This window comes from Halosolutus sp. YCN4 (assembly GCF_059736495.1).
Genome location: NZ_JCASSM010000002.1, coordinates 112,347 through 560,853 on the forward strand (window position 1 = coordinate 112,347; position 448,507 = coordinate 560,853).

Here is a 448,507-nt window from a genome sequence, read left to right on the forward strand (position 1 = left end):
GCCGGTTCGAACGACCCTGACAAGCAGTGACGTGATCGAGATTCGAACCGGCCCGGGCGCGAGCAGCGGCCTCGACGGACTCGAGACGATCGACTGCGTCGTCGGCCACGCCGCGCCCGGATCGACGACCGGCGCCTCGCTCTACGAGACGGTCCGCGAGCGCGATCGCGAGTTGCCGGTCGTCCTCGTCACCGGCGCACAGCCAGACGACGTCGTCCCGGGACTCCGCTCGGATCCGTGGGTAGAAGTCGTCCGGCGAGACGCTGACGACGACCCCGTGCCGGCGCTGGAACGGCGGGTTCGCCGCCTCGTCGAGCATCGACAGCTCGTGCGGTTGTTGCGCCGGGGGATCGCCGCCGTCGAAACCGTCCACGACGGGACCGCGATCGTCGGCCCCGACGGAACCTTCGACTACGTCAACCAGTCGTTCGCGACGCAGTTCGGGTACAGTCCCGAGTCGCTGGTCGGGACCGACTGGCAGACGGTGTACGCCGAGGACGAGGTCGATCGGCTCGAACGGGAGGTCCTGCCGACGATCGACGACGGCTGGCGGTGGACCGGCGGCTGTGTCGGCGAGCGAGCGAACGGAACGACGTTCACCGCGAGAACCGGCGTGACCGGCCTCGAAGACAGCAGTTTCGTGATTGCCGTCCACGAGACGAGTCACGGCTCCGGATCGAATCCGGCCGTTCCGGTCCCCAGACGGCGGGAGCCCGACGGCGCCGGAGACTCTCGCGGTGCCGGCGGTTCCAGTACTTCCGGCGATTCGATCTGACGACCCGACCGCCAGGATCGGCGAGGCAAGAAGGAGAGCCGCCGATCACGTCGATCGGGCGGACAGACGGCTTCGGATCGAGCGGCGCTACGTCCCGTGGTCCCAGCTATCCATGTAGTCGCGCTGGGTGTCCGTCAGCGAATCGAAGTCGACGCCTTCGGCCTCGAGTTTGATCTCGGCGATCTCCCGATCGAGTTCGTCCGGGACGTCGTGGACGCCAGCCGCGTACGCGTCGCCGTTCTCGACGAGTTCGCGGACGCAGGCGGCCTGCACGCCGAAGCTCTGGTCCATGACCTCGACGGGGTGGCCCAGCGAGATCGGGGCGGCGAGGTTCACGAGGCGGCCCTCGGCGATCACGTTCAGCCGGCGGCCGTCTGCCATCTCGTAGGCCTCGACGCCGTCGCGGGCCTCGTAGCGATCGACCGCCAGATCGTCGAGCGCGTCGAGGTCGATCTCAATGTCGAAGTGGCCGGCGTTGGCGAGCAGGACGCCGTCGTCCATCTTCTCGAAGTGCTCCTCGACGATGACGTCCCGGTTGCCCGTCGTCGTCAGGAAGACGTCGCCGACTTCGGCTGCTTCCGACATGGGCATCACGTCGTAGCCCTCCATGTGGGCCTCGAGCGCGCGACGGGGCTCGACTTCGGTGACGATGACGTTCGCGTTCTGGCCCGCGGCCTTCTTCGCGACGCCCTTGCCGCAGTAGCCGTAGCCCGCGACGACGACGTTCTTGCCGGCCCACGAGAGGTTCGTGGTCATCGCGATCGAGGCCAGCGAGGACTCGCCGGTACCGTGGACGTTGTCGAACAGCCGCTTCATTGGCGTGTCGTTGACCGCGAAGACGGGGTAGTCAAGCGCCCCGTCCGCGTCCATCGCACGCAGTCGGTGGACGCCGGTGGTGGTCTCCTCGGCCCCGCCGACGATGCCGTCGATCAGTTCGGGGTAGTCCTCGTGGATCGCGGCGACGAGATCCATTCCGTCGTCGACCGTGATCGTCGGCTCGTGGGCGATGACGGCCTCGATCGCGGCGTAGTACTCCTCGTCGTCGACGCCGCGTTTCGCGTAGCTGGTAATCGACTCGTGGGCGTCCAGCGCCGCGCTCACGTCGTCGTGGGTCGAGAGCGGATTACAGCCCGTGACTGCCACCTCGGCGCCACCTTCCGCGAGCGTCTCGACGAGGATCGCGGTCTTGGCCTCGACGTGCATCGCCATCGCGATGCGCTCGCCCTCGAAGGGCTGGTTCGCGACGAACTCCTCGCGAACGGACTCGAGAATCGGCATGTGCTGGGCGGCCCAGTCCATCTTTCGGCGTCCCGTTTCTCGAGCGGACTCGGAATCGTCGAGTTGCTCGCTGATCGGGGGATACTCGCTCATGGGTCGACTGAGAGCGAGCGGGGCCAAAACGCTACCGAAGCGGACCCGCACGACCCGCGTTCACGGGCGATCGACAGCAGTCGCTCGACGTCGATCGGGTCTCGCAGAAAAATCGATTCGACCGGGACGCGGCACCCGCGTTCGATTGCCGATCGATCGCGAGTGCCGCGATACTGCTCGAAAACGGCGACGGCGGTTCGAATGGGGTGCCTCGGTGGTGGGTGGTGGATACGTGCCGTCGACCGCTATCGATCGTCTGGCTGCGTGGGTGGTGGATTGCAGTCGGTTACTGCCCGTCCGCATGGGCTGGCGGGCCGCCGGCGTCGCCGTCAGACCCGGACTCGTCGTCATCGTCCGAGTCGTCGTCATCGTCCGAGTCGTCAGCGTGCTCCGGCGGGTCGCCGGCGTCGTCGTCCGCGTCGTCAGGCCCGCCCGCGTGGTCCGGCTGACCCTGCGTGTCGTCACTTGGCGGACCCGCGTGTCCCGGTGGACCCGCGTGGTCGGGCGCGTTACCGGGGTTGTGTTCGACGACGAAGCCGGCGACTGCGAGTCCGAACGGTTCGTCGGTCTCGCCCTCGTTCTCCTCGACGAACTGTGAGACGAGCGCGCCGAAGTTATCCGGTTCCGCGTCGTCGGTCGGTTCGAGCTCCTCCGTCGTCTCGACCGTCTCGCCGTTGACGGTCGCCTTGAACGAGACGTTGACGCTCTCGTTACCCGACGGTGCGTCGAGGGTGAGCGTGCCGTTCTCGTCCGTCGCGTTCGTGTGCGTGCCCGCGTCTTCGTACGTCGCGTTCTCGTCGACCGTCGTCACGTTGACGGTCGCGTTCTCGACACCGCTGTCGTTCTCAGCGACCGTGACGACGACGTCGTCGCCGTCCTGTTCGACGTCGATCGAAGCCGTCGTCTCTCCGCTCGCGCTCATGGCTGCTCCCGGTAGCGCAAACACCGACAGCAGCATGACCGTGGCCAATGCCGTCGCGAATACTTTGTGTCTACTCATTACGATCGGGACATTCAGGGAGCCGTGAATAAACCCCGCCGGCAGTTCGGGAAGTTTGCGGATCGGCGAAACGGCCCGAGAATAGTTTATAACGTTTATCCAGCCCCGAGAGCGTTCAGATTTCGTTCACCGAGGTCGGCCGATCTGCCGACTCAGGACTCGGCCCGGGTCACCAGCGCCTCGGCTTCCTCGCGGGCCCGATCGCGAACCGCCGCCTCGTCGAGGGTCAGTACCTCGCGATCGCGCATGAGCACCTGGCCGTCACAGACGGTGTGGCGGACGTCCGCGGCCGCGGCCGCGTAGGCGAGGTGACTCACGAGGTCGTGGGCGGGCGTCAGGTGCGGTTTCTCGAGGTCGATCACCGCGAGGTCGGCGGGCGCGCCCGCCTCGAGACGGCCGGACTCGAGGCCGATCGCGTCGGCCGATGCGCCGGTGAGCATGTCGACGACGGCCTCCGCGGGGACGGCGCTGGCGTCGTCGGCGGCGAGTTTGCCGAGCATGGCCGCGTCGCGGGCCTCGTCTAACATCGAGAGGTCGTTGTTCGAGGCCGCGCCGTCCGTTCCGAGGCCGACGGTCACGCCGGCTTCGCGCATGCGCTCGACCGGTGCCATCCCGCTGGCCAGTTTCATGTTCGAGGCGGGACAGTGGATCACGCCCGTTCCCGCCTCGGCGAGCAGACCGATCTCGCTCTCGTCGAGGTGGACGCCGTGGGCGATGAAGTCCTCCGGTTCGAGCATCCCCTTCTCGGCGGCGTAGGCCAGCGGCCGTACCCCGTGTTCCTCGACGATCGGCGACACCTCGTCCTCGGTCTCGTTGGCGTGGTAGTGGAGCGGGACGCCGAGTTCGCGGGCCTCCGAGACGAACTCCGAGAGGTACTGGCCGTCGACCGTCGTCAGCGAGTGGGGCATGAATGCCGACGAGATCCGGCCGTCGGCCATCCCGTCGATCTCCTCGGCGACGGCGAGGCCCTCGCGAGCGTCCTCGCGCGCCTCGTCCTCGTCCTTGGCGACGGAGATCACGCCGTGCCCCAGGCGGGCGCGCAGACCCGCCTCGTCGACGACGTCGGCGATCGTCGGGACGAAGAAGTACATGTCCGCGAACGCGGTCGTCCCCGATTTGATCATCTCGAGGACGCCGAGTTCGGTCCCGGCCCGGACCGAGTCGGCCGTCAACTCGGCCTCGACGGGCCAGATGTCCTCCCGGAGCCAGGCGTCGAGCGCCTTGTCGTCCGCGTAGCCACGCAGGAGCGTCATCGCGACGTGACAGTGGCCGTTGACGAACCCGGGCGTCACGAGCGACTCCGTCGCGTCGAGCGTCTCGTCGGCGTCGGCCCCGAGGTCGTCGCCGATCTCTACGATCTCGCCGGCCGACCGATCGACCAGCACGTCCGCACGCGTCACCGTCGCGTCGGGTAGCAGTACCGTTCCGCCAGTGATTGCCAGCGTCGTCATTACCCGTGCGTTCTCACCCCAGATTCTTATAGTATCGATTGCGGGACCGGCCCGACTCTCGATCGCGCGCCGGACGGCCGCCCGTCGGGAGCGTCGTTCCGGGCCACGGACTTATCTCCGCATGCCAACAATACGGACCATGACCGATCGCGAACGCACGGACGACAACGGGCCCCGACGGTCGTCCGACTCCGGGTCCAAGACGCGAACGAAACAACCCGGGGCTCCCGGCGATCGATCGCCCGCCGAGTCCGGGGACGGGACCGAGTCGATTCCGATCGACACGCCCGCAGAACCGGATCCGGGAGCGGGGTCGGACGGGATCGGTCCGGGACCGGATCGCGGCCCGAACGCGATCCGCAACTGGACGGTCATCACCGCCGTCCTCGCGCTCGTCTCGGCGCTGACGGCCGTCGCCGTCGTCGCGATTCACGACGCCGCGATGCCCGCGTTCGGAGCGGTCGCCCTCGGAGTCGGCTTCGCGGCGATCGTCGCGGCCTCCCGGACGACTGCCACCGACGCGGTCGGGGTACTCGCCGACGGGTGGGCCGAACACCGGCTGTACGTCTGGTTCGCGGCAGGCCTGTTCGGGTTCGGGGCACTTCTCGGCGCTCTCCTCGTCGCGGCCGGGGTCGATCTGACGGACCTGCTGCTCGAGATGCTGATGGAGGAGTTCGACGAGGAGGAACTCGCCGGCGGGATCGAACTCTCGGCGACGTTCTTCATCACCAACAACACGCCGCCATTCCTGGCCGCGATCGTCGGCGCGCTCACGCTCGGGTTCGTGACCGCGGTCATCATGCTGTTCAACGGCGTCCTCATCGGAAACCTGGTGGTCGCGATCGGGCTGGAGATCGGCGTCGGCCCCATCGTCGCGCTGATCGTCCCCCACGGGATCTTCGAGTTGCCGGCGCTGTTCGTCGCCGCTGGCGTGGGCTTTCGGTTCCTCCACCGCGCCGGCCAGCGGATCGCCGGCACGCGTGACGCGCTGTTCACGCGACCCTACTTCGTCCGGACCGGGGCGCTCGTCGCCTTCGGCTGGCTCCTGCTCGTGCTCGCGGCGTTCGTCGAGGCCTACCTGACGGTCCCGATCGCGGAACTGTTCTTCCCCGAGCGGGCCGGGTAGCGCTCCAACGAGCCGAAAACGGATGACGAAGGGAGTTACCGGCGGAATCGATCGAACGGTCGCAGGACCGCGGGCCGGTACTCCTCGTGGGGATCGTACTTCGCGAACGCGAGACTGTTCGTCATCACGCTCACGCTCGAAGTGGCCATCGCCAGCCCCGCGAGCGCGGGGTTCAGGAGTCCGAGCGAGGCGATCGGGAGCAACGTCGTGTTGTAGACGAAGGCCCAGAACAGGTTCTGGCGCACCTTCGAGAGCGTCGCCTCGGAGATGCGGATCGCCTTCAGCACGTCCGCAGGGTCGTCGCGCATCAGGGTCACGTCGGCGCTCTCGATCGCGACGTCGGTCCCGGAGCCGATCGCGACGCCGACCTGGGCGGCCGTGAGCGCGGGCGCGTCGTTGACGCCGTCGCCGACCATCATGACCTTGGACCCGCCCTCCTGCAGGTCCTCGACGTGATCGGCCTTGTCCTCCGGCAGCACCTCCGCGCGGACGTTGTCGGGGTCGATCCCGACCCGCTCCGCGACCGCACGGGCCGTGCGCTCGTTGTCGCCGGTGAGCATCACGACCTCGGTGCCGCGCTTCCGGAGCGCGGCGACGGTCTTCGTCGCGCTCTCGCGAACCTCGTCCGCCACCGCGAGCGCGCCCAGCAGGTCGCCGTCAACGGCGACCGGCATCGCCGTCTTCCCTTCGCTCTCGAGTCGCGTCAGGACCTCCTCGGCCGGTCCGGTGTCGATCCCCTCGTCCTCGAGGAGTTTCCGGCGGCCGATCAGGACGGTCCCGCGATCGGTCTCCGCGCGGATGCCGTGCCCGGGGACGTTCTCGAACTCGCCGACGTCGCCGATCTCGATACCGCGTTCGACGGCCCCGTCGACGATCGCCTGCGCGATCGGGTGTTCGGACCCGGACTCGGCCGTCGCCGCCGCGCCGAGGAGGAACGACTCGACCGGCTCTTCGCGTCCGGCGAGGAGGCCACCGTCCGGTGCCGGCTCGCCGTCGCCACCGTCGGACCGCTCTCCCCCGTCGGAAACTGCCCGGGATTCGACCGGTACGACGTCCGTCAGCGTCATCTCGCCGTGGGTCAGCGTCCCCGTCTTGTCGAAGACGATCGTGTCGATGCCGCGGACCTGCTCCAGCACGTCGCCGCCCTTGAACAGGACGCCGTTGGTCGCGGCGAGCGTCGAACCGACCATCGTCGCGGCCGGCGTCGCCAGCCCGAGCGCACAGGGACAGGCGATCAGCAGGGCGGAGGCGAGCACGATCACCGAGAACTCCAGCAGCGGGACGCCAGTACCGCCGACCGTGGCGACCGCGGGGCCGCCCTGGACGGGATCGAGCAGCGGGATCCAGCCCCCGAGCGCCGAGGAGACGCCGTACAGCGTCTCGGGGAAGAGGAACCACAGGATCGACCAGAAGACGGCGTTGACGATCACCGCGGGGACGAAGTACGCGCTCACCGTGTCGACCAGCCGCTGGATCTCGGGCTGGCGCGACTGAGCCTCCTTGACCCGATCGACGATCTGCTGGATCGCGGTCTCGGAGCCGACCTTCGTCGCCTCCACGAGGAGGACGCCGTTCTCGTTGATCGTCGAGCCGACGACCTCGTCGCCCTCGCCCTTCTCGACGGGGACGGACTCGCCGGTGAGCATGGACTCGTCGACCGCGCTCTGGCCGTCGACGACTACGCCGTCGGTCGGGATCTTCTCTCCCGGCCGGACCTTCATCACGTCGCCCGGTTCGACGTCTTCGAGGGGGACCTGCTTCTCCTCGCCGTCTTCGATTACGGTGGCCTCGTCGGCCTCCATCTGCAGGAGTTCGCGCAGGGCGCTACCGGCGCGAGCCTTCGATCGGACCTCGAGCCAGTTCCCCAGCGTGATGAACCAGAGGATGAAGGCGACGGCCTCGAAGTAGAGACCGGCGCTACCGACGAGGCCGACGAGGGCGGCCGTACTGTAGACGTAGCCCGCCGACGACCCCATGGCGACCAGCGTATCCATGTTCGCCCGCCGGTTGTGGGAAAACGCGCGGTAGGCACCGACGAGGAACTCTCTGCCGAGCGTCGCCATCAGGACCGTCGCGATGGCGAACTCGATCCAGCCCAGACCGACGCCAGCGATGGTCTCGGGGAGGGTCACGAGGCCGAACATCGCGAGCATGATCGGCACGAACGGGAGCGTCAGCAGACCGCCACCGACCACCAGTCGGCGCTGTCGGCGCAGTTCCTTCTCGACGGCGCGCTCGCGTCCGCTCTCCCCGTCCTCGCCCCCGTCGCCCTCGTCGCGAACCGGTTCGTAGCCGGCGGACTCGATCGCGTCGTGGATCTCGGACAGCGAGACGTCGGCGGGGTTGTACTCGACCCGGGCCTCGTCCGACGCGAAGTTCACGTCCGCCCGGACGACCCCGTGCAGGGCCTCGACGGCCTCGCCCACCGACTCCGAACAGGTCGCACACGACATCCCCATCACGGTGATCGTCTCCGTCGCCGCCGCGGCCTCGTAGCCGGCCGACTCGATCGCGTCGTAGATCTCGGCCAGCGAGACCGCGTCGGGGTCGTACTCGACGGTCCCTTCGTCGGTCGCGTAGTTCGCGTTTACCGACTCCACGCCCTCGAGAGCCGCCACGGCGTCCTCGACGCTTCCCGAACACGTCGAACAGGACATCCCCGTGATCTCGAGGTGTGCTCGTCTGGTGGTCATGTCTGTGCGATCGTAGGGGCTACACGTTCAAGCGGGTTGTGACTTGCATACGGAGACTATTTCCCCGCTGGACTTTCGAATAGAAAGCGAAATCCGTGGTCGAGTTTCGTGGCGAAAGCTACACTCGCGAGATCGGCAATAGCGTACGACTCGGACAGTAACTGAAGGAATTATAGATACCGATACAATTTAGACGACGCTCTGTGAACGGCCCTGGCAGAGCAACAAGATGGATCTCGACAAATTTGTACAGGCGAACGCGCCAGAAGAGGGAGGAAAACGATTCGAACTGGAAAACGAGAAGCTACTCGACATCGATCTGGACGGAACGGCGATACTGAAGGCGGGATCGATGATCGCCTACACCGGGAACGTCTCGTTCACCGGCAAGAGTTCGGCCGAGGGCGGGATCTCCGGATTCCTGAAGGAGAAAGTGACGAACGAGGGAACGCCTGTAATGGAGGCCGAAGGGACGGGACACGTCTACGTCGCGGACCAGGGGAAGAAAATCCAGCTTCTCCATCTCGACGCGGGAGAGAAAATTTCGGTCAACGGAAACGACATCCTCGCCTTCGAATCGCAGGTCGACTACAGTATCGGAACGGTCAGTAGCATCTCGGCAGCGTCGTCCGGCGGGCTCACGAACGTCTTCCTCGAAGGCCCCGGAAGCGTGGCGATCACGACCCACGGCGACCCGCTCGTCCTGGCCCCACCGGTCAAAACCGATCCCGACGCGACCGTCGCGTGGAGTGGCTCGCTCTCGCCCGGCGCGAGCCGGAATACGAATCTCGGAGATCTGATCGGACAGTCCTCCGACGAGCGGTACCAGCTCGACTTCTCGGGAGACGAAGGGTTCGTCATCGTGCAACCGTACGAGGAATCCCAGCCCCAGCAGTGACGGATTCTGCGGCGCGAACGGGGGCGAGCGTCGCGCTCTCGAGCGGCGGCGAGATTCGAACGGGACACCAACCCGCGGACCGACGCTGACGGGAGCAGCGGTCCCGTTCGGATGGAAAGACAAATCCCGGCCGGCCCCGAACACCCGGCAAATGCGAATCGCCGTTCCTAACAAGGGCCGCCTGCACGAGCCGACGATCGACCTGCTAGAGCGGGCGGGACTCCACCTCGAGAACGGTGCCGATCGGAAACTCTACGCCGACACCGTCGATCCGGACGTCTCGGTGCTGTTCGCCCGCGCGGCGGACATCCCCGAGTACGTCGCCGACGGCGCGGCCGACATGGGCATCACCGGCTACGACCAGGTCCGGGAGGCCCGCGTCGACAACGTCGCGGAACTGCTGGACCTCGAGTTCGGCCGCTGTCGACTCGTCCTCGCGGCGCCCGAGGACGGCGACATCGGCGCCGTCGAGGACCTGGCGGGCAAGACCGTCGCCACCGAATTTCCGAACATCACCCGCGACTTCTTCGCGGATACCGGCGTCGAGCCGGACATCGTCGAGGTCTCCGGCGCGACGGAGCTGACGCCCCACGTCGAGATGGCCGACGCGATCGTCGACATCACGAGCACGGGGACGACGCTGAAGATGAACCGGCTGGCCGTCGTCGAGGAGGTCCTCTCGAGTTCGGTTCGCCTCTTCGCCCGCGAGGACGTTCGCGAGGACCCGAAAGTTCGGGAGGTCCGGACCGCACTTTCGTCGGTCAAACACGCCGAGGGCAAGCGGTACCTGATGATGAACGTTCCCGAGGACCGGCTCGACGACGTGCGCGAGGTCATCCCGGGGCTCGGCGGGCCGACGATCATGGACATCGCCAACGGGGGCGAGGAGAAACTGGCGGTCCACGCCGTCGTCGACGAACGCGACGTCTTCGAGACGATCACCGAGGTCAAGAAGGCGGGAGCGAGCGGGATCCTCGTGACCGAGATCGAACGCCTGGTCGAGTGAGACGCGGTCTCCGCGTTCGAGACGCGACCGAATCGACGCTCGCCCCGATCGCACCGACGAACGGGGACGACTACTCGGACCGGACGGCGGGGCGTTCGAGGAAGGGCTCCCCGCCGAGAGTCGATTCGACCGCGGCGAAGTTCGCGCCCGACGAGACGACGCCCTCGGCCCGATCGTACGTCACGATCCCGCAGGACTCGAGCGTCGGCAGGTGCGTCCGGTGAAGCGAGACGTGGACGCGCTGGCGAAGTTCGTGGAGCGTCGTCACGGCCGTCGCGTCGTACTCGGCGTCGGCGAGGCACGCGACCAGCCGCTGGACCGTAATCGGCGCGTCCGCAGTGTGCACGCACCGGACGATCGCGCGCCGCCGGTCGTTGTCCAGGACGTGCCGGAGGTCGTCCTGCGAAAGCGATCGGCGGCGAACCGGGCCGGTACTGCGGGAAATCGGCCGGTTCGAACCGGGATGCGTTCCGTCGGAGTGGATCGTCATGGGCAGGTGAGACTCATCGTTTTCGACCCGATAAACGGGGTTGCTCGTTTCGACGATCACGACCAGTTTCGACGAGTATCACCGGATTAAACGGATCTAAACGCACCATAATCCGGGGGAAGCGACGAGAAGTCGACTACAGGGAACGCGGCTGCGACCGGCGTCGGGACCTGCGTTGCGGCTCGAGGCGAGCCGCTGGCGTCAGGCGGACGCGAGAACACACGCCGAAAACCGTTTCTACCGATCAGCCGGGCTTCACAGTCGGATCCAGGCCGATCGAGTCGCCGACCGGCGAACGGAACCGGACCCACCGCGAGTGCGGGCGACAGCGCTGGTGGCGTCGGTTCGGGCCCGTCGCGACCGAACGGAGCGGCGCGTCGTTACTCGAGCAGGCCGAGGTCCTCGAGTCGCGAGACGATCTTGTCGACGGCGTGTTCGGCGTCTTCGGGCTTCTTCCCGCCGGTAATGACGAGTTTCCCGGAGCCAAAGAGCAGGGCCACCACTTCGGGTTCGTCGAGGCGATAGACCAGACCCGGGAACTGCTCGGGTTCGTACTCGATGTTCTCCAGACCGAGGCCGATCGCGATCGCGTTCAGGTTGAGGTTCCGTCCCAGGTCGGCCGAGGTGACGATGTTCTGGACGACGATCTCGGGGTCCTCGTTGACCTGAATCTGGAGTTCGCGGAGCTTGTCGAAAACGATCCGCAGGCTCTCGTGCACGTCGTCGGTGCTCTTGGCACCGGTACAGACGATCTTCCCCGATCGGAAGATCAGCGCGGCGGATTTGGGGTTCTGGGTGCGGTAGACCAGCCCGGGGAACTGCTCGGGATCGTAGTCGGCCCCCTCGAGGTCCATCGCGACGCTCTGGAGGTCCAGTTCCTGTCCGATACCGGTCGACGCCACCACGTTTTCGATGTTTATGGTGTCCTTCGGGTCCGTCATAAGTCGCTTAAAAAGACGTATTTAAGGTTTATAAAGGTTAGTACCGCCACCTGATATATCCGGTTTATACGTCCGGTCGGCCTGTACGGGTACAGCGAAATTACCCCGGCACACCGACTGAGACGGCCAGTCCACGGTGGCGGTGACGGGAAAACTTCGGGAAAGCGGTAGGCTCATACTCGATCCGCGGCGACGAACTGACGTGTACCTCCTCGAACTCGGCGGCGAGGACGACGCCTTCGCGGCCCACGAGGCCCGCAGTGCCGCGGCCGACGTCCGCCGGATCGCCCCCGGACTGGCCGTCGCGAACGCGATCGATCCGGCTCGCGTCCGCGGACTCGCCTACACGCACCGCGCGAGCGACCTCCTCGGGCGGACCGACGCCAGCCTCGAGAGCGCCCGGGCGCTCCTCGAGACGGCGCCGATCGATCGCGAGGGGACGGTCGCGGTGCGCGCGACGGACGTCCACGGCTCGACCGGCGTCAGCACCGAACGCGCGGAGCGCGAACTCGGTCAGGTGCTGGTCGATCGCGGCTTCGGCGTCGACCTCGACGACCCCGACCACCTGCTGCGGGCGACGTTCTCCGCGGGTCGTCTCGCCGATCCCGGAGCGAACGCGGCCGACGAGACGGGCGACCTCCTGACGCCCGCCGACGGCGACGAACCGATCGGCGAGCGCGTCTCGGTCTGTGCGCTGGGGTGGCTCGCGGCCGAGAGCGTCCGCGACTTCGGAACCCGCGCGCCCACCGACAAACCGTTTTTCCAGCCCGGCAGCATGAACCCGCTTCTCGCGCGGGCGGTCACGAACGTCGCGGGTGCCCGCCCGGGCGCGACGATCCTCGATCCGATGTGTGGCACGGGCGGCGTACTCGTGGAGGCCGGCCTCGTCGGCGCGGACGTGATCGGCACCGACGCGCAGTCGAAGATGGTCGACGGGGCCAGCGAGAACCTCCGGCACTACCTCGATCGCGACGAGCCATCGCCGATCGACGTCGACCGGGGATCGTGGCACGTCGCCCGCGGCGACGCGACCCGCCTCCCGCTCGCGGACGACGCGGTCGACGGCGTCGTCTTCGACGCCCCATACGGCCGCCAGTCGAAGATCGAGACCCACCGCCTCGAGGACCTCGTGGCGGGAGCGCTGTCCGAGACCCGCCGCGTCGCCGATCGCGCGGTCGTCGTCGCCGATCGATCGTGGGCCGGGGAAGCGAGAGCGGCCGGGTGGGAACTCGAGGCGGCGTTCGAACGACGGGTGCATCGATCGCTGACCCGGTACGTGCTGGTGCTGTCGGCGGGGACAGAATCGCGAAGCGCCGGCCGATCCTAGGATTCGTTCTCGAGCGCTCGCTCCCGTAACCGCCTCCCCTCTTCGCTCTCGACGGTGAGTTCGGGCACCGGAACCGGCTTCCCGTCTCCGTCGATCGCGACGAACGTGAACGAGGACGCGGTCGTCTTCTCGGTCTCACCCGTCCGAGGCTCCTCGCGCCAGGCCTGCAGGGCAACGTCGACACTCGATCGCCCCGCATCGTAGACGTACGCCTCGACGAGCGCCGTGTCGCCGATCCCGATCGGACGTTCGAAGTCGAGTTCGTTCACCCGCGCGGTAACGCAGGTCTCGCCCGCGAAGCGCATCGCCGACATGGCGCTCACCTCGTCGAGCCACTTCATGAGGTTCCCGCCGTGGAGCGTGTCGTTGTTGTTCGCGTGGTTCGGCTGGACGCGGAATCGATTTCGGATGTGCGTCTCCAGGACTGTCGGCATACAGCCACGTGGCCCTGCAGGAAGGAGTAGCTAGCGTCGGTCCGGATCAGACCCGAGACCGGCGGCGGTCGACCGATGGCCGTCACTGGTCGGGTGAGTGGCGGCGGGACGTGGCCCGACCGGCGATTCCCGCACCGGCCAGACTCGCACCGATTCCGGCGAGACAAACGAAACCGTCACTGGCAGCGCCGGTGGTTCGAAGGCCGACAATCGTGACCACGCCGATCACCAGTGCGGCGACCGGGCCGCGCCAGAGCTGATCGATCACGGCCGGGCCGAGTCGACGGAGCACGTATTCACTCGCCAGGAACGCGATCGCTAGCGAGCCGATCTCGAGCGGGGAGTAGCCGACCAGGTCGAGCGCGGGCGGGCCGCCGATCGCGATCACGAGAAGCACCTGGATCGGGAGCGCCGCCCAGATCCGATCGCTCCGGCCGAGAGCGCCATCACGCCGTTCGGCGACGGCCGTGTTCACTGCGGATCACCCGGCTCCCGCGTCCCGGCCCAGCTCCGCCAGCAGGTGCGAGACGTGGACCCGATCGCTCGTCCCCTCGTGCATCTCGAACTCGACGTCGGCGGCGAGGCGATGCACGCGAGCCAGTTTCTCGCCCTGGTACCGCTTGCGAGCGACCGCGAGGATCAGGTCGAGGACTTCCTCGCCGTCGAGGCCCTCGTCGACGAGCAGGTCGTCGAGGGTGCTTCGGGCGTCCGTGAAGTCGCCCACCTCGGCGTCGTCGAGCATTTCCTCGACCTCGTCGTCGAGGCCGACGTCGCCGATCGTCTCGTAGGCCGCGCTCATCGTCAGTTCGCCCGCGTCCTCGACGGTCGTCTGGGCGGCCAGGATGGCCTGCCGGAGGTTGCCGTTCGCGTAGCCCGCGACGAACTCGAGACCGTCGGCGTCGTAGTCGACGCCCTCGGCCTCGACGATCCGCTCGAGGACGGCAACTGTCTCGCCGCTCGAGGGCGCGCGCAGGGAGACGGGGAAACAGCGCGATCGGATCGGCGGAATGAGCTTCGTCGGCTGCCGGGTCGCGATGATAAACTGCGTCGTCCGGTGGTGTTGCTCCATGATCCGGCGCAGGGCCTGCTGGAAGTCCTCGCGGACGTCCTCGGCGTTGTCCAGCAGGATCGTCTTGTAGTCGCCCGAGACGGGTGCGTAGCTGGCGGACTCCTTGAGGACGTGGTTGATCATGTCCCGCTTGGACATCGACGATCGGCCGACGAGGAACGAGGCGAACCGGGGATCGTTCTTGATCTCGGTTTTGGTCCGGCCGAAGAAGTCGGCGACGTTGATCTCGATCAGGTCGTTGTCAGGGTCCTCGTGGGCCTCGCGAGCCAGTGCGCGCGCCGCCGCCGTCTTGCCGCTCCCGGGCGGCCCCTGCAGCACCAGGTTGATCGGCTCCTCGACGGCTCGCTCCAGGTACTCGCGAGCGTCGTCCTGTGGCAACTCGGCCAGCTCCGGGGCGTGGGTGTCGGTCCACAGCGGCGCGTCCATCGCCAGCGGATACGAACGGGACGGGTAAGAATCGGTCGGTTAGTCGTCGCTCGTCTCGTTGTCCGCGTCCGTCTCCGCTCTCGCGTCCGCGATCGTAAACGTCGTCTCGAGGGTTTCGTTCTCGTACTCGATCGGACTCGCCGCGTCGACCTCGCCCGGATCGCCCGCGTAGAGAGTAGCCGTCAGTTCGGCGTCCTCGTCGACGGTGGCGTTCTCGTCGAACTCGACCGTCACGTTCGTGTATTCGCCGGGATCGAGCTCCTCGCTGGTCCCGACCACCGTGTCGCCGTCCTCGATCGCGACGAAGCCCTCCTCGGGAATCGCGGCGTCGACGGTGACGCCGTCGTCGTCCGCGTCGACGACCGCCACGCTCGGGTCGGTGTGGAACTCGAGGACGATATCCGCGAGGGCGCCGTCGCCCTCGGTGTAGATGCCGACCGTCCCCTCGCCGGGAGACAGTCCGGTCGTGTCGATCGAGAATGTCACCTCGCGGCTCTCCCCGGCGTCGAGGTCCACCACCTGTCGTTCGATAACCCGGCCGTCGATCCGGATGTCGACGTTCTGCTGGGTGGCGAACTCGGTCGGGTTGCGGACCTCGGCGACGACGTCGATCGTCTCGTTCGTCGTCGCCTGGGCCGGCGCGTCGAGCGATTCGACGCGGAACGAGTCGCTGAACGGCCCCTCGTCGTCGGCCGGCGTCACCGTCGCGGTGTCGCTCACCGGGAAGCCGTCCGCGAGATAGGGGCGGTCCTCCTCGCCGTCGGTTTCCCCGTAGGTGTACGTCTCGTCGTCGTCGGTATCCCGGTGGACCGTCGCGGTCAACTGCCCGACCAGTTCGGGACCGCCCTCCTCCCGTTCGATCGTGACGTTCTCGTGCGTGCCGCTCTCGAGATAGTCCGAGACGACGAGGGGTTCCTCGCCGCCGTCCGTGATGACGACGAACCCGCCATCCGAGAGCGAGACGTCGGCGATCTCGACGCTCGTTCCGTTGCCCTGCTGGTCCTCGAAGGTGATCGACGCCTCCGGATCCTCGTCGACGCCGAAGAGCGCGGGTGCCTGTCCGACCACGATGCCCGCGGCGACGACGACCAGGATCGCGATCAGGATCGCGACGATCCGCTTGAGCGTGCCGAACTGCAGTCTCGAACTCATTGTGAGGGGATGGCAACGCGTCGTTGCACCACCATTGGGCTGCCACTGTGATAAAGGACGCTTTCCGTTCTGGCTGGTGAGAACGCACCCGACGGTACCGGCCGACGCCGAGTGGACCGCGATCGAGCGCCGTCGGACCCTGGCGACCCCGTTCACGAGGAGTCAATCCGAAGGCGGTTTAGCCACCGCACGACGACACCCCAACGATGCCACTGCGCGTGACGTTCCTGGGGACGGCCGGAGCGGTTCCGACGACCGAGCGGAACCCGAGCGGAATCTTCGTCAGTCGCGAGGGTGAGGGGTTGCTGTTCGACGCCGGCGAGGGAACGCAGCGCCAGATGATGCGCTTTGGAACCGGGTTCTCGATCTCGCAGCTCTTCGTCACGCACCTCCACGGCGATCACGTCCTGGGGATTCCGGGGCTGCTCCAGACGATGGCCTTCAACGACCGCGAGGAGCCGCTGGCGATCCACACGCCCCACGGGACGCGCCGACAGCTGAAGTCGTTCGTGAACGCCCTCGGTAACCGACCCTCGTTCCCCGTGCGGATCTCCGAGGTCGGCGACGGCGACGTCGCCTACCGCGCCGAGGAGTACGAGGTCCGGGCGTTCGAGACCGACCACGACACCCGATCGGTCGGCTACGCCCTCGTCGAGGACGATCGCAAGGGCCGATTCGATCGCGAACGGGCCGAAGAACTCGGCGTCCCGGTGGGCCCAAAGTTCTCCAGGCTCCACGAGGGCGAGTCCGTCGAACTCGAGGACGGTACCGTCGTCGACCCCGAACAGGTCGTCGGCGACCCCCGCCCCGGCCGATCGATCGTCTACACGGGCGACACCCGGCCGACCGCGGCGACGATCGAGGTCGCGGACGACCCCGACCTGCTGATTCACGACGCGACGTTCGCGGCCGACCGGGCCGATCGGGCCGTCGAGACGGCGCACTCGACCGCTCGGCAGGCCGCCGAGATCGCGAACCGGGCGAACGCGAAGCGACTGGCCCTGATGCACGTCTCCTCGCGCTACGCCGGACACACCGCGGACCACGAGGAACAGGCCCGGGATGTCTTCGACGGCGAGGTGTGCGTGCCCGACGACGGGGACGAGGTCGAGATTCCGTACCCTGACCACGGTGATTGACGAGACGCCTCAGACGTCGTAGCGGAGTCGACGGTGTGAGCGCGCCTTACTCGTGCCCGTACACCGGCACTGGCTCGTACGGCTCCTCGAGGTACTCCACGTCCGAACTCGACAGCGAGATGTCGAGCGCTTCGACGGCCTCTTCGAGGTGGTCGACGCTCGAGGTACCGACGATCGGCGCGGTGACGTTGTCGTTCTGGAAGTGCCACGCGAGCGCGATCTGGGCCATCGTCGCGTCGTACTCGTCGGCCAGTTCCTGGACCCGTTCGTTGATGGCCTCGCTCGCGGGGAACTCGTGGTACGGAACGCCCGCGTTGTCGATCTCGTGGTCGGCCCGGGTCGTGGTCCGGAACTCATCGTGGGGGCGCGCGAGATAGCCCGCGCCCAGCGGACTCCACGGGAGCGTCCCCACGTCGTAGTTTCGACAGACCGGGTACATCTCGCGCTCCTCCTCCCGATACGCGAGGTGGTAGAGGTTCTGCATCGTCTCGAAGGGGACGAGGCCCTCCCGCTCGCTCACGCGGCGGGCCTCGAGGAACTGGTGGGCCCACATCGAGGAGGCGCCGACGTGGCGGACCTGCCCGCGGCGGACCGCGTCGTCGAGCGCGCGCATCGTCGTCTCGATCGGCGTGTCGGGGTCCCAGCGGTGGATCTGGTAGAGGTCGAGGGTGTCCATCCCGAGCCGATCGAGCGAGGCCGACAGTTCCTGCTCGATCGTCTTCCGGGAGAGACCGCTCGCGTTCCGGTGGTCTTCGGCGCCGGGGAAGCGAACCTTCGAGGCGACGACAAGCCGATCGCGATCGTAATCAGCGAGGACGTCGCCGAGGATTTCCTCGCTCTCGCCCGCCGAGTAGACGTTGGCGGTGTCGAAGAAATTGATGCCGAGATCGATCGCGCGTTCGATCAACTCGCGGCTCTCGTCCGCGTCCAGCATCCAGTCCCGGCCGCTCCCGAAGCTCATACAGCCGAGACAGATCTTGCTGACCTCCATCCCGGTCGAACCGAGGGACGTGTACTCCATGGATCAGCCACGGCGACGGCGGCCCTAATACTCGGGGGCAACGGCAATCTGTCCGGCCGGTGGGGACCCGGAGAGATCCTGTGAACCCGCGCCGGATTTATACCTGCTTCGCCCCTATGCCTGCCCGTGAGTACGCGAACGAGTGCGCTCGACGCAGTCGTCTTCGGTGTCGACGTCCAGAGCGGTGACGTGCGCGGCGACGCACCCTCCTACGCGCTAGTCGTCTACGACGGCGAGGACGTCAGCCGCGACGTCGTCACGCACCGGAAACTCAGGCGACTGATCGACGACGAGGAGCCGGCGATCGTCGCGACGGACAACATGTACGAGCTGGCGGCCGACAAGGATCAGCTGATCCACTTCCTGGGATCGCTCCCGTCCGGGACGAAGCTCGTCCAGGTCACGGGTGCCGAACAGCCCGAGCCACTCTCGCGCGTCGCGAAACGGCACGGCATCCCCTACGGGAAAGAGCCGATGCGGGAGGCCGAGGCCGCGGCGCGTCTGGCCGCCCACAGCGTCGGCCAGGAGGTCTCCGCCTTCACGAACACGACCGAGGTCAAGGTCTCCCGAGGCCGCTCTACGGGAAAGGGTGGCTGGAGCGAGGACCGGTACACCCGGCGCATCCACGGGTCGGTCAAGAAACGCGCCCGCGAGGTCGAGTCCGAACTCGACGCGGCGAACCTCGCCTACGAGAGGGACGTCCGCGAAGCCTACGGCGGCTACGCCAACGCCGTCTTCACCGTCGAGGCGAAACCGAGCGACATCCCCGTCTCCCGGAGCCGATCGGGCGACGTCCGCGTCGAGATCGAACGCGAACGACGGGACGGCATCGAGTTCCGCCCGCTGGCGAAGCGCCGCGACCACGTCGTCGTCGGGATCGATCCGGGGACGACGACCGCAGTCGCGATCGTCTCGCTCGAAGGGGAGGTGCTCGACGTCTGGAGTTCCCGCACGAGCGACACCGCCGACGTGATCGAGTGGATCGTCGAGCGGGGTCGCCCGATCATCGTCGCCGCCGACGTGACGCCGATCCCCGAGACGGTCGAGAAGTTCCGCCGAAGCTTCGACGCCGCGGGCTGGACGCCCGCGTCGGACCTTCCGATCGACGAGAAACAGCACCGCACGCGCCGACATCCCTACGACGACGACCACCAGCGGGACGCGATGGCCGCCGCGCTGTTCGCCGTCGACGCCCACGAGGACCAGTTCGAGCGGATCGCGCGGAAACTCCCGCAGGGCGTCGATCGGGGCGAAGTCACCGCCCGGGTCGTCGCCGGCGAGGAGAGCGTCGAGGCCGTCCTCACCGATCTCGAGGACGACGAGACGGACGACGAGGACGCGACCGAACACGAACCCCGCGAACTCAGCGCGGAGGAAAAGCGGATCAAGGACCTGAAACGGCAGGTCGATCGGCTCCAGTCCCACGTCGAGACACTCGAGGATCGACTCGAGGAGCGAGACGACCGGATCGACGAACTCGAGCGAGAGCTCGACGCCGCCCGCCGGGAAGAGCGCAAGGAAGTCCGCCGGGACCGCGAGGTGAACCGCCTCGAGCGGAAGGCAAACCGGCTGGAGCGCGAGCGCGACGAGGCCCGCGAGGACGCCGCGGCGCTCGAGAAGAAGGTCGATCGGATGAAAGCCCTCTGGAAGCTCGACCACTCGAACTTCAGCGACGTCTCCGCCGAGAAGGAGGGGCTCGTCCCCGTCAAGGTCGTCGAGAAGTTCACGAAGGGCGCGATCCGCGAGGCCGACGAGCAGTACGGTATCGCGCCCGGCGACGTCGTCCACCTGCGCGACGCCAGCGGCGCCGGCCGATCGACGGCCGAACTGCTCGCGGACTTCGAGCCGCGCGTCATCCTGAAAGACGGCGGGCTCTCCGAGATCGCCGACGAGATCCTCTTCGACGAGGAGATCCCGGTCGGCCCCGCAGGCGACGTCGCCATGCAGGAGGTCGACGAACTCGCCGTCGCCCGCGAGGACGACGTCGAGGCCGTCATCGACGACTGGCACGACCGTGCAGAGGCCCGCAAGCGCGATCGGAAACTGGAGATGGTCGATCGACTCATCAGCGAGCACCGGGCGGGCGACAACGAGGCGTAGCTGGCCCGTTCGAACCTGTACGGTCCTATTCCGAGGTGTCCAGCGGCGATAGGACCTGCGGGACCTCCTCGACCGCGACTTCCTCGGTCAGATCCGTCGGCTCGTCGACCGGGCCGTTGACGAACAGCGCGTGTGCGATGAAGCCGATCGCGACGAGGCCGAGAGCGACCAGCGACCGTTCGATCGCGATCGGCGTCGCGTAGCCGATCAGCGCACCGGAGCCGAGGCTCGCGGCGATACAGACCAGTACGAGGTCGTAGTAGTGTAGCGAGTAGCTCATACGAACACGAGGAGACCGAGGCGGAAAATGATTGGTTCCTCGGGGCGGTCGGCCACGTCACAGCGTCAGCACCGATCGCGTCACAGCATCCCCCAGGCACCGAGCACGTTCGAGATCAGCGCCTTCACGACGAGGCCGAGGCCGGCGAGGACGAGCGCCATCCCGGCCGCGACGACCGGATCCGCCCAGGCGATCAGGCCGATGCCGGCAATGACGATCAGCAGTCCGACGATTCCGAGCGGGCCGAGATTCCGTATCATGGTCAGGTCTGGAAACCCGACAGAAATAAACGACGTGGTTTCGCCGTTCGGCTTCGGTCGCGCCGACGGGTGGCGATTGCGAGAAGCGATCGGTAAAGGGTTAAACCGATCGAACGACAACGTGGGGCCATGAGCGACGACGAGGGCGGTCGCAAGAACCTCCGAATGCCGGAGGACGACGAGGTCTTCGCGACCGTCACGGACATGCTCGGGGCGAATCGCGTCAAAGTACGGTGTGCAGACGGGAAAGAGCGCACCGCCCGCATTCCCGGCAAGATGCAAAAACGCATCTGGATCCGCGAGGACGACGTCGTCCTCGTCGAGCCGTGGGACTGGCAGGACGAGAAGGCGGACATCAGCTGGCGCTACGAGAAGAGCGAGGCCGACCAGCTCCGCCGCGAAGGCCACATCCAATAAATCGAACTTTTGCGTTGCGCTCACAGCGGCGCACAGCGGCGCTGTTCACTCGGCAACACTGGTTCCGCAAGCGAATCCGAATGCCCGCCCTTTCCCGGTTCGAGCGCCTCGTGTCACTCGGGGCGTACTCACGGCTACCGGCTGTCTATTCGACCGTCCGTTCTCGAGAGAGAAGCCGGAGCCAGCGGGCGAAGGACTCGCGAGCGACCGACCTACAGCCCGGCGACGTCCTCGATCGCGTCGGTCAGCGCCTCGATCGACTCGAGGTCGTGTTCGCCCATGTGGCCGATGCGGAACGTCTTCTCGCCGAGTTGCGAGCCGTATCCGTTCGAGAAGACCATGTCGTACTCCTCGGAGACGGTCTCGATGGTCTCGGCGACGTCGATGCCCTGGGTGTTCTCGATGCAGGCCACCGTCTGGGACTCGTAGCCCTCCTCGGGGAACGTGTCGAAGTGGTCGCGAGCCCACTCGCGCGTGTACTCGGCCATCTCGCGGTGGCGCTCGTCGCGCGCCTCGTGGCCTTCCTCGAGCATGTACTTCATCTGCTTTCGATACGCGAGCATGATCGGAATCGCGGGCGTGGAGTGGGTCTGGCCCTTTCGATCGTAGTAATCGATCGTCCGCTGGAAGCCGCCGTACCACGACGCCGAACCTTTCTCGAGTTCGCGCTCGTAGGCGTCGTCGCTGACGACGCACACCGCGAGCCCCGGCGGCATGGCGAAGGCCTTCTGCGTGGACGCGAAGATGACGTCGATGCTGTGGTCGTCGATATCGACGTAGTCGCCACCCAGCGCCGAGACGGCGTCGACGACGAAGTACGTGTCCGGGTACTCCGCGACGACGTCACCGATCTCCTCGACGGGATTGCGGACGCCGGTCGAACTCTCGTTCATCACGGTCGCGACGACGTCGTAGTGCTTGTCGCTCGATTCGAGGGCTTCGCGGATGTCTTCGGGCTTGATCGCCTGTCCCCAGTCGTACTCCAGCCGATCGACGTCCTTGCCCAGTCGCTCGGCCACGTTGGCGTGGCGCTCGCTGAAGCTCCCGCAGGTCGGGACGAGGATGTTCTCGTCGACGAGGTTGAGCGTCGAGGCCTCCCAGAACTCGGTGCCCGACGCCGTGAGGATGACGACCTCGTTCTCGGTGCCGAGGAACTCCTTCGTGTCCTCGACGATCGTCGTGTAGAGGTCGGTCATCCGGTCCATCCGGTGGCCGAACATCGGCTGGCTCATCTCCGCGATGACGTCCTCGCGCACTTCGGTCGGACCCGGAATGTACAGCGTCTTCTCGGGATAGTCGTCTCTGTATTCGCGTTTCTCGGTCACGGAATCCACCTGAGTACGGCTTACTGGGTCGCGAGACGGTATGGTACTTGTGAATGCCGCAGGTGAGCGACCGCCGTCGGACCGCGTCAGTCCGCAGCGGGTGCGACGGGCGGCGATCGGCCGGTCTCGCGCCCGGTCTCGTAGACGTTACCCCTGACGACGACGCCGTTCGCCGCGGTCGATCGCCGCCGCGGGCCGTAGCCGGCGATCGGGGTCGCGAGTCGCCAGAGCGTCGTGAGCTGACAGAGCGCGAAGCCGAGGACGATCAGCCCGAACCCGCCGACCGTCGCGAGCGTGATCGACTCGCCCAGCAGGGCCCACCCGACGAGCGACGCGACGACGGGCGTGGCGTAGTTGACGAGGCTCAACTGGCTCGCGCCGACCCGCTCGAGCAGGACGAAGTACGCGAGGAAGCCGCCGGCCGTGGCGACGACCGCCAGGTACGCGAGCGCGGCGATCGTCGCGGGCGTCCACGCCGTCGCCGTGGTCGGCACGGTTTCGCCGGGGTGGACGTAACTCAGTCCGTGCAGGAGGCCCCCGCCGACGGCCATCGCCCACGTCTGGAGCGAGATCACCGGCAGGGTCCCCTGGATCCGCTCGGTCATGACCGAGCCGAGCGCGAAGACGAACGCGGCCACGAACAGCAACGCGACGCCGACAACCTGGCCGTCGAGCGAGCCGCCGGAGACCGCGATGACGACGACCCCGACGAGGCCGACGAGCAGGCCGACGACGGCCGGTGCGCGGAGCCGTTCCTGCGGGAGCAGGGCGATCGCGAGCGGCGGCGTCACGATCGGTGTCAGGCTGAGAATGATCGCCGAGACCGCACTCGAGACGTGCGACTGGCCGAGAAACAGCAGTCCGTAGTGGGCCCCGACCATCAGCCCGCCCGTGACGACGATCGCGGTCACGTCACCGCGGGTCCGGGGCCGCCACTCGAGGCCGAGGACAGCGATGGCCCCCACGAACAGCAGGGTCGCGACGTCGAGTCGCAGCGCGGCAAAGAGGATCGGGGGCAACGTCGCTAGACCGACCTCGATCGCGCCGAAGGCGGTCCCCCAGGCGATCGCGAGCGCGACGAACAGCAGTAGATCTCGCTTCGCAGTCATTTCAATACGAAACGTGACTCGCGCACTTGTATGTTGTTATTCGGGGAGAAGAGTGGCTCAGAGTACCAAATTCGAAGATACACGGTAACAAATAACATGAGTTATTTCCCCCATGCTAGTAAGTGACCAGACACGAGGAACCGGTCTCGCAGACGGGACGGACGGGTCGGTCCCGCAGACAGTACGGACGACCCCGCGATCGGATCGATCCACAGCGACGAAGAGTGGACGACGCACGGCGACGAGGACGGCGTCGGAGCGGGTCAGTCGGAACGGACGACGATCTCGCCACGCATGGTCGACTCGTGGGGCCAGCAGACGTACCGCCGCATGTCGTCGCTGGCCGTGAACGCGAGAAATGCCTCGTCACCGTCGGGTTCGGTGACGACGTCGGTCTGCAGGTCGTCGACCACCTCGCCGTTTTCGTCGCGGATTTCGACGTTGTGGGCGGTACCGTCGCCGTCCACCCACCCGATCTCGTACGATTCGCCCGCCCGCAGGACGAGCGTCGGATTGACCTGGCCCTCGATCGCGCCGGGTGCGTGGCCCTTCCAGCCCGGGATCTCGCCGACGAGTTCGACGCGCGTTCCCGATTCGATCTCGAACTCGGGGTCGTCGCCGTCCTCGGTCCCGTCGTCTTCGGTGGTGTTCTCGTCGCCGAACGAATCCGCACCGACCTCGATCGGCCCTCGCATGGTGTTCGCGTGTGGGTCGCAGTGGTACCTTGCCAGTTCGTCCGTGGCGGTGAACTCGAGCGGATCCGATTCGGCCTCGGGATCGTCGGTCAGCGGCGTGCGGAGGTCGTCGACGACCCGCCCGTCTGCGTCGACGAGCTGGAGGTTGTGGGTCTGTCCGTCGCCGTTCACCCACCCGAGTCTGTAGGTGTCCCCCGCCGCGAGGTCGAGCGTCGGGTTTCCCACGCCAGCGATCGGGGCGGGTTCGACCCCGATCCAGCCGCTGATTCGGGCCTCGAGTAGAATCTCCGTCACGTCGTCGGCGTCGGCCGCGTCCGTACCGTCGCTTTCGTCGTCGTCCTCGGTCCCGGTCTCATCCTCGGCCTCGGTCGCGTCCTCGGAGCCGTCCGCCTCGTCCTCCCCCGTGCTGTCGGGATCGGTGTCGCCCGCGGTCGCACCCCCGTCGTACGAATCCAGACAGCCTGCGACCAGCGTCGCCGACACGGACGCGCCGGCCAGTCGAATCGTGGCCCGTCGTGACAATTTACTGTTCAGTCTCATACGACAACTGTTCCTCGGCAGATGATAAACGATCGGGTGGCGACAGCGCTATGCTAACGGTACCGTCGCTGGCGGGCGGCGAAGAAAATGAAAGAAGAACCGCGGAAACCCGTTATTCGACCTGGATCTCGCCTTCCATCGCCGAGTGAGGCTGGCACCGGTACTTGACGATTTCCTCGGTGGCCGTGAACGAGATGAACTGGTCGTCGCCGCCTTCCGAGGACAGTTCCGTCTCGTAGTCCTCGACGACGTCGTCGCTTTCGTTACGAAGCTGGATGTTGTGTTCGGATCCGTCGCCTTCGTTCCAGCCGATTTCGTAGTCCGCGTCCGCCTCGAGGACGAGCGTCGGGTTCTGGACGCCCTCGATTGAAGACGGCGAAACGCCCTCCCAGCCGCCGACGTTGGCCTTGAGTTCGATCGTTGTGTCCGGATCGATCTCGTAGGGACCCTCGCCACCGCCGCCGTCGCCGCCGTCGCCGCCGTCGCCGCCGTTGCCGTCGTCGCTGGAACAGCCTGCGACGAGTGCGGTTGCCGCCGTCGCTCCCGCAAGTTTCATCGTCTTGCGCCGCGAGATAGTGCTGTCTCGTGTCATCAACAGTGGGTTGGGACTGAGTACATAAAAATTAACACGCTCTATCGCCGCCTAGTGATGTATTCTCATGCCACAGAATCGCGGCAGAATTGACCACGAACCCGTCATATTAGCGGTTCGTCGTGTCCGACAATGAACCATTACTCCCAGTTAGGCGTCATTTCTGCCGCCGGTCCCCAGTCCCCCGGGCCGGTTCAGAGAGAGGCGCACGAACGCCGGCACCGCGACGACGGCGATCGCGATCTCCAGTCCGCCGACGACGAGGAAGGCGAGTTCGTACGAGTAGGTGCCGGCGACGGTGCCGCCGACGAGAAACCCGCCGAGGAAGCCGAGGCTGCCGGCGAGGTTGAATCCGGCCATCGCCACGCCGCGCTCGCTCTCGTCGGCGAGATCGGTGACGAGCGCCATCGTCGCCGGGGCGACCAGCGCGCCGAGGACGCCCACGACGATCATCGCGACGGCCGCGGCCGGGACCGACGGCGCGGCACCGACCGCCAGGATGCCGCCCCCGTAACACAGCGACCCGACGACGATCGGGAGCGTCCGGCCGATCCGATCGGAGAGCGCGCCCATCGGGTACTGCAGGAGGGCGAAGGGGGCGAAAAAGCACGCGAGCAACAGGCCGGTCGCCGCCGCGTCGACGCCGAACGCCTCCTGAAAGTAGAGGGTACCGACGAGCGCGAAGAAACCGGCCGTCAGCCGGTCGACGAACCCGAACGCGTAGGGAATCGACAGGGTCGGCCGCCGTCGAACGCCCTCGACGAGCGCGCGAGCGGTCCGGCGCTCGCTCGGCGCGCGATCGTCGACGAGCGAGACCAGCCCGCCGACGCAGACGAGCAGGCCGCCAGCGACGACCAGCGGCGCGATCGGGTCGAATTGGGTCAACCGGCCGCCGACGGGCGCGCCGAGGGCCGCCCCCAGCCCGATCGCGATCCCGGCAGCACCCATGTTGCGGCCGTGGCCCCCGTCTAAGTCCATCAGCATCGTCATCGTCAGCGAGAACGCGCCGATCGTCATCGCACCCTGCACGACTCGCAGGACGAGCACGCCCTCGAAGGGGATCGACCCGAGTGCGGGGGCGACGGCGAGCGCCGCGTAGCCGATCGCACCGGCAAGCGCCCCGGCGACGATGAACGGCAGTCGCCGACCCGTCGCGTCGCTGGCGACCCCCCAGACGCCGACGAACGCCACGTAGGCGGCGAACTCCGCGACCAGGAACCACATGCTCGCGTCGAGGGCCGTCTCGGCGAACGGCGACGTCGTCGCGTCCGCTCCCAGGGTCTCGACGAGCGTCGCCACGCCCGGATAGAGCAACACCTGCGAGAACAGCACCGCGAAGACGACGGCGGCGAGCACGACCCGATCGCGATCACTCGACTGCACGCGCTTGCGTTGGCGCCACGAGCCTATCAAACCGTTCGTCTTGAACCGCCGGCGCGTTTCGGTCGACCGATCGATCGAGGAACGATCACGGGTGTGAATAGCAGGCACGACCAGCGGTTTTTGCCGTTACTGAGACGCATATGAACGTGGAGAAGTATGCACACTAAACATGAGCGACGACGAGAGCGACGGGCCCGACACCGGATCGCCGGAGCCGGGAATCGGCACACGGAGCGTCCACGCCGGACAGACCCCCGATCCGGAGACGGGCGCGATGGCACCGCCGATCCACCAGACCACCTCCTACGTGTTCGAGGACGCCGACACTGCCGCGGCCCGCTACGCGCTCGAGGACGACGGCTACATCTACTCCCGGATCGCCAACCCGACAGTCACCACGCTCGAGGATCGACTCGCCGCCCTCGAAGGCGGTGCGGGCGCGGTCGCGACGGGGAGCGGGATGGCCGCGCTCGATTCTGCAGTCCTGCTCCTCGCCGAGGCCGGCGACAACGTGGTCTGTTCGACCGACACCTACGGCGGAACCACGGCCTACTTCTCGAAGACGGCGAGTCGGCGAGACATCGAGTCCCGGTTCGTCCCCACGCTCGAGTACGACGCCTACGAGGACGCGATCGACGCGGACACCGCCTTCGTCCACGTCGAGACGATCGGCAACCCGTCGCTCGTGACGCCGGACTTCGAGCGCGTCGCCGAGATCGCTCACGACAACGGCGTCCCCCTCGTCGTCGACAACACCTTCGCGACGCCCGCGCTGTGTCGCCCGCTGGACCACGGCGCCGACGTCGTCTGGGAGTCGACGACCAAGTGGCTCCACGGATCCGGCACGACGGTCGGCGGCGTGCTCGTCGACGGCGGATCGTTTCCCTGGGGCGAGCACGGCTACGACGAGATCGCCGGCCAGAACCACGCCTACCACGACGTCGACTTCTCCCGGGACTTCCCCGAGGCACCCTTCGCCGCGGCCGCCCGGTACCGATCGCTCCGAAGCCTCGGCAACCAGCAGTCGCCGTTCGACGCCTGGCAGACCCTCCAGGGCGTCGAGTCGCTTCCCCTGCGAGTCGAGAAACACTGCGAGAACGCGGCGATCGTCGCCGACTACCTCGCCGAGCACGAAGACGTCGCGTGGGTCACCTACCCGGGGCTGGAGAGCCACGAGACTCACGACAACGCCTCGCGCTACCTCTCGGATTACGGCGGCATGATCGCCTTCGGGTTGGAGGGGGGCTACGAGGCGGGCAAGGTCTTCTGCGAGAACGTCGAGGTCGCCCAGTTCCTCGCGAACATCGGCGACGCGAAGACGCTGGTGATCCACCCCGCGAGCACCACGCACGGCCAGCTTACCCCGGACGAGCGCGAAGAGGCGGGCGTCACCGACGACCTCATCCGCATGTCCGTCGGGATCGAAAACCCCGAGGACGTCCTGGCGGATCTGGAGCAGGCGATCGAGACCGCGACGCAGATCAGCGACGGGCCCGGAGGGGACGCATGACGACGAAGAACGTGACCGATCTCGGGGAGTTCCAGTTTCTCTCCGGCGAGTCGATCCCGACACTCGAGGTAGCCTACGAGACCTACGGCGAGTTCACCGGCGATAATGCAGTCCTCGTCTGTCACGCGCTGACCGGGAGCGCCCACGTCGCCCGGCGGCCGGACGCGGGCGGGGAGACGGCGGGCCAGGCCCGCGCCTGGTGGGGCGACGTCGTCGGCCCCGGGAAGGCGATCGACACGACCGAGTACTTCGTCGTCTGTGCGAACAGCCCCGGTTCCTGCTACGGGACGACGGGTCCCGCCAGCGAGAACCCCGAGACGGGCGAACCGTACGGCACCGACTTCCCTCCCGTGACCGTCGGTGACTGGACCCGCGCCCAGCGACGGCTGCTCGACGAACTCGGCATCGGTCGACTCCACGCCGTCGTCGGCGGTAGCGTCGGCGGGATGAACGTGCTGGACTGGCTGCGACGGTATCCCGACGACGTCGAACGCGCGGCCGCCGTCGCCACCGCCCCCCGCCTCGACCCCCAGTGTCTCGCGCTCGATACCGTCGCCAGGCGCGCCATCACGAGCGATCCGAACTGGAACGGCGGCCACTACTACGGCGGCCCGGAACCCGAAGACGGCCTCGCACGAGCGCGCCAGATCGGTCACATCATGTACCTCTCGAAGGAATCGATGGGGCGCAAGTTCGGCCGCCGCTCCGCGGGTCGCGAGGCGGTTCGCGAGGAACCGCCGGATCCCGCCGCCGCCTTCTTCCCCTACCGCGAGGTGGAGTCGTACCTGGACTACCAGGCCGAGAAGTTCACCGATCGGTTCGACGCGAACAGCTACCTCTACATGACCCGGGCGATGGACGACTTCGACCTCTCGGCCGGCTACGAGTCGGACGCCGACGCGCTGGCGGCCTTCGAGGGCGAACTGCTCGTCATGTCGTTCACCGGCGACTGGCACTTCACCGTCGAGCAGGCCGAGGCGCTGGCAGAGGCCTGCCGGGAGACCGGCGTCGACGTCGCCCACCACGTCGTCGAGTCGGACCACGGCCACGACGCCTTCCTCGTCGAACCCGAGAAAGTCGGACCGCCGGTCTCCGACCTGCTCGAGACCGGCCTGGCCGGTCGCACGATTTCCGACACCGACTCCGGGACCGACGACGAGTCGGAGTCGTTCGCACCGGTCCACACGAGTCTCTTTTCGGAGTGACAACGCCGCACCCCGGCGGTGCTCTACCTCGGTATCCTCTGTCCGGCGCCGTTCGGACTCCTCGGTGGATCGCTCGCCGGCCGGCCGGCCCCGTCGATCGGGTCGTGGCACGGATCGAAGAGTACACGTACGGAATCGAAGCGATTTCCGGGCAGTGTTCCGTCGCCGCGGTCGATCGCGAGACCCCGTTCGAAACCGACTCAGAATCCCGTATCGCGACCGATGGGACGATCGACGGCCACGTACTGTTCGACGGCCAGACCGCCGGAACGACGGCGAGCGAGCCAGCGCTGGAGGTCGCGGGCGAACAGGGCGGGACTCTCGACGCGAGCGAGTCGGCCGGAGAGACCCTGCGGTGAGCGGACGAGCGCGATCAGGGCCCACATCGACCCGGCGGCGATCGCACCGGCGGCGGAGAAGGCCATCCCGAGCGAGAGGAAGGTCAGCCCGTAGACGAACCCGATCCCCATCGACGGCAGGCTCGTCCCGAGCGGGACGTTCGCCGTCGCGTCACGGAGCGTCGGTGCGAGGAAGACGATCGAGAGCCCGCTTCCGAGCATGAAGACGAAGTCTTGCCACATCATCAAAACCACTTACTCGGTCTCGAGTTAATAACTCCCTCGGTCCGGAAAGAGGGGGATCAACCGGATAGACCGCCGAGAAAGACAGTCCAGCGGAATGAGGACTAGTCGAGGATATCCCGTTCGAGGAGCGTCTCGCGGACCTCGGCCATCGACGTCGCGACGACTTCGCAGTATGGTTCGACGGCCGGTTTCGGCTGGAACCCGATCGAGAGGCCGGCGACCTGCAGCATCGGCAAATCGTTGGCCCCGTCGCCGATCGCGACGGTCTCGGCCATGACGGCACCCACCTCGTCGGCCAGATTCGCGAGGGCGTCGTCCTTGGTCCCCTCGATCAGCGGCCCCTCGACGGCACCCGTGAGTTCCGTTCCGTCTTCGGTCATCGGCAGCCGGTTCGAGACGATGTGATCGACGGTGACCCCCTCGCGCTCCAGGGCGGCCGCGACGCCGCGTTCGAACCCACCCGTCAGGATGGCCGTGGTGACGCCGGCCTCGTTCAACTCGGCGATCAGATCGGCGGCACCCGGCCGGAGTTCGACCTCGTCGAACGCGGCCGCGGCGTCGTCCGCGGGGAGGCCCTCGAGCAAGGCCGCGCGCTCGCGGAGGCTCTCGGCGTAGCCGATCTCGTCGTTCATCGCGCGCTCGGTGATGGCGGCCATGTCGTCGGCAACGTCGCAGCGATCGCCGAGCAACACGGTCATCTCGGAGTCGGAAAGCGTCCCGTCGAAGTCGAAAGCGACGACTGTCATCGCTCGGCGCTTGTCGCGCCCCGGATAAACCAGTTCAGGTTTCGGCCAGTGTGGCGCGCGATCGGACGCGGCCCGAACCGACGGGGCGCCACGGGAGAGGCGGTTGGCCGAAACACCTGACCGAAATGATTATTTCCCAGGACTCGGTGACCGCGTATATGTCATCTGGACCCCACCTCGAGTACGACAAGGGCCCGCCCCTCGACGACGAGTCGGATACCGAAGGCGACAGCGATCGAACCGGAACGACCGACGAACCGGAACCGCCGGACGACGGCGAGACGCCACAGTCGACTACGACCGTCCCGCCCTGGATCGCGGGGTTCTGTGCGGGTACAAGCGCGTTCGCGGTCGTCTTCGCGGTGATCTACCACCTCGTCGGGTCGATGTTCGCCACTGGCGCGTTCGCTCGCATGGAAGCGGAGCCCAGCCGGGTGGCGATCGCCGCACTCTCGACGCTCGGCAGTCACGGCGCGTCGATCGAACAGGGCGGCGAGCAACTACAGGCCGGGTACGCAACGTACGCCGGGCTTACCTCCCACGTTACTTCGCTGGTCCCGATCGTCGTGCTGGCGCTTTCCGGCTACCTCCTCGTCAGGTACGCCCGACTCGAAACCCGCGCCGAGGCGTGGCAGGCGATCGGGTCGATGGGAGTGGCGTACGTCGTACTGGCGATCGGACTCGCCCAGGTTGCCACGTGGACGCCCGAAGACGAACCGGTCGGCGCAAACGGCGAACCCGGGCAGATCGCCGTCTCGGTCGACGCCGGAACGGTCCTCACGGTCGCCGTCACCGTCGTCGTCTTCGCGGGGATCGGAGCCGCCATCGCCGTCCTTCCGCGGTGGCTCGAGCGCGATCGGGCACCCACCGACGAATCCAACCCCGCTTGACGGAGCCGCGTCGCAAGCGAACTCCGGCCCCGACGAATTACTCCTCGATCGGCGTCTTGACGATCGTCACCGGCCGCGAGGCCAGCCGCGCGACGCGATCGGTAACGCTACCGAGCAGTCGCCTGTACTCGCCCGATCGTTCCTTCGAGCCCATGATCAACAGGTCGACGTCCTCGTCGGCGGCGTAATCGAGGATCTCCTCGTGGGGCCGGCCGTGCCTGACGGCCACCGTGGGTTCGAGTCCCGCCTCCCGCGCGGCCTCCGCGGCGGCCTCGAGCGCGTCCTCGCCGACCTGTTCGAGCGCGGCCTCCAGCCCCTCGAACTCGTGAACGTATTCGTCGCCGGTGTAGGAACTGTAGACGTCGCTGTCGACGACGTACAGCAGGTGCAACGCGGCCCCGGTGTGCTCTGCGAGCGCGATCGCGTGGTCGGTCGCCAGTTCCGTCCCTTTCTCCGCGTCCGTCGGCAGGAGGATCCGATCGTACATGCGAATATGTTCGTCGAGTAACCGAATAAATCCACGTCCCGCTCCCGTGACCTGGGAACGGGACCGCCGATGGCGGCCGGGAGTCGCCGTCATCGCAACGTCTTTGGCTCGAGCGTCACCAGTGGCGACAATGACAGTCCTGTCGCGGGAACGCCCGCCGATCGCGTTCCCGGTGGTGGCGTGACGAGCGCGACGGTCGAGGTCGTCGCGCTCGCGCTCCTCCCCGCGCTTCTCTGGGGGATCGCGCCGATTTTCGACAAGCGCGGGATGGCGGCGGGCGGCGGGTCCGTCCAGGCGTCGCTGGTCGTCGTGATCGTCGACTCGGCGATCTACTGGCTCGTCATCGCCGTCCTCCACGGCCGATCGGCGTTTTCCGGGCTGACGACGGAAGCGATCGCGATTTTCGGGTTCGCCGGCGTCGTCGGGACCGCGCTCGGGCGGATCACGATCTTCGTCGGGGTCGATCGGGTCGGCGCGAGCCTCAACAGCGCGATTCTCAGCACGCGCCCGCTGTTCGCGACGCTGATCGCGCTCGTCTTCCTCGGCGAACCGCTGGGGCCGGTCACGGGAGTCGGCATCGTCGTCCTCGTCGCCGGCCTGTCCCTGCTGACCGTCTCGAAGGGCGGCGACCTCGGCGGCTGGCAGCCACGCGACCTGCTGTGGCCGATCGCCGCTGCGGCCACCTTCGCCGTGGCGAACGTCAGCCGACGGTACGGGATGACCGAGACGCCCCTCTCGGCGCTCGAGGCCGTCGCGATCAACGAAACGGTAGGACTGGTCGCGCTCGTCGCACTCGTGGTCGCCACCGACGGCCGCGACGTGCTCGAACGACCGCGAGCGTCCTACCGGTACTTCGCCGGCAGCGGACTCCTGACGACGGTCGCGATGCTCTCGCTGATGGCCGCGCTGGGCCTGGAGGCGGGTCGGATCGCGATCGTCGATCCGCTGGTCGCGACCGCGCCGCTGTTCACGTTGCTCTTCGCCGCCGTCCTGTTACGCGACCTCGAACGGGTGACCCGCGGGGTCGTGGCGGGTGCCGCATTGGTCGTCGTCGGCGTCGTCTTGATTACACTCTGAACTGAAAAGCGGCGTACTGCCTGCCGGCTACCGTCCCGTCCCGGACTCGCCACCGATCGCCAGATCGAGTACGCCGAGCGCGACCAGCGTCGGGTACAGGACGACCGCCGAGTGGAAGCCGATCGAGGCGTCGAACGGCGCGCCGAAGTAATACCCCCCGACGAGGGCCGTCGCATACAGGGCGAACCGGCCCCTGCGCGCCCGCCGGTCCGTTCCGGAGATGGCAGGGAAGACGGCGACGCAGCCGGCGACGAGACCGGCGGCGACGACGGCAGGGAGAATCGGGCCGTCCGCGACCATGCCCGCGACGCCGGCACCGTAGGTCCCGAGACCGACGACGGCGGAGAGGAACACGGCACGACCGAGCAGCAGCCGGTATCCGCCACCGATCCCGAGCGTCACCGCCTCGATCCGCGGCCACTCGCGATCGCCGCCGATCAGGTCGCGCCGTCGGAGTCCGATCAACGTGGGTAAGAGCGCCAGGACGACGATGCTGCCGATCACGTGAGAGTCGCGGTGAACAGCCGACTGGAAGACGAACCAGAGCATCAGCACCGTCAGTATCAGTACCTGTGCGAGTCCGTAGTAGATGATCGCGTCGATCAACCGCTCGTCCGGGCCGGCGGGTTCCCGAAGACGACGGCGCTCGCTCCCCAAGGGATCGTGGGGCGACATGGACGATCGATACGGCAACTTGCGACTAAAGCGTTCGGAGAAATTGATTTCATCTCCGGACGCCGGTCTCGAGGGACTCGTCGACGACGACGGTCAGTTCGTCCTCCCCGGCCCGGACGGTCACCGCCACCCGCGTCGGATCGCGCTCGATGACTGCCGTTCGATCGCCGTCTACGGCGAACGGGAACTCCCAAGGGGGGCGATCGGACGGGTCGATGCCGTGTCGGTGGAGAAACGAGACGACGGACGGTGCAACCACCAGCGTCTCCCCGACGGTTGGGAAGTATACGCCGGCACAGTCCCGACACCGGACGGCGACGATCGGTTGATCCCGGTACCGCGAGAGAAACGAGTCGTCGCCCTCCGGAAGCGTAATCGTCGTTTCGAGTTCGCCGGCACACCAGGGACAGAGCCGGTTGCTGATCGAGAACAGGACGGCGCGAAACCGCTGGGCCGCCGCGTCGAGCAGCGCCGTTCTCGATCGTTCCCCGTTCGTTCGGCCCGGAACGTGGGTCATCGCGAGACGGCAGTCGCAGTCAGGACAGTCGATGAAGAAGAGTTGTTCCTCGGTGTATCGCGCTCGCACCACCGACCGGCAGCGCGGACACGCCGCGTCCGTCTCGAACTCGCGACGGGTCGGAGTCGACGAGAATGCGCCCGCGACGAGAAACCGATAGGCGAACTGGCCGAGCCAGTTCAACTGGTACCGGCCGTTGCAGTGGTCGACGAAGGTGCCGGTCAACTGCGTGAGATGGTAGGTGAACCGACCCTTGTCGTCGACGCCGACGCGCTCTCTGAGTGTCGAATACTGCAGTCCGTATGCGTCTCGGCGATCGATCGGGACGTATTCGAGGTCCTCGATCGACGTCGGCGCCGAGCCGAGCGTTCGGAGGATCTCGACGCGAACCTCGTTGGCGAGTGCGGAAAACGCCGACTGGGGCGTCAGATCGGCGTCCGTTCCGTCGGCCATGGGGCGCTTTCGGACGGGACCCGTATTACTGTCCCGGCGTCGGCGATTCGTTCGTCACGACGCGAGCGACCAGTCGACACGATCGAGTCGGGCCGATCCCGGGCACGTACGGAAACGACTCCGCCGGAGGTAGTTTTTGCCGGACGCGGCGACAACGGAAGGGTTTACCCCTTCCGCCCGATTGTCTCGCGCATGAAAGTGCTCGTCACGGACCCCATCGCCGACGCGGGTCTGGACGTACTGAGAGACGCCGGCCACGAGGTCGAAACGGGCTACGAACTCGAGGGCGAGGACCTCCTCGAGGCGGTTTCCGACGCGAGCGGGCTGATCGTCCGTTCCGGAACCGAGGTCACCGCGGAGGTACTCGAGGCGGCCGAAGACCTCGTCATCGTCGGCCGCGCGGGGATCGGCGTCGACAACATCGACATCGACGCGGCGACGGACGAGGGCGTCATCGTCGCCAACGCCCCCGAGGGTAACGTGCGCGCGGCCGCCGAACACACCGTCGCGATGACGTTCGCGACCGCCCGATCGATCCCGCAGGCCCACATCCGCCTGAAGAACGGCGAGTGGGCGAAAAGCGAGTACCTCGGCGCGGAACTCGACGGGAAGACCCTGGGCGTCGTCGGCCTCGGCCGCGTCGGCCAGGAGGTCGCCAAGAAACTCGACTCGCTCGGGATGGACATCGTCGCGTTCGACCCCTACATCTCCGAGGAACGCGCCGATCGCCTCGGCGCCGAACTCGTCGATTTCGAGCCGTGCCTCGAGCGCGCGGATTTCCTGACGATCCACACGCCGCTGACCCCCGAGACGGAGGGGATGATCGGCGCGGCGGAACTCGACCTGCTCGAGGGCGGGCACCTCGTCAACGTCGGCCGCGGCGGCATAGTCCAGGAGGACGCGCTCGCGGCGAAAGTCGAGGACGGCACCCTCGCCGGCGCGGCGCTTGACGTCTTCGCCGAGGAACCGCTCCCGGCCGACTCGCCGCTGCTGGAGCACGACGACGTCATCGTCACGCCCCACCTCGGGGCCTCGACCGAAGCGGCCCAGGAGAACGTCGCCACCTCCACCGCAGACCAGGTCATCGCCGCGCTCGCCGGGGAACCCGTCGCGAACGCGCTCAACGCGCCTTCGATCGACGAGAGCGCCTTCCCCCGTCTCGAACCGTACATCGAGATTTCCGAGACCGCGGGCAAGGTCGCCGCCCAGTTGCTCGAGGGCCGCATCGAGGACGTCGAGGTCACCTACGAGGGCGACATCGCCGACGAGGACGTCGAGTTCGTCACCGCGTCGGCACTGAAAGGCGTCTTCGAACCGCTCGAGTGGCAGGTCAACGCCGTCAACGCGCCCCAGATCGCCGAGGATCGCGGCGTCGACGTCACCGAGTCGAAGACCCGGCAGGCCGAGGACTTCCAGAGCCTCGTCTCGGTGACCGTCGGCAACGGCGACAACGAGGTCACCGTCGACGGTACCCTCTTCGCCGGCGACGACCCGCGAATCGTCCGCGTGGACGGCTACCGCGTCGACGCCATCCCCCACGGAAAGATGGTCGTCACGCGAAACACCGACGAACCCGGCGTCATCGGACTCATCGGGAGCGTCATGGGCAAACACGACGTCAACATCGCCGGCATGTTCAACGCCCGCGAGACGATCGGCGGCGAGGCGCTGACCGTCTACAACGTCGACAGTCAGGTCCCCGACGAAGCGAAAGAAGAACTCGAAAGCGACGAGCGGATCATCGGCGTCGACTACATCACGCTGAACGGACAGTAGATCGGTCGCCGTCTTCGTCCCGTTTCCGGCACCGCTCCCCGATCGCGTCCGCGTAACTCGATCGAATCCGTGCACCGGTACGGGAACCAGAACGGTTCGTCTCCGCCACCGTCGAACGGACGATCGTCCCGCTCACGACGATCGTGTCAAACCGACGCATCCTGAGCAGCTTTTATTCGTGTAGTCACAACGACTAGCCGAATGACTGGAACCGGATTCGACTACGACGTCGCGGTCGTTGGCGGCGGCCCGGCGGGACTCACGAGCGCACTGTACACGACGCGAACGGGCCTCGACACCATCGTCATCGATCGGGGCGGCGGGCGAGCGGCGATGATGACCGACACGCACAACGTCATCGGCGTCACCGAGGACGTCTCGGGCAACGAGTTCCTCGAGACCGCGCGCGAACAGATCCAGGGGTATGGAGCAACCTACCAGCGCGGGCTGGTCGAGGAAATCGAGGCGCTCGGATCGGCTGACGACGGTTTTCGCGTCACGAGCGGCGACGACGAGTACCGGGTCCGGCGGGTCGTCCTCGCGACCGGCTTCGCCGACGAGCGCCCCGACCCACCCCTCCCCCGGACGGGGCGCGGCCTGCACTGGTGTCTCCACTGTGACGCGTTCATGTTCGTCGACGAACCCGTCTTCGTGATGGGCACCGGCGACGCCGCGGCGTACGTCTCGATGATCATGCTCAACTTCACCGACTCCGTCTCCCTGCTTACCCGCGGCGAGGACCCCGAGTGGAGCGACGAGACCGACGAACTGCTCGCGAACCATCCCGTCGAGATCGTCACCGAGGACGTGACCGGAATGAACAAAGGCGAGGACGGCTGGCTCGAGTCCTTCGAGTTCGAGGACGGAACGGTACGAGAGTTCCGCGGTGGCTTCCCGATGTACGGGTCGGACTATCACGCAGAACTCGCCGACGGCCTCGGCCTCGATCGCAACGGCGACGGCACCGTGGCCGTCGACGATGCCGGGCGGACGTCCGTCGAGGGCGTCTACGCCGTCGGCGACCTCACCCCCGGCCACAACCAGATTCCGGTCGCGATGGGCGAGGGCGCAAACGCCGGCCTCGCGATCCACAAGGAGCTCCGCGCGTTCCCCCGCTCGATCGAGGAGATTCGAGCCGACGGGCCGGTCACCGAGGACGCGGTACCCGCGATCTCCGACGACCTGTTCGCGACGGGTGTCGCTCACGAGGGCCACGCTGGCGGCCCGCGCGAACAGGAATACGTGGGGTCGAAAGCGGTGGACGACTGAGACGGATTGCTGTACCGATTTCCCGGCGCAACCGCGATCCGGGCGGCGGTTGCGCCGGAAATGGCATACAGTAAACCGTATGAGATGGACCGCTGGAGTCCGGTCCGGAGCGACGGCGACCCGTCCTGCGGTCTCCGGGACCCAGTTACAACAGTTCGTACGGACCACAGCGGCTGCGACACGCCACGTCGCGACGACTTTCGAACGCAAACGTGACGCAACAGGCAATCAGGACCGCAACTCGGCCAGTGTGAACAGTGCCGAACTCCCGAGCGGATCGTCGACGACCCGCTCCCAGACGATATCGAAGCCGGCTGCCTCGAGTTCGTCGCGGGTCCGGCGACGGCCGGGCGTGCTGAAGAACATCGATCGGCCGCTCCCGAGCCAGTCGCGCCGGACCGTCTCGTACCTCCCCGAACCGACCGTCGCGAGGAGCCGACCGCCCGGTCGAAGGACGCGCGCGAACTCAGCGTAGACGGCCGGATGCTCCGCCCGGGGAACGTGGAAGACGGCGTGGTACGCCGTGATCCCGTCGATCGAGTCCGCCGCGATCGGGAGGGACGTCATCTCCCCCTGGACGAGGTGCGCGTCGGGGACGTTCGCCGCCGCCAACTCGAGTTGGCGACCCGAGATGTCGAGACCGATTCGCTCGATCCCGGCGAGATTCGCGAGCGTTCGCATCCCGTCGCCACAGCCGACGTCGAGGACGGTCGTGTCCGCGGGAAGCGCCGCGAGCAGGTCGTCGATCAGCGCGGCGTCTTCCCCGTCGGCCCGGCGGTTCCTGGCGTAGTCGTCGGCGACGGCGTCCCACGCCCGCCGGAGTTCCTGTCGGTCCATAGGAGGGAGACGGCTCCGGAAGGGATGGCGCTGGTGCCAAACGAGCGGGGCCGATCGGGTCGATCCGATCGATCGGGGTGGGCGTACGCTCTTGTCGCTCGGCGCCGTAGGGAACTCGATGAACGCACCCGAAACCACGCGGCTCGCGGCCGTCATCGCGGACCTCCGTGACCGCGGCTACAGCTGCCCGGACCCGATCGACGTCGACGCGCCGGTCGTGGCGACCGGTGGCGACCACCCGGCGGACGGGCCGGACGCGCCGCTGTCGATCGAGCGCGTCCGGGAGGTCACGCCGCTGACGATCGCCAGCGGACTTGCAGATGCCGCCCACGCCGGTCGCGCGCCGGTTCTCGTCGTCGACGAGTGGGGTCTCGAGGACGCCCGGGCCGTCCTCGGCGAACCGTTCTTGCTCCGCGGCCGGACGGATGGGTACCGCGAGTTCTACTCGATCCCGGACCGGATCCCGCTGGCCGACGGGCGATACGCCTGCGTTCGGGCCGACGAGGAGCCCCAGTGGCGGGAGGACCCGTCGAGTGCGGTGGCCCCGGTCGGCGACGGCCGCGAGGAGCCGTCGATCGAGGACGACCGCGATCGGACGGGGACGGACGAACCCCGGCTGCTGCTCGAGGCCGACGGGACGATCCAGGCCGTCCTGGATTCGCCCGAGGCGCTGACCTGCCCCCGGCCAGCGCCGGACGCGTTCCCCTACCGGTACGGGCGCGGCGCGGACAAGCGCATCCACGTCTTCGATCGGGACGGCGAGATCGGTCAGTACGCGGGCATCGCCGCGATGCGCGCCAACGCCTACCGGCCGGTCCCGCGGCCGCTGGTGCCGGAACGGCACGTCGAGGCGGGTGGCCGGCTGGCTCGCAGCGTGACGCTCGCGGTCGCGACGGAGGACGGCGTCGCGTACGAACGACTCTGAGGCGGCCCCTCCCGGGTGTTTCGAGAGGCGAGAAACCGGATCGACGGGCTAGGGCGCGCCCATCAGCACGAACCGGCTCTCGGTGTCGCCGTTGTGGATCTGGTGGGTCGCGTCCGGCGGGATCCGGATCGCGTCGCCCTCGCGCATCTCGACCGATTCGTCCTCGACGGTGACGGTCGCCTCACCCTCTATCAACAGGTAGACTTCTTCGTGGGCTTCCGCCTCGTGGTCGTGTTCTTTGCCTTCCCAGCCGGGTTCACACTCGACGACGGTCACGCCCATGTTCTCGCAGTTCAGTTCGTCGCGGAGGAAGTGCATGCCGTGCCGGTCGTCGACGTCCCGGTAGTTCGTCTTCGTGTAGTCGGCCATCACGGATCCCCGCCCACCCAATATCGTATAAACCTTGACCCGAACGACAGCGGGATCGATCGGGCGGGGGGCCCGCGGGCGGCAAAAGACCTATCGCCCGGACGGTCATGCGTTCGAACATGGACGACATCGCCGTCGAGTTCGGCGAGGACGGCCTGGTCCCCGCCATCGCACAGGACGCCGAGACGGGCGAGGTGCTGATGCTCGCGTACGTCTCCCCCGAGGCCCTCGAGCGGACCCGCGAGACCGGCCGCGCACACTACTACTCCCGGAGCCGCGACGAGATGTGGGAGAAGGGCGCGACGAGCGGCCACACGCAGGAAATCGAGGAGGTCAGGGTCGACTGCGACGCCGACACCCTGCTCTACCTGGTCGACCAGGAGGGCGGCGCGTGTCACACGGGCCACCGATCGTGTTTCTACCGGACGATCGAGGATGAGCACGTCGGCGAGCGGGTGTTCGACCCGGACGCCGTCTACGAGGAGTAGGATGAGCGAGCGCGTCCACCGCGGATCGGCCGAGGAGGTCGATTCCACCGCGCTCGAGCGACTCGAATCGGCTCGCGAGCGGTTCGCCCGGGCCGAGGGCGCGATCGAAGACGAGGGCGGCGACGCCGTCGCGGACGCCGCCGACGCCTACCGGGACGCGACGGACCTGCTCGAGGACTACGTCGATCGGGCGACCGGCACCGGCCGGGAGAACTTCAAGGCCTACATCGAACTCGAGGGGCAGTTCGCCACGCTCGTCGAGAATCTACCGGAGGACCTCGCGAGTCGGGCGGCGTTCGAGGACGCCCTCGAGGCGATCGACAAACGGCGGTTGAGCGAGTCCGACTTCGAGCGGGCCCACGACGCGCTCGAACCCGCGAGGCGGTACGCCGACCTCCTCGAGGAACGCGAGGCCGCCCGCGAGGCCCTCGCGGAGGCGCGCAAGGCGGCCGGCAGGCGGATCCGCGCGATCGGCGACGAGATCACCGATCGCGAACGCCTGCTGGAACTCGCCGACGCCGACCTCGACGCGCCGGTCGAGGACCTCCGCGATCCGATCGAGACCTACAACGACGCGATCCGCGAGGCGTTCGCCGACTACCGCCAGTCCGCGTCGGCCAGGGAGGTGTTCGCGATGGTCGATCGGAGTCGGTGGTACCCCTTCGTCGAGTACGAACAGCCCCCCGAGGACCTGCGCGCGTTCGTCGCCGACGCTCCCGCCGGCGAGGAGACGATCCCGACGCTCCTCGAGTACGCCGACTACTCCCGGTCGAAGCTCTCCCACTACGTCGAGGACGCCGATCGGCTCAAGCGGCGGGTGGCGACCCAGCAGACCTACCTCGAGGGGATCGACGCCGACCCGCTCGCGATCGAGTGGCCGCCGGATCCGGCCGGCAAACTCCGGCGACGCACCCGGGAGGTACGGCCGTTCGTCGCCCGCGTCGCCGGCGAGGAGACCGTCGCGGCCCTGCGTGCGGTCCGACAGCGGACGCGCGACCCCGACTACGATCGGCTCCAGACCGCCGCGCAGGCGGTCGAACAGCTGTCACCGGCGGAACGCGATCGGCTGGCCGACGGCCGGGTCGCGGACGAACTCGAAGCGTTGCGGGCCGAGCGCGAACGGCTGGAAGCAGCGCTGGACGAGGAGGACCCGGTCTGAGCCGGCGCGGCATCTCGTCGCTCCGACCTGCGAGCCGACACTGAAGGCGACGGCGGTCGTACACCCGGTATGACCAGCCACCTGCTCGTCCCGATGGACGACTCCGGGCCCGCGCGATCGGCACTGGAGTACGCTCTCGATCGGTTCCCCGACGACGAGATCACGGTCGTCCACGCCGTCGACGACCTCGAAGCGGGCTACGGCGGCCGCCCGCCCGCGGTCGGCGGCGAGGGGGCCGATCGCGACCCCGACTTCTTCGACGAGGTCGAACGCATCGCGGCCGAGCGCGACAGGACGATCGAGACCCGGGTGATCGAGGGGCAGGCGGCCGACGCGATCCTCGCATGCGTCGACGAGGAAGCCGTCGACGGAATCGTCATGGGGAGCGAGGGCCGATCGGGCGTCTCGCGGGTGCTGCTCGGGAGCGTCGCCGAACAGGTCGCGCGGCGGGCGGACGTGCCGGTGACGATCGTTCCCCGCGAACTCGGCGCGAACCGCTCCCGGAACGCCGAAGAGAACCGGTAGGAAGAACCAGCGGGGTTTTCACGACCGCGGGACGACCGGCCAGCATGGACGATCGGACGGGGACCACGCTCCACACCGCCCTGTTGATCTCGACGACGGCCAGCCTCGCGTGGCTGTCCGGCCTGCCGATGCTGTTCCCGAGTCTCGGCCCCTCCGCGTTCGTCCTCGCGCTGTTCCAGGACGGCGACGCGACGTCCCCAAAGCGGGTGATCGGCGGCCACGCGATCGGCGTCGCCGCCGGCCTGCTGTCCTATCACCTGCTCGCCGGTGGGGTGACGATGACGGCGACGGCGCCAGCGGGATCGATCGAGGGATTACGACTCGCCGCGAGCGGCGTGGTCGCGACGACGCTCACCGCCGGCGGGATGCTCGCGACGGACACCCGACACCCACCCGCGTGCGCGACGACGCTGATCGTCTCGCTCGGCCTGCTGTCGACGGTCGTGGAGGGCGCGTTGATCCTGCTCGCGGTCGTCGTGCTCGTCGTCGCCCACCGGCTCCTGCTCGCGACCGAGCGCCTGGGGGCGCGGTACGGCGAGTCGCTGCGATCGTGATCGAAAATCGTCAGGCGTCGTCCTTCGCGTCCGTCAGCGTCCCGTGCATGTCCGCCGCGAGATCGATCGCCCGCTCCTCGTCGCGGGCCTCGGCGTAGACCCGGACGAGCGGTTCGGTGCCCGAGGGCCGCGCGAGGACCCACGCGTCGCCGAAGTCGAGTCGGTAGCCGTCCCGGGTGTTGAGTTCGGCATCGGCCGCCTGCGCGTGGTTCGCGGCAGCGTCTAACATCGCGTCGCGTTCGGCCGTCGACTCGTAGGCGACGTTGCGCCGGACGTTCGCGTAGCCGTCGTAGGGGGCGACGATCTCGCTGACCGGCCGCTCGGCGACCAGGCGGAGGAACCGGGCCGCCGTGAACGCGCCGTCCCGGGCGAGGCGGTAGCCGGGGAAGAAGATCCCGCCGTTGCCCTCGCCCGCGATCGGCACGCGCTTGCCCTTCGTCTCGAGTTCCTCGATCCGGGTGATGATGTTCGTCGACCCGATCGGGGTGAGTTCGAGGTCGGCACCGATCTCGTTCACGACGTCGACGAGGCGCTGGGAGACGTTGACCGCCGAGACCGTGGTGTCGCCGGGTTCGAGTTCGGCCGCCGCGAGCGCCGCGAGGGTGGCGTCGCCCTCGACGTACTCCCCGTCCTCGTCGAAGAAGATGGCTCGATCGGCGTCGCCGTCGTGGGCGATGCCGACGTCGGCGTCCGTGGCCCGGACGAGGCGGCCCAGATCCTCGAGGTTGTCCGGCACCGGTTCGGGGTTCCGCCCGGGGAAGTGGCCGTCGGGCTGGCCATTGACGGTGACGACGCGACAGCCCAGTTCCCGGAAGAACTGCGGGCTGGTCAGCGCGCCCGCGCCGTGGCCGGGGTCCAGCGCGACCGTCAGGTCGGCGTCGACGATCGGTTCGCGATCGACGGCCGCGAGCAGGTCGTCGACGTACTCGCGCGCGACGCCGTCGACCTCGCGGACCTGGCCCGTCTCGTTCCACGGCGCGACCGCGAACGATTCGGCGAGCAGCGTCTCCTCGATCGACTCCAGATCGGAGACCGCGAGTTCGACCCCGTCGCTCCCGACCAGTTTGACCCCGTTGTACTGCGGCGGGTTGTGCGAGGCCGTAATCACCATCACGGGCACCCCCTCGCGCTCGGCGTAGGCCTGTGCACCCGGCGTCGGGACGATCCCGAGGCGATCGATCGCCGTCCCCGTACTCGCCAACCCGCTCGCGGCCGCGTCGGCCAGCATCCGTCCCGTGTGTCGCGTATCGCGTGCGACGGCGACCCGATCGACCCCCCAGGCCGTTCCCGCCGCCTTCGCGACGCGCAGGACGAACCCGGGCGTCAGCTCCTCGTTGGCGACGCCCCGCGTCCCGCTCGATCCGAAGACTTGCATCGGGTACTAGTCCGGACGGACTCCTCAAAGGGATTCCGACATCGACAGCACGTCAGTCGGGTGTCCTGCGGTGTAGCGTCCGGAATCGATCGACCGATTCCGCTCGGGCGACGAGAGGGCGGCAGACAGAACGCTTTCGGGCCGCGATCCCCACGGTTCGGATATGCACTCCATCGAGGAAAAGCGCGTCTACGGCGATCGATCGGGCGCGGTCGAGGCCTACGTCGCGAGTTCGGTCGGCGTCGTTCGCGTGCGCGTCGCCGGCGACACCGTCGGCGAGTTCGGCCTCTGCGATCGCTGTGACGCACGCGACGTCGCCGCCACCCGGACGGGAACCGCAGCCGGGGTTGCGATCGCAACGGAGGAGGACGTCCGGGTGCTGGACGCGACGCCGGCCGAATCCGACGACGAACGAGCCGACGATCCGACGTTCGTCGATACCGGCTTCGGACCGGCGGTCGCCGTCGGTTACGACGGGGAGACGCTCCTGGCGGCCGACGCTGACGGGCGGATCGCTCGCCGGGCCGGCGACGAGTGGACGACGCTCGCGGACGACGCCATCGAGACGGTCACGGCGATCGACGGCGACCTCGTCGGCACCGGATCGGGCGTCTACCGCGTCCGGGGCGACGGGCTCGATCACGCCGGTCTGACGGACGTCCGCGACGTCTCCGCGGCGAGCGTCCCCCTCGCGGCGACCGCCGACGGCCTCTACAAACTCGGCAACGGCTGGATGGCGATCCGCGAGGAGCCGATCGACGTCGTGACGGCCGACCCGCGGTCCGGTCGGGGCCAGCTCGGCCGGGCCCACGCCGTCGCCGGGCGGACCGTCTACGCGCACGATCCGGACGACGACGACGAGTGGCGGGCGATGGACGGGCCGGACGAGACCGTCGTCGGGATCGACTACGGCGAGACGGTCTACGCCGTCTCCGAACGAGGGACCTTCTACGCCGCGATCGGCGGCGATGGCCCCGGAACGTGGCGATCGCAGACGATCGGCGTCGGTGACGTGACGGGAATCGCCGTCCCGGGGACGGAGTAAGTCGCCGGAACGCCGAGCGGAGACGATCGATGACCTGTCGACGCGGCGGACAGCGCGGATCCGCCGCCGCTGCGGCGGTCCGAGCAAGAGCAGTTAACTTCCCTGAATACATGGGTCGCGTACATGAGCGAGCTTCCGCGACGCCGACTGCTCGCCCTCGCGGGGACCGCGACCACCACAGCGATCGCCGGCTGTATGGGTGGCGACGACGGTGACGACGGTGACGAGGGTGACGAGGGGAACGAGAGCGACGGAGACGAGGAGAGCCCGACCGACACCGAAGAGAACAGCGACGTTCGGGTCGAGGGGACCGTCCTCGGCGAAATCGATATCGCCAACTTCCAGGACGAGCCCCACACGGTCGACATCATCGTCGAGTTCGACGGGTCGTTCGAGGAGTGGAAGACGACCGACCTCGAGGGGCGAACCGACACGAGGCTCGAACCCAATTGGCCGACCAACCCGGGCTCGTTCCGCGTGATCGCACGGCTCGACGAGGGGGAGCCGGTCCAGGTCACGCCGGCGAAGTGGAACGACCCGGACTGTCTCAACCTCGTCATAATGGTCCGGAACGGCGAGCTGTCGATCACGAGCGATCCCAACGGCGGCCCGTGTGGGTCGGGTAACGCTGAACTCGACAACGAGAGCGACGACTGAGACGAATTACTGTACCGAGCTCCCGCACAGCCGCGCCCCGTCTACGGATGCGCCGGAACTGGCGGACAGCAATCCGTACGAGACGGCAGCTATCGCCCCAGCCGCGCGACCACGAGAACGAAAACTGGTTTACCCCGCGGGCTGTGGCCACGAGTATGATCGTCAGCGGATCCGCGTCGCAGGCTCTCGCCGCGGCGCTCGCACGCGAACTCGAGGAACCGCTCGCCGCCGTCGAGTACGACCGATTTCCCGACGGCGAACTGCTCGCGTCGGTTCCCGGCGCTGGGGCCAGGGACGCGACTGACGCCGATCGGGCGGTGATCGTCGCCGCGACAGTCTCGAGCGACGCCCACGTCGAACTGCTGCAGTTGCAGGACGCCGTCCGGGAAGCGGGCGTCGACGAGGTCGTCACGGTTCTGCCGTACATGGGGTACGGTCGACAGGACAAGTCCTTCGAGGCGGGTCACCCCATCTCCGCGCGTGCGGTCGCGCGAGCCATCTCGACCGGCGCGGATCGCGTGCTCACCGTCACCCCCCACGAGGAGGCCGTCTGCGAGTTCTTCGAGCCGACGGCGACCGCGATCGACGCGGCGGGCCGGCTGGCCGAGCCGCTGCCCGACGACCTCGCCGATCCCGTCTTCCTCTCGCCGGACGCGGGCGCGATCGATCTCGCCGAGACGGTCCGTGACGCCTACGGGACCGGCGAGACGGACTACTTCGAGAAGACCCGCCACTCCGGCACCGAGGTCGAGATCACCCCCAGCGACGTCGCCGTCGCCGGCCGAGACGTCGTCGTCACCGACGACATCATCGCGACGGGGTCGACGATGAGCGAGGCCGTCGGCGTCCTGGGCGAGCGCGACGTCGGCCGCGTCTTCGTGACCTGCGTCCACCCGCTGCTCGCCAGCAACGCCCTGGCGAAGCTCTCGCGGGCCGGCGTCGAAGCGATCTACGGCACCGACACGATCGAGCGGGCGGTCAGCACCGTCTCGGTCGCCCCGGAGATCGCCGCCCGCCTGTAATCGTCCGGCCGGGTAACGTCTTCGCCCAACGACAGGTATCTCAATTCTTAAGTGTTCACCCGTCCCTCGCCTAGTTGTTAGCGATTCGAATAGATCGCAGTTCGGGGCCCGCCGTGGACCGGCCCCGATACCCCGATCCAGATGCACGGGATCGTCCACAAGACGCTCAAGGAGTACGTCGTCGCGAAAACCGACGACGAGACCTGGGCCACCATCGTCGATCGCGCCGACGTCGAGTCGACGCTCTACCTTCCCATCTCGCACTACGACGACGACGAGGCCGAGGCGATCCTCGCGACGGTCTCGGAGATGGCGGTCCAGGGCCGACGAGCGATCGAACGCGACTTCGGCCGAATGCTCGCGCCGAACCTGGTACGGACGTTCGACGCCTACATCGACGCCGATGGGGGACTGAAAGGGGTACTCACGTCGCTCGAGACGATCGTCGACGACGTCGCGGCGGCGAGCGAGGAGACGTCGCCCCCGGACGTCACCTCCCGGTCGGAACCGGCTGCGGACGCCGTCGTCGTCACCTACCGAACCCACCGGGACCGCGACTACTGTGCGCTGGCCCACGGGATTCTCGAGGGGATCGTGACGACGTTCGACGCTGACGCGACCGTCACGAAGACGGCCTGCATCGACGATGCCGACAGCGATGCCTGCCGGTTCCGCGTCCAGTTCGCGTGATCAGGCGCGACGACCGAGCACCGCGACCAGCGAGAGGACGAGCGCCGCGAGCGACGCGATCGTCGCCGGCACACCGAATCCGGGCACGTCCTCGACCCTGTCGATCGGACTCGACCCGATCGTGACGGTCGTCGTCCGGTCGCCGACGGCGACCTCGTACCGGCCGGCGTCAGCGAACGTCACCGTCGTCGCGACCGTCTCGCGCTCGCCCGGAGCGACGACGACGGGAACCTCGGCGGCGACTCCCGACGGGGTCCGGAACGCGAGGACGGCCGCTCCCGGCCGGTCGTCGGCGGCTTCGACCGTCGCGGTGGCCGTCACGGCCTCGCCGGGGTCGGCGGTTCCGGGGTCGACCTCCAGCCCGGTCACGGAGACGCTCGCGGGCGATCGGACGTACGCCGTCAGCCGATCCGCGCCGACCCGCAGGTCGTACACGCCGGGTTCCGGCGGCGTCCAGGTGAGGGCGTCCGTCGTTCGATCGCCGGCCGCGAGTTCGACCTGCCGATGATCGACGACGTTCCCGTCGACGTCGAGCGTCGCGTCCGCGGTGCCGTCCCGATCGCCGACGTTGCTGATCGCGACCGGGATCGTGACGGTCTCGCCGGCCGGGATCGTGATCTCGTCCACCGCGTCCGCCTCGACTGGTTCGTCGGGGCCCCACGGTTCGTCCCCGACCTCGATCGGGGCCGCGTCGAGGTCGTACTCGAACTGCGCGACCGGTCCCTCGAAAGCGGCCTCGTGGGCCGTTCGGGTCCACATCTCGGGCGTCCGATCGGTCCGGGTGTACCGCTCGGCGACCGATCGCACGTCCGCGCCGCCCTCGGCCTCGACCGCCGCGAGGAAGTCGTCCTCGGTCACCGCCCCGTCGTCCCGGTTCAGCGTGCGGACGACGTCCGCGAGCGTTCGATCGCCGTCCGTCGCGAGCCGAAGTCGGCGATCGATCTCGCCGTAGACGAGCGCGCCCTTCACGTAGTCGGTTCGATCGTCCGTCCAGGTCGCCGGATCCGCCAGCGTGGCGTCCGCGTAGGGCTCGCGTTCGCCCGTCCCGAGGACGTCGGCGAACTCGTCGAAGCCGACCAGCCCCGCTTCGAGTGCGAACAGCCCCGCGTAGTACTCCGCCTGCGCCTCGACGAGCCACGCCGTCTCGCTCGTGGTGCCGACGTCGGGATTGGCAAACGACTGTCTCGCGTGGACGTACTCGTGGAACCAGACGGTGTTCGCCTCGTCGAGGGGGGCGTCGGCGACGACCCACGCGTCCGACTCACCGTACTGGATCCCCCGAACCGCCCACTCGACGTCGTCGGCCGGCACCGCGACGAGGAACACTTCCTCGCGGCTCGCACCGACGTCGAACCGATCGCTCGCGGCGACGACGGCGTCGAGAATCGCCGCAGGCGACTCGCGGAGTTCCGCGTCGTCGGCGACGGCGAGCCTGATGCGCTCCCTGTCGCCCGTGCGTTCGTACTCGGTCACCGGTCCGAAGTACGCGATATCGCCGCCGGTCGCGCCGGGACCGTCGACGGTAACCGTCTCCTCGATGTCGACGGACGCGGTCTGCCGGAGCGAGAGGCCGACCCCGGGGACCTGGACGACGGCCCAGTCACCCGTATCGACGAACGTGTAGCCGTCACCGTCCTGCGACTGGGCCAGGCCAGCGTCGTCGCGTGACGGCGTCACGTCCCGATCGACCGACCCGTCCGCGTGATCGTCGGAGCCCGTCCGATCGGCCGGCATCGTGAACCGGACCGTCGGCTCGTCGGTCGTCTCGGTCCAGCGGTAGGTCCCGTCCCCGGTCGGTTCGAAGCCGTCGGTCGAGTCGACCGACGCCGCGGGCTCGAGTTCGATCTCGAGTGCCGTCACCGGATCGGGCACGCGAAACGTCATTTCCGCCTCGAACTCGCCCGGCCGATCGGGGCGGTGTCGGAGGACGGTGGTCCGGTGGAGGACGTCGTCCGTCTGCGATGCCGTAGCGGTCGAACCGCCCACAGCAGCGGCGGACGAGTCGGTGTTCGCGGTCGCGTCCGGTCCTGCCGTCGGTCCAGCCGATCCGGTCGCAGCGACCACGCCGACGGTCGCGGGACCCGCGGCGACGAGCAAACAGACGACGAACGCGAGCGAGAGTCGGGTGTTCACAGAGATACACTGGAAACTGATAGTCAAGACTTTTGGGGAGATTCCGTGCAGGCGTCGGCCGGACTGCGGACGCTATCGTGGCACGAGTCTGATAGCAACGGCTACGATCCGGCCCCAGTCGGGGGCCAGCGGACCGTTCGACCGGATTGTCTGTCCGTTAAAAACGATCGTAAACGGTCCTGAAACGACGAACGGCCGTCGTCCCTTAAGCCCCGACCGTTCGACGAGTCGACTATGCCAGAAAACCAGTCGAGTCGCGATCAGTCCGAATCCGACGATCGAATCGACGCCGTCGACCGACGGACGTTCATCGCCGCCGGAAGTGGCGTCAGTGCCGCGATACTCGCCGGGTGTACGTCGGACGTATCGCCGTCGGACGGCGATGCCGATTCGACGGACGACGGTGGCGAGACGGCCACGAACGACGCGGACGCGTCGGGCGGGAACTTCCGACTGCTCATCAGCGACATGCCGGCCGACATCGGGGACTTCGAGCGACTGGACGTCTCGTTCGATCGCGCCCGGATCTTCGACGGCGGGAGCGAGGAGTCCGACGAAGAGGAATCCGACGAGGAACAGGCGAACGGCGACGAGGAGGAAGAGACCGACGACGAAGAACAGGCGGACGACGGAGACGGTGCCGACGATACGGACGGGAAGGACGACGAGACCGAAGACGGAGACGGAGACGAAGAAGACGAGAAGGACGACGAGACCGAAGACGGCGTCGAACGAAAACGCGGCTTCTACGTCGTCGACCTCGAGGGCGCGACGGTGGATCTGACGCAGGTGATCGGCGACAAGGCAAAACCGATCTGCGACGTCGGGCTATCCGAAGGAACCTACCAGAAGATCGAACTCCACGTCTCGGACGTCGAAGGGATCGTCGACGGCGAGGAAGTGGAGGTGAAAGTTCCGAGCGAGAAACTACAGCTCACCAGCCCCTTCGAGGTCGGCGACGACGGCTCCGTCGACTTCGTGTTCGACATCAACGTCGTCAAGCGCGGCCCGGACAACGGTTACAACCTGAAACCCGTGATCTCGAAGAGCGGTGTCAACGGCGAAGACGTCGAGGTCGAAGAGGTGGGTGACGAGGGCGACGACTCGGAAGACGAGACGGACGACTCCAACGATGACGAGGGCGACGACTCGGAAGACGAGACGGACGACTCCAACGATGACGACGGGGACGGCGAAGCAGACGCGGACGACGGCGAAGACGACGAAACGACGACCGAAGACGAAACCGGCGACAACGGTGACGACAGCGAAGACGAAACTGGCGAGAACGATGACGCCAACGAAGACGGAACCGGAGAAAACGGTGACGACAGCGAAGACGACACATAGGACACTACGGTGAGCCGTTCGGCCACCGCCGGCTCGACGCCGATCTGAAAGGCCGCCGAACCGATCGGCGGCGCCCAAATTCGATATCTTCTCGCGGCGGTTCGACTAGTCCGAGGCTTCGGCCGTCGCGATCGGCTCGATCGCCAGTTCCATCGTCACGCCGTCGACGTCCCACTCCTCGCGGTAGCCGTCCTCGACCGTCCCGATCTCGTCGGCGCGGACCTCCTCGCGGACCAGGTCCGTCCGCTCCTCGACGAGGGCGGCGACGCGATCGTCCTCGATCTCGAGATCCAGCGCGATCCGCTCTTCCACGTCGAGGTCGAGATCCTTGCGCATCTCCTGGACCCGGCGGATGACCTCGCGGGCGTAGCCCTCGCTCTCGATGTCGTCGGTCAGCGAGGCGTCGACGTAGACGACGCCGCGATCGTCGCCGTTCAGGCCGAACGCGCTTCCGGCGACGCCCTCGGGCGTCTGGGTGACGAAGGAGACCATCTCTTCGGTGATGGACTCGTCGTCCTCGAGGACGTCCGCGACGGCGTCCGCGATCGCCTCGAGGCTCGGTTCCTCGATCCGGGCCTCGTTGAGCGCGTTCATGACCCGTCCGGCGCGATCGCCGAAGGCCGGGCCGAGTTCACTCATGTCGGCCTCGGCGCTGTAGTTCAGTTCGCCCCAGCGATCGTCCGGCGAGACGAGTTCGATCTCGCGGGCGTTGAGCCGATCGGCCAGCAGGTCGGTGTGCCGGTCGACGGCCTCGACGACCCGCTCGTCGTTCGGGGCGACGACGACCCGCGGGACTGGCCAGCGGAGTTTGCGCCCGGCCTGCTGTCGGGCGTTCGCGCCGGCCTCCTCGATCGCCCGCAGGAGTGCGACGTCCTCCTCAAGCTGTTCGTCCTGCCAGTACTCCTCGACTTCGGGCCAGTCGCACATGTGGACGGTGGCGTGCCCGGCGTCGCCGGTCAGGGTGCCGTAGATCTCCTCGCTGATGAACGGCGCGTACGGCGCGAGCAGGGCGACGGTCTCCCGGAGCACCCGGTAGATCGTCGCGTAGGCGGCCCGTTTGGAGGCGCTGTCGTCTTCCTCCCACATGCGTTCCCGGACCGCCTGCACGTAGAACCGGGAGACGTCCTCGACGACGAACTCGAGGAGGGCGTCGACCGCCTTGTCCTGGCGAAAGTCCTCGAAGTGAGCGGTCATCTCGGCCTTCGTGGACTGCAGCCGGGCGAGAACCCACTCGTCGACGAGTTCGAGGTCCTCGTCGACGTCGTCCAGGGTGGTCTGCTGCGGATCGAACTGGTCGAGCCGCATGTACGGCAGTGGGAACCGGAAGACGTTCCACAGCGTCCGGAGGAGGTTCTCCATCGTCTGCATCCCGTCCCAGGAGAAGCGCATGTCGTCGCCCTGGGGGTTGTTCGACAGCAGGAACAGCCGCATCACGTCCCGGCCGTGGCGATCGATCGCCTCGTGGGGGTCGATCAGGATGTCCTTGGACTTGCTCATCGCGCGTCCGTCGGGCATGAGCGCGTGGCCGTGCATCAGCACCTCCTGGTAGGGAATCTCGCCGAGTGCGGCGGTCCCCATGCCGAGCTGGGACCAGAACCAGCCGCGGGTCTGGTCGTGGGCCTCGAGGATGAAGTCCGCGGGCCAGAGTTCGTCGAACCGGCTGTCGTCCGCGGGGAAGTCGAGCGTGCCCCACGAGGCGACCGAGGAGTCGAGCCAGACGTCGAAGACGTCGGGCACGCGGGTGTAGGTCGTGCCGTCCTCGGTGATCGTGAGGTCGTCGACCGTGTCCTTGTGGAGGTCGACCTCGTCCGGGTCGATATCCTGGTCGACCCGGTCGGCGAGTTCCTCGCGATCGCTGATGACGATCCGGTCCTGATCGTCGTCACGGTCCTCAGGGGTCCAGACCGGCAGCGGGATACCCCAGTAGCGCTGGCGGGAGACGTTCCAATCGGGCGCCTCCTCGACGAAGTCGCGGAAGCGGTTGTCCCGCGCCCACTCGGGGTGCCACTCGCTGTCCTCGATGTTGTCCAGCAGTTCGTCCTTGACGTCCGTGATCGTGATGAACCACTGGTCGGTGACGATCTGGATGATGCCCGTATCACAGCGCCAGCAGTGGCCGTAGCTGTGCTGGGTCGTGCTCGAGGCGAGCACCGCATCGTTGTCCTCGAGATCGGAGATGATGCCGTCGTCGGCGTCCTTGACGAACTGGCCCGCGTACGTGCCGGCCTCCTCGGTGTAGACGCCGTCGCCGCCGACGGGGCAGAAGATCGGGAACCCGAGTTCCCGCCCGCGCTCGAAGTCCTCCTCACCGTGGCCCGGCGCGGAGTGAACGAGGCCGGTACCCTCGCCGTGCGTGTCGACGTAGTCGGCGGCGTAGACCTCGAACGCCCCCTCGGCGTCGACGTGGTCGGGTACCTCCTCGGCGAGCGGGTGCTCGTAGGACCAGCCGATCAGGTCCTCGCCGGATAGCTCCTCGACGACCTCGTAGTCCTCGTAGCGGCCTTCCTTGAGGACGTCCTCGTGTTTGGCTTCGGCGACGTACAGCAGCTCTTCCTCGCCGTCTTTCTCCGCCCGAACGCCGACGTAATCGCCAGCCTCGTCGACGGCGACGAAGGTGTTCGCGGGAATCGTCCACGGCGTGGTCGTCCAGATGACGATCGAGCCCTCCCGATCCTCGAGGTCGAACTTCACGTAGATCGAGGGGTCCTCGACGTCCTCGTACTCGACCTCGTTGTTCGCGATAGCGGTCTCACACCGGGGACACTGCGAGATCGATCGGTGGCCCTTCTCGACCAGACCGCGCTCTGCGGCCTTCGAGAAGCCCCACCAGGCCGCCTCCATGTACTCCGGGCTGACCGTCCGGTAGGGGTTCTCCCAGTCCATCCAGACGCCGAAATCCTGGAAGTCGGACTGCAGGCCCTCGAGTTGCTCGTTGGCGTAGTCCTTGCACGCCTGGATGAAGTTCTCCTCGCCGTACTCCTCGATGTCCTGCTTGTTCTCGAACCCGAGGCGTTCCTCGACCCGGGTCTCGATCGGCAGCCCGTGCATGTCGTAGCCCGGCCGATCGGTGACGTCGTACCCCTGCATCCGGAAGAACCGGAGGTAGACGTCCTTGAGGGACTTGTTCCAGGTGGTCCCCATGTGGGCCGAACCGGACGTGTACGGCGGGCCGTCCACGAAGAAGAAGGAGTCACCGTCCGAGCGATGCTCGACCGTCCGTTCGTAGGCGTCGACCGCGTCCCAGTACTCGAACACCTGCTGTTCGAGTTCGTGGGGATCGTACTGGTCGTCGACCTCGCCGAACCTGCTCATACCAGAGGTAACTGGCTGGTGCAGTAAAGAGGAATCGATATTGTGAACCCCGCGACCGGATCGTCGGCGGCCGCGGGTTCGACGCGAGAAACCGATCGACGGCGACGAAAACCGCGGTTTGGGGGCCGATCAGACGACCTTCGAGAGGATCTTCTGGTAGCCGAGGCCGTAGGCACCGGCGTAGAGCATGACACAGCCGATCGCGGCGAGCCACATGGCGACCATCGCGTCGCCCGCCCCGAGGTGCTGGAAACTCGCGTACTCCGCGGCGATACCGCCGACCGTGAGGAGCCCCGCGATGGCGGTGTAGACGACCAACGAGAGCGATTCCACGATGAGTTCCGATGTCATTATCGAGTCAGAGTTCCCGGGAGAACGTAAATCTGTCCCCACGTTCGGAACGCGATGAGGAGTGACGCAGCGCCCGCCGTTCGACCGCCACGAGAACTGTTAACTGACAGTCCCGGGAACGTCCAGCCACCATGCCCGCGTACGAGAACCTCACCGTGGATCGCGACGACGGCGTCGCGACGGTAAGCCTCCAGAGCACGGCCGGCCGGAACGCCTTGCACCTGGAGATGGCGAACGAACTGGTGGCCGTGGCCACCGAACTCGGCGAAGATCCGGATGCGAGATGCATCGTGCTGACTCACGACGGGGACTTCTTCGGGAGCGGGGCCGATCTCACCGCGTTTTCGGGCGACGAATCCGACGCCCCGCTGCTTCGACGGCTGGCCGGCCGCCTCCACGAGGCGATCGTCCAGTTCCACCAGGCCGAAACGCCGGTCGTCGGCGGTATCGACGGCATCGCCGCCGGGGCCGGGTTCAGCCTCGCGCTCGTGCCCGATCTGGTCGTCCTCGGCGACGAGGCCACGCTGAAGTTCGCGTACCCGGGGATCGGACTGACCGGCGACGGCGGGGCGACGTTCTACCTGCCGCGACTCGTCGGCCTCCGGACCGCGAAGGAGATCGTCCTGCGTGACGAGCCGATCGACCCCGAGGAGGCCGTCGAAATGGGGCTCGCGACCGAGGTCGTCCCGACCGACGCGTTCGACGATCGGCTCGCGGAACTCGCGAGCGAGGTGGCGTCGGGGCCGACGGCGGCGTTCGGCACGACGACCCGCCTGCTGACCGAGAGCTTCGATCGGGACCTCGAGGCCCAACTCGCGGCCGAGACGGACGCCATCGCGAACGCGACCCACACCGAGGATTACGCCCGGGGACTCGACGCGTTCTTCGGCGACGACGATCCCGAGTTCGTCGGCCGATAGCGATCGACGGCCGTCGGACCGGCCCGCATATATCCCTGCGGACGTATCCTCGCGTGTGCCCGCGTCCGACTCCGACTCCGACTCCGACTTCGACTCCGGATCCCGAGACGACCCTCCAGCCCCGACCGCTCGCCACGTCCTCGAAGCCGACTGCCGACGCTGTCCGGCGCTCGTCGAGCACCGCGAGTGCATCTCGTGGGGCACCGGCGATCCCGACGCGAGCGTGGTTGTCGTCGGCGAAGCGCCCGGCTACGGCAACCCCGAGGCCGATCGGTGGCGGGGCGGCAACTGGACCGGCAAAGCCTACACCTCGCGTCACTCCGGTCGCCGGATTCGGCGCCTGCTCGCGCAGGTCGGCTACGCCGAGGACGCGTACTACACGAACGCGGTGAAGTGTTTTCCCGCCGATCCCGAGACACCGACGAGCAACCGCGAACCCACCGCCGAGGAGCGCGCGAACTGTCGGACCCACCTGCTGACCGAACTCGATCTCGTCGATCCCGACGTCGTCCTCGCGACCGGGAAACACGCGACGAAGACGGTGCTTGCGGCCGAGAATCGGGACCTCGACGGCTTCGTCGACGGCGTGCTCGAGCCGATCGACTGCGATCGGCTCGGGGTGTGGCTCGTCCCGGTCCTGCATCCCTCCTACCAGGACGTCTGGATCGGCCGACTGGGATACGACCCCGACGAGTACCTCGCGGCGATCGAGGAGACGCTCGACGACCTGTGCGCGACGAGGGTCGACTCGAAGCGGGAATAGCGCCGCGTTCGATCCCGCGGTGGGCGAGTAAGCTTCTTACAGGCGGGCGACACACACTCGCCTATGAGTACGATCTTCAGCCAGATCGTTGAGGGAGAGATTCCGGCGCGTATCGTGTACGAAGACGAGACGACGGTCGCCTTTCTCGACGCCAACCCGCTGGCGCCGGGTCACACGCTGGTGATCCCGAAAGACGAGTACGAACGGCTGAACGACGTCCCCGACGACGTCGCCGACGACCTCTACGCGACCGTCCACCGGCTGGTCCCCGTCGTCGAGGAGGCAGTCGACGCCGACGCGACCACCGTGGCGTTCAACAACGGCGAGGAAGCCGGCCAGGAGGTCCCCCACGTTCACTGCCACATCGTCCCCCGGTTCGAGGGCGACGGCGGCGGCCCCATCCACGCCATCGCCGGCGAGCGACCCGACCTGGACGACGACGAACTCGACGAGATCGCCGGGGAGATCCAGTCGAACGCCTGATACGGAGTGCTGTACCGATGTACCGGCGCAACCGTAGACGGATCGCGGTCGCGCCGGAACTGACGGACAGTAGTTCGTATGATTCGATCGACTCACGATCGGCCCAGCGTCTGGCCGACCGGCCCCGAACCGGTGCCGTGAGGGTTTTGCCGATCGCGCGCGAGCGTCGCGTATGAGTCTCGTCGCCCGGTTTCGCGCCCACCCGATCGCCACGACCCTCGAACTCGGGAGCGTCCTGGTCTGTTGTCTGCTGTTTTTCGGGACGTTCGTCGCGCTCGCGACCGTCCCGCCGTCGCAGTCGGCGACGCCGTGGCTCGCGCTCGTCGGCGTCGGTGCGGCGTTCGTCCTGTTCTGGACCGCGATCGTGCCGCTGTACGAACGGACGCGCTAGACGATCGTCCCGACGAGCAGATCGCCGTACAGCAGGCCGATCACCAGCCCGACGAACACCGGGACGAGGAACGGCGCACCCGGCGAGATCCAGACCGTCTCGTTCGCTGCGAGCACCTCAAGCCCCGCCCGCAGGTCGTCCGGCGTGGTGCCGTAGGCCGTCCCCTCGATGTCGTCCAGGAAGGCCGCGGCACCCCACGGGTCGTCAGCGGCGGCCGGCGTTCGATCGGCACGCGAGCCGTCGACGGCGGCCGTCTCGACCCCGGTCCCGGCCGATCCCCCGTCGCTTCGAACGTCCGGGCCGGCCGCGACCGCCCCGTCGGTCGGCGGATTCGGCTCGTCGGGGAGCGTCGCCGGGTCCCGGTACCGATCGGGCGCGTCGCGCAGGTCGGCGAGCGTCAGGCCGCGCCAGCGGAGGTACATCCGCAGGGCGTCGAGATCGAGTCCGTTCCGGGAGAGTCCCTCCGGCGTCGAGAGCAACGTCCCGTGGCGCTCGGCGACCGCCTCCCAGGAGATCGGCCAGCCGACGAACATGACGGGCGCGATGCGCCCGGCGACGGCGTTGCGGGCCGCGAGGACGAGCGGGAGCACGAGTCCGACGAGGACGGCGTTCGAGAGGATCGTGAACGAGAATGCCTCGATCGGCGTGCCCGAGAGGGGGACCGTCCACGGACCGACGGTGTACTGCGGAAAGGTCGGGAACAGCAGGGCGAGGACGAGCAACGCCTTCGCGTCCGCGCCGCCGAAGCCGCCGAGCCACCAGAACAGGTACGCGATCGGGACGACCAGCCCGAGGCTGATCGCCGCCGGAACGAGGAAGTCGTGGGTCCAGGTCAGGCCGCCGGCCTGTCGGGCGGTCCAGCCGTCCCAGACGAGCGTCACGGTGCCGATCGCCGCGAGGGGAATCCAGACGGTACTCGAGACGCGTCTGGTCCGAACGTCGCGGATCGCGGCCCACGCGAAGACGGGGAGGGCGACGAGTCGCAGGAGATCCGGCACCGTCGCCGACGCGAAGGCGAGTGTCACAGGTTCCCCTGCGGAGCGGGGTCTCCTTACGTTTTCGGCTCGATCGAACGAGACGAAGACCCGGTACGGTTCAGGACGCACCGACGGTGGGGTTGTTGATGCCACCCTCACCGCACGCCGGGCGTCACGAGCGCGCCCGTCGAGCCGAGCGCGCTCAATCGGGCACGGGAGCGCAATCCCGTCCGGCGGACCCGACGGTCCCGTGGCGACTGGTAGGAGAACGTCGACGGGAGCGGAGCGCCGGATCGAAGCGATCGGCTTCGTATCGACGCTCGGACGATATCCGCGGCTATAGCAGCCACTGAAAGTCAATGCACACCTGATCGCGGGACGGCTTTGCGATCAGTGTGTAGATCGTTTCAGTGGCTGCTATAGACGGTGCTACCCGATAAATCGGTTCCAGTCGGAGACTGGACCTTAGATGACGCGGTTCTGCAGGTAGTCGAGGTGTTTCGCGTTGTAGACGATCTTGACCTCGTCAGTCTCGGCGGACCCGATGCAGGTCAGCCGGACGTTCTTGTCCTCGACCTCCTCGTCGCTGAGGATCTGCTGCATGTCCATCTGGATCTCGCCCTCCTTGACGATCGCCGCGCAGTTCGCACAGGCGCCTGCGCGACAGGAGAAGGGCCAGTCGTAGCCCTGTGCCTCGGCGGCCTCGAGGATGTATTCGCCCTCGGCGACGTCGAGGGAACCGTAATCCTCATCGTCCAGACCGGCGTCGGCGGCCTGCTCGAAGAGATCGTCGTCGTCCATGTCCCAGCCCTGGTCGTCCAGCACTTCGTAGTTGAGGTATTCTACCGTGGGCATCACTCTGCGATTCGAGTCCCGTACTGGTATAGCTTGCTGTTCGGTCCTCAATTGTCTTTCAGTCAGAATCGAGCAATCAGACCGAAAGATCGTCACGACGTGACGAAGTTCGTGGCGATACGGAGAATCGAAATGGGAATGGGCGGGCAGATCGCGGCGAGTAGCCCGGCGGAGAGAATCGGGGCGAATACCGCGTTAGCCGTCGGAAATCGGCGGACGGTCGCGGACGTTCCGAAATCGATCCGGGTTCAGAACCCGAAGATGGGGACGAACCGGAACGTGAGAAACGCGCCGACCGTCGCGATGATCGGCACGACGTTCTGCATGATGATGACCCGCGCCGTCGTCGACGGATCGAACAGGTCAGACGCCTGGGGGATGTCCTCGGGTTCCTCTTCGCCGATTTTGGGCGGCGTCTCACCCTCCTCTTCCGCGGTGAGCGCGCCGACGGAGACGCGGGTCTCCTCGCCCCGCCGGGCGTCGGAGAGCGTCGTCGTCCGCGTGGCCCTGCCCCAGCCGAGACCGATGATACACATCGTCGCGACCACGACGAAACTCGCGGGGACCCCGATCGCCGAGAGGAGGATGACGATCGTCGATGCGATGACGGCGACGACGATGGCCGCCGTCAGCGGGAGGTTGGTGATGTCGTTGCCGAGTGTGTCGAGCGTCCGGCGGGCGATCGTGAAACAGCCCACCGCGACGGCCGCCGACCCGAGCAGGATGAGCGGGATCATGTCGACGTCCCCGGTGCCGTAGATCGGGGCGATCGCGTTCGCGATGTTGCTCGTACCCGAGGAGAACGCCATCAGACAGCCGATCGCGACGACGACGAACGCCCCGGTGATCTCCCGCCGATCCGCGCCGACCCCGAATCGGAGTCGGGGAACCGTCCCCGATCGATCGACGGTGATCATCTCGCGGCCCTCCTGATTCGCCTCGATGGCGACCCACGCGTTGATCTGCGGGTAGAAGTACCGGCCGACGACGCCGGCCACCCAGAAGCCGATGATCGGGGCGACGATCCACCAGACGACGATCTCGCCCATCACCGCCCAGTTGAGTTCGCCGGTCGCGAGGCCGAGCGCGGCGATCGCGCCGACCGCGGTCATCGACGTCGAGGCAGGGACGCCCGCGTAGTTGCCGACGAACAGCGCGCCGCCGATAAAAAAGAGGACGGCGACGTTCGATCGCATGGTGAAGACGTCGGTCGTGTGCACGAGTTCGTCCCCGAGCGTCGTGACGACGTTCGGGCCGATCGTGATCGCGCCGACGAAGAAGAACACGGACATCAGCGCCGCTGCCATGAGTTTCGTGATCACGTTCGCGCCGACGGCGGGGCCGAACGCCGGCCCCGTCGTCGCACCGCCGATGTTGTAGCCGACGAAAACCGCAACGAGAAGCCCCACGAGCAACAGTACTTCCGTCACGTTCGAGAGTCACGAGATCCAACCTCAAAAGCACGCCTGTTTGCGATCGGCCACCTCATCGAGCGTGAACGGCGTCGCGTTCGACGGTCCGGCCGACGCGTCGACCCGTTTCGAGTCACTGTCTCGAGGGTCGGCGTCCGGGAGCCGTCGAATCCCGGTTTCGTCGCCGCTGTACTCGGATTCGTTGCCAAAGGATTTCAACTGGGTGGACCATACGTACCGATAGCATGTACTTCGACCGGGAACTGGTGCGGCAGACGGGAGGACGGCGAACCGAGTCGACCCGACGAGCAGATCGAACCGAACGCGTCGAGGTTCGCCGAGGGTCCACCCGCCCGAAACAGTCGGGTGACGATCGACGATGTTGAACCCGGTCCGCGTCGACGCGGCCGTCGACCTCGCTTACGGTGCGTTGATCGCGCTCTCGGTCGTCCTTATCGCGAGGCTGGATACGAGCATCGGTCTCTCGTTCGGGATCGGCGTGTTCGCGTCGTACGTCGTCCACGTCGTCTGGAAGATGGCCCGGTTCGATCCCGACTGGATGACGCAGGCCGTCGAGGAAACGGTCGGCGAGACCGTCGAGAAACAGGTCGAAGACGTTCAGGAACAGGTCGAGGAAACGGTCGAGCAACAGGTCGAAGAGGTTCAAGCACAGGTCAAGGAGACGGTCGGCGACACCGTGGAAGAGACGGTCGGTGAAACGGTCGAGAAACAGGTCGAAGAGGTCCAGGCACAGGTCGAAGCCGTCGACGAACGAGTCGATCGGCGTCCTCGGGAGGAGGAGGTCGAGGAAATCATCGAGGGGTCGGTCGAAGACGACTCGGAAACGTAGCGGATCGCGCGGTCGTTTTTATCGAACGATCGTCACTGGCACCGGTGCACGTTTGGACACCGTCTCCGCGACGTTACCGACGAGAAACTGGCGCGTCGCGCGGTCCCAGTCCGAACCGTGGCTACCGAGGACGATCGCGTCGTAGTTCTCGGCACGATCGATGACGTTCCGGGCCGGATGGCCGATCCCGACGACCGTGTCGATCTCGCGGTCCCGTTCTGCCGCGACCTGCCGGGCGCGTTCGAAGACGGGTTCGGCGCGTTCGGCGGCCGCGTCCTCGAGGTCGTCTTCGAGCGAGAGCCCCACCGCGTCGCCCATCATCATCGACGGAACGCCGACGACGTGCAGGACGGTCACGTCGGCGTCGGGGTAGTTCTCGAGTGCGTACTCGAGGGCGTGCTCGGCGTAGTCGGAATCGTCCATCGGGACGAGAATACGGGAGATCATACGACGGGATATGTCGGCCGGTGACGTAAATCCACAGTCAGGCGACTCCCGGCAGGATCGTGAAGAACCCGTAGGCCAGGATCGTCGACATCGAGGGGCCGATGATCCACATCGAGACGTACTTGACGATCGCTCGAGGGTTGAAGAGGTTGTCACCATGGAGCACCTCCTCGGACTCCGGTTCGCCGATCTTGGGTGCCGTCTGGCCGACCTTGTCTTCAGCGACGATGGCGCCCAGTGTGATCTCGGTACTCTCCGCGTCGCGGGTGACCGCTTCGCGGACCGTAACCGGACGGGTCGCCCGACCCCAGCCGATGCCGACGATCGTCATCACCGTCGCCATCACGAGGCTGATCGGGATGCCGGCCCAGGAGAGGAGCGTCGTGATCGTGGACGCGGTTACCATGACGAAAAGCGCCGCGAGCAACGGGATGTCGCTCAGTTCGCCGCCGACTGACTCCATCGTCCGCCGAGCGATGGTGAAGCCGCCGAGGCCGATTGCGAGGGTGGCAACGACGATCGCGGTGTTCGCTTCCAGCCCGGCGACGGTACCGACCAGCGGTGCGGCGGCGTTCGGGACGTTGCTCGCGCCGGCGCTGAACGCCATGTAACAGCCGATGACGAGCACGGCGACCGTCGTGACGAGTTCTTGCCAGGTCGTGTTCGGGCCGAACACCGGCGTCGGAATCGCGCCGCGACGCTCGAATCGAAGCAACGGCCCGTCCGACTTCTCGATGTTCACCCGCCGATTGACCCACGGATAGATGTAGCGGCCGATTAGCACGCCGATCCAGAGCCCGATGATCGGCGTCACGATCCACCAGGAGATTATCTCCGCGATCGTTGCGTAGTTGAGCGTGTCGGTCGCCAGTCCCAGTCCGGCGATCGCGCCGACTGTCGTCATCGACGTCGGAACGGGGACGCCAAAGATGTTGGCGACGAGCATTCCCAGCCCGATGAAAAAGAGGACGGCGACGCCGGCCGGCAGCGTGAGTTCGATCGTAGTGATCCCTTCACTGAGCGTCTCCATCACGTTCCGGCCGACAGTCCAGCCGCCGAAGAAGACGAAAAACGTCATGACTGCCGCGGCGGTCGTTTTCGTGACGATCCCGGCGCCGACGGAGGGCCCCCACGTGATCCCGGTCGACGAACCGCCGATATTGAAGCCGACGAAAATCGAGGCGACAACTCCGACCATCAACACCGTTTCGACCATCGGCGGATAGTATAGCGGTGTTTGTAAAATAAGTACTGAAACCCATACATGTTGTATAGTTTGTATGATCGCGTTTCCGATTCGACCGCCGCTTTCGACGACGGCGGTCCGCAACCCCGTATTACACCTCGCCGTATCGCTTACCTGTCCGGTTCCTGAAACTGCACACTGCGGTCGGCGATCGAGCGACGGGCGCTTCACGAACGGATCCACCGTTTGCGTTCGCTCTCGAGTCGTCTCGAGACGCGACGATCAAGATCGCGGCGGGCCGCGACTCCGGGATCACCGGACGACGACCGGCACCGCGGCCCGCCGGAATACCTTCTCCGCGACGTCACCGACGAAGATCCGGTGGGCGACGCTCCCGCCGTGGCCGGCGATCACGACCGTCTCGTAGTCGACGGCGCGACCGACGATGGCGCGAACCGGATTCCGAGTTCGACACCGGTGTCGCCAGCCACGACTTACAGCAGTCCGTCAGAGCCCGAAGATCGGTACGAACCGGAACGTCAGGTACGCGCCGGCCGTCGCGACGACCGGGACGACGTTCTGCATGAGGACGACGCGGGCCGTCGTCGCCGGATCGAAAAGGTCGGCCGCGCTGGGGATCCGCTCGGGTTCCTCTTCGCCGATCGGCGGCAGTTCCTCGCCCTCCTCGTCGGCGGTCAGCGCGCCGACCGAAACGGGGGGAGACTCCTCGCCGCGGACCGCTTCCGAAACCGTGATCGGCCGCGTCGCCCGTCCCCAGCCGAGGCCGATGATACACATCGTCGCGATGATGACGAAACTCGCCGGGATGCCGATCGCGGAGAGGAAGATGACCAGCGAGGCGCTGACCGTCGCAGTGATGATCGCCGCCGTCAGCGGGAGTTCCGTGAGTTCGTTGCCCATCGTCTCGAGGGTCCGGCGGGCGATGGTGAACGTCCCGATGCCGACCGCGAAACAGCCGATGACGATAGCCGGGTTCATCTCGAGTTCGCCGCTGCCGACCAGCGGGGCAACCGCGTTGGCGATGTTCGAGGTACCGGAGCTGTAGGCCATCAGACAGCCGATGACGATCACCATCACCACGCCGCCGGCTTCGCGCACGTTCGTAGTGTCGCTCAGGGACGGCACCGGAACGATCCCGGAGCGATCGATCTCGAAGAGCGGCCCCTCGCTTCGCTCCATCGCGATCCGCCGATTGAGCGAGGCGTAGAAGTAGCGACCGATCACCAGCGAGACCCAGAAGCCGATGAACGGGGAGACGATCCACCAGATCGCGATTTCGCCCATCACTGCCAGGTTGAGTTCGCCGGCTGCGAACCCGAGGCCCGCGATCGACCCGACGGCCGTCATCGACGTCGAGGCAGGGACGCCCGCGTAGTTCCCGATGAACAGCGCGACGCCGATGAAAAAGAGGACGCCGACGCTCGCCTCGAGCGTGAAGACGGCGGGATCGTACACGAGTTCCCGTCCGAGCGTGTCGACGACCCGCCGACCGATCGTCCACGCGCCGACGAAGAAAAAGACCGTCATCAACGCACCGGCCAGGGTCTTCGAGATTGCGTCGGCTCCGACGGCCGGCCCGAATGCGGGGCCGGTCGTCGCGCCGCCGATGTTGTACCCGACGAAGATAGCGACGAGGATCCCGACGAGGAGCAGCGTCGAAGTCATGCGTGGAGACGAGATGTATGCGGGTGTTCGTACTGTCGAGCAGAACGATCGTGAGGATTCGCCGCTCTCGCCCGGCGAATTCTCTTCGTCGACTTCTGCCCGGCAGTATCGCGAGGGGCGCGTCGCACTGTCCGGAGCCTTCGAGCCGGTGCCGTTCGGTAGCCCGCGGGACACCGATCGAGAGCCGAGCGTCTTCGCCCGGTCGATCGCGGGTCGAACGACAACCGTCGAACGCCGCCGATTTCAACCGTCGGACGTATCTTCTGTCTCATCTGTCACCGTTTCCTCGAGCAGTTGCTCGATCTCGTCCTCGCGCGGCCGGCGATCGATCCGCTGATCGACCGTATCGATCTGTTCCCGGACCGCATCGACCTGTTCGCCCACCGCCTCTTCGACCTGGTCGCCGACCGTCTGCTCGACGGTCTGTTCGACCGTCTCCTCGACGGCCTGCGTCATCCACTCCGGATCGAATCGAGCCATTTTCCAAGCGACGTGTAACCCGTAAGACACCAGCACGCCCAGCCCGAACGCTAACCCGACCAGCGTTCCGACCGAGACGATCAGGATGACCGAGACGAAAATCATGACGCCGTAGCCGAAATCGATGAGCGCATCGACGCGACGCGGATTCATCGCTCGGGGCGCCCCTCCAGTACGATCGCGGATCCGTTTCGGACTCGATCGATACCCGCACTCATAACGTAGTATCAGTTCACCGTACCGTGTGAAATCAGTTTGGGACGCTGCAGTCACTGTTTTCCCGCGGTGAACTCTCCCGTTCGTGATACGTTTTTCACTATTTGACACTTTGGACGTTCCAGTGATCCGGCCGATCTCCCGTCAGGCGAGCGTGACGTCGCAACGGGCGGACCGACTCGCTCGTGCGAACGCCGTTCAGACCCCCCAGATGAGAGCGATGCCGACCACGGTGACGACCGAGAGGATCAACTGCAACGGTGCGCCGACCCGGAAGTAGTCGGTAAAGCGGTAGCCGCCGGGACCGTAGACGAACAGGTTCGTCTGGTAGCCGATCGGCCCCAGGAAGGCCGTGCTCGCGGCGAACGTGACCGCCATCACGAACGCGAACGGGTTCGACCCGATCCCGGCGGCCGCGGCCGCCGCCACCGGAATCAGGAGGACGACGCTGGCGTTGTTGCTGATCACCTCCGTGATCAACCCGGTCACGATGTAAAACAGCCAGAGGACGACGAGCGTCGGCAGGAAGCCGGCGGTCTGGACGACCAGGAACGCGAGGTACGCGGCCGCGCCCGTTCCCTCCAGGGCGATTCCCAGCGGAATGACGCCCGCCAGCAGGAAGATGATGTCCCACTCGACGGCGTCGTACAGTTCGTTCGGTTCGAGGACGCCGGTGACGACCATCGCGACCACGCCCGCGAGCGCGGTGAGCAGGATCGGATAGATCTCGAGGGCGGCGATCGCGACGACGCCGATCATGATGGCGACGGCGATCGGGGCCTTGTCGGCCCGGTACTCGGGTCGGGGCGGTTCGCGGGCGACGATCACGTCGTCGCGCCGCGAGAGGCGATCGAGCGTGTCGGGCGGGGCCTGTACGAGGAGCGTGTCGCCGACGGCGAGTCGCCGGCCGACGAGGCGCTCGCCGACGACGGTCCCGCGGTGGCGAAGTCCGAGCACTGCGGCGTTGAACTCCTCGCGGAAGCGTTCGGGGTCCAGTCGTTCGCCGACGAGTCGCGAGTCGAGCGAGACCACCAGTTCCGTGAGGATCCCCTCCGAGTCGGGCGTCGAAATCTCCGCCGCCGACTGCGGATCGCCGACGAGTTCGATCGCCTCGACGTCCTCGAGGGTAGCGATGGCGTCCCGGTCCGTCCGGACCACGAGCACGTCGCCCTCGCTGAGACGGGTCGCCTGTCGCGGGGCGACCGATCGACCCTCGTCGTGGACGACCTGCACGACGTCGACCTCCGGCCCCAGCACGGCGGTCGCCTCGCGGATCGTCCCGCCGGCGAGGGGCGACCCGGGGACGACGGCCACGTCCGCGATGTAGTCGCCGACCGCGTACTCCGCGACGTAGTCGGCCCGCGGCGGCACGCGTTCCGGCAGGAGGTAGTGGCTGACGAAGACGAGGTAGAGCCCCCCGACGAGGACGACGATCACACCCAGCCCCGTGAACTCGAACATCGAGAACCGGTGGAGTTCGGGGTAGTCCGCTCCGAGACGGGCGCTGATGTCGCTGGCGAGGATGTTCGTCGAGGTGCCGATCAGCGTGAGCATCCCGCCGACCTGGGAGGCGTAGGACAGCGGGATGAGCAGTTTCGACGGCGAGGTGTTCCCCCGATTGGCGACGTCGGTGACGACGGGAACCAGCAGGGCGACGACGGGCGTGTTGTTCAGAAAGCCCGAGACGGGACTCGTCGCGAGGACGGTCGCGAACAGCTGCTTGCGGAGGCTCGTGCCGGCGAAGGCGGCCATCCGCCGGCCCAGTTCCTGCACCAGCCCCGTCCGGCTGATCCCGCCGCTCAGGATGAGCATCGCGAGCACGGTGATCGTCGCCTCGTTCGCGAACCCGGAGATGCCGGTGTTCGGATCGATCCCCGTCCACGGCTCCAGGACGACCAGCAGGACGATCAGCAAGAGGGCGGTCACGTCGATCGGCAGTCGCTCGGTGAGAAAGAGGACGAGCGCGAGCACGACGACGCCGAACACGACGAGAACGTCCGTCGTCAGTGCCGGCTGTGCCGCTGGCTCCTGAGCGAGGGTCACGCCGGCCGCAACGGACATACGACGAGCAACGCCGACCGGTCACGTAATAATTCCGAACGGATAGCGGACAGTGTACGACCGATGACGGTCGTGAAATCGTCGCCTTTACTCGCGTTCGTACCGCGAGGTCGGATATGAACGCCGACGACACTGCGGCGGAGTTCGAAGTGATTCCGGCGGTCGACGTCCAGGACGGGGAGGTCGTCCAGCTCGTCCAGGGCGAGCGCGGCACGGAGAAGACCTACGGCGACCCCGTCGAGGCCGCCCGGCGGTGGATCGACGCCGGGGCCGAGACGCTACACCTCGTCGACCTGGACGGCGCGTTCGAGGGCGAACGGGCCAACGCCGACGCGATCGACGCCGTGATCGACGCGGTCGACGTTCCGACACAGCTCGGGGGCGGGATCCGGACCGCCGACGAGGCGATCGGCCTGCTCGATCGGGGCGTCGATCGGGTCATCCTCGGGACGGCGGCGGTCGAAAATCCCGAGATCGTCGCGGAGATCAGCGACACGCACCCAGACAGCGTAGTCGTCGGTCTCGACGCCAAAGACGGCGAGGTGGTCGTCGAGGGCTGGACCGAGGGGGCCGGCGTCTCGCCCGACGAAGCCGCCGAGCGGTACGCGGATCTGGGCGCGGCTGCGATCCTCTTTACGAACGTCAACGTCGAGGGCCAGCTCGAGGGCGTCGCGACTGATCCCGTCCGGGACCTGGTCGAAGCGACTGAGATCCCGGTGATCGCGAGCGGCGGCGTCGCGACGATCGACGACGTGCTGGCGCTCGCGGACGCCGGCGCGGCCGCCGTGGTCGTCGGCAGCGCGCTGTACGAGGGACGGTTCACGCTCGCCGAGGCACAGGCCGCGACCGAAGCGTGAGCGCGGCTACGATCGCCAGAACGCGGCCGTAAACAGGACGAGCACCGGAATGATCTCGATGCGCCCGACCCACATCATGACGATCATCGCGGACCGGGTCGTGGTCGGGAACCCGGCGTAGTTTTCGAACGGCCCCGCGCGCTCGAACGCCGGGCCGATGTTGAGAAAGATCGACGCGGAGGCCCCCATCGCCTCGAACTCGCCGACGCCGTCGCCGACCCGCGCCGAGTCGACGACGACGAACACCGTCAGGAGGAAGAAGATCACGAGCGCCAGAAGGACGTACGCGTAGACGTCACGGATCGTCTCCTCGTCGACGACCTCGTCGCCGAGCCGCAGCGGCCGGACCGCCTCCGGGTGGATCGAGGTGAAGAGATTTCGACGGAAGGCCTTGATCGTCACCAGCCAGCGAAGCGACTTGATCGAGCAGGTCGTCGACCCGGCCATCCCGCCGAGGAACATCCCGAGAAAGAGCATGTGCTTCGCGCCCGGCGACCAGAGGTCGAAGTCGGTCGAGGCGTAGCCCGTCGTCGTCACCATCGAGACCACGTTGAACAGCCCGTGGCGGATCGTCGGTTCGAGCGCCGAACCCGTTTCCGGGTCCAGCCAGACCATGGCCGACACGATCGCCCCCAGGACTGCGAGGATGCCAACGTAGAACCGGAACTCCTCGGACGCGACCGGGCGCGTCCAGTCGCCCTGGGTCACGTAGTACAGCAGGACGAAGTTCGTCGCACCGACGATCATGAACGGGATGATCGCCCACTGAACGATCGGCGTGAACGCGCCGACGCTGTCGGGCTCCGGCGAGAACCCGGCGGTCGAGACGCTCGTCAGCGCGTGGGAGACGGCGTTGAAGAGATCCATGTTGGGCGCCAGCCCGAGCAGGTGCAACGCGTAGAACGTTCCCGCCGCCAGTGCCGTCAGCCCGACGTACAGCCCCCAGATGAGTCGTGCCGTCTCGTCGAGGTGCGGGTGGAGCTTCCGGACGTTTCGCGTCTGGGTCTCCGTCTCCATCAGCTGGGCACCGGCGACGAGCAGGTTCGAGAGGAGCCCGATCGCGACGATCAGGATCCCGAGCCCGCCGAGCCACTGGAGGAGCTGTCGCCAGAGCAGGACGGCCCGCGACTGGTTCTCGAAGTCCCAGCCGCTCATCACGGTCGCACCCGTCGTCGTGATCCCGCTCATCCCCTCGAAGAAGGCGTTGACGGGGCCGTCGACCGGGCCGGCGAACGCGGACGCGGACGGCGCGGCGAGGCCCGCGACGAAGAAGGGGATCGAGCCGACGGCGGCGACGCCGAACCAGGTCAGCGCGACCATCAGGAACGCTTCCCGCTGTTCTAGCGTCCGCTCCTCGCGGAGCCGTTCGAGGGCGACACCGAGGACGACTGCGACGGCGATCGCGACGAGGAACGGCAGCGGATCGTCGCCGTCGACGACGGCGAGCACGAGCGGGGCCGCGAGCGGGACGGAGAGCCACTTCAGGACCGTCCCGGTGAGACTACAACTCGATCGCCAGTCGACTCGGATCTCCATCTACTGCGAATTACTGGCGGTGCGCCGAAATAATTAGTTCGGATTCGGGCAACGTGAAACGGATCGAAACGACGAAACCCAGTGGAAGGTGGTGAGGGAAACACGGCCGAAACGCCGTGGGAGGGCACGCCGGACGGTGGGAGCGTGCGATCGCGACCCGCTGCCGCTCACCGCCCCTCGTTGTAGCCGTGGCCGACGTAGAGGGCCATCACGTTGAGCACGAGGAGGGCGAGGAACGTCAGCGTGGCGGCGGCGGTGTCGAGCCCCTGCGCGAGCAAGGGCACGTGGACGAACGGGAGGGCGATGGCGATCCAGAACGAGAGGAACTGGGCCGGGCCCTTGACCGATCGGGCGAGCCGGCTGCGGTGTCCCTCGCGCTGTCGCTCCGCCTCAGGGTTCGACGGTGCGATCGAGTCGTTCGAGAGCGGGGAGTGGTTAGACATAGGTCGACGATTCACCTCATCGTATTCACGACATTCACTGCAGACATCATATAACGGGCCGAATATTGCTCTTGTTTCGGCCCGTTTCACCCCGGTAACCGGTCCAAACCGACGTTTCGAAACCGTCTGAAAAACAGTTAGATGTTTCACCCGCCGTTCTAACGCCGTATTCGTATTTGACCACTAAACGAAGGTCAGAATACGGAGCGACGCGCTGTCGAGACGCCGACCGATCGAGGCGAGCGGAATCGCCTTGTACCGTCGGCCGCATCGATACGGCATGAGCGATCGAACGGCGACCGTGATGCGCGAGACCGCCGAGACGGCGATCGACTGTACCGTGACGATCGACGGGCGCGGCGAGGCGACGGTCGAGACGGGAATCGGCTTCTTCGATCACATGCTGACGTCACTGGCCAAACACGGCCTGTTCGACCTCGAACTCGACTGCGACGGCGACCTCGAGATCGACGACCACCACACCGTCGAGGACTGCGCCATCGTCATCGGGGAGGCGTTCGACGAGGCGCTCGGCGATCGATCGGGCATCGTCCGCTACGCCGATCGGCGGGTCCCCCTCGACGAGGCGGTGGCGAGCGCGGTAGTCGACGTCAGCGGTCGTCCGCGCTATTACTTCGACGGGGAGTTCTCGCAGGACCGGATCGGCGAGTTCACCAGCGACATGGCGCGTCACTTCGCCGAATCGCTCGCGATGAACGCCGGACTGACCCTGCACCTCGCGGTCGAGGGCGAGAACGCCCACCACGAGGTCGAGGCGCTGTTCAAGGCGCTGGCCCGGACCCTCGACGACGCGACGCGGATCGACGAGCGCCGGGAGGGGACGCCGAGTACGAAAGGCGCCCTCTGAGGATCAGGCACGCCGGAGGAGTCGCCCGTCCTCCGCGAACTCCCCGTTCTCGATCGCCCGATCGAGTATCGCCTCCACCTCGTGGTTCTCGAGGTCGTACGCGCCGGCGGCGAGCGACTCGACGGCGTCGCGTTCCATCGGGAACTCGCGGTTGCGAAGCAGGCGAACGACCTTGGCGTAGGCCTTCGGGGCCTGGTTCCGCGTCGAGGCCGTCGCCGGCGCGCCGGAGTCCCCGTCCCGATCGGCACCCGTCTCGGCGCCGTCCTCACCCGGTGTCTCGACACTGGTCCCCTCCGATTCGCCCGCGGCGGAGTCGGGAGCCGTCCCGTCCGGGTCGTCGCTGGTGTCGGGACTCGTCTCCTCGTGATCCAGTTCCGCGGCGGTAGCCGACGGTGTCTCGTCGTTCGTTTCGGGGCGAATGGCGTCGGCCCCGGACTCGCTCGCCGACGTCTCGCTCGTCTCGGAGTCCGGCTCGCCGGTCGCGTCGTGTTCGACGGTGATTCCCTCGATCGATCGGCGCTCGTCGGGGTCCGCCACCGCGGCGGCGTCGGCGGTCGCCCTGGTGGACCGATCGCTGCCCTCGGTATCGGCGTCGACCGCGTCCGACACGGTCGCGTTCGGACTGCTCGAGCGCCCGCGGGTCGCGGTCGATCCGTCGGCGGTCGCGACGGCGGTTCCCGAACCGGCTGCGTCGGTCCCGTCGGCACCGAGCCGATCGAGAAGCGGTTCCAGCAGCGTCTCGAGTCGGTTCGAGCAGTCCGTACAGAGGACCACGCGTCGTTGCTCGGCGTCGGTCGGATCGAGTTCCGACGGCACGACCTCGAACGTGCCGACGGCCTCGGCGTCACAGAAGTCACAGTTCCGGAGTGCGCGCATAGACGAGGGGTATCAGTGGGGAGGCTAAAAAGCTCCGTCAGACGGTCACACCCTGCCGGCGGTCGGCAGTGTCGTCGCGGTCCGGATCACCGGACATTATATTCCGGCCCGCGTACATCCGCCAGCGAATGTTCGACGAGATCATGGAGAAGTTCGAAGGGTCGCCGAGCCAGCAGGCGGTCATCCGCCTGCTCCTCGAGCGGGGCTTCTCCGTCAACGACGACGGGCGCGTGGTATCCGGCGGCATCGAGATTCCGAACACGGGAATCGCCCGGGAGATCGACGTCGATCGGCGGGTCGTCGACTCGACGACCGACGCCATCCTCGAGGACCCCGAACTGCGGCGGATCTTCCAGAACATCTCCCAGGTGCCGAGCCTGATGGACCTCGCGCCGGTGCTCGACCTGACCGTGCTGTCGATCGCGGTCGACGACGCGGAACAGGAGGGGATCGTCTCCCAGGTCACCGGCACGCTCGCCGACAACGGCATCTCGATCCGCCAGACGATCAGCGAGGATCCCGAGTTCACCGACGAGCCGCGGCTCTACCTCGTCACCGACGAGGACCTGCCCGGCGAGGTGATCACCCAGCTTCGGGACCTGGAGTTCGTCCGCAAGATCGAACTGCAGTGACGACTGGGGTGATGCACACTGCGAGAGTCGATCGACGCTTTCGGTCGTCTCAGGCGTCGATCGCCACGTCGTGCTCCACGAGGACGGTCTCGAGCGCGCTCGTCAGCTCCTCGAACCGATCGATCGACATCGGATCCGTCGTCACCCAGACGCCGTGCTCGTCGCGGATGACCCGCGTCAGGTAGCCGTTCTCGAATAGCCGAATCGTCGCCCGGTAGTCGCCGAGTTGCGTGTTGCGGTAAGCCGACTGGGACCGAAAGCCGAGCCGTTCGTGATCGGCGAAGCCGACGAGGTCCGCCGTCCGCTCTAGGTCCGAGCGGAGATACAGCTGTTCGATCGCGTCTTCGGTGAAGTACGTGATGCTTCGAAGTTCGTCGCCGACCGTCGTCCGACAGGTACTGCGGAGTTCGTCCGCGAACGCCGGATCGATCGCGTTCCCGTCCATGCCGACAGCCACCACATCCTCGCTAATAGCATCGGGGGTTCCGGGAGAACTCGCGACGGACGATCGGCGGGACCGATGGGCTCTTTTCGCCGGCTGGAGTAGCGCCGCCATGGAGGATCCACGGGACGACGGGGGGAGACCGTGAGCGAGACCTACCGGACCGTCGCGAAGTCGGCGACGGCGCAGTTTGTCGTGCAGGGCTCGGAGTTCATCGGCCACGTTCGTCCCGTCGACTCGGTCGCGGACGCGGAGGCGTTCGTCGACGCGATCGAGACGGAGTACGACGACGCCACGCACAACGTGCCCGCCTACCGGGTCCGGGTCGACGGCGACATGCTCCGGGAGTACTCGAGCGACGCGGGCGAGCCGTCAGGCTCCGCCGGGAAGCCGGCGCTGAACGTGCTCACCCAGCAGGAGATCGAGAACTGCGCGGTCGTCGTCACGCGCTACTACGGCGGGACGAACCTCGGCGTCGGCGGCCTCGTCAGGGCCTACTCCCGGGCCGTGAAGGAGGCCGTCGAGGTGGCCGGCGTCGTCGAAGAGCGCCCGCACGAGCGCGTCTCGATCACCGTCGCGTACGACGACTCGGGAACGGTGCGGGGAATCCTGGAGAGCGAGGGCTACGAGTTCGAGGCCGACTACGAGGCCGAGGTGTCCTTCGACGTGCGCGTCCCCGTCGCGGCGGCCGACGACCTCCGCGATCGGCTTCGGAGCGCGACGAGCGGCCGGGTCGACCTCGAGTGAGCGTCAGGCTGACCCGAGTCCACCGATGAACACGCCGCCGTAGAGAGCCGCAACGAGTCGACACACCCGACCGGATCGTCGGGTCCGTCGGGATCGGCGACCGAGGACACGCCGTTTTGCGTCGGCACAGATGATGGGACGGTGACGAGTAAGAAACGGATATCGGGGTGGCCGCAACCGAGGTCAGGCGTCTCCCGGAACCGCCGTCCCGACGTCGGCACCGTCGGCCACGCGTCGGTTACGGGTGGAGAGGCCGACGAGGATCGCCAGGCCGGCGGCGCGAAGCGGGACCGTGATCACGGTGATCGTCAGGGCCGAGGGGATGCCAGCCAGCGCGAGGACGGCCTCGACGACGAGCAGGGGGATCTCCGGCACCATCAGCAGGATCGAGGCGATCGAGTACGCGACCCGCTCGCCCCCCGAGACGGACGCGTACTGATAACCGATGATCGTCACGCCCAGCGCGTAGACGCCGAGGAACATCCCGATCACCGGGATCACGACCTCCGGGAGGAAGAATCCGACGTCGGCGATGTCGCCCGGATTGATGACCTCGCCGTCACGGAGCAGGAGGATGCCCGGCGAGAAGACGAACGCGAACGGCACCAGGATCTTGTTCAGCGAGAGCAGGAACGCGATCAACGCGGTCTTGAGTTCATCGGCCTTGGCGACGCCCGCACCGGCGAAGGCGGCGACGGCAACCGGCGGCGTGACGTCCGCCATCAGTCCGAAGTAGAGCACGAAGAGGTGCGCGGCGAGGGCCGCGATACCGGCGTCACGAAGCGGCGTCTCGAGCATCGCGATCAGGATGATGTACATGGCGGTCGTCGGCATCCCCATCCCGAAGATGATCGAGGCGACGCCCGTCAACGAGAGCAGGATCAGCATCGAACCGCCGCTGACGGTGTCGATGAGCGCCGCGAGGTTCGGTCCGAGTCCGGTGACGCTGATGACCCCCGGCACGACGCCGGCGGCGGCGACGGCGACGACGACCGTCGTCGCGGTTCGCGCGCCGGAGTCCATGGACTGCAGAATGAACGAGAGGAACCGGTATGCCGTGTTGTCCGCCGCCTGCGGCCGGCCGATCGCCGACGCGGTCCGCTGGGCGCTCTCGTCGACGTCGTCGTCGAACTCGAGCAGGGACGCGTCCGAATCGGGACGGACCAGCAGGAACGCGACGCTGACGAGGATCACGATCGTCCCGAGGTCCGCGGCCGCGGCGGACGCGGCGGCCCCGATCGAGTACGCCTCGGTCGCCACGTCGGCGCCGACCGCCGATCGGATCGCGCCCGCGAGGCCGGTGCCGGCGACCGCGTAGGCCCCGATCTGGGCGAGGAAGACGGCGCCGATCGTCCCGAACAGCGGAACGCGGGTGCGCTCGTCGTAGGCCGCGACGAACGCGATCAGCGCGATGATGGCGACGATCGTGTACCAGCCCGACCGGCCGATCGAGAGGCGAGCGACGATGAGGTAGTACAGCAGGAGGACGATCGGGACAAGGTAGAACCAGCCCTCGCGGAAGCGACCGCGAAGGTCGGGAAGTTGGTCCCGCGGAAGGCCGCCGATGCCGCCCCGGACAGCCTCGAAGTGGACCATGATCCACATTCCGAAGAAGAACGCGATCGCGGGCAGGGTGGCGGCGATGATGACGTCGCCGTAGGGAATCCCGAGGTACTCGACGATCAGGAACGCGGCGGCACCCATCACCGGCGGGAGCATCTGGCCGCCCGAGGAGGCCGACGACTCGACCGCACCGGAGAACTCGGGCGTGTAGCCCGAGCGCTTCATCAGCGGAATCGTGAACGCGCCGGTCGTGACGGTGTTGGCGATCGACGACCCCGAGAGCATCCCCATGAAGCCGCTCGAGACGACGCTCGCCTTGGCGGGACCGCCCTTCTTCGTCCCCGTCAGCGAGTACGCGAGGTCGATGAACCACTTCCCCGCGCCGCTCATCTCGAGGAACGCCCCGAAGAGGATGAAGATGTAAATGAAACGGACGCTGACGGTGACGGGCGTGCTCATGACCCCCGCCTCGACCGTGTACCAGAGGTTGAACACGATGCTCCCCCAGGTGGTCTCCTGGATCGCCAGCGCGCCGATCACCGAATCGCGGGGAACGAAGTAGCCCCACCGCGCGTAGACGATGAAGAACGCGACCAGCGACATGAGCAGCGGCCCGAGCGTTCGACGGGTCGCTTCGAGCACCAGCAGAATGCCGAGGACGCCGAGCAGGAAGGCGTAGGATATCTCGTCGAGCGGAATGCCGATCGCGGCGAGCGCCGTCACGATCGGCTCCAAGAATGGATAGACCTCCTGGATCGGTCGCGCCGCCTGGATCCCGAAGAGGGGAATGCTCTGGATTTCCGCCCTGAATTCGGTCAGGATGTAGAGCGGCGGCAAGAGCGAGAGGGCGATCAGGACGGCGTCGACCGGCGTGACGCGGCCGAGTTCGCGATCGACGAACGCCCAGCGGACGCCGTCGCCGAGCCGTTCGACGACCCGCGTCGCGGCGCTGTCCGATCCGAACCGCCGGCGGACGGCGGGTTCGATCGCGCCGAGTCGGCGGGCGACGAACCCGTCGCCCCGGGTTCCCGGGAACAGCAGGAACGCGAGAACCAGCGCGAACGTCACGTGGATCGCGTTGACCTGCAGTTGCTGGAGCTGGACGGGTTCGATCTCCCCGACGATCGGCAACGGCAGCCCGAGCGAGGGACCGACTTCGCCGACGATCGGGAGCGTCACCCCGAACGTCCGGCCGCGGGCGGCGAGCCACAACTGGAACGCCGAGAAGGCGATCGCGACCAGGGCGACGAGAACGGCCGTCAGCCCGCCGTGCGTCCGGCGACGTTCGACCTCCTGTAGAATTTCTTCCTGTTCTTCGTCCGAGAGTGTGTCCGTATCGGGCGTGTCTACGCTCATGGCTGTCAGGAGTGAATAGCAGTCGAGTTCGCGTGTATCGGCTCGGATCGATGGTCGATCGAGAGCAGGTCCGAGAGCCGATCGGTCGGGCCCCGCTCGGTCACCGAGATGGTCACCGACCCGTCGGAGAGCGCGACCAGATCGTAGCGGTCGTCGCCGACGACGAGTTCGTGACCGGGGATCGGTCTCGGCGCGACGATGAATTGGTCGTACGATTCGTCGAGCGGGAGGACGAACCCCTCGTCGGTCCGCTCGATCGGTGCGTCGGACGGCAGCCCGGCTCCATGGGAGTGGAAGATCATCCGGTCCATTCGAAGCTCCGTCCCGTCGACGACGTAGACGTCCTCGACCGTCGTCTTCTCCACGCTGTGGGTATAGCGGAGCGTCACTTCGGTGCCGTTCTCGATCGGCCGTTCCAGCAGTCGGTCCCCCGACTCGGAGTCAGTGACGACGAGGGTCCGATCCGCCGACGCGGTCGCGACCGCAGCCGCCGTGGCTGCCGTTGCTACCAGAAGGGCCAACACGGCGACGACGAGCTGCCGGCGAGATGGTCGGAACACGATCCAGAAGGTGGATTGGTCCGGGAGTTAGTTGAAGTACGCGTCCGCACCCGGGTGCAGGTCGATCGGCATGCCGTCCTGTGCCGAGTCGACGTCGATGAAGTCCGCCTTCTGGGTGATGTCGCCGGTGTTCTCGAAGATGGCTTCGGTCACCGCTTCGACGACGCCCTCGTCGACGCCCTCGTGCGTGGCGATCATCGCCTGGACGGAGACGGTCTCGACGTCCTCGTCGACGCCGTCGTAGGTGCCGGACGGGACAGCGTCGTCCGCGAACCACTCGGCGTCGGACTTGACGCTCTCGCGAACGTCACCGGAGACTTCGACCAGGGAAATGTCCGACGTCGTCGCGAGTTCCTCGATGGAACCGACCGGCCAACCGCCGACGACGAAGGCCGCGTCGACGTCGCCGTCGCGGATCTGGTCGGCCGCCGTGTCGAAGTCGGCGTTCTGTTCGTTGAAGTCACCCTCTCCAATACCCGCGGACTCGAGGATCTGCAGGGCGTTGACCTGCGTCCCGCTCCCGAGGTCGCCGGTGTTGATCGTCGCGTCCTCGAGGTCCTCGACGCTCTCGATGCCCGAGTCGGCCTGGGTGATGACGTGAATCGTCTCGGGGTACAGCGTCGCGACGCCCCGGATGTTCTCCATCGCGTTCCCTTCGAAGTCCTCGAGGCCGGTTCCGTTGACCGCGAAGTACGCGATGTCGTTCTGGATCAGCGCGAAGTCGGCCTGCTCTTGGGTGAGACTGCCGACGTTCGCGACGCTCGCGCCCGTCGACTGCACCTGCAGGCTGTACTCCGTGTTGTCCTCGACGATCGTTTTGAAGTTGTTCGATAGCGGGTAGTACGTGCCGCCGGTTCCGCCGGCGTGCCACGTGAGAGTCTCGCCGCTCCCGCCGGACCCCCCGTCGTCGGTGTCGTTATCGTCTTCTTCCTCGTCGACGGCATCCTCACCGATACAACCTGCCAGACCGGCGAGTCCAGCAGCCCCACTCAGCGCAACGAACTGGCGCCTCTTGATATGGCGAACCATACCTGCACTATACAGGCCAACTTATTAATAGTCCTTCGATATTCAATCGTGTCGGGAAATTTCCTGACAAGTGTGTAAAAAATACGGATTATAAACATCAATAACATGTTACTACGAGCGGAGAGCGCTCGCCGGCGGGCAGATACGATCGTCGGACGGGCCGGCACGTTCCAGCGCCCGGACGGTAGAGTAATTCGTCGTGCGACACAGAGTGGGGAACATGGACCGAATCCAGGCAGCCGACTACCACGACATCGCCCGCGTCGCGGATCCGCGACTCTCCCCCGACGACGATCGGGTCGCGTACGTACGACGACGTCCAGCGGACGACACCACCGACGAGGCCACGGTCTACGTCGTCCCGATCGGCGGCGACGAACCCAGACAGTTCACCGCGAGCGAGGGGGTCGACAGCCACCCGCGCTGGCACCCCGACGGCGACTGGCTCGCCTTCGCCAGCACCCGCGGCGAGGAGAACGATCGCCAGCAACTCTACTTGCTTCCCACCGACGGCGGCGAGGCGCGCCGAGTCACGGCCGTCGTCGGGGGCATCGGCGACCTCGCGTGGAGTCCGGACGGCTCCCGGCTGCTGTTCACCCAGGCGGTAACGGCCGACGACCGGGAGGCCGGTCGCGACCGCGCCGTCGACCCCGACTTCGAACGCGAGGAGCCCGATCCGCGCGTGATCGATCGAATGGTCTACCGCGCCGACGCGGAGTACTTCGACGGCCGCCGCAGTCACGTCTACACCATAGACGTCGAATCGGCGCTCGACGGCGACGTCCCGACCGATCCCGCAGCCGACGCCGTGACGCGGCTCACGGACGGCGACGCCGACCACGTCGCGCCCGCCTGGGGGGACGGCGAGACCGTCTACTACGCGAGTAAGACCGGCGATCGACCCGACGACTCGATCACGTACGAGCTGTACGCGCACGACATAGAGAGCGGGACGGCCGAACCGGTCACGCAGACGACGGGGATGCTGGGCCCCGGATCGATCGACGCGACCGCGGACGGCCGCGTGGCCTACCTGTACACCCCCGAAGAGAAGTTCACCCTCCGCGGGACCGAGATCGCCGTCTACGACCGCGAGCGCGGCGAGGAAGTGATACCCACCGAACCGCTGGACAGGACGTTCGGCTACAAGGGCAGCTTCGAGTGGGGGCCCGACGAGGAACTGCTGTACTTCAGCACGCCGGACGAGGGATCGACGGTGGTCCACTCGGTTCCCGGCGACGCGAGCGCCGACCCGACGACCGTATACGGCGACGGCGTCACCGTCGCGGACTTCTCGGTCGGCCGGAACGCGATCGCGTACGTCCAGAGCGAGTGGGACCACCCCGGCGACGTCTTCGTGACGACCCGCGGGGGCAACGAGGCGACCCGGCTGAGCCGCGTCAACGACGACTACCTCACCGATCGGGCGGTCGCCCAGCCGGAGGAGGTACGGTTCGAGAACGACGGGACGGAGATCCAGGGCTGGCTCCTCAGACCGCCCGAGTTCGATCCCGACGAGACGTACCCGCTCGTCGTCGAGATCCACGGCGGGCCACACGCCCAGTGGACGACCGCGGGGACGATGTGGCACGAGTTCCAGACCCTCGCCGCGCGGGGCTACGTCGTCTTTTGGTGCAATCCGCGCGGCTCGACGGGCTACGGCGAGGACCACGCGATGGCGATCGAACGCGACTGGGGCGCGGTGACGCTCTCGGACGTCCTCGCGGGCGCCGACGCCGTCTGCGAACGGGACTACGTCGACGCCGACGAGCAGTTCGTCACCGGCGGGAGCTTCGGCGGCTTCATGACCGCGTGGGCGGTCACGCAGACCGATCGGTTCCGGGCGGCCGTCGCCCAGCGCGGCGTCTACGATCTCACGGGCTTTTACGGCTCGACGGACGCGTTCAAGCTCGTCGAGGGGGATTTCGGCACGACACCGTGGGACGAGCCCCAGTTCCTCTGGGAGCGCTCGCCCGTCGCACACGTCCCCGAGGTCGACACCCCGACGCTCGTCGTCCACTCGGATCGGGACTACCGGACGCCGGCGAACACCGCCGAACTGTTCTACCTCGGGCTGCAGAAACACGGCGTCGAGACCCGCATGGTGCGCTACCCCCGCGAGGGTCACGAACTCTCGCGGTCCGGCGAACCGGGCCACGTCGTCGATCGCATCGAACGCATCGCCCGGTGGTTCGACGGCTACTCCGACCACCACGACGCGCCGCCCGCCCTCGAACGCGATCGGAACGCCGGCCTCTCGAGCGGTGACGACGACGCGGACCGGGGCGAGGACGGGACGTAAGCGATCCACCTACCCGATCGGCCGAGAGTCGCGAACGCGCGCTCAGGTCGTCCGGAACGCCCGATCGCCGGCGTCGCCCAGGCCGGGCACGATGAAGCCGTCGTCGTCGAGGTGATCGTCGATCGAGACCGTCAGGAGGTCGGCCTGTGGGACGGCATCGCCGACCCGGAGCAGTCCCTCTGGGGCCGAGACGGCCGAGAGCACGATCAGGTTCTCCGGTTCGGCCGCGGCGCTCTCGACGACGTGGTCGAGCACGGTACACATCGTACTCCCCGTCGCGAGCATCGGATCCGCGACGATCACCGTATCCTCCTCGTGGATCTCGGGCAGTTTCACGTAGTCGACCGTGATCGGGAACGACCCGTCCTCGTCGCGCCCGGCCTCCTCGTTGCGACTCGCGCTGATGACGCCCTGCCTGGCGCGCGGGAACGCCTTCAACAGCCCCTCGACGAACGGCGTCGCGGCGCGCAGGACGTTGATGATGACCACGTCGTCCAGCCCGCGGACGCGCTCGCCCATCGTCGCTTCCAGGGGCGTCTCGATCTCGACGTACTCGGTCTCCATCCGGCCGTCGATGATCTCGTAGCCGCAGATCCGCCCGAGTTTGACCAGTCCTTTCCGGAAGCTGACCTGCTCGGTTTCGACGTCTCGGAGCCGCGAGAGCGTATCTTTCGCCAGTGCGTGCGTGACGAGATAGGCGTTGTCCCGATCTTCGATCGTCATACTCGAATACGGATTCGCCGGGTAGTTCATGGTATCGGTCCGACGCGAACGGCGATACCGTGCTGACAGAACGATCGGGGTCGCGATCCCCGTTATGGGCCGGACCGCGGATTCCCCCGCACCGATCGCGCTCAACGCGAGGTTACCCGCTCGGTGCGGTCCGATCACCTGACGGCGCGGCCCGGGCCGTCCCTCGAAAGGCCTGATTAGGGGACGAGAGCGGTCGTAACAGTGTGGTCGCTTTACTCGGCGATCGATCGACCGTCACGGTAGCGGACAGGTGACGCTATGACACAGGACCAGCACCGGCCACGGCAGGAACGGTACCAGCAACAGGGTCAACACCGGCGAGAGGAACAGCGGTCGGCCAGCCCGCACATAGCCGATGCGATGGGCGGGAGCAGTCACCACACGGGCGGGCAGCAGATGGAAGGCCAACGACGGTCCGAGCGGACGAGCGAGCGGCGGACGGGAAGACAGCGGACCGGCGCACAGCAACTGACCGAGCAGATGGGGCGCCGAGAGACCGGGAGTCGGGATCGATCGTTCGAGGACCACATGACCGACGAGCTGCGCATCGTTCTCGAGGATTTCAGCGACCTCTCACACGTCGCCGCCTGGTGTGCCACGGAGTGTGCATCCGGTCGGCCGGAACTCGGGACCTGCGCCCGAATCTGCCAGGACCTCGCCGAGATCGCCGCCCTCAACGAGATGCTGATCGCCCGCGACTCGATGTTCGGCCCCGACGTCGCGGACATGTTCATCGACGTCGCGAGCGAAGGCCTGCCGGAACTCCGCCGGTACCAGCACCATCCACACGTCGCCGAGACGATCGCGACGATCGAGCGAACGATGACGTCGTGCGAGACCGTCCTCCGGCAGGTCGGACGGGGCGCCCAGATGGGCGGCGAGGGAATGCAGGGACTGCCCGAGCAGGGACGGCACGGCCGGGGAATGAGCGGCCAGCCGACGGGCCGATCGGAGATGACGGGACAGCAATACTGACCGCACGTTGCAGGGGTAGCAACGAAGTTTATGCCGATCCATCTCCTACCACCCGCCCAACCGAATGGAAGAGAGCATCTCGGGATTCAAAGTTCGCGGTGACTGGGGCGACGTCGTCGAGCACGGCGAACGCATCACGCAGGCGCTCCGGGACGCCGGGGTCCACGACCCCGACCGGACAAACGGCACCGACTTCTCACCCGCCTTCGAGGAGTGGGAGGAGTGGCGACCGCGCGCCCACGAGACCCTCGATTCGGACGTCAGCGAGAAGACCGCCGACCAGGCGAGCGTCGAAGAAGGGAAAGGCGAGAAAGCCGGGAAAAAGCCCGACGAGGACATCAAGACCGCCGGCGAGAAGCTGTCGGAGTCGTACGAACGGCTCGAGGATGACGATCCGGAAGCCGCGGTCGGCACCTGGAAGGAGTCGGTCAACTACGTCGCGCGGGCGGCCGACTCCGCCAGCCGCAAGGCGATCCGCCGGGTCGAGGACACGGTCTACCAGAACGTGATGACCCAGCTCGCGCCGTACTACTTCGACAACGAACTCGTCAGCGCCAACATCCAGCAGTCGACCCGCGGCGGCAACGGCGACGAGCAGTTCGTCTTCGAGGTCAACGTCAACGACGACGCCCTGAAAGAGGACGTCTCCGATCGACTCGCCGAACTCGACGAGGAGATCGATCGGTGGCACGTCGAGGTCGAAAAGGACACGGACGCCGCCGAAGCGATCGAGGGCGCCGAACCGCCGCCCGAACCGGAGCCGGAGGAGCAGTCAAAATCGACGACGAACTGACGGCGCGGCCGATCGCTACCGGGCCTCGCTCGCCGCCTCCTCGGCGGTCCCTTGCTGGCGGCCGTCAACCCGGCCCAGACCGGGGACCGCGACGCGGCGTTCGACGCGGTCCATCAGGTTCGTCGCCGTCAGCACCAGTCCCAGGTAGACCAGCGCGAGCAGGCCGAAAATCGTCGTGTACTCGAGGTTCGAGGACGCGATGCGGCTGGCGCGGTAGTAGAGTTCCGGGACCGTGATGAACCCCGCCAGCGAGGAGTACTTGATCAGGTAGACGAGTTCGTTCGTCCACGCCGGGATCGCGTACCGCAGCGTCTGCGGGAGGACGACGTACCGGATCCCGTCGAATTTCGAGAGCCCGATCGCGCGAGCCGCGGTCAGCTGTCCCTCGTCGACGCTCTCTAGGGCGCCGCGGATGTACTCGGCCTGGTAGGCCGAGCCGTTGATCGTGAAGCCGACGATGGCGATCCAGAACGCGTACGCGGGAACGAAGCCCCGACCGACAACGTCGACGTCGTTGAGCGGGACCGCCAGATAGGGCGTGTAGTAGAGGACGAACAGCTGGGCCAAAAGCGGCGTCCCCCGGATCAGTTCGGTGTACGCGATCGCGAGCCAGCGGAACGGGCCGCCGTACACCCGAAGCACGGCGACCGGGACCGCGATACAGAACCCGAGGACGACGCTTGCCGCCGTCAGGACGATCGTATACCAGGCGCCGGTCGCCAGCGCGGGGGCGATCTCGATCGCGAGGGCGATCCCGTCGAACGCGCTCGCGAGCCACTCGGTCGAGACGCCGACCGGTCCGACCACTGCCCTGGTGTTCGCGAACGTCTCGGCCGCGCGTTCGAACGGGACCGGCGAGAGGAAGTTCTCCCCCCCACCGGGACCGATGCCCCACCGACCGAGCGTCCAGTCGTAGAGCCAGCGCGTGACGAGCCAGCCCCAGAAGGCGACGCCCGCGACGAGCGCGAGCAGTCCCTGGACGTCCCAGGACCGCCCCGGCAGACGCGTCCCGATCGATCGCGTCTCGCCGATCGATTCGGCGCCCTCCGTCCGCTCAGTCATGGCGAATGCTCTCGAAGAATCGGGCGGTTCGCTCGTGTTCGGGATCGTCGAACAGTTGCGCCGGCGGGCCGCGTTCGACGATCCGGCCCTCGTCGAGGAACGTGATGCCGCTCGCCGCGCCGCGGGCGAACCGCATCTCGTGGGTGACGACGACCATCGTCATCCCCTCGGCGACGAGTTCGTCCATCACGGCCAGCACCTCGTTGCTCAGTTCCGGATCGAGCGCGCTCGTCGGCTCGTCGAACAGCATGACCTCGGGATCCATCGCGAGCGCGCGGGCGATCCCGACGCGCTGTTTCTGCCCGCCCGACAGCTGTGCCGGGTAGGACTCGGCCTGGTCGGCGAGGCCGACGCGGGCCAGTTCGGCGTCGGCGCGCTCTCGGGCCTCCTCCTTGCTCATGCCGCGGACCTTGCGGAGCCCGAGGGTAACGTTCTTCCGCGCTGTCAGGTGAGCGAACAGGTTGATGTCCTGGAACACCATCCCGATCTGCTGGCGGATCTCGTTCGGATCGGTCTCCGGGCTCGTCACCTCGGTGTCGCCGAGGTAGATGTGTCCGCTGTCGATTTCCGTCAGTCGGTTGAGACACCGCAGCAGCGTCGACTTGCCGCTCCCGCTGGGGCCGACGAGCACCTCGACGTCGCCGCGATCGATCTCGAGGGAGATCCCCCGAAGCACCTCCTCGTCGCCGTAGGACTTCCGGAGGTCGTCGATCCGTAACAGCGGTTCGCCCGCGATCGACTCGCGCCCGCTGGATTCGGTTCGATCCTGTGCTGTACGTCCGCTCGCGCCGTCCGTTCGAGATTCTGTCACGACGACTCACCTGGAATTTCGAAGTGGTTACTCACGTAATCGAGGGTGCGGTTGGTACTGAAGGTCAACACGAAGTAGATCAGGCTGATGAAGAGGATAATCTCCAGAATTGCGGTGGTCTGCTCGGTGAACAGGTCGTAACTGCGCTTGAGCAGTTCCCCCAGCCCGATCGCGAACGCGATCGACGTGTCCTTCAGCACGATCGTGAACTCGTTCTGGAACCCGGGGACGCTCCGGCGCAGCGCCTGCGGGACCATCACGTTGCGGATCGACTCGAGGCGACTCATCCCGATCGATCGTGCGGCTTCCATCTGACCCTCGTCGACGCTCTGGAGTGCCCCCCGGAAGATCTGGGACTGGTAGGCGGCGCTCCGAAAGCCGAGCGCGATCGTCGCGGCCATGAACGCCTCGGGAACGGCCGTCGGGACGGTAAACGGCGTCGGCCCGAGCACCCAGTCGATCCCCTCGAGGACCGCGCCCGTCGGTTCGAGGACGATCTCGATCGGCAGCACGTAGTAGGTGAAGATGATGATGACGAGGATCGGCGTGCCGCGCAACACGACGCCGGCCTTGCGGACGATCGAGCGGAGATAGCCGTCGCCATACACCTCGATCGCCCCCGCCGGAAAGCCCGCGACGAAGCCGAGCAGGAGACTGGTGATCGTCAGGACGATCGTGATGACCGTCCCTGCAAGCAGGTAGTCGGCGTTCTCGGCGACGAACGCCCAGTCCTCGCCGAGCGCGTCGCTCACGACGCCCTGGAGTACCGGTGAGTGGTCGAGCGCGGCGATCGTCTCTGCCACCGGGAGCGTCGTCAGGGGGCCGCCGATCGGTGCGACGAAATCCATTCTGTATCAGGTTACTCGCCGAACCACTCGCGCGTGATCTCCTCGTACTGGCTCGACTCCTCGACGGCCGCGATCCCGTCGCTGAGTGCGGACTGGAGGTCGTCCTCACCCTGCCGGAGACCGAATCCGTACTCCTCGCCGGTCTCGAAGGTGAACGCCACCTCGACGTCGCGGTCCGCCGCGAACGTCGCGCCGACCGGTTCGTCGAGGACGACCGCGTCGATTCTCCCCTGTTCCAACTCCTCGACGGCGAACACGTAATTATCATAAGACGTGTAGTTGACGTCGTCGAGTTCGTCTTCGACGACGCCCTCGCCGGTCGTCCCGGACTGGGCGCCGACGGCCGACCCCTCGAGGTCATCCAGCGAGGACGGCTGGAAATCCCCGCCAGACTGGACGAGCACCGACTGGTCGGCGCTGTAGTACGGATCGGAGAACGCGATGGACTCCTGGCGCTCCTCGGTGATCGTCATCGCAGCCGCGATCACGTCGATGTTCCCGCTGTCGAGGGCGGGAATCAGCGAGTCGAACTCCAGTTCCTCCCACCCGGTCAGTTCGTACTCGGTCTCCGCGACGACGGCCTCGAGGAGGTCGATGTCGAACCCAACGAGTTCGCCCCCCTCGTTCATCTCGAACGGCGGGAAGCCGGGCGCCGTTCCCGCGACGATCTGGTTGTCCCCACCGTCACCACCATCGTCACCGTCTCCGTCGTCGCCGCCGTCACCATCGTCCCCGTCGCCGGTATCTTCGAGACAGCCGGCCAGTCCGACCGTGCCGAGTCCCGCGACCCCGCTCAGCTTCAGGTAACGCCGCCTGTCGATCGAGTTCGAGCGTTCGCTCATGGTTGCTACTGCCACGGATAGCCCTTAGTCCTTAAGATCTCTTCGTTCCGTGCGTGCACGCGCCGGACGCACAGATCGTCGATCCGACCCGAACTCGCGATCCACCGCGCCGTCGCCGGCACCCGCAGGTCGGCACACACTTGTAGGGCCACCGGTAAGAACCCAGTAGATGGTCGAGATCGCGACGGTTGGGACGTTTCTGGTCGCCGCGATCGCCAGCCTCTTTATGGCCTGGGCGATCGGTGCCGGATCGAGCGGATCGACGCCGTTCGCCCCTGCGGTCGGCGCAAACGCGATCTCCGTGATGCGGGCCGGCTTCCTCGTCGGACTGCTGGGCTTTGCCGGCGCGGTACTCCAGGGCGCGAACGTCTCCGAAGCCGTCGGCGCCGAGTTGATCGGCGGTGTCACGCTCTCGCCGATGGCCGCGACGATCGCGCTTTCCATCGCGGCCGTCCTGGTCGCGATCGGCGTCTTCGCGGGGTATCCGATAGCGACGGCGTTCACCGTCACCGGCGCGGTCATCGGCGTCGGACTGGCCATGGGCGGCGATCCCGCGTGGCCGAAGTACACCGAAATCGCCACCCTGTGGATCCTGACCCCGTTCGTCGGAGGGGGTCTCGCCTACGCGATCGCCCGGACGCTCCGTGCCGAACCGATCGACGAGGAGACGCTCATCGTCGTGCTCGCGGCCTTCGTCGGCGCGCTCGTCGCCAACCTCGAGTTCGCGATCCTCGGCCCGGAGGAGGCCGGCGGCGCGTCGATCGCCCAGACCGCCGGCGGCTGGCTCCCCGGCCCGACGGTCGCCGGCATCGCCGCCGCGACAGTCGTGATCGCGGCCGCCTGGGCGCTCGCGATCGGCGTCGATCTCCGGCAGGGTACCGAACGCGGGGAGCGACACTTCCTGCTCGTCCTCGGCGGCCTGGTCGCGTTCTCCGCCGGCGGGAGCCAGGTCGGACTGGCGGTCGGTCCGCTGATCCCGCTGTCGGGCGACCTCGGGCTGCCGCTCCCCGCCCTGTTGCTCGGCGGCGGGTTCGGTCTCCTGCTCGGTTCCTGGACCGGCGCCCCGCGGATGATCAAGGCGATCTCGCAGGACTACTCCTCGCTCGGCCCCCGGCGATCGATCGCCGCGCTCATCCCGTCGTTCATCATCGCTCAGACCGCCGTCCTCTACGGCATCCCCGTCTCGTTCAACGAGATCATCGTCAGCGCGATCATCGGGAGCGGCTACGCCGCGGCCGGGGCCGGCGGCGGGGTCAGCGGCCGCAAGATGGGCTACACGGTGCTCGCGTGGATCGGCTCGCTCGCCGGTTCGATCGTCGTCTCCTACGTCGGCTTCCGCGTCGTCTTCTCGGTGCTGGGTTGAGTCGGCTGGATTGGACCACCAGTACGACCCGCCGCCGACACCAGGTCGCCGCCGTCGACGGCAGTTACCGATCCGCGTTCGATCTATCGGCGTCCGATCCCGCTCGGCATATCGAACCGCCTTTACAGCAACGCTACCCAGATCGGGTATGGACGACTCCGAACCGATCAGTTGGCGACGGGACGCCACGACCTCCCGGACGGTCCGCGTCCTGTGGTCGCTCGGCGTCGGCACCTTCCTCGCGGCCATCTCGATCATCGCATTCTGGCGCATCTTCGACCTGACCGGCCAGATCGGCGGCCAATCGATCGTCGCCGCCGTCGCCGCCGGCATCGTGGCGACGATCCTCGTGCTCGCCGTCTCCAACCGGACCGAACAGCACGTCGAGGCGATCGGCCGGCGACTGCCGATCACGCCGCCCACGGGCAAGAGTCTCGACCGCGCGATGGACGCCGCGATCGGTGCGATCGTCATGGTGGCGGTCATGGGTACGCTGATCGTGGCCGGCAGAATCGTCTCCCAGCGGGACCTCCTCGCGGTCGGAGCCGGCCCGTTCACGGGGCTGGCCGCGCTGATGATCCCGCTCGCGTTCGTCGCGATCGCGCTGGCGGTGTTCCTCAAATCCGTCGGCACCTTCGATCCCGAGGACGAAGCGATCTACCTCTACGATCCCGACCAGGCGATCGATCTCGACGTGATCCAGGACGCGTCGATCCGGCAGGTCGGCGACACCGCGATCGTGAAATTCGACTACGCCCAGCCCGACGGCCAGTACGTCCAGGGACCGCGCCGTCTGACGATGCCGCCGGCCGTCGCTCGCGAGGTACAGGCACTGGTTCGATCGAAGTCCTCGCCCGCGCGGTAACGACGCGATCGCGCGTTACTGCTCGCCTTCCGCTTCGAGGTCGTCCACGTCGTCGGGTTCCTGCTCGAGTTTTCGCAAGCGAGCCTTCATGATGCGGGTGTTTTCGACGTCCTCGACGGTGATCCGGACGCCGTCGAAATCGATCTCCTCGCCCTCCTCGACGAGGCGGCCCGCGCGGTTGAAGATGAAGCCGGCGATCGTCTCGAACTCCTCACCCTCGGGCAGGTCGATGTCGAGCGCCTCGTTGACGTCCTCGATGTTGACCTCGCCCCGGACGAGGACGGTGTCGGCGTCGATGTCCTCGATCGGCTGTTCCTCGCCGCCCTCTAAGATCTCGCCGATGATCTCCTCGACCATGTCCTCCATCGTCACCAGCCCCTCGGTGGTGCCGAACTCGTCGATGACGATCGCCATGTGCATCCGGTTTTCCCGCATCTCGGTCAGCAGTTCGTCGACGTTCTTCGACTCGGGGACGTGGAGCGTCGGTTGGATGAGATCCGCGAGTTCGAGGGTCTCGACCTCGGTTTCGCCGTAGTTGAGGTCGCGCACGAGGTCGCGAATGTGGACGACCCCGAGGACGTTGTCGAGACTCCCCTCGTAGACCGGGATGCGGGCGTGGCCGCTCTGGATACAGGTCTCGATCGCCTCGTCGATCTCGGCGTCTTTCGGCACCGCGGTCATATCCAGCCGGGGAGTCATCACCTCCTTGACGATCGTATTGTTGAACCGGAAGATACGGGTGAGCATCTCGTGTTCCTCCTCCTCGAGGACGCCCTCGCGCTCCCCGGACTCGATCATCTCCTGGATCTCGTCGCGGGTGACGTACGGCGACTCGATCGCCCCCGTCGAGCCCGTAAGCCGGTTGACCTGCCGGGTGAGGTAGTCGAAGAGAACGATCAGCGGGAACAGCAGGTACTCCGTGGCTTTCAGCGGCTTCGAGATGCGAACGGCCCAGGACTCGGTGTTCTCGACGGCGTAGGACTTGGGGACGCTCTCGCCGAACAGGAGGACGAGGGTGGTAATCCCGAACGTCGCCAGCAACACGCCGACGAGACCGCCGAAATAGATCGACAGGATCGCCGTCGCGATGGAGGACGTCGCGATGTTGACGATGTTGTTGCCGACGAGGATCGTCACGAGCAGTCGGTGCGGGTCGTCCTTGAGCGTTTTCACCAGTTCCGCACCGTCGATACCCTCCTCGATCATTCCCTCCAGCCGGTGTTTGGGTAGGTTGAACATCGCGATTTCGGACGAGGAGAAGAACGCGGAGAGGCCGATGAGGACCACGACGGCCAGCACGCCGAGGATCGTCACCGTCGATTGATCGAACTCGAGACCCACGACTGGAAGGTCGTACGCGGCGAGCACGGCTTCGAACAGCGAAGACATCGGCATTGATGTGGAGACTTGTTACCGGATCGGTTAACCGTTTACTGTTTTGCGGTCGGAACCACCGCCGACGACACGTTTACCCGCGCCTTTCCCGAACGAAAGTCTATGACCGCGTCAGGAAGCGCAGCGGCGGCCGCACCGATCACGCTCTACCGACTGCAGGGGTGTCCCTACTGCGAGCGCGTGGTTCGGCTACTCGACGAGTACGACCTCGATTACACGTCGCGGTTCGTCGACCCGATGCACTCCCGCCGGGACGTCGTCAGGCGCGTCGCGGGCGTCCGGACCGTCCCCGTCGTCGTCGACGAAACCACCGGCGTCACGATGGCCGAAAGCGCGAACATCGTCGACTACCTCGAGTCGACCTACGGCGATCGGACCGCCGCCGACGCCGCTCCGGAGGCGGCCGCCGCCGACGCCGGAGGTGACGAGTAATGCCCGAGTTCGACGTCGTCGACCTCGGCCCCGCCGACGGTCCAGAACCCGGCGACGACGCCCCCGACTTCACCCGGCCGCTGGTCTCCGACGAGTTCTGGCAGGATCGGACGCTCTCGGACCTGACGAACGAGGGTCAGACGATCCTCGTCTTCACCCCCATGATCGGCTCCTTCGTGGGCAAGTACGTCTACGACGAACTCGCCGATCGCGGCTGGGACGAGCGCGACGAACGCGTCGTCGGCGTCACCGCCTCGACGCCGTACGGGATCTCGAGGTTCCTCGACGAGAACGACTCCCCGTTCGAGATTTTCGCCGATCCCGCCAACGCGGTCGCGGAGTCGTACGGGATCGCACACGACCTCGACGGGATGACCGGGATCGGCGAACCGCGTCCCGCGTTCGTCGCGATCGACACGGACGGCACCGTCGAGGCGGCGTGGGTCGCGACCGAGTGGCCCGAGTTTCCCGACTACGACGACCTCGAGTCGCAACTCGGACTCGCGTAGCGACGCGGTACGCTTTTGCCGGTTACGGCCCGATAGTCGATCGAATGAGTGAGCTCGATCGTGCGGCAGCCGCGATCACGAACGGGGAACTCGTCGTCTACCCTACGGAGACCGTCTACGGCCTCGGTGCGGACGCGCTCGATCCCGACGCCGTCGACCGCGTCTTCGACGCCAAGGGCCGGGACCGATCGAAGCCGGTCTCGCTCGCCGTGCCCTCCGTCCCGGCCGCGTTCCAGTACGTGCGGGCGACCGATCGCGAGCGCCACTTCATGGCGCAGTTTTTGCCCGGCCCCGTGACGGTGCTCTGTCGACGACGCGAGGCCGTTCCGGACGAACTGACGGCCGGGCGCGATCGGGTCGGCGTCCGGATCCCGGACCACGACCTCGCGCTGGCGCTCTGTGAACGGGCCGAGACGCCGATCACCGCGACGAGCGCGAACGTCAGCGGGCAGGGAAGCGTTCGACGGCTCGACGACCTGGATCCGGCGATCCGCGAGGCGGCCGCGGTGACCCTCGACAGCGGGGAGACCGCGGGCACCGAGAGTACCGTCGTCGACGTCTCGAGCGGAACCATCCACCGGCGGGGGGCACTGGCCGACGAGATCGAAGCCTGGCTCGATCGGCACTAACCGAACCCGAGCAGCGATCGTAGCGTCCGCGTCCGGACGCCACACTCCTCAGCGAACTCGCAGGCCGCGCACTTCGATCGGTTGTCGATCCGTGGCGGCGGCCCGTCGAGTTCCCGGACCGTCCGCAGGGCCGCCCGGTACTCGGCTTTCCGGCGGGTCGTGAGGTCGAGTCGCCGGATCACGCCGGCGGCCGGGTACTCCAACCACGCCCCCTCGACGGGGGTCTCGTGCTCCCACGAGAGTGCCTTGGCCGCCGCGACCGCGTGGACCGATTGCGGGTGCCAGACCCCCCGTTCGGGCGGTTTTCCGGCCGAGACGATCGCGGGTTCGATCGGCGCTTCCAGCACCTTGTGGACGATCCCGCGACAGTCGCGCCCGGTGACGAGGACGTTCCGATCGGCCGGGTCGCACAGTCTGGCCCAGTGATCCGTGTCGTCCCCGCCCTCCGTGCCCGCGCCGCCATCGAGGCGGTCCCGTGCGCTCGCCAGGCGCTCGCGATACGTCGCCGGCGGGACGGCGATCGGTTCGGCCGCGAGTTCCGCGGCGGATGCGTCGAGCAACTCGCCGTACCGTGTCGCGAGGTCCCTGATCGCATCGATCTCGGGCGGCGGTTCCCGATCGTGATCGTCTCGCGTTCGCTGGTAGTAACACTTGCGCGGGCAGTACGCGACCGTCCGGAGATCGCTGAACGCGACGTGTCGAGTCACGGGACGTCTGGCCGCCCGTTCATATAAAAAGGTGTGGTCAAGATCGGTTACGAAAGCTGCTGATATTCCAACACACCGGCAGTTGTACCGAGCGAAGCGAGCGCTCGGCCTTTTTTCATCGAAGTTTTTTACCGGGGTTCGACCGAGCGAAGCGAGGGAGGACCCCGGTAAAAAAGTTCGGTTCTAGAACTCCACGTCCGTCTCCATCCCCTCGGTAGCGTCCTCGAGGCCGTCCTCGCGGACGTCGCTCGCCATTCGATCGGTCAGGTCGGCGTCGGCGAGGACGCTGTCGAACTCGTCGCGGTAGCGATCGTTGGCCGCGCGCGACTCGTCCTCGGCGGCGGCGATCTTCCGGTAGCGGCGGATCTGGGCTTCGCTGACGTCGTACTCGTTGGCGAGCGTGGCGTCGTCCTCGTCCCGGTTGCGGATCGCGACGAGGTCGACCTCGTCGGCGTCGTCGTCGGCCACGAGGTGGAGGGAGAGACGCGCCTCGAAGACGTCGTCCTCGGAGACGCTCAGTTCGTCGGCGATCGCCGCGTCGCTCTGGTCGTCGTAGAACGCCTTGGCGAGGTCGACGAGCTGGTCGTCGGAGAGCGGCGTCGTGAACTCGTATCGCTCGCGCATCTGCGTGATGACGTTTTCGAGCCGTTCCCCGACGCTCCGTTCGTCTTTCTCGAGCGAGCCGCGAGTGTCCTCCTGCGATTCGGTGACGGTCGCCTCACCATCGGTGACGTCGGTGAAGATGTCCCGGAGCTCCTCGGTTTTGTCGTTCATGGGTGGACACTCCCGACGGGCGGCTATTTAAGCCTGTTGCCAGATAACGTCGGTCGGGAACCGACCACGGACAACGTTTATAAACTCACAACCGCGAATTTATTTCCGCAAGAGGGCGCCGGGGTGACGGATCGGTTGGTGTGACAAGAGTTAAGTCACATCCCTCCGGGTCATAGAACATGAACATCGTAGCCCAGTCGGAGGTGAGCAGGGAAACGTACTGGGGAATCAGCAGTACGGAGTACGCACTGTTCTATCTCCTCGCGACCATCACGATCGTCGTCCTGCTCTACGGCGTCTACCAGCGCTTCAGTCGCTACGCCGAGGGCGACGACGATCCGTTCGCTCGGATCGACGACCTCCCGGGTCGGATCACGAGCGCCGCGAAGATCGTCCTCTCGAACGAGAAGAACTTCAATCGGGACCTCTACGGCGGTCTGATGCACTCCTTTATCCTCTGGGGGTTCCTGACCCTGTTCATCGCGACGTCGATCATCGCGTTCAACCAGTACGGGACCGACCTGTTGCTGGATATCGACTTCTGGCAGGGAGACTTCTACCTCGGCTACCAGTTCATGGTCGACGCGATGGGCCTGCTGTTCGTCGTCGGGATCGGGATGGCGATGTACCGCCGGTACTGGGTTCGTAACGAACGGCTTTGGGATCGCCACACCTCCAACGAAGACGACGTCTTCATCTGGACGCTGTTCGGTCTCGGCGTCGGCGGCTTCCTGCTCGAGGGCTTTCGCATCTACGCGACCGGCATGCCCGAACACGAGATCGTCAGCTTCGTCGGGTACGGCCTCGCGATGGTCCTCGACGCGATCGGACTTCCGACGATCGAGGGGACGGCGACGGACCCGACCTACACCGCGGTGAGCGTGCTCGGGGTAAACGCCGAGACGCTCCACTGGCTGACCTGGTGGTCGCACTCGCTGCTCGCGTTCTTCTTCATCGCGTGGATCCCCTACGCCAAGCCGTTCCACATGATCTCCTCGTTCGCGAACGTCGTCGTCCGCGACGAGAAGGCCGGCAAGCGCCTCCCGAACGTCCCGTCGGACCTCGACGCGACCAACGCCGAGTCGATCGACGACTTCACCTGGAAGGAAATCCTCGACCAGGACGCCTGTACCAAGTGCGGTCGCTGTTCTTCGGTCTGTCCCGCGAAGGCGTCCGATCGGCCGCTGGACCCGCGCAACGTCATCCTCGACCTGAAGACGTATCGCGAGGAACTCGACGCTGGCGGCGACGAGCAGCCGATCATCGCCGACGGCGGCACCTCGGTGATCGACGCGGAGACGATGGAGTCCTGCATGGCCTGTATGGCCTGCATGGACGCCTGCCCGGTCGAGATCGAACACCTCCAGTCGTTCACCCGGCTCAACCGTCAGTTGACCGACCAGGGAGACGTCTCCTCGTCCATGCAGGACGTCTTCCAGAACGTCATGCAGAACGGCAACACCTTCGGGGACAGTCCCCGGAACCGCGGCGACTGGAGCGACGAGCTCGAATTCGACGTCGCCGACGCCCGCGAGGAGGAAGTCGACTACCTCTGGTACGTCGGCGACTTCCCGAGCTACGACGAGCGCAACAAGAAGGTGGCTCGATCGCTGGCCGCAATCTTGGAGGAGGCCGACGTCAGCTTCGGGATCCTCTTCGACGACGAGAAGTACGACGGCAACGACATCCGCCGCGTCGGTGAAGAGTTCCTCTACGTGGAACTCGCCGGCCACCACGTCGAGACCTGGGAGGACTGCGAGTTCGACAAGATCGTCTGTACGGACCCCCACTCCTACAACACGTTCAAGAACGAGTATCCCGAGGTCGACTTCGAGGAGTTCTCGGACGACCCGATGATGCCGTTCGACTACGAGGACCAGTGGAACGCCGACGGCGAGATCGAGGTGCTCCACTGGACGCAGGCCGTGGAGGAACTCGTCTCCGAGGGCCACCTCGACCTGAACGGAACCGAACTCGACTACACGGTCACCTACCACGATCCGTGTCACCTCGGCCGGTATAACGACGAGTACGAGGCCCCGCGCGAACTCATCGAGGCCACGGGCTGTACGCTCGACGAGATGCCCCGCAACCGCGACAACTCCTTCTGCTGTGGCGGCGGCGGTGGCGGCCTCTGGATGGACTTCGAGGAGGAGCCGAAACCGAGCGAGGAGCGCATCCGCGAGGCCCTGGAGGACACCGACGCCGGCGCCGGCGTCGAGAAGTTCGTCGTCGCCTGTCCGATGTGCATGACGATGTACGAGGACGGCCGCAAGACCGGCGGCTACGAGGACGAGATCGAGGTCGTCGACGTCGCCGAACTCATCGTCGAGGCGATCGGCGCCGAGGAGAAGGCGAAGGTCGCGGCGGCCGCCGACTGATCTGCCACTCACCGGTTCGTTTTACGTTCGAGACCGATTCGACGTCGCTTACCCCCGTTTGCTGACAAACTGGAGATCGGTTCAGTTGGGACGATCGTTAGAACTGCCGACGGTCGCAGCGCAGTCCGCGGTGTCCGCTTCGACGGCCGGCCCGGTCGCGGTCACCTCGCGGACGAACTCGACGAAGTTGTCGAAGACCAGTTTCGCCTCGCAGGCGTCCCGGTAGTTCGCCGCGGTGATCTCGTCGAGGACGGACTCGCGACGTTCGTCGGAGAGGTCCTTCCGGTGGACGAGTTCGCGGGCCGTCTTCGTGTCGTACTCCGGGTGGAACTGAACGCCGAAGACCCGGTCCTTGCGGAAGCCGTGGTTCGAGTACTCGTTCTCGGCCAGCGGCTCGGCTCCCGGCGGCAGCGCCGTCACCGCGTCGGAGTGGCTCGTGAAGGCCGTGAACTCCCGCGAGACGCCGTCGAACAGTCGCGAGTCGGAAACCTGCTCGATCGGACTGTAGCCGACCTCGTAAGCCCCCATGTCCGCGACCGTACCGCCGAGGACGTCCGCCAGCAACTGGTGGCCCCAGCAGATCCCGAGGGCCGGGATCCCGCGATCGATCGCCGAGCCGACCCACTCCTTCGTGGCGTCGATCCAGTCCTCGTCCCAGTAGACCGACGAGCGCGAACCGGTGACGACGATCCCGTCGAACGCGACGTGTCGGGGAACGGTCCCGTCGGTGACGTCGAACTCGGCCAGCGAGGCGTCGAGTTCGCGCCGGAAGTTTCGCGTCGTGTTCGCGTCCTCGTGGGCCGCGTTGAGGACGGCGAGACGGAGCTGACTCATTGGCCGCTAGTGGCGACTCGACGGAAATAGGCCTTCCGTCGCGCGCCGGCGTTGCCGCGAGCGGAGACGGGAATTGCGGGCCGTGCGACGTTCACCGCGGGAGAGAAGGGGCGACCGATAGTCGCAACCGAACGTCACTGCACACCCGATCGCAGGACGGCTTCGCGAGCAGTGTGTAACTCGTTTCAGTTGCTACTATACTGCAGGTGATAGCGTCCGTCCTCGTCGCGCCGGACGGACTCGCCGGTGTCGAACCAGCCGTCGGTGAACCGACCGCGATCGGGGTCGGACTCGGCCGTCGATTCGGCGGTCTCCTCGGCCGCCGGGTCGTACCACTCGTCGTCGGTTCCGGCATCGGTTGCGTAGCCGTCGGCGAGCACCGGCCCCGATAGCTGGAGTCGTCCCTCGATTGCGCCCTCCAGAACGGTTCCCTCGGCGTCGACGAGGCGGGCCCGACAGTCCAGTACGGGGCGGCCGACGCCGGTTTCGTGGACGGATTCGGCCTCGTCTCGATCGGGATCGATCGCTCCGCTCAGGGCGACGGGGCACTCGAGCCGACCGTACGCCCGGGCAATCGGGACGCCGCGGTCGACGAGCGGCGCGAACATCTCCGCCGGCGTTGCGGCATCACAGAGCACGCGATCGAGCCCGTCGACCGCCGCGACCCCGTCGTTGGCCGCCAGGTCGCGGATCGCGGTCGATCGACAGGCCAGCGTCGTCACCCCGTGATCCGCGATCGCCGTCAGCGCGTCGCCGGGATCGAAGGCCCGATCGAGCAGGACGGTTCCCCCGGCGTAGAGCAGGGGAAGCGCCACCCGGAACAGCCCGTCGGCCGTCGAGAGCGGCGTACAGACGATCGTCGAGTCGGCGCCGGAGAGCCCCCACGTCACGGCGGCCGTGATGCAGTTCCACTCGACGGCGCGCGCCGAGAAACCGGCGACCGGGCGTCCGGACTCGCCGTGGAGCGCGAGGAGCGGGGCGTTCCGATCGCCGTCCGCGCGCTCGGATTCGGGATCCCCGTCGTCCGCGTCGGACGGCTCGATCGACGCGCCCTCTTCGGCCGCCAGTTCCTCGAGCGTCACCGATCGATCGAACGGGATCGATCGGACGAGGTCCCGCTGGGCGGCCTCGGAGACGACGAGGTCCGGGTCGAGCACCCCGAACGGGCGCCTCACCGTCGCCGGCGTCAGCCAGTGACAGATCGGGGCGTACGTCGCCCCCAGCCGTCGGCAAGCGAAGAGGACGGCGAGCGAGGCCACCCGGTTGCGCGAGACGAAACAGACGGTGTCGCCGGCCCCGATTCCGAGCGACGCCAGACGCCCGGCGGTGCGACCGGTGATCGCGGAGAGTTCTCCGTACGAGACGCGGTCTTCGTGGACGGTCTCGGCGGGCGCGTACAGCCGTTCCTCGGAGATGTCGACGACTGCGGTCCGGTCCGGAAACCGATCGGCGCGGCGGGCCAGCGAGAGCGTCACAGACGCGACTGCGACACCCGCAACCGTAGTAGGAAGGGGGTCATTCGCAAGCATCGAAACAACGGACGTCACCGGACGAAGTGTTCAAAAGCACCACACCAAAGACGACACCCTCCGTTCTGAGAACTACGTTCATGTGGTCGAACACGCCGCTGGTAGTCGCAGTCGCGATTCCCGAGCTCCCGCTCGAGGAGCCGGTCCTGGTATTCACCATCGCGCTGGCGGTCTTCCTTGTCGGACCGTTGCTCGTGCGACGGCTCGGACAGCCGGGAATCATCGGCATCGTCCTGTTCGGGGCGATCCTCGGCCCCGGCGGGACGGGGCTGGTCGCACACAGCGACGCGATCGTCCTGCTCGGCGAGGTCGGGCTGATCTATCTCCTCTTTACCGTCGGTCTCGAACTCGATCTTCGGCAGTTCTCGGAGGACCCGGGTAGCGCGGCCCTGTTCGGACTCGTGAGCTTCGGGCTTCCGTTCGTCGTCGGAACGATCGTCGCGATGGCCCTGCTCGGCCTGGATCGGCTCCCCGCGCTGCTCCTCGCTGCCGTGTTCGCGTCCCACACGCTGCTGGCGTATCCGATCGTCAACCGGTACGACGTCACCAGGAACCGGGCCGTAACCGCCGTCTTCGGCGGTATTCTGTTTACTGATACGCTCGCCCTGTTCGTCCTCGCGCTGGTCCGGAGCGCGGCCGAAGCGGGACTGACCGCCAGCGTCGTCGTCGAGAAGGTCGTCGCGCTGGGTGTCCTGCTGGCCGGGACCTGGTTCGTCGTCCCGCCGATCGCGCGCCGGTTCTTCCAGAATTTCAGCGAGGAGAGCTACTTCGAGTTCCTGTTCGTCACCGTCGTCTTCTTCGGTGCGGCCAGCGCCGCGACGCTGCTGGACGTCGCGCCGATCCTCGGGGCCTTCGTCGGCGGCCTCGCGCTCAATCGGTTGATCCCCGAGGGTGGGACGTTGCTCTCCCGGATCGAATTCGCGGGCAACGCCTTCTTCATTCCCTTCTTCCTGCTGCACGTCGGCATGTTCGTCGACGCGACGGTCATCTTCCAGGGCCGGCGGACCCTCGAAGTCGCGGCCGTCATCGTCGGCGTCATGATCGCGCTGAAGTGGCTGGCGGCGTGGCTCGTCGCCCGCGTCAAGGGGTACACCGCCGACGAGCGGGACGTCATGTTCGGCCTCTCGATCGGGCAGGCCGCGGCGGCGCTGGCGATCACGCTGATCGGCTTCGAGGTGGGGCTGTTCGACGCCGCGATCCTCAACGCAGTCGTTCTCATGCTGATCGTGTCCGCCGTTCTCAGCCCCTGGGTCACGAAACGCGCCGGACAGCGGCTCGCGCTCGCAGAGGACGTCGAACACGACGACGGCGCCCTCGGCGACCCGAGAATCCTGCTTCCGATCTCCTACGCCGCCGATCGCCAGCGGCAACTGCTCGAGTTGGCCCTGTTACTCAAGGACGACGAACGCGAGCGACCGATCCACACGCTCACCGTCGTCCAGCCCGCCCGTCGTGGGCCCCCGGACCGGACAGTTGACGAGGCGTACGAGGACCTCGAGGAACTCACCGCCGTCGGAAGCGAGGCCGAAGTCCCCGTCGATCCGGAGATTCGGGTCAATCACAACCCCGCCTCGGGGATCGTCCGCGGCGCGGTCGAAGTACAGGCCGATCTGCTCCTGCTCGGCTGGGACGCTCAGCGATCGATCGGCCAGCGGCTGTTCGGGAGCGTCATCGACCAGGTCCTCGATCGGACGACCGATCCCGTGATGGTCGCTCGACTCGGCCACCCGGTCAACACGACCGACCGGCTCTTCGTCGTCCTCCCGGACGGGATCGACCATCACGAGGGTTTCTTCGAGAGCGTTGCCCTGCTCAAGCGGATCGCGGACCGACTCGGTGCGCCGGTTACCGTCCTCGCGGTCGGGGGGTCGGCCCACCAGTACGAACGGCTCTTCGACCTCGTCGAGCCGGAACTGGACGCCGAGTTCCGAGAGCTGTCCTCGTGGCGGGCGCTGCACTCGCAACTCGAGGACGACGCGACGGCGGACGACCTGATCAGCGTGATCTCCTCGCGACCGGGGAGCGTCGGCTGGCACGACGAACTCCGTGAGCTGCCCTCCCGTCTCGCGGAGCTCCCGCCGGCGTCGTTCGTCCTGTTACACCCACGGGAGGACGATCCGGAGTACGATCGGCAGTTCCTGCGGTTCAAGTAGCTCGAGCGACGGTTCGCTCTCGATACCGTTCACTCGTCGCCGTGGGCCTCGAGAAAGCCCAGCAGCCGGTCGTTGACCGTCCGCGATCGCTCGACGAACGCCAGGTGGCCGGCCCCGTCAAGGACGACGAACTCGCCGCGCGGGAGTCCCTGCGCGAGGTCACGGCCGGCGTCGTGAGGGACGAGGTCGTCGCCGGTCCCGTGACACACGAGCGTCGGCTGGGTCACCTCGACGAGCCAGTCGGTCGCGTCGAAGCCCTCGAGCGCGGCGACCTGCGCGTCCCAGCCCTCGCGGGTCGCGTCGCCGTCGGCCCGCCAGTCGACGATGCCGTCGCAGACGTCCGGCTGCGCGGTTCGAAAATCCTCGGAGAGGCCCGCCGCGAGCGAGTCACGAAGCGCCTGCCGATCGTCCGGCGGGGCGAACAGCGGGTCGAGGTCGTACGCGTCGCCGCGGGCGGCGGTCCCGAACAGGGTCAGCGTCTCGACGCGATTCGACCTCCGGGCCGCTTCGAGCGCGACGGCCCCGCCGAGTCCACAGCCGACGAGGTGAGCGTTCCGGATCTCGCACTCCGACAGGACCGCCTCGAGATCGCCCGCCAGCGTCTCCATCGCGTAGGGGCCGGGTGGTGCGTCCGATCGACCGGTACCGCGGAGGTCCCAGACGACGGCCTCGTAGGGGCCGGCGACGGCGGCGTGTTGCCACCCCCACAGCCAGCCGCCGAGACCCGCTTCGGGGACGAAGACGACGGACTCGCCCTCGCCCGCGCGGTCGTAGTACAGGGAGACGGATCCGTTCGAGGCAGTCGGCATACGGGAACCGTGCGGGCCCAGCAAGGCGACGGTTTCGGTTCCGTGCGGCGTCGGCGGCCAGCGATCGCCGCGACGAATGATACGCCGGTATCGGCATTGGATTCGATTCGGCGAATATGATCCTATACAATAAAGTATAGATAAATTATAAATATGGTGGTTAATCTATCCCGAGTATGGGTTTCAGCAAGGAGCGATTATGGGCAGTACTCTTCGCCGTGCTGATGGCGACCTCGCTGGTCGCCATGCCCGCACTCGCCAGCGGGTCGAGTGCAAGCGCGGCGGACGGTCGAACGACCGCATTCGCGGCCCAGACCGGTGCCTCGCCCGGGGCGGACGACGGGCCGCCGGGAGGGAGCGGCGGTGAACCGCCCGGACGAGACGGCGACCCGCCCGGACACGATCGCGGCGACGCGAACGTCACGATTCCCGACCTCGAGGCGAACACGACCCTCGAGGCGATCGTGAGCGCGACCGAACGCCTCGGTGAACTCGAGATCGACGGCGACGACGCCGCGACGACGCCGGCGAACGACACCGTCGAGGCGGTCAACGCCTCGCTGCAGGAGTACCGGCGGGTCCGGTACGCCGATTCGCGAGCGGCGTTCGAACACCTGGCCGAGGCCCAGCGAGCGCTCGCGACGCTGCGAGGCGAAGTCGACGGCGAGGACGAGGCGATCGTCGACGCGATCAGCGCCGACCTGTACGCGGCGGGCAACGCGACCGCGCGGCTCGCCGTGTCCGACGCGAACGTCGTCGTCGCGGCGAACGAGGGCGGGTTCCGCGACCCCGGTCAGCGACAGAAGGCCGAGAGCGCGCTCGGAAACGCCGTCGACGCGCTCGATCGGGCCGACGAAACCGTCTCTCGGGACGCCCCCGGCGGGGGGAAGGGGAAGAACGGCAAGGCCACGGGACCGGACCGAACGATCAGTCCCGACGACCGCGCGAACGCACTGACCCACCTCGGGAACGCCTGGAAACACGCCGAGCGTGCGCTGGACACGGTCGAGGCCAACAGCAAACCGTCGCTCTCGCTCTCGCAGGGGCGGGCGTTCGAGCGCAACGACACGGTCTTCGTTCAACTGGGTGCGACCCTCACCGACGTCCGCCCGTACGCCTACGACGAGGCCAGCGTGACCGTCGACGGTGACGCCGACGCCGAACCGCTGTCGCTCGTGGCCGGCGAGTCGGCCGGGTCGATCGCGAGCGGAACGACCCTCGTCGACGTCGGGCCGGACCTCGAGAACGTGACCGTGACGGTGACGGCGACGGCGGCATACGACGCCGATCGAACGGTCGAGGCGACCCACGAGATTCACGTCGACGAAGACGACGTGATTCCGGATCGACCCGCTCCCGACGAATACCGGGAGGTAGAGGTATCGGACGAGTCGTCGGGCGTCTCCGTCGCGGTGGGCGGCGACGGCCTCCACGAGACCGATATCTCGATCACCGACGAGACGCCGGCGACCGACGACCCCTACCGCGCGGGGCCGATGGTTCGCATCGAGAGCCAGCGCGACGTCGAGGACGCGACCGTCGAGATTCCCCTCGACGAGGAAGCCCTCGATCGGGAGGGTAACCTCTCGGTGATGACGTGGGATCCCGACAGCGACGAGCCGTGGACGCCGGTCGAGACCGAGATCGACCACGATAACGGCACGGCGATCGCCGAAGTCGACCACTTCTCGTTCTTCTCGGTGTTCTGGATCGAGGAGTGGGAGGACGAGTACAGCGACACGATCACGCTCGACGACAACGCGACCGATGGCGGCAACGGTGGTGCCGAGTTCGAACTGATCGACGTCATGTTCGTCGTCGACGAGAGCGGCAGCATGGGTGGCTCCCGGATTCGCAACGCCCGGGAGGCGTCCAAGCGGTTCGCCGGCGCACTGACCGACGAGGAACAGGCCGGCCTCGTCGGCTACGCCTACGGCGGCAGTCTGAAACACCACCTCACGCGAGACCACGACTCGCTCAACCAGAGCATCGACGACCTGAACGCCGGCGGCTCGACCAACACCGGCGCCGGGCTCCAGGAGGCACTCGGCGAATTCGAACGCAACGGCTGGGAGAACCGCTCCCAGACGATCATCCTGCTGTCCGACGGCTACACGAACAGGGGGCCGAATCCGGTCAGCGTCGCCGAAACGGCCGCCGAACGCGACATCCAGATCAACACGATCGGCGTCGGCGGCGGCATCGACGAGAACGAACTCCGCGAGGTCGCGGGCGTCACCGGCGGCGACTTCTACCACGTCGAAAACGCCGACGACCTGCCCGAAACCTTCGAACGCGTCGCCGAAAATGAAACCCAGGTCCAGCTGCAGGACACCAACCGCGACGGCATTCCGGACCTGGTCGCCGAGATGAACCTCTCGATGCCGACCGGCGGGCCCGGCGTCGTCGGCGAACCGCTGAACCTCGATCCGATCGCGCTCGACACCAGCGGCGACGGCCTTCTCGACAACGAAACGGTCGACATCAGCTACCGGGTCTTCGAAGAGGACAACGAGACGAAACTCCACGCGTCGGTCACGTACGCCGACCACCACCCGGCGCGGATCGATACGACCGGCGACGGGGTGACAGACGCCGAACAACTCGAGGGCCGCGAGATCGCGTACACGACCTCGCGCGAGGATTCGCTGGACCTGCTCGCGGAACTCGAAGACGCCGACGACGTCGACGACCTGGAGGGGGTCGAAGGCGACGTCCTCGAAACCGAGACCGTTCACTCCGATCCGCTCGTCAACGACACGGACGGGGACGGGGTAACGGACCGCGAGGAAATCCGGTTCGGAACGAATCCCGAATCGAGGGATACGACTGGTGACGGGATTACCGACGGCGAGGCGATCGATCGCGGTGACGATCCGACCCTGTTCGACATCGATCCGCCCGAGATCACCGTCACGTACGCGACGTTCAACGATCCGAACGCGGACCTCTCCGGCTGGGATCCCCGCGACTGGTCGGTTCGCGTCTCCGGCAGCTACGAGGTCGAGTTCTTCGTGTCCGATCCGGCCGGCCTCGACGAGGCGCGGGTCGTTCGCGACGGCGACGTCGAAGAGACCGTCTCGCTGTCCGGGACGAGCGACGACGCCGACGTCGAATTCGAGATCGGAACCGTCGATACCTTTACCGACGCCTTCGCGGGCTCGCGGGTGACGGTCCAGGCCGAGGACCGCCACGGGACCGTCGACGGATACGGCACCGCCGAGGTCGCCGCCGTCGAAGTCGGCGGCGTCTGGGCAGCAGCGTCGGACGCAATCCGGGCCCAGGGCATCTCGAGCACCGGAATCGAACGCGACCTCGGCTTCCTCCAGGGGATGACGACCGGGGCTGGCGAATCGATCGACGGCCTGCGCGCGCTGTACAACGAGCCCGTCGAGACCATCGCCGCGCTGCGGGAGATTCCCGACGCCATCCTCAACCTCGACGAGATCATCGCGTCGATGCCCGACGCGATCGACGCCCAGCAGGAGCGCAACAACCCCCACGATCCGGAGGAAGACGAGGACCTCTACGAGGCGTACCGCCAGGGCTGGTACGGCGGCTACCTCTCCTGGTTCGTCGTCGAGGCCGTGATCCCCGCCGGCGAGGCCGGGAAGGCCCTCTCGAGTTCCAAGCGGGTCCAGTCGGCCGTCGACACCATCAGCACGCCACAGATGCGCCGGGCGGCCCAGATGGCGGGTCGAGCGAGTCACACCGCGAAAGCGCCGGTCCGGTACAGCCGGTATCAACTCGCGCGCGGGCTCTCGGCCAGCGTCGGTGCGACCCGGGAAGCCGGTGAACGTCTCTTGGGCGGCGTCCGAACGAACGGCCAGCAGCTCAAGGTGGCGAAATCGATCGATCGAACCGACGTCGACGGGACCGCGATTAATCGACTCGAGAGTGATCGAGCGGAAGCCGCCGGGAGATTAACCGCCCGTCACGGCGATAGCGGCGCGAGACTGCTCAGAGCCGATATCTGCAACAGTCCGTGCAAGAGTACCTTCGAATCGGTCAACGAGTACAGAGGAGACGGGTTGAGCAACTCCGAGACCAAACAACTACTCCAAGCGTACACCAAGGCCGACGACGCTGATATCGGTCCCGGTGGTCGTAAATCCGCTGATCAAGTGCAGAGTACGATCGAAGACCTAGACGATGCCGACATCCAGAACGTACGCGGTGCAATGGGTTCCGTCTCGGGGTCGAAGAGCGGCTTCAGACAAATTGCCGGTGAGGTCGACGTTGCAGACAGGGTTCGGCGAAGCGAGAATATCGACGGGAAGAACGTTCAGATGCAGCAGAAATCCAGCGGTATCGATGACGCTCCGAATTCGAAAACCGAGATCGACGTGAAGGTTGAGGGAGAGGTCTCGATCGAAGGAGAGACGTACCAGTCACCAGCGATCGAATCGAAACACTGGAATCCCGAGAAGTGGCCGCCGGAAAACATCGATGTTGACCCGTCGTGGGACAGTCAACTGTCCGATCTGAGGGACAAGCTAGTGACTCAGGCGGTCGACGGCGAAGATACCCTGATCGTAGTGTTGCCGGAGGAAACGATCGTCAAACACGAGAGCAAATTCGACGACGTAATCGAGAACACGAAACGGGACCTGGAAGCCAACAGTGAAGTTACTGCAGACGAGGTCCAGATAACGTACACCAGCTACAAAGAGATTGGAGAATAATATGATCAGTCTCCCGTATTACACCTCGTCCGCGGGTGAAGCCACCAATGAGGTAATCAGGGATACCTGTGCGGCAGTCGATCTCGAAGCCGAAAGAGTCCCCGCCGAGCAGACCAACGCGAACCCGGACTCGTCCGTATTTCTCGTCTCGGAGGACGAGTGGGACTTCGAAATTAGATTCGATTCCGACTCCGACGGCCAGGCACCGGTACCGGAAATCGTTATCGCGGGGACCTCCTGGTTCTCCGATCCGTGGGAAAACGACGTCGGAGACGACGAGTACCAGCGACGCGTCGATCGGCTATTCGAACTCATCTGTCGGCTCGCGATGGGACTCGAGGTCGAGTACGCGCCGATGCTGGGCTTCGTCGATCCGCTCCAGTGCTGGCCCACAGACTACCCGATCACTGACAACATCGAGGAACTCCCGATATTCGGGATTTACTCGCAGTCGGCACTCGAGGACCTCGGCGGCCTCTCAGAGATGTTCGATCGATCGCCGTGGTACGTCGCACGGCTTCCGACCGGACACACGATCGTTATCCAGGAGGATTTCCCGTGGAACAAGCGCGACTGGACGCCACCGACGGACGCGGAGTTCCTCGAGACCACCTCGCTCTCCGATCCCGACGAGTTCGTCCAGCAGGTCCACTACGGCTTCGCCGACCCATTCGCCAGTCTCGAGACCGGCGAAATCGGAACCGACCTCTGCGTCCCTCGCGAGAAGATCGGACCCGAGTTCCGCAACGAGGACCTCGAATTGGTTCGCGTCCGGGTCGATGAACAGCGGGACCTCCGACGGGTCGACGATGGGGCGTTCGTCCGCAACGTCGTCGACGACGATCCCGGTGATCCCGCCGCGTTCATGCAGGCGATGCTCGAGGAGATCCCCGCCGACGCCGCTGCCGACGAGCTGATGGTCTCGACGTTGCTCAAGGAGGCCGTTCCGCCGGGGTTCGTCCGCCTCGACGACCCGGACGACGAAACCATCGTTTCGAAGGTCGCAGCCCTCGACGTCGACGTCGCCAAGGTGGATCTGCTCATCAGCCTCGGCCGCGTCGCGCAGGAGGGCGGCGTCACCGACAACAATCTCCGCGAGATCGAATCGTTCCTCGAGAATCTCGAGGGACTCGAGGACGTCGAGGGAATCGAGCAGCGGATTCGGGACCACCTGCGCTGATCGAGACCGACCGGATGTCTCCGGTGCGAGAGCGCCGTCCGATCGGTTCCGTCACCGATTTCTCGTACTCGTTGGTGAAGCCGACAGCGACCGAAATCGAAAAAACGTTCCTACGCGTCCTGGACCTGCCGCAACACGTCGGGCGCGTCCTCGAGCGCGTCGTCGAGGTCCTCGACGGTGGGGCCGCCACCCTGTGCGAAGTCCGGCGGACCGCCGCCGCCGCCGCCGACCCTGGCGGCGAGTTCGCCGACGACCTCGCCGGCGTTGACCCCGACGTCGTCGGGGACGGCGACGACGAACTGGGCACCGTTCTCGCCGCTGCCGATGACGGCGATCTTGCCCTCCTCGACGATCGCGTTCGCGGTCGCGCGCAGCTCGTCCATGTCCGCGTCGATCCGCTGGACGACGGCCGTGGCGTCGCCTACCTCGATTTCCTCGCCGCTGCCACCGCCGCCGGCGCGGGCCGCGGCGAGCTGTTCTTTCAGGTCCTCGATCTGCTTGCCGCGGTCCTTCCACTCCTCGAAGAACCGCTCGGCAGTGTCCGGGACCTCCTCGGGGGCGACGTCGAGGATTTCGGCGGCCTCGTAGAGGGCGTCCTCTTTCACCTGGGTCGCCTCGATGGCCGCCTCGCCGGCCGCGAAGGTGATCCGCTCGACGCCGTCCTGGACGCGCTCGGTGTTCAGGACCTTGATCGCGCCGATGTCGCCGGTTCGGGCGACGTGCGTGCCACCGCAGGCCTGGACGTCCTCGTCGACGTGGATCAGCCGGATCTGCTCGCCCGGCGGGATGCCGCCCTGGTAGAGGTCGAAGCCGTGTTCGGCCTCCGCGTCGTGGCGATCGGGCCACTCCTGGGAGACGGCCGTGTTGTCCATCACGATCTCGTTGGCGCGGCGTTCGATCCGCTTGACCGCCTCACGATCGATCCGCTCGTAGTGGCGCAGGTCGATCCGCGAACTCTCGACGCCCTTCTGGGCGCCGGCCTGGCGGACGTGCTCGCCCAGCACCTGTCGCGCGGCGTGGATGACGATGTGGGTCGCCGTGTGGTGGCGCATGAGCTGGCGGCGACGGGCGGCGTCGACCTGCCCGTTGATGAACTCGCCCTTGCCGGGGCTCTCGTCGGTCCGGTGGAGGATCACGCCGTCCTCGATCTGGACGTCCTCGACCTCGACGGTGACGTCGTCGGTCGAGAGCGTCCCGGTGTCGGCGGGCTGGCCACCGCCCTCGGGGTAGAACATCGTCTGGTCGAGAACGACGTCGTAGCCGTCCTCGCGCTCGAAGACGTCCAGAACGACCGCCTCGAACTGGGTCCGCTGCTGGTCGTCGTAGTAGAGCTTCTCGGTTTCGGGGAGGTCTTCGAACCGATCGTCGCCCTCGTCGGTGATCGTCTGGACGCTCTCGGGCGTGTCGTGGCGCTGGGCGACGAGGCTGTAGAAGTCGTCCGGGACGTCGACCTCGGCCCCGGCGTCCGCGGCGATCTCCGCGACCATGTCGGGCTGGATGCCGTGGGAGTCGTAGAGTTCGATCAGTTCCCCGGTCGGGATCGGCTCGCCTTTTTTCGCGTACTCCTCGGCGAGGCTCTCGACGCGTCGACCGCCGCGCTCGAGCGTCTCGCGGTACTTCTCGACCTCGGTCCGGACGATGTCGCGGATGGTGTCGCGGTTCTCGTACTCCAGGCGCTCGGCCTGCATGTCGACGAGTTCGTCCAGCGGGGCGTCGACGCCGACGTTGTCACAGAGGCGCTTCGTGCGCCGAAGCACCATCCGCGCGAGATACCCCGTGCCGACGTTCGAGGGGACGATGCCGTCGCCCAGCATGTACGCGAGGGTGCGACAGTGGTCCGCGATCGCGTAGATGTCCTCGAGCGGTTCGACCAGGTCGCGGAGTTCGTCCGTCGAGACGTCCAGTTGCGCGGCGATGTCGTCCCGGGCGGCCTCGACGTCGTCGACGTCGTCGATGTCGAGCTGGCCCGACAGCCGGGCGGCGCGGTTGACGAGTTCGGCCTCCGCCTCGGTGTGCTCGATCGCCGCGTTGTCCTTCAGGAACCCGATCATCTCGGGGTAGATCGCTTCGTACACCGTCGGAGTACCCTGGCTCATCCAGGTCCAGCGCTCGAGACCGTACCCCGTGTCGACGATGTACGTGTCCATGTAGGAGTAGCGGTTCCCGTCCTTGAGTTCGTACTCGCCGTCGGGATCCTGCTCCATGCACATGAAGACCAGCGTCGCGAGTTCGAGTCCCCTGTAGATGACCTCGATCGCGGGACCGGCGTTGCCGCCGCCGACCCACGGATCTTCGATGTAGGTGACCTCGGTGATGTCCGCACCCATCTCGGCGAGGAGTTCGTCGCAGAGTTCGACGGTACGATCCTTCCAGTACACCTCGCCGTGGTAGGCGTACTCGCTTTCGTCGACGTCCTCGCGCGTGTTGAACGCGTGGTGGGCCATCATCTCGAACGCCATCGTGTGCCGGCCCGTCTTGCCGACGTTGTCGATGTCCTGCATCCGGATGCAGGGCTGGGAGACCGTCAGCGGGTTCGCCGGCGGCGGCGTCTGGCCGCTCGTCACGAGCGGCTGGAAGTCGTAGATCGACGCCTGCGTGAGCAGGACGTCGTCCCGCCAGCGGTTGGCCGCGACGGGGTAGGGATCGATCCGCTCGTGGCCGTGATCTTCGAAGAACGAGAGGAACGCCTCTCGCATCTCCGACAGGCTGTACTCCTCCGCGAACCCGGGCTCGCCGATGAAGTCGTACTCCGCGCACGGCGGCTCACCACAGGTCTCGCGGTCGTGGTCGCGCGTCCAGAAGTGGTCCCCACACTCGGGACACTCCTTGCGCTCGAATCCTTCCTCCTCGAAGTACTCGAGGCGGTATTCCTCCGCCAGTTCGCTCATTGTACGTGTTTGACCGTGCAGCGGGTAAAACAGTTCCGCAACTGGTATGCAACGTCGGTATCGTGACGGCGGAACGGTCGGAAGAACGGTCGAGACGGCGATCGGTCGGCCTTTCGATGCAGCGGTCCTCCGGGCGGCGAACCGGTCGATCGCCGCGCCCCACCGCGACTCGCGAGCCGAGTCGACCGGTACGTATTTATTGCCGTTCACTCGCTGTGTGTGACGAGGACCTGAAGTCCACACAGCGATCGATTCGAATGACCCAGATCGTCCTGTACGTCGCTGCGACCGAGTCCGACGCCGTCTCGGGGGCCGCCGACCTCGAGCGAGCCGCTGCCGGCCTCTCCGTAGCGCCGGCCGTCTCGATCGAGACGGTCCGCAACCGAGCGCCGCGGGCCGACTGCGTCGTCTTCGCCGAGACGCCGACGACCGCGGACGGGTCCCACCTGCTCGACGTGATCGACGCCTGCGACGCGACGCCGGTCGTCCTCTACACCGATCCGGAGTACGCGCCGACGACCGCGCGGGCGACCGACGGGATCGCGGGGTACGTCCGTCGCGACGGCGATCACTCAGTGGTCCACCTCGCCGACGAGGTCCGCTGGGCGTGTCACGCACCGGAACGCGGGTCGGAACGATTCCCGATCCCGATCGGGCCGGCCGATCCGCCAGCCGAGCCCGACTCCCAGGTGGACGAGTCGGCCGCGTCCGCCGACGCGCCGTCGACCGGCTCGGACGTCACCGGGAACGACCCCGACGGACTCGACGTGGACGGCTGGCTCGCGACGCTCGTCGAGGCCGTCCCGGATCCGGCCGTCCGGTACGAGATGTCGGATTCCGACGCGGATCCGGAGTCGGACGCCGACGCCATCGTTCGAGACGTCAACGCGGCCTTCGAGGACGTCTTCGGGATCGATCGCGAGGCGCTCGTCGGCACGCGCCTCGCGGATCACGACGTGCTCGAGACAGTCCCGACCGACGCGGCGTCCCCCGCCGAGCGTCGATCGGGGGACGTCCCGGCCCGGGTCGTCGACCACTGCGAGACCGCGGACGGTCGCCGGACCGTCCTCGTCACCGCCGTCGCACTCGATCGTGGCGACGAGTCGAGCGGCGGCCTCGCGACGTTCAGGGACGTCACCGATCGCAAGCGGCGCAAGCGCGAACTCGCCGCCCAGCGGAAGCGACTCGAGAAGTTCGAGCGGATCGTCGATGGAAAGCTTCGCGACCTGCTCAACGTGGCGCAGGCCTACCTCATGGTCGCACAGGAGACGGACGATCCCGACCACTTCGCGGAGGTCGAGACGGCCCACGATCGACTCGAGGAGTGGATCGACACGCTGTCGACGCTCGCCCGCCGGCGGGACGTGATCGCCACCGTCGAACCCGTCGCCCTGCAGGACATCACCCGCCGCGCGTTGGCGCGGCTGGACGGGGAGGCCGACCTGAACCTCCATCTCGAGGACGATCGACTGCTCGAGGCGGACAAGGAACGGCTGACGGACGTTCTCGAGTACCTGTTCCGGACCGCCGAACCGGACGCCGGCACCGGGGCCGACGCTGCCGACGACTCCGACCCTGCCGGGCCGATCACGATCCGCGTCGGCACGTGTTCGGACGGGTTCTTCGTCGCTGACGACGGCGCCCCCGTACCGGAAGCGCAGCGCGAGGGGCTCCTCGAGCCGGATTCCGAGACGGACGATCGACGGGGCTACACCCTGGCGATCGTGCGACGAATCGCCGAAGCCCACGGCTGGTCGGTGGCGATCGACGAGAGCGAGGCGGGCGGCACGCGCGTCGAGTTCACCGGCGCGGCGGTCGACGCGACCGACGTCTTTCCCGATTCGCTCCAGGAGCCGGCGATCGATCGGGACGCCGATCGGTGATCGCCCGCCGATCGACGGTCGATCGCGGGGAGAGGAACCGATGGGTGATCGAACGCCGAGCAAGCGGCAATCGGGGCCCGAGAAGAGCCCGTTACTCGTCTTCGAGCGCCAACGACGCGAGTAGCGCCTCGAGTTGCAGGCGCTCGTTCGCGCCCTCCGTAATGCGGTAATCCACCTCGCCGAGCCGTTCGAGCAGTCGCACCGTCGCCCGCTCGGGTACGTCGAACTCCCACGCGGAGCGGTGCAGCTGGTCGATCACGTCCCCGCCGGCGAGGCCGCGATCGGTCAGGAGATCCTCGAGCGCCGCGCGGGCGGCCGTGAAGTCGCCGTCGATGGCGTGCTCGACCATCTCCTCGACCTCTTCGGGGCGAGCGGTCGAGGTGAGCGCGAAGACGGTCTCCTCGTCGACGGTCTCGCCCATCACCGCGGCGGCCTGCAGGGCGTTGATCGCCTTGCGCATGTCGCCGTCGGCCGCGTAGACGAGCGCGTCGACGCCGTCGTCGGTCACCTCGATTCCCTCGGTTTCCGCGATTTCGCGTACCTGGGCCTCGACCGCCTCCTCGGAGAGTTCGGTAAAGCGGAAGACGGCACAGCGCGACTGGATGGGGTCGATGATCTGGCTCGAGTAGTTACACGAGAGGATAAAGCGCGTGTTGTTCGAGAACTGCTCCATCGTCCGGCGGAGCGCGGACTGGGCGTCGCTGGTCAGCGCGTCGGCCTCGTCCAGGAAGATGATCCGGTGGTCGTAGCCGCCGAACGAGGAGCGCGCGAAGTCCTTGATCCGATCGCGGACGACGTCGATCCCGCGCTGGTCGGAGGCGTTGAGTTCGAGGAAGTTCTCGCGCCAGTCGTCGTCGTAGACCTCGCGGGCGATCGCTTGCGCTGCGGTCGTCTTGCCCGTTCCGGCCGGCCCCGCGAACATGAGGTGGGGCAGGTCGTCCTGCTCGACGTACCGCTGGAGTCGCGGAACGATGTTCTCGTGGCCCTTGATCTCGTCGAGCCGTTCCGGCCGATACTTCTCGATCCAGACCTCGGTCTTGCCGGGTGTCGGCTCCGCCGCCTCGGCGTCGGCCTCGCTCATACCGATCGCAAGGGCCGGCCCGCAGATAAATCGCCCGAAGGGCTGTTTCCGACGCGCCGATCGCCGCGGACCGATCGGACCAGGGCACGGGAAACGGCCGAGTCGTGGATTCTCTCGCCACGCACCGAACACGTCCGCCTTCGTGAAATCGAGGTAACACTTTTTGGTCGCGGACATCGTACGAACAGTATGGATCGCACGCCACGTTCGTCGACCCAGGTGCTCGTCGTCGCCGTCCTCGTCGTCGTACTCCTCGGAACGCTGCCGATCGTGTCCGTCGCCCAGTCGAGCGAGCGAACCGGCGGCACGGTCGTCGTCGAGGAGGGCGAGACGGTCGACGAGATCGAGGCCTTCGCCGGGAACGTGATCGTCCGCGGCACCGTCACCGGCGACGTGAGCGCCTTCGCCGGGAACGTCCACGTCGAGGGGGACGTCGGCGGCAGCGTCGAGGCCGTGGCCGGTAACGTCGAGATCAGCGGCACCGTCGACGGCGACGTGAGCGGCGCGGGCGGGAACCTCGTCGTCGCCGAGGGCGCGACGATCGGCGGTTCGCTCGAGGCCGGCGCCGGCACGGTCGATATCGACGGCACGATCGAGGGTGACGCCGCGATCGGCGCGGAGACGATCCGACTCGGCGAGAACGCCGCGATCCAGGGCGATCTCCGGTACGGCGGCACGCTCGAGGGGAACACCGACGCGGTCGCGGGCACGATCACCGAGGATTCGCGGATCGGGGTCGGAATCGAACCGACGCTCCAGCCGATCACCGAGTGGCTCTTCGCGGCCTACGCGTTCGTCATGAACCTCCTGCTCGGCGCGGTCCTGCTCGCGCTGTTCCCCCGGTTCTCCGCCGACGTCGCCCGTCGGGTCGCGACCGATCCCGTCAGGACCGGCCTCGCGGGCCTCGGCGTACTCGTCGGCGTCCCCGTCCTGCTGGTCGCGATCGCGATCACGATCGTCGGGATCCCCGTCAGTATCGTCGGCAGCCTGCTGTTCGGGCTCCTGGTGTGGATCGGCGTCGTCTACGGCCGGTTCGCCGTCGCCGCGTGGCTCCTCGCCGCCGTCGACGTCGAGAACCGCTGGCTGGCGCTCGTCGTCGGCCTGCTCGGCGGCGCGATCCTCGGGTTGATCCCCGTTCTCGGCGATCTCATCAACTTCGTGATCCTCTTGCTCGGACTCGGCGCGCTCTCGATCGGACTCTACGCGCGCCGCCGACAGACCCGCGAGACCCCGACGGCGGCCCAGTCCGGGGGTCCCGCGGCGGAGTAGGGCGGTGGCGATCGCATTCGCGGCTCTCGATCCCTTCGCGGCTCACGGGTCGTTGCTCTCGGCTCCCGACGGTCGTCGATCGCAGTTCGAGGCGCGTTGCGTCTCGCATTCGCTCCCCGTTCGCGTATTCGCGGCTCACGGGTCGTTTCACTCCCCGTTCGCACTGCGGTTCTCGCTCACTTCGTTCGCTCCGAACCGCACGCATTCACAGGTCACACCTGTTCCCTGTTCGCGTATTCGTGTCTCTCGGCCCCTTCGCGGCTCACGGGTCGTTTCACTCCCCGTTCGCACCGCGGTTCTCGCTCACTTCGTTCGCTCCGAACCGCGCAAACAACGCCCTCAAGACCACTCACTCGTAACGACGGGTATGCACGTCACCGTCGACGTCAAGGGCGAGGACACCCACGAGTTTGATCTCGACGCGGTGGCGACCGACGCCGATCGCGGGCCGATCTACGCCGACCTGCTCCGCGAGGTTGACCTCAGCCCCCACGAGGTGAGCGTCCTCGTCGACGGCCGCCCCGTCCCCGAGGATCAGCCGGTCGAGAGCGACCACGTCACCGTCTTGCGCCTCATAAAGGGCGGGTGAGGAGTTCGCGGCCGGACTCTTGAACGGGTCGATCACCTGCGATCAAGATACTTAGCCGGATTTCTCGATGAGCATGATATGATAGACCATCTCAAAGAGACCGATCCGGCGATCGCCGACGCCGTCGAGCGGGAACGCGAGCGCCAGGAGTCGACGCTCGGAATGATTGCCTCGGAGAACCACGTTTCCGAGGCCGTGCTGGCGGCCCAGGGAACGGCGTTGACGAACAAGTACGCCGAAGGCTACCCCGGCGCGCGCTACTACGGCGGTTGCGAACACGTCGACGACGTCGAACGGCTGGCGATCGAGCGAGCCAGAGACCTGTGGGGAGCGGACCACGTCAACGTCCAGCCCCACTCCGGCACCCAGGCGAACATGGGCGTCTACTTCGCCGCCCTCGAACCGGGTGACCGGATCCTCTCGCTGGACCTGACCCACGGCGGCCACCTCAGTCACGGCCACTACGTCAACTTCTCCGGCCAGTTGTACGAGGTTGACCAGTACGAGGTCGACCCCGAGACCGGGTACATCGATTACGACGCGCTGGCCGAACAGGCCCACGAGGTCGATCCCGACCTGATCGTCAGCGGTTCCTCGGCGTACCCCCGCGAGTTCGACTGGGAGCGCATCGGCGGGATCGCCGCCGAGGTCGACGCACACCACCTCGCCGACATCGCCCACATCACCGGCCTCGTCGCGGCGGGCGTCCACTCGAGTCCGATCGAGCACGCGGCGTTCGTCACCGGGAGCACGCACAAGACGATCCGGGCCGGTCGCGGCGGGATCATCATGTGCGAGGAGGCGTACGCGGACGACGTCGACAGCGCCGTCTTCCCCGGGAGTCAGGGCGGTCCGCTGATGCACAACGTCGCCGGCAAGGCCGTCGGCTTCGCGGAGGCGACGACCCCGGCGTTCGAGGAGTACGCCGAGCGAACCGTCGCGAACGCGGCGGTGCTCGCGGAGGTCCTCCAGGATCGTGGGGTTTCGCTGGTCTCCGGCGGGACGGACAAACACCTCGTCCTCGCGGATCTGCGCGATTCGCACCCCGACCTCACCGGGGCGGACGCCGAGGCTGCGCTGTCGACCGTCGGCATCGTCGTCAACAAGAACACGGTCCCGGGCGAGACGCGATCGCCGTTCGTCACCAGCGGGATCCGGATCGGGACGCCCGCACTGACGACGCGCGGGTTCGGTGCCGAGGAGATCGAAGCGGTCGCCCACCTCGTCGCCGACGTCCTCGAGGCACCCGACGACGACGCGACGCTCGAACGGGTTTCCGGAGCGGTCGACGACCTGTGCGAGTCGTTCCCCGTCTACGAGTAGTCTCCGGCGTCCGTCGGGCCGCTCACCGGCGCGACGAACCGACCGAATCGTTATTACTAATCGTGTTGAATCTCAGAGAGACTCGCCGGCCTCGGCCCCGGCGGGAGGTACACATGTCCACGACCACGACGAGAGAAGACGTACTGGACCACCACCTCGAGGCCTTCGAGAACCAGGACCTCGAGGCGGTCATGGAGGATTACACGAACGAATCGACCGTCGTCACCAACATGGGGACGTTCCGCGGACTCGAGGAGATCGAGGGGCTGTTCACGAACCTCTTCGACGAGTTCGACGATCCGGACGCGTCGATCACCATGGAGGAGCAACTCGTCGAAGGCGAGTTCGGCTACATCATCTGGACCGCCGAAACCCCGGAGAACGTCTACGAGTTCGCAACCGATACGTTCCACATCCCGGACGAGACGATCGCTTTCCAGACGTTCGCCGGGAAACTCAGTCCGAAGGAGTGAGGGGCCGTCGAACGCGTCGATAGCCTGCCGCGTCGTTCGTTTTCCCGCTTCCGGTGACGGGACCCGACCGGCCGTCGATGCGTTCGCCGCTCGGATGGCCAGCAATGGATAGTGACCGGACGGTCAGCGTCGGATGGACGGCGACGGATGCCAGATCAGCGATGAACGGACGGCGACGAACAGTCGACCAGTATTCAGTCGTCGTCCTGCGTGCTGACGACGTCGCCGGAACCGGGGACCTCGACGCCGTCCTCCTCCTGGAGGAACAGCGGGCGTTCGGTCCCGAACGAGAATCCCATCGACGCGATGGCGATCAGGGCGATGGCCGAGAACGGCCCGCCGGTGATGATCGCGGCCGCCTGGAGGGCGTCGACGCCGCCGGTGACCATCAGCAGCGACGCGAGCGCGCCGATGAGGAACCCCCAGATGACGCGGTTGATCGTCGAGGGACTCTCGACGCCGCCGGTGGTGAGCATCCCGAGTGCCAGCGTCGAGGAGTCGGCCGACGTGACGAGGAACGTGGTCACGAGCACGAGGAACAGCACCGTCAGTAGCCCGCCGAGCGGTAGCGCTTCGAACAGCGGGTAGCCGGACCCGGCCTCGCCCAGTTCGCCGACGACGGTGAGGATATCCGCCCGGCCGGTCTCCTGCAGGAAAATCGCCGTTCCGCCCATGGTGGCGAACCAGGGGATCGTCACGCCGGTCGACGCGACCACGCCCGTGACGGCGACCTGTCGTACCGTCCGGCCGCGCGAGATCCGGGCGATGAACAGTCCGACGAAGGGAGTCCACGAAAACCACCACGCCCAGTAGAAGACCGTCCAGCCGCCGACCCACGCGCCGACGCCACCACCGACTCCTTCCGCAGCGCCGGTGTAGAAGCTCATCGTGACGAACTGGTTGAGGTACGCCCCGAGGGCCTCGGTCCCGACGGACATGATGTACGTCGTGGGTCCGAGGAGGAACGTCGCGACGGTCATCACGGCGAACAGCGCCATGTTGAAGTACGAGAGCCGACGGATTCCCTTTCGGACCCCGAGTGCGACCGAGACGGTGAACGCGACGGTGAGTCCGGTGATCACCAGCACGGTACCGGCGTCACCGACGCTCGCGCCGGTCGTCCACTCGACGCCGACGAGGAACTGGTTCCCCACCAACCCGAGCGTCGTCGCGACGCCGCCGATCGTCGCGAACACCGCGAGCACGTCCACGAGTTTCGCGATCGGGCTGTCGAGATTGTCGAGTCCGATCCAGGGGGCGATCACCGTCGAGATCCGCAGCGGCGCGTCGTGGTTGTAGGCGTAGTACGCGATCGGCAGCGCCATGACCACGTAGGCGGTCCACGCGGAGATGCCCCAGTGGAAGAACGTGTACTGGATCGCGCCGACGGCGGCCTCCGGCGTCTGCGACTCCGCCCCGACGAACGGCGAAACGGCGTCGTAGTGGAAGATGGCTTCGGCGGGACCCCAGAACACGATCCCGGCGGCGATCCCCGCCGAATACAGCATCGCGAAGTACGCGAGAAACGTAAACTCGGGTTCCTCGTCGTCGCCCCCGAGTTTGATGTTCCCCCAGGGGCCGAATATCAGGAACCCGACGAACGCGACGAGAGCGAACATCGCGATCAGGTACCACCACCCGAGTGCCGTCCACAGGAAATCGTTCACACTGTTCATGTAACCCGACGCGGTCTCCGGTCTGAGAACGAACGCGAGTACCGCGGCGGCCGCGATGACGAACCCGACCCCGAAGACGACGGTGTCGAGTTCGTCGAAGAACTCGCTTGCCGTATTGCGTGTGGTTGAGTCATCCATTGTTGGTCACCGTGTCGCGTCGTTGCCCCGAGACTCGAGCGACTACCGGTCCATCGGCGCATCCACCCGCCATACGACGGCCATTTATGCCACGGGACGACATGGCATATGTTGACAAGCCCCCGTATCAGTGTTCATCTTAATTATCAGCAACGCTTTTAAGTGGGCCGACGAGAGAGGGCTCGCGCTCACGGTAGCGTTACGCGTTGACGTGTCTGACCTCGTACCCGTGGTCGCGTATCGATCGAATGATCGCTCGTGACTGCCCCGCACCGCTCGTCTCGATCTGGAAGAGCAGGTGAGCCTCGCCGACGTCAAGTTCCGGCGCCGATCGATCGTGGCGGACGGTCTGAATGTTGGCGTTGTGATCGGCGATGAGCCCCGAAATCTCCTCCATCTTCCCCGGCCGGTCGTCGATCCGAACGCGCAGTCGCAACAGTTGCTCCCGATCGCTCAGCGCGTGGACGAGCACCGTCTGGAGCATCGTCATATCGAGGTTGCCACCACACAGCAGCGGCATCACCGTCTCACCCGCGACGTCGAGTTCCTCGCTGATGACCGCCGCGACGGATGCCGCGCCCGCACCTTCGACGACCTGTTTCGCTCGCTCGAGTAGCAACAAGATTGCGCGGGCGATCTCGCCGTCGGTCACCGTCACCACCTCGTCGACGTGCTCCTCGATGAGCGAGAGCGTCAACCGGGAGATCCCGCCCGTAGCGATGCCGTCGGCGATCGTCGTCACCGACTCGAGGGAGACCGGGTCGCCCTTCTGGAGGCTCTCGGGAACGGTCGCCGCCCCCGCGGCCTGGACGCCGACGACGCGCGTCTCCGGCGACAGTTCCGCGAAGGCAGTCGCGATCCCGGAGATGAGTCCGCCGCCGCCGATCGGGACGACGATCGTATCCACCGCCGGCAGGTCCTCGTACATTTCGAGGCCGAGCGTTCCCTGGCCGGCGACGATCGCCGGGTCGTCGTACGCGTGGACGAACGTCGTCGCGTCGTCGTCGACGAGTCCGCGCGCGTGGCCCATTGCGTCCCGGAAGTCGCTGCCGACGAGTTCGACGTCGGCACCGTAGCTTCGAGTCGCGTCGACTTTCGCCTGGGGCGCCCCCTTCGGCATGACGATCGTCGAGCCGACGCCGAGTTTCGTCGCCGCGAGGGCGACGCCCTGTGCGTGGTTGCCGGCGCTGGCCGCGACGACCTGTTCGGTCCCGTCGTCGGTACACTGCGCGATCTTGTTGTACGCGCCGCGGGTCTTGAACGAGCCCGTCCACTGCAGGTGTTCCATCTTGAGGTGAACCTCACCCCCGGTGAGTTCGTCGAGGGACGTGCTTCGCTCGACCGGCGTGTGCTTGACGACCGACTCGTCGTCGAGTCGATCGCGGGCGGCCTCGATATCGTCGAATTCGACCGTCTCGAACCCCTGGTTCATGATCTCATCGGAGCATTCGTTCGCGGTCGGGATCGAACAGCGGACCCTCCCGGACCGTCGCGTCGTAGCGCTCGTTCTCGTAGCTAATCTCGACTGCACGGCCCGCCTCGGCGTCGTCGGCCGGGAGGTAGGCGTAGGCGATGCCCGCGTCGATCGTGTAGCCGTAGTCCGCGCGAGCGACGTATCCGAGCACCCCGCCGCCGTCGGTGTCCGGATCGAGCACCGGGTGGCCCGCGTCGACGATCGCTCCGGGTTCGTCGAGCGTGATCGGGGCGATCTTCCGGTCGATGCCCTCGTTACGCGCCGCGACGAGCGCGTCCTTGCCGACGAAGTCGGTCTCGAGGTCGACCGCGAAGCCGATCCCCGCCTCGTACGGGTTGTACTCGGGAGTGACGTCGGTGCCCCACAGCCGGAACCCCTTCTCCATGCTCGTCGAGTCGAGGGCCGCCCACCCCATCGGGACGATGCCGTACTCCTCGCCGGCGTCCTCGATCGCCTCCCACAGTTGCGCGCCGTACTCCATCGGCGCGTAGAGTTCCCAGCCCAGTTCGCCGGCGTAGGAGAGCCGAAGCATCGTGACGGGAAGGCTCTCGAGGTAGGTCTCCCGTGCGGTGTAGAACGGGAACGCGTCGTTCGAGAGATCGGCCTCGACGAGCGGCGACAGGACGTTCCGTGCGTCCGGGCCGAAGACGCCGACGCCGCAGAGGCTCGAGTCGTGTGTCGTCACGGTCACGGAGCCGTCGTCGGGCGCGTGCTCACGGACCCACCGGGAGTGTAGCGTCGCGGAGTTGCCGCCGCCCGTAAACAGCACGTACCGATCGGCTGCGAGTCGGGCGACCGTCACGTCCGCGAGGACGCCGCCGTCCTCGTTGCACATCGCGGCGTAGCGAATCCGACCCGGAGAGACGTCGACGTCATTCGTCAGGAGGCCCTGGAGGAACCCGGTCGCGCCGTCGCCGGCCACCTCGATGCCGGTGTACGTGGTCATGTCGACCATCGCGACCCGATCGCGGACGGCCCGATGTTCGACGCCCTGGGCCTTCGACCAGTTCCGATCGAGCCACTCCGGCCTGTCGGGGACGTCGTACTCCTCGAGCAGGGACTCGTTGGTCTCGTACCACTGGGGGGTCTCCCAGCCGCCGGAATCGTAGAACTCCGCGCCGAGTTCGGCCTGGCGCTCGTAGAACGGGCTTCGGCGGAGCGCGCGCTGGTCTTCGGGCTGTTCGCGCGGGTGAATCAGTTGGTACACTTCCTGGTACTGCTGTGCGCCGCGACCCCAGGTGTACTCGCGAGACCCGGCGTGGGGCTGGAACCGGGAGAGGTGGGCCGGCGTGGCGTCGACGCGCTCGCCGTCGAGTCGCGGGACGCCGTCTTCCATCCAGTGGGCGACGATGCTCCCGGCACCGCCCGACTGGGTGACCCAGATGGCCAGCGCCCACCAGAGGCCGTCGACGTCTTCGGTCGGGCCGAGGATCGGCATCCCGTCGGGAGTAAAGCAGAACATGCCGTTGATTCCGGACTCGAACTCGGCGTCCCGAAGGTCGGGAACGAGTTCGCAGGCCGCGTCGTAGGCCGTCTGGTCGTGATCCGGGTGGGTGTTCTCGTAGAAGTGCTCCGCGGTGAACTCCCGCAGCGACGGGTACTCGAGGCCCAGGTCCTCGAGTTTCTCCGGCCCGTAGATGTCACCGGGATCGACCAGCAGCGGCTCGTGATTGTACGAGCCGACGCCGTAGCGCTCGCCGTGCTGGCGGAAGTACAGCGATCGGTCCTGGTGGCGCAACAGCGGCTGCTCGATCTCGCGGCTCGCGCCCCGAAGCGCATCGAGACCGTCGGAGACGAGATACTGGTGCGCGCAGGGAACGAGCGGGATGTCGACGTCGACCATCTCGCCGAACAGCGGCCCCCAGATGTTCGTCGCGACGAGGACCTCGTCCGCCGCGATGCGTCCGCGATCGGTGACGACCGCCTCGATCTCGCCGTCGCTCGTCTCGAGGTCGGTCACGGTCGTCTCGCCGTAGAACTCGGCGCCCGCCGAGCGAGCGCGCTCGGCCATCGTCGCCGAGGCGTCGACGGCGTGGGCCTTGCCGTCCGTCGGGACGTAGTAGCCGCCGTGGATGACCGTCTCGTCGATCTGCGGGACGCGATCGGCAACCTCGCCGGGGGAGAGGAGTTCGCCGTCCTCGATACCGTGGGCCCGACCGCGCTCGCGCTTTCGTTTGAGGTAGTCCCAGCGATCCTCGGTGTACGCGACCTCGATACCGCCACACGTCCGGAAGCTCCGGAGTTCCTCGTACAGCTCGCGCGTGTACGATGCCATTCGGGTCATCAGCCTGTTCCCGGCCGTCTGGAACACCAGCCCGGGCGCGTGCGAGGTGGAGCCGCCGGTCTCGAACAGGGGTCCCTGGTCGACGACGACGACGTCCTCGCGACCGAGACGGGTCAGGTGGTAGGCGGCGCTACAGCCGACGCAGCCGGCGCCGACGATGACGGTCCCCGCGGTGTCGGGAAGTGTGGTCCCTGTACTCATGTGTCATAGCTACTGCCAGACGACTGGACATAGCTATCCGGGTGGATAATCTGTGAGGTATAACAACGGTCGGGACTGAGGGCGGGGCGACGAGAGGCGACGACGGCACCGACATCGATCGATCAGCGGCCGACGCGCCGCGAACGGGTCGGCCGCTCGGTGGCACGCTACCCCTCCGGTGGACGTTCGACGGGGACACTACTCCTCGTCGAACCGATCGAGTCGGAACATGTCGATCGGGTGGTCCGTGTCGCCGTCGACCGCGAGGTCGGCGAGGATTTCGCCGATGACGCTGGCGAACTTGAAGCCGTGACCCGAAAAGCCCGCGCCGACGGCTACCTGCGGGTGGTCGGGGAGCGTATCGAGGATGAAGTGCTCGTCGGGAGAGTTCGTGAACATGCAGGTCGCCAGCCGCATCGTCGGGCCGTTCGCGCCGGGGAAGTAGTTCGACGTAACCTCCCGGAGCAGGCGTTCGTCCTCGGGTTCGGGCTCGGTGTTGTACTCGTCCGGATCGACCTGCTCGTCGCGGTGGTGATACTTGCCGATCTTGAACCCGGGAACGTCGTAGATCGGGAGCCCGTAGAACCGTCCTTCGGGAACTTTGAGGTTCCAGACGGGGAAGTTGTCGGGTTCGAACGTCGACGGCTGGTCCGGCTGGAACCAGCCCAGCACCTGTCGTTCGGGGACTGCGAGTCCGTCGAGCGCGTCCGCGAACTTGTAGTTCCACGCGCCGGCGGCGAGCACCAGGCTCGCGGCCTCGTACGTGCCGCGATCGGTCTCGACGCGAACCCCGCCGTCCGCCGTCTCCTCCCAGTCGTCGACCCGCTCTCGGGCGTGGACGTCGGCACCGGCGGCCTGCGCCGCCTCGACGTGGCCGACGATCGACTGCTCGGGGACGACGAACCCGCCGTCGGGCTGGTACAGCGCCCGGTGTCCGTCCGGAAGTCGGTAGCCGGGGAAGCGCTCGCTCACCTCCTCGCTCGTGAGGACCTCGTGCGGGATGTCGTACTCCCGGCACGAGCGCAGCGAGCCCTCGAAGACCACGTTACCCTCGGGACCGGCGTCGATCGAGCCGGTGCGGTGGATCACCGGCCGGCCGGTCTCGTCCGCGAGGTCGTCCCAGAGTTCGTACGCCCGCTCGATCAGCGGGATGTACGACGGGTGTTCGTAGTAGGCTCGGCGGATGATCCGCGTGATTCCGTGAGACGACCCCATCGTGTGGGGAACGTCGTATCGCTCGAGTCCCAGCACGTCGTACCCGCGGGCGGCGAGATGGGACGTCGTCGCGCTCCCCATCCCGCCGACGCCGATGACGATGACGTCGTACCGCTCTGCTGTCGTCGGCATGCTGCAGTCTCGTTCGTCGAACGCGGTCAATAGCGTTCGGCTGTCTCACGTCACACCTTTTTCAGGCCGGTCGGCGATCGCGGGGCAGTGTCGAACGCCGCTCTCGAGGTCGACTGCGCGCGCCGCCCGGACGAGTCCGTCCGCCGGCACTTATACGTCCGAACCATCTGCGATCAACCCTTATTGAACGGTACGGCATGGCATGGCACAGAGCATGACCAGATGGAACAACGGGCTCGACGAGGTCGAGCGAGTGAGCCCCGACATCACCGACGAGACGAACGCGCTGCCGGCGCGGTACTTCACCGATCCGGACGTTCACGAGATGGAGAAAGACGCCGTGTTCGGCCAGTACTGGGTGTACGCCGGCCACGCGAACTGCATCCCGGACGCCGGAGATTACTTCACCCGGACCATCGGCGATCGAGAGATCATCGTCGTTCGGAATCATACCGGTGACGTCCAGGCATTTTACAACGTCTGTGCCCACCGCGGGTCGGCGATGGTCGAGGAGACGCCGATGACCGATCCGGGCAACGCGAGCCGAATCCAGTGTCCGTACCACCTCTGGACGTACGACCTGGACGGCGACCTCGCGAGCACGCCCCGGAGTTTCGAGGAGGCACCGCTGAATCCGGACCTCGACGACGAGGACGTCCCCGGGCTAGACGCCGAGGAGAACTCCCTCATGGAGGTCCACAGCGATCGCATCGGGCCGTTCGTCTTCGTCAACTTCGCCGACGATCCGATGCCCCTGTCGGAACAGGCCGGACGGCTCGAGGCCGCACTCGAGTCGCTCCCGCTCGAGGAGTACCAGCTCGCCCGGCGGATCGTCTCGGAAGTCGAGTGCAACTGGAAGGTCTTCGGCGGCAACTACTCGGAGTGCGATCACTGCCAGGCCAACCACCAGGACTGGGTCCAGAACCTCGAACTGCTCGAATCAGAACTCGAGGTCAACGACTACCACTGGGTCCTCCACTACAAGCACAAGGAGGACGTCGACGACGAGATGCGCATCCACGACGAGCACGAGGCCCAGTTCCACTACTTCTGGCCGAACTTCGCGGTCAACATGTACGGCACCGCCGACGGCTACGGCACCTACATCATCGACCCGATCGACGAGGGGCGGTTCCAGCTCGTCGCGGACTACTACTTCAGAGAGTCCGAACTCAGCGACGAGGAAGAGGAGTTCGTTCGGACGAGCAGGCAGCTTCAGGAGGAGGACTTCGAACTGGTCGAGCGCCAGCAGCGCGGGCTCGAATCCGGCGCGATCGCTCAGGCCCAGCTCGGCCCGAACGAGCACACGGTGCACAGACTCCACCTCCTCGCCCAGGAGGCGTACGACACGTACGGTGCGTAACCGACCACGAGCCACGACACCCACACATGAGTCACCAACAGCAGACTCCCTTCGCCGTCGCGTGTCCGGACTGTGCGGTCACGAGCGACGTCGCGGAGGCAAACGAGATCGTCGACTTCTACCGCCGCCACCGGCGCCACACGGGCCACGACGTCGAAGTAGCACGCGCCGACCTCGGGTTCGACGTGCCGGCGACCGACGACGTTCTGGCGCTCGTCGACGCCCTCGAGGCGCAGTACGAGGACGGCGTTCCCGTCGGGATCGTCGTCGCTGCGACGAGCGAGCAGGGGACAACCGTCGGCGAGACGCTCGATGCGATCCGCGAGGTGCGGATGACCGGTGCGCTCTACGAGCCTCGCGACGATCACCTCGCCGCCGTGTGAGCGGTAATTGTGATCGACGCTGTTCGATTTCCCATCTCACTTCGTCGGCGAGCGGGTCGACCGGCGGGTTCGGGCCGCGGGAGTACCCGTCGGCGCTACTCCTCGAGCAACGTCGTTTCGACGAGTTTGCCCGTGCCGCGACGGATGCGACCGCCGACGGCCGTCGGCGAGATGCCGAGCTGGTCGGCGAGTTCCTCGAGCGAGGTTTCGCGGGGCTCCTCGAAGTATCCGTCCTCGTAGGCGCTCACCAGCGCGACCTGCTGTTCGTCGGTCAGTTTCGGCGTCAGTCCGTTCGACCACTCGTCCTGACGGAACATCCGGTGCAGTTCGAAGGAGATGTCCGTCTCCTCGCAGAACTCCCACAGCGTGGCGACCGCGTCCCGATCGGGGAGGTGAAGCCGAACGGTCCAGCCGCGATCGTTGCTCTCCGCTTTCAGCATCAACCCGCCGAGTTCGCTCGTCGTCGGCGAGATGAGTTTCGTCTCGTCGGTGTGTTCCATGCGGTAGACGCGCGTCGATCCGAGGTCCTCGACGAGCGTCCAGTTCGCGACCGTGTGGTCCCGGTCGAGCGCCTCGTCGAACGTCTCGTCCGTCCCCTCGACGAGGAAGAAAAACAGGCCCGTCTCCGGATCCGTCGTCGAGTGGGGGACGACTTCGATGGATGCGTCCGGCCGCTCCCGAATCGTCGGCGTCAACGCGAGGTCCGGATGTGCGATGTCGGCGATCACGGTCAGGCTCATCGGATCTCACCCCCGTTCGAGTTGCGTTCGTTCCGTCCCTCGATCAGAGATAGCGAATCCGGTGGGATCGGCGAATCGGTGTCGAGTACGACCGTGCTCGTAGCCCATCTTGTGGAGAGATAGCACACACCCATGCTTAACCATTACTTCCAGCGCGTCGGGGGAGACGATAACCGGTACCGGTCACGGGCGCGGCGACCGGCGAGGAGGCGGACGGGCCGCCGCGGTGCCGCCGAACTCGGCGCGGGAATCCGACGCGTCGATCGAACCACGGCGATGAAAGCCCGGTCATTTTCGGGATGGCCGTCGTCAGTTCGGGTATGGAGACGCGTCCCACGGAGGCTGGACTTCGGCTCCCGAACGTCGGCCCGGGGCCCGATCCGCTCTCGCTCGTCGACCTGACCGCGCCCGTCGCACCCCGGGATCCGACGACGGTCGAGGTCCCCGAGCCAGCGCACGAGGCCATCGTCGTCCTGCTTCACCGGGACCATCACGCCGGGAACTGCCGCCGTCAGGTCCGGGCCGTCGCCGATCGGTACGACGAGTTCCGCGAACGGGAAACCCAGATCGTCTCGGTCGTCCCGGAACCGCGCCGCCGCGTCCGCGAGTGGCAGGCGCGTTACGACCTCCCGTACCCGATCTGTGCCGATCCGGCCGCCGAGGCGGGCGAAGCGTTCGGCCAGCGCGTCCGGTCCCCCGGCGACGTCGCCGTTCTCGCGACGCATCGCGGCGAGTCGATCTGGGATCGGCCCCGGATCGACACCCTGTTGGGCGACGTCGACCAACGATCGTGAGGAGTGCGATGTTCGTCCGTACTGCAACCCCCGACGACGTCCTCGAGGTTCGGCGCATCCTCGACGCGGCGATGCTCGAACCCGGGGACGTCGAGACCCGGACCGCGGCAGGAGACGTTCTCGTCGCTGGCGATCGACGCGGGACCGCGAGCGCCGGCCGCGACGGCGGCGGATCCCGCGCCGACGAGCGGATCCTGGGTACGCTCGTCCTCGAACCCCGCGATCGGGGCGGCCACGTCGCCGCGATCGGTGTCCGACGTCGCCACCGGGGTCGCGGGATCGGGCGCGCGCTGATCGAGCGGGCGCTCGAACGCGAGGGCCGACTGACGGCGCGGTTCGACGACGGCGTCCGACCGTTCTACGAGCGGGTCGGGTTCGCGATCGAACCGATCGACGAGCGGCGCCACCGGGGGATTGCGGAGGCGACCGAACGGGCGTAGTACGCTCCGATTACCGGTCCGAGCGCCAGCGACTTTTATCAGAGAGAACGTGGTACGTCGGCTCGCATGGCGCTACAACGGATGCTCAGCGGCGACCCCTCGCGGAGTTCGAAACTCTACCTCGCGATCGGCGTTATCTCGCTCGTGAAGGCGATCGCGGTCAGGAACGACTCGGAGCGGTTCCGTCGGGAACTGGTCGACGCCGGCCTGTTCCTCGGCGTCGGACTGCTCTTGCGACAGTACAGCCGGATCAAGGCGGAGAAACAGGCCGAACTGGAGTCCCAGCTTCCCGACTGGCTCGCCGGCGGGTCGACCGACCAGTCGACGGGACTGCGATCGATGGCGAGAGACCGCCTCGGCGGCGCGTCCGAACCGGCCCCGGAGCCGACGCTCGCCGATCGCGCTCGGGACGTCATCGCCAGCCGATAACGACAAACACCGGTCGAGAAGGCGGCGGTACCGGCTCACGCGACCGCCGAATCGGCTCCGACGCTACGTCTGGACCGGTTCGAGGTCGGCGGTGAAGTGGCGGAGTTCGGGGATCGACGGCTCGGACGCGAGCCGCAGGCCGTCGATCGCCGACCCGGTCTCGAGGACGCTCTCGACCGTCTCGACCACGTGATCGAAGTGTTCCCGGTGGTAGGTCCGGCGGGGCACCGCCAGCCGGACGAGTTCGGGGCGATCGGTCTCCGGGAACGCGAAGCTTCCCAGTTCGACGCCACGGACGCCACCCTCGCGGTAAAGTTCGCAGACGAGCGCCTGCCCGGGGAAGACGTCGGGATCGAGGTGCGTGAGGGCGGCCCCGGCGTCGAGATACACCGCGTGGCCGCCGGCCGCGACCGGAACGCCGACCGCGTCGAGTAGCGAGCCGAACTCGCGAACCTGTTCGACCCGATCGGCGACGTACGCCTCTTCGACGGCTTCGCGCAGCCCGACGGCCATCGCCGCGACGTCGCGCCCGGCCATCCCGCCGTAGGTCGGGAACCCCTCGTAGAGGATCGCTCGCTGTTTGCACCGCTCGAAGAGGTCGGGGTCGTCGGTCGCGACGAACCCGCCGGCGTTGACCAGCCCGTCTTTCTTGCCGCTCATCACGACGGCGTCGGCGTAGGAGAGCTGTTCGCGGGCGATCTCGGCGATCGAGGCGTCCGCGAACTCGTCTTCGCGCCGCTTGACGAAGTAGGCGTTCTCCGCGAACCGGCAGGCGTCGATCACGAACGCGGCGTCGATCTCGTCCGCGAACGCCCGGACGCGACGGGTGTTCTCGACGCTGACCGGCTGGCCCGCCGCCGAGTTGTTCGTGATCGTCTGGATGACCATCGGTACCCGCTCCGGGCCGACCTCGTCGACGACCGTCCGGGCCCGATCGAGCGAGAGGTTCCCCCCGAAGGCGGCGTCGGAATCGAAGTCGTACGCCCCGTCGACCGGACAGTCGATCGGGTCGGCGTCCTGGTTCGCGACGTGAGCGCGGGTGGTGTCGAAGTGGGTGTTGTTGGGGACGACGTCGCCGGCCGAGAGCAACGTCCCGTAGAGGACGTTCTCCGCGCCCCGGCCCTGGTGAGCCGGGACGACGTGTTCGAATCCCATTACGTCCGCGACGGCCGACTCGAGCCGATCGAAGCTCTCGGAACCGGCGTAGGCCTCGTCGGCCCGGACGAGGGCGGCCCACTGCTCGTCGCTCATCGCGCCGGTCCCGCTGTCGGTCAGCAGATCGACGTACACCTCCGCGGCGGGAACGTTGAAGACGTTGTAGCCGGCCTCTGCGAGCGTCCGTTCACGTCGCTCCCGTGACGGGAGCCTGATCCGTTCGACCATCTTCGTCCGATAGGCGACCATACGACCAGTCGAACGGCCAGGTAGTTCAATTCGAGTGAACGTGGGTGGCGATCAGTGTACCGGAAGCGGACGTCAACGGACCGATTCGCCGCTCCGGTCGCGGATCGGCGCACTCGATCCCAGACGTGGAAACCGATGGCCAGCGGCGGTCCGACACCTACTATTATTACAGTCGGTTCGCAAGCAACCACTGGTAAGAAATTATGGCAGGATACGATCAGACACTGAAGCCGTTCCTCTGGCGCGCCGAGCGCCTCCACCCCCAGCAGGAGGTCGTCTCGCGTACCCACGAGGGGATCGTCCGCAACACCTACAGCGAGTACGCCGATCGAACGCGACAGCTCGCGAACGCCCTCGAGGAGGCGGGGATCGAGGACGGCGATCGCGTCGGGACGTTCTGCTGGAACCACCACCGCCACGCCGAGGTCTACTTCGCGGCCCCGAACATCGGCGGCCAACTCCACACGATCAACCCGCTGCTCCCGCCGGAGCACGTCCAGTACATCGTCCAGAACGCCGAGGACAAGGTGCTGTTCGTCGACCAGTCGCTGCTCGAACCGTTCGAGGCGGCCTACGACGAGGACGCCTTCGAGACCGTCGAACAGTTCGTCGTCATGGGCTCGGACGTCCCGGAGACGAGCCTCGAACCCGTCACCGACTACGAGTCGTTCGTCGGCGCGCAGGACGAGGAGTACGACTGGCCCGAACTCGACGAGGAGAACCCCGCCGGGATGTGTTACACCTCCGGAACGACGGGCAAGCCGAAAGGCGTCGAGTACACCCAGAAGATGCTCTGGGCGCACACGATGGCCACCCTGACCCCGCAGGGGCTCGGCATCGAGGAGGACGACGTCGTCATGCCCGTCGTCCCGATGTTCCACGTCAACGCGTGGGGGCTGCCGTTCTCCACGACGGCCGCCGGCGCGAAACACGTCTACCCCGGCCCGTCGCCCGACCCCGCCGACCTTGTCCAGTTGATCGAGGAGGAAGGCGTCACGATGACCGCCGGCGTCCCGACCGTCTGGCTGGGCGTCCTCGAGTACCTCGACGAGCACGACGCCGACCTCTCGAGCCTCGATCGCATCGTCATCGGCGGCGCCGCCGCGCCGGAGAGCCTGATCCGCCAGTACGACGACCTCGGCGTCGAGGTCGTCCACGCCTGGGGCATGACCGAGATGTCCCCGATCGGGACGGTCGCCCACCTCAAGGCCGATCTCCAGGACATCCCGAAAGAAGAACGGTACAAGAAGCAGGCCAAACAGGGCCTGGTCGTTCCCGGCCTCGAGTTCAAGGTCGTCGACGACGACGGGAACGAGGTCCCCTGGAACGGCGAGGACTTCGGCGAACTCTACGTCCGCGGCCCGTGGGTAACGGACTCCTACTTCAAGCGGCCGGACGCCAACGAGGCGGACTTCGAGGGGTCGTGGCTCAAGACCGGCGACGTCGTCACCGTCGACGAGGACGGCTACATCAAGATCGTCGACCGCGCCAAAGACGTGATCAAGAGCGGCGGCGAGTGGATCTCCTCTCAGGAACTCGAGAACGCCATCATGGCCCACGACGACGTCAGCGAGGCGACCGTCGTCGGCGCACCCCACGAGAAGTGGCAGGAACGACCCGTCGCGTTCGTCGTCCCGACCGACGACGCCGCGATCGACGAGGACGCCTTCCTCGAGGAACTCAACGAGTTCCTCCTGGAGGACTATCCCAAGTGGTGGACGCCGGACTCGGTCGTCCACATCGACGAGGTGCCAAAGACCGCCACGGGCAAGTTCGACAAGAAGACGCTCCGCGAACAACACGATATCGAGTCGCTACTCGACGACGCCCCGGACCCGGACGCCGAGTAAGTCGGGCCTACTGCGCGTATCGCACACGGAGTCTTCTCCCGCTTTCCGGCGATCGGATCGCACGAATCGTTGCTCTCTCGTCGTATTCGGTACGAAGCAGGAACCGACGCGACACACCCCGGAACGATTGACTTTTCACCGTCAGAGAGAGTGGTACGGGTACGATAGTGAGTCGAGGCGATGAAGAAACGATTCCGGACGAGGAGCGAGCAGCCCTCCTGACTATCGCTCACGGTGCCGTCGTCACGTCCGGAGGCATCTCCGGACAACGAGCATTGACCACAGCCGTCGAGGTCGTCCTCGCACGAGGGCTCGGTCCGATGGCGTACGGCGTGTACGCGATGGCATGGCGGATCGCACAGCTACTCGTCCGAATCGTGACCTTCGGGAGCGTGCCGGTCCTTCAGCGATACGTCCCCGCGTACGACGGAAACGCCGACGCGCCAGTCAGTCGTCGTCGGGTTAGCGTACACGACGACGGTCGGATTCGGCGTCGTGTTAGCCGTCAGCGTCTGGCGATTGGCCCCGTGGATCAACGAGGTCACCGTCGACCAGCCGTCGTTCGTGCCGACGATGCGCGGGTTCGGATTCCTCGTGGTGTTGCTCGGCGTCGTCACGATCGTCTCCGGAAGCTTCCGGGCAGTCGGCTCCGCCCGCGGCGAGGTCGTGTTCAACAAGCTGCTCCGCCTGGGGGTTCGGCTCGTCTGTGCGACGGCGGCACTCGCCCTCGGATACTCGGTCGTCGGAGTCGCCGGCGCGATCGTCATCGGCACCGGCGTCCTCGCTGCGCTCGCCGTCCCGATCGCGGCGCGAGTGACGGGGATCGTGCCGTCCCTGCGCGAGGCTCGAAGCGAGCTTGGCCGATTCTACGATCATGCGGCTCCCGTCGCGATGAGTAGTCTCGGAAAAGTGTTCCAGAACCGCGTCGACGTGCTTCTGGTGGGAGCGTTGCTGACGACGGTTTCGGCCGGCGTGTACAACGCTCTCCTCGTGCTGATAGCGATCGCGTGGATTCCACTGCAGTCGTTCAACCAATTGCTACCGCCGGTCGCATCGGAGCTGTACGCCGACGAGCGAGTCGAGGTGCTCAACGAGATCTACACGTCCGTCACGCGGCTGATCGTCACCACGCTCGTCCCCGTCCTCGCCGTCCTCCTCGTGTACGGGCGGGAACTCCTCGCGCTGTTCGGCCCAACGTACACGCAGGGGTACGTTCCGCTAATCGTGTATCTCGGCGGCGTGTTCGTCGGCAGTGCCGTGGGGGCGACCGGGTGGCTCTTGATGATGACCGACCATCAGTACGCTCGAATGCTCCTCGACTGGCTCCTCGCCGCCCTCAACGTCGTGCTGACGTACCTGTTCATCGTACAGTTCGGCCTCGTCGGTGCCGCGCTCGGCACGTCGTTCGCGATCGCCATTCAGAACGGAATCCAGGTGCTCCTCCTCCGACGGTTCGAGGGCCTGTGGCCGTTCGATCGAACGTTCCTCACGCCGATCGTGGCCGGCGGCGTCACGCTGCTCGTCATGTGGACGATCCGCGTCAGCGTTTCGAGTGGGCTCGCCCCCGTACTCGGTACTGTCGCCGGGTTGGGCAGCTACATCCTGACGCTCCACGTGCTCGGTATCGACCCTCGCGATCGACTCGTCGTTCGCGAACTCGTCGATCGGTATCGGACCGACCTGACCGAGACGCTACACACGGCCACTCGATCGGAATAGGCGAACGGGACCGTTTTGGAGTCGGGCGCAGGAAAACACGTCGTGTAGGCCCCGTCGATCGCGTCAAAAGCCCATCAGCACGAACACGACCAGGTACGAGATCACTCCAAAGGCGACGACAGCCCCCATCCAGACGGTGACGATGATCGCCGCCTGTCTGCCGGTCATCTCCTCCCCGTCGAGTATCGCTCCCAGTTCGGTAAGCGAGTCACGAAGGTCCATAAACGAGGATACCTCGCAAGGCGTGAAAAAGTTGGCGTACTGATATCTCAGCGGCGATCGAACGCGCCGTCCGTGTGATAAATAGGAGGGTCTAGAACAGGTCCACAGGGGGGACTAGAACAGGTCCTGGGTCAACTCGAGGGTCTCCTCCCGATCGTCCCAGTCGACGAAGATGGCGACGCTGGTCGCGCTGGTGATGATGTCCTGGACGTTGATACGGGCCTCGGCCAGCGGGTTGACGATGTCGCTGATGACACCGGGCTGGTTGGGGAGTTCGCCGCCGGTCACGCGGACGACGGCCATCGGTTCGTCGACGGTGACGCTCGAAAGTTCGTCGCGCGCGATGACCTCGCGGTGGAGGATGTTCTCGGCGCGTTCGGCCTCCTCCTCGTCGATGTAGAACGTGACGGTGTCGAGGCCGCTCGCGACGGCGTCGATGTTGACGTCGCTCTCTGAGAGGGCCTCCGAGAGGTGGTAGAAGACGCCGGGCTGGTTGCGGATCGCCCGGCCGGCGACGGTGAGACAGGCCAGCGGCCGTTCGCGCAGGTCGACGAGGTTCTGGAACTCACCCTCGATGCTGGTCCCGCCGGAGAGGAGGTCGCCGTGCTGGTAGTGGACGACGCGGACGTCGAGGTTGCCGTCCTTGTACGACAATGCGGAGGGCGCGACGACCTCGGCCCCGCGGAACGAGAGGTTCCGGAGTTCGTCGACCGAAATCTCGCCGACGTTGCGGGCACCCTCGACGACGTTCGGATCGCCGGTCATCACGCCTTCGACGTCGGTGACGATGACGACCTCGTCGGCGTCCATGTACTTGCCCATCATGACTGCGGTCGTGTCGCTGCCGCCGCGGCCCAGCGTCGTAATCGAGCCGTCCGGGCCCTCCGCGAGGAAGCCGGTGATGACCGGAACCGTCTCGTCGAGCTCCGCGGCTACCTCGCCGGCGCGTCGCTGGGTCTCCTCGACGTTTACTTCGCCGTACTCGTCGGTGACGACCGGCCAGTCGTCGCTGCCGGGCTCCAGGAAGGTCGCGTCGATGTCCCGGGCCGACAGCGCGGCTTTGAGCATCCGGACCGAGGTCCGTTCGCCCATGCTGACGATCTGGGCCCGATCGGCCTCGTCGGTCTCGAAGGTGATCTCCTCGAGCAGTTCGTCGGTGGTCGATCCCATCGCGCTCGCGACGACGGCGATCTCGTGGCCGTCCTCGACGGCGGCCGCGATCGAATCCGCCGCGCGGTTGATCCGATCGCCGCTCCCGAGACTCGTCCCGCCGAACTTGGCTACAACGCGCATACTGGCACCTCGCGATCGCGGTTCGTTCGCGTACCGGTGGCGTGGCTCATGTGGCAGTGCGTAACCAGAGCGAGCAGATAACTGTGTCCCATTGCCCGCATTTTTACCGGTCTTTCGCCGGAACCCGATCGGCGAATCGCCCTCCTCGAGCGGGATCGATCGGACCTCGTGACTGTTCGGCCGTCGTGAACCGCGGGCGGGATTTATGTTCGTGGGTAGCATTGCCACACGTAAATGAACGTACGGGACGCACTCGAGGCCGATGCCGACGCGCTGGCGTCGATCGCGAACTCTCCGACGGACGTCATGCGCAACCTGGTTCACGATCGGACGGTTCGCGTCGCCGAGGATGGCCCGCGCGACCCGAACGCCGACGTCGGCGACTCCCAGTACGACGGCTCGGATCCGGAGGATCTCCTCGGGTTCATCAGTTTCGACGCGCGGGAGGACACCGTCCACGTTACCCAGCTCGACGGCACGAGCGAGGCCTGCAAGCGGCTGCTGGCCGAACCGGTCCGGTTCGCCGAGCAGGAGTCGATGGCCGTCGAGGTGCTGGTCACACCCGGGACCGAACCGATCGAGTCGGCGGCCGAAGAACTGGGCTTCGAGAGACGGGGGAACGGCCCCCAGTTCAACGGGTCGCAGACGGTCCGGTTCCGTCTCGATCCCTGAGGAGCCTCGTCCACCCCGAACGCCGTCGATACGGACCGGACGGCTGACGTTATTTTTGTCACGTCCAGGGAACCGAGAATAACCGAAGCAATTATTGCCGGCAACGGTGCCTCCCGCGATGTATGCCGTCGGAACACAACATGCCCGACTACGAGCAGATCCGCGAGGGGTTCTCGTGGAAGGACATCTACAACGCGGCGGACTGGGACGCACCGGACCGGATCAACATCGCACACGAGGTCTGCGATCGGCACGCCGAGAACAGGGAGAAGGTGGCGCTCTACCAGGTGAGCGAGGACGGCGAGCTGACGACGCTGACGTTCTGGGAACTGGCCGAACGGACGAACCGGTTCGCGAACGTCCTCGAGAGCCTCGGGATCGAGGCGGGCGATCGCGTCTTCTCGTACATGCCGCGGATCCCGGAACACTACGTCGCACTGGTGGGGACGCTCAAGCGTGGGGCCGTCTTCGGCGGGGTCAACGAACGGTTCGGCCCCGACGGCATCGCCTATCGCCTGGACGACTGCGACGCGAAAGCGATCGTCACCACGGCCGAGAACCGCGACACCGTCGCGGACGCGCTCGAGGACGCCCCGTCCGTCGAACACGTGATCGTCGTCAGCGACGACGGAACGGGCATCCGGCGCGGAGACGTCAGTTACCACGGCGAGACGGAAACCGCGAGTCGCGAGTACGAACCGGCCGACACCGGCGGCGAGGACGACGCTCTGCTGTACTACACCAGCGGAACGACCGGACTGGCGAAAGGCGTCCTCCACAAGCACCGGTGGGTCACCGGCGTCGCCGCCACCCAGAGGTACGCCGTCGACCTCCAGGAGGGCGACCTGTACTGGTCGACCGGCGACCTCGGCTGGCTGACCGGCCCGATCAACACGTTGGGCGCGTGGTTCTGGGGGACCGCGCTGTTCACCTACGAGGGCGAGTTCGACCCCGCGGAGTGGGCCGACCTCCTCGATCGGTTCCCGATCACCGTGCTGTTCTCCGTCCCGACGGCCTACCGCATGCTCCGCGAGCACGAGGACGTCCTCGAGGGCGTCTCCCTGGATCTGCGTCACGCGCTGTCGATCGGGGAACCCCTCTCGGCCGGCGTCGTCGAGTGGGGCGAGGAGACGCTGGGCGTGACGATCCACGACACCTACGGCCAGACCGAGACGGGGAACATGATCATCAACAACTACCCGACGATGGAGGTGCGGCCGGGGTCGATGGGCAAGCCGCTACCCGGCATCGAGGCCGCCGTCGTCGACCCCGAGACCGGCGAGGTGCTCGATCCCGGCGAGACGGGCGAGATCGCTCAGCGCGGGGACTATCCCTGTTTCTTCGCGGAGTACTGGGAGAAGCCCGCACAGACCGAGTCGTGTTTCGTCGACGGCCCGGACGGACAATGGTACCTCTCGGGTGACCTCGCGAACGTCGACGAAGACGGCTACTTCTGGTTCGAGGGCCGGGCCGACGACGTCATCATCTCCTCGGGGTACCGGATCGGGCCCTTCGAGGTCGAGAGTTCGCTCGGCGAGCACGAGGCCGTCGCCGAGGCCGCCGTCGTGCCGAAACCCCACCGGGAGCGCGGGAACATCGTGAAAGCGTACGTGGTCCCCAGCGAGGCCGCGACGCCCTCCGAAGACCTCAAAGAGGAGATCAGAACCCACGTCCGCGACGAACTGTCGGCCCACGAGTACCCCCGCGAGATCGAGTTCCGCGACGAACTCCCGAAGACGGTCACCGGGAAGATCCGCCGGACGGAACTCCAGGACGAGGCCGAAGAAGAGGTCGAGGCCGACTGACCGCGCGTCGGAACCGGATCCGGTCCGGGGAGCCCGGAGCGCGCCTCTCTATGCGGCTCCCGTTTCGAGCACTGGATCGTCCTCGAGTCCCAGGAAGTCGATCGCGGTCCGGTAGAAGATGTCGCGGGCCGTCTCGCGGGGGAGGTCCCGGGCCAGCAGTTCGGCCCGTTCCTCGCGGTAGGGGTACGGGACGTTCGGAAAGTCCGACCCGTACATGATCGAGTCGGAGCAGTCGATCAGGGTCTCGTCTGCGATCGTCGACGGGTCGAATCCCACCGTCTCGGGAGCCGACGCCGACATCGCGACCGTCGTGTCGAGGTAGACCTGCTCGTTGGTCCGCGCGAGATCGAGGAACGCGTCGACCTCGTAGGTACCCATGTGCGCACAGCAGACCCGAAGGTCCGGGTACGAGTTCACCACCTCCGCGAACGCGTCCGCGCCGACGTAGGGGCTGTCCTCGAACATCGGCGCGGTGCCGCCGTGATAGGTGATCGGCCGATCGTACTCTGCCGCGACCTCGAGTGCGGGCTCGAGACGCGAGTCCGCGGGCCGACACTCCTGGACCGGACAGTGGATCTTCAGGCCGCGAGCGCCGTCCTCGAACGCTTCGCGAACGACGTCGGCGACGTCCTCGTCGTCTGGATGGACCGTCGCGAACGGGATCATGTCCGTCGACGCCTCGGCCTGCGCACCGAGCCACGCGTTCAGGTCGCGCGCGAGTCCGGGCTCGTGGGCGTACGGGAGGGCGACGTAGGCCGCGACGCCGGCCGATCGGAGGACGTCCTCGATTCCCGTTCGGGACGTCGGCGAGGAAAATTCCCAGCCGGCCTCTTCGGTGAGCGTCCGCTGGATCGCGGCGGCGAGTCGATCGGGGAACACGTGCGTGTGGGCGTCGATCGCCGGGCGAAACGCGGATACAGACGCTTCTGCTATCGACCGTCGCTCGGGTGATGACATATCTGTCGGACGCCAGTGGATACTGGATCGGAAGGGATAGCTGTACTGCTGGCAGTACGTCCCGGTACCGGGCCGCTAGCTGAACTTCTGGACCGTCACGTCGAGCGTGTCGAGGTCGACGATCGGCGCGTACCCCGCGTCGGGATCGATGTTGACGCTCTTCTGGAAGTCTGTCTGGGCCTGCCAGCAGCCGGAATTGATCGCGAGCACGTTGTGGTACTTGCCGAACCCGAGTTTGTGGACGTGACCCGTATGGAAGATGTCGGGGACCTCGTCGATAGCGAGGTAATCCTGCTCTTCGGGTGCGAGACGGGTGTGGCCGCCGAACTGCGGCGCGACGTGGCGTTTCTTCAGGAGCTGGTACATCGCCTTGTGCGGCTCGTCGTAGCTCGCCTTCTCCTCGGGCAGTTCGGCGATCACCTCGTCCAGCGAGACCCCGTGGTACATGAGCACCGACACCCCCTCGATCGTCACCATCGACGGGTTGCTCACGATCCGCGGATCGTGGGCCGACATGATCTCCCGGAGTTCCTCGTCGAATCCGGGCTGGGGCTCGGCGAGTCGCACCGCGTCGTGGTTGCCGGGGATCATGACGATCTCGAGATCGCCGGGGACCCGTTTCAGGTGCTCGTTGAACGCCTCGTACTGCTCGTAGATGTCGACGATGTCGAGTTCCTCGTCCTGGTCGGGGTAGACGCCGACGCCCTCGACCATGTCGCCCGCGAGCAGCAGGTACTCGACGCGCTCGCCCGCCTCGGTGTGGAGCCAGTCGGCGAAGCGAGTCCACGCGTCCGCCATGAACTCCTGACTGCCGACGTGAACGTCGCTGATGAGCGCCGCCTGGACCGGCCGATCGGCCGTCGAGGGCTCGTGGGTCCGGGGAACGTCGGGGAAGTGCATCGAGTCGACGAACGCGATCCCCGAATCGTCCGCCAGCGTCCCCTCCATCGCGAGCACCTCGTCACAGAGCAGTTCGTCCACGAGGTCGACGTACTCCCGGTCTTTCATCACCAGCCACGGGAAGGTGCCCGTGGCGTCCTCGAGTTCGACCAGCCAGTGGCCGCTGGCGGTCGATCGGACGTCGTTGACCAGTCCGACCATCGCGACATCTTCGCCGCCCGGCATCGACTCGATCGCCGTTGCCGGCCGGTGGTTGACCCGGCTCCGCAGTTTCGAGCCGAGTCGATCGAGCCGATCCCGGAAGACCGAGACGAAGTCGCTGTACTCGCCGGTTCCGGTACTCGCCCCGGTCATGTCGTTACTGATCTCGAGCGACCGGAGATCCGGATCGACCGATCGCTCGACCGACGTCGAAGACCCCTCCGTTTCAACTGGAGACTGCTCGACGTCGTCCGTCGAATTCGGGGTTGCCGCTCCAGTTGAAACGGAGGGGTCGGTCGTGGAGGGAGTCGCCCCGGACTGCGTCGCGGCGTCGGGCGGGTCACCGGATCGATCGGGGGTGGAAACGGACGGCTGACCTCCGTCGAGGGCCGCGTCGACGTGATCGGTCGTGACGACGAGGGCGTCCTCGGGAAGCGTCTCGATGACGTGTTCGAGGGCGGCCCGCGAGTCGTCCGCGGACGCGATCTTCGTCACCGCCTCGCGTTCGGCGTTGTACCCGCGACTGGTGAGTTCGCTGACGATCCGGGCGGGGCCCTCGAGTGGCACACCCCTCGCATTCGTGACCGCGGGGAAAAACGTAGCGAATCCCCGATCGAATTCGGTAGCGACGACCGCACTCGAGCGACGTGGTCGAACCAGCCCGAACAGAAGGTTGATTGCCGGCCCCGGCAAAACACGGGACGATGAGCGGTCCCGATTCCGGAGATTCCGACGACGACGGGCACGGTGACGACGCTGCCGACACCCACGACGAGCCGCCGTCGGACGAGACCGACGCTCCGGACGAGACGCACGCGAGAGACACCCCGGTGGGCCCACCCGACGACTCGACCCGGCGAGCCGACGATTCGAACGAGCGAACCGGCAACTCGAGCCGTCAGGCCAGTGAGGCGTCGAATCGAACCGGTGGTAACGAGACTGGCACGGCGGGCGACAGCGCAATCGCAGGCTCGAACGGCGATCGAGACGCCAGCGCGGGTACAGCCGCCGGGCCCGGTGAACAGGGCGGCGGTGACGCTGTCACCATCGAGAACGACGGCGTGATCCGCTGGTTCCTGAAGACGGACGACGGAACCGTCGTCTTCGCCCGCGACGTATTGAGCAGCGTGGCGATCGTCGCGGTCGTCGGGCTCTTGCTGTTCGGGGTCAGCGGGATCTGGCCGCCGCTGGTCGCCGTCGAGAGCGGGAGCATGGAACCGAACATGGAACGCGGCGACCTCGTCTTCGTCGTCGACGACGATCGGTTCGTGGGCGAGAATCCCGCCGACGCCACCGGTATCGTCACGATGGAGAACGGCGGAAACCACGAGAAGTTCGGCAACTCCGGCGACGTTATCGTCTTCAGGCCCGACGGGACGGACCAGCGGACGCCGATCATCCATCGAGCTCACTTCTACGTCGAGGAGGGCGAGAACTGGGTCGCGACCCAGGCGAATCCGTCGTATCTCAACGGAAACGACTGCGACGATATTCGGTCCTGTCCGGCACCCCACGACGGGTTCGTCACGAAAGGCGACGCGAACCACAACTACGATCAGGTCGGGCTGAATCCCAAGTCCTCCGTCGTCAAACCCGAATGGGTCACGGGGAAGGCGATGTACCGGATCCCGTGGCTCGGCCACGTTCGCCTGACCTTCGACACGATCTTCGGCGGGACCGCCACCACGTCGCCGACGATCGTCGGGGCCAGTCCCGCCGGAGCGGGACCCACCGCGACGGGAACACACACCGTCGGAGCCGCGAGCGCTGGCGTCGCGGCGACCGGTGTGACCGCTGCCGTCGCCGTCACGCGACGACGGTTCTGAGGCCGATCCTCGCGGTCCACGAACACGCCCGTTTCTGCTGGAAAAGCGAAATCCGAGTGCCTGAGAAGCACCGGCGAATCGACGCCGATCGGCTCAGTTCTCGAATCGCGCCTGGACGAACGGCTGGATGTCGTCGATGTCGGAAAGCCGTGAGTCCGAGAGGAGGACCGCCTCGGTCTCTTCGAGCGGCACCGAGAGGCTGATCTCCTTGGTGCGGCCGTACCGGCCCTTCGAGACGACGACCGCGTTGACGATCCCGAGCATGTCGAGTTCGCTGATGAGGTCGGTAACCCGGCGCTGGGTCAGCACGTCGGCGTCGATCTCCTCGCACAGGCGCTTGTAAATGTTGAACACCTCGCCCGTGTTGATGCTGTGAACGCCGTTCTTCTCCAGGAGGATGATCGCGAAGAGGACGAGTTTGCTCTGCGTGGGGAGCGTCCGGACGACCTCGACGACCCGATCGAGTTCGATCTTGTCCTGGGCCTGGCGGACGTGTTCCTCGACGATCGTCTCCGTCTGGGCGCGCTCGGCGAGTTCGCCCGCGGTCCGAAGCAGATCGAGCGCGCGGCGCGCGTCACCGTGTTCCTGGGCCGCGAAGGCAGCACACAGGGGGATCACGTCGTCGGAGAGTGCGCCCTCTTTGAACGCGACGTCCGAGCGGTGCTGGAGAATGTCCCGCAACTGGTTCGCGTCGTACGGCGGAAAGACGATCTCCTCCTCGCCGAGCGAGGACTTGACCCGGGGGTCGAGAAAGTCCGTGAACTTCAGGTCGTTGCTGATGCCGATGATCGACACCCGCGAGTTCTCGAGTTCGGAGTTCATCCGCGAGAGGTTGTAGAGCGTGTCGTCGCCGCTCTTCTCGACGAGTTTGTCGATCTCGTCGAGCATGATCACGACCACGCGCTCGTCGTAATCGACGGCGTCGAAGAAGACGCTGTAGACCCGATCCGTTGGCCACCCGGTCATCGGGACCTCCTCGAACGAGTCCCGGTCGGCCTCGAGTTCGTCGATTCGGTCCTCGAGTTCCGATCGGGAGGCAAACGGCGTCGAGGCGAGCGGGTGGTCCGGCGGGAGGTCGCGATCGGCGGCCGCGTCGTCGTTCGACCCCTCTGTTTCAACTGGAGATTCGGCAGACGTGAAGTCGATCTCGTCTCCAGTTGAACCAGTTTCGTTGGGGTCGTTCGACGCCGGTCCGGGCGTCTCGTCCGTCGCGACGTCCGCGAAGAGATCGGATCCCTCGTCGGTCGATCGTGCGCCAGCGTCGTCGTACTCGTCCACGTCCGCGCGCAGGGATTCGAGCGTCTCGATCCGATCGGCGATGCGGGCCTCGTTCTTTTCGATGAACTTGTTGGCCAGCTGTGCGAGGACGCGATACTGGGTATCGGTCACCTCACAGTTGATGTACTCGACGTCACACGGGACGCTGTACTTCTGTGACGTGCTCTCGAGTTCCTTGCTGACGAACTTGGCGCTCGCGGTCTTTCCCGTCCCCGTCTTGCCGTAAATGAGGATGTTCGAGGGGGTCTCCCCGCGAAGCGCGGCGACCAGAATCGTCGCCATCTTGTTGATCTGGTCGCTTCGGTGGGGGAGTTCGTGTGGCGTGTAGGACGGACGCAACACTTCCTTGTTCTCGAAGATCGGTTCGCCACTGAGAAGATCGTCGAACAGCCCCTGGTTCGACTCCTCCTCGGCGATGTCGGAACTCCCGAAGTCCGTCGAGAACCCCGCCGTCCGCTCACCCTCGACCTCGGCATCGTCGGCGTCGGTTCTCGTAGTTTCTGGTTTGTCGTCTGACATCCGTCGTACACGTACCCCCTCGTTTCGAGTGGAATTCGGACCCCGAATACAGGAATATTGGTCCGTAGATGGCCTTCTGAACCGTATCTACTATCCCATGTCTTCGGACCGAGTCCAGTTGATGCAAACGAAACAGTGGGAGACCGTCGTATTAAATTCTTCCATTCAATTCAACGTGCCGACCGGATCGGCCGACGCGATCTAACGGAGAGAAGCGACTCGTCGAGCGGAACGAACGGATCGTTTCGGAGCCAACGAACCGTCTCAGAGGCTATCAGATCGTCTCAGGGATCAGCGGATCAGTTTGGAGAGCTGATGTCGCGCGAAGTGAGGATCCGAGGGGACGGTCGAGTGAAGGGGGCGAAGAACATGAGATCGATCGTTCGATGGAGTAACTGGTCTGATGGAGTGACTGGTCGATCGATCGCTGGGAGGAATAGGTAGTCAATCGGTGAGAGGACCTGGAGGTCAGCGTGAAGACGATCGATTGATCGGACGAAGAGAGTGATAATATTACCATTCTAGCGTCCTAGTATGAAGCCTGGCTCTAGCCCCCCACCCCTTCGTTTCAGGTGGAGGAGTTCGAAGGAGGGGTGGTGGGGGAGGGGTACTGAGAACGGGAAGTTTTATGATGGTGGTGGAAAAACAATATCCGCAATCCTAGCAAAAGAAGAAATTTACTAGAGAGTAGTAGTTTATTGCTAGAGCCTGCTAGATCTGGTGGTCTCAGCCGTTTCTGTTGCTAGCCTCTCCGTATTCTCTCGATTCTCCACCGTAGCGGGTCCGACGAGCGGGTTCGAGTCGAAAGTCAGGTGTTCAGTACGTCCTATTCACGTGAATCCGCCCATTCGACCGAGGACTGCTTCGGCACTCTCCAGTTGAAACGAAGGGGTGGGGGTGTTCCGATCACATCGATCGGTTCGGCACCACCCAGCCCTTGATATCGTGTATCGTGCCTTCCCACCACATACTCCAGTTCGGCTTCCCGTTACATACTCTAACTCGGAATCGTGTACCATGACTGGTATCAGAACCCAGGATGCGACCGAGAATAGTTTCCCGTGCGGATGGCTACTCTCCCGGATGCTACTCACTCGGGTGCTACTCCCGCGGATGTGCTACTCCTGCAGAACTGAAACTCTCACGAATCATCGTGCCAGTGACGGCCGTCGTAAGATCGATATGATGATCCACGTCGATTTCGGCGGACCCGTTTCTCGTCGCTCTCCCGTATTACGGCTCTCGATGTCCTCGACGCGATCGTTCTGTCGCGCGCTTCAAAATCTATCTCGATCGCGACCTGAAATACGAGTCGTACTTCGTCACAGAATTGCATTCAGTAGTCTTGGATAGTCAATATGTCTGACGTAGGCTTAAGTGAGTTCAGTCAGTAGTACGCGCAGATGCACCCCGCGGTGCTGGAGGTCCCCAAGGATGGGATTGTTCACAGAACTCAAAGATAGTATCTCTCGGGTGACGGATCGCCTGTTCTCCGAACAGGAACCGAAACGAATCGGTATCTACGGTCCGCCAAACGCCGGCAAGACGACGCTCGCGAATCGGATTGCACGCGACTGGACCGGCGACGCGATCGGCACGGAGAGCCGCGTGCCACACGAAACGCGCCGCGCACGTCGAAAGGAAGGCGTCGAAATCGAGCGGAACGGGAAGACGGTGACTATCGACATCGTCGATACGCCGGGTGTCACGACGAAAGTCGACTACGAGGAGTTCACCGACGACATGGAGGAAGACGACGCCATCCGCCGGTCGCGCGAGGCCACCGAGGGCGTCGCCGAGGCGATGCACTGGCTGCGCGAGGACGTCGACGGCGTCATCTACGTACTGGACAGCGCGGAGGATCCGATCACCCAGGTCAACACGATGCTGATCGGTATCATCGAGTCCAAGGATCTGCCAGTCCTCATCTTCGCGAACAAGATCGACCTCGAGGAGTCGAGCGTCAAGCGGATCGAAGACGCGTTCCCGCAGCACAAGACCGTTCCCCTCTCCGCGAAGGAGGGCGACAACATGGACGAAGTGTACGATAGCATCGCGGAGTACTTCGGGTGAACAGGCATGCCCAAAGCAACCAATACGGACGACCCGGACGGTCCCGACGGCGTCCAGATCGACCTCATCAGCGGCGAGCGCATGGACGGAATGGCGGCCATGGAGAAGATCCGGATGATCCTGGACGGCGTCCACGACGGGAACATCGTCATCCTCGAGGAGGGGTTGACCCCCGACGAGGAGAGCAGGCTCATCGAGGTGACGATGGCCGAGATCAGCCCGGACGAGTTCAACGGGATCGAAATCGAGACCTACCCCAAGTCGGAGACCCGTGATTCGTCCCTGCTCGGTCGCATCATGGGTTCCGACGAACCGACGACGAAACTGACGGTGATCGGTCCGGCGAACCAGATCGAAACACTCCACAAGGACGAAACGCTCATCAGCGCGCTCGTGTCCCGAAACTAATGCCACACGAATGCACGAACTGCGGCCGCACGTTCCCCGACGGCTCGAAGGAGATGCTCTCGGGCTGTCCCGACTGTGGGGGGAACAAGTTCCAGTTTGCGCCGAACGCGACGGTCGCACGAGAATCGTCGGACCGGACCGACGGCGCCGTCACGATCGAGGAGTCCCGCGGTTCCGGCGGTACCGGATCTGCCCCGTCGACCGAACGGCCCGATCCAGACTCCAGTTCCGACACCGGGGACGGCGTCGCGACCCGGGCCGCCGAAACGGTTCGTGACTTCGTGACGTCGGACTCGTCGGATACTGGCCGATCTGGGACCGAACGGGGGGACGGTTCTACCGAAGCCAGTACGCCGTGGCCCACGGAGACCGAATCGCCGGTCGACCGAAGCGCCGGCCCGGACGGCAGTTCGGGCGACGTGGGCGAGTTCGCCGAGTGGCCGGATACGGCACGACGACCCGAAGACCGATCGACCGGCGACGAAACCACAGCCGCCGCCGATCGATCGGTGTCTACGGATCTTGATCGATCGACGACTGCGGATCCGGACCAGTCAGTGTCCTCGGATCCGGCGCTGTCGGCCGATTCGACCTCGTTTGTGGACGACGAAGACACGGCACAGGCAGACGCCAGGACCGAAGTCGTGAGTCGGGACGACCTCCCCTCGGGGTCGGCCAGTACCGGCGAGAATCCGTCGATCGAGGACGCGGATCGCCCATCTCGGCCGGCAGACACCGAAGATGCACCGCCGGAGCACGGCCGCGTCGTCAGCGAACCGTCGGCCGATCAGCCGTCGATCGAAGACCTCCGCGAGGAACTCAACGAGCAGTTCGAGAGCATCAAGATCGTCAGCCCCGGCCAGTACGAACTCAATCTCATGGAACTGTACAACCGCGAGGAGTACATCATCTCGCTGCAGGAGGACGGCCGATACGTCATCGACGTCCCGGACTCGTGGCGCGGCAACGACGACGAGTAATCGTCCACACGGCTGATTCCGCTTCGGCGGCGACTCCAGCACCGCAAAGTTCAGCCCGCTTCGACGGCGACTCCCGGACCGGGATATTTCGACTGGAACGATCTCCGAATCTGGGACACCAGCCAGTTACTGTAGGAAATTACGTCCATCTGAAACGATGGATTTCTCCTCGTCCTGGAGCACCTGCTGTCGCGACGGCGAGTTTGCCCGAGACAGATGGATTTAAGCGACGTGACCGACAGCCACCGAGTATGAGCACTCCAACCAAGATCGTCCTCGGTACGGTAGCTGTCTCGGCACTGCTTGCGGTCCTGCTCCTCTTCCAGAGCGCCTTCGCCTGATGTTCGAGCCCCGATCGCTCTCGAGTCGGCTCGAAGCGGTCCAGGAGGAGTACGCGCCCGACGCGCAGGTCGTCGACTGTTCGCGGGACTTCGAGACGCTCCCGCCGGCGCAGGCGGAGGACCTCGGCTTGCTCGCGGACGCGCTCGACCCCGCGAGCTATCCCGCCGAGTGGCTCCCGGACGACGCGCCGACGCTTCTGTCCCGCTACGCGAGTTCGGACTTCACGATCGGGATGCCGGGCGACGGGAGCGTCGTCTGGACGCGCCAGACCGAGCCACCGACGGTCATCGTCAAACCGCGGGTCGAAGGCTCGCCCGAGTCCTTTGTCGAATTCCTGATCGCGGAAGCGTTCGTGGAACTGGACCTCGGGGTTCCCGAACACTTTCTCGGGTTCTTCGAGGCGGACTATCACGATCTGAACCGGGCGGTCGAACTCGATCCCGGTGGTACCTACCAGGTCGCCGCGGCGCTGTTCGACGGGTGGGTCGGCCTCCAGAGCCGCGACGTCTTCGCCGGCTGGCACGACGACCATCCGGAACTGGCCGACGCGTGGCAGGACGCGGGGACCCGCCTCGAGAATCGCGTCGCCAACCTCCCGCAGGCGGTCGCCCGCGGCGACACCGAGTTCGCGGACGCGACCGAACTCGCCTGTGCGGCCATCAAGCACGCGATCGAGTTGCCGGCGCCGTTCGCCGCGCTCGACACCGAGGCCTACCGGGATCACGGGCCCGACTACGCGATCCGGTGGGCCGAGAAAACGTTCGACTCGCTGGCGGACTGAGCGACGGCCCGGTATCCAGAACCGCTCGACCCCGATCCTCCCAGTTTGATCGACGGTGATCCTCCCAGTTCGATCGACCCGATCCGCTAATCGGACTCGACCCGTTCGAGGACGATTCGATCGTCGAACCCGCCGCGTTCGGCCCGTTTCTCGCGCCGCCGCGTCTCGAGGTCGGCCATCGTCCGCCCCCGATCGTCGAGTATCGCACGGATTACCTCGAGAACGTCGGCCAGTTCATCGAAGTCGCGCGACTCCTCGAACTCCGTCGCTTCCTCGGTGAGTTTCGCGGCGAGTCTCTCGGCGTACTCAGCGTCGTCAGCCGTGTGGATCGACGGCCGATCGTCGTTGGCCTCGATGATCTCCGGAATCCGATCGCGAACGAGTTTGTCGTACTCTGTGGGCATGTGTTCGAGTGGGGTGGAACGGGATCGGCTGAAGCGCAACCGCGGTTCAGAACTCGGCGTCGACGGTGCCGTCTTCGTCGAGGTCGATCACGCCGTCGAATAGCTCGCGGAACTCGTCGACCAGCGCCGGGTCGTGGGGTTCTTCGGAAAGGTGGAAGAGACCGATCGCGTCGTACTTCTCGAGCAGGACGAGGATCCGCTCGACGGCGTCCAGTGCGCGGTCGTCGCCGGCGTAGTAGGCGAGTTCGGTCACGGAGTCGAAGCTGATTCGGAGTTTGCCGTCGTGATTGTCGAGGAAGCCGTCGATGTGGTCGACGATGCCGTCGACGTCGTCGGGCGCGGCCACGTAGTGGACCGTGTCGCTCGTGCGCCGAGAGTAGCCGCGTTCGATGCTCAGCGTGTCGAGAATCTCGGCGCGCTCCTCGTCGACGTCGTAGTATTCGAGTTTCTGCTTGACTTCGCGGGCCGTAGTTCGGGTGGAGACGACGAGGAAGTTGTCCGTGTCCGTTTTGAGAAAGTCGGTGTCGATCCGATCGGTCTCGCCGGTGCTGGGATGAAGAAGGAGGACGCCAGTCCCACCTGGCACCGTCTCGGGAGTGCCGTCGATTTCGAGCGTGTACTCCATACTGGAGAGAACAACTTTCGGCACTGACTTAAGAGTGGGGATGTGGAACACGTCGTAATCGTGCGATCGTGTCCTGGCTCCGATCGAGCGCTCGGCGGCGCTCTCGGCGTGCCAGGAATTAGATCGCGAAGGGGGCGAGAGGAGGAAACAGCGATCGTCGGTCAGTCGGCCTCGATCCGATGCCCACGGATTGTGGCCGGCCCCTCTCCGACTACCTCTTTTTAGGCCAGCCTAAAAAGCTTGTCGGTGGCGATCGCCTCGGCACCGACGGATCGGCGTCGAGTCGAATTCGTTTTGCCATCGGAGGCTGATCTCCACGTATGAGCGTACGCGAGGAGTTCGACGAGTGGGCTACGAGCGGTCGCGACAAGGGGATGGAGGAACGCCACTGGCACACCGCCAAAGACGCCCTCGCACGGATGCCCGTCGAATCGGGCGATACCGTCCTCGATCTCGGCTGCGGCAGCGGTTACGCCGGGCGGGCCCTCCGGGAAACCAGCGATGCGGGTCGCGTCTACGGCCTCGATGGCGCGCCCGAGATGGCTCACAACGCGGCCGGGTACACCGACGACGACCGGGTCGGTTTCGTCGTCGGCGACTTCGGCTCGCTCCCCTTCGCCGACGACTCGATCGACCACGTCTGGTCGATGGAGGCGTTCTACTACGCCAGCGATCCCCACCATACGCTCGAGGAGATCGCCCGCGTCCTCCGGTCCGGCGGCACGTTCTACTGCGCCGTCAACTACTACGAGGAGAACGTCCACTCCCACGAGTGGCAGGACGTTATCGACATCGAGATGACCCGCTGGGATCGCGAGCAGTACCGCGAGGCCTTCCGCCGGGCGGGCCTCCACGTGGCCGAACAGGACAATATCCCCGATCGGGAGATCACCATCCCGAGCGAGGCCGAGTTCCCGACCGACGACTGGGACACGCGCGACGCGATGGTCGAACGCTACCGCGAGTACGGGACGCTGCTGACCGTCGGCGTAGCCCCCTGATCGCGATCGTCGAACGGCGACCCCGAAAGGTGTCGCTTTCACGGACGCCACTCGGAAGGTTCGCTCTCACGGATGCCACCCGGATGGTTCGCTCTCTCCAAACCCCTCCGTTTCCACTCGAGTCGCAACGCAGGCCCCGTTGTCACCCGTTCGGAGCCCCGACGCGATCGGTCTCGGGGAATCAGTTCGACTCGAACCGCTCCCCCGCCGGAATCGCGACCCCGAGCCAGTTCTCCTCGGGCGGGAGCGGACAGTCGAAGGTTTCGCTGTAGGCGCAGAACGGCGTGTACGCGAGGTTGAAATCGATGACGATCTCGTCGCCCGTTTCGAGGTCTCGATCGGCGGCCAGTTCCATGTACCGGCCGCCCTGGTAGGTCTGCTGGCCGGTCGTCTTGTCCCGGAACGGGACGAAGTAGGGTTCGTCGTTCGGACTCTCGAGCTGGTAGGCGGCCAGTTCGACGGAGCCGTCCTCGAGGTCCGGATCGTCCCGAACGAGTTCGAACTCCAGCGTCACGGTCCGGAGATAGCGCATCTCGCGTCCGGCGGTCGTGTCCAGTAGCACGACCTCGGGATCGTCGTGGACCGCTGCGGTCGCCGTCACCCGGTAGTCGGGGTCCGGATCGAAATAATCGAGGCCGGAGAACGCCTCGCGCTCCTCGGGCGGGATCGGCGACTGTGGATGTTCGGCGAAGAACTCGTCTTTCTCGGCGCGTTTCGATTCGAGGTCCTCGCGCCAGCGATCGACGTCGAGCGCGTCGTCGGACTCGGTCATACCCCACGTAGCGGGGCGGGAAGGGAATGGGTTGTGTTTCGGGTCGGCGGCGAGTCCGGCCCCGGCGTTACTCCTCGATCGTCAGGACGCCGTTCCGCGCGGACACGTCGCTGGCCTCGGGCGGCAGTTCGAACTCGTACTGCTCGTCGCCGGTGACGACGATCGCCGTCGACCCGATGACGTCGACCGAGATATCGTCGCCCGCGTGGCCGAAGTCGATCGCGATGACGCTCCCGTCGTCGTACTCGATCGTTCTGACGACCGCGCCGCTGTGATCGACGTTCTGGAGGGACTTTGGGACTTTCATACCAGTACTAGGCGTTCACGCAGTTAAAGCGACACCCCTACAGATTTCGGCAGCCGGTACGAATCGCGAGCCCGGGCCACGGAATCGCGAGTTCGGGCCACGGTTTATATTGGGTAGGGCAGCCATTCCAGTCCGTCAACGCTATGGACGACGACCGCCGAGTACGGCATCCATGACGAACTGGCGGCCGGTGTTCGGCCACGACGAGCCCTACGACGCGCAGGTCGACGGCATCGAGACCGCCATCGATACCGCTCGCGACGGTGGCTACACCGTCATCGAGGGCGCCTGTGGCACCGGGAAGACGATGATCGCGCTCACCGCGGGGATCGACCTCGTGCGCGATCCGGACACCGACTACGAGCGCGTGTTCGTGCTCACGAGCGTCAAACAGCAACTGCGCCAGTTCGAGGCCGACCTCGAGACGATCAACGAGAACTTGCCCGACGACTGGAATCCCGTCTCCGGACTCACCCTCGTCGGGAAGGCAGACGTCTGCCCGTACAATCGCGAAAACGCCGGCGGGATCGACGACAGCAACGTCTACGATCGCTGTGAAACCCTCCGCGATCGAACCCGCGACCTCACGGGGGAGGGCGGCGACACGACCGCCGGGAGCCTGACCGCACGTGCCCGCCAGCAACAGACCGGGCTCGCGGACAGCGGCCGGACGGGGACCACCGCCAGATTCCTCGAGACTGCGGACGAAACGGCCCCGTACCCGCTCGAGATGCCCGCCTACTCGGACGGCGGCGCGGTCGGTGTCGAAACCGAGTACTGTCCGTTCTACGCGCAGTACCTCGAAGACCTGCCGGACGACGAGGAGGGCGACGCCGCGGAAGCCGTTCCCTTCGACTTCACCGAGGCCGGCATGGTTACGCCCGACGACCTCGTCGCTCGATCGGTCCGGCACGGGACCTGCCCACACTCCGCGATGGGCGCACTGCTGGGCCACGCCGAGGTCGTCATCGGCAACTACTACCACGCGTTCGATCCGACCACGACCACGGCGTTCACCGGCGCGTTGCTCGACGACTCCACGTTCGTCGTCTGCGACGAGGCGCACATGCTCGAACCGCGGGTGCGCGACCTCGTCAGCGACGGGGTCGCCGACGCCACGCTTCGAGACGCCGAGACCGAACTCTCGCGGGTCGTCCAGCCGATCAGGTTCGAACGCGAGGGTCGCCGGGCCGAGGGCGGGTCGAAAACCGCCGACGCCGACCTCCTCCGGGCGGAACTGAACGACAGCGACGTCTCGTACGACGAACTCGAGCGCACCCTCGAGTTCGTCCGGGACCTCCGGGGCGAACTCGATCGGCGTGTGACGGCCTATCTCGATCGGAACTATCGTGGCTGGGAGTCGGACCTCACCGACCTCGACGACGAGGAGATCCCGCTCCGGGACCCGGGAGAACCCGCCGAGGACGAGATTTCCGAGTGGGCGCGCGAGGCCGGCTACGGCGACGTCGACTGGGTCCGCGTCGAGGCCGTCGGGGCTGTCGTCGCGCGGATCCTGAACGAGGCCGAGGACGAGGAGCGTACCCGCGCCGCCCCGACCGTCGGCCGCGTCCTCGGCGAGTGGTACCGCTGCGGTCACACCGACTACTTCCGGGAGATCGAACTCGAACGCACGTGGGACGAGACCGAACCGCCGGACTCGTGGCGGCGGGCCTACACCGCCAGGCTCGCCCTGCACAACTGCGTCCCCAGCGACGCGATCGGCGATCGACTCGGCCAGTTCGGCGGCGGCGTCCTGATGAGCGCGACGCTCGAACCGATCGACGCGTTCACCGAGGTGACGGGTCTCCAGTACCTCGCCGGCGAGGAGGACAGGCCCATCGTCGAGCGCCGCTACGGCCTGCACTTCCCCGCAGAAAACCGCGAGAGCTTCGCCGTCGCCGCGCCAAAATTCACCTACGACAATCGCGGCAGTCCGGGGGAGACGAACCCGACCCGAACCCACTACGCCGACGCCATCGCGAAGGTCGCACGCCTCCCCGGGAACGTTCTCGTCGGAATGCCGAGCTACGCGGAGGCGGAGTGGGCCGCCAGCGTGCTCGAGGACGGCGTCGACAAACCCGTCCTCCTCGACGCCTCGAGCGACGACGAGACGACCCAGTCGCTCAAGGCCGAGTTCTTCGCCGGCGACGGCAAGGTGCTCGTGACCAGCCTCCGGGGAACCCTGACGGAGGGCGTCGACTACAGCGGCGATCGACTCGCGGCCGCGGTCGTCTGTGGCGTCCCGATCGTCAACACCTCGAGTCCCCGAACGAAGGCCGTCCGCCGGGCCTACGACGACGCGTTCGGCGACGGATTCGTCTACGCGCTGACGATCCCCGCAGTACGAAAAGCGCGCCAGGCGATCGGACGGGTCATCCGCTCGCCGGAGGACGTCGGCGTCCGGGTCCTGCTCGACGAGCGCTACGCCCGCGACAGCTGGGACTCCGTTCGCCCCTATCTCCCCGACGACGGCGAGTTCCAGGCCGTGAGTCCCGACATGCTCGAACACGGCCTCGATCGGTTCCGATCACGACGCTCCTGATCGCCGTCGCTCATCGTTTCGGTCCTCGACCCGCTCGTCGTCAGTCGTCGCTTCGCATCGCCGGCGGCCGTTCCCGCCGGTCCTGGACCCGCGCTTTGATCGCACTGCTCGAGAGAATCTCGCCGCCCGCGGGCTCCTTCGCGCTCGCCCGCTCGACCCGGCAGTCGATCCCCCACGAGTCGAGCATTGCCGCGACCTCGTCCTCGCCGTGGTGCTGGTCGTGGCCGAGCACGAGCACGTCGGGATCGATCGCCCGGATCGGGACCGAGAAGTCCTCCGGGTGGCCGACGCGGGCGTGATCGACGGCTTCGAGCGCCGCGACGACGTCCCGCCGTTGCTCGTCCGGGACGATCGGGGGGGATTTGTGCGTGACGGTCGCCGAGTTCGCGACGACGACGTGGAGTTCGTCGCCCATCGACGCCGCCTCCTCGAGGTAGTGGACGTGGCCGGGGTGGAGGAGGTCGAAGGTGCCCATCGCGACGACGCGGGTCCCGTCGGTCATCCCGACCACCGGACCGAGATGGTCTCCGTGGTCGATCGATCGACGAACAGCGAGTACAGCAGGACCCCGAACCCCCCCGCGGTCGCCGAACTCTGGGCGGCGACGCCGAGGCCTACGTTCCCGCCGAGCAGGTGGATGGCACCGCCGACGACCGAGCCGAGGACGATGCAGGTGAAGCCGAGCGCGAGGGCGCGAAGCGCGGGCGAGCCGGTTCGCCGGAAGGCCCGGTAGGCGAGCGTCGCGACGGCCCCGCCGGTGACGAGCGTCGCCGTGTTCGCTGCCGCGATGAGGAGCGTGTATTCGTTCATGGATCGTCGTTTCGCCGGCCGATCGCTGGTCGGCCGCCGTCGGCGCAGTCCCGGTGCCGGCGGCCATCGATACCAGCGTCGCGATCGCGTTACTGGCTAGGCCTCCCTTCTCGTACTTTAGTACCGTTCCGATTTCCCACGCCAACGGAATTGGCCCGAACCGGTTCGGGAGGCTATAGTAGTCGCTGAAAGTCAATGCACACCTGATCGCAGGATGGCTGTGCGATCAGTATGTAAATCGTTTCAGTGGCTACTATACGTACGAACGATCCGGCGGCTTCACCGGCGACGAGTCAGGCACGCCCGCGATCGTCGAGCGCGCCACGAGCGGCTACCGGGAGCCGATCCGGCGACGGGGCCGGAGCGACGCTTCGTTCGGGACGACCCGGACGAGCGCCGATACCGGATCGTACGCCACGCGATCGGTCGGCGCTTTCGCCGCGGTGAGCTTCCAGAAACCGGGCGAATCGAACCGGAGTCGGCACAGCCCTCGCTCGTCCGTCCGCGCCGACTTCGTCTCGGTGTCGACGAGCGCGTTCTCGATCGGTCGTCCCTGCGCGTCGCGGACGCGAATCGTGATGGGCGTCCCGGCCGCCACTTCCCGCCGTTCGACTTCGAGTCGGAGCTGACGGGTCACGTTCATGCGGGTTGCTACCACGACCACGCGGAAAAGGCACTGCCTGCAGGCTCCGTGTTCGATCGCGTCGGCGCGAGGAACTGCCGATCCAGCCCCGCACCGATCCGATCCGGCCCCGCAGGCGATCGCTCACTCCAGGTCGACGACGTGGGCGTCCTCGGGTTCGAACCCGACAGTCAGTTCGTCGCGTTCGGGCACCGCCGGCAACTGGAGGACGATCGGGGTGCCGTTCCACCGGCCGTTGACCCGGACCGTCTCCCCGAGGAACTCGCTGGTCTCGACGGTGACGGCGAACCGGTTGCGATCGGCCGACCGCGAGAGCGCGCCCGGTCGCACGCAGAACGTCGCCCGATCGGCCCCGTCGGGGAGGGCGGGCAGCGTGAACGTCTCGTCGCCGACGGCGACCCGTGCGTAGTCGCCGTCGGGATTCCTTACCACGGCGTCGAACACGTTGTTGTCCCCGACGAACTCGGCGACGAACCGCGTCGCGGGTTCGCGGTAGAGGGTCTGCGGCGTCGCGACCTGCTCGACCCGGCCGTCGTTCATCACGGCGACCCGATCGGAGATCGCCAGCGCCTCCGCCTGGTCGTGGGTGACGTAGACGGTGGTGATCCCGAGTTCGGACTGGATCCGGACGATCTGTCGGCGAAGGGACTCCCGGAGTTGCGCGTCGAGCGCGCTCATCGGCTCGTCGAGCAGGAGCAGGTCGGGTTCCGGCGCGAGCGCCCGGGCGAGCGCGACCCGCTGGCGTTGCCCGCCCGAGAGCTGGTCCGGGCTCCGATCGCTCATCCCCGCGAGGTCGACCAGGTCGAGCAACTCGGTGACGCGCTCGTCGACGGTCGTTCCCGCGGGTGGCTCCCGGAACCGCAGGCCGTAGCCCACGTTCTCGGCGACGCTCATGTGGGGAAAGAGCGCGTAGCTCTGGAAGACGACGCCGACGTCGCGATCCTCGGGCGGGACGCCGGTCATCTCCGTCCGATCGAACCGAACGCGACCGGTCGTGGGCTCCTCGAACCCGGCGATCGTCCGGAGAGTCGTCGTCTTCCCGCAGCCGGAGGGACCGACGAGGGTGAAAAACTCCCCGTCGCGGACGGTGAGGTCGACGTCCCGGAGCGCCGCGGTCTCGCCCGCTCCCGTGCCGTACCGCTTCGAGACGCCGTCGAGGCGGAGTTCGGTCACCGTTCGAACCTCCCGCCGACCCGATCGACGACGACGAAACTCGCGGCGGTGACGACGAGCAGGACGGTCCCCATGGCGATCGCAGGGCCCGATCGGCGTCCCAGATAGCGTTCGACGGCCACCGGCATCGTGTAGGCGTCGCTCCCGCTGGCCAAAATCACCGTCGAAGAGAACTCCCCGATCGAGATGGCGAAGGCGAAGGCGGCGCCGGCGACGATCCCGCTGGCGACGAGCGGGAGTTCGACGTCCAGCAGCGCCCGGTACCGCGAGGCACCGAGCGCCCGCGCGGACTCGACCATCGCGGGGTCGAGGGACGCGAGCAACGGCGAGACGTTCCGCGTGACGAAGGGGTAGGCCGCGACGGCGTGGGCGGCGACGATGGCCACCGCGCCGGTCACCTGGAGCCGCCAGCCGCCGGGCAGGGGGATGCCGAAGACCAGCCCCTGCAGGAGGCCGATCCCGAAGACGATCCCGCTGACCGCGAGCGGAACCATCGCGAGCGTGTCGACGATCGTTCCGGCCCGACCCGCACGCGCGGTCAGCACCGAGATCACGACCCCCATCGGGACGGCGATCGCGAGCGTTCCCAGCCCGAACAGCACCGAGTTCCGGATGGCCGGCAGCGGCTTGGTCTGGAACGATTCGCCCTCGAGCTGGCGTTCGAGCAGGAACCCGAAGTGACGAAGCGTGAACCCGCTCCCGTCCGTGACGCTCCCGATCACGAGACTCGCCATCGGGCCGACGAAGACGATCAGGGCGACGACCCCGTAGCCGACGATCGCGAGACGGCGAGGGGAAAGCGCGGATCGAACGGTCGGAAAGAGGGGCTCACGATCCAGCGGCGACGCGGCCCTGGCCAGTCCGGACTGAGCGGACTCGTACCGGAGGTAGGCGTAGGTCAGGGCGAGCGAGAGCATCGTCTCGAGGACCGCGAGCGTCGCGGCCTCGGTGTAGGCCAGCCGCTGGACCCGATCGTAGATCCAGACCTCGACGGTCGCCAGCTGGAGGCCGCCGAGCGCGAGCACGATCGGGAACGTCATGAACGTGAAGATGAACGTGAGCAACGCGCCGGTGAGGACCGCCGGCCGGAGCTGCGGGACGACCACGTCGAGGAACGCGCGGCGCTCGCTCGCCCCGAGACTGCGGGCTGTCTCGACCGTTCGGACGTCGACGGACTCCCAGGCGGCGACGGTGACCCGGGCGACCAGCGGCGCGTTGTAGAAGGCGTGGGCGACGATCACGATCGCCAGCGGGTTCCACTCGATGAAGGGGACCGGACCGACCCCGACGAGTCCGAGCAGGGTGTTGAGCGTCCCCGTGCGGCCGAACATCGCGTAGAAGCCGACCGCGACCATGATCCCGGGGAGGACGAACGGGAGGATCGTCAGCGATCGGAGCGTCCGCCGGCCGCGGAACTCGTAGTTCGCGAGCACGTAGGCGGCGGGCAGTCCGAGCGCGACGCTCGCGATCGTCGAGAGCGCCGCCTGGTAGGCCGTAAAGCCGAACAGCCCCAGGCGGACGCCGGGCGTGTCGATCCCGAGCCACGGGACCCGGAGGTCGACGCCGGGGATGGGGTACGCGATCGTCAGCGAGACGGAGACGGCACCGAGCCAGCCCGCGAGCGCGCCGAGGTGGTTCCCGATCGCGAGCGGGTCGGCGAAGACGGCGGCGAGGACGCCGACGTAGAACGGATCGGTCAGTACCTCGCGGAAGGCGGCGAGCGTCGGCACCCCGTCGTCGACGACGGCGTCGACGAAGACGACGCCGACGGGGAGATACAGCATGATGCCGAGGACGCCCGCCGTCGCGAGCGCCGTCAGCGAGAGCGCGTGGCGTGCGAGCCAGTCGCGGCCCCCGTCGAGTCGACCCGATCGGAACACGGCGCTACTGGCCGGCGAACTCCCGCGCCCAGTCGTCGACCCACCCGTCGAGGTTCCCCCGAAGCCGATCGTAGCCGACGGTCACCGCTTCCGGCGGCTCGTGGGCGTACCGGTCGAACGACTCGTCGAGGTCGACGAACTCGTCCGCGACGGCGGGGAACTGGACGTTTCGCTGGGCGATCTCGGCCTGGGCGTCGTTCGAGAGGACGAAATCGAGGAACGCGTAGGCGAGGTCGACCTCCGAGGCGCGCTCGAAGACCCCCATCGTCTCGGGGTTCGCGTACCCCTGATCGTCCAAGAACGCGATCTGGTGGCGACTCATGTCGTAGCCCTCGTCCGCGGCGAACACCTGGTCGGTCGAGTAGGAGACGACCATCGGCCGTTCTTCCTGCATGTAGGCGCCGTAGTAGGACTCGCTCCAGTCGTCGATGATGCGAACGCCGTTGTCCACGAGGTCCCGCCAGTAGCCGAGGTAGCCGTCCGCGCCGTAGGCGTCGATCGTCCACAGCAGGAACGCCTGCCCCGGGTCGGACGTCTGGGCGTTCTGGGCGATGAGCGCGTCCGCGTACTCGGAATCGATCAGGTCGTCGAACGATCCCGGTTCGTCGACCACGGTCTCGTCGTACACGAGGCTGATGTACCCCGTGTCGTAGGTCAGCACGCGGCCGTGCGGATCCCCCACGTTGAGCCCGTCGCGGATGCGGTCCGATCGCTCGACGCGATCGAGGTTGAGTTCGCGGAAGAGACCGCCCTCAGAGAGGCTGTCGTCGATCCGCGCGAGGTCGTCGACGTTGATCCCGAAGTAGACGTCGGCGTCGAGGTCGGCCTCCTGCTGTTCGCGTTGTATGTAGTGGTTGATTCCGGATTCGGGAACCGTCCACGTGAGTTCCGCGTCGGGATACTCCGCCTCGAACTGCTCTTTGAGCCACGGGCCGGCGGGGTTCTCGCCGTCGACCATCGACTCGTAGGTGGCGACCCGCAAAGTCCCCTCGAGGTCGGGATCGTCGGGCTCCGGATCCCCGTCTTCCGTGTCGTTGGCCGGTCGTTCCTCGTCCTCGTCCTCGCCGTCGCGAGTAAGGCAGCCGGCAACACCGACGATCGCTCCGCCGCCGACCGATCCGATAAACGCTCGTCGTCTCATTACTCGGTTGTTAAACTCTGTGATCTTAAGCGTCGTGGTCGGCCGTCGCCGTTCCTGCCGGGTAAGTACCGGTCGCCGTTTGCCACTCGAGCTGATGGGTCACCGAGTCCGAAGGGTTTTACGCTCGGACTGAGATCCCCCGTTGTGACCGCGAGTCCGATCGATCCTCCGGGCGGCGATTCCGATTCTGGGGCCGGCGACGCACCTGCCGATGCGACCCGCCGGTACGTCCTGGCGGGCGTCGTCGTGGGGCTCGGACTCGTCACCGGAGCGATCCTCCTCGAGGTACTCGGGACGATCCTGTTCGCGCTGACCGTCGCGTACGTCCTCATGCCGGTTCACGGCTGGCTCGTCAGGCGCGGGCTCACCGAGTGGACGGCCGCTCTGGCGGCCACGCTGGTCGGGTTCGCCGGCGTCGTCGTCGTCTTCTCGCCGATCGTCGCGACGCTGTACTTCCGACTCGACGAGATCATCGCCGTCGTCGACGGGCTCCCGCGGGAACTCCCGATCACGGTCCTCGACGTGACCTACACGATCGAGGCCGGAGAGGTGCAGGCGCTCGCGATCGACTACCTGCGCGGGACCGCGGTGTCGCTCGCGTCGGCACTACCGGTCCTCGCGATCAAGCTCGCGCTGTTCGTCATCCTGCTGTTCGCGCTCCTGCTGAAGGGCGACGCCGCCGGACGGGCCGCCGTCGCGCCGGTTCCCCGCGACTATCGTGACGTCGTCTACGCGCTGGCGACGCGCGCCCGGGAGACGCTGTACGCGATCTACGTCCTCCAGTTCGCGTCGTCGGTCGCGACGTTCGCCGTCGGCTACCCGTTCTTCCTCGCGCTCGGCTACGACATGGCGTTTACTCTCGCGCTCATCGGCGCGATCATGCAGTTCGTCCCGATCGTCGGGCCGAGCGTCCTGATCGCCCCGATCGCGATCTATCACGTCACCGCGGGCGACCCCGTCGCGGCGGCGCTCGTCGGCGTCCTCGGTCTCGTGATCGTCGGCTGGCTCCCCGACGTCGCCGTCCGGCCGCGGCTCGCCCGCCGATCGACCGGCCTCCCGGGAAGCCTCTACTTCATCGGCTTCACCGGCGGCCTGTTCACGCTCGGCGCGATCGGGGTTGTCGTCGGCCCGCTGATCGTCGCCGTCTTCGTCGAAGCGGTCGACCTGCTCGCCGACGAGGTCAACGGCGAGGTGACGTTCACGGAACTCGCCGAGTCCGGGGCGGGCGAGCCGCCGAGCGACGTCGGCGAGTCGTCCCCCGCGACCCAGGCCGAGGAGTCCGGCTTCGCCGACGACTGACTCGCTCGACCCCTTCCAGGCCCGACCGCCGGGGTCTCCGGATCCGTGGACACGGCCGGTCTCGAACCTGTGAAGACACCGTTACTTTTCACGCTGCCCGTCGTTTCGTCCACTATGGCCACCGAACGAACCGTCATCAACGCGATCATCGGTGCCGTCGTCGGCGTCGTGCTCTCGTTCATCCCCTTCTCGACCGTCGTCGGGGGTGCCGTCGCGGGCTTTCTCGAGGGTCCGAATCCCCGCGAGGGCGCGATCGTCGGCGCGCTCACCGGCGTCATCACGTTCCTCCCGATCGCCGGCATCGCGGTCATCGCGCTCGGCGTGCTCGGGTTCGGGATGGGCGTGGCGGCTGCCCCGATCGAAGGCTTCGCGGTCGCAACGGTCGTCGTCCTGGTGTTCGCGTCCATTGTGTTCCTCTACACCGTCGGACTGTCGCTGCTGGGCGGCTACCTGGGGGCGTACCTCGCGATGGAGTACCCCGACCAGCGCACCCGGACCCGGGATACGATCGGGCTCTCGCGGACCGATCGCTCTCGACGGGGTCGATCGGGGGCGATCGATCCGACGCGCCCGCCCGGACCGGCCGGGGACGGGTCACTGGATCGCGATCGCGGGGGGGACCAGCCACAGGAGACCGACGCCGCGTTCGACACCGATCGCGATACCGAGCGGGAACGGCCCTGACGAGTCCGGACGCGTCGCCGATCCCTACGCAGTTTGGGACCACTCGTTTGCCCGCTGGAGCGCTACGGGAAGTTGCGGCAGCGCACCACGGCACAGGTCACCCAACCCCCCACATCATCACCTGCGTTGCGTGGTGCCTGCCAGGTACCCCCTTCTCTGCGATCGGAATCGCCGGCCAGCGCCCTCGCCGTGACGCCGTCGCTCGCCGAGTGACGCCGCCAGAAACGTGGACCGGTTCGTACAGGAGTCCGTATCAGTGACCGGTGGACTGGTCGTCCGAACTGTACAGGTCGGTCACGGGTCGCCCGGATCGTCGCCGCCCGAGGACTCGCTTTGCGTTGCGAACGAACAGCGACGGACTGTCGGCCGGGAAGAGCCGTGCGGGGGATCGGAACGTCGCGATCAGCGTCCACATCGACCCCGCGGCGAGCGCGCCGGCGGCGGAGAAGGTCATACCGAGCGTGAAGAACGTGGCCGCGTAGACGAATCCGATCGCCATCGACGGCAGGCTGGTTCCCAGCGGGACGTTCGCGCTCGCGTCGCGCAGCGTCGGCGCGAGAAAGACGATCGACAGACCGCTTCCGACCATGAAGACGAGATCTTGCCACATCATCAGAACCGCTTACTCGATCACGAGTAAATAACTCTCTCGGTATCACCAACGGTCGGCCGACCGGACGGTCACGCGACGGCGACGGTCACTCGTACCGGAGCGCGTCGATCGGGTCCGTACGCGCCGCGCGCCAGGCCGGGTAGAGGCCGGAGAGCACGCCGACGAGGATGCCGACGACGATCGCGAGGACGACGTACTCGTAGGGGTAGACCAGCGGTAGGTCGATGTACCACGCGCCGACGTACCCCCCGACGAGTCCGAGCGCGGTCCCGAGGATCGCCCCGACCACGCCGAGGATCACCGCCTCCGCGAGAAAGAGCCCGAGAACGGCCCGGTTCTGCGCGCCCACGGCTTTCATGATACCGATCTCGCGGGTACGCTCCGTGACGCTCACGAGCATGATGTTCGCGATGCCGATCGAACCGACCAGCAGGGAGATGGCCGCGATGCCGACGATGAAGTTCTGGAGCAGGTCGAGCACGTCCTGGAGTTGCTGGAGCAGTTCCGCGCTCGTCTGGAGGGTCACCTCGAGGCCGGCCTCGTCCATCAGCGTCCCCGCGTCGGACTCCTCGCTCTCGAGGTAGGCGGTCGCGCTGTCGCGGGCCCGTTCGACGTCCGCGCTGTCGGCCGATTCGGCCTCGACGACGATCGCGAGGAACAGCGCGTCCTCGGCGTCGGTCCCGGGCGTCGTGGCGGACCCGTTCGTTCCGGATCCCGGTTCCGCGGTGGACTCGTTCGTCCCGGTACCCGGCCCGAATCCGGGTCCGAGTCCGGGACCGTCTCCCGCTCCGTCGCCCGGTCCCGGCATCGCACCGACCGCCTGCTCGGTGTAGAACGGGTCCGTCGGCACGTAGACCCGCGGCGAGGGTTCGAACCCCTCGAACGGGCTCAGCCCCTCGGAGGTATCGGTGATCCCGACGACGGTGACGGTCGTCCGCTGGCCGCCCTGCAGGACGACGGTCAGTTCGTCGCCGACGGAGACGTTCTCCTCGAACTGGTTCGCCACGGCGGGGTTGACAACTGCCTCGCGTTCGCCCATCTCGAACTGTCGGCCCTCCTCGAGCGAGTCGCTCCTGATGTAGGAGGGACCGGCCGCGACCAGCGCCTCGCTCTGGGGCGAGATCTCTTCCTGGTACACCAGCGCCTGCGTCGACAGCGGCATGTAGCCGTAGGCGGCCTCGACGCCGTCGCGTTCCTCGAGGGCGTCGAGGTCGTCCTGACTGAACACCGGCTGAGCCCCGGCGAGCGGCCCGCCCTCGGTCCCGGGTTCGGACGCCCAGCCGTAGACGTTGCGCTGGTCGTCGGGACTGATGTCGCCGATGACCCCCGCCTGGAGGCTCGCCCCCAGCGTCACGAAGGCGATCACCGCGGCGATCCCGATCACGATCCCGAGGGTCGTCAGCGACGATCGGAGTTTGTGACCGCGGATCGACCGCCACGAGAGTCGGAGACTCTCGACGAGGTTCATCCATCGCCTCCGTGTCGATCGCCCGTTCGCTCGTCGGTCGGGCCACCGCCGTTCTCTTCGTCGCCAACCATCGGGGGCCTGTCGCCGCCGGTCGCCGGTTCCCCGTCATCGGCCGGACCGACCGTCCCCGGTTCCTCGATCCGCTCGATCCGCCCGTCGAGCAGGTGGACGATCCGCTCGGCCCGGTCGGCGACGTGGCGTTCGTGCGTGACGACGACCATCGTCGTCCCGGCCTCGTGGAACTCGGCGAAGAGGTCGAGGATCTCGGCCTCGGTATCGGTATCCAGGTTGCCCGACGGTTCGTCGGCCAGCACGATCGCGGGATCGTTCACGAGCGCGCGGGCGAGCGCGACCCGCTGGCGCTGACCGCCCGAGAGTTCGTTCGGCATGTGGTCGACGCGGTCCCCGAGACCGACCCGTTCGAGCAGTTCGCGGGCCCGATCGCGGCGCTCGTCCCGGCTCACCCCCTGGAACAGTTGCGGGAGGGCGACGTTCTCTAACGCCGTCAGCCGAGGCATGAGGTTGAACGTCTGGAAAACGAACCCGACCTCGGTCCCGCGGAGGCTGGTTCGCTCGCGATCGCTGAGACCGCTCACGTCGCGACCGTCGACGACGACTTCGCCCGCTGTCGGGGTGTCGAGACAGCCTACGAGGTTCATCAGCGTCGACTTGCCGGAGCCGCTGGGCCCCATGATCGCGGTGTAGGAGCCGCGCGGAATCTCGAGACTGATCCCGTCGAGGGCGTGGACCGGCTGGCCGACCTGGTAGGTCTTGCGGACGTTCGACAGCGAGACCGCCGTCTCCGAACTCGCCATGGAGGGTGGGTCCACAACCGGATGGAAAAAGGTTCTTCCAACGCCCGTCGTGCGAGACGCGATCGGCCGCGGGCGAACCCGGAGGTACAACGTTTTTACCGTCGCCGCTCGCTCGTCGAAGCATGAAGACGGACGGCGGATCGGACGCGGCGAAGCGCCGCGCCGGCGAACGGGCGGCCGAGGACGTCGAGGACGGCTTCGTCGTCGGCCTCGGGACGGGATCGACGACGGCGTACGCGATCGAGGCGATCGGTCGCCGGGTCGCGGACGGCCTCGCGGTGCAGGGAATCCCGACCTCGTTCCAGTCCCGACGGCTCGCGCTGGAGGTCGGCATCCCCCTGACGACCCTCGATGCGGTCGCGTCGGTCGACCTCGCGATCGACGGCGCGGACGCGGTCGTCGACGCGCCCGACTCGGGCGCCCATGGCACGCTCGTCAAGGGCGGCGGCGCGGCCCACACCCGCGAGAAACTCGTCGATTCGGCGGCCGATCGGTTCGTCGTCGTCGCCGACCCGTCGAAACTGACCGATCGGCTCGAGCGGTCGGTACCGCTCGAAGTGCTCCCCGCGGCTCACACCGTCGTGGCCGATCGGATCCGGGACCTCGGCGGCGAGCCGTCGCTCCGGGCGGCCGAACACAAGGACGGGCCGGTCGTCACCGACAACGGGAACCTTGTGCTCGACTGTACGTTCGGCCGAATCGAGGACCCGGCGGCGCTCGCCGATCGCCTGTCGGCGCTCCCGGGGGTCGTCGATCACGGTCTGTTCGTCGGGCTGGCGGACGCGACCTACGTGGGGGCCGACGACGGGGTCGAGGTTCGGCAGTACTGAGGACCCTTAGAGCGACTCCCTGAAACCGCACGCCGGACAGGAGAGGCTCCCGTCCTTGACGATCGTGTAGCTCTCGTGACAGCGCGCACAGGAACAGCCGATCGAGACCCCCGCCTCGCGACCGACGGCGTGAAGCGCCCGTTTCAGCTGTTGCTGTTGTCGCTCGAGCGCGTCGATCCGATCGGCCAGCGCGGTGACCTCTACGACCACGGACTGGTGGCGTCGCGTGGGACTGAGGGAAGGACGTGGTGGCATGCGTGAACTACGGCGGCGGCGGAGATAACGGTCTCTGTCCGGGCGCTGTCGTGACGGGCGACTCGACGGTCGGGATCGCTGTGGAGTCGCTCGATCGCTCACCGGGTCGATCGATCGGTTCGATCCTCGCCCTCCGGCGTGTCGGCTCGCCGAGAGAGGGCGACGACGGTCAGGTAAAGTACGCCGAGCAACCGGGCCGCGGACTCGATCCACGGCTTCAACTCGAGGTCGTCGGTGTTCTCGTAGACGAGGTGCTGGCTGAGCGTAATGATCGGACGCGGCACGAGCGCGAGCACGACCCCGGCGATGCCGAGCAGGACGCCCACGACCGTCGAGCCCTGCCGGCCGCGGGCGAGCAGCCAGACGAACACGACCCCTTCGAGGCGGGCGCCCCAGAGCGCCCACGGGCGCAACCGTGCGTCGGACGGGTTCGCGAGGCCGATCCGTTCGCAGGCGTCGATGACCGGACGCGGCTTCGCGATTTCGACGAGGCCGAACGCGAGCAGCAGTTTCCGGAGCATACGCGAGCTACACCGTCGATCGGCAAAAACGCGGTCCTCGGTTTCACCGAGATTCGAACGGCGGTCGGAGCGAATGAACACCTTTTCAACGGATTCAGCCGTCCGGTCCGGTAGAGCGATTCGATGCCCGAGACAGCCGATCGCAAAGACGACCACGTTCGCATCATCGAAGAAGAAGACGTCGAGACGTCGGGAACCGGCTTCGCCGACGTCGACCTCGTGCACGAGGCCCTGCCCGAGATCCACCGCGACGAGATCGACACGACGACCACGCTGTTCGGCCACGAACTGGCCGCGCCGATCGTCATCGAGAGCATGACCGGCGGCCACCCCAGCACGACGAAACTCAACCGTGCACTCGCCGACGCCGCCCAGCGAACCGGCATCGCGATGGGTGTGGGGAGCCAGCGGGCCGGCCTCGAACTGGACGACGAGGACCTCGTCGAGTCCTACACGATCGTCCGGGACGTCGCCCCCGACGCCTTCCTCTACGGCAACGTCGGCGCGGCCCAGCTCGTAGAGTACGACGTCGGCGACGTCGAGGAGGCGGTCGAGATGATCGAGGCCGACGCGATGGCGATCCACCTCAACTTCCTGCAGGAGGCGGTCCAGCCGGAGGGCGACGTCGACGCCCGCGGCTGTCTCGACGCGATCGAGCGGGTCGCCGACGCCCTCTCGGTGCCGGTGATCGTCAAGGAGACCGGCAACGGCATCTCGCGGTCGACGGCGAAGCGACTCGCCGACGCCGGCGTCGACGCGATCGACGTCGCCGGCAAGGGCGGGACGACGTGGTCCGGGATCGAGTCCTACCGGGCGGCCGCCGTCGGCGCGGACAGACAGGAGCAGGTCGGCAAGCGATTCCGCGCGTGGGGAATCCCGACCGCGGTCAGCACCGTCGAGGCGGCGGCGGTCCACGACTGCGTCGTCGCGAGCGGCGGAGTCCGATCGGGCCTCGACGTCGCGAAGGCGATCGCGCTCGGCGCTCGTGCCGGCGGACTCGCGAAGCCGTTTCTCGGCCCGGCGGGCCAGGGTGCCGACGCCGTCGTCGACCTGATCGAGACGCTCGCGCTCGAACTCAGGACCGCCATGTTCGTCACGGGATCGGCGTCGATCGCCGACCTTCGGGCGATCGATCCCGTCGTCCTGGGTCGAACCCGGCGGTACCTCGACGAACGCGGCTCGCGGTAGGCCGCCGGCGATCGGTACTTTTTCGACCGCGACCGCACAGCATTATCGGTCGAAATGGTTATTCCTTCCACAAAATGACTTAATATACACTGCCGTCTCGTGCGAGACGATGGAGACAAGGGAGTCGTTCGATCGTGGGGACGGCTCGGAAGGGAACCGGGCCGACGAGGCGGATTCGATCGAGTCGGTGCTGGAGTCGGCCGAGGACACCGAGACGATCGTCGAGAAACTCCGCGAGAGCGGCACCCGCTATCACGTCTCGGAGTCGAACGTCGACGACGTCGTCGACTCGATTCAGTCACCCGACGACGACACCGACTCAGATTCAGATCCGTTCTCCCTCGACGGGGGTCCGACGCGGACCACCGTCTCGGACGGGATCGACGAGGTGTTCGCGGAACTCGAGTCGGCGGTCGACGACCGCGACGAGGAGTCGATCGAACCGTCGGCGACTGTCGAACGCCGATCCGACGATCGAGCGTCGTCGCCGTTCGCGGCGGCCGCCGAAGAACCGGACTTCGACGAACTGAAGCGAGAGTACGGAACGCTGTCGGGTCGCGAACCCGCGAAGACGATCTCGGACGAGAGCGTCGACGACATTCTCGCCCTCGCCGCCGGCGACGGCGATCGGTCGCCCGCGAGCGGCGGTGACGGGTCGTCTGCCCGCGACGACGCCCCGACCGGCGCCGAAGCCGGTCGATCTGAAGGGACCGCCCCGGAGGCGATCCAACCCGACGATCCGGAGGCGGCGATGACCTCGCTGTTCGACGACGGAGCGGACCCGACGACCGAATCGACCGGCGAGTAGGTCGTCTCCACGCTCCCCGCGCGATCGACTCTACCTCGGTCGCGACGGAACGTCGCCAGCGCGTACCCGGGATTCGCGGGCCGGATTCGAGTCACGACGTGCGAACGGAGCGGCGGCTGGTAGCGTAGCGCTCGAAAAAATGGTATCCGTGGCGAACCTTACAGGTCGCGGGGCTGGACCGTCTTCCGGTCGTTCGCTTCCGCACGTCGGGCGGCGTCTTCGAGCAGCTCGTCGACTTCCTCGTCGAGTGCGTCGTAGAAGTCCGAGGCGACGTTCTTGTCATCGAGCGCTTCCTTCACAGCGGCTTTGACGATAAGGTCTGCCATACGATGTATCCGTTCCCCTTACCCCCATATAAAAACTTTGGTTACGCATCGAAATACGGGGGTTCCAGCCCCCAATTCGACCGTTTCGGGGTCTGGATTCACCGGAAAGTATATTGGGGATGAGCTACCGAGCGCGCGATCGCCCCGTCGATCGGGACAAATCCTGCTCGCGCGCGGTCCTACGGTCGATCACGCGCGGTTCGATCCCGCAGCTCGCGGGGCCCGAACTCGCCCGGTCGGGTCGACGGATTCGAGTAGGTGCACGCTCGACGTAGCGTATGCGCGAACTCCTCGAGGCCGTCGCCGACGGCTCGCTGTCGCCGGCCGAGGCCGAGGCCGAGCTTAACGGGTACGTCACGGGCGACGCGGGCCGATTCGACGCGGCTCGACAGCACCGTCGGGGCATTCCCGAAGGGATCTTCGCCGCCGGGAAGACGGCCGAACAGGTCGTCGCACTCGCCGAGACCGCACTCGAAACGACCGACCGAGCGCTCGTTACGCGCGTCACCGATCGACAGGTCGCCGCGCTCGAGTCGGCGCTCGACGAATCGTTCCCGGGCGCCACCGTCGATCGGCGGAGTTCGACGGTCCACGTCCGGACGCCGGCGTACGACCCGCCGTCGCTCGACGCGACGATCGGTATCGCCACGGGCGGGACCGTCGACGGGCCGGTCGCGGACGAGGCCGAACTCGTCTGCGAGGACGCCGGCGCGACCGTCGATCGGGTCGACGACGTCGGCGTCGCGGCGCTCGATCGGATCCTGGACCAGCTCGATCGGCTCCGGGACGCCGACGTGCTGGTGGTCTGTGCCGGTCGTGAGGGCGCGTTGCCGACAGTCGTCGCAGGGCTCGTCGACACGCCGGTCATCGGCGTTCCCGTCTCGAGCGGCTACGGGTTCGGGAGCGACGGCGAGGCGGCGCTGGCCGGGATGCTCCAGTCGTGTACGGTGCTGTCGGTAGTCAACGTCGACGCCGGCTTCGTCGCGGGTTCCCAGGCGGTCCTGATCGCGCAGGCGATCGACGACGCACGGGATTAACGGGGTGCCGACAGAAGGAAGATATTCTTGCGGTAGGCAAAATCCAAACGGCGTTTGGGAAAGTCTTTTTAAATTCGTGCCGGGTAGGTACGGTTGCCGGCCTGTGCCGGCGTACCATGCCCACATGTGACCACTGCGGCGCGCACGTTTCCGAACGGTTCGCCCGCGTCTTCGCCGACGAACGCGGGAACATTTACGCGTGTACGAGTTGCTCGGCGAATGCAGGGATCGCAGAAGTCGCCAAAGAGCGCGCACGCGGAACCTGAACCGCCGTCGAACCGCCTCCAACCACCACGCGCCCCCATCGCAGACGAGTCGCTTTTTGCTCCCTCGTCCGTACCGACGGTCGATGGCAGACCGCTCGGCCGACGGCGACCACGTCGTCTACGTCCTCGAGTGTGCCGATGGCACCTTTTACACCGGCTACACGACCGACCTCGATCGGCGACTCGCCGAGCACAACGACGGCGCGGGCGCGAAGTACACCCGCGGTCGGACGCCGGTCGAACTCCGGTACTGTGAGGCCTACGGGACGCGATCGGCGGCCATGTCCCGCGAGTACGAGATCAAGCAGTTGACGCGGGCGGCGAAAGAACGACTGGTCGACGGCGCGGATCCGTGATCGTCCCAGAGCCGTGCCGTCGCTCGTCGGTCGCCGCCGCCGTCGCTTTTTTCGCCACTGACATCGACGACTGCGTATGGACGTGATCTCGTTCGGTACCGACGGCTGGCGGGCACCTCTCGAGGAGTTTACTGTTCCGCGCGTGCGCATGGTTGGCCAGGCGGTCGCCTCGTACCTGCAGGACGAGGGACTCGCGGGCCCGGTCGCGATCGGGTACGACGCCCGCGAGAGTTCCCGCGGCTTCGCGGAGGAACTCACCCGCGTGCTCTGTGCGAACGGGTTCGACGTGCTCCTCCCCGAGCGCGATCGCCCGACGCCGCTTTTCGCCCACGCGATCGTCGAGCGGGACCTGGCCGGTGCGCTCGTGATCACCGCCTCGCACAACCCGCCGACGTACAACGGCGTGAAGTTCATCCCCGACGACGGCGCGCCGGCGCTCCCCGACGTGACCGACGCGATCGCCGATCGACTCGCCGACCCCGACCCGCTCCCCCCGGACGAGCACGGGACGGCGCGGGAGGTCGACGTCGTCACGCCACACGCCGACGCCGCGATCGACCTCGTCGCGGACCTCACGGGCGACCCCGACCTCACCGACCTGACGATCGCCTACGACGCGATGCACGGTAGCGGCCGTGGGACCACGGACGCCCTGCTCGAACGGGCGGGCGCGACCGTCACGCGGTTGCGCTGCGAGCGGGACCCCGACTTCGGCGGCGGCGCGCCCGAACCCGCCCCCGAGAACCTGGACTCGCTCGTCGAACGGGTCACCGGCGGCGACGCCGACCTCGGTATCGCCAACGACGGCGACGCCGATCGGATCGCCATCGTTACTCCCGACCGGGGATATCTCGACGAGAACCTCTTCTTCGCCGCGCTGTACGACTACCTGCTCGAGAGCGAGTCCGGTCCCGCGGTGCGATCGGTCTCGACGACGTACCTGATCGACCGGGTCGCCGAAGCCCACGGCGAGGTCGTCCACGAGGTTCCGGTCGGCTTCAAGTGGGTCGCAGCGGCGATGGCCGACCACGACGCGCTCGTCGGCGGCGAGGAGTCGGGCGGGTTCACCGTCCGGGGCCATGTCCGCGAGAAGGACGGCGTCCTGCTCGCCCTGCTCGCGGCGGCGATGCACGCCGACGAACCGATCGACGAGCGGGTCGATCGGCTCCTCGCGGAGTACGGGACCGTCGTCCAGGACAAGATCAGCGTCGACTGTCCCGACGACGAGAAAGCGCGGGTGATCGCCGATCTCGAAGCAGAGATTCCCGGGACCGTGGCGGACACCGACGTCGAGGACGTGAACACGGCCGACGGGTTCAAACTCCTGCTCGCCGACGGTTCGTGGGTGCTCGTCCGGCCCAGCGGTACCGAACCCGTGTTGCGGGTCTACGCCGAGGCCCACGACGAGGAGCGGGTCCGGCGGTTGCTCGACGCGGGCGCGGACCTGGTCGAGCCGCTGGTCTGACTGCTATCCGGGCCGATCGTTCCGTCACCCCCGTGGCGGGTTGCGTACTCCGGGCCCCCCTTTACCCGCGTCGGTCCCGAGTGTCCGGTCATGAGTGGACGGAACGAGGACGCGGCCTACACCGAACTGACGCCCGACTCGTGGCACCAGAACGACGAGGGTACCTACTACATCGACTGTCCGGAGTGTGGCTCCGCGGCCACGCTGATGAACGTCGTCAAACACGGCCGCTGTAACGGCTACCTCGACCAGCAGGAGAGCGAGACCGACCTCGACGAGGCGGCGATGGACTGTACGGCGAAACTCTGGTTCGAACTCGGGTACGTCTCCGATCCGGACCCCGGAGCGACGTCGTCGGACGCCGAACAGTCCGCAGAGAGCGTCACGACGGGCGAGGGCGTCCCCGCCGAGGGTTCGCCGTCGGGCACCGACGGCACGGTGAGCGAGGAACAGCAGTAGTTCGTCGTCCATCGAGGCTCCCCACAGTCTCTTCTTCTCAATCGACCCGCTTCGCCGGCACGCCCGCGACGGTCGCCCCCGGTTCGACGTCCGTGCTGACGACCGATCCGGCGCCGACGACCGCATCCTCGCCGATCGTGATGTCCCCCAGCAGCGTCGCGTTCGCACCGATCTGGACGCCGTCCTCGATCGTGGGGTGGCGCTTGACCGGTTCGTTCACGTTGCCGCCGAGCGTGACCCCGTGGTACATGTGGACGTCGTCGCCGATCTCGGCCGTCTCGCCGATCACGACGCCCATCCCGTGATCGATCGTCACGCGCCGGCCGATCGACGCGGCGGGGTGGATCTCGACGCCGGTGAGCCAGCGCACGACGTGCGAGAGCAGTCGTGCGGCGAGTCGGTAGTCGTGGTTCCAGAGTCTGTGGATCCCGCGGTGGCTCCAGACGGCGTGGAGGCCGGGGTAGGACAGTAGCACTTCGAGCCACCCCTTCGCGGCGGGGTCCCGCTCGAGCATCGCCGCGATATCCTCGCGAAGCCGCCCGATCATCGGTGATCGTGGCTCTCCGCCGGTGCTCGATCGGCCCGCGCAACTGCGATCGACCGCCGATCCATCGTCGCCGGGCAACAGCCGGCCACTGCGCGGCGGGGTCGATTCCTGTCGGTGCACGCGGGATGGCCGGGTCGTCCCATAGCCGACAGTATCTGTTCGGATACCATAAAAGGAGTCGCCTACTCCCCGCGGGCCAGTCGGCTCCCGATCCGATCGGGCAGACCGGCCTCGGCGACGGCGTCCCGGACGGCGTCGACGTCGTACTCGACGCGGTGCGTCTCGACGGTCGAGCCGTCGAGGTCGACGACCGCGTAGGCCGCCCGCGGATCGCCGTCGCGTGGCTGGCCGACGCTCCCGGGATTGACCACGATCCCGTCGCCGTACCGTTCGACGTGCTGGACGTGGGTGTGACCGAGCACGAGGACGTCCTCGTCGCCGAGCAAGCGAGCCGAGAACTCGTGTGGTCGGGTGTAGCGCGTGTACCGATCGGGGTCGTCGGGGTGGCCGTGGACGAGTTTGAGTCGCCCGGCGTACCCGGTCCATTCGAGGGGCCGGTCGGACAGCCACGCGCGCTGGTCGTCCGAGAGCTGCTTCCGGGCGTGTTCGACGCCCGCCTGAGCCATCCGGTTGAACCGGAACGGTGTCCCCTCGACGACGGCGGCGTCGTGGTTCCCCATCACCGTCGGCACGTCTCGATCGCGGAGTTCGGCGACGCAGTCGGCGGGCCAGGGATTGTAGCCGACGACGTCGCCGGCACAGACGAGGGCGTCAACCGGCGGCATGTCGTCGAGGACGGTCTCGAGGGCGATCCGGTTCCCGTGAACGTCGGAGATGAGCCCGATCTTCATACCCGCAGGGTACAGGTGCCAGGGGTATGTAGGTTGGCCGCGATCAGGACGCTCTCGACGATCGCGACCGTCGAATACCGATTTCCGCGATCGGGTCCCTTTTTGAGGGGATCGACGTTTCTAGTGTATGCCAACACCGACGGATCGAGTTCGGCGAGCCGAACGGTCGAGTATCCGTGTCATGTTCGATCTCGCGGAACGCCACGAGGAGGATCTCGTTCGACTCGAGGTCGGCGAACCCGACTTCGACACGCCCGCACACGTCATCGACGCAGCCGCGCGCGCCGCTCGCGGCGGAGCGACACACTACACCTCGAATGCGGGACTTCCGGCGTGTCGGCGTGCGATCAGCGACACGCTCGACGCCGAGTTCGGCGTTCGACACGACTCGGACGAGATCGTCGTCACCGTGGGCGGAATGGAGGCGCTCCATCTGGCGATCCTGGCGACGGTGTCACCCGGAGAGGAACTCGTCGTTCCGGGGCCGACCTGGCCGAACTACGAGACGCAGGCGATCCTCGCGGACGGGTCGTTCCGCGAGGTGCCGATGCCGGCCGAGTCTGGGTTCGCCCTCGACGCCGATCGCGTCGTCGATGCGATGAGTGACGACACCGCAGCGGTCGTGCTCACGACGCCGTCGAATCCGACCGGTCGCGTGTTCGATCCGGCCGAGTGCCGTGCGATCGTCGAGGCCGCCGCCGATCACGACGCGTACGTGATCGCCGACGAGGTGTACCTCGGACTCACCTACGATGGGGCGTCCGAGGGGATCGCGGCGTATACTGACCATCCCGATCACGTGCTGACGGTTGGCTCCTGCTCGAAGGCGTACGCGATGACCGGCTGGCGACTGGGCTGGCTCGCGGGCGACGGCCACCTCGTCGACGAGGTGGTCAAGGTCCACGAATCGACGACCGCCTGTGCGTCGAGCGTGGCCCAGCACGCCGCTATCGCCGCACTTACGGGACCACAAGAGCCGTTCGAGGACATGTACGACGAGTTTCGACGTCGTCGCGACCTCGTCGTCGACCGCGTTGCAGAGATCGACGGGCTCTCCTGCCCCCGGCCGGAGGGTGCGTTCTACGCGTTTCTCGATCCGGGAATCGACGACGACAGCCTCACGATCGCAAAATACCTGCTGGAGGAACACGGCGTCGTGCTCGCCCCCGGAGACGGCTTCGGCGACACGGCTCCGGGACGGCTGCGACTCTCGTTCGCGAACTCCGTCGATCGACTCCACGAGGGATTCGATCGGATCGAGGCTGGACTACGGGAGTACTGAGGAACGGCCACCGGAGCACTCCGTCAACGCATCAGTTCGCCGCCGTTCACGTTCAGCGTCTCACCCGTGACGAACGTGGCATCACGGAGATATGCGATCGCGTCGGCGATCTCCTCCGGCCGTCCGAATCGGTCGACGGGAATCCGGGCCAGTTCCTCGCGTTTCTCCTCGGGCGTCCGATCGGCGGTCATCTCCGTCTCGACGTGGCCCGGAGCGACCGCGTTCACCCGAACGTCGGGCGCGAAATCCCGTGCGTGACTCCGGGTGAGCGAGAGGAGTGCGCCTTTCGAGGAGGCGTAGTGACACTCGATCGCTGCGCCGGTGTGGGCGAGAATCGAGGAGACGTTCGTCACCGAGGGGCCCGCGTCGGACGCTCGAAGATGCGGGAGTGCCGCCTTCGTGACGTTGAACGCGGAATTGACGTTGACGTCCATGATCCGATCGAAGTCGGCCGGTTCGAGGTGCTCCGTGTAGACGTGCTGATCGATCCCGGCGTTGTTGACGACGTGGTCGACGCTCCCGAACGCGTCGGCGGCGGCATCGACCAGTCGGGCGGCGGCGTCCGCATCCGAGACGTCCGCGCCGACGACGATTGCCTCCTGCCCGCGATCGCGGATCTCGGCTGCGACTCGCTCCGCGGCGTCCTCGCTCGTGTGGTAGTTCACGGCGACGTCGTACCCGTCGGCAGCGAAGCGAAGCGCGGTCGATCTACCGATGCCCCTGGACGATCCAGTCACGAGTGCTGCTGGCATGTGCGAACGACACACCGGTATCGACTTTGCAGTTCCGCCGTTCAGTCGCCGTTCTCGATCGCCGTCTCGAACCCGTCGTCGGTCCGCGCGACGCCGGCGGCACAGACCGCGTGCTCGAACTCGTGAGCGTAGGCCTCGCTGGCGGCCGTGACTGCGTCCTCGGCTGCGAAGTCGATCGCCTCGGGCGCGTTCTTCTCGTACGTCGCCACGATTGTCGGTTCGTCGACGGTCTCGACCAGTAGCGCGTCCTTGCGCACGGTGCCGATCAGCGCCTCGCCGTCGACACCGATCGTCGCCGCGATCCGCGGCGTGTCGTAGTCGTCCTTCTCGTAGTCGAGCGCCAGCAGGCTCTCCGCGAGCGCGTCCCGGGCCGGGTAGCCGAGTTCGAGTTTCTCCGCGATCGGATCGACGTGCGAGCCGTTGCCGAAGGCGGCCGTCTCGCCCATCGGGGTGTCGACGACGCGCAGGCAGTTGTAGGAGACGTAGGGATTGTCCGTCTCCGGGGCGTCCGCGGTGGGACCCACAGTGAGCGCCGCCTCTCGCTCGGTGATTTTTCGGTTCGGGAACGATCGCGAGGACACGCGGTACGCTCCGACTTCCGGGCCGACGACGACGAATCGTCCGACGTACATACTCGGCCGTGCGCGGGAGAGGGGAAAAGGGATGTCGGTTCGTCGCGGGCCGCGATCGATCCCGGCGGAGGCGCCGCGACTTTATATACGATACCGCGGCGAACGATCGTGTGACCACCGAAGCGGACTGTCTCGAGGCGTTACGGGAGGCGGCCGATCGGCTCGGCGAGTCGCCCACGAAAGCACAGTACGAGGACCTGGGAAGAACTCCGTCAGCAGCCACGATTTTACGAGTGGTCGGAGGATGGAACGCTGCGAAAACGAAGGCCGGACTCGAGACGGCCTCCTCGACGGGAACACGGACGCGTCCGAAACCGGATGACGTCGAGATTCCGAACGGGATGGAGTGGGAGGACCTTTCCCAAGACCAACGATGGCATTACAAAAACGCCGATCGGAACACCGAACGGTCGCTTCAACGTCAAGAATCACACAGAGCGTGGGCGAACGAACTGCAGCGATCGCGCGGCGGTTGTGCCCGCTGTGATGAGACGAATCCAGTCTGTCTCGATTTTCACCACGTGGATACGGAAGAGAAGGAGATGGCCGTCGGGAAGATGATTTCTTTCGGGTATTCGAGAGAGCGGATTGAGGCCGAAATTGACAAATGTATCGTTCTCTGTGCGAACTGCCACCGAAAGGAACATCACGATTCGGCATCGCAGCGATGAGACTCGCTCTCAGGCACAACGAAGTTCGTAACACTCTAATACAGGAGCCAACTATTGGTCGGTAGACCGTCGGAAACGAACCCGGCGGAGACCTCTTAGTCCCATGGGGTAGCGGCCAATCCTGAAGCCTTCTGGGGGCTTCGACCCAGGTTCGAATCCTGGTGGGACTACTCCTCCGCTTCTTTCGTCTGGAACCTCTTTCCAGTCTCTGCTATCGATCTCCAGTCGAAACGAAGGGGTTTCCGGCCGATCGATCCCGCACCAGAAACCATATTTTCCCGTCGATACTACCGATCACGTATGAATCGACGGACGTTCCTGGCGATCGGCGGGGCGGCGACGTTCGGCGGCGTCGCTGGCTGTCTCGGGAGCGACGACAGCGATCCCGACGGCTACGGCCCGGAACCGGAGACGGTCCCCGAAGAACGATCGATCGACACTGGGAGCTACGAGACGCAGACGTTCGAGGGAGTCGCGGTTCCGCTCGCGCCGATCGACGACGTCTTCTACTGGTACCAGCGACAGGAGGCCCGGATCGCCGATGCGCGCGGGGAAGACCAGTACGAAAAGGCGCACATCGTCGGCGCGCCGCTGAGCCCCGCCCCGGACGGCGAGGGGGGCGATTCGCTCGACGACTGGGACACGGACGACCGGATCGTCACCTACTGTGGCTGTCCGCATCACCTCTCGGGGTTGCGCGCCGCGTGGTTGATCGACGAGGGCTACGAAGAAGTGTACGCGCTCGACGAGGGGTTCGGCGCGTGGATCGACCGCGGTTATCCGCTCGCGGGGTCGGAGGTCTCGGAGGAGCGGGAGACGTACGAGATTCAGGGCTGGTCCGACCCCGCCTACGCCGGCGAGATGGTCATGTTGGAACAGGTGGTCGAAGATCGGCGCGAGGCGGCACCGATCGCCGACGACGGCTCGTACACGCTGCAACTCCACTACGGCGGGTCCACCGACTCCCGGTTCCGGGTCGAGGCGCCCGACTACACGGTCGAGGGGACGCTCGCGGACCTCACGAGCGACGTCGTCACGGGCTAATCCCCGTCGAGTCGGTCAGTCCGATTCGCTACGGTTCGGCCGACTCGTAGGCCCCGTTTTGCTCGAGTTCGCCGCGCTTTCGGAGGACGTCCGGCGTTCGGCAGATTCCCGGCGCGCCGGTCACCTGCGGCACCGTACAGTTGTTACAGCTCTCACAGAGCACCCGCGTCGCCCCGTCGTCCGTATCGAGTAATCGCGCTCCCAGTCGGGGCTCGGCGTAGAACGGTCGGGCCATCCCGACCGCGTCGCAGGCGGGTGCAGCGTCGTTCCCGCCGTCCGCACCAGCCTCGTCCGTCACGTCGTCGCCGAGCAGCCGATCGATCTGCCCCCGTTCGCGAATCCCGCCTTCGGCGAGGACCGGAATCGACACCTGCTCGCGAACCCGTCGACAGAAATCCGCGTTCCACGCGGGATCGAAGTCGTACTGGAGCGACTCCACGCGATTCCCCCAGGCGACGAGTCGCTTCCGGGTCGGGCCGCCGAACGCCGCGTCGTACCCCTCCTGGAGCGCCTCGTTCGCCCAGGCCCGATCGGGGTACTCGCCGCGGACGATGCTCATGTCCCAGGCGACCGACGTCTGCACGGGGACCACCGCGTCGTAGCCGATCCGCTCGAGTCGCCGGGCGATCTCGACCCCGTCGTCGAGCGAGAGCTTGCGGCGGACGATCGGTGCGGGCGGCGCGGGCGTCTCCGCGGGTACCTTCGTTATCAGGGGGACGTCGCCGGCCCGATCGCGGATCTCGTCGTGGACGAGCGCGAGGAATTCGAGGCGGGCCTCGGGCGAACCGCCGAACGCGTCGTCGCGGCGGTTGTAGAACGGCGACAGGAACTGCTGGACGATGCCCATGTTCGCCCCCGCGAGGTGGATGCCGTCGTAGCCCGCGTCGACGGCGCGGGCGGCCGCCCGGCCGAAGTCCGCCGCGAGGTCGTACACCTCGTCCGTCGAGAGGACGTGGGGATCGTAGGAGAGGAAACCGAGCCGATCGAGCGCTCGCAACTGCCACGGCGGGCGCGACACGGCGAGCTGTTCGAGGTCCGGATGCTCCCGGCGGTACTCGGCGTGCCAGGTCTCCATGCTCCGGAGCCCGCCGTGCTCGAGTTGCACGAAGATCCGGCTCCCGTGGTCGTGGATCCGATCGGTCAGCCGCGACAGGCGCGAGACGAACGCAGGGTCGTGGACGCGGGTCATCCCCGGCGCGGCACAGCCGCCCTCGCCGCGGACGATCGTCGCGCCCTGGCAGACGAGGCCGACGCCGGACGCGGCGGCGGGTTCGAGGTCGTCGATCAGGGTGTCGACGGCGTCGGGGCCGTTGCCCGCACACTCGAGCAACGGCGCGCGGTAGAGCCGGTTGGGAACCGTCAGCCCGCCGATCTCGATCGGATCCTCGAGGCTGGCCATGGCCGGGCTTCGACGGGTGCGTACAAGAGCGTGGTGGCGATCGTGCGCCGAGGACGTCGCCTTTCGGACCGTTTCTGATCGATCTACGACTATATAATAGAAGTATTTATGTAATTGGTATATAGTATAGCTGGTGATGTCAGTAGATTCAACTGTTACCGATCGATCGGCGTTCGAATGAAGTTCGCTCGGCGTCCAGATAGTGCTGGCGATCGTCACGCTCGGGTTCTACACGCTGTACTGGACGTACAGTACCGCCCGGCAACTGGACGACGGGACGGACGCGAGTCTGACTCCGATCCTGGCGTTCGTTCCCCTCCTGAACGTCGTCACGTTCTGGCAGATCTCCGGCGCCACCGAGGCCGTCACCGACCAGAGCAAACTCGTGCTGTTCGTCCTGTTTCTCTTCGTGCCGCCGCTGTCCTGGTACTGGGTCCAGTCCGGCGTGAACGACGTCGCGGCGACCTGATACGGATCGTTGTAACGTTTTATCGGTGATCGCCGCCTCGGTCGGGCGATCACCACCAACGAATCACAACGGACCGTATGAAATCACCGCCGCCGAACGAACTCCGGCGATCCGGCGCCGGAGTCAGGGCGGCAACACGACCGCGCGGCCCTCGATCTCGTTGTGTTCGAGCCGTTCCGCGACCGTGTTGATCTCGTCGAGATCGTGTCGTTCGGTGTGCAACTCGACCGCGCCGCGATCGACGAGGGAGACGAGTTCCTGAAGTTCGGCGTACTTGCCGACCAGGGTCCCTCTGAAGGCGAATTCGCCGTTGACCAGCGCCTGACTGGGTTCGTGGATGTGGCCGCCGTAGCCGACGATGTGGTGGTCGCCGCCGGTGGCGACGATGTCGGGTGCCAGTGCGGTCGTCTCGTCCCGGCCGACGAAGTCGACGACTTGCTGGGCCCCCACGTCGTCGGTCAGGTCCGCGACGATGTCGGCGGGGTTCTCCTCCGCGGAGTTGACCGTGTGGCGGGCGCCCAACTCTTCGGCGAGTTCGAGCGCCTCGTCCTTGATGTCGACGGCGACGATGTCCGCGGCGCTCATCGCGTCGAGACACTGGATGCCGATGTGGCCCAGGCCGCCGACGCCGATGACGACGCTGGTATCGCCGGGGTTCAGTTCGCGAACCGCCTTCTTTACGGCGTGGTAGGCCGTGATCCCCGCGTCCGCGTGGGGTGCGATCTCCGTCGGGTCGACGCCGTCGGGGAGCGGGATCACCGCCCGCTCGTTCGTCCGGAGGTACTCGGCGAAGCCGCCGTCGGTCGTGAGGCCGTTGAACGCGCTGTTCTCGCAGTACATGTCTTCGCCGAGGCGGCAGGGTCGACAGATGCCACAGGTCTGGACGGGGTGACAGATCACCGGATCGCCCTCCTCGACGAGCGTTACCTCCTCGCCGACCTCGGCGACGATGCCGGCGTTCTCGTGGCCGAGCGTCATCGGCAGGTCCTGCGGCGCGTACTCCTCCCACATCCCCTCGATGATGTGGTTGTCCGTCTGGCACCAGCCCGCGCCCTCGACCTCTACGAGGACGCCGTCCGATCGATCGATCTCCGGCCGATCGACGTCGTCGATCGAGAGCGCCTCGCTCATGTCGTCGGTGTACTCGTGGAGTCTGGCTGCTTGCATGGTATCAGGCAGCACAACACCGTACTAGGTGAAAACGTTCGCCCGACGTATCGCTCGCTGTGACAGTTCGGAAGTCCGGAATCGACGGCGGTCAGGCGCGCAATCGATCTGATCCGTCTCTCGAACCTGAGATTCGTGTCCGGCTGAAAAAAGAATAATGAGTATTGCTACCGATTCCCACTGTGCGATGTACGAGCAAAACGGCGAGGACGTGTTCGTCATCGACGCGCACGTCCACCTGTGGGACGCCAGGGAGGACAACATCGTCCACGAAGGTGGCGAGGAGTTCATCCAGTGCTTCTACGACTATCACACGACGTTCACGCCGGAGGAGCGTCAGTGGGACATGTCGGAGTACCGCCACTACGGGGCCGATCGGATGGTCGAGGACCTGTTCGGCGACGCTGCAGCCGACATGGGAATCTTTCAGCCGACGTACCTGACCGACTTCTACGACGAGGGGTTCAACACGACCCATCAGAACGCCGAACTGGCGACCGAGTACCCCGAGCGGTTCGTCCTCAACGGGACGTTCGACCCCCGGGACGGCGACGACGGGATCGAGTACCTCGAGGAACTCCACGAGACGTACGACATTCCGGGCGTCAAACTCTACACCGCCGAGTGGCGCGGCGACTCGAAGGGGTGGCGACTCGACGACGAGGAGGCGTTCCGGTTCTTAGAGAAGTGCCAGGAACTCGGTATCGAGAACATACACCCGCACAAGGGGCCGACGATCCGGCCGCTCAATCGCGACGCCTTCGACGTGAAAGACGTCGACGACGCCGCGTCGTCGTTCCCCGAACTGAACTTCGTCGTCGAACACGTCGGCCTCCCCCGACTCGACGACTTCTGCTGGATCGCCGCCCAGGAGCCGAACGTCTACGGCGGACTCGCAGTCGCCGCCCCGTTCGCCCAGAACCGCCCCGGCAAGTTCTCCGAGATCCTCTCGGAACTGCTCTGGTGGCTCGGCGAGGACCGTGTGCTGTTCGGCTCGGATTACGCGATCTGGAACCCCGACTGGCTCGTCGAGGAGGTCATGGAGGCCGAACTCACCCCGGAACACCGCGCGGAGTACGGCGTCGAGTGGGATCTCGAGACGAAAAAGAAGGTCATGGGCGAGAACGCCGCCGAACTGTACGACATCGACATCGAGGAGAAACGCCGGACGTTCCAGGACGACGAGATCAGCAAGCAGTTCGATCTCGGCGACCACTACGCGAGCGAGGAACCGGCGGCGGCCGACGACTGATGTCGACACCCGAACCGACCGACGGCGCGGGTTCCGACGGCCCCGATCGGGCCGCAGTTCGCGACCGTCTCGATCGCGTCACGGATCCCGAACTCGACCGATCGATCGTCGAACTCGAGTACGTCGACGCGATCGAGATCGACGGCGACCGCGTCACCGTCCGGTTCACCCTGCCGACGGCGTGGTGTTCGCCGGCCTTCGCGTGGATGATGGCGATCGACGCCCGCGACGAGGTCGAATCCCTGCCGAGCGTCGCCGACGCCCGGGTCGTCCTGCGAGCGCACATGCACGAGCGGGAGATCACTCGCGGCGTCAACCAGCGGCTTTCCTTCGCGGAGGCCTTCCCGGACGCCGACGGCGACGTCGCCGCCGTCCGGGCGGAACTCGACCGGAAGGCCCGAATCGCACGCCAGTACGACGCGATCGAGGCGTTGCTCGAGGCCGGACTCGATCCCGGGACGATCGTCGACCTCACCGTCGCGGATCTCGAGCGACGGGCCGATCGTGCCGCCGTCTCCGCGGCCGACGACGGGACGATCCCGATCGCCGTCCAGGGCGGCGCGGTCGTCGTCCCGGTTCCGGCGGCCCCGCTCGATCGCTACCTCGAGAAGGCACGGGCGACGGGCGTCGTCTCGGATTCCGACGACGTCCTGTTCCGGACGCCGGAGGGGGACCCGATCGACGCCGGGTCGTTCGACCTCGTCCACCGGCGCGGACGACTCGCCCAGGTCAACATGTCGAGCCAGGGCGGGATCTGCGACGGATTGCGCGAGGCCAGGGAACGACGGTTCGAGGCGACCGAGGGCGACTGATACGGACTGCTGTAGTCAATTACCGCCGATCACCAGGACGGGGTCGGCGATCGGCGGTAAATAGTTACAGCAATCCGTGTGAGCCGATCGGCCGTTCGACCGCGTTTCGGGCCGCTTACTTTTCGACCTCGAGTAGCGCGACTCGCTCCCGGACCAGCGCCCCGAGCGAGGCGTCGGTCGCCGATCGCTCGGCGTCGGTGATGTCGAAAAACTCGTGGATCGTCTCCGGGTCGCCGGCGTCGAGCGTGCGTTCGAGTCCGACGATCGCGTCGAGTTCTTCGAGGCTCTCGATGGTCGCAGCCTCGGCGTCGGTGGCGTCATCACCTGTGCCAGCGACGAGTATCACGGCTGCCCCCTCGCCTTCGTCGACTCCCATCTCGAGGGCGCGATCGATCTGGCGGCGGCCGGCGGCGTACAGCAGGATCTCGACCGCCCGATCGCGGGCGACGTTCTCGCCGCGCTCGATCGCCCGATCGGCCAGTTCGACGGCCCGTTCGAGGTGGGCCCGATCGGCGATGTAGCGCGCGTCGAACGCCTGGACCGTCGCCCCGTGCCGATCGCCGATCGCGCCGAGGTCGGCGACGAACGAATCGAGGTCGTCGATCGCGAGGCGGCATTCCAGTAGCTCCATCAGAAATCACCCAGGCTGGACTGGCTCTCGTCCGCGTCGCCGTCCGCTTCCCGTGTCGGGTCGGCGCGATCGGTGCCCTCGCCGCCGTCGCTCCGATCGTCGCTCGACCCACCGCCCGTCGTGCCGGCCGTCGACGTGGCTGGCTCGACCCCGTCCATCGAGGGGTCCTCGCGGCCGGCGTTTTCGAGGATGGTCTCGGCCGTCTTCTCCCCCTTCAGCGCGCCGAGGACGACGCCCTTGTCGGCGGTTCGCAGGTCGGCGGGTTCCTCGATCCCGCGCTCGTAGAGCCGGCGGGCGCGTTTGCGGCCGACGCCGCCGACCGAGACGAGTTCGAGCAGTTCGTCGCCGACACCGTGTTCGACGCGGGCGCGCGCTTCGCGGACGGCGACGGTCCACTCGCTACCGATCTCGTTCGCCAGCGACTCGGCCGCGCCGAGAAGCCATTCGGCGGTGTCGACCTTCCCGCGCAGGTCGCCGGGGCCGATCTGGTACCGCTCCGTAATCGTATCCTCGTCGAGTTCCTCCGCCCAGTCCTCGAGCAGTTTCCCCGTCTTGAGGGCGGCCAGCCAGTCCTCGAAGCGCTCGTCCTCGAATTCGCTGGGCGGATCGCCGAGCAGTTCGCCCTCCCGCTCGTAGAACAGTTCGCCGTACTGCTCGTCCTCGCCCGATCGGAGGTAGAGTTCGTACATGTCGGGCGTGCGCGAGACGAGTTGATAGAGTCCGAGCGCGGTCGGTCGATCGTCGGCCGACTCCAGCCCGTGGACGATCTCGGCAGCGCTCATCGGATCGAGGTAGAGCCGGGAGACGGTGTGGCCGAGGCTGGTCGCCTCGAGGTCGACGCCGCCGTCCTGTCCGACCATCTCGGCGGCGGCGGTGAAGCCGTCAGCGGCCGATTGCGCTCCGGCACTTCCCCCCTCGCGCTCCACGAAGTCGTTCCGCTCGAGATAGCTGAGGACGTCGTCGGTTACCCGCTCCAGCCGACCGGCCTCGGTCGACTGGCTCGCGTACAGCGTCTCCGCGAGGAAGTCGAGCAGCCCCTCTCGGGTCCGGGCGAAGCCGGAGGCGATCGTCGCGAGCACGTGCGTCCGGAGGGCGGGTTCGGCGGCGAGTTTCGATCGCACGGGTTCGGGATCGGCCCAGACGTAGCGATCGAACAGTTCCTCGCTCTCGTCGTGGCTCTTGGCGAGCAGGACGGCCTCGCCGTAGGGGTCGAGACCGGGGCGTCCCGCCCGGCCCATCATCTGGTGGACCTCGAGGACGTCCAGCGGGGCCATCCCGCCCGCGGTGGGGTCGAAGCGCCGCCAGTCGCGGACGACGACCCGTCGTGCGGGGGTGTTCACCCCGGCCGCGAGCGTCGGCGTGGCCGAGATGATCTTCAAGAGCCGATCGCGGAAGGCGTCCTCGACGAGCGATCGGTGTTCGCTCGCCAGGCCCGCGTGGTGGAACGCCGATCCCCGCTCGACGCAGGTCGCGAGTTCCTCGCTGGTCTCGCTGTCGCTGACGTCCCGAATGTCGTCGGCCAGCGTCCCCAGTTCGGCGCGCTCGTCGTCGGTCAGTTCGTGGCTCGCGACCTTCCCGAGACGCCGGCCAGCGGCCTCCGCGTTCCGCCGGGAGTTGACGAACACGAGCGAGGAGCCGCCCTCCTGCAGGATGTCGCGGACGAGCGCGGCCTCCTGCTTCTCGCTCCCCTCGACGGGGACCTCCCGCGTCGAACCGTCGTCGAAGTTGAGGGCGTTGCCGTAGTGGACCCCCATCCGGAGGTCGATCGGCCGCCAGTCGGTATCGACGAGCGCGGCGTCGAGCCAGTCAGCGATCTCGCCGGCGTTGCCGACCGTCGCCGAGAGCGCGACGACCTGCAACGCGGGGTTCAACTGGCGGAGTTTGGCGAGGGTGACCTCGAGCGTCGGGCCGCGGTTGGCGTCGTCGATGAGGTGAACCTCGTCGCTGACGACGCAGGTGAGGTCGGCGAGCCAGTCGGCCCCGTTGCGTACGAGCGAGTCGACCTTCTCGCTGGTCGCCACGATGATGTCCTTCGTCGCGAGCCACTCGTCCGTGCTCTCGTAGTTGCCCGTCGTGACGCCGACCGTCACGCCGAACCCCTCGTAGGCCTCGAACTCGGCCTTTTTTTCGCTGGCGAGCGCCCGCAGGGGGACGATGTAGAGCGCTTTCCCGCCCCGTTCGACGGCCGACAGCATCGAGAGCGCGGCGATCATGGTCTTCCCGCTGGCGGTGGGGACGGCGGCGACGAGGTTCTCGCCCTCGGTTGCCCCGGCCTCGACCGCCTCGGCCTGTGGCGGGTAGAGCTCCTCGATCCCCTCGCGCTCGAAGTGCTCGATCGCGCCGGGCGGGAGCCCCGACAGCTCCTCGACGTTCATTACCCGGGATTGGCGCGTCCCGCGGTTTAAACTGTCGTCTTCGCGGGCGGTCCGCTCGGGACGACCGGGTGCGGAGACAGGTGCCTTTTTGCGACTGTCACCGGTACCGAGGAATATGTCGACCCTCGCCAGCACTCTCCGCTCGTCGCCGCTCCGGACGCGATCGGCCCGCGGCCGAAGCGGGAAACTTCTCGTCGGGGCCGGACTGGCCGTCCTCACGCTGGGGATGACCACGGACACGCTCGGCCGCCGGATCGCCGTCGCGGGGGTGGAACCCTCGGTGCTCGAACTCGGCGTCGTCCTCGTCGGGGCCTCGCTCGCGGTCGCGTTCGTCCGGTACCTGGTCGGCAAATTGAAACGCGCTGTCGGCTACAGCCTCCTGGGATCGATCGGTCTCGGAATCGGGCTGCCGGCGCTCGTCGCGCTACCCGCCGTCGGGGGCGTGGCCCGGCGACTGGGAACGACGGTCTACGGCCGACTCCCCTGGATCGGCCCCTCCCGCTGGGAGCGCGCGCTCGCCGTCGTCGGCGGTCCGCGCGGCCTCGCCTCCGGTTGTTACGGGACGACGCTCCTGACGATCGGTGCCTCGACGGGGACGCTCGACGAGGAGTACGTCGTCTTCGGCAACCGGCTCTCGTTGCTCGCGGTCTTCATCCTGCTAACTGCACCGGGAATCGTCGTCTACTACCTGCGGCGATAGATCGATGGGTGTACCTGCGGCGATAGATCGATGAGTGTGGCGACCGAAGCCCGCCCATGATCGACCCCGATCGGGTCCTCGTCCCCACGTTCGGTCGTCCCGGCGACGACGAGGCGCTCGCGTACGCCCTCGAGACGTTCCCCGAGGCCGACGTGACTCTGCTCGCCGTCGTTACGCCGCTGGACGCGCCGCTCAGCGAGGGCGGCGTGCTCGAGCGAAGCGACGAGCGAACCGCGGCGGCACGCGATCGCGCCGCCAGCCTCCGATCGGCGGTCGACGAGGGAGCGAGCGATCGGGTTCGGATCGAGACCGTGGAGGGGCGACCCGGGTCGGTCGTTCCCCGCTACGCGACTGAGGCGGACGTCGACCACGTCGTTCTGTCCGGCCACGACGACGGTTCGATGGGCTTTGCGCGGCGGTTCCTCGGTCGCAGCATCGCGACCACGCTCGTCGAGCGGACGCCGCGACCCGTAACCGTCCTCGAGTGACGGCCGACGCCACACTGGCTCCGATTGCGGGAGCCGGTCGCCGGCGTTAGACGCCGATCGCGGCCGCGAGTACCCGGTAGAGCCCGTAGCCGACGACGGTCGAACTCCCGAGCGTCAGCAGCCAGAACGTGACCGTGAACCCGATCTTGCGACGGGAGATGCCGGCCGAGCCCGCGGCCAGCCCGCCGCCGATGACCCCCGAGAGGATGATGTTGTTGAGCGAGATCGGGATCCCGAGCGCGATCGCCAGCTGGGCGATGACGAAGCCCGGCACGAGCGCCGCGATCGATCGGCGCAGGCCGAGCTGGGCGTACTCCCGGGAGGTCGCCTGCAGGAGTCGCGGCGCGCCCATCCACGCGCCGGCGAGGATGCCCGTAGCCCCGATCACGAGCAGGGTAATTCTCGGGAGGCCGAGTTCGATCCGGAACAGGTTCTCGAGCGGGCCGGTCGCGAGCCCGACCTGCGAGCCGCCCGACGAGAAGGCGACGATGCCGCCGAGGGCGAGCAGGAACGTCCGGATCCCGCCCTCCACGGAGTCGAGGACGCGTCTGCGGATCCAGACGAACGCGAGCGCGCCGAGGCCGATCGTCACGAGGACCGTCCCGACGTCGATCCCGGCGGCCAGTTCCGGGCCGCCGCCGACCTGGCGGGAGACGAACCGTGCGAGCGTCCCCTGGTCGGCGTCGGGGTCCGGGATCACGCCGAGCCTGACGTTCGCCAGGATCGCGCCGACGACGCCCGCGAGCACGGGAACGCCGATCGCCTCGGGAACGTCGTCGCGGCGCAGGGTGACCGCGGTCGCGTACGCCAGACCGCCGGACATGAACGGAACGAGCAGCCAGAAGGTGCCGAGTCGCCGGTAGGTCGCCATCGCCGGGTCGCCGCCGAGCGAAAGCCCGACGCCCACCATCGCGCCCGTGGTCGCGAACGCCGCCGGAATCGGGTATCGCGTGTAGATGCCGATCGCCATGAACGTCGCCGCGGTCAGCAGACCGGCGGTGGCCGCGAGCGGCGTGATCACGACGCCGTCGATGAGGTCCGCGCCGACGGTCTCGGAGATGCTCCCGCCCTGCATGAGCGCCCCTGCCGCCGCGAGCAGCCCGATCACGAACGCCGCCCGCATCGTCGAGATGGCGTTGGCCCCGATCGCCGGCGCGAACGGCGGCGAGTTGCTGTTCGCACCCAGCACCCACGCCATGAACAGACAGGCGACGATGGCGGCTCCGATGACGAGCGGGGATGACGGCACGACCATTTCGTCTGGTGAGTTTTCATAACGTGGTGCAAAAGCGTTCCTGCGGCGTACGCGATATTCGCGACGAGTACGACCGGTCGAACACCTCTCGGTGGTACCGTCGGTTTTCTTCTATTGTGTTCTATCGACTCCTACTCTAGTTCATATGATAGTAATATAAAGAATAATTACTGAGTTCGTGGGCCTCACGCATGCACCATGCGACGACGACAATTCGTTACGGCTCTGGGCGCGACTGGACTGCTCGGCGCGACCGGCGCGGCCGGCGCGGAATCAGCCGGCGGGAACGGCCGTCGAGGAAGCGACATCGAGAACGTGATCGTCCTGATCGGCGACGGCATGGGGTTCGATCCGATCGAGGTCACGTCGGTCGTCCACGGCGATCTGTCGCTGCAGTCGATGACCGGCGCCGGCTACACCCGGACGAACTCCCGTAGCGGCGAGGTGACCGACTCGGCCGCGGCCGGGACCGCACTCGCCACTGGACACAAGGCGTACAACGGCCAGGTCTCCGTCCGCGGCGACGAGGACGACGACGATCCGACGCCGCTGGTGACCCAGCTCGAACTCGCGCAGGCGCGGGGGAAGGCGACCGGCCTGGTCTCGACGACCCGGATCACCCACGCCACGCCGGCCGTCTACGCCTCCCACGTCCCCGATCGCGGCATGGAGGAGGCGATCGCGGAACAGTACGTCGAGAGCGACGTCGACGTGTTCATGGGCGGCGGTCGCCGCGAGTTCGACGACGAGTTGCTCGATCGGGCGCGGGACGCGGGCTACGAACTCCTGTTCGACGAGAGCGACCTCGACGCGGCGAGTGGCGACAAACTGCTCGGCCTGTTCGACGACAGCCACGTCACCTACACCCTCGACCGCGACGAGTCGATCCCCTCGCTGTCCGAGATGACCGCCGCCGCGGTCGAACGCCTCGAGGGGGGCGACGACGGCTTCTTCCTGATGGTCGAGGGCGGTCGGATCGATCACGCCGAACACGGCAACGACGTCCAGACGACGGTCGCCGAGACGAAGGAGTTCGACGAGGTCGTCGACTGGGCGCTCGAGTACGTCGAGAACCGCGACGACACGCTCGTCGTCGTCGCCTCCGACCACGAGACCGGCGGTCTGGCGACCGGCAACGACTACGGTTCGCCGATCGACGTCGAGGGCATCCGAGATGCGCAGGCGAGCAACGCGGCCATCGCGGCGGCGATCGAAGACGGCACGCCGATTCGCAAGGCGGTCGAAGAACACGTCGACGTCGATCTCACCGACGAGGACGTCGCGCGGATCGAGGACGCCGTCGGCTCCGACAACCCGTACGCCCTCTCGAACGAACTCGGGGCGGTCATCTCCGACCACCTCGGCGTGTCGTGGGCCTCGAACGCCCACACCGGACCGGCGCAGACGGTCATGGCCGCCGGACCCGACGTCGAACCGTTCGACGGCTGGATCCACCACACCGACCTCTCGGTGACCGTCACCGCGCTGCTGTTGTTCGGCCGCTTCGCCGACGTCTCCGAGAACGAGCGCGAGGCCTGGGAGCGGAAAGTCGTCAGAAACGGTCCGAAGGGCCGCCGCGACGCCTACCTCGCCCTCGAGTACGTCGGTCCCGTCACCGACGACGTGACCGAGGCCCTCGATCGCAACGACGACGGCGTCGTCGACTACGGTGACGTCCTCGGGATTCTCGACGGCGACGCCCCGTCCCCGTCGGCACGGGTCGGCCGGCGCCGCGAGGCCCCCCACTCGGTCCACGACGTGTAGCAGCGCGGGACCTCCCCGTAGACGCGCCGCCTCGGACGCGTCGCCCCGCCGATTCTCCCGTTCGACTGTCGTAAACGAAACCTACGGCGTTCCGTTCCTTTTGCGACGCTCCGGGCTTCCGAGAGCACCACTCCGACTCGGGTTCGATTTCGTCAGAACTGCCTTGTAGTGTGCGTCTGTTCGTTTGACCTCCGTCACCTCCCACGGCGTGCCGATCGTCGCCTCCGCGAGTCGATCGGGGGAACAGAGGAGGAAGTGAAGCGCGGGGCCGATCTCGCGACCCGCCACGTCTTCGTCGTCCCCGGCCTCTCGCTCGAACTCGAAGTGAAAACACCGGTGGGCGATGCCCGTCCGGGGATCCGGCCGGTAGCCGAAGAAGTCGTCGTTCAGCCGCGTCGGGTCGTAGTTGTCGACGATGGCCAGCGCTCCACCGTCGGTGACGCGGGCGAACTCCGCGAGCAGTTCGCTGATTCCGGCCAGCGACCCGCCGAGACCGAGTTGCGTTCCGACGCAGAGGATTGCCCCGAACCGGTCCCGATCGAACGCGAGGTCGAACATGTCCATCTTCATGGGGTCCTCGACGCCGCGTTCGCTCGCGGCCGCGACGGCGCCCGGACTCGCGTCGATCGCCGTCACGTCGACGCCGCGGTCCTGCCACCACAGCGCGTGCTGGCCGGCGCCACAGCCCACGTCGAGGATCGGCTCCCGATCGGCCAGTCGCGACAGCAGGGCGACCCAGTCGTCGTCCCACGTGTCGGGTGGCTGGAAGTAGAACTCCTCGACGCGGCCGTCCTGTGCGTCTGCCCCGTCGCGGTAGCGCAGGCGTCCGGGCGCTCCGCGCTGGAACGCCAGCATGGCTCGTCCGAGCGGATCGGCGGTCTCGCGCGATTCGATCGATCGCGGTCGATCGGCTGCCATAGCCGGATCGACGCGGCGTCCGATAATAAAATCATGATGACATGTGGTTACGTGTAACACATAGCACGACCGGGACGACGGAGCGGAGACGACTGCGACCGGGGACGCGGCTCTCGCGCGGGCCCGTCACTGCTTTACCGACGTCACTCGAACCTCCGCCCATGAAAGTCGAATTCGACGAGGACACCTGTATCGGGATGTTCCAGTGTGTCGCGGAGTGGGACGCCTTCCAGAAGGACAAGTCGCGCGGGAAAGCGGTCCTCGAGGACAGCGAGGAGGTCGAGGACGGGGTCTTCGTCCGCGAGGTGCCCGAGGACGCCGAACTCGACGCGAAGTTCGCCGCCCGATCGTGTCCCGTCGACGCGATCGTAATCTACGACGACGACGGCGAGCAGTTGATTCCCTGACGACGAGTCGCTCTCGACAGCCGCTGACTCTCGATCGATGGGTCCCGTCGCGACGGTCGGTAGCGACCGGAAGCGGAGACGGTCGGGTTCGGAACCGGACGAATCGAGACCGATCGTCGACTCGCGAGGCCGGACCCGCTCGCACGTCGATCCGCAGGGGCGAGCCCGATCGCTTGCGCTCGAGGCTGACGGCGAAAAAATCGGGCGGCGTGGGCGACTACGAAATCTTGTCGTACTGCTCCGAGAGCTTCTCGGCGGCCTCGCCGAGCTGGTTGCGCTCGAACTCGGTGAGGTCCCACTCGACGATCTCCTCGACGCCGTTCGAGCCCAGCTTCACCGGGACGCCGAAGGCGGTGTCCTCGTGGCCGTACTCGCCCTCGAGTGCGACGCTGCCGGGGAGGACTTCGCCGGTGTCCCGGAGGATCGCCTCGACCATGTGCCCGACGCCGGTCGCCGGCCCCCACTCGGTCGCGCCTTTCTTCTCGATGACGTTCATCGCGGAGGTCTGGAGTTCCGAGAGGAGTTCCTCCTTTTCGTCCTCGTCGAACGAGAGGTCCTGTCCGTCGACGCGCACTTTGGAGAAGACGGGAACCTGGGCGTCGCCGTGTTCGCCGAGGATCGTCGCGTCGACGTTCTGGACCGGCGCGTCGAAGCGCTGGGAGATGACGTAGCGGAACCTGGCGGAGTCGAGTCGGCCGCCGAATCCGATCACCTTCTCGCGGGCCCGATCGCCCGTCTCGTAGAGGTGGCGGTTCAGCAGGTCGACCGGGTTCGACGTGGTGACGGTGATGAAGTCGTCGTTGTGCTCGGCCAGCGAGGAGCCGATGTCCTCCATGATGGGCGCGTTGTCGCCCGCGAGGTCGATCCGGGTCTGGCCGGGCTGGCGCGGGATGCCGGCCGTGATGACGACCACGTCCGAGCCGGCGGTGTCCTCGTAGCCGCCCTGTCGGATCGTCGTGTTCGAGTCGTAGGCGACGCCGTGGTTGGTGTCGGCAGCCTGGCCGATCGTGTCGTCTTCCTTGTCCGGAATGTCGACGAACACGAGTTCGTCCGCCACGTCCCGAAGCGCGATGTTGTAGCCTGCGGCGGCCCCGACCGTGCCGGCCGCGCCGACCACGCTAACTTTCGTCATACCACGTAAAAATGGACCACCATCCGCGTTAAATCCGTCGGATTCTCCCACGCGAACCCGAACGTGACGATATATGATACGTCGATCGTCGAACCTGGCGCGCCCGATCGGCGTTCCAGAACGCCTTTCTTTGCCGTTCGACTGCCAGTTCGTATGCATCGGAACGATCGCACGATCGCCCGGTTCGCCATGCTCGGGCACGCGACGTTCCACTGGTACGAACTCACGATCCCGCTTTTCGTGGTGGTCTGGCTGGACGCGTTCGACGTCTCGCCGGCCGTCCTGGGAACGGTGGTCGCGGTGGGGTACGCGCTCGTCGGCGTCGGTGCGCTCCCGAGCGGCGCGCTCGCGGACGCGTACGGATCGAGACGGCTCGTCCTCCTCTCGATGGCCGGGATGAGTGGCGGGTTCGTGCTCGTCGGTCTCGCCCCGACGGTCCCGATTCTGGCACTCGCGCTGGTGGTCTGGGGGGCCGCGGCGAGCCTGTACCACCCCGCCGGACTCTCGCTCATCACCCGCGGGTCGGAGCGACAGGGAACCGTCCTCGCGTACCACGGCGCCGCGGGTAACGTCGGGACCGCGATCGGGCCCCTCGTCGCGGCGCTCCTGCTCACGGTCTTCGACTGGCGACTCGTCGCCGGTCTGTTCGTCCTCCCGGCCGTCGTCGGCATCCTCGCCGCCGCTCGATTCGAGTTCGACGAACGGGCGGCCGTCGATCCCGGGAGCGAGTCGGTGCGGCCGGACGCCGGCGATCGACTCTCCGGGGTCGTCGCCCGGACCCGACTGCTGTTCGTCGGCGGCTTCCTCGTCGTGTTCGCCATCGCGATCCTCGCGGGCACGTACTATCGCGGCCTGTTCACGTTCCTGCCGGACGTCCTCGCCGGACTTCCGGTCTTCGAGTCCGTCGAGGTCGCGGGTGAGACGCTCGAACCGAGCCAGTACGTCTACGCGGGGCTGTTACTGATCGGGGCTGCCGGCCAGTTCGTCGGGGGTACGGTGAGCGACAGGCGATCGCCGGAGCGAGCGATCGTCGGTGCGTTCGCCGCGTTGCTGGCCGTCACGGCCCTGTTTCCGTTCGTCACGTCGGCCGGACTGGTCGCGACGATCGCCATCTGTGCGGCGCTCGGCTTCTTCGTCTTCGCGGAGGTACCGATCCACCAGGCGCTCATCGGCGAGTACGTTCCGGCGGAGATCCAAGGGCTTTCCTTCGGCTACACCTACCTCGGCGTCTTCGGAATCGGTGCCGCGGGGGCCTCGATCGCCGGGGTCGCCCTCACCTACGGCGGCCCGACCCTGCTGTTCGCCGCGCTCGCGACGCTCCCCGCGATCGGACTCGTCCTCGCGGGCGTCCTCCTCGCCCGCTCGTAGCCGGCGGCTCGCGTCGCGGGATCGAACGCGTCTTTGCGCTCGCCGTCTCGCGTTCCCGCATGCGCGTCAGCGTCATCGGCGGCGGCACGATCACGGACGAGGAGACCGACGTCGCGGTCGCGGTCGGCCGCGAACTCGGGACGCGGGGCCACACGGTCGTCTGCGGCGGTCGCGGCGGGACGATGGAAGCGGTCTGTCGCGGCGTCAAAGCCGCGGGCGGGTCGACGATCGGCATCCTCCCGAGCGAACGCCGAGACGAGGCCAACGACTACGTCGACACGGCCATCGCGACCGGTCTCGGCCACGCTCGCAACGCGCTCGTCCCGCTGAACGGCGACGCGGTCATCGCGCTCGCCGGGAGCCACGGGACGCTCACGGAGATCGGCTTCGCGGGCATCTACGATCGGCCGATCGTCGGGCTCGGAACCCACGACGTAGCCGGCGTCGAGACGACCGTCGGGACGCCCGCGGCGGCCGTCGACGTCGTCGAGGACGCGATCGACGGCCGAAAGTGAGATCGCGGCCGCGGCTGAGACCGACGGGCCGACGACCGGGGGAAACCGGTAGGACCTTTTCCTGTCGCGACCTGACGCCGATATGACCGATCGCGACGAGGGCTCGTACACGATCCGCGAGGAACTCCCCGACCCGGAGACGTTCGCCGCACTCCGCGAGGCCGCCGGGATGACGTCCCGATCGATCGAGGGAATCGAGCGGGGCCTCCCGAACTCGCTCTACAGTGTGATCGCGGTCCACGACCCGACCGGCGATGTCGTCGGCATGGGCCGGATCGTCGGCGACGACGGCACCGTCTACCAGATTTCGGACATGGCCGTCCATCCGGATCACCAGCGGCAGGGACTCGGGACCCGGATCATGAACCACCTCGAATCGTACGTCGAGGAGACGGCTCCGTCGGGCGCGTACGTCAACCTCATGGCCGACGTCGACGGCTTCTACGAGCGCTTCGGCTTCGAGGAGACCCGACCCGCCTCGAAGGGGATGTATCGCCGGGTGGAGCGCGACGACGGGGCCGATCGGTAGCCGGCCTGTGCCGATCGGGCCGGCGTCCCCCGATCGGTGCGGTGACGACCCGTAGCCAGGGGCGGAGCGACCCCCGATCGTTCGGGACTCGATACTTCGCAGGTTTTTCGACACTCCAGCGTCTCTAGACGCATATGAGCGACTTCGACAAGGAAGCCGAGCGCGAGAAACTTCGCGAGAAGTACGAGCGCGACAAGGCCGAACGGGAGGCCACCCAGCGGATGAGCGACCTCCTGCTCAAGGGGGCCACGATGACGAACACCCACTGTGGCACCTGTGGCGACCCGCTCTTCCAGCAGGACGGCACGACGTTCTGTCCGAGCTGTCACGGCAACCCCGACGCCGTCGAGGGGACGGACCTCGAGGCCCGGCCGGCCGAGGAGTCCGCCGGCGGCGACACGACCGACGAGGGAGTGGCCACCGAACCCGGTGACTCGTCCTCCGACACCGCCGATGACGATCGAACCGAACGCTCGGCTCAGGAAGACACGTCACCGACCGGGGACGCGACGCAGGGGTTCGATTCGGACGCGACGGCCGTCGACGAACCGGACGTCGGCGAGGAGACGTCGTCCCGATCGCCGGCGGAGTCGGACCGCGAGGCCCAGTCGCCGTCGTCGCGGCGCGATTCGCCCGGGCGTGAGTCGTCGACCCGATCGGCCCGCGAGGGGACTGCACCGTCGCGTCGATCGTCTCCGGCGCGGGAGTCGCCCGCGGGCGATCTCGATGCCGCCCACGCGTCGCTCGTCGCCGCCCTCGAGAAGTTCGCCGCCGAGGCGGCCGAGACGGACGATCCGCGCTACGCGAGGGAGTGCCTCGAGGCCGCTCGCGAGGCGGCCGAGACGCTCGACGTGCTTCGGTGACGACCCGCTGACGCTCGCCGGTCCGCGTTCCAATCGTCGGAAGCGGGGCTCAGCCCGTGTACTCGCTGCCGATCACTTCGCGGATCCGCTCGGCGGTCACCTGCCCGACGCCGTCCGCTTCCTGCAGTTCGTCCTCGGTCGCGATCATCACCGCCTCGACGGTGCCGAACTCCTCCAGCAGCGATCGCGCCGTGACGGGGCCGATCTCGGCGATCGAGGAGACGACGTACTCCTGCTGTTCGGCCAGGGTCTTCGACTGCTTCTCGCCGTGGACCGAGACCTCGCGATCCGCGGTTTCCTGCTCGCGGCCGGCGATCACCGCGAGCAGTTCCATCGTCTCCGACTCGTCCTCGGTTCGCAGGACGCTCGCGCCGAAGTCGACCGCGAGACTCGAGAGCGCGCCCCGGACGGCGTTGGGGTGGACGTCTCGCTGTTCGTACAGGCCGTCGCCCTCGACGACCACGATCGGGCGCGAGTAGTGACGAGCCATCGCGCCGACCTGCTCGAAGACCGATCGATCGCCGCCGACCAGCGAATCCACGAAGTCGGCCACGGATTTGCGTTCGACGACGACGCGGTCGGAGCAGACGTAGTCGCCTACGTCGAGCGTCTCGAGGCGCACCTCACACTCCTCCCGGCGGGAGAGGTCCCGGGCGATGTTGGCGTCCATCTCCCGCTGGTCGGCGACGATCTCGATCGCGTCGCCCTCGGCGTACGGTTCGTGAGTTTCGACGTTACCGTCGGCCGATCCGTTCTCGGAATCGGTACCCGATTCCGAGTGAGGATCCCCGAATTCTTGCAGGCCTGGCTGGTCCGAAACCCCTTCGCTTCCGCTGGAACTCCCGCTCCCGTCCCCCGGTTTGCCGCTCTCGCCGTCCACTTTCGCTCCGGTGTCGAACGCCGCGAGCGACTGCTGGGCCGCGTCGAGTTCGTCCTCGATCTCGTCGGCCATTCCCTTCAACTCGCGCAGTTCCGTTTCCATCTCCTTCTCGCGGCGGCGAGAGATCCAGAAGTAGGCCTCGTCGCGGGTGTCTTCGGCCATGAGGACGACGACCCGGCCCTCGGACTGGCGGCCCGTTCGCCCCTTGCGCTGGATCGATCGGATCGCGGTCGGGACGGGTTCGTAGAAGAGCACGAGGTCGACCTCGGGCACGTCCAGGCCCTCCTCGGCGACCGAGGTGGAGACGAGCACCTCGAACTCGCCCGCCCGGAACTCGTCTAACACCTCCTTCTGCTGGGTCTGGGTCATCCCGTCGGATCCCTCGCGATCGCCCTGGCCGACGAACCGCTTCGCGTCGAAACTCTCCGCGAGGAAGTCCGTCAGCGCCTCCGCGGTGTCCCTGGATTCGGTGAAGACGATCACCCGTTCGCCGTCGTCGAGCCCCAGCGTCTCGGCGAGCAGCATTCTGGTCTTCCGGTACTTCGGGTGCAACTCGTCGAAACGCTCGGCCTTGCGCATGGCCTCCCGGACGCGGGGATCCGAGACCATCCGCTGGCTGGCCTTCGACGCGCCGGACGATCGGGCCTGGTTGCGCTGGCGATCGAAGTACCGCCGGAGCGCCTCGACGCTCTGGGTCTCGACGAGGGTGACGGCCTGCCGGAGTTTCATCACCTCGGCGTGGACGGACATCCCCTCGAACCCTTCCGACTGATCGTTGTTGATCAGCTGCTGGAGTTCGGCGCGCATCCGGTTCAGGTCCGTCTGGGACTGGTCGGGCTGGGTCGAATCCGCGACGCCCAGTTCTTTGAGTTTCTCGAGGCGGTCTTTGATGACTTCGTTGAGCGCGTCCCGGATCTCGAGCACTTCGTCGGGGAGGTCGATCCGCTCCCACTCGACGTCGGTGTCGTGGGTGAACTCGGCGACGTCCGCGTCGTCCTCGGTCATCACCTCGATCTCCTGGAGGCCGAGGTTCTCGCAGACCTCGAGGATGGCCTCCTCGTCGCCGCCGGGGGAGGCCGACATGCCCGTCACGAGCGGATCGCTGGCGTCGGCGTGGTAGCGCTCGGCGATGTAGTTGTAGGCGTAGTCGCCGGTCGCGCGGTGGCACTCGTCGAACGTGCAGTGGGTGACCTCGGAAAGCGAGATCCGGCTCCCGACGAGGTCGTTCTCGATCACCTGCGGCGTGGCCATCACGACCGTCGACTCCGCCCACAGGGTGGCCCGATCTTCGGGACTGACGTCGCCGGTGAAGACGACGATCTCGTCGTCCGGAATCTGCAGGGCCTCCCGGTAGAACTCCGCGTGCTGCTGGACGAGGGGCTTCGTCGGCGCGAGCATCAGCGACTTCCCGCCGACTTCGTCGAGTCGGCGGGCCGTCACGAGCAGGCTCACGGTCGTCTTTCCGAGCCCCGTCGGCAGACAGACGAGCGTGTGGTAGTTCGCGGCCGTACCGGCGAGTTGCAACTGGTAGAGTCGTCGCTCCAGGAAGTCGGGTGCGAGCAACGGGTGCTCGATCGTCGGCTGACTCCCGTCCTCGTCCGTCGCTGCCATTGGCGATCGTTCACCGTCGCCGCGAATAAGGGTTCCCGTACCGCGGTGAAAGTGATACCGCGGCCGGCGATCGCCGGTTCGGCGCGGCACTCGGCGCGTTCGCGACTTCGTTCCCGCAGTCGCCAGCGCCCGGTCTGAAGCGCTTATTCGTCACTGTATTCTGCGAGAAGGGCCGCTCGTTCCGATCGACCCAGGCGTTCGTACGCTCTCGCCTCGTAGTCCAGCGAGAGCACGGGAACGCGAACGCGACCGGTATCCACGACGGTTCGATGGTCCGTAACGTCGATGGACTCCTCCCACGTGCCGTCGTCCCGACGCTTCTGTACCGCGCCCATGATCTCGACTCGGACGCCGTCGAGTTCGATCGCCCCGAAGTGCGAGCGGATTCGCTCCGATTCCGAGAACGAGACTGGATCGACGACCCGGTCCGAAAACGCGTCTTCGATCGCGTACGCGCCGGCTTCGGTCGTCTGCATGTCGATATCGTCCGGTGTCAGTGGGATCCCCTGGAGCGCGAAACTGGTGCTTCCCGTAAGCGCCCACGTCACGTCGCGACCGTCGAGCGCCGCCGCGAGGGTTTCGAGCGCGACGCGGACCCGCTCGTCGAGTTCGGGCATCGATGCTCGGTGATACGCGAACCGCATTCGTAAGTACTCGTCCGACAGTGCGGAGAACCGATCTTGTATCGCGGCCCGTATATAAATCCGTGTGAGCAAGAGCATCCGCGTCGAGGAGGATACCCGCGCGGCACTCGCGGCGCTGAAAGGCGACGACGAGACGTTCGACGACCTGCTCTCGCGACTCGTCAGTGAACGACTCGTCGTCTCCGATTCGGATTTCGACGTCCCCGGACTCGCCGACCTCGTCGACGTCGAGTTGCTCGACCGAGACCGTCCCTATCCCTAAGATCGCTCGTCGCATACGTTCCGTATGGAATCTCCCACGATCGGTACCCGAGTCCCGGACGGCAGGTCGATCGGTACCGCGATCGGGTTCGTCCTCCTGGTCAACCTCGTCGGGGCGCTGCCGGCCACGATCTCTTCGCCGGACTCGCCCTGGTTCCGGAGCCTCGAGAAACCGGCGTTCTACCCGCCCGATATCGCGTTCCCGATCGTCTGGACCCTCCTCTTCACCCTGCTCGGGATCGCGCTGTGGCTCGTCTGGCGCAGCGACGTCGACGCCCGCGGGGCCGCGCTGGGACTGTTCGCCGCGCAGATGGCGTTCAACGTGGCCTGGACGCCCGCGTTCTTCGGACTCGAGCGGCCGCTGCTCGCGCTCGGGATCATCGTCGTCCTCTGGGTGCTCGTCGCCGGCACGATCGCCGCCTTCCGGCGCGTCGATCGTCGCGCCGCGGTCCTCCTCGTCCCCTACCTCGCCTGGATCTCCTTCGCGGCGGTTCTCAACGCCGAAATATGGCGGTTGAACGCCTGACGAATCGGTTCCATGGCACCGTTTTTCTCCCCGGAAACTAATCAAAACGATAATGTTTTCGCCCCGAAAAATCAGCGTATGCCCGCGATCGAACTCCGCGGCGTGACCAAACGCTACGGCCGTGCCGGCCTCTTCAGGGGTCGGTCGGTCACCGCCCTCCGCGACCTCGATCTCACCGTTCGAAACGGCGAGATCTTCGGCTTTCTGGGCCCGAACGGGGCCGGGAAGTCGACGACGATCGACGTCCTGCTCGACTACACCGCCCCGACCGAGGGGTCCGTCCGCGTCCTCGGCCACGACGTCGCGACCGAGAGCACTGCCGTCCGCGAATGCGTCGGTGTTCTCCCCGACGGCTACGGGCCGATCGGCGAGCGTACGGGCCGGGAACACGTCGAGTTCGCGATCGAGGCGAAAGACGCGGCCGACGACCCGGACGACCTCATCGAACGGGTCGGCATGCGCGGGGTCGGCGACTACCCCGTCGAGCAGTACTCCAAGGGGATGGCCCAGCGACTCATGCTCGCGGTGGCGCTGGTCGGGAATCCCGACCTGTTGATCCTGGACGAACCGTCGACCGGCCTCGATCCCAACGGCGCGCGAACCATGCGCCGGATCGTCCGCGAGGAGAACGAGCGCGGCGCGACCGTCTTCTTCTCGAGTCACATCATGGAGCAGGTCGAGGCGGTCGCCGATCGGGTCGCCATCCTGGACGGCGGCGAACTCGTCGCCGTCGACACGATCGACGCGTTGCGCGAATCCTCGGGGAGTACGGCGACGGTCACGATCGAACTGTCGACGATTCCCGACGACGCGCTCGATCGCGTCCGATCGATCGAGGGCGTGACCGGACTGCGGACGGACGGGACGACCGTCACCGTCGCCTGCACCGACCGGGCGAAGGCCCCGGTCATCGCGACCCTCCACGACTCCGTCGCCGACGTCACGGACGTCACTACGAGCGAGACGTCGCTCGAGGAACTGTTCGAGACCTACACGCGGGGTGTCGCCCAGTGACCTCCCCGGACACCCTCGCGCTGTTCGTCCGCGAGGACGTACTCGACACCGTCCGGGAGCGCCAGTTCCACCTCCTCGTCGGCATCTACGTCGTCCTCGGACTCGTGGTGACCTACGCCGCCGGTCGATCGGCGTCGGCGACCGGGTCCGACGCCGAACTGGTACCGCCGTTGCTGGCCCTGTTTACGATGCTGACGCCGTTGCTGGCGCTTGGCTTCTTCGCCACCGCGATCGTCGAGAAACGAACGAGCGGCGCGCTGAAGGTCGTGCTCGGGCTTCCGATCCCCCGGGAAACGGTCGTCCTCGGGACGTTCGTCGGGCGAAGTCTCGTCGTCAGTACGGCGGTCGTCGTCTCGTTGTTCGCCGCCGCGCCGGTCGCCCTGCTCCAGGGTGTAACCGTCGATCCAGTCAGACTGGCCGGCGTCGCGGCGCTTCTGGCGCTCTTCGGCGTGACGTTTACCGCACTCGCCGTCGCCGTCTCGGCCGTCGTTCGAACGACGACGCGGGCCACCGTCGCCGCGTTCGGCCTGTTCGTCGTCTTCTTCTTCCGCCTCTGGGACCGCCTTCCATACACCGCGCTGTACGTCCGCTACGGCTTCTCGTACCCGGAGACGACCCCGGAGTGGGTCACCTTCGTGACGGCGCTGAACCCGGTCGCCGCGTACACGTACCTGCTCACGGGACTGTTCCCCGACCTCGACAGCGCGACATTCGTGACGCCGCCGTCGGAACCGGCGTTCTACGAATCGCCGGCGTTCGCACTCGTCGTCCTCGTCGGCTGGATCGTCGTCGTGACCACGATCGGAACCCTCCGGTTCCGGGCGACGGACGTCTGATCGGGCGACACGCGCCCGGTCGATCGTCCGGGTACAGCCCGCGATCGGCCGCCCGTCAGACCGGGACGAACTCGATCGCGAGCCACGCGAGCACGGCGGCGTAGATCGGGATCGTCAGGTTGTCGTCGATGATGTAGGTCCGGATCTCGAGGGTGACGCCGTCGGCGAGGGTCGCACCCACCGCGGCGGCCATCGCGGCCACGAGTCCCAGGAACGGGATCGCGATAACCGTCGAGACCAGGAACATCGTGATGAGGACTTTCGGCGGCTTGATCCGTTGCAACGTGTTGTCCGAGACGGCGCCGCTGATCGGATCGCCGAGCGAGAGCATCAACATCGCCGGGAGGGCGATGTCCGGTTCGAAAACCACCACCACGGCGGCCATGCTGATCATGTACAGCGCGTAGCCGGCGGGGTTATCCTGTTCGTACTCGCGAGTGAGTACCTCGTAGAGCCGCCAGTCGAGTCCGATCCGGAGACGGACGAACTCGAGGACGATCGTCCCGGTCGCGAGGACGACCATCAGGAGCTTAAATCGAGGCCACGTCAGTCCGAGATCGAGATAGGCGGCGAGCAGATAGAGGGCGACCAGGCCCGACCCGCTGGCGTGGACGAGCCGTCGCTTCAGTTCGTCGGCCATCACATCGTGCCTCGAGAGATGTGACCTTCAGTCCGTCGGTTAGTTCTCCGGAGCGCTATATAGTTCTTAAACGGCGATCGCGATCGGCGGCTCGCAGCCCGGGTCGTGACCCGGCGCTGGCCCGGACGGGGCGGCGTCGTGGCGGTCACTCGAGGTCGTCGAACTCGCGGTCGCCGGTCCGGAGCGCCGACAGCGTCTCGGGCAGGTCCTCGATCGGGAGCCGTTTCTGCTCGGTCGAGTCCCGCTCGCGGACCGTGACGGTCGCCTCGTCCGCTTCGATCGTCTCGTAGTCGACCGTCACGCAGAACGGCGTGCCGACCTCGTCCTGGCGACGGTAGCGCCGACCGATGTTGCCGGAGTCGTCGTAGGTGACCGACAGGCCGACCGCGCGCAGGTCGTCGACGATCTCGTCGGCGACCGCCTCGAGGTCCTCGTCGTTCTGCAGCGGGAAGACGCCGACGAACGTCGGCGCGACTTCCGGCTCGAGTTCGAGGTAGGTCCGTTCCTCGCCGTCGACCTCGTCCTCGCGGTAGGCGTGGTGGAGGACGGTGTAGACCAGTCGATCGACGCCGAAGGAGGGTTCGACGACGTGGGGGACGATGTGCTCGCCGGCGATCGTCTCCTCGTCGACCGAGAAGCCGGTATTCTCGACGGGAATCTCGTGCGTTTCGCCCTCGAGTTCGATCTCGACGGTTTCGCCGTCGAACGCGGCTCGGTCTCGGCCTGCGAGCGTCTCGAGTTCCTCGACGACCGCCTGCGCGTCGCCGCCGAACTCGGGGCCGAGGTAGCTCATGTCGGGGTCGACCGTCGCGCGCTCGACGGTCTTCGGTTCGTCGTACTGCTTGAAGATCGTGAACCGATCGTCGGAGTATTCGGCGTGTTTCGAGAGGTCGTAGTCGCTCCGGTAGGCGAAGCCGGCTATCTCGATCCAGTACCCGGAAGACGACTCCGTCGTCTTCCGATCCTCGGAATCTTGTGATTCCTCGGTCCCGTCGATCAACGCTTCGGCGTCCCAGCAGTCGGCCGCGTAGTGGGCTCGCTCGCCCGCGAGGTGCTGGCGGAACCGGAACCGGTCCATGTCGACGCCGACCGCGTCGTACCACGGCTTCGCGACGCCGAGGAAGTAGGCGACCCACTCGTCGCCGATGATGCCCTCGGAGACGGCGTCACCGATCGTCGTCTCGATCTCCTCGCCCTCGTCTTTGTTCTGCTCGCTGGCGGGATAGAGCGTCACCGCGACGTCCTCGACGGCCTCGAGGTCGGGGTCGTCCTCCTCGGGGTCGACGAAGTACTCGAGTTCGGCCTGCGTGAACTCGCGCGTCCGAATGATCGATCGGCGCGGGCTGATCTCGTTGCGGTAGGCGCGGCCGATCTGGGTGACGCCGAACGGCAACTGGTTGCGCGCGTACTCCTTCAGGCGCGGGAACTCGACGAAGATGCCCTGTGCCGTCTCGGGCCGCAGGTAGCCGGGCTGGGAGTCGCCGGGGCCGATGTTCGTCGCGAACATCAGGTTGAACGCCTCGACGGCCTGGCCCGCGAGTCCCGCGCCACAGGAGGGACAGACGAGTTCGTACTCGGCGATGACCTCCTCGACCTCCGGAATCGGGAGGCTCTCTGCGTCCTCGTACTCGGTGTTGTCCTCGACGACGTGGTCCGCGCGGTGGCTCTCGCCACACTCCGGACACTCGACGAGCATGTCGTCGAAGCCGTCGAGGTGGCCCGACGCCTCGAAGACGGGTTCGGGCATGATCGTCGGCGCGTCGATCTCCATGTTGCCCTCCGCGACCGCGAACCGATCGCGCCAGGCGTCCTCGACGTTGCCCTTCAGGGCCGCACCCTGCGGACCGAAGGTGTAGAAGCCGCCGACGCCGCCGTACGCGCCCGAGGACTGGAAGAAGTAGCCGCGGCGCTTTGCCAGTTCGACCAGTTTCTCGCTCGTTGCCTCGCTCGCGTCAGTCGTCGCCTGTTGCTCACTCATAGAGTGCCTCCAGCAGATCGATGTCCCGGGCGATACCGACCAGTTGCTCGCCCGCGACCATCGGGATCTGTTCGATGTCGTTGCTGATCAGCTTCTGTGCGGCCTCCTGGATCGACGTCGATCCCGAGACCGTCACCACGTCGTCGCTCATGAACTCGGACACCGGTTCGGCCGGGATCTCGATGTCCCGCGTCGGCAGGTAGCGGCTCCCGACCGCCTTGATTCCCTCCCATGACCACTCGTCGTCCTGGTCGCCGAAGTTGTCGCCGGTCTCCTCTTCGCCCTCGACGATCCGGGCGACGTCGATGATGTCGACCTCGGTGAGGACGCCGCTCATCTCCCCGTCGTCGTCCAGCGCGATCGTGTAAGGGACGTTCGCGTAGGAGAGTTCCCGCTCGGCGACCGGCAGCGGCGCGCCCTCGTAGGTCGTGTTCACGTTCTCGCTGGCGTAGGTCTCGACGTCGCCGTCGGCCTCCTGGTCGCCCGTCGCGATCGCGTGGATCACGTCCGTCACCGTGACGATCCCCTCGAACTCGCCGTCGACCACGGGGACGCGGCGCGCGCCCTCCTCGACCATCGTCCGCGCGACGTCCTCGAGCGCGGTTCCGGCCGTGGTCGTCGGGACGTCGTCCATCAGCATCACGAGCTGGTCTTCGTCGGGCTGTTCGATCAGCGCGTCCCGCGAGACCAGTCCCCGGTACTCGGGGCCGTTGTCTGTCGATTTGACCACCGGGACGGACGAGAACGACCGCTCTTGCAGGTACTCGAGCACGTCCGATCGGGTGCCCGGCAGGTCCACGGTCACCACGTCCTCGCGGGGCGTCATCGCGTCGGCTACGTTCATGTCCCCACCGTAGGGCAAAAATGAGTATAAACCCAGTGCTTCACGGGCCACCGAACATATTCGGAAAGAGACCAGTCTACGAACTGGACAGTCCGATTCGACGAGTTTATATGTGGGTGGTAGTCACATACACACATGGTGCCGAACCCTCACACCGTGTCCGCGGACGACACGATCGTCGGCTCGATCGACTCGACGGAATCGAGCGACGAGTACGTGATTGCAGACATTTCTGCAGACGGGGCGTGGCTCTCGATGGAGGCCGACGCCGCCCCGACGCTTCCTGCCATGCGATGATTCTCGATCGAGCGCACGGCCGTGACCCGTCTCACCCACTGTTTAGTACGGGCCTGTAGACTGTCCAGCCGATGGTCGGACCGCGCAATAGACGGGGAACGGACGCAGACGACGAGTTCGGGTTCGAGACCGACGACTCCCGGGCGACCGTCATGACGTCTCTCGCGTCACTGCTTCCGGGGGCGCTCGCCCGCCGCGCGATCGCCGTCTCCGTCGCCACCGACGCCGATCGCTACGCGCGCGGCGATCCGGTCGCGTTCACGGTCGACTTCGAGAACCGTCTCCCGGTGCCCGTCGAGATCCCGACGCCTCGCCAGCGCCGCTGGGGGTGGACGATCGACGGCGAACTCGAGGCCACCGACGAACGTCGGTACACCCGATCGCGACCGTCGGCGTTTCGCTTCCGCGGCGGCGAGCGCAAGCGGGTCTCGGTCACGTGGAACGGCCACCTCGAGCGCACGCGGGGCGATCGCCACGAGTCGGTCGTCCCCGATCCCGGCGAGTACGAGATCCGGGCGTTCGTCGCGACCCACGAGAACCGGTACCGGCCGCGCGACTCGACGACGATTACGATCGAGTAGGGTCAGCACCCGTCTCTCGGGTGACTATCGCGGTCGCTACGCAGGAGCGAAGTGTTCTCCGGAATCAGAATCGAGAGTCCCCGCACGAGGCGGGGTCGAGCGAGCGTCGCATGCGCGTTCGATGCACCTCGACAGCGTTATCCCGTCAGGAAGCCACCCGCTGGCGCCTGCCGATCGGGGCGGCCGGTCTCGCTCTTCTGGACGCCCGAGAACTCGGGCGAGTGCTCGATCGTTCGCTGTACTTTCGCGCCGATGCTCGTGTACGTCGCCACGGTGGAGAGGATCTTACTCATACACGAGTAAATAATAACCCACCGTTCTTAAGCCTTTTTGCGACGGTTCCTCACGTTGTGTAATCGTCCTTCATTAGTTGGTCAATCGCTAGCACGCACGGTCATAATCTATATTGTTCCTGATGCGACGCTCTCGAGACTGATCGTCGAATCGGGCACGGCTCGGGGAGGGATCGGCCGGGGCGATCGACCGATCCGCTCTGCGGTCGTCGATGGCTTACCGGCCGTCGCGATGCAGGTGACAGGCCGAGAAGTGTTTCCCGTCACCGATGGCCGACTCGACCTCGTAGCTGGGTCGTTCCCGCGCGCAGATACTCCGCTCGGCGAAGGCCGCGAGTAGTCGGTCGGTCGCTGACTCCCAGGCCGTGCTCTCGTGGGCGTCGTCGTCGCTGTTCCGGGCCCCTTCGCGATCGGTCGCGAGCAGGTCGATCGCCTCCGCGACGATGTCGCCCGCCTCGCCCCGTGGGAGGTCGCCGCCGAAGAATTCGGCCTCCATCTCGGCGGCCCGCATCGGTTCGAACATCCGGCGCTTGACCGCTCGCATGAACGCTCGCGTCTGCGCCCACTCCTCGTCGGTCAAGTCGTACGCGTCGGGCGCGATCAGTCGCGGACATCGCGTGCGGAACCGACACCCCGACGGCGGATCGATCGGGCTGGGGACCTCCCCCTCGAGCACCCCGCGGGCGCCGTTCTCGCGGGGATCGGGGACGGGAATCGACTCCAGCAGTGCCTTCGTGTAGGGGTGCTGTGGGTTCTCGAACAGTTCCGTCTTGTCCGCGACCTCGACTACGTGTCCGAGGTACATCACCGCGACCCGATCGGAGATGTGCCGGATGACCGAGAGGTCGTGGGCGATGAAGAGGTAGGTGAGGCCGAACTCCTCCTGGAGTTCCTCCATCGTGTTCAGCACCTGGGCCTGGATGGAGACGTCGAGCGCGGAGACGGGTTCGTCGCAGACGACGAAGTCGGGATCGACCGACAGCGCCCGCGCGAGGTTGATCCGCTGGCGCTGACCCCCGGAGAACGCGTGGGGATACCGATTGTAGTGGCGCGGATCGAGGCCGACCTTCTCGAGCAATTCCTTGGCGCGCGCCTCCCGGCCCTCGTCGTCGAACATGTCGTGGGCGCGCATCGGCTCCTCGATGATCTGGCCGACCTTCATCCGCGGGTCCAGCGAGGACTGGGGATCCTGGAAGATCATCTGGATCTCCGATCGCTTCCGCCGGAGTTCCTCGCCGCTCATCTCGGCCAGGTCCTCGCCCTTGAACCGGATCGTCCCGTCCGTCGGGTCGAGCAGTCGCAGGATCGTCCGCCCGAGCGTACTCTTGCCGCACCCGGACTCGCCGACGAGTCCCAGCGTCTCGCCCATCTCGATCTCGAGGGAGACGTCGTCGACGGCTTTCACGTGATCGACGCCGAAGCTCACCGGCGGAAACCGATCGGGCTCGAAGTTGACCGACGCGAACAGCCCGGAGTCGGACTGGAAGTACTTCGTCAGCCCGTCGACCTCGAGCAGGGTCTCGCCCTGTTCGAGATCCATGTCCCCGAAGCCGATCGGATCCTCGGGCTTACTCATCGGGATCACCTCCGTCGGACCCGCCATCCGTCGAGGCGGCTCCACCCTCGACGGTCGATTCCGGCCCGTCCTCCGTTCCCGTTTCGCCGACCGTTACGTCGGCCCCGTCATCCGGTTCGAGCGGGACGCTCTCGTCGTACCCCACGTCGAAGACGTCGTGTTTCACGCAGGCCGCCCGGTGCGGGTAGCCGTCGGCCCGATCGACCTCCCGGGTATCGGGGTGGACCTGCGTGCAGACCTCCCGGGCGTCCGGACAGCGCGGGTGGAACCGACAGCCCGAGGGCGGGTTGATCGCCTCGGGCATCACCCCCTCGATCGGCTCGAGTTCGGTTGCCTGATCGGGACGGGGCATCGAGTTCAGCAGGGCCTCGGTGTAGGGGTGGTTGGTGTCGTAGAACAACTCGTCGACGGGAGCCTGTTCGATGATCTCACCGAGGTACATCACGTTGACGCGATCGCAGATTTCGGCGACGACGCCCAGGTCGTGCGTAACCCAAATGAAACTCGTGCCGTACTTCTGCTGGAGTTCGTCGACGAGGTCGATGATCTGGCCCTCGACGGTGACGTCCAGCGCGGTCGTCGGCTCGTCGGCGATGATGAGGCTGGGTTCGCAGGCCAGTGCCATCGCGATGAGGACGCGCTGGCGCATCCCCCCGGAGAACTGGTGGGGATACTCCTCGTAGCGCTCCTCGGGATCCGGAATCCCCACCTCGCGGAGCATCTCGATCGCCTCGGCCTTCGCCTCGTCGCTCGGCAGGTCCCGGTTGAGTTCGATGAACTCGCGAAGCTGCCCGCCCACCGTGAACACGGGGTTCAGCGACTCCATCGGGTCTTGGAAGATCACCGCGATCTCGTTTCCGCGGATCCGGGTGCGGATCTCCTCGTTCGAGAGCATGTCGTCGCGCTCCCGGAGTTCGCCGTCCGGCCCCTCCTCGAGGCCGAAGATCGTCTCGCCCTTGTAGCGTATCTCGCCGCCGACGATCTCGCCGGGACTCTCGACGAGCCGAAGCAGGCTCATCGAGGCGACGCTCTTGCCAGCGCCGCTCTCGCCGACGAGTCCGACGATCTCGCCCTCGTAGACCTCGAAGGAGATGCCGTCGACGGCGCGTACTGTACCGGTTTCCGTGAAGAACTGGGTCTTGAGATTTTCGACGCGAAGGAGTGGTTCTGAACTCATTCTTAGTCCTCAATGCGGGGATCGAGGGCGTCCTGCAGGCCGTCGCCGAACAGGTTGAAGCCCATAATCGTGATCATAATCGCGATACCCGGCCAGATCGAGAGCCAGAGGTTCGAGTGCATATAGCCGTGCGAAATATTGAGCATCTGGCCCCAGTCGGGGGTCGGCGGCTGTGCGCCGTAGCCCAGGAACGAGAGCCCGGCGACGATGAGGATCGTCACGCCGATCTGGAGCGTGGCGTACACCAGCACCGGCGCGAAACTGTTCGGGACGACGTGTCGCAGGATGATGTTGCGATCGCGCACGCCGGCCGCCTGGGCCGCCTCGATGTAGTCCATCTCGCGGATGCTCAGGACCCGGCTCCGGATGATGCGAGCGAAGACGGGGATGAACGCGATTCCGACGCCGAGAACGGCGTACCAGATGTTCGCGCCGCCGACGAAGACGGTGAAGACGATGATGAGGATCAGCGGCGGGATCGCGTAGATCGTTTCAACGATCCGCATCAGGATGTCGTCGACGCTGCCGCCGTAATACCCGGCTACAGCACCGATGATCGTGCCGCCGGCGAGTCCGATGAACGTCGAGACGAGCCCGACGAACACCGACACCTGCGTGCCGTAGACGATCCTCGTGAAGTAGTCCCGGCCGGTGTGGTCGGTTCCCAGCGGATGCTCGAGCGTCCCGCCCGCCGGAAGCGGGTTCCACGGTTGCTCGGCGAGCGGGAAGTACGGCGGCATGTGCTGGGTCCCTTCTCCCGGCGGCGGGATGCGCGTGGGATGGTCGAAGATCGGCAACAACTTCGCGAACGTGAAATCCGAGAGGAGCCCGAACGTGAGCAACGACAGGTTGCTGTCCACCGCGGCGTACACCGCGATGCTCAACACGGCCGCCACGATGTACAGTCCCCATCGGGCAGTCGTGTCCCGTTTGATCCGTGCGACGGTGTATCGCCAGCCGACGCGAGCCTCGACGTCGTCGTTTTCGGCCGCCGGTTCCCGCCTGCCTTCGAACTCTGATTCACTGACCGCCATGGTTACTCACCCTCCCCGTAGGTGACGCGTGGATCGACGTACGCGTACGAGATGTCGGTAATGATCACGCCGAGCACGAACAACACGCCGAGCGTCATCGTGATGCCCATCACGAGCTGGTAGTCGTTCTGCTGGATCGCCTCGACGAAGAGCAGCCCCATGCCGTTGATGTTGAACACCGTCTCGGTCAGGACCGCACCGCCGAGCGCCGTCGACAGGTTGAGACCGACGATGGTGATAATCGGTAACTGGGCCACCTGGAAGGCGTGTTTCCGCAGGATCGTCCGCTCCGGGACGCCGTACGCGCGGGCGAGCTTGACGTACTCTCCCTGTAACGACTCGATCATCTGCGTTCGTTCGACGCGCATGATCGTCGCCATCTGGAGCGTTCCCAGCGCGATCATCGGCAACAGCAGGTGTCTCAGCGACTGGTAGTACAACTCGAGGTGGCCGTCGATCCCCGGATAGGAACTGGGGGGCCGCCACGGGTAGTAGAGACCGCTCGAGGGAAGCCAGCCGAGTTTGACCGCGAAGACGAGGATCAGGACGATTCCGATCCAGAACGACGGGGTGCTGACGCCGACGAGCGCGGCGATCCGCGAGACGTGATCGGTCGGTTCGTTGCGCCGATTGGCGGCGACGATACCGAGCGGTATCGCCGTCGCCAGCGCGAACGCGTACGCCGACAGCACCAGCAGGAGCGTCGGCCCGATCCGATCCATCATCAGGGCGGCGACCGGCCGCTGGTAGTGGATGCTCTGGCCCAGATCCCCCTCCAATAGGCCGGCCATGTACGTCACGTACCGCTCGTGTAACGGCCTGTCGAGCCCGTATCGCTGTTCGATCGCCCTGACCAGTTCCTCGCTGTGCTCTTGCCCCTGGAGCATGAGACTGACGGGATCGCCCGGACCCAGGTTCGCGAGCAGGAACGTGATGACGGAGATCCCGATCAGGACGGGAATCGCCTGCAATAGTCTGTATATCGTGTATTTGAGCAGTTTCATTTGTCACGAGTCGGTCGGTTCTCACTTCGATCGCGTCGACTCCGACGGTACCAGCGATCGGCCCGCCGAAAGATCCGTGCGAGCGTCCGGTTCGATCGCCGGACGAACCCGTCACGTCACTCCATCGATACGTTCGTGTAGTCCGCGACGAGGGTCGGGTTCCTGGTCACTTCCGGGTGCGCCTGGAGGCCCTGGACGTAGTCGCGAGAGGCCATCGTGTTGTCCTGGGTGAACGCTGGTAGCGCGGGCAACTCCTCGACGATCTCTCGGACGACGGGCTCGTAGAGGTCGTACCGCTCCTCCTGGTCGGCCGAATTACGGGCGTCGGCGATGTTCTCGTGGAACTCGTCGCTCCCCTCGTAGTAGTGGCCCTGGTTCACTCCCGCCTGGCTCTCGTGGAAGAGCGGGTAGAGGTAGTAGTCTGGGTCGGGGCCGCCAGTCCATCCCAGCAGGTACATCTGATAGTCGTCGGCACTCCCGCTCGTGTACGTATCGACCAGCGTCGCGAAGTCGAGCGTCTGTACGTCCGCGCCGTAGCCGATCTCGTCCAGCCGGGTGGCGATCCGTTCGGCCAGCTGCGCGCGGATCCCCTCCGGCGTGATGATTATTGGCTCGAAATCGTCGGGCGCGTGCTCGTCGAGCAGCGACTGGGCCTCGTCGGGATCGTACTCCGGCAGCAGATCCTGGTACTCGTCTTCCGGGAATCCCCAGATCTCGTTGACGACCGGCGGAACGGGGCTGTACATCGGCGAGGCGACGTTCCCCGCGTTGGACTCGATGAAATCCGACATCGAGAACGAGTGGGCGATCGCCCGTCGGATCTCCGGGTTCGTCGTCGGACCCTCGTTACAGTTGAACGCCATGTACATGAACGTGGGACTCTCGGCGGAGTGGAGATTGACGTTGTCTTCCCCCTCGAGGACGTCCCAGTCGTCGTTCGGGATCCCTGCGATGACGTCGGTATCCCCCGATCGGATATCGGAAACGCGACCCGCGTCGTCGTCGTGGGCGACGAAGCGGACCTGCTGGAGGTTCGGCTCGAGGTCGTCCCAGTAATCGTCGTTACGTTCGATCTCGACGTACTCGTTCTCCTGGAGTTCGGAGAACACGAACGGTCCGGAGCCGACCGGGTCACTGTTGAACGCCTCGCGGTCCTCGGTGCGGACGGATTCGGGAACGACCGTTACGCCCATCGTCGCGAGTTCGAACGGCCCGTACGGGTCCTCTCCGAGGTCGACCTGCAACTGGTAGTCGTCGATGACTTCGGTACTCTCGATCATGTCGTACGTGGACGCGTTCTCCGTCTCCTCTTCGACCGGCGCGGTAAACGAGTGGGCGACGTCCGAGGCGGTCACCTCGTCGCCGTTGTGGAACGTCGCTCCCTCCACGAGTTCGAAGATGTACCGCGTCCCGTCGCGCTCGACGGTCGGCTCGCCCGCCGCGAGTTTGGGCTGCAACTCGAGGTCTTCACCGTACTCGTAGAGTCCATCGAAGACGAGCTGAATCACCTGAAAACTGTACGCGTCGTTCGAGACGACGGGATCGAACTGTTCTTCTCGAGATTGTTCCTGCGTAAAGTGAAACTGATCGGTGCCACCGTTACCATTACCGTTACCGTCCCCACCAATACACCCCGCGATTAGCGTCGCCGAGACGGCAGCCCCCGTACCGAGGAGCCCTCGTCGGGACAGTTCTGGCTTATGCTGTACCATACCATGAATGCTGCAATAACTTCATTATTATATGTTTTGGTCCGTCTGCCATATCTGTCCGCATATGTGGTCTCCAATCAGCAAATTAGTCGTGTGTACAACAGATGTGCGAACAAAACGATCTTGGATGCGTTTTGGAAGGGGCCGAACTGTTCCTCCGAACCGAACGTAATCACCGCCATCGCGATCGCGTTCGGTCTCCGTCACCGGCCAAACGGGGACCTTTTTCTACTGCCACATACAGGTATCCCGTATGAACTATCGCGCCGTCGAGACCGAATCGGAGTACGTCGCCCGCCTCGAAACGGGCGCCGACTGGCGAGCAGAGATCGAGTCGCTCGCGGACGAGGTCGGGGCCGACGCGGCCTGGTTTACGGCGCTCGGTGCGGTGCAGGACGCGGAACTGTGGTACTACGACCAGGACGACTGCGAGTACCACCCGATCGAATTCGACGAGCCACTGGAGGTGGCGAGTTGCGTCGGGAACGTCTCCCTGCTGGACGGCGAGCGGTTCGCCCACACGCACGTCGTCCTCTCGGGTCCCGACGGGGAGTGCGTCGCGGGCCACCTGAACGAGGCGACGGTCTGGGCCGGCGAGGTCCACATGCGCGTGTTCGAGCAGGGGCTCGAACGGGAACACGACGAGACGACCGATCTCGACCTCTGGCTCTGACATGCGCGAGGCAGACCGGCAGTACTTCCAACGGCTCGAATCCCAGCTCGACGAGGCGTTCGACGTCGCCGAACGCGCGAAGGCGGGCAGCGCCGACCCCGAACCCGAAGTCGAGATTCCCGTCGCCAAGGACATGGCCGATCGGGTCGAGAACATCCTCGGGATCGAGGGCGTTGCCGAGCGCGTCCGCGAACTCGAGGGGGAGATGAGCCGCGAGGAAGCGGCCCTCGAACTCGCGAAGGACTTCGCGGAGGGCGAGGTCGGCGACTACGAGACGAAAGCCGGCAAGGTCGAGGGCGCGGTTCGGACCGCGGTCGCCCTGCTCACGGAGGGTGTCGTGGCGGCCCCGATCGAGGGGATCGACAAAGTCGAACTCCTCGAGAACGACGACGGGACGGAGTTCGTCAACGTCTACTACGCCGGGCCGATCCGATCGGCTGGCGGGACCGCACAGGCGCTCTCGGTGCTCGTCGCGGACTACACCCGCGCGCTCGTGGGGATCGAGCAGTACGAGCCTCGCCAGGAGGAGATCGAGCGCTACGCCGAGGAGATCGGCCTCTACGACAAGGAGACCGGCCTCCAGTACACGCCGAAGGACAAGGAGACGAAGTTCATCGCCAAGCACATGCCGATCATGCTGGACGGCGAGGCGACGGGCGACGAGGAGGTCTCCGGCTTTCGGGACCTAGAACGGGTCGACACCAACAGCGCCCGCGGCGGCATGTGTCTCGTCATGGCCGAGGGGATCGCGCTCAAGGCCCCGAAGATCCAGCGCTATACCCGGAACCTGGACGAGGTCGACTGGCCGTGGCTCCAGGACCTGATCGACGGCAACTACGCCGAGGGAGGCGACGGGACGGAAGACGAGGACGGCGAGGATGGAGACGGCGACGACGGGTCCGCCGACGGTGACGACGAGGCCGACGCAACGGCCGAAGACGACGACGCAGCCGACGGCCCGGCGGGACCGCCACGGGTCGACGAGTCCACCAAGTTCCTCCGGGACCTGATCGCCGGCCGGCCGGTCTTCTCTCACCCCTGCGCGAAGGGTGGCTTCCGCCTGCGCTACGGCCGGGCGCGCAACCACGGCTTCGCGACCGCGGGCGTCCACCCCGCCGCGATGCACCTCGTGGACGACTTCCTCGCGACGGGCACCCAGATCAAGACCGAACGACCCGGGAAGGCGGCGGGGGTCGTCCCCGTCGACTCGATCGAGGGGCCGACGGTGAAACTGGCCAACGGCGACGTGCGCCGGATCGACGACCCCGAGGACGCCCTCGAGATCCGGAACGGCGTCGAGAAGATCCTCGACCTCGGCGAGTACCTCGTCAACTACGGCGAGTTCGTCGAGAACAACCACCCGCTTGCGCCCGCCTCCTACACGTACGAGTGGTGGGTCCAGGACCTGGAGGCCGCCGGCGCGGACGTCCAGGCGCTCGAGGACGATCCCCACGTCGACCTCGAGTTCCCGACCGCCGATCGCGCCCTCGAGTGGGCCACGGCGTACGACGCGCCGCTTCACCCCGAGTACACCTCTCTCTGGCACGACCTCTCGGTCGACTCGTTCTGCTCGCTGGCCGAAACCGTCGCCGACGGCCGGGTCACGAACGACGGCGAGACGCTCGTGATCGACCACACCGACGTCGCGCGCGACGCACTGGAGACGATCGTCATCGAGCACCGCCAGCGCGAGGACCGCCTCGAGATCGACGACTGGGAACCGTTCGTCCGAACGCTGGGCTGCGAGATCCGACACACCGCGACCGACGGGGCCAGCGTCCAGGGGGGCGATCCCGAGGGACGGGCCGTCGAACTCGAACGGACCTGGACCGACGACGACCTCTCCGAGCGCGCCCGGAACTGGGGGCACGAGGAGGCCGGCGAGAACGCCATCGAGGCCGTCAACGAGGTGGCACCCTTCGCCGTCCGCGAACGGGCCCCGACCCGGATCGGGAACCGGATGGGCCGCCCCGAGAAATCGGAGCGTCGCGACCTGAGTCCGCCGGTCCACACCCTGTTCCCGATCGGGGAGGCCGGCGGCGCACAGCGGGACGTCGCGAAGGCCGCCAAACACGCGGAGACGATGTCGGACACGCCCGGCGTCGTCGAGGTCCAGGTCGGCCGCAACCGCTGTGAGAACTGCGACAGTGAGACCTTCAAGAACCGCTGTCCGGACTGCGACGAGCGGACGACGCCCGACTACCGCTGTCCCGACTGCGACCAGCGGGTCGACCCCGACGAGGCGGGCCGCGTCGAGTGCGATCGCTGTGAGGCCGAGGCCACCTGCGTCGAGATCCGCGAAATCGATATCAACGAGGAGTACCGCGACGCCCTCGAGGCGGTCGGCGAGCGGGAGAACGCATTCGAGATCCTCAAGGGCGTCAAGGGGCTGTCCTCGACGACCAAGATCCCCGAACCGATCGAGAAGGGGGTCCTGCGCGCGAAACACGACGTCTCGTCGTTCAAGGACGGCACCGTCCGGTACGACATGACCGACCTCCCGGTCACGTCCGTCCGGGCGAGCGAACTCGACGTCGACGTCGGCCAACTGCAGGCGCTGGGCTACGAGGAGGACATCCACGGCGAACCGCTGACCCACGAGGATCAACTGGTCGAACTCAAGGTCCAGGACATCGTCCTCTCGGACGGCGCGGCCGAGCACATGCTCCAGACCGCCGACTTCATCGACGACCTGCTGGAGCAGTACTACGGCCTCGACCCGTTCTACGAACTCGACGATCGCCAGGACCTCGTGGGCGAACTCGTCTTCGGGATGGCACCGCACACGAGTGCGGCAACTGTCGGGAGGGTGATCGGTTTCACGAGCGCGGCGGTCGGATACGCGCATCCGTACTTTCACGCCGCGAAACGCCGAAATTGCGACGGTGACGAGGACTGCGTGATGCTGCTCATGGACGGTCTTTTGAACTTCAGTATCAGTTTCTTGCCAGATAAACGAGGGGGACGCATGGACGCACCCCTGGTCATGTCCTCGCGGATCGACCCCGCCGAGATCGACGACGAGGCCCACAACATGGACATCGTCACGCAGTATCCCCGCGAGTTCTTCCTCGCGACGCGCGAGCAGGCCGATCCCGAGGCGGTCGACGTCCAGATCGCCGAGGACACGCTCGGCACCGACGGGGAGTACACCGGGTTCGATCACACGCACGACACGACCGACATCGCGATGGGGCCCGATCTCTCGGCGTACAAGACCCTCGGCTCGATGATGGACAAGATGGACGCCCAGCTCGAACTCTCGCGAAAACTCGAAGCCGTCGACGAGACGGACGTCGCCGAGCGGGTCATCGAGTACCACTTCCTGCCGGACCTGATCGGCAACCTCCGGGCGTTCTCCCGGCAGGAGACCCGCTGTCTCGACTGCGGGGAGAAGTTCCGTCGGATGCCCCTGACCGGCGACTGTCGCGAGTGCGGCGGCCGCGTCAACCTCACCGTCCACAAGGGCTCCGTGAACAAGTACATGCAGACCGCCATCCAGGTCGCCGCGGAGTACGACTGCCGGGACTACACGAAACAGCGGCTCGAAGTCCTAGAGCGATCGCTCGAGAGCATCTTCGAGAACGACAAGAACAAGCAGAGCGGGATCGAGGACTTCATGTGACGACCGTTTGCACTGCGAACCGTCGCGCTCGCGGCGTCGTCACACGGCGTGACGTCCCTCGGTAAACTGTTACTCGAAAGCGCCTGCGACGCCTCTCGCGGTGAGTGGCAGTGGACGAAGACTGCGACAGATCAGTCGCTCGCGCTGCCCAGTCCCGGCATCTCGGCGTCCGGATACTCGATCGTCGGCGCACACCGTCGGTCCGGGAGCCCCTCTAGCAGGACGTCGTTGAACCGCTGCGGTCGTTCCCGCGGTGCCCAGTGCCCGCAGTCCTCGACGAGTTCCAGGCGGGCGTCCGGGATCTCCCGTGCCGCCCGGATCGACCACTCCGGCGGGACGAGCGGGTCCCGTTCCCCGTGGACGAGCAGTGTGGGCACGGCGAGCGTGTCGAGGTCGTCGACGAAGTTCGTCGCGACCCGGCCGCCGAAGGTGAGTTCGTTGTCCTGGAACTGTTTGAACGCCTGCAGCGATCGCGGTGTCTTGAGTTTCGCCCTGACGTCGTCGACGAACGCCTGTGGCAGGGCGTCCGCGTCAGCGACGAGACTGTTCAGGACGAGGCGAACGTTCCGGTTCGACACGCTCGCGGCGATCTTTCCGAACTCGGCGGCTCCCGGGATCTGTGACAGGTGTTTCCACGTCAGGGCCCGGGGAAGTCGGCCGCCGAGTCCGTAGCTGCTGACGAGCGCCAGCCGATCGACGCGGTCCGGATTGGCGAGCGCGTAGCCAAGCGCTGCGCCGCCACCCATGGAGATGCCGACGAGAGAGACGCTCTCGTACGGCAGACTCGAGAGAAAGCCGTCGAGGACGTCGACGTAGCTCTCGATCGTGTGCTCGACCGTGCCGGTGCTGTTCCCGTACTCGGGCCAGTCGGGTGCGTAGACGCGGTACTCCGACGCGAGGGCGTCGACGGTGTGGCGCCACGACACCGTCGCGTCGTCGATCCCCGCCCCGTGGAGCAAGACGACGGGCGGCCCCTCGGTGCCCGCGCGCCGATAGGCGATGCGACAGCCCCCGACGGTGGCGACGCCGGTTCCAGTCATACTCGTCGGTGATCGGGGCCGTTCGTGCCTCCGACGGTGGCGTCACGATCGTTCGGGGCGACTGCTCTTGATGTGTCTCCCTCGCCGGCGCGTTCGCAAACCAGTGAACTGGCCGACAGGGTCGTCCCGGATGGCGACGATCGGGCCATGATACCAGCACTCATCCCCCTCCACTCTGGACGGGCCCTTAATAATGGTTATGGATGTATTTATGACGCATTTACATCGTTTCGTTCGCCTCCCGATCGGGTTCCGTTGCGAGGACCGGTGGAGTCCGTACCGGGACGGACCCGCTTCGATCCAGTGCCGTCGAACAACCACCGCCTTAATCGACCGATTCGACGCGAACGTCGTCTTCGAGGACGATCGAGGAGTCCCGCTCGATCGCTTTGGAGTCCGCCGCCGTTCGCGCGGTGAGCGTGACGTCGCCCTGGCGTCGACGAGACTTCGCCCGGGGTCGTCGATCCAGGGCGGACTCCCCCGGACCCGTGGACGAAGAGATCCGATACGAGGACGCGTCTTGGATACTCGGCCCTGGCTCCCAGGCGTGCCGTCCGATCGGCGTCAGCGTCCCCGCGGTTGCGGGCGGCACGGACAAAAACGTTCTACGTATCTGACCGTACGTACACGTACTGTTCAGATCCCATCAGTTCGGTACGATCCCGACATAATGGGACGTACCCCTATTATAAACCGCTTTAGTACGTATCCGCCTGACTTCGAGTGATGGCGCACGACTCAGAGCGTCTGGCCGACCTGGTATCGCGACGCAAATTCATTCTTACCTCGGGAGTGGCAGGTGCCACTGCTCTCGCGGGCTGCTCGGGTTCAAACGAGTCAGATTCGGCCGACGAGAACGGTTCTAACGGAGGCAGTTCTTCCGACAACGGCGGCGAATCGTCGGAGGGGAGCTCGGACACGGAGCCGCTGACCGCCGACGGGTCCTCTACCGTCTACCCGATTACGAGCCAGGCGGGTTCGCTCTGGAACGGGAACGCACCCGCCGATGACGAGGAGTACTGGGGGCCGGGCCAGTACGACATTGACACCGACAAAAACATGGCCGACTACTGGGCGGGCCTCTACGGCTTCGAGCCCAGCGGCGAGGAAGGAACGCCGCCGTTCTTTACGTCGATCGGTCTCAACCACACCGGCGTCGGGATGGAAAAGCTCGAAAACGGACAGGTCGACATCGGCGACGCCAGCGCCCCCGTCAGCGCGGAGTTCCCCGACCGAAGCGAGGAGGAACTCGAACCGTTTACCGACCACGTCGTCGGCGTCGACGCCCAGCCCATCGTCGTCAGCTCGGAGATCTACGACGAGGGCGTCACCGAACTCACGCTCACCGACATCCAGGACATCTATCAGGGCCGCGTCACCAACTGGTCGGACCTCGGCGGTCCGGATCGGGACATTCAGGCGATCGGCCGCGCCGAAGGCTCGGGTACTGACACCTCCTTCCGGGCCAACGTGCTGGGCGACCCCGACGCCTCGATGGACGGCGTCGACAGCCGCCGTGGTCAGAACCAGCAGGTGAAAACCGACATCGACAACGCCGACAACGCGATCGCCTACATCGCCCTGGCGTTCGTCGACGACTCGACGCCCGCGATCGACCTCGAGATCGACGGCGAGATGTTCGAGTACCCCGACGACTTCGGCTCGCTGGACTACCCGCTGTCGCGGGCGCTCCACACCTACACGTGGGACGGTACCTCGAACAAGGAGGCGGCGTTCATCCGCATGCTGCTGAGCGACTATGGTCAAGAGATGTTCGTCGAGGCCGCCGACTACCTGCCGCTGACTGACGAGCGTCGTCAGGAAGAGCTCGACAACCTGCCCGAACCGACCAACTGAGCGACGCGGTCGGCCGCTACTTCCCGCGATATCCATCAATCAATACATGACTGACTTATCACTGTTCGACACCCGACGGCGGCTTCAGCGACTGGTCGAGACCGACCGCGAGGTCGCCTCGCTGTTTGCGGTCGCCACCGTCTGTCTCGTCGCGACGTTCGTCCTGTTCCTGTTGAACTCGACGGTCACGGTGTTCCCGCTCGCCGGCTTTTTGGCCGCGACCGGTTACGGCTGGTACGCCCATCAGGCCGAGACCGCCCGCGCGCTGACGTTTCTGGCGACCGCCTCGACGATCCTCGTTCTCGGGCTGATCACGGTCTACGTGTTCCTCGAAGCCCTGCCTGTCCTCCAGCGGATGGGTATCCGGCTGTTCGGCTTCACCGAACCGATCGAGGTCTTCGGCGTCACGCTCATCCCGAGCGTCGACAGTTACTGGAGCACCAGCCAACACAACTACTCGCTGATCCCGATGATCTGGGGGACGTTCGTGACGACGCTGCTGGCGACGGCGATCGCCGCCCCGCTGGGAATCGCCGCGGCGCTGTTTCTCGCCGAGATCGCCCCGCCGCTGGTCCGCGAGACGGTCAAACCCGGCATCGAGATCCTCGCCGGCATTCCCTCGATCGTCTACGGCTACCTCGGCTTCGTCGTGCTGAACCAGTTCTTCTACCAGAACCTGGTGATGGCCAACCTCGGCAGCCTCTTTCTGGTCGGGCTGGTCATCGGCCTGATGGCGCTGCCGACGGTCGTTTCCGTCGCCGACGACGCACTCACGAGCGTGCCCGACGCGATGCGCGACGGCGCGATCGCGATGGGACTGACCGAGTGGCAAACAATGAAGTCGATCACGCTCCCGGCGGCGCTCTCTGGCGTCTCGGCGGCCGTCCTGCTCGGCATTGGCCGGGCGGTCGGCGAAACGATGGCCGCGACGGTCATCCTCGGCCACAGCCAGCGACTCCCCGAACCGCTCCAGGACGTTTTCGACAACACCGAGACGCTCACCAGCCTCATCGCTAGCCAGTACGGCAACGCTGATGGACTCCACATGAACGCGCTGTTCACCGCCGGTGTCGTGCTGTTCATTACGGTGATGATATTGAGCATCGCCGCCAGACGCATCGAGCTCAGAATGGACCGCAAGCTCGGGGGTGAGCTATGAGCTATCCCACGGACTCGGCACTGGTCGTCGACAATACGGGAACCGCAGAGCGATTCGCCTCTGGGGTTGTCGGCCTCGGGCTGGTGACATTCGTCTTCTCGCTGCTGGGCCTCACCCAGATCGTCACCGAGGAAACGGCGATCCTCGGCGTTGGCCTCTACGACTTCCTCGCCGTCGGCCTCCTGCTGATGGGTGTCGCAACGATCGGCCTCGGCGTGGGCTCTCGGGTTGGCGTCTTCAACACGGCGCCGGACGTGACGCCCGGAGCCGTCACTGCGGCCCTTTTCGGTCTCGGCGGCTTCGTCGTCGCCGGACTGCTCGCCTCACAACTGTTCGGCTTCGGCACGCTCGGCTGGCTCGCGGTCGCCTCGCTGATCGGTGGCGTGACGTTCGTCGGCGTCGCGCTTGCACCCGAAGATATCGGCTCAACGCTCCCGCCGGGACTCGCCGCCATCGTCGTCGGCCTGCTGATCGTTGGTGGCATCCTCACGCCTGCCTTCGCGTGGGAGCCCGAGGGCTTTTCGGCGACGCTTACCGGCTCGATGGCGATCCCGCTGGTCCTCAGCGTAACCACGCTGGTGACGATGTGGGCCGGTGCGAAGGCCTACGAGGGCTACGGCAGTACGGGTCGCCAGACCGCGGCCTACCTGCTGGTCGGCATCAACGCGGTCGCCATCATCGCCGTCCTCGCCGGACTGCTCCTGTTTATTGCCTCGAAGGGTGTCGGTCCCGCCTTCCAGGGCTTCTCACTTGTGCCCTTCCAGTGGCCCTTCGTCACTAACGGGTACTCCTTTCGCCCCGAAGTCATCAACGGCGTCTTCCCCGCGATTGTCGGGACGATCTGGCTGGTGATCGGCGCGGTGATCACCGGCGTCCCGATTGCGGTCGCGGCGGCCGTCTTCCTCACTGAGTACGCCGAACAGGGCCGGTTCGTCGGCGCGGTCGAGATCGCTACGAACGGGCTATGGAGTACGCCCAGCGTCGTCTACGGGCTGTTCGGCTACGCCTTCCTCATCCCCCGGCTGGGCGGGTCGACGTCGCTTTTGACCGGAATGCTCGTCCTCGGGTTCATGCTGTTGCCGCTGTGTCTGATCACCTCTCGAGAGGCCATCAAAGCGGTGCCCGACGAGTACCGCGATGCGAGTGCGGCCCTCGGCGTCAGCCAGTGGGAGACGATCAAAAGCGTCGTCCTCCCGGCGGCGATGCCGGGGATTCTCACCGGCGTCATTCTCGGGGTCGGCCGGATCGCCGGCGAGACCGCTCCGATCCTGTTGGTGATGGCCGGTGGCCTCCGTGACGACGCGCCGAACGTGCTCGGTTCCTTCGAGTTCACGAGCGCGCCGCCGTTCGTCGCCAACGATGCGCTGTTGCAGAGCGCACCAGCACTGCCCTACCAACTGTATGCGACGATCACCGCGGGCGTCTCGGCAGAGAACGCCGCCGAGTTCGGCTGGGCGACGGCGTTCATTCTGTTGCTCGTCGTACTATCGTTCTATGCGATCGGCGTCTTCTCGAGGCTCTACTTCCGACGGAGGTTGAACTCATGACCGAAACAACGACACAGGACACCGACCGAAGCGAGACAGCAGGCGCATCGTCCGACAGCCAGACCCAGAGCCAGCCCGGCGCAGGGACGGAGTCGACGCCCGAGACGTGGACCGACTACGAGTTCGAGGGCGAACCCAAGATGGCTGTCAGTGGCCTTGACGTGCACTACGGCGACGATCAGGCACTCGACGACATCTCGATCAAAATCCCTGAGAAGAGCGTCACTGCACTCATCGGTCCTTCCGGCTGCGGGAAGTCGACGTTCCTCCGGTGTCTCAACCGGATGAACGACCGAATTCGTAGTGCAAACGTCGACGGCACCGTGACGTTCGAGGGCAAGAACATCTATCAGGAGGCGTTGGATCTCGTCGAACTCCGCAAGCGCGTCGGGATGGTGTTTCAGGCTCCCAACCCGTTCCCGAAATCCATTCGTGACAATATCGCTTACGGCCCGCGCAAACACGGCACGGTTCAGACCGGCCTGCTCGCCAAGATGACCGGGCGTGACCAGAGCGAGAAGGAAGCCGAGATCGTCGAGCAGTCGCTAAAACAGGCCGCGCTGTGGGAGGAGGTCAACGATCGACTCGACGACAACGCCCTCGGGCTGTCGGGCGGCCAGCAACAGCGGTTGTGTCTTGCCCGATGTCTCGCCGTCGATCCAGAAGTCATCCTGATGGACGAGCCGGCCTCGGCGCTCGACCCGATAGCCACCGCGAAAATCGAGGACCTCATCGAAGATCTCGCCGAGGAGTACACGGTCGTTATCGTCACGCACAACATGCAACAGGCGGCGCGTATCTCCGACCAGACAGCCGTGTTCCTGACTGGTGGGGAACTCGTGGAGTACGGCGACACCGATCAGGTGTTCGAGAACCCACAGAGCCGGCGCGTCGAGGATTACATCACCGGTAAGTTCGGGTGATCGTCGTGACGCGAGAGACATACCAGCAATCGCTAGATAACCTCCGGGACGATGTACTCGAAATGGGTTCCCTCGTCGTCGAGCGACTCGAGATGGGACTGAAGAGCGTAGTCGATACGGATGAAACACTGGCTCGTGACGTCATCGAGGGAGATTCAAATATAAATGAGACGTACCTCATATTGGAAAACCAATGTGTCGACCTATTTGCGCTCCAGCAGCCCGTAGCGGGTGATCTTCGCTTCATCACGGCTTCGTTCAAAATCATCACTGACCTCGAACGCGTCGGGGATTTAGCAGCCAATCTGGCACGGTACGCGCTAACAGCGAAGCGCGACCTCACGCCTGAAGTCGCTATCGACGACATCGGTCGCAACGCAAAGGCCCTCTTCACGCGGAGTCTCGAAGCGTACGAGATCGAGGATGTTGACGCCTGTCCGGAGATCGCAGCCAGCGATGACGACATCGATGCCCGCTGTCAGTGGGCGAACGAAACCATTACCCGGGACTTGATCGAGCGCGAGGCAGACAGCGACGATCCGTGGGCGGTCGAACAACTACTCGACGACGTCTCACGCGTGCTGTTGACGATTCGCGACCTCGAACGGATCGGCGACCATGCCGTGAACATTGCAGCACGAACCCTGTACATGGCCGAGAACGACCCCGCACTCATCTATTGAGCAATGGAGACACGCAAAATTCAGACGGTCGGCAGCGGAACCTACACCGTGTCACTTCCGAAAGAGTGGGCCGAGTCCCAGGACATTACCACAGGGGATACGGTTAACCTACATACACATATCGACGGAGTGCTCGTCCTCCAAGCCGAAGAGTGTAAGGATAACGCGCCCGGTCGAATCGCCGCCAAAGTTGCTCACGCCGACGCTGAGCTACTCGAACGAACGTTGCGGGCGGCCTACGCAGTGGGTGCAAAGGAGGTTCGACTCGATGCCGCAGATCGTTTCACAACTGACCAACGGCGCGTCGTTGACCAGGTTACTAGAACCCTCACTGGAGTGTACGTCACCGAGGAGTCCGAAACGACGATTACGGTTCGAACGCTCGTCGATACTGATGAAGTGTCGGTTCGACAGTCAGTGAGCCAGCTCGAGTCCGTCGCACTATCGATGCACCGCGATGCGACGGCTGCGGTGGCCGGGGATACGACTCACAGAACCCTAGCCGATCGTGATGATCAGGCGGATCGCCTCTACGCGATGATCGACCGGTCCTTTGCTCGGGGACTCGCACGTCTTGACGAGGTGGATGCGTTGGGAGTGACCCGTTCGGCGTTGTTCGAACTGTGGGGGACGACCCGCGAGCTAGAGCGCGTTGCTGACCACGCCGAAGGCATAGCAACCGTCGCCGCCGAGATCGAGGACTCTATAGACGAATCAACCACGGATGAGATCCGTGTGATCGCCCAGAGAGCACGCGATATCGTTGCGGACGCAGTGAGTGTCATTATCGGTGATGTGGACGTCGAAACCGCCCATCAGGCCTTGACCGCTCGTGATCAACTCCGCAAGGATATTACGACACTCGAGTGTCGGTTGGCGGAGTCGTCAACGGAAAGCGCTCAGCTCAGACCGGTTCTCGATAGGTTGCGACGGACAGCCGAACACGGGGGAAACATCGCGGAGTTCGGACTCCGACGCGCCATCCGTCACGGTGAACTGGTAGAACCATCGCAAGAGACTACAAACGCGGATGATCCGACTCGGGAATCTCACACCTCGGCTGGGGGATGACCACCAACCCGAATCACCTCGATTGGGTTGAACCCCGCCGAATGCGCTCTCTGTAAGAAGTGTACTAGCGGCATCTGACGACTGATCGACTTCCCGCTGAAAGCGGGTGTCGACGACGAGAAGCACCATCCACCTGTGTTGATCGCAGATGGATGAGCCGAGATCGTTGCCTCGACAGTGACCCCACCTGACTGAGCGACTGAACGTTTCTTGGGACCCACCCTTCGAAAATGTGCCGTGATGACCGAGTCGAATTGATATAGCGGTATCTGATTTATCTCACGATCTCGATAGAAATCCGAGAGATTCACGTATTCCGTTCATTCAGCCGAACTGGCGGCCATGGTGCCTTTATACGGCAGTGTCGCGTGCGATACGATATGTCCGACGAACAGCACCAACCACGACTCGGCTTCGGAACGACGGTCTATACCGAGGAGGGGGCCAAAATCGGCCGGATTCGCGGCTTCGACGAGGAGGGGTTCTACGTCACACTCCGGGAGGGAATCCAGGGACTGAGCGTCGAACACGTCCGATCGGGCCACGAGTTCGGCGAGGCCGAACTGATGTGGCGGTGCCTCGAGTGCGGTGAGATGGGGAGTCTCGACCAGGATCTCCCGGAAACCTGTCCGACCTGCGGGAGCGATCGGGAGAACCTGTACTACTGGACCGAGGACTGATACGGGTCGCTGTCCCGATGCACCGGCGCGATCGCGACCCGTCTGTGGTTACGTCGGAACTGACGGACAGCGTTTCGTACGAACGGGCCGTAACTGCCCGGCGGCGTTTCGGAGACCGGTGACGATCAGATGCGTCCTCCGACGTGACCCGAATCGCCTTTGACGCCCTGGTGTAACGGGTGACACATGGACATCGTCGTCTTCGGGGCGGGCAGCCTCGGGAGTCTCGTCGGCGGGATGCTCGCTCGCGAGCACGACGTCACGCTGGTCACCCGGGAGGCCCACGCCAGCGCCGTTCGCGAGTCGGGGCTCCGGCTTACGGGCCAGTTCGACGATCGGGTCCGGCCAGACGCGACGACGGACGGCCGGAATCTCGACGCGGACCTCGCGGTCGTCACGGTCAAGTCGTTCGACACGCCGGCGGCAGCCGAGACCCTCTCGACGGGATCGTTCGATGCCGTGCTCTCGCTGCAGAACGGGATGGGAAACGAGGCGATCCTCGCCGATCGGCTCGACTCCCCGATCCTGGCCGGTACTGCCTCCTACGGTGCCGTTCTCCAGGGACCCGGCGTCGTCGAGTGTACGGGACTCGGCGCGATCGTCCTCGGCCCGCGGGAGGGCGGCGAGTCGCGACTCGCCGATCGGGTCGGCGAGGCCGTCGATCGGGCTGGGCTCGAGACGACCGTGGCCGGAGACATGCCCCTGCGGCTGTGGGAGAAACTCGCCGTTAACGCCGGGATCAACGCGATCACGGCCCTGACGCGGACCGAAAACGGGGCGGTCCTCGATGCCGACGCGAACGATCTCGCCCGGGCCGCGGCCCGGGAGACGGCGCGGATCGCCCGCGCGAGCGACGTTCGCCTCTCGAACCGGGAAGCCCTCGCCGCGATGGAGAACGTGGCCGCGACCACCGCGGCGAACACCTCCTCGATGCACCAGGACCTTCGCGCCGATCGGCGGACCGAGATCGACGCCATCAACGGCTACGTGGTCGATCGAGCGGAAGAACGGGGGCTCGGGGCCCCGACGAACCGGGCGCTGACGGCGCTGGTGCGAACGTGGGAACGAGGGCGCGGTCTCCGGGCGGATACCGTCGGCTCGGTGACGGACGAAACCTGAAGAACGACGACGTGCGGAACCGGGTCAGAACGGTGCTTCGGGGCCTTCGTCGGCGCTGCCGTCGTCGTCGTCGACGGTTTCGCCGGGGAAGGACGGACTCATGCCGCCGCCCATGTCGTCGCCGCCCATTCCGGTGGTTGCGTTGACCTTCTCGATCTCGGGGATTTCCTTGACCATCCGGCTCTTGATCGCCTGAATCGTCATCGGGGAGATCCCACAGCCGCTGCAGGCGCCGCCGAGGGCGATCGAGACCTCGCCGGTTTCGCGGTCGAGATCCTGGATCGCCGCGCTGCCGCCGTGCATCTGGATCTGCGGGAAGTTCCGTCGCAGGAAGTTCGCGACGCGGTCTTTGAGGTCGTCCCCGTCCTGGGTCTCGGTGCTCATAGAAGCCCGTTGGGTACCAGCGCCCCTAAACCTTCCGTCCTCCATGTTCGCCCGCCGACACCAGCGACGATCGATCGCGCTCAGGCGAACCCGAAGACGCGCTGGAGTTCGGTCTCGATCTCGTCGACGTGGATCTCGAGCACGCTCTCGAACCGTTCTTCGTCGACGACGACGCCCGACAGCCGCTCGTACGGCTCCGCGGGGAGTTCGACGCGGAACTCGCCGTCGCCCTCGTAGAACGGCTCGCTCTCGTTTAGCACCTGCTGGTCGATCGCGTGGACGAGCTGGGAATCGTACTCCTCGTTCATCCGGTTGAACGCGTTCTTGTACGCCTGCTGGAGTTCGGGGAAGTAGTTGGCGTACTTGTCCTCGAACTTCTCGGGATCGAAGTCGGCCATAGTGGAGACGAACGCGAGCGAGGACAAAAGTGGGACGATCACCCTCCGGGGTCGATCACCGGTCAGGAACGGATCGGTGCCTGACAGTCACTGCGAGTGATACGGTAGGGGGTGCCTACATACGGGGAGTGAGTATGCAAGCGGAACCAACACCCGATCCAGTCGCGGACATCCACCACTATGCCAACCGATCAGCACCCGATCCCACGCGAGGCGTTGCCGCCGGGATGGGGTCCTGCGGAGCTCCGTGACGGGTACGTATCGTACCGTCACAGTACGCTTCCGCTCGAACTGATCGCAGATTGCACGCGGTCGGACCGAACACACCCGACCCTCGGTCTGGGCCGCTGCTGGGAACTCCGGCACCGCTACTCGCTCGCCGACCGATCGATCACCGAGGCAATCGGCCGCGTCTCGACCCGTCGAGCCGCCGTCGATGGCCTGCTCGAGTGCATGCACCGGATCCACGAAATCGTCGACGAACCGGCGGACCCGATCGAGATCCAGGACGTCCTCGATCGGGTGTCGCTCGCGGACGTCGTCCCCGACTGCAACCCGTCGCAGTGAATCGCTGGATCGACTCGAGTTCTTGTATCGGCCCGCGATCTGTACTGTATCTGGTGATCGACCCGATCGACTCCTCGCCGCCGAAGGCCGATCCCGGACGGATCCATCGCGTTCTGAGTCCCTGCTGCGATCGGTTCGAGCACCCAGTCGAGCGTGACGAGCGGGTCGCCGTCGGTAACCGCAGGTTCGTCTGGCTCCCGCCCTGAATGGTCCTCACGCCATCCTCCACTGGCCCTGACTTTCGTTGCCCGGCGTCGCTGCTACGAGGGCTGTGTGGACCGACGCGGCACTTCGGATTGCTAGCACGCAACGTGAGATTACCGCGATCCCGTTTCAAGTACTGTCGTCGAACCGGGACCCAGCCGCCGATAAATCATATATGGCGATATAGAATGTGGGTCGTCGTGGTGAACGGCCGGCCCGGCATCCCGTCGCTCGAATCGTCGCTCTTGCCGTGCCGGAGTCGAATACCGGAATACCGCGATCGACGGTCGATTCCTGGGCACCGATCGTGTCCGGGTCGGTATCGGTTCCATCGCGGCCGTCCGAGAGTGGGTGTGGACCGCCACGGCGTCTGGCCGAGACGTCGTCCCCGTGACGACCGCTCCCGGACGGTGACTGTCTTTGATACTCACCTTCCTCCTCGAAAACGGCCGCTCACGGCCGGCAGTGACGGTTCTCGCTCCGTTCGCGGCGTCTGGCAGGTTCGGTGTGCTTATACTGGCGTCGGCAGTACGTAGATACCAGCACGGATCGATCGTCGATGACATTCCAGCTCTCCTTTGCGATCGACTTTCACGTCCACTCGGACGAGTCCTACGACGGGCACGAACCGATCGAACTCGTCCTGGAACACGCGGCCGACATCGGACTCGACGGCGTCGTGATCACGGACCACGACGAGATCGACGAATCCTTGCGCGCCGCCGACCTCGCGCCGGAGTACGGCTTGGTCGGCATCCCCGGCGTCGAGGTGTCGACCCGCCACGGCCACCTGCTCGCGATCGGCGTCGAGGAACGGCCCGATCCCGGCCAGCCGTTCATGGAGACCGTCGAGACCGTCCGCGACCTCGGCGGGATCGCGATCGTTCCCCACCCGTTCCAGCGAAGCCGCCACGGCGTGCGAAAGCGGTACATCGACGACGCCGACGCGATCGAGACGTACAACTCGATGCTGTTTACCGGCTACCGGAACCGGCGCGCGCGGACGTTCGCCCGTCGACGCGACTATCCCGAGATCGGCGCGAGCGACGCCCACTACCTGCCGAACGTCGGCCGGGCCTACACCGAGATCCGCGTCGAACCCAGCGCCGAGACCCCTTCGAAGGCGGCGATCGACGGCGACGACCTCGTCGAGGCGATCCTCGAGGGGCGAACGCAGATTCACGGCAAACGGACGCCGGTCCACAAGAGCACCGTCCAGTACGCGAAAGGGGCGGTTCGCAAGTCGACCTACCTGCTGACGTCGCGCGCGCCGCTGGTGCCGACGATCCCCGCGTCGATGGATCGATCGGGGTAAGCCAGGGGACCGGCCGTCAGGACAGTTGGTCACCGACGATCTCGTCGGCGCGTGCGACGAACTCCTCCTCTCGGCCCTTCGGAACCGTCGCCCCCGCCGCGACGTCGTGACCGCCGCCGTCGCCGCCGACGGCCCGGGAAGCCTCTCCCATGACGACCGAGAGGTCGAGTCCCTGCCGGACGAGCGAGTGGGTGCCGCGGGCCGAGACCTTGACTTCCTCGTCGTTTTCATCCGCGGAGTGTGACTCCGCGCTCTTCTCCGCGAACGCGACGATCGGCTTCGATCGGCCGATCCCCTCGTTGCCCATCGCCATTCCGGCGACGATGCCGACGATCGTCTCGCGGATGCGATCGCCGGCGTGGAACCACTGGAGGTTGTCCTCGTGGGTGACGCCCTCGCTCGTGACGAGGTCGATCCCGTTCGAGAGGTTCCGGCGGTGGGTCCGCAGGAGTGTCCGGGCGCGTTCGAGGGCCTCGTCGCGATCGCCGAGACAGACGCCGAGACCGACGTCGGCACGCTCGTACCGGGCGGTCGCGTTGAGCAGGGTCGAGAACTCGCTGGCGTCCCGGAGTTCGGTGCCGACGGGTTCCTCGACGAGGACGTAGGCGGTGCCGACCAGCCCGTCGATCTTCGATGCGGGGACGCCGCTCGAGACGGCTCGTTTGACGAGCGCGCTGGCGACGGTCTGCTTCTCGTCGTTCGTGAGCCCGGACCAGCGGCGCCACTCCCCGTCCCGTTTCAACTCGAGGTCGAGCCCGTCGAGAAATCGAAGCGCGCCCTGCTGGTCGTTCGAGATGCCTGGGATGTGGACGTCGGTGGCGTACTCGAGGAGTTTCGGGAGCGGACGCGTCTGTTTGCCGTAGAGTGCGAGATCCGTCCCGGTCTCGAGGACGCCGGCCTCGACGCCCTCCGCGACGATCCGTTCGTTCGCGCCGTGGAGTTCGCCCCCGGAGGCCTGCATGTCGCCGACCGCGCCGACGACGGCGAGGGCAGCCAGATCGCGATTGTCCGCGCGGGCGGTCGTCCCGGCCCCCGAGTCGGTCGTGACCGCACCGCCGTCCGCTGCGGCGGTCCCGGTCGTCTCGGCGGCGAGCGCCCGCGCGAGCACGTAGCTCGCCCCGGCACCCGAGAGTTCCGAGGCGCCGTCGATCCCGAACAGGAGCGGGTTGAGGTGGTAGGCCGTCTCCCGATCGGCCGGCTGGTGGTGGTCGGCGATCACGGGGGTGAACGCGCCCGCGTCCTCGTGGTCGCCGATGCTATCGAGCTGGCCGCTCCCGAAGTCCGTAAAGAGGACGGTCTCGTAGTCGGTGTCGGCGATCGCCGCGATCGCCGCGTCGTCGAGTTGCTTCTCGAAGACGGTCTCGAAAGGGATCCCCGCGCGTTCGAGCGCCTGGGCGGCGATCGCGGCGCTGGTCAGTCCGTCGGCGTCGATGTGGGACGCGAGCAACACGCGATCGGCCTCGCAGAGCCGCTGTGCACAGCGCGTCGCACGGTCCTCGAGGTCGGGGATCGGGCCAGCCATCGAGGTGTCGTTGGTGCGGCGTCGCTCATAAACCTGCGGTCTGGTGCTGGGCGTCTCGGCTATCAGATCCCGAGGACTTCGAGCGGCGGTCTGCGAAGCACGAGCAACAGGACGTTGTTCGTCACGAACAGGGCGTAGAGGCCCACCATCGCGGTCACGAACCGCATATCGAGCGGATCCGAGAGCAGGTGGCCGATCGCGACCACGATCGCGGCGTAACAGATCGCCGCGAGCGGGACGCCGGGCAGTCCGAACAGTCCGTGGAAGAAGACGGTGACGGGGTTGAGTTCCGACGCGTACGGGACGACGAAAAAGAGGGTCGCGGCGATCGCATCGAGAACCCAGAGGACGAAGAACCCCGCGCGCAAACTGATTGTCCCGGGCGGATCCAGCCTGAACGGACGGACGGACGTGTCTGTCATTACGACCGAGAACGGCTCTCGGGGGCATGAGCGGTCGCCTTGCCACCGCATGTTGGGTCCCGGTCGAGCGCACGCAACCGGCCTACGGCGAGCGGGTAAGGTGTAGCCTACAGCGAGAGGACCAGATCGTCGCCGTCCCGCTCGTAGCCGGTTTCGAACTGGGCGGACCGTTCTCGCATCGTCTCGGAGAGCCACGCTGCGGCGTCGCCACCCGCGGGGTGGACCGCGTAGTCGTCGATGACGACGGGGACGAGTCGAATTTCATCGATCGAACCGTCCTCGAGGGCGACCTCGAAGAGGAAGCTGCGATCGTTTCGCAGGTCGTCTTTGACCACGTAATCGTCGACGATGTCTCCGGTGTCGTGGAGGATGACGCCGTCGCCGTACCGCTCGACGCCCTGGACGACGTGGGCGCTGTGGCCGTGGACGAGGTCGACGCCGCGATCGACGAGCCAGCGGCCGAACTCGACGTACGTCTCGTCCGGCCGTTCGACCCAGTTGGGTCCCCAGTGGATCGACGCGACGAGCAGATCCGGATCCCGCGCTCGGGCCCGATCGAGCGCGTCGTCGACGAGGCGGCGCGTCTCCGCGTCGTCGGGATCGCACTCGAGGTAGGCCGTCCCGGGGCGCTCGTCGGTGACGCCGTACTCGGCGTAGTGGTCGGCGACGGAGACGATCGAGACGTCGACGCCGTCGACGGAAAACGAGGCGGGAGCGTACGCCGCGGCCGGGGTTTCGCCGGCCCCCGCGTGTTCGATCCCGCCGTCGGAGAGGGCCTCGAGCGTGTCGACCAGCGCGGTCGGGCCGTAATCGAGCAGGTGGTTGTTCGCCAGCGCGGCGAACCGGACGTTCCCCGCCTCGAGAGCGGGGACGGCCCACGCCGGATCGGCCCGGAAGTAGTACGCCCGGTCGGGAAACCGCTCGCCTCGCGTCGACAGACAGCACTCGAGGTTGCAACAGACCGCGTCGAGGGAGTCGAGTCGCGATCGGAGGTCGCCCCAGACCGCGGCCGGGTCGACGCCGGGTCGTCCGTACCGATCGTCGACGTTGCGCCCGAGCATGGCGTCGCCGACGAACCCGATCGTGGTCTCGTGGCGCTCGTGGTCCTCGAACACGGTCGGTTCGACTACCGGCGCGGCACAGCCGCCGAGTACTGCCGTCCCAGCCGCTGCCAGAAACCGCCGCCGGCTTCCGCTCATCGGCCGGCCGTCCGTGCCCGCGTGTCCCCACCAGCGTCTCGGTTCGCGATCGCTCGAGTCCGTTCGGGTCGGCGCATCGATTCCCCGTTCGAATTCCAGGATCAAATAGCCCGCCGAGCCGTCGTTCCGTTCCGTCGTACCTGTCATCGCCTCTGTTCAACGAACAGTACAGTTAAGATTCCGTAATAGAAGGACCCGGTATGGACGTCTTGATCGCGGGCGGCTCGGGATTCGTCGGGCAGTCCCTGTGTCGCGTCCTGCTCGACCGCGGGCACGCGGTGACGGTCGCCTCGCGGACGCCCGATGCGGCCGGATTACCGGCGGCCGTCGACACTGTCGCCGTCGACGTGACCGTCCCGGGGCTCGACGATGTCGTCGACGGCCGCGATGCCGTCGTCAATCTCGTCGCGCTCCCGTCGCACATCCAGCCGCGAGGACGAAGTCACGAGGCAGTCCACTTCGACGGGACCCGTCACCTCGTGGCGGCGAGCGAGCGGGTCGGAGTCGACCGGTTCGTCCAACTGAGCGGGCTGGGCGTCGACTCGGGCGTCGAAACGGCGTACTTTCGGGCGAAGCGGCGGGCCGAACGCGTCGTCCGCGAGTCCGAGCTGGCGTGGGTGATCTACCGCCCGTCGGTCGTTTTCGGCGACGGCTGTGCGTTCGTCCCGTTCGTCGAGCGGGTGGTCCCGCCCCTGGTAACGCCGCTGCCGGGCGGCGGGCGGATGCGACTCCAGCCGATCTGGATAGAAGATCTTACCCCGATGATCGCAGATGGGCTCGAGGACGACCGCCACGCGGGCCGGTGTTACGAGATCGGCGGCCCGGAGCGGCTGACGCTCGCGGAGACGGTCACCACGATCCGCGGTGGCGGCGTCGTCGTGCCGATTCCGATGGCGCTCGCCGGACTCGTGGCGCGAGCCGTCGATCCGCTCCCCTGGCCCCCGTTCGGCCGCGATCAGTACCGCGCGCTGTCGCTGGACAACACGACGACCGACGACGCCCTCGCCGTCTTCGGTGTCGATCCGGCGTCGCTTCGCACGCTGTCGGCGTATATCGAACCCTCGCGAGGCGAGCGATAGATGGTTCCGATCCCAGCTACAGGCGATCGATCCACCGCAATCGCGGAGGGACGACCGTGACCGGACTCTTCGAACGTGAAGTCGGTGAGGGTTGGGACACCCTCCATCCCCGCGTGCGAGAGCGATACGGCCTCGAAGCCGGCGAGGACCGCGAGGCAGTCGGCGTCGGACGGATGGACGAACTGGATCGAAATCCGCTCGCGACGCCGATCCGCTGGCTCGGGGCGATCGACGACTTCCTCTTTCCGGAGGGCGGGACCGACGTCCCGTTTACGATCACCACGGAGGCGTTCGTCGACGACGCGGGAAACGAGGCGCTGTGTCTTCACCGGCGGTTCGAGACCGACCCGCCGCGAGCGTTCGTGGACACGCTCCGGTGGAATTCCGCTCGAGGCTGCATCACCGACCTGTTCGGCCGCCGCGGCCTGATCGCCGCGGACCTCCGCGTTCACGCCGACGACGGTGCGCTCGCCCTCTCGATCGGGACGCAGTGGCTCCGCGTCGGGGGAACCTACGTCGCCCTCCCCGATCCCCTGTCGGTCGACGGTCGGCTCCGCGACTGGTACGACGACGAGAGCGACCGGTTCCGGGTGGCGGCCGAGATCGTCAACCCGCTGGTCGGAACGGTATTCGGCTACGCCGGCGCGTTCGAGAGCGATTTCCGGGCCGTCGATGCCGACGCGACGACTCGCTCCGTCCTCGGCGATGTCGCCCTGCCGGGTGAGCGCGCGTGACAGATCTCGAAGCGACCACTCGAACGCTGCGCTCGAGTTCGTCGCCGACCGTCGCGGGCCGGCGCGTGACCGACCTGAGTGCGCTGATCGGCGGTGGCGGGTGGCTGGCGCTGGCGGTCGGGACGATCGGTGGGCCGATCCCGCTCTCGACCGTCGAACTGTACGTCGCGTTCGCGACGCTCGTCGTCGTGCCGCTGGGACTCGGCTCGCTCGAGCCGCGGGACGCCGACGGTCCCCTGCTCCGTTATACGGTCGCCGTCGGCGGCCAGTTCCCCGCTGCGGTGGCCGTCGTCGCCGGGCTCGCTGTGCCGCAGGGGTCGCCGGCCGCGGTGGCGCTCACCGTCCCGTGGCTCGCCATCACCGGGGCGATCGCACTGGTCGGACTCCGGCGATTGCTGGCTCGCGGTCCCGGCCCGCTGCCGGCGCTCGCGATCGATGCGGCGCTCCTGTACGTCCCGGTGGCCGCCGTCTTCCTGTGCCTGCACGCGGCCGATATCAGTCTGCGCTTCGCGCCGATCATCGTCCTCCTGACAGGGGTCCACTTCCACTACGCCGGGTTCGCCCTGCCGCTGGTCGTCGGCCTGACCGGTCGCGTCGTGGCGGCCGACGGCGGCGGGTACCCGCCCACCGTCGACGGACGAGCGGCGGCCGCGGCGACAGCCATCATCGCCGTCGGCGTCCTCCTGATCGCGATCGGCATCACCTTCTCGCCGTTGCTCGAGGCGGTCGCCGTCGCCGCGTTCTCGACCGCAGTCGTGGTGTTTGCGGTCATCGTCCTCCGCGCGGTCGTCCCGGCGGTCCCGCGGCTCCCGGGCGCGTTGTTGGCCCTCGCCGCCGTCTCCCTGTGCTGGACGATGACGCTGGCGCTCGCGTTCGCCTACTCGGCGCTTCCCGGCACCGCTCCGCTCGTGTCGATTCCGGCAATGGTCCGCTGGCACGGGAGCGTTAACGCGTTCGGGTTCGCATTGCCGGGCCTGCTCGCGGCTCGGCTGCTCGAGAGATAACGCCACCACTCACGTGACGTCGACCGCGTAGACGCGACCGTCGTTGCTCGCGATGTAGGCGACGCCGTCGACGACGGTCGGTGCGGCGATGACGGCGTTGCCCGTTTCGAACCGCCAGTGAGCCGCACCTGTCTCGGGGTCGAGCGCGTGGACGATACCGGCGGCGTCGCCGACGTAGAGCACGCCGTCGGCGAGGGTGGGAGCGCCGTTGACTCGGCCACGGAGCGTCGTTCGCCACCGGCGCTCGCCGGTCTCGAGGTCGACCGCGTGGACTCGCATCCGCCAGTTGCCGAGGTAGACGGTCCCGTTGCGGACCGTCGGCGAGGCGGCGATACCGCCGTCCGTCTCGTATCGCCAGCGTTCGTCGCCATCTCGCCGACCGACCGCATAACATCGCCCGTCCGTGGAGCCGAACACGATGCGATCGTCGCGGACCGCCGGCCGGCCCAGCACCCGCTCGTCGCTTCCGACGCGCCACTGTCTCGTCCCGTCGCGCAGATCGACCGCAGAGATGGTGCCGTCGGTGCTTCCGACGTACCCCAGATCCCCGCGCGTCGCCAGTCCCGCTTTTACTTTCCCACCGATTTCGACCGTCGACTCGATCTCGCCGGTGGCGCTCGAGAGGGCGTACAGTCGGCCGTCGTTGCTGCCGATGTAGACGCGGTCGGCCGCGGTCGTCGGCGGCGCGTAGATCTCGTCGCCCGTTTCGACCGTCCATCGCTCGCCGCCGTCGCGTCCGATCGCGTACACGCGGTGGTCGACGCCGCCGACGTACAGGATGTCGCCATCGATCGCGGGTGCGGACCAGACCTCGTCTCCGGTCTCGAACCGCCACTGTTTCGCGCCGCGTTCGGTGTCGAGCGCGTAGACGTTCCGATCGAGGCTGCCGACGTGGACCCGGCCGTTCGCGACGGCGGGAGTCGTGGGTATTCGCCCGTCGGCTTCGAACGACCACAGCTCTCGCTCGGGTTCCAGTCGCTCGATCTCGTCGTCGTCACTCATACACCCTGCGACACCGATCGTACCGCCGACCAGCGTGCTGAGAACGGTACGGCGAGTACGGCCCGTTCGTCTGCTCGAAGTGTCGGTCATCGTGATTCAGTTTGACGACGTCGAAACGGGGGTGCGACTAGAACGGACTGGGGATGTCCGAACGTAAGAATGCTTCCGGATCGGCGATTCGATCGCCGGTCGCGTCGTAGCCGACGACCCACTGCGGGGTCTCGACGATGATGTCGCTCACGTCGAAGTCGAACTCGGCGAAGAGCCGCGGATAGTTACGGACGACGTCGTCGAGTTCGTCGAACTCCTCGAGAACGCTCTCGGGATCGTCCATCACTTGCCTCGCTCGGAGCCAGTTGAGATAGTTCTCCTTCGAGTCGATCCCCTTGTACGGCGAAATTCCCGCCTTCGCGACGATGAAGAAGGCGGCCATTCGAGCGCTGAACAGCTGTTTCCGTTCGTACGGTACGATATTCAGCCGCTGGCGCTGCCCGTCGACGTACAACGCGTTGCTGGGGAAGCGACTCGTGTCCCAGACGCGAGTGAACCGCCGCCCGTCGGCCAGGACCGTCAGCTCGTAGAACGAGTAGATGTTCGGGACGACGGCCAGGAGGTCGACGACTTCTTCGGTGATATCGGGCAGATGGGGCGCGATGAGATCGACGATCTCGTCCGCCGACAGATCGTCCAGATCGATGTCTATTCCAGGCGGTGCCGTTCGGCGGGCGCTCGTCGCGGCGGCTCCGCCGTCGGAGACGGGGTCGAATCGATCGGCGGTGCCGGCCGTCGACGCGCCGGAACTGGCTACCGAGAGCGAAAAGTCGGGACAGTCGTCGAGTCCCGGAACGTCCTCGCAGTCGGGGTCGGGGATGTCGTCTTCATCAGGGAGATCGCCGGCGTCCGGAACGTCGTTCCAGCCCGGTCTGTCCGGGAGGTCTGGCACGTCGTCCCAGTCCGGGTCGTCCGGGAAGTCCGGGACGTCGTCCCAGCTCGGTGAGTCGGGGAGGTCCGGACCCTCGGGGATGTCCCAGTCCGGCGTATTCGGCAGATCGTCCAGATAGTCACCGTCCGGGACCTCCGGTGGATCGGGGAGGTCGTCCCAACTCACGTCCGGCAGGTCGCCGACGCCGGGGAGGTCCTCGACCACCTCGTACCAGCCGAAAATCGTCGCCAGGAAGTGGATCGGATTGCGAGCCGCCCGGTCGACGATTTCGTGTGCGAAGCCGGCGTATCCAGCGGTGACCGTGCTGACCCGGACGCCTTCCGTTCCGTCGACGTCGATGGTGTCTATCGAATAGTCGCGATCGACTCGCGTCCCGCGTTCTCGGAGCGAATCGAACCACTCGTCCGTTTTGAGGTTGTTGATATCGTCACCGACGAGTACCGTGTACGATTCCGATTCGCCCTCGTACTCGACGGTGTCGTCCGACGTGCCCTCCTCGTTGAACCGGATTCGGAGGCTCTCTTCGTCGATCGTTTCCCCGTCGGGCGACGCGAACGAGACACTGACCTGATTTTTGAACCGATACGATTTGAACGCGGCGTCTCCGAACTCGTCGGCGTTCTTGCCGTCTTTCAGTTCGGTCGCTTCCGTCAGATCGGCGTCCGGTCGCGCGATCATATCTCCCTTCTGCCAGTTATCGATCACCGGTTCGAGGGGGAATGGAACCTCCGCATCGGGAAGTTGCGGAATCGAGGAAAGCGGCACCTCGATCGAATCCTCCCGCGGGAACAGCTGCATCTGGGCGCTGTGGAGCGGATAGCCGCCCTGCGTGACGTTCTCGTTCTCACCGTTAATGTAGTGGAGAATCGTCGATTGCGCCGAGACGCGCTGTGACTGACGCCCGTCGAGCGCGATCTCGAGTTCGGTCCGCAGTAACGCTCGCGGATCTTCCGGACGGTTCCCGACGTTGCCCGTGTACGGCCACTCCATCGTCTGCATCGTTACCAGGACACGTCCCGACTCGTAGCCGTAGTCGGCGTAGGTCGGACGCGACTGGTCGCCACCGATCGCCGCGACGATCGTCGCGTCTTCAGGGAGGTTCGTCAGGTACCCGTGAGTCGAACTCCCCCATCCGTCCAGGGTCTCGTCCGAGACCGATTCCACGAGGGGATGCGATTCCGCCTCGATGGAGAGATCGTTCCGGAGCGTGTTCACCTTCTTGACGTCGCCCGGGAGAAACGGCTCGTTCCACTGCGTCGTACACGGCCAGCCCTCGTCGGTCACGTGTGCGACGAGCGTTCCACCGCTCGCAACGAACCCCTCGAGATCGCCTTTCGCCTCGACCAGCCGATCGTAGTAGGACGAGTCCTGCGTGGACGCCAGGACGACGATCGCGTAGTCCTCGAGGGTCGTTTCCGCCAGTCTCGACGACGGAACGACGTCGTAGTCGACGTTCAGGTCGTCGAGCGCCCGTTCGTTGGCGTCCGTTCGCCACGGCCGACAGTCCTTGACGATGAGCGCGTCCGACTGGGACTCGACCGATTGGATCCCGATCCCGCCGCCCGGATCGTCGTACACGATCTCGGCAGATTCGTCCTCGTCGGGACCGTCGTGAGAGGTGTGCTGCTGGGCGTCGGTCATCAGTTCTCACCTCCGAGCGCGAACCGCTCTCCGTCGAGCACGTACGTTACCGACTCACCGTCCGTCCCATCGTGGTACTTGACCCCGTACATGATCGTTTCGCCGTCGCTGAACACGAAGTTCCCCAGTTCCACGTCGTCGGTCGATTGCAGGACCTCGTTGTCGGTAATCGAACCGTGGAAGCGCTGGAGATCGTTCCGCTTGTCTCGGAGCGCTTTCAGCGTCACGTCCTCGTCGTCGTCGCTCAGCCGGATGTGATCGAACAGTACGGTACCCGCGTACTCCGGCTCCCCGCGTCCCCGGTCGGAGCCGCGTTCCGACGGCGGGTGATCGGCCAAGAACCAGACGATCTCGAGTCGGCGGACGTTGCTGCGGATCGCTGCCGGAATCTCCCCGAGATCCCAGTACAGGGAGTGGACGGTGTTTTGCGGGACGACGATCGGATATGATTCGACGACCGGTTTCCCGCTGTCGGATCCCTCGTTCATCTCGTCGTCGGTCGTCTCGCTGTTTTTGCCGTTCTCCTTCCCGCTGCCGCTCGTTCCGCCGTTGCCGCTTCCGCCGCTCTCGTTGCGACCGTTCCCCTGGGCCCCCGGATAGTACAGTCGAGCGAAAAACACGAGCGGCGAGTTCGTCCCCGCGACGCTCGCCGTCAGACGAGCGAATAGATACCGGTTCGCATCGAAGTCGGCCGCTCGGACTCGGTGCTGGTTCCAGATCCGTGCGTTTCTGCGTTCGGTGAACGGTACCTGTAACCCGTGTTCGCCGGTTTCGATGACGCTCGTCTGACCCGCTTCGACCCGTGTTTCCCGGTGTGGTCCTCGCGATTTCCACCCGTCGAGTCCCTCTCGGAAGTCGCCGAGCATCGACGACTCCTCCGGGACCGAACTCTCTACGGCGGTCACTGTTCCCGTCCCCGCTGCCGTCAACAGGGCAGATGCACCGGCTGATAGCCCCTTTAGCACATCCCTCCTCGACGAACTACTATTATCGTATCTCACATAAGATAGAAGAAACTAACTAATAAAAAATCTTTATAGAATACATAGAAACAAAACACTATGGTTGACTGGGGAAATAATGGGGCGGCGCTTTCGGCCAGTCACAGCCGATTCGATCGCGTTACGTGATATCGAAGGCGTAGACACAGCCATCGTTGCTCGCGATGTAGGCGACGCCGTCGACGACGGTCGGTGCAACGGTAACAGCGTTGCCCGTTTCGAACCGCCAGTGAGCCGACCTGTCTCGAGGTCGACCGCGTGGACTCGCATCCGTCAGCCCCCGAAGTAGATCGTCCCGTCGCGTATCGTCGACGAGGACGCGAGACCACCGTTCGTTTCCAGCTGCTAGGACTCCTTACCGCTTCGCCGGTCGATCGCGTAGGGTGCGTCGTCGAGACAGCCGGCAGCGCCGGCCGACCCGGCGGTGAGGGTTCCGAACGCGCACCGACGACTGATCACGGATTTCACACACTGAATAAATATGCGGATGTCTGTCCCGGAAGTACCGCCCCGATCGAGCGAGTCGGCTACTCGTTTCGGTCCGGAATCGCCGCCGTCGTCTCACGGGCCAGCGCCTCGAACGTCGCTTCCTCGGGCACGACGTCAACGTCGATCCCCTTCGCCGCCGCCGTTTCCGCCGTCGGCTCACCGATGACGCCGACGACGGCGTCGACGAGTCCCGTGATCGCTTCCGCCCGAACGCCCGCCTCGGCGGCGGCCTCGAGGAAGTGCTCGACCGTCAGCGACGAGGTGAAGCAGACGGCGTCGAGGTCGCCGTCGGCGGCCAGCCGGGCGGACTCGCCGCTTCCCTCGGGACGAACCAGCCGGTAGAGGATCGTCTCGTGGACGTACGCGCCCGCGTCGTCGAGGCCCTCGAGTAATACGGGGCTGCCGTGGTCGCTGCGGGCGACCTCGACGCGCGCGCCGTCGACCCGGTCCGAGAGCGCCGCGACGAGCCCGCTCGAGGTGAACTCCTCGGGGACGAGATCGACCGCGTACCCCTCTGCGCGAAGCGCGTCGGCCGTCGCCGGCCCGATGGCACAGACCGTCTCGTCGCCGGGCTCCCAGCCCGCCGCGGAGACGAGTTCCGCGCCGGTCTTGCTCGTGAAGACGACGTAGTCCGCGTCGGTCCGCGGGACGGCGTCGGTCGATTCGACGGCCAGCATCGGGTCGGGAACGGGTTCCGCGCCGAGCGATTCGAGCAGATCGGCGGCCTCCGTGAGCCGATCGTCGTCGGGACGGAAGACGGCGACCGCGGGGGAGCGGGTGTCGTCACTCATCGTGGTTCGTCTCCTCGTTCGGAGTATCGTAGTCGTTCCGCAGGAACGCCGCGACCGAATCGCGCGTTCCTGCCACGTCGCCGATCACCGTCACTGCGGGCGGTTCGATCCCCGCCTCGTCGCGGGCGTCGACGATCGTCTCCAGGGTACCGCTCGCGACCTGCTGACCGGGCCAGGTGCCGCGCTCGACGATCGCGACGGGCGTCTCGGGGGCCATCCCGGCCTCGATCAGCGCCGCCGTGTAGTCCGGGAGCCGACCGACGCCCATCAGGACGACGATCGTGCCGCCCGTCGCGGCGAGTGCCTCCCAGTCGACCGCGGACTCCTCCTTCGTCGGGTCCTCGTGACCCGTGACGAACGAGACCGACGACGCGTGATCGCGGTGGGTGACCGGGATCCCCGCGACGGCGGGCGCGGCGATCGCGGACGTGACCGCGGGGACGACCTCGAAGGGGACCTCGTGGGCGGCGAGGTACTCGGCCTCCTCGCCGCCGCGGCCGAAGACGAACGAGTCGCCGCCCTTGAGCCGGACGACGGACTTGCCCTCGCGGGCGAGTTCGACTAGTCGCTCGTTGATCTCGGACTGGGGGGTGCGATCGCCGCCGGCGCGCTTGCCGACGTCCTCGCGGCGCTCCTCGGGTAGCAGGTCGATGATCTTCGGCCCCGGCAGCTTGTCGTGGAGGACGACGTCGGCGTCCTCGAGCAGTCGCGTCGCCCTGATGGTCAGCAGTTCCGGATCACCGGGGCCGCTGCCGACGAGGTAGACGGTGCCCGGCTGTGGGCCGTTCGAGTCGGTCGACCCGTCGGCCATCTATTTCCCCTCCGGCTGGTTGTCCGGTGCTGGCCCGTCGTCGCCCTCGGCGTCCTCGCGCGCGGCGTCGATCAGGTCCGCGGCCCCGCGATCGGCGAGGTCGGCCGCGAACTCGCGGGCGGCTTCGGCGTGGGTCTCGATCGGCAGGTCGCGGCTCGCGGTCACCGACTCCTCGCCGTCCCGGTCGGAGACGTGGACCGACGCGTGCACGTACTCCCCCTGGACGACGGCGTAGATGCCGATCGGGGCGATACAGCCGCCGCCGAGTTCCGCGAGAAGGGTGCGCTCGACCGTCGTCTCGACCCGGGTTCGCGGGTGGTCGATGGCCGACTGGATCTCGCGGGCGGTCTCGCCGTCCGTCGCGACCACCGCGAGCGCGCCCTGGCCCGGCGCGGGGACGAACGCGTCTGTCGGGAGCGGCTGGTAGTCGACGGAGCGTGCGAGGCCGCTGCGCTCGAGGCCCGCCTCCGCGAGGACGATCGCGTCGTAGGCGGTCTCGACCTCGCGACCCAGGGCCTGCTTTTCGAGTTCGGAGAGATCGTCGAACCACTCGTCGACGCTCCGATCGTACTCCGGTTCGAAGTCCTCGTTCCCGGCATTTCCTTTGCGTTCTTTGTCGGCCTCCGATCGCTCCTGGTGTTCGTCCTGGAGCGCGGGCGCGAGCAATTTCTCGAGACGCGTGTCCACGTTCCCGCGAAGCGGTTCGACCTCGAGGTCCGGCCGCTCGGAGAGCAACTGCGCGCGCCGGCGCAGGCTCGACGTGCCCACGGTCGCGCCGTCCGGGAGGTCCTCGAGCGCCGTTCCGCCCGGCGTGACGAGGGCGTCTCCCGGCCGTCCCCGTTCGGGAATCGCGGCCGTGACGAGGTCGTCGGGCTGTTCGGTCGGCATGTCCTTCATCGAGTGGATCGCGCCGTCGAGGTCGCCCTCGAGCACGCGCTCGTCGAGTTCGCGGACGAACGCGCCCGTCTTTCCGAGCCGGTGGATCAACTCGTCCCTGATCTGGTCGCCCGTCGTTTCGACGGTCACGAGTTCGACCTCGTACCGCCGGTCTTCGAGGGCCTCCTGTACGATCGCGGCCTGCCGCCGGGCGAGTGCAGACCCCCGCGTCGCCAGTCGCAACGTCCCGCGCGTTCTCATAGGCGAATCATCGTCGCCTCGAGTATGAAAAGCGCACGCTTGTCGCGTCCGACGCGTGCGATTCGGTGCCGGCCGTCGCGATCGCCCCTTCTACGCCGAGTCGACGCCGATCGATCGCGCCCGGATTGGATGAGTGAGAATACCACACAAATTTCACGGCCAACATATTCGGGAAGTAGCTTATATTATAAGACCCCGTTCGATCCGAGCGCATGGACGACTCCCTCTACGATCGACTCGGTGGCGAGGACGGCATCGCCGCCGTCGTCGACGACTTCTACGATCGCGTCGTCGCGGACGAACAGGTCGCACACTACTTCGAGGACGTCGATATGCAGAAACAGCGCGCACACCAGGCCCAGTTCATCAGTTCCGTGGCCGGCGGCCCGGTCGAGTACACGGGCGCGGAGATGGAAGCGGCCCACGCGGATCTCGATATCGGCCCGGCGGACTTCGAGGCGATCGCGACCCACCTCGACGACGCGCTCGCGGCGTTCGACGTCGCGGAAGACGATCGGCAGGCGGTGCTCGCGGAGATCGCCCGCTACCGCGGCGCGATCGTCACCGCGGACTGATTCTCTTGTGGGCCCGTCTACGGCGGGTCTCGACGCGTTTCGGACCGCCGTGACGGGCCGTCGTCGGGGTCGCTGGTTCGAGAAAATCCGACTGGGTAACCCCTAATCCCTGTCGCGAACGCGTTCGGGGTCTCTTCCAGTCGGTAGGAAAAGCCGGGCCGTTTGACGGGTCTTGCACGTCGATATCCGACTGGAATGAAGGTAAACAGAAAGCAACTTGCCGCGTTCCTCGCGACGATCTTCCTCGTCAACCTCATCGTCATGAGCGGTGGGGCGTGGCTCTCCTACGAGAACGAACCGGAGATCCCCGAGACGATCGTCGGCCCGGACGGCGAGACCGTCGCGACGAGCGACGACGTCCAGACGGGGAAGATGGTCTTCCAGGAGAACGGATTGATGAACCAGGGCTCGATGCTCGGCCGCGGGAGTTACTACGACGTCGACTACACCGCCGACACACTCGAGTTGAAGACCGAGCACATGCGCGACTACTACGCGCAGGAGGAGCACGAGACGGCTTACGAGGCACTCGACGCGTCCGAACAGGCCGCGATCGACGCCACCGTCCGACAGGAACTCCAGTCGAGCACCAACGGCGAGCGCGTCGAGTACTCCGCCGCGGAAGCGTACGCTCACCAGCAGGTGCGCGAGGAGTACGTCGAGCGCTACCACGAGGGCGATCGCGAGCGCGGCATCCAGGAGGGCCTGATCCCCTCCGAAGAGGAAGCCGAGCGGTTCGCCGACTTCGCGCTGTGGACCGCGTGGATCTCCCACACCGATCGGCCCGGCTCCGACGCCTCGTTCACCAACGACTTCCCGTACTCGCCCGCCGCGGGCAACGACGCCGGCGGGCCCGTGATGACCTGGAGCGTCATCGCGATGGTGTTGCTGGTCGCCGGCGCCGGGATCGCGATCTGGCTCTACCGGGCCGTCGAACTCCCCGAACCCGAAGCGAACGGCGTGTCGATTCCCCACCCGGAGGAGATCGATCTGACGCCGAGCCAACTCCTGAGCACCAGGTTCGTCCTCATCGGGGCGTTGCTGTTCGTCCTCCAGACGTTCCTGGGTGGCCTGCTCGCCCACTACTACGTCGAGCGCGACGGCTTCTTCGGCCTCGAGGAACTCGTCGGGATCGACGTCCTCGAGTACCTCCCCTGGACGATCGCCCGAACGTGGCACGTCGACCTGGGGATCCTCTGGATCGCGGTGATGTGGCTCGGTGCCGGCCTCTTCCTCGCACCGCTGCTGACGGGCCGCGAACCGCGCAGACAGGCCCTGTACATCAAGGGCCTGATCGCCGCGTTACTCGTCGTCGCCGTCGGCGGCCTCGCGGGCATCTGGCTCGGCGTCAACAACTTCTTCGGCGGCGAGTGGTGGTGGCTCCTGGGTAACGAAGGGCTGGAGTACGTCGAGATCGGTCGCATCTGGCAGGCCGGCCTGCTGGTCGGTTTCCTCGGCTGGACCGCCCTCGTGGCCCGCGGGTTCAAGCCCTTGCTCGATCGGGAGCCCCGCTACGGGCTGGCCCACATGATCGTCTACGCGGGCGGTTCGATCGGCCTGCTCTTCATGGCCGGCTTCCTCTACACGCCCGAGACGAACTTCGTCATGACGGAGTTCTGGCGCTGGTGGGTCGTCCACATGTGGGTCGAGGGCGTCTTCGAGTTCTTCATCCTCGTCGTCATCGCCCTGACGCTGGTCTCGATGAACCTCCTCTCGAAGAAGTCCGCCGAGAAGGCGGTCATCTTTCAGGCCGCGCTCGTGATGGGAAGCGGCATCATCGGCGTCTCCCACCACTACTGGTGGGCCGGTCTCCCCGAGGTCTGGCTCCCGATCGGCAGCGTCTTCTCCACGCTCGAGTTCATCCCGCTCCTGTTCATCCTCTACGAAGCGCTCGGCCAGTACCGCGCGATGGACGCCGCCGGGAGGGACTTTCCCTACCGGATGGCGTTCTACTTCATCGTGGCCTCGTCGGTCTGGAACTTCTTCGGGGCCGGCGTCATCGGCTTCTTCATCAACCTCCCGGTGATCAGCTACTTCGAGAGCGGGACCTACCTGACCGTCGCCCACGCCCACGGCGCGATGTTCGGGGCCTTCGGCTTCCTCGCGATGGGGATGGCCGTCTACATCCTCCGGGTGACCACCCGCGCGGAGCACTGGTCCGATCGACGCCTGCGCCTGTCGTTCTGGCTGTGCAACGCCGGTCTCGCGCTCATGCTGTTCCTCTCCCTGCTTCCGGTCGGCTTCCTCCAGCTCGAGGTCGCGTTCACCGAGGGGTACGCCGCCTCGCGCAGCCTGGAGTTCTACAACGGCGGCCTGATCCAGACGCTGTTCTGGCTCCGGATGCCCGGCGACACGCTGTTGATCGCCGGCGCGATCGTCTTCGCCTGGGACGTCGCCGCGAAACTGCTCTTCCAGCGCAAGGCGACCGTCGACGAGTCGTCGGAGCGCGACTCGCACGTCATCGCCGATCGGCTCGTCGCCGACGACCGGATCGAACCGGTGAGCGACGACGACTGATCCACTCCCCTTTTCCGGCGTGTCGTCGGTGATCGAGAGGTGACCCGATACGGCGGGACGATCGAGCCCCCGACGACCCCGAACCGGAAAAACTGGACGCGTGAAACCGCGACCTGTCGGTGACTTTCCTCGCCCGCGCTCTCACGGCGTGCCGACCGCCTTGTGCCGCCTGGCGAGGTAGTAGCCCGCCACGATCGGCTGTAGCGGCGGGACGGAGAGACCGAGGAACGCGAGTCCGAGGTAGACGCCCGGATTCGGCCGCCAGTCGTCGCCGTAAGTACAGACGTAGGCGGCGTCCTGGTGGATCGCGATCGGGAACGCGCCGACGGCGATCGCTCCGGCCAGCCCGATCGCGGCCGAGAGCAGGCCCGGGAACGCGAAGACGACCGCGACGGCCGCGATCAGACCTCCGGCCACCGTCGAACCGAGCGTGACCGCCACGACGAGCCACCAGCCCGCCCACCCCGGCTTCGTCCCGAACCGCTTGTGCCGCCGGTAGAGGTAAAAGACGCCCGCGACCGGGGCCCAGACGATCGCGAACGCGGCGTTGAGCCACGGGTTCGGCTTCCAGTGACTGCTGACGCCGCCCCGGCGGCGAACCCGGCGAGCGTCGACGACGAGCGCGACGGCGAGCGCGATCGTCAGCAGGGTGTAGCCGAAGGTACCGACCAGCACCAGCCCCCGTTCGAGAAACGGGACGCCGGGTTCGGCCTCCCGGACGACGCCGATCAGGCCGACGCCGATCACCGGCGGGAACAGAAAGCAGAGTCGCTCGATGACCCGCCCCCAGTCGATCGTGTCGAGACTCCTCGCCATTGCAGTATCAGCCGACGTGACGTTTCGACCGACGTCGGTTACGTGTACCGGACCCAGCAGTCCGTTCGGATCCGGGGCGTTCGATCGCGATCCGATCGGCGCGGTGCTCGTGTCGAACGGGTCCTACAGCGCCTCTTTGTACGCTTCGAGGGTCCGCTCGACGTCCTCCTCGGTGTGGCCGTAGCTGACGAACTGGCACTCGAACTGGTTCTGCGAGAGGAAGATTCCCTGGTCTCGCATCTGGCCCCAGAAGACCCGTCGCCAGCGCTCGGTCTCGGCGTTTTTTACGTCAGCCGCGTGTTTCGGGCAGTAGTCGTAGCGCGGACAGGTCGGGTCCTGCCGACAGCCGGCCTCGCACTGTTCCTCGAGGGAGTCCGGACCCGGGCCATCCCGGGTGAAGATCACCTTGAACATGCTGCCGGTGCCGGTCACCGTGTAGCTCGGCGCCTGGTCGGCGACGATGTCGCGGAGGCCGCTGCGGAGTTCGTCGCCGAGGCCGTCGACGTGGTCGTAGACGTCGTTCTCGGCGGCGAACTGTAGCGTCTCGAGGCCGGCGGCCATCGTGACGGGGTGGCCGGAGAACGTGCCGGCCTGGAAGACGTCGCCCGACGGCGTGAAGCCCTCGACGATCTCCGCCCGGCCGCCGATCGCGCCGACGGGGAAGCCGCCGCCGACGATCTTGCCGAACGTCGTCAGGTCGGGGGTGACGCCGAACTCGCTCTGGGCGCAGCCGAGGCCGCCGACGCGGAAGCCGGTGATGACCTCGTCGAAGATCAGCAGCGAGCCGTGTTCGTCGGTGATCTCGCGCAGGAACTCGTGGTACCCCTCCTCGGGGTAGACGATGCCGTAGTTCCCCAGGACGGGTTCGGTCATCACCGCGGCGATGTCGTCGCCGTGTTCCTCGAACACCTCGCGGATCGCGTCCTCGTCGTTGAACGGGACCGGAAGCGTGTGCTCGGCGAAGGACTGGGGAACGCCAACCGAGGACGGTTTCGGGTTCTCCGCGTCGCCCTCGACGAGCGTCGACTCCTGGGCCCCGTGGTAGCCGCCCTGCATGACGACGATCTTGTTCCGGCCGGTGTACCCCCGCGCCAGCCGCACAGCCGAGGTGGTCGCTTCGGTGCCGGAGTTGACGAAGCGAATCTTCTCGACGCTCGGGACGTGACGGACGACGAACTCCGCGAGGTCGACCTCGATCTCCGTCGGCGTGCCGTACATCGGGCCTTCGCTGGCTCTCTGCTGGATCGCCGCCTGGACCGACTCGGGCAGGTCGTGGCCCAGCAACAGTGGGCCGAGTCCCATCACCCAGTCGACGTACCGGTTCCCGTCGGCGTCGACGACGTGCCCGCCGTCGCCCTTCCGGACGAAGAACGGGTACGGTTCGATCGCCGCCCGAACTGCCGAGTTGACGCCGCCCGGCATCACGGAGAGGGCCCGATCGTACAGGTCGCGCGAGTTGTCGTCGTTCATGCGCGGGCCTTTGCGTCGGGACGGGAAAGTAGTACCGAGGTTCGATCGCGACCAGCGGGCAATCATCACCGTTAAACGACTGAGTCGCCGACTCGCAGGATACCCTCCGTATGCGCTATCGACTCCCTGCACTGTTTCTGCTCGTCGCCGCGATCTGGGGCACGACGTTTCCGGCCGTCCGCGTCGCCGTCGACGTCGTTCCCCCGGTCCTGTTCGCTGCCCTCCGATTCGACGCCGTGGCGATCCTCGTCCTGGGGTACGCCGCCGTCAGCGGTCAGCGGGTTCGCCCCCGACGGGGAGAGTGGGCCGGCATCCTCGCCGGCGGCGTCTTCCTGATCGCGATGCATCACGCCCTGCTGTTCGCCGGCCAGCAGTACGTCACGAGCGCCGTCGCCGCGGTCGTCGTCGCGACGGTGCCGATCCTCACCGCGGGTCTCTCGCGTGCGTTGCTCCCGAGTACCGGCCTCGGCGTCGTCGGCGCGATCGGCCTCGGACTCGGCTTTCTCGGGACCGCGATCGTGGCCGATCCGGACCCCGAAGCGCTGTACACGGCCGAAACGCTCGGCGTCCTCCTCGTCTTCGCCGCGGCGATCGCGTTCGCGCTCGGGACGGTCGTCACCCAGCGGACCCGGACCGGCCTCCCGGTGGCCTCCCTCCAGGGATGGATGATGCTCGTCGGTGCGCCGGTACTCCACGGTGCGAGCGTCTCGCTCGGAGAACCGCAGTCGATCGAGTGGACGCCGGCCGCGGCGATCGCGTTCCTCTATCTCGTTCCCGTCGCGGGCGGCCTGGGCTACCTGCTGTACTTCGACCTGCTCGATCGGCTCGGATCGATCGAGATCAACCTCGTCACGTACCTGTTGCCGGTCTTCGCGGCGATCGTCGGCTGGCTCGCCCTCCGGGAGGCGCTCGCGCCGTCGACGATCGTCGGGTTCGCCGTCGTCGCCGTCGGCTTCGCCCTGGTCAAGCGGCGGGCGCTCGCGCGACTCGTCGCGAGCGGGCCCCGGACGAGCCAGAAGCTGGATCGGTAACGCGCGAAAAAACGGTCGTCGGTCGATTACGGGACGTCGTCGCAGTCGATCAGACCGCGTCCGTTCCGGTCTTGCCGGTCCGGATCTGGTAGGCGCTCTCGACGGGGGTGACGAAGATCTTCCCGTCACCCGGTTCGCCGGTGTGTGCGCCCGCGCTGATCGCGTCGACGACTTCGTCGGCGGGGATGTCCGCGACGACGCACTCGATCTTGACCTTCTGGTGGAGGTCGACGGTGTACTCCTCGCCGCGCCACTGCCCCGTCTTGGCGGGCTGGGAGCCGCGCCCGGAGACGTTCGTGACGGTCAGCGAGGGGGCACCGGCTTCGGCCAGCGCCGTCTTGACCGCGCCGAGGCGATCGGGGCGAACGATCGCGGTCACCATCTTGATCTCGCCGGCGTTGGGGGTCCCGCCGTCGGAACGAAGTTCCGACGAGGATCGCCTCTCACTGCTCGGCTCACCGCCGTCGGAACGAAGCACTTCGGTGCCGGCCGCCCCGCCGTCGGTTGCGACTTCCGGCTTGCCGAACTCGGGGTAGGTGTCGACGCCGTGTTCGGAGACGTCCAGCCCGTCGCGTTCGTGCTCGGGCGTGACGCGAGCCTGTCCGGCGGCCTTGAAGGCGAACCAGATGAGGGCGGTCGCACCGACCGTCCACGCGGTGATGATGAGGACGCCGGTGAGCTGAGCGATGAACGCGTTCGCGACGCTATCGACGACGCCCGGCGCGGCGACGAACGGGAACAGCAACGTCCCGAGGATCCCGGCCGAGCCGTGGACGGGGAACACCGCACAGACGTCGTCGATCTTCAGCTTCTGTTCGACGAACTCGAAGACGATCGGGAGCTGCGCGCCGGCGAGTCCGCCGACGACGAACGCGCCCCACCACGCGGCGGTGTCGGGGATCGCGGTGATGCCGACGAGGCCGGCCAGCAGGCCGTTCGCGACGTACAGCGTGTCGACTTTGCCGGTCTTGAGCCAGGCGACGAAGCCGGCTCCCATCGCGCCGCAGGCCATCGAGATCGTGGTGGTCATGGCAACGCGGCCGAGCTGGTCGCCGAGGAACGCGCCCTCGCCGATGATGGCCGAGGTGCCGACGTTGAAGCCGTACCAGCCGAACGCGAGGACGAGCGTCCCCAGCACGGCGAAGGTCAGCGAGTGGCCCGGAATGACGTTCGCGGTGCCGTCGTCGTTGTACCGATCCATGCGCGGGCCGAGCACCCACGCCGCGGTGAGGCCGGCGATGCCGCCCATCCCGTGGACGATCATGCCGCCCGCGAAGTCGGCGAACGGCGTGCCGGTGAGCGTCTCGATGTGGCCGCCGGCCCACGTGATCCCGGTGACGACGGGGTAGATGACCGCGGCCAGCAGGAAGGTGTAGGTGACGTACGCGCGGAGCTTCGCCCGACCGGCGACCGCCCCGGAGACGATCGTCGCCGCCGTCATGGCGAAGACCGCGCCGTACAGCCAGCCGATCCAGCTGCTCGCGTCGCCGGTGAACGCGGGTTCGAAGCTGCCGCCGGCGACGACGCTCTCGATCCCGACGCCGATCAGGAAGAAGACCGTCACGCCGACGCTCCAGGTCAGCAGGTTCTTCGTCAGCTGGTTCGCCACGTTCTTCGAGCGCACCTGCCCCGCCTCGAGCATGGCGAAGCCGGCGTGCATGAAGAAGATCAGGAACGTGGCCACCAGGATCCACGTGTTGTTGATCGCCTCGATCAGCATCTCGGGGTCCGACTGCAGGAGCGTCGACTCCATCAACGGCTCACCCCCGGCGGTTTCGTCCCGCGATCGATCGTTTGTAGACGCTCGTCCACATGTGGACTACGTGATTTCATGGATGTCTTCTGATTCACGTCTAATCCCGACGAACTTGCCTAATATAAGGGTTAGCGTTGACGCTTGGCTAATTATTGGGGTGTAATAGGGACGACCGAACAACTCTAGAGGGGATATACTGTGTATAAGGGTGTTGAATTTTGCGTATTTTTCGATCCGAGGCTATACAGCCCGCGTTTGTAAACCCAATTTCGGGGCTTGCTGGCGTGAAACCCCCTCGATCCGGCGCAAAAGAACGCGATTCGGCTCCCGCGCGGCAGATGTTGCCGCCCGGGACGCGCTGCCGATCGGTCGCTGGACGTTCGTCCGAATGCGCGCCGGGGTGTGGCCTGAAGACCGCTCACGTCACAGTCGCGCCGCGACGTCCTCGGCGAAGTAGGTCAGAATCAGGTCCGCTCCCGCCCGCTTGATCGACAGCAGCGATTCGAGCGCGACTTCCTCGAGGTCGAGCCACCCCTTCTCGGCGGCGGCGTGGAGCATCGCGTACTCGCCGGAGACGTTGTAGGCGGCGACGGGGTGGTCGAACTCCCGTCGAACGTCGCTGACGACGTCGAGGTAGGGCAGGGCAGGTTTGACCATCAGCACGTCCGCGCCCTGGTCGGCGTCGAGTCGGACCTCGCGCATCGCCTCGCGGGCGTTCGCGGGATCCATCTGGTAGTGTCGGCGGTTCCCGAACGCCGGCGCGCCGTCCGCGGCGTCGCGGAACGGGCCGTAGAAGGCGCTCTCGTACTTGGCCGCGTAGCTCATGATCGGGACGTGTTCGTATCCTGCGTCGTCGAGCGCGTCGCGAATCGCGGCGACCATCCCGTCCATCATGCCGCTGGGCGCGATCATGTCGGCCCCCGCCTCGGCCTGCGAGACGGCGATCTTCTCGAGGGAGGCGAGGGTGGCGTCGTTGTCGACCGTCAGCGTCGGCTCGCAGGCGGGGCCGCCGTCCGCGACGTCCTCGCCGCGGAGTTCCTCCTCGAGCGGGCCGCAGTGGCCGTGATCGGTGTACTCGCAGAGACAGGCGTCCGCGATCACGTAGGCGTCCGTCTCGCGGGTGATCCGTCGCGTCGCCTCCTGGACGACCCCGTCGTCGGCCCACGCGCGCGTTCCCTCGGGGTCCTTGGACTCGGGGATGCCGAACAGCATCACCGCCTCGACGCCCGTCTCGAGGACTTCCTCGACGCGGGCGACCGATTCGCCGATCGGCACCCGCTCGTGGCCCGGCATCGACTCGATCGGGACGCGCTCGTCGGTCGTCGCGTCGACGAACACCGGTGCGATCAGGTCCGCCGGGTCGAGGCGCGTCTCGCTGACGAGGCCGCGCACCCGGTCCCGTCGAAGCCGCCGGGGACGGTGTGTAAGATCCATACGCGAGCATTCGGCGGCGGGCGCAAAAACGACTCGCTCGCGATCCTGGGTCGCGACGACGCAGTCACGACGGGCGGACGGCTCATACGGTTTACTGTAAGTCATTTCCGGCGCAACCGCGATCCGGGCGGCGGTTGCGCCGGTACATTGGTACAGCAATCCGTATCAGCCCGAGGTACCCCACTCCCGGAGTTCGCCGTCGACCACGACCCGACTCCCGACGTCGTCGAACGTGACGCCGCCGTAGGCGACGCGACTGCCGGGACCCACGTAGATGCCCACGGTGCCACAGTCCGCCGCGCGGGCGGTCGTGAGCGTCGCGTCGACGTTCTCCCGGAACCGGAACGACTGATGATCCGCGCCCGTCGCGGTGATCGTACTCAGTTTCAGGTCGTCCATGTCGTCGAAGACGATCGCGTTCGTGAAGGCGCCGTCGACGGTGAGATTCGAAATCGCGGCGCCGTCGAACCCGCTCGCGTACAGCCCCGATCCGGCGGCCAGACCGTCGTCGTCGGTCCTGATGGTCACGTTGTCGATCGTCAACTCCCGCCGGCCGCTCTCGAGTTGGCCCAGCGAGATGCCTCTCGCGTTGTCGATACACGAGACGCTCTCGATGGTCAGGTCGTCGATCGCCGCACCGGTGTCGCCTCTGATGGCCGAGTGCTGGCATCCGGTGATGTATCCGTCCCTGATCGTGATCGACTCGTTGCCGTCGCGGTGGACGTGGACGCCGTACTCGGGGCCGTTCCCGGGGTCGATTTCGAAGTTCTCGAGCCTGCAGTGTTTCACGGGCGTTCCGTCGTCCCCCGTGCGCCGATACTCGTCGCCGTCCTGTACGCCGTTCGCGGCCGTGTCGCCGTTCTGGTTGTCGAACTGGATCGGCGCGTCCGAGTCGCCGTCCCCGCCGCGGGTCGCCCGGAAGCCGTTCACGACGACGTTCTTCGACGACACGACGTCGATGTGGTGATAGCGTATCGCGTCGCCGTAGATGTTCTCCAGGCGGACGGTTTCGGCGTGGGCCGGCAGGATCCCGTTCGAGTCCGGCGAGTCGATGCGGACGTTGCAGACGCCCCAGTTGGACGCGCCGTCGTAGCCGCTCGCGTCGTACCCCCTGTTGGTGAGGAGCGCCCGTCCTTCGTCGCCGTCGGAGCGGGACCCCTCGAGGACGGTCGATCGCCCCGCGCCCACGAGGAGCGTATCGTCGCCCACTAGCGGGGTCCGTTCGAGGAGGTATCGGCCCGGCGGGAAGTAGACGATCCCGCCGCCGGCCTCGGCGACCGTCTCGAGGAGTTCGTGGACGGCCTGGCCGACCTCGGTCGCCCCGTCCCCCTCGATTCCGTGGGCCTCGACGTTCCACACGGGCGTCTCTTCGGTCCGTGCGTGGGCGATCCGCGCCGTCTCGAAGTGACTCGTTCCCGGCACCGGCCGATCGGCACTCCCTCGGCCGCTGACGTAGACCCAGTCGTCGCTCGCGGCGTCCCAGCGCCAGGTGATCCCCTGGTCGGTCGCGTGGTACAGTTCGTCGTCGTACTCGCCCGTCGCCGGTCGCTCGGCGATTGGGCCGCGAACGATGGCGTGCTCGTCGACCGCCTCGACCGTGTCGGTGTGGTCCCACTCCTCGCCGGGGCCGTACGTTCCCAGGCCGAGTCGTGGCGTTCGATCGACCATGGTCACTCGCGTCCGTACGTGCGTCCGTACGCCGTCCCGTACCCGCGCCCGGACGCGGTTTCAGTTCCCGATCGATCGTCCGTGCCGGCCGACGATCGATCGTCCGCGCTGCCCGAACACCCCGCGAGCGTCGCGCAACTACCCGACGCTACGAGGAGCACGTCTCGTCGCCGCAGTCCTGACCCGTCGATCTGACGATACAATTTCCGAGAAATACGCCCTCGAACTGTCAAATATCTTCCGCCGCCGGTCGCGATCGCGCGTCAGGCCATCGCCTCGTCGCCGATATCCGGGTTCTCGCGGACGAACGCGACCAGTTCGTCGACGTAGGATTCGAACGGCGGGCAGTCGATCCCGGTCCCCGCGAGCGCCCGGCGCGTGTTCGGACACGCGTACCGCGTCGGATGATCGAGGTAGTCGATCGTCGCCGGTTCGGCCGGTATGCCGCGCGCCGCGGCGGCCCGCATGAGTCGCTTCGTGATCGGTTTCGTGCCGGGGATCGACACGACGCGGTGGCCCGCCGCGTCGGCGATCGCGTCGACGAAGTCCGGCACCGGAAGGGGTGCGGGATCGCAGAGCTGGTAGACCTCCCCGACGGCGTCCTCGCGGCCGCTCAGGTGGGCGATCGCGTCGATCACGAAGTCCCGCGGGACGACGTTGAGTTCGGCGTCGGTCGCGCCCGGCAGGCCGGTCGTGACCGAGAGCGCCGTCGGCTGGGAGAGGATCAGCCGGAGCAGGTAGTACGGACCGTCGTACTTGCCCGTCTCGCCGGTCTCGCTGTCGCCGACGACGATCGCGGGGCGGTAGATCGTCGCGGGGAGCCCCGCCTTCATCCGTTCCTGGACGAGGACTTCGGCCTCGTACTTCGTCCGCTCGTAGTGATTGTTGAACGACTGCCCCTCCCGCAGGTGCTCCTCGGTGAAGACGCCGTCGTAGCGGCCGCTGACGTAGCACGTGCTGACGTACTGGAACCGATCGACGTCGAGGTCCTCGGCGGCGTCGAGGACGTGTTCCGTCCCCCGGACGTTCACCGCCTCTGCGGGTCCGGGGTCGACCGCGAGGTCGTAGATCGCGGCGAGGTGGTAGAGTTCGTCGACGGCGCCGAGACCCGCGAGGCCGTCGTCGCCGAGTCCGAGATCGGACTCCGTGATGTCTCCCTCGTAGAGCCGAATGCGATCGTCGTCCGGACCGGCGATCTCGGCGGCCCGTCGCTCGGCTAGCTCCCGGTACTTCGGCTGGACGAGGCAAGCGATCGGACCGTCGCCGCGGGCGAGCAGGCGCTCGATCAGCGCCGAGCCGAGGAAGCCGGGGAAGCCGGTGAGCAACACCCGCGGCTCGCGCGTCCCGTCGCTCATCGGACCCACCGTCGGAGCGCCGAGACGATCGGAAGTCGCCGCTGCAGGCGCGTCAGGGCGATCATCCCGCGGGCGTACCACGAGTTCGGGACGCCCGGCGGCGCGTCGAGCGGCCCGATCCGGGAGGTAGCGATCGTCCGCGGTTCGAGGTAGCGCTCGATCCCTTCGCGGCCGTGGCGTCGGCCCAGGCCGGAGTCGCCGACGCCGCCCATCGGGGCGTCGACGGCGGCCCAGCCGGAGACGTAGGCGTCGTTGACGCAGACGGTGCCGCAGTCGATCTCGTGGGCGACAGCGCGGCCCCGGTCGCGATCGCCGCTCCAGACGCTCGCGTTCAGGCCGTAGTCGGAGTCGTTGGCCCGCTCGATCGCGGTCGCGGCGTCGGGCACCGGTTCGACCGAAACGACGGGGCCGAACGTTTCCTCGCAGGCGACCGTCGAATCGGGCTCGACGTCGGTCAGGACCGTCGGCTCGTAGCAGTACGGCCCGACGTCGGGCCGGTGGCGACCACCGGTGAGCACCGACGCGCCCGATTCGATCGCGTTCTCGACGTGGGAGTCGACCCGATCGAGCTGATCGCCGTCGATCAGCGAGCCGACGTCGGCCTCGAAGTCGAAATCGGTGCCCAGTGAGAGCCGACGCGTCGCGCCGACGAACGCGTCGCAGAAGTCGTCGTACAGCGGTTCCTCGACGTAGATCCGCTCGGCGGCGAGACAGAGCTGGCCGGCGTTCGTGAAACAGGCCTGGACCGCGCCGCGGGCGGCGGTCCCGACGTCGGCGTCGTCGAGGACGACCAGCGGGTTCTTCCCGCCGAGTTCGAGCGAGCAGTCGATCAGGTTCCGCCCGGCCTGCTCGGCGACGACTCGGCCCGTCTCGGTACTCCCCGTGAAGGCGACGTAGTCGACCCGATCGATCAGCGCCGGGCCGATGACCGGTCCCTCGCCCGTGACGACCTCGAAGACGCCCGCTGGCAGGCCGGCCTGCTCGAGTAATTCGGCCAGCGCAAGCGCGACGAACGAGGTCTTCTCGTCGGGTTTGAGGACGACGGCGTTGCCGGCGATCAGCGCGGGGATGGCGTCGGTCAACGAGAGCGTGACCGGGTAGTTCCACGGCGAGATGACGCCCACGACGCCGACCGGGTCGTACGTCACTCGCGCGGTCGTCGCCGGCGGGAACGCGCCGCGTCGCCGCTCGTCGGTGAGGGTGTCGGGTCCCCGATCGGCGTAGTACGAGCAGGTCAGCGGGACGTCGAGGATCTCCTCGACGGCGTGGTTGCGGGACTTGCCCGTCTCGAGTTGCAGGAGGTCGAGCAGTTCCGCCCGGCGTTCGAGCACGAGGTCGCCGAACCGATCGAGGATCGCGGCGCGTTCCTCGACGGGCCGATCGGCCCACTCCGTCTGGGCCCGGCGAGCGCGTTCGACTGCGGCGTCGACGTCCCGCTCCGTACACGCGGGGATCGTTCCGATCTCGGCGTCCGTGGCGGGTGCCCGGACGGCGATCGTGTCGGTACCCGCGGCGGGGACGCGGTTCGAAAGCGTCTCCAGCCGACTGGGCGCGAGTCCGGCGTCGGCGAGGATGGCGGATGGTAACTCCGTATCGGGTGCCATGGCTCAGTTTCGTTCAGCATAACTGTTCGTGCAGTGATGTTTCTTTGCGTTGCGGCGACTGTTCTCCCGTCCGAATCAGGCGATCGAGTCGGCGCCCTCGAAGGCCGCGCGGACCCGATCGGCGACCGTCGTCTCGTCACCGGCCGTCGAGACCGCCAGTGCGGCCCTGATTCGGGCCTTCCACGGCGGGAGGTCGCCGCCCGCGATCGCGCCGCCCTCGAGCAGGGTCTTCGCGCCGCCGGGGCCACCGTACAGTCCGGCCGTCGTGCCGGCGTGACAGCGCGAGGTGAGCACGACCGGCACGCCGGCGTCGATCGCGTCTTCGAGCGCCGCGCCGAGGTCGCCGGTCGCGTTCCCGAGGCCGGTGCCGGAGACGACGATAGCGTCAACGCCCTCCTCGAGCGCGCGCTCGACCTGCCGGCCGTCGACGCCCATCGCGTTCGTGACGAGTTCGACCCGGACGTCGGGGTCGATTCGCGCGCCCGGGATCGGGTCGACGTCGCGTCCCGGCTCGCGGAGGAACCGGAACCCGTTCGGGGTGCGTTCCGCGACCGGGCTCGCGTCGGGCGACTGGAAGGTCTCGAGTTTGCTCGTGTGCGATTTCACGACCCAGCGGGCGGCGTGGACGGCGTCGTTGAACGCGAGGTAGCTGCCGCCGGCCGCTCGAAACCGCTCGTGGCTGGCGGCGCGGACCGCCACGAGAAGGTTCGTCGGGCCGTCGGTTCCCAGCTGGTCGAAGGGCCGCTGTGCGCCCGTGAAGACGACCGGCACGTCGGTCTCGGTGACCAGCGCGCAGTAGTAGGCCGACTCGGCCATCGTGTCGGTGCCGTGGGTGACGACGACGCCGTCCGCGCCTTCTTCTGCGGCGCGCTCGACCGCGTCGACGATCCGTCCGGCGGTCTCGAAGTCCATCTGGAAGCCCGAGACCTGGCAGACGTCGTCGACGTCGATCGCGGCGTAGTCGGCCAGTTCCGGGACGGCCTCGACGAGGTCGTCGCCCGACTCCGAGGGGGTCTTCCCGCTTTCGCCCTCGCCGGAGGTGCTCGCGATCGTTCCGCCCGTGCTGACGACTCGAACGTGTGGCATGCCCGTCTCTCTCGTCCCGAGGCAGTAAGTCTCTCCGCGATCGACCGGCGGCCGACCGGCGAATCAATACCCTCATTGGCCGGCGCCGGTGACTGAGAGACGAACGCGTGTACCGACTGGCAGACGACGAGACGTCGACCCTCGAACGCGAATGATCCGTTGGCGCTACCGAGAGACCGTCCTGACGCTGTGTACGCTCGCCTTTTTCGCGACGATGGTCGGTCGACTGGCGATCAGTCCGGTGGTCCCGCTGATCACCGACGAGTTCGGGGTCTCGAACTCGGTGATCGGAATCGCGCTGTCGGGGATGTGGATGGCCTACTTCGCCAGTCAGTTCCCGAGCGGCGTCCTCGCGGACCGCTTCGGGGAGCGCCCCGTGATCCTCGTCGCCGTCGGGGGAACCGCGATCGCGAGCCTCTTTCTCGCGGTCGCGCCGCTCTTTGCACTCTTCGTGGTCGGAACGATCGCCCTCGGCGGCGTCGCCGGACTCCACTACAGCGTCGCGACGACGCTACTGGCCCGGACCTACGACGAACTCGGAACCGCGATCGGCGTCCACAACAGCGGCGGTCCCGCGGCCGGCCTGATCGCCCCGCCGATCGCGGCCTGGATCGGCGTCCGGTACGGCTGGCGGCCGGCGGTCGCGATCGGCGCCGTGATGGCCGTTCCGGTCGCCGTGCTGTTCGCGTGGCGGATCCGCCCGACGGAGCCGCGCCGGCCCGACCAGCCCATGCGCGAACGGTTCGAACTCGGGCCCGTCGTCGCGTTGCTCTCCCGTCCGGAGATCGCTTTCCCCGTCGTGCTCGCGACTCTCGGCGCGTTCGTCTGGCAGGCGACCTCCTCGTTCCTGCCGACGTTCCTGGTCGCCCACCGCGACCAGTCGACCGAACTCGCCGGCGTTGTCTTCGCGGCCTACTTCGTCGTGCAGGCGATCACGCAGGTCGGCGTCGGGGCGGCCTCCGATCGGTACGGGCGCGACGTCACTACGGCGGCCTGTATGGTCCTCGCTGCCTCCGGGTTCGTCATGCTGGTCGCCGTCCCGGGACCGATCGCGCTCGGCGCGGCGGTCCTGCTGATCGGAATCGGCCTCGGCTGGGGAGCGGCCCTACTGCCGCGGTTCATGGACGTCCTCTCGGACGCCGAGCGGGGGGCCGGCTTCGGCCTCGTCAGGAGCGTCTACGGTTTCGTCGGCGCGCTGGGATCGGTCGTGACCGGCACGCTGGCCGACCTCTTCGGCTGGGGCGTCGCCTTCGCCGTCCTCGCGGCCCTGCTCGCGCTCGTGTTCTGCGCGCTCGCCGTTAACTGGGCGCTGTCGCTCGGCTACTGAGATGGACCGATCGTTACGGGGCCGTCGACCCCGGTGTTTCGACTGGAACAACGGGCCGGGTGTTTCTCCCGTAGTCACGATCGCGCTATATACGCCAGCGGAGCTCTTCGCGTCGATGGCTACGCCGCAACGAACTATCGTAGCAACTGAAAGTCGATGCACACCTGATCACAGGACGGCTTTGCGATCGGTGTGTAAATCGTTTCAGTTGCTACTATCGAGGAGCGGCACGGTGTACGGACTGCGGCCGGTCGATGGCAGTCTGGCTCTCGGCGGGCGACGTCGTTCACTCGATCGGATGCACCGACGGCTGTCCCTGCGGCGGGACGGCGTTTCGAGTGCTCGCGTAATGGGGAATCGCGTCAGTGCGCTCGAGCGCCGATCCCCCACGTCGCCTGAAAGCCCCGGCCTTTAGCCGCTTCGCGGCGTCGGTTCGGTGTGTCGAGCACCGAGGAAGCGGTCCGGACGCTGTCCGATCTCGGCCTCACGGAGTACGAGGCACGCTGTTTCGTCGCATTGACTCGCATCTCCACGGGGACGGCCAGAGAGATCAGCGAGGTCGCCGACGTTCCCCGATCGCGGGTCTACGACACGATCGAACGGCTCGAGCGGAAGGGACTGGTCAGCGTCCAGCAATCCGACCCGCGCCAGTATCGCGCCGTTCCGGTCGAGACGGCGTGCGAGCGACTCCGCGACGCCTACAACTCTCGGATCGACGCCGCAGAAACCGCCCTCCAGCAGGTCGAACATCCGGGCTCCGTGAAGAACGAGGGGATGTGGTCGATCTCGCGAAGCGAGTACGTCACCGATCGCGTCGTCGCCTTTCTCGAGGACGCCGCCGACTCGATCCACCTCCTCGTCGCCAGCGAGGAGGTGATCGGCGATCGCGTCCGCGAGCACCTCCGCGACGCCGCCGATCGGGGCGTGAGCGTGTTCGTCGAAGTACCCACGGGCGACCACCGGGCCGCATTCGAAGCCGAAGTTCCGAACGCGTCGGTCGTCGTCGCGCCGGATCTCGACGCCCCCGACCCGGTGTACGGCGAATTGCCGGCGAAGCTGCTGCTGATCGACGGGGAATCGGTCGTCGCGACCGGCATCAAAGAGCGCGGGCATCCGGACGTCGTCCAGGAAACGGCGGTCTGGACGTACGGCCGCGATCACGGGTTCGCCGTGTGGATGCGCGAACTGCTGGACAACCGACTCGCGAACCTGTCGGCCGATCGAGAGTCGAATCGGTCGGAATCCTCGGATCGCTGATCGGAATCCAGGCGCGATCGATCGAGTGAACGATCGTGTGTACGCACCCCTACAGGGGATCCTTCGGTCGCGGCGTCGGAGGTCGTATATAAATGCACGGTCGTTCAGGGTCACCGACGTGTCACCCGGCCGCTCGATCCCGGTCGCTCGTGCCGGTTTTAGGCCGTCCTAGCTCGATCGATCGTCGACGTCACAGGGGAGACAGTGCATACTTTTAAGTGTCCGTCCCTCGTTTGACCCTGCTAGCAATGGCCATAGATCCACAATTTACGGAAAACCGTGAAAACGTCGACGAACACAACGGCCACGAGGTCTGGGGGCCGGTCGACGAACCCGAGGAACTCGGTATCCACGGCACGCACGTCGCGGTCGACTTCGACCTCTGTATCGCGGACGGGGCCTGTCTCGAGGACTGCCCGGTCGACGTCTTCGAGTGGGTCGACACGCCGGGCCACCCCGAAAGCGAGCGGAAGGCCGACCCGGCCAACGAGGCCCAGTGCATCGATTGCATGCTCTGCGTGGACGTCTGCCCGGTCGACGCGATCGACGTCGACGCCGGCCGGACGGCCTGATACGGTTTACAGTAAGTCATTTTCGGCGCAACCGCGATCTGGGCGGCGGTTGCGCCGGTACATCGTTATAGCAATCCGTATGACGGCTCGGATCGATCGAATCGACGCGAAAATCCTCGTTACTCGGCGCGGTCGACGTCGACTTGCTCCTTGAGCGTCTCGAGGCCGTCGGCTTCGGCGAGTTCCTGCAACCGCTCGCGGAAGTGTTCCTCGCAGAGGCCGACTTTGAGTCCTTCGGATTCGGCAGCGAAGGCGGCCTCGCGGTCGCAGTAGTGGCAGTTCATAGACGCCCATTGGGACCACTCCGCATTGAACCCTCCGCTATCGACCCATAGTTCTGTCACCGGTCTGCCAGCCCGAGCCGACGGTACTCGTCGGCGGTGAGGCCCGCGAGGCCGAGTTCGTCGCCGTGAGCGTCGCTCCCGCCGGTCACGAGCAGTCCCTCCCGTTCGATCGCCCGCTCGACCGGCCCCAGGTCGACGTCCCGATCGTAGGGATAGGGCAACTCGACGGCGTCGAGGTCGCCCGCGTGGGCGAGGGCCCGCTCCGGGTCGCCGTACCGGAGTGGATGGGCCAGCGACACGATCGCACAGGCGTCGGCGAGCACGCGCCGACCGCGATCGAACGACGGGATCTCCCGCGCCACGAAGCACGGGTCGCCGTCCCCGATGAGGCCGTCGAAGGCGTCCCGGTAGTCGTACTCGACGTCGGGATGGGCCGCGATCGCGCGGGCGACGTGGGGTCGGCCGAACCCCTCGTCGACGGTCACGCCGAGGTCGACGCCGAGGCGGTCCTCGACGCAGTCGACGATGGCCTGCCCCCGCTCCCGGCGGTTCGCCTGGATTCCCTCAACCAGTGCCGCGAGGTCGGCGGTCGGTTCGACGCCGTATCCCAGCAGATCGACGCGCTGCGGGCCGTCTCCGCCGGTATCGGTTTCCGCAGTCGCGTCCGTCAGTTCGACCCGGAGTTCGATTCCGTGGACGATCGTCACCCCCTCGCGTTCGATGGCAGGGTCGTCGAACGGCTGTAGTCGATCGTGGTCGGTGAGGGCGACGACGTCCACGCCGGCGTCGCGGGCTGCGGCCGGGACCGCCTCGAGTTCGAGTTGGCCGTCGGACCGCGTCGTGTGGACGTGCAGATCGGCGTACGGCATACCGCACTCGAGTCACGCCGCCCGGAAAGGCGTTTCTCATACGGCCTTCGGTCGGTTCGAAGACGGGTCGCCGGCCGCCGATCGCACGTGTACGGCGTCGTCTCGAAGGCCCCTCTAGCAGTATTAGGTATGGGATCACGCTAGAGAACGTATATGGACAATGTTTATAATTATCGTTCACGCAGGTTTGCGTGTAATGCTGCTCAATGGCACCGGCGAAGTCATCGACGACTACGAGTACCCCGCGACAACCGAGGAACTGATCGCAGAACACGGCGACCGTACCCTCGAACTCCCGAACGGCACCGAGACGGTCGCAGAGGTACTCGCCCGCCTCGAGTCCGAAACCTTCGAAACCCCGGAGGACGCCCGCTTCGCCGTCTACTCTGCAGTGAGCGACAAGGCGATCGGTCGCGTCGGTTACAGCGACCGCGATCCGACGCCGGTCGGCAGTCCGTACGCGCCGGACGCCGTCTCGTTCTAGGGACCGAACTTTTTTACCGGGGACATCGCGACCAGCCGAAGGCAGGTCGCTCGATCCCCGCCGAAAGACGTCGATGAAAACAGGCCGAGCGCGAACTTCGTTCGCACTCGGGGAAATCGGTCGCTTCGCGATCGGTACGCCTGACGCTCGTCTCGAACCGGGTCAGTCCAGAAATTCGATCGCGTCGTCGAGGTCCAGCGGAACCGATCCCTTCCGGTAGCCCTCGACGTGGCCGTCCGGGCGGACGCGGTAGACGACCGCCGGTCGGTGGCGGACGTCGGGTTGTTCCCCGCGAACGGCGTTCCAGGCGTCGTCACGGAAACTCGAGCAGTCGACGAACAGGGTCGCGCCGCCGCCGTGTTCGGCGAGCTGGCCGTTGGTCTTCGTCTCGGCGGTGTCGCGGACGGCCGCGACCGGGCCGGCGGCGGCGCGGTTTTTCGGCGGTTGCGGGCGCGTGACCTCGACGAGACGGTTCGTCTCGTCGTCTTTCGCGCGGAAGTCGAGCGAGTGGCCCGTCGTCACCTCGATTTCGGGGACGACGTCGTAGTCGGCGTCGACGAGGATCTTCGCGGCGATGAACTCGGCCATCGCGGCGCTCATCCGGACCCGATCGACGTGATCGCTGGTACCGAGTTTGCCGGACATGACGTGTCGGTACTCGTCGAGCGCGCCCGTCGCGAGGAAGTCCTCGAAGAACTGCGTCGTTTCGCGACGGCCGGCATCGGGGAAGCCGGCGGCGTGTTCGCGGAAGAACGCCCGCGTCGATTCGCGGCCGTCCTTGGACATGAAGACGGGAAGGAAGAACCACGAGATGTGCGGGTAGTCCGCGAGCCACGGATCATCCTCGTGGAGCGTCGAGAGCAGTTCCCGCTGGGTCCAGCGGGCGACGTGATACGGAATCTCGCGCCAGCCGAACTTGTCGGTGCGCCACAGCGACGACGGCGTCTCCGTGTTGCCCATCCAGTAGGCGCCGTCGTCGCTGTGCGCGAACAGTGCGACGTCGCCGTTTGCCATCTCGAAGCGGTGCGTCGTCCAGTCGGCACCGATGTCGTATCGCGGTGCGACCGCGGTGGCCCCGATGTTCGATCGGAGCGGCTGGAGAATGTCGTGTCGAACGCGCTGCTCGCTCCAGGTTTCGGGCGAGTATCGAAAGCGAAGGGGCCGTGCCACACGGTCACTACGGCTCCGGGGTGCATACGTTTTACGCGCCGGCCGGACGTTAACGACCGTTACATTAATGTGCGACAGCTTCCTACATGAGTATACTTACCATGTCAATGGGTGCCTATGACGAGGACGAGCACGAGCGCCGCGAACAGCAGGCCTCCAAGGTCGACACGGATTTCGACGACGAGCGGACGATCTATCACGGTAAGGTCGAGTACGACTCCGGCGATTCGGCCGAAGCGCTGCTGAACAAGTTCGAGGAGATCCAGTCGAACTAGTGGTGGCCGTTCGAACCGCGTTCTTCTTCCCGAATCGGTGATCGTCGCTGGAGTCGTCCCGAGAGCGTCGCGACCGTCAGGACCGCGATCACGTGGCCGACGAGCGCCCCGAGCAGGAGCGGGTGGCCGAGGACGAACGGCACCAGCAGCAACTGTCCGGCGGCGAAGGCGACGTTGAATCTGTCGGCGCGCGCGTAGCGACGGCTCGTTTCCGGGTCGAACTCGTAGGCGACCGATCGCCAGAGGCCGGCGACGCTCGCCCACCAGCACGTGCCGATCCGGTAGACCACGTCCCAGCAGACGAGCAGCGCCAGCGCGACCGCCGGGGCGGGCGGGTCGGGCCCGAGCCACGTAACCAGTAACGACTGGCCGGCCGTCCGCGGATCGGTGACGAACAGGTACGTCACGAGCAGGACGAACGCGACGACGCCGAGGACGACTTCGACGCTCGAGCCGAACAGGACCCGCCGGTAGCCCTCCGGCGTCGGGAGCCGGCGAACGGCGCGACTGAACCGGAGCATGAGCCAGCTCCCCCCCGTCGCGACGAGCACGGCGATCGTTCCCGGCACCACCGCCTCCCAGAGACCGTAGCTGGCCGCCACCGCGAGGATTGCGAGTTCGAACGCGGAGAACTGGACGACGATCGCCGCCCGATCGGAGCGGTCGAGCCCCGGAATCGCGCCGACGAGGCTCTCGTAGACCCACGTCTCGCCGTACTCCGGTGACCGACTCATCAGTCGGAGCCCCGCATCGCTGCTCGCTCGCGGTCGACGTCCTCCTCGCTCGGCTCCGCCCCGATCGCGTCGCGGACGGCGGTCTCGAACGGCGTCAACTCGAGGTCGACGAGCCGCTGGAGCCGATCGTCGGTCACCACGACGGGGTTGCGGACGCCCTCGATCAGGGGATGGGCCAGATCCGCCGGGACGTCGGTGACGAGGTCGACCCAGTACGCCGACAGCCGCGGGCTCAGCACCGGGACGGGGACGATGATCGGTTCGCGACCGGTCGCCACGGCGGCCGTCTCCGTCAGCAGGTCTCGATACGTGAGCACGTCCGGGCCGCCGATCTCGTAAACCTCGCCGGCCGTCTCCGGCAGGTCGAGGACCGCAAGCAGGTACGCGATCACGTCGTCGATCGCGATCGGCTGACAGGCGACGTGGACCCACTGGGGCGTCACCATGACCGGGAGCCGGGTCGCGAGCTGGCGAATCATCGCGAAGCTCGCGCTCCCGTCCCCGACGATGATGGCCGCGCGGAGGACGGTCACGTCGGCCGTCCCCTCGGCGAGCGTCGACTCGACCGCGCGACGCGAGGCGAGGTGGGGCGACAGGTCGTCGCCGTCGTCGCCGAGGCCGCTGAGATAGACGATCCGATCGACGCCGGCGGCGCTCGCCGCGCGTTCGAAGTTCCGCGCCGCCCGTCGATCCCGCTCGACGAAATCGCCGCGGCCCCCCATCGCGTGGATCAGGTAGTACGCGACGTCGACGCCGTCGAGACTCGACTCGAAGCTCCCCGGGTCGAGCACGTCACCTTCGACGACCGTCACGTCGGGAGGCGGGTCGTACGCGCTGGCGTCCCGGACGAGAACGGTAACCGCGTGCTCGGTGTCGCGAAGGGCAGCGACGAGGCGACGGCCGACGAACCCGCTGGCCCCGGTCACCAGAACGTGCATGCGCCCACGTACGCGGGATGCGGGCTTAAGGCTCGTGTCGCGCCGGTACGGCCCCCGATCGCCGTTCGCGGTGGATCGCTCGATCGCGGCTCGGCGGTTCCGTGGTCACTCGACCGTACCCCAATCCGGCGTCTTCGGGGTCACTCGATCGCGTCCCACCCCGGCGTTTCCGGGGCCCCTCGCGCGTCTTCGATCGTCTCCGCGACGGCGGCGGGCGGGACCGTCCCGTCGGTTCGCCGGTATCGCTCGGTCCACTCGCGGATTGCGGGGGCGACCCAGGGTTCGCTGGGCCCGTCTCCGCCGATCGTGCGCTCCTCGGGACCGTCCTCGGCCCCCGCCGCGATCGCCTGTGTCTTCGCCTCCTCGTAGTGCGGGTCCGAGATCGCGGTCGTGCCGGGACTCGAGGCCGCGGCGACGGCGACGAGTTCCGCGCGGTCCGTGGCCGTGAGGTCGCCGCTCGCGGCCCTGCTGACGATCCCTGCGAGCCGTTCCGGTTCGGGATGACAGAAGAGTTTCGCCCCGATCGCCTGCGACCCCAGCAGGAGTCCGTCGGGGTCGTCGTGATCGTCGTCGACCAGCCGATCGCCGCCGAAGGCCGCCTCGACGCGCTCGCACTCGGTCTCCTGGTCGAGCGCGAGGTTGTGTTCGGGATACGCTCCGCACTCCTCGGGGTAGAGCGCGTCGTCGTCGTGGATTCGACACTGGAGCGTCGCGGGATCGAGGAATACGCAGGTCGGCAGCCACGCCTCCGCGTCCCGCCCGAACGGGGCGACCGGTTTCGGCGGTTTCCGCAGCCCGACGAAGAACGCCGGACGGCCCGCGACGGCGGCGACGCTGATCCCGTCGATCTCGACGCCCTCGCTTTCGTCGGCGGCGCGCCAGAACCGGGGCGTCATGGCCGCCGCCAGCCCGCGATCGAGGAACGATCGCACCTCGTCGCGGGTCAGCGGGACGAAGCTCGGGTCGTCGTCGAGAGGCTCCCTGCGTGGCCCGTCGGCATCCGGGTTTCGGGGACCGCGGCGATCGGGCCGGCTCCCGTCTTCGTCGTGGCCGTCGATCGACTCGCGCAGCGATCGCCAGTCCAGACAACAGCCGGCACAGCCGTCACAGTGCACCTCCATGCGCGGCGGTACCACGTCGTCGCCTATAACCACTCGGGCGGCGTCTTCGGGTCGGGGGAACGACTTTCAGCGTTCGGGACGCAGTCGCTCGTATGGGACAGGGTACCTGCGACGGCTGCGGTCGATCGGTCACGGCCGCCGGGAGCGTGGCCAACCTCTGGACCTTCGGCGACCGGGACGGCAGCGAGGGGACGGGCATGACCCTGGAGTTCGAGGACGGCTCCGAACACCACCTCTGTTATCCCTGCATCGAGGCCCTGCCCGATCATCCGACGGCGGCCGACGTCGAACGGCTCTCACAGGTCGACGAGGAGACGTCTCGGTTCCGATAAAAACGGGACGCGGCCGCGATCGGGGCGGTCGCGACCGAACCGTAACCCAACCGGAACCTGGAGTGTATGTACTGCGATCGCGCCGCACTGCACCGCAAGCGGAAGGGGTGGGATTTGAACGCCACGAGGCACGGTGGCCGCCGCGGGGCCGAAGGCACCGCGGTGCTCTACCGCTGAGCGACCCTTCCGCACGTGAGACCGACGGCCGAGTTCGTATTCGTAATCCGTCGGTTACCGGCGGGTAACGGCCGCCTACGGACGAGTGGGCTCGGCAGGAAGCGCGCGTCGGACCGCTCGATCACGAGGATGTCGCGGCGTCGGGCGACTCGACCGCCGTCGCTCGCGCCGCCGTCGCCTTGAACGAGGCGACGAGATCCCGCCCGATCGCGAGGTCCAGTCGATCGCGACTCGCCCGGGTGACGAGCGCCTGGAGTTCGGCGTCGCCGTCCAGCGCCAGGGTCACCCTGACGATCGCGTCGCCCGCTTCGAGGTCCTCGACGGTCCCCGCGAACCGGTTCCGGAGGCTGGTTCGATCCGCGTCGGGCGCGTCCCTGGGATCGGTCAAGACGACCGCGTCCGAGCGGACGCTGACCTGGACCGCGGTCGCTTCCGGCGGCACGAGCGCCAGGATCGACCCGATCGGCGTTTCGACGGTCGCGAGTTCGCCCGTCCGGTCCCGGACGGTCCCCCGAAAGACGGACTCGGTGACCCGCGCGACGCCGCCGAGTTCGGCGTCGTGACGATCGAATCGTCGCTGGAGGGATCGCGCCGTCGCGGTGAGTTCGGTCCCGCCGCCGCCGCTCCCGCCTCGCTGGCGTTCGGTGATCGGGCCGACGGCGTCTTCGATCTCGACGATCCGGTTCTGCAGGCGCGCGTACGATCGCCCCAGTTCCTCGGCCGCCCGGTGCATCGAGCCGTAGCGGTCGATCGCGTCGAGCATCTCCATGTCCCGTCGATCGATCGTGACGTCGTCGACGGCCAGTTTCGTGGTGTACTCCTTTTCGATCGTCATCGGTGTGAGTCCCGTTCCGTGCGCCGCAGGGCGGCGACGGCGTCCTCGGTGCTCAGTATATCAGTTCGCCCTCGATAAATTTCCGGGTGCGATCGTCGCGCGGATCCTCGAACACCCGCTCGGCGGGTCCCTCCTCGATGATCCGGTCCCCGAGGAGGACGGCGACCTGGTCCGCGATCCGCTCGGCTTGGTGCATGTCGTGGGTCGCGACGACGACGCCGATCCCCCGGTCGCGCGCCTCGCGAACCGCGTCCTCGATGACCGACGTGTTTCGTGGATCGAGGTCAGACGTCGGTTCGTCGAGCAGGAGCAGGTCGGGATCGTACGCGAGCGCACGGGCGAACGCAACCCGCTGGGCCTCCCCGCCGGAAAGCGACGACGCGTCCTGGTCGGCGTACTCGCGCAACCCGACGACCTCGAGCGCGTCGAGTGCGTCGCCGGTCCCGTTGGTCCGACCGACGACACTCGCGAGTTCGTGACGGATCCGATCCGGCCAGGGCTTCCGGACCCGGAGGCCGTAGGTGGCGTTCCGCCGGACGCTCGTATCGAAGAGGCTCGCGTCCTGGAAGACCATCCCGATCCGCCGCCGGTACGCGAGGCGCCGCCGTTCGGACAGGTCCCAGACGTCCTCGCCCTCGAACTCGATCGCCCCGCGGTTCGGGGGGTCGAAGAGCGCGAGGAGTCGGAGCAGGGTGGACTTGCCGACCCCCGAGGGGCCGATGATCGCGACGACCTCGCCGGGCGTTACCGAGAGGGAGACCCCCTCGAAGACGGGGTCGGCCCCGTAGCCGTGGTGGACGTCGATCGCCTCGAGCGTCATCGGTGCCCTCCCTCGTCGCTGCCGAGTCGGATCACGACCGCGTTGACGAGCAGGACGAGCACGACGAGGATCCCGCCGAGGAGCAACGCGGTGTCGAACCGGCCCTGGCGGGCCTCTAGCTGGATCGCGGTCGTCAACGTCCGCGTCTTCGAGGTGCCGTCGGAGCCGGCGATGTTGCCTCCGACGATGAGGACGGACCCGACCTCGCTGATCGCGCGGCCGAACCCCGCCAGAACCGCCGTCGCGATCCCGTAGCGCGCCTCTTTGATCGTCACGAGGGCGACGTCGATCCGCGTGCCGCCGACCGCGTACGCCGCCTCGCGGACGTTCTCCTCGACGCTGCTGACCGCGGCGAGGCTCACCCCGGTGATCACCGGCGTCGCGAGGACGAACTGCGACATGATCATCGCCTCCGGAGTGAACACGAGGTCGAGCATCCCGAGCGGTCCCTGGCTGGACACCAGAAACAGGACGAGGAGGCCGACGACGACGCTCGGGAACCCCATACCGGTGTTGATGACCGAGGTGACCAGCCCCTTCCCGGGAAAGTCCGCGAACCCGACGAGGAGCGCGACCGGGACGCTACAGATCGTGCTCAGCGTAACAGCGAGGAGACTGACGTATAACGAGACGCGGACGATGCTTCGCACGTAGTTCCACTCGAAGGGGAACTCCGCGAGCGGCGACGCGATCGCGATGCCCTCGGCGAACGCCGGCACGGTCGCAACGCTTTCCACTATCATTCCGACTCCGAATCACCGTCCGTGCCACCGCCGTCTTCCCAGCTCCACCCCTCGGGGACGTACTGTCGGAAGTTCGGCTCCTCCGACAGGGCTTCCGGGAAGAACAACTGTTCGCCCTCGACGGTGTAGTTCTCGATGATCGACTGGCCCTCGGGGCTCGTGATGTAGCCGATGTACGCCAGCGCGAGGTCGTAGTTCACGTCGTGGATCTTCGGGTTGACGGCGACGATCCCGTACGGGTTCATCAGCAGTTCCGGCCCGCCCTCGACGGGCCCCTGGACGTGAATTTCGAGGTCGATGTCGCTCTGCATCGACAGGTAGGTTCCGCGATCGGCCAGCGTGTACGCCCCCTGTTCGTTGGCCTGGACGAGCACCTCGCCCATGCCCTGTCCGGCCTCCATGTACCAGTCGCCGAAGCTCTCGGGATCGAGTCCCGACTCCTCCCAGAGCGCGAGCTCCTTTGTGTGAGTCCCCGAGTTGTCGCCGCGCGAGACGAACATCGACTCCGAGTCGGCGATCGCCTGGAACGCGGTCGTCACCTCCTCGCTTCCGGCGATGCCCGCCGGATCGTCGGCCCCGCCGACGACGACGAAATCGTTGAACATGAGGTCGCGTCGGTTGACGCCGTACCCTTCCGTCATGAACTCGTCCTCGAGCGATCGGGCGTGGACCATTACGACGTCGGAGTCCCCGTTTCGAGCGGTCTCGAGGGCCGCACCCGTTCCCTGCGCGACGGTGTCGACGGTGACGCCGTACCGGTCCTCGAAGGGTGCGTTCAGTTCGTCGAGGAGGCCCGTATCGTCGGTGCTCGTCGTCGTGGTGAGCGTGAGCGTTTCGCCGCTGATCTCGGGTCCGCCGTCGGACTCGTCGCCGCTGTCCGACGTACAGCCGGCGAGGCCGATTGCTGCACTGGTTCCGATCGCGGCGACGAACTCTCGCCGTTGTATCGTCATAGATACTACGACCGACCGGACGGAGAAATAGCTTTGGGTAGTCGAATAACGACATCTGGTTATCGCGACTCGCGTCCGGGACCGGTCGGCGTGCGGTTTCTGAACCACCTCTCGCCGGCAGTAATCGGATCTGGTTACGATCCGTCGACTCGCATCGATCGATTTCGATCAGCGATCGAGACGGTCCGTAGCATTTAGGACGCGGCCCCGCGGTGACTCGAACGGTGAATCCCGATCGGATCTTCGAGGCGTTCCCCGCGCCGAGCTATCGCGGGGCCCAGGAGCAGGCCCTCCGGGACATCCGCGACGCGTTCGCGGCGGGCAACGACGTCGTCCTCGTCCGTGCGCCGACCGGGAGCGGCAAGTCCCTGCTCGCACGGGCGATCGCGGGCTGTGCCCGGACGATCGACGAGGCCGACCCGAGCGAGGCCGCCGGCGCGTACTACACGACGCCGCAGGTGTCCCAGCTTGACGACGTCGCGGCCGACGACCTGCTCGCGGACCTGAACGTCATCCGCGGCAAGTCCAACTACACCTGCATCCTGCCGAACGAGCGCAACACGCCGGTCAACCAGGCCCCCTGCGTCCGCGAGCGCGGCTACGACTGTTCGGTCAAGCACCGCTGTCCGTACTTCTCGGATCGGGCGATCGCGTCGAACCGATCGATCGCGGCGATGACGCTCGCCTACTTCATGCAGACCGCGGGTAGCGAGGTCTTTCGCAAGCGCGACGTCGTGGTCGTCGACGAGGCCCACGGGCTCGCCGAGTGGGCCGAAATGTACGCGACGATCCAGCTGGGACCGCGAACGGTGCCGTTCTGGGACGAGTTGCGCGTCCCCGCGGTCGACGGCCTCGATCGGGCCGCCCGCTACGCGGAGGCGCTCGCCCAGCAGTGCGAGCGCCGGAAGGACGAATTGCTCGCCCAGGACTCGCTCACGGCCGCGGACGTGCGCGAGCGCGATCGGCTACAGGAACTCATCGGGGAACTCGACTGGTTCGTCTCCGACTACCGGGATCCGGAGAGTCCGACGACGTGGCTGGTCGATCAGTCGGAGCCGCGATCGGCCGACGCCGCCGACGGCGAGGCCGAGGCCGAGGGCGAGGGCGAGGACGACGAACCGCAGGGCGGCCCGCTGACGATCAAGCCGATGAACCCCGAGAAGTACCTCCAGCACACCGTCTGGGATCGCGGGAACAGGTTCGCCCTGCTGTCGGCGACGATCCTCAACAAGGAGGCCTTCTGCCGGCAGGTCGGCCTCGACCCCGGAACCGTCGCGCTCGTCGACGTTCCGCACACCTTCCCCGTCGAGAACCGGCCGCTGTACGACGTCACGCAGGGGAAGATGACCTACGAGCACCGCGACGAAACCACGCCCAAGATCGCCCGGACGATCGTCCGGATCATGCAGACCCATCCCGACGAGAAGGGGCTCGTTCACGCCCACTCCTACGACATCCAGGAGCGGCTGGCGGACCTGCTGGCGGATTTCGGCGTCGGCGATCGGGTCCGGACCCACAGTCGCGAGGACCGCGACGCCGACCTCGAGGCGTGGAAGGCGACGGACGATCCCGACGTCTTCCTCTCGGTCAAGATGGAGGAGGCGCTGGACCTGAAGGGCGACCTCTGTCGGTGGCAGGTGCTGTGCAAGGCGCCGTTCCTCAACACGAGCGACTCCCGGGTCGCCCACCGACTCGAGGAGGGGCAGTGGGCGTGGTACTTCCGGACGGCGCTCCGGACCGTGATCCAGGCCTGCGGGCGCGTCGTGCGCGCGCCGGACGATCACGGCGCGACCTACCTCGCGGACGCGAGCCTGCTCGACGTGTTCGATCGCGCCCGGTCGGACATGCCCGACTGGTTCGCCGACCAGGTCGATCGAATGGCCGACCCCGATCTGCCGGCGTTCGAGCCGCAGGCCGCGCTCGCGAGCGAATCGACGGCAGGCGCAGCCACGGGAACGGGTCGGATCGATCGCGACGCCGCGCCGTCGCGGGGACGATCGGGGCGGTCGTCGCGCTCGAGTCCACTCGCCGACGTCTGGGATACCGACGAGTGACGTCCGTCTCGCCGTCACCGGCGACCGTACCGCTCACCGGTCAAAGAGAGCCGCCGAAACGCGGCGGATCGGAACTGGCTCCGAGTACTGGCATGACCTCGAATTCGATCCACCGTCCGGGCCGGCACTCGAGGCAAGGAACGCACGGATAAACTATCTACCTCCCGGAATACGTTACGTACTGTGAAACATGTTGCATACAACAGGACATGTTCCACGATGTGGTGCCACGGCCGAAATCGCCGATCGTCTCGTACGGCCCGCTGTCCGTCAGTCCCGGCGCACCCGCGACCAGTCTGCGGGTGCGCCGGGATCCCGGTACAGCGATCCGTATCACGCCGGGTCGTCGATCGCGACGGCGTCGATCCGGCGTGCAGCCGACTGCAGGTCCCGGTAGCGACGGGCCGCCCACGCCCGGAGGCGGGGGTCCGTGCTCTCGAGGGCGACGACCAGGTGGCCGCTGTCGTCGCAGGCGCCGAGAAACACCGTCTCCCCAACGAGCGCGAGCCCCATCGACGGGTCGTCGTCGGTGACGTACAGGTCGTAGTGGTCAAGCGAGAGCGACTGTCGGAACCGATCGGCGTAGCGCTCGGCGGCGACCTCGAACGTCGATTCGCCGAGGACGAGCGACGTCGGCGTCCCGGACCGAATGACTGGCGCGTGGATCGTCAGGAACTGGCGGTTGATAACGGGCGAGACGCCGCGGAGTCGATCGTCGTCCCCGACCGCGGCCGCGAACCGATCGGCGTACCACTCGATCGGTCGGTGCGGGTTCGTCTCGGTCGCGGTCGCCAGTTCGGCCGTGCGGAACCAGTCAATCTCGAGAGCGGCGGCGTCGACGTCGATCCGGGAGAGGAACGGCTCGACCCGGTCGAGGATTCCGAACCGGGTTCGCGTTTGCTGGTAAGTCTCGAGGGCGAGTTCGCCGGCCGCCGTCGCTTCGTAGCCGCCGTCGACGCGGGCGACCCAGCCGCGATCGGTCAACTCGCCCAGGGTCCGGTGGACCGTCGTCCGGGAGACGTCGGCGAACGAGACGAGGTCGGCGGGCTGGGCGGGTTCGACTGTCAGCCGATCGAGGACGTCGACGCGGGCGGGCGACCCCGAGAGATAGCCGATGCCCCGGTCCTGCTCGTCGGTCATATACGTTCTCGCTCATTCGCGGCGAAGTAAACAGTTCTGTTCGACGCCCGCGAGTTCTAATTGAATCGATCGGGGAATCGGCGGGATCGTGGGGGAACGGCTAGAACAGCGTCGACGCGCCCCAGGCGACCATCGAGGTCACCATGAGAACGGCGAACAGGAGCGCGATGATCTGGTTCTTGTCCATACCCGATGCAATTCGTTCCGCCGGCATGAATTTGACGACCGGCCGATCGCTTCCTCCGCGACGCGCGGTGGCTATCGGGCGTGACGGGCGATCCGCGACGGCCCGTCCACCGGCCGCCGGACGTCGGAAACTCAAACAGCCGTTTCACGTTACGTCGCGGTTTATACCGTCAGCCGCGGATGTCGTTCATATGCGACGACGGACGCTGCTGATCGGAACGACGCTCGCGTTGGCCGGATGCGTGGCCGACGGCGGCGAGAATCCGGGGACTGGAACCGATGCTGCGGGTGACGACGAGAACGCCGACGACGCGGACCCGGACTCGGTCGCCGGATCGGTCGACGGCGAAATAACGCGGCCCGAGTGCGAGGTCGAATCGGAGACCGTCGAGGTCGAGTACGGCGATGAAACCCGCGAGCACGAAACCGCCGCAACCGTCCCATACCCCGACCCTCCGTCCTCGTTCGCTCGAGACGCGGCGGTCGACTACGTCGAGACGTTCGAGGGTGCCTACGTGACACACGACGTCCTCTGCGATAGGCAGAGTTCGGGGGCCGTTCTCGACGTCGGCTACAGCGTCCGGACGACCGAGACGTTCGAGTGGTACGACGACGTCACGGTCGTGTTCCTCCTCCGAGCGGGCGGTGCGGTCTCGGGCACGGACGGCGAGGGGAACCTGTGGGAGGCGGACGTCGGCTACGGCGGTGTCGTCTACGCGATCGACGAAAGCGGTGCGGCACGCGCCGAGTTCGACGACGCACCCGCGCTGGATAGGGACAAGTACGAATCGAACGCGCCCGATCCACTCGAAAACGGGGATCTGGTGGCCACGTTCGAGTGAGCGGTCACCCGAACCGGGCGTCGACGACGACGTGAGCCACCCCGGCGCTGTGGCTCTTGACCCGCCGCCGATCGAGTATCGTTAGCTCCCGATCGGCCTCGTCGGCCGCCCGTTCGAGTCGCTCGATCGGCCGCTCCCAGAGTCGCGGTTCGGGCGTCGCCTCGTGGTAGTGGACGATCCCGCCCGGACGGAGCGCGGCCAGGGCGTCGTCGAGGAACGCGTGGGCCTCGTCGTCGCGAGCGTGTTCGTCCAGTTCGTCCCCATCGCCCTCGTCTCGCCCTCGTTCCTTCTCGTCGCCCGCGTCGGCGGCGCTCCCGTAGTATCCCATCACGACCCGATCGACCGCGAGGTCGGCGCTGGCGGGACGGTTCTCGCCGTCAGCCGTGTGCCGGCCGGCGGGCCCGCCGACGAGGTCCCGGCAGTCGGTCATGTAGGCGTCGACCCGATCGGCCACGTCGTTGCGCATCGCGTTCTCGACGAGATAGCGGAAGGCCGCCGGATTGCGCTCCGTCGCGGTCACCCGCGCGCCGGCCCGGGCCATCGGGAGGGTGAAGTAGCCGATGCCGGCGAACATGTCGAAGACGTGTTCGTCCGCCGCGACGAGGTCGCCCATTCGGGCCCGTTCGGCCTGGTTGCCCGGCGAGAACATGACCGTCGCGGGATCGAGGCCGTACCGGGTGCCGTGCTCGACGTGGACCGTCTCGGTGTCGCGCTCGCCGGCGACGTGGCGAGTCCGGGGTTCGCGGTAGGTGCCCGCTTCGCCGTCGTTGGCGATCCCCTCGTCGGCCAGCACGCTGTCGGCCTCGCCGTGGAGTTCGAGCAGCGCCTCGCCGAGGGCCTCCTCGTCGGGACAGTTCTCGGGGATCGTCACGAGGATCACGGACCCGATCACGGCCCACGACCCCGGTGCGGCCTCGATCTCGGCCTCGCTCCAGCCCCGATCGGCAAGCAGGTCCGCCAGATTCCGGGTGCGGGGTTCTGGATCGACCTGGCGCACGACGTCGAGCACACGCGTCTCCGTCGGCGGTTCGGTGACGGGCAGGGCGATCCGATCGGGGGCGTCCTCGCGAGCGGCCGTCGCGTCGGCCTCGACCGCCCGCACCTTCCGCGAGTCGTCGTAGACGTCCTCCGCGCGTAGCGACTCGATCGCGGTCTCCGTGCGGAACCGCTCGACGATCGCGGCCAGCGGAGCGTCCGCGTCCGGATCGGGGAGCGTCGGTGCGAGCGACTCGCTCGCGTCGTGGTCCTCAGTCATCGCGCTCGTCGCTCGCGTACGGGTCGTACGGTTCCGGTTCGTCGTCGCCCGTCTCCGGATCGGGATCGGGGAGGATGTGGAGTCCGGCGCGACTCTTCAGCACGGGTGTCGTCTCGGCGTCGGGATCGAAGTAGTCCGGCCGCGAGACGGTCTCGGCCTGGTAGGTCTCGGGATCTAACACCTGGACGGCGTGGTCGTCCTCGACGGCGACGACCGTCGTCTCGACGGCGTCCTCGCGTTCACCGAGTTTCCGCGCGTCGGGGGCCGCGCCCTCCTCGTAGCCGGCCTCGTACCGATCGCCGGTCGTCACCCGGGTCCCCTTGAGGTTCCCGTGGGCGCTCCGGACGAGGACGGGGCCGCCCTCGTCGTCCGCGATGTCGATCACGTCGCCCGGCGTGTACGGCGGCAGGCGGACGGCGAACGTGACGCGGTAGACCTCGTTGCCGTCCTCGTCCTCGGTGACGAGCGTTTCGGCGTCGGTGACGGTGCCGCCGAACTCCTCGACCATCTTGTTCGCGATCTTCTTGCCGATCTTGTTGGTCGAGACCTTGATGTTCAGGCCGTCGTCGACCTCGCCCATCTCGGTGACGAAGGCGTTCCGATCGCCCGTCGCCTCCATGTCGGCGACGACCGAATTCGCGATCTCCTTCGCCCGGTCAATCTCCTCGCCCGTCGGCGTCCGATCGTCGGCGCGGATCTGGACGATGCTGGCGTAGTAGTCGCCGGCGATCCGACCACACCGGGTACAGGTCTGGCGGGCGATCCGGACCGGGACCGTCACCTGTTCTTCGACCGGCGTCCCCCGCACGACCCCGGTGAAGTAGGCGTGCATCCGGATCGTGTTCTCGTCGACCTGCTCGGGTTCGACCTGCCAGGCGACGTCCGTGACGTCGACGTGGACGCCCAGCGCCTCGCTGACCTCCTCGATCGCGACGTCGGTGTAATCCTGTGCGCCGACGTCGACCCACCGGTTCCCGCGGTGGACCGCGCCGCACTGGGCGCAGACCCGGACGTCGATGTGATCCGGCGCGTCCACGAAGTCGAAGTCCTCGAAGTAGCACTCGTCGCAGAGATCGACCTCGGTGCCGGGCCGGAGGGGATCCGCCGCTCCGTCGGCGTCGCTGGCCGATCGATCGGGCACCGGGTCCCCACACCGGGGACAGAACGCACGCGACTCGCTCATTATCCCCGATTGGTGACTGACGGAGTTAAACGGCGCGCTCTCGCCGTCCGTGGCCGATCGCGCTCGACGCCGGACCGCTTCGAGGGACGACGATCGGTCAGAAATTTTCACTCTCTGATAACTCCACCCGAAATGAGGGGGTCGAACGACGCCGAGAGCCGCGTCAGACGGCGGTCTGACGGACCGCACCGCGACGTGTCAGACGAAGTTACGTAACGCAATCTCCATGCGAAACAGTGGGGTTCGTCGCGCCGATCGACGATCGATCCCGTCGCCGTGACGTCCGCTTCGACTCCGTCTGATCGACTCGCGTCCGCGCGGTACTCGACAGGGTACTTATTTCTCCGGAGCACCTACGAGTCGATATGGACTGGCAGCCCGACTGGGGTCTTCGCGCGCGGATGTTCCTGACGATGTTTCTGCTGTTCGCGCTGTACATCGTCTTCGCCGGCGTGATCACCGCGTACATGGGCGGCACCATCTTCGTCTTCGCGTTCCTGTTCGGCGGGATGACGGTCGTCCAGTACTACTTCAGCGACACGCTGACGCTCAAGAGCATGGGCGCGAAAACGGTCTCCCGCGAGGAGTACCCACAGCTTCACGCCTCGATCGATCGCCTCTCCCAGCAGGCCGATCTACCGAAGCCGAAGGTGGCCGTCGTCGACTCGAAGGTGCCGAACGCGTTCGCCACCGGCCGGAACCAGAAGAACGCCGCCGTCGCCGTGACGACCGGCCTCCTGCGGACCCTCGACCGCGACGAACTCGACGGCGTCCTCGCCCACGAACTCGCCCACGTCAAGAACAGGGACATGATGGTGATGACCTTTGCCTCCCTGCTCGCGACGATCGCGTTCATGGTCGTCCGGTGGGGCGCGTTCTTCGGCGGCGGCCGGAACCGACAGGGTGGCGGCGTCGTCGTCGCGATCGTCGTCTCCCTGCTGGTCTGGATCGTGAGCTACATCCTGATGCGGGCGCTCTCGCGCTACCGCGAGTTCGCCGCCGATCGCGGTGCGGCCGCGATCACCGGCAAGCCGTCGGCGCTCGCGTCGGCGCTGCTCACGATCTCCGGCGAGGTGGACAAGATTCCCGATCGGGACATGCGCGAGGAAGCAGAGATGAACGCCTTCTTCATCATCCCGATCAAGTCCGGCATCGTCGGTCGCCTGTTCAGCACCCACCCGTCGACCGAGCGCCGGGTCGAACAGCTCCGGGACCTCGAACGCGAGATGGAAGCGTTCTGAGTCGACTGCCGGTCCCGGCGACCGGCGATCGAACTGCCGGTGCGCCCGTCGTTACTCCGGCGGGATGCCGTACGGCCGCGGTCGTCGCGGGGGTCGCTTCCCCACGTAGAACGCGAGGACGACGAGCCCACCGATAACGGGCAGGAGAAAGAACGCGACGACGAACCCGACGGCCCACATGTCCGCGGTGTCCATGGCTCGCGCTCTCGCGTCGCGATAGATCATCGCCGCGCCGAGGAGCGCGAGCACCGCGGCGACGGGGAAGCCGATGTCGATACTGATGCCGACCATACTGAACGTTCAGACGACACGACGATACCGTTTCCGGAGCGACGGCTGGCCGGATCGGCCCGACAGATCGATCGGAAGCCGATCGGTCCGTCGATCGGCCGTCCGAACCCCGGTTCGTCTCGGACAGCCGAATAGCACCCTTTGAAGGGGTCGCCCCCGTTGCTCAACGTATGGGACTGCTCGACGGACTCCGTGCCGTGCTCGGGTTGCGCGCCGAGGCCGACGCCAAACGGGACGCCGACCCCGACGACCTCTTCGGGATGAGCACCGCCTACCTCACGATGGAAGCCGATCTCGGCTACGAGTCGGCGGACGTCGGTGCGCTCTGTTTCTCCGGCGTCGACTCGAGTAGCTTCCGCGACGCCGTCGACGAGGTCGAGGCCATTCTCGAGGCCGGACGGGAAGAGACCGGCACCGAGTTCTCCGTCTCGTCGGACGATCACGGCTACCACTGGGTCGTCCTCGAGGACGAGGACCCGGAGGACCTCGTCACGAGCACGCACTTCGCCGCGGACACGTTCATCGAGCACGGGTACGGATCGCGCCTGCTGGCGGCCGTGTTTGCCTACGAGAACCGGGATGGACCCGCTTACTGGATCTACTCGTTCCGCCGCGGCCGGTTCTACCCCTTCGCGCCCCGGCCCGGCCGCGAACGCGACTCGAGCGCGGAGTTCAAACTCGAGGCGGCGCTCGACGGCGAACTCGAGATCGAACGGGAGAAGGAGTACTGGTACCCGCTGTGGCCGAGTTCGAGCGGGAACCACCCCTGGGAGTGACGCGGCGGCGTTGCAGGCGATCGTCGCCGATCAATCCCAAATTGTGTTGGAGACACTGGTATGTCCGTTTCCACGGTAGGGAAACGTACGGCAGGGCGGTCGACGCCACATCATCCCCCCCACCACCCCCATCACGCAACTGCGCCATACACCAGTTGCCCCGTCCTGTCCGTACCCCTACCTTACCCACCCCACTTCGTTCTGCGAACCCACGAGTCACCAGTGGCGAGTCCGTCTCCGGCCGGATCGTGACCGTCCTCGGTCGGACCGCCGCGCGTCGCATCCCCCTCTCTTCCCACGTCTTTTCGCGACCGCGGATCGACTTTCGTACGGACGGCTGTCCGTCAGTTCTGGCACGATCACGAGTTCTGCGGTGGTGCCGACCCTCGGGACAGCGGACCGTATCAGTGGCTACTATAGGGTCGCGTTCGGTACGCCCCAGCAGTGAGAGAGTGGAACCAGTTCAAGGGCGATCGCGCGAACGCGGGCGTTCGACGCGACCTCGCGGGGCCGTACCGGGTCTCGAAGACCTGGACGGCCGACGTCTCCGGCCCGGTTCGATCGTCGCCGGTATTCGATCGGGACACGGTCTACGTCGGCACGAACCGCGGCAACCTGTTCGCGTTCGATCGCGAGACGGGTCGCCGGCGCTGGGTATTCGAGACCGTGACGCCGATCGACGCGACGCCGGTCGTCACGTCCGACCTAGTGTACGCGGGGACGGCCGACGGAACGATCCACGCGATCGATCCCGGCACCGGTGCGGGGGTCTGGGAGACCGAACTCCCCGGCGACCTCACGGCCTCGCTCTCGCTGTCCGACGGCCGACTGTTCGCCGGCCACGTCGACGCGCACGGGGTGTCGGCGATCGACGCGGACACGGGCGACCTGTGCTGGAGTCACGGGACCGGCGGGGCGGTCGTCGGCTGTCCGGCGATCGACGACGAGCGGGCCTACGTCGGGACGGCCAGGGAGACCGTGGCCGCTCTCGCGGTCGAGGACGGCGAGGTCGAGTGGGAGGTGCCGGCCGACGGCGCGGTCGCCGACGGCCCGACCCTCGCCGACGGGCGCGTGTACGTCGGCGACGACGACGGGACGTTGCTCGCGCTGTCCGCCGAGACCGGCCAGTCGTGGTTCACCTACGAGATCCGGGACGCGTTCACCTCGTCGGCGACGGTGCTCCCCGACGAGGAGACCACGTTCGTCGGCGCGGCGGACGGCTACCTCCACGTCACCGACACCACCTTCGGCCGGCGCAAGGTCCGTGGCTGGCTCTTCTCGAGGCAGGGAATCGCCCTCGACGGGGAGATCCGCTCGAGTCCGGTCGTCGCCGGCGACGTCTGTCTCGTCGGCGATTCGTCGGGATCGCTCTACGGCATCGACACGGCGGCGTTCGACGTGCTCTGGCACTTCGGGACCGACGGCGCGATCGCGAGCACACCCGCGATCGCCGCAGAACGGCTCTACGTCGGCAGCGACGACGAACGGCTCTACTGTCTCGAGTGGGACCCCGACGAACCGAAACCCTGAATCGCGTCCGCCCGGTCCCGACCGCGGTCTCTCTCGAGCGATCGCCCGGTCGTGCCGCTCGTTTCGATCGGATCACATCCGGGAGCCCCGCCGCTTGCCCCCACTTTCACTTTCACTTCCCTGTTAACGAGGCTTTATGGGGGGTCCGGCACAACGCGTTGGTATGGCAGACGCAGACCTCGAGACGCTCCCCGGCGTCGGACCGGCGACCGCAGACAAACTCCACGACGCAGGCTTCGACTCCTTCCAGAGTCTCGCCGTGGCCTCCCCCTCCGAACTGTCGAACACGGCGGACGTCGGCGAGTCCACCGCGGCCGACATCGTCAACGCCGCCCGCGACGCCGCCGACGTCGGCGGCTTCGAGACCGGTTCGACGGTCCTGGAGCGACGCAACGAGATCGGCAAACTGAGCTGGCATATCGACGAGGTCGACGACCTGCTGGGCGGCGGGATCGAGACCCAGTCGATCACCGAAGTGTACGGCGAGTTCGGCTCCGGCAAGTCCCAGGTCACCCACCAGATGGCCGTCAACGTCCAGCTTCCCAAGGAGGTCGGCGGTCTCCACGGCAGCGCGATGTTCATCGACAGCGAGGACACGTTCCGCCCCGAGCGGATCGACGACATGGTCCGCGGGCTTCCGGACGAGGCGATCGACGCCGCCCTCGAGGACCGCGAGATCGAGGGTTCGGCCGACGACGAGGACGCCGTCGACGAACTCGTCGAGGACGTCCTCGAGAAGATCCACGTCGCGAAGGCGTTCAACTCCAACCACCAGATGCTCCTGGCGGAGAAGGCCAAGGAACTCGCCGGCGAGCACGAGGACAGCGAGTACCCGATCCGCCTGCTCTGCGTCGACTCGCTGACCGCGCACTTCCGCGCGGAGTACGTCGGCCGTGGCGAACTCGCCGACCGCCAGCAGAAACTCAACAAGCACCTCCACGACCTCGACAAGGTCGGGAACCTCTACAACACCGCCGTCATCGTCACGAACCAGGTCGCCTCGAACCCCGACTCGTTCTTCGGCGACCCGACCCAGCCGATCGGTGGCAACATCCTCGGCCACAAGTCGACGTTCCGGATCTACCTCCGCAAGTCCAAGGGCGACAAGCGGATCGTCCGACTGGTCGACGCCCCGAACCTCGCCGACGGCGAGGCCGTCATGCGGGTCCAGGACGAAGGGCTGAAGCCGGAATAGCTCACGGAGATCGTCAGACTCGGCTTCGGCCGTCCCGTCGTTCTATCGCGACCGTGTTCGATTCGCCGCACGCGACGGTGACGTCGTAGTCGCAGTAGCCGAACTCCACGCGGCCGGCGCGGCGTCGTGGTCGGCCGCCGTTCGTCGGCGCGAACAGTTCTTCGAGCGCTTCCGGATCGATCACGTTCCACAGCGGCGGCAGCGTGCGGACGTCGACGCCCTCGGCGTCTGCGACCGCGGTGACGATCGCGTCGGTGATCGGCTCCGGGGGTCCGTCGCTCCGCCGCGTCCCGGTGATAGTCATCGAACCCCGTATGTGGTCGACTCTCAAAAAGACATACCCGAACGAGTCGCTACCCCGCCGCTATCGGGTCAGAGACGGCATCGACGCGACGATCCTGGGCGATCGCCGTGAAAAATCAGATCAGCCGCTCATACGGTCTGCTGTAACGAGTTACCGGTGCAACCGTAGGATTGTCGCGGTTGCACCGGAACTGACTTACAGTAGTCCGTGTCAGTCCTCGGTCGTCGTCTTCTCGACGTCGAGTTCGCCGCGGTAGATCTCCGCGCCGTCCTGGGCGACTTTCTCCGCGAGGACCGCGCACTTGACGCGCATCGGCGAGATGTCGACCCCGAGCATGTCGATCACGTCGTCGCGGTCCATCTCGAGGAGGTCGTCGATCGACGTTCCGGCGAGTTTCGTCGAGAGCATGCTCGCCGAGGCCTGGCTGATCGCACAGCCGTCGCCGGAGAAGGCCACCCGCTCGATCGTCTCCCCGTCGTCCTCGAGGCGGACGTCCATCCGAATCTCGTCGCCACACATCGGGTTCTCGCCGACGTGGGTAAACGTTGGATCCTCGAGTTCCCCGTAGTTCCGGGGGTTCTTGTAGTGGTCGAGGATCTGCTGTCGGTACATATCGGAACCCAGTCCCATCGTTGGATACGGGTAGGCCAGTGAGTTGTAAAAGGGTTCCGGGGGCCCACGGCAGCGGTCTCGAACCCGGGCCGGTCGCCGGTCCAGACGGCCCCTCCCGTCTACCGCTCGCCCGCCGTCTCCGCGTCGAACTGGGCGACGAACTCGCGGACGAACGCCGCCCGATCGGTCGCGAGATCACGGCCAACGTCGGTGTACGTTCGCGCCGGCAGGTCGAGGATCTTCTTGTGCAGGTGGTTGTACTGGGTGGCTCCCGCCGGCGTCTCGTCCTCGACGACCGGGACCGAGGGATCGTGAATCGGCGAGCCCAGTTCGCCGCCGTACGCGAACACGCGCGCGATCCCGACCGCGCCGAGCGCGTCGAGGTTGTCCGCGTCGCTGAGGAGTTTCGCTTCGATCGTCTCGGGTTCGACGTCGTTCGAGTACCGGTGGGCCCGGATGCAGTGCTGGACCGCGTCGATCGTCGCCGCGTCTGCGCCTACGTCCCGCAGAATCTCGCCCGCCTCCCGCGCTCCCCAGGTCGCGTGATCGTCGATCTCGCCGCGGTCCTCTCGCGATCGGCCGACGTCGTGGAGGGCGACGGCGAGGTGCAGGACCCGCTCGTCGATCGGGTCCGGGTGGCGATCGGTGAGGGTCTCGGCCAGCGCGTCGACGCGCTGGACGTGGTGCCAGTCGTGGGCGGGGGGCGCGTCGTCGAAGTACGGGCGGGCGCGATCGCGAACGGCTTCGAGCATGCGGGGCCCGTTCCTCGGGCGTCGTGAAAAATTCTCCGTCACTGACGTGTGGTTCTCGTCCGGTTCACCAATAGCTATGCCGGTCCCCCGACAACCGTGGCTGCATGCGAGTTATCGATTCGGACCGGCTCGTGACCGGTCGGGACGAACGACCGATCGAGGACGGACGCGTCGTCCTGGACGACGAGGGGACGATCGCGGCCGTCGGAACCCAGGAGGACGTCGATCCACCGGACGACGCCGACGCCGAGGCGTACCCCGCGGTCGTGCCGGGACTGGTCGACGCGCACCTGCACCTCCAGGGAGTGCGCGACATGGATCCGATGACGTGGATCACGGAGTCGTCGGAACTGGGAACCGCACGGGCGACGGCGGACCTCCGGGCGCTCCTCGAGGCGGGGTTCACGACGGTCCGGGACGTCGGGTCGACGACGGGGCTCGGTCTCCGCGACGCCGTCGCGGAGGGGACGATTCCCGGGCCGCGGATCTTCACGAGCGGCCGGACGATCAGCCAGACCGCGGGCCACGGCGACGACCACTTCCTCCCCTACGAGTGGGTGTCGGAGGGTGGCGGCGCGATATCGACTCTGGCGGACGGCCCCGACGAGTGCCGCAAGGAAGCCCGCAAACGGATCCGGAACGGCGTCGACGTCCTCAAAATCATGACCACCGGGGGCGTGCTCAGCGAGAAGGACGCGCCGGACCAGAGCCAGTTTACCGACGCCGAGGTGCGGGCGCTCGTCGAGGAGGCCCACCGGGTCGGAATTCCGGTGGCCTCCCACGCACAGGGTGCCCCGGGGATCAAGACCGCCCTCCGAAACGGCGTCGACACGATCGAGCACGGGTTCTACCTCGACGGGGAGTGTCTCGACCTGTTCCACGAGACGGGCGCGGTCTTCGTCCCGACGCTCGCGATCATGCACCGACTCGTCGAAGACGGTGCGGACCACGGCGTTCCCGACTACGGCCTCGAGAAGGCCCGACGGGCCCGCGAGGCGCACTTCGACTCCGTCGAGCGCGCCCACGAGGCCGGGATCCCGATCGCGACCGGGACGGACTTCCTCGGTCCCGCCCTCATCCCGCACGGCGAGAACGCGCTCGAACTGGAACTGCTCGTCGAGGAGGTCGGGATGGACGAACGCGACGCCCTCCAGTCGGCGACGCGCGTCGCCGCCCGGACGGTCCCCGCCGACGACATCGGTACGATCGACGCGGGGAACCGGGCAGACGTGCTCGCGCTCGGGAGCGATCCGATCGACGACATCTCCGCGGTTCGCGACGTCGAGGCGGTGTACAAGGACGGCGAACGCGTTTCCCTATAAAAGGCAGGTGACGGCAGCGCGGTACGCGCCGTCGTTCTTACGCAAACAGTTGTCGCGCGTCGTCCAGCGCCTCGATCAGCTTGTCGACCTCCTCGCGCGTGTTGTAGACGTAGAACGAGGCGCGGGCGGAGGCCGCGATACCGAGTTTGTCGTGCAGCGGCTGGGTGCAGTGATCGCCGGCCCGGATCGCGATCGTGTGATCGTTCAGGATCGAGGTGAGGTCGTGGGCGTGGACGCCGTCGACGTTGAAGCTGACGAGGCCGCCCCGATCGGGGCCGCCCTCGGGGCCGTAGATCTCGACGTCGTCTTCGGCCGCGAGCCGGTCGTAGGCGTAGGCGGCCAGGTCCTCCTCGTGGGCGCGGATGCGGTCCATGCCGACGTCCTCGAGCCAGTCGACCGCGGCGTGGAGGCCGACGGCTTCCGCGATGGGCGGCGTGCCGGGTTCGAACTTCCACGGGAGGTCGCCCCACGAGGAGTCCTCGAATGTGACCTTGCGGATCATGCCGCCGCCGTAGAGGTAGGGGTTTAGCTCCTCGAGGAGGTCCCGTTTGCCGTAGAGGACCCCGATCCCGGTGGGGCCGGCCATCTTGTGGCCCGAGAAGGCGTAGAAGTCGGCGTCGATCGCTTTCACGTCGACCGGGCGATTCGGGACGGCCTGCGCGCCGTCGATGAACGAGAGCGCGCCGTGCTCGTGGGCGAGGTCGGTCAACTCCGAGACGGGGTTGACGGTGCCGAGCGTGTTCGAGACGTGGACCGCCGAGACGATCGCGGTGTCGTCGGTGACCAACTCGCGGGCGTGGTCCATGTCCAGTCGGCCGGTCTCGTCGACCCGGATGTACTTCACCTCGGCCCCGGTCCGTTTGCCGATCTGTTGCCACGTGACCAGCGAAGCGTGGTGTTCCATCTCGGTCAGGACGATTTCGTCGCCGGGGCCGAGTTCGTCCAGGCCCCACGAGTAGGCGAGCAGGTTCTCGCTCTCGGTCGTGTTCTTCGTGAAGATGACCTCCTCCCGACCGTCGGCGTTGATGAACTCCGCGACGCGATCGTGGGCCTCCTCGTAGGCGATCGACGCCTCCTGGCTGAGGTGGTGGATCCCGCGGTGGACGTTCGCGTTGGACTGCCGGTAGTAGTCGCTCATCGCGTCGACGACCGGGTCCGGCGTCTGAGTCGTCGCCGCGTTGTCGAGGTAGACGACCTGCTGGCCGTCGAACTCCCGCTCCAGAATGGGAAACTCCTCGCGGATCGCCCCGACGTCGAGCGGTTCGAGTTCCTGGTGGCTCATTGCTGTCTAGGAGGGACGCCAGACAAAACACTCCTTCGGTCCGCACCCCGTTCTGCCGGTCTCGCGGTCCCGTACTGACTCTCGAGCGCAAAAACCCGGGTAGGGGTACGCGGCAGGACGTGATGGGCCTGCCGTGCGTGTGAGTATCACACTCGAACATATACGTGTATCGCCGATCGACGGGTCCCGGGTCCGCGCCGGTCAGCGGCCGTGGTCCGGACCGCCACGATCGGTCACTGCTGGATTTCGAGGACCCGCGCCTCGCAGTCGTCGCAGGTGATCGCGTACACCTCGTAGGAGCGACAGCAGGATCCGACGGTCTCCGCGTCGATCGAGATCGGTCCATCGCAGTCCGGACAGCGCTCGATGAACGCGCGCAGTCCGCTGGCCAGTTGGCTGCGCTGTTCGAGCGGACGGGCCCCCCAGTCAGGCAGGTACCCGTCGAGCACCCGGGAACTCGCGAGGTCGGCCACCAGCGCCGCGTCGGACTCCCACTGGGCGGCCAGTCGACCGTCGACGCGGGCGACCGCGTTCCCGCTCGATTCCTTGACCGTCACCGCCTCGAGATCGGCCTCGAGGAAGTCGGCGACCTGCGGTTCGCGATCGGCGTCGCGGAGTTCGTCGATCTCTGCCCGCCACGCGGACCGGAGGTCGTCGTCGAGACAGAGGTCCTCCTCGCCGGTCTCGGTCGTGCAGGGGGCGACCACGCCGTGGTCGAGAAAGAGCGCCTCGGGGTCGGCCGGTTCGAACCGCTCGGCCGCCCCGTCGTCGGCCCCAGTTTCGGCGGTCTCGACGGCTGGACCGCCCGGCTCGGGTGCCTTGTCGAACTTCGCGAGGAGCCAGTCGGGGAAGTACCGCTTGGTCAGCGTCGGCGTTCCCGGTACCAGGTAGCCCCGGAGGTAGATCGCTGCAAGCGAGACCGCCAGCACGATCGGGGCGACCGGCGGCGAGATCACGGCGACGGCTCCCGCGAGCACGACCGCGATCGCGACGTTGACCGACGTGCAGGGAATGCAGCGGTTCTCGCCCGTGTACTCCGGCTGTCGAAATCGATCGAGCGCGCGCGAACTGTCTGGCATACTGATTCGGTTTGCGTCGGCTTGCAAAAAGGTTAGTGCCGATCGCCCGCGCCGCCGGACTAGTACATCCGCAGCATCTGGGCGTGTCGCGTCGACCCGACGTCGAGGACGTTCGCCTCGTCGACGAACCCCGCTTCGATCGCGAGTTCCACCGCGCGGGTGCCGACGATGTTGGCGACGGAGGCCCGTGCGAGGCTGTCGACGACGGCCCCCTCGTCGACCGGCTCACCGCCGTAGAACTCCTCGGTGACGGTTAGCGAGATTTCTCCCTCGGCGAACGTCTCGCCGAGGACGTCCTCGTCGCAGACCGCGACGAGCAACCCCTCCTGCGTCTCGCGTTCGTTGACGATCATATCCTATTCCAGTCGCCACTCGTCGTCGTCGCCCTGTTGGACGCGATCGACCTGTTCGATCTCCGCGTCGTCCGTCGTGCGGGGCTGGCCACCCTGGCCGTGCATCTCCCGGCGTTCCTCGACGACGCGCTGTTCGGCCCGCTCGCGCATCTCGTTGGCCTCGTCGGCGATCTCCTCGGCCTCGTCGTACTCGCCCAGTTCCTCTAAGATGCGGGCCTTCTCCTCGAGGACCTGCGCGTTCCGCATCCCGAGTCGAACCGCGTTGTCGATGCAGTGAAGCGCTTCTTCGGCCAGGCCGCGCTCGGAGAGGAAGAACGCGCGGTTGAACCAGCCCTCGGCGAACCGCTCGTCGATCTCGACGGCGCGCTCGGCGTGCTCCAGGGCTTGTGCGGTCTCGCCGAACTCCCAGAGCGCGTACGCGAGGTTCGTCTCCGCCGTCGCGGCGTGTTCGCTCGAGTCGTCGATCGAGAGCGCCTCGCGGTGGGCCCCGATCGCTTTATCGTACTCCTCGAGTTCGGCGTGGGCGACGCCCTTGTTGACCCACGCCTCCTGTGCGACGCGATCGTCCTCGGCGAAGCGGGCGGCCCGTTCGAAGGCGTCGGTCGCCTGCTCGAAGCGGTTGATCTGCATGTAGCTCAGGCCGACGTCGAGCAACTCGGCCGCGTCGACCGCCTCCCGGTCGATGTTGTGCTCGTCGAGCGTGTCGGTGACCACGCGCGAGTCGACGGGGTCGACCTTCGAGGGGTCGACGCCAAGTTCCGGCGGATCCAGGTCGAACTCCTCGTAGGGATCGTCGAACCCCTCGCCCTCGGAGAACGGGTGCTCGCGATCGCCCTCTCGGTCAGTCATTGGGAGAATGGTGGCGGCGACGACTGTTAAGGGCTACGACCCGAACGACGTCATCGACGCGTCCCCGAGAGCACTTTCGCGGCGACGAGGACGGGATCCCACGTCGTGTTGAACGGCGGCGCGTACGCGAGATCGTAGTTCTCGAGGTCGGCGACGGTCGCGCCCTCGGTTATCGCACCGACGATCGCGTGGCTCCGATGCACCGCCCCTTCCCCGTACTCGCTGACGAGGCTCGCCCCCAGGAGCCGTCCGGAGTCCCGATCAGCGGTGAGCGTGACGGTGACGGTACCTCCCTTGGGGTAGTAGCCCGCGCGGGACTTCGCCGTGATCGTCTCGGTCACGGGATCGAACCCGGCGGTACGGGCCGCCCGGGGACCGACGAGGCCCGTTCTCGCCGCCTCGACGTCGAACGCTTTGACGGCCGCGGTGCCGGCGATCCCGCCGCCTTCCGTCGGCGTTCCGGCGACGGTCTGGCCGACCGCGCGCCCGTGACGGTTCGCGGTCAGCGCCAGCGGGACGTACGCCGCTTCGCCCGTGACGACGTGGGTCGACTCGGCGCAGTCGCCCGCCGCGTAGACGTCCGGCGCGCTCGTCTCGCGATAGGCGTCGGTCGCGATCGCGCCCGTCTCTCCGATCTCGATCCCGGCGTCCTCGGCGAGGGCGGTCCGGGGCCGGACGCCGGTGCCGAGCAGGGCCATGTCGACCGGAACCCGATCGTCGGCGGTGACGACGGCCTCGATCTCGTCCCCGCCCGCCAGTTCCTCGACCGCGGCGTCGAGGTATAGGACGACGTCCTGCTCGCGAAGGTGGTCGACGACCGCCTCGCTCGTCGCCTCGCTGAACCCGGTCAGGACGGAGTCGCCGCGCTGGAAGAGGTGGACCTCGAACCCGTTCGCGGCCAGCGCCTCGGCCATCTCGATCCCGATGTATCCCCCGCCGACGACCCCCACGGGACCGGTACAGGTCTCCAAGTACTGGCAGGCCGGTCCCCGATCGGGCTGCTGGAGCGACTCGCCGCCCCGCGCTCGCGCGACGTACTCCCGGAGTTCCTTCCCGTCGCTCATCGAGCTGAGGGTGTAGACGCCCTCGCGATCGGTGCCCGCGATCGGCGGCACCGTTGCTTCCGCGCCGGTCGCGATCAGCAGGTGGTCGTACGACTGGACGACCTCGCCCTCGTCGCTCTCGGCCGTGACCGTGCGGTCGTCGGGATCGATCGCCACGACCTCGTGACCCGTACGCAGGTCCACGTCGCGCTCCTCGCGGAACTCCTCGGGAGTCACCGAGACGAGGTGCTCGAGCGACTGGATCTCGCCCTTGACGTAGTAGGGGAGGCCGCACGCACCGTAGGAGACCCACTCGCCCTTCTCGAAGACGACGACGTCCAGGTCGGGATCGTCCCGTTTGGCCTTGCTCGCGGCGGCCATCCCGGCCGCGTCGCCGCCGACGATCACGAAGGTATCGGACATGGAGCCACGTAGACCACCCAGCCGTATTGCAGTGTTGCCGATCGTGCGTTCGCCGCGCAGTACCGGGATCGTGCTTCCGCCGTGCAGTAGCGGGGTCGCCCGATCGCCGTTCGGAGCGTCGTGATCGATCGCGTCCCGCCACGATCCCCGTCCCGTGACGACCCACCACCGTTGAATAGCGTTCGCCTCGGAGTCTCCCGTATGCGACTGTTCGTCAGCGTCGACCTGCCCGACGAGTTCGCGGACCCGATCGCCGACCTGCAGGACGCCCTCGCGGACGCGAGCGGTCTCAACGTCACCGATCCCGAACAGGCCCACGTCACGCTAAAGTTCCTCGGCGAGGTCGACGAGGACCGCCTCCCCGAACTCGAGGACGAACTCGCCGCCGCTGTCGCGGATGCCGACGTCGATCCGTTCACCGCCCGCTACGGCAGCCTCGGGGTCTTCCCCTCGCTCGACTACATCAGCGTCGTCTGGTTCGGCGTCGAAGCGGGCGGCGAGGAACTGACCCGTCTCCACGAGGCGATAGAGGAGCGGACGACCGCGATGGGGTTCGACGCCGAGCGTCACGACTTCACGCCCCACGTCACGCTCGCGCGGATGGAACACGCCGGCGGGAAGGAGCACGTCCAGGAGATCGTTCGCGATCGGGACCCGACGATCGGCGAGTGCCGGGTCGAGGAGGTCCGACTCACCGAGAGCACGCTCACCTCGGACGGCCCGGTTTACTCGACGGTCGAGTCGTTCCCGCTCGGATGAGCGGCCGGTTTCGCCGATCGGGACCGCGTTCGACCGGTGGTGGAATTGCTGGCATCGTGCCGGCTGTAGTCGCACCCTACTGTCGATGAAACCGGGTTAGATCGTCTATACACGCGATAATTCAGGAAATACAGAACTGGGTATGATGTCCGCTCCCAGTGTAGCCCGCTTCGGACGATGGCGTCCGCATGCCACTCCGCGGGCGGATCGATCGATCTCTCCAGGGGGCACCCATGACGGCCGATCCGGACGGCGAGGGAACCGCGAGCAGTCGCTTCGTGACGCGCCGGGACGTGGTCGTCGCGCTCGGCGGGGCGGCGGCCGCGTCGACGATCGGCGTCGACGGCGCGACCGCGCGCGAGGCCCCGCTCCACGTGCGCGTCTATCCGGGACCCGTTCCGCTTCGCGCGTGGGTCCGATACCGGTTCGAGGGGATGTCCCGGGACTGGCCACCGCCGTACCGTGCGGCGATGGGAGCAGTCGAGGACGCCTTCGAACAGGTGCTCGCCTACGCGCGCGAGCGATCGCGACTCACGGACGTCGATTTCAGGATCGAGCGCGGACAGCGCGTCCGGTTCCCGCTCACGGCGGCGGACCCCTCGATCGACGCTCTCGTCCCGCCCCGGGAGACGGTTCTCGACGTCTTTCGCGACCAGGTGCGCGAGCGCGACGTGGGGTCGGCGACGACCTGTCACCTGTTGCTGTGCTGGGCCCCGTTCAACTTCCGGTTGGGGTACGGCGGTACGCATCCGTCGATCGATCGGGTCGGCCGCGTCGACGGCGAGGGCGCCTACACTGCGGCGAACGTCGGGGCGACGTCGCTCTGGGACTCGCGGGCGGTAACCCGGAACATGGCGATCCACGAGACGCTCCACACCTTCCTCTCGCCCGATATCGCCGAAGCGGTGGGCGGGACGCCGTGCGATCACAACCTCGGCACCGCCGTCCGGACCGACGACGACGTCCTTCGCGTCTCGCCGATGGCGACGGCCTACGCCGGCCCCGATCGGTTCGACGCCGGGACTCGCTGGGAGGGGCGCGGGTGTGCGGATCACGATCGGTTCCACCGCCACGACGGCCACGAGGGAATCGATCGGCACGCGTACACGACGCGGTTAAGCGAAGCGACCTGCGAGGCCGTCACACGGTATCTCGAGCGCCAGCGCCCCCTCTCGTGAGCGCCGGCAAGATGGACAAGATTTTAAGCCAGCATGGGCTACGTCCGGCCACTATGGGTAAGAAATCGAAGGGCAAGAAGAAGCGTCTTGCCAAACTCGAGAACCAGAACAGCCGCGTTCCGGCCTGGGTCATGATGAAGACCGACATGGAAGTCCAGCGGAACCCGAAGCGACGCAACTGGCGGCGAAGCGACACTGACGAGTAATCATGAGTGCCAGTGATTTCGAGGAGCGCGTGGTAACGGTCCCGCTCCGAGACGTCAAGAAGGGGGCCAACCACGAGGCCGCCGATCTCGCGATGCGACTCGTCCGCGAACACCTCGCGAAACACTTCGCCGTCGACGAAGACGCCGTTCGACTCGACCCCTCGATCAACGAGGAAGTCTGGTCGCAGGGCCGATCGAACCCGCCGCGGAAGCTTCGCGTCCGCGCGGCCCGCTTCGACGAAGAGGGCGAAGCCGTCGTCGAGGCCGAGGTCGCCGAGTAAACTTGCAACGTCTCGCCTTCGCCGGGTCGGCGTACGTCGGGGTGTTCGCCCGTGCGACCGACTCGTGCGTGCTCGTTCGTCCCGACCTCGACGACGACGTCGTCGCCGATCTGACCGACGAACTCGGCGTGCCGGCGATCGAAACGACCGTCGGCGGTTCGTCGACGGTCGGTGCCCTAGCGACGGGTAACGAGAACGGCCTGCTGGTCAGTTCGCGCGTCCTCGAGACCGAGCGCGATAGGCTCGCCGAGGACGTCGACGTCCCCGTCGCGGAACTCCCGGGGAACATCAACGCCGCCGGTAACGTCGTGCTCGCCAACGACTTCGGCGCGTACGTTCACCCCGACCTCCCGCGGGAGGCGGTCCGGATCGTCAGGGATACGCTCGAAGTCCCCGTCGAGCGAGGCGACCTCGCTGGCGTCCGGACGGTCGGCACGGCCGCGGTCGCGACGAACGCGGGCGTGCTCTGTCATCCGAAGGCCACCGACGAGGAACTGGACGTCCTGGAGGACACGCTCGACGTCCGGGCCGACGTCGGGACGGTCAACTACGGCGCGCCGCTGGTCGGATCGGGACTGATCGCGAACGAGAACGGCTACGTCGTCGGCGAAGACACGACGGGCCCGGAACTCGGCCGGATCGAGGACGCGCTGGGCTATCTGGACTGACGTCCGTCTTCGGTTCGATCTCGCTTCTCCGGTCTCTCCGCCTGTCACCACACGCGCCCGCTACTGCGGCTCGAACCGGTGCAGGACGACCTCGCTGTCGTCGTCCCACTCGAAGTTCTGGTGGGCGCGCTCGAGCAGTCGTCGGTAGGCCTCGAGATCGTCCATTCCTTCGGCCCGTGCGTCCGCGTCGGTCAGGTCACCCAGAGTGCGATCGGCCACCTCGCGCACCTCGAACGTCGTCCCGTCGATCGTGAACGTGTCGCCCTCTTCGGCGTACTGCTGGCCGCGGTGGATCTGCGTGACCGCGCCGTCCGTGGCCTGCTGGCGCATCCGCTCGCTCGGGAGCAGGTCTGCGGGATCGATCTCGCTCATGGCTCGCCGTTCGCGTACGGCCCGGAAAACCGTTTGGCCTCCGTACGTGGGTTTCCCCCGACAGCGCCGCGATCGATCGCGGTCCGTCCGCCGAATGGGAAGGGAAGATTCTTCCGACTGCCTGCCGGAGAGGAAGACATGAGTGAATTTACGGTGAACGGTCGGTTCAAGACCCGCGACGGCTTCGCGGAGTTCGAGACGACGATCGACGCGGAGAACGAGAACGTGGCCCGCGAGCACGCGCTCTCCCAACTCGGGAGTCAGCACGGGCTCAAGCGCACCGAGATCGAACTCGAGGAGGTAGCCGAACGATGAGCAGTCAACAGCAGCTCCAGCAGCTCTCCCAGGAACTCCAGGAGATCCAGGAACAGATCGAGGCGCTCCAGCAGTCGGTCGAGGGCGTCCAGCAGGAAAAGACCGAGGTCGACGAGGCCATCGAGGCCCTCGAGACGCTCGAGACGGGCTCGACCGTGCAGGTGCCCCTCGGCGGCGGCGCGTACCTCCGCGCGGAGATACAGGACATCGACGAGGCGATCGTCGAACTCGGCGCCGACTACGCCGCGGAGTTCGAACAGGACGACGCCGTCGACGCGCTCGAGAACAAGAAAGACCACCTCGACGATCGGATCGACGAGATCACGTCGGAGATTTCGGAACTCGAGACCGAGAGCGATCAGCTCGAACAGCAGGCCCAGCAGCTCCAGCAGCAGGCGATGCAACAGCAGATGCAACAGATGGGCCAAGGGCAGGGCCAGGGCCCCGACGAGTAGCCGCGTAGGGACCACCACCGATATCCATGTTCGACAACCTGAAGGACAAGCTCGGGAGCTTCCGCAAAGACGCCGAAGAGGCCGCCGAAGAGAACGTCGAGGAAGTGGACGAGGACGAACTCGACGACGAGGAACTCGCGGAGGCCGAGCGTGGCGACGGCGCGGAGGCGGCCGCGTCGGCGGAATCCCCCGATACTACCCCTGGAGAGTCGGCGGAGACGGCCGCAGAGCCCGCTGAAGGTCCCCTCGACGAGCCAGATAGCGAACTCGAGGCCGAGATGGCGACGTCGACGGAGACGGCGGCGGAGGCGAGCGCCGAGACGGACGTCCCGTCGACCGACGCGGCCGAAACGCGGGCGACGGCGACCGACTCCGCCGTGGGTGACGAGCCGGCCGACGGCGCGGAAGGGGCGGTCGACGACGACGCAGACGAGGTCGTCGCTGCCGACGCGGTCGACGAAACAGACGAGAACGACACCGGGTTCGGCGCCAAAGCCCGATCGCTCGTCCGCGGGAAGTTCGTCATCGAGGAGGAGGACCTCGAGGGCCCCCTGCACGAACTCGAACTCGCGTTGCTCTCGAGCGACGTGGAGATGGGCGTCGCCGAGGAGATTCTCGACAACATCCGGGACGAACTGGTCGGCGAGACCCGCACGTTCACCACCTCGACCGGAGACGTGGTCGAGGAGGCCCTGCGTGACGCCATCTACGACGTGATCAGCGTCGGCCAGTTCGACTTCGACGAGCGCATCGCGATCGAGGACAAACCCGTCACGATCGTCTTCACCGGCGTCAACGGCGTCGGGAAGACGACCTCGATCGCCAAGCTGAGCCGCTACTTCGAAGAACGTGGCTATTCGACGGTGATGGCCAACGGCGACACCTACCGGGCCGGGGCCAACGAACAGATCCAGGAACACGCCGACGCGCTGGATACGAAACTCATCAGCCACGAGCAGGGCGGCGATCCCGCCGCGGTACTGTACGACGCCGTCGAGTACGCCGAGGCCAACGACGTCGATATCGTCCTCGGTGATACGGCCGGCCGACTCCACACCGACGAGGGGCTGATGGACCAACTCGAGAAGATCGGCCGCGTGGTCGACCCCGACATGACGCTGTTCGTCGACGAGGCCGTTGCAGGCCAAGACGCCGTGAATCGGGCCCGCGAGTTCAACGAGGCCGTCGAGATGGACGGCGCGATCCTCACCAAGGCCGACGCCGACTCTAACGGCGGCGCGGCGATCTCGATCGCCCACGTCACCGGGAAGCCCATCCTCTTCCTCGGCGTCGGACAGGGCTACGACGATCTGGAGCGATTCGATCCCGAGGAGATGGCCGATCGCCTCCTCGCGGACGACGAGTCGTAGCACTCGACGTCTTTTCGCCGCGTGATCCGTTCGGAATGCCGGACGAGAGCGATCGCTGTCCCGTGAGGCAGTGGCTCTCGATCGCGTCGACAGGAGCCACCGCAAGGTCTATAGAGCCGGACTATATTGTAATATGTACAAATGAAAAACGGAATAGCTGGTCGAAGACCAATTGAATTGGCGGTGTATACACCCGTGGTCAACGATGGCTGACGGATCGACCGCGGTGACGGACATGCAGACCGCGATCGACCGCGCCGTAAGCGACGGCGATTCGGTGTATCTCGCGGGATTTACCCACCTGATCCCGTTCGCGGCGGGTCACGAGATCGTCCGACAGGGGTACACCGATCTGAACCTGATCCGGGCGACGCCGGACCTGATCTACGATCAACTGATCGCCGCAGGCTGTGCGTCGACGGTGACGTTCTCGTGGGCCGGGAATCCGGGCGTCGGGGGCCTCCGCGCGTTCCGCCGGGCGGTCGAGGACGACGTTCCGCATCCGATCGCGATCGACGAGTACACGCACTTCGGGCTGACGGCGCGGCTCGCGGCCGGTGCGCGCGGGCTGCCGTTCATGCCGGTCCGGACGTTCGCGGGCTCGGACCTGCCCGAACACAACGATCACGTCCGCCGGGTCGAGGACCCCTTCGGCGACGACGAGGTCTACGCCGTACCGCCGCTGTGTCCGGACGTCGCGGTCGTCCGGGCCCAGCGAAGCGACGCGAGCGGCAACGCGCACGTCTGGGGGATCCAGGGCGAGATTCCCGAGGTCGCGTTCGCCGCGGATACCGTCGTCCTGAGCGTCGAGGAGGTGGTCGACGAGCAGGTCATCCGGAGCGATCCGAACCGGACCGTCGTCCCCGCCTCGGTCGTCGACTACGTCGTCGAGGAACCGTACGGTTCCCACCCCTCCTACGCGCAGGGGTACTACGATCGGGACAACGACGCCTACCTCGAGTGGGACGAGGTCTCGGAGTCACAGGCCCGCATAGAGGAGTGGCTCGACGAGTGGGTCCACGGGGTGGCCGATCGCCGCGAGTACACAGAGAAACTCGACAGCGAGCGACTGCTCGACCTGGAACCGACCACCGAGTACGCGACGCCGATCGACATGGGAGGCTACTGATGACGGGAACCGAATCCGACGCAGACGAGGCGATCGACGGGACCGACGACCGACCGGCGGGCGACGCCGACCGCGACTACACGTCGACGGAACTGATGGTCACGACGGCGGCCCGGGAACTGGAGGACGGCGAGTCGGTGCTCGTCGGCGTGGGCGTACCGAACCTCGCCTGTAACCTGGCGAAACGAACCCACGCGCCGAACCTGCGGATGGTCTACGAGTCGGGAACGATCGACTCGGACCCGACGTCGTTGCCGCTGTCGATCGGGGATCCCGTCCTCGCGACCGGCGCGGCCGGGGTCGTCCCGATGTTCGAGGGATTCAGCAAGTACCTCCAGGGCGGCCAGATCGACGTCGGCTTCCTCGGCGGGGCCCAGATCGATCGCTACGGCAACATCAACTCGACGGTCATCGGCGACTACGAGGACCCGGCCGTTCGACTGCCGGGCAGCGGCGGGGCCTGCGAGATCGCCAGCAACGCCCATCGGACGCTGGTCATCACGCCCCACCAGGAGCGCCGATTCCCGGCGGAAGTCGACTTCGTCACCAGCCCCGGCTACGTCGACGGACGGGAGGGCCGCGAGGAACTCGGCCTCCGCGGCGGTCCGGAGGCGATCATCACGGATCTGGCGGTCATGCGCTTCGACGAGGACGGCGAACTGTACGTCGAGATGCTCCACCCGGGCGTCTCGCGCGAGGCGGTCCGGGACGCGACTGGCTGGGACGTCGCGTTCGCCGACGACGTCGGGACGACGCCGACGCCGACCGCCGAAGAACTCCGACTCGTCCGCGAGGAACTCGATCCGGACGGCGTCTATCTCGAGTAGTCCAAAGCCCGATCGCTTTTTTTCCGTTTGTCCTCCGGACCGACCTTCGATGCCCCTGTTGCACCGATCGAGAAATAGATCCCCGGTTCGAATTCGGTGTTTACCGTGGGGCGGCGTCCGGCGCGACCCCGTCCGCGACGTGCTCGACCGCGTCGATCACCGCGTCCGCGACGCGCTCGATCGACTCCTCGCCGATCGTCAGCGGCGGCGTCAGCATGAGGTGGTCGCCGGCGATCCCGTCGACCGATCCGGACCCGGGATAGGTGTAGACCCCCTGCTCGAGCGCGCGATCGTAGACGCGTTTGTTGACGTTCAGGTCGGGATCGAACGGCGCTTTCGTGTCGCGATCGGCGACGAACTCGATGCCGATCATGGCTCCGGCGTGACGGACGTCGCCGACGATCGGATGGTCCCGGAGCGGGGCGAGTTCGGACGCCAGGTGCTCGCCGCGTTTCCGGCCCGTCTCCAGCACCGCGTCCGTGTACTGGTCGACGACGTGGGCCGCGATCGCCGCCGAGAGCGGGTTTCCGCCGAAGGTGTGGCCGTGTGCGAACGACTGGCCGGACCCGTTCTCGAACTCGGCGGCGACGTCGTCTCGGACCAGCGTCGCGCTGATCGGCGCGTAGCCGCCGGAGAGGCCCTTGCCGAGGGTCATCATGTCCGGGACGACGCCGAAGCGTTCCATGGCGAACATCGGTCCGGTCCGGCCGAACCCGGTCATGACTTCGTCCGCGATGAAGAGCACGTCGTACTCGTCGCAGATGCGCCGGATCTCCTCGTAGTAGGCGGGGTGTGGGTGGGCGGCGGGGATGCTCGCGCCCGAGACGGGTTCCGCGACGAACGCGGCGACCGTCTCGGGCCCTTCCTGTTTGATCGTCGTCTCCAGTTCGCGCGCGGCGGCGATCGCCTGCTCCTCGCGCGTTCCATCGTACGACCAGCGGTAGGGGTAGGCGGGGGAGATGTGAGGCCAGCCGTGGAGCATCGGTTCGTACTCGCTCCGTCTGGTCGTGTTCCCGGTCGCCGAGAGCGCCCCGAGGGTCGCCCCGTGGTAGGATTGCCAGCGGCCGACGATCGTGTTCTTGTGCGGGTTCCCCGTCTCTCGGTGGTACGTCCTGGCCAGTTTGAACGCCATCTCGTTCGCTTCGCTCCCCGAGTTGACGAAGAAGGCGGCGTTCAGGTCGCCGGGTGCCGCCGTCGCCAGTGACTCGGCCAACGCCTCGGGTGCGCCGTGAGAGAAGTGTGAGAGACTGAGATACGAGACTTCGTCGAGTTGCCCGCTGGCGACGTCCGCGACGCCCGGAACGGAGTGGCCGAGATTGACGACCGCCGCGCCCGCTGCGGCGTCGACGAGTTCACGCCCGTCTTCGGTCACGAGAAATTCGTCGTAGGCGCGGCGGATCCGCGGAAAGTCGGGGTCCATTCCGCCGCCCCACTTGTAGAACAGGTGCTCTGGATTGCCCATGTATCGCGTCAAACGGATTTGTCTGAATTAAGTCTTACTGAAGGGGTAGTTGATTGGCCCTATTCTGAATAGAATGGAATACTGTGATAATTGTTGCAATATATTCGGTCCGTAGGTGAGCGATCGCTCTCGCGTCCCGATCGGGGGCTGGCAGCGCAGCGGCAACGGTCGCTGGCCACCGATCGCGTCGCCGGAGGGATCGAGTCTCGAAAAGAGTCGGTCCGAGTTCAGGCCAGTTCGGCCATGCCGATCTCGGCGAGGTGGTCGTCGGTCGGCCGGCCCTCGTCGTCCCAGCCGCGACGTTCGTAGTACTCCGCTAACATCTCGTCCAGTTCGACGACCTCGCCCGCGTTGGATCCCTCCTCGTGGGCCTCGTCGGTGAACAGCGACGGGAGCCGATCGTCCTCGCGGGAGATGCCCTCGCGGACGTTGAACAGCCGCTTCATGGTGAAAATCCGATCGCCGAGTTCGAGCACGTCGTCCCGGTCCAGGTCGCGGCCGGTCGCGAGGCCGAGGAGGTCCGCGAGTTGGGCGACGGTGATGTTCTCCGTCCCCGGCGGGTAGGAGAACTTGCAGCCGCACATCGAGTCGTAGACGTTGAACAGGTTCTGCATGACGACCTCGAGTTCGGCCTTCCCCTCGGTGGCGTGGCGCGGGTAGTCGTCCGAGTAGATCTCGAGGTCCGGGATGTCGTAGCCGTAGATGTCGACGTAGCCGGTGAACGCGCGCATGTGACACGCGCCCCGGTTCGACGTGGCGTACGTGAGCCCCATCGTCTTCTGGGCCCGCGGTTCGTGCATCGGCAGTTCGAGGCCCTTGACGTGAAGCGCGTGCTCCTCGCCGTCGATCGCGCTCGCCGCCCGGACGACCCCGTCGGCGAGCACGTCGCCGAAGCCGTCGCGATCGGCGATTCGGTGGACGAGTTCGACGATTTCCTCCTCGTTCCCCCAGTCCAGGTCCATCCCGGTCTCGTCCTCGTCGACGAGACCGCGGTCCTGTGCGGCGATTGCGAACGCGACGACGTGGCCGGCGCTGATCGTGTCCAGCCCGTACCGGTTGCAGAGTTCGTTCGCCCGAGCGATGCTCTCGAAGTCGTCGTTCATGCTGAGGCTGCCGAACGAGGCCAGCGTCTCGTACTCGGGGCCACCCTGATCGGACAGCGAACCGAACCGATCGCTCTCCATCGAGACGACCCGGCCGCAGGCGATCGGACACTGGCCGCACGCGTAGACGTTCGTCAGGTAGTCCTCGGACATCCGGGGGCCGCTGATGTCCCAGGCGCCGTCGAACTCGCCCTTCTCGAAGTACTTCGTCGGGAGGTTGTCGAACACCTCCGACTCCTCCTCGATGGCCGCCGCGGTCCCGTGATCGCGCCGCGTCTTCGTGCTCGGGGTCTGCGTGACGGTCTGGGTGAGTTCCAGCGTCAGGTCCCGGAACGCCTTCGTGTCGTCGATGTGGTGGTGCGGGTCGCCCGTGCCGATCACGCTGATCGCCTTGAGCTGCTTTGCGCCCATGACCGCGCCCATCCCGGTCCGGCCGGCGGCGCGCTTGACGTCGTTCATCACCGCGGCGAACCGGACCTGGTTCTCGCCGGCCCGCCCGATCGTACTCACGACGGCGTCCTCGCCGACGACGTCCTGGATCCGTTCGGTCGTCTCGGGGACGTCGAGTCCCCACAGATCCGTCGCGTCGCGGAGTTCGTACTCGCCGTCCTCGACGTGGAGGTAGACGGGGTCGTCGGCTTCGCCCTCCACGATGACGAGGTCGACCCCGGCCCGCCGCAAGGTCGACCCCCAGTCACCGCCGCTTGTCGCTTCCCCGAGGATTCCCGTCAGCGGGCTGAGCGCGCTCACGGAGTGGCGGCCGCTGGTCGGGGCGCGCGTGCCGGTGATCGGACCGGTCGCGAACACCAGTTTGTTCGCCGGGCCGAGCGGATCGACGCCGGGATCGAGTTCGTCGTAGAGGATGCGAGCGGCGAGGCCGGTCCCGCCGAGATACGTCTCGACGAGTTCGTCGTCGATCCGTTCGGTCGTGACCGTCCGATCGGTGAGGTCGACACGGAGTGTCGTTCCAAACGCTGACATGTGGGTCTCTTGCCGGAGAGAGGCGACAATTTCACTTAACACTTATGTCGTCCCAGTTATGGGTTAGTAACAACAACGAGAAAAGACTGAGATATTGAGATTCAGTGGAAATAACGTACTCAAAAATCGCCTTCGGCACAGCAGTTACTGCCGACCGCCGCTCATCGCGGCCGTGATCTGGACCGTCTCGTCACCACCGAGCGTCGTGTCGACGCCGCCCAACGTCGCGAGCTTTCGACCGTCGACGAGGACGTTGATTTCCGATCGGAACTCGTCGCCGTCGTACAGCGCGGACTCGAGTTCCGGGTGCGCGGCGACGACGTCCGCGAGCACTCCGCCGACGGTGTCGCCGCGTGCAGTGAGTCGCTTCTCGCCGACCGCGTCCCGGACGGGACCGTAGAGTACGACCTCGACCATCGCCCTCTCTATCTGTGCCAGGTACAAATATATTCGCAATACGTTCGTATCGTTCCAACGACGTTCCGGGCCGGTCTCCGTCGATCGTCAGGGCCAGAGCCCGCGGGCGGTTTTTGCGTCGGCGATTCGCGAGAGGGCGACGACGTAGGCCGCCTCCCGCCACGAGACGTTCCGTTCGCGAACCTCGCGCCGGACGTCCTGCCAGGCCGACAGCATCGTCGACTCGAGTTCCTCGTGGACCTCTTCTACGGTCCACTGGCGACGGTTGACGTGCTGGAGCCACTCGAAGTAGCTCACGGTGACGCCGCCGGCGTTGGCGAGGATGTCCGGGACGACGTCGATGTCGCGCTCGTCGAAGATTGCGTCGGCGGCGGCGGTCGTCGGTCCGTTCGCGCCCTCGACGATCAGGTCCGCCCGAACGTCGGGCGCGTTGTCGGCGGTCAGGACGTTGCCGACGGCGGCGGGGACGAGGACGTCGACGTCGAGGGTCAGCAGGTCGTCGTTCGAGAGCGCGTCGGCGTCCTCGTAGCCGGAGACGGCGCCCGGTTCCTCGTGATGTGCGAGGAGAGCCTGCGGATCGAGTCCGTCGGGATCGTAGATCGCGCCGTCGACGTCGCTCACCGCGACGACGTCGGCGCCCCACTCGTCGAGCAGGCGGGCCGCGTTCGCGCCGACGCTCCCGAACCCCTGGACGGCGATCGTCGCGTCCGCGAGGTCGTCGCCGCGGTCCTCGACCGTCTCCCGGGCGACGATCGCGACGCTCCGGCCCGGTGCCGCGTCGCGACCGTAGCTTCCGCCGAGTACCGTCGGTTTCCCGGTCACGACCCCGGGGATGGTCTCGCCTTCCTGCATGCTGTAGGCGTCCATGAACCAGGCCATCGTCTGGGCGTCGGTTCCCATGTCCGGGGCCGGAATGTCGCGAGTCGGTCCGACGTAGTCGCGGAGTTCCTCGGCGAACCGGCGCGTGAGTCGCTCTCGCTCGCCTTCGCTGAGGTCCTTCGGATCGACGACCACGCCGCCCTTCGCGCCGCCGAACGGGAGGTCCATGACGGCGCACTTCCAGGTCATCCACATCGCCAGGCCGACGCACTCGTCCTCGCTGACGGCCGGGTGGTAGCGCAGTCCTCCCTTGTACGGGCCGCGAACGTCGTCGTGCTGGGCCCGATACCCCGTGAACACCTCGAGACTGCCGTCGTCCCGCCGCAGCGGGATCGACACGCGGTGAACCTGCGTCGGGTGTTTCAGCCGTTCGATGATCCCCGGATCGACATCCAGGTGCGCCGCTGCGCGGTCGAGTTGCTGGCGCGCGGTGTCGGCCGCGGATTCGGTCGCGCCGTCCGTTCGATTCCCGTCCGTCGTTCCGTCGCGGGTGGTTGCCATGTCCGTGTCCCTCCACCGGACCGGTCCGGCCTGATCGCCGCGGGCCGTCACCGATCGCGGTCGTGTTCGACGACGTCGAGCAACCTATATTAGGTTTTCTATCATATAGTTCCGTCAAATTCGTATTGAGGGCTACTACAAGAGCTATTAATTGTAGATAATCAAAACCACTAAGCGGTCCCGATCCGTCGTCCTCGCCGAGGAACGCACGATGGTCGACTACTACGACGGCACGATCGAGGAGAACCACCGCGAGGCGATCGAACGGGCGACGACGGACCGATCGTTCGGCAACTGGATCGACGGCGAGTCGGTCGCCGCGAGCACCGGCGAGACGTTCGAGACGACCGATCCGGCGGTCACGATTCCCATCACGGCGGTCCCGCGAAGCGGTCCGGCGGACGTCGATCGGGCCGTCGCCGCCGCACGCGACGCGATGGACGGTGAGTGGGGCGAGACGACGGCCGCGGAGCGATCGCAGTTGCTCCGCGAGTGGGTCGATCGACTCCGCGATCACGTCGACGAACTGGCGCTGCTGGAGAGTCTCGACGTGGGCAAACCGCTCGCCCACGCGAACGGCGAGATCGAGAAGGCCCTCGAGTTCGTCGAGTACTACGCGTCGGTGGGTCGCGGACAGGAAGGGGTTCAGGTCCCCGTCTCGAACGACTCCCACGTCTACACCCGCCGCGAACCGTACGGCGTCGTCGGCGCGATCGTCCCGTGGAACTTCCCGCTCGTGCTGGCGTCGTGGAAACTCGGCCCCGCGCTGGCGGCGGGCAACGCGGTCGTCCTCAAGCCGGCGGAGGACAGCCCCCTCACGGCCACCCGGGTCGCCCAGCTCTCCAAGGGCATCCTCCCGGACGGCGTCCTCAACGTCGTCCACGGCTACGGCGAGGAGGCCGGTGCGCCGCTGGCGGGCCACGAGGGCGTGGACAAACTCTCCTTTACGGGCGAGGACGTGACCGGCGAAGAAGTGATGCGCACCGCGGCCGACGCGATCACGCCCGTCACCCTCGAACTCGGCGGCAAGTCGCCGTTCCTCGTCTTCCCCGACGCCGACCTCGAGAACGCCGTCGAGACCGTCGCCGGCGGCATCTTCTACAACACCGGCCAGTCCTGTGACGCGCCCTCGCGGGTGCTCGTCCACGAGGACGTCCGCGACGAGTTCGTCGATCGGTTCGTCGAGGCGGCCGAGTCCCACGTGATCGGCGATCCGCTCGCCGAGGGGACGACGATGGGACCGCTCACCTCCCGGGCCCAGCACGAGAAAGTCACGGGCTACGTCGACGCCGGGATCGACGAGGGCGCGACGCTGGTTTCCGGCGGCGATCAGCCCGGCGGCGACCTGGCGGACGGCTGGTACGTCGAGCCGACGGTGTTCGACGACGTCGACAACGACATGCAGGTCGCACGCGAGGAAATCTTCGGCCCCGTCGAGACGATCAACACCTTCGGGACGTACGAGGAGGCGATCGAGATCGCCAACGACACGCCGTACGGGCTGGCCGCCGGCATCGCGACGGAGACCACCGACCTCGCTCATCGGGCCGCCGCCGACCTGGAGGCCGGGAGCGTCTGGGTCAATACCTACGGTTCGACGGTCACCGGCGGCCCGTTCGGCGGCTACAAGCGCTCCGGAATCGGCCGCGAGTGCGGCAAGGACGCCCTCGAGTACTACACCCGGACCAAGACGGTCAACCTCGAACTCGACGAGCCCACGCTGTAGGCCGTCTGCCCATCGAAACGACCGCTTCTCGCAGGTCGCGCGGAAGAACTGGTTTCGCTCGAAAGCAGGATCGCTACGACAGCCAGGTCGCGGCGGCGTCGGCGACGATCCGGGCGACGTCCACGACGTCGTCCGTGTATACGTATTCGCCGGCGTCGTGGACGTTCTCGCCGTCGGGGCCGAGGATGACGGTCGGAATTCCGGCGGCGTGACCGAGGTAGTTGAAGTCGCCGATGCTCGAGAAGTAGCCGATTTCGGGGTCGCGCCCGGTCACCCGTCGGGTGCGATCGGACAGCACCCGGACGAGGGGGTGGTTTTCGTCGGTCACGTACGGCCCGAACCGCGCGTCCGGACCCGGCGTCTCCCTGAGGTCGACCGTCACCGCGGAGTCGAGATCGAGCCCCGCGACGAGTCGTTCCGCCTGCTCGAGGACGCTCGCCGCGGTCTCGCCGGGGACCACGTGACGGTTGACCGCGAGCGTACACCGATCGGGCACCGAGAGGGGGTCCTCGCCGCCCTCGATCTCCAGGGGACAGATCGATCCCCGGCCGAGTGCCGGATGCTCGCCACAGTCCATCTCGGTGATTGCGGTCGCGATCCGGGCCGCGTCGACGACGGCGTTCGTCCCCGCTTCGGGGTGGGCGGCGTGGGCCGGATCGCCGGAGACGGTGATCTCGTAGCGGAACCCGCCCCGCGCCCCCAGGACGAGCGCCGGATTCGTCAGGTCCTGCTGGCCGATCGCGGGTCCCGGTTCGGCGACGATCGCGCCGTCCACGTCGTCGAGGAGTCCGTCGCGAAGCAACTGGTAGGTGCCGAGTCCGTACGGTCCCTCCTCGCCGACGACCGCCGTGAGGACGACGTCGCCCCGGAGTTCCGGGTCGGATTCGGCGAGCGCCCGGAACGCCACGAGGAGCGACACCAGCCCGCCTTTCATGTCGCAGGCTCCCTGGCCGTAGCATTTGCCGCCCTCGATGCGTCCGGAGAGCGGATCCTCGTCCCAGCCGACGACGAGCCGAACGGTGTCCATGTGACCGTTCAGGAGGAGCGTCGGCGCGTCGGGATCGGTCCCCTCGAGCCGTGCGACGACGTTGTTGCCCTCGAAGCCGGTGATATCCGGTTCGCTCACGGCGTGGTATTCGGGCTCCATACTGTGCTCGTCGAGCCAGTCGTAGACCGCCCGGGTGAGTGCGTCCTCCTCGAAGTACGGGCTCTCGATGCGCACGAGGTCCTGGAGCAACGACACCGTCTCGGTCGCGTCGATCCGATCGCGGCGGGGCGCGGTGGCGGTCGAGGATCCGTCCCGCGATCGGTCCATCAGTCCATCACCGCGACGGCTTCGGCGACCGCGTCGGCGAACAGGTCGACGCCCGTCGTGGCCTGTTCGCGAGTCAGCGTCAGCGGCGGCGCGAACCTGATCGTGCTCTCGCCGCAGGGAAGGAGCATCAGGCCCTGTTTCCAGGCGGCGTGCATGATCTCCTCCGCGAGGTCGCCGAGGTGCTCGCCGGTTTCCGGATCCGTGAACTCGACCCCGATCATGAGGCCGCGACCCCGAACGTCGCTGATCTCGTCGACGTCGGCGGCGAAGTCCCGGAGTTCGTCCTGGAGGTGAGCGCCGACCGTCCGCGCGTTCTCGAGCAGCGCTTCGTCCTCGACGACGTCGATGACGGCGTTCGCGGCGGCTGCGGCGACCGGATTCCCGTGATACGTGCTCGCGTGCGTGCCACTGCCCCAGGTCATCACGTCCGATCGGGCGACCATGGCGGACATCGGCAGGCCGTTGGCGATCCCCTTGCCCATCAGGGTGATGTCGGGTTCGACGTCCCAGTGGTCCATCGCGAACCACTCGCCGGTCCGGCCGAACCCGGTCTGGATCTCGTCCGCGATGAGCAACATTCCGTGTTCGTCCGCGAACTCGCGGAGTCGCCGGTGGAACCCTTCCGGCGGGACGACGTAGCCGCCCTCCCCCTGGATCGGTTCCACGACGATTCCCGCAACCTCGTCCGCCGGAACCCGCGTTCGGAGCAGGTCCTCGAGCGCGTCGAAGGTCGTCTCGATCGCGTCTCCGGGGCTGTCGGCCTCCGCGGGGTTCGGGTAGGGAACGTGGTCGACGCCGGGGACGAGCGGCCCGAAGCCGCGCTTGTACTTGGTCTTGCTCGCGGTCAGGGAGAGCGATCCCATCGATCGGCCGTGGAACGCGCCCTCGAACGCGAGGAACCGGTGGCGGCCGGTGTGGTGGCGGGCGAGCTTGATCCCCGCCTCGACCGCTTCGGTCCCGCTGTTGCCGAAGAAGAGTCGCTTTGGCGAGTCGCCCGGCGCGAGTTCGACGAGCCGCTCGGCCAGTCGCACCGGTTCCGGCGAGTAGTAGTCACAGAACGCCGGGTGAACGAGCGTGTCGAGCTGGTCTTTCGCCGCCTCGACGACTCGCTCGTGGTTGTGCCCGACGTTCGTCACGGCGATGCCGCTCGCGAAGTCCCAGAACGTGTTCCCGTCGACGTCCGTCACAGTCACGCCCGAGGCGCGTTCGATCGCAAGCGGGTACGCGCGCGGCGAACTGGGCGAGATGACCGCGTCGTCGGCTTCGACGACGCGCTTCGTCTCTTCCCCGGGAAGGTCGGTTTCGATCCGTGGTTCGGTTGCGGGAATCGCTTGTTCGTCACCCATGTCGAACCCGTATAGGTCCCCGGTCTATTAAACTACCTATCAAAATACTCGCTATATACTGAAGGAAGGACAGGTAGACGAGAAATAGGTTGGCGCGTTCCCAAAACGTTAAGCGCCGGCGCACGAACTGTCCGCTACGAGGCTACAGTGGGTACTGGCGCGTCCACGTATACTATCCATCGATTCATGACGCACGCAACAGTGATCGGCGCGGGGAGCATCGGCGTGAGCGTGGCGGCCCATCTCGCGGAACGGGACGTCGACGTGACGATTCTCGATCGGGGGTACGTGGCGGGCGAGACGACGGGAAAGGCGGGCGGCCTGATCTTCAGCCAGCTCCACGAACCGTCGGACGTTCGGGCGATGGACTACAGCATCGACTTCTTCCGATCGCTGTCCGACGACGACAACCACTTCACGTTTCACCAGACCGGGTTTCTCCGGGTGGGAACCGACGCGGAACGTCCCGTCTTCGAACACGAGGTGGCGATGCAGCGGGCGGCAGGTGCCGACGTTCGTCTCGTCGAACCGGACGAGGTGCGGTCGATCTATCCCGCCCTTTCGCTCGACGGCGTCACCGTCGGGACCTACGCTCCGTCGGACGGATACGCGGATCCCCACACGTTCACGACGACGCTTCTCGCCGACGCGGAAGCGAACGGGGTCGACTACCGACCTGGGACGCCCGTAACCGATATCGATCCGGGCGACTCGCCGTCCGTGACGACCGACGAGGGGACGATCGAAACGGACGTCGTCGTGATCGCTGCCGGACCGTGGTCCCATCGGGTGGCCTCGCTCGCCGGGATCGACCTCCCGGTGAAGCCCTATCGTGCCCAGGCCCTCGTTACGACCCCGGTCGACGTCGACATCGGAACCGTGTACGACGCCCACGAGGGGGTCTACTTCCGGAGAGAACAGGAAGGCGGCCTCCTGGTCGGCGATGGCACGGAAGAGGTGGAGTCGGATCCCGACGACTATTCCCAGCGGGCCGACTTCGACTTCCTCGCGAAGATGAGCGACACCATCGACCACCGCCTCTCGGCCGGAGAGGTCGGCGTCCAGAACGCGTGGGCCGGACTCTGTACGGCGACGCCCGACGGGCATCCGCTCGTGGGCCGTCCGCCGTTCGAACCCGGCGAGGCGGGTCGCCCGGACGGCGTCGTCGTCGCCGCCGGCCTCCAGGGCCACGGATTCATGCGATCGCCTGCTGTCGGCCGGACAGTCGCGGCCCTGCTCTGTGACGATCGACAGACGTATTCCGACTGGGATCCGACTCGGTTCGACGCTCATCCGGGCGATTTCGAGATCGAAGAGATGCTCAAACTCGAGGGCAAGCACCATCACCTCAAGTAATCTCACCCCCTTCCCCTGGTTTCAACTCTTTCCATTATACCACCTTATATTTAGGAAGAATATCGAATTTGTCCTCTACCAGTGGCTCTGAGTCCACCATCGTGCGTAACGCTTAAGACATTCCGTGGGAAGTGGTAGGGTGAGTCAAAATGGCACGGCATTCACGACGACGATTCGTCCAGCGAACTGGTGCGCTGTCTGCGGTGGGGGTCGCGGCACTCTCGGGGTGTCTCGGCGGCGGCGACGGCGGCGGTGATACGCTCGGACTGTACTCCTGGGGCGGATCGACCCAGGAGGCGCTGATGGAACACATCGCGGACCCCTTCGAAGAGGAGTACGACGTCGAGGTCGAGGCGACCAGCTTCGACAACCAGGACAGCATGCTCTCGAACGTTCGCACGAGTCCCGAGGGCTCGTACGACATCATCATGCCGTCCGCGGAGCGAACGTACGAGGCGGTCCAGCAGGACCTCGTCGAACCGATTCGAACGGAGAACATCGACACGTGGGACAACCTGTTCCCGGTCTTCCAGGACCTCAACCTGGATCCGGGGGACGACGCCCACGTCGCGCCGCTTTACTACGGCACGATCGGGATGGTGTACAACACCGATCACGTCGACACGTCGTCGCCGCCGTCGTGGGAACTCCTCTGGGACGCCGAGTACGAGGATCGCATCACCGTCCAGGACATGGCGATGCTCCGGGTGTTCACCACTGCACTCCGTCTCGGCCTCGATCCCAACACGCTCGAGGAGAACGGCTCGTACGAGGACGGTCTCGAGAGCGTGTACGACGCGATGGCCGAGCAACACGAACTGGTCAGAACGTACTGGGGGAGCGGTCAGGAGCAGGTGACCCAGTACCAGGAGGAGTCGTCGTACGTCGGCACCGGCTGGGGCGGCCGCATTCTGGCGCTGCAGGACGAGGGCTACGACCAGCTCGAGTACGCCATCCCGGAGGAGGGTGCCAAGGGCTGGAGCGACATGCTGGCGATCGCGAAGGGATCGGAGAACCGGGAGCTGGCCGAACAGTTCATCGAGTTCGCCTACCAGGACGAAATCATCCAGGAACTCGCGCCGGAGATCGGCTACCCGCCGGTGACGAGCGTCGAGACGGACGAGATCACGGCGCTCCCCGACTTCGACCCGTCCGGTGGCGACGGGCTCCTCTTCGAGGACCCCGAGTTCATCGACGAGCACGAGGACGAGTGGATGGACACCTTCGAATCTATCAAAATGGGTGAATACTGACCCGCATGCCCGCCGTGGCCACCGGAACACTCGTCGAACGGGCGTCGAACGGACGATAACGAACAATGAAGGGGATCTGGAATGAGTTATCTCGAAGTCGAAAACGTAACGAAACGCTTTGGTGATCTCGTCGCCGTCGACGACGTCAGTTTCAGCGCCGACGAAGGGGAGTTTCTCTCCCTGCTCGGACCGAGTGGCTGTGGAAAGACCACGATGCTCCGCATGATCGCCGGACTGGAAACGCCGACGGACGGCGAAATCCGCATTCGCGGGGAGACCGTGACCGACCAGCCGCCGTACGAACGGGACATCGGGATGATGTTCCAGCACTACGCGCTGTTTCCGCACAAGACCGTCGGCGAGAACGTCGGCTTCCCGCTCAAGATGCGGGGCGTGAACAAGGCCGATCGCCGCGAGCAGGTCGGGGAGGCCCTCGAGATGGTCAGGCTCCCGGACGCGATCGATCGATCGCCGACGGAACTCTCCGGCGGCCAGCAACAGCGCGTCGCGCTGGCCAGGGCGCTCGTGTTCGAACCCGACGTGTTGCTCCTGGACGAGCCACTCTCGGCGCTGGACCGCGTCCTCCGCCAGCAGATGCGCGTCGAACTCGAACGCATCCAGAAGGAGATCGGGGTGACGACCGTCTACGTCACGCACGACCAGATGGAAGCGTTCTCGCTCTCCGACACGGTCGTGGTGCTCGACGAGGGACAGCTCTCCCAGCAGGGGGCGCCGATCGACATCTACGAGAACCCTGCCTCCGAATTCGTCGGCGACTTCATCGGCCAGTCCACGAAGCTGACTGGGACGGTGGCCGAGAGCGAGGGGCGGCCGGTACTCGAAACGGCGAGCGGGCAGGAAGTCCGCCTTCCGTCGACGGCCGACGTCGAGCGCGGCGGGCACGAGGCCGCCTTCCTGCGGGCCGAAAAGCTCGATATCCGCGATCAGCCGGCGGATCACGCGAACTCGTTCCCGGCGACCATCACGGTCATCAACTACCTCGGGGAGAAGACGGTCTTCTACTGTGACCTCGCCGACGGCACCGAAGTGATCGTCTCCCAGCAGGGCTTTACGGACGTCGACCAGTACGAACGCGGCGATGATGTCTACGTCGTCGCTCGCCCCGAGGACCTGGTGATCGCTCGCTCCGCCGACGAGCGACCTCCACAGCGGATGGAGGGGGTGCAATGAGCGGGCAATCCGAGGCGGCGAGCGGCCGCGAGTACGCCGACCAGTGGCTCGCGGTCCGGAGTCGGATCCTGAACGCGCCGGTCCTGATGAACGGCGTCCAGTGGTTCAAAGCCAGAAAACGCGTTCTCGCGACGGCCCAGGCCGGGATCGGCCTCTTCTGGATGGTGGTGTTCCTGCTCGCCCCGCTCCTGTACATCCTGACGCTCTCGTTCTGGGAGTCGGGGACCGCTGGCACGATCGTTCAGGAGTTCACGCTCGAGAACTACTACGCCGTGCTGGTCGAGAGCGTTTCGCTGTCGAGTTTCGACGTTGGGAACATCTTCCTGCTGGTGCTCTGGCAGTCGCTCAAGTTCGGCCTCAGCGTGACCGCCGTGACGCTGGTCATCGGCTACGTGCCGGGCTACTTTCTGGGCCGATCGGAGAGCAGGTGGCTTCCGGTGTTGTTGTTGCTGGTCGTCCTGCCGTTCTGGGTCCCGTTGATCGTTCGTTACTACGCCTGGATGCTCGTCCTGGGCGAGAACGGGGTCATCTCGTGGCTGTCCGAACTGGTCGGCTTCGGCTCCCGGAGCTTCCTGTACAACGAGATCGCCGTCGTCTCGGGACTCGTCCAGGTTCTGCTCCCGTTCATGATCCTGCCGATCTACAACAGCGTCGCCAAGATCGAAGACTCGCTGATCGAGAGTGCGAAGACGATGGGCGCGAACCCGGTCCGGGCGTTCTACGAGGTTTCGCTCCCGCTGTCGCTTCCCGGCGTGGTCGCCGGCTGTATCCTCGTGTTCATCCTGGCGGTCGGGAGTTTCCTGGCACCGGCGCTTCTCGGCGGCCCCAGCGACCAGATGATCGCGAACCTCATCGAACGCACGTTCCTGCGGGGACAGAACTGGCCGCTCGCGAGCGCGATGTCGATCGTCTACCTGGCCGTCCTGTTCGTGATGATCACGGCGTTCAACCGCTTCGTCAGCCTCGACGAACTCTTCGGGGAGGGTAACTGATGCGCGGGAACCCGCTCTGGACGGCGATCAAAGCGACCACGGCGATCGTCTACCTGTTCCTGCTTGCACCGCTGATCGTCGTCGTGGCCGTGTCGTTCAACCCGACGCAGTTCGCGACCTTCCCGCCGGCCGGGTTCAGCCTCGAGTGGTACGTCGAGTTCTTCACTCACGATCGCATGCTCGGCTCGCTGTTCAACAGCTTCGTCGTGGCGGGCGGAAGCGCGATCGTCGCCGGGATCGTCGGGCTGATCTCGGCGCTCGGCTTCGTCCGGTACGACTTCCGGTGGAAGAACGTGCTCTCGAGCCTGCTGTTCCTGCCGATGATCATCAGCCCGGTCGTCATCGGCGTCGCGCTCACGATGTTCCTCACGCGCATCGGGATGGAACGGAACTACCTCTACCTGATCGTCGGCCACTCGACGCTGGTCCTTCCGTACGTCTTCGTGACCGTCCGGGCGCAGCTCTACCGGTTCGACCAGGAACTCGAGGAAGCGGCCCGGACGCTCGGCGCGAACGAACTGGAAACGTTCGTCGAGGTGACGTTGCCGCTGATCATGCCGGGGCTCGGTGCCGGCATGTTGCTCGCGTTCGTCATCAGTTTCGGGGAGTTCACGGCGACCCAGTTCTGGGTCCAGCCCCAGACGACGACCGCCCCGATCGAGATCTACACGATGGTTCGCACGAGTCTCACGCCGATGATCAACGCGATGGCGACGATGCTCATCGTCGTGACCGTCGTCGTTCCGCTCGTCCTCGACGCCGTGCTCGGGAAGAACCTGATCCTGAAATCGGCCTGACTCCCGACCGGCGGGTTGGACGCGATCCAACTCACGTCTTCGATTTCAGGACCTGTAACAAGTTATTTACCGGTCCCCTTCCCTCACTTCGCGTATGGTAGAACTCGACCTGGACGAGAAAGACCTCGAGATCCTGCGCTGGCTCGATCGCGAGGGCGAAATCGACGTCGACCAGTTGAGCGACGAACTCGGGATCAGCACTTCGACGATCTACTACCGACTGGACAACTACCGCGAGAAGGGCATTCTCAAGGGGAACGTCGCGGACATCGATCACCAGAAACTCGGCTTCGAACTCACCGCGATCACCGAAATTAAGAGCGAGTACGGCCCGGGCTACGAGGGAATCGCGGACCGACTCACGGAACTGTCGGGCGTCCAGTCGGTGTACTTCATGCTCGGCGAGATGTCGTTTATCCTGATCTCGCGGCTTCGCGACCACGAGCACCTGCAGACGCTCATCGACAACATCATCCACACCGAAGGTGTCGAACACTCCTCGACGCACATCGTCCTGAAGGAGTTCAAGGACGAGTCTCGACTGCTCGTCAACTACGACGACGACGATCTGGCGAAACTGATCGACGACGGGTCGACCGACGAGTGAGTTCATCGCCGTCACGTCGGTGATGTCGGTTTGCAGGCTGGCACGTCCGCAGTTACTGTAGCGATCGGATCGCGGCGTCGCTCGTCCCCGCAATATCTGCCCGTGTCTCTTACGACTCGTTTCTCGCCGCCGACACGCGGGCTCGCGTAGGCGCTGTGAAGACACGGAATCACGAACTCGCGACCGATCGCCGGTGCAAAGGTTGCCGCATCGGCCGAGCCCCGTCAGCGATCGCCTATTTGCGCGGTCGTATAGGGTCGGGTCGATATTACCCGTCAAACAATGGTCCTTCCAGATCGCGTGAGCGCACTGGCCGAGGGTATCGCTCACTGGCGGTGGTACGCATGAACGACGAGCGAACGAGTACACTACTCGACGACGGAGGTGGTCTCGCGTGAATACGGTCGAGAAGCACAAGCAGGAGAAACACCCCCTCGACGTGATCGACGACGTCTACGAGTACGCCGACGAGGAACTCTCTTTCGAGGAGATCGAGGAGCGCGCCGGCGGCGGCGAGTGGGAGCGCCTGAAGTGGGCCGGCATGTACGCCCAGAAGCAGGAGGGCTACTTCATGATCCGGACCAAGGTGCCGGGCGGCTACCTCACGCCCGAGCAAGCCGAAGTGGTCGGCGAGGTCACCGACGATCTCGCGGTCGCGCCCGCGGAGTACGGCGGCGCGGAGCAGAACGAACTCTGGGGCGACGCCTACCTCGACATCACGACCCGACAGGACATCCAGAAACACTGGATCCGCGTCGAGGACGTCCCGGAGATGTGGGACCGCTACGACGAGGTGGGTCTGACGACCGTCCAGGGCTGTGGCGACTCCGCCCGGAACGTCCTCGGCTGTCCCGCCGCCGGCCTCGACGACCACGAGTGTTTCGACGCCCAGCCGGTCGTCGACGCCGTCTCGGACTTCTTCACCGAGAACCGGGAGTACGCCAACCTTCCGAGAAAGTTCAAGCTCACGATCACGGGCTGTCGACACGACTGCGCGCAGTCCCAGATCAACGACGTCGGCCTCGTGCCGGCCAAAAAGGAGATCGAAGGCGCCTACCTCTACGGCTTCCACGCCCGCGTCGGTGGCGGTCTTTCGGACGGCCCGCGGATGGGGTCGGAACTCGACGTCTTCGTCCGACCCGAGGACGCCGTCGAGTTCACCCGCGCCGTCGCCCAGACGTTCAAGGAACTCGGCGATCGGAACAACCGCGGCGTCTGCCGGATGCGCTACCTCGTCGAGCAGATGGGCCCCGAGAAGTTCGAGGAGGCCGTCCGCGATCGCTGTACGGTCGACCTGCCCGAGGCCGGCGAAAACCTGACCGTCGGTTACCAGGGCGACCACGTCGGCGTCCACGACCAGAAACAGGACGGCCTGAAGTACGTCGGCTTCAACGTGATCGCCGGGCGGATGGGCGGCGCGGAGTTCGCCGAAGCCGCCCGGGCGGCGAAGCGGTACGGCACCGAGGACGCCTCCGTCCGCCTCGCGACCGACCAGAACTTCCTCATCAGCCACATTCCGGAGGAGAACGTCGAGGACCTGCTGGCGGAGCCGTTCGCCCAGGAGTACCAGCCCGATCCCGGCCCGTTCTCCCGCGGTGCCGTCGGCTGCACCGGGAGCGAGTTCTGTAACTACGCGATCATCGAGACCAAAAAACGCACCAAGCGCTGGGCCCGCGAACTCGACGATCGGATCGACGTGCCCGACGATATCGAGGCCATCCGGATGCACATGTCCGGCTGCTCGGCCTCCTGTGCGCAACCCCAGATCGCCGACATCGGCTTCCGGGGCGAGACGGTCAAGCTAGATCAGGAGGGTGAGTCCGACATCGTCGAGGGGATGGACTTCGGGCTCGGCGGCTCGCTGGGCGCGGACAACGAGTTCCTCGACTGGGTCGAGAACGCGGTCCCCGCCGACGCCGTGCTCCCGGCGCTCGAACAGTTGTTCGAGGCCTACGCGGCCGATCGCGACGACGGCGAGAAGTTCTACGAGTGGACCCGCCGCGTCGACAACGCACGGCTTCGGGAGGTCATGCAAGGTGCGGACGCGCCGGTCGCACGGGGTGTCGCCCATGGGGACTGACGGCGAGGCCGAGCGAAACGAGGACGAACGCAGTGAGTCCTCGGAGATGCGAGCGGGAGATGCGAGGGCCGAGCGGAGCGAGGGTCTCGATAATGCGAGCGGTGAAACCGCGAGCGAGAAGCGACACGCGAGCCGCGAGGCCTCGGATCGAGTGAGCGGCGACGGCGTCGACGAGCCGGTGTTCCCCGGCGTTCCGGAGTCGGGGACGGTCGACGACGCGGCCATCAGGGTCCCCGAAACGGGCACCACCGCGCCGCGGTCACGAGCGGACGCGACGCAGGCCCGCGACGATGCCGTCCGGACCGACGCCGGTGGCGACGGCTGTTCGCCGGACACCTGCACCTGCGGCGAGAACGCGGACGACAAAGCGATCGCCACGGACGGGGCCGGCGTCACGAACGTCGACGACCAGGGCTCGCTCGGGGAGCTAGAGTTCACCGAACCCGCGGAGGGCGTCAGCCAGGACGTCTACGACGACGCGCCCGACACCCGCGTCGGCGTTCCCGACGGCGTCGACCTGGATACGCCGGCGTACTCGATCCGATCGGAGATGAACGACATCGAGACGCCGGACGAGAAGACCTGGTTCATGGAACTGGACGAGGCCGTCATCGACGAGGGCCGCTGTATCCAGTGTGGGACCTGCGTCGCCGCCTGTCCCTCGGACTCGATCGGCGTCGGCGCGGACGACCTGCCGGAACTCGTGAAGATGTGTACCGGCTGTTCGCTCTGCTGGGACTTCTGTCCCCGCGGCGGGATGCGCTACGAGCGCCAGTGGAAGATCACCGGCGGCGAGGACAACGTGAAGGGGGCCGGCGACCCGATCACGGAGTTCTCCGCGCGCGTCGAGGACGACTGGACCGACGCGGCCCAGGACGGCGGCGTCGTCACCGGCATCCTCGCGACGCTGCTCGAGGAAGGCGAGATCGACGGCGCGCTGATCGCGACCGAGAGCGACGAGGAGGCCTGGAAGGCCGAGAGCTACCTCGCGACGACGACGGAGGACCTGATCGAGAACGCGGGCACCGTCTACAACCAGACGCTCGCGCTCGGCAACCTCGATCTCGCCCAGTGGGAGCACAAACTCCCCGACAAGGACTGGGACGACCTCAGCCTCGCGCTGGTCGGCACCCCCTGCGAAATCGAGGGGATCCGCGCCCTGCAGGACTTCGACTGGGACTACCAGGCCCAGAACGAGGGCATTCGCGCGGTCGAGTACACGATCGCGCTGATGTGTACGAAGAACTTCAACTACTACAGCCTCATGGGCGAGCAACTGGAGGAACAGCGCGGCGTCTCGCCCGAAGAGATCGGCAAGATGGACGTCCTTCACGGCAAGCTGATGGTCTACGATCACGACGGCGAGATGATCGTCGAGGAGGACATCGAGAACTTCCACGACGCCGCGCTCAAGGGGTGTGACGAGTGTGCGGACTTCACCGGCTTCTGTGCCGACGTCACCGTCGGCTCCGTCGGCTCGAGCAACGAGTACTCCAGCGTCATCGTCCGCACTGAACAGGGGATGAACGCGTGGGAACTCACCGAGCCGAAACTCGACTACCACGACCTCGAAGACAGGTCCGCCGTCGGCAAACTCCAGGGCTGGGACAAGAAGAAGGCCTTCGAGAGCCTCGATCGGCCGTTCGATCCCGACGCGCCCCGGTTCATCGACTACACCGACCACGCCGAGAACTACGGCACCGCGCTGAATCCCCACGATCAGGGGCACTGACGCTCGGCTCCACGATCACGGGCGCTGACGCTCCACGATCGGCGTCACCCGTCGACCTCTGACCGGTTGCCTCGGAGATCCCCTCGTGTCTCGGATCGGTCGCGTCGGCGACTACGTGGCGACCCGATTCGGTCGCGTTGGACATCGTGTCGCGTCTCGGGTCGGGAGTCTCGACCGAACGCGTTGCGAGATCTCTGCTCGAGCGATCTCGTACTGCTTGCCACCTGGGAACGGCGCAGCGGAGAGACGAGGCATTCAAGTCTGTGCGGTTATCACAATATTACACAGGCTACTATCGAATGAGTGTCCAACGAGAAGTGGAAACCGGCGGTAAATCGGTCCGGTACTTCGCCGGGGTCGTAACGGGAGTATTCAGCGCTCTCGTGTTGCTCGCGGCCGTTTCGTACTCCGTCATCGTCTCCGTCGTGAACTGGGTGACGGTCGGTTTCCTCGCCTATCCCGTCAGCGGCGTCGCACCGTTCGTGGTCATCAGTGGCGCAATACTGACCATGCCGATCGTCATCCCGACCGTGCTGGTCACGGTGAAGATCCTGGACTGACTCCTCGGGGCGTTCGGTACGACTCGACCGAGGCGCGGTAGCGTCTCTCCGCGCTCCTCGACGGCTCGATCGATCGATCGAGCCGTGACGCCGAGTTCGGAAGTCGCCGACTTATTGTGGGGCTACTGCGTAGCGAGGGGTATGTCCCGCGGCATCGGCGAGTTCGGCCCGATTCAGGAGTTCGTTCCCGAGTGGGCGGCGATCGTCGTCGCGCTCGTGACGCAACTGGGTGACGTCTGGTTTCTCTCCCTGATCCTCGGCGCTCTCTACTGGGTTCGGGTGCGGGAGGACCGCGAACGGGCCGCCGCGTTCGTCGGCCTCCCGCTGATCGGCCTCGCGGTCGTCACCGGGCTGAAATACGTGTTCGCACTCCCGCGGCCGGACCAGCCGCTGGCGCGTCTCGAGACGGTGCCGGTGCTGGTCCAGCCGCTCTACGAGGCAACCGCCTACGCCAGCGGCTACGGGTTCCCGAGCGGGCACGCGGTGATGACGACGGTCGTCTACGGCTACCTGGCGCTGGCGCTGTCGATCGGGACGGCCCGCCAGCGATTCGCCGGCGCGGCGGCCCTGGTCGCGGCGGTCTGTCTCTCGCGGGTCGCCCTCGGCGTCCACTACCTCGTCGACGTGGTCGCCGGCGTCCTGGTCGGCCTCGCGGTTCTCCTCGTGACGACGCGGCTCCTGGCCCGGTACCGGACCGAAGCGGGCACCGTCGTGTTCGCGCTGGCGATGGGCGCGAGCGCGTTCGCCATCGTCGCCAGTGGCGGCGATCCGGACGCGGTCTTGCTCCTCGGGGCCTCGCTCGGCGCGTTCGGCGCGTGGCAACTGCTCCGACTCGCGTCGGCGCTGTCCGCGGCCGATCGACCAGCCGACGATCGGCGGCCGCTGCTCGCGAGGGGCGTCCTCGCGGTCGCCGCGTTCGCACCGCTTCTCGCCGCACCCGTGTTCGTTCTCCCGCCATCGGTGCCCGCGCTGGGCGGTGCGGTCGGCCTCGCGGTCGCCGTCGGCGTCGCGGTCCCCGTCGCGAGACACTCCGACCCCGTGTCGGAGGGGTTGCGAGCCCTCCCCGGCGCGTGCTGGCGGCGCGTCGCCGTCGCGTTTCGGCGGTAGGCGGCGCGGTCGCGTCGGGAGCGCCACGCGGCGATTTCCGGTTCCCGATCCGGCTCTCGTTCGGCGCGCTTATCCATCGATCGGCCGAACGCGCGAGTATGACCCACCGAATCCGGGTCGCGTCCGCCGACGACGCGGCCGCCGTCCGGGAGATCTACGCCCCGTTCTGCGAGTCGTCGTCGGTCACCTTCGAGGAGGACGCGCCGACCGCGGCCGAGATGGCCGATCGGATCGAATCGACGCTGGAGACCTACCCGTGGCTGGTTTGCGAGCGCGACGGAACGGTCGTCGGCTACGCCTACGCGGGGCCGTTGCGCAAGCGCCGCGCCTACGGATGGCTCGTCGAACTCTCCGTGTACGTCTCGGCGGACGCGCGCCGATCGGGCGTCGGCCGGGCGCTCTACGAGTCGCTGTTCGCGATCCTCGACCGACAGGGGTTCCTGGAGGCCTACGCCGTGACGACGCTCCCCAATCCCGCGACGGTGCGGTTCCACGAACGGCTCGGCTTCGAGCGCGTCGTCGAGTTCCCCGCGATGGGGTACACGCAGGACGCGTGGCACGACGTGGCGTGGTGGCGGCGATCGATCGCCGAGAAGCCGGCCGACCCGGAGCGGCCGGCGCCGTTTTCGACGCTCCGCGACGATTCCACCGTCTCGATCGCGTCGCTGGCTGCGACCGGCGAACCCACGCTCGAGTTCGAGCGCGCGCCCTAGACGCCGAGTTCGGCCGCCAGTTCGTCGATCGTCTCGATCGTCAGATCCGGGTCGGGGCCGAACGGCTCCCGGGGAGTCCCCTTCCGATCGAGGCGGACGCCCTGCATCCCGGCGTGGATCGCCCCCTGGACGTCGAACCAGAGCGCGGCGACGTGGGCGACCCGCTGGATCGGCGTGCCAGTCCGGCCCGCGGCGTGGCGGTAGAGGTCGGCGTCGGGTTTGAACGTCGCGAGTTCGTGGGCGCTGATCGTGTCCTCGATGAGGTCGCCGATCTCGGCGCCCTCGACCATCGACGCGAGCATCTCCGGGTTCCCGTTCGAGAGGACGTAGCAGTCGTAGCCGCCGTCTCGGAGCCGTTCGATGCCGTCGCGGACGTCGTCGAAGACGTCCAGGTCGTGGTAGGTCGCGAGGATCTCCTCGCGTTCGTCTTCGGTGGTCTCGATTCCGTGGGCCGCGAGCGCGTACGTGAGCGCGTCGCGGTTGACCGCGTAGAACGGCTTGTAAGCGTCGAGATGGTTCCCGACGAGGGTGTACTGCATCGATCGCTCGCGCCACGTTTTCGAGATCGGTTCCGGATCGTCGACGGCGGGGTGGTCCCCGAGCGCGGCTTCGACCGCGTCGACGTCGACGAGGGTGCTGTAGGAGTCGAACGTGATCGTCGTGACGAGGTCGGAATCGAACGCCATAGGTGGCGTACGACGGCGGGGATGAAGAACGTGGGTCCGCCGGTGGCTCGAAATTCGCAGGGTGCCGGCTCTCGATCGGCTCGTCGACCGAAGCCGCTTTGTCCGACCACCGACTGGTATCTCCCGTGAATCCAACGAACTGGCGGACCTACCTCGTCACCCAGGAATCGCTCTCGGCGGGCCGATCGACCCGCGAGATCGTCCGGGCGGCGATCGACGGCGGCGTCGACGTCGTCCAGCTTCGCGAGAAGGAGACGCCGACGAAGTGGCGGTACGAACTCGGACTCGAACTGCGCGACCTGACCGCCGAAGGGGGCGTCGACCTGATCGTCAACGATCGGGTCGACATCGCGCGGGCGATCGACGCCGACGGCGTCCACGTCGGCCAGTCGGACCTCCCGGTGGCCGTCGCGCGGGACCTGCTCGGTTCCGAAGCGATCGTCGGCTGTTCGGCCTCGACGGTCGACGAAGCCAGACGGGCGGAAACCGACGGCGCGGACTACCTCGGCGTCGGAACCGTCTACGGGACGACCTCGAAGGACGTCGACCCGGAGCAGGACGGCGTCGGCCCCGAGCGGATCGCCGAGATCACCGACGCGGTCTCGATCCCCGTCGTCGGGATCGGCGGCATCACGGCGGAGAACGCCGCCCCGGTCGTCGAGGCGGGTGCTGCCGGCGTGTCGGTCATCTCCGAGATCACACAGGCCGACGATCCGCAGGCCGCGACGGCGGCCCTCGGCAGAGCCGTCGAAAAGGGGAAGCGCTCGGCGAGCGGAGGGGAGTGCGTATGAGCGACTCGAACGACGCGACAGTCACCGGCGCGGCCCTCGCGGACTCGATCGATCGACTCGCCGAGACGGAACCGCTGGTCCAGCACCTGACCAACGAGGTCACGATGACCGACGTCGCGAACCTCACGCTCCACTGGGACGCGCTCCCGGTGATGGCCGACTCGACCGGCGACGCCGGGGAGATGGCCGAACTCGCGAGCGCGGTCCTGTGCAACGTCGGGCAGGTCCCCGACTGGAAGGTCGAGGCCATGCACGAGGCCGCGGCAACGGCGACCGATCGGGGAATCCCGGTCGTCTTAGATCCCGTCGGCGTCGGCGCGACGCCGACCCGCCAGGCCGTCGCCGAGGCGCTCCTCTCCGAAGTCGAGTTCGCCGTGATCAAGGGTAACTACGGCGAGATCAGCGCGCTCGCGGGCGTCGAGGCCGACGTCAAGGGTGTCGAGTCGATCGGCGACTACGAGGAGATCGAGGACACGGCCCGATCGCTCGCCGAGTCGACCGGCGCGGTCGTCGTCGCGAGCGGCGTCGAGGACGTCGTCGCGGACGCCGATCGAGCGGTACGGCTCTCGGCGGGCCACGAGCGACTGAGCGAGGTCGTCGGCACCGGCTGCATGCTCGGCGCGACGATCGCAGCGTTTTCCGGTGCGATCGAGGACCCGTACGCGGCCGCGGTCCACGGCACGCTCGCGTTCGGTATCGCCGGAGAACGTGCCGCAGACCGTCCACACGACGGCCCGGAGAGCTACCGAACCGCCTTCCACGATACGGTCGCCGGGCTGTCACCGGAGTCGGTGGCCGACCTCGACGTCGGGGACAGGGTGGAACGGCTCTCCTGAGTCGGGCCTGCGTCGGGGTCCGTCACTGGGCCGCCACTTCTGCAACCGTTTTGTCGATCACCGTCGAAGCTACGACTATGACACGCGAACACCTGACAGACGCGGCCGAATCGCTCCGGTCAGCAGCCGAGGCGGCTTCGGACGAGGCGGCCGATCGACTCGAATCGCAAGCGGATCAGTTCGAGACGCTGGCGGACGCCGATCGCGGCCCTGACCACGGCAAACTCGCGCGCCACGAGCACGTGCTCACCGAAATCGCCGACGAGGAGGGTGGCGACGTGGCCGATCGCGTCGACGCCGCGCTCGATTCGGTGCGGGCCTACCGGGAGACAGTCGAGGGGGTCTGATCGCTCGTCGGCACCGGTTCCGCCGCCAGACTCGACCGCCGCGCGATCAACAGACCGGCTTCGGGTTCGCACCCATCGCCTCGAGGTTCTCAACGTACTCGTCGTAGGCGGCCTCGATCGCGCCGTTCGCGGCCTCGAGCGCCCGCGATTCGTCGTCGTCGCTCTCGCAGACCGTCTCGAGCAGGTCTGCGGCGCGATCGAGTTGCTCGTCCAGGTCGTCGCCGAACTCGCGGAAGACGCCCGCCGTCTGTGGGTCGGCGTCGCCGACGAAGTAGCCGACGACCTGATCCTTCGATCGCTGGCTCGCGAGGATCCGGCCGATCAGCGCGCCGACGCGATCGGCGGTCGCCTCGAGCCCTCGCAGGTACTCGTGGAGTTCGGGGACGGTCTCGGGTTCGTAGGACTCGTCGCCGAGGTGGTCGAGGACGGTCTCGTAGTGGCCGCGTTCCTCCTCGGCCGTCCGCTCGAACGCGTCGCGGGCCGCGTCGTGGTCCTCGTCGTCGGCCCACCCGCTGAAGGTCTGCCAGGCGGCGTGTTCGGCGTCGGCGGTCGCCTCCAGTACGGGCTCGGTGTCGATGTCCCCGCCGGTATCGGCGTAGAGGGACTTCGAGGAACCGAGCCGCGAGAGCGCGGTCTGGTTTTCCTCGCGGACGGTCTCGACGAACGCGTCGGAATCGGTCATGACGGGGCCTTCGACCGGGTCCGAGTTAGGTCTGTCGCGACACCGGTTCGTCGCCGGCGCGGGACTGCCTGCGCGGGGCGCAACGGGTCGTCCTCGCCGGCGGGATCGGTTCCTACCGGTCGGTACTTTACGATCGACTCGAAAGCACCCGTCCATGAGACTACGCCGTCCGCGCCGGCCGCGCCAGTTTCGCCCGGCCGACTCCGCCCAGCAGATCGTCGGCGGCTTCCTGCTCGCCGGCCCCTTCGTCGTGACCGAGGAGGTCTGGACGCTGGCAGATAGCATGAGCATCTTCCAGGCGATGGCGACGATCGTCGTCGTCTCCGCGATCGGCTACGGCGCTCTGTACGCGGCCGACACGACCCGCGATCCGGACGTCGAGCAGGAGGTCGCCGGCGTGCCGATCCGGTTCATCTCGCTGCTGTGCGTCTCGTTCGGTTCGGTGCTCACCCTCGCGCTCCTGTTCGACGCCCCCGACACGTTCATCGACGAAACCGCGACGACCGAAATAGTGCGGATCACGTTCAACGCGATCAGCGTCGGTTCGGTGTTCAGCATCGTCGGCGCGGCGACGGCCGACAGCGTCTTTTCGAAGTGATCGGTCCGGTTGCAACCGGCGTCGAGGGACGGAGTCGAAACGGGGCTCTCGGCTCCGGAGGACGCGATTCGCGGTGACCGTCGCCGACCTCGCCCCCGAAACACGCTACGAGTCCGTCAACGCTCGCGTCCCACGAGCAATCCGAGAAACAGGACGATTGCGGCGACGAGTATCATTAGGAGCAACGTCTCCGAGACGAGCCGTATCGACGCGGGACCGATCTCTCCGACGCTGACGAATCCCGCCGCGAGCACGACGATCCCGAACCCGAGCAGTTGGTTCGTCAGTTTTCGACTGGCGATCCACGATTCGTCGGCGTCGTTGCCCATCGTGTTCGCGACGTGACTCGATCGCAATAACGGTTCCGAGTACTCACGGTAGTTCACGAACCCCGTTCGTCGTGTTCACTCGGCCTCGCCCTGCTCTGCGGCTCCCTGCCGGTCGCCGCTTCGCCTCGAGGCTGACTCCGTCGCTTCGCTCAGTCGTCCGCATCGCCCTGCTCGCGGGTCACGTTCGTTCCCCGCTCGCTACTTCGAGGCCTCGTTCGCTTCGCTCACTCGGCCTCGCCCTGCTTCGCGGGTCGGCTATGCTTCCCCGCTCCGCTACGAAGCCGACTCCGTCGCTACGCTCAGTCGTCGGCTTCGCCCTTCTCGATCGGCGCGTTGACCAGGTTCCCCCACTCGGTCCAGGAGCCGTCGTAGTTGACGGCGTCCTCGTAGCCGAGCAGTTCGTGGAGCGCGAACCAGGCGACGGACGATCGCTCGCCGATGCGGCAGTAGGCGACCGTCGTCTCGTCGCCGTCGATGCCTTCCTCGGCGTAGAGTTCCTCGAGTTCCTCGCGGGACTTGAAGGTGCCGTCGTCGTTCGTCACGGCGGCCCACGAGATGTTCTTCGCACCCGGGATGTGGCCGCCGCGCTGGGCGGTCTCCTGCAGGCCCGGCGGGGCGAGGATCTCGCCGGTGAACTCCTCGGGCGATCGGACGTCCACGAGCGGGACGCCGCGCTCGAGCGCGTTCTCGACGTCCTCGCGGTAGGCGCGGATGCTCTCGCGCGGGCCGGCGGCCTCGTACTCGACTTCGGAGAAGTCGGGTTCCTCGTCGGTCGTCGGGTAGTCGTTCTCGAGCCAGTACTCGCGGCCGCCGTCGAGAAGGTAGACGTCGTCGTGGCCGTAGTACTTGAACTGCCAGTAGGTGTAGGCGGCGAACCAGTTGGAGTTGTCCCCGTAGAGGACGACGGTTGAGTCCTCGCTGATGCCGTGGCTCCCGAGCAGGTCCTCAAAGTCCTCCTTCGAGAGGATGTCGCGGGTGGTCTGGTCCTGCAGTTGGGTCTCCCAGTTGAACCCGATCGCGCCGGGGGCGTGTTCCTCCTCGTAGGCTTCCGTGTCGACGTCGACCTCGACCAGTCGGTGGGCGGGGTCGTCGCTCTCGAACTCGTCGAGGTGCTCCTCGACCCAGTCGGCCGTGACGAGTACGTCGTTGGCGTAGTCGTTCGTTGCCATACTGGTATCGTCGACAGCCAGGCCTTTAGTGCCACCCCAACCGGTCAATTCGGTCGACGGTCGATCGTTCCGGCTACCATTGCCGGTAATTCGCCCGGCCGATCGCACTACCCTCCCATAGCGGACTGCTCTGGCTCGATTTTAGATACTCCCGTCGTGTGTCGGGTCGCCGACGCCGATCGCCCCGCCGAGATGCGGAAAGGATTGCCACTATCTCGGGACGTCGGGGAGACGTGCCGGGATCGGTGCGTTCTCGGCGCTGCGCCGACACCGTCGATCCGATGGACGAATCCGTCGTCGTCGCTCCCGACTGGCTCGCCGATCGACTGGACGATCCGCAGGTACGCGTCGTGGACGTACGCGACGCCTGGGAGTTCGGCGGCATCGGGCACGTTCCCGGGGCCGTGAACGTCCCCTTCGACAGCTATCGCGACGAGACCAGCGACGATCCGGGAACCTTGCCGGGCGCGGACGCTTTCGGCGCCCTGCTCTCGGAGGCGGGGATCGAACGGGACGACACGATCGTCGCCTACGACGACACCCACGGCGTCTTCGCGGCCCGGTTCGTCGTCACCGCGCAGGCGTACGGTCACGACGACGTGCGCCTCCTCGACGGCGACTTCAGCGCGTGGAGCCGCGAACACGAGACGACGAGCGAGACACCGACGATCGAACCGACCGACTACCGGGCCGACCCGTTCGATTTCGCCGAGAGCCCGCTGGTCGATCGGGAGGCCGTCGAGGCGGCGATCGACCGGGGCGCCGTGCTGGTCGACACCCGCGAGCGCGACGAGTTCGCCGAGGCCCACCTGCCCGGTGCGGTCCGGTTCGACTGGCGCGAGGTCGTCGACGACAACACCCGCCGCCTGAAACCCGAATCGGAACTCGAGACCCTGCTGGCCGACCACGGGATCACGCCCGATCGCGAGATCGTTCTCTACTGTAACACCGCCCGCCGGATCAGTCACACCTACGTGGTCCTGCGAGCGCTGGGCTACGAGAACGTGGCCTTCTACGAGGGGAGTCTGACGGAATGGCTGGCGAGCGACGGTGCGGTCGAGACCGGCGCGGAGTGAGGACGACCCAATGACTCAAAAGGGTGTGCTGTGAACTGCGGGGGTACGGATGTTACTCGATGGTCCGTCGGTGGACGACTCCCCCGACCCCGAACGCGTCATTAGTGCGCTGGACGACGACGCGTGCCGAGAGATCGTCGCTGCACTCGACGAGCCGATGACCGTCAGCCGGATCTCGGACGAAGCCGAGGTCCCCCTCTCGACGGCCTACAAGAAACTCGATCGGCTGACCGAGGCGTCGCTGGTGGCCGAACGAACGCAGCTCAGGCCGGGCGGCCACCACCGGTCCCGGTACGTGACCCGGTTCGAACGGGTCGCCGTCGAACTCGACGAGGACCGGCAGTTCCGGGTCGACATCGAGCGGCCGGTCTCGGAACCGGAGCACCAGCTCGTGGACATGTGGTCGGCGGTTCGCCACGAGACGTAAGCCATGGGTCCGAGCATCGAAGTCACGACGGCCGTCGTCGCGCTGAAGACGATCACACTCGCGCTCGGCGGCGTCATCACCTACTTCGCGTACCGGGCGTACCGGCAGACGGATGCCCGCCCGATCGGCGCGCTCGCGATCGGATTCGGCTTCGTGACGCTGGGCGCGCTGCTGGCTGGCCTCGCCAACCAGGCGTACGGAATCGAAGGGGACCTCGTCGTCCTCATCGAGAGTTCGCTCACGGTCGTCGGGTTCGGGATCATCGTCTACTCGCTGTACGCCGACTGGTGACGCGATCGATCGGAGACGAAAAGCGGGAGAAAACAGCGGGCCCGGGTCAGCCGGGCTCAGCCGAGGACGTAGTCGAGCCGGGGGTACTTTTCGATCAGCGGAACGCCGTCGATCTCGTACCGCTCGATGAGCGCGTCCAGCCCGAGGATCCGGCCGGCGCCGAAGGCGGCGACGGCGAGGAAGACGAGCAGGTACGCGAAGTCACCGTTGATCATGCCGTGTTCGACGGACCAGTTCGCGAAGTAGAACATGGTCATCATCATCGCGCCGAAGAACGCCGCGAGGCGAACCATTGCGCCGACGATGAGGCCCAGTCCGATCGCGACCTGTCCGAACGGAACGGCGATGTTCACGAACTCGACGAACCAGGGGGTCGTTCCCATCCACGTGAACATCCCGATCAGGGGCGACGCCTCGTTGACGCCGTAGAGCAGGTATCCCTGGGCGGAGAACGGCTCCGCGGCCAGGAGTTTGCTCAGACCGGCGTTGAGGAAGGCGATCCCCATCATCATCCGGAGCGCGAGGACGAACCACGCACTCAGGCTGTGGGCCCGTCCTCGAACCGTAACGCCGCCGATCTTGCTCTCGAACACGTTCGCACCGACAGTCATCTTCTCAGTTGCCATGTGATCTTCACCTACTTCTACAGACGGCTGACGAGGCTATATAAATAAACGATTATTCTCCATTTCAGAGAATCCGTTCTCACGGGCTAACGACCCGTGTAACGACGAATTACGATGCAACGCTCCGTGGGGAATGGCTTATAAATCGACCGGTCGAACTGGGTCACGGTTCAACGACAGTTCGGGTTCCCGAACCGATCGATCCTCTTTGGGCCATCCGAACTGCCGGTACCGGCGTCACCGATCGCTCGACCGTCGCTCGCACGCCGCTCACCCGCCGTTCACCTGCCGCTCACACGTCGCTACCTGTCGTTCACGTCCCGCCAGTCCGGGGCCGTCGAGTAGGGCCGATCGGCGGCCTCGTCGAACGCTTTCAGTACGACCTCGTTCAGCGCCGGGTGGACGTGGACCGTCTCGGCGACGTCGTCGACCGTTCCCGACCCGCGTTCCATCGCGACGACCACCTCGTGGAGCAGCGAGGCCGCGTCCGGACCGACGACGTGACAGCCCAGAATCTCGCCGTCCGGTCCCGCGAGGACCTTGACGAACCCGTCCCCGGCCTCGAGGATGAGCCCTTTTGGCGCGGCGTCGTACGTGACGATCGTCGACTCGTACGGGCGTTCCGCGTCGGCGAGTTCGCGCTCCGTCCGCCCGACGCTCCCGACCTGCGGCGAGGTAAAGATCGCGTGGGGCATGGCCGCGTAGTCGACCGCTCGATCGGCGTCGTCGAGGATATTCGCCGAGACGATCTCGGCCTCGTAATCCGCGGCGTGTTTGAACGGTTGGGCGGCGAGGACGTCACCGAGCGCCCAGACGTTCGCGGCGGTCGTCGCGAGCGTCTCGTCGACCTCGACGTGGCCCTCGTCGTCGGTTTCGACGCCCGCGGCGTCGAGATCGAGCGCGTCGGTGTTCGGCCGCCGTCCCGTCGCGAGCAGGAGATCGTCGGCCGACAGTTCGACCTGCTCGTCCCCGTCGCCGGTCGGGGCCGCGATCACGTCGACTCGATCGCCGTCAGCCTGGACCTCGGCCGCCTCGTAGCCGGTGTACAGATCGCAGTCGGTGCGAAGCGACTCGGTCACGACCTCGCTCACGTCGTCGTCTTCGCCCGGTACGAGCCGATCGCTCCGGCCGACGATCGAGACGTCGGTACCCAACGCGGCGAAGAAGTAGCCGAGTTCGGCGCCGATGTAGCCGCCGCCGACGATCACGAGGTCGTCCGGCCGCTCGTCGAGGAAGAGCGCGTCGTCGCTCGTCAGGAAGTCGACGTCGTCGATGTCGTCGATCGGCGGGACCGTCGGACGGCCGCCGACCGCGACGACGACGTGCTCACCGCGGATCTCGCTGGGGTCGTCCTCGTTCGCCGTCCTGCCGGAATCCGCCTCTCTCGTCGTCTCGCCGGCGTCGTCCTCGCCCCCGTCCGGATCGATCGCGAGGGTCCGATCGTCGACGAACCGGGCCTCGCCGCGGTAGAGCGTGACGTTCTCGGCCTCGCGCAGGTTCCGTTCTCTCCGATCGGCCTTGGCGTAAACTGTCTCGCGGATCGACGACGTGACCGCGCCGTAGTCGACGCCGTCGAGGGTGGCTTCGACGCCGAACCGATCGGCGCGGCGGATCGTGTCGACGACGTCGGCGCGGTGGAGCAACGCCTTCGAGGGGACACAGCCACGGGTGATACAGGCTCCGCCGAGCGGGCCGCGTTCGATCACGGCCGCCTCGAGGCCCCGGTCAGCCGCGGCGGTCGCGACCTGACTGCCGGAACCGCCGCCGACCACGACGATGTCGTACGCGTCCATACGGGCCTCGTCCACGGACGGCCGCGTAAAATTGCAGCCTGCTATTCGAACCTCGTCGGCCCCGGTTTCGAGCTCACATGGCGAAAAAACCCGCAGCGAGCGCTCGCCTTCAGAGCCAGTCGTCGCCGGGGTCGTCGTCCGTCGCCTCCCGGTAGGATTCGACCGCCGCTGCGAGGTTCGCGAGGGCCTCTTCGGGCGTCTGGCCCTGGCTCGAGACGCCGGTCACCTCGTCGTCGGCGATGTGGAGGCCGTGCTCGTTCTCGCGCATCGTCACGTCAGCGTCCGCGAGCGCTTCGTACTCGCTCGGATCGGCACCCGCGTCTCCCTCGGACGTCATACGAGCGACTTGGTGGTCCGCGGGTGAAATACTCTCCGACGCCGATCGGACGGTTCGACGACGGCCGACCGGCGAGCGGGACGACGTTCGGATCTGGTCGCCGGCCGGCGACGGCGAACGCCTTTCGATCGGTCCCGATCCCGTCGATCGAACTGCGGGCCGAGAAAAAGCCTTTAACGCCGCCGACTCGTAGAGCCCGCAAATGGTACTCGACGATCTCGGGAGTTCTCTGCGGGGCACGCTCGACAAACTCCGCGGGAAGTCCCGCATCAGCGAGGAAGACATCGAGGAGATCGTCAAGGAGATCCAGCGATCGCTGCTCTCCGCCGACGTCGACGTCTCGCTCGTGATGGAGCTGTCGGACAGCATCAAGGAACGCGCCCTAGAGGAGGAGCCGCCGGCCGGGACGCCGGCGCGGGACTTCGTCCTCCGGATCGTCTACGAGGAACTGGTCGACCTCATCGGGGAATCGACCGACCTCCCGCTCGAGGAGCAGACGATCCTGCTGGCGGGTCTGCAGGGGTCAGGGAAGACGACCTCCGCCGCGAAGATGGCGTGGTGGTTCTCGACGAAGGGGCTTCGACCCGCGGTCATCCAGACCGACACCTTCCGACCCGGCGCCTACGACCAGGCAAAGGAGATGACAGAGCGCGCGGAGGTCGACTTCTACGGGAACCCCGACGCCGAGGACCCGGTCGAGATCGCCCGGACGGGGCTCGAGGAGACCAGCGAGGCCGACGTCCACATCGTGGACACCGCCGGTCGCCACGCCCTGGAGGACGACCTGATCGACGAGATCGAGCAGATCGAGGGCGTCGTCGAGCCCGACACGTCCCTGCTCGTGCTGGACGCCGCGATCGGTCAGGGCGCGAAAGAGCAGGCCCAGCAGTTCGACGAGTCGATCGGGATTGACGGCGTCGTCATCACCAAACTCGACGGTACCGCGAAGGGTGGTGGCGCGCTGACCGCCGTGGATCAGACGGATTCGTCGATCGCCTTTCTCGGGACCGGCGAGGAGGTCCAGGACGTCGAGCGGTTCGAACCCGACGGCTTCATCTCGCGGCTCCTCGGCATGGGCGATCTCTCCCAGCTCGCAGAGCGCGTCGAGCGCGCCATGCAGGAGACCGAGATCGAGGAGGACGACTGGGACCCCGAGGACATGCTCCAGGGCCAGTTCACCCTGAACGACATGCAAAAGCAGATGGAGGCGATGAACAACATGGGGCCGCTCGACCAGGTGATGGACATGATCCCCGGCTTCGGCGGCGGGATCAAAGACCAGTTGCCGGACGACGCGATGGACGTCACCCAGGAGCGGATGCGCACCTTCAGCGTCATCATGGACTCGATGACGGAGGCCGAGAAGGAGTACCCCAAGGCGATCGGCGCGAGCCAGATCGAACGCATCGCCCGCGGGTCGGGCACCAGCGAGGACGAGGTCCGGGAACTCCTCCAGCAGTACAAGATGATGGAACGCACGATCAAGCAGTTCCAGGGGATGGGTTCGGACAAGGAGATGCAGCGGATGATGAAACAGATGCAACAGCAGGGCGGCGGTGGCGGCATGGGCGGTATGGGCCCGTTCTGAGGACCCCCGATCGCGTTCGGCCTCGCTGACTGTTCGTCGTGAGGTCAGGCCGTCGTCGCGCCGCGTTCGAGGGCCGATTCCGGCGGGAGTTCGTCGACGAGCACGACGGCGTCGCCTTCGAGGACGGTCGTCCCGTCCCCGGCGTGGACGGTCGTTTCGATCCGGTACTTGCTACCGCCGAGCGCGTCGACGACCTCACAGACGGCCGTCACGCGATCGCCGATCGGGAGGGGTGCTAGAAAGCTGCTCTCCTGTGAGAGGTAGATCGTCAGGCCGGGCAGCCGCGCGAGCGCCGCGCTGATCAGGCCGTTGGCGAGGACGCCGTGGACGATCCGTCTCCCGAAGCGGGTTTCGGCGGCGTAGGCCCTGTCGAGGTGGAGTCGGTTCGTGTCGCCGGTAACCTCGGCGAAGGCCTCGACGTCGTCCTCGGAGAGTGGCTTCGAGAACCGAGCGACGTCGCCGACCGCGACGGTCGTCTCGTCGTCGCCGCGGTATTCGAACTCCCAGTCGTCGCGCTCGTACTGGGTGTCGGTCCGGACCCACCGTCGCGGCTTCTCGGTCCCGAGGCCGCCGGTCCGGTGGGCCAGGTGGGGCACGTAGTAGGTTAGTTCGGTCGTCGTGAGAACGCCGACGAGGTCGCCGCCCTCGGTCGAGTCGGCTTCGTCGACGACCGGGAGGTGTTCGATGTCGCTGGCCCGCAGGCGCTCGACGGCGTCGACGATCGACGTGTCGGGGTCGATCGTCACGAGCGGGGTCGACATCACGTCGGCCAGTTCGACGGCCTCGAGGTGGTCACGTTCACAGAGGGACTCGAGGAAGTCGCCCTCGGTGACGATCCCGCGGGGCGTGCCGTCGCGCGTGACGACGACCGAACTCACTTCCTCGTCGCGCATCAGCGTCGCCGCCCGCGTCGCTGTCGCATCCGGCGGCGCCGTGACGACGTCGGTGACCATGATCTCGGAGACGGGGATCGTGTCGTGCATCGCGGGCAGCGTACGCTGCCGGAGGCCATTATCCCCCGGGCTGCGCTGGTGGAACGAGTGCGCGTCGCGAGATCGACCGCGAGGAGGCTTCGCGGGTGCCGTCAGCCGTCGATCGGGCGGCCGTCTTCCGTCGGCGGGGCGATGTGGTCGACGTACTCCTCGACGGTGGGTTCTTCGACGCGGACGCGGACGCTGATCTCGCCGAGTTCGTCGGGTTCGCCGACCGAGAAGTTGACGCGGTCCTCGAAGGCCGCCTGTTTCTTCAGGGCGAAGGAGAACGTGTCCCCGTCGCGGTTCGCGAAGAACTCGCCGCGGGCGGTGTCGAGGATCTCCTGGCGGTGGAGCAGGTCGGAAAAGTGATCCAGCGCGTGGGCCTCGGCCCTGATCTCGCCGAACTCCTCGTCGATCTCGGCGTTCGGGAAGATGTTCGCGACCGCGTCCACGACGCGACTCGTCACCTCGGTGTCGTAGACGGGGGCCGTGATCTCGACGTCGACCCGGTAGATCTCGCTCATCGGTGGCTCACCTCTCGATCGACGTCCTCGCGAACGATGGCCCGGATGCGATCGTGGAAGGTCTCGAGCGCGTCCGTGTTCTCGACGACCACGTCGGCGCGGTCCATCGCGTCGTCCATCCCGAATCCGCGCTCGCGCTCGTCGCGGGCGGCGAGGGGTTCGCCGCCGTCGTCCTCGCTCGCGTCCCGGCCCCGGGCGTCGATCCGCTCGGCGCGGACCTCGAAGGGGGCCTCGATGCTGACCAGCGTGAAGTCGTCGCCGAACCGCTCCTCGAAGACGTCGACCTCGACGCCGGAGCGGATGCCGTCGACCAGCACCGTCTCGTGGTCCCCGAGTCGATCCTCGATCATCGGGAGCGAGCGCTCGGCGATCGCCGCCGGCCCGTTCTCGTCGCGCAGGGCCTGCGCGACCTTCCCGTGATCTTTCTCCGGTTCGAGGCCTCGATCGGCGGTCTCCTGGCGGACGACGTCGCCCATCGTCACGACCGGGATGCCCTCCTCGCGTGCGACGGTCGCGGCCTCTCCTTTCCCGCTGCCGGGAAGCCCCACCGTTCCGATGACGTGCATCGGGAGTGGATACAGGCGACGCCTGCATAAGGACTGTGTTCGTCGGTCGAGCGAGAGCTACCCCCGTTTCCCGTCCGCTAAGCCCGTTTCAGCTAGTGCAACTGCGGTAGGGCCCCTGTACCGACGCCGATCCCGGGGTCGTGGGCCCCGATCGGACGGGTTCGCGACGCCGACGCGATCGATCCCCGACCCCTCGTGCCGCCGGAATCGGAGCGGGACGGGCGGCAGCCGGACCGCGTTCGCGGGGGTATTCGTTGTTCGACCGGAAACAGTAGCCGCGTTCGCAACGATCGGGCGTCGCGATCGGCCGATCGATAATTCGTCTGAATTCGAGACCGGTTTTCGAAACGGACTGTCCACATTATTGGCTACTCCCCGGTCGCTTCGGGTGCACGCTATGACAGACAGACTCCTCGACAGGCGCCGGTTCACCAAGGTCGCCGGCGCCGGTGTAGTCGCTGCGATTGCCGGCTGTATGGACGACGAGAACGCAGACGATCCGTCGGGTGGCGATTCCGAGGATGGCGACCCCGTCGGCGGCGAAGACGACGCGAGCGGCGACGATGGGATGGGCGACAACGAGACGGACGACGGGTTCGGAGACGACAACGAAACCGACGACGGATTCGGAGACGACAACGAAACCGACGACGGATTCGGAGACGACAACGAAACCGACGACGGCGGAATCGGCGACGACGGGAATGAAACCGACGACGAAAACGCGACGGACGACGAGACGGACGACACCGACGATTCCGGCGCGTAACGATCGTCGTCCCGGACGCGTCGATGTTGCGCAGTGACGCCATCTTCGGCCGTGCCATCCCCGGCCGCTACCTCGCTGTGTCGCGCCACGGGTCGCATCGGCCCGAAATCCACACTGCTTATGCTGATCGATCGTTGATTCGTATCCGAGGGCACGTAGCTCAGTCCGGATAGAGCGTCGGACTTCTAATCCGACGGTCGTGGGTTCGAATCCCATCGTGCCCGTTGCTCCGGCGAACGACGGTGAGCCGTGAGTAGCGACGCACGCGGGATTCGAATCAGACCGGGGTTCTGCGCTTCGCGCAGGTTCTCGGGCGTGGTTCGAATCCCATCGTGCCCGTTCGACCATTGTCTGTTTCGAACTGCTATCCAGAGTCCCGCATCGATCTCTCTACTGGCGATATTCGGTCGATTACCGCGTAGCGACTCGTCCTGAGAATCGCGACTTCGTTCACCGGTTGAACGCACCCCTTTGCAGGTCGGCGGCCGACGGGTGTCGTCCACGTCCGCGGACCGCGCCCTTCGAGGGTGGATAAACGGGCGATCGCAGTGGTCGCGAGCGACGCGGTTCACCTGAGTCGTCGGAAGTCCTCCGACCCACAGGAACAGGTCGCAGTTCCGATCGGTCGGATGGTCCCGTTCAGGAGTTCTTTCGCTGCGTACACGGACTCGCAGTGGACACACACGGCCACAGCACGACGATGGTCGTGCATGACGATCACCCACCCGACGAATGGTCGGACGGCACTTCAAACGTTGTGGCGACGATCCTGTTCGTCACCGGCGAGAGACGGTCGTCGATCGTGACACTGGGTCGGTCGAGCGGCCGGCGGATGCGACGATCGGGACGGTTGCCGTTTCGTAGACGACGTTTGCGTCGATTAGCCCCAGAACGAGGCGTTTCCCAGACAGTAGAACAGCGCCACCCAGCCGAGGAACAGGCCGGCAATCACGACCAGGAAATCCGCCATACACGTCCCCAGAACGGCGCAGTAGCCGATACCGATCGTGAGCAACAGCAACGAACTCCCGAACAGGATGTGACACCGGCGTTCGACCCGTGGGTCCATATCCGTTCTATTCACGATCGGGCGTAAAGGCCTATCTCGTGACAGGAGGAGTTTCACGGAACCCGAGCGAACCGATCGCGTCGTGACAGGGGACGGTGACGACGGGTCGCGACCGCCCAGTTGACAACCGACAGTACTCTGGATCGTTAGTTTAATGGCGCTCTGAGCGGTACAATGGGCCGTCGGCAGAGCCTATCGACGGCATCACAGGGGGACTGGTTGGGGGACACAGTCGACATCGCCACCCCCGCTGCCGACCGCGTACACCCATCACCGTTTTCCTCCCGCGGCCGTTCGGCACTGACCTGATTCGACGATCGGATCCGCCACGATCCACACCCGGTCGTTTGTCAGTACAGGCAGACGATACAACCCGATCGAGCCGTTCGGTCGGGTATGGACGAACCCGACGTCGACACGAGTCCGGACCCGAACGGGGAACCGATTCCAGCGGTCGAGTCGTTCGCCGCGCAGGCGCGTCGCCGAGCCGAGACCGAGCGCGAGGCCGTCGAGTGGGCGATCGACGAACTCGAATCCCAGATCGCCGCACGCGACGTCGACCTCGAGCCGCTGCTCGAGTACGCCGAGGAGAGCCAGTCGAGTCTCCCGGATCGGCACCGACGCGCGTACGAGACGATGGCCGACATCTTCGACGTCGATCGCGACCTGTATGCAGTGTACGCGCTCGCCTACTCTGACCTGTGCGAAGAATTGGCCGAGGGTGACGGCCGATCGGAGCGCCACCCGAACGGATGTACGAACGCCCTCGTCTCGCCGGCGGCCGCCGACGCGACCGGCTCGCTCGTGCTCAAAAATCGCGACATCGCGGGTCGAGGGACGCGCCCGAAGTCGATCGTCGAACAGCCCCCGATCGACGACTACTACGGGTTCCTGACGGTCGACACCTGCGGGACCGTCATGGTGTTCAAGGGGGTCAACGATCGCGGACTGGTCGCGGCCAACACCTACATCGACGCCAACCCGGAGGAACTCGACCCGGGCGAGCAACTCCGGAACGGGGCCGCGATTCGGCGGCTTCTGGAGGAGTGTGCCTCCGTCGAGGAGGCCCGATCCCTGCTCGAGTCGCATCCGACGCGCCGGCTGATGGCCCAGACGCTGTTCCTGGCCGACGGGACGGACGCCGCGTTGCTCGAGGTCGATCCTGCGGCCGAACGGATCGCCGTCGACGACGATCGGCTGGTCGTCCGGACGAACCACTTCGTGGACGGGGCCTCGACCGTGACGGAGAGTTCGAAACGGCGACGCGATCGGGCCAGGGCGCTGCTCGCAGGTGAGAGCGGGGGCCGACTCGATCGGGACGACCTGTGGGCCGTCGCGGCGGATCACGCGAACGGCCCCGGCGACGACTCGATCTGTCGCCACCCGGAACCCGAGACGGACGAACCCCACGCGTTCGGTCAGTTGACCACGGCCAGCGCGGCGGTCTTCGAGGGTGGATCGCCGGAGATCGAGGTCGTGATGGGCAACCCGTGCGAACGCGATCGGACGCGGGTGTCGTTCGGCGAGGCCGTCCCGCCCGCGTTCCGGACGGGACGGCGGTGGCTCGATCGGGTTCGCGCCAGGTAGCGACGGTTCGCGTCCTCAGGCGCGGGCGACGTGCCGGGTGAGGTCCGCCTCGAGCCGATCGGCTGCTCGGAGCCGCAACCGGCGGGCCCGGCGCTTCGAGAGCCGCTCGTCGGGATGTCGATCGGCGAGCGGGTCGTAGTCCGCCGGCGTAATGTCGAACGCTCGCAGATAGTCACGAACGGCCGGATCGGCGAGTCCGTCGTGAATGGCGGCGTCGGTGGTCCGATCGACCGTCTCGAACGAGGGGAGTGACACGGCATCGTCGCTCGGCGCCGCGTCAGCCCCGGCGACGACCGTGCCGCGATCGGTTGCGTCGGTGACGATCGATCGAACGTCGCCGGCGAGTCGGAGGATCTCGCTCGGCAGGGCTGCATCGGGCGATCGCCACTCGACCGTCGGGAACGCGTCCCGTAGCCGGACCGGCGTCCAGACCGCGTCGTAGGGGTCGAATTCCGCGTCGAACGTCGCCTCGTCGACGCCTCGATCGAGGGCACGCTCGCGGAAGCCGTCGTAGGCCGTTTCGAGTCGGTTCTCCCATTCGTCGACGCTGGAGACGTAGGGCCAGAGCTGGCCCTGCTCGGGACAGGTCTCGTAACAACAGCGTCGATAGAGGTAGGGCCGGGCGCACGCGAGGAGTCGCTCGCCCCGGTAGTGCGAGGCGCTGTTGACGAGGGCGAACGCGGGATCGATCGCGGTCAGCGCGTTGAGCTGGTCGACGACGTTAGAGTGTTCGAAGTGGACGTGCGTCCCGGCACAGACGCGTGCGTCGTCGAACGCCCGCCCGACGATGCGCCGCTGCAGGTCGGTCCCGGCTTTCTCGCGGTACGGAATCTCCGCAGGTGAGGCGTTGAGCGGTGTCGCCAGCGGAACGAGCCGTTTGTCCTGCTGTCGTGCCGCGTCGACGACCCGACTGATCCGATCGACGAACTCCGCGCGGAGTTCGGCCATGGACGAACAGGGCGTGGTCTTGATTTCTACCATCGGCTCGACGAACTCGGGATCGACGTGATCGGAGACGTCGAGCAGTGTTTCGGGCGGTACCAGATCACCGCCGTCGTCGACGACCCAGTACTCTACTTCGAGGCTAATTTTCATGGGGGTGGCTCCGTTGGACTGCGGGCGTCGCGTGGCCCTCGGGCGAGCCGTCACCGGACCAGTACTCCCAGGCGCGACACCGGACGACCGTCTCGGCTGGCGGATACTGTTCGTCCGTCGGAGACGATCGGGCGGTGTCGTCCATCGCCGCTGCCCGCCGAAATCGTGGTAGGCAGGTGCGACGTGAAGCGGTTGAGCCTGCGTGCGCCGGTTGTGTTCCCGCGGAACGGTCAGATTCCGCTGACGGAACGCTTCGATTCCCGGCTATCGGTACGGAATGGCAGGGGACTTTCGTAGCGTTTCGGGAGGTGCTTCGGACGGTTCGCGACCGGTCACGGAAGCCGGTAACTTATGTCTCTCAACGCCCTACGGCCACGCAATGGCCGCACACGAAACGGGCAGACGGCGTTTTCTCTCCGGGGTGAGTGCGACGCTGGGCGTCGCCCTCGTAACCGGCTGTCTGGGCGAGACGGACGACGGCGAGGAGAGCCCCGAACCCGTCGTCGACGCCGCGGAGTCGCTCGAGGGGGATACCGATCCCGAGGCGTGGGCCGACGTCGAGTCGCTCCGGTTCGACGGCTGGGTCGGCGGCTGGGTCGGCGTCGAGCCAGAACCGATCGCGGACGTCGAGAACCCGACGCTGGTGCTCGTCGAGGGCCGCGAGTACGAGGTCACGTGGGAGAACATGGACGGCGTCCACCACAACTTCGCGTTCTGGGACGGCGATCACGACGTGGTCAACGACTACTCGACCCCCGGAACCGACGTTCAGGGGGAGACGGAGTCGCTCAAATTCGAGGCGACGACCGAGATGGAAACCTACCGCTGTGAGTACCAGCAGGCCCGACAGCGCGGGGACGTCGTCCTGATCGATCCCGAGTAATCTCGCAGCCGTTCAGCGAACGACGGTTACCGGAACGGGGGCCCGGCGAACGATCTTCTCGGCGACGCTTCCGAGCAAGACCCGCGAGACGCCCGATCGGCCGTGGTTGCCGACGATGATGAGGTCGACGTCGTGATCCTCGGCGTACCGAACGACCTCGCGGGCGGGATTCCCGACGGCGATCTCGGTCCGGAAGTCGACGTCGTCGGCACCGGCGAGGTCCGTGACCTCCTCCTGAAAGTCCTCGGAGACCTCTTCCTTTCGTTTCCCGAAGAACTCCTTCGCGAGTTCGATTCCCGCGCCCGTCGACCCGTCGGCCGCTTCGACGACGCGGAGCAGAACGATCTCCTCGTCCGCATACTCGCTGAACGCTCGCTCTGCCGCCTTCTGTGCTGGCGCGGAACCGTCGTACGCGACGAGTACTACCATACGGGAGCTACCCAGTCCGGATTGATAAACCCAGACGGTAGCGCGGCGATCGAGTCCGGAGCCGAACTGCGATTCCCGCCCGCTCGCGTCCGTTCGCAAACCGTCGCTACTCTTCGAATCCGTCCTCGAACCTAAAGGTCCCATCGCGCTGGACGACCTCGCCGTCGACCTCGATGAACGAATCGTCGCTCATGTCGACGATCATGTCGACGTGGACGGCGGAGTCGTTTGCCTCGTTGCCCTCGCCGACAGTATCGTCGTAGGCCCGGCCGACGGCCATGTGGACGGTGTCGCCCATCTTCTCGTCGAACAGCATGTTGTAGGTGAACTGGTCGATGTCGCGGTTCATCCCGATCCCCAGTTCGCCCAGTCGGCGGGCTCCGTCGTCCGTGTTCAGGACTTCGGTCAGGACGTCCTCGTTCTTCGCCGCCGAGTGCTGGACGACCTCGCCGCCCTCGAACTCGAGGTAGACGTCGGTGATCTCCCGGCCCTGGTGGTACAGCGGCATGTCGAACAACACCTCGCCCTCGACGCTGTCGGGCTGGGGCGCGGTGAAGACCTCGCCGCCGGGGAGGTTGTGCTCTCCGTGGTCGTTGATCGTCGGGTTGCCGTCGATCGACATCGTCACGTCGGTCGTGTCGCCGCTCTTGATGCGGATCTCCTCCGCGGGGTCCATGAGGTCGACCATGTGCTCCTGGTGCTCGCGCTGGGCGTCCCAGTCCTTGTTGACGGCGTCCCAGACGAAGTTCTCGTACCCCTCCGTGCTCATCTCCGCGAGCTGGGCGTTCGCCGGCGCGGGGAACTGCGTGAGACACCAGCGCTTCGAGAGCCGTTCTTCCAGGATCGGCCGCTGGGCCTGCTGGTAGGCCGACTGGGTCTCGGGATCGACGTCGCTGGTCTGGGTGACGTTGTCCGTCGCGCGGATGGCGATGTAGACGTCCGTGTTCTCGATGAGCGCGAGTTCGTGCTCGGGCGTCTCGTACTCGTCGTCCCCGGCGCGGAGATACGCCCGCTGCTGGCGTTTCCCGGTGCGCTGGCTCGTCGTGATCGGGTTCGCCCCTCGATCGCCGATCACCTCGTGGAGCGCGACGACAAGGTCCTCGGCGACGGGATGGGCGTCGACGACGACGTTGTCCCCCTCCTCGAGGTCGACCGAGTGGTTGGCGATGATCTCGGCGTGTTCGCGGATGCGCGGGTCCATGTGTCGCAAATTCTGCCACCGCAGTCATACCATTTTCGAATCGAAATGTCACGGTCGATCGCGTCGGGATGGTGTGCCGTCACTGCGCCGCGTTCGGTGTCGACTCGACCAGGTCCCGCAGGAACGACACCGTCGCGGCGGTCAACACCAGCGAGAGCGGTACTGCGAGGGTCAGTGCGAACAGAAAGCCGCCGGGGCCGGCACTGACTAGCAGGGAGAGGACGATCGACGACAGGACCGCGACGGCGACGTGCGAGAGGCCGAACGTGAGGTACGCACCCCCGCTCACCGCGAACCCGTACGACCGGCGGAACGCCTCGACGAACGGTGCATCCGCGACGACGAACAGGAACGGTGCGGCGTAGAAGAGGTAGCCGATCACGACGACGACGGGAAGCGCGAGGACGATCACGACCGGCGAGACCAGCGCGAACGGCGCGAGCAACAGTATCGCACCGAAGGCGAGGAGGTTGTACAGGCCGAATCGGAGCGCGTACTCGCGGGCGCACGACGCGACCGCCGCCGGTTCGCCGCGGAGTCGTCGATCGAGTCCGCCGACGTAGACCGCCGCGAGTACCGACGCGATCGCGACGTACGCGAGAATCGCGACCAGAATCCACGCGCCGACGGCGGGACCGACGCTATCGAGGGGGATTCCGAGGCCGTCGAGTGGTGTCTCGATGGGGACGCCGGTCCCGGTCGTGCCGGTCGAACCGGTCGGGTCGGCGAACGGATCACCGCCTGGCTGCGAGTCGTCGCCGACGGCGGGCCGTCGGTGCGAGACGGACGGCGCGGGTGAATCCACGAGGGTCCACAGATCGAGGAGCGGCGACGGGAAGGCGAACTTGACGTTGATCGAGACGCCGCTGGCCGGATCGAGCGCCCGCCGGACCTTCCCGACCTGGAACAGGGAGGTCAGTAATGGCACCAGCGCGAACGGCAGTAATGCGTCGATCCGATCGGTGACGCGAGAGACGTGCCAGGGGAACGAGTGAGGCGACGAGTCGTCCGGATCACCTGCGGTCGTCGGCGCGCCTCCCGGATCGCCCGGAGGTGGCGGCGAGTCGCCGTCCGACCCGTCGCGGGGCTCGGGAGTATCTGGGACCATACATCAGAAAATAAATCGGTTGCAGTTGTACCCTTCGGTCGATCGCGTCGGTCGCCGGCGATCGCGCGTTCGATTCCCGAAGAACGACACCGTTAGGGCGATGCCGGAACCACCTCTCGCCATGATCGATCTGCGATCGGACACGGTAACGAAACCCGACGAGGCGATGCGCGAGGCGGCCGCCGATGCCGACGTCGGCGACGACGTCTACGGCGAGGATCCCACGGTGACCGAACTCGAGGCCCGCGCGGCCGAGGCTGTCGGGATGGAGGCCGCGCTGTACGTGCCCAGTGGGACGATGGGCAACCAGATCGCGGCGCGGGTCCACACCGATCGGGGCCAGGAGGTGCTGGCCGACCGCAAGAGCCACGTCGTGAAGTACGAACTCGGCGGCTTCGCCCAGCACGCCGACCTGCAGGTCCGGATGCTCGACGCCGATCGGGGCGTCCCGACCCCCGATCAGGTGGCGGCGGGCGTCGTCGAGGAAGACCTCCACCGGCCCGGAACCGGCCTGCTCTGTCTCGAGAACACCCACAACGCCCGCGGCGGCCTCGCGATCGAACCCGACGCGATCGCCGCCGCGGCGGAGGCGGCCCACGATCGGGACGTGCCGGTCCACCTCGACGGGGCGCGACTGTTCAACGCGGCGACGGCGCTGGACGTGCCCGCGACCGAGATCACGGCACCGGTCGACTCCGTCATGTTCTGTCTCTCGAAGGGGCTCGGGGCCCCGATCGGGTCCGTGCTCGCGGGGTCGAGCGAGTTCGTCGAGCGGGCCCGCCGGACGCGGAAACTGTTCGGCGGCGGGATGCGACAGGCCGGGATCGTCGCCGCTCCCGGGCTACGGGCCCTCGAGAACGTCGACGACCTCGCGATCGATCACGAGAACGCCCGTCGACTCGCGACCGGCCTCGCGGACGTTCCGGGCGTCGCGGTTCAGGAACCCGAGACGAACATCGTCTTCGCCGACGTCTCGGAGGTGGGCCTCGAGACGGAGACGGTGGTCGATCGACTCCGCGAGCGGGACGTGCTGGCGAACCCGATGGGGCCGTCGACGATCCGCTTTTGCACCCACAGGGACGTTTCGCGCGAGGACGTCGATCGCGCGCTCGAACGGATCGAGGCGGCGGTCGTCTGACGCCTGGCTGTGCCTGCCTAGATACAGTACCCCCTCACCGTCCGCGCATCCCGTCCCGGAACTCCAGCACGGTCCGGCGGATGAGCAGGTACAAGAAGAAGATCAGCGCCAGCAGGATCAGGACGATCGCGATAATGACGGGATCGTCGGGAATGAAGCCCAGCATACGACGCGGCTACACTGTCGGCGCGCAAAACCGTTTCGACGTCGATCGTCGCCGGGTTTTACAGTGAACGGATCGGTCCGGTACGGCGGCCTGGGCCCGCTCGTCGGGATCGAAACGACGCGCCGTTTTCGGGGCCGCGTTCGTCGCTAAAATCGTTTTTTCACCTTACGCTGACTATAATGCCCGGTGGGACGTAGCCATACGTGCGTCTCGAACGTCGCCCCCGACGACTTCGAGACCACTGCTGGTCCCCGATCACCTTCCACCCGCCTTCCCCCCACTCTCGGTCCGGCGCGATCGGCCACCCCACCGCCGTCGCGTCGGCACCTGATCCACCCGGTCCCCGCTGACGCGACGGTCCCCTCCGGTGTCGAGATACCACCACTTCCGCTCGTTCGATACCGTCGCCATCCCGCCGTGACGATACTCGCCCTCTTCCCGGCCCCTTTTTCGACACCGTCTGTCGTCGCTACGCCCGCGGTCGGACCTCGAACGATTCGATAACTGTCCCGTCCGGCTCGCGGAGTTCGCCCGCGAGCCTCGAGTCGTCCGTGGGCCCGTCCGCCGGGCGCTCCTCGAGGACGGCGAAGCCCGGCCGATTCCCGCGCGGCTGGGCGTGACTGCCCGGGTTCACCAGGAGCACGTCGTCCGTCTCGACGACCGTCGGCCGGTGGCTGTGGCCCGAGACGACGACGTCGGCGTCCCGCGATCGGCCGAACATCGCCAGTCCGGTCGCGCCGCCGTCGCGTCGGTGGGTCACCGCGAATCGAGCGCCGCCCGCTTCGACGACCCGCGCAGGGGGCAGCCGGTCCCGGACCGCCGCGCTGTCGGCGTTGCCGTGGACGGCGTAGAGGGTGTCACACTCCTCCTGGAACGCCGCCAGTGCCGTCGAACTGGTGAAGTCGCCGGCGTGGATCACGGTGTCGGCCTCCCGTGCGGCGGTCAGGGCTTCTCCGTCGAGCCGATGGCCCCCCTCGCTGTGCGTGTCCGAGAAGATCGCGATCATGGCGGTGAGTTCGATCGCGAGGAGGACGACACTTTCGACCTGCGGTCGGCGATCGCCTGTCCGACGCTCGTTCCGGGACCGCGCGCTCCGGCGGCCGCGATCTCTGCGCGAGACGTCACGGTCACCCAACCTTTTGACCCCCTTGGGCGTATCTGTCGCCGATGGCAAGTAGCACCTCCGTCGTTCTCGCCGCGCTGTTCGCCAACGGCGCGATCGCGATTCTCAAGTTCGGCGGCTTCCTGCTCACCGGGAGCCCCGCGATGCTGTCGGAGACGTACCACTCGATCTCGGACACGGGCAACCAGATCTTCCTGCTGGTTGGAATCAAGTACGGTGCACAGGAGGCCACCCGGAGCCACCCGTTCGGCCACGGGAAGGCGCAGTTCTTCTACAGCTTGCTCGTGAGCGTCATGCTGTTCGGTATCGCCGGCTGGGAGAGCGCCCGCCACGGCTACAGCGCACTGCGAGAGGGCGGCGTCCACCGGGCCAGCGAGGACGTCACGCTGCTCGGCGCGACGTTCGACCCGGTGTACGTCAACTACGCCGTGTTGCTCGGCGCGATCGCCTTCGAGTCCTACGCGCTCTGGAAGGCCTACCAGGGGATGAGCCGCCAGATGGACGAGCACGGCTGGGAGACGTTCCGGGAGGCCTTCCGCAAGACCAGCGACGTGACCATCCTGACCGCGCTCACCGAGGACACGATCGCGCTCGCCGGTGCCGGGATCGCCCTCTTCGGGATCTACCTCACCCGGACGACCGGGAACCCGACGTACGACGCCGGTGCCGCGCTCGTCATCGGTATCATGCTCATGGGCTTTGCGCTCGCGCTCGCCTGGGAGAACAAGCGACTCATCCTCGGCGAGAGCCTCCCGAAGGCCGACGAGGACGAACTTCGACGGATCGTCGCCGACCGGGACGGCGTCGCCGAACTCGTCGACTTCCGGACGGTCTACTTCGGCGCCGAACAGTTGCTCGTCACCGCCGACGTGCGGTTCGATCCCGATCTCGACGCCGAGACGATCGACGAGCGCATCACCGAGATCGAACTCGCGTTGATGGACCACGACGACCAGATTCAGAAGATCTACCTCGAACCCGAAACCCTGACGCCGTAGCCGTCTCGTGTACTATTCGACCGAATCGCGTTTTCGCCCTTACCGTCGTCTGTCGACCCTCGCGGCTGTCGTCACTCCTCGTCGCTGTCGTCGTATCCGGCGACGATCGTCGACCCCGGCGGGGTATCGTTCAGCACCGCCGTTACCGTCGTCTCCTCGAGGTCGACCGTCGACTCGAGGGGCTCCCAGTTGCGATCGCCGTCCCCGTTTTCTGCGCCGCCGGTTTCGACGGCGACCGCCACGTCCGTGGGGCTCGCACCGGGTGGCAGTTCCGCGGGGTCGTAGACCAGCGTGAGCTTGATCGCCTCGATCGCTTTCAGGCCGTCGAGTCCGCGGACGTCGACCGGGTCTCCGAGCGCGTCGATCGGCGGATCGATCGCGCTCTTCGCGAGGCCGAACTCGTCGGGGACGACGCCCGCGACGACGGCGATGCTCGCACCCGCCTGCTCGAGTGTGTCCTCCGCAGCTGTGTCGGAATCGTACCCGGGGATGGCCATATGCGGGGCGAAGCGTTCGACCTATTTGGCGCTGTACCGTGCGTACGCCGGCTATGTTGAATGCATTCAATTGGCACATTCGATCGATCGAACGTGGATCGTAGTCGCGATGTGATCGTACTCGAATCACGGATTTCAACCGCTGCAGCGAGTTCTCGATCGTCCTCACTCTGTTATCGTGTGGTCCGGGAACGTCTGAGAATAGCCGAACCGAGACGAATCCTTTTATCGGAGCGGGAACCTATCACGTACTGTGTCCGACACAGGCGGGTACATGCGGTTCTTCCCGTACGAGCAGCCCTACGAGAACCAGCGCGAGGCGATGGACCGCATCCACAACGCCCTCGTCCGCGGCCAGGACGTCCTCTTCGAGGGGGCCTGCGGGACCGGCAAGACCCTCTCGTCGCTCGTCCCCGCGCTAGAGGTCGCCCGCGAGCAGGACAAGACGGTCGTCATCACGACCAACGTCCACCAGCAGATGCGCCAGTTCGTCGCCGAAGCCCGCGCGATCACCCGCCAGGAGGACATTCGGGCGATCGTCTTCAAGGGCAAGTCCTCGATGTGTCACATCGACGTCGGCTACGAGGAGTGTCAGGCGCTTCGGGACAACACCCGGGCGATCGTCGACGCCGAACGCGATCGCGAGCAACTCGAGCGTCGCCAGCGCGAACTCCTGGCGGAGAGCCAAGAAGGCGACGGCGGCGCGGCCGACGCCCGCAGTGCCGTCATGGACGAACTCGAGTCGATCGAGGAGCGCCTCGAAGATCTCGAGGAGCAGAACGTCTGTGACTACTACCGGAACAACCTGACCGGGGACACGGACGACTTCTTCGCCTGGCTGTTCGACGACGTTCGCACGCCCGACGAGATTTACGAGTACGCCGAGCGACAGGAGTGCTGCGGCTACGAACTCTTAAAGGAGGGAATCGAGGGCGTCGACCTGGTCGTCTGTAACTACCACCACCTGTTAGACGGCGTCATCCGCGAGCAGTTCTTCCGGTGGCTCGGCCGCGACCCCGAGGACGTGATCGCCGTCTTCGACGAGGCCCACAACGTCGAGGACGCCGCCCGCGAACACGCGACCCGAACCTGCTCGGAGCGGACGCTCGACTCCGCGCTGGACGAACTCGCCGAGACGGACGACCCCCGATCCGAGGACGCGGCGAACGTCCTCTCCGCGTTCCACCACGCGCTCGTCGAGACCTACGAGGACTCGTTCGGCTTCGGCGATCGCGAGGCGATCGGCGAGAACTGGGCGGACGTCCCGATCGCCAACGAGGGCCGCCGGGACGACCTCACCCTCGCTTTCCTCCAGCAGTACTCTGGACGGGGGATCGACGCGGATCTTGAGGCCGCGATGGACCTCGGCCAGGACCTCGACGAGGAGTACGAGGAGGCCTACCGCGAGGGCGAGACGGCCACGCGGACGGAGTGTCAGACCCTCGAGGCGGCGGCGTTCGTCAGTGCGTGGCTGAACGAGGGCTCGAAGGAGGGGCTCTACCCCGTCGTCTCGGTCACTCGCGACGCGGGCACGGACGAGGTTTACGGCCGGGCGGAACTCTACTCCTGTCTCCCGCGGCAGGTCACGGGACGGCTGTTCGACGACGTGTACGCGACGGTCCTGATGAGCGCCACGCTCCAGCCGTTCGACGTCACAGAGGACGTGCTGGGCCTCGAGGACCCCGTTACGATGGCCTACGGGCTCCAGTTTCCCGAAAATCGGCGACGGACCTACGCCGTCGAGACGCCGCCGCTGTTCTCCGCCGATCGGGACGACCCCGACGTTCAGGAGACGGTCGCCGGGACGATCCACGACGCCGTCCGGATGACGCCCGGCAACACGCTCGCCTTTTTCCCGAACTATAGCGAGGCGAACCGGTACGCCGATCGACTCGAACGCCGCTACGACGGGACGGTGTACCTCGACGAACCCGGCGTCGCCGTCGAGGACCTCCGCCGGGAGTTCGTCGCGAGCGACGACGCCGTGCTGTGTACCTCGCTGTGGGGGACGCTGGCGGAGGGCGTGAGCTTCGACGGCGACGACGCCGAGACGGTGCTGGTCGTCGGCGTTCCCTACCCGCACCTCGACGATCGCGCGGAAGCGGTCCAGGAGGCCTACGACGCGGCCTTCGAGGGGACCGACACCGGCTGGCGGTACGCCGTCGAGATCCCGACCGTCCGCAAGACGCGGCAGGCGCTCGGCCGGGTCATCCGCTCGCCCGAGGACGTCGGCGTTCGCGCACTGCTCGATCGGCGCTACTCGCGCGAGGCGAAGGCGGACCTGGGGAAGTACAGCGTCAACGGCACCTTCCCCCACGAGGAGCGCGAGGAACTGCTCGACATCGATCCCGAGAAACTGAAGTTCGCGATGCTGAACTTCTACGCCGATCACGACGCCTACGAGGGCGACCCGCCGGCACCGTGAGCCGTCAGCTGTGACGGATGCGTCGATCGTCGAGGTCGATCAGGCGGGGAGCCGAACCCGGCTCACCGGCAACTTGTAGGTTCCGTCCCAGAACTCGAGTTCGGTGACGGTCCACCGGATCGGGTCGATCTCCCGATCGGCGAGTCGCGCGGCGGTTTCACCGTCGCCGCCGCGGGCCAGCGTGACGTGGGGGACGTAGTCGCCCCCCTCGAGCCCCTCGATCGTCTCGAAGCTGTCGGTCAGGTCGGCGTGGATCTGTTCGAGACCGGGGCTCTCGACCGCGAGGTAGACGACGGGCGCCGAGCCCAGCGGCGGGTCGGCGAAGTAATCGATGCCGGTGATCTCGGCTTCGACGGCGGGTGCCCCCTCGAGCGCGCGGTGGGCGCGGTGCTGGAGTTGGGCGACGTGGTCGGCGTCACCGAGTCGCTTCAGCAGACACGAGTGCTCCTCGCGGACGCTGTCGAACTCGATCAGCGAGGGGTAGAGGTCGGCGGCGAGTTCGCGAACGCGGCCGGGGACCGGAACGTTGACGCTGTACACGTGGGATTTCGTAGTAGCGGTGGGCGTATCAGTCTGGTGGTCCGGCGACGCAATCGCGTCCCGGTCGGTTCAGATCCGATCGACCAGCCAGAGGACGATCAGGACCGCGATCGCGATCTGGACGAGCATGAAGAACGGCCCGAGCAGACTCGCGAGCCCGCTAATCAGGCTCTGGAGGATCTGCAGGACGAGCAGGACGGCAACCAGTCCGAGGACGATCTTCAGGAGCGTTTCGACCTCGAGTTCGCCGCGGGAGTCGAACATACGTTCACATTAGCGTGAACGTTCAAAAACACACCGTTACCGTGGTCGGAAAGACCTATTTAGGCGGCTCTGTCATCCTCATGTAATGGACGGGAAGGGGCAGTGGGCCCTGCTTTGCGTGCTCGTGGCGCTCGGGTTCGCGATCGCGCTAGTACCGATCGCGTCACCCGTTACCGGGGCCGACGCGGGAGGAACGACGCCGGCGATCCAGGAAGAGCCGACCGAAAGCGGGGAACTCGAAGACGCGGACGAGATACACATCGACGTCGAGATCCGGGAGAACGGGTCGGCGGCGTTCACCGTCGACTACCGATACGCGATCGATGACGAGAACATGTCCGACGAGGAGTGGGACGAGATCCGGACCGACGTCGAGGAGAACGCGGACGCCTACGCTGCGACCGAGGAAGAACGGTGGAACCAGACCCTCGCGGACGGTGAGAACCAGACCGATCGGGACATGAACCTCTCGAACGTCTCCGTCAGCACGGACGAGAGCACCGTGTTACGAGACCGGGAGACGGGCCAGGTCACGTTCACGTTCGAGTGGTCGAAGTTCGCCCGCGTCGAACTGAACCGGATCGAGGCCGGCGACGCGATATCCGGGTTCATGCTCCCCGACGACACCACGCTGCAGTTTCGCTGGCCGGACGAGTACGAACTCTACGACGAACCGGACCCGTCTCCAACCGGGTCGAACGATGGGTCGATCTCCTGGGACGGCGGGGAAACCGAGTTCGCGTCCGAGCAACCACGCGTCGTACTGATGGCCAACGGTACCGACAACTCGAACGAGTCGGACGAGGATCCGAACGAGACGGGCGGCAACCAGGAGACGACCGACGGGGAGCCGGCCGCCACCGACGACGGGCCGTCGATGCCGTGGCTCGCGGTGGCGGGTGCCCTCCTCCTGCTCGCGTCGGTCGGTGCTGCGGGCTGGTGGATCAGGGATCGGCAGATTCGCATTCAGGGTTCGGCTGGTGCCGGTGGGCCGTCGCCGTCGGCCGCCGAGGAACCGGGCGCGTCCGACGATTCGAACGGCCCACCCCCGGAACTGCTCAGCAACGAGGAGCGGGTCCTGCGGCTGCTCGAGGAACGGGGTGGCCGGATCAAACAGCAGGAAGTGGTGTCGGAACTGGACTGGACCGAGGCCAAGACGAGCCAGGTCGTCAGCGGCCTGCGGGAAGACGACGAGATCGAGGTGTTCCGGATCGGCCGGGAGAACGTCCTCTCGTTGCCGACCGAGGACGACACCCCCTCCTGATACGGACTGCTGTCCGTCAGTTCCGCCCCAACTGAAGAGGGGGCGCGGTTGCGCCGCCGACTCGTTACAGCAGCTCGTATGAGTCGGGCGAGCCGGGATGCCGGCGCGATCCTCGGCCGCCGGGTGTGTAACATTTGCCACCCCGGTAGGTTTTAATACTGCTGGGCGTTTTGGTGACACCAATGAGTCGCTCCGTCGGCCCGTCGGCCACCGTCCGTGATACCGACGGTACCGTCCTGCCGCGACCGCGACGACCGCGACCGGGCCTTTGAGCCCGTACTATACTATTCCCCACGTTTCCGGTTCGTTCCCACGTTCCAGCGATCGCAGAATTTCCGGTTAGCAGTCGCTCTATCCTTTATTTTCGAAACATAAACCAATGAGTTTAAGTCTATCCTGCCGTTTCACTCGAATACGACATGACACGCGTTGCACTCGCGTTCTCGGGTGGACTGGACACGACCGTCTGTGTCCCGCTGCTCGAGGAGGAATACGGATACGACGACGTTATCGGCGTCACGGTCGACGTCGGACAGCCGGCCTCGGAGTTCGACGAGGCCGAAGAGACTGCCGAGGCACTGGGCCTCGACCACTACGTCGTCGACGCGCGAGCGGAATTTGCCGACCTCTGTCTCGAGAGCGTTCGCGCGAACGCGACCTACCAGGGCTACCCGCTCGGGACCGCGCTCGCACGCCCGGTGATCGCCGAGGCGATTCTCGAGGTCGCACAGGAACAGGACTGTACCGGTATCGCCCACGGCTGTACGGGCAAGGGCAACGACCAGCTACGGTTCGAGGCCGTCTGGCGCGACTCCGACCTCGAAGTGATCGCCCCCGTACGCGAACTCGGGCTCACGCGCGAGTGGGAACAGGAGTACGCCGCGGAGAAGGACCTGCCCGTCGAGGGCGGGAGCGGCGGCGACTGGTCGATCGACACCAACCTCTGGAGTCGCTCGGTCGAGGGCGACGAACTCGAGGACCCGAGCTACGTTCCGCCCGAAGATATCTACGCGTGGACGCAAGCCCCGACCGGCGACACCCAGGAGATCGAGATCACCTTCGAGGAGGGCTATCCCGTCGCCGTCGACGGCGTCGAGTATGAACCCGTCGAACTCATCGAGCACCTGAACGGCGTGGCCGGGGCCTACGGCGTCGGCCGCACGGACTCGATGGAGGACCGCATGCTCGGGCTCAAGGTTCGCGAGAACTACGAGCACCCGGCCGCGACGACGCTGCTCAACGCCCACGAGGGTCTCGAGGGGCTCGTGCTCACTCAGGAGGAACGCGAGTTCAAGCAGCTGATCGACCAGAAGTGGGCGAAGAAGGGCTACGAGGGCCTGATCGACGCGCCCCTCGTGGGCGCGCTCGAAGGCTTCATCGACGAGACCCAGCAGCGCGTCACCGGCACGGTGACGATCCGCTTCGAGGGCGGGCAGGCCCGCGTGGTCGCCCGCGACAGCGAGTACGCCGCCTACTCGGCCGAACACGCCTCCTTCGACACCGAGACCGTCGGGAAGATCACGCAGGAAGACGCCACCGGCGTCGCCAAGTACCACGGCTTCCAGCGTCGCCTCGCGAACGAATCGATCGCCGCGAACGAGTCCGACGCGGACGACGAGGAAGTCGAACTCGCGCCCGACGGCGGCGAAACGGACGGCGAGGACGCCTGAATATGACCGAGGAGAGCGCTCACGGCGACACGCGGCCCGATGACGTCGTCCGGACCGACGGCGGCGACGAGGGCGTCGTCCGCCGGGACCGCTTCAGCGGCGGCCCCGCCCGGAGCTTCCTCTCCTCGCTCGAGGCCGACGAACGAATCTTCGAGGCCGACCTCGAGATCGATCGCGCCCACGTCGTCATGCTCGCCGAGCAGGGGATCGTCGGCGACGAGGTGGCCGGCCGGATCCTCACCGCGCTCGACGCGATCGAGGTCGACGGCCACGACTCGCTCCCCGACGGCGAGGACGTCCACGAGGCGATCGAGACGGCCGTCGTGGAGCGCGTCGGCCCCGACGGCGGGAAGATGCACACCGCGCGCTCGCGCAACGACGAGGTCGCGGCCTGCATCCGGTATCGCTTGCGCGAGGACGTGCTCGCCGCGATCGAGACGACGATCGCGCTGCGCGAGGCGCTCGTCGAGGTCGCCGCCGAGCACACCGGGACGATCATGCCCGGCTACACGCACCTCCAGCCCGCCCAGCCCACCACGGTGGCTCACTGGGCGTGCTCCTACGAGGGCGCGGTCCGCCGCGACACGGCCCGCCTGTGCGAGGCGTACGATCGGATCAACGAGTCGCCCCTCGGCGGCGCCGCGTTCGCGGGGACGACGTTCGAGATCGATCGCGAGCGCACGGCCGACCTGCTCGGCTTCGAGGGAGTCGTCGAGAACTCGATGGACGCCGCCTCGAGCCGGGACTTCCTGCTCGAGACGGTCCAGGCGCTGTCGACCCACGCGACGACGCTGTCGGGGCTCGCGGAGGACGTCATCGTCTTCGCGAACCGCGGCTTCGTCGACCTCGCGGACGACTACTCCTCGACGTCCTCGATCATGCCCCAGAAGAAGAACCCGGACACGCTGGAACTCGTCCGCGCGGTCGCGGGCGACGCGGCCGGCGGGGTGCAGGGCCTGACGGCGACGCTGAAGGGGCTCCCCCGCGCGTACAATCGCGACCTCCAGCGGGCGACGACCCACGCCTGGGAGACCGTCGACGCCGTGACGGAAGCCAGCGAGGTCGCCGCGGGTGCGATCGCGACGGCCGACTGGAACGGGGACGCGCTCGCCGCGGAAGCGGGCGCTGGGTTCTCGACGGCGACCGGCGTCGCCGACCTGCTGGCGGCGAACGGGCTCCCGTTCCGGACGGCGCACGAACTGGTGGCTCACGCCGCCGAGCGCGGCGCCGACGTCGACGCGATCGAGGCCGCCGCCGAGGAAGTGCTCGGCGAACCGCTCGCCGAGTACGTCGACCTCGCGGCCGTCGAGCCCGCGCTCGATCCCGCCGAGAGCGTCGCGAGTCGAGACTCGCAGGGCGGTCCGGCACCCGACGCGGTCGCGGACCAGATCGATGCGGCCCGCGACGCGATCGCGGCCGACGAGGCGTTCCACGCCGACACGCTCGAGGCGCTCGAGGCGTCTCGCGAGGCGCTTCGCGAGGAGGTGAACGGGTATGTGTGAGGCCGAACGGCCGCGTCCGGAACCCCGACTGCCGCGACCACCGGTCTCGCTGCCGCCGTCCCCGCGAGGGGACCAACTACCTAAACCGTGATATGTCAAACAAAATCTGCCGGAAAATAGCACTTTCACGCCGTTAGTGGCCAGTGTCTATCGTATAATTTTGCTGTTAAGTTCGAAGGGTTTAAGGGATATCGGCTCCCAGTTGGAGGTACAATGACCGAATGCGTCGAGTGCGGGGCCGAAGTGTCCCTGCACGACGACCTGGAAGTGGGAGAGATCGTTGACTGTACGACCTGCGGAGCCGAACTGGAAGTCGTCGACACCGAGCCGCCAGTCCTCGAGCGAGCCCCGGAGCTCGAAGAGGACTGGGGTGAGTGACCTTGCAAGTAGGAATCCTCTACTCCCGGATCCGCAAGGACGAGAAGCTCCTCCTGAACGAGCTACGCGAGCGCGACCACGAGGTCGAAAAGATCGACGTCCGCAAGCAGACGTTCGACATCGGGGAGACGCCCGAGGAGTTCGCGGACCTCGACATCGTCGTCGATCGCTGTCTCGCCACGAGCCGCAGCCTGTACGCCACGAAGTTCTTCGAGGCCTACGGGATCCCCGTGGTCAACAGCCACGAGACGGCCGAGATCTGTGCCGATAAAGTGAAGAACAGCCTCGCGCTCGAGGAGGCGGGCGTGCCCACGCCCGCGACGAAAGTCGCGTTCACCAAAGAGACCGCGATGGAGGCGATCGAGTCGTTCGGCTACCCCTGCGTGCTCAAACCCGTCGTCGGGTCGTGGGGCCGCCTGATGGCCAAGATCGACTCGCCGGACGCCGCCGAGGCCATCCTCGAACACAAGGCCACCCTCGGCCACTACGAGCACAAGGTGTTCTACGTCCAGGAATTCGTCGAGAAGCCCGGCCGCGACATCCGCGTGCTCGCGACCGACGGCGAACCGATCGCCGCGATGGTGCGCTCGTCGGACCACTGGATCACGAACGCGGCCAAGGGTGCCGAAACCGAGGTCTTCGAACTCGACGACGAGGCGAGAGAACTCGTCCAGAAGGCGAGCGACGCCGTCGGCGGCGGTCTGCTGGGCGTGGACCTCATGGAGACCGGTGATTCGTACACCGTCCACGAGGTCAACCACACGGTCGAGTTCAAGGCCTTAGACGGCGCCGTCGACACCGACATCGCCGGCACCGTCGTCGACTGGCTCGAGGAGAAGGCCGCCGACGCGGCGGACGAAACGCTGGAGGTGACCGCCTGATGGCCGTCGGAACCGACGTCAGCGCGGACGAGGGTGTCGAAAATCTCACCGCGACCGTCATCGGCGGCTCCGGATTCACCGGCGGAGAACTTCTGCGTCTGCTCGCGGGCCACCCCAATTTCGAGATCGCCGAGGTCACCAGCCGATCGAAGGCCGGCAAGAGCGTCGGTTCGGTTCATCCGCCGCTGCGCGGCGCGGACCTGCGCTTTACGGAGCCCGACGACCTCGACAGCGTCGACGTCCTGTTCGCGGCGACGCCCCACGGCGTCTCCATGGGACAGGTCGACGAGTTCTTCGAAATCGCGGATACGGTCGTGGACCTCTCGGCGGACTTTCGCCTCGACAGCGAGGCCCAGTACGACGAGTGGTACGACGGCCACGACGCGCCAGAGTACCTCGAGAAGGCGGAGTACGCGCTTCCCGAGATCAACCGCGAGAACCTCGAAGGGGCGGAACTGATCGCCGGCGGCGGCTGCAACGCGACCGCCACCATTCTGGGTTTGTACCCACTGTTCGAGCACGACATCCTCGACGGTGGGGAACGGATCGTCGTCGACGTCAAGGTCGGCTCCTCCGAAGGGGGCGCCGGCGGCGGCGAGGCGTCGAGCCACCCCGAGCGATCGGGCGTCGTCCGTCCCTACGCGCCGACGGGCCACCGCCACGAGGCCGAGATCGAGCAATTCCTCGGGACGAGCGTCGCGTTCACCTGTCACGCCGTGGACATGGTCCGCGGTGCCAGCGCGACGAGCCACGTCTTCCCCTCGGGGCCGGTCTCGAAGGGCGACCTCTGGAAAGCGTATCGGGGCTGCTACGAGGACGAACCGTTCGTCCGCATGGCCGCCGGCGGCTCCGGCGTCTACCGCTACCCCGAACCGAAGGCGGTCGCCGGGACCAACCTCGCCGAGGTCGGCTTCGAACTCGATCCGCAGAACAAGCGCGTCGTCGTCTTCTCGGCGATCGACAACATGATGAAGGGATCGGCCGGCCAGGCGGTTCACGCGGCCAACATCGCCCTCGGCCTGGAGGAAACCGCGGGCCTCGAATTCGCGGGGCTGCACCCCGTGGGGGCGCCCTGAGATGACCGTGGTGGTCAAGATCGGCGGCGCCCGCGCCGTCGATCCCGAAGGCGCCCTCGCGGACGTCGCCTCGCTCGTCGACGACGGTGAGGACGTCGTACTCACCCACGGCGGGTCGACCGCCGTCGACGAGACCCTCGAGGAACTCGGGGAGGAACCGACCTACGTCGAGACCCCCGGCGGCGTCGTCGGCCGCTTTACCGACGAGCGCACCATGGACGTCTTCAAGATGGTGATGCCGGGCAAGCTCAACACCGACCTCGTCGAGTCGCTCCAGAACGAGGGCGTGAACGCGGTCGGCCTCTCCGGCATCGACGGCAAGCTGCTCGAGGGGAAACGCAAGTCCGCCGTCCGCGTGAAGGAAGGCGGCAAGAAGAAGATCAAGCGCGGCGACCACTCGGGGACGATCGAGTCGGTCAACGCGGACCTGCTCGAGACGATGCTCTCGGGCGGCTACACGCCCGTCGTCTCGGTTCCCGTGCTCGGCAACGAGAAGGGGAGCGCGGAACGACGTTCCGCGAATGACTCGAGCGGGCAGGGCCCGCGAGAGGGCGGCTACACGGCGGTCAACGCCGACGCCGATCGTGCGGCGGCGGCGGTCGCCGGCGCGCTCGCGGCCGACCTGGTCGTGCTCACGGACGTCTCGGGGATCTACGCGGACCCCGACGACGAGTCGACGAAGATCGAGTCGGCGTCGACCCCCGCGGAGTTCGCGGCGGTCGAGGACGCCGCGGAAGGGTTCATGACGAAGAAGGTGATGGCCGCCGAGGAAGCCCTCGAGGGCGGTGCGGCCTCGGTGACGGTCGCCTCGGCGAACGCCGACGAACCGATCACGAGCGCACTCGCGGGCGACGGGACGACGATCGAACCCGGCGCGATCGCCGACGACGGCGAGGAGGTGGCCCAATGAGCGATCACGACTTCGTCTCCGGCGGCAAGCCGATCGGCATCGAGCGCGGCGAGGGGCCGTACCTCTACACCGCCGACGGCACGGAGTACCTGGACGCCGGCGCGAGCTACGCGTGCACGCCGCTGGGCCACAGCCACCCCGCTGTCGTCGAGGCGGTACAGGAGCAGGTCGGCGAGTTGACGTTCGTCGACTCCTCGTACCCCGTCCAGTCGCGCGAGGACGCCTACGCCGCGCTCGTCGCGGCGACTCCCGACGGACTCGAGGGGGCCTGGTTCTGCAACTCCGGCACCGAGGCCAACGAGGCCGCGCTGAAGTTCGCGCGGTCGGCGACCGGCGAGTCGAAGATCGTCGCCGCGACCCGGTCGTTCCACGGCCGGACGATGGGCTCGCTCGCGGCGACCTGGAAGGACAAGTACAAGAAGCCCTACGAGCCCCTGGCCGGCGGCGTGGAGTTCGTCCCGTACGGAGACGACGACGAACTCGCCGAGGCCGTGGACGACGAGACAGCCGCCGTGATCCTCGAACCGATCCAGGGCGAAGGCGGCGTCAACGTCCCGCCCGCGGGCTACCTCGAAACAGCCCGCGAACTCACCGAGCAGGCTGGTGCGGCGCTCGTCCTCGACGAGGTTCAGACCGGAATGGGCCGGACGGGCGAGATGTGGGCCTGCGAGGGCGCGGGCGTCACGCCCGACGTGCTCACGACGGCCAAGGGTCTGGGCAACGGCCTGCCCGTCGGTGCGGTCGCGGTCGCGGACTGGATCGCTGACGGCGCGGCCTCGCACAACGCGACGTTCAGCGGCGGTCCCGTCGTCTCCGCGGCGGTCCACGCAACCATTACGACGCTGGTCGAGGAGGAGTGGTCCGCCCACGCTGCCGCGATCGGCGACTACCTCGTCGACGAACTCGAGACGGCTCTCGGCGACGACGTCCGCGAGGTCCGTGGAGAGGGCCTGCTCGTCGGCGTCGAGTTGAAACGCGGTGCGAACCGCGTCGCCCGCGACCTGGCGCTCGAGCACCAGATCCTGGCGCTTCCCGCGGGCCGGACCGTTCTCCGCCTGTTGCCGCCGCTCGTGATCGGCGAGGACGAGGCGGATCAAATCGTCGACGCGCTGACCGAGATCATCGCACCCGAAGCCCAGACCCACTCATGAGCGTGACGATGGACGACACGATCGACGTTTCGCCCGAAGACGCCCGCAACCTGTTGATCGACCTCGTCTCGATCCCCTCGCCCTCGGGAGCGGAACGGGAGGCCGCCGAGCGCCTCGTCGAGTTCTTCTCGGCCAACGGCCGGGAGGCCTGGATCGACGACGTCGGCAACGTCCGCGCGCCGGCCGACGACGCGGTCCTGCTAACCTCCCATATCGACACCGTCCCCGGCGAGATTCCGGTCGAGGTGGAATCGGCCGACGAGGACGACGTCGATGCGGACGTCGCCGACGAGACGGGCGAGGACGTCCTCCGGGGTCGGGGCAGCGTCGACGCGACCGGGCCGCTGGCCGCGATGGCCGCGGCGGCCGTTCGCACGGGCGTCTCCTTCGTCGGGGTCGTCGGCGAGGAGACGAACTCCCGCGGTGCCCGTCACCTGGTCGTCGATCGCGACGAACCCCAGGCGGTCGTCAACGGCGAACCGAGCGCCACGACGGGAATCACGCTGGGCTACCGCGGCTTCCTCGCGGGCACCTACGTCGCGACCAGCGAGTCCGGTCACACCTCCCGGCCCGAGCCGAACGCGATCCAGCACGCCACCGACTGGTGGACGAGCGTCGAGGACGCGTTCGAGCACGACGAGTACACGCCCGTCTTCGAGCGCGTGACCGCCAAACCGGTCGACATCGACGGCGGGATCAGCGACGACGGCCTCTCGGTCGAGACGACCCTCGAGGTCCAGTTGCGGATTCCCCCGTCGCTCGACGCCGAATCGGTCCGCGAGACCGCCGAAGCCGAACTCGAGATCGGGACCGTCTCCTGGGCGGAGCCGATTCCGCCGGTCATGGAGAGCCCACGAACCGAAGTCGCCCGCGCGTTCCGCGCGGCGATCCGAGCGGAGGGCGGCGATCCCCGACTCCTGCGCAAGACCGGGACCAGCGACATGAACCTCTACGCCGGCGCGTGGGACTGCCCGATGGCTACCTACGGCCCCGGCAACTCCGAACTCGATCACGCGCCGGACGAACGGCTCTCGCTCGCGGAGTTCGATCGGTCCACCGACGTCCTGACGCGGGTCGCGACGACGCTTCGCGGAGGTGACGAGTGATGTCGTCCGGTGACGTCCGTCACTTTCTCGAGATCGACGACCTCTCGACGACCGAACTCGAGACCGTCCTCGATCGGGCCGCGGCGTACAAACGCGCCCAGCGGGGTGGCGACGACCACGCCGACCTCGCGGGCCAGACGTTGGGGATGATCTTCCAGAAGCCGAGCACGCGCACCCGCGTCTCCTTCGAGACGGGGATGACCCAGCTCGGCGGCCACGCCGTCTTCCTCGGAGAGGACGACATCCAGCTCGGTCGCGGCGAGCCGCTGAAAGACACCTCGCGGACGCTCTCGCGGTACGTCGACGCCGTGATGGCCCGGGTGTTCAAACACGAGAACATCCAGGTGCTCGCGGAGTACTCCTCGGTGCCGATCGTCAACGGTCTCACCGACGACGCCCACCCGTGCCAGACGCTCGCGGACCTGCTGACGATCCGCGAACAGGAAGGCGAGTTCGACGGCGTGTCGGTCGCCTGGATCGGCGACGGAAACAACGTCGCCCAGTCGTTCACCGTGGGTGCCGCGCTGACGGACATCGACCTGACGGTCGCCACGCCCGAGGGGTACGGAATCGACGACGACGTGCTCGATCGGGCCCGCGATCTCGGCGGCGATCCGACGGTGACGCACGATCCCGTCGCCGCCGCCACGGACGCCGATATCATCTACACCGACGTCTGGATCAGCATGGGCCAGGAGGACGAACGCGACGTCCGGATGAACGACTTCGAGGGGTTCCAGGTCTGTTCGGACCTCCTCGAGCACGCCCCCGACGCGTCGGTCATGCACTGCCTGCCGGCCCACCGCGGCGAGGAGATCACCGACGCCGTCATCGAGAGCGATCGATCGGTCGTCTTCGACCAGGCCGAGAACCGCCTCCACGCCCAGAAGGCGCTGTTGAGCTGGTTGCTGGAGTAGTCTTGGGTCACGGTATCCCCGGATGATCGATCGCCGGCAGCCGATTGCGGGAGCCGGCATCGCGTGTCGGCCGCCGCTCGGTCCACGTTGGCGGCCGGTAAACGGACGATTTCGTGCCGAAATTCCGTATTTAATGTTGATAACGACTGTTTCACGAAGTCGACTATCAACCGAAGTTACATAGGGGGCCGTCGAAGGACCGCGTGGCAGTATGTCGTTCAGACTGCTGCTCGCCACGCTCATCTTGGTGCTCGGACCGGCAGCACTGATCGCCATGCACCTGGCGTAGGCGAGCAACGGGGGTGCTGGAGGTATCGGCTATCGACCAGGGGGTTGCAAACGCCCTTTTTCATCGATTATTCGCCCACCATCGGGGCGGTGGGTCGTCGACTCGATGCTACCGCGCCAGCAGCGCGTAGGTGATCCCGAGGACGAGTCCGTACGCGGCGTGTCCGACGAGACTCTCGACGGCGACGTTCGGCACGGCGGGTGCCATCGGGAAACCGACGGCCGAGAGCCAGATCGGCATGACGAGCACTGCGAGGATCGCCCAGACGATCAGTCCGTACCCGACACCGGCGGCGGTGGTCCCGATCGGGCCGAGGTCCCGTCCTATGGCCGTGAGCACGGCCGCGAAGACGACGCCGAGGACGGCGCCGTGGGACACGTGAACGATCATCCCCAGGAGGCCGCCTTCGAGCCCGTACATCGCCGGGATCGCCATCTCGAGGACCGCGGGGGTCTGGATCGCCATCATCGCGCCGAAGACGATCGCGCCGACGATCCCGCCGACGGTCCCCGCCTGCCAGGGTTCGAGTGCTGTTCCGAGCCGTTCGTCCGTTCGCGTTCGTACTTCCGATGCCATGGGGGTGCGTAGCACATGGGTCCGTGTAGCGGTATCCCGGTCTGGCATCGTGTGTACACAGTCACTGCGACGGACGGGTTCGCGGACGGCGAGGTGTCCGGGGTGGAACGGTCGGACGGTGTGCGGACGCGAAGATTCTTTGAATCGGCCGCCCCAGTTCGACTCGATGGCGGATCCTCTTCGAATCACGGCAGGTGAACTCGACGAAGACGCGATTCTAGACGCGTTACAGGACGGTCGGCGGATCGTAGTCACGACGACGACGCTCGGGACGGACCACGAGGTGACCCTGCGGTACGATGGCTCGGTCTACTACTGCGACACGCCGACGCGCCTGCACCGTCACGAGACCGAGCGCGAGATGCGAACCTGCGTCCGGAACATGGGGTACGCCAGCGACTCGGCGGCGGACTCGGAGTAACAGTTCTTTGCCTTGGAAGCCATTCGATCACGTATGACGAGCGACCCGCGACACCGACTCGACGAGTTACTGGAGGATTCAAATCCGCCGTTCGAGAAGGTGATGAGTTGCGTGTTCGGGATCGAGGACCACGAAACGCGGACCTACCTCGCGCTTCGCGACCGGCCGGGGAGCACGATCGACGAACTGGCGACGGCCCTCGATCGCGATCGGAGCACGGTCAACCGCGCCCTGTCGACGCTTCACGAGCGAGGGCTCGTTCGCCGGGATCGACGCTTGCTCGACGGTGGCGGCTACGTCTACCAGTACACGGCCGTCGCGCTCCCCGAGGCCAAGGCCGCGCTCCATCAGGCGCTCGACACCTGGACGGGAACGGTCCACGACGTGATCGACGAGTTCGACGGTCGATCGGCTGGGGCCGAGTCCGGTGGCGAGATCGGGGCCGGATCCGAGACGACCGGCGAGTAGCCGTCGAATCCACGTGCTTTTTGCCCCTCGCCCACCTCTCGCTCGACAATGAGTCTCAGCCTTGCCGCTACCCAGCCGAAGCCGCCGGTCGACGCCGACGACGGCGTCTGGCTCGAGTGCATCGAGTGCTCCGAGACGTTCGCCCCGTTCGACGACGTTCGCTACACCTGTGACGAGTGTGATGGATTGCTCGAAGTGCGGTACGCTGACCTGCCGACCTTCGACGACTTCGCGGGCGAGGGGGTCTGGCGGTACGCCGCCGCGCTCCCGTTCGAGGAGGGCGTGACGACCCAGGAGGGCGCGACTCCGCTGTACGAGGTGCCACGACTCGAGGCCGACGTCGGCGTCGAAGCGCTGCGGATCAAACACGAGGGAATGAACCCGACGGGGTCGTTCAAGGACCGCGGCATGACCGTCGGCGTCAAGGTCGCGAAAGAACTCGGCGTCGGTCGGCTCGCCTGCGCCTCCACCGGAAACACCAGCGCGGCGCTCGCGGCCTACGGCTCCCGCGGCGGGATGGAGACGCTCGTGCTCCTGCCCGCGGGCAAGGTCGCGGCGGGCAAAATTGCCCAGGCCAGCCTCCACGGCGCGCGCATTCTCGAGGTCGACGGCAACTTCGACGCCTGTCTCGACATCGTCCAGGAACTCGCCGCACGCGGCGAGGCGTACCTCCTGAACTCGTTGAACCCCTTCCGACTGGAGGGCCAGAAGACGATCGGCCTCGAGATCCTCGAGGCGTTCCGCGACGACTACGGCACGTTCCCCGATCGGATCGTCCTCCCGGTCGGCAACGCCGGGAACACCTCGGCGCTGTACAAGGCCTTCCGCGAACTCGTGCAGGCGGGCGCACTCGAGGCCGACGACGTGCCGAAACTGACCGGCGTGCAGGCCGAGGGCGCGGCCCCGATGGTCGAGGCGATTGAGAACGGGGCCGACGAGGTGCGGCGCTGGGACGACGTGGAGACCCGGGCGACGGCGATCCGGATCGGAAACCCGGTCAACGCGCCGAAGGCCCTGCCCGGCATCCGCGAGACCGGCGGCACCGCGATCGCGGTCTCGGACGCGGAGATCACCGACGCCCAACGCGACCTCGCCGAGGAGGGGATCGGTGTCGAACCCGCCTCCGCGGCCTCCGTGGCCGGCCTGCGCAAACTCCGCGCGCAGGGGATCGTCGACGACGACGAACGGGTCGCCTGCCTGACGACGGGCCACCTGCTCAAGGATCCAGACGCCGCGGCCGCCGCGGGGAGCGATCCCGAACCGGTGCCGGCCGACACCGAGGGCGTCATCGAGCACCTGCAGGGGTAAGTTCGGTCCCGATCGATCCGGAGCGACCGCTCGGCGACGCCGTCCGTCGTGCGTCCGACGCCCGTCTGCGGCGTCTGACGCCCGACTGACTGGGTTTTTTTGCTCCCTCCGTTGCCGAGTCTGCCATGTCCGTCGAGCAACGATCCGGCGATCCCCGCGCCCGCGAATCGACCCGAACCAGCACCGATCCCGTAGCCACGGCGGCCGTGACCCCGTCGATCGACGTCCCGGGCGTCGAGTCCCCGTCCCCGATGGCCTCTCGCATCGAACGCGTCCGCCTGCGCGCCCAGGTCGCCGCCCTCGAACGCGAACTCGCGGCCAGCGAGTGCCGGCGACAAGCGATCGTCGGACAGTACGAACTGCAACTCGAGGAGCGCCAGGACTCGAACGAATCCGGGAACGGCGTCCTCGACGTCGTCCGCCGTCTGGTTCCCGAGCGCCGATAGGCCGCGTGCACGGCGCGGTCTCGAACCGATCGCTCCGCTCTCCGCTTCGTCCGGTCACGGCCGGATGTATCGCTCTCCGCACACGGCCTCGCCGGCCTCTGTGAGTCCCGCTGCGCCGTCGAGAGCGGGTTTATTTCTGCGCTAAACCTGTAGTTTAAATACGATTACGAGGATCGATCAGAATGAGGAACACTGATTACCGATGGAGAATTCGGAGTCTTCCCAAGCCTGTCCCGAGTGTCACGGCAGAGTTCGACGCACCGAGACGGAGGTCGTCTGCGAGGACTGCGGACTCGTCTGTGACGAAGACGCGATCGATCGCGGGCCCGAGTGGCGCTCGTTCGACGACGACGGGACCGACCCTCGCCGGACCGGTGCGCCGCTGACCCGGTCGCGACACGATCGCGGCCTCTCGACGGAGATCGGGTACGGCACCGGCAGCGATTTCGGATCCGGGACGCGGCTCACCGGCCGGAAACGTCGCCAGATCGTGCGCCTCCGGCGGGAACACAATCGGGCCCGCATCGCGACGAAGGCCGACCGGAACCAGGCCTACGGCTTCACAGAAATCAAACGCATCGCCGCGCGACTTTCGCTCGACGATTCGATCCGCGAACAGGCGTGTGCACTCTTCGAATCGGCGCAATCGGAGGGACTGTTCCAGGGTCGATCGCTCGAGGGGTTCGCCGCCGCGGCGATCTACGCGACCTGCCGGACGCGATCGATCGCGCGCACGATCGACGAGATCACGACGGTCGCGCGCGCCGACGCCGACGAACTCACCGCCGCCTACGACGCGCTCAACCGCGACCTCGGCCTGCCGACCGGCCCGATCGATCCCGCCCAGTACCTGCCGCGCTACGCCTCGGAACTCGACCTCGAAGCGCCCGTCGAACGCCGGGCCCGCGACCACGTCGCCACGCTGCTCGAGGCCCGCGCGATCGGCGGTCGCAATCCCAGCGGCGTCGCGGCGGCCTGTCTCTACCGGGCCGCCACCGAACGCGAGGCGTGGTCGTCGGTGACCCAGGCCGACGCCGCCGAGGTCGCGGACGTCGCGCCGGTGACGATCCGATCGACGGTGACGACGCTCACGGAACTCGATCGAGAGTAGACGCCGATCGCCTCACGTCGTCCGGAGGTTGTCCGTACTCGGTTCGTAGACCTCGCCTTTCTGTTTGAGCTTCTCGATCTCGTGTTCGGCCTTGGACTGGTCCATACCGATCTCCTCGGCGCGTTCCATGACGATGTCGACCGGCGCACCCTCGTCGTACTCCTCCTCGATGTCGCTGATGAGTCCCTTGAGGTTCTTGATCCGATCGCGCTGGGACTTCGAGGTGCCGGCCTCGACGATGTCCGCGTCGAACTCGCCCGTCTCGGGATCGACGCCGATGTCCTGCAGACACGAGCGGACGATCTCGATGACGCGGTTCGCGTCGTGTTGCTCGACCGTATCGGAGAGGCGCACCCGCGCGCTGGCCTCCGAGAGCCGCACCAGGGCCTCGAGTTTTCGCGCCGTGACCGGCACCGGGGCGTCCTCGTCGGTCCCCTTCGATCGGAGGTCGACGTAGAAGTCCCGGATCGCCTCTTGAGCCTCCTCGGTCATCCGCGGGTGGCAGTTCTGCTTCGCGAACGCGATGTACTTGCGCAGGAGTTCGGCGTCGATCTCCGGGTCGACCTGCTCGGTCATCTCGTCGATCTCCTCGGTGCTGACCTCGAGCGAGGCCATCTGCTCGCGCTGGGTCGTCAACTCGCCCGCGTAGTTCGTCGTGATGATGTGCTCGGCGAGGTTGCGGTCTTTCTCCTCGTCGGGCTGGTCGGTGACGGTGAAGATCAGGTCGAACCGCGAGATCAGGGCGGGTTCGAGGTCGATCTGCTCCCCGATCGGTTCGTACTGATCGAAGCGGCCGTACTTGGGGTTCGCGGCGCCCAGCAGCGAACAGCGGGACTTGAGGGTCGCGTTGATGCCGGCCTTGGAGACCGAAATCTTCTGCTGTTCGAGGGCCTCGTGCATGGCACTCCGGTCTTCCGAGCGCATTTTATCTAGCTCGTCGACCGCCGCGATCCCCTGATCGGCGAGCACGAGTGCGCCGGCTTCGAGGGTCCACTGTTGACCATCGCCGAAATCGTCCCTCACAGCCGCAGCGGTAAGGCCAGCCGAACTGCTGCCTTTTCCGGAGGTATAGACGGCCCGTGGGGCAATATTTTTGATATAGCCTAGCATCTGCGACTTGCCTGTACCAGGATCCCCGATCAGCAGCATGTGCAGATCGCCGCGGATCCGCGATCCGTCCGGCAACTGTTTCGTCACGCCCGAGAATAACTGCAAAATCATCGCGAGTTTCTCCTGATCGTAGCCGTAGATCGAGGGCGCGATCGAGGCGACCATCTGCTCGTAGACGTCGTCCTGGTTGGAGATTTCGTAGATTTGCTTCTTGTCCTCGTCGGTGATGTCCATGTCCTCGAACTGCTCTTCGTCGATCTCGACGGACATCCCCTCCATGTAGAAGTCGAAGACGGGGCTCTTCTCGCCCTGATTCTCCTGTTGTTCGAGTCGGAGGACGCCGGTCGCGGAGACGTGGTCACCGGGGGTGACCTCGCCGGTGATGTCGTCCTCGACGTGGACGTCGAGCGACTGGGGGGTCTCGCCGCCGCGCAGGCCCTCGGGGCTCTCCTGGATGCGCAGTTTCTGGGAGTCGACGAACTCCGACTGGTCGAAGTTCACCCGGAAGGGCCCCTGTCGTTCGCAGCCCTGGCACTCGTGGGGTTCCTGGAAGTCCCCGCTCGACTGGGGCACGCGAGAGAGGGTGCCACAGAGCTGGCACTCGAAGGCGGCTTCCTCGATCTTCGGCCGGACGTCGGTGGCTTTCCGGACGATCCCTCGTACCTGCACCAGGGAGTTCATGTCCCGGGCGCGGATCTCCCGAATCTCGGGGGATTCGGTCTCGGGGAGGTTCGTCACCCGGACGTGGGCCTGGCCGAGGCTGACGTCGATCGGGAGGTCGTACAGTCGCAGCGCCTCCTCGGCGTAGCGCTGGAGCTGTTCCGGCTGGTTGATGAAGTCGTCCGCGAGGTCGGGATCGTACCGGTAGAGGTCCTGCCAGTCGACGTGGAGCGATCGCTGTTCGTTGGGGTAGCGCTGCGCAAGCTGCTTGATCTCGCTGTCGTAGTAGTTGCGGAAGAACTGCTCGAAGGAGTCGACGAGTTCAGAATTGCCCGCTTGCGCCATTGCACTGTCCTACGGACCGCATCGGGTATAAATGGTGGCAAAGGGGAGCGAAAGTGGTCGACGGGAACCGATCGGCGGTCGCCGCGGCCGGCACTCGCCGAGGGTCATCACTGATCGCTCGATCGACGATCGTGTACGGATCGGCAATCGGTTCCGCGTCAGGACCGATAGCGTGCGTGAGAACACTTCCGGTGGCCGGGCGGGAGCGGTGTGGCGCCGATCCAGTCGGCCGGTTTGGCCACGGCGAACAACCGACGATGATCGCCGTTCCGGCGATCATCTGCTATGTCGGCCGGCGATGTCCACGCCGTGTGCTGTATCCCCTTCCGTCGTTCGCGTGGCCAGTCAACTCTTTCAGGTTCTCGTGTATGTATCTATAGCCAATGTGTTTTGGGTCACTCGCCCCGCGACGTCGCCGATCGTCTCGTTTCGGAGCGTGCCGAAACCTGTTTTTGTACTGTGGTTTCCGGAATCGATAAACGCGATACCGACGATAGTCGGGGTGTGAACCGACGTCCCGTGACCGGTCTCGTGGTCGCAGCCGTCGGCGTTCTCGCAGTCGCGCTGGCGGCGGCCACGCTTCCGTCGGCCGTCGATCCGGAGAGCGTCGGCAGCGGTGGCGATACCGGTGCCGGTGAAGGGACGGGGTCGGGATTCGGGACCCCGCCGCCGGCCGATCGACCGGTCGATGCGGTCGAGATCCCGCTCCTGTCGGAACTCCTCGCGTTACTCCTGCTTCTCGCGGCGCTCGTCCTCCTCGTCTCGGTTATCCGGAACTGGCGGGAATTCGTGCCGGTCGCCGTCGGCGTCGCCGCAGTCGTCGCCCTGCTGGTGGTGGCGTTACTCCTCCCGGTGGATCCGTCCGCGATGTCGGGTGGACCAGCGAACGAGTCGCTGGGCGGCAACGGACTGGGTGGGGGCGGTGGCGGGGACGGGTCGATCGGGTCCGCTGACACGACGCCGCTCCCGTTCGTCGTGCTGTTGGCCTTCACGGTCGCGGCACTCGGGATGCTCTTCGCGGTCGCCCGGTCGTCGTCCGCGGACTCGGAATCTGGGACGAGTGACCTGGTCTCCGGCCCCAACTCCGAGGACGCAGATCGGACGGCGATCGGTCGGGCAGCGGGGCGAGCGGCGGACCGGATCGAACGCGGCGACGACGTCGACAACGACGTCGTCCGGGCCTGGACGGAGATGACCGCGTTGCTCGACGTGGATCGTCCCGAGACGACCACGCCGCGTGAGTTCGCGACCGCCGCAGTGGACGCGGGGATGGACCCCGACGACGTCCGCGAACTCACGCGGCTGTTCGAGGACGTTCGGTACGGGGAGTACAGTCCGACGGACGATCGGGAACGGCGCGCGGTTCGGGTCTTCCGCCGAATCGAACGCGCGTACGGTGACGACGAATGAGCGATCGACGCCGCCTGCTTCTGGGCGCGGGTCTCGTCCTCTTCGGCGTGGCCGTCGCGGAGATGGTCGTTCCCGGCCTCCTCCCGGTTCCGGTCGGGGATCGGGCCGTGCCGGTCACTGGGGTTCTGGTCCTCCTCTATGCCGTGTACGTTCGCCGCTCGGGTGGACGGACCGCGATCAGGCAGGCATCGACGCCGGATCCGGAAGTTCGCGTCCCGACGCCGACGCCCGGGGACGACATGGACCGGGCACTCAAGCAGTTTCTCACCGCCAGGACGGTCTACTCCAGCACGCGGATTAGGCGGGGGCTCCGTGCGGCGGCGATCACGGTGCTCACCCGGTACGGGGACTGTACCGAGGACGAGGCCCGAACGCGGGTCGACGAAGGCGCGTGGACGTCCGATCCCCGTGCGGCGGCGTTCCTGGGCGATACGGACGGATCGTCCCAACCGATCGCCGACCGACTCCGGGACCGCGTCGCTGGCGGGTCACAGTACGATCGGAATATCCGCCACACTGTGGATGCGATCGCGGCCGTCGCGGACGTGCCGACGCCGGACCGGGACGACGGCGACGACGGGATTCGTCGGCGACTCGGGCGCGCAGTCGGCCGGGCCGGTACGCGGCTGGCCGGATCGAACGGGGCGGATCGGACGCCGGTCACGTCGACCGAGTCACGGTCTCCACCCGTCGCGCCGAACGGGGCCGAAGCGTCGGCGGACACGACGACTGACGCCGATCGGTCCGAATCCGGGCCGGAGGCCAAACCCGGAATCCGCCGTTCGACGAACCACTGGCGCGGCGTCGGTCTCGTCGCGTTCGTCGCCCTGGGCGTCGGCCTGGTCGTCGAACAGCCGGCGCCCCTCCTCGCGGGGATCGTCGGCATCGGCTACGCGGCGTACGCTCGATCGGCCCCGTTCGACCCCGTCCGACTCTCCGTCGAGCGATCGGTCTCCGACGATCGGCCGGCCCCGGGCGACGACGTCGAGGTGACCGTGACGATCACCAACGAATCGTCCCGTCTCCTCGCCGACGTGCGGATCGTCGACGGAGTCCCGGAGGCGCTCGTCGTTACCGACGGCTCGCCCCGGTACGGAACCGCGCTCCGCGGAGGGGCGTCGGCCACGTTTTCGTACACGATCGAGGCGCGTCGCGGCCGCCACGCGTTCCAGCCGACGCTCGTCGTCGCCCGGAACCTCCCCGGCACCGTCGAACGGGAACTGCTCGTCACGGCGGCGTCGACGCTGACCTGCGTCCCGCCGCTTCGCCCGACGGGGGAGCGGGTCCCGCTTCGCGAGCAGGTGAGCCAGTACACCGGTGCCGTCGAGACGGAGGCCGGCGGTGCGGGCGTGGAGTTTCACACCACGCGGCGGTACCAGCCCGGCGACCCGATGAACCGGATCGACTGGTACCGCCAGGCCCGGACGGGCGACCTCGCGACCCTCGAGTTCCGCCAGGAACGGGCCGCGACCGTCGTGCTCGTCGTCGACGTTCAGTCGTCCGCCTACGTCTCCCCCGGGCCGGAGGCCGACCACGCCGTCGATCGATCGGTCGCGGCGGCGCGGCGCGTCTTCGCCCGCCTGCTGGACGACGGCCACCGCGTCGGCATCGCGACGATGGGCGCGGCGGACTGCTGGCTCCAGCCCGGAACCGGTCGTGACCACCGGAGCCGCGGTCGGACTCTCCTCGCGACCGATCCCGCGCTTTCGCCGGTCCCTCGCGACGACGAGTTCTCGGTGCGCTGGCGGCGCCGACTCCGGCGACGTCTCCCGGAGACCGCCCAGTTGATCGTCTTCTCGCCGCTCTGCGATCGGTTGACGGTCCGGAGCGTCCGAAAGTTCGACGCGATCGGCCACGCGACGACGGTCGTCAGCCCCGATCCGACGGCCGATCGGACTCCCGGACAGCGACTCCAGCGCGTCTCCCGGACGGTCGCTACGACCGATCTCCGGCGGGCCGGAATTCCGGTCTTCGACTGGGGGCCCGACGACTCGCTCGACGAACTGCTGGCGCGGGGGTGGCGCGGATGAGACCGATCGATCGCCAGCCGGCACGGCTGAGCAGCGTCGTCTCCGTCGTCGCGGCCGGCGGGGCGACGCTGGCCAGCGGGCGCTACTCCTGGTACGGGCTCGCGATCGGCCTCATCGGGGCGATCGTTCTCGTCGCGGGCGTCACGAGGGGATCTCGATCGGCGGTGACGCTCGGGAGTGCGGGACTGGTCGGCGGGGCGCTCGTCGCTGGCATCCAGGGAGCGGCCGCCGGTGTGACCCTCGTGGGCGTGGCCGCCGGCGTGCTCGCGTGGGACGCCGGCACTATGGCGATCGGCGTCGGCCGCCAACTCGGGCGGGCGGCGTCGACCCGCCGTCTCGAACTGGTCCACCTCGGCGGAACCACGGCCGTCGGGGCGGTCACGATAGTGATCGGCTACCTGCTCTACGAGGGCGCCGACGGCGGCCAGCCGCTGTCGGCCCTGCTCCTGTTGATCCTCGCGTCGGTGGCGCTTCTCACGGCGCTCGTTCGCGACTGACCCGTCTCATACGGACTCCTGTACGTCAGTGCCAGTGCGACCGCAGGACGGTCGCGGTTGCACCGGTACAGCAGACCGTCTCAGTCGACGGTCGGCACCGGCGTCTTCGACAGGACGTCCTCGACGATGGTCTCCTTCTCGACGTCGTCGACCCTGGCGTCCGCCGTCAGGACGAGGCGGTGGGCGAGCACGGGGCGGGCGACGGCTTTCACGGTGTCGGGCGTCGCGTACTCGCGGCCCTCGATGACCGCGCGAGCACGCGTCGCCTCGAACAGTCGCTGGGTGCCACGGGGCGAGACGCCGACTGCGACGCGGTGGTCCGATCGCGTCCCGCGGGTGAGTTCGAGCACGTAGTCGATCAGGTCGTCGTGGACCCGCACCGTCTCCGGGACCCGCTGGAGCGTCTCGACCCGATCGGGCGTGAGCACCCGCTCGACGGACGGGCTCCGTTGCTCGCGGTTCGCGCGGCGTTTCAGCAGCGACGCTTCGCCCTCGAAACTCGGGTAGCCGATGCTGGTCTTCGCCACGAACCGATCGACCTGTGCCTCCGGCAGCGCGAAGGTTCCCTCGTGTTCGATCGGGTTCTGCGTCGCGATGACGAAGAAGGGGTCCGGCAGCGATCGGGTCTCGCCCCCGACGGTCACCTGTCGTTCCTCCATCGCCTCCAGCAGTGCGCTCTGGGTCTTCGGCGGCGCGCGATTGATCTCGTCGGCGAGGACCACGTTACTGAAGATCGGCCCCTCCCGGAACTCGAACTCCCGGCGCTGCTCGTTGAAGACGTGCGACCCGGTCACGTCCGCGGGGAGCAGGTCCGGCGTGAACTGGATCCGAGAGAACGAGAGCCCCAGGGCCGTCGCCATACTACGGGCGGTGAGGGTCTTTCCCGTCCCCGGCACGTCCTCCAGCAGGACGTGCCCGCGAGCGAGCAGTCCCAGCAGCGCGGTTTCGAGGAATTCACGATCGCTGACGACGGTTTCCTCGATCGCGCCGACGACCCCCGCGCACGCCTCGGCGGCCTCGTCGATGTCCATGGCCCGTTTCTGTCGGCTGGCTATACAGAACTACCGGTCCTCGAACCGCGGTCCGTCGATCCGGTATCGCTCGAAAACCGGCTGTCTGTTGCCGATAGTTGTCTGACGCGCGGCCGACGCGCGTCAGTAGAGGACCACCCGATTTTATATACGCGAGTCTGGCATCGGCGTGTATGGATCGGGGGCAACCACTCAGTCTGACAGTCGTCGAACGAATCGCCGAACACGAAGGCGTCTCGCCCGAGGACCTTCAGCCGCCGCTGCACTACGCCATCGATACGGAGGCACTGGACACGCTCTTTCGATCGTCCACGGCCGAGGGGTTTTCTCCCACGGTCGAGTTCCCGTACCAGGGGTACACGGTTCGCGTCGAGGGCGACGGCGACGTCTCGATTCTCGAACCCGAACCCGCTACCTGCTCGGAAAAAGAGGTGGCGTGACCGCCGTCACGACGCGAGACACCACTCTCGATATAGTAACACCTGAAACGATTTACACACCGATCGCACAGCTGTCGTGCGATCGAGTGTGCATTGACTTTCAGTGGCTACTATAGCGACGCCGAACGCGGTGTCGGCCCCGCTGGTCACGGCTCGCGCCGATCGCGCGGGTGGACCAGCAACGAACGACCGTGACAGGGGTCCCGCGATCGGTTCCCGTTTTCCACGGTTTCACCGCCTACAGCGTGACACCAGTATTTCGGCGAGGGTGCCACGCGGATCCCGCTTTCGATCGACGCGAGCGACCAGTGCGATCCGGTCACCGAGACGGAACGTCGGTGAAATCGGAATTTGAGTCTGGGGAAGGCATTTCGCCTCGTCTTCCAGAAACGGTGGTATGAACTGCCGATCGTTCCTCGCCGGGGTCGCCCTTTCCAGCCTCGTCGCCGGCTGTACGACCGACCAGCCCTCGACGCCGACGTGTCATCCGATGCACGAGGTGGTCGACGCGGCGGACGACTACGGCGACCCGATCGAGACGTACCGGCACGAGACCCTGAGCGACGATGCACGGCAGGCGTTCGATCGGGCCCTCGCCGACGGGAGTTACGCGACCACGGACCAGCACCTGGATCCCCCGGAGTTCCGGTACTGGGATACGACGAGCGTCTACGCCGGCCGCTTCCGGTCCGAGACGCACGTCCTGCTGACGTACACGGGAGCGGGCTGTGACGACGAATAACACTGTGGCCACGGCGAGACTCTCGTGGGCGTCGGCCATCAGACTCAGGTATCGTCGGCGTGCAATACTTATCTACACCCTCGCCGAGGGCAGTACATGAGTGAACAGCAGGACCGATTCAACGGCGATACGAGGGTTCTGCACCGGCAGGCGGTCAGGACCCCGCTCCCGGACGCGGACGCCGAGCGACTGTTCCACCGGAATATGATGGCCGTCGCGGACGCTCGCGAGCGGAAAGCCGACCTGCTCGCCGACCCCGACGTCCCGCTACTGGTGGCCTACGAGACCGAACTCGATCGCATCGCGTCGACGTTCGAGCGGCGACTCCGCCGCATCGCGGGCGAGGACTACGAGTCGGCCGCGATCGCTTACCACCGCGGCGAGCGCGACGATCGAATCGGCGCGCTCACCGCCTACTACGTCGAGGGGCTCTGGCGGATCCAGCAACGCACCACCGTCACGGACATGCTGTACTCCCCGCTCATCCTGCGCTATCCCGACAGTTTCACGGTGAACATCCGGTTTGCCAGCGCGTACGCGACGCCCGAGTCGGTGCTCTACGAGTCGCCCGAGCACTCGACCGAGGACCTGGACGACGACCACGCCGAGACGTACTACCAGGAGAGCCGCTACTCCCAGCAGCAGGCGGCGGACTACATCCGCGAGACGGCCGCCATCATCCGCGAGGAGTTTCCCGACCCCGACGAATCCTCGTTCGAGGATCGCAAGTACGGCGGCATCGTCGCCGCGGGCGGCCGGCGTGGGTCGGTCTTCTCTGACGTGCTCATGTCCGTGGAGCCAGATCCCGATCGGTTCTCGGAATCAGTCACCGAGACGACGCTCGTCGAAGAGGGGCCGGAGGCGAAACGGACGGAACAGGAACTGTTTCCGGACAGTGACGTGGTTCACTGACGGGGTGCGTCGCGAGGCTGGGTTCGGACGCTACTCCGTGGGAGTTACGGGAACCGCCCACCGGCGTGCTGACGGAAATTCGGGCACTGTCACTGTCTGCACGCAGTCTCACTCGTCACACCTGTGCCGGCGGAATGGACGGCTTCGCCGGCTCTCGAACGCGAGACTGGCGCCGTCGTCGTGGCGACACCCGCCACGGAGGATTTCGCGCGAAGCACGAAACGACCCTGCCGGATCCCGGCTCGATCGCGCTGACCTCCCTTCACAACTCTCGATCGTTCACAGACTCGATTGTCCGAAAAGGGATTGCCCGGATTGGACTACGCCCGAGAACCTGCGCTTCGCGCAGTACTTCGGTCTACCTCAAATCCGCGCTCGTCCAATTGCTGGCGCTCGCGAATTTGCTCGCGACAGAACGAATGGGATCGCCCGGATTTGAACCGGGGTCACGGGCACCCAAGGCCCGAAGTATACCAGGCTAACCCACGATCCCGTACCCACCGTTCCGCCCGGACGCCATAAAGGGTTTCGTTACGCCGGAGCGATAGTGGCCAACCCTTTACCCGCCCGGAGCGTACAGTCAGGTATGGTTACCGGAATCGAAATCCTCCTGCTGGTTCTGGTCCTCGCGTTCGTCCTCGGGGCCTCGACCATCATCGAGACCGTTCGTCCCTTCATCGTCAACACGGTCGTCGGTCTGCTGGTGCTGTTTCTCGCACAGGTGGTCGTCGGCCTCTCGGTCGCCGTCACCCCGATCGCGCTCGTGATCGTCGCGATCGGCGGCGTCCCCGGTGCGGTGCTGGTGCTCCTCCTGTCGCTGTTCGGGATCGCGTTCGTCCCCTGAGACGGGCTGCTGTACCGATGTACCGGTGCAACCGCGACCGCCGTGCGGTTGTACCGGAACTGACGTACAGTAGTCCGTATGACGCGCTCGATCGGCCGGGAGCCGCGATCGCCAGTGGTGTCCCTGCGTGACGACGTACTGTTAAGACGATCGAACGCAGTGTCGGTGAGATGAACGCCGACGGACAGGTTCCGCGGAACGAATCGCTGACACCGGACGACTGGCCTACGGCGGCGGAACGACGCTACGCCAGGTTACAGACCGCGCTGGCCGACGAGTACGGCGTCGAGATCGAGTCGCGGGTCGTCGACACCGACGACGCCGGTCGCGTGCACTATCTCGAGGCCGGGGATCCGGCCGGCGAACCGGTTCTGTTGCTTCACGGCAGTTCCACGTCCGGCGCGACGTGGCTGCCGATGGTGTCCGCGCTCGCCGACGAGTATCGCCTCGTTCTCCCCGACAGGCCGGGCCGCGGGCTGTCCGCGGCGCCGAGGTATCGCGACCGGGACCTCCGATCGTTCCTCGCGACGTACCTGGTCGACCTCCTCGACGATCTGGACGTGGAGCGACCGCACGTCGTCGGCAACTCGCTGGGCGGGCTGCAGGCGTTCCTGCTCGCCCTCGATCACGACCGCGTCGATCGGCTCTGTCTCGTCGGGGGTCCCGGCGGCGTGACCCGCGAGTTCCCACTGAGCTGGCGGCTACTGACGGTCCGGGGGGTCAACCGCCTCCTCTTCTGGCTGGCGAGGCGTGGCGATCCGGTCGAGACCACGAGAGAGCGGATCGCGAACGGCATCGTCGAGGACCCGTCGGCGATCACGGAGACCGACTACGAACTCTGGGCGGCCAACGACGAGATCCCGGGAAACGCGACGAGTCAGCGGTCGTACTCCACGATGGCCGGATCGTTCACCCGCATGCACCCGATTTTCGACATCGGCGACGAGATCGTCACCATCGACCGGCCGACGTGTTTCGTCTGGGGGAGCGCGGACGCGCTGTTCGATCCCGATGTCGGTCGATCGATCGCCGAGCGGATGCCCGACGCGTCGGTTCACGTCCTCGACGACCACGGCCACGTCCCGTTTCTGGAACCCGGTGACGAGACCGGGACGATCGTTCGGGCGTTCCTCGACGGCGAGTGAACACTCGTTCGGCGAGCAGGTCCGCGATGTTCTCGTCGGTTGTCTCGGAGCTACAGTTCTTCGTCGCGCAGTTCCAGGTCCGCGATCAGGTCGTAGGGGTGGGCGTCCTTCCGGATGCCGTCGAGCAGGGTGAACGCTTCGCCGGGATCGAGGAAGTGCTCGGTGACGACGCGCCCGAGCGGCGTCGGCTCGAAGCCGTCGATGAACTCGTACTGGAGGAGTTTCCCGATCGCGTGTTTCGTCGGGACGTCGCCGAGCATCCGATCGTTGAGCGTCTTGGCGGCCTTGCCGGCGACGGTGACGTTCGCGAGGGTTTCCTCGACCGCGGCGTCCTCGTCGTAGTGGGTCATCACCGACTCCATGTCCCCCTTCAGGAGTTTGAACGCGACCTCGTCCTCGGTCATCTCCATCGAGTTGTGGTAGGCGCAGTCGGGTTCGACGAGGACGTACACTTTGCCCTTGTCGTGGTAGTCGGGTCGGCCCGCGCGGCCGAGCATCTGCTCGAACTCCTGGACGGAGAGCCACTCGATCCCCATCGCCAGCGAGTCGAAGACGACCTGCGAGGCCGGGAAGTCGACCCCGGCCGCGAGCGCGGCGGTGGTCACGACGGCCGCCAGGTCCTGGTTCCCGAACTGGCGTTCGACTGTCTTCCGGCGGCCGTAGTCCAGCCCGGCGTGGTACGGTGCGGAGGAGTACTCGAGTTTCCGGGAGATCTCGTGACAGCGCCTGCGGGAGTTCGTGAAGATGATCGTCTGTCCGCGATACCCCTTCGAGGACTCGGTGTCGAACTCACGTTTGACGAGTTTGTTCTCGATCCGCATCTTTTCCTGCCCGTCGGCGAACGTGACGTGGCGCTCGATCGGGACCGGGCGCTCCTCGAACTCGATGAGCGTCGATTCGAGTGCCCCGGCCAACTGTTCGGGGTTGCCGACGGTCGCCGAGAGGTAGACCCACTGGGCGCCGCCGTAGTCGTCCCGGCGGCTGGCCCGTTGCTCACGGGTCGCTTCGCTCCCCGCTCGCTCGTTTCGCGGCTCGCCCTTCGCTCGTGCCGCGCGCTGCTCGCAGGTGTACTTGAGCCGCGAGATGAGCCCGTCGAGGCGGTGGCCCCGCTCTTCTGCTTTGAGCGTGTGTACCTCGTCGATGACGACGGTCCCGATGTCGCCCAGTTCCTTGCCCGTCCGCAGGGCGTGGTCGATCCCCTCGTAGGTGCCGACGATCACGTCGGCGCCGGGATCGAACTGGTTGCCGTTGTCCGAGATGCGGCTCGCGCCGACGCGAATGGAGACGTCGACGAGGTGGCCGTACTCGTCCTGGAAATCCTCGTACTTCTGGTTCGCGAGCGCGACCAGCGGCACGAGAAAGAGCATCTTTCCCTTGCCGTTCAGCACGCGGTTGATCCCGGCCATCTCGCCGACCAGCGTCTTCCCGGTCGCCGTCGCCGACACCACCATCTGATCTTCGCCCTCGAAGAGACCGTTCTCGACGGCGAGACTCTGGACCGGAAGCAGGGTCTCGAACCGATCCTCCAGCAAATTCTGGAGGCCCGGATGCAGGTTCAGCGAGTCCACCCGGACGGGATCGACCTCGTCGGTCGTCGCCGAGATGGTATCGAACTTCGTGAGGTCGGGGTCGAGCTGTCCTTTCAGGAGGTTGACGATGCGATCGAGGTCCTGGACCTCGAGCATGAGTTCTTCGAGGCGCTCCTTGGCCGCGCCGGTGACCTGACCGCCGCCGGAGTAGGTCAGCTGTCGCTCGAGTTCCTGGCGCGCGCAGTCGCGGCAGATCCAGTCCTCGTCGTCCTTGACCGCCGTTTCGGTGGTGATCGGCGAGTACCGGCCCGCGGAGGCGCAGTAGCGACAGGTCCGAACCGCCTTGGCCTTGTCCTCGAGCTGGTAGCCGGCGAGCATCTCCAGCAGTTCGCGCCGTCCCTCGGGCGAGGTCTGCTCGGAGATGCGGATCCGCTTCGCCCGTCGGGCGAGTTCGACGAACTCGTCGGGCTGGCGGGGCTCCTCGCTCGACCCCTGTTTCAGCCGGAACTTCGCGGGCCGTGGCCCGGCCGAGGTCTCCGAAAGCCCGAGTTTCGCCCGGAACAGCCGCTGTCCGTCACGTTCGACGACGACGAGGTAGTCGCCACCCGTCTCGTGACAGAAAATCGTCTCGACCTCCTGGACCTGCTTCGACACGGCGACGAGTATGGCGGGACGGTATTTCAGCGATTCGGACTCCCGCGACGATCGGGCCGCACGGACGATCGGCCGACGATCACCGGTGGGCCGTCGCGAGACGATCGTAGGGGGGGTTCCCGGTATAGTAGCAACTGAAACGATTTACACATTGATCGCAAAGGCGTCCTGCGATCGGGTGTGCAGTGACTTTCAGTTGCTACGATAGCTCACCGTCTCCGTGTCTACTCATCGCGAGAACGCTCGCCGAAACACCGATCCCCCGCAGCCGTTCGACGATTTCGCCGCCGTGGCGTCGCCGGTTTCGCCGTTACTCCCGGAGGGGGTCTCGAGGGCGGATGTTCGACCGGAGCTGGCGCGAGACGAACTCGTCGTCGAGCAGCGTTTCCGGTCCCGTCAGGTGAACGATCGGGCAGTTCTCGATTCGAAGCCATTCGTCGCTCCGATCGCCCGCCGCGGTCACGGTCTGGCGCGTTCGCGGGAGCCCGTTCGCCCGCCGCTGATCGGTCGATTCGCGCACGGTCGAGCACTCGAGCGGGTCCGTGAACCGCTCGGACGGGACGAGGCCGTACCGTGTGAGTGACCGATCGAGTTCCCTGAGCGTCTCCCGGTACTGCCGTGCGGCCTCGCACGCGCGGTCCGCCGCCTCGTACGATTCGAAACTCGCGTCCGTGACCGGTTCCGGAACGACGCCGGTGTCCTTGCAGGTGACCTCGAAGTCGCCGTCCGGAACCGATAGCTCCTCGATCAGTCCGTGCGTCCGCTGCAGGGTTTCACTGACGTCGGCCTCCGTTTCTGTTCGCTCCATCGATCACACGTCGCCGTCGACGATGTCGCTGACGGCCTGCGGGTCGAACAGTTGCTCGTCGACGTCGTAGACCTGTTCGGCCGCGCGCTGGGTGACGACGAGGTTCGTGATGGGGCCCTGGTAGAGCGGACCGCCGCGGTAGACGTCGCCGTTCTGGACGGCGGTCAGTTCGCGGGCGACGTCGTCGGCTTCCATCTGAGAGACGATGTCGTCCTGGAACTCCGTTGCGGTCTTCGCTTCCAGTCCGCGGAACAGGATGACGTCGGGGTCGATGTCGAGGAGCGTCTCGTAGTCGACCGCGCTGCGCGTGCTGTGGAAGTCCCGCACGTCCGTTTCGGCGAACGCGTCGCGGACGCCGAGGTCGCGCCACTGCTTGAAACTCGTCCCATCGCCGATCAGGTACGGGGAGAACGATCCCATATCGCTCTCGGTGGCCCACATGATGGCCACGTTCGGTCGGTCGCTCTCCGGCGGCACGACGTCCGCGACGTTCGACTGGAACTCCTCGTGGAGGCTTTCGAAGGCCTCGAACCGCGCTTGCTCCTGGAAGACCTCCGATAGCTTCTCGAAGGCCTCGTACAGCGTGAGGTAGTCGTAGTCGTGCCAGTCGTAGCCGGTCGAGAAGATGCTGTTGCCGAAGAACGGCGTCCCCGTCGCTTCGATCTGGTCGATGTCGTCCTGGCTCCAGCTATCGGTGCGACCGAGGATGAAGTTGGGGTCGATGACGAACACGTCCGCGTCCTTGCTCAACTCCATGAACTCCTCCGGGTCCAACTCCCCCTCCCAGAGCGACGTCATCCCGCTCTTGTCGACGCTCACGCCCGGAATCTCGTCGTAGTACTGGGTGTGGTACCGCGAGGCCAGGTACACGGCCTCCGGTGGCTCCTGTCCCAGTGCGATCCCCATGTCGGCCCAGCTGCCGTTGTTCGCGACCCAGGTCTCCGGGACGGCGGGGAACTCGACCTCTCCGACCGGCTCCATCGTCACGGTGTACGGTCCGTCGTCCGACGACCCGTCACCGCCGTCGTCGCCGTCGCTGTCGTTGGTGCCGTCGTCGCTGATACAACCGGCCAGCGCAGTGACGCCAGCGATCGCGCTCCCCGTTCGAAGGACGGTCCGTCTCGTCCAGGTCCGTTCGTCGGCCATCACGTTTTAGGCTGACCTAAAAGTTTAAAATCCTTCCGAATCACGTCGATCGCGTCACCGATCGGGTAACGCTCTCCTGGGTAGGACCTGTAGTTCGGGCTCGTACTGGACGGTGGCCTCGACGCCGAACACGTCGGCCAGTAGCTGTTCGGTGACGACGTCCTCGGGCGGCCCCCAGTCGTACAGTTCGCCGTCGCACATCGCGACCAGGTAGTCGGCGAACCGGGCGGCCTGGGCGATGTCGTGGAGGACGACGGCCACGGTGACGCCCTTCTGCTCGTTCAACTGGCGGATCGTCTCGAGGACGCGGAACTGGTGGCGCACGTCGAGAAACGTCGTCGGCTCGTCGAGCAACAGGACGTCCGTGTCCTGGGCCAGTACCATCGCGATCCAGGCCAACTGCTTCTGTCCGCCACTGAGCTGGCCGAGTTCGGCGTCGCGGATTTCGTCGATTCCCGCCAGTTCGATCGCGCGCTCGACCGCCCGGTGGTCATCGTCGTCGACGCCGTCGAAGAAGCCCCGGTGGGGATAGCGCCCGTGGTAGACGAGGTCCTCGACGGTGATCGAGCCGAGCGAGTCGTTCTCCTGGGAGAGGACGCCGAGTTCGCGCGCCAGTTCCTTCCGATCGAAGTTCCGGAGGTCCTCGCCGTGGATCCGGACCGTCCCCGCGTCCGGATCGAGGTGGTTCGAGAGCGCCTTCAGGAGCGTGCTCTTCCCGCTCCCGTTCGGCCCGACGAGCGCGGTCACCGCTTCCCCGGGGACGTCGAGGCGCGCGCAGTCGACGACCGTCTCGTCGCTCGTCGGGTAGCTGAGTTCGAGTCCGTCGCCGACGAGCGCGCTCTCGACCGCGACGCCGTCGCCGTCGGTGATCCGTTCTCGCGTCGGCTGTTGCTGGTTGCCGGACATCAGAGTTCACCCATCGATTGCTGTTTTCGCATCAGGTAGAGGAAGTACGGCCCGCCGATCAGGCCGGTGACGACGCCGACCGGCATCTGGGTGCCGGACAGCGCGAGCCGCGCGCCGACGTCGGCCGTGACCATCAGCGCCGGGCCGGCGAAGACGCAGCCGACCAGCAGTCGCCGGTAGTCGCCGCCCACCGTGTTCCGGACGATGTGCGGAACGACGAGTCCGAAGAAGCTGACGACGCCCGCGACGGCGATCGCCACGCTTGCGGCCAGAATTGCGACGCCGGAGAGGGAAAACCGGATCCGTTCGACGCGCATCCCGAGCGATCGGGCGGTGCTCTCACCGAGCATGAGGACGTTCAACTGGCGCGCGCCCGCGAGCGCGATCGCGACCGACACGATCGCCGGCAGGATCGCGATCCGGACCTCCCCCCAGCCAGTCCCCGTGAGCGACCCGGTGAGCCAGGCGATCGCCGTCTGGACGACGCCCAGGTCGTCCGCGAAGAAGAACAGCCCCTGCTGGAGCGACTGGAAGACCATGTTGACGATGACGCCCGCGAGCACGAGTCGCACGGGACTCGTCCCGCCCTTCCAGGCGATCGTGTACACGATCACGAACGCGATCGTGCCGCCGAGGGCCGCGATCAGCGGCAGAAACGGCGAGAGGCCGCTGAAGACGATGAGCGTCGCGAGAACGGCGAAACCGGCCCCGGAGCTAACGCCGAGCACGAACGGACTCGCCAGTTCGTTGCGCGTCACCGCCTGAAAGATCGCGCCGGAGACCGCCAGCGTCGTGCCGGTGATGATCCCCACGAACACCCGCGGCAGTCGGAGGTGCCAGACGACGACGCTCCCGGCGTCCATCTGGGGCGCTTCCGTTCCGAGGAGGAACGCCGACCAGGCGTCGAGATTGAACACCACTGCGGGGTCGAACACCGCCGCCCAGGTCTCGGCGATCGTCATCGGGTACTCCCCGAAACTCATCTGCACGAGACCGGCGAGAACGGTGACGATCGTACTCGCCAGACAGAAGAGGACGAGCCTCGCAGTCACCCATCCGTTCCGCCCCTGGACGGACGCGTGCTCGCCGACCGACTTCGCTTCGACCATCTTCGTTTAGGTATCCCTAAAACGCATAAAGTAGTTGCGGTTACGGGACGTCTCGACAACGATTAGCGCGGATCGATCGGCCGTGACGGGCCGGTCACGCGCGTCGCGAGTGGTCGGGACGGCACCGGTGTGTGCGACCCGCCGTTCGGACGGCCGTCACTCGAGCAGTTCGATCGCGTCGTCCCCGTTCGGCACGGCACAGAGGAACGCGCCGCTCTCCTCGCCCTCGTTGCGGTACCAGTGGACCGTCTCCGCCGGAATGAGCAGGGAGTCGCCCGCTTCGACCGTTCGCTCTTCGTCTCCGATTCCGACGGTGTACTCGCCCTCGAGCACGTACTGCTCGTGTTCGACGGCGTTCGTGTGCTTCGGGACTTCGGCGCCGGCCTCGAGGACGAACCGTCGAATCGCGAAGTTCGGTGCGCCGTGTTCGTCGCCGATCAGGACGCCTTTCTCGAGGCCTTCGGCCGCGTCGACGGACTCGTACTCGATGTCGTCGCTCGCTCGGATCAGTGGGTCGGGCATACCTGTCCGTGGGTGGTGGGGCTACTAAACGTTGTACGGCTCTCGCCGGCGCCGTCGCTCGGGAGGAGTAAAATACTGCAGTCAAGTGCCGATACCGTTACGAATTCCGCCTTACAGGCGCTCGACGTTCGTCGCGCGCGGGCCCTTGGGGGCCTGCTCGATGTCGAACTCGAGCTCCTGTCCTTCTTCCAGGTCCGGGCCGCCGATGTCTTCCATGTGGAAGAACACGTCGTCGTCCGCGTCCTCAGTCTCGATGAATCCGTAGCCGCCAGTGTCGTTGAAGAAATCAACGGTTCCTTTCGCCATTGCTTCTAAAGGGAACAGCCGGACACTGATAAACCCACCGACTCGGCCCAGATTCGATATTCGGGGATCTGGAGCCTCGTTACGCCGGTTTCATCGAAAAACCGATCGTTCGCGTGTGGGCTCAGACGCCGTCGCCCCCTTCCAGCCGATGGACGGTCACCGAGACGAAATAGACCAGCATGAAGAGGACGAAGCCGCCGACGAGACCGGCGAGCTCGCGCGACCCGACCCCGTCGGGGTTGACGATCGCCAGCGCCACGAGTCCGACGCAAAACACCGCGATCGTGAAGACGCCGATCGCGTAGTAAAACCCCGTATCCGACTCGAGAAACTCCCTCATACCGCGTTCTATCGGCGGCGTCGTCAAAACGGTACCGACCGCGCGCCGACGATCGGGACGAGCCACTCGTCGGCCCGTGGTATTATATCACTGCACCTCGGTACCGAATGGCATGGATGGCGTTCTGAACGAAGCCACGAACGAGGTTCACAAACACGAAGCCGGCGAGTCGGACTTTCGAACGCGCTGTGGCTCGGCGGCACACGTGTCTCACGATTCCCTGCGGCTGATCTCGATCGAGCGAGCGACGCGCGAATCGTCCGCCAGCAGGTGCAGCCAGTGTTTCGGTGACGGGACCCAGCCCTGATGCCGACGTCGCGTGATGGGATCGACGCCGGATGACCGGTCCGAACCGGCCACTCGGTCCGAGTCCGGTTGATCGGTCCGGTGTCGCGTGTCCCCCTCCGACCCTGTTTTCGATCGCTGCCCGATCGTTCGTCCGGCCCGCTGCCCGCCAGTTCCGGCACACCCGCGATCCGCTCTACGGCCGTGTCGGCACAGCAGCCCGTCTCAGGAGGTGAGTCTGCGAACGGCCCGTTCGTACTCCCCGGGGAGTCGATCGGCGATCCGATCGGGGTCCGTCTCGCCGTTCAGGTTGACGAGGTACGCCCGGCCGTGCTCGTCGTCGTAGACGCCCTGAAAGTCGTAGACGAAGCCGTAGACGTCGACGTCCGCGGGGACGTCCTCGGCGTCCCGGAGGAACTCGATCTGGCGGTCGACGTTGTACTCGACGAGCCGGTTGACCACCGCCTCGTCGTCCGCGTCGGTATCGATCGCGTCGTTCGCTATGGCGTCCTCGACGACCGGTACGAGCAGGTCGACCCACTTGTCGACGCCCCGCGGGCCGGGCCGGTCGCTCCCGGTCGCGACTCCGTAGGCGGCGGTCACCGCGCCACAGCCGGTGTGGCCGACGACGGCGATCGTCTCCGTTCCGGCGTGGTGGATCGGGTACAGCAGGCCGCCGTTGACGACCGTTTCGCCGTCGATCTCGTCCCAGACCTGGTTTCCGATGTTACTCGGCGTGAACACCGTGCCCGGTTCGTCGGCGTCCCACATCCCCACCTGTGGGACCCGCGAATCCGAACAGCAGATCGACACGACGTCGGGTTCCTGTCCGTCCTGAACCGCCGCGAAGTGGTCTTCCGGGAGCCCGTCGACGTGGCGCTCGTTCCCGGCGAGCAACTCGTGCAAGACGCTCTCGTCGTGGTCCGTTCCCATACGGGGATTCTCCACGCACCGGAGCCAAAGTCGTTACTCTTCACCCACGTTTCGCCACGGCCCGGATCGTCGCGATCGGGACCCAATCGAACCGCTGCGCCGTCCCACGGGTCGCCCGAGGCGATCGGGTTCCGGGATACCAATCTTCACCTGTGTGCGACGCGATGACCGGATATGGCAGAGACCAGACAGTGGCGACTCGCGAGCCGTCCAGTCGGCGAACCCACCCACGAGAACTTCGATCTCGTCACGATCGATCGGCCGGAGCCCGGTCCGGGCGAGGTACTCGTCAAGACGCTCTACCAGTCGGTCGATCCGTACATGCGCGGGCGGATGCGCGACGCGGAGTCCTACGCTGAGCCGTGGGACGTCGGTGACCCGATGAAGGCGGGCGTCGTCGGCGAGGTCGTCGAGTCACAGTACGACGGTCTCGAGGCCGGTGACGTCGTCACGGGCGAACTCCTGTGGGCCGAACACGCGGTCGCACACGGCGACGACCTCCGGCAGGTGAACCCCGATCACGGTCCCGTCTCGACGGCGCTCGGCGTGCTCGGAATGCCCGGCGTGACGGCCTACTTCGGCCTGCTCGACGTCGCGGAACCGACGCCCGGCGACACGGTCGTCGTCTCCGCCGCGGCCGGCGCGGTCGGCTCCGTCGTCGGCCAGCTCGCCCGGCTCAACGGCGCGCGCGTGGTCGGGACCGCTGGGAGCGACGAGAAGGTCGCGTGGCTCACCGACGACCTCGGCTTCGACGCCGCGATCAACTACAAAGATACGGACGACCTCGGCAGAGCGATGGCCGAGGCCTGCCCCGACGGGATCGACGTCTACTTCGACAACGTCGGCGGGCCGATCACCGACGCCGTCTGGCCCCTGCTGAACGTCCGCTCGCGCGTGGCGGTCTGCGGCCAGATCTCGATCTACAACGCGACCGAGGTGCCGACCGGCCCCCGCAAACTCGGCAAACTCATCGAGTCCCGCGCTCGCGTGGAAGGGTTCCTCGTGCGCGATTACGAGGGCCGCTGGGGCGAGGCCCTCGATCGGCTCTCGACGTTCGTCCGCGAGGGCGACCTCCACTACCGCGAGAACGTCGTCGAGGGCTTCGAGAACGCGCCCGACGCGTTCATGGGCCTGTTCGAGGGTGAGAACATCGGGAAGCAACTGGTCGAGGTCGCCGAGTACGCGGACTGACCGGAACGGGAGCGTCGATCGTCCCCTCAGTCGGTCAGTCCGTACCCGGTCTGGAACAGGTAGACGTCGATCGCCAGCACGATAACGGTACACGCCGTGAGCACACCGAGCGAGACCAGCGGCGCGAACTCGGTGTAGGGACCGGGCAGGATGCCGACCGCGATCAGATCCGAGTAGCCCAGCAGGCCGTACCGGACGCTGTCTACCATGTAGACCATCGGATTCAGCAGGGAGAGGTTCACCTGCCAGGCCTGCTCGAACGTCTCGAGGGAGTAAAAGACCGCACCGAAGAACACCAGCGGCCGGAGGATGAACTGGTTCATCACGGTCAGGTCGTCGAAGTCCCTGGCGACGAGGCCGCCGACGATGCCGAACCCGGCGAACAGGGCGGTGACGACGACCATCGTAGCGACGAGGTAGAGGCCGTGCTCGATGCCGATCGGCACGAACAGCCGCCCGACGGCGGCGATGATGACGCCGACGACGAGTCCCCGCACCGCGCTGGCACCGACGTAGGCGACGACCATCTCGGCGTACGACAGCGGCGAGGTCAGCGTCTCGTGGATGTACTCGTTCCACCGGCCGTGGAAGATCGAGAACGAGGCGTTCTCGAAGGCGTTGGAGATCGCCCCCAGCACGATGAGCCCGGGGACGATGAAGAGGATGTAGTCGTAGCCCGCGATCTGGTCGATCCGGTTACCGAGGATCACCCCGAAGACGGCGAAGTACAGCACGTTCGTGATCGCCGGCGGCATGAACGTGTTCTTCGGCCGGCGGACGAACCGCAGGACTTCACGCCGGAAGAGCGCGCGGAAGCCGACCGACAGCATCAGGCGACCCCCTCCTGTTCCCGCGTCCGTTCTTCGCCGCTCGCCGCGGTGTCACGATCGCCGTCCCCGTCGCTATCGCCCTCGCTCTCCGCCGAGGACCGAGTGACGGTCCGATCGTCGCGCTCGGTCAGATCGACGAAGATCTCCTCGAGCGACGTCCGAGAGATCTCGAGGTCGGCGATCCCGTACCCCGCCGCCTCGAGATCGTTGAGCAGTCGCGGCGCGGTCGAGCCGCCGTCGTCGACGCGGACCTCGAGCCGATCGCCCGAGACGGTCGTTTCGTGTGCGTACGGGCCGAGATCGGGCGCGGCCGCCGGCGGGGACTCGAGGCGGACGTCGATGGTGTCGGTCCCGCGCCCTTTCAGTTCGTCCGGGGTCGCGACGGTCACCTTCCGGCCCTCGTTCACGATCGCGACGCGGTCGCAGAGGCGTTCGGCCTCCTCGATGTAGTGCGTCGTGAGAAGAATCGTCGTCCCCTCCTCGTTGAGTTCGGTCACCAGTTCCCAGAGGTCGTGACGAAGCTGGACGTCGACGCCCGCGGTCGGCTCGTCGAGAATGAGCAGATCGGGGTCCGTGACCAGCGCCCGCGCGAGTAACAGGCGACGTTTCATCCCGCCGGAGAGCCAGTCGAACCGCTCGTCGCGCTTGTCGTAGATACCGACGCGTTTGAGGACCTCGTCGGCGCGTTCGGCGGCCTCCGCCGTCGGGATCCCGTGGTAGCCGGCCTTGTGCATCAGCACCTCCTTGATGGGGAAGAAGCGATCGATGTTGAACTCTTGTGGCGCCAGCCCGATCGCGTCGCGGGCCTGCTGGTACTCGTCCTCGACGTCGTAGCCGAAGACCCGCGCCTCGCCGCCGGTCTTGCGGACGAGACCCACCAGCGTGTTGATGAACGTCGTCTTTCCCGCGCCGTTTGGGCCGAGGAGGCCGAAGAACTCGCCTTCCTCGACGGTCAACGATAGCTCCTGGAGGGCGCGGAGATCGCCGTACTCCTTCACCAGATCGACGGTCTCGATGGCCGGTGGCATCGGCCGGGAGTCGGCCCCGCCCGCGGTTAACGATGTCGGACTCGGAACTCGCGGTGGGGAGTCGTGTCGAGTGTGTACAATTTCGGGGGCCGACGACGCACATACGGACTGCAGTCCGTCAGTTCCGACGCACCCGCCACTCGTCTGCGAGTGCGCCGGTACCTCGGTACAGCGAGACCGTATCAGTCCGCGGCCCGCGGTCGTCCGGTCAGGTTCTCGGCACCGCTCTCCTGGACGATGTTCAGGGCCGTCATCAGGTCCGATCGCGAGATCAACCCGACGAGATCGCCGTCCTCGTTGGCCCGCGAACCGAACCGATCGTCCCCTCGATCGACCACCAGCAGCCGGCCGATGTTGTCCTCCTGCATGCGCTCGATCGCGGTCATCGCGTCCGAGTCGGCCGTGATCGTCTTCAGGTCGGTCGTCATCACGTCCGCGACGGTGAAGGCGTCGCGCTCGACGGGATCGATCTCGCGGGCGTCGGACAGCGTCACGAGGCCGACGAGTCGTTCCTCGCCCATCCCTGTGTCGACGACCGGGTAGCCCGTGTGACGCTCGGTGAACATCCGCTGGATCAGGTCCGCGATCGACGTCTCCGGTTCGACGGTGTGAAGGTCGCCCGCGGGGGTCATGATGTCGCTGACGGTGACATCCTGGAAGGCGGCTTTCATCGTCACCTGCTGGGCCTCGCTCGAGGCGGCGATGTAGACGAAGAAGGCGACGCCGATGAGGATGATGTTGAACGCGAGCAGGCCGAACAGGCCCATGAAGATCGCGAACAGTTTTCCGATGCTGGCGGCCTGCTGGGTCGCCTTGGCGTAGGGTTGCCCGCGGGCGAGCAGCGCCCGGAGGATCCGTCCGCCGTCCATCGGGAACGCGGGGATCATGTTGAAGATCGCGAGCGCGACGTTCAGGACGGCGAGGTAGCCGAGCACGAACCGCGGGCCGCCGAGTGACTCGGGCGTTACCGAAAAGAGCGCGAACGACCCGACCCCGACCAGCACGGAGACGATCGGGCCCGCGATGGCGATGGTGAACTCCTGTCGCCAGTCCTCGGGCATCTCCGAGAGGGCGGCGATCCCGCCGAACAGCCAGAGCGTGATGGAGTCGATCGGGAACCCGTACCGCTGGGCGGTCAGCGAGTGGCCGAGTTCGTGGAGGACGACCCCCACGAACAGACCGACTGCCGCGGCGAATCCGAGGAGCCACGGCATCGACCCGGCCGTGATGGAGCCGACGTCGATTCCCGCGGCGAGGAACTCGTTGAGAATCTCGGCGACGTCTTCGATCTGGGCCCCGATGAGGTACGCGAACAGCGGGAGGACCAGCAAGAACGTGAGATCGAGTTTGATCGGGATGCCGAACAGGGACCCGATGCGGAAACTCTTCATCATGTCGAATGCTATCGGTGGTGGAACCTTAAATACGCCGCTGCTACGACCAGGGACGCCACTCCGTACGCCGTCAGTACCGCCAGTCAGTATCGCAGTCGCTATGACACCGGCCTCTCCGTTCCTGTCGTTCACGCACCGTCGGAGCCGTCGCCACACTGCGATCGCCACGATCACGGATCGAAGAGCGCGACCGACCGTAGTCGGGCGATTTTCCACCGGCCGTTCTCGAAAACGATCGTGACGTTTCAAACTGTGTAATAATATTCTTTATATGGGCTCGAAACGCCGTAATCATCACGATCGTTACTGAAAGTTATGGCCGGTACTCGACTCCGAACAGGCCTCGAACGATCGCGCTCCTCGATCGTGTCGTCGGTGCTTAACGATGGCAAGGGAGATAGCTACAGGCTTTACAGCTATAATACTCCTATCTCCTCCCGTGAGAGGTCCTGTCATGACTCTGCGATAATCGTTCTCGATACATATTAACACAATTATATCATCTAGCCAGTATCCACGTGATGCTACATAGATTTATACGGTAGATCGTAGTCGATGCGGGTACGATGATGGAACAACAACTCGCAACTGACCACCTCGACCGTCTCCCCACCGAACTCGACTCGCCGCAGGCGAAACTCGTCTACCTCTATCTCGACGCGACCGGCGGCTCGACCGTCGCCGACCTGAAGGAAACGCTGTCGATGCAAAAGATCGCGATCCTGAGCGTTCTCGCGTCGCTCTCGAAGCAGGACCTCGTCGCGAAAGACGGCGAGACGTACGTTCCGCTCGAGTAATCCGATCGCGGCCCTCGGCTGGAAGCCGACCGATCGGCGATCGACTGTGATCCCGATCCGATCGCAGTCCGGTTCGGCCCCCTGTGGCCGATCCACACGGTGACGCGGCGCTTCGAAGCCTTTATCCGAACGGTAGGCCTCCGTTTTCGTAAGTAACCACAACCATGTCCGACAAACCCGCCTCAATGTACCGGGAGATCAGTAAGCCGGCCTACACGCGCCGCGAATACATCACTGGGATCCCCGGATCGAAGATCGCACAGCACAAGATGGGCGACATCGGGGCCGACCCCGAGGACTACCCCGTCCAGATCAGCCTCGTCACCGAAGAGGAGGTCCAGATCCGTCACGGTTCGCTCGAGGCCTCCCGCCTCTCGGCCAACCGGCACATGCTCAAGAACGCCGGCGAGGGCAACTACAAGATGATCCTGCGCAAGTTCCCCCACCACGTCATCCGGGAGAACAAGCAGGCGACGGGCGCGGGTGCGGACCGTGTCTCCGACGGGATGCGCCAGGCCTTCGGGAAGATCGTGGGCACCGCGGCCCGCATCGACGCCGGCGATCGCATCTTCACCGTCTGGTGTGACGTCGACGACGCCGAGCACGCCAAGGAAGCGTTCCGCCGCGCCTACAACAAGATCACGCCGCCGTGCCGCATCGTCGTCGAGAAGGGCGAAGAGAAGCTGATTGCATAAAACGAAGTTTTGCTCTGCGGGCGCGGCTTCGCCGCGCCCTCGGCAAAAATTCGATTACAAGCACTCCTCCCTCCGTTCCATCACTCCTTTCAGTCGTTCGGCTCACGGCTTCGCCGTTCACCCGTTCGCGGCGCTACGCGCCACGGCCCTCCACATCGGTCGTCGGCCCGCTCGCTCCAGATGGCCGCTCGCGGTCGGCGTCAGTGTACGTAGCCTGCCCTTCCCCGTTGAGCGAAACCGGAGGTTTCGCGAGGTCGTCGGCGCTTCGCGCCGACTGCTCGAGGGACCTCCGGTCCCTCGCCGCTCGGAAGAGTTTGCTCTTCCGTTGAGTCGCGCGCCTCTCGCGTCTGCTCGAGCCGCGCTCCCGGCCGTTGTCCTGCCCTGTCTCCACGCGTCTCGACTACCTTTTTGCCCGTCCCATCCCGAGACACGCGTATGATCGATCTCGCGGTCGCGAACGACCAGGAGACGTTCGGGCGGATGCGCGAACCGCTTTCCGATCGGGGCATCCAGGTCCACCACGTCCCCGTGAGCGAGCGGACGGTACCGCTGGGCGAGGACGCCCCCTGGTCGGCGGACGACTACGACGTCGGGTTCGTCTTCCCGGGTCGCATGATGGAGGGCGGCGTGGGCGACGCCGTTCTCGACGTGCCGTGGCTCAACGATCGCGACGCCGTGCTCACGTCGCGGAACAAGGCCGAAGTGATCGCGCGACTCGATCGGGCCGGGCTTCCGGTGCCGGAGTCCGTGTACGTCTCGAACGACGTCGGCGAGGACGAACTCGCGCGGGTCTTCGATCGGTTCGACCCGCCGGTCGTCGTCAAGCCGAACTCGACGACCCGCGGGGTGGGCGTGGCGAAGGCGCACGACCTCGATTCCTTTCTCGGCATCTGCGACTACCTCTCGCTGGTGCACGACTACCGGGCCACCGGCGATCGATCGTTTCTCGTCCAGGAGTACCTCCCCGACGCGACCGACTACCGGGTGATGCTGGTCGAGGGCGAGTACGTCGGGGCGGTCGAGCGTCGCCTCCCCGAGGACGCGGTGTCCGAGGGCCAGTGGAAACACAACGTCCACCGCGGGGCCGAGGCGACCGGCGTCGACCTCCCCGCGGCGTGGCGCGAAATCGCCGCGGACGTCGCGACCGAACTCGAGATTCCGTTCCTCGGCGTCGACCTCCTCGTGACGGACGACGCCGTCGTGGTCAACGAGACGAACGCCCGGCCGACGATCGATACCGCCACGAAGTACGAACCGGACTTCTACGATCGGCTGGCAGGGGCGATACGCACGGCTTCGGAGCGGTAGTCGAGACGCGGCTTCAAAACGGGTGTCGGAGTCGAAACGACGGAACTGCGACCGCGACGCGACTGCGTTACTCGAGACTGATTCCGGAGGACTGTTCGGCCGGATCGAAGACGACCTCGAGGACGCCGTTGTTGTAGGTCGCGGCGGCAGTGTGTTCGTTGACACGCTTCGGGAGCGAGACGCGTTCGTCGTACTGGCGGTGGCTACTTTCCGCGGAGATGGTCAGGGTCTTGCCGTCGCACTCGAGTTCGATGTTGTCCTTTTCGACGCCCGGGAGGTCCGCCACCACGCGGACCTCGTCGTCGGTCTCGTGGATCGAGACGTGGGTGTCCATCCCGAAACCGTTGTCCACGTTGGTCGAGGACTCGAAGTCGACGTTGTCGGCCCCGTTCATCATCTCGTTCATCATCCGCTCGATCTCGCGAAACAGATCGTCGAAGGGTTCGTCGCGGTCGTCTCGGCGCATGCTCGTCACTAGTGGACCGTGGTGCAAAAACTTTCTGTCGTCGCTAGTTGTTCTCGGCGGGGCCGACCGACGACTCGGTCACGGATTCCGCCGGCGCGCTCATCCCGTTCGGTCGAGCGTTCCATCGACGCGATCGATTCCGTTCCGCCGGGGTCCGTGGCAGGTGTCCGGCCGCTCAGAGTCCGACGCCGAGGGTCTCGTTCGTCGTCTCGATACTCTCCGCGGCGTCGGCCGCGCCGAGGACGGCCCGGATCGCGTCGACGTTCTCCGGCACGACGTCGCTCTCCTGGTGGATGCCCTGGAACAGGTACAGGTCCCGGCCGACGGTCGAGATCGACTCCTCCCAGATCGCGTTCTCCCAGATGTCTCCTCGCGGGCGACCCGCGTCGAGTGCGTACTCCTTGAGCTTGCCGCTGCCGTCGATCGCCATCCGCTCGGGGATCAAGAACAGGCGCGATTCCTCGGCGAACAACTCGCGGACGTCCGCGGCGTCGACCTCCTCGTCGAGGGTGACGTTGAGGCTGTGCATGTGCATCAGCGTCGCGGGCACCTTCATCCCCAGCGTGTCGATGTCGAGGTCCGGGAAGATGGTCTCGACGTCGGGGCCGTGGTGGGAGGGGATCGTCACGGGATTCGGCAGGATGTCGTTGATCGGGCCCCGCGAGGTCTGTCCGGGATCGCCGCCGCGGCGGACGAGCGTCGCGCGGACCTTCTCGACGCCGTAGGCCTCTCGCAGGGGGGCGATCACCCGCGAGAGCCCGGTCGTGTTACAGGAGACGACGCGGACGTGGTCGGCCCCGGTCGCGTCCTCGTAGTTCGATCGGGCGTTGAAGCTGACGTCCGCCACGTCGGCGTCTTCGCCGCCCTGGTAGAGCGCGGGCGTGTCGTACTCCTCGTAGAGCGATTTGTTCTCGGCACCGATCCCCGACGGCGTGGCGTCGACGACGACGTCGGCCTCGGCCACGAGGTCCTCGACCGGGCCGGCGATCTCGAGTCCCGCCTCGGCGAACAGTTCCGCGCGCTCCTCGACGGCCGCGTACAGCGGGAACCCTTTCTCGATGGCCGTTTCGGCCTCGAAGTTAGGGCGGGTCTTCGCGACGCCGAGCACTTCCATGTCGGGCTGGTGCGCCACGGCGTCCGCGACGCGTTTCCCGATCGTCCCGTAGCCGTTGACGGCGACCTGAATCATGTATCGGGAGTCCACTACCGAGGGGGATAACCGTTTCGAGGCTTCGCGATCGATTTTAACTCGCAAGAGAGTTTTACGCGGGTTCTCGTACACATTCGGCCGGTCTCGAATCGCCGGTACCGGTGTTGAACTTTATACGATATCGCGCCCAGAAAGGCGGGCATGGTCGAGGTCGACTGGGACACGGACAGGTGCGAGGGGGTGACGTTCGTGACTGCCACCGTCACGAACACGCAGACGACGCCACAGCGAATCCGTCTCGAGAGCCGTCTCGACGGGCCGACGTGGCCGCCCCGACTGGACGGGGTTACGGCACCCGAGTGGAGCGACGACGTCTGGGAAGCGACCGTCGAACCGGGGTGCCGTCGCGGCGTCGGCTTCGCGAGTCCGGCAGCGCCGACGGATCCGCCGGTCGAGGTCGCCGACGTGACCCGCGACTCGGACGTCACGGAGCGGACGGCCGACGAGGTGCTCGCCGGGCTGGACGAGTGGGCACCGACCAGCGACGTGCTCACGCCGGGGCCATGATCGTCGCCGTCACCGGCGGGAAGGGCGGCGTCGGCAAGTCGACGGCCTCGCTGAATATCGGACGGGAACTCGACGCCGTGGTCGTCGACGCCGACCTCGCGACGGCCGATCTTCCCAGGGGGAACGGCCCCGACCTCCACGACGTCCTCGCGGGACGTGCGAACCCGCTCGCGGCCGTCGAGCGGATCGGTCCGGTCCGTGTTTCTCGCGTGCGGTCGCACCCTCGCCGGGGCCCGCGCGTCCGACCTGACGGCACTGGCGCGCGTCGTCGATCGACTCGAACGGGAGTGTGGCCGCGTCGTCGTCGACTGTCCGGCGGGGCTGGCACGCGACGTCGGCGTGCAACTCGAGAGTGCCCACGTCGCGGTGCTCGTGACGACGCCCACCGAACCCGCGCTTGTGGACGCACTCCGGGTCCGGGAGGTCGCCCTCGATCTCGACACGCCGATCGCGTCGGTCGTCCTCAACAGGGCCAGTACGAGTGATCCTGTCGAGGTCTGGACAGGCGACGGCTCGGGTCGGCTCGTTACGACGGGGACGTTCCGGGCGAGCGCCGAGACGGTCACGACGCTGATCGTCGATGCGGACGACGCGGAGGCCTTCGAACCAGGCGATCGCTACCGGCTCACGACCCGTCCCGAGACGCCGGGTGATGCTCACGCGCTCGTTTATCCGGGCCGCGGACGAGACGGTTACGGCGACTACGGTCACGGCCGACGGCCCGCTCGAGAGCGAGTTCGCCGGCTGGGTGTCGGGAACCGTCCTCGCGATCGACCGTGACGGCGAGGAACTGTCGCTGCCGGCGGAAAACGAGCCGCTGGACGCCGGCGACACGATCTACGTCTTCGGAACGCCGGAGGAACTCGCGGACCTCGACGGGGACACGGAGTCGTCGGCAGGTTCCGAGCCGCCGGAATCGGCGCCGGAGGCGGACTGATCGGTCGACCGAACTGCGATCGCGGATCGACCGCCGGAAGGCAAAGCATTTCGGGCCGCTGTCGCCACTGTAGGTGTATGTCCGACCTTCGACCCGCCGCCGAGACGGCCGTCCGACAGTGTCTGAACCTCCAGTCCGACGAGTCCTGCGCGATCGTCACCGACGACGAGCGGGAGTCGATCGGCGAGACGCTGTACGCGGTCGCGAGCGAGATCACCGACGACGCGGTGATCGTCCGCTATCCGCCGGGCGAGACCCACGGGGCGGAGCCGCCGGCCCCGGTCGCGGCGGCGATGGCCGACGCCGACGTCGTCCTCGCGCCGACGACGAAGAGCCTGAGCCACACCCGGGCGCGCACCGAGGCCAACGAGGCGGGCGCACGCGTCGCCACGCTGCCGGGGATCACCGAGGACGTCTTCACGACGGGCCTGAATGCCGACTACGAGTCGATCGCGGCCCACTGTACGGACGTCCGGGAGCAGGTCGCCGACGCCGACGAAGTCCGCGTCACTGCGCCCGCGGGCACGGACATCACCTTCGACGTCGCCGACCGGGACTGGCTCGCGGACACCGGCATCGTCCACGAGTCGGGAATGATGTCGAACCTGCCCGCGGGCGAGGTGTTCATCAGCCCCGAAACGGCCGACGGCCGGTTCGTCGTCGACGGGACGATGATGCCCCACGGCCTGCTCGGCGAGGGCGAGACGCTCTCGTTCGAGGTCGAAGACGGTCTCGTTACCGACGTCTCGGACGACGAGATTCGCGAGACGATCGAGGCCGCTGCGGACGAGGTCGGCGACGCCGCGTCCAATCTCGCGGAACTCGGGATCGGGACGAACGTCGCCGTCACGGACCTCGTGGGTTCGGTCCTGCTCGACGAGAAGGCCGGCGGAACGGTCCACATCGCGATCGGCGACGACGCGGGGATCGGCGGCGACGTCGAGGCGCCGATCCACCTCGACGGGATCGTGCGGGAGCCGACGGTCTACGCGGATGGAGACGAAGTGACCCTCCCGCGTGCCGAGTGATCCCCGAGACGGGTTCAATCGCCTTTTCAGTACGTGGCGCGTACGGCGTTCCATGACCGACATTCCGGATCGCGTTCCGACGCCCTGTCCGTCGTGCTCGCCGGACCTCGAGACCGTTCACGAGGTCCTGACGGTCACGGAAGGCGGCGGAACCGTAACCGTCCGCTGTAGCGAGTGTGGCCACGTCCACAAGATCCAGCCCGAACGAGAGCGCGAGGTCACCCTCGACGTGGTCGTCTCCCAGGAGGACGAGTCCTTCACCGCGAACGTCACCACGCCCGAAGACGAGACGATCGAAACCGGCGACGAGTTCATCCTCGAGACCGAGGAGGTGCTCTCGACGGTTCGCGTGACGAGCGTCGAACTCGACGAGCACCGCCGGACCGAGGAGGCCGTCGCCGAGGACGTCGAGACCGTCTGGACCCGCGAGGTGGACAACGTCGCGGTCAACGTCACGGTCCACCCGAAGGACGGATCGCGGGACGACAGCCGATCCATTACGGTTCGGGTCCCCGGCGACTACGAGTTCGAGGTCGGCGAGATCGAGTCGTTCGGCGACGACGAGTTCGAGATCGACGCGTTCGTCGTCCGCGACGACGCCTCTGGCTACGATCGCGATCGGTACGAGATGGAGGGCGATACCGTCCTCGCGAAGGACGCGAAACGGGTCTACGCCTACGATCAGACGACCAGCGCCTGGTCGGCCTGGTAACTGAGAATCGTTTCAGTCGGTACTAGCGGCTGTACGCGCCCCACAGCCTATTGTACTCAAGCGACTAACCGCTGCCAAACTATGTTCGGCTTCGGCGACTCCGACCCCGACGCCGACGACTACGAGGCCGCCCGGAAGCGGATGGTCCGGACCGTCTCCTCGCGCGTGACGGACGATCGCGTTCTCGACGCTCTCGAGTCAGTCCCGCGCCACGAGTTCGTTCCCGAGGACCGCCGCGGCGAGGCTTACGCGGACCGCCCGCTACCGATCGGGGACGGGCAGACGATCAGCGCGCCGCACATGGTCGCGGTTATGGCCGGCAAACTGGCGCTGGACCCCGGCGAGGACGTGCTCGAGATCGGGACTGGCTGTGGCTATCACGCCGCGGTCACGGCCGAACTCGTCGGCGCGGACCACGTCTACAGCGTCGAGTACAGCGAGGACCTCGTCGCTGACGCCCGTGAGACGCTCGCGGAGACGGGGTACGACGACGTCTCCATCCGGGTCGGCGACGGAGCGGACGGGTGGCCCGAGCACGCCCCCTACGACGCCGCGTACCTCACGTGTGCGGCCCCGGAGTTTCCCGCACCCGTCGTCGAACAGGTTCGATCTGGCGGGCGGCTGCTCGCGCCGATCGGGACCGCGTTCCAGTCGCTGGTGCTGGCCGAGAAACGGCCGGACGGCTCGCTCGCTCGGAGCGAACACGGAGGCGTGCGGTTCGTTCGGATGCGCTGACGATTGCGCAAGCGCGCCATTGATTACGGCCGACGCGATAGCTGGCGTATGGACCCCGCGGTACTGCGCGAGGACCTGATCGACGGCCTTGCCGCACCCCCAAAGAACGTCCTGACGGACGACGCCGTCGCCGTCGCGATGCGGGACGTGCCACGCCACGCCTTCGTCGACGACGAGCGGACGGCCTACGCCGATCGGGATCACGAGATCCTCGGGACCCGCGTCCTCGCCCCGAGTACGGTCGCCCGATTGCTGCAGGCGCTCTCCCTGGACGGGGACGAGGAGGTGCTGATCGTCGGCGCCGGCGTCGGGTACACGGCGGCCGTGGCAGCCGAACTCGTCGGCGAAACGGGCGTTCACGCCGTCGACATCTCCCGCCCGCTCGTGATCGAGGCACGGAATAACCTCGCTGAGGCGGGCTACGACGGCGTCCTCGTCGACTGTCGCGACGGGGCCGCGGGTCTCCCCGAGTACGCGCCTTTCGATCGAATACTGCTCGAGGCCGCGGCGGTCGAGCCACCGCGGGCCCTGCTCGACCAACTGCGCGAGGACGGTCGCCTCGTCTTCCCTCGCGGAGCGCAGACCCAGCGACTCGAAGCCGTCACTGCGAACGGCGAGACAGAATCGTTCGCCGCCGTCTCCTTCGACCCGTTGCTCGTGGAAGGCGAACAGTCGGGCGCCGTCGAGCGCAACCGGATGGCTCGCGAGGATCGCGAACACGCGACGCGTCGCGCCGAAACCCGTCGCGGCTGGGAACACGAGTGGATCGAGTGGGACGACGCGATCGATTCGGCGTCGCGCCCGCGGTGACGACGCGGTATCGTCGTACTGTTGTTCAGTCTCTCGTCGACAGCGTAACCGACCGCGACGGCTGTCGTCCCGAACCGGTGAGATCACACGGCGGCGCCGCTGGCGAACTTGTGTCAGGGGGAAAGTGGGGGTGGGGGATTGGGGGGTGGCGACAGTCTATCGCAGATCGCCAGTTACTGGTATGCAGTGATGGGGGTTAAATATAATTTCTAACTGTTTGGGTGGGTAGAGTGCGAGGTACTAATTAATTAGAACCGCCGTCGAACGCCAGCGTCACCAGCTTTCGTTCGGCGGCTCGCAGGTGATAGTGGTACGTCGGCGGGGTCACGTCGAGGGCGTCCGCGAGGTCCTCCCCGGTACTCTCGCGGGGCCACTCGAAGAAGCCGCTGTAGTGGGCCGCCTGTAGCGCCTCGAACTGTTTGTCGGTGAGCCGCTCCTCGAGATAGGTGTCGAGCTGGCGGGCCGATCGCATTCCCGTCGTCTCGCGCCTGGCGTCGAGTTCGGTGTCCGGATAGCTGTCCTGGAACCCCTCGATCAGCGATCGGGTCTCGACGTGCTGGGGAACCTCGAGGACGAGCGTCGTCGTGCCGTCCTCGGCCGTGGCTTCGCGCAACTGCACGTCGTACGTCCGCAACACGTCGAGAAACGGGGTCGACGAGAGCGTCAGTTCGAACAGCGTCTCGGCCTCGCCCTCGGAGACGGCCGAGAGCGTCTCGACCGACGCCCACTCGGCCGTGACCGGCCCGATTTCCGCCGTCGACGGAACGCTCACGAAGACGACGACCTCGTCGTCGGCCCGATCGATCACGCCCTCGAGCGTGATGGGGCCGCTGATCCGCTCGGAGAGGCGGTTGACGAGCAAGCGATCGTCGTGACTCGTCAGTTCGAGTTCGACGCGGCTGTCGGTGAGCATCGCCCGCGTCTGCTCGACCGATCGGATCGCGTGGCCGATCGTCTCCCCGAGTTCGCCGAGCACTTCGCGCTCGCTGTCGGTGATCGCGTCGACGCCCGGGACGTGGACGAGCAGGGCCCCGTACCGTCGTTCGTCGTCGACGAGCGGCACCGAAAGCACCGTCTGGTAGCCGTACGTGAGCGCGTCCTTCCGCCGGGGGTCCCAGCCGTCGGCCTCGAGGACGTTGCGGACCACCTGGACCTGCTCCGTGGCGAGCGTCTCCCTGACCAGTCCGACCTCGGGAGCGCACTCCCCGTCGTCGCGGATCCGATCGACGTAGGCCGCGTCGACCCCCGCCCAGGCCGTCGGCGTCGGCGGGTCGTCGTCGCTCGTCGCGATCCAGGCGAACAGGTATCGCTCGGTCTCGGCGAGTCGATCGCACACCCGCCGCTCGATCTCGTCGCGGGTCGAGGCCTGCGCGACGCCGTGGTTGATCTCGCGGACGATCTCGTTCGTGTGATTGAGCCGGGTCAACTCCTCGTTCTGCGCGGTCAGGGTCCGATCGTGCTCGCGGAGCAACTGCTCTCGCTCGGCCCGATCGAGCGCGGCCTCCGTGTTGGCCGCCAGGATGTGCAACAGTTCGGTCATCGTCTCGTCGAAGCCGTCGACGTCCTCGGTCCCCGCGACCAGCACGCCGTGCGTGCCGAGGGGAACGATAAACTCGCTCCGACTCAACGTCTGGGCGCGCTCGACGCCCGTCCGCTGGACGTCCTCGTAGTACGCGCTCTCTCCTTCCGAGAACACCTCCCAGACGAGCCCTTCGCCGCGCTCGAACGTCATCTCGGGATCGACGAGTTCGCGCGACTCGCGCATCGACGCGGCGTGGGCGAGCACCCCGTCGGTCGGCTCGAACGCGTAGGCCGCAGCGACAGCCACGTCGAGGATGTCGCCCGCCGTGTCGACGGCCGACTGGTAGATCTCGTCTTTCGTCTCCGCCCGCATCAGGTCCCGCGTCGTCTCGTGGAGCGTCGTCAGCGTCCGTTCGTACCGGCGCTCGCTCTCGCGCAGTTCCGTCTCCGCGCGGTACTGCGAGACCGCGTTCGTGATCTGGTTCGCCAGCAACGCGTACTGCTCCTCGCCGGACTCCTTCTGGAAGTACTGCGTGACGCCCGCGGCGATCGCCTCGCTGGCGAGTTCCTCGGATCCCCGGCCCGTGTACAGGATGAAGGGCAGGTCCGGATCGTCCTCCCGGACCCGCTCTAACAACTCGAGACCCGACAGGGACGGCATCTCGTAGTCGCTGACGATACAGTCGACGTCGCGTCGGTCGAGCACCGCGAGCGCGTCGTCGGCACTCGTCGCGGCGACGGCCTCGATCGCGTCGTGTTCGCGTTCGAGCATCGATCCCGCGAGATCGGCGTATCCCGGTTCGTTGTCGACGACGAGGACGGTGATCGGCTGTGACATGAGTTTCGTGTCGATCGTCACCGATCGGCAGTTCCGATCGGTGAGCCGTTGCTATCGGTACCAGTCTGATCGGGGTACTAATATGTTAGTACCTCGATCGTGCTGAATCGAGAGTGGCGTCGAACGAGATAGGGAGCGGCAACTGGCGGTTCGATCGGCCGCTGTTCGGCGGTTGGGTTCTCATCATCGCTCCGGGATTTCGCCGTCGAATTCGTAATCGGGTGCCCAGTTGATCGATGGATGATCGATACTGGCTTCGAACCGGAGTTCCATCTTCTGTTCTGTCGCATCCTCGATCGGGATCCAGTACAACTGCTCTCGATCCGGACATCGGACGATGAACGCGTCGATCACGTCGTCGTACGTCTGTTCGTGATACGTGCCGTCTCTCGTCGTTTGCGAGTGCGTATTGAAGCGAATCGTCTCGGCTTTGTTCTGCCACGCCGTTTTACACTGGATACGATAGAGGCGATCACTATTATCGACGACGAGATCGTATTTGTCGTTGTCACCGAACGGTACCGAGACGGTGTATCCGTCTGCAATGAGGGCAGCCACGATCTTCGCTTCCGTTTCGTCACCGATCGTCTTCGGATTAGCCATGCAACTCCCGACGATTTGGGGCCGTGCTGTGTCAAAAACCCGTGGATACGGCGCCACACCCGTACTGTCGGATGGGCGACTGCTGACGAGCTATTACCTGCGGGCCCAGGGGGGAACAAACGTCAGGACGAAACTCCACTCGTGTGGGTTTCGAGACACAGCGACTCGCTTCGCTCATCGGTCACTTCTCGCTCACGAATCGACGTCGACAGAAAGCGCCCGGAGCGGGATTTGAACCCGCGTCACAACCGTGACAGGGTTGTATGATGGGCCACTACACCATCCGGGCTCGCAACTCCTGCTTTCCCGGTGACGGTATTAAGGGTTTTGTTCCAGTGATGCGATCGTGTTCCTCCAGTCACGGCTCGTACCCGGTGCTATTCGATCGCGGTCAAAGCCTCGAAGCCAGAGATCTGAGAGTTTTGGAATACTCGTTGCCAGCATACCGATCGCTCGCGAGTATGGGATCGGAAAAGCGCCCGGAGCGGGATTTGAACCCGCGTCACAACCGTGACAGGGTTGTATGATGGGCCACTACACCATCCGGGCTCGCAACTTCTGCTTTCCCGGTGACGGTATTAAGGCTTTCCAATCGACACCTCCGTGGTACGGTGAATCGGGCCACGATCGATCCCCGCTACACCCGAACCCGTGTCATCAGTCCGCACGACCCACAAGGAATTTAACCGATAGCCGGCTACCGTAGAACGTGACAGTCGATTCCGGTCAGGTTTGCCCGGCCGGATAGCCGCGCTTCCCGGTCGAGTTAGTAACCCTTAACTGCCTGCCACCGATACCTGCCTGTAGTATCTCGTGACAGCCGCTTCTCTCCCGATAGCCGACACGCACACCGACACAACATGGTAGACGTAAGCCAACACGAACTCGTCCCGGAGCACACCGTTCTCGAGGAGGACGCGCTCGAGGAGGTGCTCTCCGAGTACGACATCGACCGTACAGACCTGCCCAAAATCAAGCGCAACGATCCCGCCCTGCCGGACGAGGCGGAGGTCGGCGACGTCATCAAGATCGTCCGGAACTCACGGACAACCGATCAGGCAGTCGTATACCGACTCGTGGTGGAATAAATGGCAATGGAACTCGATCGAGCGAAACGACGGGACATCTCGCGGGAGTACTTCTCGAAGGAACGGCTCGCCGAACACCACTACCGGTCGTTCAACGCCTTCCTCAACCGCGGCATGCAGGAGGTCGTCGACGAGAAGGCGACGATCGACACCGACATCGGCGACAAGGAAGGTGAAGAACCGGTCCACGTCGAACTCGGCGACGTCCGCGTGGTGACGCCGCGCGTCCGGGAGGCCGACGGCTCCGAAGAGTTGCTCTATCCGCAGGAGGCCCGGCTTCGCAACATCACCTACTCCGCGCCGGTCTTCATGGAGATGTCGATCGTCAAGGGCGAGGAGGGCGACCAGCGGGTCGTCGACTCGACCGAGACGAAGATCGGCCGGATGCCGATCATGGTCGGCTCCGAGAAGTGTAACATCGCCGGCTTCTCCGACGAGGAACTGATCGAGATCGGCGAGGACCCCGCCGACCCCGGCGGCTACTTCATCGTCAACGGCTCCGAGCGGGTGCTGATGACCAGCGAGGACCTCGCGCCGAACAAGATCCTCGCGGAGTACGACACCAAGTACGGCGACGAGATTCAGGTCGCGAAGACGTTCAGTCAGCGTCGCGGATATCGGGCGCTCGTGCTCTGTGAGCGCACGCGAAACGGTCTGCTCGAGGTCTCGTTCCCCTCCGTCTCGGGCTCGATCAACTTCGTGACGCTCGTGCGTGCGCTCGGCCTCGAATCGGACGAGGAGATCGTCCACAAGGTCTCGAACGACCCCGAGGTCGTCAAGTACATGCTGGAGAACCTGGAGGAGGCCGAGGTCCAGACCGAGGAAGAGGCGATCGAGGCCCTCGGGAAGCGGGTCGCCTCGGGCCAGGGGAAGAACTACCAGCTCAAGCGCGCGAACTACGTGATCGATCGCTACCTCCTGCCACACCTCCACGAGGAGGGCGTCGAGGAGGAGGACGTCCGGATCAACAAGGCCCACTACCTCTGTCGGATGGCCGAGGCCTGCTTCGAACTCGCGCTCGGGCGACGCGAGGCCGACGACAAGGACCACTACGCCAACAAGCGCCTGAAGGTCTCCGGCGACCTGATGAAAGACCTGTTCCGGACCGCGCTCAACAAACTGGCCCGGGACGTCAAGTACCAGCTCGAGCGCGCCAACATGCGCAACCGACAGCTCTCGGTCAACACGGTCGTCCGATCGGACGTCCTGACCGAGCGACTCGAGCACCCGATCGCGACGGGGAACTGGGTCGGCGGCCGATCGGGGGTCTCGCAGCTGGTCGACCGCACCGACTTCATGGGCGTGCTCTCGCACCTGCGGCGCCTTCGCTCGCCGCTCTCGCGGTCCCAGCCTCACTTCGAGGCGCGGGACCTGCACGCGACCCAGTGGGGTCGCATCTGTCCCTCCGAGACGCCGGAGGGGCCCAACTGTGGGCTGGTGAAGAACTTCGCGCAGGCGATGGAACTCTCCCAGAACGTCGAGGACGAACAGGAACTCAAGCGGGAACTGGCATCGATGGGGGTCCAGGGCATTCCGGGCCTCGAAGGCATCGAACGATCGACGGCGGACGACTGATACACCATGAGCAGCCAAGAACGAGAAGCCAAAGTATACGTCAACGGGTCGCTGGTGGGGACACACCCCGATCCGCACGAACTGGCCGAACAGATCCGCGAAGCACGACGCATCGGCGACGTCAGCGAGATGGTCAACGTCTCGGTGAAAGAGCGCACGCGCGAAGTGATCGTCAACGCCGACGCCGGTCGCGCACGGCGACCGCTGCTCGTCGTCGAGGACGGCGAACCGCGCATCTCCGACCAGGAGATCGAAGCGCTCCGTGACGGTGACCTCGAGTTCGAGGACCTCGTCGACCACGGCTACATCGAGTTCATCGACGCCGAGGAGGAGGAGGACATCTACGTCGCCGTCGACGAGGACGACCTGAACGAGGATCACACGCACCTCGAGATCGACCCGCAGCTGATCTTCGGGATCGGTGCGGGGATGATTCCCTACCCCGAGCACAACGCCAGTCCGCGAATTACGATGGGTGCGGGGATGGTCAAGCAGTCGCTCGGTCTTCCGAGCGCGAACTACCGCATCCGGCCGGACACGCGACAGCACCTCCTGCACTACCCGCAGCTCTCGATGGTCAAGACCCAGACCACCGAGCAGATCGGCTTCGACGATCGGCCGGCCGCCCAGAACTTCGTCGTCGCCGTGATGAGCTACGAGGGGTTCAACATCGAGGACGCGCTCGTCATGAACAAGGCCTCGGTCGAACGGGCCCTGGCTCGATCGCACTTCTTCCGCACCTACGAGGGCGAGGAGCGGCGGTATCCGGGCGGGCAGGAGGACCGCTTCGAGATTCCCTCCCAGGACGTCCGCGGGGCTCGCGGCGAGGAGGCGTACAACCACCTCGACGAGGACGGCCTCGTCAACCCCGAGACGGCGGTCGACGAGAACAGCGTCCTGCTTGGGAAGACCTCGCCGCCGCGGTTCCTCGAGGAACCGGACGACATGGGCGGTCTCTCGCCGCAGAAGCGACGCGAGACGTCGGTGACGATGCGCTCCGGGGAGAGCGGCGTCGTCGACACCGTCACGCTGATGGAGGGCGAGGACGGCTCGAAGCTCTCGAAGGTCTCGGTGCGCGACGAGCGGATCCCCGAACTGGGGGACAAGTTCGCGTCCCGGCACGGCCAGAAGGGGGTCGTCGGCCACCTCGCACCTCAGGAGGACATGCCGTTCACCGAGGAGGGCGTCGTGCCCGACCTCGTCCTGAACCCGCACGCCCTGCCGTCGCGCATGACCGTCGGCCACATCCTCGAGATGATCGGCGGCAAACTCGGCGCGATGGAGGGTCGCCGCGTCGACGGGACGCCGTTCCTCGGCGAGGACGAGTCCGCGCTCCGCGAGGGACTCGAGGAGGCCGGCTTCGACTCCGCCGGCAAGGAGACCATGTACTCCGGAATCACCGGCGAGAAGATCGAGGCCGAGATCTTCGTCGGGATCATCTTCTACCAGAAGCTCTACCACATGGTCTCGAACAAGCTGCACGCCCGATCGCGCGGGCCGGTGCAGGTGCTGACCCGCCAGCCGACGGAGGGTCGGGCCCGCGAGGGTGGGCTCCGTATCGGTGAGATGGAACGCGACGTGTTCATCGGCCACGGGGCCGCGATGACGCTGAAAGAACGACTCCTCGACGAGTCGGACCGCGAGTTCATTCACATCTGTGGGCAGTGTGGGATGAGCGCGGTCGAGAACGTCGAACAACGGCGGGTCTACTGTCCGAACTGCGACGAGGAGACCGACATCCACGAGATCGAGATGAGCTACGCGTTCAAGCTCCTGTTAGACGAGATGAAGGCCCTCGGTATCGCGCCGCGACTCGAACTCGAAGACGCCGTCTAGAACCATGCAAAACGGGACACCAAAAGACATCGGCAAGATCAACTTCGGGCTCATGGAGCCCGAGGAGTACCGGGAGATGAGTGCGACGAAGATCATCACCGCCGACACCTACGACGACGACGGCTTCCCGATCGACATGGGGCTGATGGACCCCCGACTGGGGGTCATCGACCCCGGCCTCGAGTGCAAGACCTGCGGGAAGCATTCGGGTTCGTGTAACGGCCACTTCGGCCACATCGAACTCGCCGCGCCGGTCATCCACGTCGGCTTCACGAAGCTCATCCGTCGCCTCCTGCGGGGGACCTGCCGCGAGTGTTCGCGGCTCCTGCTGACGGAGGACGAACGCGACGAGTTCCGCGACCAGATCACGGAATCCCGGAAGCTGAGCCGCGACCTCAACGACGTGACCAAGGCCGCGATCCGCCAGGCCCGCAAGAAGGATCGCTGTCCGTTCTGTGGCGAGATCCAGTACGACATCGACCACGAGAAGCCGACCACGTACTACGAGGTCCAGCAGGTTCTCACGAGCGAGTACTCCCAGCGCATCGCCGGCGCGATGCAGGGCGACGAGGAGGCAGGCGTCGAGCGAACGACGCCGGACGAACTCGCCGAACAGACCGAGATCGACCTCACCCGGATCAACGAGATCCTCTCGGGGTCGTTCCGTCCGCGCGAGAGCCAGCGCAAGGCGATCGAGAAGGCGCTTTCCATCGACCTCACCGAGGAGGACACGAACAAGCTGATGCCGTCGGACATCCGCGACTGGTTCGAGGACATCCCGGACGAGGACATGGAGGTGCTGGGGATCGATCCCGAGCGCTCCCGGCCCGAGTGGATGATCCTCACCGTCCTTCCCGTCCCGCCCGTCACGGCGCGGCCGTCGATCACGCTCGATAACGGCCAGCGTAGCGAGGACGACCTCACGCACAAGCTGGTCGACATCATCCGGATCAACCAGCGGTTCATGGAGAACCGCGAAGCCGGCGCGCCGCAGCTGATCATCGAGGACCTGTGGGAGCTGCTTCAGTACCACGTCACGACGTTCATGGACAACGAGATTTCGGGGACGCCGCCGGCACGACACCGGTCCGGCCGCCCGCTCAAGACCCTCTCTCAGCGGCTGAAGGGCAAGGAGGGCCGCTTCCGCGGCTCGCTGTCCGGGAAGCGCGTGAACTTCTCCGCCCGAACGGTCATCTCGCCGGACCCGACCCTCTCGCTGAACGAGGTCGGCGTTCCGGACCGCGTCGCCAAGGAGATGACCCAGACGATGAACGTCACCGAGCGCAACCTCGAGGACGCCCGTCGGTTCGTCGCGAACGGCCCCGAGGGCCATCCCGGCGCGAACTACGTCCGGCGTCCGGACGGTCGCCGGCTGAAAGTGACCGAGAAGAACTGCGAACAGCTCGCCGAGAAGGTCGAGGCCGGCTGGGAGGTCAACCGGCACCTCATCGACGGCGACATCGTCATCTTCAACCGCCAGCCGTCGCTGCACCGGATGTCGATCATGGCCCACGAGGTCGTGGTCATGCCGTACAAGACGTTCCGGTTGAACACCGTCGTCTGTCCGCCGTACAACGCCGACTTCGACGGCGACGAGATGAACATGCACGCCCTCCAGAACGAGGAGGCTCGCGCCGAAGCGCGCGTGCTCATGCGCGTCCAGGAACAGATCCTGAGCCCACGCTTCGGGGAGAACATCATCGGGGCCATCCAGGACCACATCTCCGGGATGTACCTCCTGACCCACGACAACCCGCGGTTCAACGAGACCCAGGCGCTAGACCTGCTGCGTGCCACCCGGATCGACGAACTGCCGGAGCCGAGCGGCATCGACGACGAAGGGGTCCCGTTCTGGACCGGCTACGACGTCTTCTCCGAACTGCTGCCCGACGATCTCGATCTCGAGTTCACGGGCACCGTCGGCGACAACGTGGTCATCGAGGACGGCCAACTCGTCGAGGGGACGATCGCCGAGGACGAGGTCGGCGAGTTCGGCGGCGAGATCGTCGACACCATCACGAAGGTGTACGGCAACACGCGAGCGCGCATCTTCATCAACGAGGTCTCGACGCTGGCGATGCGGGCGATCATGCACTTCGGGTTCTCGATCGGGATCGACGACGAAACGATCCCGGAGGAGGCCCAGGCTCGCATCGACGAGACGATCGAGGACGCCAACGATCGCGTCGAGGAACTGATCGAGGCCTACGAGCGCGGCGAACTCGAGTCTCTGCCGGGCCGAACGATCGACGAGACCCTCGAGATGAAGATCATGCAGACGCTCTCGCGTGCGCGTGACAACGCCGGTAACATCGCAGAAGAGCACTTCGAAGAGGACAACCCGGCGGTCGTCATGGCTTCCTCGGGGGCGCGTGGCTCGATGCTGAACCTGACGCAGATGGCCGGCTCCGTCGGTCAGCAGGCAGTCCGCGGGGAGCGGATCAACCGCGGCTACGAGGACCGGACCCTCTCTCACTACAAGCCGAACGACCTCTCGGCGGAGGCCCACGGCTTCGTCGAGAACTCCTACACCGGCGGGCTCACCCCGCGGGAGTTCTTCTTCCACGCGATGGGTGGTCGCGAGGGGCTGGTCGACACCGCAGTCCGGACGTCGAAGTCCGGCTACCTCCAGCGCCGTCTGATCAACGCGCTCTCCGAACTCGAGACCCAGTACGACGGTACCGTTCGCGACACCAGCGACACGATCGTCCAGTTCGAGTTCGGCGAGGACGGCACCTCGCCGGTCAAGGTCTCCTCCGGCGACGACAACGACATCGACGTCGAACGGATCGCCGATCGCGTGCTCGACTCCGAGTTCGCGTCCGAGGAGGAGCGTGCGGAGTTCCTCGGCACCAAACGGGAGCCGACCAACCTCTCGGAGAAAGCGGACGATCGGCGCTTCTACGAGGGCCAGGAGGTGACCTCCGATGACTGAGGTCGACTACGACGTCGACGACGACACGATCGCGGTCGTGGAGGACACCAATCTCCCCCGGCGACTCAAGGACGAGGTCTACGAGACGCTCGAGGGCCGGGGCGACGCCACCGTCGAGGACGCCGACGAACTCGCGAAGGCCGTCGAGGCCCGGTACGTGGACACCCGCGTCGATCCGCTCGATCCCGTCGGTACCGTCTCCGCCCAGTCGATCGGGGAGCCGGGAACCCAGCTGACGATGAACACGTTCCACTACGCGGGGGTCGCGGAGATCGACGTGACCCAGGGGCTGCCCCGACTCATCGAACTGGTCGACGCCCGGAAGACGCCGGACACGCCGATGATGACCGTCCACCTGGAGGACGAGTACGCCACCGAGCGCGAGCGGGCCCACGAGGTCGTCTGGAAGATCGAGGCCACGAAGATCCTCGCGCTGGGCGACGTCTCGACGAACGTCGCGGACATGCGCGTCCAGATCTCGCTCAACGAGGACACGCTCGAAGAGCGGATGATCACGCCCGAGGAGGTCGCCGAGATCATCGAGGACCACCTCGGCGTGAGCACGGTCCAGCAGGGGACCCAGATCCAGTTCGGCCCCGAGGAACCGTCGTATCGCGACCTGCTCCAGCTGGTCGAGGAACTGCGCGACATCACGTTCAAGGGGATCGAGGACATCTCGCGGGTCGTCATCCGCCGGGAAGAGATGGACGACGGCAGCGAGGAGTTCGTCCTCTACACGGAGGGTTCGGCCTTCGGCGACGTCCTCGAGATCGAAGGCGTCGACGCCTCCCGCACGACGTGTAACAACATCCACGAGATCCACCGCAACCTCGGTATCGAGGCCGCCCGCGAGGCGATCATCGAGGAGACGAACAACACGCTGGCCGAGCAGGGTCTGGACGACGTCAACGTCCGGCACCTGATGCTCGTCGCGGACATCATGACGAATCGCGGCGAGATCGAGTCGATCGGCCGCCACGGCATCTCGGGTTCGAAGGAGTCCGTGCTCGCCCGTGCGGCGTTCGAGGTCACGGTCAACCACCTGCTCAACGCCGCGATTCACGGCGAAATCGACGACCTGGACGGCGTTACCGAGAACGTCATCGTCGGCAAACCGATCAAGCTCGGGACCGGCGACGTCGACCTCCGGATGGGCTCGACGAGTTCCAGCGGCCGACAGGCCGACTGATCGATGGGCGTCCGGCTCACCGACGACGCTCGCCAGTATCTCGCGGCGTTCGAGGACGCGACGGGCGTCGACGGAACGGACTGCATCGTCGACGACGCGACTGGCGACGGGACGACCCGGCTCCTGATCGTCGTCGCGAGCGACCGGATGGCCGACGCGATCGGCCCCGGCGGTCGCACGGTCCAGCAGTTCGAGGAGCGCGTCGGCGCACAGGTCCGTCTCGTCGAGGCCGCCGACGACCCCGAAACCTTCGTCGCGAACACGCTCGCGCCGGCGGCCGTCTACAACGTCACGATCAGCGAGAACGACGACACCGTCGCCTACGTCGAGGTCGCCGAGGAGGACCACGGCGTGGCGATCGGGCAGAACGGCCGCACGATCGAGGCTGCACGCACGCTGGCGGCTCGTCACTTCGGGATCGACGACGTGCAGTTGCTCTGAGCGGCCGATCCGGTCACCCGATTCTTCGTTCGGCAACCTCAGGGCGTCCGAGCGTCGCTAACGTCCGCTGTGGCCGTCGTTCGATCGACGAAACGCCCGCAGATTCGGCGAGAGCTGTATCTAACGCCCTCTCGTGGCGTAACGCCCGACTCGAAACGGGTCGCTTAAGTGGTTCCGACGGATACCGACGTGCATGGCAAACGGCAAGTACGCCGCGCGCAAGCTCAAGAAGGACCGCCAGGAGCAGCGGTGGTCCGACTCGGACTACGCGCGCCGCGCCCGTGGACTTCGCGAGAAGTCCGACCCGCTCGAGGGCGCCCCGCAGGGACGAGGTATCGTACTCGAAAAGGTCGGCATCGAAGCCAAGCAGCCCAACTCGGCGATCCGAAAGTGCGTCCGGGTGCAGCTGATCAAGAACGGCAAACAGGTCACCGCGTTCTGTCCCGGTGACGGCGCCATCTCGTTCATCGACGAACACGACGAAGTCACCATCGCCGGTATCGGCGGGGCGAAGGGTCGTGCGATGGGTGACCTCTCCGGCGTCAACTACAAAGTTGACAAGGTCAACGGCGTCGCGCTCAAAGAACTGGTCCGCGGTAACGCAGAGAAACCGGTGCGATAACCATGGCTGCAGAAGACCAACCGGATCCCGACGCTCCGGCAGGCGGCGCCGACGTCTCCGCGAAACTGTTCGGCACGTGGGAGATCGGCGAGATCGAGTACGGCGATCCCTCCACCGAGCGCTACATCACGGTGACGCCGATCGCTCACACCGCCGGCCGTCACGCCAGCAAGCAGTTCAAGAAGTCCCAGGTCTCGATCGTCGAGCGGTTCATCAACCGCCTGATGCAGACCGAGGAGAACACGGGCAAGAAACAGCAGGCACTCAACCACGTCCGCGAGGCGTTCGAACTCGTCAACGAGCGCACCGAAGAGAACCCCATTCAGGTGCTCGTGACCGCTGTCGAGAACGCCGCCCCGCGCGAGGAGACCGTCCGCCTGAAATACGGCGGCATCTCGGTCCCCAAGGCCGTCGACGTCGCTCCCCAGCGACGCGTCGACCAGGCCCTGAAGTTCCTCGCCGAAGGCGTCTACAACGACTCGTTCAAGACCGCTACGCCCGCGGCTGAAGCGATCGCCAACCAGCTCGTCGGCGCGGCCAACTACGACGTCCAGACGTACGCGATCAGCCAGAAAGAAGAGAAAGAGCGCGTCGCGGCGGCCGCACGCTAACGCGGCTCTACTTTCGTTTTCGGGCGATCGGTCGCTTACACCTGTTTTGACTCACAGTTCGGTTATCGATATCTCGTTGCTCCATCGTAGTTCACCGTCTAGCAGAACTGGGAACACTCCGCTTTCGACGAACGTCACGAGCTGGGGTTTCGTCACGGAGGTCTCTTCGATTCGACTCGGCAAGAGGTGGTACGAATCGACGGCATCGATGTTCGGCCGATAGATTCCGCCGAGAGTAGATTCTGTTATCATATACGGGTAACACTCGATCGTTCGGCCACTGCCTCTTCGTTCGACAACAAGGAGCAACGGAGGTCCTGACTCCGGTTGTGAAACCGATACCGTTCCGTCGCCAAGAAGGTGATATTGCGATCCAGACGTCCGCTTGGTCTGGGTAACGTCCATCGTTGCATAGAGCGGAAAGCCGTAGCTGAGCAGCCGTGCAACCGTACTCCCGATCTCGACTGCTTCCCGATTTTCCACGTCAGCGAGAGTTACGATTCCTGCCTGGCTCCCCAATTCGATAAGTCCGTAACCTTGGCGATAGGATTGACACGCATTGAGGAAGAATGCCGTCACGCCAACTGTATCGATATCTGTTACGTCTATCCGTCCGTTTGAACACCGAAATCCGTCATGATCAATATGCCCGATGTAGTGGAGAAAGTCACTGTTTTTTGCCAGCACTGATTCGAATTCGTTTGTCGTTAAGTCATAGTGGACCGTAACGTCGACTGGCAGCCAATCTCGAGCGCCGTACTCACTGTGCACGTTTACGAATTCCCGGTTCATTTTAGGATCGTTACAAACGATCTCTACTTCGGTTGGACCCGTTCGTGGGGTTCGATCGAGTCGGCGCTGGAACGCGGGAAGCGATGACTGACTTACGGTCATCGGACACTCGATCGTATTCCAACGTCGCTCAACGGTCGGTGATGCTCCCTGGTGCCCTGTGTGGCTAACGGACGTACTCGGTTGGACTTTGTCTTCTCTGGTACGGATTGCCGAGAGTTCGTTGGCTAGGTACGGGGCCAATTCCACGTATTCGGCCGTGTTTCCGAGACGAGTGGTAACGGGCCAATTCGGAAGATGTGGCGCGAGCGAGTCAAATGGTTCCGATAGATACGTCTCGATTCGAGGGCCCAGTGACTGTTCGTACGCCTGTTCGATGTCAAATCCGAGTTTGGGTTCGAGGACCTGACGTTCGTGTACGGGTCCCGGACCGTTCCCTTCGGTTCGAACGATACAATCGAGGAAAAACGTCTGTTTTAGCGTTCGTTCGACGCCCGTTTCGAAGTCGTCCTCGGCGTCAAGTCGGAGCGTATACCCCGACGACGTTCTGAGCAAGGGTTCTGATCCGGTGATAATGTTTGCTCCGAGATAGTATGCCAGCGGCGCAACGGGAAGTACGAACGCCAGATCGGGTGGAATCTCAATCGTGATCCCTGTATCTGGCTGTTCGAATTTTTCTGGGATACGAAGTTCGTCGCCGAGTTCGACGACTGGGGGATGGCCCCTGAGCGTCGCATACGATCGTTCGACTGATGTCGTCTGTAGTGCAGACCCGAACCACGATATCGCTTCCATTACGTCCATCGGATCCGCCGTAGTCTCGATTGTTCCCGCTGGCCGCGTGTGATACGATCGGGCACCGAGTACCGCTCTTGTCGTATTCTCGAACGAGATTTTCCGATCTGGATCATCCGGGCCGATGTCTACTGAACTCTCGACTACACAATACATCTTCATCCCCGCCGATATGTCCAGGACGTACTTGCCGTAAGGGAGGAAACAGGATTCGGTCGGCGTTACTTCGCCGAGTAACGAGCCATCGAGGTCGCGAACGTAAATCGATTGATTGGTCGATACCGTGAGCGCGCTCGTGACGAGTCGTCTTGCCGAATCGACCGGGTATGGAATTTCGTCTCCGCTCGTCGACTCGAGCGTCACCGCATCCGGTGTCAGAATGCGTTGTCTCGATCGTTCGATCGGATCGACGACCACTACACCGTCGGAACCAGTTTTGAATACAGGCTCCATCTATTATCCACTCATTTTATCGAATATAGGGTATCGAAGAATCGTTTGAATACGGAATCTGTTCTTCCGGTGCTACTACTGTTGGTAACTGCTCTGGAAATCGTTCTCGACCACATTTAATAGTACCTGCCGAACAGTACTGATACGATAGTTGTGCTGAAATCTCCTGTCCATCTATTGGTCGTTCACCCTAGTCTGACGCTCGAAGAACGAAACGGCGTCGAATGCCGTCTAGATTTCGACGTTACCTATGCTGACTTCGACAAATCGATCCTCGAACAAATCGACAAGCGGTACGATATTTTACTCCTCGACTGGAATCTCGAGGCTCCAAGCGCATACGGAGTGCTGGATATTGTTCGTCAGCGGACGCCCGACACGCGAGTTCTCGCGGTGACTGCCGATGTTCCTGCCGAAGATCCAATCGATCGAGGCGCCGAAGAGTTTCTCGTCGAACCCGTGGCGGACCAAACACTGTACAGGACGATTGAACGACTTGCTTTACAAAAGGAATACGAGGCGTCGATGAACGAGTTCTACCGGTTGGCAACCGAACGAGCCGTACTCCAGACGGAACTGGACTCGGATGTTGACGTATCCGATCGATACACGTCCGTCACGCAGGAACTCCATGATTGTCGAGACCGTGCAGCATCAATCCGGGAGGAACTTTCGAGCGAAGAATTCGATCGAGCACTGCGGCAACTGCTCGATAAATGATCGGCAACTCTGAACTTCTAAAACAGCTATTAGTCGAGTTTAGCGGTTGTTCTAGTCTTCTATGCGCTTTCCCCAATTAAACCACGAAATAATACTATGATTACTATCTAAGATATATTAAAATAAATTCATTACAGGTGCGTTCCATGAGTCGGATGTACCATGACAGACCTAACCGCGTACCTAAAGAATCACCCACGAATGATCGGCGTCCTGTTCACGATTACGCTGATTCTGTCAAATGCGAGTACTGCTGTGGCAACCAACAGTGTTTACAACGGGCCATAATATCAAGCTACTCTCGCAAAAATTCGGTATCCCAGAACAGTCTTCCGTCAAACAAAATCGGAATGTCGTTATCTTCCAAAAACTCATACAATTCATTAGTAGTCGCTAATATTTCCCCAGTACCACCTGGGAGTAGATAGTGACTCTCGATTTGTTCTAAATGTGGATGAAATAACCCACCTTTTCCAGATCCTGGAGCAATATATGTATCTATTTCTACATACCATTTATTTCCTTCTCGTGTTATTGAACAGACCTCTGGGGCGCCGACTTTCGACTGTGCTATGGCTGTTGTACCATCTCCAACAACGTAATATTGCTCAGCGATCACATTATTCCTTCGAGCAATATCTAACGAAGCATACAGTGGATACCCCTGGTTTAGTAGCCGTGCAATCGTTTTCCCGACACTAATGGCGCCACTATTGATGACGTCAGCGAGCGTTACGATACCTCCGAGACTCCCTTTTTTTACCAGATGGAACCCCTGTTTATGAGACTGGCATGCATTGAGTAAGAACGCCTTTGGGCCAACAGTCTCGAGTGACTGGGCGTCGAATTTTCCGTTCGAACACTGAAATCCGTCTGCGTCGATGTGGCCGATGTAGTGACAGAAATCGCTCTCATGGGTGAGAAGACACTCAAACTCGCTCTTCGTGAGATTATGATGAATCGTCACCTCGAACGGGAGCTCTTCGTGATTTCCATAGAGTTCGTTCACCGTCTCGAGTTCTTCGTCCATCTCCGAGTCGTTACAGATGACGTCGATCGCAATGGGATCGTCTTTCGGTGTCCGACCGATATCATTCTGGAACGCCACAAGAGGAGTCGTACTCGAGATGGGAGACGAGTTCGTCCCGTTCCATCGCTGCTGCACCGTTTGAATCGTCGATCCCTCGTGAGGGTTGCTAAGGGCGTCCGTTCCTCTGGTCGACTGATGGGTCCGACTTCGCCTACCTCGCGTAAATGCTTCGATTGCCTGGTTTTGGGCCTCTACCCGCGTCCTCTTACCCCCCCTTTCATTTCTTCCGTCCAGTTTCACGATCGAGAGATCGTCGGCGATGAACGGGAGAAATTCGATCGTTTCGCTCGGGGAATCGATCCGCGTCTCGAGTTGCCACTTCGGAAGGTGTGGTTCTAGGGTGGACACGGGCACGTCGAGATACATCGCAACCTGTTCCGAAAGTGTCTTTTCGTACGCAATTTCGGGGTCGAAGTCGAGAATCGGTTCGACAGCTCGCCGTTCATGGAGAGACAGCGGCGTCATCCCCTCGGTTCGAACGACGCAGTCGAGCAAGAACAGTTGCTTCAGCGTTCGTTCCACGGTCGATTCGAATTCGCCATCGACCTCGAGCGAATGCGTGTACCCCGTTCCGGTGACGAGCTTCGGCTCCGGACCGGGCGTGATGGTCGCTCCGAGATAGTATGCAAGCGGAGCAACGACGAACACGCGGCCCAGTTCCGGAGGGACTTCGATACGAATCCCCGTCTGTGGTCGGGTTATTGTAGCAGGAATGTGCAGTTCATCTCCCTGCTCGAGTGTCGGCGGATGTCCTCGAAGCGTCGGATACGATCGCTCCGGGGACGTCGTTTTGAGAGCCGAGCCGAACGCAGAAACCGCTTTCATTACGTCCGTGGGCTCTTTCGTCGTGGTGATCGTCTCTGCAGGACGGGTGTGATACGATCGGGCACCGATGATTGTGTGAGTCCGATCCTCGAAGGCGATGTACGTTCGATTGGTATCGGAATAGATGTGAAGTCCGCCCGTTATGTTCACGTACACTTTCATCGAGGCGGAGAGGTCGAGCGTATATTCGCTCTCGCAAAACGATCGCTGTTCGTTGGGTTGTACTTCACCGACCATTGATCCGTCTGCACTGCGAATATAAATGGTTTCCTTCGTCGACAGCGTGAGCATTTCCGTCGTAATTTCGACGGCCGAATCGATCGGATATCGGATTCGATCGCAGTCGACTGGTTCGGGGGTCACCGGCTCGTGCGTCGTGAGTCGGTACCGGTGGCGCTCGATCGGGTCGATAATTTCGAGGCCGTCCTCGATCGGTTCGAATTTCGGGTTCATTGGTGTGGGGGCGAGACCGCAGAGTCGCAGTCGTGAACGGCACGTCGGGATATCGAAATTACATGGCTGCTGGTGAGATAGCTGTTACGTCTCGGGTGTGGCGAGCCACCCGGAGCAGTGACCGCTGTTCGGGAGGGACCACCGCTCCTGGTGGCCGCTGGGTTGTTCTCGGAGTTCGACGATAACGTCGAACAACGGTTTCAGGACCGGGACGACGTCGGCGTCCGGTTCGACGGGGAGCAGGTAGTGGACCATTCCGCTGACGTCTTTCACACGCCCGGTGGTCAGGTGGACGAACTTGAACACCTGTTCGGTGCTGTAGTCCTCGAGCAGCGGGAGCAGGGAGTCGACGCCGACCCGGAGTTCGCTCGGTTCGAGGCCGTCGGCGTCGGTTTCGAAGTCCTCGATCGCGCTCGAGATGGCGATGCCGAGGTCGCCGAGGGTATCCGCGGTGATCCCGTCGTCGCCGATCGTCGGCGTGGTGTGGTCCTCGATCGGTTCGGAAGCGACGGCGCCACGCGTCTGGCTCTCGTAGGTGACGAACCGGAGTTCGTCCGAAATCGAGGAGTCCTCGACGAGCGAGTGGTAATCGCCGCCGCTCGTCGAGACGAGCACGCGTCGGCGATCCCGATCGGACGCGTGTCCCAGCAGGCGTCGGGAGGCGCTCCGCTGATGCTCGGGGCGGACGGAGCCGACGACGAGGACGCTCGCGCCCTGTCGTTTCAACTGTGACAACTCTTCGGTAAACGAATCGTCGGTCGGCTCTTCCTGGCGATCCTTGGCCGAGAACATCAATTGTATGTTCCACACGTTAGCCGTGTCAAACATTAAACGTTCTGGTCGAGCAGGTAGAGATCGGGCGATGGACCGCCTCGAGGGATCGAACGGGAGGGGATGCGGCCCTAATCGGCCGCTGAGTCCACGCCGCTGACGTAGGATCGGGTCGCCTCGACGAGCACCTGTCGGTAGCCGCTCGTGTCGGGATCGCGCGCGAGTTCCCGGAATCGGCGTTTGAACTCACCGAACGGGACCGTCGGGGCGTCCATCGCGGCCGCATGTGCGATGTCGTACAGTCGGTGGTCGTCGTCGACGAGGTCGTGACGTTCCGCGAGGGCTAGTGCGAACGCCGCGTTGACGGCCGTGATCTCGGGATCGGCGCCCGGAGAGATGCGTTCGAGGCCCGGTCGCGGCGGGGGTCCGGGCCGATCGGCGACGGCCGCAGCGAGACTCGATTCGAGAAAGGAGAGGAGTTTCTCGCCGGGGCCCACCGAGAGGGTGATGTCGTCGGCGTAGATGTCTTTCATGTGGTTGGCGATCTGGTAGCAGTGGGTGAGTTTGCGCCGCTCGACGGATTTGCCGGCGAGCGCGAGATAGAGGACCTCCTCGGTCGACTGGGTGTGGGAGGGGTGTTCCTGTTCGTACCTGGCCATGTGGGCGAACTCGTGGAGGACCAGTTCCGGGGCCATCGCGGAGGAGGCGGCCTGCCGAGAGATGTTCAGGACGTGGTGGTCGTCGTAGTGGCCGGCCCAGGTGCGCTCGTCGGGATCGTCTCGCAACTGGACCTCGACCGGGAGCGAGAGATCGTGTTCGGTTTCGAACCGGTCCCGTGCGCTGAGAAACGGCGCGGTCGGGCCCGGTCCCTGGACGTGGACATCCATGCGTACCGATACCAAGTCCCCTCGAAGTATGTCTCTTACGCCCGGTATCGATGGCCGCAACTGGCCCGGCGAACCGTCGCCTGTCGAACCCCGTCGAGGCCCGTCTCGGTGCGTGGCATTCACTCACGTAAATTGGACATTCCGACGCCCCAACCGGGAAATTCGCCGAATTCGACTGGAGACGAAACACTACCCTTTTGACCCCGCTACCGGTATTGGGGGGTATATGGGCCGACGCAAGAAGATCGTCCAAGAGTGTGAACGGCTGATGGACGAACCGGAGAACATCCGGAACATCGCCATCGCCGCTCACGTCGACCACGGGAAAACGACCCTCTCCGACAACCTGCTCGCTGGCGCGGGCATGATCTCCGACGAGACTGCCGGCGAACAGCTGGCGATGGACACGGAGGAAGACGAGCAGGAACGCGGGATCACGATCGACGCGGCGAACGTGTCGATGACCCACGAGTACGAGGGGACCAACCACCTCATCAACCTCATCGACACGCCGGGCCACGTCGACTTCGGTGGCGACGTGACCCGTGCGATGCGCGCCGTCGACGGTGCGCTCGTCGTCGTCGACGCCGTCGAAGGGGCCATGCCCCAGACCGAGACGGTTCTTCGACAGGCGCTCCGCGAGGGCGTCAAGCCGACCCTGTTCATCAACAAGGTCGACCGCCTCATCTCGGAGCTCCAGGAAGGGCCCGAAGAGATGCAACAGCGACTCCTCTCGGTCATCCACGACGTCAACGAACTCATCCGCGGGATGACCCAAGACATGGACGACATCGACGACTGGACCGTCTCCGTCGAGGACGGCACCGTCGGCTTCGGCTCCGCGCTGTACAAGTGGGGCGTCTCGATGCCGTCGATGCAACGCACCGGGATGGACTTCGGCGATATCATGGAGATGGAGCGCAACGACCAGCGCCAGGAACTCCACGAGCGCACGCCGCTGTCCGACGTCGTGCTCGACATGGTCTGTGAGCACTTCCCGAACCCCGTCGACGCGCAGCCCCGCCGTATTCCGCGGATCTGGCGCGGCGACGACGATTCCGAACTCGCCGAACAGATGCGCCTCGTCAACGAGGACGGCGAGGTCGTCTTCATGGTCACCGACATCTCGATGGACCCACACGCCGGCGAGATCGCGTCCGGTCGCGTCTTCTCCGGCTCCCTCGAGAAGGGCCAGGAGCTGTACGTCTCCGGGACCGCGGGCAAGAACCGCGTCCAGTCCGTCGGCATCTACATGGGTGGCGAACGCGAGGAAGTCGAGGAGGTTCCCGCCGGGAACATCGCCGCCGTCACCGGCCTCAAGGACGCCATCGCCGGCTCCACGGTCTCGAGCGTCGAGATGACGCCGTTCGAGTCGATCGAGCACATCTCCGAGCCGGTCATCACGAAGGCCGTCGAGGCCCAGAACATGGACGACCTGCCGAAGCTCATCGAGACCCTGCGGCAGGTGTCCAAGGAGGACCCGACGATCCAGATCGAGATCAACGAGGACACCGGCGAGCACCTGATCTCCGGGCAGGGTGAACTCCACCTCGAGGTCATCACCCAGCGTATCGAGAAGAACCAGGGCATCCCCGTGAACACGGGTGAGCCGATCGTCGTCTTCCGCGAACAGCCCCAGGAGGCGAGCGACCAGGTCGAGGGTATCTCGCCCAACCGCCACAACCGCTTCTACATCTCCATCGAGCCGATGTCGGACGAACTCGTCGACACGATCAAGCTCGGCGAGGCGTCGATGGACATGCCCGAGCAGGAACGCCGTGAAGCCCTGCAGGAGGCCGGCATGGACAAGGACACGTCCCAGAACGTCGAGCACATCCACGGGACGAACATCCTGATCGACGACACGAAGGGTATCCAGCACCTAAACGAGACGATGGAACTGGTCATCGAGGGGCTTGAGGAGGCTCTCGACAACGGCCCGCTCGCGAACGAGCCGGTCCAGGGGACGCTCATCCGCCTGCACGACGCCCGACTGCACGAGGACACCATCCACCGCGGTCCGGCACAGGTCATCCCCGCGACCCGCGAGGCCGTCCACAAGGCGCTGATCGACGGGAAGATCAAGATGCTCGAGCCGATGCAGGACGTCCGAATCGACGTGCCCAACGATCACATGGGTGCCGCCTCCGGCGAGATCCAGGGTCGTCGTGGCCGCGTCGACGACATGTACCAGGAGGGTGACCTCATGGTCGTCGAGGGTATCGCACCCGTCGGCGAGATGATCGGCTTCGCGAGCGACATCCGCTCCGCGACCGAGGGCCGTGCCTCCTGGAACACCGAGAACGCCGGCTTCGAGGTCATGTCCGACTCGCTCCAGCGCGAGAAGATCATGGAGATCCGCGAGCGCAAGGGCATGAAGCTCGAACTGCCGCCGTCGATCGACTACATCTAGCGGCGACCCGCCACCGCTCGGTCGACGCACCTCGTCCCATTCTTTCTACTGCCCGGCGTCCGGTACGCGAACGTGGACCTCCGCACGGGTGACGGTGACTTCACACCCGCCGAACGCGAAGGAGAACTCCACCTGGACGTCGTCGGCCGTGCTCGTGATCGTTCGATCCAGCAGGTCGGGATCGATCACGTCGTACAGCGGCTCGAGTTCGAGTACCGGCGTGTTCGTGAGTGCGGCGACGGCCCGTACGACGGACCTACTCGGCCGTTCGCCGTCGTCGATCTCGTACGTCGATCGCCGTTTCGACGGCGGCGTCTCGCGGTCGCCGCCATCGGGTATCGGTCTCTCGGTCATGGTTCGAACGGAAGGTCGTTCCTGAAGTGATCGCTCTGGTAGTCGAGGTGATCCAGGCGGGGACCGAGCAGTTCGCGGACGAGCACGACCAGCGGGTTGTCCGTCCCCTCACCGATCATCGCGGTCTCCGTACTCGGCCCGTCGGTCGTCGGTTCGTCTCGAAGCGAGATCATCACCGTGTCCCGATCCGCGAGGATGAGTCGATTGACTCGCGGATACTGCGAGGGGTCGTTCATCCAGTCCAGTTGTGGTTCCCAGATCGTCGCCTCCGGGACGTGTTCACAGAAGAAGTCACGGACGTCGGGATTTTGGGACCCCACGTAGAAATCGACGCCGCGATCGATCGCCATCTTCGTGTGCGGGAGACACCCCTCGTCGAGCAACTCGTCCGACGTGTAGATGAGAAACAGTTCCTCGTCGGCCCGGTCTGCGAGTTCGCGGCTGTAGTCGTACACTGCATCCCGGTCTTCGATCACACCGATCGTTTCGCCGTCCGGTGTGCGTTCGGGTCTGAACCGCGAGAGCAACTCGTCGATCAACTCGAGTTCCAGCCACTCGGGATCGACGCTCGCGTACGTTCGATAGCTGACGACGTTCTCGTCGGGGTCGTACTCGACCAGTCCGGCGTCGGCCAGCCGCGGCAGGTGTTCGTGGTGGAGCGAGAGGAGCGTCTGTTCGAGTCGGTCGTCGTAGTCGGCGGCGTCCACGACCGTCGCGTCGCGAGCAACGAGTCGATCGGCGAGTTCGGTAACCGGGAGGGGCCGAGCAGCGTCGTTGAGGACCGTCAGTATCGCCCGATTGTCCCGTTCGGCGATCAACCGAACGATTTCCTCCTCGTGTGACGCCATATCTCCCCGTTAGTCACGGTGTCAGTTAACGATACCCCTGTCGCGGGGTGACGGGACCCGTGTCGAGAGACGGACGGCGATCCGTCAGCCCTCGACGGTCTCCCGTCGCTCCATCATCCCCAGCGCGCGGTAAGAGATGACCGGTTCGTCGCGCTGGTTCCGGCCGATCGTCTCCATCGTCACGTTCCCGATCGACGGATACGTCTCGTTTGGTTCTTTCGCGACGACTTCGGTCTCGACCGTGAGCGTGTCGCCCGGGCGGAGCGGCTGGATCCACCGGAGGTCGTCGACGCCGCGCGCGCCGGCGAACCGGCGATCGTCCATGTGCTTTACGTTCTGGCGCATGCAGAGACAGGCAGTCTGCCAGCCGCTGGCGACGAGCCCGCCGAGAAAGGAGTCCTTCGCGGCCTCTTCGTCGAGGTGAAACGGCTGGGGATCGTACTTCTCCGCGAACTCGATAATTTCGTCTTTCGTAATCTCGTAGCTCCCGCAGTCGATCGTTTCGCCGACCTCGATATCCTCGTAGTAGCGGGCCATACGTGAGGACGCTCACCGATCGGTATAAAATATTGTGCGCTCGGGACGGTCGCGGTCCCGACCACTACGTAAATCCGGGGCCGTCGTCACGGGCCGCGACCGGACCGGTCACGCCGCGAGTACCCTCGCGAAAAACGGGAGCATCGCCCCGTATCCGAGCAGTGCGAGCCACCAGGGAAATAGGATCAGTATTCCGAGAGCGAACAGGATGCCGACGATCGAGGCGATTAGTTTCTGACGAACGTCGAGATACATACTCGATTGTACAGACAAGAATTCATAACACTTTCGCAGAATTATAGCCGGATCGAGGATGCCATCGCCAATCGGTGTCCGGGACGAATTCGGCGTCCCGATCGCCAGCGATCGAGTCGAAAGCGCGGTTCGTTACTCCCGATCGCCGGCGCCTAGCGCGCTCTCCCCGACCTTCTCGTGGCCCTCGATGACCTCCTGGCCGTCCATGTACGGGCGGAGGGCCTCGGGGATCGTCACGGTGCCGTCCTCGTTCTGGTAGTACTCGAGGATCGCGACCATCACCCGCGGGAGCGCGAGCCCCGAGGCGTTCAAGGTGTGGAGGTACTCGGCCGATTCGTGGCGCTCGGGCCGGTAGCGGAGACCGGCGCGACGGGCCTGGAAGTCCTCGAAATTCGACGCGCTCGAGACCTCGAGCCAGCGCCCGCCGTCCTCGGGGCCGTCGTCCATGTCGTCGGCGGGTGCCCAGACCTCGATGTCGTAGGTCTTCGCGCTCGCGAAGGTCAGGTCACCGGTACAGAGTTCGAGGATGCGGTAGGGGAGGCCGAGGCGTCGCAGGACTTCCTCGGCCTCGTCGAGCAGGCCCTCGAGTCGGTCGTAACTGTCCTCGGGTTCGACGAAGTTGACGAGTTCGACCTTGTTGAACTGGTGGACGCGGACGATCCCGCGCGTCTCGGTGCCGTGTTCGCCGGCCTCGCGCCGGAAATTCGGGGTGTAGGCCTGGTGTTTCAGCGGGAGGTCGTCCGTGAGGAGGATGTCGTCGGCGTACATGTTGGTGACCGGCACCTCCGCGGTGGGGCAGAGCCAGAGGTCGTCGTCCTCGTACGCCTCCTCGTTACTGCCGCCCAGTCGATAGGCGTCGTCGGTGAACTTGGGGAACTGGCCGGTGCCGCGCATGGCCTCGCTCTTGACGGGAACCGGCGGGAAGAGGTCGACGTAGCCCTGCTCGCGGTGGACGTCCATCATGAACTGGATCAGGGCGTGCTCGAGGCGGGCGCCGTCGCCCTTGAGGAAGTAAAAGCCCGAGCCGGTCGTCTTCGCCCCGCGTCGCTCGTCGATTATGTCCATCTCTTCGCCGAGGTCGTAGTGGGGGGTCACCTCCTCGGGTAGGTCTCGCAGGTCGTCGAATCCCCACCGCCGATCCTCGACGTTGTGGCGCTCGTCGACCCCCAGCGGGACGCTCTCGTGGGGGATCTGGGGGACCTCGAGCATCCGCTCGTCGAGGTCGTCCTTGAGGTCGGTGGCCTCCGCTTCGACCTCCTCGATCTCCGATTTGAGCTCCTTCGATCGGGCGATCGCCTCCTCGCGTTCGTCGTCTTTGCCCTCGGCGACCAGTTTCCCGATCCGTTCGGTGATCTGGTTGCGTTCGTGGCGTAGTTCGTCGCCGCGGGCTTTCAGGTCCCGCCAGCGTTCGTCGAGTTCGAGCAGTTCGTCGAGGTCGACGTCGGCGCCCCGGTTCTCGAGGGCGTCGCGTACCTCGTCTGGGTGCTCGCGCAGATAGCTCCGGTCGATCATCGCTCGTGGCTTCTTTGCGGCCGTCCAAAACCGTATCGGAAGCTCTCGTGCGGGCTGCGAGCGAGACCGTCCGGGAAACGTTTTTTTGCCGAGCACGGTTCAGTTGTCGTATGGACCCGCTCGAGGGCGAGGCGTCGGTACCGATCGAGTACGAGCCGGTCAACGTCAAGGACCTGCTCGTCGAGATGAAGGACACGGCGGAGCTGTTGATCGACCTCTCTTACTCCGCGGTGATTCACTCGAGCGAGGACATCGCGGCGGAAGTCCTGCGCCTCGAAGAGCAGATGGACGTCCTCGAGATGCGGGCGCGCATGGGCCTGATGATGGCCACGCGGAGTCCGGAGGACGCCGAGCGACTCGCACCGGTACTCGGCATCGTCGCCGCCGCGGACGCCATCAGCGACGCCGCGGGCGACATCGCGAAGGTCGTCCTCGAGGACATCGGCCTTCCGGAGGCGATGCGGGCGGCCCTGCCCGAGGCCGTCGAGACGCTCGTCCGCGGGGTCGTCGACGCCGACTCGCCGTACGCCGATCGGACGCTCAAGGACATCGACCTCGAGTCGGAGACGGGGGTGCGCGTGATCGCGCTCCGCCGGGGCGACGACTGGCTGTTGAATCCCGGCCCGACGACCGTCATCCGGCCGGACGACGTCGCGCTCCTCCGGGGGCCGGACGTCGCGATCGGCGACGTCTTCGAGACGTTGACCGGGACGGGCTACGAACCGCCGACCACGGCAGACTCGAACGTCGCGGACTTAGAGCGGGCGGTGGACACGATCGTCCACATGAAGAACCTCTCCGAACTGGCGGTCGACCTGGCCTACAGCGCCGTCCTGTTCGACAGCGAGGCGCTGGCCGAGGAGGTCCGGAACTTAGAGGTCGAGGTCGACGCCCTCGAGTCGCGGTTCGAGGCCTGGACGCTCCGGGCGGCCGCGGACGCGCCCGATCCGGTCTCCCTCCGCGGGTTGATCCACCTGGGCAACTCGACGGAGGTCATCAGCGACGCGGCGGTCGACATCAGCGAGGGGGTCCTCCGGAACATCGAGGTCCACCCGGTCGTCGGGATGGCCGTCGAGGAGAGCGACGAGATCATCACGCGCGTCGCGGTCGAGACGGGGAGCGACCTCGACGGGACGCCGATCGTCGACGGCCTGCCCGAGACCGAGTCGACGATGTCGGTGATCGCGATCCGCCGGCCCGAGGAGGGGTGGTTGCTGGTCGGCGACGCGGACGCCGAAATCCAGGGCGGCGACGTGCTCATCTCGAAGGGGACCCGGACGGCGGCGGCCGCGTTCGAGGAACTCGCGACCGCCTGAATCGCGACCGGACGACGGTCGTTGCTAGAATCCGAGCACGAGCGCCGAGACGCCGATGAAGATGACCATCCCGAAGACGTCGACGACGTTCGTGACGATCGGGATCGTCGTGTCGTCGGGGTCGATCCCCAGCCGGTAGGAGCCGTAGGTCGCGAGAAAGCTACAGACGATCGCGATCACGGCCAGCGAGAGCCCGCTGCCGAGCGCGATGACGAGCAGCGTCGGCAGGCCGAGCGTCGATCCGACGACCTGTCCGAGCAGCCACGCGCCGAGCGCGAGGGTGGTGAAGATGGTCGCGGCGAGCGCCAGGATCGCGGCTACGTTGGCCCACAGTTCCCGGTCCCGCGGGTCGAACGTCGTCGTCCCCAGGTGGAGGCGGGTCGAGAGGCGGGCACTCAGGATCGCGCCGAGGTTGCCGCCCGTCCCCACCATCGTCGGGACCATGATCGCGAGGACGGCGTACCGTTCGAGCAACTCCTCGGCACCTTCGAGCGTGATGCCCGCCCAGAGGACGATGATCGAGAGGACGACGAGCAACGGGAACTGGTTGCGGACGATTCGTTTCCAGTCCCACGCCCCCAGCGACTCCGTGGGGCCGTGGGACCCGGCCATCAGACGATCACCTCGACCAGCCTGACCGAGAACAGCATGAACAGCATGCCGAAGATGTCCCCGAGCGTGGTGACGATCGGGCCGACGAGGTTGTCGGGGTCGTAGCCGGAGGTGTAGCCGACGAAGATCAACGCGAGCAGGCCGAATATCAGCACGACCGAGGTCAACACGCCGGCGAGCACCATGATCCCGACGAGTTCGTACAGGGCCGCGACCTCCCAGCCGAGAAGCAACAACGCGAGCCACGTGATGACGCCGATCACGATCGAGATCCCGATCGCGTTGACGAACGAGGCGAGAACCGCGTTGACGAGTCGATCGTTTCGCTCGAATCGTGGCTCGAGCAGCCCCTGGTGGAGTCCGCTGGAGATCCGCCCGCCGAGCGCGGCGTAGACGTTTCCGCGGGTCGCGAGAAAGACCGGCACCATCACGAGCAGGCCGGGAAAGCGCGCGACGCTTTCGACGATGCCCTCGAGAACGAGGCCGGAGAAGAGGCCGCCGCCGAGCGCGATCACGAGCACGGGGAGCGCTTCGCGATAGATCGACCAGAAGTCGCTCCGGACGCCCATATCAGTACCTTTCGAAGTCCCCTGTTAAAATTACCGGGAAGCGGCCATGGCGGTGCGGGTGTGGCGCGAACGCGGCCGGTCGACGCGTTCGGCCTGACGACGACTCGACCCGATCGACGGCGCGCTCGTTATCGCTGCGCCGACAGGCCGGATCCGTCCCGACGCTCTCGCTCGAGCGTGTGACAGCCGTCGACCAGCCGGTCGGGGAGGCGATCGGCGGCCGCCTGAAGGGACGCAACGACGCTCGCGACCTCGTCGAACCGGGGGCCGCGAGTCGCCCGCAGTGGGTCGGCCTCCCACCTGACGTAGCCCGAATCGGACAGCATCGGCAGGTGGCGATGGTGTAATTCGACGGATACCGTCTCGCGATCGACGGCCCGGTTGGGACCGATCGCGGCGTCGGGGAGGGCTACCCACTCGTCCGGCGACGTGCCGCGGAGTGTCCTGACGAGTTGCCGTCGTGGCTCGGCGCGGAGCGCGTCGAACACGTCGTCCCATCGGTCGACGACCCGGTCCCCGGTTGGAAGGGCTCGGTTTGCCATGGGTGCCCATACATCGTCCGCGACATAATGATTGTGGTGTCATAACATACCACTATCCGTGCTGGCGGGACGTGGAACCCGTGCCGATCGGCGCAGGAATCGAAAGGAAAAGACCCAAGGTTAGACTCCATCTAAAACGGGCAATGGCTGACGCTGTGGCGGGTGTCGGCGGCCGGGACGGATTCGCGAGAGCGTCGTGGGTCAACGTCCTCGGCAACGCCGTCAAGATCGTCGTCGAGGGTGCCGCGGGGCTCGCGTTCGGGAGTGTCGCCCTGCTCGCGGACGCGGCCCACTCGATCGCGGACCTGGTGGCGAGCATCGTCGTCCTCGTCTGGGGGCGGAGCGCCTACGACGAACCCGACGACACCCATCCCCACGGCCACGAGCGGATCGAGCCCCTGACGGCGCTGTTCGTCGGGGCTATCATCGCGTTGCTCGGACTGAACCTGCTGTACGAATCCGTCCAGGGGCTGCTCGAACGCACGTATCCCGAGCCCAGCCTCCTGCTACTCGGGGCGCTCGCGTTCGCCCTCGTGGACATGTACGTCGTCTACTGGTACACGATGCGAGTCAACGAAGAACTGAATTCGACTGCGCTCCGGGCGCTCGCCAAGGACTGCCTGAACGACATCTACACCACCCTCGCGGCGGTCGTCGGTGTCATCGGCGTCCTGCTCAACCTCCCGGTGCTCGATCCGATCGCCGGCGCGCTCGTCAGCCTGCTCGTCGTCTACCAGGGGATCGAGATCGGGAGCGAGAACGTCGACTACCTGATCGGTGCGGCCCCGCCCGCCGCGAAGCGCGCGGAGATCACGGCGGCGCTCCGGGACCACCCCGACGTCCGGGGCGTTCACGATCTCGCGGTCTTCTACGACGGCACCGCCCTCGAGGTGGAGGTCCACGTCGAGGTCGACGGCGACATGCCGTTTCGCAAGGCCCACGACGTCGAGTCCGAACTGGTGAGTCGACTGCGCGCGCTCGAGGACGTCGGCGACGCCCACGTCCACCTCGATCCCTCGGGCATCGGCGAGTGGAAGGACGAGGCCGATCGGATCGACGAGCGGTAACGATCCGCACCGACACGGAGGTGGATGGCGTCACCTTTTATCCCACCGCGCGAATGGATAGCTGGTATGGAAGTCGGAGACGTCCGCGAGGTTACGGCGGGGAACTGTTCGGACCTGTACTACGTCGACACCGGGATGTACGACACGAGCGGGTACGGCGCGGTCTACATCCTCGACGACGATCGGCCCGCCGTCGTCGAGACCGGACTGGGGACCAACCACGAACTGATCCTCGACGCGCTCGATGCGGTGGGGATCGATCGGGCCGACCTCGAGGTCATCGCGGTCACGCACATCCACCTCGATCACGCCGGCGGGGCGGGCTTTCTCGCGGAAGCGTGCCCGAACGCCGAGATCTACGTGCCCGCCGCCGGTGCCGACCTGCTCGTCGATCCGTCGCGCCTCGTCAAGGGAACGAAAGCCGCGGTCGGCGACCAATGGGAGTTCTACGTGGAGCCGAAACCGCTCCCGGAAGACCGGGTCGTCGAGATCGAGGACGGGGAGACGATCGATCTCGGGGCGCACGAACTGCGGGTTCACGAGGCGCCGGGTCACGCGTTCCACCAGGTCGTCTTCGAGGATCCCGCGAACGAGGCGGTCTTCACCGGCGACGCGGCCGGCATCTGGGTCCCCGAAACGGCCGAGATCAGGGAGACGTCGCCGCCGTCGAACTTCGACCTCGAGGAGTGTCTCGACGACCTCGAGACCCTCGCTTCGATCGATCCCGAGGTGCTCCTCTACACGCACTTCGGCCCGCGCGAGGTCGGCGACGACCTCGATCGGGTCCTCGACGAGTACGCGACGGTGCTCGAAGACTGGGTGGCCGCGGTCGAGAAGGCGCGCGCGGAACTCGAGGACGACGAGGCCGTGGTCGAACGCTTCAGGGAGACCGCCGAGATGGGCGACGTCTGGGGCGAGCGCAAGGCTCGCGCGGAGGCGGCGATGAACGCCCGCGGCGTCCTCGGCTATCTCGACCACCGCGAGTGATACGGATTGCTGTACCCCGCGATCGGTGCGGCACGAAAGTGACACTGAAATAGCAATATTCCGGAACTATCGACCGAATGTAACGAAACGGGGCGAGTCTACCCCGGTTCGGAAACCTGTCGTGTCGGTCGTCGAGGCGATCGTATGAGGGGCTTGTTATCACTCACCACTATCGGGGCAACCACCTGTACTCGAGTTTCACGCAACCACCGTTTTCGACGTCGCTGGGTGCTGAACCGGTGCTGGGGCGAAACGAATAAACGGGATTATAGATGAAACCGGTTTCATCACGTTTTATCGCTCGGGAGGTACTGTCACGCGTATATGAACTGGCGGGACGCCGAACGGGAGTACGAGGACGAGGTGATCGGGGAGACGACGCTCGGACGGATGTTCGAGAACGCGGCCGAGCGCAATCCGAATCGTCCGGCGCAGAAGTACAAGGGAGGCGTCTACGATCGGTCGCTGACCGAGTCGGTACTGCCGGCGGCCGATCCGGGGGACTTTCGGCCGATTTCCTACACGGAGATGCGCGGGATCGTCCGCAACCTCGCGGCGGGCTTTCGCGACCTCGGCGTCGAACGGGGCGATCGCGTCGGCATTTTCGGGAACACCCGGATGGAGTGGGCGCAGTCCGACTTCGCCCTGCTCGCTGCCGGCGCGGTCGTCACGACCGTCTACACGAGTTCCTCACCGGATCAGGCGCGGTACCTGCTCGACGATCCGGGCGCGAGCGGCGTCGTCGTCGAGAACGAGGAGATCCTCGAGCGCGTGCTCGAGGTCGAGGACGACCTCGATCTCGAGTTTATCGTCTCGATGGACGAACTCGACGGCTACGACGACCGCGACGACGTCGTGACCCTGGCCGACGTCCACGATCGGGGTGAGGCGGTCTTCGACCTCGAGACCTACGAGACGTGGGTCGACGAACCCGCGATGGACGATCTGGCGAGCATGATCTACACCAGCGGGACGACGGGCAAGCCGAAGGGGGTCGAACTGACCCACGCGAACTTCCGCTCGAACGTCAACCAGATCCGGAAGCGGTACGGCCCGCGACCCGACAAGCCGGACGACGTACCGGTGATCGACGAGCACGTCCAGTCGGTGTCGTACCTGCCGCTGGCCCACGTCTTCGAGCGGACCTCGGGCCACTTCCTGCTGTTCGCCAGCGGTGCCTGCGTCGCCTACGCGGAGGACCCGGAGACGCTCCAGGAGGACTTCGGGACGGTCCAGCCGAACACCGCCACCAGCGTCCCGCGGGTCTACGAGAAGATCTACGACGCGATCCGCGAACAGGCCAGCGAGTCGTCGGTCAAGAAGCGCATCTTCGAGTGGGCGACCGACGTCGGGGTGGCGTACCAGCAGGCCGACGACCCCGGCCCGATCCTGGGGGCGAAACAGTCGCTCGCCGACAAACTGGTGTTCTCGACGGTCCGCGAGGCGCTCGGGGGCAACATCGAACTCCTGATCAGCGGCGGCGGGAGCCTCTCGCCGGAACTCTGTCGGCTCTACCACGCGATGGGACTGCCGATCTACGAGGGGTACGGCCTCACAGAAACCTCGCCGGTCGTGACGGTCAACCCCCCCGAGGAGCCGGAGATCGGCACCATCGGGCCGGCGCTCCCCGACGTCGAGTTGCGGATCGACGAGTCCGTCGCCGACCAGGAGGCCTTCGACGACCCCGGCGACGTCGGCGAACTCCTCGTCAAGGGACCGAACGTCTTCGAGGGCTACTGGGAACGCCCCGGCGCGACCGATCGGGCGTTTACGGAGGACGGCTGGTTCCGGACCGGCGACATCGTCCACCTGCGGCCCGACGGCTACGTCGAGTTCCGCGATCGGGCCAAGCAGATTATCGTCCTCTCGACGGGGAAGAACGTCGCACCGGCCCCGATCGAGGACGCCTTCGCGGCGAGCGAGCGCGTCGAGCAGGCGATGGTCGTCGGCGACGGCGAGAAGTTCATCGGCGCGCTCATCGTCCCGAACACGGAACACGTCCGCGAGTGGGCCGCCGAGGAGGGAATCGACGTCCCCGACGATCCCCGGGCGATGGTCGACGACGACCGCGTCCGCGAGTACATCGAAGAAGAGGTCGATCGGGTCAACGAGGACTTCGAGAAACACGAGACGATCAAACAGTTCGAACTCGTCCCCCGGGAGTTCACCGAAGAGAACGACATGCTGACGCCGACGATGAAAAAGAAACGACGGGTCATCATGGACCGGTTCGAGGACCGGGTCGATCGGATTTACGCGGACGCGTAACCGGTTCCTTTCTACCCGACGTACGACGTTCGACTCGCCGATGGAGAGATCGTCGAACTTCGCGAACGGTCCTGACCGTGCGCGTCTTCGTCTCGACGAATCGGCGGCGCCGGTATCCGGAGTGTTACCGCGAGGTCGCCGCCGGTAGCATCCCGGCGCGGCGGCTTCACGGCACTGGTGCGATCCCCTGCGAGCCCGTCGCTCACCCCTCGAGGCCCGGATTGTGGCTCACCGAACGGTTCGGGACGGTCCCCTAATTTAATGACACGGCCGGGACATGGTAGAACGATCCATGGAACGGCAGCACGCGGAACGGGACTTTTCGAGCGAGGTGCTGGGGATGGAACCGATTGGGCGGCTGTTCGACGCGACCGTCGAGCGAAACGCGACGGGCACCGCCCAGCAGTACAAGGGCGGCGTCTACGATCGGAGTCTCGCGGGGACGGCATTCTATCCGGCACCGACCGGGGAGTACGCGAGCCTGACTTACGAGGAGATGGGCGAGATCGTGCGCTCGCTGGCGGCGGGCTTTCGATCGCTCGGGATCGACACGGGCGATCGGGTCGGCATCTTTTCGGATACCCGGCTGGAGTGGGCCCAGACGGACTTCGCCTTGCTCTCGGCGGGTGCGGTCGTCACGACCGTCTACGAGAGTTCCTCACCGGATCAGGCGCGGTACCTGCTCGACGATCCGGGCGCGAGCGGCGTCGTCGTCGAGAACGAGGAGATCCTCGAGCGCGTGCTCGAGGTCGAGGACGACCTCGATCTCGAGTTTATCGTCTCGATAGACGATCTCGGCGACGAATACGCCGATCGAGAGGGGGTCTACACGCTGGCGGAGGTGTACGAGCAGGGTGTCGCGGCGTACGATCCGGAGACGTACGACGAGTGGCTCGACGCGGTCGACGTCGACGACCTCGCGAGTATCATCTACACCAGCGGGACGACCGGTCAGCCGAAGGGCGTGAAACTCACACACCGGAACTTCCGGACGAACGTCAACCAGATCTACCGGCGGTACGGCCCGCGGGACGACAAGCCCGACGACGTGCCGGCGATCGATTCGGAGAGTCGACTCGTCTCGTACCTGCCGCTGGCCCACGTCTTCGAGCGGACCTGCGGGCACTTCATGATGTTCGCCGCCGGGAGCACCGTCGCCTACGCGGAGAGCGTCGACACGCTCCAGGAGGACTTCAGCCTCGTCCGCCCGACGGGGGCGACCAGCGTCCCGCGGGTCTACGAGAAGATCTACGACGCCATCCGCGAACAGGCCAGCGAGTCGCCGCTCAAGGAGCGCATCTTCGAGTGGGCGACCGGCGTCGGCCACGACTACCACCGGGCCGACAACCCGGGGGCGATCCTCGAACTCAAGCGGACGATCGCCGACAAACTCGTCTTCAGCCAGGTCAAGGAGGCGCTCGGCGGGAACGTCGAGTTCCTCGTCAGCGGCGGCGGCACGCTCTCTGCGGACCTCTGTACCCTCTATCACGGGATGGGACTCCCCATCTTCGAGGGGTACGGGCTCACCGAGACCGCCCCCGTCGTCTCGACGAACCCGCCCGAGAACGCGAAGATCGGCACGATCGGCCCGCCGGTCGTCGATTGCGAGGTCACGGTCGACCAGACCGTGATCCCCGAGGGGGAGACGATCGACACGCTCGGCGAGACCGGCGAACTCCTGGTGAGGGGGCCGAACGTGTTCGAGGGATACTGGGAGAAGCCGCGGGCGACGGACGAGGCGTTCACGGACGAGGGATGGTTCCGCACGGGCGACATCGTCAGCATCCGCCCCGACGGCTACATGGTCTTCCACGAGCGATCGAAACAGCTCGTCGTCCTCTCGACGGGGAAGAACGTCGCGCCGGCCCCGATCGAGGACGCCTTCGCGGCCAGCGACGTCGTCGAGCAGTGTCTGGTGGTGGGCAACGGCGAGAAGTTCGTCGGCGCGCTCATCGTCCCCAACTTCGAGCCGCTCCGCCGACTCGCCGACGAAGAGGGGATCGACCTGCCGGACGACCCGGAAGCCGCCTGCGAGCACGACTGGGTGCGCGATCGCGTCGAGGCGGCCGTCGCCGAGGTCAACGAGCAGTTCGAGGCCCACGAGACGATCAAGGAGTTCCGCCTCGTCCCCGTGGAGTTCACCGAGGACAACGACATGCTGACGCCGACGATGAAGAAGAAGCGCCGGGTCATCCTGGACCGGTTCGAGGACCGGATCGCGGACATCTACGGCGAGGAGGAAACGCGGACGAAGCAGACGGCCTGATCCGGCCGGCCGCGTCGATCGGTTCCGTTCGCGATCGAGACCGGTCACACCACGAGCCAGACCACGGTAAAGAGGATGAGCACGCCGCTGATGTCACAGACGTTGGTGACGACCGGGATCGTGGTGTCGTCGGGATCGTAGCCGAGCCGATAGGAGACGTAGACGGCGACGGAGCTGACGGCGACGACCCAGACGGCGAGCAGCATGCCGCTGACGAGCGTGACGAGCAGGAGCGTCCCGAGACCGAGCGTCCCGCCCAGGGCGCGGCCGATCGCCCACGAGGCGACTCCGAGCAGGACGAACACCGTCGCGGCCAGCCCCATGACCGCACCGACGTTCGCCCGGATGGCGGGGTTGTCGGGCGAGAACTCGAGGGTCCCGAGGTGGAGTTGGGTCGAGAGCCGCGCGCACATGATCGAGCCGAGGTTGCCGGCGGTCCCGATCATCACCGGCACGAGGACCAGCAGTGCGGGGTTCGAGAGCAACGCCGCCTCGAAACTTTCGAGGACGGTTCCCGAGATCATCTGCAGGACCGAGAGGGCGGCCAGCAGCGGGACGAGCGTCGTGACGATGTTGCCGACGGTCCAGTCGCCGACCGGGTCGTCCAGGTCTTCGCCGTGGAGGATGTCGCCGCCGGCGCTCACAGCACCGCCCCCGCGACGGCGATGCCGATCAGCAAGAACGCGACGCCGAAGACGTCGCCGACGGTCGTCACGACCGGGCCGATAACGTTGTCCGGGTCGAGGCCGCGCCGGTAGCCCTTGAAGATCACGGTGAGCAACACCCCGAGCATCGCGAACGCACTCAGCAGGGCCGCGACGACCAGGACGACGACGAGTTCGAGCAGGTTCCCGTTCCGCCCCAGCGCGAGCAGGACGCCCCACGCGAGGACGGCGATGAAGACGGAGACGATCATCCCGTTCAGGAACGAGGCCACGATCGCGTTCCTGAGGCGGCCGTTCCACTCGAAGTGCGGGTCGATCACCCCCTGGTGGAGACCGCTCGAGAGGCGGGCTCCGAGCGACCCGTAGACGCCGCCGCGGGTCGCGAGGAAGGCGGGCAACAGGAGCAAGATTCCGGGGACGCTCTCGATCCCCTCGCGCATCGTCTCGGTACCGAGCAGCGTGCCGGCGAACAGACCCGCCACGAGGCTGACGAGGATGACCGGCAACGCCTGCCGATAGACGTCGAGGGCGGTGTCGTGGCCCAACATCTGTCCGTAGGTCCGTCCCCGTCCCATTAAGTATTGATCCTCGAACGGGCGGCCGATCCCCGTCGATCGCGATCCCGCTCCGCCGGTCGCCGCCGATCGCCCCTGTCGGTCATCCGCGATCGGTTCCGCGGTAGATCGAATCCGTTCACCGACCTCGATCAAAACCCGTAGTAGACGTGGGCGAGGTGGCCGTCGGGACAGCAAGCCGTCAGCCGTCGCCGCCGCGCTTCGGCGTCGATCTCGGCTTCGAGTGCCGGATCCGGACCGGTAGTGATCCCGAAAACGCTCGCTCCCTGTGGCATCCCGACCCGCAACGGCGCGTCACAGACGGGGCAGTCGGTATCGGCCCACTCTCTCATGCCCGCCCGTTCGGCTCGAGAGATGTTCGCTTTTGACCCTAACAACCCAGTCGATCCGTAGGATCCCGTGCGGACGGATCTGGCATCGTGACGGGCGCGGGTGTCGAATGGGGGTGTCTTCTACCGGAAACCGCCGTTCGACGAACCGGTACCGATTTGCGGTCGGCCCTGCCACGTACTGGCATATGGAACACGTGCGAGGACCGCTGTGTTCGATCGACGTCGGCGACCGAACCGCTTCGACGGAACCGATCGACGACGTCCTCGAGACGTACGTCGGCGGCCGGGGTCTGAGGACGAAACTGGCCCACGATCGGAATCCCGTTCGACGCCGACCACGAGTACCCTCGACAGGACCGGCCAGAGCAGGACGGCGAGGACGCAGAGCAACAACGCAATGATGACGTCGAGCCGTCGGCGTATCGCTTCGTCGGTCATCGAACGCCTCCAGTACCGTTCGGATGACTGTATATTCACGTGATCCGTGCGGATTTGATTCGTGTCGAAAGCGCTGCTCGATTCGGGGGCCTACTGCGGTTCAGTCCGCGGCCACCCCGGTCGTCGGCGCGTTCGGCGTTCCGGTCCACAGCCACGTCGCACCGATCGTCACCGGGAGCGCTCCCGCGACGACGACCGCGAGCCACAGCGCCCGATCGATGCCGTACAGTTCCGCGAGGACGCCCACGACGGTCGGTGCGATCGCGATCCCGGCGTAGGTCGCGCCGGTCGTCAGGGCGTTGAGCGGTCCGGTGTACTCCGGGGCGGCTTCGACGGCGTACGCCGACAGCGTCGGGAACCCGCTGGAGAGGCCCGCGCCGGCGACGAACACGGCGAGGAACAGGATGGGGCCGGTGATCCCGGAGAACGCGAGCGCGAGCGCCGGGATCGCGGGGACCGTCGCGACGAACAACAGCGCGAGGTACGGGACGCGTCCGACGACGATCGTGTAGCTGGCGCGAGCGGGAACGTAGGCCAGGAGATAGGCCGACAGCAAGAGGTTGGCCGTCGTCGTCCCGTAGAACCCGGTCGCGTAGTACGCGAGCCACGTGAAGAGAATCCCCTCGACGGACCCCACGAGTAGCATTCCGGTGCAGGCGCCGACGACGGCCGGTTGCCGGAGCAGGTCGCGGAGGGCGGCCGTCGAGAGCGATCGTTCGGCCGACATCGAGGGGAGGTCGACGCGGGCTGCGACGATCGCGGTCGGGACGAAACAGAGGGCGATGACGACGAAGACGCCCCGCCAGTCGGCGACCGCGAGGACGGCACTGACGAGTTGCGGACCGAGGACGGCACCGACCGCCCACACCAGCGCGTAGACGGTAAAGACGCGACCGCGGCGAGCGGTGTACAGGTGGCTCAACACGACCCGATCGAGGCCGCGAAAGATCCCCGCGGCACCGCCCTGCGCGAGGAGGCCCAACAAAAAGAGGACGTACAGCGGCGCGCCCGCCATCAATACGAGTGCGCCACAAACGCCGACGACGCCGAGAAGTAGGGCCCGCCGGATCCGGAGCCGACCTGCGAGAATCCCCGTCACGATCGCGGCCACGACGAAGCCAGCCGTCCCCGCGGGAGCGACCAGTCCGAGCGCGGCTTCGGAGACGCCGAAGCTGTCCTCGAGGCTGGCGAGGATCGGTCCCCGGGCCTGCATCGCGATCGCGTCCCCGAAAATGAACAGGAAGATTGCCGCCGTCCAGGCGCGTTCCCGGTCCATGCTGGCCCTTCGTCGCGCCGCTGAAAACGGTACTCATCTGGGACGAACGGGAGGCGTCCCGATCGTTCCAGTCATACGGTTTGCTGCCGCTGTGCCCCGGCGCACCCGCGACCGGTCGTGCGGGTGCGCCGGAACTGTTTGCCAGGAGACCGTATCAATCGCGCCGATCGGACTCGTCTGCCGGGTCGTCGTCCGGCGAGAGCCGATCGTCCCCCCGGGACGGCAGGGGCGCGTCGTCGGCCCGCGAGGGGTGGATGTTGAAGTTGTTCCCCCGGTACGGGTCGCTTTCGGGATCGTAGGACAGTTCGCTCCGTTCGAAGAGATAGATGAAGAAGCCGAAGATCGGGATGCAGAACGTGATCGCCGTCCACTTCTCGCGGGGTTCGAGGCCGACCCGATCGGCGTCGTAGTAGGTGACCGCGGTGAGCCCGAGGTGCCAGGCCAGCGGAACGCCGACGATCGCCGCCAGCAGGAGCGTGCTCATACCCGTCCTACGGCTCGAGGCTACTAAACTGCGGGCAATGCGATCGACGCGGCCGCCCCGTCGGGAACCGACCGTCACCGTTCCCGCCGAGACCGATCGTCTCAGTTGACGTCGAACTCGATCGCCGCTCCCTGGCCGAAGCCGACACAGAGCGTCGCGAGGCCGAGACCGCCGCCGCGCTTCTGGAGTTCGTTGATCAGCGTAACCGGCAGTCGCGCGCCGGAAGCGCCGAGCGGGTGGCCGATCGCGATCGCGCCGCCGTTGACGTTGAAGATCTCGGGGTCGATGCCGAGTTCGTCGCGGGAGTAGAGCGACTGGCTGGCGAACGCCTCGTTGAGTTCGACCAGATCGTAGTCGTCGATGTCGCGACCGTTGCGCTCGAGCAGGCCGCGCGTGGCGGGCACCGGCCCGATCCCCATGACGGTCGGGTCGACGCCGGCGACGTTGTTCTTGCCGATCTCGGCCATGATCTCGAGGTCGTGCTCCTCGGCGAAGGACTCGCTCGTGACGAGCAGGGCGGAGGCCCCGTCGGAGATCTGTGAGGCGTTACCGGGCGTGACCGTGCCGTCGGACTTGAAGACGGTCGGCAGTTCCGCGAGTTTCTCGGCAGTGGTGCCGGGACGGATGCCCTCGTCCTCGGTGACGGTGCCGTCCTCGGTCTCGATCGGGACGATCTCGTCGTCGAAGCGGCCTTCTTCGGTCGCCTCGGCGGCGCGTTGCTGGCTCCGGGCGGCGTACTCGTCCTGTTCCTCGCGGCTGACGCCGTACTCCTCGGCGACCTTCTCGGCGGTCATCCCCATCTGGAGTTCGCCCATGTTGTAGAGTTCGGCCATCTTGGGGTGGACGTTCGGGGTGTTCTCGCCCATCGGGACGCGGCTCATCGACTCGACGCCGCCCGCGATGATCGCGTCGCGGTTGCCCGCGGCGATCGCGTCGGAGGCGGAGATGACCGACTGCATGGACGAGGCACACCAGCGGTTGATCGTCGTCGCGGGGACGTCCTCGCCGAGTTCGGAGAGGAGGGCGATGACCCGGGCCATGTTGTTGCCCTGTTCGCCGCGCTGCTGGGCACAGCCCCACATCAGGTCGTCGACGTCCTCGCCGGTGAGCCCCGTCTCGGCGAGGATTTCGTCGATCAGCGGCACCGACAGGTCCTCGCTCCGGAGGTCTGCGAAGACGCCGTCTTCTTTCCCCTGTGGGGTTCGCACTGCCTCGACAACGACAGGTGTCTGTGACATACAGTACCGAATGTCCTTCATTAACTTAAATCCGGTACAACTCCCTGGAGCGGGCTGGCGGTTTACAGGCTGTCGAGGCGAATGCCACGGGGCTTGACCCCGTGGATGAAGCCGACACTCCGTGCCACCAACCATTAAGTACAACACACCGGTAATCACTGAAGAAGGAGACGACGGGTGAGTGGTACGTCACGTTCGGTCTCGAAGTCGAGGATAACGCGCTCTCCGAGAAAACCGACGTGGATGACTTGGATGCTGAGGATTGCGTTGGCATCGACCTCGGCATCACCAACTACATCTACACATCAGATGGCGACAGCGTGGACTGACTCGACCTCTCCGACGAATACGAACGACTGCGCCGCGAGCAACGCAGTCTCTCCCGAAAGGAACACGGTAGCAACAACTGGGAGAAACAACGACGCAAGGTTGCCAAAGTCAAGCGCAGAATCAAGCGGAAGGTCGAAGACTTCCAGCACAAACTCACGACGTGGCTCGTCAGGACGTATGACGCCGTGTTCGTGGAGGACTTGAACGTCGCGGGGATGCTTCAGTCCGAGGGGAATGCGCGGAACAAGCAGGACGCCGCGTGGCGCGGGTTCATCGAGATGCTGGAGTACAAGGGCGACCTGTACGGGACTCACATCATCCAAGTGAACCCTGCGGGGACGACCAAGGAGTGCGCCGAGTGTGGTGTCGAGACGGAGAAGCCGTTGTGGGTGCGAGGACACAGTTGCCCAAGTTGTGGGTTCGAGGTGGACAGGGACGCAAATGCGTCGTACAACGTTCTTTCTCGCGGTCTTCAGGAGTTAGGTCTGGGACAGGCCGAAGTTACGCGCGTGGAGACTGCGACCGCTGTGGAAACCGACGAAGACCGCCCTCCGTCGGTTCCTGTAAGTCGCGTCATCGAAACGGGAAGCCTCGGGGTCGTTCGAGAGAGCGAAGCTCTCTCGTGATGATGAGAATCTTCGATTCTCGAACCACTTGACCCCGAGGCGGTTCACGATCATCTCGAGGCTGAAATCGGCGTTTTACCTTGCGGTGTCTCCTTATTACAGTGATACGTTTTGCAGACCATGCGTGATCGAACGACACTGATCGCGGTCGCCCTCGCGGCGTTGCTCGTCGGGTCGGCTATCGGCGTCGGCCTCACGGGCGTGTTCGACGACACCAGCGCCAACGCGGCCAGGCCCGACGATCGGTCGGGATCGCCGCTCGGCGAGTCGTCCGCGGCGACCCTGTCGACCTTCGAGTCCGACGAGGCGTTCGCCGACTACTTCGACGACGATCGATCGGGACTCGTCCGGCCGGGCGAACCGACCGTCGCTCGAACCGGCGGTGACGACGCGGCGTTCGAGGAGGAGGCGGCGGATGAGGCGGAGATGGACGCCGCGGAAGGGGCAAACGGGGCTGACGGGGCGGAGACCGGCGGCGACGCTGGCGGCGGAACCGGCGGCGAACCGCGCCACTCCGAGACGAACGTCCAGGAGGCCGCGCTCGACGAACCGGACGTACTGAAGACCGACGGCGAATCGGTTTACTATTCCGACGTTCGCTACACCCAGCGGTGGGACGAGACGTCCATCGTCGACGTGAGCGAACCGGCGAACCCGGAACGGATCGGCTCGATTCCGCTCTCCGGCACGCTGTTGCTCGCGAACGACACGCTCGTCGTGCTCGGCAACGACCAGGTCGCCGGCTACGACGTGAGCGACCCCGCCGACCCCGAAGAGCAGTGGCGAGAGGACCTCGAGGCCAGGATCGATACCGCCCGCCTCTACGACGGCGACCTCTATCTCGTCCTCGTCGATCGGCCCGGGAGCGACCCGTGCCCGATCGAACCCTACGGCGATCGGGCGATCGAGTGCACCGACGTCGTCCGACCCGACGCGCCGGCGGACGCGGACGTCGTCTACACCGCCATGCGCGTCGACCCCGAGACGGGGGACGTCGACAGCGAGGAGAGCGTGATCGGTTCGCAGTCCCACTCGGCGACGTACGTCTCCGAGGAGGCGATCTACCTCTCGTACACGCGATCGACCTCGGAGTACGACCTGCTGCGATCGTACCTCCTGAGCGAGAACGGGAGCGAGGTGGTCGACGAGTCCGTCCGCGATCGGGTGCGGACGCTCGACGGCCTCGACATCTCCGAGCGAGCGAAGACGGTCGAGCTCCGCGAGATCCTCGACGACCGGTACGGTGGGATGGACGACGCGGACCGCAGGGAGGCCCAGCGGGCGTTCGACGAGGGCCTGGCGGCGTACGTCGAGGACAATCAACGGGACCTCACCCGGACCGGGATCGTCAGGATCGACATCGACGGCGACCTGACGGCCGACGGGAACGGCGAGGTGCCCGGCTACCCGCTGAACCAGTTCTCGCTGGACGAACACGACGACCACGTTCGCATCGCGACGACGATCCCCCGGAGCCACGGCGTCGACTCCGAGAACGACGTCTACGTCCTCGACTCGGACCTCGAGACGGTCGGATCCGTGACGGGACTCGGCGTCGACGAGCGGGTCTACTCCGTGCGCTTCGAGGGCGACGAGGGCTACGTCGTCACCTTCCGCGAGATCGACCCGTTCTACACGCTCGATCTCTCGGACCCGACCGATCCGATCGTCGAGGGCGAACTCAAACTGCCGGGCTTCTCCGAGTACCTCCACCCGCTCGAGGAGGAGCTCGTGCTCGGCGTCGGTCAGGAGGATCGCAAGCCGAAGCTCTCGCTATTCGACGTGAGCGATCGCGACGACCCGATCGAGCGCGACTCGGTGATCCTCGACGACGAGCGCTACAGCGACGTCAGCCGGACCCACACCGCCTTCCTGCAGGACGAGGCCCGCGGCGCGTTCTTCGTTCCGGGGAGCGAGCACAGCTACGTCTTCGGCTACGAGGGCGGCGACCTCGAGGAGGTCGCCCGCGTCGACGTCGGCGGCCGCGGCACGCGCGCGATGTACGTCGGCGACTACCTCTACGTCTTCGGCGAGGACGAAGCGGTCGTCCTCGACCAGACGACCTGGGAGGAGGAGACCCGATTCGACCTGTAACGAGGCGACGCCACGTCCGCTCGCCGCCCGGCGATCCCGGCACCGACCGAGGGGAACCCTTTTGCCGTCCGTTTGGCAATGCCAGTTCATGGACGGAGACGAGCACCCCGATCGGTCGGCCGACGACCGACGGGCGGAGATCGATCGGGACGCGGCGGATCAGGACGGCGACGGAGACGATCGGGATGGAGACGCCGACGACCCGGGACGCGACTCGATCGATGGACGACCGGACGCGACGGACCGGGCAGCGACGGATCAGGCCGGGACGTCTCCTTCCCCGGACGAGAGCGAAGACGCGGCCGCGAACGGCGGCGAAACGACGGCCGCGTCGGTCGACGACGAAGCCGTCGACGCCGAGGGGTCGATGCCTGGTGTGCCGGATCCCGACCCCGAGGAGTCAGACATCCCCGAGGACGTCCGAAAGTACGCCCGGTTCAAAAAGATGGACGGGGCCCAGTACGATCGGGTCAACGAGTTCCTGCGCGATCGGACCTACATCACCGCCCGCGAGTGGGCGATCGCGCGCCTCTGTTCGGACTTTCGCACCGAAACCGGCGTCGAGATGACGAAGATCGGTGAGAACCTGCCGGAACTCGTGCCGTTCATGACGGATACCTATACGCCGCAGGCGGTCAACCAGGCCCGCTCCTCGTTCGAGGAGAAAGTCAGGAAGGCGGGTGCGACCTTCCTCTACGGGGCGATGTGTGACTTCTTCACCGCGGAGGAACTCGACGACGTGATGTACGAGTCGACCGAGGTCGCGAAGTTCCTGCTGGAGGTCGAGGGCGTGGACCTCTCCGTCGAAGAGGAACTCGAGGCCGAAGAACGGATCTCGTCGGTGATGCGGGAGGTTCGCGAGGCGAGCGAGGACCTTCGCGAGCAAGAGACCGAGTAGCGGCGTCCGCGCCGATGGCGATCTGCGCCGTCGCCGGTTCCGTGCCCCCTGTTTCCCGTCGAGAGGTCCGTGGTCGGTGACCCGACCGGGACGTCACCAGCACGAGAGGTGTCTATTCCGGATAGTATATATTTCCCACGTGTCTCGGACCGACGAATGGGCGGGCGGCCGTCGCGTCGGCGGCGGTCGCGCGGTCTGCAGGCCGGTTCGATTACTCCTCGCTCCACGCGCGAACGTCCGACTCCTCGAGGAACAGGGACGGATCCTCGTGGGAGAAGACGAGGCGCTCCGCGGCCGATTCCGGGCGGACGTGAACCAGCAGTTCCTCCTCGGACAGCGCCCGCTCGAGGACCGATCGCGCCGCCGAAATCGAATAGGTCAGCGGGACGATGACCGCCGTCTCGTTCGTCTCGTCGCGCTCGACCGCGATCGCGAACCGCCGATCGGCACCCTCGGCCGGCAGGTAGTAGACGTTCGCCGACCCGAAGCGGCCGTCGTCGCTGTCGACGAGGGACTCGACGAGATCGTACTCGTCCGGCGACACCGTGACGTGCATTCCGGGTCGGTCGTCGTCCGCGACCGGGTCGACGGTCTCGGGGTCGAGGACGACGGCGTCCCAGCCGTTCTCCCGGTACTCGTCGGCGATCGCCGACGCGTCCGCCACCAGTTCGTCCCACTCCGGCGCAGACGTTGGCTCGCGCTTCTCGTCGCTCATCGAGACCGCCTCGCGTCCGGTCGGGTGTGCATACGCCATCGAACGGGACCCGACGGAAAAACAGTGTTCACCGACGGCCGCCGGACGGGTCCGACGGACCTGGGTCCGGATTCGCCGGTCACCGATCGTCGTCCGCGTACTCGCCGACGTCCTCGACGACGATCGAGCCGTGATCGTCCCCGACGAGGGCGGTTTCGACTGCGTTCCGGATCCGCGCCGGATCATTCGGGCCGCCCGCGGCCCGCACGCTCCCGACGGTCGCCGGGGTCAGCGGAACCCCGAGCGCATCGTAGACGTCCGCGAGGGCGCGCGCGAGTTCCTCCCGGTTGGCCACGAGCAGGATGCCGGCGACGAGGGCGGCCCCGCGCCGGACCCGCTGGGCGATCCCGACGACTTTCCGCCGTCGACCCTGCGCGTCGACCGCCGACAGCGAGTGGGTACCCGGACAGAACGCGTCCTCGGGTTCGCCGCGATCGATCTCGAGGTCGAACCCGTCGAGCGCGCGTTCGAGTGCGCCGGTGAGGCGGTCGTATCGCTCGTCGGTCCCTTCCCGGAAATCGTCGATCGGTTCGGCGCGGGCGAACGCGATGGTCGTCTCGCCGTCGTAGGCGACGGCCCGGCCGCCCACGCTCCGTTCGACGGGCGGGAACCCGTGCTCCCGGGCGGCTTTCCGGGCGCGGTCGTACCCGTCGCGGCGCGCGTCTCGGCGGCCGAAGGCCATCTGTCGGTGTGGGACCCAGACCCGGACTGCGGGGTCGCCGTCGCCGGCGACCGAGAGGAGGTGCCGGCTCACGTCGCGATCCGCTTCGATCGTCCCTGCCCGCCCCCGGAACACGTGCATGCCGGGTGCGTTCGTCTCGATGCACCTAAACGCTCCCGGCACGTCCGTGCGGACGACTGTGACGGCCGTCACGCTCCCCGCCCCGCTGTTGACCCAGTACGAGCGGTTCTCGCTCTACAACTCGCCCTACCGCGCCCACGACGAGGGCCGTGCGATCGACCTGTACCCCGGGACGCTCCGCGACGGCAGGACCACCGCCGCGCCGAGTCCCGTCTCCGGGACCGTCCTCGAGACCCGGACCGTGACGGCACCGCCGAAACCCTACGCGCCCGCTCACGATCACCTGATCCTGATCGAGTGCGAGGGACCGGGGGATCTCGCGGGGCTGACGGCCCGCGTGCTCCACGTCGACCCCGCGGTCGCGGCCGGCGATCGGGTCGCCCGCGGGGACTCGCTCGGCACCCTGGTCCGGGCCGGCTTCTTCGCGCCCTGGGTCGACAACCACCTCCACGTCGGCTTCCGTCCGCCCGATCGGAACCCCCACCGAGCGTCGGGATCGCTTCCGATCGACCTCGGGATCGACCTCGAACCGCTCCGGTGGGACGGGACCGGCACCGTCGTCGAAACCGGCGATACCTACGCCGTCCTCGACTCGCCGACCCACCCTGACCCCGGCGAAACCGTCGTCGGCGTCCGCGCGGATCGCGGCGGCGTCCTCGACGGCGGACTCCCGCACTACGATGGTGGCGGTCTGCTCGGTCAGGGCCGCTCGGTCGCGGACGGTGACTCCGTCTCGCTGAACGGCGATCGACTCGGCGTCGTCGACGGCCGCACGATCGCGTGGGACGACGTGACCGTCACCGCGAACGGCGACCCGATCACCGGCCTCTCGCTGTTTTGCGCCCGCGACACCGACTTCGGCGCGAAACTGATCTGTCCCGATCGATCGTTCGACGTCGGCGAGTCGGTCCGGGTCCGGGTCGAACGGGATCCGGAGACGGGCGCCGATCGATAGTCCCGCCAGGTCTCGTTCTGCTCCCCTGTTACTCACGGCGCTCTCGATGGCGTTCTTTCGCCCGCTGGTAGGCGTCGTCCTCGCGGACGCGCTCCCAGTACTCCTCGAACACCAGCGCCGCCGCCCGTTTGTCCTCGTCTGCCCACTGCTGGGGGTCGCGTTCGGTTCCGTCCTCGTCGTACTTGCGGCCGCCCGGGTACTTCGCGTACCGCATCGCCCGCGTATACCCCATCTGGAGGTACTTCCGGGCCATATCCATTCCGGGGAACTCGCCGCGATCGCGGTAGCGCTCGTACCGTTCGTAGATCGCCTCGGCCGACTCCCGGGCCGCGTCCGCGTCTTTGTACGCCCACAGCGGCAGCAGTTCGCTCTTGTACGGTTCGACTCTGAAGACGCCTTCCTCCCCGCGGCCGATCACGTAGGCGTCGGGCCGCTCCCGAAAGTCGACGTCGTACTCCGGTCCGTCGTCCGCCGAGTCTGGCATACGCGTTCGACGGACGCCAGACGAATGAACCTTCGACAACGGGAAACCTGCGAAACGCAGGGATCAAGACCGTCGCTAGCAGACCACGGATCATGAGCGAGGAGCCACCGACGTCGCCGGACGACTTCGACGATCTAGAGGAGTTGCTACAGGGATACATCCGGGAGTATCAGGAGTTCCTCTCCTGGATCGGGACGGACGTCGAAGCGGTCGGTCCCGGCACGATGACGCTCTCGATCCCCTACGAGGAGAAACTGACGAACGTCCGGCCCTACGCCGATTCTGACGCGCGACCGGACATCCACGGCGGCATCGCGGCGACGCTCATCGACACTGCCGGCGGGTTCGTCCTCCGGACCGAACTCGAGAACCCGATCGGCGTGAGCATCGCGACGATCAACCTGAACGTCAACTACCTCCGTCCGGCGACGGGCGACCTCACGGCGACGGCGGAGGTGATCCGCGTCGGCGGGACGGTCGGCGTCAGCCAGGTGACCGTCGAGAGCACGACTCCGGACGGGAAGACGCGCGAGGTCGCGACGGGGCAAGGCGCGTACCGCATCTTCCGACAGGAGTGACCGGCGAACGCCGCGTCTCGTGGCGACTGCCGGTCGTAGGCGACCCGTTGCACGCGGCCCCATCCTCATGCCAGACGATGACCGACGCGCTCACCCCGTTCGACCGACATCAGCCGGAGCCCGCCGAACGCCGTGTCAACCGCGGTCCGGAGGTGACGACCGTGACCCGCCGTAATCGCAATCGCTCCTCCGCCGGGGATGGGGTCGGGGCCGACGCGTTCGCGGACGCGACGACGCTCCACTACGTCGTCGGCAGCGGCGTCGAGGGTGCCACGGGCGAGGCCACCGTGCCGTTCGGCGATCGGGACGACGCCGAGGCGTTCGTCGCCGTCCACGGCGGCGAACTCCGGAGTCGGGACGATCTGCTGTGATCGGACCCGGTGACCGTACCCCCATCAGCCGCAGGAATCCGGCGTGACCGTCGGCCACGGCGATCGAGCGCGGGAACCGCCGTCCTCGTCGTATCAGATCGTGCCGTCGTCAGCCGGCGGCTCGATCGCCCCGTCGTCCGCGTACCCGGAGCGGCGGTACCGACGCCAGAGTCGGGCGTGAACGGAGAGTCCGATCGCCGCGACGAGGCCGAAGTAACAGTAGATGGTGAGTTCGATGTACGCGGGGACCGATTCGAGCATCGCGTGACCGTTCCGCCGCGTCGCCGATAGCAATCGGCCTGAACGGGTCCACGCTCTTTATACAGGGATTCAGCCCGTGACGAACTGCCGGGACTGTTGGCCGGAAATTCCGCTCGCCAGCCCTCGTACGGACTACTGTCCGTCGGTTCCGGCGCACCCGCGGACGGGTCGCGGGTGTACCGGTATAGCAATCCGCCTCACCGGTTCGAGAGCATCCAGAGGCGGAGCGTGAGGTACACCATGACGAAGCCGAACGTGGCCGCGAACAGGTACGCGCCGTCGAGCGCCGCGTACACCAGTGCGATCGCGTTCAGGGCGATCCCGACGACGTATATCGGCCGGAGTCGCCGGGTGTTCATCTGTCGGCCTCCACGCCGATCGTGGCGTTTCCGTTCAGTCCCGTCGCATCGTGACCCGCGACCGCGTCGCGATCCGGATCAGTCGTCGAGTTTGTCCGCCGCCGCCGACTCGTCGTCGGACGAGGCGGCTGGAATCCTGACATACGGGCCCGTAGGAATCCGACGGTGAAAACAGTCGCAGTTCGCGGTCGGCTGCTCACTCCGCCTCGCTCCCGAACGTCAGGTCGTCGCTCTGGACGACCTCGCCGAAGAGGAAGTCGGCGTGGTCGAGCGCGTACTCGTGGTGTTCGTCTTCGATCGCGCCGATGCAGTCCTCGACGAGCAGCGGCCGGAAGTCCCGCAGCCCCGCGCTGCCGGCGGAGTGCAGGACGCATACGTTCGCGAGCGTCCCGACGAAGACGAGGTTCTTGATCCCGCGGGCGTTCAGCCACCCCTCGAACTCCGTCTTCTGGAAGGCGTCGTAGGTGTGTTTCTCGACGACGTGATCCGCCGCCTCGACGGGGAGTTCCTCGACGATCTCCGCCTCCCAGGAGCCCTCGACGACGTGCTCGCCCCAGCGATCGAACTCGTCGTAGTAGTGGGCGTCCTCGAACTGGTCGGGCGGGTGGACGTCCCGCGTGAACACGATCCGGACGCCGGCCTCGCGGGCCCGGTCGACGAGGTCGCGGATCGGTTCGATGACCGCCTCGCTCCCCGGTGCGTACAGCGAGCCGTCGGGGTGACAGAACCCGTTTTGCATGTCGACTACGACGACCGCGGTGCTGTCTGGTTCGAGGTGCATGTGTGATGCTACGGACACGAGCGCAAAAACGTTCCCGCCCGGGATACGATTTGACTGGCCGATTATCGGCCGGTTGATCTTCGCCCGCGTCCGCGAGTTCGTCCGACCGAGGCTCCGCCTCGCGTCGGTGCGTCCGCGACCCCGCTCGGCTTGGTCGGGGTCGCCTATCGGCGGTCTTTTTGCAGTCGCTTCCGTACCGACCGCTAGCTACCGTCCATGAGATCGACGCGTGTCCCGCTGCTCGTCGCGCTGGTCGTGCTGTCACTGTGTGCCGTCCCGCTGTCGGCCGCCGGAGGTGGCGGCGCACCAACGACGGCTGCCAGCATCGAGAGTGTGACGTCTCCCACAGCCGTCGCCGGCGACCACGCCGCGAGTGCCGGCGCGAGCGGGACGATCGATCGGGCCACACCGGTGCCGGCGATCCAGGAGCGCGACGACGATCCCTCGACCGAGGACACGATCGGGTACGTCGAGGGCTACTGGTACGACGACGAGTTGCCCGTCGACGACCGCGAAGACGCCACGGTCGACGACGACGAACTCGACGCGGTC

The 448,507-nt window shown here is 66.5% G+C and carries 439 protein-coding genes, 6 tRNA genes and 4 pseudogenes (2 of these 449 only partly in view); 223 read left to right on the top strand and 226 right to left on the bottom strand.

Annotation, left to right across the window (positions count from 1 at the left end):
* On the top strand, positions 1-775 hold the 3' portion of the coding sequence (locus AC6I6X_RS06750; RefSeq protein ID WP_497929755.1) for a PAS domain S-box protein. It extends 98 nt beyond the left edge of the window; only the last 775 of its 873 coding nucleotides appear in the window; its start codon lies off the left edge, out of view; the stop codon is at positions 773-775.
* An 87-nt stretch (positions 776-862) separates the two neighbouring features.
* Here AC6I6X_RS06750 and AC6I6X_RS06755 read toward each other — a convergent pair whose 3' ends face one another.
* The 3 genes from AC6I6X_RS06755 to AC6I6X_RS06765 all read right to left on the bottom strand — a co-directional run bounded on the left by AC6I6X_RS06755 (position 863) and on the right by AC6I6X_RS06765 (position 4,597).
* Positions 863-2,146 (bottom strand): adenosylhomocysteinase, encoded by a 1,284-nt coding sequence (locus AC6I6X_RS06755; RefSeq protein ID WP_497929756.1) that lies wholly within the window; start codon positions 2,144-2,146, stop codon positions 863-865.
* Between the two features lie 286 nt (positions 2,147-2,432).
* Positions 2,433-3,146 carry a hypothetical protein gene (locus tag AC6I6X_RS06760; RefSeq protein WP_497929757.1) on the bottom strand — a complete coding sequence of 238 codons (714 nt, stop codon included), beginning with the start codon at positions 3,144-3,146 and terminating at the stop codon, positions 2,433-2,435.
* 152 nt (positions 3,147-3,298) lie between these two features.
* Positions 3,299-4,597, bottom strand: a complete 1,299-nt coding sequence (locus tag AC6I6X_RS06765; protein ID WP_497929758.1) for an amidohydrolase — start codon at positions 4,595-4,597, stop codon at positions 3,299-3,301.
* A 139-nt stretch (positions 4,598-4,736) separates the two neighbouring features.
* Here AC6I6X_RS06765 and AC6I6X_RS06770 point away from each other — a divergent pair, with 139 nt between their 5' ends.
* Positions 4,737-5,723: a stage II sporulation protein M gene (locus AC6I6X_RS06770; RefSeq protein ID WP_497929759.1), complete on the top strand. Its 987-nt coding sequence runs from the start codon at positions 4,737-4,739 to the stop codon at positions 5,721-5,723.
* A 35-nt stretch (positions 5,724-5,758) separates the two neighbouring features.
* On the opposite strand, the gene AC6I6X_RS06775 is transcribed toward AC6I6X_RS06770, so the two are convergent.
* Complete coding sequence (locus AC6I6X_RS06775) at positions 5,759-8,416, bottom strand: heavy metal translocating P-type ATPase (RefSeq protein ID WP_497929760.1); 2,658 nt, start codon at positions 8,414-8,416, stop codon at positions 5,759-5,761.
* A 229-nt stretch (positions 8,417-8,645) separates the two neighbouring features.
* Here AC6I6X_RS06775 and AC6I6X_RS06780 point away from each other — a divergent pair, with 229 nt between their 5' ends.
* Positions 8,646-9,314: an AIM24 family protein gene (locus AC6I6X_RS06780; RefSeq protein WP_497929761.1), complete on the top strand. Its 669-nt coding sequence runs from the start codon at positions 8,646-8,648 to the stop codon at positions 9,312-9,314.
* 151 nt (positions 9,315-9,465) lie between these two features.
* Positions 9,466-10,320: an ATP phosphoribosyltransferase gene (gene hisG / locus AC6I6X_RS06785; protein WP_497929762.1), complete on the top strand. Its 855-nt coding sequence runs from the start codon at positions 9,466-9,468 to the stop codon at positions 10,318-10,320.
* A gap of 70 nt (positions 10,321-10,390) precedes the next feature.
* Here hisG and AC6I6X_RS06790 read toward each other — a convergent pair whose 3' ends face one another.
* Both AC6I6X_RS06790 and AC6I6X_RS06795 read right to left on the bottom strand, forming a co-directional pair.
* Positions 10,391-10,810 (bottom strand): DUF7344 domain-containing protein, encoded by a 420-nt coding sequence (locus AC6I6X_RS06790; RefSeq protein WP_497929763.1) that lies wholly within the window; start codon positions 10,808-10,810, stop codon positions 10,391-10,393.
* 380 nt (positions 10,811-11,190) lie between these two features.
* Positions 11,191-11,751 carry a TATA-box-binding protein gene (locus tag AC6I6X_RS06795; RefSeq protein ID WP_006671604.1) on the bottom strand — a complete coding sequence of 187 codons (561 nt, stop codon included), beginning with the start codon at positions 11,749-11,751 and terminating at the stop codon, positions 11,191-11,193.
* Positions 11,752-11,953: 202 nt separating this feature from the next.
* Between AC6I6X_RS06795 and AC6I6X_RS06800 the strand changes: the two genes are divergently transcribed.
* Positions 11,954-13,078: a methyltransferase domain-containing protein gene (locus tag AC6I6X_RS06800; protein ID WP_497929764.1), complete on the top strand. Its 1,125-nt coding sequence runs from the start codon at positions 11,954-11,956 to the stop codon at positions 13,076-13,078.
* Here the strand turns inward: AC6I6X_RS06800 and AC6I6X_RS06805 are convergent.
* The 4 genes from AC6I6X_RS06805 to AC6I6X_RS06820 form a co-directional block, all read right to left on the bottom strand.
* A complete protein-coding gene (locus AC6I6X_RS06805) occupies positions 13,075-13,512 on the bottom strand; it encodes an acyl-CoA thioesterase (RefSeq protein ID WP_497929765.1) in 438 nt (145 codons plus the stop codon). The genes AC6I6X_RS06800 and AC6I6X_RS06805 overlap by 4 nt on opposite strands.
* 82 nt (positions 13,513-13,594) lie before the next feature.
* On the bottom strand, positions 13,595-13,987 hold the full coding sequence (locus tag AC6I6X_RS06810; protein ID WP_497930508.1) for a hypothetical protein: 393 nt from the start codon (positions 13,985-13,987) through the stop codon (positions 13,595-13,597).
* A 6-nt stretch (positions 13,988-13,993) separates the two neighbouring features.
* Positions 13,994-15,007 carry an AAA family ATPase gene (locus AC6I6X_RS06815; protein ID WP_497929766.1) on the bottom strand — a complete coding sequence of 338 codons (1,014 nt, stop codon included), beginning with the start codon at positions 15,005-15,007 and terminating at the stop codon, positions 13,994-13,996.
* 39 nt (positions 15,008-15,046) lie between these two features.
* Complete coding sequence (locus AC6I6X_RS06820; RefSeq protein WP_497929767.1) at positions 15,047-16,159, bottom strand: DUF7282 domain-containing protein; 1,113 nt, start codon at positions 16,157-16,159, stop codon at positions 15,047-15,049.
* Positions 16,160-16,365: 206 nt separating this feature from the next.
* Between AC6I6X_RS06820 and rnz the strand changes: the two genes are divergently transcribed.
* Positions 16,366-17,298 (top strand): ribonuclease Z, encoded by a 933-nt coding sequence (gene rnz / locus AC6I6X_RS06825; protein ID WP_497929768.1) that lies wholly within the window; start codon positions 16,366-16,368, stop codon positions 17,296-17,298.
* 46 nt (positions 17,299-17,344) lie between these two features.
* Here rnz and AC6I6X_RS06830 read toward each other — a convergent pair whose 3' ends face one another.
* Positions 17,345-18,319 carry an aldo/keto reductase gene (locus AC6I6X_RS06830; protein WP_497929769.1) on the bottom strand — a complete coding sequence of 325 codons (975 nt, stop codon included), beginning with the start codon at positions 18,317-18,319 and terminating at the stop codon, positions 17,345-17,347.
* Positions 18,320-18,445: 126 nt separating this feature from the next.
* Here AC6I6X_RS06830 and AC6I6X_RS06835 point away from each other — a divergent pair, with 126 nt between their 5' ends.
* Positions 18,446-20,419, top strand: coding sequence for a DUF460 domain-containing protein (locus tag AC6I6X_RS06835; protein WP_497929770.1), 1,974 nt, complete (start codon positions 18,446-18,448; stop codon positions 20,417-20,419).
* A gap of 25 nt (positions 20,420-20,444) precedes the next feature.
* On the opposite strand, the gene AC6I6X_RS06840 is transcribed toward AC6I6X_RS06835, so the two are convergent.
* The gene (locus AC6I6X_RS06840) at positions 20,445-20,699 is read right to left on the bottom strand and encodes a DUF8015 family protein (RefSeq protein ID WP_497929771.1); all 255 of its coding nucleotides are present in this window, start codon (positions 20,697-20,699) and stop codon (positions 20,445-20,447) included.
* Positions 20,700-20,779: 80 nt separating this feature from the next.
* The gene (locus AC6I6X_RS06845) at positions 20,780-20,959 is read right to left on the bottom strand and encodes a DUF7470 family protein (RefSeq protein ID WP_497929772.1); all 180 of its coding nucleotides are present in this window, start codon (positions 20,957-20,959) and stop codon (positions 20,780-20,782) included.
* Positions 20,960-21,088: 129 nt separating this feature from the next.
* Here AC6I6X_RS06845 and eif1A point away from each other — a divergent pair, with 129 nt between their 5' ends.
* Entirely contained in the window at positions 21,089-21,376 is a 288-nt protein-coding gene (gene eif1A / locus AC6I6X_RS06850; RefSeq protein ID WP_497929773.1) for a translation initiation factor eIF-1A, read from the top strand.
* A gap of 212 nt (positions 21,377-21,588) precedes the next feature.
* Here the strand turns inward: eif1A and AC6I6X_RS06855 are convergent, their stop codons facing one another.
* The 5 genes from AC6I6X_RS06855 to AC6I6X_RS06875 form a co-directional block, all read right to left on the bottom strand.
* A complete protein-coding gene (locus tag AC6I6X_RS06855) occupies positions 21,589-22,701 on the bottom strand; it encodes a pyridoxal-phosphate-dependent aminotransferase family protein (protein WP_497929774.1) in 1,113 nt (370 codons plus the stop codon).
* A gap of 86 nt (positions 22,702-22,787) precedes the next feature.
* A complete protein-coding gene (locus AC6I6X_RS06860) occupies positions 22,788-23,810 on the bottom strand; it encodes a DMT family transporter (protein WP_497929775.1) in 1,023 nt (340 codons plus the stop codon).
* Between the two features lie 263 nt (positions 23,811-24,073).
* A complete protein-coding gene (locus tag AC6I6X_RS06865) occupies positions 24,074-25,045 on the bottom strand; it encodes a plastocyanin/azurin family copper-binding protein (RefSeq protein ID WP_497929776.1) in 972 nt (323 codons plus the stop codon).
* A gap of 112 nt (positions 25,046-25,157) precedes the next feature.
* Positions 25,158-25,637, bottom strand: a complete 480-nt coding sequence (locus tag AC6I6X_RS06870) for a cupredoxin domain-containing protein (RefSeq protein WP_497929777.1) — start codon at positions 25,635-25,637, stop codon at positions 25,158-25,160.
* A gap of 150 nt (positions 25,638-25,787) precedes the next feature.
* Positions 25,788-27,020: an MFS transporter gene (locus AC6I6X_RS06875; protein WP_497929778.1), complete on the bottom strand. Its 1,233-nt coding sequence runs from the start codon at positions 27,018-27,020 to the stop codon at positions 25,788-25,790.
* A 169-nt stretch (positions 27,021-27,189) separates the two neighbouring features.
* On the opposite strand from AC6I6X_RS06875, the gene AC6I6X_RS06880 reads away from it, so the two are divergent.
* Both AC6I6X_RS06880 and metX read left to right on the top strand, forming a co-directional pair.
* Positions 27,190-28,530: an O-acetylhomoserine aminocarboxypropyltransferase/cysteine synthase family protein gene (locus tag AC6I6X_RS06880; protein WP_497929779.1), complete on the top strand. Its 1,341-nt coding sequence runs from the start codon at positions 27,190-27,192 to the stop codon at positions 28,528-28,530.
* On the top strand, positions 28,527-29,735 hold the full coding sequence (gene metX / locus AC6I6X_RS06885) for a homoserine O-acetyltransferase MetX (RefSeq protein ID WP_497929780.1): 1,209 nt from the start codon (positions 28,527-28,529) through the stop codon (positions 29,733-29,735). The genes AC6I6X_RS06880 and metX overlap by 4 nt, the downstream gene beginning before the upstream one ends.
* Positions 29,736-29,935: 200 nt before the next feature.
* Here the strand turns inward: metX and AC6I6X_RS06890 are convergent, their stop codons facing one another.
* Together AC6I6X_RS06890 and serB are read right to left on the bottom strand one after the other, a co-directional pair.
* Entirely contained in the window at positions 29,936-30,319 is a 384-nt protein-coding gene (locus AC6I6X_RS06890; RefSeq protein ID WP_497929781.1) for a hypothetical protein, read from the bottom strand.
* A gap of 101 nt (positions 30,320-30,420) precedes the next feature.
* Positions 30,421-31,065 carry a phosphoserine phosphatase SerB gene (gene serB / locus AC6I6X_RS06895; RefSeq protein WP_497929782.1) on the bottom strand — a complete coding sequence of 215 codons (645 nt, stop codon included), beginning with the start codon at positions 31,063-31,065 and terminating at the stop codon, positions 30,421-30,423.
* Positions 31,066-31,223: 158 nt separating this feature from the next.
* Here serB and AC6I6X_RS06900 point away from each other — a divergent pair, with 158 nt between their 5' ends.
* A complete protein-coding gene (locus AC6I6X_RS06900) occupies positions 31,224-31,955 on the top strand; it encodes a DUF7978 family protein (RefSeq protein WP_497929783.1) in 732 nt (243 codons plus the stop codon).
* Positions 31,956-31,992: 37 nt separating this feature from the next.
* On the opposite strand, the gene AC6I6X_RS06905 is transcribed toward AC6I6X_RS06900, so the two are convergent.
* On the bottom strand, positions 31,993-32,442 hold the full coding sequence (locus AC6I6X_RS06905; RefSeq protein WP_497929784.1) for a universal stress protein: 450 nt from the start codon (positions 32,440-32,442) through the stop codon (positions 31,993-31,995).
* 180 nt (positions 32,443-32,622) lie between these two features.
* Between AC6I6X_RS06905 and AC6I6X_RS06910 the strand changes: the two genes are divergently transcribed.
* Complete coding sequence (locus AC6I6X_RS06910; RefSeq protein ID WP_497929785.1) at positions 32,623-33,519, top strand: EamA family transporter; 897 nt, start codon at positions 32,623-32,625, stop codon at positions 33,517-33,519.
* Between the two features lie 27 nt (positions 33,520-33,546).
* Here AC6I6X_RS06910 and AC6I6X_RS06915 read toward each other — a convergent pair whose 3' ends face one another.
* Both AC6I6X_RS06915 and AC6I6X_RS06920 read right to left on the bottom strand, forming a co-directional pair.
* The gene (locus tag AC6I6X_RS06915; RefSeq protein WP_497929786.1) at positions 33,547-34,194 is read right to left on the bottom strand and encodes a DUF8215 family protein; all 648 of its coding nucleotides are present in this window, start codon (positions 34,192-34,194) and stop codon (positions 33,547-33,549) included.
* A gap of 49 nt (positions 34,195-34,243) precedes the next feature.
* Complete coding sequence (locus AC6I6X_RS06920; protein WP_497929787.1) at positions 34,244-35,164, bottom strand: DUF7351 domain-containing protein; 921 nt, start codon at positions 35,162-35,164, stop codon at positions 34,244-34,246.
* Positions 35,165-35,356: 192 nt separating this feature from the next.
* Between AC6I6X_RS06920 and serA the strand changes: the two genes are divergently transcribed.
* Positions 35,357-36,940 carry a phosphoglycerate dehydrogenase gene (gene serA / locus AC6I6X_RS06925; protein WP_497929788.1) on the top strand — a complete coding sequence of 528 codons (1,584 nt, stop codon included), beginning with the start codon at positions 35,357-35,359 and terminating at the stop codon, positions 36,938-36,940.
* Positions 36,941-37,141: 201 nt separating this feature from the next.
* Positions 37,142-38,209, top strand: a complete 1,068-nt coding sequence (locus tag AC6I6X_RS06930; protein WP_497929789.1) for an NAD(P)/FAD-dependent oxidoreductase — start codon at positions 37,142-37,144, stop codon at positions 38,207-38,209.
* 228 nt (positions 38,210-38,437) lie between these two features.
* On the opposite strand, the gene AC6I6X_RS06935 is transcribed toward AC6I6X_RS06930, so the two are convergent.
* Positions 38,438-39,046 (bottom strand): class I SAM-dependent methyltransferase, encoded by a 609-nt coding sequence (locus AC6I6X_RS06935; RefSeq protein WP_497929790.1) that lies wholly within the window; start codon positions 39,044-39,046, stop codon positions 38,438-38,440.
* A gap of 118 nt (positions 39,047-39,164) precedes the next feature.
* Between AC6I6X_RS06935 and AC6I6X_RS06940 the strand changes: the two genes are divergently transcribed.
* The gene (locus tag AC6I6X_RS06940) at positions 39,165-39,971 is read left to right on the top strand and encodes a hypothetical protein (RefSeq protein ID WP_497929791.1); all 807 of its coding nucleotides are present in this window, start codon (positions 39,165-39,167) and stop codon (positions 39,969-39,971) included.
* A 48-nt stretch (positions 39,972-40,019) separates the two neighbouring features.
* Here AC6I6X_RS06940 and AC6I6X_RS06945 read toward each other — a convergent pair whose 3' ends face one another.
* Complete coding sequence (locus AC6I6X_RS06945) at positions 40,020-40,340, bottom strand: cupin domain-containing protein (protein WP_497929792.1); 321 nt, start codon at positions 40,338-40,340, stop codon at positions 40,020-40,022.
* A 119-nt stretch (positions 40,341-40,459) separates the two neighbouring features.
* Between AC6I6X_RS06945 and hisI the strand changes: the two genes are divergently transcribed.
* The 4 genes from hisI to AC6I6X_RS06965 all read left to right on the top strand — a co-directional run bounded on the left by hisI (position 40,460) and on the right by AC6I6X_RS06965 (position 43,066).
* Positions 40,460-40,828: a phosphoribosyl-AMP cyclohydrolase gene (hisI, locus tag AC6I6X_RS06950; RefSeq protein ID WP_497929793.1), complete on the top strand. Its 369-nt coding sequence runs from the start codon at positions 40,460-40,462 to the stop codon at positions 40,826-40,828.
* 1 nt (position 40,829) lies between these two features.
* A complete protein-coding gene (locus AC6I6X_RS06955) occupies positions 40,830-41,987 on the top strand; it encodes a DUF7118 family protein (RefSeq protein WP_497929794.1) in 1,158 nt (385 codons plus the stop codon).
* A gap of 69 nt (positions 41,988-42,056) precedes the next feature.
* Positions 42,057-42,512 carry a universal stress protein gene (locus AC6I6X_RS06960; protein WP_497929795.1) on the top strand — a complete coding sequence of 152 codons (456 nt, stop codon included), beginning with the start codon at positions 42,057-42,059 and terminating at the stop codon, positions 42,510-42,512.
* 44 nt (positions 42,513-42,556) lie between these two features.
* Entirely contained in the window at positions 42,557-43,066 is a 510-nt protein-coding gene (locus AC6I6X_RS06965; protein ID WP_497929796.1) for an HPP family protein, read from the top strand.
* Positions 43,067-43,076: 10 nt separating this feature from the next.
* Here AC6I6X_RS06965 and glmM read toward each other — a convergent pair whose 3' ends face one another.
* Positions 43,077-44,441 (bottom strand): phosphoglucosamine mutase, encoded by a 1,365-nt coding sequence (gene glmM / locus AC6I6X_RS06970; protein ID WP_497929797.1) that lies wholly within the window; start codon positions 44,439-44,441, stop codon positions 43,077-43,079.
* A 163-nt stretch (positions 44,442-44,604) separates the two neighbouring features.
* Here glmM and AC6I6X_RS06975 point away from each other — a divergent pair, with 163 nt between their 5' ends.
* The 4 genes from AC6I6X_RS06975 to AC6I6X_RS06990 all read left to right on the top strand — a co-directional run bounded on the left by AC6I6X_RS06975 (position 44,605) and on the right by AC6I6X_RS06990 (position 47,855).
* A complete protein-coding gene (locus AC6I6X_RS06975; protein ID WP_497929798.1) occupies positions 44,605-45,486 on the top strand; it encodes an HVO_0234 family beta-propeller protein in 882 nt (293 codons plus the stop codon).
* Positions 45,487-45,609: 123 nt separating this feature from the next.
* On the top strand, positions 45,610-46,143 hold the full coding sequence (locus AC6I6X_RS06980) for a hypothetical protein (RefSeq protein WP_497929799.1): 534 nt from the start codon (positions 45,610-45,612) through the stop codon (positions 46,141-46,143).
* A gap of 155 nt (positions 46,144-46,298) precedes the next feature.
* A complete protein-coding gene (locus tag AC6I6X_RS06985; protein ID WP_497929800.1) occupies positions 46,299-47,165 on the top strand; it encodes a ribose-phosphate diphosphokinase in 867 nt (288 codons plus the stop codon).
* A 141-nt stretch (positions 47,166-47,306) separates the two neighbouring features.
* Entirely contained in the window at positions 47,307-47,855 is a 549-nt protein-coding gene (locus AC6I6X_RS06990) for a heme NO-binding domain-containing protein (protein WP_497929801.1), read from the top strand.
* On the opposite strand, the gene AC6I6X_RS06995 is transcribed toward AC6I6X_RS06990, so the two are convergent.
* Positions 47,856-49,988, bottom strand: a complete 2,133-nt coding sequence (locus AC6I6X_RS06995; RefSeq protein ID WP_497929802.1) for a CARDB domain-containing protein — start codon at positions 49,986-49,988, stop codon at positions 47,856-47,858.
* 234 nt (positions 49,989-50,222) lie between these two features.
* Between AC6I6X_RS06995 and AC6I6X_RS07000 the strand changes: the two genes are divergently transcribed.
* Complete coding sequence (locus AC6I6X_RS07000; protein ID WP_497929803.1) at positions 50,223-51,338, top strand: DUF4382 domain-containing protein; 1,116 nt, start codon at positions 50,223-50,225, stop codon at positions 51,336-51,338.
* A 105-nt stretch (positions 51,339-51,443) separates the two neighbouring features.
* Here AC6I6X_RS07000 and ileS read toward each other — a convergent pair whose 3' ends face one another.
* Positions 51,444-54,650 (bottom strand): isoleucine--tRNA ligase, encoded by a 3,207-nt coding sequence (gene ileS / locus AC6I6X_RS07005; RefSeq protein WP_497929804.1) that lies wholly within the window; start codon positions 54,648-54,650, stop codon positions 51,444-51,446.
* A gap of 129 nt (positions 54,651-54,779) precedes the next feature.
* A complete protein-coding gene (locus AC6I6X_RS07010) occupies positions 54,780-55,001 on the bottom strand; it encodes a DUF8151 family protein (protein ID WP_497929805.1) in 222 nt (73 codons plus the stop codon).
* A 131-nt stretch (positions 55,002-55,132) separates the two neighbouring features.
* Between AC6I6X_RS07010 and AC6I6X_RS07015 the strand changes: the two genes are divergently transcribed.
* The 4 genes from AC6I6X_RS07015 to AC6I6X_RS07030 all read left to right on the top strand — a co-directional run bounded on the left by AC6I6X_RS07015 (position 55,133) and on the right by AC6I6X_RS07030 (position 57,558).
* Entirely contained in the window at positions 55,133-55,921 is a 789-nt protein-coding gene (locus AC6I6X_RS07015) for an enoyl-CoA hydratase/isomerase family protein (RefSeq protein WP_497929806.1), read from the top strand.
* 55 nt (positions 55,922-55,976) lie between these two features.
* Positions 55,977-56,684, top strand: a complete 708-nt coding sequence (locus AC6I6X_RS07020; RefSeq protein WP_497929807.1) for a uracil-DNA glycosylase — start codon at positions 55,977-55,979, stop codon at positions 56,682-56,684.
* A 63-nt stretch (positions 56,685-56,747) separates the two neighbouring features.
* Positions 56,748-57,167 (top strand): HIT family protein, encoded by a 420-nt coding sequence (locus AC6I6X_RS07025; protein ID WP_497929808.1) that lies wholly within the window; start codon positions 56,748-56,750, stop codon positions 57,165-57,167.
* 172 nt (positions 57,168-57,339) lie between these two features.
* Positions 57,340-57,558, top strand: coding sequence for a hypothetical protein (locus tag AC6I6X_RS07030; RefSeq protein ID WP_497929809.1), 219 nt, complete (start codon positions 57,340-57,342; stop codon positions 57,556-57,558).
* On the opposite strand, the gene AC6I6X_RS07035 is transcribed toward AC6I6X_RS07030, so the two are convergent.
* The 4 genes from AC6I6X_RS07035 to AC6I6X_RS07050 all read right to left on the bottom strand — a co-directional run bounded on the left by AC6I6X_RS07035 (position 57,555) and on the right by AC6I6X_RS07050 (position 61,021).
* A complete protein-coding gene (locus AC6I6X_RS07035; RefSeq protein ID WP_497929810.1) occupies positions 57,555-58,583 on the bottom strand; it encodes a prepilin peptidase in 1,029 nt (342 codons plus the stop codon). The two genes, AC6I6X_RS07030 and AC6I6X_RS07035, sit on opposite strands and share 4 nt — an antisense overlap.
* Positions 58,584-59,000: 417 nt before the next feature.
* Positions 59,001-59,390, bottom strand: a complete 390-nt coding sequence (gene fer, locus AC6I6X_RS07040; RefSeq protein WP_497929811.1) for a ferredoxin Fer — start codon at positions 59,388-59,390, stop codon at positions 59,001-59,003.
* A gap of 248 nt (positions 59,391-59,638) precedes the next feature.
* Positions 59,639-60,820: an inorganic phosphate transporter gene (locus AC6I6X_RS07045; RefSeq protein ID WP_497929812.1), complete on the bottom strand. Its 1,182-nt coding sequence runs from the start codon at positions 60,818-60,820 to the stop codon at positions 59,639-59,641.
* A 24-nt stretch (positions 60,821-60,844) separates the two neighbouring features.
* The gene (locus AC6I6X_RS07050; protein WP_497929813.1) at positions 60,845-61,021 is read right to left on the bottom strand and encodes a hypothetical protein; all 177 of its coding nucleotides are present in this window, start codon (positions 61,019-61,021) and stop codon (positions 60,845-60,847) included.
* Between the two features lie 160 nt (positions 61,022-61,181).
* On the opposite strand from AC6I6X_RS07050, the gene AC6I6X_RS07055 reads away from it, so the two are divergent.
* Positions 61,182-61,652, top strand: coding sequence for a hypothetical protein (locus AC6I6X_RS07055; RefSeq protein ID WP_497929814.1), 471 nt, complete (start codon positions 61,182-61,184; stop codon positions 61,650-61,652).
* An 18-nt stretch (positions 61,653-61,670) separates the two neighbouring features.
* Here AC6I6X_RS07055 and AC6I6X_RS07060 read toward each other — a convergent pair whose 3' ends face one another.
* From AC6I6X_RS07060 to AC6I6X_RS07085, 6 genes are all read right to left on the bottom strand, one after another.
* Positions 61,671-62,099, bottom strand: coding sequence for a universal stress protein (locus AC6I6X_RS07060; protein ID WP_497929815.1), 429 nt, complete (start codon positions 62,097-62,099; stop codon positions 61,671-61,673).
* Between the two features lie 37 nt (positions 62,100-62,136).
* Complete coding sequence (locus AC6I6X_RS07065; protein WP_497929816.1) at positions 62,137-63,315, bottom strand: inorganic phosphate transporter; 1,179 nt, start codon at positions 63,313-63,315, stop codon at positions 62,137-62,139.
* 282 nt (positions 63,316-63,597) lie between these two features.
* On the bottom strand, positions 63,598-63,699 hold the full coding sequence (locus AC6I6X_RS07070; RefSeq protein ID WP_497929817.1) for a hypothetical protein: 102 nt from the start codon (positions 63,697-63,699) through the stop codon (positions 63,598-63,600).
* A 93-nt stretch (positions 63,700-63,792) separates the two neighbouring features.
* Positions 63,793-64,971 carry an inorganic phosphate transporter gene (locus AC6I6X_RS07075; RefSeq protein WP_497929818.1) on the bottom strand — a complete coding sequence of 393 codons (1,179 nt, stop codon included), beginning with the start codon at positions 64,969-64,971 and terminating at the stop codon, positions 63,793-63,795.
* Between the two features lie 243 nt (positions 64,972-65,214).
* The gene (locus tag AC6I6X_RS07080; protein ID WP_497929820.1) at positions 65,215-65,604 is read right to left on the bottom strand and encodes a hypothetical protein; all 390 of its coding nucleotides are present in this window, start codon (positions 65,602-65,604) and stop codon (positions 65,215-65,217) included.
* A gap of 261 nt (positions 65,605-65,865) precedes the next feature.
* Entirely contained in the window at positions 65,866-67,728 is a 1,863-nt protein-coding gene (locus AC6I6X_RS07085; RefSeq protein WP_497929821.1) for an SLC13 family permease, read from the bottom strand.
* 116 nt (positions 67,729-67,844) lie between these two features.
* Here AC6I6X_RS07085 and hisA point away from each other — a divergent pair, with 116 nt between their 5' ends.
* The gene (gene hisA / locus AC6I6X_RS07090; RefSeq protein WP_497929822.1) at positions 67,845-68,585 is read left to right on the top strand and encodes a 1-(5-phosphoribosyl)-5-[(5-phosphoribosylamino)methylideneamino]imidazole-4-carboxamide isomerase; all 741 of its coding nucleotides are present in this window, start codon (positions 67,845-67,847) and stop codon (positions 68,583-68,585) included.
* 6 nt (positions 68,586-68,591) lie between these two features.
* On the opposite strand, the gene AC6I6X_RS07095 is transcribed toward hisA, so the two are convergent.
* Together AC6I6X_RS07095 and AC6I6X_RS07100 are read right to left on the bottom strand one after the other, a co-directional pair.
* Positions 68,592-70,121 carry a TrkH family potassium uptake protein gene (locus AC6I6X_RS07095; RefSeq protein WP_497929823.1) on the bottom strand — a complete coding sequence of 510 codons (1,530 nt, stop codon included), beginning with the start codon at positions 70,119-70,121 and terminating at the stop codon, positions 68,592-68,594.
* A gap of 167 nt (positions 70,122-70,288) precedes the next feature.
* Positions 70,289-70,564 carry a DUF8028 family protein gene (locus AC6I6X_RS07100; RefSeq protein ID WP_497929824.1) on the bottom strand — a complete coding sequence of 92 codons (276 nt, stop codon included), beginning with the start codon at positions 70,562-70,564 and terminating at the stop codon, positions 70,289-70,291.
* Positions 70,565-70,844: 280 nt separating this feature from the next.
* On the opposite strand from AC6I6X_RS07100, the gene hisB reads away from it, so the two are divergent.
* Entirely contained in the window at positions 70,845-71,432 is a 588-nt protein-coding gene (hisB, locus tag AC6I6X_RS07105; protein WP_497929825.1) for an imidazoleglycerol-phosphate dehydratase HisB, read from the top strand.
* A 3-nt stretch (positions 71,433-71,435) separates the two neighbouring features.
* On the opposite strand, the gene AC6I6X_RS07110 is transcribed toward hisB, so the two are convergent.
* A complete protein-coding gene (locus AC6I6X_RS07110; RefSeq protein WP_497929826.1) occupies positions 71,436-72,308 on the bottom strand; it encodes a DUF8528 domain-containing protein in 873 nt (290 codons plus the stop codon).
* Between the two features lie 128 nt (positions 72,309-72,436).
* Here AC6I6X_RS07110 and trpY point away from each other — a divergent pair, with 128 nt between their 5' ends.
* Positions 72,437-72,940: a TrpY family transcription regulator gene (gene trpY / locus AC6I6X_RS07115; RefSeq protein ID WP_250138884.1), complete on the top strand. Its 504-nt coding sequence runs from the start codon at positions 72,437-72,439 to the stop codon at positions 72,938-72,940.
* Between the two features lie 49 nt (positions 72,941-72,989).
* Here trpY and AC6I6X_RS07120 read toward each other — a convergent pair whose 3' ends face one another.
* On the bottom strand, positions 72,990-73,385 hold the full coding sequence (locus AC6I6X_RS07120; protein WP_497929827.1) for a DUF7522 family protein: 396 nt from the start codon (positions 73,383-73,385) through the stop codon (positions 72,990-72,992).
* 141 nt (positions 73,386-73,526) lie between these two features.
* On the opposite strand from AC6I6X_RS07120, the gene AC6I6X_RS07125 reads away from it, so the two are divergent.
* The gene (locus AC6I6X_RS07125) at positions 73,527-74,129 is read left to right on the top strand and encodes an IMPACT family protein (protein WP_497929828.1); all 603 of its coding nucleotides are present in this window, start codon (positions 73,527-73,529) and stop codon (positions 74,127-74,129) included.
* A gap of 183 nt (positions 74,130-74,312) precedes the next feature.
* Here the strand turns inward: AC6I6X_RS07125 and AC6I6X_RS07130 are convergent, their stop codons facing one another.
* The 3 genes from AC6I6X_RS07130 to AC6I6X_RS07140 are packed head-to-tail and all read right to left on the bottom strand — an operon-like array spanning position 74,313 to position 78,637.
* Positions 74,313-77,048, bottom strand: a complete 2,736-nt coding sequence (locus AC6I6X_RS07130; protein ID WP_497929829.1) for a TRAP transporter permease — start codon at positions 77,046-77,048, stop codon at positions 74,313-74,315.
* Positions 77,049-77,053: 5 nt separating this feature from the next.
* The gene (locus tag AC6I6X_RS07135) at positions 77,054-77,608 is read right to left on the bottom strand and encodes a DUF1850 domain-containing protein (protein WP_497929830.1); all 555 of its coding nucleotides are present in this window, start codon (positions 77,606-77,608) and stop codon (positions 77,054-77,056) included.
* Between the two features lie 27 nt (positions 77,609-77,635).
* Positions 77,636-78,637 (bottom strand): TAXI family TRAP transporter solute-binding subunit, encoded by a 1,002-nt coding sequence (locus AC6I6X_RS07140; protein WP_497929831.1) that lies wholly within the window; start codon positions 78,635-78,637, stop codon positions 77,636-77,638.
* Positions 78,638-78,857: 220 nt separating this feature from the next.
* Between AC6I6X_RS07140 and AC6I6X_RS07145 the strand changes: the two genes are divergently transcribed.
* Positions 78,858-80,939, top strand: coding sequence for a S9 family peptidase (locus AC6I6X_RS07145; protein WP_497929832.1), 2,082 nt, complete (start codon positions 78,858-78,860; stop codon positions 80,937-80,939).
* Positions 80,940-80,981: 42 nt separating this feature from the next.
* On the opposite strand, the gene upp is transcribed toward AC6I6X_RS07145, so the two are convergent.
* Positions 80,982-81,662, bottom strand: coding sequence for a uracil phosphoribosyltransferase (gene upp / locus AC6I6X_RS07150; RefSeq protein WP_497929833.1), 681 nt, complete (start codon positions 81,660-81,662; stop codon positions 80,982-80,984).
* A gap of 288 nt (positions 81,663-81,950) precedes the next feature.
* Between upp and AC6I6X_RS07155 the strand changes: the two genes are divergently transcribed.
* Both AC6I6X_RS07155 and AC6I6X_RS07160 read left to right on the top strand, forming a co-directional pair.
* The gene (locus AC6I6X_RS07155; RefSeq protein ID WP_497929834.1) at positions 81,951-82,667 is read left to right on the top strand and encodes a four-helix bundle copper-binding protein; all 717 of its coding nucleotides are present in this window, start codon (positions 81,951-81,953) and stop codon (positions 82,665-82,667) included.
* 64 nt (positions 82,668-82,731) lie between these two features.
* Complete coding sequence (locus tag AC6I6X_RS07160) at positions 82,732-83,460, top strand: DUF5828 family protein (protein ID WP_497929835.1); 729 nt, start codon at positions 82,732-82,734, stop codon at positions 83,458-83,460.
* Positions 83,461-83,475: 15 nt separating this feature from the next.
* Here the strand turns inward: AC6I6X_RS07160 and AC6I6X_RS07165 are convergent, their stop codons facing one another.
* From AC6I6X_RS07165 to AC6I6X_RS07180, 4 genes are read right to left on the bottom strand one after another with little or no spacing between them, the layout of a single operon-like run.
* Positions 83,476-84,522 (bottom strand): amino acid ABC transporter permease, encoded by a 1,047-nt coding sequence (locus AC6I6X_RS07165; protein ID WP_497929836.1) that lies wholly within the window; start codon positions 84,520-84,522, stop codon positions 83,476-83,478.
* Entirely contained in the window at positions 84,515-85,333 is an 819-nt protein-coding gene (locus AC6I6X_RS07170) for an amino acid ABC transporter ATP-binding protein (RefSeq protein ID WP_497929837.1), read from the bottom strand. Before AC6I6X_RS07170 ends, AC6I6X_RS07165 begins: the two co-directional genes overlap by 8 nt.
* A complete protein-coding gene (locus tag AC6I6X_RS07175) occupies positions 85,330-86,181 on the bottom strand; it encodes an amino acid ABC transporter permease (protein ID WP_497929838.1) in 852 nt (283 codons plus the stop codon). Before AC6I6X_RS07175 ends, AC6I6X_RS07170 begins: the two co-directional genes overlap by 4 nt.
* A gap of 11 nt (positions 86,182-86,192) precedes the next feature.
* On the bottom strand, positions 86,193-87,023 hold the full coding sequence (locus tag AC6I6X_RS07180; protein WP_497929839.1) for a basic amino acid ABC transporter substrate-binding protein: 831 nt from the start codon (positions 87,021-87,023) through the stop codon (positions 86,193-86,195).
* A gap of 169 nt (positions 87,024-87,192) precedes the next feature.
* Between AC6I6X_RS07180 and AC6I6X_RS07185 the strand changes: the two genes are divergently transcribed.
* Positions 87,193-88,386: an inorganic phosphate transporter gene (locus AC6I6X_RS07185; protein WP_497929840.1), complete on the top strand. Its 1,194-nt coding sequence runs from the start codon at positions 87,193-87,195 to the stop codon at positions 88,384-88,386.
* A 148-nt stretch (positions 88,387-88,534) separates the two neighbouring features.
* Complete coding sequence (locus AC6I6X_RS07190; RefSeq protein WP_497929841.1) at positions 88,535-89,251, top strand: hypothetical protein; 717 nt, start codon at positions 88,535-88,537, stop codon at positions 89,249-89,251.
* Between the two features lie 15 nt (positions 89,252-89,266).
* On the opposite strand, the gene AC6I6X_RS07195 is transcribed toward AC6I6X_RS07190, so the two are convergent.
* Positions 89,267-90,646 carry a hemolysin family protein gene (locus AC6I6X_RS07195; RefSeq protein ID WP_497929842.1) on the bottom strand — a complete coding sequence of 460 codons (1,380 nt, stop codon included), beginning with the start codon at positions 90,644-90,646 and terminating at the stop codon, positions 89,267-89,269.
* Positions 90,647-90,748: 102 nt separating this feature from the next.
* Here AC6I6X_RS07195 and AC6I6X_RS07200 point away from each other — a divergent pair, with 102 nt between their 5' ends.
* From AC6I6X_RS07200 to AC6I6X_RS07210, 3 genes are read left to right on the top strand one after another with little or no spacing between them, the layout of a single operon-like run.
* A complete protein-coding gene (locus AC6I6X_RS07200; RefSeq protein WP_497929843.1) occupies positions 90,749-91,078 on the top strand; it encodes a glutaredoxin family protein in 330 nt (109 codons plus the stop codon).
* Complete coding sequence (locus AC6I6X_RS07205) at positions 91,078-91,587, top strand: redoxin domain-containing protein (protein WP_497929844.1); 510 nt, start codon at positions 91,078-91,080, stop codon at positions 91,585-91,587. The genes AC6I6X_RS07200 and AC6I6X_RS07205 overlap by 1 nt, the downstream gene beginning before the upstream one ends.
* A gap of 44 nt (positions 91,588-91,631) precedes the next feature.
* Entirely contained in the window at positions 91,632-92,216 is a 585-nt protein-coding gene (locus AC6I6X_RS07210; RefSeq protein WP_497929845.1) for an L-threonylcarbamoyladenylate synthase, read from the top strand.
* Here AC6I6X_RS07210 and AC6I6X_RS07215 read toward each other — a convergent pair.
* Together AC6I6X_RS07215 and AC6I6X_RS07220 are read right to left on the bottom strand one after the other, a co-directional pair.
* Positions 92,213-92,923, bottom strand: coding sequence for a CRISPR-associated protein Cas4 (locus tag AC6I6X_RS07215; protein WP_497929846.1), 711 nt, complete (start codon positions 92,921-92,923; stop codon positions 92,213-92,215). The genes AC6I6X_RS07210 and AC6I6X_RS07215 overlap by 4 nt on opposite strands.
* Positions 92,924-93,106: 183 nt before the next feature.
* On the bottom strand, positions 93,107-93,697 hold the full coding sequence (locus AC6I6X_RS07220) for a conditioned medium-induced protein 4 (RefSeq protein WP_497929847.1): 591 nt from the start codon (positions 93,695-93,697) through the stop codon (positions 93,107-93,109).
* A 179-nt stretch (positions 93,698-93,876) separates the two neighbouring features.
* On the opposite strand from AC6I6X_RS07220, the gene AC6I6X_RS07225 reads away from it, so the two are divergent.
* A complete protein-coding gene (locus tag AC6I6X_RS07225) occupies positions 93,877-96,078 on the top strand; it encodes a heterodisulfide reductase-related iron-sulfur binding cluster (protein WP_497929848.1) in 2,202 nt (733 codons plus the stop codon).
* Positions 96,079-96,159: 81 nt separating this feature from the next.
* On the opposite strand, the gene AC6I6X_RS07230 is transcribed toward AC6I6X_RS07225, so the two are convergent.
* Together AC6I6X_RS07230 and AC6I6X_RS07235 are read right to left on the bottom strand one after the other, a co-directional pair.
* The gene (locus AC6I6X_RS07230) at positions 96,160-96,912 is read right to left on the bottom strand and encodes a type 1 glutamine amidotransferase (RefSeq protein WP_497929849.1); all 753 of its coding nucleotides are present in this window, start codon (positions 96,910-96,912) and stop codon (positions 96,160-96,162) included.
* A 185-nt stretch (positions 96,913-97,097) separates the two neighbouring features.
* Positions 97,098-98,441, bottom strand: coding sequence for a class I adenylate-forming enzyme family protein (locus tag AC6I6X_RS07235; RefSeq protein ID WP_497929850.1), 1,344 nt, complete (start codon positions 98,439-98,441; stop codon positions 97,098-97,100).
* A gap of 80 nt (positions 98,442-98,521) precedes the next feature.
* Between AC6I6X_RS07235 and AC6I6X_RS07240 the strand changes: the two genes are divergently transcribed.
* Positions 98,522-100,594, top strand: coding sequence for a cation:proton antiporter domain-containing protein (locus AC6I6X_RS07240; RefSeq protein ID WP_497929851.1), 2,073 nt, complete (start codon positions 98,522-98,524; stop codon positions 100,592-100,594).
* 29 nt (positions 100,595-100,623) lie between these two features.
* Here AC6I6X_RS07240 and AC6I6X_RS07245 read toward each other — a convergent pair whose 3' ends face one another.
* Positions 100,624-101,403, bottom strand: a complete 780-nt coding sequence (locus tag AC6I6X_RS07245; protein ID WP_497929852.1) for an alpha/beta fold hydrolase — start codon at positions 101,401-101,403, stop codon at positions 100,624-100,626.
* A 176-nt stretch (positions 101,404-101,579) separates the two neighbouring features.
* On the opposite strand from AC6I6X_RS07245, the gene AC6I6X_RS07250 reads away from it, so the two are divergent.
* Complete coding sequence (locus AC6I6X_RS07250) at positions 101,580-106,088, top strand: vWA domain-containing protein (protein ID WP_497929853.1); 4,509 nt, start codon at positions 101,580-101,582, stop codon at positions 106,086-106,088.
* 1 nt (position 106,089) lies between these two features.
* Positions 106,090-107,268 carry a hypothetical protein gene (locus tag AC6I6X_RS07255; protein ID WP_497929854.1) on the top strand — a complete coding sequence of 393 codons (1,179 nt, stop codon included), beginning with the start codon at positions 106,090-106,092 and terminating at the stop codon, positions 107,266-107,268.
* A 110-nt stretch (positions 107,269-107,378) separates the two neighbouring features.
* Here the strand turns inward: AC6I6X_RS07255 and alaS are convergent, their stop codons facing one another.
* Complete coding sequence (gene alaS / locus AC6I6X_RS07260; RefSeq protein ID WP_497929855.1) at positions 107,379-110,156, bottom strand: alanine--tRNA ligase; 2,778 nt, start codon at positions 110,154-110,156, stop codon at positions 107,379-107,381.
* Between the two features lie 257 nt (positions 110,157-110,413).
* Here alaS and AC6I6X_RS07265 point away from each other — a divergent pair, with 257 nt between their 5' ends.
* Positions 110,414-112,039: an ATP-binding protein gene (locus AC6I6X_RS07265; RefSeq protein WP_497929856.1), complete on the top strand. Its 1,626-nt coding sequence runs from the start codon at positions 110,414-110,416 to the stop codon at positions 112,037-112,039.
* 91 nt (positions 112,040-112,130) lie between these two features.
* Here the strand turns inward: AC6I6X_RS07265 and AC6I6X_RS07270 are convergent, their stop codons facing one another.
* On the bottom strand, positions 112,131-113,120 hold the full coding sequence (locus AC6I6X_RS07270; RefSeq protein ID WP_497929857.1) for a replication factor C small subunit: 990 nt from the start codon (positions 113,118-113,120) through the stop codon (positions 112,131-112,133).
* 189 nt (positions 113,121-113,309) lie between these two features.
* Here AC6I6X_RS07270 and AC6I6X_RS07275 point away from each other — a divergent pair, with 189 nt between their 5' ends.
* The 4 genes from AC6I6X_RS07275 (at position 113,310) to AC6I6X_RS07290 (ending at position 116,774) form a co-directional block, all read left to right on the top strand.
* A complete protein-coding gene (locus AC6I6X_RS07275; RefSeq protein ID WP_497929858.1) occupies positions 113,310-114,389 on the top strand; it encodes a bactofilin family protein in 1,080 nt (359 codons plus the stop codon).
* Between the two features lie 367 nt (positions 114,390-114,756).
* On the top strand, positions 114,757-114,978 hold the full coding sequence (gene samp2 / locus AC6I6X_RS07280; RefSeq protein ID WP_497929859.1) for a ubiquitin-like small modifier protein SAMP2: 222 nt from the start codon (positions 114,757-114,759) through the stop codon (positions 114,976-114,978).
* Between the two features lie 78 nt (positions 114,979-115,056).
* The gene (gene glyA, locus AC6I6X_RS07285; protein ID WP_497929860.1) at positions 115,057-116,301 is read left to right on the top strand and encodes a serine hydroxymethyltransferase; all 1,245 of its coding nucleotides are present in this window, start codon (positions 115,057-115,059) and stop codon (positions 116,299-116,301) included.
* A gap of 113 nt (positions 116,302-116,414) precedes the next feature.
* The gene (locus tag AC6I6X_RS07290; protein ID WP_497929861.1) at positions 116,415-116,774 is read left to right on the top strand and encodes a nuclear transport factor 2 family protein; all 360 of its coding nucleotides are present in this window, start codon (positions 116,415-116,417) and stop codon (positions 116,772-116,774) included.
* A gap of 194 nt (positions 116,775-116,968) precedes the next feature.
* Here AC6I6X_RS07290 and AC6I6X_RS07295 read toward each other — a convergent pair whose 3' ends face one another.
* The 4 genes from AC6I6X_RS07295 to solA form a co-directional block, all read right to left on the bottom strand.
* Complete coding sequence (locus AC6I6X_RS07295) at positions 116,969-118,588, bottom strand: BCCT family transporter (RefSeq protein WP_497929862.1); 1,620 nt, start codon at positions 118,586-118,588, stop codon at positions 116,969-116,971.
* 199 nt (positions 118,589-118,787) lie between these two features.
* Positions 118,788-120,020, bottom strand: coding sequence for a threonine ammonia-lyase (ilvA, locus tag AC6I6X_RS07300; RefSeq protein WP_497929863.1), 1,233 nt, complete (start codon positions 120,018-120,020; stop codon positions 118,788-118,790).
* 4 nt (positions 120,021-120,024) lie between these two features.
* Complete coding sequence (locus AC6I6X_RS07305) at positions 120,025-122,547, bottom strand: GcvT family protein (RefSeq protein ID WP_497929864.1); 2,523 nt, start codon at positions 122,545-122,547, stop codon at positions 120,025-120,027.
* A gap of 198 nt (positions 122,548-122,745) precedes the next feature.
* Positions 122,746-123,894 (bottom strand): N-methyl-L-tryptophan oxidase, encoded by a 1,149-nt coding sequence (solA, locus tag AC6I6X_RS07310; protein WP_497929865.1) that lies wholly within the window; start codon positions 123,892-123,894, stop codon positions 122,746-122,748.
* A 214-nt stretch (positions 123,895-124,108) separates the two neighbouring features.
* On the opposite strand from solA, the gene AC6I6X_RS07315 reads away from it, so the two are divergent.
* Together AC6I6X_RS07315 and AC6I6X_RS07320 are read left to right on the top strand one after the other, a co-directional pair.
* Positions 124,109-125,257, top strand: coding sequence for an aromatic ring-hydroxylating oxygenase subunit alpha (locus AC6I6X_RS07315; RefSeq protein WP_497929866.1), 1,149 nt, complete (start codon positions 124,109-124,111; stop codon positions 125,255-125,257).
* A 26-nt stretch (positions 125,258-125,283) separates the two neighbouring features.
* The gene (locus AC6I6X_RS07320; RefSeq protein ID WP_497929867.1) at positions 125,284-125,640 is read left to right on the top strand and encodes a hypothetical protein; all 357 of its coding nucleotides are present in this window, start codon (positions 125,284-125,286) and stop codon (positions 125,638-125,640) included.
* A 95-nt stretch (positions 125,641-125,735) separates the two neighbouring features.
* Here AC6I6X_RS07320 and AC6I6X_RS07325 read toward each other — a convergent pair whose 3' ends face one another.
* On the bottom strand, positions 125,736-126,380 hold the full coding sequence (locus AC6I6X_RS07325; protein WP_497929868.1) for a helix-turn-helix domain-containing protein: 645 nt from the start codon (positions 126,378-126,380) through the stop codon (positions 125,736-125,738).
* 320 nt (positions 126,381-126,700) lie between these two features.
* Here AC6I6X_RS07325 and AC6I6X_RS07330 point away from each other — a divergent pair, with 320 nt between their 5' ends.
* From AC6I6X_RS07330 to AC6I6X_RS07340, 3 genes are all read left to right on the top strand, one after another.
* Positions 126,701-127,174, top strand: coding sequence for a peroxiredoxin family protein (locus AC6I6X_RS07330; protein ID WP_497929869.1), 474 nt, complete (start codon positions 126,701-126,703; stop codon positions 127,172-127,174).
* An 8-nt stretch (positions 127,175-127,182) separates the two neighbouring features.
* Complete coding sequence (locus AC6I6X_RS07335; protein WP_497929870.1) at positions 127,183-127,614, top strand: GNAT family N-acetyltransferase; 432 nt, start codon at positions 127,183-127,185, stop codon at positions 127,612-127,614.
* Between the two features lie 66 nt (positions 127,615-127,680).
* Positions 127,681-128,043: a hypothetical protein gene (locus AC6I6X_RS07340; RefSeq protein ID WP_497929871.1), complete on the top strand. Its 363-nt coding sequence runs from the start codon at positions 127,681-127,683 to the stop codon at positions 128,041-128,043.
* Between the two features lie 63 nt (positions 128,044-128,106).
* Here the strand turns inward: AC6I6X_RS07340 and AC6I6X_RS07345 are convergent, their stop codons facing one another.
* A complete protein-coding gene (locus tag AC6I6X_RS07345) occupies positions 128,107-129,447 on the bottom strand; it encodes a tryptophanase (RefSeq protein ID WP_497929872.1) in 1,341 nt (446 codons plus the stop codon).
* 203 nt (positions 129,448-129,650) lie between these two features.
* Here AC6I6X_RS07345 and AC6I6X_RS07350 point away from each other — a divergent pair, with 203 nt between their 5' ends.
* Both AC6I6X_RS07350 and AC6I6X_RS07355 read left to right on the top strand, forming a co-directional pair.
* On the top strand, positions 129,651-131,297 hold the full coding sequence (locus AC6I6X_RS07350; protein WP_497929873.1) for a long-chain fatty acid--CoA ligase: 1,647 nt from the start codon (positions 129,651-129,653) through the stop codon (positions 131,295-131,297).
* Positions 131,298-131,461: 164 nt separating this feature from the next.
* Positions 131,462-133,016: pseudogene (locus tag AC6I6X_RS07355) on the top strand (lipopolysaccharide biosynthesis protein).
* 63 nt (positions 133,017-133,079) lie between these two features.
* On the opposite strand, the gene AC6I6X_RS07360 reads toward AC6I6X_RS07355, so the two are convergent.
* Positions 133,080-133,238, bottom strand: a complete 159-nt coding sequence (locus tag AC6I6X_RS07360) for a hypothetical protein (RefSeq protein ID WP_497929874.1) — start codon at positions 133,236-133,238, stop codon at positions 133,080-133,082.
* A 114-nt stretch (positions 133,239-133,352) separates the two neighbouring features.
* Positions 133,353-134,531: an aspartate kinase gene (locus AC6I6X_RS07365; protein ID WP_497929875.1), complete on the bottom strand. Its 1,179-nt coding sequence runs from the start codon at positions 134,529-134,531 to the stop codon at positions 133,353-133,355.
* Between the two features lie 234 nt (positions 134,532-134,765).
* On the opposite strand from AC6I6X_RS07365, the gene AC6I6X_RS07370 reads away from it, so the two are divergent.
* Together AC6I6X_RS07370 and AC6I6X_RS07375 are read left to right on the top strand one after the other, a co-directional pair.
* The gene (locus AC6I6X_RS07370; RefSeq protein ID WP_497929876.1) at positions 134,766-135,203 is read left to right on the top strand and encodes a hypothetical protein; all 438 of its coding nucleotides are present in this window, start codon (positions 134,766-134,768) and stop codon (positions 135,201-135,203) included.
* Between the two features lie 122 nt (positions 135,204-135,325).
* Positions 135,326-137,008 carry an acetate--CoA ligase gene (locus tag AC6I6X_RS07375; RefSeq protein ID WP_497929877.1) on the top strand — a complete coding sequence of 561 codons (1,683 nt, stop codon included), beginning with the start codon at positions 135,326-135,328 and terminating at the stop codon, positions 137,006-137,008.
* Positions 137,009-137,056: 48 nt separating this feature from the next.
* Here AC6I6X_RS07375 and AC6I6X_RS07380 read toward each other — a convergent pair whose 3' ends face one another.
* Positions 137,057-137,965, bottom strand: a complete 909-nt coding sequence (locus tag AC6I6X_RS07380) for an amidohydrolase family protein (RefSeq protein ID WP_497929878.1) — start codon at positions 137,963-137,965, stop codon at positions 137,057-137,059.
* A gap of 75 nt (positions 137,966-138,040) precedes the next feature.
* A complete protein-coding gene (locus AC6I6X_RS07385) occupies positions 138,041-139,633 on the bottom strand; it encodes a DNA-directed DNA polymerase II small subunit (RefSeq protein ID WP_497929879.1) in 1,593 nt (530 codons plus the stop codon).
* 137 nt (positions 139,634-139,770) lie between these two features.
* Here AC6I6X_RS07385 and AC6I6X_RS07390 point away from each other — a divergent pair, with 137 nt between their 5' ends.
* Complete coding sequence (locus tag AC6I6X_RS07390; protein ID WP_497929880.1) at positions 139,771-140,892, top strand: S24/S26 family peptidase; 1,122 nt, start codon at positions 139,771-139,773, stop codon at positions 140,890-140,892.
* A gap of 93 nt (positions 140,893-140,985) precedes the next feature.
* Here AC6I6X_RS07390 and AC6I6X_RS07395 read toward each other — a convergent pair whose 3' ends face one another.
* The gene (locus AC6I6X_RS07395) at positions 140,986-142,689 is read right to left on the bottom strand and encodes a Cdc6/Cdc18 family protein (RefSeq protein ID WP_497929881.1); all 1,704 of its coding nucleotides are present in this window, start codon (positions 142,687-142,689) and stop codon (positions 140,986-140,988) included.
* A 1,434-nt stretch (positions 142,690-144,123) separates the two neighbouring features.
* Here AC6I6X_RS07395 and AC6I6X_RS07400 point away from each other — a divergent pair.
* The 5 genes from AC6I6X_RS07400 to AC6I6X_RS07420 all read left to right on the top strand — a co-directional run bounded on the left by AC6I6X_RS07400 (position 144,124) and on the right by AC6I6X_RS07420 (position 147,273).
* The gene (locus tag AC6I6X_RS07400; RefSeq protein ID WP_497929882.1) at positions 144,124-144,762 is read left to right on the top strand and encodes an Era-like GTP-binding protein; all 639 of its coding nucleotides are present in this window, start codon (positions 144,124-144,126) and stop codon (positions 144,760-144,762) included.
* A 6-nt stretch (positions 144,763-144,768) separates the two neighbouring features.
* The gene (locus tag AC6I6X_RS07405; RefSeq protein ID WP_497929883.1) at positions 144,769-145,170 is read left to right on the top strand and encodes a DUF2073 domain-containing protein; all 402 of its coding nucleotides are present in this window, start codon (positions 144,769-144,771) and stop codon (positions 145,168-145,170) included.
* Entirely contained in the window at positions 145,170-146,150 is a 981-nt protein-coding gene (locus AC6I6X_RS07410; protein ID WP_497929884.1) for an OapC/ArvC family zinc-ribbon domain-containing protein, read from the top strand. Before AC6I6X_RS07405 ends, AC6I6X_RS07410 begins: the two co-directional genes overlap by 1 nt.
* A gap of 251 nt (positions 146,151-146,401) precedes the next feature.
* Complete coding sequence (locus tag AC6I6X_RS07415) at positions 146,402-146,491, top strand: hypothetical protein (protein WP_497929885.1); 90 nt, start codon at positions 146,402-146,404, stop codon at positions 146,489-146,491.
* A complete protein-coding gene (locus tag AC6I6X_RS07420; protein ID WP_497929886.1) occupies positions 146,491-147,273 on the top strand; it encodes a DUF7089 family protein in 783 nt (260 codons plus the stop codon). Before AC6I6X_RS07415 ends, AC6I6X_RS07420 begins: the two co-directional genes overlap by 1 nt.
* An 86-nt stretch (positions 147,274-147,359) precedes the next feature.
* Here AC6I6X_RS07420 and AC6I6X_RS07425 read toward each other — a convergent pair whose 3' ends face one another.
* Positions 147,360-147,677, bottom strand: a complete 318-nt coding sequence (locus AC6I6X_RS07425; RefSeq protein WP_497929887.1) for a nucleoside triphosphate pyrophosphohydrolase — start codon at positions 147,675-147,677, stop codon at positions 147,360-147,362.
* Between the two features lie 46 nt (positions 147,678-147,723).
* On the bottom strand, positions 147,724-148,302 hold the full coding sequence (locus AC6I6X_RS07430) for a DUF7090 family protein (protein WP_497929888.1): 579 nt from the start codon (positions 148,300-148,302) through the stop codon (positions 147,724-147,726).
* Positions 148,303-148,622: 320 nt separating this feature from the next.
* Between AC6I6X_RS07430 and AC6I6X_RS07435 the strand changes: the two genes are divergently transcribed.
* Positions 148,623-149,303 (top strand): class I SAM-dependent methyltransferase, encoded by a 681-nt coding sequence (locus AC6I6X_RS07435; RefSeq protein ID WP_497929889.1) that lies wholly within the window; start codon positions 148,623-148,625, stop codon positions 149,301-149,303.
* A 181-nt stretch (positions 149,304-149,484) separates the two neighbouring features.
* Here AC6I6X_RS07435 and AC6I6X_RS07440 read toward each other — a convergent pair whose 3' ends face one another.
* Together AC6I6X_RS07440 and AC6I6X_RS07445 are read right to left on the bottom strand one after the other, a co-directional pair.
* Positions 149,485-150,075 (bottom strand): DUF1684 domain-containing protein, encoded by a 591-nt coding sequence (locus tag AC6I6X_RS07440; RefSeq protein ID WP_497929890.1) that lies wholly within the window; start codon positions 150,073-150,075, stop codon positions 149,485-149,487.
* Positions 150,076-150,142: 67 nt separating this feature from the next.
* The gene (locus tag AC6I6X_RS07445) at positions 150,143-150,382 is read right to left on the bottom strand and encodes a DUF7127 family protein (RefSeq protein WP_497929891.1); all 240 of its coding nucleotides are present in this window, start codon (positions 150,380-150,382) and stop codon (positions 150,143-150,145) included.
* Between the two features lie 172 nt (positions 150,383-150,554).
* Here AC6I6X_RS07445 and AC6I6X_RS07450 point away from each other — a divergent pair, with 172 nt between their 5' ends.
* Positions 150,555-152,924 (top strand): ATP-dependent DNA helicase, encoded by a 2,370-nt coding sequence (locus tag AC6I6X_RS07450; RefSeq protein WP_497929892.1) that lies wholly within the window; start codon positions 150,555-150,557, stop codon positions 152,922-152,924.
* Positions 152,925-152,964: 40 nt separating this feature from the next.
* On the opposite strand, the gene AC6I6X_RS07455 is transcribed toward AC6I6X_RS07450, so the two are convergent.
* From AC6I6X_RS07455 to AC6I6X_RS07480, 6 genes are all read right to left on the bottom strand, one after another.
* Entirely contained in the window at positions 152,965-153,426 is a 462-nt protein-coding gene (locus AC6I6X_RS07455; protein ID WP_497929893.1) for an FAD synthase family protein, read from the bottom strand.
* On the bottom strand, positions 153,423-153,734 hold the full coding sequence (locus AC6I6X_RS07460; protein WP_497929894.1) for a DUF7521 family protein: 312 nt from the start codon (positions 153,732-153,734) through the stop codon (positions 153,423-153,425). Before AC6I6X_RS07460 ends, AC6I6X_RS07455 begins: the two co-directional genes overlap by 4 nt.
* Before the next feature lie 331 nt (positions 153,735-154,065).
* Positions 154,066-154,377: a carboxypeptidase regulatory-like domain-containing protein gene (locus AC6I6X_RS07465; RefSeq protein ID WP_497929895.1), complete on the bottom strand. Its 312-nt coding sequence runs from the start codon at positions 154,375-154,377 to the stop codon at positions 154,066-154,068.
* A 123-nt stretch (positions 154,378-154,500) separates the two neighbouring features.
* Positions 154,501-155,550: an ABC transporter ATP-binding protein gene (locus AC6I6X_RS07470; RefSeq protein WP_497929896.1), complete on the bottom strand. Its 1,050-nt coding sequence runs from the start codon at positions 155,548-155,550 to the stop codon at positions 154,501-154,503.
* Positions 155,547-157,430 (bottom strand): ABC transporter permease, encoded by a 1,884-nt coding sequence (locus tag AC6I6X_RS07475; protein ID WP_497929897.1) that lies wholly within the window; start codon positions 157,428-157,430, stop codon positions 155,547-155,549. Before AC6I6X_RS07475 ends, AC6I6X_RS07470 begins: the two co-directional genes overlap by 4 nt.
* A gap of 4 nt (positions 157,431-157,434) precedes the next feature.
* The gene (locus AC6I6X_RS07480; RefSeq protein WP_497929898.1) at positions 157,435-158,571 is read right to left on the bottom strand and encodes a thiamine ABC transporter substrate-binding protein; all 1,137 of its coding nucleotides are present in this window, start codon (positions 158,569-158,571) and stop codon (positions 157,435-157,437) included.
* A 144-nt stretch (positions 158,572-158,715) separates the two neighbouring features.
* Between AC6I6X_RS07480 and AC6I6X_RS07485 the strand changes: the two genes are divergently transcribed.
* Both AC6I6X_RS07485 and AC6I6X_RS07490 read left to right on the top strand, forming a co-directional pair.
* Positions 158,716-159,870: an AI-2E family transporter gene (locus AC6I6X_RS07485; protein ID WP_497929899.1), complete on the top strand. Its 1,155-nt coding sequence runs from the start codon at positions 158,716-158,718 to the stop codon at positions 159,868-159,870.
* Between the two features lie 114 nt (positions 159,871-159,984).
* Entirely contained in the window at positions 159,985-160,554 is a 570-nt protein-coding gene (locus tag AC6I6X_RS07490; protein ID WP_497929900.1) for a DUF5518 domain-containing protein, read from the top strand.
* A gap of 253 nt (positions 160,555-160,807) precedes the next feature.
* On the opposite strand, the gene AC6I6X_RS07495 is transcribed toward AC6I6X_RS07490, so the two are convergent.
* From AC6I6X_RS07495 to AC6I6X_RS07505, 3 genes are all read right to left on the bottom strand, one after another.
* The gene (locus tag AC6I6X_RS07495; RefSeq protein WP_497929901.1) at positions 160,808-161,167 is read right to left on the bottom strand and encodes a hypothetical protein; all 360 of its coding nucleotides are present in this window, start codon (positions 161,165-161,167) and stop codon (positions 160,808-160,810) included.
* Positions 161,168-161,252: 85 nt separating this feature from the next.
* Positions 161,253-162,635 (bottom strand): ABC transporter permease, encoded by a 1,383-nt coding sequence (locus AC6I6X_RS07500; protein ID WP_497929902.1) that lies wholly within the window; start codon positions 162,633-162,635, stop codon positions 161,253-161,255.
* Positions 162,632-163,450 carry an ABC transporter ATP-binding protein gene (locus tag AC6I6X_RS07505; RefSeq protein ID WP_497929903.1) on the bottom strand — a complete coding sequence of 273 codons (819 nt, stop codon included), beginning with the start codon at positions 163,448-163,450 and terminating at the stop codon, positions 162,632-162,634. The genes AC6I6X_RS07500 and AC6I6X_RS07505 overlap by 4 nt, the downstream gene beginning before the upstream one ends.
* A 122-nt stretch (positions 163,451-163,572) precedes the next feature.
* Between AC6I6X_RS07505 and rpiA the strand changes: the two genes are divergently transcribed.
* Positions 163,573-164,280: a ribose-5-phosphate isomerase RpiA gene (gene rpiA / locus AC6I6X_RS07510; RefSeq protein ID WP_497929904.1), complete on the top strand. Its 708-nt coding sequence runs from the start codon at positions 163,573-163,575 to the stop codon at positions 164,278-164,280.
* 6 nt (positions 164,281-164,286) lie between these two features.
* Here the strand turns inward: rpiA and AC6I6X_RS07515 are convergent, their stop codons facing one another.
* Both AC6I6X_RS07515 and AC6I6X_RS07520 read right to left on the bottom strand, forming a co-directional pair.
* The gene (locus tag AC6I6X_RS07515; RefSeq protein WP_497929905.1) at positions 164,287-164,535 is read right to left on the bottom strand and encodes a hypothetical protein; all 249 of its coding nucleotides are present in this window, start codon (positions 164,533-164,535) and stop codon (positions 164,287-164,289) included.
* Positions 164,536-164,633: 98 nt separating this feature from the next.
* On the bottom strand, positions 164,634-165,056 hold the full coding sequence (locus tag AC6I6X_RS07520) for a hypothetical protein (RefSeq protein WP_497929906.1): 423 nt from the start codon (positions 165,054-165,056) through the stop codon (positions 164,634-164,636).
* 123 nt (positions 165,057-165,179) lie between these two features.
* Between AC6I6X_RS07520 and fni the strand changes: the two genes are divergently transcribed.
* On the top strand, positions 165,180-166,244 hold the full coding sequence (gene fni / locus AC6I6X_RS07525; RefSeq protein WP_497929907.1) for a type 2 isopentenyl-diphosphate Delta-isomerase: 1,065 nt from the start codon (positions 165,180-165,182) through the stop codon (positions 166,242-166,244).
* Between the two features lie 109 nt (positions 166,245-166,353).
* A complete protein-coding gene (locus AC6I6X_RS07530) occupies positions 166,354-167,052 on the top strand; it encodes a hypothetical protein (RefSeq protein ID WP_497929908.1) in 699 nt (232 codons plus the stop codon).
* Positions 167,053-167,210: 158 nt separating this feature from the next.
* Here the strand turns inward: AC6I6X_RS07530 and AC6I6X_RS07535 are convergent, their stop codons facing one another.
* Positions 167,211-167,378: a DUF1931 family protein gene (locus tag AC6I6X_RS07535; protein WP_004267503.1), complete on the bottom strand. Its 168-nt coding sequence runs from the start codon at positions 167,376-167,378 to the stop codon at positions 167,211-167,213.
* A gap of 278 nt (positions 167,379-167,656) precedes the next feature.
* On the opposite strand from AC6I6X_RS07535, the gene larB reads away from it, so the two are divergent.
* From larB to AC6I6X_RS07560, 5 genes are all read left to right on the top strand, one after another.
* Positions 167,657-168,415 (top strand): nickel pincer cofactor biosynthesis protein LarB, encoded by a 759-nt coding sequence (gene larB, locus AC6I6X_RS07540; RefSeq protein ID WP_497929909.1) that lies wholly within the window; start codon positions 167,657-167,659, stop codon positions 168,413-168,415.
* Between the two features lie 116 nt (positions 168,416-168,531).
* On the top strand, positions 168,532-168,681 hold the full coding sequence (locus AC6I6X_RS07545) for a DUF7563 family protein (RefSeq protein WP_497929910.1): 150 nt from the start codon (positions 168,532-168,534) through the stop codon (positions 168,679-168,681).
* A gap of 83 nt (positions 168,682-168,764) precedes the next feature.
* On the top strand, positions 168,765-169,037 hold the full coding sequence (locus AC6I6X_RS07550; protein ID WP_497929911.1) for a GIY-YIG nuclease family protein: 273 nt from the start codon (positions 168,765-168,767) through the stop codon (positions 169,035-169,037).
* Positions 169,038-169,113: 76 nt separating this feature from the next.
* Positions 169,114-170,502 (top strand): phosphoglucomutase/phosphomannomutase family protein, encoded by a 1,389-nt coding sequence (locus AC6I6X_RS07555; protein WP_497929912.1) that lies wholly within the window; start codon positions 169,114-169,116, stop codon positions 170,500-170,502.
* 90 nt (positions 170,503-170,592) lie between these two features.
* Entirely contained in the window at positions 170,593-170,961 is a 369-nt protein-coding gene (locus AC6I6X_RS07560; protein ID WP_497929913.1) for a hypothetical protein, read from the top strand.
* A 37-nt stretch (positions 170,962-170,998) separates the two neighbouring features.
* On the opposite strand, the gene cysE is transcribed toward AC6I6X_RS07560, so the two are convergent.
* Together cysE and AC6I6X_RS07570 are read right to left on the bottom strand one after the other, a co-directional pair.
* A complete protein-coding gene (cysE, locus tag AC6I6X_RS07565; protein WP_497929914.1) occupies positions 170,999-171,508 on the bottom strand; it encodes a serine O-acetyltransferase in 510 nt (169 codons plus the stop codon).
* A 182-nt stretch (positions 171,509-171,690) separates the two neighbouring features.
* Positions 171,691-172,359 carry a metallophosphoesterase family protein gene (locus AC6I6X_RS07570; protein ID WP_497929915.1) on the bottom strand — a complete coding sequence of 223 codons (669 nt, stop codon included), beginning with the start codon at positions 172,357-172,359 and terminating at the stop codon, positions 171,691-171,693.
* Between the two features lie 127 nt (positions 172,360-172,486).
* Here AC6I6X_RS07570 and AC6I6X_RS07575 point away from each other — a divergent pair, with 127 nt between their 5' ends.
* Positions 172,487-173,641 carry a pyridoxal phosphate-dependent aminotransferase gene (locus AC6I6X_RS07575; RefSeq protein ID WP_497929916.1) on the top strand — a complete coding sequence of 385 codons (1,155 nt, stop codon included), beginning with the start codon at positions 172,487-172,489 and terminating at the stop codon, positions 173,639-173,641.
* A 23-nt stretch (positions 173,642-173,664) separates the two neighbouring features.
* Here the strand turns inward: AC6I6X_RS07575 and AC6I6X_RS07580 are convergent, their stop codons facing one another.
* Both AC6I6X_RS07580 and AC6I6X_RS07585 read right to left on the bottom strand, forming a co-directional pair.
* Positions 173,665-174,393 (bottom strand): glucose 1-dehydrogenase, encoded by a 729-nt coding sequence (locus AC6I6X_RS07580; RefSeq protein ID WP_497929917.1) that lies wholly within the window; start codon positions 174,391-174,393, stop codon positions 173,665-173,667.
* Between the two features lie 41 nt (positions 174,394-174,434).
* Entirely contained in the window at positions 174,435-175,025 is a 591-nt protein-coding gene (locus AC6I6X_RS07585) for an IMP cyclohydrolase (protein ID WP_497929918.1), read from the bottom strand.
* Positions 175,026-175,135: 110 nt separating this feature from the next.
* On the opposite strand from AC6I6X_RS07585, the gene AC6I6X_RS07590 reads away from it, so the two are divergent.
* The 3 genes from AC6I6X_RS07590 to AC6I6X_RS07600 all read left to right on the top strand — a co-directional run bounded on the left by AC6I6X_RS07590 (position 175,136) and on the right by AC6I6X_RS07600 (position 176,740).
* Positions 175,136-175,696, top strand: coding sequence for a homing endonuclease associated repeat-containing protein (locus AC6I6X_RS07590; protein WP_497929919.1), 561 nt, complete (start codon positions 175,136-175,138; stop codon positions 175,694-175,696).
* 97 nt (positions 175,697-175,793) lie between these two features.
* A tRNA-Gln gene (locus AC6I6X_RS07595) sits at positions 175,794-175,866 on the top strand.
* Between the two features lie 130 nt (positions 175,867-175,996).
* A complete protein-coding gene (locus AC6I6X_RS07600; RefSeq protein ID WP_497929920.1) occupies positions 175,997-176,740 on the top strand; it encodes a rhodanese-like domain-containing protein in 744 nt (247 codons plus the stop codon).
* A gap of 28 nt (positions 176,741-176,768) precedes the next feature.
* Here the strand turns inward: AC6I6X_RS07600 and AC6I6X_RS07605 are convergent, their stop codons facing one another.
* Positions 176,769-178,139: an oxidoreductase gene (locus AC6I6X_RS07605; protein ID WP_497929921.1), complete on the bottom strand. Its 1,371-nt coding sequence runs from the start codon at positions 178,137-178,139 to the stop codon at positions 176,769-176,771.
* A gap of 196 nt (positions 178,140-178,335) precedes the next feature.
* Here AC6I6X_RS07605 and AC6I6X_RS07610 point away from each other — a divergent pair.
* Positions 178,336-178,608: pseudogene (locus tag AC6I6X_RS07610) on the top strand (DUF4234 domain-containing protein); the annotation flags it as partial.
* Between the two features lie 123 nt (positions 178,609-178,731).
* Here AC6I6X_RS07610 and AC6I6X_RS07615 read toward each other — a convergent pair.
* Positions 178,732-179,775 (bottom strand): NAD(P)-dependent alcohol dehydrogenase, encoded by a 1,044-nt coding sequence (locus AC6I6X_RS07615; protein ID WP_497929922.1) that lies wholly within the window; start codon positions 179,773-179,775, stop codon positions 178,732-178,734.
* A 187-nt stretch (positions 179,776-179,962) separates the two neighbouring features.
* On the opposite strand from AC6I6X_RS07615, the gene AC6I6X_RS07620 reads away from it, so the two are divergent.
* Together AC6I6X_RS07620 and AC6I6X_RS07625 are read left to right on the top strand one after the other, a co-directional pair.
* The gene (locus AC6I6X_RS07620) at positions 179,963-181,027 is read left to right on the top strand and encodes an amidohydrolase family protein (RefSeq protein ID WP_497930492.1); all 1,065 of its coding nucleotides are present in this window, start codon (positions 179,963-179,965) and stop codon (positions 181,025-181,027) included.
* The gene (locus AC6I6X_RS07625) at positions 181,027-181,839 is read left to right on the top strand and encodes an iron-sulfur cluster assembly protein (protein ID WP_497929924.1); all 813 of its coding nucleotides are present in this window, start codon (positions 181,027-181,029) and stop codon (positions 181,837-181,839) included. The genes AC6I6X_RS07620 and AC6I6X_RS07625 overlap by 1 nt, the downstream gene beginning before the upstream one ends.
* Before the next feature lie 115 nt (positions 181,840-181,954).
* Here the strand turns inward: AC6I6X_RS07625 and cgi121 are convergent, their stop codons facing one another.
* Together cgi121 and AC6I6X_RS07635 are read right to left on the bottom strand one after the other, a co-directional pair.
* A complete protein-coding gene (gene cgi121, locus AC6I6X_RS07630; protein WP_497929925.1) occupies positions 181,955-182,470 on the bottom strand; it encodes a KEOPS complex subunit Cgi121 in 516 nt (171 codons plus the stop codon).
* Positions 182,470-184,845, bottom strand: coding sequence for an ATP-dependent DNA helicase (locus tag AC6I6X_RS07635; protein WP_497929927.1), 2,376 nt, complete (start codon positions 184,843-184,845; stop codon positions 182,470-182,472). The genes cgi121 and AC6I6X_RS07635 overlap by 1 nt, the downstream gene beginning before the upstream one ends.
* Positions 184,846-184,960: 115 nt before the next feature.
* Between AC6I6X_RS07635 and AC6I6X_RS07640 the strand changes: the two genes are divergently transcribed.
* Together AC6I6X_RS07640 and AC6I6X_RS07645 are read left to right on the top strand one after the other, a co-directional pair.
* Complete coding sequence (locus tag AC6I6X_RS07640) at positions 184,961-185,545, top strand: hypothetical protein (RefSeq protein ID WP_497929928.1); 585 nt, start codon at positions 184,961-184,963, stop codon at positions 185,543-185,545.
* A gap of 56 nt (positions 185,546-185,601) precedes the next feature.
* Entirely contained in the window at positions 185,602-186,033 is a 432-nt protein-coding gene (locus tag AC6I6X_RS07645; protein WP_497929929.1) for a universal stress protein, read from the top strand.
* A 46-nt stretch (positions 186,034-186,079) separates the two neighbouring features.
* On the opposite strand, the gene AC6I6X_RS07650 is transcribed toward AC6I6X_RS07645, so the two are convergent.
* On the bottom strand, positions 186,080-187,288 hold the full coding sequence (locus tag AC6I6X_RS07650) for an inorganic phosphate transporter (protein ID WP_497929930.1): 1,209 nt from the start codon (positions 187,286-187,288) through the stop codon (positions 186,080-186,082).
* A 198-nt stretch (positions 187,289-187,486) separates the two neighbouring features.
* On the opposite strand from AC6I6X_RS07650, the gene AC6I6X_RS07655 reads away from it, so the two are divergent.
* A complete protein-coding gene (locus AC6I6X_RS07655) occupies positions 187,487-189,052 on the top strand; it encodes an alkaline phosphatase (RefSeq protein ID WP_497929931.1) in 1,566 nt (521 codons plus the stop codon).
* An 81-nt stretch (positions 189,053-189,133) separates the two neighbouring features.
* On the opposite strand, the gene AC6I6X_RS07660 is transcribed toward AC6I6X_RS07655, so the two are convergent.
* Positions 189,134-189,970: a class I SAM-dependent methyltransferase gene (locus AC6I6X_RS07660; protein ID WP_497929932.1), complete on the bottom strand. Its 837-nt coding sequence runs from the start codon at positions 189,968-189,970 to the stop codon at positions 189,134-189,136.
* Between the two features lie 161 nt (positions 189,971-190,131).
* Between AC6I6X_RS07660 and AC6I6X_RS07665 the strand changes: the two genes are divergently transcribed.
* The gene (locus AC6I6X_RS07665; RefSeq protein ID WP_497929933.1) at positions 190,132-190,377 is read left to right on the top strand and encodes a ferredoxin; all 246 of its coding nucleotides are present in this window, start codon (positions 190,132-190,134) and stop codon (positions 190,375-190,377) included.
* Between the two features lie 217 nt (positions 190,378-190,594).
* On the opposite strand, the gene mdh is transcribed toward AC6I6X_RS07665, so the two are convergent.
* Positions 190,595-191,509 (bottom strand): malate dehydrogenase, encoded by a 915-nt coding sequence (gene mdh, locus AC6I6X_RS07670; RefSeq protein ID WP_250139035.1) that lies wholly within the window; start codon positions 191,507-191,509, stop codon positions 190,595-190,597.
* 153 nt (positions 191,510-191,662) lie between these two features.
* Between mdh and AC6I6X_RS07675 the strand changes: the two genes are divergently transcribed.
* The 4 genes from AC6I6X_RS07675 to AC6I6X_RS07690 all read left to right on the top strand — a co-directional run bounded on the left by AC6I6X_RS07675 (position 191,663) and on the right by AC6I6X_RS07690 (position 194,784).
* Positions 191,663-192,877 (top strand): MFS transporter, encoded by a 1,215-nt coding sequence (locus AC6I6X_RS07675; RefSeq protein WP_497929934.1) that lies wholly within the window; start codon positions 191,663-191,665, stop codon positions 192,875-192,877.
* Positions 192,878-192,936: 59 nt separating this feature from the next.
* Complete coding sequence (locus AC6I6X_RS07680; protein WP_497929935.1) at positions 192,937-193,392, top strand: TIGR00725 family protein; 456 nt, start codon at positions 192,937-192,939, stop codon at positions 193,390-193,392.
* Between the two features lie 82 nt (positions 193,393-193,474).
* Positions 193,475-193,921 carry a GNAT family N-acetyltransferase gene (locus AC6I6X_RS07685; RefSeq protein WP_497929936.1) on the top strand — a complete coding sequence of 149 codons (447 nt, stop codon included), beginning with the start codon at positions 193,475-193,477 and terminating at the stop codon, positions 193,919-193,921.
* 134 nt (positions 193,922-194,055) lie between these two features.
* Positions 194,056-194,784 (top strand): Sjogren's syndrome/scleroderma autoantigen 1 family protein, encoded by a 729-nt coding sequence (locus tag AC6I6X_RS07690; protein WP_497929937.1) that lies wholly within the window; start codon positions 194,056-194,058, stop codon positions 194,782-194,784.
* A gap of 49 nt (positions 194,785-194,833) precedes the next feature.
* Here AC6I6X_RS07690 and AC6I6X_RS07695 read toward each other — a convergent pair whose 3' ends face one another.
* Positions 194,834-197,275, bottom strand: a complete 2,442-nt coding sequence (locus AC6I6X_RS07695) for a DEAD/DEAH box helicase (protein WP_497929938.1) — start codon at positions 197,273-197,275, stop codon at positions 194,834-194,836.
* Between the two features lie 143 nt (positions 197,276-197,418).
* Positions 197,419-197,892, bottom strand: coding sequence for a nucleotidyltransferase domain-containing protein (locus tag AC6I6X_RS07700; RefSeq protein ID WP_497929939.1), 474 nt, complete (start codon positions 197,890-197,892; stop codon positions 197,419-197,421).
* Positions 197,893-197,983: 91 nt separating this feature from the next.
* On the opposite strand from AC6I6X_RS07700, the gene AC6I6X_RS07705 reads away from it, so the two are divergent.
* The 4 genes from AC6I6X_RS07705 (at position 197,984) to AC6I6X_RS07720 (ending at position 200,556) form a co-directional block, all read left to right on the top strand.
* Positions 197,984-198,181: a hypothetical protein gene (locus AC6I6X_RS07705; protein WP_497929940.1), complete on the top strand. Its 198-nt coding sequence runs from the start codon at positions 197,984-197,986 to the stop codon at positions 198,179-198,181.
* Positions 198,182-198,205: 24 nt separating this feature from the next.
* Positions 198,206-198,706 (top strand): TspO/MBR family protein, encoded by a 501-nt coding sequence (locus AC6I6X_RS07710; protein WP_497929941.1) that lies wholly within the window; start codon positions 198,206-198,208, stop codon positions 198,704-198,706.
* A 78-nt stretch (positions 198,707-198,784) separates the two neighbouring features.
* Positions 198,785-199,720, top strand: coding sequence for an ABC transporter ATP-binding protein (locus AC6I6X_RS07715; RefSeq protein WP_497929942.1), 936 nt, complete (start codon positions 198,785-198,787; stop codon positions 199,718-199,720).
* A complete protein-coding gene (locus AC6I6X_RS07720) occupies positions 199,717-200,556 on the top strand; it encodes an ABC transporter permease (RefSeq protein WP_497929943.1) in 840 nt (279 codons plus the stop codon). The genes AC6I6X_RS07715 and AC6I6X_RS07720 overlap by 4 nt, the downstream gene beginning before the upstream one ends.
* A 55-nt stretch (positions 200,557-200,611) precedes the next feature.
* Here AC6I6X_RS07720 and AC6I6X_RS07725 read toward each other — a convergent pair whose 3' ends face one another.
* From AC6I6X_RS07725 to AC6I6X_RS07735, 3 genes are all read right to left on the bottom strand, one after another.
* Positions 200,612-201,196: a dolichol kinase gene (locus AC6I6X_RS07725; protein WP_497929944.1), complete on the bottom strand. Its 585-nt coding sequence runs from the start codon at positions 201,194-201,196 to the stop codon at positions 200,612-200,614.
* A 145-nt stretch (positions 201,197-201,341) separates the two neighbouring features.
* Positions 201,342-203,174 carry a glycine--tRNA ligase gene (gene glyS, locus AC6I6X_RS07730; protein ID WP_497929945.1) on the bottom strand — a complete coding sequence of 611 codons (1,833 nt, stop codon included), beginning with the start codon at positions 203,172-203,174 and terminating at the stop codon, positions 201,342-201,344.
* Positions 203,167-204,018: a CBS domain-containing protein gene (locus AC6I6X_RS07735; RefSeq protein WP_497929946.1), complete on the bottom strand. Its 852-nt coding sequence runs from the start codon at positions 204,016-204,018 to the stop codon at positions 203,167-203,169. Before AC6I6X_RS07735 ends, glyS begins: the two co-directional genes overlap by 8 nt.
* Positions 204,019-204,153: 135 nt before the next feature.
* Between AC6I6X_RS07735 and AC6I6X_RS07740 the strand changes: the two genes are divergently transcribed.
* Both AC6I6X_RS07740 and AC6I6X_RS07745 read left to right on the top strand, forming a co-directional pair.
* Positions 204,154-204,315: a DUF7556 family protein gene (locus tag AC6I6X_RS07740; protein WP_250139049.1), complete on the top strand. Its 162-nt coding sequence runs from the start codon at positions 204,154-204,156 to the stop codon at positions 204,313-204,315.
* Positions 204,316-204,386: 71 nt separating this feature from the next.
* Positions 204,387-204,896: a DUF7974 family protein gene (locus AC6I6X_RS07745; RefSeq protein ID WP_497929947.1), complete on the top strand. Its 510-nt coding sequence runs from the start codon at positions 204,387-204,389 to the stop codon at positions 204,894-204,896.
* 137 nt (positions 204,897-205,033) lie between these two features.
* Here AC6I6X_RS07745 and AC6I6X_RS07750 read toward each other — a convergent pair whose 3' ends face one another.
* The 6 genes from AC6I6X_RS07750 to AC6I6X_RS07775 form a co-directional block, all read right to left on the bottom strand.
* Positions 205,034-205,189 carry a hypothetical protein gene (locus AC6I6X_RS07750; protein WP_497929948.1) on the bottom strand — a complete coding sequence of 52 codons (156 nt, stop codon included), beginning with the start codon at positions 205,187-205,189 and terminating at the stop codon, positions 205,034-205,036.
* Positions 205,190-205,406: 217 nt separating this feature from the next.
* Positions 205,407-206,765 (bottom strand): ABC transporter ATP-binding protein, encoded by a 1,359-nt coding sequence (locus AC6I6X_RS07755; RefSeq protein ID WP_497929949.1) that lies wholly within the window; start codon positions 206,763-206,765, stop codon positions 205,407-205,409.
* Positions 206,758-207,942 (bottom strand): ABC transporter ATP-binding protein, encoded by a 1,185-nt coding sequence (locus tag AC6I6X_RS07760; protein WP_497929950.1) that lies wholly within the window; start codon positions 207,940-207,942, stop codon positions 206,758-206,760. The genes AC6I6X_RS07755 and AC6I6X_RS07760 overlap by 8 nt, the downstream gene beginning before the upstream one ends.
* 2 nt (positions 207,943-207,944) lie before the next feature.
* Entirely contained in the window at positions 207,945-208,976 is a 1,032-nt protein-coding gene (locus AC6I6X_RS07765) for an ABC transporter permease (RefSeq protein ID WP_497929951.1), read from the bottom strand.
* 2 nt (positions 208,977-208,978) lie between these two features.
* Positions 208,979-209,980, bottom strand: a complete 1,002-nt coding sequence (locus AC6I6X_RS07770; RefSeq protein ID WP_497929952.1) for an ABC transporter permease — start codon at positions 209,978-209,980, stop codon at positions 208,979-208,981.
* A 116-nt stretch (positions 209,981-210,096) separates the two neighbouring features.
* Positions 210,097-211,692, bottom strand: coding sequence for an ABC transporter substrate-binding protein (locus tag AC6I6X_RS07775; RefSeq protein ID WP_497929953.1), 1,596 nt, complete (start codon positions 211,690-211,692; stop codon positions 210,097-210,099).
* A 253-nt stretch (positions 211,693-211,945) separates the two neighbouring features.
* Here AC6I6X_RS07775 and AC6I6X_RS07780 point away from each other — a divergent pair, with 253 nt between their 5' ends.
* On the top strand, positions 211,946-212,365 hold the full coding sequence (locus tag AC6I6X_RS07780; protein ID WP_497929954.1) for a PPC domain-containing DNA-binding protein: 420 nt from the start codon (positions 211,946-211,948) through the stop codon (positions 212,363-212,365).
* A 1-nt stretch (position 212,366) separates the two neighbouring features.
* Positions 212,367-215,990 carry a DNA polymerase II large subunit gene (locus tag AC6I6X_RS07785; RefSeq protein WP_497929955.1) on the top strand — a complete coding sequence of 1,208 codons (3,624 nt, stop codon included), beginning with the start codon at positions 212,367-212,369 and terminating at the stop codon, positions 215,988-215,990.
* A 131-nt stretch (positions 215,991-216,121) separates the two neighbouring features.
* Here AC6I6X_RS07785 and AC6I6X_RS07790 read toward each other — a convergent pair whose 3' ends face one another.
* Entirely contained in the window at positions 216,122-217,030 is a 909-nt protein-coding gene (locus AC6I6X_RS07790) for an alpha/beta fold hydrolase (RefSeq protein ID WP_497929956.1), read from the bottom strand.
* Positions 217,031-217,355: 325 nt separating this feature from the next.
* A complete protein-coding gene (locus AC6I6X_RS07795) occupies positions 217,356-217,622 on the bottom strand; it encodes a hypothetical protein (RefSeq protein WP_497929957.1) in 267 nt (88 codons plus the stop codon).
* Between the two features lie 134 nt (positions 217,623-217,756).
* Between AC6I6X_RS07795 and AC6I6X_RS07800 the strand changes: the two genes are divergently transcribed.
* The 8 genes from AC6I6X_RS07800 (at position 217,757) to AC6I6X_RS07835 (ending at position 226,069) form a co-directional block, all read left to right on the top strand.
* Positions 217,757-218,887 (top strand): substrate-binding domain-containing protein, encoded by a 1,131-nt coding sequence (locus AC6I6X_RS07800; RefSeq protein ID WP_497929958.1) that lies wholly within the window; start codon positions 217,757-217,759, stop codon positions 218,885-218,887.
* A 46-nt stretch (positions 218,888-218,933) separates the two neighbouring features.
* Positions 218,934-220,046, top strand: a complete 1,113-nt coding sequence (gene pstC / locus AC6I6X_RS07805; protein WP_497929959.1) for a phosphate ABC transporter permease subunit PstC — start codon at positions 218,934-218,936, stop codon at positions 220,044-220,046.
* A complete protein-coding gene (gene pstA / locus AC6I6X_RS07810; protein WP_497929960.1) occupies positions 220,043-221,593 on the top strand; it encodes a phosphate ABC transporter permease PstA in 1,551 nt (516 codons plus the stop codon). The genes pstC and pstA overlap by 4 nt, the downstream gene beginning before the upstream one ends.
* Positions 221,590-222,516: a phosphate ABC transporter ATP-binding protein PstB gene (pstB, locus tag AC6I6X_RS07815; protein ID WP_497929961.1), complete on the top strand. Its 927-nt coding sequence runs from the start codon at positions 221,590-221,592 to the stop codon at positions 222,514-222,516. Before pstA ends, pstB begins: the two co-directional genes overlap by 4 nt.
* 5 nt (positions 222,517-222,521) lie before the next feature.
* Positions 222,522-223,199: a phosphate signaling complex protein PhoU gene (phoU, locus tag AC6I6X_RS07820; protein WP_497929962.1), complete on the top strand. Its 678-nt coding sequence runs from the start codon at positions 222,522-222,524 to the stop codon at positions 223,197-223,199.
* Positions 223,200-223,202: 3 nt separating this feature from the next.
* Positions 223,203-224,270 carry an AbrB/MazE/SpoVT family DNA-binding domain-containing protein gene (locus AC6I6X_RS07825; RefSeq protein WP_497929964.1) on the top strand — a complete coding sequence of 356 codons (1,068 nt, stop codon included), beginning with the start codon at positions 223,203-223,205 and terminating at the stop codon, positions 224,268-224,270.
* 380 nt (positions 224,271-224,650) lie between these two features.
* Positions 224,651-224,950: a TFIIB-type zinc ribbon-containing protein gene (locus AC6I6X_RS07830; RefSeq protein ID WP_497929966.1), complete on the top strand. Its 300-nt coding sequence runs from the start codon at positions 224,651-224,653 to the stop codon at positions 224,948-224,950.
* Between the two features lie 186 nt (positions 224,951-225,136).
* Complete coding sequence (locus AC6I6X_RS07835) at positions 225,137-226,069, top strand: ketopantoate reductase family protein (RefSeq protein ID WP_497929967.1); 933 nt, start codon at positions 225,137-225,139, stop codon at positions 226,067-226,069.
* A 24-nt stretch (positions 226,070-226,093) separates the two neighbouring features.
* Here the strand turns inward: AC6I6X_RS07835 and AC6I6X_RS07840 are convergent, their stop codons facing one another.
* Both AC6I6X_RS07840 and AC6I6X_RS07845 read right to left on the bottom strand, forming a co-directional pair.
* On the bottom strand, positions 226,094-226,453 hold the full coding sequence (locus AC6I6X_RS07840; protein WP_497929968.1) for a NifU family protein: 360 nt from the start codon (positions 226,451-226,453) through the stop codon (positions 226,094-226,096).
* A gap of 80 nt (positions 226,454-226,533) precedes the next feature.
* Positions 226,534-226,851 (bottom strand): DUF5783 family protein, encoded by a 318-nt coding sequence (locus tag AC6I6X_RS07845; RefSeq protein WP_497929969.1) that lies wholly within the window; start codon positions 226,849-226,851, stop codon positions 226,534-226,536.
* 180 nt (positions 226,852-227,031) lie between these two features.
* Here AC6I6X_RS07845 and AC6I6X_RS07850 point away from each other — a divergent pair, with 180 nt between their 5' ends.
* Positions 227,032-227,418, top strand: coding sequence for a hypothetical protein (locus AC6I6X_RS07850; protein WP_497929970.1), 387 nt, complete (start codon positions 227,032-227,034; stop codon positions 227,416-227,418).
* A 763-nt stretch (positions 227,419-228,181) separates the two neighbouring features.
* The gene (locus AC6I6X_RS07855; RefSeq protein ID WP_497929971.1) at positions 228,182-228,937 is read left to right on the top strand and encodes a PHP-associated domain-containing protein; all 756 of its coding nucleotides are present in this window, start codon (positions 228,182-228,184) and stop codon (positions 228,935-228,937) included.
* A 16-nt stretch (positions 228,938-228,953) separates the two neighbouring features.
* On the opposite strand, the gene recJ is transcribed toward AC6I6X_RS07855, so the two are convergent.
* From recJ to AC6I6X_RS07870, 3 genes are all read right to left on the bottom strand, one after another.
* Entirely contained in the window at positions 228,954-230,459 is a 1,506-nt protein-coding gene (recJ, locus tag AC6I6X_RS07860) for a RecJ family nuclease (protein ID WP_497929972.1), read from the bottom strand.
* A 62-nt stretch (positions 230,460-230,521) separates the two neighbouring features.
* Complete coding sequence (locus tag AC6I6X_RS07865) at positions 230,522-230,881, bottom strand: hypothetical protein (protein ID WP_497929973.1); 360 nt, start codon at positions 230,879-230,881, stop codon at positions 230,522-230,524.
* 107 nt (positions 230,882-230,988) lie between these two features.
* Positions 230,989-232,080, bottom strand: coding sequence for a CapA family protein (locus AC6I6X_RS07870; protein ID WP_497930493.1), 1,092 nt, complete (start codon positions 232,078-232,080; stop codon positions 230,989-230,991).
* A gap of 200 nt (positions 232,081-232,280) precedes the next feature.
* Here AC6I6X_RS07870 and AC6I6X_RS07875 point away from each other — a divergent pair, with 200 nt between their 5' ends.
* From AC6I6X_RS07875 to AC6I6X_RS07885, 3 genes are read left to right on the top strand one after another with little or no spacing between them, the layout of a single operon-like run.
* Entirely contained in the window at positions 232,281-233,159 is an 879-nt protein-coding gene (locus AC6I6X_RS07875) for an NAD(P)H-binding protein (protein WP_497929974.1), read from the top strand.
* Positions 233,160-233,215: 56 nt separating this feature from the next.
* Positions 233,216-233,893, top strand: a complete 678-nt coding sequence (locus AC6I6X_RS07880) for a DUF4166 domain-containing protein (RefSeq protein ID WP_497929975.1) — start codon at positions 233,216-233,218, stop codon at positions 233,891-233,893.
* Positions 233,890-234,897, top strand: coding sequence for a YndJ family transporter (locus AC6I6X_RS07885; protein ID WP_497929976.1), 1,008 nt, complete (start codon positions 233,890-233,892; stop codon positions 234,895-234,897). Before AC6I6X_RS07880 ends, AC6I6X_RS07885 begins: the two co-directional genes overlap by 4 nt.
* Before the next feature lie 9 nt (positions 234,898-234,906).
* Here the strand turns inward: AC6I6X_RS07885 and AC6I6X_RS07890 are convergent, their stop codons facing one another.
* The 6 genes from AC6I6X_RS07890 to hemC form a co-directional block, all read right to left on the bottom strand.
* Positions 234,907-235,899 (bottom strand): outer membrane protein assembly factor BamB family protein, encoded by a 993-nt coding sequence (locus tag AC6I6X_RS07890; protein ID WP_497929977.1) that lies wholly within the window; start codon positions 235,897-235,899, stop codon positions 234,907-234,909.
* A gap of 127 nt (positions 235,900-236,026) precedes the next feature.
* Positions 236,027-238,483, bottom strand: coding sequence for a hypothetical protein (locus AC6I6X_RS07895; protein ID WP_497929978.1), 2,457 nt, complete (start codon positions 238,481-238,483; stop codon positions 236,027-236,029).
* Positions 238,483-239,388, bottom strand: coding sequence for a hypothetical protein (locus AC6I6X_RS07900; protein ID WP_497929979.1), 906 nt, complete (start codon positions 239,386-239,388; stop codon positions 238,483-238,485). The genes AC6I6X_RS07895 and AC6I6X_RS07900 overlap by 1 nt, the downstream gene beginning before the upstream one ends.
* A 623-nt stretch (positions 239,389-240,011) precedes the next feature.
* Complete coding sequence (locus AC6I6X_RS07905; RefSeq protein ID WP_497929980.1) at positions 240,012-240,764, bottom strand: uroporphyrinogen-III synthase; 753 nt, start codon at positions 240,762-240,764, stop codon at positions 240,012-240,014.
* Positions 240,757-241,575, bottom strand: a complete 819-nt coding sequence (gene cobA / locus AC6I6X_RS07910; RefSeq protein ID WP_497929981.1) for a uroporphyrinogen-III C-methyltransferase — start codon at positions 241,573-241,575, stop codon at positions 240,757-240,759. The genes AC6I6X_RS07905 and cobA overlap by 8 nt, the downstream gene beginning before the upstream one ends.
* Entirely contained in the window at positions 241,576-242,712 is a 1,137-nt protein-coding gene (gene hemC, locus AC6I6X_RS07915; RefSeq protein WP_497929982.1) for a hydroxymethylbilane synthase, read from the bottom strand.
* Between the two features lie 212 nt (positions 242,713-242,924).
* Between hemC and AC6I6X_RS07920 the strand changes: the two genes are divergently transcribed.
* Positions 242,925-243,287 (top strand): group I truncated hemoglobin, encoded by a 363-nt coding sequence (locus AC6I6X_RS07920; RefSeq protein ID WP_497929983.1) that lies wholly within the window; start codon positions 242,925-242,927, stop codon positions 243,285-243,287.
* A 195-nt stretch (positions 243,288-243,482) separates the two neighbouring features.
* Positions 243,483-245,804: a nitric-oxide reductase large subunit gene (locus AC6I6X_RS07925; protein WP_497929984.1), complete on the top strand. Its 2,322-nt coding sequence runs from the start codon at positions 243,483-243,485 to the stop codon at positions 245,802-245,804.
* Between the two features lie 141 nt (positions 245,805-245,945).
* Here the strand turns inward: AC6I6X_RS07925 and AC6I6X_RS07930 are convergent, their stop codons facing one another.
* Together AC6I6X_RS07930 and hemL are read right to left on the bottom strand one after the other, a co-directional pair.
* Complete coding sequence (locus AC6I6X_RS07930) at positions 245,946-246,620, bottom strand: hypothetical protein (protein ID WP_497929985.1); 675 nt, start codon at positions 246,618-246,620, stop codon at positions 245,946-245,948.
* A gap of 123 nt (positions 246,621-246,743) precedes the next feature.
* The gene (hemL, locus tag AC6I6X_RS07935) at positions 246,744-248,090 is read right to left on the bottom strand and encodes a glutamate-1-semialdehyde 2,1-aminomutase (RefSeq protein WP_497929986.1); all 1,347 of its coding nucleotides are present in this window, start codon (positions 248,088-248,090) and stop codon (positions 246,744-246,746) included.
* A 110-nt stretch (positions 248,091-248,200) separates the two neighbouring features.
* Between hemL and AC6I6X_RS07940 the strand changes: the two genes are divergently transcribed.
* Positions 248,201-249,121 (top strand): DMT family transporter, encoded by a 921-nt coding sequence (locus AC6I6X_RS07940; RefSeq protein ID WP_497929987.1) that lies wholly within the window; start codon positions 248,201-248,203, stop codon positions 249,119-249,121.
* A 49-nt stretch (positions 249,122-249,170) separates the two neighbouring features.
* Here the strand turns inward: AC6I6X_RS07940 and AC6I6X_RS07945 are convergent, their stop codons facing one another.
* The 6 genes from AC6I6X_RS07945 to AC6I6X_RS07970 all read right to left on the bottom strand — a co-directional run bounded on the left by AC6I6X_RS07945 (position 249,171) and on the right by AC6I6X_RS07970 (position 258,024).
* Positions 249,171-250,874, bottom strand: coding sequence for an ammonium transporter (locus AC6I6X_RS07945; protein ID WP_497929988.1), 1,704 nt, complete (start codon positions 250,872-250,874; stop codon positions 249,171-249,173).
* Between the two features lie 426 nt (positions 250,875-251,300).
* Positions 251,301-252,311 (bottom strand): porphobilinogen synthase, encoded by a 1,011-nt coding sequence (gene hemB / locus AC6I6X_RS07950; protein ID WP_497929989.1) that lies wholly within the window; start codon positions 252,309-252,311, stop codon positions 251,301-251,303.
* 165 nt (positions 252,312-252,476) lie between these two features.
* Entirely contained in the window at positions 252,477-253,979 is a 1,503-nt protein-coding gene (locus AC6I6X_RS07955; protein ID WP_497929990.1) for a glycosyl hydrolase family 28-related protein, read from the bottom strand.
* A 263-nt stretch (positions 253,980-254,242) separates the two neighbouring features.
* Positions 254,243-255,334, bottom strand: coding sequence for an SDR family oxidoreductase (locus tag AC6I6X_RS07960; protein ID WP_497929991.1), 1,092 nt, complete (start codon positions 255,332-255,334; stop codon positions 254,243-254,245).
* Complete coding sequence (locus AC6I6X_RS07965) at positions 255,331-256,938, bottom strand: succinic semialdehyde dehydrogenase (protein WP_497929992.1); 1,608 nt, start codon at positions 256,936-256,938, stop codon at positions 255,331-255,333. Before AC6I6X_RS07965 ends, AC6I6X_RS07960 begins: the two co-directional genes overlap by 4 nt.
* A gap of 75 nt (positions 256,939-257,013) precedes the next feature.
* Positions 257,014-258,024, bottom strand: a complete 1,011-nt coding sequence (locus AC6I6X_RS07970; RefSeq protein ID WP_497929993.1) for an asparaginase — start codon at positions 258,022-258,024, stop codon at positions 257,014-257,016.
* Positions 258,025-258,175: 151 nt separating this feature from the next.
* Between AC6I6X_RS07970 and AC6I6X_RS07975 the strand changes: the two genes are divergently transcribed.
* The 3 genes from AC6I6X_RS07975 (at position 258,176) to AC6I6X_RS07985 (ending at position 261,180) form a co-directional block, all read left to right on the top strand.
* Entirely contained in the window at positions 258,176-259,351 is a 1,176-nt protein-coding gene (locus AC6I6X_RS07975) for an MFS transporter (protein WP_497929994.1), read from the top strand.
* A 438-nt stretch (positions 259,352-259,789) separates the two neighbouring features.
* Positions 259,790-260,608, top strand: a complete 819-nt coding sequence (locus AC6I6X_RS07980) for a TrmB family transcriptional regulator (protein ID WP_497929995.1) — start codon at positions 259,790-259,792, stop codon at positions 260,606-260,608.
* 248 nt (positions 260,609-260,856) lie between these two features.
* Positions 260,857-261,180 carry a 4Fe-4S dicluster domain-containing protein gene (locus AC6I6X_RS07985; protein WP_250139090.1) on the top strand — a complete coding sequence of 108 codons (324 nt, stop codon included), beginning with the start codon at positions 260,857-260,859 and terminating at the stop codon, positions 261,178-261,180.
* 119 nt (positions 261,181-261,299) lie between these two features.
* Here AC6I6X_RS07985 and AC6I6X_RS07990 read toward each other — a convergent pair whose 3' ends face one another.
* Positions 261,300-261,464 (bottom strand): DUF6757 family protein, encoded by a 165-nt coding sequence (locus AC6I6X_RS07990; RefSeq protein WP_173834868.1) that lies wholly within the window; start codon positions 261,462-261,464, stop codon positions 261,300-261,302.
* A 56-nt stretch (positions 261,465-261,520) separates the two neighbouring features.
* Positions 261,521-262,333 (bottom strand): PHP domain-containing protein, encoded by an 813-nt coding sequence (locus AC6I6X_RS07995; RefSeq protein WP_497929997.1) that lies wholly within the window; start codon positions 262,331-262,333, stop codon positions 261,521-261,523.
* 196 nt (positions 262,334-262,529) lie between these two features.
* On the opposite strand from AC6I6X_RS07995, the gene AC6I6X_RS08000 reads away from it, so the two are divergent.
* The gene (locus AC6I6X_RS08000; RefSeq protein ID WP_497929998.1) at positions 262,530-262,817 is read left to right on the top strand and encodes a DUF5789 family protein; all 288 of its coding nucleotides are present in this window, start codon (positions 262,530-262,532) and stop codon (positions 262,815-262,817) included.
* Positions 262,818-262,979: 162 nt separating this feature from the next.
* On the opposite strand, the gene AC6I6X_RS08005 is transcribed toward AC6I6X_RS08000, so the two are convergent.
* Positions 262,980-263,987, bottom strand: coding sequence for a DUF5784 family protein (locus tag AC6I6X_RS08005; protein WP_497929999.1), 1,008 nt, complete (start codon positions 263,985-263,987; stop codon positions 262,980-262,982).
* 101 nt (positions 263,988-264,088) lie between these two features.
* On the opposite strand from AC6I6X_RS08005, the gene AC6I6X_RS08010 reads away from it, so the two are divergent.
* Entirely contained in the window at positions 264,089-264,262 is a 174-nt protein-coding gene (locus AC6I6X_RS08010) for a DUF5786 family protein (RefSeq protein WP_497930494.1), read from the top strand.
* Here AC6I6X_RS08010 and AC6I6X_RS08015 read toward each other — a convergent pair.
* From AC6I6X_RS08015 to AC6I6X_RS08025, 3 genes are all read right to left on the bottom strand, one after another.
* Positions 264,259-264,996: a DUF7530 family protein gene (locus AC6I6X_RS08015; RefSeq protein ID WP_497930000.1), complete on the bottom strand. Its 738-nt coding sequence runs from the start codon at positions 264,994-264,996 to the stop codon at positions 264,259-264,261. The two genes, AC6I6X_RS08010 and AC6I6X_RS08015, sit on opposite strands and share 4 nt — an antisense overlap.
* Complete coding sequence (locus tag AC6I6X_RS08020; RefSeq protein ID WP_497930001.1) at positions 264,996-265,934, bottom strand: NAD(P)H-binding protein; 939 nt, start codon at positions 265,932-265,934, stop codon at positions 264,996-264,998. The genes AC6I6X_RS08015 and AC6I6X_RS08020 overlap by 1 nt, the downstream gene beginning before the upstream one ends.
* Before the next feature lie 140 nt (positions 265,935-266,074).
* Positions 266,075-267,055: a YkgJ family cysteine cluster protein gene (locus tag AC6I6X_RS08025; protein ID WP_497930002.1), complete on the bottom strand. Its 981-nt coding sequence runs from the start codon at positions 267,053-267,055 to the stop codon at positions 266,075-266,077.
* 92 nt (positions 267,056-267,147) lie between these two features.
* On the opposite strand from AC6I6X_RS08025, the gene AC6I6X_RS08030 reads away from it, so the two are divergent.
* Positions 267,148-267,387: a DUF7561 family protein gene (locus tag AC6I6X_RS08030; protein ID WP_497930003.1), complete on the top strand. Its 240-nt coding sequence runs from the start codon at positions 267,148-267,150 to the stop codon at positions 267,385-267,387.
* Positions 267,388-267,486: 99 nt separating this feature from the next.
* Here AC6I6X_RS08030 and AC6I6X_RS08035 read toward each other — a convergent pair.
* The 5 genes from AC6I6X_RS08035 to AC6I6X_RS08055 all read right to left on the bottom strand — a co-directional run bounded on the left by AC6I6X_RS08035 (position 267,487) and on the right by AC6I6X_RS08055 (position 270,915).
* A tRNA-Arg gene (locus AC6I6X_RS08035) sits at positions 267,487-267,575 on the bottom strand.
* A gap of 110 nt (positions 267,576-267,685) precedes the next feature.
* Positions 267,686-268,399, bottom strand: coding sequence for a TOBE domain-containing protein (locus AC6I6X_RS08040; protein ID WP_497930004.1), 714 nt, complete (start codon positions 268,397-268,399; stop codon positions 267,686-267,688).
* Positions 268,400-268,451: 52 nt separating this feature from the next.
* Positions 268,452-269,219 (bottom strand): amino acid ABC transporter ATP-binding protein, encoded by a 768-nt coding sequence (locus AC6I6X_RS08045; protein WP_497930005.1) that lies wholly within the window; start codon positions 269,217-269,219, stop codon positions 268,452-268,454.
* Positions 269,216-269,962, bottom strand: coding sequence for an ABC transporter permease (locus tag AC6I6X_RS08050; protein WP_497930006.1), 747 nt, complete (start codon positions 269,960-269,962; stop codon positions 269,216-269,218). Before AC6I6X_RS08050 ends, AC6I6X_RS08045 begins: the two co-directional genes overlap by 4 nt.
* The gene (locus AC6I6X_RS08055; RefSeq protein WP_497930007.1) at positions 269,959-270,915 is read right to left on the bottom strand and encodes an ABC transporter substrate-binding protein; all 957 of its coding nucleotides are present in this window, start codon (positions 270,913-270,915) and stop codon (positions 269,959-269,961) included. The genes AC6I6X_RS08050 and AC6I6X_RS08055 overlap by 4 nt, the downstream gene beginning before the upstream one ends.
* A 224-nt stretch (positions 270,916-271,139) precedes the next feature.
* Between AC6I6X_RS08055 and AC6I6X_RS08060 the strand changes: the two genes are divergently transcribed.
* Complete coding sequence (locus tag AC6I6X_RS08060) at positions 271,140-272,969, top strand: helicase C-terminal domain-containing protein (RefSeq protein WP_497930008.1); 1,830 nt, start codon at positions 271,140-271,142, stop codon at positions 272,967-272,969.
* Between the two features lie 333 nt (positions 272,970-273,302).
* Here the strand turns inward: AC6I6X_RS08060 and AC6I6X_RS08065 are convergent, their stop codons facing one another.
* Both AC6I6X_RS08065 and AC6I6X_RS08070 read right to left on the bottom strand, forming a co-directional pair.
* On the bottom strand, positions 273,303-274,109 hold the full coding sequence (locus AC6I6X_RS08065) for a helix-turn-helix transcriptional regulator (RefSeq protein WP_497930009.1): 807 nt from the start codon (positions 274,107-274,109) through the stop codon (positions 273,303-273,305).
* Between the two features lie 100 nt (positions 274,110-274,209).
* Positions 274,210-274,323 carry a surface glycoprotein gene (locus AC6I6X_RS08070; protein ID WP_497930010.1) on the bottom strand — a complete coding sequence of 38 codons (114 nt, stop codon included), beginning with the start codon at positions 274,321-274,323 and terminating at the stop codon, positions 274,210-274,212.
* A 163-nt stretch (positions 274,324-274,486) separates the two neighbouring features.
* Between AC6I6X_RS08070 and AC6I6X_RS08075 the strand changes: the two genes are divergently transcribed.
* The gene (locus AC6I6X_RS08075; protein ID WP_497930011.1) at positions 274,487-275,137 is read left to right on the top strand and encodes a hypothetical protein; all 651 of its coding nucleotides are present in this window, start codon (positions 274,487-274,489) and stop codon (positions 275,135-275,137) included.
* A 4-nt stretch (positions 275,138-275,141) separates the two neighbouring features.
* Here the strand turns inward: AC6I6X_RS08075 and AC6I6X_RS08080 are convergent, their stop codons facing one another.
* Both AC6I6X_RS08080 and AC6I6X_RS08085 read right to left on the bottom strand, forming a co-directional pair.
* Entirely contained in the window at positions 275,142-276,392 is a 1,251-nt protein-coding gene (locus tag AC6I6X_RS08080; protein ID WP_497930012.1) for a class I SAM-dependent methyltransferase, read from the bottom strand.
* Positions 276,385-277,575, bottom strand: a complete 1,191-nt coding sequence (locus tag AC6I6X_RS08085; protein ID WP_497930013.1) for a 60S ribosomal export protein NMD3 — start codon at positions 277,573-277,575, stop codon at positions 276,385-276,387. Before AC6I6X_RS08085 ends, AC6I6X_RS08080 begins: the two co-directional genes overlap by 8 nt.
* A 365-nt stretch (positions 277,576-277,940) precedes the next feature.
* Between AC6I6X_RS08085 and htpX the strand changes: the two genes are divergently transcribed.
* Positions 277,941-278,816 carry a zinc metalloprotease HtpX gene (gene htpX / locus AC6I6X_RS08090; RefSeq protein ID WP_497930014.1) on the top strand — a complete coding sequence of 292 codons (876 nt, stop codon included), beginning with the start codon at positions 277,941-277,943 and terminating at the stop codon, positions 278,814-278,816.
* 51 nt (positions 278,817-278,867) lie between these two features.
* Here htpX and AC6I6X_RS08095 read toward each other — a convergent pair whose 3' ends face one another.
* Positions 278,868-279,107 (bottom strand): hypothetical protein, encoded by a 240-nt coding sequence (locus AC6I6X_RS08095; RefSeq protein WP_497930015.1) that lies wholly within the window; start codon positions 279,105-279,107, stop codon positions 278,868-278,870.
* Positions 279,108-279,277: 170 nt separating this feature from the next.
* On the opposite strand from AC6I6X_RS08095, the gene pspAB reads away from it, so the two are divergent.
* From pspAB to radA, 3 genes are all read left to right on the top strand, one after another.
* A complete protein-coding gene (pspAB, locus tag AC6I6X_RS08100) occupies positions 279,278-279,883 on the top strand; it encodes a PspA-associated protein PspAB (protein WP_497930016.1) in 606 nt (201 codons plus the stop codon).
* Between the two features lie 444 nt (positions 279,884-280,327).
* Positions 280,328-281,413, top strand: a complete 1,086-nt coding sequence (locus tag AC6I6X_RS08105) for an outer membrane protein assembly factor BamB family protein (RefSeq protein WP_497930017.1) — start codon at positions 280,328-280,330, stop codon at positions 281,411-281,413.
* Positions 281,414-281,576: 163 nt separating this feature from the next.
* Positions 281,577-282,608, top strand: coding sequence for a DNA repair and recombination protein RadA (gene radA, locus AC6I6X_RS08110; protein ID WP_250139112.1), 1,032 nt, complete (start codon positions 281,577-281,579; stop codon positions 282,606-282,608).
* 13 nt (positions 282,609-282,621) lie between these two features.
* On the opposite strand, the gene ddfA is transcribed toward radA, so the two are convergent.
* The 3 genes from ddfA to AC6I6X_RS08125 form a co-directional block, all read right to left on the bottom strand.
* Entirely contained in the window at positions 282,622-282,912 is a 291-nt protein-coding gene (gene ddfA, locus AC6I6X_RS08115) for a DdfA family disk-determining factor (RefSeq protein WP_497930018.1), read from the bottom strand.
* 210 nt (positions 282,913-283,122) lie between these two features.
* Complete coding sequence (sufU, locus tag AC6I6X_RS08120) at positions 283,123-283,542, bottom strand: Fe-S cluster assembly sulfur transfer protein SufU (protein ID WP_497930019.1); 420 nt, start codon at positions 283,540-283,542, stop codon at positions 283,123-283,125.
* Between the two features lie 101 nt (positions 283,543-283,643).
* The gene (locus AC6I6X_RS08125) at positions 283,644-284,276 is read right to left on the bottom strand and encodes an HD domain-containing protein (protein ID WP_497930020.1); all 633 of its coding nucleotides are present in this window, start codon (positions 284,274-284,276) and stop codon (positions 283,644-283,646) included.
* Between the two features lie 104 nt (positions 284,277-284,380).
* Here AC6I6X_RS08125 and AC6I6X_RS08130 point away from each other — a divergent pair, with 104 nt between their 5' ends.
* Positions 284,381-285,598 (top strand): metal-dependent hydrolase family protein, encoded by a 1,218-nt coding sequence (locus tag AC6I6X_RS08130; protein WP_497930021.1) that lies wholly within the window; start codon positions 284,381-284,383, stop codon positions 285,596-285,598.
* Between the two features lie 37 nt (positions 285,599-285,635).
* Here AC6I6X_RS08130 and AC6I6X_RS08135 read toward each other — a convergent pair whose 3' ends face one another.
* The 5 genes from AC6I6X_RS08135 to AC6I6X_RS08155 form a co-directional block, all read right to left on the bottom strand.
* Positions 285,636-286,880, bottom strand: a complete 1,245-nt coding sequence (locus AC6I6X_RS08135; protein WP_497930022.1) for an aminotransferase class V-fold PLP-dependent enzyme — start codon at positions 286,878-286,880, stop codon at positions 285,636-285,638.
* A 233-nt stretch (positions 286,881-287,113) separates the two neighbouring features.
* A complete protein-coding gene (locus AC6I6X_RS08140; RefSeq protein WP_497930023.1) occupies positions 287,114-287,959 on the bottom strand; it encodes a DUF8054 domain-containing protein in 846 nt (281 codons plus the stop codon).
* Positions 287,960-288,018: 59 nt separating this feature from the next.
* Positions 288,019-288,312 (bottom strand): DUF424 domain-containing protein, encoded by a 294-nt coding sequence (locus AC6I6X_RS08145; RefSeq protein WP_497930024.1) that lies wholly within the window; start codon positions 288,310-288,312, stop codon positions 288,019-288,021.
* Positions 288,313-288,315: 3 nt separating this feature from the next.
* Entirely contained in the window at positions 288,316-289,161 is an 846-nt protein-coding gene (locus tag AC6I6X_RS08150; protein ID WP_497930025.1) for a tetratricopeptide repeat protein, read from the bottom strand.
* Between the two features lie 50 nt (positions 289,162-289,211).
* A complete protein-coding gene (locus tag AC6I6X_RS08155) occupies positions 289,212-290,627 on the bottom strand; it encodes an FAD-dependent oxidoreductase (RefSeq protein WP_497930026.1) in 1,416 nt (471 codons plus the stop codon).
* A 201-nt stretch (positions 290,628-290,828) separates the two neighbouring features.
* Here AC6I6X_RS08155 and thpR point away from each other — a divergent pair, with 201 nt between their 5' ends.
* The 5 genes from thpR to AC6I6X_RS08180 all read left to right on the top strand — a co-directional run bounded on the left by thpR (position 290,829) and on the right by AC6I6X_RS08180 (position 293,719).
* Entirely contained in the window at positions 290,829-291,386 is a 558-nt protein-coding gene (gene thpR, locus AC6I6X_RS08160) for an RNA 2',3'-cyclic phosphodiesterase (RefSeq protein ID WP_497930027.1), read from the top strand.
* A gap of 188 nt (positions 291,387-291,574) precedes the next feature.
* Positions 291,575-292,564 (top strand): hypothetical protein, encoded by a 990-nt coding sequence (locus AC6I6X_RS08165; protein WP_497930028.1) that lies wholly within the window; start codon positions 291,575-291,577, stop codon positions 292,562-292,564.
* Between the two features lie 53 nt (positions 292,565-292,617).
* Positions 292,618-292,770: a 50S ribosomal protein L39e gene (locus AC6I6X_RS08170; RefSeq protein ID WP_007141389.1), complete on the top strand. Its 153-nt coding sequence runs from the start codon at positions 292,618-292,620 to the stop codon at positions 292,768-292,770.
* Positions 292,771-292,772: 2 nt separating this feature from the next.
* Entirely contained in the window at positions 292,773-293,051 is a 279-nt protein-coding gene (locus tag AC6I6X_RS08175) for a 50S ribosomal protein L31e (RefSeq protein WP_497930029.1), read from the top strand.
* 2 nt (positions 293,052-293,053) lie between these two features.
* Positions 293,054-293,719, top strand: a complete 666-nt coding sequence (locus tag AC6I6X_RS08180) for a translation initiation factor IF-6 (RefSeq protein WP_497930030.1) — start codon at positions 293,054-293,056, stop codon at positions 293,717-293,719.
* 60 nt (positions 293,720-293,779) lie between these two features.
* Here the strand turns inward: AC6I6X_RS08180 and AC6I6X_RS08185 are convergent, their stop codons facing one another.
* Complete coding sequence (locus AC6I6X_RS08185; protein ID WP_497930031.1) at positions 293,780-294,091, bottom strand: ASCH domain-containing protein; 312 nt, start codon at positions 294,089-294,091, stop codon at positions 293,780-293,782.
* Between the two features lie 138 nt (positions 294,092-294,229).
* Between AC6I6X_RS08185 and rpl18a the strand changes: the two genes are divergently transcribed.
* The 5 genes from rpl18a (at position 294,230) to AC6I6X_RS08210 (ending at position 298,187) form a co-directional block, all read left to right on the top strand.
* Entirely contained in the window at positions 294,230-294,406 is a 177-nt protein-coding gene (rpl18a, locus tag AC6I6X_RS08190) for a 50S ribosomal protein L18Ae (RefSeq protein ID WP_497930032.1), read from the top strand.
* Complete coding sequence (gene pfdA, locus AC6I6X_RS08195; protein ID WP_497930033.1) at positions 294,403-294,861, top strand: prefoldin subunit alpha; 459 nt, start codon at positions 294,403-294,405, stop codon at positions 294,859-294,861. The genes rpl18a and pfdA overlap by 4 nt, the downstream gene beginning before the upstream one ends.
* A 26-nt stretch (positions 294,862-294,887) precedes the next feature.
* On the top strand, positions 294,888-296,231 hold the full coding sequence (gene ftsY, locus AC6I6X_RS08200) for a signal recognition particle-docking protein FtsY (protein ID WP_497930034.1): 1,344 nt from the start codon (positions 294,888-294,890) through the stop codon (positions 296,229-296,231).
* A gap of 205 nt (positions 296,232-296,436) precedes the next feature.
* On the top strand, positions 296,437-297,360 hold the full coding sequence (locus AC6I6X_RS08205; RefSeq protein WP_497930035.1) for a CoA transferase subunit A: 924 nt from the start codon (positions 296,437-296,439) through the stop codon (positions 297,358-297,360).
* Between the two features lie 95 nt (positions 297,361-297,455).
* Positions 297,456-298,187: a CoA-transferase subunit beta gene (locus AC6I6X_RS08210; protein ID WP_497930495.1), complete on the top strand. Its 732-nt coding sequence runs from the start codon at positions 297,456-297,458 to the stop codon at positions 298,185-298,187.
* A 100-nt stretch (positions 298,188-298,287) separates the two neighbouring features.
* Here the strand turns inward: AC6I6X_RS08210 and AC6I6X_RS08215 are convergent, their stop codons facing one another.
* The 4 genes from AC6I6X_RS08215 to gdhB all read right to left on the bottom strand — a co-directional run bounded on the left by AC6I6X_RS08215 (position 298,288) and on the right by gdhB (position 303,530).
* On the bottom strand, positions 298,288-299,649 hold the full coding sequence (locus AC6I6X_RS08215; RefSeq protein ID WP_497930036.1) for an aminotransferase family protein: 1,362 nt from the start codon (positions 299,647-299,649) through the stop codon (positions 298,288-298,290).
* 227 nt (positions 299,650-299,876) lie between these two features.
* Positions 299,877-301,733, bottom strand: a complete 1,857-nt coding sequence (locus tag AC6I6X_RS08220; protein WP_497930037.1) for an aldehyde ferredoxin oxidoreductase family protein — start codon at positions 301,731-301,733, stop codon at positions 299,877-299,879.
* Between the two features lie 144 nt (positions 301,734-301,877).
* A complete protein-coding gene (locus AC6I6X_RS08225; protein WP_497930038.1) occupies positions 301,878-302,150 on the bottom strand; it encodes a MoaD/ThiS family protein in 273 nt (90 codons plus the stop codon).
* 87 nt (positions 302,151-302,237) lie between these two features.
* Complete coding sequence (gdhB, locus tag AC6I6X_RS08230; protein WP_497930039.1) at positions 302,238-303,530, bottom strand: glutamate dehydrogenase GdhB; 1,293 nt, start codon at positions 303,528-303,530, stop codon at positions 302,238-302,240.
* 211 nt (positions 303,531-303,741) lie between these two features.
* On the opposite strand from gdhB, the gene AC6I6X_RS08235 reads away from it, so the two are divergent.
* Positions 303,742-305,256, top strand: a complete 1,515-nt coding sequence (locus AC6I6X_RS08235) for an aldehyde dehydrogenase family protein (protein WP_497930040.1) — start codon at positions 303,742-303,744, stop codon at positions 305,254-305,256.
* 73 nt (positions 305,257-305,329) lie between these two features.
* Here the strand turns inward: AC6I6X_RS08235 and AC6I6X_RS08240 are convergent, their stop codons facing one another.
* Together AC6I6X_RS08240 and AC6I6X_RS08245 are read right to left on the bottom strand one after the other, a co-directional pair.
* Entirely contained in the window at positions 305,330-306,571 is a 1,242-nt protein-coding gene (locus tag AC6I6X_RS08240; protein ID WP_497930041.1) for a M20 family metallopeptidase, read from the bottom strand.
* Complete coding sequence (locus AC6I6X_RS08245) at positions 306,571-307,917, bottom strand: acetyl ornithine aminotransferase family protein (protein WP_497930042.1); 1,347 nt, start codon at positions 307,915-307,917, stop codon at positions 306,571-306,573. Before AC6I6X_RS08245 ends, AC6I6X_RS08240 begins: the two co-directional genes overlap by 1 nt.
* Before the next feature lie 186 nt (positions 307,918-308,103).
* On the opposite strand from AC6I6X_RS08245, the gene AC6I6X_RS08250 reads away from it, so the two are divergent.
* The 11 genes from AC6I6X_RS08250 to AC6I6X_RS08300 all read left to right on the top strand — a co-directional run bounded on the left by AC6I6X_RS08250 (position 308,104) and on the right by AC6I6X_RS08300 (position 320,305).
* Entirely contained in the window at positions 308,104-309,273 is a 1,170-nt protein-coding gene (locus tag AC6I6X_RS08250; protein WP_497930043.1) for an NAD(P)/FAD-dependent oxidoreductase, read from the top strand.
* A 149-nt stretch (positions 309,274-309,422) separates the two neighbouring features.
* Positions 309,423-310,526 carry an ABC transporter substrate-binding protein gene (locus AC6I6X_RS08255; RefSeq protein ID WP_497930044.1) on the top strand — a complete coding sequence of 368 codons (1,104 nt, stop codon included), beginning with the start codon at positions 309,423-309,425 and terminating at the stop codon, positions 310,524-310,526.
* Between the two features lie 81 nt (positions 310,527-310,607).
* Complete coding sequence (locus tag AC6I6X_RS08260; protein ID WP_497930045.1) at positions 310,608-311,717, top strand: ABC transporter ATP-binding protein; 1,110 nt, start codon at positions 310,608-310,610, stop codon at positions 311,715-311,717.
* Positions 311,714-312,709, top strand: a complete 996-nt coding sequence (locus tag AC6I6X_RS08265; RefSeq protein ID WP_497930046.1) for an ABC transporter permease — start codon at positions 311,714-311,716, stop codon at positions 312,707-312,709. Before AC6I6X_RS08260 ends, AC6I6X_RS08265 begins: the two co-directional genes overlap by 4 nt.
* Positions 312,709-313,506 (top strand): ABC transporter permease, encoded by a 798-nt coding sequence (locus AC6I6X_RS08270; RefSeq protein ID WP_497930047.1) that lies wholly within the window; start codon positions 312,709-312,711, stop codon positions 313,504-313,506. Before AC6I6X_RS08265 ends, AC6I6X_RS08270 begins: the two co-directional genes overlap by 1 nt.
* Before the next feature lie 94 nt (positions 313,507-313,600).
* Positions 313,601-314,113, top strand: coding sequence for an Lrp/AsnC family transcriptional regulator (locus tag AC6I6X_RS08275; protein ID WP_497930048.1), 513 nt, complete (start codon positions 313,601-313,603; stop codon positions 314,111-314,113).
* Positions 314,114-314,507: 394 nt separating this feature from the next.
* The gene (locus AC6I6X_RS08280) at positions 314,508-316,193 is read left to right on the top strand and encodes a nitrite/sulfite reductase (RefSeq protein WP_497930049.1); all 1,686 of its coding nucleotides are present in this window, start codon (positions 314,508-314,510) and stop codon (positions 316,191-316,193) included.
* Entirely contained in the window at positions 316,183-317,925 is a 1,743-nt protein-coding gene (locus AC6I6X_RS08285; RefSeq protein WP_497930050.1) for a Coenzyme F420 hydrogenase/dehydrogenase, beta subunit C-terminal domain, read from the top strand. The genes AC6I6X_RS08280 and AC6I6X_RS08285 overlap by 11 nt, the downstream gene beginning before the upstream one ends.
* A 299-nt stretch (positions 317,926-318,224) precedes the next feature.
* On the top strand, positions 318,225-318,485 hold the full coding sequence (locus AC6I6X_RS08290; protein ID WP_497930051.1) for a hypothetical protein: 261 nt from the start codon (positions 318,225-318,227) through the stop codon (positions 318,483-318,485).
* 141 nt (positions 318,486-318,626) lie between these two features.
* The gene (locus AC6I6X_RS08295; RefSeq protein WP_497930052.1) at positions 318,627-319,592 is read left to right on the top strand and encodes a phosphatase PAP2 family protein; all 966 of its coding nucleotides are present in this window, start codon (positions 318,627-318,629) and stop codon (positions 319,590-319,592) included.
* A gap of 98 nt (positions 319,593-319,690) precedes the next feature.
* Complete coding sequence (locus AC6I6X_RS08300; protein WP_497930053.1) at positions 319,691-320,305, top strand: GNAT family N-acetyltransferase; 615 nt, start codon at positions 319,691-319,693, stop codon at positions 320,303-320,305.
* On the opposite strand, the gene AC6I6X_RS08305 is transcribed toward AC6I6X_RS08300, so the two are convergent.
* Entirely contained in the window at positions 320,302-320,991 is a 690-nt protein-coding gene (locus AC6I6X_RS08305) for a haloacid dehalogenase type II (protein WP_497930054.1), read from the bottom strand. The two genes, AC6I6X_RS08300 and AC6I6X_RS08305, sit on opposite strands and share 4 nt — an antisense overlap.
* 125 nt (positions 320,992-321,116) lie before the next feature.
* Between AC6I6X_RS08305 and thiE the strand changes: the two genes are divergently transcribed.
* The 3 genes from thiE (at position 321,117) to AC6I6X_RS08320 (ending at position 322,965) form a co-directional block, all read left to right on the top strand.
* On the top strand, positions 321,117-321,782 hold the full coding sequence (gene thiE, locus AC6I6X_RS08310; RefSeq protein ID WP_497930055.1) for a thiamine phosphate synthase: 666 nt from the start codon (positions 321,117-321,119) through the stop codon (positions 321,780-321,782).
* Positions 321,779-322,618, top strand: a complete 840-nt coding sequence (gene thiM, locus AC6I6X_RS08315; protein ID WP_497930056.1) for a hydroxyethylthiazole kinase — start codon at positions 321,779-321,781, stop codon at positions 322,616-322,618. The genes thiE and thiM overlap by 4 nt, the downstream gene beginning before the upstream one ends.
* 77 nt (positions 322,619-322,695) lie before the next feature.
* The gene (locus AC6I6X_RS08320; protein ID WP_497930057.1) at positions 322,696-322,965 is read left to right on the top strand and encodes a DUF7553 family protein; all 270 of its coding nucleotides are present in this window, start codon (positions 322,696-322,698) and stop codon (positions 322,963-322,965) included.
* Positions 322,966-323,011: 46 nt separating this feature from the next.
* On the opposite strand, the gene AC6I6X_RS08325 is transcribed toward AC6I6X_RS08320, so the two are convergent.
* Positions 323,012-323,647 carry a rubrerythrin family protein gene (locus AC6I6X_RS08325; RefSeq protein ID WP_497930058.1) on the bottom strand — a complete coding sequence of 212 codons (636 nt, stop codon included), beginning with the start codon at positions 323,645-323,647 and terminating at the stop codon, positions 323,012-323,014.
* A gap of 154 nt (positions 323,648-323,801) precedes the next feature.
* Between AC6I6X_RS08325 and AC6I6X_RS08330 the strand changes: the two genes are divergently transcribed.
* Entirely contained in the window at positions 323,802-324,245 is a 444-nt protein-coding gene (locus AC6I6X_RS08330; protein ID WP_497930059.1) for a DUF2391 domain-containing protein, read from the top strand.
* 116 nt (positions 324,246-324,361) lie between these two features.
* On the opposite strand, the gene AC6I6X_RS08335 is transcribed toward AC6I6X_RS08330, so the two are convergent.
* Positions 324,362-324,574 carry a hypothetical protein gene (locus AC6I6X_RS08335; RefSeq protein WP_497930060.1) on the bottom strand — a complete coding sequence of 71 codons (213 nt, stop codon included), beginning with the start codon at positions 324,572-324,574 and terminating at the stop codon, positions 324,362-324,364.
* Positions 324,575-324,873: 299 nt separating this feature from the next.
* The gene (locus AC6I6X_RS08340; RefSeq protein ID WP_497930061.1) at positions 324,874-325,743 is read right to left on the bottom strand and encodes a sulfurtransferase; all 870 of its coding nucleotides are present in this window, start codon (positions 325,741-325,743) and stop codon (positions 324,874-324,876) included.
* Between the two features lie 281 nt (positions 325,744-326,024).
* Here AC6I6X_RS08340 and AC6I6X_RS08345 point away from each other — a divergent pair, with 281 nt between their 5' ends.
* The 3 genes from AC6I6X_RS08345 (at position 326,025) to AC6I6X_RS08355 (ending at position 327,537) form a co-directional block, all read left to right on the top strand.
* Positions 326,025-326,819: a sulfurtransferase gene (locus tag AC6I6X_RS08345; RefSeq protein WP_497930062.1), complete on the top strand. Its 795-nt coding sequence runs from the start codon at positions 326,025-326,027 to the stop codon at positions 326,817-326,819.
* Between the two features lie 70 nt (positions 326,820-326,889).
* The gene (locus AC6I6X_RS08350) at positions 326,890-327,246 is read left to right on the top strand and encodes a DUF7342 family protein (RefSeq protein WP_497930063.1); all 357 of its coding nucleotides are present in this window, start codon (positions 326,890-326,892) and stop codon (positions 327,244-327,246) included.
* A gap of 3 nt (positions 327,247-327,249) precedes the next feature.
* Positions 327,250-327,537, top strand: coding sequence for a DUF7521 family protein (locus AC6I6X_RS08355; protein ID WP_497930064.1), 288 nt, complete (start codon positions 327,250-327,252; stop codon positions 327,535-327,537).
* 56 nt (positions 327,538-327,593) lie between these two features.
* Here AC6I6X_RS08355 and AC6I6X_RS08360 read toward each other — a convergent pair whose 3' ends face one another.
* The 3 genes from AC6I6X_RS08360 to AC6I6X_RS08370 all read right to left on the bottom strand — a co-directional run bounded on the left by AC6I6X_RS08360 (position 327,594) and on the right by AC6I6X_RS08370 (position 330,293).
* Positions 327,594-328,163: a DoxX family protein gene (locus tag AC6I6X_RS08360; RefSeq protein ID WP_497930065.1), complete on the bottom strand. Its 570-nt coding sequence runs from the start codon at positions 328,161-328,163 to the stop codon at positions 327,594-327,596.
* 302 nt (positions 328,164-328,465) lie between these two features.
* Positions 328,466-329,956, bottom strand: coding sequence for a dihydrolipoyl dehydrogenase (locus tag AC6I6X_RS08365; RefSeq protein ID WP_497930066.1), 1,491 nt, complete (start codon positions 329,954-329,956; stop codon positions 328,466-328,468).
* A 109-nt stretch (positions 329,957-330,065) separates the two neighbouring features.
* Entirely contained in the window at positions 330,066-330,293 is a 228-nt protein-coding gene (locus tag AC6I6X_RS08370) for a type II toxin-antitoxin system HicB family antitoxin (protein ID WP_497930067.1), read from the bottom strand.
* A gap of 202 nt (positions 330,294-330,495) precedes the next feature.
* Here AC6I6X_RS08370 and AC6I6X_RS08375 point away from each other — a divergent pair, with 202 nt between their 5' ends.
* Positions 330,496-331,881, top strand: a complete 1,386-nt coding sequence (locus AC6I6X_RS08375; RefSeq protein ID WP_497930068.1) for a signal recognition particle protein Srp54 — start codon at positions 330,496-330,498, stop codon at positions 331,879-331,881.
* A gap of 44 nt (positions 331,882-331,925) precedes the next feature.
* Here AC6I6X_RS08375 and AC6I6X_RS08380 read toward each other — a convergent pair whose 3' ends face one another.
* The 3 genes from AC6I6X_RS08380 to AC6I6X_RS08390 all read right to left on the bottom strand — a co-directional run bounded on the left by AC6I6X_RS08380 (position 331,926) and on the right by AC6I6X_RS08390 (position 333,945).
* Positions 331,926-332,864, bottom strand: coding sequence for a CBS domain-containing protein (locus tag AC6I6X_RS08380; RefSeq protein ID WP_497930069.1), 939 nt, complete (start codon positions 332,862-332,864; stop codon positions 331,926-331,928).
* 101 nt (positions 332,865-332,965) lie between these two features.
* Complete coding sequence (locus tag AC6I6X_RS08385) at positions 332,966-333,379, bottom strand: RNA-binding domain-containing protein (RefSeq protein ID WP_497930070.1); 414 nt, start codon at positions 333,377-333,379, stop codon at positions 332,966-332,968.
* Positions 333,376-333,945 carry an AAA family ATPase gene (locus tag AC6I6X_RS08390; RefSeq protein ID WP_497930071.1) on the bottom strand — a complete coding sequence of 190 codons (570 nt, stop codon included), beginning with the start codon at positions 333,943-333,945 and terminating at the stop codon, positions 333,376-333,378. The genes AC6I6X_RS08385 and AC6I6X_RS08390 overlap by 4 nt, the downstream gene beginning before the upstream one ends.
* A gap of 397 nt (positions 333,946-334,342) precedes the next feature.
* Here AC6I6X_RS08390 and AC6I6X_RS08395 point away from each other — a divergent pair, with 397 nt between their 5' ends.
* The gene (locus AC6I6X_RS08395; protein ID WP_497930072.1) at positions 334,343-334,714 is read left to right on the top strand and encodes a hypothetical protein; all 372 of its coding nucleotides are present in this window, start codon (positions 334,343-334,345) and stop codon (positions 334,712-334,714) included.
* Positions 334,715-334,863: 149 nt separating this feature from the next.
* Positions 334,864-334,938 (top strand) — tRNA-Arg (locus AC6I6X_RS08400).
* A 656-nt stretch (positions 334,939-335,594) separates the two neighbouring features.
* Here the strand turns inward: AC6I6X_RS08400 and AC6I6X_RS08405 are convergent.
* Positions 335,595-335,783: a hypothetical protein gene (locus AC6I6X_RS08405; RefSeq protein ID WP_497930073.1), complete on the bottom strand. Its 189-nt coding sequence runs from the start codon at positions 335,781-335,783 to the stop codon at positions 335,595-335,597.
* A gap of 396 nt (positions 335,784-336,179) precedes the next feature.
* On the opposite strand from AC6I6X_RS08405, the gene AC6I6X_RS08410 reads away from it, so the two are divergent.
* The gene (locus AC6I6X_RS08410) at positions 336,180-337,370 is read left to right on the top strand and encodes a C45 family autoproteolytic acyltransferase/hydrolase (RefSeq protein WP_497930074.1); all 1,191 of its coding nucleotides are present in this window, start codon (positions 336,180-336,182) and stop codon (positions 337,368-337,370) included.
* Positions 337,371-337,385: 15 nt separating this feature from the next.
* On the opposite strand, the gene AC6I6X_RS08415 is transcribed toward AC6I6X_RS08410, so the two are convergent.
* Positions 337,386-338,465: a glutamate-cysteine ligase family protein gene (locus AC6I6X_RS08415; protein ID WP_497930075.1), complete on the bottom strand. Its 1,080-nt coding sequence runs from the start codon at positions 338,463-338,465 to the stop codon at positions 337,386-337,388.
* A gap of 379 nt (positions 338,466-338,844) precedes the next feature.
* Here AC6I6X_RS08415 and AC6I6X_RS08420 point away from each other — a divergent pair, with 379 nt between their 5' ends.
* Positions 338,845-339,348 (top strand): hypothetical protein, encoded by a 504-nt coding sequence (locus AC6I6X_RS08420; RefSeq protein WP_497930076.1) that lies wholly within the window; start codon positions 338,845-338,847, stop codon positions 339,346-339,348.
* Positions 339,349-339,360: 12 nt separating this feature from the next.
* Here the strand turns inward: AC6I6X_RS08420 and AC6I6X_RS08425 are convergent, their stop codons facing one another.
* The 3 genes from AC6I6X_RS08425 to AC6I6X_RS08435 form a co-directional block, all read right to left on the bottom strand.
* Entirely contained in the window at positions 339,361-339,777 is a 417-nt protein-coding gene (locus tag AC6I6X_RS08425; protein ID WP_497930077.1) for a universal stress protein, read from the bottom strand.
* A gap of 106 nt (positions 339,778-339,883) precedes the next feature.
* The gene (locus AC6I6X_RS08430) at positions 339,884-340,978 is read right to left on the bottom strand and encodes an aminopeptidase (RefSeq protein WP_497930078.1); all 1,095 of its coding nucleotides are present in this window, start codon (positions 340,976-340,978) and stop codon (positions 339,884-339,886) included.
* Positions 340,979-341,057: 79 nt separating this feature from the next.
* Positions 341,058-342,086 carry a hypothetical protein gene (locus AC6I6X_RS08435; RefSeq protein ID WP_497930079.1) on the bottom strand — a complete coding sequence of 343 codons (1,029 nt, stop codon included), beginning with the start codon at positions 342,084-342,086 and terminating at the stop codon, positions 341,058-341,060.
* A 121-nt stretch (positions 342,087-342,207) separates the two neighbouring features.
* On the opposite strand from AC6I6X_RS08435, the gene AC6I6X_RS08440 reads away from it, so the two are divergent.
* Positions 342,208-343,224, top strand: a complete 1,017-nt coding sequence (locus AC6I6X_RS08440) for a threonine aldolase family protein (protein WP_497930080.1) — start codon at positions 342,208-342,210, stop codon at positions 343,222-343,224.
* Positions 343,225-343,258: 34 nt separating this feature from the next.
* Here AC6I6X_RS08440 and AC6I6X_RS08445 read toward each other — a convergent pair whose 3' ends face one another.
* Positions 343,259-343,390 (bottom strand): DUF7859 family protein, encoded by a 132-nt coding sequence (locus AC6I6X_RS08445; RefSeq protein ID WP_265339095.1) that lies wholly within the window; start codon positions 343,388-343,390, stop codon positions 343,259-343,261.
* Positions 343,391-343,859: 469 nt separating this feature from the next.
* On the bottom strand, positions 343,860-344,396 hold the full coding sequence (locus AC6I6X_RS08450; RefSeq protein ID WP_497930496.1) for a metallophosphoesterase: 537 nt from the start codon (positions 344,394-344,396) through the stop codon (positions 343,860-343,862).
* Between the two features lie 161 nt (positions 344,397-344,557).
* On the opposite strand from AC6I6X_RS08450, the gene AC6I6X_RS08455 reads away from it, so the two are divergent.
* The gene (locus AC6I6X_RS08455; protein WP_497930081.1) at positions 344,558-345,511 is read left to right on the top strand and encodes a cation diffusion facilitator family transporter; all 954 of its coding nucleotides are present in this window, start codon (positions 344,558-344,560) and stop codon (positions 345,509-345,511) included.
* Between the two features lie 71 nt (positions 345,512-345,582).
* Here AC6I6X_RS08455 and AC6I6X_RS08460 read toward each other — a convergent pair whose 3' ends face one another.
* Positions 345,583-346,008 carry a hypothetical protein gene (locus tag AC6I6X_RS08460; RefSeq protein WP_497930082.1) on the bottom strand — a complete coding sequence of 142 codons (426 nt, stop codon included), beginning with the start codon at positions 346,006-346,008 and terminating at the stop codon, positions 345,583-345,585.
* Between the two features lie 253 nt (positions 346,009-346,261).
* On the opposite strand from AC6I6X_RS08460, the gene AC6I6X_RS08465 reads away from it, so the two are divergent.
* On the top strand, positions 346,262-348,433 hold the full coding sequence (locus AC6I6X_RS08465) for an ATP-dependent DNA helicase (RefSeq protein ID WP_497930083.1): 2,172 nt from the start codon (positions 346,262-346,264) through the stop codon (positions 348,431-348,433).
* 39 nt (positions 348,434-348,472) lie between these two features.
* Here the strand turns inward: AC6I6X_RS08465 and AC6I6X_RS08470 are convergent, their stop codons facing one another.
* Together AC6I6X_RS08470 and AC6I6X_RS08475 are read right to left on the bottom strand one after the other, a co-directional pair.
* Positions 348,473-348,973: a 2'-5' RNA ligase family protein gene (locus AC6I6X_RS08470; protein WP_497930084.1), complete on the bottom strand. Its 501-nt coding sequence runs from the start codon at positions 348,971-348,973 to the stop codon at positions 348,473-348,475.
* Between the two features lie 69 nt (positions 348,974-349,042).
* Positions 349,043-349,237, bottom strand: a complete 195-nt coding sequence (locus AC6I6X_RS08475; RefSeq protein ID WP_497930085.1) for a DUF7554 family protein — start codon at positions 349,235-349,237, stop codon at positions 349,043-349,045.
* Positions 349,238-349,322: 85 nt separating this feature from the next.
* On the opposite strand from AC6I6X_RS08475, the gene AC6I6X_RS08480 reads away from it, so the two are divergent.
* From AC6I6X_RS08480 to argF, 10 genes are all read left to right on the top strand, one after another.
* On the top strand, positions 349,323-350,501 hold the full coding sequence (locus AC6I6X_RS08480; protein WP_497930086.1) for a helix-turn-helix transcriptional regulator: 1,179 nt from the start codon (positions 349,323-349,325) through the stop codon (positions 350,499-350,501).
* Positions 350,502-350,920: 419 nt separating this feature from the next.
* Complete coding sequence (locus AC6I6X_RS08485; protein WP_497930087.1) at positions 350,921-352,171, top strand: argininosuccinate synthase; 1,251 nt, start codon at positions 350,921-350,923, stop codon at positions 352,169-352,171.
* A 2-nt stretch (positions 352,172-352,173) separates the two neighbouring features.
* A complete protein-coding gene (gene argH, locus AC6I6X_RS08490; RefSeq protein WP_497930088.1) occupies positions 352,174-353,673 on the top strand; it encodes an argininosuccinate lyase in 1,500 nt (499 codons plus the stop codon).
* 213 nt (positions 353,674-353,886) lie between these two features.
* On the top strand, positions 353,887-354,051 hold the full coding sequence (gene lysW, locus AC6I6X_RS08495) for a lysine biosynthesis protein LysW (protein ID WP_005554620.1): 165 nt from the start codon (positions 353,887-353,889) through the stop codon (positions 354,049-354,051).
* Positions 354,048-354,932: a lysine biosynthesis protein LysX gene (gene lysX, locus AC6I6X_RS08500; RefSeq protein WP_497930089.1), complete on the top strand. Its 885-nt coding sequence runs from the start codon at positions 354,048-354,050 to the stop codon at positions 354,930-354,932. The genes lysW and lysX overlap by 4 nt, the downstream gene beginning before the upstream one ends.
* On the top strand, positions 354,932-356,008 hold the full coding sequence (argC, locus tag AC6I6X_RS08505; RefSeq protein WP_497930090.1) for an N-acetyl-gamma-glutamyl-phosphate reductase: 1,077 nt from the start codon (positions 354,932-354,934) through the stop codon (positions 356,006-356,008). The genes lysX and argC overlap by 1 nt, the downstream gene beginning before the upstream one ends.
* A 1-nt stretch (position 356,009) precedes the next feature.
* Entirely contained in the window at positions 356,010-356,918 is a 909-nt protein-coding gene (locus tag AC6I6X_RS08510) for an acetylglutamate/acetylaminoadipate kinase (protein ID WP_497930091.1), read from the top strand.
* Positions 356,915-358,069 (top strand): aspartate aminotransferase family protein, encoded by a 1,155-nt coding sequence (locus tag AC6I6X_RS08515; protein ID WP_497930092.1) that lies wholly within the window; start codon positions 356,915-356,917, stop codon positions 358,067-358,069. The genes AC6I6X_RS08510 and AC6I6X_RS08515 overlap by 4 nt, the downstream gene beginning before the upstream one ends.
* A complete protein-coding gene (locus AC6I6X_RS08520) occupies positions 358,066-359,175 on the top strand; it encodes a [LysW]-lysine hydrolase (protein WP_497930093.1) in 1,110 nt (369 codons plus the stop codon). The genes AC6I6X_RS08515 and AC6I6X_RS08520 overlap by 4 nt, the downstream gene beginning before the upstream one ends.
* Complete coding sequence (gene argF, locus AC6I6X_RS08525; RefSeq protein WP_497930094.1) at positions 359,175-360,092, top strand: ornithine carbamoyltransferase; 918 nt, start codon at positions 359,175-359,177, stop codon at positions 360,090-360,092. The genes AC6I6X_RS08520 and argF overlap by 1 nt, the downstream gene beginning before the upstream one ends.
* 397 nt (positions 360,093-360,489) lie before the next feature.
* Here the strand turns inward: argF and AC6I6X_RS08530 are convergent, their stop codons facing one another.
* Complete coding sequence (locus tag AC6I6X_RS08530; protein WP_497930095.1) at positions 360,490-360,957, bottom strand: histidine kinase; 468 nt, start codon at positions 360,955-360,957, stop codon at positions 360,490-360,492.
* Positions 360,958-361,123: 166 nt separating this feature from the next.
* Between AC6I6X_RS08530 and AC6I6X_RS08535 the strand changes: the two genes are divergently transcribed.
* From AC6I6X_RS08535 to AC6I6X_RS08555, 5 genes are all read left to right on the top strand, one after another.
* Complete coding sequence (locus tag AC6I6X_RS08535) at positions 361,124-361,378, top strand: DUF8001 family protein (RefSeq protein ID WP_497930096.1); 255 nt, start codon at positions 361,124-361,126, stop codon at positions 361,376-361,378.
* 33 nt (positions 361,379-361,411) lie between these two features.
* On the top strand, positions 361,412-361,846 hold the full coding sequence (locus AC6I6X_RS08540) for a helix-turn-helix domain-containing protein (RefSeq protein WP_497930097.1): 435 nt from the start codon (positions 361,412-361,414) through the stop codon (positions 361,844-361,846).
* A gap of 48 nt (positions 361,847-361,894) precedes the next feature.
* On the top strand, positions 361,895-363,154 hold the full coding sequence (gene thrC / locus AC6I6X_RS08545) for a threonine synthase (protein ID WP_497930098.1): 1,260 nt from the start codon (positions 361,895-361,897) through the stop codon (positions 363,152-363,154).
* Positions 363,155-363,279: 125 nt separating this feature from the next.
* Positions 363,280-363,600 carry a hypothetical protein gene (locus AC6I6X_RS08550; RefSeq protein ID WP_497930099.1) on the top strand — a complete coding sequence of 107 codons (321 nt, stop codon included), beginning with the start codon at positions 363,280-363,282 and terminating at the stop codon, positions 363,598-363,600.
* A gap of 202 nt (positions 363,601-363,802) precedes the next feature.
* A complete protein-coding gene (locus AC6I6X_RS08555) occupies positions 363,803-364,711 on the top strand; it encodes a transcription initiation factor IIB (protein WP_497930100.1) in 909 nt (302 codons plus the stop codon).
* A gap of 12 nt (positions 364,712-364,723) precedes the next feature.
* Here AC6I6X_RS08555 and AC6I6X_RS08560 read toward each other — a convergent pair whose 3' ends face one another.
* A complete protein-coding gene (locus tag AC6I6X_RS08560; protein WP_497930101.1) occupies positions 364,724-366,826 on the bottom strand; it encodes a minichromosome maintenance protein MCM in 2,103 nt (700 codons plus the stop codon).
* A gap of 504 nt (positions 366,827-367,330) precedes the next feature.
* Between AC6I6X_RS08560 and AC6I6X_RS08565 the strand changes: the two genes are divergently transcribed.
* Genes AC6I6X_RS08565 through AC6I6X_RS08575 form a run of 3 tightly spaced genes read left to right on the top strand, consistent with a single transcriptional unit; the run spans position 367,331 to position 370,763 of the window.
* On the top strand, positions 367,331-368,236 hold the full coding sequence (locus tag AC6I6X_RS08565; protein ID WP_497930102.1) for a DUF4129 domain-containing protein: 906 nt from the start codon (positions 367,331-367,333) through the stop codon (positions 368,234-368,236).
* Complete coding sequence (locus AC6I6X_RS08570; RefSeq protein ID WP_497930103.1) at positions 368,233-370,266, top strand: DUF58 domain-containing protein; 2,034 nt, start codon at positions 368,233-368,235, stop codon at positions 370,264-370,266. The genes AC6I6X_RS08565 and AC6I6X_RS08570 overlap by 4 nt, the downstream gene beginning before the upstream one ends.
* Entirely contained in the window at positions 370,263-370,763 is a 501-nt protein-coding gene (locus AC6I6X_RS08575; protein ID WP_497930104.1) for a DUF7519 family protein, read from the top strand. The genes AC6I6X_RS08570 and AC6I6X_RS08575 overlap by 4 nt, the downstream gene beginning before the upstream one ends.
* Positions 370,764-370,843: 80 nt before the next feature.
* Here the strand turns inward: AC6I6X_RS08575 and AC6I6X_RS08580 are convergent, their stop codons facing one another.
* Positions 370,844-371,794: an AAA family ATPase gene (locus AC6I6X_RS08580; protein ID WP_497930105.1), complete on the bottom strand. Its 951-nt coding sequence runs from the start codon at positions 371,792-371,794 to the stop codon at positions 370,844-370,846.
* A 173-nt stretch (positions 371,795-371,967) separates the two neighbouring features.
* On the opposite strand from AC6I6X_RS08580, the gene AC6I6X_RS08585 reads away from it, so the two are divergent.
* The 3 genes from AC6I6X_RS08585 to AC6I6X_RS08595 all read left to right on the top strand — a co-directional run bounded on the left by AC6I6X_RS08585 (position 371,968) and on the right by AC6I6X_RS08595 (position 373,888).
* Entirely contained in the window at positions 371,968-372,234 is a 267-nt protein-coding gene (locus tag AC6I6X_RS08585) for a HalOD1 output domain-containing protein (protein ID WP_497930106.1), read from the top strand.
* Positions 372,235-372,631: 397 nt separating this feature from the next.
* Positions 372,632-372,976: a hypothetical protein gene (locus AC6I6X_RS08590; protein WP_497930107.1), complete on the top strand. Its 345-nt coding sequence runs from the start codon at positions 372,632-372,634 to the stop codon at positions 372,974-372,976.
* A 96-nt stretch (positions 372,977-373,072) separates the two neighbouring features.
* Positions 373,073-373,888 carry a hypothetical protein gene (locus tag AC6I6X_RS08595; RefSeq protein ID WP_497930108.1) on the top strand — a complete coding sequence of 272 codons (816 nt, stop codon included), beginning with the start codon at positions 373,073-373,075 and terminating at the stop codon, positions 373,886-373,888.
* A 420-nt stretch (positions 373,889-374,308) separates the two neighbouring features.
* Here the strand turns inward: AC6I6X_RS08595 and AC6I6X_RS08600 are convergent.
* A tRNA-Pro gene (locus AC6I6X_RS08600) sits at positions 374,309-374,381 on the bottom strand.
* Between the two features lie 93 nt (positions 374,382-374,474).
* Here AC6I6X_RS08600 and AC6I6X_RS08605 point away from each other — a divergent pair.
* Together AC6I6X_RS08605 and AC6I6X_RS08610 are read left to right on the top strand one after the other, a co-directional pair.
* Complete coding sequence (locus AC6I6X_RS08605; RefSeq protein WP_497930109.1) at positions 374,475-374,732, top strand: pro-sigmaK processing inhibitor BofA family protein; 258 nt, start codon at positions 374,475-374,477, stop codon at positions 374,730-374,732.
* Positions 374,733-374,902: 170 nt separating this feature from the next.
* Entirely contained in the window at positions 374,903-375,877 is a 975-nt protein-coding gene (locus tag AC6I6X_RS08610; protein WP_497930110.1) for an alpha/beta fold hydrolase, read from the top strand.
* 50 nt (positions 375,878-375,927) lie between these two features.
* Here AC6I6X_RS08610 and AC6I6X_RS08615 read toward each other — a convergent pair whose 3' ends face one another.
* The 9 genes from AC6I6X_RS08615 to AC6I6X_RS08655 all read right to left on the bottom strand — a co-directional run bounded on the left by AC6I6X_RS08615 (position 375,928) and on the right by AC6I6X_RS08655 (position 384,415).
* Complete coding sequence (locus AC6I6X_RS08615; protein WP_497930111.1) at positions 375,928-378,060, bottom strand: DEAD/DEAH box helicase; 2,133 nt, start codon at positions 378,058-378,060, stop codon at positions 375,928-375,930.
* A 310-nt stretch (positions 378,061-378,370) separates the two neighbouring features.
* Entirely contained in the window at positions 378,371-378,868 is a 498-nt protein-coding gene (locus AC6I6X_RS08620) for a DUF7552 domain-containing protein (RefSeq protein WP_497930112.1), read from the bottom strand.
* Between the two features lie 3 nt (positions 378,869-378,871).
* Positions 378,872-380,014, bottom strand: a complete 1,143-nt coding sequence (locus AC6I6X_RS08625; RefSeq protein ID WP_497930113.1) for an ABC transporter substrate-binding protein — start codon at positions 380,012-380,014, stop codon at positions 378,872-378,874.
* Positions 380,015-380,068: 54 nt separating this feature from the next.
* Entirely contained in the window at positions 380,069-380,920 is an 852-nt protein-coding gene (locus tag AC6I6X_RS08630; RefSeq protein WP_497930114.1) for an ABC transporter ATP-binding protein, read from the bottom strand.
* Positions 380,920-382,029: a FecCD family ABC transporter permease gene (locus AC6I6X_RS08635; RefSeq protein WP_497930115.1), complete on the bottom strand. Its 1,110-nt coding sequence runs from the start codon at positions 382,027-382,029 to the stop codon at positions 380,920-380,922. Before AC6I6X_RS08635 ends, AC6I6X_RS08630 begins: the two co-directional genes overlap by 1 nt.
* Positions 382,030-382,185: 156 nt before the next feature.
* Positions 382,186-382,551, bottom strand: a complete 366-nt coding sequence (locus AC6I6X_RS08640; RefSeq protein WP_497930116.1) for a cupin domain-containing protein — start codon at positions 382,549-382,551, stop codon at positions 382,186-382,188.
* A gap of 111 nt (positions 382,552-382,662) precedes the next feature.
* Positions 382,663-382,857: a cold-shock protein gene (locus tag AC6I6X_RS08645; protein ID WP_005554588.1), complete on the bottom strand. Its 195-nt coding sequence runs from the start codon at positions 382,855-382,857 to the stop codon at positions 382,663-382,665.
* Positions 382,858-382,978: 121 nt separating this feature from the next.
* Positions 382,979-383,197: a hypothetical protein gene (locus AC6I6X_RS08650; protein ID WP_497930117.1), complete on the bottom strand. Its 219-nt coding sequence runs from the start codon at positions 383,195-383,197 to the stop codon at positions 382,979-382,981.
* Between the two features lie 510 nt (positions 383,198-383,707).
* The gene (locus tag AC6I6X_RS08655) at positions 383,708-384,415 is read right to left on the bottom strand and encodes a carbonic anhydrase (protein ID WP_497930118.1); all 708 of its coding nucleotides are present in this window, start codon (positions 384,413-384,415) and stop codon (positions 383,708-383,710) included.
* Between the two features lie 174 nt (positions 384,416-384,589).
* On the opposite strand from AC6I6X_RS08655, the gene AC6I6X_RS08660 reads away from it, so the two are divergent.
* A complete protein-coding gene (locus AC6I6X_RS08660; protein WP_497930119.1) occupies positions 384,590-385,606 on the top strand; it encodes an NADP-dependent oxidoreductase in 1,017 nt (338 codons plus the stop codon).
* Between the two features lie 26 nt (positions 385,607-385,632).
* Here the strand turns inward: AC6I6X_RS08660 and AC6I6X_RS08665 are convergent, their stop codons facing one another.
* From AC6I6X_RS08665 to AC6I6X_RS08675, 3 genes are all read right to left on the bottom strand, one after another.
* A complete protein-coding gene (locus AC6I6X_RS08665; protein WP_497930120.1) occupies positions 385,633-386,436 on the bottom strand; it encodes an ABC transporter permease in 804 nt (267 codons plus the stop codon).
* Complete coding sequence (locus tag AC6I6X_RS08670) at positions 386,436-387,464, bottom strand: ABC transporter ATP-binding protein (RefSeq protein WP_497930121.1); 1,029 nt, start codon at positions 387,462-387,464, stop codon at positions 386,436-386,438. Before AC6I6X_RS08670 ends, AC6I6X_RS08665 begins: the two co-directional genes overlap by 1 nt.
* 182 nt (positions 387,465-387,646) lie before the next feature.
* The gene (locus tag AC6I6X_RS08675) at positions 387,647-388,855 is read right to left on the bottom strand and encodes a CBS domain-containing protein (protein WP_497930497.1); all 1,209 of its coding nucleotides are present in this window, start codon (positions 388,853-388,855) and stop codon (positions 387,647-387,649) included.
* Between the two features lie 569 nt (positions 388,856-389,424).
* On the opposite strand from AC6I6X_RS08675, the gene AC6I6X_RS08680 reads away from it, so the two are divergent.
* The 3 genes from AC6I6X_RS08680 (at position 389,425) to AC6I6X_RS08690 (ending at position 391,658) form a co-directional block, all read left to right on the top strand.
* The gene (locus tag AC6I6X_RS08680) at positions 389,425-389,655 is read left to right on the top strand and encodes a MarR family transcriptional regulator (RefSeq protein WP_497930122.1); all 231 of its coding nucleotides are present in this window, start codon (positions 389,425-389,427) and stop codon (positions 389,653-389,655) included.
* A 164-nt stretch (positions 389,656-389,819) separates the two neighbouring features.
* Positions 389,820-390,350, top strand: a complete 531-nt coding sequence (locus AC6I6X_RS08685; protein WP_497930123.1) for a 50S ribosomal protein L16 — start codon at positions 389,820-389,822, stop codon at positions 390,348-390,350.
* Positions 390,351-390,785: 435 nt separating this feature from the next.
* The gene (locus AC6I6X_RS08690; RefSeq protein ID WP_497930124.1) at positions 390,786-391,658 is read left to right on the top strand and encodes an ATP-grasp domain-containing protein; all 873 of its coding nucleotides are present in this window, start codon (positions 390,786-390,788) and stop codon (positions 391,656-391,658) included.
* Positions 391,659-391,725: 67 nt separating this feature from the next.
* Here AC6I6X_RS08690 and AC6I6X_RS08695 read toward each other — a convergent pair whose 3' ends face one another.
* The gene (locus AC6I6X_RS08695; RefSeq protein ID WP_497930125.1) at positions 391,726-392,124 is read right to left on the bottom strand and encodes an Hsp20/alpha crystallin family protein; all 399 of its coding nucleotides are present in this window, start codon (positions 392,122-392,124) and stop codon (positions 391,726-391,728) included.
* 175 nt (positions 392,125-392,299) lie between these two features.
* A complete protein-coding gene (locus AC6I6X_RS08700; protein ID WP_497930126.1) occupies positions 392,300-393,313 on the bottom strand; it encodes a type II glyceraldehyde-3-phosphate dehydrogenase in 1,014 nt (337 codons plus the stop codon).
* A 162-nt stretch (positions 393,314-393,475) separates the two neighbouring features.
* Here AC6I6X_RS08700 and AC6I6X_RS08705 point away from each other — a divergent pair, with 162 nt between their 5' ends.
* The 7 genes and pseudogenes from AC6I6X_RS08705 (at position 393,476) to AC6I6X_RS08735 (ending at position 398,063) form a co-directional block, all read left to right on the top strand.
* Positions 393,476-393,841 (top strand): DUF7857 domain-containing protein, encoded by a 366-nt coding sequence (locus AC6I6X_RS08705; protein WP_497930127.1) that lies wholly within the window; start codon positions 393,476-393,478, stop codon positions 393,839-393,841.
* Positions 393,838-394,441 (top strand): annotated as a pseudogene (locus AC6I6X_RS08710) (MinD/ParA family ATP-binding protein); the annotation flags it as partial. The gene AC6I6X_RS08705 and the pseudogene AC6I6X_RS08710, both read left to right, overlap by 4 nt.
* 148 nt (positions 394,442-394,589) lie before the next feature.
* Entirely contained in the window at positions 394,590-394,778 is a 189-nt protein-coding gene (locus tag AC6I6X_RS08715) for a cation:proton antiporter regulatory subunit (protein WP_497930128.1), read from the top strand.
* Between the two features lie 77 nt (positions 394,779-394,855).
* A complete protein-coding gene (locus AC6I6X_RS08720; protein ID WP_497930129.1) occupies positions 394,856-395,806 on the top strand; it encodes an aminopeptidase in 951 nt (316 codons plus the stop codon).
* A gap of 52 nt (positions 395,807-395,858) precedes the next feature.
* Positions 395,859-396,518, top strand: a complete 660-nt coding sequence (locus tag AC6I6X_RS08725; RefSeq protein WP_497930130.1) for an HVO_0476 family zinc finger protein — start codon at positions 395,859-395,861, stop codon at positions 396,516-396,518.
* Positions 396,519-396,599: 81 nt separating this feature from the next.
* The gene (locus AC6I6X_RS08730; protein ID WP_497930131.1) at positions 396,600-397,253 is read left to right on the top strand and encodes a protein-L-isoaspartate(D-aspartate) O-methyltransferase; all 654 of its coding nucleotides are present in this window, start codon (positions 396,600-396,602) and stop codon (positions 397,251-397,253) included.
* Between the two features lie 48 nt (positions 397,254-397,301).
* On the top strand, positions 397,302-398,063 hold the full coding sequence (locus AC6I6X_RS08735) for a protein-L-isoaspartate O-methyltransferase family protein (protein ID WP_497930132.1): 762 nt from the start codon (positions 397,302-397,304) through the stop codon (positions 398,061-398,063).
* A gap of 244 nt (positions 398,064-398,307) precedes the next feature.
* Here the strand turns inward: AC6I6X_RS08735 and AC6I6X_RS08740 are convergent, their stop codons facing one another.
* The 4 genes from AC6I6X_RS08740 to AC6I6X_RS08755 form a co-directional block, all read right to left on the bottom strand.
* The gene (locus AC6I6X_RS08740) at positions 398,308-400,422 is read right to left on the bottom strand and encodes a bacterio-opsin activator domain-containing protein (protein WP_497930498.1); all 2,115 of its coding nucleotides are present in this window, start codon (positions 400,420-400,422) and stop codon (positions 398,308-398,310) included.
* 183 nt (positions 400,423-400,605) lie between these two features.
* Positions 400,606-401,025: a group I intron-associated PD-(D/E)XK endonuclease gene (locus AC6I6X_RS08745; protein WP_497930133.1), complete on the bottom strand. Its 420-nt coding sequence runs from the start codon at positions 401,023-401,025 to the stop codon at positions 400,606-400,608.
* A gap of 216 nt (positions 401,026-401,241) precedes the next feature.
* A tRNA-Asp gene (locus AC6I6X_RS08750) sits at positions 401,242-401,314 on the bottom strand.
* Between the two features lie 187 nt (positions 401,315-401,501).
* Positions 401,502-401,574 (bottom strand) — tRNA-Asp (locus AC6I6X_RS08755).
* Positions 401,575-401,885: 311 nt separating this feature from the next.
* Between AC6I6X_RS08755 and AC6I6X_RS08760 the strand changes: the two genes are divergently transcribed.
* The 8 genes from AC6I6X_RS08760 to AC6I6X_RS08795 all read left to right on the top strand — a co-directional run bounded on the left by AC6I6X_RS08760 (position 401,886) and on the right by AC6I6X_RS08795 (position 411,322).
* A complete protein-coding gene (locus AC6I6X_RS08760) occupies positions 401,886-402,113 on the top strand; it encodes a DNA-directed RNA polymerase subunit H (RefSeq protein WP_497930134.1) in 228 nt (75 codons plus the stop codon).
* A complete protein-coding gene (locus AC6I6X_RS08765) occupies positions 402,114-403,688 on the top strand; it encodes a DNA-directed RNA polymerase subunit B'' (protein ID WP_497930135.1) in 1,575 nt (524 codons plus the stop codon). It begins immediately after the preceding gene.
* Between the two features lie 6 nt (positions 403,689-403,694).
* Positions 403,695-405,524 (top strand): DNA-directed RNA polymerase subunit B, encoded by a 1,830-nt coding sequence (gene rpoB, locus AC6I6X_RS08770; protein ID WP_497930137.1) that lies wholly within the window; start codon positions 403,695-403,697, stop codon positions 405,522-405,524.
* 4 nt (positions 405,525-405,528) lie between these two features.
* Positions 405,529-408,459: a DNA-directed RNA polymerase subunit A' gene (locus AC6I6X_RS08775; RefSeq protein WP_497930138.1), complete on the top strand. Its 2,931-nt coding sequence runs from the start codon at positions 405,529-405,531 to the stop codon at positions 408,457-408,459.
* On the top strand, positions 408,452-409,648 hold the full coding sequence (gene rpoA2, locus AC6I6X_RS08780; RefSeq protein WP_497930139.1) for a DNA-directed RNA polymerase subunit A'': 1,197 nt from the start codon (positions 408,452-408,454) through the stop codon (positions 409,646-409,648). The genes AC6I6X_RS08775 and rpoA2 overlap by 8 nt, the downstream gene beginning before the upstream one ends.
* Before the next feature lie 3 nt (positions 409,649-409,651).
* The gene (locus AC6I6X_RS08785) at positions 409,652-410,089 is read left to right on the top strand and encodes a NusA-like transcription termination signal-binding factor (protein ID WP_497930140.1); all 438 of its coding nucleotides are present in this window, start codon (positions 409,652-409,654) and stop codon (positions 410,087-410,089) included.
* A gap of 193 nt (positions 410,090-410,282) precedes the next feature.
* The gene (locus tag AC6I6X_RS08790; protein WP_006671958.1) at positions 410,283-410,711 is read left to right on the top strand and encodes a 30S ribosomal protein S12; all 429 of its coding nucleotides are present in this window, start codon (positions 410,283-410,285) and stop codon (positions 410,709-410,711) included.
* Positions 410,712-410,713: 2 nt separating this feature from the next.
* Positions 410,714-411,322, top strand: a complete 609-nt coding sequence (locus tag AC6I6X_RS08795) for a 30S ribosomal protein S7 (RefSeq protein ID WP_497930141.1) — start codon at positions 410,714-410,716, stop codon at positions 411,320-411,322.
* Between the two features lie 51 nt (positions 411,323-411,373).
* On the opposite strand, the gene AC6I6X_RS08800 is transcribed toward AC6I6X_RS08795, so the two are convergent.
* Entirely contained in the window at positions 411,374-413,362 is a 1,989-nt protein-coding gene (locus tag AC6I6X_RS08800; RefSeq protein WP_497930142.1) for a hypothetical protein, read from the bottom strand.
* Between the two features lie 177 nt (positions 413,363-413,539).
* On the opposite strand from AC6I6X_RS08800, the gene AC6I6X_RS08805 reads away from it, so the two are divergent.
* Entirely contained in the window at positions 413,540-414,082 is a 543-nt protein-coding gene (locus AC6I6X_RS08805) for a HalX domain-containing protein (RefSeq protein WP_497930143.1), read from the top strand.
* Positions 414,083-414,244: 162 nt separating this feature from the next.
* Positions 414,245-414,370 carry a DUF7503 family protein gene (locus tag AC6I6X_RS08810; protein WP_497930144.1) on the top strand — a complete coding sequence of 42 codons (126 nt, stop codon included), beginning with the start codon at positions 414,245-414,247 and terminating at the stop codon, positions 414,368-414,370.
* 7 nt (positions 414,371-414,377) lie between these two features.
* Here the strand turns inward: AC6I6X_RS08810 and AC6I6X_RS08815 are convergent, their stop codons facing one another.
* From AC6I6X_RS08815 to AC6I6X_RS08825, 3 genes are all read right to left on the bottom strand, one after another.
* Entirely contained in the window at positions 414,378-416,450 is a 2,073-nt protein-coding gene (locus AC6I6X_RS08815; RefSeq protein ID WP_497930145.1) for a hypothetical protein, read from the bottom strand.
* Positions 416,451-416,534: 84 nt separating this feature from the next.
* Positions 416,535-417,242, bottom strand: coding sequence for a DUF7504 family protein (locus AC6I6X_RS08820; protein ID WP_497930146.1), 708 nt, complete (start codon positions 417,240-417,242; stop codon positions 416,535-416,537).
* Between the two features lie 110 nt (positions 417,243-417,352).
* Positions 417,353-418,108 carry a DUF5781 family protein gene (locus tag AC6I6X_RS08825; RefSeq protein WP_497930147.1) on the bottom strand — a complete coding sequence of 252 codons (756 nt, stop codon included), beginning with the start codon at positions 418,106-418,108 and terminating at the stop codon, positions 417,353-417,355.
* Between the two features lie 226 nt (positions 418,109-418,334).
* Between AC6I6X_RS08825 and AC6I6X_RS08830 the strand changes: the two genes are divergently transcribed.
* A complete protein-coding gene (locus tag AC6I6X_RS08830) occupies positions 418,335-420,521 on the top strand; it encodes an elongation factor EF-2 (RefSeq protein WP_497930148.1) in 2,187 nt (728 codons plus the stop codon).
* Between the two features lie 45 nt (positions 420,522-420,566).
* On the opposite strand, the gene AC6I6X_RS08835 is transcribed toward AC6I6X_RS08830, so the two are convergent.
* From AC6I6X_RS08835 to serS, 5 genes are all read right to left on the bottom strand, one after another.
* Positions 420,567-420,875 carry a HalOD1 output domain-containing protein gene (locus AC6I6X_RS08835; RefSeq protein ID WP_497930149.1) on the bottom strand — a complete coding sequence of 103 codons (309 nt, stop codon included), beginning with the start codon at positions 420,873-420,875 and terminating at the stop codon, positions 420,567-420,569.
* Positions 420,872-421,723, bottom strand: coding sequence for a DUF7344 domain-containing protein (locus AC6I6X_RS08840; RefSeq protein WP_497930150.1), 852 nt, complete (start codon positions 421,721-421,723; stop codon positions 420,872-420,874). The genes AC6I6X_RS08835 and AC6I6X_RS08840 overlap by 4 nt, the downstream gene beginning before the upstream one ends.
* An 84-nt stretch (positions 421,724-421,807) precedes the next feature.
* On the bottom strand, positions 421,808-422,260 hold the full coding sequence (locus tag AC6I6X_RS08845) for a MaoC family dehydratase (RefSeq protein WP_497930151.1): 453 nt from the start codon (positions 422,258-422,260) through the stop codon (positions 421,808-421,810).
* Between the two features lie 108 nt (positions 422,261-422,368).
* Positions 422,369-422,515, bottom strand: a complete 147-nt coding sequence (locus AC6I6X_RS08850) for a hypothetical protein (RefSeq protein ID WP_497930152.1) — start codon at positions 422,513-422,515, stop codon at positions 422,369-422,371.
* Between the two features lie 132 nt (positions 422,516-422,647).
* Complete coding sequence (gene serS / locus AC6I6X_RS08855; RefSeq protein ID WP_497930153.1) at positions 422,648-424,027, bottom strand: serine--tRNA ligase; 1,380 nt, start codon at positions 424,025-424,027, stop codon at positions 422,648-422,650.
* A gap of 110 nt (positions 424,028-424,137) precedes the next feature.
* On the opposite strand from serS, the gene AC6I6X_RS08860 reads away from it, so the two are divergent.
* Positions 424,138-425,343, top strand: coding sequence for a potassium channel family protein (locus AC6I6X_RS08860; protein ID WP_497930154.1), 1,206 nt, complete (start codon positions 424,138-424,140; stop codon positions 425,341-425,343).
* A 24-nt stretch (positions 425,344-425,367) separates the two neighbouring features.
* Here the strand turns inward: AC6I6X_RS08860 and AC6I6X_RS08865 are convergent, their stop codons facing one another.
* The 3 genes from AC6I6X_RS08865 to AC6I6X_RS08875 all read right to left on the bottom strand — a co-directional run bounded on the left by AC6I6X_RS08865 (position 425,368) and on the right by AC6I6X_RS08875 (position 427,066).
* A complete protein-coding gene (locus tag AC6I6X_RS08865) occupies positions 425,368-425,955 on the bottom strand; it encodes a magnesium transporter (protein ID WP_497930155.1) in 588 nt (195 codons plus the stop codon).
* Positions 425,955-426,524, bottom strand: coding sequence for a magnesium transporter (locus AC6I6X_RS08870; RefSeq protein ID WP_497930156.1), 570 nt, complete (start codon positions 426,522-426,524; stop codon positions 425,955-425,957). The genes AC6I6X_RS08865 and AC6I6X_RS08870 overlap by 1 nt, the downstream gene beginning before the upstream one ends.
* A gap of 128 nt (positions 426,525-426,652) precedes the next feature.
* On the bottom strand, positions 426,653-427,066 hold the full coding sequence (locus AC6I6X_RS08875) for a hypothetical protein (protein WP_497930157.1): 414 nt from the start codon (positions 427,064-427,066) through the stop codon (positions 426,653-426,655).
* Between the two features lie 143 nt (positions 427,067-427,209).
* Between AC6I6X_RS08875 and AC6I6X_RS08880 the strand changes: the two genes are divergently transcribed.
* The 4 genes from AC6I6X_RS08880 to AC6I6X_RS08895 all read left to right on the top strand — a co-directional run bounded on the left by AC6I6X_RS08880 (position 427,210) and on the right by AC6I6X_RS08895 (position 433,654).
* A complete protein-coding gene (locus tag AC6I6X_RS08880; protein WP_497930158.1) occupies positions 427,210-428,133 on the top strand; it encodes a cation diffusion facilitator family transporter in 924 nt (307 codons plus the stop codon).
* 66 nt (positions 428,134-428,199) lie between these two features.
* Positions 428,200-429,120: an MBL fold metallo-hydrolase gene (locus AC6I6X_RS08885; RefSeq protein WP_497930159.1), complete on the top strand. Its 921-nt coding sequence runs from the start codon at positions 428,200-428,202 to the stop codon at positions 429,118-429,120.
* Between the two features lie 324 nt (positions 429,121-429,444).
* Positions 429,445-431,388, top strand: coding sequence for an AMP-dependent synthetase/ligase (locus AC6I6X_RS08890; RefSeq protein ID WP_497930160.1), 1,944 nt, complete (start codon positions 429,445-429,447; stop codon positions 431,386-431,388).
* A gap of 292 nt (positions 431,389-431,680) precedes the next feature.
* Positions 431,681-433,654 (top strand): AMP-dependent synthetase/ligase, encoded by a 1,974-nt coding sequence (locus AC6I6X_RS08895; protein WP_497930161.1) that lies wholly within the window; start codon positions 431,681-431,683, stop codon positions 433,652-433,654.
* A gap of 44 nt (positions 433,655-433,698) precedes the next feature.
* Here the strand turns inward: AC6I6X_RS08895 and AC6I6X_RS08900 are convergent, their stop codons facing one another.
* From AC6I6X_RS08900 to AC6I6X_RS08925, 6 genes are all read right to left on the bottom strand, one after another.
* The gene (locus tag AC6I6X_RS08900) at positions 433,699-434,298 is read right to left on the bottom strand and encodes a magnesium transporter (protein ID WP_497930162.1); all 600 of its coding nucleotides are present in this window, start codon (positions 434,296-434,298) and stop codon (positions 433,699-433,701) included.
* Positions 434,295-434,867 carry a magnesium transporter gene (locus AC6I6X_RS08905; RefSeq protein ID WP_497930163.1) on the bottom strand — a complete coding sequence of 191 codons (573 nt, stop codon included), beginning with the start codon at positions 434,865-434,867 and terminating at the stop codon, positions 434,295-434,297. Before AC6I6X_RS08905 ends, AC6I6X_RS08900 begins: the two co-directional genes overlap by 4 nt.
* Positions 434,868-435,025: 158 nt before the next feature.
* Positions 435,026-435,226 (bottom strand): hypothetical protein, encoded by a 201-nt coding sequence (locus tag AC6I6X_RS08910; protein ID WP_497930164.1) that lies wholly within the window; start codon positions 435,224-435,226, stop codon positions 435,026-435,028.
* A 538-nt stretch (positions 435,227-435,764) separates the two neighbouring features.
* Complete coding sequence (locus AC6I6X_RS08915) at positions 435,765-436,940, bottom strand: MFS transporter (protein ID WP_497930165.1); 1,176 nt, start codon at positions 436,938-436,940, stop codon at positions 435,765-435,767.
* A 154-nt stretch (positions 436,941-437,094) separates the two neighbouring features.
* Positions 437,095-437,424, bottom strand: a complete 330-nt coding sequence (locus AC6I6X_RS08920) for a hypothetical protein (RefSeq protein ID WP_497930166.1) — start codon at positions 437,422-437,424, stop codon at positions 437,095-437,097.
* A 101-nt stretch (positions 437,425-437,525) separates the two neighbouring features.
* Entirely contained in the window at positions 437,526-438,662 is a 1,137-nt protein-coding gene (locus AC6I6X_RS08925; protein WP_497930167.1) for a thiolase family protein, read from the bottom strand.
* 155 nt (positions 438,663-438,817) lie between these two features.
* On the opposite strand from AC6I6X_RS08925, the pseudogene AC6I6X_RS08930 reads away from it, so the two are divergent.
* The 3 genes and pseudogenes from AC6I6X_RS08930 to AC6I6X_RS08940 all read left to right on the top strand — a co-directional run.
* Positions 438,818-439,618: pseudogene (locus AC6I6X_RS08930) on the top strand (RNA-guided endonuclease InsQ/TnpB family protein); the annotation flags it as partial.
* Between the two features lie 120 nt (positions 439,619-439,738).
* The gene (locus tag AC6I6X_RS08935; protein ID WP_497930168.1) at positions 439,739-441,712 is read left to right on the top strand and encodes a beta-propeller domain-containing protein; all 1,974 of its coding nucleotides are present in this window, start codon (positions 439,739-439,741) and stop codon (positions 441,710-441,712) included.
* A gap of 88 nt (positions 441,713-441,800) precedes the next feature.
* On the top strand, positions 441,801-442,610 hold the full coding sequence (locus tag AC6I6X_RS08940) for a DUF5806 family protein (protein ID WP_497930169.1): 810 nt from the start codon (positions 441,801-441,803) through the stop codon (positions 442,608-442,610).
* Positions 442,611-442,821: 211 nt separating this feature from the next.
* On the opposite strand, the gene AC6I6X_RS08945 is transcribed toward AC6I6X_RS08940, so the two are convergent.
* A complete protein-coding gene (locus tag AC6I6X_RS08945; RefSeq protein WP_497930499.1) occupies positions 442,822-443,325 on the bottom strand; it encodes a DUF7529 family protein in 504 nt (167 codons plus the stop codon).
* Between the two features lie 118 nt (positions 443,326-443,443).
* Positions 443,444-444,166: a lipoate--protein ligase family protein gene (locus tag AC6I6X_RS08950; RefSeq protein ID WP_497930170.1), complete on the bottom strand. Its 723-nt coding sequence runs from the start codon at positions 444,164-444,166 to the stop codon at positions 443,444-443,446.
* Between the two features lie 19 nt (positions 444,167-444,185).
* Between AC6I6X_RS08950 and AC6I6X_RS08955 the strand changes: the two genes are divergently transcribed.
* Positions 444,186-445,121 (top strand): DUF8155 domain-containing protein, encoded by a 936-nt coding sequence (locus AC6I6X_RS08955; protein ID WP_497930171.1) that lies wholly within the window; start codon positions 444,186-444,188, stop codon positions 445,119-445,121.
* A 28-nt stretch (positions 445,122-445,149) separates the two neighbouring features.
* Here the strand turns inward: AC6I6X_RS08955 and AC6I6X_RS08960 are convergent, their stop codons facing one another.
* On the bottom strand, positions 445,150-445,605 hold the full coding sequence (locus AC6I6X_RS08960; RefSeq protein WP_497930172.1) for a DUF4385 domain-containing protein: 456 nt from the start codon (positions 445,603-445,605) through the stop codon (positions 445,150-445,152).
* A 92-nt stretch (positions 445,606-445,697) separates the two neighbouring features.
* Here AC6I6X_RS08960 and AC6I6X_RS08965 point away from each other — a divergent pair, with 92 nt between their 5' ends.
* Together AC6I6X_RS08965 and AC6I6X_RS08970 are read left to right on the top strand one after the other, a co-directional pair.
* Complete coding sequence (locus AC6I6X_RS08965) at positions 445,698-446,183, top strand: PaaI family thioesterase (RefSeq protein ID WP_497930173.1); 486 nt, start codon at positions 445,698-445,700, stop codon at positions 446,181-446,183.
* Between the two features lie 77 nt (positions 446,184-446,260).
* Positions 446,261-446,554 (top strand): nitrous oxide reductase accessory protein NosL, encoded by a 294-nt coding sequence (locus AC6I6X_RS08970; RefSeq protein ID WP_497930174.1) that lies wholly within the window; start codon positions 446,261-446,263, stop codon positions 446,552-446,554.
* Positions 446,555-446,647: 93 nt separating this feature from the next.
* Here AC6I6X_RS08970 and AC6I6X_RS08975 read toward each other — a convergent pair whose 3' ends face one another.
* The 3 genes from AC6I6X_RS08975 to AC6I6X_RS08985 form a co-directional block, all read right to left on the bottom strand.
* Positions 446,648-446,815, bottom strand: a complete 168-nt coding sequence (locus tag AC6I6X_RS08975) for a hypothetical protein (RefSeq protein WP_497930175.1) — start codon at positions 446,813-446,815, stop codon at positions 446,648-446,650.
* Between the two features lie 197 nt (positions 446,816-447,012).
* A complete protein-coding gene (locus AC6I6X_RS08980) occupies positions 447,013-447,174 on the bottom strand; it encodes a hypothetical protein (protein ID WP_497930176.1) in 162 nt (53 codons plus the stop codon).
* Between the two features lie 196 nt (positions 447,175-447,370).
* Entirely contained in the window at positions 447,371-447,955 is a 585-nt protein-coding gene (locus AC6I6X_RS08985; RefSeq protein WP_497930177.1) for a cysteine hydrolase family protein, read from the bottom strand.
* Between the two features lie 216 nt (positions 447,956-448,171).
* On the opposite strand from AC6I6X_RS08985, the gene AC6I6X_RS08990 reads away from it, so the two are divergent.
* Positions 448,172-448,507: the start of an Hvo_1808 family surface protein gene (locus AC6I6X_RS08990; protein WP_497930178.1), read on the top strand. Its footprint extends 1,389 nt past the window's final position; only the first 336 of its 1,725 coding nucleotides appear in the window; it begins with the start codon at positions 448,172-448,174; its stop codon lies off the right edge, out of view.

Bases quoted from the DNA above. Each gene is read 5' to 3' on its own strand.
- AC6I6X_RS08790 (WP_006671958.1), top strand. From the start codon at position 410,283: ATGGCAAACGGCAAGTACGCCGCGCGCAAGCTCAAGAAGGACCGCCAG.
- AC6I6X_RS08740 (WP_497930498.1), bottom strand. From the start codon at position 400,422: ATGTCACAGCCGATCACCGTCCTCGTCGTCGACAACGAACCGGGATAC.
- AC6I6X_RS07235 (WP_497929850.1), bottom strand. From the start codon at position 98,441: ATGCTTGCGAATGACCCCCTTCCTACTACGGTTGCGGGTGTCGCAGTC.
- AC6I6X_RS07700 (WP_497929939.1), bottom strand. From the start codon at position 197,892: ATGCCCGAACTCGACGAGCGGGTCCGCGTCGCGCTCGAAACCCTCGCG.
- AC6I6X_RS07410 (WP_497929884.1), top strand. From the start codon at position 145,170: ATGCCACACGAATGCACGAACTGCGGCCGCACGTTCCCCGACGGCTCG.
- AC6I6X_RS07055 (WP_497929814.1), top strand. From the start codon at position 61,182: ATGTTGAACCCGGTCCGCGTCGACGCGGCCGTCGACCTCGCTTACGGT.
- AC6I6X_RS08185 (WP_497930031.1), bottom strand. From the start codon at position 294,091: ATGAGCGAGATCGATCCCGCAGACCTGCTCCCGAGCGAGCGGATGCGC.
- AC6I6X_RS08735 (WP_497930132.1), top strand. From the start codon at position 397,302: ATGGACCCCGCGGTACTGCGCGAGGACCTGATCGACGGCCTTGCCGCA.
- AC6I6X_RS08905 (WP_497930163.1), bottom strand. From the start codon at position 434,867: ATGTTGGGCCACGACACCGCCCTCGACGTCTATCGGCAGGCGTTGCCG.
- AC6I6X_RS07745 (WP_497929947.1), top strand. From the start codon at position 204,387: ATGGTCGGACCGCGCAATAGACGGGGAACGGACGCAGACGACGAGTTC.
- lysW (WP_005554620.1), top strand. From the start codon at position 353,887: ATGACCGAATGCGTCGAGTGCGGGGCCGAAGTGTCCCTGCACGACGAC.
- rnz (WP_497929768.1), top strand. From the start codon at position 16,366: ATGCCACTGCGCGTGACGTTCCTGGGGACGGCCGGAGCGGTTCCGACG.
- htpX (WP_497930014.1), top strand. From the start codon at position 277,941: ATGGACTGGCAGCCCGACTGGGGTCTTCGCGCGCGGATGTTCCTGACG.
- AC6I6X_RS07990 (WP_173834868.1), bottom strand. From the start codon at position 261,464: ATGAACTGCCACTACTGCGACCGCGAGGCCGCCTTCGCTGCCGAATCC.
- AC6I6X_RS08175 (WP_497930029.1), top strand. From the start codon at position 292,773: ATGAGTGCCAGTGATTTCGAGGAGCGCGTGGTAACGGTCCCGCTCCGA.
- AC6I6X_RS07480 (WP_497929898.1), bottom strand. From the start codon at position 158,571: ATGAGACGACGAGCGTTTATCGGATCGGTCGGCGGCGGAGCGATCGTC.
- serS (WP_497930153.1), bottom strand. From the start codon at position 424,027: ATGATCGACCGGAGCTATCTGCGCGAGCACCCAGACGAGGTACGCGAC.
- solA (WP_497929865.1), bottom strand. From the start codon at position 123,894: ATGCCGACGACAGCAGAGCGGTACGACGTCATCGTCATCGGCGTCGGC.
- AC6I6X_RS08370 (WP_497930067.1), bottom strand. From the start codon at position 330,293: ATGACGTCCGAGGGAGACGCGGGTGCCGATCCGAGCGAGTACGAAGCG.
- AC6I6X_RS07075 (WP_497929818.1), bottom strand. From the start codon at position 64,971: ATGACTTCGACGCTGCTCCTCGTCGGGATCCTCGTCGCTATCTTCGTC.
- AC6I6X_RS07220 (WP_497929847.1), bottom strand. From the start codon at position 93,697: ATGAACGACAAAACCGAGGAGCTCCGGGACATCTTCACCGACGTCACC.
- AC6I6X_RS06930 (WP_497929789.1), top strand. From the start codon at position 37,142: ATGACTGGAACCGGATTCGACTACGACGTCGCGGTCGTTGGCGGCGGC.
- hisB (WP_497929825.1), top strand. From the start codon at position 70,845: ATGAGCGATCGAACGGCGACCGTGATGCGCGAGACCGCCGAGACGGCG.
- AC6I6X_RS08810 (WP_497930144.1), top strand. From the start codon at position 414,245: ATGACAGACCTAACCGCGTACCTAAAGAATCACCCACGAATGATCGGC.
- AC6I6X_RS07230 (WP_497929849.1), bottom strand. From the start codon at position 96,912: ATGAGTCAGCTCCGTCTCGCCGTCCTCAACGCGGCCCACGAGGACGCG.
- AC6I6X_RS08590 (WP_497930107.1), top strand. From the start codon at position 372,632: ATGAACTGCCGATCGTTCCTCGCCGGGGTCGCCCTTTCCAGCCTCGTC.
- AC6I6X_RS07970 (WP_497929993.1), bottom strand. From the start codon at position 258,024: ATGCCACACGTTCGAGTCGTCAGCACGGGCGGAACGATCGCGAGCACC.
- AC6I6X_RS07010 (WP_497929805.1), bottom strand. From the start codon at position 55,001: ATGACATCGGAACTCATCGTGGAATCGCTCTCGTTGGTCGTCTACACC.
- AC6I6X_RS08895 (WP_497930161.1), top strand. From the start codon at position 431,681: ATGGAACGGCAGCACGCGGAACGGGACTTTTCGAGCGAGGTGCTGGGG.
- AC6I6X_RS08625 (WP_497930113.1), bottom strand. From the start codon at position 380,014: ATGGCCGACGAACGGACCTGGACGAGACGGACCGTCCTTCGAACGGGG.
- trpY (WP_250138884.1), top strand. From the start codon at position 72,437: ATGTTCGACGAGATCATGGAGAAGTTCGAAGGGTCGCCGAGCCAGCAG.
- AC6I6X_RS08085 (WP_497930013.1), bottom strand. From the start codon at position 277,575: ATGAGCGAGTCGCGTGCGTTCTGTCCCCGGTGTGGGGACCCGGTGCCC.
- ftsY (WP_497930034.1), top strand. From the start codon at position 294,888: ATGTTCGACAACCTGAAGGACAAGCTCGGGAGCTTCCGCAAAGACGCC.
- AC6I6X_RS07940 (WP_497929987.1), top strand. From the start codon at position 248,201: ATGCGCTATCGACTCCCTGCACTGTTTCTGCTCGTCGCCGCGATCTGG.
- AC6I6X_RS08030 (WP_497930003.1), top strand. From the start codon at position 267,148: ATGGGACAGGGTACCTGCGACGGCTGCGGTCGATCGGTCACGGCCGCC.
- AC6I6X_RS08690 (WP_497930124.1), top strand. From the start codon at position 390,786: ATGATCGATCTCGCGGTCGCGAACGACCAGGAGACGTTCGGGCGGATG.
- AC6I6X_RS08460 (WP_497930082.1), bottom strand. From the start codon at position 346,008: ATGGCCATCCCCGGGTACGATTCCGACACAGCTGCGGAGGACACACTC.
- AC6I6X_RS08700 (WP_497930126.1), bottom strand. From the start codon at position 393,313: ATGATTCAGGTCGCCGTCAACGGCTACGGGACGATCGGGAAACGCGTC.
- AC6I6X_RS08890 (WP_497930160.1), top strand. From the start codon at position 429,445: ATGAACTGGCGGGACGCCGAACGGGAGTACGAGGACGAGGTGATCGGG.
- AC6I6X_RS08745 (WP_497930133.1), bottom strand. From the start codon at position 401,025: ATGGCTAATCCGAAGACGATCGGTGACGAAACGGAAGCGAAGATCGTG.
- AC6I6X_RS07620 (WP_497930492.1), top strand. From the start codon at position 179,963: ATGTACGAGCAAAACGGCGAGGACGTGTTCGTCATCGACGCGCACGTC.
- AC6I6X_RS08800 (WP_497930142.1), bottom strand. From the start codon at position 413,362: ATGGAGCCTGTATTCAAAACTGGTTCCGACGGTGTAGTGGTCGTCGAT.
- AC6I6X_RS07790 (WP_497929956.1), bottom strand. From the start codon at position 217,030: ATGACTGGAACCGGCGTCGCCACCGTCGGGGGCTGTCGCATCGCCTAT.
- AC6I6X_RS07490 (WP_497929900.1), top strand. From the start codon at position 159,985: ATGGCCACCGAACGAACCGTCATCAACGCGATCATCGGTGCCGTCGTC.
- serB (WP_497929782.1), bottom strand. From the start codon at position 31,065: ATGACAGTCGTCGCTTTCGACTTCGACGGGACGCTTTCCGACTCCGAG.
- AC6I6X_RS07185 (WP_497929840.1), top strand. From the start codon at position 87,193: ATGGTCGAGATCGCGACGGTTGGGACGTTTCTGGTCGCCGCGATCGCC.
- AC6I6X_RS08830 (WP_497930148.1), top strand. From the start codon at position 418,335: ATGGGCCGACGCAAGAAGATCGTCCAAGAGTGTGAACGGCTGATGGAC.
- fer (WP_497929811.1), bottom strand. From the start codon at position 59,390: ATGCCCACGGTAGAATACCTCAACTACGAAGTGCTGGACGACCAGGGC.
- AC6I6X_RS08875 (WP_497930157.1), bottom strand. From the start codon at position 427,066: ATGGCAAACCGAGCCCTTCCAACCGGGGACCGGGTCGTCGACCGATGG.
- AC6I6X_RS08630 (WP_497930114.1), bottom strand. From the start codon at position 380,920: ATGTCCGGCAACCAGCAACAGCCGACGCGAGAACGGATCACCGACGGC.
- AC6I6X_RS07190 (WP_497929841.1), top strand. From the start codon at position 88,535: ATGGACGACTCCGAACCGATCAGTTGGCGACGGGACGCCACGACCTCC.
- AC6I6X_RS08235 (WP_497930040.1), top strand. From the start codon at position 303,742: ATGGTCGACTACTACGACGGCACGATCGAGGAGAACCACCGCGAGGCG.
- AC6I6X_RS08165 (WP_497930028.1), top strand. From the start codon at position 291,575: ATGCCACTCCGCGGGCGGATCGATCGATCTCTCCAGGGGGCACCCATG.
- AC6I6X_RS07395 (WP_497929881.1), bottom strand. From the start codon at position 142,689: ATGTCAGACGACAAACCAGAAACTACGAGAACCGACGCCGACGATGCC.
- hemB (WP_497929989.1), bottom strand. From the start codon at position 252,311: ATGGATCTTACACACCGTCCCCGGCGGCTTCGACGGGACCGGGTGCGC.
- AC6I6X_RS06975 (WP_497929798.1), top strand. From the start codon at position 44,605: ATGCACTCCATCGAGGAAAAGCGCGTCTACGGCGATCGATCGGGCGCG.
- AC6I6X_RS07430 (WP_497929888.1), bottom strand. From the start codon at position 148,302: ATGGAGTACACGCTCGAAATCGACGGCACTCCCGAGACGGTGCCAGGT.
- hisI (WP_497929793.1), top strand. From the start codon at position 40,460: ATGGACGACATCGCCGTCGAGTTCGGCGAGGACGGCCTGGTCCCCGCC.
- AC6I6X_RS07920 (WP_497929983.1), top strand. From the start codon at position 242,925: ATGGACGACTCCCTCTACGATCGACTCGGTGGCGAGGACGGCATCGCC.
- AC6I6X_RS08440 (WP_497930080.1), top strand. From the start codon at position 342,208: ATGATCGATCTGCGATCGGACACGGTAACGAAACCCGACGAGGCGATG.
- AC6I6X_RS08300 (WP_497930053.1), top strand. From the start codon at position 319,691: ATGACCCACCGAATCCGGGTCGCGTCCGCCGACGACGCGGCCGCCGTC.
- AC6I6X_RS07560 (WP_497929913.1), top strand. From the start codon at position 170,593: ATGAGTGGACGGAACGAGGACGCGGCCTACACCGAACTGACGCCCGAC.
- AC6I6X_RS08760 (WP_497930134.1), top strand. From the start codon at position 401,886: ATGGTAGACGTAAGCCAACACGAACTCGTCCCGGAGCACACCGTTCTC.
- AC6I6X_RS08825 (WP_497930147.1), bottom strand. From the start codon at position 418,108: ATGGATGTCCACGTCCAGGGACCGGGCCCGACCGCGCCGTTTCTCAGC.
- AC6I6X_RS08840 (WP_497930150.1), bottom strand. From the start codon at position 421,723: ATGGCGTCACACGAGGAGGAAATCGTTCGGTTGATCGCCGAACGGGAC.
- AC6I6X_RS07465 (WP_497929895.1), bottom strand. From the start codon at position 154,377: ATGAACGTGACCCGTCAGCTCCGACTCGAAGTCGAACGGCGGGAAGTG.
- AC6I6X_RS08635 (WP_497930115.1), bottom strand. From the start codon at position 382,029: ATGGTCGAAGCGAAGTCGGTCGGCGAGCACGCGTCCGTCCAGGGGCGG.
- AC6I6X_RS07000 (WP_497929803.1), top strand. From the start codon at position 50,223: ATGCCAGAAAACCAGTCGAGTCGCGATCAGTCCGAATCCGACGATCGA.
- thrC (WP_497930098.1), top strand. From the start codon at position 361,895: ATGAGTCTCAGCCTTGCCGCTACCCAGCCGAAGCCGCCGGTCGACGCC.
- AC6I6X_RS07635 (WP_497929927.1), bottom strand. From the start codon at position 184,845: ATGAACGTCGAGGAGCTGTCGGGGCTCCCGCCCGGCGCGATCGAGCAC.
- AC6I6X_RS08620 (WP_497930112.1), bottom strand. From the start codon at position 378,868: ATGGAGCGAACAGAAACGGAGGCCGACGTCAGTGAAACCCTGCAGCGG.
- AC6I6X_RS08430 (WP_497930078.1), bottom strand. From the start codon at position 340,978: ATGGACCCGCGCATCCGCGAACACGCCGAGATCATCGCCAACCACTCG.
- upp (WP_497929833.1), bottom strand. From the start codon at position 81,662: ATGACGATCGAAGATCGGGACAACGCCTATCTCGTCACGCACGCACTG.
- AC6I6X_RS07205 (WP_497929844.1), top strand. From the start codon at position 91,078: ATGCCCGAGTTCGACGTCGTCGACCTCGGCCCCGCCGACGGTCCAGAA.
- serA (WP_497929788.1), top strand. From the start codon at position 35,357: ATGAAAGTGCTCGTCACGGACCCCATCGCCGACGCGGGTCTGGACGTA.
- AC6I6X_RS07755 (WP_497929949.1), bottom strand. From the start codon at position 206,765: ATGAGTAAGCCCGAGGATCCGATCGGCTTCGGGGACATGGATCTCGAA.
- glmM (WP_497929797.1), bottom strand. From the start codon at position 44,441: ATGCAAGTCTTCGGATCGAGCGGGACGCGGGGCGTCGCCAACGAGGAG.
- AC6I6X_RS08920 (WP_497930166.1), bottom strand. From the start codon at position 437,424: ATGAGCACGCTCCTGCTGGCGGCGATCGTCGGCGTTCCGCTGGCCTGG.
- AC6I6X_RS08655 (WP_497930118.1), bottom strand. From the start codon at position 384,415: ATGGGAACGGACCACGACGAGAGCGTCTTGCACGAGTTGCTCGCCGGG.
- AC6I6X_RS07740 (WP_250139049.1), top strand. From the start codon at position 204,154: ATGGTGCCGAACCCTCACACCGTGTCCGCGGACGACACGATCGTCGGC.
- AC6I6X_RS08820 (WP_497930146.1), bottom strand. From the start codon at position 417,242: ATGTTCTCGGCCAAGGATCGCCAGGAAGAGCCGACCGACGATTCGTTT.
- AC6I6X_RS07175 (WP_497929838.1), bottom strand. From the start codon at position 86,181: ATGGATTTCGTCGCACCGATCGGCGGCCCCCTGACGACGCTCCCGGTG.
- AC6I6X_RS08685 (WP_497930123.1), top strand. From the start codon at position 389,820: ATGTCCGACAAACCCGCCTCAATGTACCGGGAGATCAGTAAGCCGGCC.
- AC6I6X_RS08520 (WP_497930093.1), top strand. From the start codon at position 358,066: ATGAGCGTGACGATGGACGACACGATCGACGTTTCGCCCGAAGACGCC.
- AC6I6X_RS07165 (WP_497929836.1), bottom strand. From the start codon at position 84,522: ATGACTGAGCGGACGGAGGGCGCCGAATCGATCGGCGAGACGCGATCG.
- AC6I6X_RS08330 (WP_497930059.1), top strand. From the start codon at position 323,802: ATGAGACTACGCCGTCCGCGCCGGCCGCGCCAGTTTCGCCCGGCCGAC.
- AC6I6X_RS07600 (WP_497929920.1), top strand. From the start codon at position 175,997: ATGAATCGACGGACGTTCCTGGCGATCGGCGGGGCGGCGACGTTCGGC.
- AC6I6X_RS07685 (WP_497929936.1), top strand. From the start codon at position 193,475: ATGACCGATCGCGACGAGGGCTCGTACACGATCCGCGAGGAACTCCCC.
- AC6I6X_RS08555 (WP_497930100.1), top strand. From the start codon at position 363,803: ATGGAGAATTCGGAGTCTTCCCAAGCCTGTCCCGAGTGTCACGGCAGA.
- AC6I6X_RS06870 (WP_497929777.1), bottom strand. From the start codon at position 25,637: ATGACACGAGACAGCACTATCTCGCGGCGCAAGACGATGAAACTTGCG.
- AC6I6X_RS08695 (WP_497930125.1), bottom strand. From the start codon at position 392,124: ATGCGCCGAGACGACCGCGACGAACCCTTCGACGATCTGTTTCGCGAG.
- AC6I6X_RS08355 (WP_497930064.1), top strand. From the start codon at position 327,250: ATGGGTCCGAGCATCGAAGTCACGACGGCCGTCGTCGCGCTGAAGACG.
- AC6I6X_RS08860 (WP_497930154.1), top strand. From the start codon at position 424,138: ATGGACCCGCTCGAGGGCGAGGCGTCGGTACCGATCGAGTACGAGCCG.
- rpoB (WP_497930137.1), top strand. From the start codon at position 403,695: ATGAGCAGCCAAGAACGAGAAGCCAAAGTATACGTCAACGGGTCGCTG.
- AC6I6X_RS06960 (WP_497929795.1), top strand. From the start codon at position 42,057: ATGACCAGCCACCTGCTCGTCCCGATGGACGACTCCGGGCCCGCGCGA.
- AC6I6X_RS08725 (WP_497930130.1), top strand. From the start codon at position 395,859: ATGACCGACATTCCGGATCGCGTTCCGACGCCCTGTCCGTCGTGCTCG.
- AC6I6X_RS07800 (WP_497929958.1), top strand. From the start codon at position 217,757: ATGGCGCACGACTCAGAGCGTCTGGCCGACCTGGTATCGCGACGCAAA.
- AC6I6X_RS07350 (WP_497929873.1), top strand. From the start codon at position 129,651: ATGGCAGGATACGATCAGACACTGAAGCCGTTCCTCTGGCGCGCCGAG.
- AC6I6X_RS08585 (WP_497930106.1), top strand. From the start codon at position 371,968: ATGGATCGGGGGCAACCACTCAGTCTGACAGTCGTCGAACGAATCGCC.
- argH (WP_497930088.1), top strand. From the start codon at position 352,174: ATGACCGAGGAGAGCGCTCACGGCGACACGCGGCCCGATGACGTCGTC.
- AC6I6X_RS08730 (WP_497930131.1), top strand. From the start codon at position 396,600: ATGTTCGGCTTCGGCGACTCCGACCCCGACGCCGACGACTACGAGGCC.
- AC6I6X_RS07735 (WP_497929946.1), bottom strand. From the start codon at position 204,018: ATGAACGTAGCCGACGCGATGACGCCCCGCGAGGACGTGGTGACCGTG.
- AC6I6X_RS07060 (WP_497929815.1), bottom strand. From the start codon at position 62,099: ATGATCTCCCGTATTCTCGTCCCGATGGACGATTCCGACTACGCCGAG.
- AC6I6X_RS06830 (WP_497929769.1), bottom strand. From the start codon at position 18,319: ATGGAGTACACGTCCCTCGGTTCGACCGGGATGGAGGTCAGCAAGATC.
- AC6I6X_RS08510 (WP_497930091.1), top strand. From the start codon at position 356,010: ATGACCGTGGTGGTCAAGATCGGCGGCGCCCGCGCCGTCGATCCCGAA.
- AC6I6X_RS06890 (WP_497929781.1), bottom strand. From the start codon at position 30,319: ATGATGTGGCAAGACTTCGTCTTCATGCTCGGAAGCGGGCTCTCGATC.
- AC6I6X_RS08245 (WP_497930042.1), bottom strand. From the start codon at position 307,917: ATGGGTGACGAACAAGCGATTCCCGCAACCGAACCACGGATCGAAACC.
- AC6I6X_RS07640 (WP_497929928.1), top strand. From the start codon at position 184,961: ATGTCGACCCTCGCCAGCACTCTCCGCTCGTCGCCGCTCCGGACGCGA.
- AC6I6X_RS08360 (WP_497930065.1), bottom strand. From the start codon at position 328,163: ATGGCAACTGAGAAGATGACTGTCGGTGCGAACGTGTTCGAGAGCAAG.
- AC6I6X_RS06805 (WP_497929765.1), bottom strand. From the start codon at position 13,512: ATGCCGACAGTCCTGGAGACGCACATCCGAAATCGATTCCGCGTCCAG.
- hisG (WP_497929762.1), top strand. From the start codon at position 9,466: ATGCGAATCGCCGTTCCTAACAAGGGCCGCCTGCACGAGCCGACGATC.
- AC6I6X_RS07765 (WP_497929951.1), bottom strand. From the start codon at position 208,976: ATGGCGGTCAGTGAATCAGAGTTCGAAGGCAGGCGGGAACCGGCGGCC.
- AC6I6X_RS08260 (WP_497930045.1), top strand. From the start codon at position 310,608: ATGAGTTATCTCGAAGTCGAAAACGTAACGAAACGCTTTGGTGATCTC.
- AC6I6X_RS06770 (WP_497929759.1), top strand. From the start codon at position 4,737: ATGACCGATCGCGAACGCACGGACGACAACGGGCCCCGACGGTCGTCC.
- AC6I6X_RS07025 (WP_497929808.1), top strand. From the start codon at position 56,748: ATGAGTACGATCTTCAGCCAGATCGTTGAGGGAGAGATTCCGGCGCGT.
- AC6I6X_RS07520 (WP_497929906.1), bottom strand. From the start codon at position 165,056: ATGCTCCGGAAACTGCTGCTCGCGTTCGGCCTCGTCGAAATCGCGAAG.
- AC6I6X_RS06795 (WP_006671604.1), bottom strand. From the start codon at position 11,751: ATGACGGACCCGAAGGACACCATAAACATCGAAAACGTGGTGGCGTCG.
- hisA (WP_497929822.1), top strand. From the start codon at position 67,845: ATGAACGCCGACGACACTGCGGCGGAGTTCGAAGTGATTCCGGCGGTC.
- AC6I6X_RS06955 (WP_497929794.1), top strand. From the start codon at position 40,830: ATGAGCGAGCGCGTCCACCGCGGATCGGCCGAGGAGGTCGATTCCACC.
- AC6I6X_RS08155 (WP_497930026.1), bottom strand. From the start codon at position 290,627: ATGTCCGATACCTTCGTGATCGTCGGCGGCGACGCGGCCGGGATGGCC.
- AC6I6X_RS07210 (WP_497929845.1), top strand. From the start codon at position 91,632: ATGAGTGAGCTCGATCGTGCGGCAGCCGCGATCACGAACGGGGAACTC.
- AC6I6X_RS07425 (WP_497929887.1), bottom strand. From the start codon at position 147,677: ATGCCCACAGAGTACGACAAACTCGTTCGCGATCGGATTCCGGAGATC.
- AC6I6X_RS08595 (WP_497930108.1), top strand. From the start codon at position 373,073: ATGAGTGAACAGCAGGACCGATTCAACGGCGATACGAGGGTTCTGCAC.
- AC6I6X_RS08420 (WP_497930076.1), top strand. From the start codon at position 338,845: ATGGCCGCACACGAAACGGGCAGACGGCGTTTTCTCTCCGGGGTGAGT.
- ileS (WP_497929804.1), bottom strand. From the start codon at position 54,650: ATGAGCAGGTTCGGCGAGGTCGACGACCAGTACGATCCCCACGAACTC.
- AC6I6X_RS08530 (WP_497930095.1), bottom strand. From the start codon at position 360,957: ATGGCATCGGAAGTACGAACGCGAACGGACGAACGGCTCGGAACAGCA.
- AC6I6X_RS06840 (WP_497929771.1), bottom strand. From the start codon at position 20,699: ATGAGCTACTCGCTACACTACTACGACCTCGTACTGGTCTGTATCGCC.
- AC6I6X_RS08275 (WP_497930048.1), top strand. From the start codon at position 313,601: ATGGTAGAACTCGACCTGGACGAGAAAGACCTCGAGATCCTGCGCTGG.
- rpoA2 (WP_497930139.1), top strand. From the start codon at position 408,452: ATGACTGAGGTCGACTACGACGTCGACGACGACACGATCGCGGTCGTG.
- AC6I6X_RS07650 (WP_497929930.1), bottom strand. From the start codon at position 187,288: ATGGTCGTGCCGTCATCCCCGCTCGTCATCGGAGCCGCCATCGTCGCC.
- AC6I6X_RS08050 (WP_497930006.1), bottom strand. From the start codon at position 269,962: ATGATAGTGGAAAGCGTTGCGACCGTGCCGGCGTTCGCCGAGGGCATC.
- AC6I6X_RS08250 (WP_497930043.1), top strand. From the start codon at position 308,104: ATGACGCACGCAACAGTGATCGGCGCGGGGAGCATCGGCGTGAGCGTG.
- AC6I6X_RS07100 (WP_497929824.1), bottom strand. From the start codon at position 70,564: ATGTCTAACCACTCCCCGCTCTCGAACGACTCGATCGCACCGTCGAAC.
- AC6I6X_RS07225 (WP_497929848.1), top strand. From the start codon at position 93,877: ATGAACATCGTAGCCCAGTCGGAGGTGAGCAGGGAAACGTACTGGGGA.
- ilvA (WP_497929863.1), bottom strand. From the start codon at position 120,020: ATGAACCAGGGGTTCGAGACGGTCGAATTCGACGATATCGAGGCCGCC.
- AC6I6X_RS06775 (WP_497929760.1), bottom strand. From the start codon at position 8,416: ATGACCACCAGACGAGCACACCTCGAGATCACGGGGATGTCCTGTTCG.
- AC6I6X_RS08965 (WP_497930173.1), top strand. From the start codon at position 445,698: ATGAGCGAGGAGCCACCGACGTCGCCGGACGACTTCGACGATCTAGAG.
- AC6I6X_RS08455 (WP_497930081.1), top strand. From the start codon at position 344,558: ATGGCAAGTAGCACCTCCGTCGTTCTCGCCGCGCTGTTCGCCAACGGC.
- AC6I6X_RS07305 (WP_497929864.1), bottom strand. From the start codon at position 122,547: ATGAGTACAGGGACCACACTTCCCGACACCGCGGGGACCGTCATCGTC.
- AC6I6X_RS07680 (WP_497929935.1), top strand. From the start codon at position 192,937: ATGCGCGTCAGCGTCATCGGCGGCGGCACGATCACGGACGAGGAGACC.
- AC6I6X_RS08650 (WP_497930117.1), bottom strand. From the start codon at position 383,197: ATGAGGGAGTTTCTCGAGTCGGATACGGGGTTTTACTACGCGATCGGC.
- AC6I6X_RS08135 (WP_497930022.1), bottom strand. From the start codon at position 286,880: ATGAGCCACCAGGAACTCGAACCGCTCGACGTCGGGGCGATCCGCGAG.
- AC6I6X_RS08850 (WP_497930152.1), bottom strand. From the start codon at position 422,515: ATGTATCTCGACGTTCGTCAGAAACTAATCGCCTCGATCGTCGGCATC.
- AC6I6X_RS07975 (WP_497929994.1), top strand. From the start codon at position 258,176: ATGATCCGTTGGCGCTACCGAGAGACCGTCCTGACGCTGTGTACGCTC.
- AC6I6X_RS07145 (WP_497929832.1), top strand. From the start codon at position 78,858: ATGGACCGAATCCAGGCAGCCGACTACCACGACATCGCCCGCGTCGCG.
- AC6I6X_RS08670 (WP_497930121.1), bottom strand. From the start codon at position 387,464: ATGCCACCGGCCATCGAGACCGTCGATCTGGTGAAGGAGTACGGCGAT.
- AC6I6X_RS08475 (WP_497930085.1), bottom strand. From the start codon at position 349,237: ATGTTCGACTCCCGCGGCGAACTCGAGGTCGAAACGCTCCTGAAGATC.
- AC6I6X_RS07440 (WP_497929890.1), bottom strand. From the start codon at position 150,075: ATGACCGAGTCCGACGACGCGCTCGACGTCGATCGCTGGCGCGAGGAC.
- fni (WP_497929907.1), top strand. From the start codon at position 165,180: ATGCCCGAGACAGCCGATCGCAAAGACGACCACGTTCGCATCATCGAA.
- AC6I6X_RS08845 (WP_497930151.1), bottom strand. From the start codon at position 422,260: ATGGCCCGCTACTACGAGGATATCGAGGTCGGCGAAACGATCGACTGC.
- AC6I6X_RS07335 (WP_497929870.1), top strand. From the start codon at position 127,183: ATGTTCGTCCGTACTGCAACCCCCGACGACGTCCTCGAGGTTCGGCGC.
- AC6I6X_RS08415 (WP_497930075.1), bottom strand. From the start codon at position 338,465: ATGAAAATTAGCCTCGAAGTAGAGTACTGGGTCGTCGACGACGGCGGT.
- AC6I6X_RS07195 (WP_497929842.1), bottom strand. From the start codon at position 90,646: ATGCCGATGTCTTCGCTGTTCGAAGCCGTGCTCGCCGCGTACGACCTT.
- AC6I6X_RS07865 (WP_497929973.1), bottom strand. From the start codon at position 230,881: ATGACAGACACGTCCGTCCGTCCGTTCAGGCTGGATCCGCCCGGGACA.
- AC6I6X_RS07945 (WP_497929988.1), bottom strand. From the start codon at position 250,874: ATGGAGTCGACGCTCCTGCAGTCGGACCCCGAGATGCTGATCGAGGCG.
- AC6I6X_RS07390 (WP_497929880.1), top strand. From the start codon at position 139,771: ATGAGCGGTCCCGATTCCGGAGATTCCGACGACGACGGGCACGGTGAC.
- AC6I6X_RS08775 (WP_497930138.1), top strand. From the start codon at position 405,529: ATGCAAAACGGGACACCAAAAGACATCGGCAAGATCAACTTCGGGCTC.
- AC6I6X_RS06905 (WP_497929784.1), bottom strand. From the start codon at position 32,442: ATGTACGATCGGATCCTCCTGCCGACGGACGCGGAGAAAGGGACGGAA.
- AC6I6X_RS07255 (WP_497929854.1), top strand. From the start codon at position 106,090: ATGATCAGTCTCCCGTATTACACCTCGTCCGCGGGTGAAGCCACCAAT.
- AC6I6X_RS08345 (WP_497930062.1), top strand. From the start codon at position 326,025: ATGGACGAATCCGTCGTCGTCGCTCCCGACTGGCTCGCCGATCGACTG.
- AC6I6X_RS08325 (WP_497930058.1), bottom strand. From the start codon at position 323,647: ATGACCGATTCCGACGCGTTCGTCGAGACCGTCCGCGAGGAAAACCAG.
- AC6I6X_RS08290 (WP_497930051.1), top strand. From the start codon at position 318,225: ATGAGTGTCCAACGAGAAGTGGAAACCGGCGGTAAATCGGTCCGGTAC.
- AC6I6X_RS08225 (WP_497930038.1), bottom strand. From the start codon at position 302,150: ATGGTCGAGGTCGTACTCTACGGTCCCGTCCGGGACGCGGTCGGCGAG.
- hemL (WP_497929986.1), bottom strand. From the start codon at position 248,090: ATGAACGACGACAACTCGCGCGACCTGTACGATCGGGCCCTCTCCGTG.
- AC6I6X_RS08480 (WP_497930086.1), top strand. From the start codon at position 349,323: ATGGACGGGAAGGGGCAGTGGGCCCTGCTTTGCGTGCTCGTGGCGCTC.
- pfdA (WP_497930033.1), top strand. From the start codon at position 294,403: ATGAGCAGTCAACAGCAGCTCCAGCAGCTCTCCCAGGAACTCCAGGAG.
- AC6I6X_RS07770 (WP_497929952.1), bottom strand. From the start codon at position 209,980: ATGAAACTGCTCAAATACACGATATACAGACTATTGCAGGCGATTCCC.
- AC6I6X_RS07550 (WP_497929911.1), top strand. From the start codon at position 168,765: ATGGCAGACCGCTCGGCCGACGGCGACCACGTCGTCTACGTCCTCGAG.
- AC6I6X_RS08485 (WP_497930087.1), top strand. From the start codon at position 350,921: ATGACACGCGTTGCACTCGCGTTCTCGGGTGGACTGGACACGACCGTC.
- AC6I6X_RS08645 (WP_005554588.1), bottom strand. From the start codon at position 382,857: ATGGCGAAAGGAACCGTTGATTTCTTCAACGACACTGGCGGCTACGGA.
- AC6I6X_RS08000 (WP_497929998.1), top strand. From the start codon at position 262,530: ATGCTGCTCAATGGCACCGGCGAAGTCATCGACGACTACGAGTACCCC.
- AC6I6X_RS06760 (WP_497929757.1), bottom strand. From the start codon at position 3,146: ATGAGTAGACACAAAGTATTCGCGACGGCATTGGCCACGGTCATGCTG.
- AC6I6X_RS06920 (WP_497929787.1), bottom strand. From the start codon at position 35,164: ATGGCCGACGGAACGGACGCCGATCTGACGCCCCAGTCGGCGTTTTCC.
- AC6I6X_RS07500 (WP_497929902.1), bottom strand. From the start codon at position 162,635: ATGAACCTCGTCGAGAGTCTCCGACTCTCGTGGCGGTCGATCCGCGGT.
- AC6I6X_RS07570 (WP_497929915.1), bottom strand. From the start codon at position 172,359: ATGAAGATCGGGCTCATCTCCGACGTTCACGGGAACCGGATCGCCCTC.
- radA (WP_250139112.1), top strand. From the start codon at position 281,577: ATGGCAGACGCAGACCTCGAGACGCTCCCCGGCGTCGGACCGGCGACC.
- AC6I6X_RS08255 (WP_497930044.1), top strand. From the start codon at position 309,423: ATGGCACGGCATTCACGACGACGATTCGTCCAGCGAACTGGTGCGCTG.
- AC6I6X_RS08270 (WP_497930047.1), top strand. From the start codon at position 312,709: ATGCGCGGGAACCCGCTCTGGACGGCGATCAAAGCGACCACGGCGATC.
- AC6I6X_RS08010 (WP_497930494.1), top strand. From the start codon at position 264,089: ATGTCAATGGGTGCCTATGACGAGGACGAGCACGAGCGCCGCGAACAG.
- AC6I6X_RS07455 (WP_497929893.1), bottom strand. From the start codon at position 153,426: ATGACCGACGGGACCCGCGTCGTCGCGATGGGCACCTTCGACCTCCTC.
- pstB (WP_497929961.1), top strand. From the start codon at position 221,590: ATGACCGAAACAACGACACAGGACACCGACCGAAGCGAGACAGCAGGC.
- AC6I6X_RS08515 (WP_497930092.1), top strand. From the start codon at position 356,915: ATGAGCGATCACGACTTCGTCTCCGGCGGCAAGCCGATCGGCATCGAG.
- AC6I6X_RS07435 (WP_497929889.1), top strand. From the start codon at position 148,623: ATGAGCGTACGCGAGGAGTTCGACGAGTGGGCTACGAGCGGTCGCGAC.
- AC6I6X_RS07340 (WP_497929871.1), top strand. From the start codon at position 127,681: ATGGCGCTACAACGGATGCTCAGCGGCGACCCCTCGCGGAGTTCGAAA.
- hemC (WP_497929982.1), bottom strand. From the start codon at position 242,712: ATGAGAACGCGCGGGACGTTGCGACTGGCGACGCGGGGGTCTGCACTC.
- AC6I6X_RS07760 (WP_497929950.1), bottom strand. From the start codon at position 207,942: ATGAGTTCAGAACCACTCCTTCGCGTCGAAAATCTCAAGACCCAGTTC.
- AC6I6X_RS08020 (WP_497930001.1), bottom strand. From the start codon at position 265,934: ATGCACGTTCTGGTGACCGGGGCCAGCGGGTTCGTCGGCCGTCGCCTC.
- AC6I6X_RS08665 (WP_497930120.1), bottom strand. From the start codon at position 386,436: ATGCTGTCGGTCGGCTTCCGCGCGCTCTTCCGGCGTGAAGTCCTGCGG.
- AC6I6X_RS07180 (WP_497929839.1), bottom strand. From the start codon at position 87,023: ATGAGCGAACGCTCGAACTCGATCGACAGGCGGCGTTACCTGAAGCTG.
- AC6I6X_RS08140 (WP_497930023.1), bottom strand. From the start codon at position 287,959: ATGCCAGACAGTTCGCGCGCGCTCGATCGATTTCGACAGCCGGAGTAC.
- cgi121 (WP_497929925.1), bottom strand. From the start codon at position 182,470: ATGGAGCTACTGGAATGCCGCCTCGCGATCGACGACCTCGATTCGTTC.
- AC6I6X_RS08980 (WP_497930176.1), bottom strand. From the start codon at position 447,174: ATGAACACCCGGCGACTCCGGCCGATATACGTCGTCGGGATCGCCCTG.
- AC6I6X_RS08795 (WP_497930141.1), top strand. From the start codon at position 410,714: ATGGCTGCAGAAGACCAACCGGATCCCGACGCTCCGGCAGGCGGCGCC.
- AC6I6X_RS07415 (WP_497929885.1), top strand. From the start codon at position 146,402: ATGAGCACTCCAACCAAGATCGTCCTCGGTACGGTAGCTGTCTCGGCA.
- AC6I6X_RS08560 (WP_497930101.1), bottom strand. From the start codon at position 366,826: ATGGCGCAAGCGGGCAATTCTGAACTCGTCGACTCCTTCGAGCAGTTC.
- AC6I6X_RS07515 (WP_497929905.1), bottom strand. From the start codon at position 164,535: ATGCCACCACGTCCTTCCCTCAGTCCCACGCGACGCCACCAGTCCGTG.
- AC6I6X_RS07450 (WP_497929892.1), top strand. From the start codon at position 150,555: ATGACGAACTGGCGGCCGGTGTTCGGCCACGACGAGCCCTACGACGCG.
- AC6I6X_RS08080 (WP_497930012.1), bottom strand. From the start codon at position 276,392: ATGACTGAGGACCACGACGCGAGCGAGTCGCTCGCACCGACGCTCCCC.
- glyS (WP_497929945.1), bottom strand. From the start codon at position 203,174: ATGAGTGAGCAACAGGCGACGACTGACGCGAGCGAGGCAACGAGCGAG.
- AC6I6X_RS08015 (WP_497930000.1), bottom strand. From the start codon at position 264,996: ATGAGTCGGTCACCGGAGTACGGCGAGACGTGGGTCTACGAGAGCCTC.
- AC6I6X_RS06990 (WP_497929801.1), top strand. From the start codon at position 47,307: ATGCACGGGATCGTCCACAAGACGCTCAAGGAGTACGTCGTCGCGAAA.
- AC6I6X_RS07295 (WP_497929862.1), bottom strand. From the start codon at position 118,588: ATGGATGACTCAACCACACGCAATACGGCAAGCGAGTTCTTCGACGAA.
- AC6I6X_RS06755 (WP_497929756.1), bottom strand. From the start codon at position 2,146: ATGAGCGAGTATCCCCCGATCAGCGAGCAACTCGACGATTCCGAGTCC.
- AC6I6X_RS07825 (WP_497929964.1), top strand. From the start codon at position 223,203: ATGGAGACACGCAAAATTCAGACGGTCGGCAGCGGAACCTACACCGTG.
- AC6I6X_RS08610 (WP_497930110.1), top strand. From the start codon at position 374,903: ATGAACGCCGACGGACAGGTTCCGCGGAACGAATCGCTGACACCGGAC.
- larB (WP_497929909.1), top strand. From the start codon at position 167,657: ATGCGCGAACTCCTCGAGGCCGTCGCCGACGGCTCGCTGTCGCCGGCC.
- AC6I6X_RS08835 (WP_497930149.1), bottom strand. From the start codon at position 420,875: ATGACCGAGAGACCGATACCCGATGGCGGCGACCGCGAGACGCCGCCG.
- AC6I6X_RS06845 (WP_497929772.1), bottom strand. From the start codon at position 20,959: ATGATACGGAATCTCGGCCCGCTCGGAATCGTCGGACTGCTGATCGTC.
- AC6I6X_RS07275 (WP_497929858.1), top strand. From the start codon at position 113,310: ATGGATCGCACGCCACGTTCGTCGACCCAGGTGCTCGTCGTCGCCGTC.
- AC6I6X_RS07240 (WP_497929851.1), top strand. From the start codon at position 98,522: ATGTGGTCGAACACGCCGCTGGTAGTCGCAGTCGCGATTCCCGAGCTC.
- AC6I6X_RS07625 (WP_497929924.1), top strand. From the start codon at position 181,027: ATGTCGACACCCGAACCGACCGACGGCGCGGGTTCCGACGGCCCCGAT.
- AC6I6X_RS07290 (WP_497929861.1), top strand. From the start codon at position 116,415: ATGTCCACGACCACGACGAGAGAAGACGTACTGGACCACCACCTCGAG.
- AC6I6X_RS08720 (WP_497930129.1), top strand. From the start codon at position 394,856: ATGTCCGACCTTCGACCCGCCGCCGAGACGGCCGTCCGACAGTGTCTG.
- AC6I6X_RS08150 (WP_497930025.1), bottom strand. From the start codon at position 289,161: ATGACTGACCGAGAGGGCGATCGCGAGCACCCGTTCTCCGAGGGCGAG.
- AC6I6X_RS07585 (WP_497929918.1), bottom strand. From the start codon at position 175,025: ATGTACGTCGGACGATTCGTCGTCGTCGGCCCGGAAGTCGGAGCGTAC.
- AC6I6X_RS07870 (WP_497930493.1), bottom strand. From the start codon at position 232,080: ATGAGCGGAAGCCGGCGGCGGTTTCTGGCAGCGGCTGGGACGGCAGTA.
- AC6I6X_RS08220 (WP_497930037.1), bottom strand. From the start codon at position 301,733: ATGTCAGCGTTTGGAACGACACTCCGTGTCGACCTCACCGATCGGACG.
- AC6I6X_RS07320 (WP_497929867.1), top strand. From the start codon at position 125,284: ATGAGTCACCAACAGCAGACTCCCTTCGCCGTCGCGTGTCCGGACTGT.
- argC (WP_497930090.1), top strand. From the start codon at position 354,932: ATGGCCGTCGGAACCGACGTCAGCGCGGACGAGGGTGTCGAAAATCTC.
- AC6I6X_RS07365 (WP_497929875.1), bottom strand. From the start codon at position 134,531: ATGCGCGTTGTAGCCAAGTTCGGCGGGACGAGTCTCGGGAGCGGCGAT.
- AC6I6X_RS07375 (WP_497929877.1), top strand. From the start codon at position 135,326: ATGCCGTCGGAACACAACATGCCCGACTACGAGCAGATCCGCGAGGGG.
- AC6I6X_RS07955 (WP_497929990.1), bottom strand. From the start codon at position 253,979: ATGGTCGATCGAACGCCACGACTCGGCCTGGGAACGTACGGCCCCGGC.
- AC6I6X_RS07845 (WP_497929969.1), bottom strand. From the start codon at position 226,851: ATGGCCGACTTCGATCCCGAGAAGTTCGAGGACAAGTACGCCAACTAC.
- AC6I6X_RS08445 (WP_265339095.1), bottom strand. From the start codon at position 343,390: ATGCTGGGCTTCATTCCCGACGATCCCGTCATTATCGCGATCGTCCTG.
- AC6I6X_RS08960 (WP_497930172.1), bottom strand. From the start codon at position 445,605: ATGCCAGACTCGGCGGACGACGGACCGGAGTACGACGTCGACTTTCGG.
- AC6I6X_RS08450 (WP_497930496.1), bottom strand. From the start codon at position 344,396: ATGATCGCGATCTTCTCGGACACGCACAGCGAGGGGGGCCATCGGCTC.
- AC6I6X_RS08320 (WP_497930057.1), top strand. From the start codon at position 322,696: ATGACACGCGAACACCTGACAGACGCGGCCGAATCGCTCCGGTCAGCA.
- AC6I6X_RS08765 (WP_497930135.1), top strand. From the start codon at position 402,114: ATGGCAATGGAACTCGATCGAGCGAAACGACGGGACATCTCGCGGGAG.
- AC6I6X_RS07405 (WP_497929883.1), top strand. From the start codon at position 144,769: ATGCCCAAAGCAACCAATACGGACGACCCGGACGGTCCCGACGGCGTC.
- AC6I6X_RS08285 (WP_497930050.1), top strand. From the start codon at position 316,183: ATGGGGACTGACGGCGAGGCCGAGCGAAACGAGGACGAACGCAGTGAG.
- AC6I6X_RS08865 (WP_497930155.1), bottom strand. From the start codon at position 425,955: ATGGCCGGGTCCCACGGCCCCACGGAGTCGCTGGGGGCGTGGGACTGG.
- AC6I6X_RS07160 (WP_497929835.1), top strand. From the start codon at position 82,732: ATGGAAGAGAGCATCTCGGGATTCAAAGTTCGCGGTGACTGGGGCGAC.
- AC6I6X_RS07655 (WP_497929931.1), top strand. From the start codon at position 187,487: ATGCGACGACGACAATTCGTTACGGCTCTGGGCGCGACTGGACTGCTC.
- AC6I6X_RS07785 (WP_497929955.1), top strand. From the start codon at position 212,367: ATGCGCGAGGCAGACCGGCAGTACTTCCAACGGCTCGAATCCCAGCTC.
- AC6I6X_RS08375 (WP_497930068.1), top strand. From the start codon at position 330,496: ATGGTACTCGACGATCTCGGGAGTTCTCTGCGGGGCACGCTCGACAAA.
- AC6I6X_RS08985 (WP_497930177.1), bottom strand. From the start codon at position 447,955: ATGCACCTCGAACCAGACAGCACCGCGGTCGTCGTAGTCGACATGCAA.
- AC6I6X_RS07995 (WP_497929997.1), bottom strand. From the start codon at position 262,333: ATGCCGTACGCCGATCTGCACGTCCACACGACGCGGTCCGACGGCCAA.
- AC6I6X_RS07890 (WP_497929977.1), bottom strand. From the start codon at position 235,899: ATGAGTGACGACGACGAGATCGAGCGACTGGAACCCGAGCGAGAGCTG.
- AC6I6X_RS06980 (WP_497929799.1), top strand. From the start codon at position 45,610: ATGAGCGAGCTTCCGCGACGCCGACTGCTCGCCCTCGCGGGGACCGCG.
- AC6I6X_RS08055 (WP_497930007.1), bottom strand. From the start codon at position 270,915: ATGACGATACAACGGCGAGAGTTCGTCGCCGCGATCGGAACCAGTGCA.
- pspAB (WP_497930016.1), top strand. From the start codon at position 279,278: ATGGGACTGCTCGACGGACTCCGTGCCGTGCTCGGGTTGCGCGCCGAG.
- mdh (WP_250139035.1), bottom strand. From the start codon at position 191,509: ATGACGAAAGTTAGCGTGGTCGGCGCGGCCGGCACGGTCGGGGCCGCC.
- AC6I6X_RS08025 (WP_497930002.1), bottom strand. From the start codon at position 267,055: ATGGAGGTGCACTGTGACGGCTGTGCCGGCTGTTGTCTGGACTGGCGA.
- AC6I6X_RS08380 (WP_497930069.1), bottom strand. From the start codon at position 332,864: ATGCACGACACGATCCCCGTCTCCGAGATCATGGTCACCGACGTCGTC.
- AC6I6X_RS07965 (WP_497929992.1), bottom strand. From the start codon at position 256,938: ATGGCACCCGATACGGAGTTACCATCCGCCATCCTCGCCGACGCCGGA.
- AC6I6X_RS08065 (WP_497930009.1), bottom strand. From the start codon at position 274,109: ATGACCGACGAGCAGGACCGGGGCATCGGCTATCTCTCGGGGTCGCCC.
- AC6I6X_RS07750 (WP_497929948.1), bottom strand. From the start codon at position 205,189: ATGAGTAAGATCCTCTCCACCGTGGCGACGTACACGAGCATCGGCGCG.
- AC6I6X_RS07695 (WP_497929938.1), bottom strand. From the start codon at position 197,275: ATGGCAGCGACGGACGAGGACGGGAGTCAGCCGACGATCGAGCACCCG.
- AC6I6X_RS07250 (WP_497929853.1), top strand. From the start codon at position 101,580: ATGGGTTTCAGCAAGGAGCGATTATGGGCAGTACTCTTCGCCGTGCTG.
- AC6I6X_RS06965 (WP_497929796.1), top strand. From the start codon at position 42,557: ATGGACGATCGGACGGGGACCACGCTCCACACCGCCCTGTTGATCTCG.
- metX (WP_497929780.1), top strand. From the start codon at position 28,527: ATGACGACGAAGAACGTGACCGATCTCGGGGAGTTCCAGTTTCTCTCC.
- AC6I6X_RS07270 (WP_497929857.1), bottom strand. From the start codon at position 113,120: ATGAGCGAGGCCGACGCCGAGGCGGCGGAGCCGACACCCGGCAAGACC.
- AC6I6X_RS06935 (WP_497929790.1), bottom strand. From the start codon at position 39,046: ATGGACCGACAGGAACTCCGGCGGGCGTGGGACGCCGTCGCCGACGAC.
- AC6I6X_RS08975 (WP_497930175.1), bottom strand. From the start codon at position 446,815: ATGCTCGAATCGGTCCCCGCGTACATCGAACTCACCATCTACTGTTAC.
- AC6I6X_RS08540 (WP_497930097.1), top strand. From the start codon at position 361,412: ATGACGAGCGACCCGCGACACCGACTCGACGAGTTACTGGAGGATTCA.
- AC6I6X_RS08605 (WP_497930109.1), top strand. From the start codon at position 374,475: ATGGTTACCGGAATCGAAATCCTCCTGCTGGTTCTGGTCCTCGCGTTC.
- AC6I6X_RS06860 (WP_497929775.1), bottom strand. From the start codon at position 23,810: ATGACTGCGAAGCGAGATCTACTGCTGTTCGTCGCGCTCGCGATCGCC.
- argF (WP_497930094.1), top strand. From the start codon at position 359,175: ATGTCGTCCGGTGACGTCCGTCACTTTCTCGAGATCGACGACCTCTCG.
- AC6I6X_RS08215 (WP_497930036.1), bottom strand. From the start codon at position 299,649: ATGGGCAATCCAGAGCACCTGTTCTACAAGTGGGGCGGCGGAATGGAC.
- AC6I6X_RS08435 (WP_497930079.1), bottom strand. From the start codon at position 342,086: ATGGTCCCAGATACTCCCGAGCCCCGCGACGGGTCGGACGGCGACTCG.
- AC6I6X_RS07200 (WP_497929843.1), top strand. From the start codon at position 90,749: ATGACCGCGTCAGGAAGCGCAGCGGCGGCCGCACCGATCACGCTCTAC.
- eif1A (WP_497929773.1), top strand. From the start codon at position 21,089: ATGAGCGACGACGAGGGCGGTCGCAAGAACCTCCGAATGCCGGAGGAC.
- pstC (WP_497929959.1), top strand. From the start codon at position 218,934: ATGACTGACTTATCACTGTTCGACACCCGACGGCGGCTTCAGCGACTG.
- AC6I6X_RS07555 (WP_497929912.1), top strand. From the start codon at position 169,114: ATGGACGTGATCTCGTTCGGTACCGACGGCTGGCGGGCACCTCTCGAG.
- AC6I6X_RS07080 (WP_497929820.1), bottom strand. From the start codon at position 65,604: ATGAATCCGCGTCGCGTCGATGCGCTCATCGATTTCGGCTACGGCGTC.
- AC6I6X_RS07420 (WP_497929886.1), top strand. From the start codon at position 146,491: ATGTTCGAGCCCCGATCGCTCTCGAGTCGGCTCGAAGCGGTCCAGGAG.
- AC6I6X_RS08385 (WP_497930070.1), bottom strand. From the start codon at position 333,379: ATGAGCGAGATCTACCGGGTCGACGTCGAGATCACGGCCCCCGTCTAC.
- AC6I6X_RS07095 (WP_497929823.1), bottom strand. From the start codon at position 70,121: ATGGAGATCCGAGTCGACTGGCGATCGAGTTGTAGTCTCACCGGGACG.
- AC6I6X_RS07155 (WP_497929834.1), top strand. From the start codon at position 81,951: ATGACACAGGACCAGCACCGGCCACGGCAGGAACGGTACCAGCAACAG.
- AC6I6X_RS07875 (WP_497929974.1), top strand. From the start codon at position 232,281: ATGGACGTCTTGATCGCGGGCGGCTCGGGATTCGTCGGGCAGTCCCTG.
- AC6I6X_RS07835 (WP_497929967.1), top strand. From the start codon at position 225,137: ATGGACATCGTCGTCTTCGGGGCGGGCAGCCTCGGGAGTCTCGTCGGC.
- AC6I6X_RS06815 (WP_497929766.1), bottom strand. From the start codon at position 15,007: ATGGACGCGCCGCTGTGGACCGACACCCACGCCCCGGAGCTGGCCGAG.
- glyA (WP_497929860.1), top strand. From the start codon at position 115,057: ATGATAGACCATCTCAAAGAGACCGATCCGGCGATCGCCGACGCCGTC.
- AC6I6X_RS06865 (WP_497929776.1), bottom strand. From the start codon at position 25,045: ATGAGACTGAACAGTAAATTGTCACGACGGGCCACGATTCGACTGGCC.
- AC6I6X_RS06915 (WP_497929786.1), bottom strand. From the start codon at position 34,194: ATGTCGCCCCACGATCCCTTGGGGAGCGAGCGCCGTCGTCTTCGGGAA.
- AC6I6X_RS07445 (WP_497929891.1), bottom strand. From the start codon at position 150,382: ATGAAAGTCCCAAAGTCCCTCCAGAACGTCGATCACAGCGGCGCGGTC.
- AC6I6X_RS07615 (WP_497929922.1), bottom strand. From the start codon at position 179,775: ATGCAAGCAGCCAGACTCCACGAGTACACCGACGACATGAGCGAGGCG.
- AC6I6X_RS08205 (WP_497930035.1), top strand. From the start codon at position 296,437: ATGGCTGACGGATCGACCGCGGTGACGGACATGCAGACCGCGATCGAC.
- AC6I6X_RS07085 (WP_497929821.1), bottom strand. From the start codon at position 67,728: ATGTCCGTTGCGGCCGGCGTGACCCTCGCTCAGGAGCCAGCGGCACAG.
- AC6I6X_RS06945 (WP_497929792.1), bottom strand. From the start codon at position 40,340: ATGGCCGACTACACGAAGACGAACTACCGGGACGTCGACGACCGGCAC.
- AC6I6X_RS07535 (WP_004267503.1), bottom strand. From the start codon at position 167,378: ATGGCAGACCTTATCGTCAAAGCCGCTGTGAAGGAAGCGCTCGATGAC.
- AC6I6X_RS08130 (WP_497930021.1), top strand. From the start codon at position 284,381: ATGCGAGTTATCGATTCGGACCGGCTCGTGACCGGTCGGGACGAACGA.
- AC6I6X_RS08675 (WP_497930497.1), bottom strand. From the start codon at position 388,855: ATGAAGAGTTTCCGCATCGGGTCCCTGTTCGGCATCCCGATCAAACTC.
- AC6I6X_RS08885 (WP_497930159.1), top strand. From the start codon at position 428,200: ATGGAAGTCGGAGACGTCCGCGAGGTTACGGCGGGGAACTGTTCGGAC.
- cysE (WP_497929914.1), bottom strand. From the start codon at position 171,508: ATGATCGGGCGGCTTCGCGAGGATATCGCGGCGATGCTCGAGCGGGAC.
- AC6I6X_RS07345 (WP_497929872.1), bottom strand. From the start codon at position 129,447: ATGGTCGCCTATCGGACGAAGATGGTCGAACGGATCAGGCTCCCGTCA.
- AC6I6X_RS08305 (WP_497930054.1), bottom strand. From the start codon at position 320,991: ATGGCGTTCGATTCCGACCTCGTCACGACGATCACGTTCGACTCCTAC.
- AC6I6X_RS07775 (WP_497929953.1), bottom strand. From the start codon at position 211,692: ATGGTACAGCATAAGCCAGAACTGTCCCGACGAGGGCTCCTCGGTACG.
- AC6I6X_RS08680 (WP_497930122.1), top strand. From the start codon at position 389,425: ATGATGGAACAACAACTCGCAACTGACCACCTCGACCGTCTCCCCACC.
- rpl18a (WP_497930032.1), top strand. From the start codon at position 294,230: ATGAGTGAATTTACGGTGAACGGTCGGTTCAAGACCCGCGACGGCTTC.
- AC6I6X_RS08950 (WP_497930170.1), bottom strand. From the start codon at position 444,166: ATGCACGTGTTCCGGGGGCGGGCAGGGACGATCGAAGCGGATCGCGAC.
- AC6I6X_RS08210 (WP_497930495.1), top strand. From the start codon at position 297,456: ATGGTCACGACGGCGGCCCGGGAACTGGAGGACGGCGAGTCGGTGCTC.
- cobA (WP_497929981.1), bottom strand. From the start codon at position 241,575: ATGGCCGACGGGTCGACCGACTCGAACGGCCCACAGCCGGGCACCGTC.
- pstA (WP_497929960.1), top strand. From the start codon at position 220,043: ATGAGCTATCCCACGGACTCGGCACTGGTCGTCGACAATACGGGAACC.
- AC6I6X_RS07715 (WP_497929942.1), top strand. From the start codon at position 198,785: ATGCCCGCGATCGAACTCCGCGGCGTGACCAAACGCTACGGCCGTGCC.
- AC6I6X_RS08395 (WP_497930072.1), top strand. From the start codon at position 334,343: ATGACAGACAGACTCCTCGACAGGCGCCGGTTCACCAAGGTCGCCGGC.
- AC6I6X_RS07110 (WP_497929826.1), bottom strand. From the start codon at position 72,308: ATGCGCGCACTCCGGAACTGTGACTTCTGTGACGCCGAGGCCGTCGGC.
- AC6I6X_RS08145 (WP_497930024.1), bottom strand. From the start codon at position 288,312: ATGATCGTCAACGAACGCGAGACGCAGGAGGGGTTGCTCGTCGCGGTC.
- AC6I6X_RS08915 (WP_497930165.1), bottom strand. From the start codon at position 436,940: ATGGACCGGGAACGCGCCTGGACGGCGGCAATCTTCCTGTTCATTTTC.
- AC6I6X_RS07325 (WP_497929868.1), bottom strand. From the start codon at position 126,380: ATGAGCCTGACCGTGATCGCCGACATCGCACATCCGGACCTCGCGTTG.
- AC6I6X_RS07030 (WP_497929809.1), top strand. From the start codon at position 57,340: ATGAGTCTCGTCGCCCGGTTTCGCGCCCACCCGATCGCCACGACCCTC.
- AC6I6X_RS07850 (WP_497929970.1), top strand. From the start codon at position 227,032: ATGCCAACCGATCAGCACCCGATCCCACGCGAGGCGTTGCCGCCGGGA.
- AC6I6X_RS08535 (WP_497930096.1), top strand. From the start codon at position 361,124: ATGGCGGATCCTCTTCGAATCACGGCAGGTGAACTCGACGAAGACGCG.
- AC6I6X_RS07505 (WP_497929903.1), bottom strand. From the start codon at position 163,450: ATGGCGAGTTCGGAGACGGCGGTCTCGCTGTCGAACGTCCGCAAGACC.
- AC6I6X_RS07905 (WP_497929980.1), bottom strand. From the start codon at position 240,764: ATGAGTGACGACACCCGCTCCCCCGCGGTCGCCGTCTTCCGTCCCGAC.
- AC6I6X_RS07780 (WP_497929954.1), top strand. From the start codon at position 211,946: ATGAACTATCGCGCCGTCGAGACCGAATCGGAGTACGTCGCCCGCCTC.
- alaS (WP_497929855.1), bottom strand. From the start codon at position 110,156: ATGAGCGAACTGGCGGAGGAATACCGCCTCGAGTACTTCGAGGAGGAA.
- samp2 (WP_497929859.1), top strand. From the start codon at position 114,757: ATGCACGTCACCGTCGACGTCAAGGGCGAGGACACCCACGAGTTTGAT.
- AC6I6X_RS08425 (WP_497930077.1), bottom strand. From the start codon at position 339,777: ATGGTAGTACTCGTCGCGTACGACGGTTCCGCGCCAGCACAGAAGGCG.
- AC6I6X_RS08240 (WP_497930041.1), bottom strand. From the start codon at position 306,571: ATGGACCGATCGCGGGACGGATCCTCGACCGCCACCGCGCCCCGCCGC.
- AC6I6X_RS07380 (WP_497929878.1), bottom strand. From the start codon at position 137,965: ATGTCATCACCCGAGCGACGGTCGATAGCAGAAGCGTCTGTATCCGCG.
- AC6I6X_RS08925 (WP_497930167.1), bottom strand. From the start codon at position 438,662: ATGTCACAGACACCTGTCGTTGTCGAGGCAGTGCGAACCCCACAGGGG.
- AC6I6X_RS08095 (WP_497930015.1), bottom strand. From the start codon at position 279,107: ATGGTCGGCATCAGTATCGACATCGGCTTCCCCGTCGCCGCGGTGCTC.
- AC6I6X_RS07925 (WP_497929984.1), top strand. From the start codon at position 243,483: ATGAAGGTAAACAGAAAGCAACTTGCCGCGTTCCTCGCGACGATCTTC.
- AC6I6X_RS06790 (WP_497929763.1), bottom strand. From the start codon at position 10,810: ATGACGATCCACTCCGACGGAACGCATCCCGGTTCGAACCGGCCGATT.
- AC6I6X_RS08940 (WP_497930169.1), top strand. From the start codon at position 441,801: ATGGACGGAGACGAGCACCCCGATCGGTCGGCCGACGACCGACGGGCG.
- AC6I6X_RS06765 (WP_497929758.1), bottom strand. From the start codon at position 4,597: ATGACGACGCTGGCAATCACTGGCGGAACGGTACTGCTACCCGACGCG.
- AC6I6X_RS06940 (WP_497929791.1), top strand. From the start codon at position 39,165: ATGAACGCACCCGAAACCACGCGGCTCGCGGCCGTCATCGCGGACCTC.
- AC6I6X_RS08935 (WP_497930168.1), top strand. From the start codon at position 439,739: ATGCGTGATCGAACGACACTGATCGCGGTCGCCCTCGCGGCGTTGCTC.
- AC6I6X_RS07725 (WP_497929944.1), bottom strand. From the start codon at position 201,196: ATGGCCGACGAACTGAAGCGACGGCTCGTCCACGCCAGCGGGTCGGGC.
- AC6I6X_RS08390 (WP_497930071.1), bottom strand. From the start codon at position 333,945: ATGCACGTCATCGGAACGGTGGGGCTTCCCGGCAGCGGGAAAGGAGAG.
- AC6I6X_RS08075 (WP_497930011.1), top strand. From the start codon at position 274,487: ATGCGACGACGGACGCTGCTGATCGGAACGACGCTCGCGTTGGCCGGA.
- AC6I6X_RS08125 (WP_497930020.1), bottom strand. From the start codon at position 284,276: ATGCTCGAAGCCGTTCGCGATCGCGCCCGCCCGTACTTCGACGACGCG.
- AC6I6X_RS07015 (WP_497929806.1), top strand. From the start codon at position 55,133: ATGCCCGCGTACGAGAACCTCACCGTGGATCGCGACGACGGCGTCGCG.
- AC6I6X_RS07985 (WP_250139090.1), top strand. From the start codon at position 260,857: ATGGCCATAGATCCACAATTTACGGAAAACCGTGAAAACGTCGACGAA.
- recJ (WP_497929972.1), bottom strand. From the start codon at position 230,459: ATGGCTGGCCCGATCCCCGACCTCGAGGACCGTGCGACGCGCTGTGCA.
- AC6I6X_RS08410 (WP_497930074.1), top strand. From the start codon at position 336,180: ATGGACGAACCCGACGTCGACACGAGTCCGGACCCGAACGGGGAACCG.
- AC6I6X_RS07605 (WP_497929921.1), bottom strand. From the start codon at position 178,139: ATGGCCAGCCTCGAGGATCCGATCGAGATCGGCGGGCTGACGGTTCCC.
- AC6I6X_RS06880 (WP_497929779.1), top strand. From the start codon at position 27,190: ATGAGCGACGACGAGAGCGACGGGCCCGACACCGGATCGCCGGAGCCG.
- thpR (WP_497930027.1), top strand. From the start codon at position 290,829: ATGCGACTGTTCGTCAGCGTCGACCTGCCCGACGAGTTCGCGGACCCG.
- AC6I6X_RS08365 (WP_497930066.1), bottom strand. From the start codon at position 329,956: ATGGACGCGTACGACATCGTCGTGGTCGGCGGCGGTTCCGGCAGTCAG.
- AC6I6X_RS08580 (WP_497930105.1), bottom strand. From the start codon at position 371,794: ATGGACATCGACGAGGCCGCCGAGGCGTGCGCGGGGGTCGTCGGCGCG.
- AC6I6X_RS07400 (WP_497929882.1), top strand. From the start codon at position 144,124: ATGGGATTGTTCACAGAACTCAAAGATAGTATCTCTCGGGTGACGGAT.
- AC6I6X_RS08575 (WP_497930104.1), top strand. From the start codon at position 370,263: ATGAGACCGATCGATCGCCAGCCGGCACGGCTGAGCAGCGTCGTCTCC.
- AC6I6X_RS07130 (WP_497929829.1), bottom strand. From the start codon at position 77,048: ATGAGCGTAGACACGCCCGATACGGACACACTCTCGGACGAAGAACAG.
- AC6I6X_RS07855 (WP_497929971.1), top strand. From the start codon at position 228,182: ATGACATTCCAGCTCTCCTTTGCGATCGACTTTCACGTCCACTCGGAC.
- AC6I6X_RS06900 (WP_497929783.1), top strand. From the start codon at position 31,224: ATGTCATCTGGACCCCACCTCGAGTACGACAAGGGCCCGCCCCTCGAC.
- AC6I6X_RS07460 (WP_497929894.1), bottom strand. From the start codon at position 153,734: ATGAACGAATACACGCTCCTCATCGCGGCAGCGAACACGGCGACGCTC.
- AC6I6X_RS08785 (WP_497930140.1), top strand. From the start codon at position 409,652: ATGGGCGTCCGGCTCACCGACGACGCTCGCCAGTATCTCGCGGCGTTC.
- AC6I6X_RS07360 (WP_497929874.1), bottom strand. From the start codon at position 133,238: ATGGACCTTCGTGACTCGCTTACCGAACTGGGAGCGATACTCGACGGG.
- AC6I6X_RS07660 (WP_497929932.1), bottom strand. From the start codon at position 189,970: ATGGCAGCCGATCGACCGCGATCGATCGAATCGCGCGAGACCGCCGAT.
- AC6I6X_RS07265 (WP_497929856.1), top strand. From the start codon at position 110,414: ATGACCCAGATCGTCCTGTACGTCGCTGCGACCGAGTCCGACGCCGTC.
- AC6I6X_RS07530 (WP_497929908.1), top strand. From the start codon at position 166,354: ATGGAGACAAGGGAGTCGTTCGATCGTGGGGACGGCTCGGAAGGGAAC.
- AC6I6X_RS07830 (WP_497929966.1), top strand. From the start codon at position 224,651: ATGTCCGACGAACAGCACCAACCACGACTCGGCTTCGGAACGACGGTC.
- AC6I6X_RS07580 (WP_497929917.1), bottom strand. From the start codon at position 174,393: ATGCCAGCAGCACTCGTGACTGGATCGTCCAGGGGCATCGGTAGATCG.
- AC6I6X_RS08340 (WP_497930061.1), bottom strand. From the start codon at position 325,743: ATGGCAACGAACGACTACGCCAACGACGTACTCGTCACGGCCGACTGG.
- AC6I6X_RS07840 (WP_497929968.1), bottom strand. From the start codon at position 226,453: ATGAGCACCGAGACCCAGGACGGGGACGACCTCAAAGACCGCGTCGCG.
- AC6I6X_RS08335 (WP_497930060.1), bottom strand. From the start codon at position 324,574: ATGGGCAACGACGCCGACGAATCGTGGATCGCCAGTCGAAAACTGACG.
- AC6I6X_RS07930 (WP_497929985.1), bottom strand. From the start codon at position 246,620: ATGGCGAGGAGTCTCGACACGATCGACTGGGGGCGGGTCATCGAGCGA.
- AC6I6X_RS08705 (WP_497930127.1), top strand. From the start codon at position 393,476: ATGGTCGAGGTCGACTGGGACACGGACAGGTGCGAGGGGGTGACGTTC.
- AC6I6X_RS08870 (WP_497930156.1), bottom strand. From the start codon at position 426,524: ATGGGCGTCCGGAGCGACTTCTGGTCGATCTATCGCGAAGCGCTCCCC.
- AC6I6X_RS07245 (WP_497929852.1), bottom strand. From the start codon at position 101,403: ATGCCGACTGCCTCGAACGGATCCGTCTCCCTGTACTACGACCGCGCG.
- AC6I6X_RS06820 (WP_497929767.1), bottom strand. From the start codon at position 16,159: ATGAGTTCGAGACTGCAGTTCGGCACGCTCAAGCGGATCGTCGCGATC.
- AC6I6X_RS07690 (WP_497929937.1), top strand. From the start codon at position 194,056: ATGAGCGACTTCGACAAGGAAGCCGAGCGCGAGAAACTTCGCGAGAAG.
- AC6I6X_RS08170 (WP_007141389.1), top strand. From the start codon at position 292,618: ATGGGTAAGAAATCGAAGGGCAAGAAGAAGCGTCTTGCCAAACTCGAG.
- AC6I6X_RS08945 (WP_497930499.1), bottom strand. From the start codon at position 443,325: ATGAGCGACGAGAAGCGCGAGCCAACGTCTGCGCCGGAGTGGGACGAA.
- AC6I6X_RS07710 (WP_497929941.1), top strand. From the start codon at position 198,206: ATGGAATCTCCCACGATCGGTACCCGAGTCCCGGACGGCAGGTCGATC.
- AC6I6X_RS06780 (WP_497929761.1), top strand. From the start codon at position 8,646: ATGGATCTCGACAAATTTGTACAGGCGAACGCGCCAGAAGAGGGAGGA.
- AC6I6X_RS07315 (WP_497929866.1), top strand. From the start codon at position 124,109: ATGACCAGATGGAACAACGGGCTCGACGAGGTCGAGCGAGTGAGCCCC.
- AC6I6X_RS07330 (WP_497929869.1), top strand. From the start codon at position 126,701: ATGGAGACGCGTCCCACGGAGGCTGGACTTCGGCTCCCGAACGTCGGC.
- AC6I6X_RS07065 (WP_497929816.1), bottom strand. From the start codon at position 63,315: ATGGTCGAAACGGTGTTGATGGTCGGAGTTGTCGCCTCGATTTTCGTC.
- AC6I6X_RS07370 (WP_497929876.1), top strand. From the start codon at position 134,766: ATGAACGTACGGGACGCACTCGAGGCCGATGCCGACGCGCTGGCGTCG.
- AC6I6X_RS07575 (WP_497929916.1), top strand. From the start codon at position 172,487: ATGCCAACACCGACGGATCGAGTTCGGCGAGCCGAACGGTCGAGTATC.
- AC6I6X_RS08070 (WP_497930010.1), bottom strand. From the start codon at position 274,323: ATGCCGGCGGAACGAATTGCATCGGGTATGGACAAGAACCAGATCATC.
- AC6I6X_RS07895 (WP_497929978.1), bottom strand. From the start codon at position 238,483: ATGACCGACGCCCAGCAGCACACCTCTCACGACGGTCCCGACGAGGAC.
- AC6I6X_RS06985 (WP_497929800.1), top strand. From the start codon at position 46,299: ATGATCGTCAGCGGATCCGCGTCGCAGGCTCTCGCCGCGGCGCTCGCA.
- AC6I6X_RS08040 (WP_497930004.1), bottom strand. From the start codon at position 268,399: ATGACGATCGAAAAGGAGTACACCACGAAACTGGCCGTCGACGACGTC.
- AC6I6X_RS08815 (WP_497930145.1), bottom strand. From the start codon at position 416,450: ATGAACCCGAAATTCGAACCGATCGAGGACGGCCTCGAAATTATCGAC.
- AC6I6X_RS07960 (WP_497929991.1), bottom strand. From the start codon at position 255,334: ATGAGCGACGGGACGCGCGAGCCGCGGGTGTTGCTCACCGGCTTCCCC.
- thiM (WP_497930056.1), top strand. From the start codon at position 321,779: ATGAGCGACTCGAACGACGCGACAGTCACCGGCGCGGCCCTCGCGGAC.
- AC6I6X_RS07545 (WP_497929910.1), top strand. From the start codon at position 168,532: ATGCCCACATGTGACCACTGCGGCGCGCACGTTTCCGAACGGTTCGCC.
- AC6I6X_RS08880 (WP_497930158.1), top strand. From the start codon at position 427,210: ATGGCTGACGCTGTGGCGGGTGTCGGCGGCCGGGACGGATTCGCGAGA.
- ddfA (WP_497930018.1), bottom strand. From the start codon at position 282,912: ATGACTATCACCGGGACGCGGCGGAGCGACGGACCCCCGGAGCCGATC.
- rpiA (WP_497929904.1), top strand. From the start codon at position 163,573: ATGAAGACGGACGGCGGATCGGACGCGGCGAAGCGCCGCGCCGGCGAA.
- AC6I6X_RS08045 (WP_497930005.1), bottom strand. From the start codon at position 269,219: ATGACGCTCGAGGCGATCGACGTCCACCACGGCTACGGGGCCGACCCC.
- sufU (WP_497930019.1), bottom strand. From the start codon at position 283,542: ATGGGACTGGGTTCCGATATGTACCGACAGCAGATCCTCGACCACTAC.
- AC6I6X_RS07675 (WP_497929934.1), top strand. From the start codon at position 191,663: ATGCATCGGAACGATCGCACGATCGCCCGGTTCGCCATGCTCGGGCAC.
- AC6I6X_RS07495 (WP_497929901.1), bottom strand. From the start codon at position 161,167: ATGATGTGGCAAGATCTCGTCTTCATGGTCGGAAGCGGTCTGTCGATC.
- AC6I6X_RS08955 (WP_497930171.1), top strand. From the start codon at position 444,186: ATGCACCTAAACGCTCCCGGCACGTCCGTGCGGACGACTGTGACGGCC.
- AC6I6X_RS08660 (WP_497930119.1), top strand. From the start codon at position 384,590: ATGGCAGAGACCAGACAGTGGCGACTCGCGAGCCGTCCAGTCGGCGAA.
- AC6I6X_RS08970 (WP_497930174.1), top strand. From the start codon at position 446,261: ATGACCGACGCGCTCACCCCGTTCGACCGACATCAGCCGGAGCCCGCC.
- AC6I6X_RS08405 (WP_497930073.1), bottom strand. From the start codon at position 335,783: ATGGACCCACGGGTCGAACGCCGGTGTCACATCCTGTTCGGGAGTTCG.
- AC6I6X_RS07140 (WP_497929831.1), bottom strand. From the start codon at position 78,637: ATGGTTCGCCATATCAAGAGGCGCCAGTTCGTTGCGCTGAGTGGGGCT.
- AC6I6X_RS08640 (WP_497930116.1), bottom strand. From the start codon at position 382,551: ATGCCCGACCCACTGATCCGAGCGAGCGACGACATCGAGTACGAGTCC.
- gdhB (WP_497930039.1), bottom strand. From the start codon at position 303,530: ATGGCAACCACCCGCGACGGAACGACGGACGGGAATCGAACGGACGGC.
- AC6I6X_RS07645 (WP_497929929.1), top strand. From the start codon at position 185,602: ATGATCGACCCCGATCGGGTCCTCGTCCCCACGTTCGGTCGTCCCGGC.
- AC6I6X_RS07120 (WP_497929827.1), bottom strand. From the start codon at position 73,385: ATGGACGGGAACGCGATCGATCCGGCGTTCGCGGACGAACTCCGCAGT.
- AC6I6X_RS08570 (WP_497930103.1), top strand. From the start codon at position 368,233: ATGAGCGATCGACGCCGCCTGCTTCTGGGCGCGGGTCTCGTCCTCTTC.
- AC6I6X_RS08295 (WP_497930052.1), top strand. From the start codon at position 318,627: ATGTCCCGCGGCATCGGCGAGTTCGGCCCGATTCAGGAGTTCGTTCCC.
- AC6I6X_RS08265 (WP_497930046.1), top strand. From the start codon at position 311,714: ATGAGCGGGCAATCCGAGGCGGCGAGCGGCCGCGAGTACGCCGACCAG.
- AC6I6X_RS07665 (WP_497929933.1), top strand. From the start codon at position 190,132: ATGAAAGTCGAATTCGACGAGGACACCTGTATCGGGATGTTCCAGTGT.
- AC6I6X_RS08910 (WP_497930164.1), bottom strand. From the start codon at position 435,226: ATGAGAGAGTGGGCCGATACCGACTGCCCCGTCTGTGACGCGCCGTTG.
- AC6I6X_RS08550 (WP_497930099.1), top strand. From the start codon at position 363,280: ATGTCCGTCGAGCAACGATCCGGCGATCCCCGCGCCCGCGAATCGACC.